Below are 456,997 nucleotides of genomic sequence, written 5' to 3'. Positions count from 1 at the left end.
GCCGACGCTGCCGCGTCCACCGCAAGCCCGGCTCGCGAAATTGACGACCGCAAGATCGCCCCTCCTGGATGAGCCGGGATGGCCGACACATACGCCAAAACCGAATTTCGGTAAAGTGGAATATTTTTGCTTGGATGGATTGACAGAGGGCGACACAGCAAGGGGTGCCGTAGCCCGGATGAGCGGAGCGACATCCGGGACAGCACGGGATGCAGGCGGGCGGCCCCGGATATCGCTCCGCTCATCCGGGCTACAGGAGCTGAGCTGCCGTCATCGAGAGATCGTGGGCACGGCGCTTTGCGCCTTTGCCCACCCTACCAGAGCTCGCTACGCATTTTCCACGCCCGCCTCGTGCGGCGTGAACTGGTAGACCGAGCTGCAGAACTCGCAGGTCACGACCACCTTGTCGTCTTTGACCATGGCGGCGCGGTCGTCGGGCGAGAAGCTCTTGAGCATCGCGGCAACCGCATCGCGCGAGCAGGAGCACTGCGCCTTGAGAACCAGCGGATTGAACACGCGCACGCCGCGCTCGTGGAACAGGCGGAACAGCAGCCGCTCGCCGGAGAGCTCGGGATCGATCAGCTCGACGTCCTCGACCGTCTCGATCAGCGAACGCGCCTCGACCCAGGCATCGTCCTCGGTGATGGCATGCACCTCGACGCCATCAGGGGCATCGCCGGGATGCAAGTCCGCCTGCCGCGCGCGCTCCGGCGCCTTCGGCAGAAACTGCATCAGCATGCCGCCGGCACGCCAGCGATGCTTGCCGCCGTCGTTGGAGCGCCACTCCTCGCCGACCGCGAGACGCACCTTGGTCGGGATCTGCTCGGAGCGCAGGAAATATTCGTGGGCGGCGTCTTCCAGGCTGCCGCCGTCGAGCGCGACCAGGCCCTGGTAGCGGCTCATGTCGGGGCCCTGGTCGATGGTCATGGCGAGATGACCGCGGCCGAGCAGCGCGCCGGAATCCCTGGCGTCGCCGAGACGCGCGGCATCGAAGCGGGCATAGGCGCGCAGGCGATCCGGCGCCTGGTAGTCCACCACCAGGAACGACACCGGACCGTCGGTCTGGGCCTGGAGGATGAAGCGCCCCTCGAATTTCAGCGCCGAGCCGAGCAGCGTCGTCAGCACGATGGCCTCGCCGAGCAGCTTGCCGACGGGCGCGGGATAATCGTGCTTGGTCAGGATGTCGTCGAGCGCCGGACCAAGCCGCACCAGGCGCCCACGCACGTCGAGTGCATCGACCTCGTAGGGCAGCACGGCGTCATCGATCGGAACTGCGGATGGCGCGCGAACCGGGCCTTCGGACCCGGTCTTCATGTCAGGAGATTGGAAAACCATGGCGCTCTATCTGGGGTCGGAGGTGGGAAATGGAAGGGGCGCGGAGGTGGCATGTTCCGGGTGCGGGTTGAGCGGTGGCAAGCCGCCTCAAATTCGATGTCGTCCGGGGGCGCGCGAAGCGCGAGCCCGGGATCCATAACCACAGGCTGCGATTTGGCGAAGACTGTTGGCGTCGCCCAGCCTGCCACAAGAACGATTCCGCGGTATGGGTCCCTGCGTTCGCAATGCGTTCGCAGGGACGACACTTGCGTATGAGGCGGCAGCCGGACCGCCAGCGCGGTTATTTCACCGCGTCGAAGCACCAGGCCAAGATGCCCTTTTGCGCGTGCAGGCGGTTCTCGGCCTCGTCGAACACGACCGATTGCGGGCCGTCGATCACCTCGTCGGTGACCTCCTCGCCGCGATGGGCAGGCAGGCAATGCATGAACAGCGCATCGGGCTTGGCAAGTGACATCAGCTTGCCGTTGACCTGGTAGGGCTTGAGCACGTTGTGGCGATGCTCGCCTTCCTTGTCGCCCATCGACACCCAGGTGTCGGTGACGACGCAATCGGCGCCGCGCACGGCGGCTTCCGGATCGGTGCCGAGCACGATCGGCGCGCCCGTCGCCTTGACCCAGTCGCGCATCGCCTTTTTCGGCGCGAGCTCCGGAGGTGTTGCGACGTTGAGCTGGAACTTGAAGCGCTCGGCGGCGTGCGCCCAGGACGCCAGAACGTTGTTGTCGTCGCCGGTCCAGGCCACCGTCTTGCCCTCGATCGGGCCGCGATGCTCCTCGTAGGTCATGAGGTCGGCCATCACCTGGCAGGGATGCGAGCGCCGCGTCAGGCCGTTGATCACGGGCACGGTGGCGTTGGCCGCAAGCTCCAGCAACGCATCGTGATTGAGGATGCGGATCATGATGGCGTCGACATAGCGCGACAGCACGCGCGCGGTGTCGGCGATGGTCTCGCCGCGGCCGAGCTGCATCTCGGCGCCGGTGAGCATGATCGCCTCGCCGCCGAGCTGGCGCATGCCGACGTCGAACGACACCCGGGTCCGCGTCGAGGGACGCTCGAAAATCATCGCCAGCGTCTTGCCTTCGAGCGGCCGCACCGGCTGCTGCGCCTTCTGCTTCGCCTTCATGGCGCTTGATGCGGCGAGCATGCGCTTGAGCTCCGACAAGGGCAGCTCGTTGATGTCGAGGAAGTGCTTCGGCGTCTTGGTGGGAGACTTGCTCATCAGCTTGCCGCCCGCTTGCTCTGGCCGGCCGCCAATGCGGTGCAGGCACGCTCCAGCCGCCCGACGCTGTCCTCGATCTCGGCCTCGGTGACGATCAAAGGCGGCAGGAAGCGCACGACGTTGTCGCCGGCCCCGACGGTCAGGAGCTTTTCGTCGCGCAAGGCGGCCACCAGATCGCCCGAGGGCACGACGGCCTTGATGCCGATCAGGAGGCCCTCGCCGCGCACCTCGTTGACGATGTCGGGGTGACGGTCGATCACGGAGGCGAGCTTCTGCTTGAGCAGCAGCGACATCTTCTGCACGTGGTCGAAGAAGCCGGGCTTGAGCATGACGTCGAGCACGGCGTTGGCCGCGGAAATCGCCAGCGGATTGCCGCCGAAGGTCGAGCCGTGCGAGCCGGGGCCCATGCCGGCCGCCGCATCCGCGCTCGCCAGCACGGCGCCGATCGGGAAGCCGCCGCCGAGCGCCTTCGCCAGCGACATCACGTCAGGCGTGACGCCGGTGCGCCGATACGCGAACAGATCGCCGGCACGGCCCATGCCGGTCTGCACCTCGTCGAAGGCGAGCAGCAGGCCCTTCTCGTCGCAGAGCTGGCGCAACGCCTTGAGGAAAGCGGGCGGTGCCGAACGCACGCCGCCCTCGCCCTGGATCGGCTCGATCAGGATACCGGCGGTGTCGGGGCCGATCGCCTTCTTGACGGCATCGAGGTCGCCATGCGGCACCTGGTCGAAGCCGTCCATCGGCGGACCGAACCCTTCGAGATATTTTGCAGAGCCTGTCGCAGCGAGCGTCGCCAGCGTGCGGCCGTGGAAGGCGCCTTCGAACGTGATGATGCGGTAGCGTTCCGGATGCCCTTTGGAGAAGTGATGATGGCGCACCAGCTTGATCACGCCCTCCAGCGCCTCGGCGCCGGAATTGCAGAAGAACACGAAGTCGGCAAAACTCTCGTTGCACAGGCGCGCGGCGAGCTTCTCGCCGTCCGGACTCTGGAACAGGTTCGACATGTGCCACAGCTTCGTCGCCTGCTCCTGCAACGCCTTGATCAGATGCGGGTGGCAATGGCCGAGCGCATTGACGGCTACGCCCGAGGTGAAATCGAGATAGCGATCGCCATTGGTCGCGATCAGCCAGCAGCCTTCGCCGCGTTCGAAACCGAGGTTGGCCCTGGCGAAAACGGGGAGCAAATGCGGGGCTGCGCTGTTAGTCATGACGGCCACTTGATGTTGCGGACGGTGTGAGGCGTGCTTTGCGCAACGCACCATTGACCGGCCCGGAAAACGAAACGTGCCGCCTTTTAAGGGCGGCACGCGCGACCATCTTAGGCCTGGTGAAACGGGTGTCAATGCCGCCCGGAAAGCCCCGCGAAACGCTGAATCCGTAGTCTTGCGGTGCCGATTTTGCGGGTTTTTCACCACGGAACATGTGGACGCGAGTCGGCGGACTCTTGCGCGGGAGTCACGCCATATTGTAGCGTTTGGACTGTCAGATACGACATCTCGTGCAGCAGTTCTGATCCCTTAAGTCCTCATGTACCGGCGTAAACGTTCGGGCGTCTTGAGCGCGCCCGGCGAGCCTTAAGGGATTCTGGCGGCACGGGTTTTTGAAGGCTTAGACAATCGTTGCGAGGGCCCCAGGATGGCAGCCGCGCAGCGAGGGAAAGGGTGCAATGACGGTTTTGACCTGGTCCGACGATCGCGTCGAGCAGCTGAAAAAGCTCTGGGAGGCCGGACTTTCGGCCAGCCAGATCGCAGCAGAGCTCGGCAATGTGACCCGCAATGCCGTGATCGGCAAAGTGCACAGGCTCGGCCTGTCCGGCCGCGCCAAGAGCCCTTCGTCGGCCGCGCCCCGGCCGCGCAAGGCGCGTCCCGCCCAGCACATGATGCGGGTGACCCGCCCCATCGCGCGCGGCAACACCGCGCTGGCGCAGGCCTTCGAGGTCGAGATCGAAGCCGAACCCGTCACCTACGACAACGTGGTGCCGATGAGCCAGCGGCTGTCGCTGCTCGAATTGAACGAGGCGACCTGCCACTGGCCGGTCGGCGATCCCTCGAGCCCGGATTTCTTCTTCTGCGGCGGCAAGGCGCTGTCCGGCCTGCCCTATTGCGCCCAGCACTCGCGCGTGGCGTATCAGCCGGCGGCCGATCGCCGCCGCGCACCGGCGAAGCCCACGCGGTGAGCTCGCGGAATTAACTGATCGCCTAGACTGCAGCCGTCACACGATGACGGCTCCAATGACTCGGTGTCATCCCCGCGAACGCGGGGATCCATAACCACAGGGCGCAATTGTTGCGCGAGATGGTGACTCCGAGTCTTCGCCAAACCACGTCCTGTGGTGATGGGTCCCGGATCTGCGCTGACGCTTGTCCGGGACGACACGGAGAGTGCAGCTACAGCCGCTACACCCAACGCCTGCTAACCCGACGCCTGCTCCGCCTTGGCGAAGCGATCGTCCAGTGCGTAGCCGGCGCCGCGGACGGTGCGGATCGGATCCTGCTCGCGGCCGAGATTGAGCAGCTTGCGCAGGCGGCCGATATGGACGTCGACGGTGCGCTCGTCGATGTAGATGTCGCGGCCCCAGACGCTGTCGAGCAGCTGCTCACGCGAGAACACCCGGCCGGGATGCTCCAGGAAGAACTCCAGCAGGCGATATTCGGTCGGGCCGAGATCGATCGGGCGGCCCGAGCGCGCGACGCGGCGCTTGTCACGGTCGAGCTCGATGTCGCCATAGGCGAGCACGGTGGCGAGCCGCTCGGGACTGGCGCGGCGCAAGAGGCCCTTCACGCGCGCCAGCAGCTCCGGCACCGAGAACGGCTTGACGATGTAATCGTCGGCGCCGGTCGCAAGACCCCGCACCCGCTCGCTCTCCTCGCCGCGCGCGGTGAGCATGATGATGGGCAGCTGCTTGGTCTCGGGCCGGGTGCGCAGGCGCCGGCACAGCTCGATGCCGGAGAGGCCCGGCAGCATCCAATCGAGCACGATCAGATCGGGAATGTGCTCCTTGAGGCGGGTGTCGGCGTCGTCGCCGCGCATCACCGTCTCGACGTCATAGCCGTCGCCTTCGAGGTTGTAACGCAGCAGCTCGGTGAGAGCTTCCTCGTCCTCAACCACCATAATGCGTGCGCCCATGGTGTCGTCGCTCCTTAGGTATTCGGGATCGTCGTGGCGAAGTTCGTCATGTCGCCCTTCGGCCGCTTGTCGGTGATCGCCTGGCCCTCGATCATGTAAAACACGGTCTCGGCGATGTTGGTGGCGTGGTCGCCGATGCGCTCGATGTTCTTGGCGCAGAACATCAGATGGATGCAGAACGAGATGTTGCGCGGATCCTCCATCATGTAGGTGAGGAGCTCGCGGAACAACGAGGTGCAGATCGCGTCGACTTCCTCGTCGCCCTTCCACACCGCCATCGCCGCCGGCAGATCGTGCGCGGCATAGGCGTCGAGCACCGACTTGACCTGCTGCTGCACCAGGTCGGTCATGTGCTCCAGGCCGCGGAACAGCTTGAGCGGATGGAAGTCGGTCTCCAGCGCGGCGACGCGCTTGCCCATGTTCTTGGCGAGGTCGCCGATGCGCTCGAGATCGGTCGCAACCCGCATGGCGCCGACGATCTCGCGCAGGTCCACCGCCATCGGCTGGCGGCGGGCGATGGTGAGCACGGCGCGCTCCTCGATGCGCTTCTGCAGCGCGTCGAGATCGGCGTCGATGGCGACGACGCGCTGGCCGAGCGCGACGTCGCGGCGGATCAGCGCATCGACGGAATCGACGATCATGCGCTCGGCGATCCCGCCCATCTCGGCGACCAGGCGGGTGAGCTCCTGGAGGTCGGTGTCGAAGGCCTTTGCGGTATGTTCAGTACCCATATTGCGTCTCCTCAGCCGAACCGGCCGGTGATGTAGTCCTGCGTCCGCCGGTCGGTCGGCGACGTGAAGATCTTGCTGGTGTCGTCGAACTCGATCAGCTCGCCGAGATACATGAAGGCGGTCTTGTCGGAGACGCGCGCCGCCTGCTGCATGTTGTGGGTGACGATCGCGATCGTGTAGTTCTCGGACAATTCCTGGATCAGCTCCTCGACCTTGGCGGTCGAGATCGGGTCGAGCGCCGAGCAGGGCTCGTCGAACAGGATCACCTCGGGCCGCACCGCGACGGTGCGGGCGATGCAGAGGCGCTGCTGCTGGCCGCCGGAGAGCGACAGGCCGGAGGCGTTGAGCTTGTCCTTGACCTCGTTCCACAGCGCGCCGCCGCGCAGCGCCTTCTCGACGCGGTCGTCCATCTCGGACTTCGAGATCTTCTCGTAGAGGCGGATGCCGAAGGCGATGTTCTCGTAGATCGTCATCGGGAACGGGGTCGGCTTCTGGAACACCATGCCGACCCGGGCACGCAGCAGGTTGAGGTCGAGCTTGGGATCGAGGATGTTGGTGTGGTCGAGCAGCAGCTGGCCGGTGGCGCGCTGCCCCGGATAGAGGTCGTACATCCGGTTGAAGATGCGCAGCAGGGTCGACTTGCCGCAGCCGGACGGGCCGATGAAGGCCGTGACGCGGTTGGTGCCGAGCGCCAGATTGATGTTCTTCAGCGCGTGGTGCTCACCGTAGTAGAAATTCAGGTTGCGCGCGGTGACCTTGGCAGGCGCCTCAGGCAGCGGCTGCGAGCCGGGATGAACGCTCGGCGCGCTGACGGAAACAGACATTTCACTCATTTTGCGGTCCTCTCGGCACCAAGGATGCGGGCGCCAATATTCAGGGCAAGCACAGTCAGGGTGATCAGCAGCGCGCCGCTCCAGGCGAGCTGCTTCCAATAGGCGTAGGGGCTCTGCACGAAGTTGTTGATGGTCACCGGCAGGTTGGCCATCGTCTTGTCCAGGCCGAGGCTGAAGAACTGGTTGGACAGCGCGGTGAACAGCAGCGGCGCGGTCTCGCCGGCGACGCGGGCGGTGGCGAGCAGCACGCCGGTGATGAGGCCGGAGCGGGCCGCGCGGTAGGCGATGCGCTTGATCACCAGCGAGCGCGGCAGGCCGAGTGCGCTGGCGGCTTCACGCAGCGGGTTCGGCACCAGCAGCAGCATGTCCTCCGTGGTGCGCACCACGACCGGGATCACGATCACGGCGAGCGCCAGCGCGCCCGCGATCGCCGAGAAGCCCCGCATCGGCACCACCACCGCGCCGTAGATGAACAGGCCGATGATGATGGAAGGCGCCGAGAGCAGGATGTCGTTGATGAAGCGGATCACCGAGGTCAGCTTGTCGTTGCGGCCGTACTCGGCGAGGTAGGTACCGGCGAACAGGCCGAGCGGCGCGCCGATGCCGACGCCGATCGCGGTCATGATGATCGAGCCGACGATGGCATTGCGCAGGCCGCCGTCGGTCGAGCCCGGAGGCGGCGTGTCCGCGGTGAATAGCTCCAGGTTCAGGCCGCTGATGCCGTTGTAGAGCAGCGTGACCAGGATCAGCGCGAGCCAGGTGACGCCGAAGGCGGCGGCGGCGATGCAGAGGCCGCGGATGACGATGTCCCAGCGGCGGCGGCGTGCATAGATCGGGTTCATGGCTTCACTTCCCGGCCTTGGTTTCCAGCCGCATCAGCATCAGCCGCGCGGCCGCGAGCACGAAGAATGTCAGCACGAACAGCAGCAGGCCGAGCAGGATCAGGCCGGACTGATGCAGGCCGTCGCTCTCGGCGAACTCGGACGCGATCGCCGCCGAGATCGTGGTGCCCGGGGCGAAGATCGAGGAGGAGATCCGGAACGAGTTGCCGATGATGAAGGTCACCGCCATGGTCTCGCCGAGCGCGCGGCCCAGCGCCAGCATGACGCCGCCGATGATGCCGACGCGGGTGTAGGGGATCACCACGCTGCGGACGACTTCCCAGGTGGTGCAGCCGACGCCGTAGGCCGCTTCCTTCAGGACCGGCGGCACCGTCTTGAACACGTCGACCGAGATCGAGGTGATGAAGGGCAGCACCATGATGGCGAGGATCAGCGCGGCGTTGAACAGGCTGAGATAGGACGGGGGACCCGCGAAGATCGCGCCCAGCACCGGGACGCCGTCGAAGACCCTGATCATGAAGGGCTGGAAGGTGTTGGCGAGGAACGGGCCAAGCACGAAGAAGCCCCACATGCCGTAGATGATCGATGGGATGCCGGCGAGCAGCTCGACCGCCATGCCGATCGGGCGGCGCAGCCATTGCGGGCAGAGCTCGGTCAGGAAGATGGCGATGCCGAGGCCGACGGGAATGGCGATCAGCATCGCGATGAAGGAGGTGACGAGCGTGCCGTACATCGGTCCGAGCGCGCCGAGCACGGGCGGATCGGCCGACGGCGCCCAGCGCTGCGTCCACAGGAAGGAGAGGCCGTATTCCTTGATCGCCGGGAACGCGCCGACGATCAGCGAGATGATGATGCCGCCGAGAATGAGCAGCACCGAGATCGCGGACAACCGCGTGATCCAGTAGAAGGTAACGTCGCCGAGCTTGAACGCGCTCAAGGCCTTGGCGCGGTCATACGGTCCGGCGTCGTCGATCACATCGCTCTGAACGGCCATTTCTGCCACGCCGATCCCCTGTACTGATTATACTTGTTCTTGCCGGTTTGGTCCCGGGCCCCGGATGCGGCGCGAAGTATCGCGACGCTGATCCGGGGGGCCAGCTCTTTTGGGTCCCGGCTCCGCGCAGCAGCGTTTCACGCTGCAGCGCGTCCGGGACACGAGGGTCTCAGCTCTTGATCTCGGCAGCCCAGGTCTTCTCGATCTGCTGGACGACGCTGTCCGGCATCGGGATGTAGTCGAGCTCCTCGGCCGCCTTGCCGCCGTTCTTGAAGGCCCAGCGGAAGAACTTGATGGCTTCCTGCGAGGCCGCCTTGTCGGTGGCATCCTTATGCATGAGGATGAAGGTCGCCGCCGTGATCGGCCAGGACTTCTCGCCCGGCTGCTCGGTCAGGATGACGTAATAGCCGGGCGCCTTGGCCCAGTCGGCGTTGGAGGCGGCCGCCTGGAAGGCTTCGACGGTCGGCTGCACCGGCTTGCCCGCCTTGTTGACGAGGCCGGCGTAGGTCAGCTTGTTCTGCTTGGCATAGGCGTATTCGACATAGCCGATCGAGTTCTTGGTCTGGCCGATATTGCCCGACACGCCTTCGTTGCCCTTGGCGCCGACGCCGACCGGCCACTCGACCGCGGTGCCCTCGCCGACCTTGCTCTTCCAATCCGCGCTGGCCTTGGAGAGGTAGTTGGTGAAGTTGAAGGTGGTGCCCGAGCCGTCCGAACGGCGGACCACGGTGATCGCGTCCGACGGCAGCTTCAGGTTCGGATTGAGCTTCTTGATCGCGGCGTCGTCCCACTTGGTGATCTTGCCGAGATAGATATTGGCCAGCGTCTGGCCGTCGAACAGCAGTTCGCCCGGCTTCACGCCCTCGAGATTGACGACGGGGACGATGGCGCCCATCACCATCGGCCATTGCACGAGGCCGTCCTTCTCGAGCTGCTCGGCCTTGAGCGGCGCATCGGTGGCGCCGAAGGTCACGGTCTTGGCCTGGATCTGCTTGATGCCGCCGCCGGAGCCGATCGACTGGTAGTTCAGACCGTTGCCGGTTTCCTTTTTGTAGGCGTCAGCCCACTTCGAATAGATCGGGAACGGGAACGTCGCGCCGGCGCCCGTGATGTCGGCGGCAAGCGCCACCGTCGTCGATGCGGCGACCAAGCCGGCAGCGACCATCGTCTTGAGGAAATTCATGCTGGTCTCCATACAGGGGAGCGAAGCGCAATCCGCGCCCGATCGCGCTCCCCGCGCCGCCCGTTTAGGAGCGGTCGGCTGTGCTTTTACGAAGGTTTCGTGACAGTCGGATGACAATGGCAAGCAATTGATATTGCTTGGATTTCAGGTCGCCTCGGAAGTCCTGATTTGGGGAAAACAGGCGGTGAAAGTGGCGCCCTGCTTGGGCACGCTTTCGATCAGGAGCCGGCCGCGATGGCGGTTAAGAATATGTTTCACCAGCGATAATCCGAGGCCGGTGCCGCCCTGCGAGCGACTGTCGCCGACGTCCACGCGGTAGAACCGCTCGGTCAGCCGCGGCAGGTGCTCGGGTGCGATGCCGGGGCCGAAATCGCGGACCATGATCCGGATTTCCTGTGTTCCGTCAGGGGCGGCGGCCGAGGTCAGCGACACGATGACGCGTCCGCCGGAGGCGCCGTATTTGAGGGCGTTCTCGATCAGGTTCTCGAACAGGCGGAGCAGCTCCTCGCGGTCGCCGGCGATCATCACCGGGCTATCCGGCAAATGGATCTCGACCTCGACCTGGCGCTCGCGCGCCAGCGGCTCGAGCCCGTCGGCGACCTGGCGGATGATCGGCAAGAGGTCGACCAGGGTGTCGGGCCGGACATGGGCCGACAGCTCGACCCGCGACAGCGACAACAGATCGTCGATCAGGCGCGCCATGCGGGTGGCCTGGTTGTGCATGATGCCGAGGAAGCGCTCGCGCGCCTTGGGATCGTCCTTGGCCTGCCCCTGCAGCGTGTCGATGAAGCCCGATAGCGCGGCCAGCGGCGTGCGCAGCTCGTGGCTGGCATTGGCGACGAAGTCGGCGCGCATCTCCTCGACCCGGCGCAGCGGAGTCTGGTCGTGGAAGGTCATCAGCATGCATTTGTCGGCGCCGCCGAAGCTGGTCGGCACCGGCACCGGCGTGATCATGAGTTCCATCCAGCGATCGACCGGGACGTGATCGAGATAGGTCGCGCGCCGCGGCTCGGTGGTCGCGATCGCCTCGCGCAGCGCCGTGATGATCTCCGGCGAGCGCAGCGCGAACTGGGCGAGCTCGTTCCTGCGCAGCGCCGGCGCGAGCTGGGCGGCGGCGGCATTGAGGTGGATGACGCGGCCGGCGCGGTCGAGCAGCACCGCCGGATCCGGCATGCCGGCCACCACCGCAGCCACCGCCGCGCTCTCGACCGGATTGATGCGCCCGACGTCGTCACGCGAAGCGGCGGGATCGTGCAGGCGCCACGGGATCAGCGCAGCGGCGGCGATGCAGAGGAATACGATCGCGGCGGGCAGCGCCGCCAATTCACCAAGCGAGACGATGACGGCCAGCGCCAGCGCCGCAGCGATCAGGATGATCGTCGAGTGCCGCAGCCGGTCGGACCAGGGCTGGGCGGAGGGAGAAGATGGGGCGTCGATCGCCATCGGGGCGGACTTCTCCTGGGGGCTTGTCTCAAAGCTTGGCGCCGTCAGGCGCCGCTGTCGCTACGCTCTCTGACATAGGCGGCTTCGCGTGCCGGGCCGGGGTCGAGCTTGAGCGCCGCCTGCTGCAAGCGCTTAGATCGCGCGCCGATGATAACTTCGCGAAACGTCAGCAAGATTACAGAGATGACAAAGGGGGACAGATAATAGAGGACGCGGAACAGCAACATGCCGCCCAGAAGCTCCTCGCGGTCCATCTGCCAGAGGCCGACCAGCATGGCGGCGTCGAACACGCCGAGCCCGCCGGGCGAATGGCTGGCGAAGCCGAGCAGCGTCGCCGACACGAAGATCACCGCGACCACCACGAAGCCGAGATTGGGCTCGTCCGGGACCAGCACGTACATCGCCAGCGCACAGAAACCGAGATCGATGATGCCGATCGCGATCTGGAGCAGCGTCAGCGGGCCGCCCGGCAGCACCACGGTCCAGGGCCCGCGGCCGACCACGCGCGGCTGGGTCCAGACCCAGGCCACGTAACCGACCAGGCTTGCGATGATCATCAGCGCCAGCGTCCGGTTCAGCCACGGCGGCAGCTGATCGATCGAGGCGGCGGCCTCGGGATGATAGGCGATGCCGAGGCCGAGCACGGCGGCATTGCCGAGCCAGAAGGTCAGGCCGGCGAGAAAGCAGATCTTGGCGACGTCGATCGCGTTCAGCCCATAGGCCGAATAGATGCGATAGCGCACCGCGCCGCCGGTGAAGACGGAGGCGCCGACATTGTGGCCGATCGAATAGCTGGTGAAGGCGGCGAGCGCGTTGATGCGATAGGGCACATTGGGACGGCCGATCGCGCGCACGGCGAACAGGTCGTAGAAGGTCAGGGTGAAATAGCCCGCGGCGACGAACAGCGCCGCCATCGCAATCTGGCTCGGCTCGGTGCTCTTGATCGCCTCGAGGACCTCGTTGAAGTCGATGCCGCGCAGCATGTGGTAGAGCACATAGCAAGCGATGCCGATGACCGCGACGCTGATCACAACGCCAAGCTTATGCAGGATTTGCTTCTCGCGCAGAAACGACGTCGCCCTGCGTATGGCTTCCAGCATCTAGACCTCGAACAACGCTTCAGCGGCCAGAACGGCCGGCGGACAGACGGACGGCGCACAGGCACGCGACGACCCCTCGCCGCCGGCTCCGGCATCGCGCATGCCCCCTGCCTCTCCACTAGCGCGTTTTGAGCCGGAGTGGAATTCGCCAATTCGAACAAAAACACGTGCCTTCAATATTTTAGGCAGGGTCTTGGCTCCTGATGCAGGGTTTGGCGCCTTCGGCGGCAAGCTTGAGGCGAATCTCCTTGGCAATCCTGCGCAGACGCCATGAAGTTTTGATGATTTCGGCCGCACAATGTTCCGTCACGCCTTAAGCCGACGTCAATCTATGGACGGCGCCCGCCTGTTGAAAGAGGGGCATCCTGGGCATCGTTCGCGAATTGTCCCGATGCGCCGGAAGGTCGCGGGGCCGTGACCTGCCCTCAAGGCGCGGTCAGATAGCCGCGGCGATAGGCGCCGGCCTGATCGTCGAAGATCGCCATGGCGGTGGTCATCCGCCTGAAGCCCAGGCGCTCGTAAAACCCTTCCTTGCCGGGCACGGCATAGAGGATGATCTTGCGATGGCCGCGGCAACGCACAAGCAGACGTTCGATGATGTCGCGGCCAAGACCCTGCCCCTGGCGGTCCGGGTGGACGGCAATATCGCAGAGATAGGCGCAGTCGCGGCCGTCGGCCAGCACGCGCCCCGCTCCGACGATGCGGCCGTCCTCCATGGCGAAGGCGCGAAACATGCTGTTGCCGAATACCAGCGCAAGGTCGGCCGGCGTCTTGTTGCCGAGCGGGGCGATCCGATAGAGCTCGGACAGCTCGTCCCAGTCGGTCCCGGCGAGATCGTCAACCCAGACGATCGCCATTGCGAAAACCCTCCCGGCTCATTCCCGCGCGGGGTTGACGGCAGCGACGATGTCGTCGCCGTCAGGAAAATGGCCTTTGCTGCGGCTGGCGACAATCCGGTCGCCGAGCTTGACCTGGAAAATACCGCCCTTACCGGGGACGAGATCGGCGTCCAGCCCCAGCTGTCGGCGCAGCGCTGCAGCCACCTCTTTGGCGCGCTTCTCGTAGCCGCACGGCCGGCAATAGATGATGGTCACCTCCGACATCCCGCCCTCCGTCAGGCCGCAAGCTGCCGGCGCACAGCTTCGATGCCGGCGATCCAGCCGGCCAGGGAACGGCCGATCGCGTCGGAATGATCCTCCTGGAGGTAGTGCCTACCGGGGCCGAGGCGGACGAGCGCGCAGTGCTGGAGCGAGGCCGCGAACGTCGCGGCGAACTCGGGCGTAACGACCGCGCCCGGATCGCCCGCGAACAGCAGCTTCGGATATGAGGACGCCTTCAGCGAGGCGTGAGCCGATTGCAGCGCCTGATAGACATCGGCGGGCTCGCCGGCGATCGGCAGTTCACGCGGGAATGCCAGAACCGGACGGCGGCTCGCCGGGGTGGGAAAGGGCGTGCGATATGGCGCCATCTCGCCTTCGCTCAAACTGCGCAGGATGCCCGCCGGCAATACGCGTTCGACGAAGGCGTTCGCCTCCAGGATCATGGCCTCCCCCTCGCCCGGCGTCCTGAATTTGCGGAACGTCTCGCGCGCAGCTTCGACCTGGTGGAAATCCTGCCAGGTCGGCATCGGCCGGATGAATTCCATGAAGGCAAGGCCGCGCACCAACGCCGGCCGGCGCGCCGCCAGATGAAACGCAAGCGCCGTGCCCCAGTCCTGCGCAACGAGATAGGCGGAGGAAATGCCGAGCTGTTCGATCAGCGCGTCGAGATAACGCACATGGTCGACGAAGCGGTAGGCGATGTCGGGCTTGCCGGAGCGGCCGAAGCCGATGAGATCGGGCGCAATGCAATGCGCCACCGGCGCCACCAACGGCAGGATGTTTCGCCAGATGTGCGACGAGGTCGGATTGCCGTGAAGGAAGAGCGCGACCGGCGCGTCCTGCGCGCCCGTCTCGCGATAGGCCATCGTGCTTCCCAGCACGGCGGCGCTGCGGATCTGAATCTCGGCTTGCTGGCTCATGTCGGCTCCTTGAAGACAGTCTTGAATGCAATGGTCTTGAAGCGCTCGAGCGCCTGGGGCGTGCGGTCGACCTTCATGCGCAGGATCGCGCCCTGCCAGGACGCGAGCAGGAAGTCGGCAAGCTCCTCAGGCGCGAATTCGGAGTCGATCTCGCCGCTTTCCTGTGCCTCGCGGATGCAGGCGGCGAAGGGCATGCGCCACTCGGCAAATATTTCAGCAAGGCGGGCGCGCAGCATCTCGCTGCTGCCGGCCGCTTCCAGACTGAGATCGCCGATCAGGCAGCCGCGTCCGTAGCCGTCGGCTTCGAGCCGTCCGGTGATGATGTCGAGATAGCGCTTGAGCCGCGCCCGCGGGGTCAGCGAGCCGTCTTCGAGGGCCTCCGCGACCAATCCCTTCGTGATCTCGAAATAGCGATCGAGCACCTCCGAGGCGAACGCTTCCTTGGAGCGGAAATGATTGGTGAAGGACCCCTGTGGCGCGCCCGCCGCGGCGGTGACATCGCGCACGCTGGTGCCGTGATAGCCGGTCCGGAACATGACCTTGAGGCCGGCGTCGAGGATGGCGTCTTTGAGCGAGGGCTTGGGCATGAGGGAATAATACGTACGTACGTATTATTGTCAAGCGCTGAGATTTCCTCCGCTCGGTGACCCGTGTCGGGATAATGGGGAGCTTGGTGGCGGAGCCTCAGCCGGCCCGCATGCTGCGCGCGACCACGCGGTCGCGCAGCCAGGCGCCGATGGTGCAGCCGACGAGGTAGCAGGCGAACATGATCAGGCCGAGGTCGAGCCAATAGCCGAAGCGGCCGGGGACCACATGGGCGAACGAGGCCGCGACCAGCGCGGCGGCGAGCGCGGCGAGCCAGCGCGCGGTCACCTTCGAGGTGCCGTTGCCGCGCTGGACCACCGAGATCCAGCCCATGCAGAAGCCCAGCAGCACCGAGCCGATCAGCCAACCCAGATGGAACGAGACGAGATAGGGCATCGTCACCTCACCAGAAATTCGATGCGGCGGTTCTGCGCCTTGCCGTCGTCGGTATCGTTGCCGGCGACGGGCTGCGTGCTGCCATGGCCAACCGCGGTGAAGCGGCTCGCGGGCAGGCCGGCCCTGACCAGATAGTCAATCACCGCCTGCGCGCGCTTCTCGGAGAGGGCCCGGTTGAAGCCGTCCTCGCCGTCGGCATCGGTATGCCCGGCAACCTCGATATTCACGGCAGGGCAACGCAGCGCCGTCTCGATCAGATGATCGAGGATGCCGGCGGAATCCGGATCGATGTCGGCACGCTTGGGCGTGAAGCGGATCTTGCCCTTGGCCAGCAGGTCCGTGAACAATTGCTGGCACACGGTGCCGTCGACCGGCCCTGGCGCAGGCTTCACGGTGATCTCCGGCTTGTACTGCCAGTTCTTCGGGAAGTCCTTGCCGAGCCCTGCACGGATCTCGTTGGCGGCCCCCTCGTAGAGCGCATCGCCCGACAGCTTCACCTCGCGATCAGACACGACGAGCGTGCCGGTCGACAGCCGCGACAGCGCGCCGAGCGCGGCGACCACGGCCGTGTTGAAGGAGCCGGGGGCGCCGAGGCTGGCCTTGAGATTGTCGACCACCTTCTCGGTGAAGAACTTTCGCCCGGCGCTGGTGGCGATCGCCGCATGCACATTGTTGTCGGGGACGTAGCCGGTCAGCGTCACGGTCGCCGCGACCGGATCCTTGTAGGCCTGGAAGATGTAGGGCGGGGCCTTGACGTCGTTGGCGGCGACCGAAAAGCCCTCCGGCAGGTTCTTCAGCGCGGCTGCGATCGCCTCGCGGCCGCCGAGCTCGCGCGCCATGCCCGACAGATTGACCTTGGTATCCGTGATCGTGATCTTGCCGTCCTTCAGCTTGCCGATCTGGTCGAGCAGCAGCATCGCGGCGGCTTCGAACCGCGGCGGCGCACCGCGCGCCAGCCCCATCTGGTCGGCCACCTCGGCCCCGCCGATCTCCTTGCGGGCCGCCTCGGTCAGCCGGCCCTTGATCGACGGCAGCGGCGCGGAGCCCGACAGCGTCACCCGCACCACGTCGCGCTCGGCGTTCCAGACGAACGGTTGGGCTTCGGGAACAAGCCGGGTCCGGTCGTCGACCAGGCGCACGCCCGGAACGGTCTCGACCGCCGTCACGGCGTCGCGGCGCCCCTCCTCGGAGAACGCGTCCGCGACCAGGCTGACGTCGCGGCCGTCGACCGCGATCCGGGTCTTGTCCAGAACGGTCCCCTTCAGCGCCGCCGAGCTGCGGGCCGACAGGTCGGCCTCCACCGGTAAGGTGTTATTCCAGGCCGCAAATCCCCACATGACGGCCAGGGGAATCAGCCCCGGCCACCATTTGCCGGCCCACCTGAAAAGCTTCTGCATTCGACGACCCGAACTCTGGAACCGGAGACAAAACAAACCCTTGGCAGGCTGTCAAACCGGAAATGGCGCCCTTCCGAAGGCATGGCCTGGACAATCGGAATAACTTTTTCTTCAAGGGTTCTTCCGTAAGTTGAAGACGGAATGCCAGAGTCCGCCGACGGGTCATGAAACAACTGCGTAACAACGTCATCCGCGCCGGGCTGGGAGCACTCTATTTCAGCGGGGCACACCATCTGCTGCGCCCGCTCTTGTCGGGCGTCGGTGCCATTTTCATGCTGCACCACGTGCGGCCGGCCCGCGAGGCCGCGTTCCAGCCGAACCGGCATCTCGAGGTCACCCCCGAATTCCTGCGCGCGACGCTGTGCCATTTGCGCGCGAGCGACATCGACATCGTCACCATGGACGAGCTGCATGAGCGGCTGGTGCAGGGCCGCTTCGACCGCCGCTTCGCCGCCTTCACCTTCGACGACGGCTACCGCGACAATCTGGACCACGCGCTGCCGGTGCTGCGCGAATTTGACGCGCCGCTGACGGTCTATGTCGCAAGCGATTTTGCCGAAGGCACGGGACGGCTGTGGTGGACGGCGCTGGAGGCCGTGGTCGCCAAGGCCGAGCAGGTCGACGTCAGAATCGGCCATTCCGCGCTGCGGCTCGATGCGACGACGCCGGCGGCCAAGCAGGCCGCGTTCGACCGCCTGCACGACTGGCTGCGCGCGCTGCCGGGCGAACATGACCTGGCGCGGGAGATCGAGGCTCTCTGCACGGCGTACGACGTCGACATGGCGGCGCTGTGCCGCAACCTCTGCCTGTCCTGGCCCGAGCTGAAGACATTTGCCGCCGATCCGCTGGTCACGATCGGCGCGCATAGCGTCAGCCATTGCAACCTTGCCAAGCTGGCGGAAGACATCGCCGCGCAGGAGCTGGCCGTGAGCCGGGCGCGGATCGAGCAGGCGCTCGAGTGCCCCGTGCTGCACCTCGCCTATCCCTATGGCGACCGCGAGGCCGCTGGCGTGCGCGAATTCGGCCTGGCTGCGACGGCCGGCTTCAAGACCGCGGTGACGACGCGGCCCGGCATGCTGTTTGCCGAGAATGCCGGCCAGATGACGGCGCTGCCGCGCGTCTCGCTCAACGGCAATTACCAGGACGCGCGAATCCTGCCGGTGCTGACCTCGGGCGCTGCGACCGCAATGTGGAACGGCTTCCGCCGGATCGCGGCGGCGTAGCTGCGCTCCGCTAGCGGAGATTGACTCCCCTTCCCGCCCCGCCCAAAACAGCGCCAACCAAGGGAGGCACCATGTTCAACGACCTGTTCTCGCTCAAAGGCCGCGTCGCGCTGGTGACCGGCGGCTCGCGCGGCATCGGCAAGATGATCGCGGCGGGATTTCTCAGCGCCGGCGCCGCAAAGGTCTACATCACCGCGCGCAAGGCGGGGCCGTGCGAGGCGACCGCCAGGGAGCTCACCGCGCAATATGACGGCGAATGCATCGCGCTGCCGATCGACATCTCCACCGTCGAAGGCTGCGACAGGCTCGCCGGCGAGATCATCAAGCTGGAGCCGAAGCTCGACATCCTCGTCAACAATGCCGGCGCCGCCTGGGGCGCGGAGTTCGACGAATTCCCCGAAAGCGGCTGGGACAAGGTGATGGACCTCAACGTCAAGTCGCTGTTCTTCCTGACCAAGGCGCTGGCGAAACCGCTGCGCGCGGCCGCAAGCGCAGAACGTCCGGCCAAGGTGATCAACATCGCCTCGGTCGACGGCATCTTCGTCAACCCGGGCGAGACCTATTCCTACGCCGCCAGCAAGGCCGCGGTGATCCACCTGACGCGGCGCCTGGCGACCAAGCTGATCAAGGACAACATCAACGTCACCGCGATCGCGCCGGGCGCCTTCAAGTCCGACATGAACCGGGCCGCGCGCGACCACGCCGACGAGGTCGCACAGCGCATCCCGTCGCGGCGCATCGGAAGCGACGAGGACATGGCAGGTGTGGCGATCTATCTCGCCTCGCGCGCGGGCGACTACGTGGTCGGCAACACCATCGCCGTCGACGGCGGCGTGGTGTACGCGAATGCGGGCCTGGAGATTGCGGGATGAGAAGCGCGAATGGCGAGTAGCGAATGGCGAATAGACGCTCGCCCATTCGCTACTCGCCATTCACCATTCGCCAACTTTCTTTACGACTCGATCTTCACGTACTCGAAATCGCCCGGCTTGTTGTCGATGCCGACCTTCGGCGGCGAGATCCAGGAGGCGTACTTGCCGGTCTCGGTGACGGGCTGCATCAGCGAGGTGATGAAGTCGCCGTCGTTGGCTGAGGGCAGCCATTCGTCCTTGCGCCTGGCCCAGGTGGCGTCGTCGATCAAGATGCCGTCGGGCGTGGCGTGCACGTCCTTGAACTCGCCGATGTGGCGGTGGAAGGCGACGTTGGGCAGCTTGAGCTGAAAATCATAGCCCGCGGTCGAGATCACCTTGTTCCAGCGCAGCATGCCCTTGACACAATCCTGGCTGTAATCGTCGCGCAGCCGCATGTTGAGCGCGGTCAGCGCGGGCTCGTCGACCAGCTTGATCTCGCCGTTGATCAGCTTGAGCACCGGATAGGTGGAATTCTTGAGCTGGTGATCGTCCTCGATCTGGGTTTCGTGATAGCGGCCCTTGATGCCGGCGTTGAAGGCGTTGGCCGCGTTGGTCGAGACCTCCGAGCCGAACAGGTCGAGCGACAGCGTGTAGTGCAGGTTCAGCTTCTTCTGGATGGTCGGCAGGTCGATCACCCCGAGCGCGCGCACCTTGGCGATGTCGGTGGGATCGGTGATGCCGGCGGCCTTCATCGCATCGCAGGTGCGCTGCACGACGCGGGTGATGCCGGTCTCGCCGACGAACATGTGGTGCGCTTCCTCGGTCAGCATGAAGCGGCAGGTGCGCGACAGCGGATCGAAACCGGACTGCGCCAGCGAGTGCAGCTGCATCTTGCCGTCGCGGTCGGTGAAGTAGGTGAACATGAAGAAGGACAGCCAGTCCGGCGTCGCCTCGTTGAAGGCGCCCAGCATGCGCGGCGCGTCGGCATCGCCGGAGCGGCGGCGCAGGAGATCATCGGCTTCCTCGCGGCCGTCGCGGCCGAAATATTTCTGCAGCAGGTAGACCATCGCCCAGAGGTGACGACCTTCCTCGACATTGACCTGGAACAGATTGCGCATGTCGTAGAGCGAGGGCGCGGTCTTGCCGAGATGGCGCTGCTGCTCGACCGAAGCCGGCTCGGTATCGCCCTGGATCACGATCAGGCGGCGCAGCATGGCGCGATGCTCGCCCGGGACTTCCTGCCAGGCCGGCTCGCCATAATGCTCGCCGAACGGCACGACGCGGTTCTCTTCCTGCGGCGCAAGCAGGATGCCCCAGCGATATTCGGGCATGCGCACATAGTCGAACTTGGCCCAGCCGCGCGGATCGACGGAGTACGCCGTGCGCAAGTAAACCAGCGATTCCTGGAAGCCCTCCGGCCCCATGTCGCTCCACCAGTCCATGTAGCCGGGATGCCAGCCTTCCAGCGCTTTCAGCACCTGACGGTCTTCGGCGAGATTCACGTTGTTCGGAATCTTGGTCGAGTAGTCGACGTTCATGATGTTCATGTTCATGGTGACCTCCCGTGGGGGACTAGCTCGTTTAAGGGGGCGAATGGCGAGTAGCGAATGGCGAGTGAAAATTCCTATTCGCCATTCGCCACTCCCTATTCGCTACACTCGCGTCATATCGAATTTCGGCTTCTGGCCGCTGCCATAGCGGCGCAGCGCGCCTTCCTCCCCGACCGCGTTCGGGCGCTGGAAGATCCAGTTCTGCCAGGCCGTGAGGCGCGCGAAGATCTTTGATTCCATGGTCTCGGGGCCGACGAAGCGCAGGCTCGCCTCCATGCCGGTGAGGCTGTCGGGCGAGAAGCTGGCGCGCTCCTCCAGGAACACGCGAACCTCGTCGTCCCAATCGATGTCGTCGAGCGCGAAGGTGACGAGGCCGAGCTCCTCGGCCTGCTCGGCGTCGAGGCTGGTGCCGAGCGTTGCTTCCGCGCGCTCGACATCGGAGGGGTCGGCCTGGAAGCGCGACTGCAGCCGGGTCAGCCCATGGCTCATCGGGTAGGGGCCGAAATTCATCGCGGACAGCTCGATCGAGGGCGGCGGACGGTTGTCGCCCTGGCGCGTGCCGATCAGCATGTAGGAGCGGTCGGCTGCGAAGACGAGCTCGGCGAGGGTGCCGGCAAAGCAGGAGCCGGGCTCGACCAGCGTCACCAGCGTGCGCGAGGTGACGTCGATGCGCTTCAGCACGCGCTTCCAGTAATGCCTGATTTCGTTGACCAGCCAATGCGCCTTGTTGGCTTCGAGGAAGGCGTCGTGCGCGAGCACATGAGCGCGGTCGCCATGGCTCTTGAAGACGAGCATCGCGATCTCGAGCTCGTTGATGCGCAGATGCAGGATGGCGTCGTCGAGCTCGCGCGCCACCCGGAGCGGCCAGAACGAGGCGCCCTGCGCCATCATGCCGTCGATGTCGGCAGGCGGCGCGGCCTCCGGCGCCTTGATCGAGATGGTGGCGATGCGGGCCGTGCGGTCGATGTCGACCGTGACGAAGCCGTAGCGGATGCTGGTGTCGTCGATCAGGCGCTTGAGCGGCGTCAACGCGATGCCCTTGCCGCTGCCCTTGCGCTTCGAGGCCGCCGCGAACTCCTTGGCACGCTCGGCGATCTTGGCCTCGAGCTTGGAGTTCGGCGCGATCTCGTCGACGAGGCGCCATTGCACGGCGCGCTTGCCCTTCACGCCTTCCTCGATGGTGCAGAAGAAATCGGCGTGATCGCGGCGCACCTTGCGCTTGTCGACGACGCGCGTCAGACCGCCTGTGCCGGGCAGCACCGCGAGCAGCGGCACTTCGGGCAGCGCCACGGCGGAGGAGCCGTCGTCGGCGAGGATGATGTGGTCGGTGGCGAGCGCCAGCTCGTAGCCGCCGCCGGCGGCCGAGCCGTTCACCACGGTGATGAAGCGCTGGCCGGAATTCTCCGAGGAATCTTCCATGCCGTTGCGGGTCTCGTTGGTGAACTTGCAGAAGTTCACCTTGTGGGCATGGGTGGAGCCCGCGAGCATGCGGATGTTGGCGCCGGCGCAGAACACGCGGTTCTTGGCCGAGCGCATGACCACGACCTTGACCTCGGGATGCTCGAAGCGCAGGCGCTGGAGCGCATCCGCAAGCTCGATGTCGACGCCGAGATCGTAGGAGTTGAGCTTGAGCAGATAGCCCTCGAACAGGCCGCCATTCTCGTCGACGTCCATGGTCAGCGTCGCGACGTCGCCGTCGACCGCGAGCTTCCAGTGCTTGTAGCGGGACGGTTCGGTCTGGAAATCGATGAATGTCGCGCCGCCTGCGAGGCGCCGATCTTCCCCGGCCATGGGTCATCCCTGAGCTTGATTATGCATTTTCGCCGTAGCGTTAGATGCACAATAGTGCATCTTTTTGAGCGCGTCTAGCCCTTAACGGAGCTCACATGCATTTTGTTTCATCTCAGGGAAGACAACGGCGAACGCTCCAATCCCGTTGCTGTTCAGCGCGTTCGGTTCTGTCAGACCGCTGCCGCTCTCACGCGGCGCGGCCTTGCAGTCCCTCATCATCGCGCAGCGCCGCTCTCGCGAACTGCTCGATCGCCTCCAGCGTCGCCCCAGGCGCGTCGCGATGCGGCGAATGGCCGGCATCGGAAACGATCTTCACGTCGACCGGGCAGTAGCACTCTTCCTGCGCGATCTCGACCTGACGCAGGGTGCCGTACTGGTCATCCTTGCCCTGGACGATCAAGACAGGCACGCGGATATAGGCGAGGTATTCGGAGATGTCCCAGTCGCGGAATTTGGGATCGAGCCAGGCGCCGTTCCAGCCGTAGAAGGCGTTGTCGACGTCCTTGTGCCAGCGCGCAAGCTTTGCCTTGAGGTCCGTGGTCTCGAACGTCGTCTTGATCTCCGCGATGGATTTCACCGAGAGGTCCTCGACGATGAAGTGCGGGGCGATCAATCCGATGCCATGCAAACGGTGATCCTGGTGCGAACCGGCATAGATCGCCGCGATCGAGGCGCCGTCGGAATGGCCGAGCAGGAGGCCGCGCTTGAACGGAATGGCGTCGAGGATTTTCGGCAGCACGTCCAGCGCCTCGCGCTGCATGTAGTCGAGCGGCCGCGGCAACGGCACGGGGCTCGATTGGCCGTAGCCCGCGCGCGAATAGGCGAAGATGCCGGCGCCGGTCGCCTGCTGCAGCTTTTCCGGAAAGTCGCCCCAGAGCCCGACCGAGCCGAGGCCTTCGTGCAGCATCACGATAGTCGGCGCATCCGCCGATTGCGGCGCGAGCCATTTGTATTCGAGGCTGGCGCCGCCGATGTTGAGGAAGCCGGTGGGGGTGAGGTTTGTCATGGTGTCACTCTTATTCGCAATGAGGACGAGACGCGTCGGCGCACTCCGTCGTTCCCTCCCCCCTTGCGGGGGAGGGCTAGGGAGAGGGGTGCCACACCGGGACTCCCAGTGTGACGAAGAACACCGTGCGCGCGACGATGAAGACCGATTGCTGGGCTACCCCTCTCCCCCGCCCTCCCCCGCAAGGGGGGAGGGAGCGCAGCGGAGATTGCCGCAACGGTGTCAGTCACCTCAGACATACGCGCTCCTCAATGCGCCCCTTCCCGCAATTTGAACCGCTGGATCTTTCCGGTCGCCGTCTTCGGCAGCGAGTCCACCACATCGATCCAGCGCGGATATTTCCACGGGCCGATCTTCTGCTTGACGTGCTCCTTCAGCATTTCCTGGAGATTGCTCGTCGTCACGCCGGGGCGCAGCACGACGAACGCCTTCGGCTTCAGCAGGCCTTCCGGATCGGCTTCCGGCACGACGGCCGCTTCCAGCACGGCGGGATGCGAGATCAGCGCGCTCTCGACCTCGAACGGCGAGACCCAGATGCCGGAGACCTTGAACATGTCGTCGGCGCGGCCGCAGAAGGTGTAGCGGCCCTCGGCGTCGCGGACATATTTGTCGCCGGTGCGGGTCCAGGGGCCTTCAAACGTGCGGCGGCTCTTGTGGCGCTGATTCCAGTAGCCCTCACCGGCGGAGGGCGCATCGACCAAGAGCTCGCCGACCTCGCCGTCGGCGACGTCCTGCCCGGCTTCGTTGACGAGCCGGACCGCATAGCCTGGCACCGGCTTGCCGGAGGAGCCGTATTTGATGTCGCCGGGCGCATTCGACAGGAAGATGTGCAAGAGCTCGGTCGAGCCGACGCCGTCGAGGATGTCGACGCCGAAGCGCGCCTTCCAGTTGTTGCCGACCGATTCCGGCAGCGCCTCGCCGGCCGAGGTGCAGATGCGCAGGGCCTTGCCGCCGCGCTCGCTTTTCATGGTCTCGTCGTTGAGCATCGCCGCGAACAAGGTCGGCACGCCGTAGAAGATCGAGGGGTTGTAGCGGTTCATCAGATCGAACATGCGCGCCGGTGTCGGCCGCTCGCTGTTGAGGATGACGCTGGCGCCGACCGACATCGGGAAGGTCAGCGCATTGCCGAGGCCATAGGCGAAGAACAGCTTTGCGGCGGACAGACACACATCGCTCTCGCGGATGCCGAGCACCTGCTTGGCGTAGGTGTCGGCGGTCGCCTGCAAATTGGAATGGATATGGCGCACGCCCTTGGGCATGCCGGTCGAGCCCGACGAGTAGAGCCAGAACGCCGGCTCGTCAGGATGCGTCGCCGCGGTGGTGAACTGGTCGCTCTCGCCGGCAATCTCCTCCGCGAGTTGCTTGTGGCCGTTCTGCTTGGCGCCGGAGACCACGACATGCTCGAGATCGGGCATGCGGCCGACAACGTCCTTGATGACGGGATAGAGCGCTTCGGAGACGAACAGCACGCGCGCACGGCAATCGGCGAGGATGTAGGCGTATTGGTCCGCCGTCAGCAGCGTGTTCAGCGGCACCGGCACGATGCCGGCGCGGATCGCGCCCAGGAACACGACCGGAAAGTCGACCGTATCCAGCATGATCATCGCCACGCGCTCCTCGCGGCGGACGCCGAGCCGGCGCAGCATGTTGGCGGCGCGGCGGGTCTGTTGCTGGAGCTCGCCATAGGTGAGCCGCGAGACGGTGTCGTCGAAGGCCAGCTTGCTGCCCCGGCCCTCCTCGACGTTACGGTCGAGCAGCCAGGTCACCGCGTTATAGGATCCCTCGCTCACGGACTTCTCCCCCGAATTTAGAATTATAATTCATAGAAAGACACCGCGGTCGCTTGCTGTCAATGCCAGCAGGCACTATGTTTCATTAAATTGCGCCGCAGGACAACCTTCAAGAAGACATCCCCTAAAGAAGGCTCATGACCGACAGTCCCGACGCCGAATCCCGATTCCTTGAACAGCTCGGCCAGCGCGTGCGCACCATGCGCGCGTTGCGCGGCATGTCGCGCAAGGTGCTCGCCAAGGTATCAGGTATCTCGGAGCGCTACATCGCGCAGCTCGAAAGCGGCAAGGGCAATGTCTCCATCGTGCTGCTCCGCCGCGTCTCCGACGCGATGGGCGCGCATCTCGAAGACCTGCTGCCCTCGGCCGAGCCGACACCGGACTGGCAGATGTTTCGCGATCTCTTGCGCAAGGCGACGCCGGCGCAGATCGCGCAAGCCAAGGATCTGCTCGCCGGCGGCAGCGCAACCGCGCCGCGGCGCGCGCCGTTCTGTGGCATCGCGCTGATCGGCCTGCGCGGCGCCGGCAAATCCACTCTCGGCAAGATCCTGGCGAAGAAGGTCGGCTGGAGCTTCGTCGAGCTCAACAAGGAGGTCGAGCAGCAGAACGGGCTCTCGGTCGCCGAGATCATCGCGCTGTACGGCCAAGAGGGCTTTCGCCGCATGGAGCAGGCGGCGCTGCAACAGCTGCTGGCGCGCAACGAGCTGATGGTGCTGGCGACCGGCGGCGGCATCGTCTCGGAACCCCTGACCTTCGACCAGATCCTGACCTCGTTCTACACGATATGGCTCAAGGCCGAGCCCGAGGAGCACATGGCCCGCGTCCGTCGCCAGGGCGATCTGCGTCCGATGGCGGACGACCGCTCCGCCATGGCGGAGCTGCGCAACATCCTCTTGAGCCGCGAGCCGCTGTATTCGCGCGCGACGGCAGTGGTCGATACCGCCGGCCTCTCCGTCGATGCAGCCGCCGCGCGGCTGGTCGAGGCCGTGCGGCCGGTGCTGCAGAACGAGGCCCGCAGCTTCGGACTGCGGAGTGTGGCGCTGTAGGGAGAGTTGTCAGCTCCGATCTCCGCTACGTTCTCTCCCCCTTGCGGGGGAGGGTTAGGGAGAGGGGTCCACACGGGGACTCATCCTTCACGCAACACGTTCGTTCTTCGCCACAACGAACACCGTTTCCGGGGCCACCCCTCTCCCCCGCCCTCCCCCGCAAGGGGCGAGGGAGCGCAGTTGTGCGCGCCGAAGCACTTCGTATCCCTTTTCGTTCCGTAAATGGACGATATGAAGAGCAGCCAACTTCGGGCTTCAATAATGACCTCCACCGACGTCAGCACTTCCATGTTCGAATGGATCTGCGGCAGCGCTGCGATCGAGGCGTCTCAGCGCAATTCGAACGGGCACCATGCACCCGTATCGTGTGACTTGATCGTGCGATTTGAGTTCCGCGGCGATCGCCTGCTAAGCTCCAGGCATGACCGACATCCTTCCCGATACGCTCCGCCGCCTCTACACCGATCCCGGCGAGTACATCGACAGCGATCATCCCGCCGTGCAGCAATTCGCTGACAACGCCGTGCGCGCGGACGCGAGCGCGCGGCAGAAGGCGAGCGTGCTCTATAAGGCGGTGCGCGACGGCATCCGCTATAACCCCTATGTCAGCATGCGCGTTGCCGAGACCTTTCGCGCCTCGAGCGTGCTCGCCGCAGGCCAGGGTTATTGCGTCGGTAAGGCCGCGCTATATGCTGCCGCCTGCCGCGTCCACGGCATCCCCGCACGGGTCGGCTTTGCCGACGTGAAGAACCATCTCACCACCGAGAAGCTGCGCGCGAGCATGGGCACCGACATCTTCACCTGGCACGGCTATACGGAGGTGTTCGTCGACGGCGCCTGGCGCAAGGCGACGCCGACCTTCAACGACACGCTCTGCGCCAAGGTCGGCGTGGCGCCGCTCGATTTCGACGGCCACACCGACGCGCTGCTGCATCCCTTCGACGGCGAGGGCCGCGCCTACATGCAATACGTCAACGACCGCGGCACCTATCACGACGTCCCGGCGAAATTCCTGATGCGCGAGATGGCGCGGGATTACGCCAACATGCAGGGCGAGGACCTTTCGGGCCGCGACATGGAGCGCGAGGCGGAGGGGCGGTAGCGCACGATGGGCGCGTCTCCCAATGTCATCCGTCGGCCGGCACGCCGCGCCGCTTGCATCTCAGACGCGGCTCGGCGGCCGCAGCCCGAGCCCAAGCGCGTCCGCCGAGAATGCGGCCTACCTGGCCGACTTGGCCGCTAGACCGACCAGTAATGCGGATGCGGGTAGGACCGCGAACGGTCACCCCAGTCGAACGCATCGCCATCGAACTCGCACGGGCCACTGCTGAGTTCGTCCAGCGTCAACTCGATCTGGAACGCCTCGCGCCTTGGGTCGTATTTCAACGCGCTCCACTGGAGAGGGTAGTGATGGTGGGTGCCAAGCAGTCCACCGGTCTTGATCACCGCATAGGCAACCATCCCACTCATCTTGTCGAGCATCAGTCGTTCGATCGTGCCGAGCTTCGTACCGTCGCGCCCGTAGACGGCGACACGCTCCACGCGATCACTGGGAACCATGGTATGATGCATGGCGTCCTCCCTGTTCTCATTGCGCCCATTATAGCACCGGTTTCGAGATAGCGGGAATACAGTTACAGAAGTTGCGACCGCAGCGACGCCGCCCCCTCCTGCAGCAGCGGCAGGAAACGATCGACCAGTTCCTGCGCCGGCACGCGGTCGACATGGGCCCCCATGTTGATCGCGGCGACGATGACGCCGTCGTAGCGACGGATCGGAACCGAGATCGAACGAAAATGCGGCTCGGCCTCGCGATCGACCAGGGAATAGCCCAGCGCACGGTCGGCGGCGATGCGCGCCAGCAGTGCCGTTGGGTCGGACAGTGTCTGCGGCGTCAGCGCCTCGCGCGCCATCGCCTTCAGGCGCGCGGCAAGGGCGGCATCGTCGAGCTGGCCGAGCATGGCGCGGCCGACCGAGGTGCAGAACGAAGGCAGGCGGTAGCCGATCTCCAGTCCGCCCGAGAACACCCGCGCCGGACTCCCCCGGGCAATGAACACGACGTCGTCGCCGTCGAGGATCGCGAGCGAAGAGATCTCGTTCGCTGCGGTCGCAACGTGATCGAGCACGGGCTGCAGCACCGCGACGAGCTGGTTGGAGCGCAGGTAAGACGCCGCCAGCGTCAGCACATGCGGGGTCAGTGAGAACAGCTTGCCATCGCCCGAGACATAACCGCCGCGCTGGAGCGTGAACAGCATGCGCCGTGCGGTGGCGCGCGGCAGATCGGCGGCGCGGGCGAGATCGCTCAGCGTCATCGGACCCGCATTGGTGCCGAAACATTGCAGCAGGCGCAGGCCGCGATCGAGCGCCTCGACGAAATCCGTCGCCCGCTCCTCGCTCTCGCTCCGCTTCAGCTTGGGCATGGGAGGATCCTGCAAAATAGTGCTTGCTGCCGGATCACGGCATGGCATAATTCGCCCATTCGTTCAATAGGCGAACAAGCGCCACTCCACAAGGGATGCACGCGTCATGATGAGCCAGGAGCAGAACGACCTGATCACCCGCACCGGGCCGAAGGATCCGTGCGGCAGACTGATGCGGAGCTACTGGCAGCCGGCGGCGCTGGTGGACGAGCTCGAGGGCGCTCGCCCGATCCGCCCCGTCAAACTGCTCGGCGAGAACCTGGTGCTGTTCCGTGACGAGACCGGACGTTACGGCCTGATGGATCGCCACTGCGCCCATCGCGGCGCGGACCTCGCCTTCGGCCGGCTCGAGCATGGCGGCCTGCGCTGCGCCTTCCACGGCTGGCTGTTCGACGCCACCGGCCAGTGCATCGAGACCCCGGCCGAACCGAAGGATTCGAAGCTCTGCCAGAACATCCGGCAACGCTCCTATCCCGTGGTCGAGAAGAGCGGCATCCTCTGGGCGTATCTTGGAGAAGGAGAGCCGCCGGCATTCCCGGAGATCGACTGTTTCGTTGCCCCCGGCACGCACACTTTCGCGTTCAAGGGCCACATGGCCTGCAATTGGCTGCAGGCGCTGGAGGTCGGCATCGATCCCGCGCACGCCTCCTATCTACATCGCTTCTTCGAGGACGAGGACACCTCCACCGCCTACGGCAAGCAATTCCGCGGCGCCTCCGCCGGCAGCGATCTGCCGATGACGAAGATCCTGCGCGAATACGACCGCCCGATCATCAATGTCGAGCACACCGAATACGGCCTGCGCCTGATCGCGCTGCGCGAGATCGACGAGGAGCGCACCCATGTGCGCGTCACCAACCAGCTGTTCCCGCACGGCTTCGTCATCCCCATGAGCACGGAGATGACGATCACGCAATGGCACGTGCCGGTCGACGACGAGAACTGCTATTGGTACGCGATCTTCACCAGCTACGCGGCCCCGGTCGACAAGCAGAAGATGCGCGACCAGCGGCTCGAGCTCTATGAGCTGCCTGACTACAAGTCGCGCAAGAACCGTAGCAACGACTACGGATTCGATCCGCACGAGCAGCACACCGCGACCTATACCGGCATGGGCAACGACATCAACGTCCACGACCAATGGGCGGTGGAATCGATGGGCGCGATCCAGGACCGCACCAAGGAGCATCTCGGTTCGAGCGACAAGGCGATCGTGCAGTACCGCCGCCTGCTGCGGCAGGAGATCGAGAAGGTCACGGGCGGCGAGAAGCCGATGCTGTTCCTGGACGAGGCCAATGCGCGCAGCATCCAGGGACCGGCGACCATGGACGGCATCGGCCCGACCCGGGGCTGGGAGACCTACTGGATGGAAGTCGACGTCAAGCGCCGCCGCGGCGCGCCGTGGACCGCGCCGGTGCCGAAGGAGATCGCTGATAACGTGCATAAGCTGACGGCGGCGGAGTGATGGCGCCGATCGTCGCCGGCGAGTCGCGACGGCGGCTCAGCAATCTCTGGTGTCATGCTCCGCGAAAGCGGGGCATCCAGTCCGCCGCGGCCTCTCGTGGATACGTTGCCGTCTCTGGAATACTGGATCGTCCGTCTTCGCGGACGATGACAGTGTGCCCTATACTCTCATCGAGCGAAAAGGAACGATCAAAGTGACTTTCGTCGCGCGTCATGCGCTGTGGTCGGATGAGCAAAGGGACGCCGCGGCGCGCATGTGCCGCATCGTCGAGGAGAGGAATCTCGAGGTGATCCGCCTCGCCTTTCCCGACCAGCACGGCATCCTGCGCGGCAAGACCATCGTCGCCTCCGAGGCGATTACCGCGCTGGAGAGTGGCTGCTCCATCACCACCACCATGCTCGCCAAGGACACGTCGCACCGCACGGTGTTTCCGGTGTTTACCGCGGGCGGCGGCTTCGGCATGAAGGAGATGGAGGGCGCGGCCGACGTGCTGATGGTCGCCGATCCCACCACGTTTCGCGTCTTGCCGTGGGCGCCGACCACGGGCTGGGTGCTGTGCGACCTCCACTTCAATGACGGCCGCCCGGTGCCGTTCGCGACGCGCTCGCTCTATCGCAAGGTGCTCGACGAGCTCGCGGGCCGAGGCCACGATTTCGTCGCCGGCCTCGAGGTCGAATTCCACATCTTCAGGCTCGACGATGCGCATATGCGGCCGGAGGATGCCGGTCAGCCCGGCACGCCGCCATCGGTGAGCCTGCTCAGTCACGGCTATCAATATCTCACCGAGCAGCGATTCGATCAGATGGAGCCGGTGCTGGAGATCCTGCGCCGCGATATCGTCGCGCTCGGCCTGCCCCTGCGCTCCGTCGAGGTCGAGTTCGGACCGAGCCAGTGCGAGTTCACCTTCGCGCCGCGCAAGGGGCTGGAGCCTGCCGACAACATGGTGCTGTTCCGCTCCGCCGTGAAGCAGATCGCGCGCCGGCACGGCTATCACGCCACCTTCATGTGCCGGCCGAAGCTGCCGAACGTGTTTGCCAGCGGCTGGCACCTGCACCAGTCGATCGTCTCGCGCGCGAGCGGCGAGAACCTGTTCATGACCAAGGAAACGGCGAAAGACGGCAGCGAGCCGCTCAGCGCGTTCGGCAAGGCCTACCTCGCCGGCCTGCTCGATCACGCCCGCGCCTCGACATTGTTCACCACCCCGACCATCAACGGCTACAAGCGCTACCGCTCCTATTCGCTGGCGCCGGACCGGGCGATCTGGGGCCGCGACAATCGCGGCGTGATGATCCGCGTGCTCGGCGGTGCGGGTGATGCCGCAACGCGCCTGGAGAACCGCATCGGCGAGCCAGCAGCAAACCCTTATCTCTACATGGCCTCGCAGATTCTCTCTGGCCTCGACGGCGTCGATCGCAGGCTCGATCCCGGCCCCTCCGCCGACACGCCCTACGAGACCAAGGCGCCGCTGCTGCCGAAATCACTGCGCGATGCCGTCGCCGCCCTGAAGGACGATCCGTTCTTCCGCGAGAAGCTCGGAGCCGAATTCGTCGATTATTACACCCACATCAAGAACGCCGAGATCGACCGCTTCCTGTCTGAAGTGACCGACTGGGAGCACCGCGAATATTTCGAGGTGTTTTGACGTCGGATCGTACTCTCGCCGCCGTCATTGCGAGCGCAGCGAAGCAATCCAGACTGCCTCCGCGGAAAGACTCTGGATTGCTTCGTCGCTCCGCTCCTCGCAATGACGGGGTTGAGAGAGCGAGGGCTCCTCGCAATGACGGGGAGAGAGCGCGGGCTCAGATGCCCAGATATTTGTGCTGGAGATCCGGCTCGGCCAACAGCTCGTCGGAGGTGCCGCTCCATACGGTCTTGCCGCGCTCGATGATGTAATGGCGATCGCAGATGCGGGCGAGATGGTCGACGTTCTTGTCGACGACCAGGATCGATTGCCCCCGGCTCTTGAGCAGCGACAGGCAGTGCCAGATTTCTTCGCGGATCAGCGGCGCGAGGCCTTCGGTCGCCTCGTCCAGAATGAGCAGCTTCGGATTGGTCATCAGCGCGCGGCCGATCGCGAGCATCTGCTGCTCGCCGCCGGAGAGCTGGTTGCCCATGTTGGTCGCACGTTCGGCGAGGCGCGGGAACAGCACGTAGATCGCCGGCAGTGTCCAGGGATTGGGACTGCCGAAGCGATCGGCGGCGGCCGCCACCAGGTTTTCGCGCACGGTGAGGTTCGGGAAGATCTGGCGGCCCTCGGGGACGAGGCCGACGCCAAGCTTTGCAATTCGGTAGGACGGCAGCTGCCGCACCTCGGCGCCGGCAAAACGGATCGCGCCGGCACGGGCAGGCGTCAGGCCCATGATGGAGCGGATGGTGGTGGTCTTGCCCATGCCGTTGCGGCCCATCAGCGAGACCATCTCGCCCGGCTTGATCGATAGCGACAGGCCGAAGAGCACCTGCGAGAGGCCGTAGCAGGTCTCGATGCCGTCGACGTCGAGCAGCGTGTCAGCCATGATGCGTCACCACGTGCTGGTCGCCGAGATAGGCGCGCTTGACGTCCTCGTTGGCCCGGATCGCGGCCGGGTCGCCGGAGGCGATGACGCGGCCATAGACCAGCACCGTGATGCGGTCGGCCAGCGCGAATACCGCCGGCATGTCGTGCTCGACAAGCACGATCGAGACTTCCTTGCGGAGCTCCTGCAGCAGCTTCACCATGCTCTGGGATTCGGTAACGCCGAGGCCGGCCATCGGCTCGTCGAGCAGCAGCAATTTCGGCTTGCTGGCGAGCGCGACCGCAAGCTCGATCTGGCGTCGCTCGCCATGGCTGAGCCTCGAGACCAGAACATCGGCGCGATGAGCCAGGCCAACGCGATCAAGCGCGGCATGTGCGGCATCGCGCAGGCCTTTCTCCTTGCGCGCATCGGCGAAGAAGCGGAACGAGGTGCCGGCATGCGCCTGCGCCGCCAGCGCGACGTTATCCGCGGCGGTGAAATCGAGCAGCAGCGAGGTGATCTGGAACGAACGCGCAAGGCCCAGCGCACAGCGCCGATAGGCCGGAAGGTAAGTGATATCGCGCCCCGCCAGCGAGACGCTGCCGGAATGCGGCGCGAGATGTCCGGTGAGCTGGCTGATCAGCGTGGTCTTGCCGGCGCCGTTCGGGCCGATGATGGCGTGCAGCTCGCCGCTGGCGACGTCGAGCGAAACGTTGTCGGTCGCGATGATGCCGCCGAAGCGTCGCACCAGCTTTTCGACGCGGAGCAAGGGTTCAGCCACGGTCGGCCCTCCCTAGCGCGCCCATGATGCCGCCGCGGCCGAACAGCACGATCAGCAGCAGCAGCGGGCCCAAGATCAGCGCCCAATATTCGGTGATCTGCGACAGCAGCTCTTCCAGCAGCAGGAACACCACCGCGCCCATGACCGGGCCGAACAGCGTGCCCATGCCGCCGAGGATCACCATCACCATGAGGTCGCCGGAGCGGGTCCAGTACATCACGGCCGGGCTGACGAAATCGGTGTTGTTGGCGAGCAGCGCGCCGGCGAGGCCGCACATGGTGCCGGAGATGACGAAGCAGACCAGCTGGTAGCGCTTGGCCGGAAAGCCGATCGCCTGCATGCGCTGCTCGTTGGAGCGCAGACCCTGCACGACGAGACCGAAGCGCGAATTGACGATGCGCCAGATCAGGACCATTACGCCGAACAGGCAGGCGAGGCAGAGATAGTAGAACTGCGTTCGGTTCGACGGGTCGATCAGGCCGGAGAAGTCGCTCCGCGTGTAGATGGTGAGGCCGTCATCGCCGCCGTAACGCGCAAGGCCCGAGGCGACGTAATAGGCCATTTGCGCGAAGGCGAGCGTGATCATGATGAAGTAGACGCCGCGGGTGCGCAGTGAGAGCGCGCCGATCACCAGTGCATAGATTGCGGAAGCCGCGAGCGCGACCGCAAACTGGATGAAGCCGGATCCCACGCCTTCCTGCGCCAGCATGCCGACCGCGTAGCCGCCGATGCCGAGATAGGCGGCGTGGCCAAAGCTCATCAGGCCGGCAAATCCCATGATGAGGTTGAGGCTCGCAGCCGCCAGCGCCAGGATGACGATGCGGGTGAACAGCGTCAGGATGAAGATGTTGCCGGACAGATGCGAATAGAGCGGCAGCAGCACGAGGCCTGCCAGCATCAGGGCCGTGACGGCCTTGCTCACAGTCAAACCCTTCATCGACGATTGGCCGGAAACAGCCCCTCCGGCCGCACCACCAGCACGATCGCCATCAACAGGTAGATCAGCATGGAGGACAGCGCGGGCGCGGCGGTGGAGGCGGCGGCGCCGCTCAGCACCTGCCGCAGCAGATTGGGCAGGAAGGCGCGGCCGAGCGTGTCGATCATGCCGACGAAGATCGCGGCGAGGAACGCGCCGCGGATGGAGCCGATGCCGCCGATCACGATGATGACGAAGGCGAGGATCAGGATGTTCTCGCCCATGCCGATCTGCACGGTGAGGATCGGCGCCTGCATCAGCCCGGCAAGGCCCGCGAGCGCGGCCCCTAGGCCGAACACCAGCGTGTAGAGCAGCTTGATGTTGATGCCGAGCGCGCCGATCATCTCGCGGTTGGAGGCACCGGCGCGGATCAACATGCCGATGCGGGTGCGCATCACGCCGAGATAGAGCAGGAGCGCGACCAGCAGCGCCACGATGATGATGGCGAGGCGATAGGCCGGATAGTGAATGCCGGGCAGGATCGGCACCGGCACGGTGAGCCAGGCCGGCAACGGCAGCGCGAGGCCCGCCGGGCCCCAGATCAGCCGCACGGCTTCGTTGAAGAACAGGATCAGGCCGAACGTCGCGAGCACGTGGTCGAGATGGTCGCGGCCGTAGAGATGCCGCAGCGCGCTCACCTCCAGCACGATGCCGAGCACCAGGGTGGCGCCGAGCGCCATCAGCGCACCGAGCAGGAAGCTGCCGGTCCAGGCCGCGAAGGTCGCGGCGAAATAGGCGCCCATCATATAGAGCGAGCCGTGCGCGAGGTTGACGAGATCCATGATCCCGAACACCAGCGTCAGGCCGGCGGCGAGCAGAAACAGCAGCAGGCCGAACTGCAATCCGTTCAAGAACTGTTCGACGACGAGCAGCATCAAGACTCTTTCAGGCGCACGCAGCGTCGCGCCGATGTTCGAACAATGTCGCCATCAGTGAAAGAGCTCCCCCTGCCTCTTCAAAGCCGAAAAATGGGTAATGGCAGTATCGTTCCGAGGCAAGAGCGATTCGACACCTGACATGCACTTTGTTGCATGCGGGTGCATGCGGGCAAAATGCCCTTGCAAGAAGGCTGCCGCGCAGGCTGGGTCAACCTGCCGCACCCGACACGAGCCGCGCTCTTCTTGGGCCCGATGATCTCCACATCGTCATGGCCGGGCTTGTCCCGGCCATCCACGCCTTGCCCGCGGCGCAAAGAACGTGGATGCCCGGGCCTTCGCCGCGCTGGAGCGGCTTCGGCCGCGCAGGCGGGACAAGCCCGGGCACGACGACCTCTTTGTGAGGGGATGCGTCTAGTGCGACGTCATCCGCTGGGGCAGGTTATCCAGTTCGGCGAGCACGCTGTCGGCCGTGGAGGCCTCCAGCGCCGCCATCCGGAACAGATGGGCGAGCGTCGCCAATCCGGTGTCTTCCGCCATTTGCGCCAGCTCGAGCGCCATGTCGGACATGTAGCCGAGAGTCTCGTCCTCGGTCTGCGCCACGATCTGGCTGTCCCGCATCATGTTCGACATCTCAGGCGCTCTTTCGCTGCGCGGCAGCAAGGCCGCAGAAGTTGGCACGGGCGATACAGTCGATCCGCGGACCGTCCTGCTGGACCACGCTCGTCATCCCGATACGGTCATGCACGACATCGAGCGATTCCTGGCGGACCTCGATCGTTGCCGCCATGATCCAGGAATTTTCCAACAGGGCCGGCAATCCCAGCGGCGTGACGACGAAGCCGATGTCGTGGAACCGCGGCAGCCACCAGGTTTCCATGACGAGACAAAGCCGCTCGATGCCCTGCTCGAGACAGAACTCCTGCGCCGCCGCCATCAATTGCAGATTGAATGCGCCGTCGCGGCGCTCGCGCGAGACGAAGAAGCGCGACCATTCCCAGACCAACGGGTCCGACGGACAACCGCGTACCGACGCGAGATGCGGGAACACCTCGCTCATCATCGTCGGCCTGGTGGTCGGATACAGCCGGGAGCCGCCGAGCACCCGGCGGTTTTCCAGTGCCAGCAGGTAGACCGCGTCGTCATTGTCGTAGGTATCGATCTCCCGCCCGTCAGGCTTGCGTAGCGCCTCCCATTTCCGCTCCTCGACAAATATCTCGTGGCGGATCCGGAAATGCTGTTCGAGAACGTCTTCGTAAAGGTGCCGATTGACGGCAGAAATCACATGAATCATGAACTCCCCCTTGGCTCGCAATGCGGGGAAGCCTCAGCGAAAACGGCCGAGCCGACTATTGGGAAATTTCCCAGTAGGCGAACGTTTCAGAGATTGATGATTCTGTGGCGGATCGCGATCGCGACCGCATGCGTCCGGTTGACGGCACCGAGCTTGCGCGCGGCAGTTGCAAGATGCTCTTCCGCGGTGCGCTGCGTGATGTGCAGGATCTCGCCGATCTCCCAGGCGGACTTGCCTTGCGAAGCCCAGGCGAGCACCTCGCGCTCGCGCGGCGTCAGCCGCGTCGACGGATGCGGCGTCGGATCGAGCAGGCGGCGGATGTGATCGAAGCCGTACATCCCGATCAGGTGCAGCGCCGGCTTGCTGCGCGCATTGAGATCGAGGTGGACGCCGGCGAGCGAGACGCCGGCCTCGTAGCCGGTCAAGCCGTGGATCGGCACGACGAAGCCGCGCGACATGCGGAAATCGGCAGCGCGCCGCATCACCTCGACCGCGCCCGGCTCCAGCTCCGGGTCGTACGGCGCTTCGGACCACTCGAACGGGTTCACCGTCTGCCGGCATTTGCGGATCACGGGATCGACGCGGTCGTAGCTCTTTTCGGTATAGAGGCTGAACCACTCCGCCGGCCATTTCTTGGCGAGCACCATCTGGGAAAAGCGCTGCTCGGGATTGGGCAGGCCCGCCACGATGATATGTTCGAAGCCATACCGACCGAACGCGGCTGCAAGCGCGTCCATGGCGTCCGGAACCTTGGTACAGGTTCCGAGCCCTTCGATGAAGTCGAGCGCCTCGCGGCCATAATCAACGCCATCAGCGGCGGACATCGGTGCGTTTCCTGACCTTCGCCCTCGCCTATAGCACGTATTCGCGGGCCGCCTCAATTTCGCAGCGACCGTAGTTTCCCGGTCCTCATCCGGCCTGAAGATTTAAACTACTTGTGGCAGAGTTGACGGCACTATACACCTGAACGTGTCCGAAGCGGGAAAACCACGATGGAAGACGAGGACATCGCCCTCAACAGCGTGCTCGGCCTGGAATTGAATCGCGTGTTTTTCGCCGTCCGCGAAACGGCAAACAAGCAGAAGATCATCGAGTTCGCGCGCGAAGTGCTGGAGAGCGAGCGTGCGGAGCCGGTCGACAGCATCTCGCCCGAGGGCCCGGCGAGCTAAAGCGCAATTGCAGCAGGCGCCGCCGATGCTGCGGATCGCGCGACGATGCCCTTCCATTCGAACGAACTCATTTTAATCGAAACATTCTGACAATTGCCGTCCCCCTTCTTCCCGACCACGCTCTCGTGCCCCGGACGCAGCGCAGCGTCTCTTTGACGGTGCGCTCAGAGCCGGGGCCCATATCACCAAGAACAGCCGCTGTGACAGGGGTCCCGGCTCTGCGCAGCAGCGTTGCACGCTGCAGCGCGTCCGGGACACCAGAGCGATTTGCAGCCTCCGTCCACATCCTCAGACACTTACCGCTGGATGACGGCGCGGCTCTCGTGAGAAGATCGCCGCCCCGATCCTCGTTCGGATGCCAAGAGCATGATGACGCTGCGCCAGGTCGAAGTGATCCGTGCCGTGATGGTGACGGGCACCATCGGCGGCGCGGCGAAGCTGCTCAACGTCTCGGCGCCGGGGATCAGCCGCCTCGTCAAATACACCGAGCGCTCGCTCGGCATCCGCTTCTTCCAGCGCCAGAACGGGCGCTACTTCCCGACGCCGGAAGCCGAGAACATCTTCGAGCAGATCAACGGCGTCTACAAGAAGGTCGACGATCTCTCCGAGATCATCTCCAAGATCGGCCGTGGCGGGTTGTCCGAGCTGCGGATCGGCTCGGTGCCGAGCATCTCGCAGGTGATGGTGCCCCGCGCGATCGAGCGCGTCCGGCGCCGTTATCCCGATCTCGGCATCGACATCAACATCCTCAAGCTCGAGGAGGCCATCGACTATCTCATGCTCGGCCGCGGCGAGTGCGTCGCGATGAGCTACCGACTGGAGCATTCCGCGCTCGACTTCATGCCGCTCGCCTCGGGCGAGCTGTATTGCATCGTGCCGCCCGGCCACGAGCTCGCCGGCCGCAAGCAGGTCTCGGCCGCCGAGATCACCCGCTATCCGCTGATCGGCATCGATCCCAACGATCCCTACGGCCGGATCATGGCCGGGATCTTCGCGCGCAACCGGCTCGACTACAACATCACCATCCGCGCGCGCTTCGGCACCACGGTCTGCGCGCTGGTGAAGGCGGGGCTCGGTATCGCCATCATCGACCAGTTCACTGTGGCTCATGGCGGCTATCCAGGGATCGAGCTCTTGAAGATCGCCGAGCCGACGCGGTTCGACACCTACATCGCGGTCAAGCGCGGCGCGCCGCTGTCGCTCCATGCCGAGGCTTTCATCGAGGCGCTGCGCGCCGAGATGCGCGCGGTCGAGCCGTCGCGCGGCAAGGCCGCTTCGGTGCGCGGGCGGAAGAAATAACATGATGTTAGGTTTGCCGGCTAAAAGGGTAATTGTGTTAGCCTAAGGAAAGGCTATCGTCGGAGACCTGGAAGCCCCTTGGAATTGCGCGGGTGTCCCCGCTAATGACCGGCACCGAACGTTCCATTTGAGACGATAGCGAACCATGTCCACGCGCGGATACGCCGCCAGCAAGAAGCTCCTCACCGGCCTGATCGGCGCGCCGATCGCGCATTCCGCGTCCCCTGCCATGCATGAACGTGCCGCCGAGGCGCTCGGCCTGCGCGGCCACTATCAGCTCATCGAAATTGCCGGCGCCGATGCGGCCGGCCTTGGCCTGTTGCTGGAAGGCGTGCGGCGGCTCGGCTTTGCCGGCGTCAACGTCACCTATCCCTACAAGGAAGCGGTGGTCCCGCTGCTCGACGCGCTGGCGCCCGGTGCGGCCGCGATGGGCGCGGTCAACACGGTGGTCGTCAGAAACGGCCGCCTGACCGGCCACAACACCGACACCACGGGCTTTGCGCGCGCGGTGGCGCCGCTGCTGGCGCCCGCGGGGAACGCCGTCGCGGTGATCGGCGCCGGCGGCGTCGGCAAGGCGATCGCGTTTGCGCTGGCGAACCTGAAGGTTTCCGACATCCGCATCTTCGACAGCGAGCCCGCGCGCGCCGCGACGCTCGTCTCCCTGCTGGCGCCGCAAGGTGGCGCAAGGGGGGCTGCAAGGGTCGCTGCAAGCGTCGAGGACGCGCTTCATGGCGCAACCGGTCTCGTCAACGGCACCCCGGTCGGCATGCTGCCGAACCGGGCCATGCCGGTTGCGGCCGCGCTGCTGCACGAAAAGCTGTGGGTGGCGGATGCCGTCTACTCGCCGCTGATCACGCCGCTGCTGGCGGCGGCCGAAGCCAAGGGCGCGCGGATCATGACCGGGCGGGAGCTCGCGATCTATCAGGCGGCCGACGCTTTCGAATTGTTCACGGGGCTTGCCCCATCGACCGAGGTCATGGGACAGGCATTCGACGAGGTGATGGCGGCACGAAGCTCAGCCTATCACGCAGCGTAACCAAAGCGGCCGGACACAAGGCCGCGGACCCTATCTGAGGAAAACCGGAGGAGACATCATGAAATCGACCCTGCTGGCAGGCGCCCTGCTTGCCTTCGCGACCGCAACCAGTGTCCACGCCCAGGCGATCAAGCTCGCCAACGTCGCCGAGCTCTCCGGCGGCGGCGCCACCGTCGGCACCAACTGGAAGAACGGCATCGACCTCGCGATCGAGGAGATCAACGCCAAGGGCGGCGTGCTCGGCCGCAAGCTGGAGGTGACCCACGCCGACTCGCAGTCCAACCCGGGCGTGGCGCGCGCCCAGGTCCAGAAGGCGCTCGATGCCGAGCCCTATGTGCTGCTCGGGCCCGGCTATTCCGGCTCGGTGAAGGTCACGGCCCCGCTCGCGGCCGAAGCCGGCATCGCGCAGATCATGGGCGGCGAGGCCGCCGAGCTGACGCAAGGAGGCAACAAATTCCTGTTCCGCACCTCGTTCGGCCAGCAATCCTCGATGCCGAAGGTCGCGAAATACATCCATGACGAAATGAAGGCGAAGACTGTCGCGGTGGTCTGGGTCAACAACGATTTCGGCCGCGGCGGCCGCGACGTCGTGATCAAGGAGCTGGATCGCCTCGGCTCCAAGGTGGTCGCCGATCTCTCCACTGAAGCGGGCCAGGCCGACTTTGCCGCCGACGTCGGCAAGATCAAGGCCGCCAATCCCGACGCCGTGTTCGTCTATCTCAACGAGGAAGAAAGCGCGCGCATCCTCAAGGAGCTGAAGCGCCAGGGCGTTGCCGCACCGCTGATGGGCGAGACCACGCTGATCGGCCAGAAGGTGATCGAGCTCGCCGGCGACGCCGCCAACGGCGCGCGCGGCCATGTCGGCCTCACCACCGATGCGCCGGTCGATTTGATCAAGCAGTTCCGGGAGAAGTTCTCCAAGAAGTACAATTACGTTCCTGATCACAACGGCCTGAAGGGCTATCTCGCCGTCTACATGGTGAAGGCCACCACCGAAAAGATGGGCAAGGTCGATCCGAAGAAGTTCGCCGACACGCTGCACGGCCTCACCATCAAGGCTGCGGACGAGCCGGGCATCCTGATGGACGTCACCTTCAGCGACACCGGCGACATCGACCGCCAGAGCTTCCTGGTCGAAGTCGTGGAAGGCAAGCAGGTCGTGAAGCAGGTACTGCCAAAGGTGAAGTGAGATCGTCTTCGCCTCTCCCCGCACGCGGGGGGATATCTCTCCTCTCCCTCTCCCCGCTCTTCGCGGGGAGAGGGTCGGGGTGAGGGGCTGCTTCCGCGAGTCCAACCGTTAGCGAATTCGCGGAGACAGCCCCTCACCCCGCCCTCTCCCCGTAAGCACGGGGAGAGGGAGACGAAAGAGCGGGGCGAGGGAGAAGACAGAACGGCGAGAGGGAAAAATGTCCAACCTATTCGATCTTCTGGTCGCGGGGCTCGCCACTGGCGCGATCTATGCGCTGGTCGCCGTCGGCTTCACGCTGCTGTGGCAGACCTCGCAGACCATCAATTTCGCGCAAGGCGAGTTCGTGATGCTGCCGGCGTTCCTGATGCTGGCGGCGATGCATGCCGGCGCGCCGTTCTGGCTCGCGATCATCCTGGGTATCCTGCTCTCGATGATCCTGCTCGGGCTCGCCTTCAAGCTGCTGCTGGTCGATCCGATGATGCGTCACGGCGTGCTGCCGCTTGCGATCGCGACCATGGCGCTCGCGATCGGCATCAAGGAATCCGTCAAGCAGTTCTTCAGTGCCGAAGCCCAGCCCTTTCCCTCGATCGTGCCGACGGGCGACGTCTCCATCCTCGGACACGCGGTCTCGCTGCAAAGCATCGGCGTGCTCGCCGTCGCCATCCTCGCCGTGGTCGGCCTGACCACGCTGCTCAACCGCACCTCGCTCGGGCATCAGATGCAGGCGGCGGCACAGAACCCGACGGTGGCGCGCATCATCGGCGTGCCCGTCGAGCGGATGATCCTGCTGACCTTCCTGATCAACGCCTTCCTGGTCGCGCTGGCTTCGCTTCTGATCACGCCGATCTACCTGGCGAAATTTTCCTCCGGAGAGGTGCTGGGCCAGGCCGCTTTCATCGCCGCGATCGTCGGCGGCTTCAACCAGGTGCGCGGCGCCATCGTCGGCGGTCTCCTGATCGGCGTGCTCGACAATCTCGCGGCCGCCTATGTCTCCACCCAATATCGCGCCGCCGTGCCGATGATCTTCCTGATCGCCGTGATCCTGTTCCGGCCGCAGGGATTGCTCGGCCGCGCCGAGGAGCGCACGGTATGAGCAGCTTCGGCAAACCCCTGAAGATCGCGCTCGGCCTCGCAATCATCGCCGGCCTGATCGTCATCCCCATGAACTTCAACCGCTACGGCCTGTTCATCCTCAGCCAATGGGCGGTGATGAGCATCGCCGCCATGGGCCTCAACCTCACGCTCGGCTATGCCGGCCAGGTCTCGCTGGCACAGGGCGCCTTCGTCGGCATCGGGGCCTATGCCGCGGCGATCATGACCACCCATGGCTGGCCGCTGCCGGCGGCGATCCTGGTCGCGATCGCATTGAGCTTCGCGGTCGGCTGGGTGCTCGGCTATCCCGCGCTGCGCGTGCAGCACCACTACCTCGCCTTCGTCACGCTGGCCTTCTCCACCCTCGCCTTCCTGGTGTTCCGCAACGAAAGCTGGCTCACCGGCGGCATCTACGGCATCTCCAACATCCCGCGGCCGCATATCTTCGGCATCGCGACCAACAAGCCCCTCCCCTTCTACTACGTCTGCCTCGGCTCGCTCGCGATCGTGTCGCTGGCGGTATGGTGGCTGATCCGCTCGCCCTGGGGCCGCGCCTTCATGGCGCTACGCGAAAATCCCTTGCGCGCGCAATCGCTCGGCATCGACACGCGGCGCTACACGCTGATGGCATTCGCGATCGGCTCGGCGCTCGGCGGCGTCGCCGGCGCGCTCTATGCGCCGCTGACGCAATATATCGACCCTGTTCCCTTCAACCTGTCGCTCTCGCTCGACCTGCTGATGATGGTGATCGTCGGCGGCGCCGGTTTCTATTTCGGCCCCTTCCTCGGCGCGATGATCGCGGTGCTGCTGCCGGAATGGCTGCGCTTCACCGAAGGCTATTATCTGATGCTGTACGCGGTCGCGGTGATGCTGCTGCTGATCTGGTCGCCAACCGGCATTCTGGGAATCCTCGATCGCTATCTCGCCGAACGCCGCACCAAGGCGGCGTCCGCACTGCGCGCCGTCGCAAAGTCGCGCCTGGAGACGGTGCAATGAGCGCGGTACTGGAAGTCTCAGAGATCAAGAAGAATTTCGGCGGCATCAGCGCCGTCGACGGCGTTTCCTTCGACGTGCGCGAGGGCGAGATCCTCGGCCTGATCGGCCCGAACGGCTGCGGCAAGTCGACCCTGTTCAACTGCATCCTCGGCCAGCTCACGCCATCAGGCGGCGAGGTCAAGCTCGACGGCAAGGTCGTCACCGGTCTGCGCCCCGCCGAGCTCAACAAGCTCGGCGTCAGCCGCACCTTTCAGCTGTTGCAGGTCTTCCCGAAGCTCTCGGTGCGCGAGAACCTGATCCTGGCGGGCCAGGAGCACCAGGGCAGCATGGCCTCGCGCCTGGTCGGCCGCTCCGATGCCGGGCTGACCGAGGCCGCCAACCAGATGATCGGCTTCTTCAAGCTCGATCATCTCGCCGACGAGCCGGCCGGCGGCCTGTCCTATGGCCAGCAGAAGCTGCTCGACGCCGCCATGGCCTTCATGGGCGGCCCGCGCCTCGTGCTGCTCGACGAGCCCGCCGGCGGCGTCAACCCGTCGATGCTGGCGGACCTCAAGGAGCGCCTGATGGCGATCAACCGCGAGAAGAACGCCACCTTCGTCGTGATCGAGCACAACATGGAGTTCGTGATGTCGCTGTGCTCGCGCGTCATGGTGATGGCGGAAGGCAAAGTGCTGGCGATGGGACGCCCCGACGAGGTCCGCAAGAACCCCGCCGTGATCGAAGCCTATCTCGGACATTAGGGAGAGCGAGCCATGAGCGACCCGATCCTCTCGGTTCACAATCTCGTCGGCGGCTACGGCAAGATGACGATCTTGAACGGCACGACGTTCTCGGTGCCGCCGGCGACCATCACCACCATCATCGGCCCCAATGGCGCCGGCAAATCCACCGTGTTCAAGGCGATCTTCGGCCTGCTCAGGCTGCGCGAGGGCAAGATCAGCTTTGCCGGCCACGACGTCACCAATTTGAGCCAGCGCGCGCTGCTCAATGCCGGCATCTGCTACGTGCCGCAGGGCCGCAACATCTTCCCCGAGCTGTCGGTGCGCCACAATATCGAGCTCGGCGGCGTCGCGGTCGAGAAGGGCCTCGACCTGCCGAAGCGGATCGAGGCGGCGCTCGACCTGTTTCCGGCGCTGCGGCGCAAGTCGACGCAGCAGGCCTCGACATTGTCCGGCGGCGAGCAGAAGCAGCTCGAGATCGCCCGCTCGCTGCTGCTCGAACCCAAGCTGGTGCTGGTCGACGAGCCCTCGATCGGCCTGTCGCCGCTGATGGTGCAGCAGACCTTCGATATCCTCAAGAGCTTGCGCAGCCGCGGCGTCACCATCCTGATGATCGAGCAGAACGCGCGGTCGGCGCTGGAAATCTCCGACATCGGCATCGTGCTCGAGCTGGGTCAGACCCGCATGGTCGATGACGCCAAGCGCATTTTGAACGATCCGCGGATCGGCCAGCTCTTCCTCGGCGGCGCGATGGAGGAGAGTGCGGCATGAGCGCGGCTATACGCATCGCCGTGGCCGGCGCCGGCCTGATCGGCCGCCGCCATATCGAGCTGATCGCGGCATTCGAGGGCTGCGAGCTCGCCGGCATCGCCGATCCCTCGCCCGCCGCGAAGGATCATGCACTGGCGCACAACGTGCCTTGCTATTCCGATCATCGCGCGCTGCTGGCACAGGAGAAGCCGGACGGCCTCGTCATCGCCTCGCCCAACACACTGCATTTGCCGATGGCCCTTGATTGCGCCGCAGCGGGCGTGCCGGCCCTGATCGAGAAGCCGGTGACCGAGACGGTTGCCACCGCGCAGCGCCTGTGCGCCGCGGTGAGGCGCACCGGCGTGCCGATGCTGGTCGGTCACCACCGGCGGCACAATCCGATCATCAAGTCGGCCCGCGAGACGGTGGCAAGCGGCAAGCTCGGCCAGCTCACCGCAGTGGCCGGACTGTGGCTGCTGAAGAAGCCGGACGATTATTTCGAAGTCGCCTGGCGGCGCGAGGCGGGCGGCGGTCCGCTGCTGATCAATCTGATTCATGACATCGACAATCTCCGCTTCATCTGCGGCGAGATCGTCGAGGTGCAGGCGCTGACCTCGAACAAGGTGCGCGGCTTCGCCGTCGAGGACACCGCGGCGCTCCTGCTGCGCTTCGTCAACGGCGCCCTCGGCACGGTGACCGTGTCGGATGCGACGCCGGCACCATGGAGCTGGGAACTCACGTCGGGCGAGAACGCGGTCTATCCCAAGCAGGATCAGCCCTGTTACGTCTTCGCCGGAACCAACGGCTCCCTCTCGGTGCCGACCATGGAGCTATGGTCGTATCGACAAAATCCCGGCTGGCACGCGCCGCTGGTCCGCGAGCCCGCCGCATTCTCGGCTTACGATCCGCTCGTCGAGCAGCTTCGGCATTTCCTGGCCGTGATCGCCGGCCGCGAGCAGCCTCTGATTTCGGTCGAGGATGCAATGGGCACGCTCGCCGTCGTCGAGGCCGTCAGCGAAGCGGCGCGCACGGGACAAAAGATCTCACCGGGGCAGATCATGGAGCAGGCCGCATGAACAAGCGCTCGATCGCCACCGTCTCGCTCTCGGGCAGCCTGGACGAGAAGCTCCGCGCCATCGCAGCCGCCGGCTTCGACGCAGTCGAGATCTTCGAGAACGATCTGCTCTCGTTCGGCGCAAGCCCGCGCGACATCGCAAGGCTCTGCCACGATCTCAACCTGACGATCTGCGCGTTCCAGCCGTTCCGCGATTTCGAGGGCATGCCCGAGCCGCAGCGCTCGCGCAACTTCGCACGCGCGGAGCGAAAGTTCGATCTGATGCAGGAACTCGGCACCGATCTCCTGCTGATCTGCTCCAACGTCTCGCCCGCCTCGCTCGGCGGCATCGACCGCGCCGCGGACGACCTTCGCGAGCTGGGCGAGCGTGCAGCCAAGCGCTCCTTGCGCGTCGGCTACGAGGCGCTGGCCTGGGGCCGCCATGTCAGCGACTATCGCGATGCCTGGGAGATCGTGCGGCGCGCCGATCATGCCGCGATCGGCATCATCCTCGACAGCTTTCACGCGCTGGCGCCCGGATTTCCCACCCGCGCGATGGCCTCGATTCCCGGCGACAAGATTTTTCTGGTGCAGCTCGCGGACGCGCCCAAGCTCGAGCTCGACATCCTGTCGTGGAGCCGGCACTTCCGCTCCTTCCCCGGCCAGGGCGATCTGCCGGTCGTTGAATTCATGGCCGCGATCGCCGCGACCGGCTATGCCGGGCCGCTGTCGCTGGAGATCTTCAACGACCAGTTCCGCGCCGGCTCGGCCGCGCAGACCGCGCTCGACGGCCTGCGCTCTCTGATCCTGCTGGAAGATCAGCTCGCGCCGGATTGGCCGAAATTCGCCGCCGAGCCGCTGGCGCCGAAGGCCAAGAGCCGCGGCACCGGCTTCATCGAGTTTGCCGTCAACGAGACCAAGGCCGGCGATCTCGCCCGCCTGTTTTCCCAGCTCGGCTTCCGCAAGACCGGCGCGCATCGCAGCAAGGCGGTGGAGCGCTGGTCGCAGGGCAAGGTCGAGCTCGTCATCAACAGCGAGACCGACGGTTTTGCCCATTCCCATTACGTCACCCACGGCCCCGGCGTCTGCGCCATCGCGCTCGACGTCGACAATGCCGGTCTCGCCATGCAGCGAGCCGAGATGCTGAAGGCGCGCACCTTCTACCAGCCGGTCGGACCGGGCGAGCTGGAGATTCCCGCGATCCACGGCGTCGGCGGCAGCCTGCTCTATTTCCTGGATCAAGCCGGCAAGAACTGGGACACCGATTTCGAGGCGATCGCGGGCAACGCAGACCAGGACGCGCTGCTCGCCGTCGATCACATCGCGCAGACGATGCCCTACGACGAGATGCTGTCCTGGCTATTGTTCTATACCGGCATCCTCGACCTGAAGCGGTTGCCGCAGATGGAGATCGCCGATCCCAGGGGCCTCGTGCAGAGCCAGGCCATCGTCAACGCCGACCAGAGCCTGCGCTTCGTGCTCAACGGCTCCTCCGCCAACCGCACGCTGCCGGCGCGCTTCATCTCGGAATTTTTCGGCTCAGGCGTGCAGCACGTCGCGTTCTCTTGCAGCGACATCTTCACGACGGTCGCGGAGATGCGCAAGCGCGGCGCGGATTTTCTCGATATTCCTGACAATTACTACGACGACATCGAAGCCAAATACGACCTCGCGCCCGAGCTGATGGCGCAGCTGCGCGCCAACCACATCCTCTACGACCGTGAGGGCGACGGCGAGTTCTTCCAGGTCTACACCCACATCTTCGACGAACGCTTCTTCTTCGAAATCGTCGAGCGGCGGAGCTATCAGGGCTTTGGCGCGGCCAATGCCGCCATCAGGCTGGCAGCGCAGGCGCGCGAGGTGCGGCCGATGAGCATGCCGCGGGCGTGACTGCCTTTCTCTCCACGAGACCGGAATCGTAGGGTGGGCAAAGGCGCGCTTGCGCCGTGCCCACCACCTCTCAATGATTGATAAGAATGGTGGGCACGCTTCGCTTTGCCCACCCTACGAAACTGCGAACATGCCGCGGGTATGAGGGTTTTTTCCCTCTCCCCTTGTGGGAGAGGGTGGCTCGCCGCGTTAGCGGCGAGACGGGTGAGGGGTTTTCTCCGCTCACTCGATGCAGATTACTTTGCAGAGACATACCCCTCATCCGGCGCTTCGCGCCACCTTCTCCCACAAGGGGAGAAGGGGCAGCGTCACTCGGAGCTAGCCTCACCTCACTTCATCTTGCACTTGTCGTGGAAGCGATCCTGGTCGTTCTCGACGATGGTCGCGACCGTCTTCAGCGCGAGCTGGCCTTCGGAATCCTTGACCACGTCCTGCAGGTAGAAGTTCTGGATCGGGATGTGATTGTTGCCGAACTTGAACGCGCCGCGCACCGACTTGAAATTGGCCTTCTCCATCTCGGCCTTCATCTCGTCCTTCTTCGAGGTGTCACCTTTCACGGCGTCGACGGCGCTGTTGATCAGGTTCGCGGCGTCATAGGACTGCGCACCGTAGAAGGTCGGGCGCAGGCCGGGATACTTCTTGCGATAGTCGGCGACGAAGCGCTTGTTCTGCTCGTTGGGGAGGTCGTTGACCCATTGCTGCGCGCCGGGCACCCCGAGCGCGTTCTCTTTCTGGAGCGGCAGCGACAGCTCGTCGATGGTGAAGGCGGTGTAGAGCGGCATCGTACCCTTCAGTCCGGCCTGCGCATATTGATTGAGGAACTGCACGCCGGCGGCACCTGGGTAGAACACGAAGATCGACTCGGCGCCGGAGGCGCGCGCCTTCGAGAGCTCGGCGGAGAAGTCGAGCTGGCTCGGCCACACCGTGTATTCCTCACCCACGACCTGGCCCTTGAAGGTGCTCTTGACGCCGGCCAGCATGTCCTTGCCGGCGGCGTAGTTCGGGCCGATCAGGAACACCGACTTGACGCCCTTCTGGTTCATGTAGGTGCCGACCGCCTGCGGGGTCTGGTCGTTCTGCCAGGAGGTCGAAAACACGTAAGGCGAGCACAGCTCGCCCGCGAGCTGCGACGGTCCGGCATTGGCCGAGATCAGGAAGGTCTTCGAATCGACCGCGGTCTTGAGCGAGGCGAGCAGCACGTTCGACCAGATATAGCCGACGATGAAGTCGACCTTGTCCGACTGCACCAGTTTCTCGGTCTTCTGCTTGCCGACGTCGGGCTTCTGCCCGTCGTCCTCGTAGAGCACCTCCACCGGCTTGCCGCCCATCTTGCGGCCGAGGTGATCGAGCGCGAGCTCGAAGGAATTACGCATGTCGTTGCCGATCACGGCGGTCGGGCCGCTGAACGTCGAGACGAAGCCGATCTTGATGGTGTCTCCAGCGAATGCCTGATTTGCCAGCACGAGCGCCGCTGCGCCCGCCAGCCAAAATGCCGTCCTCATAACCACTCCCTCCTTATTATCGGTCCCGGAAACGGGGTGATCGCCGCCCCGGGCCTGTCTCTATTGAACGCAAAATCTGTCGAGCCGCCAATGGCTCAGCGCCTGCCCCTGCACCATATTTCGCCCCGATTACGGATAGCAAGAAATATAATTCTACTTAACTCGGCTGAGGCCGGCTTCAGGGGCCGGTCCGGAGCTCTGGCGCTGTATCGCGACGGATCGATACACCCCGCCTATGCCGCGATTGATGGCCTCTATTGGACCGCGACACCCGATCCGCACTTAAATGAGGAAGAAGCAGCAGCGAGATTCGAGGGCGTATCATGACCGCACACCCCCATCGCGTCGTCATCGTCGGCGCCGGCTTCGGCGGGCTGGAGGCGACCTACCGGCTCGCGGGCACGCCGGTCGAGATCACGCTGATCGACCGCCGCAACCATCATCTGTTTCAGCCGCTGCTCTATCAGGTCGCGACCGCCTCGCTGGCGACCAGCGAGATCGCCTGGCCGATCCGCCATCTCATGCGCGACCGGCCCGAGGTGACGACGCTGTTCGCGACCGTGAGCGGCGTCGATGCGGCACGACGTTGCGTGCTGATCGACGACGGCAGCGAGGTGCCCTACGACACGCTGGTGCTGGCGACCGGCGCGCGTCACGCCTATTTCGGCCACGACGAGTGGGAGCAATGGGCGCCCGGGCTGAAGACACTGGAGGATGCGACCACCTTGCGCCGTCACATCCTGGTGGCGTTCGAGCGCGCCGAGCGCGAGACCGATCCGGCGAAGCGCGCGGCGCGGCTGACCTTCGTCATCGTCGGTGCCGGCCCGACCGGCGTCGAGCTCGCCGGCACCATCGCCGAAATGGCGCGCCACACGCTGCCCGGCGATTTCCGCAACATCGACACGACCAAAGCGCGCGTGGTGCTGATCGAGGCGGGGCCGCGCGTGCTCGCCGGCTTCGCCGACGACCTCTCGGCCTATGCGCAGGCGTCGCTGGAGAAGATCGGTGTCGAGGTCGTGCTGGGACAGGCCGTCACCGAGATCAACCGCGAGGGCGTGGTGTTCGGGGGCAAGCTGCTCGAAGCCAAGACCAGGATCTGGGCCGCCGGCGTGCGCGCCTCGCCGGCAGCCGAATGGCTGGGTGCACCCGCCGATCGCGCCGGACGCGTGCTGGTCGAGGCCGACCTCACCATCCCCGGCCATTCCGAGATCTTTGCGATCGGCGACACCGTCAGCATCAATGCCTGGGACGGCAAGCCGGTGCCGGGCATCGCGCCGGCGGCCAAGCAGCAGGGCCGTCACGTCGCCGAGACCATCAAGGCCCGCCTGCGTGGCGCTGCGGCCGGCCCGTTCCGCTACAAGCACGCCGGCAGCCTGGCCCAGATCGGCAAGCGGCTCGCCGTCATCGATTTCGGCCGCTTCAAGCTGCGCGGCGCGATCGCGTGGTGGATCTGGGGCATCGCCCACATCTACTTCCTGATCGGCCTCCGCCACCGCCTCAGCGTCGCCTTGAGCTGGCTCTGGATCTACGCGCGAGACCAGCGCGCCGCGCGGCTGATCACGCAGGGATCAAGCAAGGTGGTGTAGGGAGCTCTTCGCCGCGCATTCCTCTGACCCTCCCCTGAAGGGGGAGGGTCGGCACGCAATCGAGCGAAGCGAGATGCGTGCCGGGGTGGGGTGACAGTCTCTCCACTGATGAAGTGCCCGAGTGGATGGATCACCCCACCCCGCTCGCGCTGCGCGCGATCGACCCTCCCCCTCCAGGGGAGGGTGAAGCAGACGCGCTCGCTGCTAGCTACTTCACCAGCTCACACCCGCCCTCCGCCAGCGGGCGGAAGGCCTGGTCGGCGGGAATCGTCGAGACCAGCTTGTAATAGTCGTACGGATATTTCGACTCCTCCGGCTTCTTCACCTCGAACAAATACATCGGATGCACGACGCGGCCGTCCTGGCGGATCGTGGTGTCGCCGAACAATTTGTCCTCGCCCTTGAATTTCTTCATCTCGGGCACGGCGTCCTTGGCGTTGTCGCTGCCGGTCGCCGCGACGGCGTTGAGATAAGCCAGCGTCGAGGCATAGACGCCCGCCTGATTGCCGCTCGGCATCTTGCCGTTCATGCCGGGCCGCGCGGCGAAGCGCTTGGCGAAGGCGCGGGTGTCGTCGTTCATGTCCCAGTAGAAGGCTTCCATGAGCTGCAAGCCCTGTGCGACCTTGATGCCCATGCCATGAATGTCGTTGATGAAGAGCAGGAAGGCGACGAGCTTCTGTCCGCTCTGCTGGATGCCGAACTCGGCGGCCTGCTTCACGGCGTTGATGGTGTCGCCGCCGGCATTGGCAAGGCCGATCACCCGGGCCTTCGAGCTCTGCGCCTGTAACAGGAAGGAGGCAAAGTCGGAGGTGCCGAGCGGATGCTTGGAGGAGCCCAGCACCTTGCCGCCATGGCCCTCGATGTATTTCTGGGCCTCGGCCTCGATGCCCTTGCCGAGGGCGTAGTCGACCGTGAGGAAGTACCAGTCCTTGCCGCCGCGCGACATCATCGCAGCCGCCGTGGTGTTGCCGGTGGCCCAGGTGTCGTTGACCCATTGGATGGTGTTGGGCGAGCAGGCCTTGCCGGTGAGATCGGAGCTTGCGGTCGACGACGCCAGGAACGTCATGCGGCTGTCGCGCAGCAGCGTGTTGATGGAAAGACCGACCGCCGAATTCGGCACGTCGACGATGGCATCGACGCCTTCGACATCGAGCCATTTACGCGCAATGGCGTTGCCGACGTCGGCCTTGTTCTGGTGGTCGGCATAGACGATCTCGACCTTGATGTTCTTGCCGCCGCCGTTGAAGTCTTCCGCCGCCATGCGCGCGGCTTCCACCGAGCCCATGCCGTTGGTGTCCTGGAAGATGCCGGAGATGTCGTTGAGCACGCCGACGCGCACGACGTTGTCGGAGATCTCGGCGCTTGCCGCGCCGGCAACCAGGCTCGCGGCCAGCGCGAGCGTCCACTTCAGATGTTTCATGGTTCCCTTCCCTGTTGATGCGTTGCCGCACCGGCCGTTGCCGGAGCGGTTGAAAAATCAGTTGGCTTTGCAGGTCAGACCTGCCGCTCCGGCAGCTTCACGATGAGCCCGTCGAGCTCCGGCGTGATCCTGATCTGGCAGGACAGCCGGCTGTTCGGCCGCCGCTCGCTCGCGGTGCCGTCGAGCAGCGCATCCTCGTCGTCAGCCATATCAGGCAGGCGCGCGAGCCAGCTTTCATCGACGTAGACGTGACAGGTCGCGCACATGGCGTTGCCGCCGCATTCGGCCAGAATGCCGTCGAGGCCGTGACGGGTCGCCGCCTGCATGGCGCTCTCTTCACCTGAGGTCTCGACGCGCTCGGACTTGCCGTCGGCATGGATGAATGTGATGGCGGGCATGAAGCTCCTCGTCAGGCCGGGGTAATCGTCACAGGCAGGCTGTCGAGCCCGCGCAGCGTGTTGTTGAAGCGGCGTTTCGGCTCGCCCGTGATCTCGATTTTCGCGACACGGCGCGCCAGCGCAGTCAGCATCACCTCGCCTTCGAGGCGGGCGACGAGCTGGCCGACGCACATGTGGATGCCCGAGCCGAAGCCGACATGGCCGGAGGTCCGGCGGGTGATGTCGTAGCTGTCGGGCCGGTCCCAGCGCCTGGGATCGCGATTGGCGGCGGCCAGGAACATCAGCACCTTCTCGCCCTCGCCGATCGTGGCGCCCGCGAGCTCGACCTCGCGCGTGGTGGTGCGGAAGAAGGTCTGCACCGGACTTTCGAACCGAACCGCCTCCTCGAAGGCGTTGCGCGCCAGCGTCGGATCATCGCGCAGGCGCTGCCACTGGTCGGGGAAGCGCGCGAGGCAATAGACGGCGGCACCGATGCCGTTGACCGTGGTGTCGAGGCCGGCCGACAGCAGCGAGCGCACCAGCAGCGGCGCCTCGGTGGCCGTGATCTCGCCGTGGTCGACGCGGGCATGAATGCAGGCCCCGAAGCCGCCGGGCGCGAGGTTGTCGCGCTGGCACTGCTCGGCGACATAGGCCTGGTGCGGCGCCGAGCGCGCGATCGCCTGCTGGCGCAGCTCGTTCGGCGGGCCGAACGCGTTGAACACGACGCTGGCGTAGGGAATCAGATGCTCGCGTCCTTCCGGCTTCAGGCCCAGCGCATCCGGAAAGATCGAGAGCGGATAGGCCTCGGCGAGATCGGCGACCGCGTCGAAGCTGCGCTTGTCGAGCAGCGCGTCCACCCGCTCCTCCGCCGCGGCGGCGAAGCGGTCGCGCACCTGCTTCATCGCGGTCGGCGACAGCACTTTCGACAGCACGGCCCGGGTGCGGGTGTGCGCGGGCGGGTCGGCTTCGAGGATCAGGCTCGGCGGCCGCCACGGCGTCTCCTTCTTGAAGTCGGACAGGCCGACACCGCGGCTGGAGCAGAAGGTGGCGGGATCGTTCAGCACCGCATGGACCTCGGCATAGCGCGCCACGCCATAGACGTTCCACTTGTCGAGATAGACCACCGGTCCGGCCTCCCGCAGCCGCTGATGGGCGGGATAAGGATCGGCGAAAAACTCCATGTCGAACGGATCGACGTCGAGATGCGGGACGGAAGCAGGACCCGTCGATGCCGGGGTGGCGGATGCGGTCATGGAAGACCTCCCTCATTTTGATCTTGTGAAAGGGCGGCGCATGCCATTAGGTCTTTAGGCCCACCGCGAGTCAGAACCCCGACATGCCTGCGCCTTCGACCAGATCCCGGCAAAAGCCTGCGCCCGTTGAGGCGGGGCCGACGCTCGATCTCAACCGCTACGTCCCCGCGTTCGTCACCTTCATCGCCAACAAGCTCTCGAACAGCGCGACCGCGTTCTATCAGCGGGAGTTCGGCGTCAACGTCACGGAATGGCGGATCATGTCGCTGCTGGCGATCGAGCCCGGCATTCCGGCCTCGCGCATCTGCCACGTCATCGGCTTCGACAAGGGGCCCGTGAGCCGGACGCTGGCCGGCCTCGAGAAGCGCGGCCTGGTCTCGATCCGCACCGACCCCAATGACGGCCGCACCCATTCGATCGCGCTGACGGCAAAGGGCCGCGCCACGCATGACAAGGTGATCGTTGCGGCGCTCGAGCGCGAACGGCGGCTGTTGTCGTGCCTGAGCAAGGACGAGCGCGAGGTGCTGATCGATCTGCTCCGCCGGCTGCACGACAATCTCGGCGCGGTCACGGGCGGCATCGAGCCCTGACGGGTCGCGCTTCAGGCGCCACCTTCCGTCACGTCCAGGCATACGCCGGCGTTTGCCGACGGCACCGTTCGGGCCGAGCATTGTTTCCTCCAGGATCAGGCGCGGCAGTTTCCCTGCCGTCATCGCTTCCTGGAATGGTTCGCATAAATTAGTTGCCTAGGCAACAAAAGAATCGGAAATATATTACGGCGTGTGGCTGTCCTGTTTCGCCAGCACCTTCTTCGCATAGCGCTCGTCATTCCGGGGCGCGCGTAGCGCGAACCCGGAATCCATCGTGCAGCCATCTATGCGGGAAAATGGATTCCGGGTTCGCGCCACACGCGCGCCCCGGAATGACAGCGAGATGGGCTAGGCGCCCCTCCTACGCCGCTCCTTCATCGGCTCACTACAAGCCGACCCATTCCGACGACGCATCATCATTCAGCTGCGCCACCGCGTCGGCACGCCGCGCCAGCACGGCGCGCTGGTTGATGTAGCCCTTGTCGGTGATCTCGCCGCCGTCGACCGACGGTGGCTCGGCGAGCAGCAGCGCACGGGTGGCGTGACCAGAGGAATTGGCGGCCTGCTGCTTCAGTTTCGCCAGTCCTCGCGCGATGGCGCTCCTGACCTTGTCATGTGCGAGCACCTCGCTCACATCGGCCGTCTCGCCCAAGCCGGCTTGGGCGCGGCAGGCTGCGATGTTCGGGAACACCAGAAAGCGCACTTCGTCGCCGCCATGGCCTGCGACCACGATGTCCTGCGCCAGCGGCGCCAGCGCGGCGATGCCGGCAACGCGCAGCGTGCCGACATTGACCCAGGTGCCGGAATTGAGCTTGAAATCCTCGGCGACACGGCCGTCGAAGAACAGGCCGCGCTCCGGCCGCGCATGGTCGGCAAGCTTGACGGCATCGCCGATCAGGTAAAAGCCCTCGTCGTCGAAGGCCTGCCGGGTCAGATCCGGCTCCTTCCAATAACCCGGCGTGACGTTGGGGCCGCGCACCCGCACCTCCAGCTTGTCGCCTGAGGCGACGAGCTTCAGCTCGGTGCCGGGAATGGGCACGCCGATATTGCCGGAGCGCTCGGCGAGGAAATGGCAATCGGTCGCGAGCGGCGACGTTTCCGTCGAGCCCCAGGCCGAAACCATCGGCAGCGCGCGGCCGACGGTCTTGATCGAGAGCTCCTCGAGCGCGTCCCAGAGATTCTGCGGCAGGGCAGCGCCGGCATAGAAGGCGAATTTCACCTCGCCGAAGAAGCGGCGGCGCAGCTCCTCGTCGCCGCGCAGCGCCGCGATCAGCATGTCGAAGCCGCGCGGCACGTTGAAATAGACCGTCGGCATCACGCTCTTCAAATTGGCCAGCGAGGTCGCAAACAGCCCGGGCGCGGGCTTGCCGCCGTCGATATAGAGCGAGCCGCCATTGCGCAGCACGAGATTGAAATTGTGGTTGGCGCCGAAGGTGTGGCTCCAGGGCAGCCAGTCCAGGATGACGAGATCGCCGCGCGTCTGCTCGAGAAACGTCCAGGTCTGCGCCTTGGCCTGTTGGCTCGAGGTCAGCATGCGCTGGGTGTTGATGACGGCTTTCGGCGTCCCGGTCGACCCTGACGTGAACAGGAACTTTGCGATCGTGTCCGGCGTCACCGCGGCGAAGGATGCTGCGACATCAGGGCTCTCCGGCGTTGCCGCGACGGCGCGGAAAGCGAGCGCGCCTGCGTCATCCGCGTTGCCGCTGATGATCTGCGCCCGGTGCAGCGGCGCGATGGCGGCAAGCGCGGCCGCGAAGGGCTTGGTCGCAGAGACGTAGATCGCGCCCGGCTCGAGCAGCGCGATCATGCTCTTGAGCTTCTCGAAATCCCGCGACATCAGCGAATAGGCCGGCGAGATCGCGGCCGAGGGCACGCCGACATGCTGGGCGGCAAGCGCGAGCAGCGCGTGGTCGATGCTGTTGTCGGAGAGAATCGCGAGCGGGCGTTCCGCGCTGAGGCCCTGCGCCAAAATCCAGGACGCCGCCGCACGCACCTGGCGCAGCGCCTGCGCATAGGTGACGGTGGTCCACGGCGCTTCGACATTGCCGCGCTCGGCGAGGAAGATCGCATCCGGCGTTTGCCGCGCCCATTGCTCCAGCCAGTCGCCGACGCAACGCGCGCCATCCCGCAACGGATCGGGCGATCGCAGCACGATGCTGCCGTCGGCGCGATGCTCTGCGACGGTCCGCGGGCTTGCGAACAGGCCTGCAACGTCACCACGTGGGGCGACTGTCATGTGTGTCTCCTCCCTCCGTCCGGATACGACCGGCCGCGACCTCGTTCGGGCTGCTTGGCCACAATGTTGGGCTTGACAATTGTTGTCGTCAACAACAATCTTTTGCTTGCCTCGCTGACGCGCTAAGCTTGCCGGGCGGGAGACACGATGTGACAGCCAGCGCACCCCAGACTGCCCCACGCAAGCGCGCCGGCAATGGCGCGGCGCCTCAAGATATCGCCGACGACATCGGGCTCGATGCGCTGGTCGGGCACGCCGGCTACGCGGTGCGGCGCTTCCAGATCTGGATCTTCCAGGACTTCATCAAGACCCTCGGCGAAGTCGACATAAGGCCGACGCAATATTCGGTGCTGACGCTGATCGGCGCCAATCCGGGCCTGTCGCAGATGGCGGTGGCAAAGCGCCTCGGCATCGAGCGCGCCCGGCTGGTGCATCTGCTCGACAGCCTCGAGCTGCGCAGGTACGTCAAGCGGGTCAAGTCGAAGGCGGACCGCCGTTCCCATGCCCTGCATCTCACCGCGCAGGGCGAGACGGCGCTGGCGAAATTCAAGAGGCTCGCGGCCGAGCACGAGCGGCACGTCGAAGAGAAGATCGGCAAGGAAAACCGGGCGCAGCTGCTCCGGATCCTCGCTGGCTTCACCTGATCTCGACTGCCCATAATTTAGGCTGACGCTCGGCAAAGGGCGATGATGCCGCCTCCGATGAGCTTGCCGAAATATCTCATAACCCACTGACTACACTATAATCTTCCTCAGCGATCGGACCGCCTGCTATTGTACACAATGGCACATCGCTTGCTTCCTCCGGGATGAGGACAGATTGCCGGAGTTTTGTCGCCATGGGGGCTGAGCAGCCTGAAACGATCGCCGCGATTGTGGCCGCGCATCGCGCGGGCACGCTGACGCCGGCAGAGACGATCGCGCGGACCTATCAGCGCATCCGCGACCACGACGATCCCGCCATCTTCATCAGCCTGCGCGAGGAGAAGGATGCGGTCGCGGAAGCCGAGAGGCTCGCCGCGCACGCGGATGCCGCCAGCCTGCCGCTGTACGGCGTGCCAGTCGCGGTGAAGGACAATATCGACGCGCTGGGCTTTGCGACCACCGCCGCCTGCCCCGCCTTTTCCACCGCGCCGACGCATGACGCGACTGCGGTGGCGCGCCTGCGCGCCGCGGGTGCCATCATCATCGGCAAGACCAATCTCGACCAGTTCGCGACCGGCCTCGTCGGCGTACGCTCGCCCTACGGCATTCCCAGGAACTCGATCCGTGAGGATCTCATTCCCGGCGGATCGAGCTCCGGCTCCGCCGTGGCGGTCGGCGCCGGCCTCGTGCCGCTGTCGCTCGGCACCGACACCGCCGGCTCGGGGCGCGTGCCGGCGATGCTCAACAACATCGTCGGGCTGAAACCGAGCCTCGGCATGATCTCGAATGCCGGCCTCGTGCCGGCCTGCCGCACGCTCGACTGCATCTCGGTGTTCGCGCTGACGGTCGACGACGCGGCGCTGGCGCTGTCCGTGATGGTGGGACCGGACCCGGCCGATCCGTTCTCACGCGACCGGCCGCTTGGGGCGGCCGATCCGTTCTCACGCGACCGGCCGCTTGGGGCGATGACGCCGCTCCCGGCAGATCTGCGCCTCGGCGTGCCGCGCAACGGACAGCTGATCTTCTTCGGCGACAAGAATGCCGAGATCGCCTACGCCGATGCGCTGAAGCGCTGGACCGCGCTCGGCGCAACGCTGGTCGAGTTCGACCTCGAGCCGTTCTACGAGACAGCACGGCTGCTCTATGAGGGGCCGTGGGTCGCCGAGCGTTACCTCGTGATCAAGGATCTGCTCGCCTCCGCGCCGGATGCGATCCATCCAGTGACGCGCGAGATCACCGCGGCCGGCGCGCGGCTGACGGCCGCCGAGACCTTTTCGGCGCTGTACCGCCTGCAGGGCCTGCGCAGGGTCGCCGAACGCACCTTTGCCAATATCGACGCGCTGGTGCTGCCGACGGCGCCGACCGCCTATACGACCGCGCAGGTGCTCGCCAATCCGATCGAGCTCAACAGCCGGCTCGGCACCTACACCAATTTCGTCAACCTGCTCGACCTCTGCGGCCTGGCGCTGCCGGCGTCGATGCGCGCGGACGGCATTCCGTTCGGCATCACGCTGCTCGCGCCCGCCGGACGCGATGCGATGCTGGCGAGCATCGGCCGCGTCTTCCATGCGGATACCAAGCTGAGCCTCGGCGCGAAAGGCGCGGCACAAGCACCGCTCGCGCCGCTGCCGGCAAGCCGCAGTGACGACATCCCGATCGCCGTGGTCGGCGCGCATCTGTCCGGCATGGTGCTGAATGGCGAATTGAGAGCGCTGAACGGACGCCTGATCGAGGCGACCAGGACAGCGCCCGATTACAAGCTCTACGCGCTCGAGACCACCCCACCGAAGCCCGGCATGCTGCGCGTCGCCGCCGGCAAGGGCGCGTCGATCGAGCTGGAGATCTGGTCGCTGTCGCCATCCGCCTTCGGCCAATTCGTCAACGCGATTCCCTCGCCGATGGCGATCGGCACGGTGCGGCTTGCCGATGGCCGCAGCGTGAAGGGGTTTCTCGTCGAGCCGGAGGTGCTGGGCGATGCGCGCGATATCACGGCTTATGGGGGATGGCGCGCATATATGAAGGAAGCTGCGACAAAGTAGCTTTCGTAGGGTGGGCAAAGCGTAGCGTGCCCACGATTCCCTGAATCATAAGAAGACCGTGGGCACGGCGCTTTGCGCCTTTGCCCACCCTACGGCACCGCGCGCGCGGCTTACACCGACACGGCGTAGATCTCGTACTCCCCGCGCACCAGCTCGATATGCGCGCGCATCGCGGCTGCCGCGCCCTGCTTGTCGCCGCGCATGATGGCGACGACGACGCGGTCGTGCTCGGCATGCGATTTTGCCAACCGGCCGAGGTTGCGGAACTGGGCGCGGCGGAACGGCTGCACCCGGACGCGGGTCGCCAGCGTGATCTCGGCGATATAGCCGTTCTGCGAACCGGCATAGATGGCGTTGTGGAAGCGTTCGTTGACCTCGTGGAAGCGATCCGGGTTGCCGGTGTAGCTCAGCACGCGCAGCTCTTCGTGGATGGCCTCCAGGCCATGGCGCTCGCCCGCGGACATGCGCTCGGCCGCAAGGCCGGCGCACAGCGCCTCGAGCTCCGCCATCGCCTCGAACATGCTTGTCAGCCGCTCGATCGAGGGCTGCGCCACCACCGCGCCGCGATGGGGCCGCGCCTCGACGAGGCCGCTCGCCACCAGCTGGCGCAGCGCCTCGCGCACTGGCGTGCGCGAGACGTTGAAGCGCCGTGCGATGTCAGTCTCGTCCAGTGGTGCGCCGGGGGCGAGGGCGCCGCGCACGATCTCGTCCGCCAGTTGCAGGCGCAGCTCCTCAGCCCGCGTGACCTTGTGCACGCTGGGTGGCGCCCGATCGACGCGAGGCACCACCGGCTCGGCCGGCGCTGCCCCTTGCGGAAGATCGTCAAGCGTCATGCGGTCTCTTTCGGCTCGTCGATGATGCTGACATGGGCGGCGACGATACGCCAACCCTCGGGAAAGCGGATCCAGGTCTGCATCTGCCGGCCGACCTTGCCGGGCGCCGTGTCGCGATAGAACAGGGTGGAGGCCACCGCGGTGTCGCGGCCATAGCTGGTAATGACCGTCTTGGCGGTGCGGCGGTTCAGGCCGACGGGCGAGCGCGCGGCACGGAAGCCGCTGATCGCCGCATAGCCATAGAGGTTCTCGCCGATGCCGTAGCGCAAGGTGCGGGGGTCGTTGCGGAACAGCTCGCCGAGCACGGCGACGTCGTTGTTGACGAGGGCCTGCTCATAGCGATCGAACGCGGCTTTGACTTCCGCGATCACGTCGGGGAGATCGATCTCCATCTCAGATTCCTCTCGGCGATGGCGCGGCGGCCACGCCCATCTTTTCCAAGGCGTAGGCGACGCGGAGCGCAATGTCCTCACGCCAGGGCGCGGCGATGATCTGCACGCCGATCGGCAGCTGCTCGAGCGGCACCGGCACTGCAACGACCGGCAGGCCGATGAACGAGATCGGCTGGGTGTGGATGCCGATATTGGCGCGCACCGGCAGCTCGACGCCGTCGAGATTGAAATTCACCTGGCCGAGCTTCGGTGCCGTACAGGGCGTCGCCGGCGCGAGCAGCACGTCGACTGACTTGAAGATGTCCGCGAGCTGCGCGCGATACCAGCGGCGGAATTTCTGGGCGCGGTCGACCAGCGGCGCCGGCACCATCGCGCCTGCGATCAGCCGGTCGCGCACGGCCGGATCGAAATCGTTCGGGCGCTTGCGCAGGCGATCGAGATGCAGCGATGCACCTTCGGTCGTGGTGATGACATAGGCCGCCGCGCGGGCACGGGCGGCCTCGGGGATGTCGATCACCTTCGTTGCGCCGAGCGCCTTGGCGACGCGGCTGACCGCTTCGACGGCTTCCGGAAACACATTCTTCTGGAAGTAGCCGCCGGCAATCGCGATACGCAGATCCGACACCGGGTTGGCGATCAGCGGCAGCGTCGGCTCCAGACCGCGCGTGGTGCAGGCGCTGTCCTCCGGGTCCGGGCCCTGCATCACGTCATAGGCGAGCGCGAGATCGGTGGCGGAGCGCGCGAACGGGCCGAGATGATCGAGGCTCGCGACGAACGGGAACGAGCGCGCCCGCGACAGCCGGCCATAGGTCGGCTTCAGGCCGAAGATGCCGCAGAACGAGGACGGCACGCGGATCGAGCCGTTGGTGTCCGAGCCGAGCGCGATCGGCACCAGCGCGCCACCGACGGCGCTGCCGGAGCCGCCGGAGGAGCCGCCGGTCATCCGCGTCGTGTCATGCGGATTGCGCGAGGGGCCGTCATGGACGTTCTCACCGGTGAAGTCGTAGGCGTATTCGCCCATGTTGAGCGCGCCGACGAGCACGGCGCCGGCCGCCTCCATGCGCTCGATCAAGGCCGCATCGCGCCTGGCGGGCGGAAGGTCGCGGTTGATCTTCGAGCCGGCCCGGGTGGGCAGACCCGCGACGTCGAACAGGTTCTTCACCGCAAAGGGGACACCGGCGAGCGGGCCGACTTCCTGGCCCGCGGCGATGTCGGCATCGATCGCGCGTGCTTTCGCGCGGGCGCGATCGGCGGTGACATCGGTAAAGGAATTGAGGATGCCGTCGTGCTGCTTGATGCGTGCGAGCGCAGCCTCCGTGGCATCGAGCGCGGACATCTTGCGGGTCGCAACCGCGCTGGCGATCTCGGCGGCCGTCATCTCTGGCTTGCTGGTCATGGCAGCATTACGCCGTGAAGATCGGCGCCGGCTCGGTCTCGTCCGGCAGCGCGAATTCGTCGACCATGCGGCCAAGCCGCAGCGAGACTTCGAGATTGGCGCGCACCGCGGGCCTCCAGGCCTCCTCGACCGGCAGCGCCAGCGCTTTCGATACGGCGTCGATATAATCGTCCAGCGGCTCGGCCATCACGCTCCCAAACAATCTCTCAATGCAACGGCGGATGCGGGATCGCCGTCAGCAGTTCCTTGGTGTAGTCGTCCTGCGGATCGCTCAAGACCTGCTCGGAGGAGCCCTCCTCGACGATCCGCCCCGTCCGCATCACAATGACACGATCGCACAACAAGCGCACCACATTCAAATCATGCGAGACGAACAGATAACTCATACCTAGCCGCTGTTTCAGGTCCTGAAGCAGATTGAGCACGACCGCCTGAACCGAGACGTCGAGCGCCGCCGTCGGCTCGTCGAGGATGACGAGTTTCGGATGCAGCGCGATGGCGCGGGCGATGCCGACGCGGGCCTTCTGGCCGCCGGACAATTGGTGCGGGAAGCGGTCGAGCAGATTGTGCGGCAGGCCGACCATGGTGGCGAGCTCCTCGCAGCGGGCGCGGAGCGCGTCGCGTCCCCTGACGTCGCCGAGCTGCATGATCGGGTCCGCAATGGCGCGCGCGGCGGTGAAGCGCGGGTTGAGGCTGTCGGTCGGATCCTGGAACACCATCTGGATGCGGCTGCGCTGCGGCAGCCGGGCGAAGGCGGATGGCGCGATGCCGGAGATGTCCTCGCCGCCGAACTGGATCAGGCCGGAGGTCTGGTCCAGGAGCCGCATCACCATCATCGACGTCGTCGACTTGCCGCAGCCGGATTCGCCGACGAGCCCGACGCTCTCGCCATGGCCGATCGAGAAGCTGATGCCGTCGACGGCACGGAACACGTCGGGCTCGACGGGCGGCTTGCGGCCGAACAGCTTGCCGAGCACGGCGGTGGCGCCCTGGCGGGGGTACTCCTTGACCAGCTTGTCGACGAGAAGGAGGGGCTGCTCGCTCGTCTCCCTCGCCCCGCTCGCGCTGAGAGGGTCGGGGTGAGGCGCTGCTTCCGCGAGCACGGTGCTGGGAGAAGCGGAGGATGCCGCTACGCTTGCGTCCTCTTCCGGCAGCAAGTCCCGCAACGACACACCGAGCCGCGGCGTCGCGCGCATCAGCTTCTTGGTGTAGGGGTGCTGCGGATTGGCGAAGATGTCGGCAGCCTTGGCGGTCTCGACCACGCGGCCCTTTTCCATCACGACGACGCGGTCGCAATAGGCGGCGGCGAGGCCGAGGTCGTGGGTGATCAGAATGGTCGACATGGCGCGGCGCTTCGTCAGTTCGACGATCAGGTCCATCACCGCCTTCTGGGTGGTGACGTCGAGGCCGGTGGTCGGCTCGTCCGCGATCAGGAGCTGCGGATTGCAGGCGAGCGCGAGGGCGATGACGACGCGCTGGCACATGCCGCCGGACAGCTCGAACGGATAGGCGTGGTAGCGCTCGCGCGGACGGGCGATCTTGACCTGCTCCAGCGCCTCGATCGCCTTCTCACCGTGATCGGCCACCTGGGCCTGCTGCACATGGGTGCGCAGCACGTCCTCGATCTGGTCGCCGACTTTCCGGATCGGGTTGAGCGCGGCGCGCGGGTTCTGGAAGATCATCGAGACTTCGCGGCCGCGCAGATCGCGCATCTGGTCTTCGCTCGCCGCCTTCACGTCGATGCCCGAGAACATCACCGAGCCCTCGGCGATTCGCCCGGCACGGTCGAGGATGCGCATCACCGCATAGGACGTCACCGACTTGCCGGAGCCGGACTCGCCGACGATGGCGAGCGTCTCACCCTTGGCGACGGAGATGTTGACCTGCTGCACCGCTTTGACGATGCCGCGGCGGGTGGTGAACTCGACCGTTAGGTCCTGGACGTCGAGCAGCGGCTGGACGGTCATGCGGGCCTGCCCATCAAAAAGGTCGAAAACAACCCCATGCACAGTAGAACGGCATTGGAATCGTTGGGGAATTTTTGACGGTTTTTTGCCGGTGAGGGAGGCACCGGCCTCTCGCTTCCTCCCCCCTTGCGGGGGAGGGGCAGGGAGAGGGGTGCTACACAGGGATTCTCTCCGCATGCGAACACCGCGGCATCCGGATCACCAACACCTTTTGCTGGGCTACCCCTCTCCCCAGCCCTCCCCCGCAAGGGGGGAGGGAGCGATAGAGAGGTGCCCTCCTCACAGCTTCGCTGCACGTCTCCGCCCCTAACCATCATCACGTCCTCCGCTGGGGATCGACGATGTCGCGCAGGCCGTCGCCGAGGAGGTTGAAGCAGAATACGGCGATCATCAGCGCGAGGCCGGGGAAGAGCGCGATCCACCATTCGCCTGACACCATGAAGCCGGCGCCTTCGGCGACCATGATGCCCCATTCGGCGGTCGGCGGACGGACGCCGAGCCCGATGAAGGACAGGCCCGCGGCATTCAGGATGGCGTAGCCCATGGTCAGCGACATCTGCACGATCATGATCGGCATGATGTTCGGCAGGATGTGCACCAGGAGGATGCGGAATTCGCCATTGCCCGACAGGCGCGCGGCCTGCACGAAGCCGGCGTTGCGGCGCACATTGGCCTCGGCGCGGGCGACGCGGGCATAGAGCGGGAAGTTCACGATGGCGGTGGCCAGGATGATGTTCTGCACGGTGTTGCCGAGCGCGGCGACGATGCCCATCGCCAGCACGAACAACGGAAAGGCCATGATGGTGTCGGCGATGCGGCCGACGATACGATCGGTCCAGCCGCCGAAGTAACCGGCCGCGATGCCGGCGAGGCCGCCCATCAGGAACACCAGCGCAACCGAGGCGACCGCGATAAAGGTGTCGAGCCGCGTCGCCACGATGACGCGGCTGAAGATGTCGCGCCCGAGCTGGTCGGTGCCGAACCAGTGCGCCGCCGACGGCGGCTTCAGCGCCGCGGCGGTGTCCGACGCAAGCGGATCATATGGCACCACGTAGGGGCCGAAGATCGCGGCAAGCAGGATCAGGATCAGCAGCGCGAAGGCAAAGCCCGTGACCTTGTTCTCGCCGAGGACATAGCGGGTCTGGTCGAGGATCGCGACGAGGCCGGACGTACGCGCGGGACCGACGGGTTCGACAGCAGGCGCAACGGAGCTCATTGTTTCACTCCTGGAGCTTCATGACTTTGGGTGGCGAGCTTGGAGTTGGCTTCACTTCTCCCGCTTGCGGGGGAGGGAGCGCACCGTCCGCGCGATTCGCATCGAACGCGATCATGGTCGGCTACCCCTCCAACCGCACCCGCGGATCGATCACGCCGTACAGGATGTCGATCACGAGATTGAGCAGCACGTACATCACTGCCATGGTCAGCACGAAGCCCTGCACCGGCGCGAAGTCCGACGCGATCAGGGCTTCCACCGCGTAGGAGCCGATGCCGGGCCAGGCGAACACTTTCTCCACCAGCACGTTGGCGCCCAGCAGGAACGAGAACACCATGCTGAGCGTGGTGATGACGGGCAGCATCGCGTTGCGGAACGCGTAGGTGACGATCACGGTCGCCGGCGACAGCCCGCTGGCCCGCGCGGTGCGGACGAATTCGGATGCGAGCACCGCCAGCATCGAAGCGCGCGTCATGCGCGCGATCGGCGCCAGCGAGAAGATCGCGAGCGTCGTCGCGGGCAGAATGAGCTGGCTCAGCGCCGAGCGGAACGCCTCGAGGTCGCGCGCGATCAGCGTGTCGATCAGGTAGAAGCCGGTGACCGTCGGCGGCGCGCTGTAGAACACGTCGAGACGCCCGAGCGGCGCCGGCGACCAGCCCAGGCGGAAATAGAACACATAGACCAGCACGAGGCCGGTGAAGAACACCGGCAGCGAGACGCCGGCCGTCGTCGTGACCCGGCAGAGATGGTCGATCCACGACCCCGGCCGCGTCGCCGCGAGCACGCCGAGCGGAATCGCGATCACGACCGAGACGATGAGGCCGAGCAGGGTCAATTCGGCGGAGGCCGGCAGGCGGTTGCGGATCTCGGCGGCGACCGGCTGGCCGGTCGTCAGCGAGTTGCCGAAATCGCCATGGGCGAGATCGTTGGTATAGCGGAAGAACTGCTCGATCAGCGGCCTGTCGAGGCCGAGCTTCTTGCGGATCTGCTCGACGGCCTCCTTGGTCGCGGCGGGACCGGCGAAGTAGGCGGCGGGATCGCCGGGCAGCGCGCGCGTCAGCAGGAAGGTGACGATGACGACCCCGATCAGCGAGGGAATCGCGAACATCAGGCGCTTGCCGATCATGGTCAGCATGGGGCGCGCTCCGCGCCGGCGAATAGTGAATAGCGAATGGCGAATAGTCGTTCGCGGCTGACCGTCATGACCCCTCTCCCAACTCGCTACTCGCTATTCGCCACTCGCCCCCTACCCCTTCGCCATCGCGCGATAATCGAGGCGGCGGTGGAACCAGTATTGGTAGCCGCTGATATTCTTCTGCATCGCGACGTTGACGAAGGGCTGGTAGAGCGGGATGCGCGGGATGTCGGTGAAGGCGAGATCGACGAAGCCCTTCACGTCCTTGTCGTAGGCCGCCTTGTCGCCGCTCGCGGCCGCGGTGCGCGCGCCGTCGATCAGCTTGTCCATCTCCGCCGACTTGTAGCTCATGGTGTTGAAGACGGAATTGTTGCCGTGATAGCACCAGTAGAAGAAGTATTCGGGGTAATCGAGCCAGCCCGAAAACACGTTGGTGAAGAGCGGCATCTCCTTCTTGTTCAATTCGGTGCGCCAGTTGGCGCCGGGCACCTTGTTGATGGTGGTCTTGATGCCGATCTGCGCGAGAGATTCCTGCACCAGCACGCAGAGCGGCTCGTTGACGCCAGCGAAGTTGAGATCGAACGAGATCGTGGTCTCAAAACCGTTGGCGTAGCCGGCTTCAGTCAGCAGCGCCTTCGCCTTCTCCATGTCGGTGTTGTATTTGTGCGGCTGCGGCCAGGCCACTTCGGTCGGCTTGTCCTCGGCGGCACCGAACATCGGGTTGGCGAGGCCGAACATCACCGCGTCCATGATCTTCTGATAGGGCAGCGCGTAGGCCACGGCCTGGCGCACCTTCGGATTGTCGAAGGGCGGCTTGGTGACATTCATGCCGATATACTGGATGCCGTTGGAGAACGGCAACGACACCACGTTGAGCTTGCCGTTGGCCTTCATCTCCTGAAAGTCCTTGTTCGGCAGCTCGTAGGAGATGTCGGCATCGCCGCGCTCCAGCAGCGCGCGGCGGTTGCCGGCCTGCGGCACCATGCGCCAGATCACGCGCTTGATCTTCGGCAGCGGGCCGCAGACCCAGTCGTCGTTGCGCTCCATGATGACTTCGGTGCCGGCGGTCCACTTCGTCACCTTGTAGGCGCCGGAGCCCGCGGTCTGCTGCTTGGTGAATTCGAGACCCCAGGGATCCTTCTCGCTGGCGTTCTTCTTCACCAGCTCGGAATTGACGATGCAGGGCACGATCACGGCGAGATCGGGTATCGTCAGCTTGTCCTTCTTCAGGAAGTCGACGCGCACGGTATGGTCGTCGATGACGACGAACTGCTCCGGCTTGGTGAGCGAGCCGGCGCTCATCTGGAAGGTCGGAAATCCGCCGACGCTGACGGCGCGGTCGAGCGACCACTTCACGTCCTTGGCGGTGACGGGCGTGCCGTCGTGGAATTTGGCGTTCTTGCGCAGCTTGAAGGTGACCGACATCTCGTCGATCTTGAAGTCTTCGGCGAGCTCGCCCTTGAACTTGTCGCGGTCGTAATAGGGCACGCCGCCGGGGCCGCTCTTCATCTCGTGGCTGATCAGACGGTCGTAGCAATTCCAGGACACCTCATAGCCCGGCACGTTGGTGCCGACGCCATGGATATCGAGATTGTTGGGGCCGCCTTCCGAGACGATCAGCAGCGTCTCCGAGCGGGCGTCGGCATAGGCGGTGGAGATCACGGACGGCATGGCCGGAAGCGCCGCCCCCGCGGCCAACCCGGAAACGGATTTGAGGAAATCGCGGCGCTTCATGAAATGCTCCAACACAAAGGGTTTGGTTGGAACCGGATTCGCAAGGTTCGTGCCAAGGCTTAATGAGGCGTTATGCCTGGCCTAAGGCACTGGGACTAAAAGCCTATTCGCTTTCCTCAAGGAGAAAGGGGGAAGCAACGACACCCAACATTGCATACAAAGAGATGTCTTTGCCTAAGTATTAGGCTACTTGGTGCCGCGGCCCATTCCGGAGGCGATCATGGAGGCCACGACGGAGCGGCACGCCCAAGCCGTCATTCCGGGGCGATGCGCAGCATCGAGCCCGGAATCCATCGGGCGGTAGAACGCGCGGAGCAATAGATTCCGGGCTCGCCGCTGCGCGGCGCCCCGGAATGACGGGAGGCGTGGCGCGATCAGCCGGGCCAGATCAGCTCTTGAAGCTCAATCAAATCATCCGCCTTCTCCTGCCAGCCCTCGATGCAGATGTGGCTGTTGAGGTCGCTGGCCCGGTGCAGCAGCATCAAGGCCATCAGGCGGCGCTTGAGCGCAAAGTCCGGCTTCGCATAGCCGAAGCCTTCGAGCAGGCTCTTCACCCGGCCCGGCCGGCCCGCCGCCATGAAGGCGCTGGGCCCGAGCAGGTCGTAGTCGCGCCATCCCGCGAGCACGTCGCCGAAGTCGAACAGGCCCTTGAGCGACCATTGGCCGTCGTCGCAGGCGAGCAGAAAGTTTTCCGGAATGTATTCGCCGATCAGGATCACCGGCGGCGCGTCCATCGGGATCAGCTCTTCTGCATCGCGCACGAGATCGTCGAGGCCGGCGAGAAACTTCGGCGCAAGGCCGAGACGGGTGTGCCTGGCACGGCAGCCCCGCATCTGCCTCCCCATGAAGTCGTCCCAGCGCGGCTCGATCGAGGCGAGCGGTCCGAGCGGAGTGCGCTGGACGGCCGCGATGGTCTCGCCGATCTGGCGCAGCACGCGCTCCTTCTGGTCTTCCGGCAGTTGCGGCCAGACCTCCGCGCCGAGCGTGCCTGATAGCCGCGTGATGATCAGATAAGGCCAGCCGTCGCGCATCCCTTCCGCGACGATCTCGGGGATCGGCAGATCGAGACGGCCGGCGAGCTGCGCCAGAGCGCCACGCTCCGAGACGAATTGCGCAGCGAGCAGCGGCGGGAAGATCTTCAGGATCAGCGTCTCGCCGAGACCGACCACGAGATTGGTCCCGGTCGCGAACACATGCGGCGCGCCGATAGGAAGACCGTGGCTGCGCGCGATGTCGAGCGCGATTCCAAGCCATTGCGGGGACGCGGAGCGAAAGGCGTGGAAGCTGTCCGCGTCGGTGAAGTGAGGGAGTGTCATCGATATTGCGCTTGATGCGATTGAGCTCGTCATGCCCGGGCTTGTCCCGGGCATCCACGTTCTTCGTACTGCGTGGCAAGGCGTGGATGGCCGGGACAAGCCCGGCCATGACGCGGTGGAAAGACCTTGCGCGTCAACGTCAAGCCTGGCTTCCTTGCATCGCTACCGCTCCGGGCTTGCGCGCTCGAACTGGCGGAGCAGCTTGTTGCCGCGCTCGACGGCGGAATCCAGCGCGGCCTGCGCGCTCTTGTGGCCGGCGAAGGCCTGCTCCAGCTCGTCCTCGATCGCGCCGCGGATCAGCACGAAGGAGCCGAGCCGGATGCCCTTCGAATTCTCCGTCGGCGGATGCAAGGTGATCTCCTCGAACGAAATCGCCGAGCCCGGATTGCGCTCGTAAAAGCCTTGCGACCGCGTCAGCTCGAACGCGCCGCGGGTGATCGGCAAGTATCCGGTGTTCTGATGCCAGGCGGCCTGCACGCCGGGCTGCGACAGATAGGCGAAGAACCGCGCCACGCCCTTGTATTCCTCGCGCGGCCGGTCGCGCAGCACCCACAGGGTGGCGCCGCCGATGATCGAGTTCTGCGGCGCGTCCTTCACGTCGGGCCAATACGGCATCATGCCGTAACCGATCTCGAACTTCGAGTTCGCCTTGATGTCGGCGCGCGTTGCCGAGGAGCCGATGAAGATGCCGCATTCGCCGCGCTGGAAGCGCGGCTCGGCCGCTTGTCCGCGGCCGCCATAGTCGAACACCTTGGTCTTCTGCCATTCGCCGAGCTGGGCGACGTGACGCACGAGGGTGGGATTGTTGATGGTCAGTTCCGCATCCAGCCCGGCAAAGCCGTTGGCCCGGCTGGCCACCGGCAGATTGTGGAAGGCGGAGAAATTCTCGACATGGATCCAGGACGGCCAGGACGTGGTGAAGCCGCAAGAAGCGCCGTGGTCGCGCAGGCGCTTTGCCGCCAATCCCAGTGCCGGCCAGGTCTTCGGCGGCGTCTCCGGATCGAGGCCGGCGTCGCGGAACATGGTCTTGTTGTAGTAGAGGATCGGCGTCGAGGAATTGAACGGGAACGACAACAGATTGCCGGCCGCGTCGGTGTAATAGCCGGAGACCGCGGGCAGGTAATCGGCGAGCGAGAACGGCTCGCCCTGGTCCCGCATCAGGTTGAACACCGGGTAGATCGCGCCCTTGGCCGCGGTCATGGTGGCGGTGGCGACCTCGTTGACCTGGACGATCGCGGGCTGGCTGCGCGAGCGGAAGGCGAAGATCGCGGCCGTCACCGTCTCGGTGTAATTGCCCTTGTAGACAGGCACGATGCGGTAGTCGGACTGCGAGGCGTTAAAGTCCGTGGCCAGTTTCTCCAGCTGCCGGCCAAGCTCGCCGGACATGGCGTGCCACCAGGCGATGTCGGTGGCGGCGCGAACGGGGACAGCCCATGACAGGGCCGCGAGGGCGGCGGCGATTCGCAAAATGCGCAAGGCTGGCATCACGATGGCTCTTCCCCGGGCCGCGCGACAAAGGCGGCTGCCCTGCTTAAGGCGCGGCATATCCGGTTTCAACCGGGAATGAACGGCGGCCGCGCCGCACAATCGGTCGGCGGACTCACGCGGGATGGCCTTCCCTTTACCATCTGCTAGATTGCATTGAACCTTTTCCATCCGCCATAGACTCCACCACTGAGGGGTTGAGTGTGCCAGTGTTGAACCGTGCCGAACTCTCGCGGACCGGGGTGATCTTCGTCGCGCTTCTGCTTGCCGCGGTCTCGATGGACATGAGCGCGACGGGTGCCGTTGCGCGCGAATTTCGCGCCGCCGACACCCAGGCCGAGAACTACCCGACCGTCCAGGCGCTGCGCTATATGGGCGCCCTGATCGCCGAGCGCACTCAGGGCCGCCACGAGATCAAGGTGTTCCACTCCCGCCAGCTCGGCGAGGAAAAGGAGACCATCGAGCAGACCCGGGCCGGCGCGATCGACCTCAACCGGACCAACGTGGCGCTGATCGGCAACTTCGTTCCCGCGATGAACGTGCTCGCCATGCCGTTCCTGTTCCGGTCCATCGAGCACATGCAGAAGGTGCTGGACGGGCCTGTTGGCAGCGAGATCCTCGATAGTTTCGAGCCCTACGGCTTCGTCGGGCTCGCCTTTTACGATTCCGGCGCGCGGTCGATCTACAACGGGGTCCGCCCGGTAAGGGGTCTTGCGGACCTCAAGGGATTGCGGATCCGGGTGCAGCAGTCGGAGTTGATGAGCCAGATGGTCCGCGCGCTCGGCGCCGAGCCGGTCGAGCTGCCCTATGGGCAGGTGCTCACCGGTCTCGCCAACCATCTGATCGACGGCGCGGAAAACAACTGGCCATCCTTCGTGACGACGGACCATTACAAGCATGCCGGCCACTACACCCTCACCGAGCACACGATGAGCCCCGAGGTTCTCGTGATCTCGCTGAAGGCCTGGCAGAGCCTGGCGCCGGACGACCGGAACATCTTCCGGGAGGCCGCCCAGCGCTCCAGCCGGTTCATGCGGGAGAAATGGCGCGACCTCGAGGAGCAGTCGCAGCGCAAGGCGCAGGCAGCCGGCGTCACGGTCATCAGGGATATCGACCGCAAGCCGTTCGAGGACGCGATGGCCCCGATCTACGCCAAGGCCGGGCGCGATCCCGCCGCGGCCGCGCTGATCGAACGCATTCGCAAGGTGGAGTGAGCCGCGTTGGCTGCGCTTGGACATCACGAGCACGCGGAACGGCCGCCCGGCCCGGTCGGGCGGATGCGCGCGCGCCTGGTCGGCGTGCTGCGGGCGGTGCCGATCCGCTGGCGCATCCTGTCGATCGCCGCGCTGAACTCCGCCGTGGTGGTGGTGCTGGTGGCGATGATCTGGAACGGCGCGCAGGTGCTGGGCTCGGCCTGGGACGATGTCCGCCAGGTGCGCGAATCCGACCGGATCCTGGCGCTGCTCGAAAGCGAGACCGGACGGCTGCACAATCTGATCCACCGCTACATCAACCAGCCGAGCCCGGACCTGTTCGCCGAGATCCTTTTGCTGCGCGAGGCGGTGCTGGGCACGTTGTCCAACCGCGCCGCCAAGGACCCGATGCTGTCGGGCTCGGTCGAGGAGCTGGAGCGCACCACCGACCGCTTCCTCAACGGCTTCGGCGAGCTGCGCAGCGTGCAGTCCACCATCGCAAAGACCTATGAGGAGCAGGTGCAGGGCCCGGCCCGGGACATGGCCGGCCTCTACTCCATCATCGAGGGCGCCACCGGCCACCGCGACGCGCTGATCTGGCCCTCGCTCGGAAAATCTCGCGAGGCCTTCACCGCGATGCTGGTCGCCGCCAATTCCTATTACCTGTCGCTGTCGACGGGCGCGGCCGACGACGCGCGCCGCAACACCGAGACGATCGAGAAGACCATTCCCGTGATGATCGATCTCGCCGACAACGATCTCCAGCGCATGGCGCTGCAGCGGCTCGGCGCCCGCACCGCCGCGCTGCGCGAGGGCTTTGCCAAGCTGTCCGAGCAGCTCGCGAGCCGCACCGAGCTCCTGCGCAACAGCATCGACGCCAGCCAGGCCGAGGCGATCGGCGCCATCGACGACCTCTCCACCAAGATGCGCCAGCGCGAGCAGAAGGCGCAGGAGACCTTTGACCGCACGCTGGCGGATATTTCGCGGCGGGTGCTGTCGATCGCGGTGATCTTCCTCGGCATCATCCTCACCGCCGGCGTGATGATCGCGCTGTCGATCCGGCTGCCGCTGCAGCAGATCATGACCGCGATGCGCGCGATCACGCTCGGCGACCTCGACCGCGAGGTGCAGGGCACCAAGGCGCGCGACGAGGTCGGGGCGATGGCGCGCGCGGTGGAGGTGTTCCGCGAAAACGCCATCGCCAAGCGCCAGACCGAGGACGAGCTGCGCGCCTCCAAGGAGAAGGCCGAGAGCGCGCTGCTCGAGCTCAATACCGCGCAGCAGAATTTGATCGATGCCGAGCGGCTGGCCGCGCTCGGGGGCCTGGTTGCCGGCGTCGCGCACGAGGTCAACAACCCGATCGGCATCAGCCTCACGGTTGCCTCGAGCTTTGCCCGGCGCACCGAGATTTTCGAGGCCCAGCTCAGGGGCGACGGCGGCCTGCGCCGCTCGCAGCTGGAAGAATTCGTGCAGTCCTCGCGCGACGCCTCGCAGCAGCTGGTCGCCAATCTCCAGCGCGCCGGCGAGCTGATCCAGTCGTTCAAGCAGGTCGCGGTCGACCGCTCCCATGCCGAGCGACGGCAATTCTCGCTCAGCGAGGCCACCGACCAGATCATCGCCAGCCTGCGCCCGGTCTTGAAGCGCTCGCCGATCACGCTCGAGGTCGACGTGCCCGAGGGGCTGCTGCTCGACGGCTATCCGGGCTCCTATGGCCAGATCCTGACCAACCTGTTCCTCAACGCCGCCAACCACGCCTTCGCCGACGGGCGCGCCGGCACCATCACGATCTCGGCGCGGCCGCGCGGCACCGACGATGTCGAGCTCATCTTCACCGATGACGGGGCCGGCATGACCCCGGACGTGCAGCGCCAGGCCTTTGACCCTTTCTTTACCACCCGGCGCAATGAAGGCGGCACGGGACTTGGCCTGCATATCGTCTATAACCTCGTCACCCAGCAGCTCGGCGGCCGCATGATGCTGGAATCCAAGCTGGGACAAGGCACTACTTTTCGCATTATCATGCCCCGCGTCGCCAAGGGCGGCGCGGAAAGCACAGAAAGTGACGGGACTTCTCAATGGCCGAACAGGACGATGTCCTCCACCTGATCGACGACACCGGTACCGCGTCGGAGGATAGCAACGCCCGGAAGTGGAAGATCGCCGTCATCGACGACGATCCGGCGGTGCATGACGGCACCCGCTTCGCGCTGTCCGACTACAGCCTCAACGGCCAGAGCCTGGAGATCCTGTCGGCCTATTCCGCGGCGGAAGGCCGCAAGCTGATGACCGAGCACAGCGACATCGCCGCCGTGCTGCTCGACGTCATCATGGAGACCGACGTCGCCGGCCTCGAGCTGGTCGAGTTCATCCGCAACGAGATCAAGAACGAGACCGTGCGCATCATCCTGCGCACCGGCCAGCCCGGCCAGGCGCCGGAGCGGCGCGTGATCGTGCAGTACGACATCAACGACTACAAGGCCAAGACCGAGCTCACCGCCGACAAGCTGTTCACCTCGCTGACGGCGGCGCTGCGCTCCTATCAGCAGCTCGAGCGCATGGTGCAGACAAGGCGCGGGCTCGAGATCATCATCGACGCCGCCTCGACGCTGTACGACTTCAAGTCGATGCAGCGGCTCGCCGAGGGCGTGCTGACCCAGCTCGCCTCGCTGCTCAACGTCGACTGCGCCGGCATCCTGGTTCTGCGCGACAATGGCGGTCTCGACCCCGAGCTCTCGGTGCTCGCCGGCAGCGGCTGCTACAGCCGCTTCATCGGCACCACGACGTCGAAGGCGCTCGACCCCGATCTGCGCGAGATGGTGGAGGCCGCGTTCCAGCGCCGCAAGAACGAATTCGCCGACCATCGCAGCGTGATCTATCTGCGCACCGGGTCGGGCCGCGAGGTCGTGGTGCTGCTGCAGGCCGAGCGTGAGCTGTCGGAGACAGACCGTTCGCTGGTCGAGATCTTCTCCAGCCGGCTCTCGATCGCCTTCGACAACGTGATCCTGTATCAGCAGCTGCAGGACGCCAACACGCAGCTGGAGGACCGCGTCGCCCAGCGCACCCGCGCGTTGATGCAGGCCAACCGCCGCCTCTCGGCGCAATGGCTGCGGCTGCAGCGCGCCAACGGCTTCAAGAACGAGATTTTGGGCACCGTCGCGCACGATCTGAAGAACCCGCTCGGCGTCATCCTCGGCCGCACCGAGATGCTGAAGGAGCTGATCTCGACCGCCGCGTCGCAGAGCGGCGTGGTCGCCCAGGTCGACCACATCCGCGACGCCACCAAGCGCCTGATCACGATGGTCGACCATCTGATCTCGGACGCGATGGCCGACGCCTTCGACATCACCATCCGCCGCGAGCCGGTCGACGTCGCCGCTTTGGTCAAGGAGGTCGCCGAAGCCAACCAGCCGCTGGCCGTCAACAAGCAGCAGGCGATCAGCGTCACCGCGCCGGCCAACATCGTCACCATGTGCGACATCGACCGCATCCGCGAGGCGATCGACAATCTCATCAGCAATGCCATCAAATACTCGCCGATCGGCGGCAGGATCAACGTCGCGGTCAGCGATGAGAGCGGCGACACCATCGTCCGCATCAGCGACGAGGGCGCCGGCCTGTCGCCGGAGGATCTCGGCCGTCTGTTCGGCCGCTTCCAGCGGCTGTCGGCCAAGCCGACCGCCGGCGAGAGCTCGACCGGCCTCGGCCTCTCCATCGTCAAGCGCATCGTCGACATGCATGGCGGCGAGGTGACCGCCGACAGCGGCGGGCCCGGCCAGGGCTCGACCTTCACCATCACCCTTCCCGCGACCGAAATGCCGTGATCGAGAGACCATGACCCAAAGCCAGCACATCATGATCGTCGACGACGAAGCCCCGGCCCGGGAGATGGTCGGCGATTATCTCAAGATGCACGGCTTCACCGTGACGCTGTGCGACGGCGGCAAGTCGCTGCGCACGGCAATCCAGGGCAGCATGCCCGATCTGGTCGTGCTCGATCTCAACATGCCGGAGGAAGACGGCCTCTCGATCATCCGCGACCTCAAGAGCCGCATCAACGTGCCGGTCATCATGCTGACGGCGACGGCAAGCCCGATCGACCGCGTGGTCGGGCTCGAGCTCGGCGCCGACGATTACGTGGCCAAGCCCTGCGAGCTGCGCGAGCTGATGGCGCGCATCCGCTCGGTGCTGCGCCGGAGCGTGCCGGCCAAGGCGGCCGCGCCGGAGGCGGCGGCGAAATCCGACAAGGACCAGCTGGTGCGCTTCGGCACCAAATGGCTCGATCTCGAAGCGCAGGCCTTGCGCGACGACGAGGGCAACGAGCATCCGCTGACCGCGTCCGAGTTCGGGCTGTTGAAGGTGTTCGCGGCCAATCCGAAGCGCGTGCTGTCGCGCGAGCGCCTGCTGGAATTGGCCAATGCGCGCGACGCCGAAGCCTTCGACCGCGCCGTCGACCTGCGCATCATGCGCATCCGCCGCAAGATCGAGCCCGATCCGGCCAAGCCGGCCGTGATCCGCACCATCCGCGGCGGCGGCTACCTGTTCTCGCCGCAGGGCGAGAAGGCGTAGCGGCGGGCAGCGCAGGCAGTGCCGTAGGGTGGGCAAAGCGGAAGCGTGCCCACCGTCCTCTCCATAATTGCGAAAGATCGTGGGCACGGCACTTCGCGCCTTTGCCCACCCTACGACAGTGCCGTTCCCGGCTACCCGCTTCGGGCCCCGGGACGACAGAGGTGGGTGCGGCGCGGCCGAACGCAAATCTCCGGGATTCGTTCCGTGGCGCCTCCGTCCGCCTCCCAAGGCCTCCTCCCGTATTTTCCGTACATTGAATTTGCACGCTTTTTTGCCCCGGATGTTTCGTCGCCCCCCCTCCGACGAAACAATTTGGCGGCGCACGAAACCATTTTCCGCTTTTCGTGCAGACGTCCCGAAACGTTGGCTGATTAACACTTTGGTCCAAGGAAACGCCGCTCGGTTGCGGCGCTACGGGGAGCCAAGTCCATGCCGAACGTCATCGCCATCAACGCCCAAGCCAGCCAGAGCATCATCGCCGCTCAGGCGACCTCGGACGACATGCTCCTCGAAAGCATTGCCGACGGCAACCGGACGGCCATGCACATCCTATATTGCCGGCACAATGTGCGGGTGTACCGCTTCATCCTGCGCATCGTGCGCGACGCCACCGCGGCGGAAGACCTCGTCAGCCAGGTGTTTCTGGACGTGTGGCGAACCGCCGGCCAGTTCCAGGGCCGTTCCCAGGTCTCGACCTGGCTGCTCTCGATCGCCCGCTTCAAGGCCCTGACCGCGATGCGCCAGCGCCGCTTCGAGGACATCGACCAGGAGGACGTGCGCCAGATTCCCGACGGTAACGATACGCCCGAGACCTCGCTCGACCGCAGCGACACCAGCGCCATCCTGCGCGCCTGCGTGCAGAAGCTGTCGCCCGCCCATCGCGAGATCATCAACCTGATCTACTATCACGAGAAGTCGGTGGAGGAGGTCGGGCAGATCATCGGCATTCCCCAGAGCACCGTGAAGACGCGGATGTTCTACGCCCGCAAGCAATTGGCCGAATTGCTTAAAGGCTGCGGCGTCGAGCGCTTCGCCGCCTGAAGTTTCGATATTTCAATGGGATAGGACCTTGCTTTGGCCCTGTCCGGGACACGGAAGTGTTACCGTCCGCGAAACAATTGAAACAAAGCACAACATCAGGCGGAAAAACTTCCCCCCTATAAAGCTCACATACGGTTTTGCTTAAACCTCCCAAGGACCTTCAACGACCCGGACGGGATGCCCCCCTCCGGGTCGTTTTGTGTCTGGAGCGCTCCGAGCTCATGCCGCGCGCCAAGTGAGGCGGGCACCGACCTCTCATTCCCTCCCCCCTTGCGGGGGAGGGGCAGGGAGAGGGGTAGCCACTCCGGGACTCTCTCGATCGGAGACCGTGGCACGAGCGCATGGACCTTTTCCTGGGCTACCCCTCTCCCCCGCCCTCCCCCGCAAGGGGGGAGGGAGCGCACCGTCCCTGGGGCCACAGGCGTTGCCTCGCAAAGCCACCTACTCTCGGCGGTCGCGCTCCTGCTCGGTGCGCTGATTGGCTGTTCGATTTCGATCCGAATTTGCTGCGCGAGGCCGCCTGCTGCTCAACGCCAGCAACTGATGCCGCACGGACATCGCGCGGCGGGTTTCAGTTGCCGCCCTTGTTGCTTGACTCCACAAACCCGTCCGTGGAGTTTCCAAGGCAACGCAATCATCCGCGCGCGATGGACGACACCACCACCAGCACCGACATTCGCCTCCGTGAAGGCTCCTCGATCGCGCAGCGGCTGGTGATGTCCGGCTTTGCGGCCGCCGTTGCGCTCTGCTTCACCCCCGGCCTGTTCACGCACGACACCATGGAGATCGTCATCTCCGTGGTCGCGCTGCTGGTCGGCGCCGGATTCGTCGTCGGCATCATGATGGCGCCGGCGGTGGTGTGGATCATCACATCGGATGAAATCCTGATCGGACAGCAGCGCCCGTTCGGAAAGCTCCGTACCAGGATCATCGCCAAGGACGACATCGCCGGCTTGCAGGTTCCCGGCAGCAAGAGGACGAAAGCCCGCTTCCAGCTGGCGTTCACATTGGCCTCGGGAGAGCGGTTGACGTCGCCGCCGATCTCGGACGTCACGCATGTTCATGACACCGTGGCGCGGATCGCCGCGCAGTTCGACGTTCCCGACGTCGAGGCGCCGAGCAATCCGCTCGATGCCAGCAATCTCGAGATGCGTCTCGGCGATCCGCTCGAACCGTTTCCCGCAAGGGACATCCGCATCGTTGCGTTCATTGTCCTCGCCCTGTGCGCGGCGCCCTACGCCTACAAGCTCTGGCGGGGGCTATCGCCGACCCATGTCGACATCTTGCTGCTGCCGCTCGGCGCGCTCGCCGCCTTCGCCGTGCACCGCTACGCCAACCTCGTCACCGGCGCGTTCTGGATCATCCGGCAAGCCGACATCCGCGTCGAGCGCCTGTGGGGCGACGGCAGCTTGCGCGCCGACCATATCGAGGGGCGCGACGTGAAGACGATCACGGTCGAGCGCCGCGGCCGGTCCGAGGACGAGCATTGCATCGTGGCGATCCGGCTGCATTCGGGGCAAAGATTTCGCAGCCCCCGCATCGGATCGCGGGTCGAGGCGCGCGCGGTGGCGACCGAGATCGTGCGGCGGCTCGGGATCGCGCCGGAGAGCAACAAGATCTGACTGGCGCTTGGCAATGGTCGGAGATGGTCTTTCCGCGACTTCGGTCTGAGCCTCTCCCGCTTGCGGGAGAGGTCGCCGCGTCCCGGGGCGATGCGAAGCATCGTCCCGCGCGGCGGGTGAGGGTTCTTTCCTCTAGGGGAGTGTCCCATTGTGGAGACACCCTCTCCCCCGCCCTCCCCCGCAAGCGGGGGAGGGAGCGCAGTACCGCCTTGGCCACGACCTAAGCTTTTCGCGCCATCCCCTGTTTGTGGCATTGCCCGGCTTGGTCAAAAACCATAGGCATTCTCGTGACATACTAGAGCGGCGCGCCATCAACTTGCCATGAACTTGCCCCTCAGGTTTGATGGCTTTGAATGATTTGCGCTGTGGCAGCGGGGAGAGATTGAAATGGCGGATTTTCGTCACCTGACCGGAATATGCGTGGCCGCGATCGGCCTTTTCCTGTCCGCGCCGCAAAGCTTTGCCCAGCAGCCGGACCGCGGCGACGAGCCGGGCCTGGTTGCCGACGACGGCTATCAGCTCGAGCCGGAATGGCAGAAGCAGGTGGTCTATTTCCGCACCACCGAAGCGCCGGGCACGATCATCGTCTCGACCGCCGAACGGCACCTGTACCTGGTGCAGCCCGGCGGGCGCGCGATCCGCTACGGCATCGGCGTCGGCCGCGACGGCTTTCAGTGGCAGGGGCTGGTGACCATCACCAACAAGAAGGAGTGGCCGGACTGGACGCCGCCGCCGGAGATGATCCAGCGCCAGCCCTATCTGCCGCGCTTCATGGCCGGCGGCCCCGGCAATCCGTTAGGGGCCCGCGCCATGTATCTGGGCACCACCGTCTACCGTATCCACGGCACCAACCGCCCCGACACGATCGGGACCAAGGTGTCCTCGGGCTGCTTCCGCCTCGTCAACAACGACGTCGCCGATCTCTACGACCGCGTCCCTGTCGGCACCAAGGTGGTCATCCGGCAGAAGCCTGAGCTCTGAGACTCATGATTCGAGCGTGATCTCTACGGACGACCGCGTCGCCTTGCCGGCGCGGCTCGTCCGGATCGGATCATGCTCTCCCGCCCTCGCCTGATTCCTTTTCCCGATTTTTCGAGAGAACAACATGATGCGCACTTTTCGTGGCGGCCTGCTGATCGGGCTCGCGGTCGCCGTGCTGGTCGCCGTCCTGGCCATCATCTATGAATTCTACGACACCCGCACGCTGAAGCGCACCGTGCGCCGCGGCGAGGTGCTGTGCGGGGTCAACAAGGGCCTGCCGGGCTTCTCGATCCCCGACGACAAGGGCAACTGGACCGGCTTCGACGTCGATTTCTGCCGCGCAGTGGCCGCTGCGATCTTTAATGACCCCGGCAAGGCGAAATTCATCGCGCTCGACGCCAACGAGCGCTTCAAGGAACTGCAGAGCCGCAAGGTGGACATCCTCTCGCGCAACACGACCTGGAGCATGGCGCGCGAGCTCGACTACGATCTCTACTTCCCCGCGGTCGCCTATTACGACGGCGTCGGCTTCATGCTGCCGCGGTCGCGCAACAAGGAAACGTCGCTGGACCTTGATGGCAGCAAGGTCTGCGTGCAGACCGGGACCACGACCGTGCTCAACGTCGCCGACTACTTCCGTGCCAACAACATGAAGTACGACGAGGTGAAGTTCGACAAGCTCGACGACGTGGTGAAGGGCTACGACACCGGCAAATGCGACACGTTCTCCGCCGACGTCTCGCAGCTCTACGCGCTCAGGCTCAACCTGACCAAGCCCGGCGACCACATGATCCTGCCCGACATGATCTCCAAGGAGCCGCTCGCCCCCGTCGTGCGCCAGCGCGACGACGACTGGATGATGATCGTGAAGTGGACGCTCTACGCGATGATCAACGCCGAAGAGTTAGGTGTGACCTCGGAGAACATCGACGAGGCCTTGAAGTCGAAGAAGCCGGAAGTGATGCGCCTCGTCGGCACCGAAGGCCGTTACGGGGAGCAGCTCGGCCTCACCAAGGACTGGGCCGCCCGCATCATCCGCCACGTCGGCAATTACGGCGAGATGTACGAGCGCAATATCGGCGAGAAATCGAAGCTGAAGATTCCGCGCGGCATGAACCAGCTGTGGAACGCGGGTGGTGTGCAATACGCGCCGCCGATGCGGTAACAGGTCCCTCCGCCGTCATTGCGAGCGAAGCGACGCAATCCAGTATCTTTCCGCGGTGGTGGGGGGCTGGATTGCTTCGTCGCTGCGCTCCTCGCAATGACGGATTCTGGCCGGCGCTCTCCGCACATTCAACTGTCATCGCCCGGCTTGACCGGGCGATCCAGTACGCCGCGGCCTCTCCGTAACTTTCTGCTGTCTCTGGAATACTGGGTCGCCCGGTCAAGCCGGGCGACAACACCGGGTGTGAGGCGCGGCCTTCGCGCCTCGGCTCAATACCCGCGCGCGCGCGCCAGCTGCTCGGTGTGGTAATTGGCGTCACCGAACAGCTCCTCGCACACCCGCGCGCGCTTCATGAAGAAGCCGATGTCGAACTGGTCGGTCATGCCCATGCCGCCGTGCATCTGCACGCCTTCCTGCACCGCGCGCGTGGCGGTGGTGCCGGCGCGGGCCTTGGCAACCGCGACGGCTGAGGCGGCCTTGGCGACATCCGCGTCCAGCGCCTGAAGCGCCTTCATGGTCGCGGCGCGGGTGATCTCGATGTCGACATAGAGCTCGGCGGCACGGTGCTGCAGCGCCTGGAATTCGCCGATCAGCTTGCCGAACTGCTTTCTGTTCTTGAGATACTCGACGGTGCGGCCAAAGACTTCGTCGCTGAGGCCGACCATCTCCGCGGCGACCGCGCCGCGGCCGATGTCGAGCACGCCGTCGAGCAGCGCGGCGCCCTGATCGACCTCGCCGAGCACGCTGTCGGCATTGACTTCGACATTGGAAAGCTCGATCCGCGCAGCATTGTGCGCGTCGACCATGATGGTGCGCTCGACCGCAACGCCCTTGGCCTTGGGGTTGACCAGGAACAGCGTGAGGCCGTCACGCTCACCGGCTGAGCCCGCGGTGCGGGCGGCGACGATGAAGAGATCAGCGACGTGGCCGTCGACCACCAGCGCCTTGGCACCGGAAAGCTTGAAGCCGTTGCCGGCGCGCACGGCCTGCAGGCTGGTCTGCAGCGGACGATGCTTGGCGCCCTCGTCGATCGCGAGCGTCGCGAGCAGCGAGCCGCTCGCGATCTTCGGCAGGTATTCCGATTTCTGCGCGGCATTGCCGCCGCGGTTCAGCGCCGAGGCCGCAACCACTGAGGTCGCGAGGAAGGGCGACGGCATCAAGGTCCGGCCGATCTCCTCCATCACGATTCCGGCCTCCGTGAATCCAAGCCCGCTGCCGCCGAATTCCTCCGGCACCAGGAGGCCGGCAAAACCCATCTCGGCGAAGGAATGCCAAAGCTCCTTGGAGAAGCCGGTGGGGTCCTTGCTGTCGCGCAGATGCCGCAGATGCGACACCGGCGCCTTGTCGCTGATCAGCCCGCGCGCGGAATCGCGGAGCATCGATTGTTCTTCGGTGAGGACGAGGGCCATGTGCGTGTTTCCGATCCGAAATTTGTCTGTTGTCGTCATTCCGGGATGACCCGAAGGGTCAGACCCGGAATCCATCAGGCCGCATGTATGCCGTAAGATGGATTCGGGTTCGCGCTTCGCGCGCCCCGGAATGACGGGTGTGAGAGCGTGGCTTACGCTCCCGGCAGATCCAGGATGCGCTTGGCGACGATGCCGAGCATCACCTCGGACGTGCCGCCTTCGATCGAGTTGGCCTTGGTGCGCAGCCAGGCGCGCGGACGGGCGCCCTGCCTGGAGCGCTCGCTCTCCCATTCCAGCGCATCGACGCCGCCGGCCGACATCAGGATCTCGTGGCGGCGCTTGTTGAGCTCGGTGCCGTAATATTTCATCGCCGACGAGAACGCCGGATGCGCCTGCCCTGCTTTGGCGAGATCGACCGCGCGCTCGGCGCAGGCCGCGAGGGCGGCCTCATCCACGTCGAAGCTGGCGATCTTGCCGCGCAGCATGGCGTCGTCGAGCTTGCCTTGCGCATCGGTGCCGACGGAGTCGGCCGCGATCTGGCCGAGCGGCCGGCCGACGCCGCGCTCGCCCATGCCTGAGATCATCGCACGCTCGTGCTGCAGCAGATACTTCGCGACGTCCCAGCCGCGGTTGATTTGCCCGACCACGTGCGATTTCGGCACGCGGACGCCGTCGAAGAAGGTTTCGCAGAACGGCGAATAGCCGGAGATCAAGAGGATCGGCTTGGTCGAGACGCCCTTGGAGGTCATGTCGAACAGGATGAAGCTGATGCCGTCGTGCTTCTTGGCCGCAGGATCGGTGCGGACCAGGCAGAAGATCCAGTCGGCGTAATTGGCGTAAGACGTCCAGATCTTCTGGCCGGTGATGATGAAGTCGTCGCCGTCGCTCTCGGCGCGGGTCTGGAGCGAAGCAAGATCGGAGCCAGCGTTCGGCTCGGAATAGCCCTGGCACCACCGGATTTCGCCCGCTGCGATCTTCGGCAGATGCTCCTTCTTCTGGGCGTCGTTGCCGTATTTCAAAAGCGCCGGCCCGAGCATCCAGATGCCGAAGCTCGACAACGGCGGACGCGCGCCGATTCTTGCCATTTCCGCGCGCAGCACCTTGTGCTCGACGGCGCTGAGGCCGCCACCGCCATATTCCTTCGGCCAGTCCGGCACGGTCCAACCCTTGTCGCGCATGCGCTCGAACCAGATGCGCTGCGGCTCGGAGGAGAACTTTGCGTTGCGCCCGCCCCAGAACACGTCGGCATCCGACGTCGCGGGCTTGCGCATCTCCGGCGGGCAATTGGCTTCCAGCCAGGCGCGCGTCTCATCGCGGAATGTTTCGAGATCGGCGGTCTCAGTGTCGCTCATGGTCGTTTCCATCAATCAAAAAGACTTGTTGGGCACGACTCTGGGCCAAGCCCCCGCGGAATTCAACCACTTCCGCAGGCGCAGTCGGCTATAGTCGCGGCACGACGGTGCTTGAAAACAAAGAGGAAACGCGCATGCGCCTGAAGCTTCTTTCGCCTGGCGAAATGAACGAGAGCCAGCGGCAGACCTATGACGAATCGATTGCCGGCAAGCGCGGCAAGCCGCCGGCGCCGATGATGGCCTGGCTCAACAGCCCGGAGATGGCACGTCACGCCACGCGGCTCGGCGAGGTCATGCGCTTCGACACGATATTCCCGGCAAAGCTCTCGGAGATCGCGATCCTGGTGACGGCGCGGCACTGGACCGCGCACTACGAATGGTACGCGCACAAGCGCCTCGCGCTCGCCGGCGGCATGGATCCTGACGTCATCGACGCCATCCGCGACCGCCGCACGCCCGAATTCGACGATCCCAAGGCCAAGATGATCTACGACGTCGCGAAGTCGCTGCATGAGGGCCACGGCGTCGAGAAGGGCCTCTACGATGCGGCGGTCAATCTGCTCGGCGAGCGCGGCGTGGTCGAGGTGATCGGCCTGTGCGGCTACTACACGATGGTATCGATGACGCTGAACACGTTCGAGTTCGGGCTGCCCGAGGGCGAGGTGTCGGAGCTGAGCTAGTTTCCGATCGGGAAACGATGGGTTTCGAGATGAGCAATAGCGCTGTCCCGAGGCCCGCCCTATCTGGAGTTCAGCAACGGAGCATCCCCATGTCGCAAAATCCCGCCGTCGCCGCCGGCACAAGGATCGGCCACGTCCATCTCAAGGTCGCCGATCTCGATCGCGCGCTCGGCTTCTATTGCGGCGTGCTCGGCTTCGAGCTGATGCAGCGCATGGGCTCAGGTGCCGCCTTCATCGCGGCCGGCGGCTATCACCACCACATCGGGCTTAACACCTGGGAAAGCAAAGGCGGCTCGCCACCGCCGCCGGGCACGACCGGGCTGTTCCACACGGCAATCCTCTATCCGACGCGGCCGGCGCTGGCGGACGCGCTGCATCGTGTGCTCACGGCCGGGATTGTGCTGGATGGGGCGAGCGATCACGGCGTCAGCGAGGCGCTGTATCTGCGCGATCCCGACCAGAATGGCGTCGAGCTGTATTGGGACAGGCCTCGGGAGCAATGGCCGTTCGGACCGGATGGGAAGCTGGCGATGTTCACCAAGCGGCTGGACGTTGAGGGGTTGCTGAGGGAGCGGGAGGGGTGAACTCCGATCTCTCCCCGTCATTGCGAGCGTAGCGAAGCAATCCAGAGTCTTTCCGCGGAGGCAGCCTGGATTGCATCGTCGCAAGAGCTCCTCGCAATGACGGAGTACGTTGAGGCGGCGTCGCACCTTCGTACAGGTGCCGTAGGGTGGGCAAAGCGGAGCGTGCCCACGAACCCTTGTGAGTCATTGAGAAATCGTGGGCACGGCGCTTCGCGCCTTTGCCCACCCTACGAGAGCTTTGTCCGCGGCTTTCCCCGCACCATGATCAACGCCGCCGCCGCCACTTCCAGCGCGATGCAGAGATAGAACGGCAGCGAATAGCCGCCGGACCAATCGCGCAAGGCCCCGACCACGCCGGGGCCGAACGCGTAGGTGACCTGGTTGATCGCGGTATTCAGGCTGATCAGCACGCCGAACGCGGCGCTGTCGAACTCCTGCTGCACGATCAGCGAGGGCAGCGTGATGAGGTTGCCGACCGAGAAGCCGAACAATGCGCAGGCCGCGATCAGCACGTAATCATTGTGCAGGTTGATGACGACACACAGCGCCGCGGCCTGGCTCAGGAACGACAGCGCCGAGGCGAGGCGCTGGTTGAGGCGGTCGATCACCAGCGAGAACAGCACGCGGCCGACCACCGCCATCGCGGTCAGCACCGCGACCGCGATGGCGGCGCGCTCGCGGCCGATCACGGGATCGAGGAACGAGATCAGGTGCACGATGAAGCCGACCTGGGCGAACAGCACCAAGGCAAATGCAATGGTCACCGTCAGGAAGCCGACGTCGCGCAACGCCCAGGCGCGGATTTGCGTCGATGATTGCGGCTTGGCCCGCGCCGCCGCGTGCCAACCGTGGTGATCGGGCGGCCGGCCGACGAGAACAAGGATCACCGGCAGCAGCAGCGCCAGCATGGCGCCGGCAGCGATGTACATCGCGCTGGCGAAGCCGACATGACCGATCAGCGTGACCAGCAGCGGCACGCCGACGATGCCGCCGAAGCTGGCACCATTGAGCGCGAGGCTGATCGCCATGCCGCGCTTGTGGTCGAACCACAGGCTGATCGTGTTGGTGATCATGGCGAGACTGGTGCCGGCCCAGCCGAAGGCGAGCACGGCATTGGCGAGATAAAGCTGCCAGGGCTCGCGCACCGCGCCGATCGCGACGGCCGCTGCCGCCATCGCCAGCGTGCCGGCGATCAGGCTGAGGCGCGGGCCGTACTTTCGCACGGCTTCGCCGACGAACACGACCAGCAGCGCGCCGAACAGATAGAAGAACGTCGTGCCGGAGGAGATCAGCGTGGTCGGCCAGCCCCGCGCGCGCTGCAGCTCGGCGACATAGACGCTCTGGCCGTAGAAGCCGAGCCCCCAGCCGAAGGTCGCGAGCAGGAAGCAGACCGCGACGATACGCCAGCCTTCGTAACGGAGGGAGGATTCGTCGATTGGCGCGGTGGGACGGGGGCTGTCGAGCATTTGCGCTGGTCCTTGGTTTCCCCCGCGAGCGCCGTGCTTCACGCTCGCCTGTTGATGACGAGCATCATGTAACAACCCGAGCACCGAAAATCACTTCGGCCCGGATCGAAGTATCAACGTTGCTGACAGCCTCCTGCCAACCTAGACCGCGTCCGGGAACTCGCCCATGGCCGCGTCCAGGCGCGCCCTGCGGCGACGGGCCCAGGAGACCAGCGAGAGCACGACGAGACCGAGAACCACCGGCGGGAACACCACCAGGTTCACCGCCGACCAGCCGTAACTGGCGAGCAGCTGCCCGGAGGAGAACGAGCCGAGCGCCATCATGCCGAACACCAGGAAGTCGTTGAAGGCCTGCACCTTGTTGCGCTCCTGCGGGCGGTGCGTCTCCAGCACCAGCGCGGAGGCGCCGATGAAGGAGAAATTCCAGCCCACGCCGAGCACGATGAGCGTCGCCCAGAAATGCATCGCCGTGAGGCCGGAGAGACCGATACCGGCGGCGCCGGCCTCCAGCAGCAGGCCGGCGGCCACGACCTTCGGGGCGCCGAAGCGGGCGATCAGCGCGCCGGTGAAGAAGCTCGGCCCGTACATGGCGACGATGTGCCATTGAATGCCGAAATTGGAATCGGAGACGGACAGGCCGCACATCTGCATGGCGAGCGGCGCCGAGGTCATCACAAGGTTCATCATGGGATAGGAGATGACGCCGCACAGCGCCGCCGCGATGAAGCGCGGCTGCGTCACGATCGTGACGAGCGGCCGGCCGCCATGCAGATCGGCCGGCGCGGGCTTCGGCATATCGACGCCGGCGACGATGCCCATGGCGATCAGCGCCACCGCGGCCTGCACCAGGAAGCTGAAGGCGAACAGATAGGGCTGCCAGACGTCCATGGTCCATTGCACGAGCTGTGGACCAAGCACGCCGGCGAACACGCCGCCCGCCATCACCCAGGACACCGCCTTGGGCCGGTAGGCCGCGCTGGCGCCGTCGGCGGCGGCGAAGCGATAGGACTGTGCGACGGAGCCGTAGAGGCCGCCGAGGAAGGTCGCGATGCAGAACAGCGCGAACGAGCCGTGCAGGATCGCGAACGAGCCGAGCAGGCCGGTCAGCGTGCCAAGGCCCGTGCCGATGACGAAGGCGACGCGGCGGCCGAATCGGCGCGAGATCGCGCCGGTCGGCAGCGTGCCGGCAGCAAGTCCGACCACATACATCGAGATCGGCACGGTCGCGAACGACATGTCGGGCGCGAGCGTGGCGCCGACGATCGCGCCGGTAGCGAAGATCACGGCCGAGTTGGCGCCGGTCAGCGCCTGGGCGGCGGCGAGCCGCACCACGTTGGCGCGCACGCGGGCCTCGGCGGCGATCTCATGGGCTGCAGTCACGTCAAGCATCGGCTTTTCCGCCCCAACGGGCTCTCGAGGGGCTCTGTTGATTCCCGGCACTATGGAGGGGTGCGGGAGGAGGGGCAACCGGCGCAAACGGGCGCAGGCCATGCCTCTGACGCAATCGGCGCAATGATAGCGGCTCGCACCCTTGACGGCTTGCGCTCGATCAAATGTGATCCGCCGCGATTTTCCCGGGAGTTTTATTCATGTCCGTCGACGACAGGCCCACGCTCAGCGCTCCCGACGACGACCCCTTTCTGTGGCTGGAGGAGATCGAAGGCAAGCAGGCGCTCGATTTCGTCGAGCGGCAGAATCAACTGACGCTGCAGGCGTTCGGCGGCAAAGCCTACGAGTACGACCGCGACGTCCTGGCTGCGATCTACGACCGGCCCGACAACATTCCCTATGTCGCCCGGCGCGGCTCCGATCTGCACAATCTCTGGAAGGATGCCGCCAACCCGCGCGGCCTGTGGCGGCGGACGACGCTTGCGGAGTTTCGCAAAACGACGCCTGCGTGGGAGACCGTGCTGGATATCGACAAGCTCGCAGCGCACGAAGGCGAGGACTGGCTGTTCGGCGGGATCGCCACGATGCCGGGAAGCTCGCGTGCGGTTCTGAGCCTGTCGCGCGGCGGCAGCGACGCCGTGACGCTGCGGGAATTCGACATGGATACGAAGAGCTTCGTGACGGACGGCTTTACGCTGCCGGAGGCGAAGGGCGGTCTCGACTGGCTCGATGCGGACACGCTGTTGCTGTCGAGCGCCTATGGCGAGGGCATGGCGACGAGCTCGGGCTATGCGCGCACGGTTCGGCTGTGGCGGCGCGGCCAGCCTGTCGAGCGGGCGGAGGTGATCATCGAGACCACCGCCGATCACATGATGATCCATGGCATGGTCGACGACACCGGACCCGAGCCGCGGGTCTGGATCGTCGACCAGATCGATTTCTTCAATCACGCGATCTGGCTGCGCGACGCAGCCGGCGGCATGACGAAGCTCGACCTGCCGACCGGGATCTGGCTGCAGGCCCATGGCGACTGGTTCGCGATGAAGCTGCGCAAGGACTGGACGGCCGGGGGGCGGACCTACGCCACCGACACCGTGCTCGGCATCTCGCTCTCGGCGTTCCTCGCCGGCAGCCGCGATTTTGCGGTGCTGTTCGAGCCGGCGCCGCGGCGCGCGCTGCAGGGCCTGTTCTGGGCGGCGGGCAAGCTCGTGCTGTCGATCCTCGACGAGCTGCGCCCGCGCTTCGAAATCTGCACGCCGTCCGCCAACGGCTGGAGCCGCGACACGCTTGCCGGCCTGCCTGAGATCGGCGTCGTCGACGTCTGGCCGCTCGATCGTCATCCTTCCGAGAGCAACGGCGATCTGCTCGCCAACGTGCAGGATCCGCTCACGCCGCCGTCGCTGCTGTTGCTCGAACGCGGCGTCGCCAGCCCGATCGTGCTGAAGCAGGCGCCGAAGACCTTCACCGCCGACCGGCTTGTGGTGACGCAGCACGAGGCGGTCTCGGTCGACGGCGAGCGCATTCCCTATGTGCAGACCGGCCCAGCGGACGAGACCGGCGACGCACCGGTTTATATGAGCGCCTATGGCGGCTTCGCGCTTGCGGTGAAGCCTTATTACAATTCCTCGCTCGGCAAGCTGTGGCTGGAACGTGGCGGCACCATTGTGCAGGCGAATCTGCGCGGCGGCGGCGAGTTCGGCACGCGCTGGCACGATGCCGGCCGGCTCGCGGGCAAGAAGCTGTCGCACGACGATTTCGCCGCGGTCGCCGCCGACCTGGTTCGCCGCGGCGTGACGCGGCCGAAGCGCATCGCCGCGCAGGGCGGCTCGAACGGCGGCATTCTCATCACCAACATGCTGGTGCGCTATCCCGAGCGCTTCGGCGCGCTGTTCTGCACCATCCCGCTGATCGACATGCGCCGCTACACCAAGCTGCTCGCGGGCGCGAGCTGGATCGCGGAATATGGCGACCCCGACAAGCCCGAGGAATGGGACTGGCTGAAGACCTACTCGGCCTATCACAACGTGAGGGCCGGCCAGCCCTATCCGCCGATCCTGATCGCCACCACGCGCCGCGACGACCGCGTCCATCCCGGCCACGCGCGCAAGATGGCGGCTAAGCTGCAGGCCATGGGCTACGAGGCCTGGTTCTACGAGCCGGCCGCCGGCGGCCACGGCTACGGCAAGGACAACAAGGAACGCGCCGGTTTCGAGGTGCTCGGCTTCGGGTTCTTGAAGGAGAAGATCGGGTGGCGGGACGAGGCGTAGCAGCGCTGTCGCTTCGAGCTTTCACCGCATCGCGACGTGAGCGAGGCGCCGCTCCCTCATTCCCTCCCCCCTTGCGGGGGAGGGGCAGGGAGAGGGGTGCCAAACCGGGACTCTCTCGATATGCGCGCATCACACTCGAAGATGGATGGAGCATTTGCTGGGCTACCCCTCTCCCCAACCCTCCCCCGCAAGGGGGGAGGGAGCGCACCACTTTCGCGGCGTCACCCGGGCTGAAGTCGGCCGCGTCTCAGCTACCGCGAAAACACCAGCGTCAGATTGTTCGCGGGCATGTCGATGGAATCGACGAGGCGAAGGCCGGCGGCCGTCGCGAGCTGTTCGACATCGGCGATGTCGCGCACGCCCCATTCCGGATTGCCTTCACGCAAGGAGGTGTCGAACACCGCATTGCTGAGCGCGGTGTGCTTGCCGTCGCGCTTGAAGGGACCATAGAGGAACAGCTTGCCGTCGGAGCGCAGATAGCGGCCGGCGCCGGCGAACAGGCCCTCGGCCACGGCCCAGGGCGCGATGTGGATGACATTGGCGCAGAACACGGCGGCAAGGCTCGTCGGCGCCTGCCCGCTCTTCATCTCCGGACACCAGTCGGGATCAGTGAGATCGATGCGCAGGGGACTGCGGATGTTTGGCAGGCCCGCATAGACGCGCCAGGCCTCGATGCTCCTGAGATGGCGCTGATTGAGGTCGCTCGGCCACCAGACCAGGCCGGGCGTATGGCGGGCGAAATGGACCACATGCTGGCCGGTTCCGCTGCCGAGCTCGACCACGTTGCCGGTGAGGCCCGTGAGGTGCTGTTCGAGCGCCGCCCAGATCGGCACGTGATTGCGATGGAACGCGGGCGCATCGAGCCGTCCATCCGGCTCGACCCGGCCACCATCCCTGCCAAACTCAACGACATATTCAGCCAAGCGAGATCCCCAAAATATGCGCACAGAAAGGAAGGCCCGAAGGCCAAACGTCCTAGAATAATTTGCTAGCGCCGCCCTGTTGGATGAACGAACTATCTCATGGGTTGCAATGCGGAGGATATTAACTCCATTTTGCCGCGTGCATAGTCTTGATTGTCAGGCGATGCCCTTTGTGCTTTGCAACGCCTATATATTTCCACAAACGAGATCATCGACATAACGCTCGGGACGATGCCTTGACCGCCTTTCCTTGCAAGCCTGCCATCCTGCTGGCGCTGGCCCTCTGCGCCGGCGCGGCTCCGGCACAGGCGCAATCCACTGTGGCCGACGGCCAAAAACTCGCCTTCGACCGCGGCAAGGGCAATTGCCTGACCTGCCACGTCATCAAAGGCGGCGACCTGCCGGGAACGATCGGTCCGGAACTGAAGGACCTCAAGGCCAAATATCCCGATCGCAACGAGCTCACCGCGATCATCTTCGACGAGACCAAGCGCAATCCGCAAACCATGATGCCGCCGTTCGGCCGGAACCGGATTTTGACCGACCAGGAGATCAGCGCGATCGTTGATTTCCTGCAGACCCTGTAACGGCCGGCTGCCCAGGAGACCAGAGATGACCACGACCACCGGCCCCCTTGCGACGCGGCGCCTGATCCTTCAGGGCGCGGCCTCCGTCGCATTGCTCGGCCTCGGCAATCTGCCGTTCGCGGCGACGCCCGTGCGCGCGGCGGCCAACGACAAATATCCGGACGAGGCTTTCAAGCAGAAGAACGAGGCCGACGCGATCAAGGCGCTCTACGGCAAGACCGCCGAGCCCTCCGACAAGGTCAAGCTGGATGCGCCCGAGATCGCCGAGAACGGCGGCGTCGTGCCGGTGTCGGTGACGACGACGCTCGACAAGGTGAGCGCGATCTCGTTCTTCGTGACCGAGAACCCGTACGCGCTCGCCGCGTCCTACAAGATCGCCGAGGGCACGATTCCGGGCGTCGCCAACCGACTGAAGATGGCCAAGACCACCAAATTGGTCGCCATCGTGGAGGCTGACGGCAAGCTCTACAGCGCGACCAAGGAAGTGAAGGTCACCGTCGGCGGCTGCGGCGGCTAGGAGGATCGGTCCGATGGCATCAAGCATTCGCGTGCGCGCAACATCCAATGGCGACATCACCGAGGTGCAGGCGCTGATCCAGCATCCCATGGATACCGGCCTGGTGAAGGATCCCAAGGGTGAGTTGATCCCCGCGCACTACATCCAGCAGCTGAAATTCGAATGGAACGGCAAGGACGTCTTCGTCGCCGATTGGGGCACCGCGGTCTCCAAGGACCCCTATGTGAAGTTCAGCTTCAAGGGCGCCAAGAAGGGCGACGAGCTCAAGATCTCCTGGACCGACAACAAAGGTGGCTCGGATACGACCACCGCGAAGATCGCGTGATGAAGACCCGGTCTGCCCTGCTGCTTGGCTCGCTCAGCGCCGCACTCGTTGCGCTCGCCCTCACCGCTCCGCGCGTCGTCGCGGCCGACAAGGTCGATCCCGTTGCCGACGCCAAGGCGTTCCAGAACTTCTTCTTCCAGAAGTTTCCTGACGTGAAGCACGAGGACTTCGTCAACGGTCCGTATTCCATGAACGCCGATCTGAAGCGGCAATGGCAGGAGAAGGAAGAATTCCCGCCCTACGAGTTCGCGCTCGAGGCCGGCAAGGAAATGTTTGCGACGCCGTTCAAGAACGGCAAGACCTATGCCGACTGCTTCCCGAACGGCGGCATCGGCGTCCGCCAGAACTATCCCTATTTTGACACGAAGGAAGGCAAGGTCATCACGCTGGAGCTCGCGCTCAACCGCTGCCGCGAGGCCAACGGCGAAGCGCCCTATTCCTACGTCAAGGACGAGATGGCCTCGCTGACCGCGTACATGGCCTACACCTCGCGCGGCAAGCCGATGGACATCAAGATCCCCGACGATCCGCGCGCGCTCGAAGCCTTCGAGAACGGCAAGCGCTATTTCTACACCCGCCGCGGCCAGATGAACTTCTCCTGCGCAAGCTGCCATGTGCAGAGCCCGGGCGAGCGCATCCGCGCCGAGATCCTGGCGCCGGCGCTCGGCATCGTTAACGCGATGCCGATCTACCGCTCCGAATGGAGCGGCATGGGCACGACCAGCCGCCGCTTCGTCACCTGCAACAGCCAGACCCGCGCGGTTCCGCTGGAGCCGCAGGCGGACGAATACCGCGACGTCGAATATTTCCTGTCCTACGTCGCCAACGGCCTGCCGATATCAGGCCCGGGAGCGCGGCCATGAAGCGGACACTTGCTCTCGCCATGCTGCTCGCGCTCGGCCTCGTCGCCACGGCGCGCGCGGCGACCGAAGCGGACTACAAGACGGCGTACACCGCCGCCGAAGCTGCATCGAAGGAGGCTGCCGGCTTGCGCAACCAGTGGACCGTGACCGTCTCGATGCTGGCCGCAGCCAGGAAAGCGGCCGATAGCGGCGATTTCGACCGTGCCATCGCCGCAGCCAGGGAGGCCGAGGCGCTGGCAAGGGCGTCGATCTTCCAGGCGACGTCTGAAAAAGAGGCCTGGAAGGCGATGGAAATCCGCTAGACTGACCTCAACTGGAACAGCCTTGCGACCATTGAGGGCGCGGAGAATTATGGGATGGCGATCCGCCGCCGCGATTTCCTGAAGTCTGCAGGCCTCGCCGCCGCATCGCTCGGTCTGCCGCGGCTTGCGCTTGGCGCCGAGACCGCGAGCATTTACGACATCGAGCGGTTCGGCAATGCGCGCATCCTGCACATCACCGACACGCATGCGCAACTGAACCCGGTTTATTACCGCGAGCCCAGCGTCAATATCGGCATCGGCGAGATGGCCGGACGGCCGCCGCATCTGGTCGGCCGCGCCTTCCTGGAGCGGTTCGGCATCCGCTCCGACAGCGCCGAAGCCTATGCCTTCACCTGTGTCGAATTCGAGAAGTCGGCAGGCCGCTTCGGCAAGCTCGGCGGCTTTGCCCACCTGAAGACGCTGGTCGACCGCTTGCGCGGCGACGTCGGCGAGCAACGTTCGCTGCTCGTCGACGGCGGCGATCTCTGGCAAGGCACCGGGCTTGCCAATGTCATGCAGGGCCGCGACATGGTCGAGGTCGCCAATCTGCTCGGCATCGAAGCGATGACCGGACATTGGGAGTTCACCTATGGCGAGCAGGCGCTGCGCGACAATCTCGAGCGCTTCAAGGGCGAGTTCCTGGCGCAGAACGTCTTCCTGACCGAGGAAGCCGCGTTCAACGACGCCCTCGCCTTCGACAAGGCCACAGGACGCGTGTTCAAGCCATCGATGATCAAGGAGATCGGCGGCCATCGGGTCGCGATCGTCGGCCAGGCCTTCCCCTACGTGCCGATTGCGCATCCCAAGCGGTTCACGCCGGACTGGACCTTCGGCATCCGCGAGGAGGAATTGCAGAAGCATGTCGATGCCTTGCGCGGCACCGACAAGGTCGACGCGGTCATCCTGCTGTCGCACAACGGCATGGATGTCGATCTCAAGCTCGCAAGCCGCGTCACCGGCATCGACGTCATCCTCGGCGGCCACACCCATGATGCCGTGCCGCAGCCGATCGCGGTGAAGAACGCCGGCGGCATCACGCTCGTCACCAATGCCGGCTCCAACGGAAAATTCCTCGCCGTGCTCGATCTCGCCATCGACAGGGGCAAGGTCAGCGACGTTCATTATCATCTGCTGCCGGTTTATTCCGAGCTGCTGAAGCCCGATCCGGCCATGGCCGAGCTGATCGGCCGGCTGCGCGCGCCGCGTGTGACCGACTGGTCGGAGAAGATCGCAACGCCGGACCGCCTGCTCTATCGCCGCGGCAATTTCTCCGGACCGGTCGACGAGCTGATCTGCACCGCGCTCCGCACCGAGCTCGATACCGAGATCGCGCTGTCGCCGGGCTTCCGCTGGGGCGTCACCGCGCTCTCCGGCCAAGCGCTGACCATGGAGGATTTGCTCGCGGAAACCGCGATCACCTATCCCGAAACCTATGTGCAGGAGATGACGGGCGCCCAGATCAAGGACGTGCTGGAGGACATCTGCGACAACCTCTTCAACGCCGATCCCTACTACCAGCAGGGCGGCGACATGGTGCGCGCCGGCGGGCTCAGCTACACCTGCACACCGACCGCCGCGATCGGCAGCCGCATCTCGGATTTGAAGATCCATAATGGCAAAGCGATCAGCGCCGGCCATCGCTACAAGGTCGCAGGCTGGGCTTCGGTCACCGGCCAGCAAGGCGCGCCGGTGTGGGACGTCGTCGGCAAATATCTGCGCTCGGGCCGGATGTTTCAGGAGCGGCTCGGCTCCGGTGTCACGCTCAAGGGGGTCGACGATAATCCAGGCATAGCGGGACAGGGATGAGGCGCGCGCAGATCCTGTCCGCGCTGATGCTGGCGCTGCTCGTCTTCGCCGCCGTCCCGCCGGCCTCGGCGCAACAGGTGCCGCTCCAGGACAAGCCATTCGCCGAGCACAAGATCGTGCTGCAGCTCTCCGACGGCGATGCGAGGAAGCAAGCACTGGTACTCAGCGTCGCCAACAACCTCCTGAAGGCCTACGCCCCCGACAAGATCGCGCTCGAAGTGGTGACGTTCGGTCCCGGCATCGACCTCTTGCTGTCGGGCAGCGAGCGCCGCAAGCAGGTGGAAAGCCTGATCGCGCAAGGCGTGCGGTTCGACATCTGCCTCAACACGGTGGACACGATCGAGCGCGAGACCGGCAAGCGGCCGGAGTTCATCCCCGCGGCGACGCCGGTGCAGGTCGGCGTCGGGCAGATCCTGTTCCTGGCGGAGAACGGCTACACGGTGGTGAGGCCGTGATTTCGTTGGGCACAGCGCCGCCACAGACGCGGTGTCATTCCCCGCGAAAGCGGGGAATCCAGTACGCCGCGGCCCCCTCCGTATCCCACGACGGCCTCTGGAATACTGGATCGCCCGCCTTCGCGGGCGATGACAGTTGTGTGGATGGCCCAACCACTCCCACATTTGCGCCGCAACAAGAATCTTCCAAATTTTCCTACGCAGACAGTGAATTGCTTCTCTTTCCGGCCCGGAACGTAGTAGAATCCTCGAAATAGGTTCCACTGCCGGGCTTCCTGCCATGATCTTCCGTCAGCTCTTCGATAGCGTTTCGGGCACCTACAGCTATCTCCTCGCCAGCCGCCCCGGCGGCGAGGCGCTGATCCTCGATCCCGTGCTGGAGAAGGTCGACCGCTACTGCCAATTGCTGCGCGAGCTCGACCTCAAGCTGGTCAAGGCGGTCGACACCCATCTGCATGCCGACCACGTCACCGGCCTCGGCGAGCTGCGCGACCGCACCCATTGCATGACCGTGATGGGCGACCAGACCAAGGCCGACGTGGTGGCGATGCGGGTCGCGGACGGCGACAAGGTGACGATCGAGGGCCTGTCGCTCGACGTGATGTACACGCCCGGCCACACCGACGATTCCTATTCCTATCTGATGGGCGATCGCGTCTTCACCGGCGACACGCTTCTGATCCGCGGCACCGGCCGCACCGATTTCCAGAACGGCTCCTCGCGCGCGCAGTACGATTCGATCTTCAACCGGCTGCTGAAGCTGCCGGACGAGACAATGGTGTTCCCGGCGCACGACTACAAGGGCGACACCGTCTCCACCATCGGCGAGGAGAAGCGCTACAATCCCAGGCTCCAGGTGCGCTCGGTCGACGAATATATCGAGCTGATGGCCAATCTGAAGCTGCCCAATCCGAAGATGATGGACGTGGCGGTGCCCGCCAACATGCATGTCGGCCTGCATCAGGAGGAGCTGGAAAAGGAAGGCCGCGCGCTCAGCGCCGTCGAGGCCATTCGCGCGCTCGGCCGGCCCGACATCCTGCTGGTCGATCTGCGCGAGACCAACGAGCGGCTGAAGCACGGCACGCTCGAAGGCGCGCTGCACACGCCCTATCCCTCCGTCGAGGAGAGTCTCAAGCCCGGTGGCATGCTGCGCGAGGTCGCAGCCGCCACCGGCCGCCGCATCGTGTTCTTCTGCGCCTTCGGCGAACGCTCGGCGATGGCGGTGGCCGCCGCCAAGGACGCCGGCCTTGCCAATACGGCGCACATCGCCGGCGGCCTGGATGCCTGGAAGAAGGCCGGCGGGCCGCTCGTGCACTGACGGCCGCGCGGCTTCTTGAGATAAGTCAGCAGCCGCCCACATATTCGGACTAGGATCGGATGCAGCATCACCATCCGGGACCAGCCATGACCAAGACCGCCAAGCCGAGCGAGCCGCCCAAGACTGCCAAAGAGAAGCCGGCGGACGACAAGCCGAAGAAGCCGCTGCCGGCCGACATCGACGACGACGATTACGAAGACGGCGACATCGCAACACCGAAGCGTGACCGGCACGGTCCGGACGACGAGCCGCTGTGAGGGTGTGAAGCTTCCTCACGAACGGTGCGTTCCTCCCCCGCAAGGGCAGGGCTATCGCATATGAATGACACGGGGGCTGTCTAGGCTTGCTCCGCCTCTCCCGCTTGCGGGAGAGGCCGACGCGCTCGCAGAGCGCGGCGGGTGAGGGTTCTCGCCGCGCTGGGGCGCCCTCAGTTATTCTCAATAATCCCTGCGCGGAGACACCCTCTCCCCAGCCCTCCCCCGCAAGCGGGGGAGGGAGCCGACTGCCGATGCCGCTGCATTCCGCACATCATATGCGACAGCCCTGTCCCGCAAGGGGGAGGGAGCGCACTGTGTCCAACGACATCATCGAGATTGCAGCAGCCCCGCCCGCTCTACCTGCCATGCGCCTGCGTTCATGGACAAATAACCGCCGTTCGATAGTTTCCGCACCTCGCAGGGAGTGAAACGGAACTGCAATGGTCGACATTCTCGCCGCACCGCAGCAAGGCAAGGCGGACAGCGCGCTGCGCACGCTGACGGGAATCTCGATCGCGCACTGGGTCAGCCATTTTCACTTGCTGGTCCTGCCGATGCTGTTTCCGTTCCTCAAGGCGCAGCTCGGCGTCGGCTATATCGAGCTCGGCTTCGCGCTCACCGTGTTCGCGGTCGTGTCCGGACTGACGCAGGCGCCGACCGGCTATCTCGTCGACCATTTTGGCGCGCGCAAAATCCTGCTGATCGGCCTGACGCTGGGCGGCTGCGCGCTGATCCTGCTCGGCCTGCATCTCAGCTACGTCTCGCTGATCGCCTGCGCCGTGCTGCTGGGCCTCGCCAACAGCGTCTATCACCCCGCGGACTACGCGATCCTGGCCGAGCACATGGACGAGGCGCGAATGGGCCGCGCCTTCTCGATCCACACCTTTGCCGGCTTTCTTGGCGGCGCGGTGGCGCCGGCGATCGTGGCGGCGCTCGTCGCCCTGTCCGGCGGCGTCGGCGCGCTGATCGCATCGGGCGCGATCGGCATTCTGGTGGCACTGCTGCTGCTCGTCATGAACATTCCCGACGCCGGCGCCAGCAAGACAAAGCCGGGCGCGGAGAACACGCCGAGGCAGGCCGTCATCACCCCGGCACTGGTCACGCTGACGGCGCTGTTCGTGCTGCTCAGCCTCTCCGTCGCCGGCATCAACAATTTCGGCGTCGTGGCGCTGATGAGCGGCTACAGCATCTCCTATTCGGCGGCCAACGTCATGCTGACGGCATTCCTCGGCGCCAGCGCCGTCGGCGTCCTCGCCGGCGGTTTCCTCGCCGATCACACCGAACGCCACGGCTATGTCGCGGCGGCCTGCTTTGCTGTCAACGCGGCGATCGTGCTGCTGATCGCGCTCGCGACGCTGCCCGGCTGGGCCTTGACCGCAGCGATGACGGTCGCGGGCTTCCTCTCCGGCGTGATCGCCCCCTCGCGCGACATGCTGGTGCGCAATGCCGCACCGGCGGGCGCCGCGGGGCGCGCTTTCGGCATCGTCTCCACCGGCTTCAATCTCGGCGGCATCGTCTCACCGCTGCTGTTCGGCTGGATCATGGACCAGAGCGCGCCGCGCTGGGTGTTCGGCGCGTCCGTGATCTTCATGGTCGCCACCGTGGTGCTGTCGCCGTTCACGGAACGGAAGCGGGAAGACAAGGCGTAACCACGGCGAGGAGTCGTAGCGCGAAACTGGTCACTCCGGAGTGGGCGATTCGCGCCCTCTTACGTCGGCGACACCGCGCCCTTCAGCGCGGCCGCCTGTGCCGCGACACCACGCCTCAACCTCGCCTTTTCCGTGTTCGGCCAGAGCAGCAAGAGGCCGAGCAGGCCGGAGCCGACCATGATCACGGCGTTGATGGTGAAGCCGGTCATGTAGCCATCAAGCGTGCTGCCGGCACGCTGGATCGTCGCCCCCATCACCGCCGGCGCGATGATGCCGGCCAGCGTGTACAGCGCACCGTAGATCGCGAGGATGGCGCCGCGCTGCGAGGTCGGCGTGAACTCGCCGAGCATCGGCGGGCAGACGACATAGATCGCACCGCACAGGCCGGAGCCGACCACCAGCAGCGCGATCTGCAGGCCCGCACCCTGAACATGCGGCATCATGGCCAGGATCAGCCCGCCGATCGCCAGCGGCACCGAGCCGAGCACGCCGCGTGCCACGCGCGTGTTGTAGCCGCGCGCCATCATCACCTGCGAGATCCAGCCGGTGAGGATGACGATGGTGGCGCCGAATACCCAGGGCAGGATCGAAATCCAGCCGGCCTGGCTCTGCGAGAAGCCGAGCCCCTTGACGATGAACGGCGTGAACCAGGTCAGGCCGAGCGACAGCGCCCAATAGGCACCGAAGGTCGCCGCGACGCAGCCGATGAAGGTGCGCGAGGTGAGCAGCTGCAGGTAGGGAATCTTCTGCTCGGTCTCGGCAAGGACCTGCGTGTCCTCCAGCGGCCCTTCCTTGCCGAGCGCGAGCCAGGCACAGACCCAGAGCAGGCCGACGATTCCGAGCGCACCGAAGGCATAGTGCCAGGAATGATTGACGATGATCCAGTTCAGCGCCGGCACCGCCAGGATGACGCCGAAGGCCGAGCCCTGCGACAGGATCGCGGTCGGTAGCGTGCGCTTCTCGTCGGGGAACCATTTGTAGATGGCGTGCGCGGCGACCGAGAAGGCCGGGCCTTCGCCGGCGCCCAGCACGATGCGGCAGATCAGGAGCGTGGTGAAGGAGACGGTGCCGACCATCGGAAACTGGGCCAGAGCCCAGATCACCGCGAGCGCGAGCAGCACCCAGCGCGTCGGCACCTTGTTGACGATGAAGCCGACCACGATGGCGGCGATCGAGAACAGGAAGAAGAACGAGGAACCGAGCAGGCCGAACTGCTCCGGCGAGAGCTTCAGATCGGTCATGATCGGCACACCGGCGAGACCGACGACGATCTTGTCCGCGAAGTTCACGACCATGAAGAGAAAGAGGAGAAATGTAATGGTCCAGGCACCCTTCGGCGTTGGCTTCGCCGAAACCCTGGACTCCCCTGCCGTCCTGCCCGCCGCATTGGGCGTTCCCTGATCGCTCATCGTTCTCCCCGCATGTCCTTTCTGGCACTTTTTTGATTTGGCCGTCTTGGAATCCGACAACGAAGCTAACAACGGGTTCGAAACCAACGCAACCCGGCATTTCCGCAGCAAGTGTGGTACGCAACAAGTCCGTTAATTCCGTCCGGCGCCATTCATCGTGCTGAGCATCCGAAATCTTTCCAAGACCTTCTCCTCGGCCGGCGAACCGGTTCATGTGCTGCGCGGCGTCGATCTCGACCTCAGGGCAGGCGAGCGCGTCGCGCTGACCGGCGAGTCCGGCAGCGGCAAGAGCACGCTGCTGCACCTGATCGCGGGGCTCGACGCCGCCGACGGCGGCACGATCCGGCTGGAGGACGTCGAGGTCACCAAGCTCTCCGATGCGGGGCGCGCCAGCTTGCGGCGCGACCGGATCGGCCTGGTCTTTCAACAATTCAATCTGATCCCGAGCCTGTCGGTCGCGGACAATCTGGTCTTTCAGGCGCGGATCGCGAGCCGTCATGATGCAGCCTGGACCAAGGAGCTGGTCGAACGGCTCGGGCTTGGATCACTTCTGAAGCGCTATCCCGAGCAATTGTCCGGAGGTCAGCAGCAACGGGTCGCAATCGGCCGGGCCTTGGCGACAAAGCCCTCGCTGCTGCTGGCGGACGAGCCGACCGGCAATCTGGACGAAGACACCGCCGAGGACGTGCTGGCGCTGGCGCGCGACCTCGTCGCGCGCACCGGCTGCGGCTTCCTGATGGTGACGCACAGCCTGCATCTGGCCAGAGCGCTCGACCGCCACCTCACCCTGCATGCGGGGCGGATCGCATGAGACGCGCGCTCTGGATCCTCGCGGTGCTGCTCAGCCATTGGCGGCGCCACAAGATGCAGTTCGCGACGCTTCTGGTCGGGCTGATCGCGGCGACCGCGCTGTGGAGCGGCGTGCAGGCCATCAACCAGCAGGCCCGCACCGCCTATGACCGCGCCGCGGCGACGTTCGGCGGCACCCGCACGGCGATGCTGGTCGCGCCGCATGCAGCGACGTTTCCCCAAGAGTTGTTCGTGAAACTCCGCCGCGCCGGCTGGCCGGTGTCGCCGGCACTGGAGGGACGGGTCCAGATCAACGGCCGCTCCGTACGCTTGCTCGGAATCGAGCCGGTGACGCTGCCGGTCGAAATCGGCAACGCGCCGCGCCTCGGTGCCGCCGATTTGAGCAGCTTCGTCGCGCCGCCGGGCCAGACCTTGGTGGCCCGCGAGACGCTGAGCGACTTGCAGGAAGCGGAAGGCGCGGCACCGCCGATCAGCAACGGCGCAACGCTGCCGCCGCTGCGCGTGCTGCCGCAGCTGGTGCCCGGCGTGCTGGTGGTCGACATCGGCGTGGCGCAGCGCCTGCTGAACAAGCCGGATCAGCTGTCGCGGCTGCTGATCGGCAAGCCGAAGAGCAGGCCTGCTCCGCTCGCAAGCGTTGTCGGCGACCAATTGCAGCTGATCGAGCCGACCGCGGAGACCGAGCTGGAGCGCCTCACGGACAGCTTCCATCTCAACCTCACGGCGTTCGGCCTGCTGTCGTTCTTCGTCGGCCTCTTCATCGTCAACTCAGCCGTCGGCCTCGCCTTCGAGCAGCGGCTGCCGATGCTGCGGACGCTGCGCGCCTGCGGTGCCTCGGCGCGGCTCGTCAACACGGTGCTGGTGGTCGAGCTCGTCGCGCTGGCGCTGGTGGCGGGATTGATCGGCCTCGTGTGCGGCTATTTCATTGCCGCCGTGCTGCTGCCCGACGTCGCGGCGTCGCTGCGCGGGCTCTATGGCGCGCAGATCCCGGGGCAGCTCAGCCTGCGGCCCGAATGGTGGTTCGCCGGCATCGGCATCAGCATTGCGGGCGCGCTCGTCGCGGCCGCGACCAGCCTGATCAAGGCGATCAGGATGCCGGTGCTGGCAACGGCGCAGCCGCGCGCCTGGCAGCAGCGGCAGCGCCGGTGGCTGATCCTGCAAAGCTGTGCGGCCGGCGCCGTGTTCGCGGTCGCGCTGCTGCTGCTGCGCTACGGCGAATCGCTGATTGCGGGCTTTGGCTTGCTCGCGGCCCTGATGCTCGGCGCGGCCTTGATCCTGCCGGCCTTGCTCGAGCTTCTCCTGCTCGCGGGCCAACATACCGCGCGAAGACCGCTGGCGCTGTGGTTCTGGGCGGACAGCCGGCAGCAGCTCTCCGGCCTGTCGCTGGCGCTGATGGCGCTGTTGCTGGCGCTCGCCGTCAATGTCGGCGTCTCCACCATGGTGGAGACGTTCAGCCGCACCTTCCTCGGCTGGCTCAACGGACGGCTCGCCGCCGACGTCTACGTCAGCGCCTCCGACAATTCGCAAGGTGTCGCGATTCGCAACTGGCTGAAACAGCGCGGCGACGTGCAGGCGATCCTGTCCGGCGGGCGCGCCGAAGCGCAGCTTCAGGGTCAGCCGGTGGAGCTGCTCGGCCTGCCCGATCACGCGCTCTATCGCGAGCGCTGGCCGCTGCTGGACGCCGCGCCGCGGGCCTGGGCCCGGCTCGTGCCCGGCAACGCTGCCTTCATCAGCGAGCAGCTCAGCCGCCGCCTGAATCTGCGCATCGGCGACGTCGTCGCGTTGCCGGCACCTGGCGGGACCTGGGAGCTCGACATCGTCGGGATCTACGCCGATTACGGCAATCCGAGGGGGCAGCTGACCGTGAATGTCGCGGCCTTGATCCGGCAGTTTCCACTGACGCCGCAGACGCGGATCGGCCTGATCGTCGCAAAGGAGAACATCTCGGGCCTGATCGCGTCGCTGCAGAAGCAGTTCGCGCTCGACGACCGCAGCGTCGCCGACCAGGCGACGGTGAAGGCGGAATCGATCCGCATCTTCAACCGCACCTTTGCAGTGACCTCCGCGCTGAATGCCTTTACGCTCGGTGTCGCCGGGATCGCGCTGTTCACCAGCCTGCTCACGCTGGCGAATTCCCGTCTGCCGCAACTCGCGCCGCTGTGGGCGATCGGCATCACGCGGCCGCACCTTGCCGCGATCGAGCTGACCAAGACGCTGTCGGTGGCGCTGTTCACGGCGCTGCTGGCGGTGCCGCTCGGCCTCCTGGTGGCATGGTGCCTGATCGCGATCGTGAATGTGAAGGCCTTCGGCTGGCGGCTGCCGTTCCATGTGTTTCCGGAGCAATTGATCGGGCTGGTCGCGGTGGCGCTGCTGGCCTCGCTGCTGGCGGCCCTCCTGCCGGTGGTGCGGCTGGCGCGGATGCAGCCGGCAAGCCTCGTCAAGGTGTTTGCCAATGAGCGCTGATCGCATGTCGCGCCGCGCCTTCGCCGCCGGCATTGCCGCGCTGGCACTCGCACGCCGCGCCGGCGCGCAAGGTTATGCCGGGCTCGGCGAGACAGCGGATGGCTTTGCGAAGGTGACGCCGGGAAGGCCGTTTGCCTTTCCGGCCGATCACGGGCCGCATCCGGAGTTTCGTATCGAGTGGTGGTATCTCACGGCCAACCTCGTCGACGGCAGCGGTGCGGCTTGCGGCCTGCAATGGACGCTGTTCCGCCAGGCGGCGCAGCCGGGCCCGCAAGGCGAAGGCTGGGCCAACCAGCAGGTGTGGATGGCCCATGCCGCGGTGACGCGCGCCGACACTCATCGCTTCAACGAAACCTTTTCACGCGGTGGCATCGGGCAGGCCGGCGTCACAGAAAAGCCGTTCGATGCCTGGATCGACGATTGGCAAATGAAGGGCCTCGAGCGCACCGACGATCGCCATCTGGCTCCGCTGACACTGAAGGCATCCAGCACCGATTTCAGCTACGCGCTGACGCTGGAGGCCGATCGTCCGGTCGTGTTGCAGGGCGATCGCGGCTACAGCCGCAAGTCGGAGCGCGGGCAGGCGTCCTATTATTACAGCCAACCGTTCTACCGCGCCCGCGGCACGCTCACCATCGACGACAAGCCGGTCGATGTCTCGGGCCAGGCCTGGATGGACCGCGAATGGAGCAGCCAGCCGCTCGACAGGGATCAGACCGGCTGGGACTGGCTGTCGCTGCATCTGTCGTCGGGCGACAAGTTGATGCTGTATCGGCTGCGCCAGAAGGACGAGAAGAATTATCCGTTCGGCAATTGGATCGACGCCGCAGGCAACACGCAGATGATCGCGGGGGACGACATCCAGATGATTCCGAAGGCGACGGCGGAGGTCGCAGGACGCACGCTGCCGGTGGAATGGCAGATCGCGATCCCGTCGCGATCGTTCTCGATCCTGTGCAAGCCGCTCAATCCAAAAGCCTGGATGGGGACCGGCTTCGCCTATTGGGAAGGGCCGATCGGCTTTGCCGGGAGCCATGACGGTGTTGGCTATCTCGAGATGACCGGCTATTGAAGCCGCGACCTCTTCAAAGGGATTCCGCGATGTATCACCTCACCGCCGTCGTCACCCTGCTGGCGATCGCATTTTACTTCTTCACCAGCATCAACGTCTCGCGCTCGCGTACCAGGACCGGCGTCAAGGTGCCCGCGATGTCAGGCCATCCGGATTTCGAACGCGCCTTCCGCATCCAGATGAACACGCTGGAATGGATGCCGATTGTCCTGCCGGCGCTCTGGCTGTTCGCGGTCTATATCAGCGACGCCATCGCCGCCGGACTCGGCGCGGTCTGGATCATCGGCCGCATCGTCTATTTCATCGGCTATTCGCAGGCAGCGGCCAAGCGCGGCCCGGGCTTTGCGATCCAGAGCATCGCGGCGATGGCGCTTTGGGCGGGGGCGCTGGGCGCGGTGGTGTTGCGGCTGGTGAAGTGAAGCACGCCATCACGCATGCCCGTGTCCCGGGCGCGGTGCAGCGTGCAACGCTACGGCGCGTCCGGGACACGCCGCCTCTCACTTCGTCAGCGGGCAGCCGCTTTCCTTGGCGGTGAAGAAGGCCTTGTCGCCGGGGACGGTGGCGAGCAACTTGTAATAGTCCCAGGGCTTCTTGGATTCCGCGGGCTTCTTGACCTCGAACAGATACATGTCGTGGACCATGCGGCCGTTCTCGAGCACCTTGCCGCCTTGCGCGAAATCGTCCTCGACCGGCAGCTCCTTCAGCTTCTTGGCGACGGCATCGGGATCCTTGGTGCCGGCGGCCTTGACCGCTTTCAGATAGCTCAGCGTCGCCGAATAAGTGCCGGCCTGAATCATGTTCGGCATCCGGCCGGTACGCTTGAGGAAGCGCTCGCCGAGATTGCGGCTCTTGTCGTTGACGTCCCAGTAATAGCCTTCCGTCAGCACCAGACCCTGCGCGGCCTGCAGGCCGAGGCCGTGCACTTCGGCAAGCGTCATCAGGAGGCCGGCGAGCTTCTGGCCGGCGGAGACGATGCCGAATTCGGACGCCTGCTTGATCGAGTTGGTGGTGTCGAGGCCGGCATTGGCGAGGCCGACGATCTTGGCCTTGGAGCTCTGCGCCTGCAGCAGGAAGGAGGAGAAGTCCGAGGAGTTGAGCGGCACGCGCACCGATCCGACCACCTTGCCGCCATTGGCGGTGACGATCTCGCTGGTGTCCTTCTCCAGCGCATAGCCGAAGGCGTAATCGGCGGTGAGGAAGAACCAGGTGTCGCCGCCGGCCTTGGTCAACGCGCCGCCGGTGCCGACGCCGAGCGCGCGGGTGTCGTAGGCCCAGTGGAAGCCGTAGGGCTGGCAGGCATCGCCTGTCAGCCGCGAGGTCGCGGCGCCGACGACGATGTCGATCTTCTTCTTTTCCTTGGACAGGTCGTGAATCGCGAGCGCGACCGAGGAGGTCGTCAGCTCCGTGATCATGTCGACATTCTCGACGTCGTACCAGCGCCGCGCGATCGCGGTCGCAAGGTCGGGCTTGTTCTGGTGATCCGCGGTGACCAGCTCGATCTTCTGGCCCAGCACCTCGCCGCCGAAATCCTCGATCGCCATCCTGGCCGCCTCGACCGACCATTTGCCGCCGTAATCGGCATAGACGCCGGACTGATCGTTGAGGATGCCGATCTTGACGCCTTGAGCAGAGGCCGGCGCCGCCAGCACCAGGACAGAGGTTGCGACGGCGGCCAAAAGTGCTGATTTCATATGTTATCTCCCAGCAGTTTCTGTTCTGAAATCGCGCGGATACCAGTGAAGAACCCCGCGCCTGCCCATCCGCTTCAAGTTGGTCGTTAGTATGGAGGTGTGCGCAAGCAATCGGTGTCGTCCCGGGGCGCCCCGCATTCGCGGGGATGACACCGGGAGTAACGGGACGCGAGTGGCCACCACTGACATTAGGGAGCCGCCAGCTCCGGCTTCTTCCCCTCGTTCCGCCCCTCCGCCAGGTTCCGCACCACCACATAGAAGATCGGCGTGAACAACAGGCCGAACAGGGTGACGCCGATCATGCCGAAGAACACGGCGACGCCGACCGCCTGCCGCATCTCGGAGCCGGAGCCGGTCGAGATCACCAGCGGCAGCACGCCGAGGATGAAGGCGAAGGAGGTCATCAGGATCGGCCGCAGGCGCAGGCGGCAGGCCTCGATGACGGCCTCCAGCCGTGGCTTGCCTTCATTCTCGATATCGCGCGCGAACTCGACGATCAGAATCGCGTTCTTCGCGGCCAGCCCCACCAGCACGACGAAGCCGATCTGGGTGAGGATGTTGACGTCCTGGCCCATGATGCGCACGCCGATGGTGGCGGCGAGCAGGCACATCGGCACGATCAGGATCACCGCGAACGGCAGGGTCCAGCTGCCATATTGCGCGGCGAGCACGAGATAGACGAACAGCACGCAGATCGGAAACACGTAGAGACCGGCATTGCCGCCGGTGATCTGCTGATAGGACAGATCCGTCCATTCGAAGGTGAAGCCGCTCGGCAAGGTGTCGTCCGCCAGCTGCTTGATGGCGTTGAGCGCGGTGGTCGAGCTGGTGCCCGGCGCGGGCTCGCCCTGGAGCTCGGACGCGGCATAGAGATTGTAGCGCGCGACGCGGTCGGGGCCCGAGACGTCCTTGAACTCGACCACGCTGCCGAGCATCACCATGTCGCCGGAAGCGTTGCGCGTGCGCAGGCGCGCGAGATCGCTGGGCTCCTTGCGGAACGGAAAGTCGGCCTGCGCAGTGACGTGATAGGTACGGCCGAACAGGTTGAAGTCGTTGACGTAGGTCGATCCGAAATAGCTCTGGATCGTGTCGTTGATGTTCGAGATGGGAACGCCGAGCTTCTGCGCCTTGGTGCGGTCGATGTCGACGAAGAGCTGCGGGGTGTTGGCGGTGAACGGCGAGAACACCGAGGGGCCAAGCAGCGAGGGCGATTTGCGCGCCGCGGCGACAAGCTCGTCGGTGGCCGCAGCGAGCATTTCAGGCCCGCGGCCCTGGCGGTCCTGGATGCGGATGGTGAAGCCGCCGCCGGTGCCGATGCCGGGCACGGCCGGCGGCGGAATCACGATGATGAAGGCACCCTGGATTGCGGACAGGCGCTTGCGCAGCTCGACCGTGATGGCGTTCGCGGACAATCCCTTCTTGATGCGCGCCTCAGGTTCGTCGAACACCGGAAACAGCGCCGCGGCATTGCCGGCCTGCGTCCGCGTGGCGCCGGAGAAGCCGGCAAAGGCGGCGACGCGGACGATACCCGGCGTATCCAGCGCGATCCGCTCGATCTCGCGCACCACCTCGGTGGTGCGCGCCAGCGAGGCCGCGCCGGGCAATTGCACGGATACGATGACGTAGCCGCGATCCTGGGCCGGGATGAAGCCCTGCGGCGTCGTCACGATCAGCCAGCCGGCGCTGCCGATCAGCACGACGTAGATCAGGAGCATCACCACCGAATGCCGGATCACGAAATTGGCAAGGCCGGCATAGCCATGCGCCAGCCGGTCGAACACACGGTTGAACACGCCGGTAAAGGCACCCCACGCCCGCGCGATGACATTCCAGTTCGCCGGTGGCCGCTTCGCCTCGTGCGGAGTGAGGATCTGCGAAGCCAGCGCCGGCGACAGGGTCAGCGAGCAGAAGCAGGAGATCGCGGTCGCAACCGCGATGGTGACGGCGAATTGCTGGAAGAACTGCCCGGAAATGCCGCCGAGAAACGCCGTCGGCACGAACACCGCGCACAGCACCAGCGCGATCGAGACCAGCGCGCCGCCGACCTCCTCCATGGTCTTGAGGGCGGCGTCGCGCCGGCTCATGCCGTGCTCGAGATGCCGCTCGACATTCTCGACCACGACGATTGCGTCGTCGACCACGATGCCGACGGCGAGGACGAGGCCGAACAGAGTGAGATTGTTGATGGAGAAGCCCAGCGCCGCCATCACCGCGAAGGTCCCGACAAGCGACACCGGGATCGCGATGATCGGAATGATCGCGGGACGCCATCCCTGCAGGAACACCAGCACCACGACCACCACGAGCAGCATGGCCTCGTAGATGGTCTTGATCAGCTCGTGCACGGACTGCGCGATGAACTCCGTCGGATTGTAGCCGATATTGTAGTCGAGACCTTTCGGGAAGCTCTCCTTGAGCCTCGTCATGGTGTCGTTGATGTTCTTTGCCGTGGCGAGGGCATTCGATCCCGGGCGCTGCGTCACGAGCATGGCGACCGCGGATTTGCGTAGCAGGAAGCTGTTGGTGGAATACGCCAGCGCACCGAGCTCGATGCGGGCGACGTCGCGCAACCGCACGACGCGGCCGTCGGAGCCGGCCTTGATAAGGATGTCCTCGAACTGCTTCTGGTCCTTCAGCCGGCCGGTGAAGGTGAGATTCGGCTGGAAGGCACGGTCGGCGATCGGCGGCTCGGCGATCTGGCCGCCCGCGATCTGCACATTCTGGGCGCGGATCGCGGCCAGAACCTCGGCCGAGGTCAGGCCGAGATTGGCGATCCGGTCAGGATCGAGCCACAGCCGCATCGAATAATCGCGCGCGCCGAAGATCTGGATGTCGCCGACGCCGTCGAGACGCAGCAGCTGATCGCGGACCTGGAGCAGCGCGTAGTTGGAGATGTAGAGCTGGTCGAAGGTGTCGTCCGGCGACAGCATGAACACGACCATCAGGATGTCGGGCGAGTTCTTGCGCGTGGTGACGCCGTTGCGCTGGACCTCCTCCGGCAGGCGCGGCTGCGCGATCGCGACGCGGTTCTGCACCAGCACCTGGGCCTTGTCGAGGTCGGTGCCGAGCTTGAAGGTGACGGTGATGGTGAGCTGGCCGTTCGAGGTGGCCTGGCTGTAGAGATACAGCATGTCCTCGACGCCGTTGATCTCCTGCTCGATGGGAGCTGCGACCGTGTCGGACACGGTCTGCGCGGAGGCGCCGGGATATTGCGTGGTGACGACCACGGTGGGCGGCACCACCTGCGGATATTCCGAGACCGGCAGCGTGGTGTAGGCGAGCGCGCCGACGATCAGGAGCACGATCGACAGCACCATCGCCAGGATGGGCTGGTTGATGGAGAGACGGCCGAGATTCATGACTTGTCACCGGGCTTGCCACCGGCCGGTGCCGGCGCGGTCTGCGGAGCGACCTTGGCGCCGACGCGGGCGCGCTGGATGCCGTTGACGATGACGCGATCCTCCGGCTTCAATCCTTCGCGGATCACGCGCAGGCCGTCATCCAGCGGGCCGAGCACCACGGGACGCGCCTCGACGGTGTCATCGGACTTCACCACGAAAACGATCTTGCGGGACTGGTCGGTCGCGACGGCTGCATCCGGAATCAGCAGAGCCTCGTAGGGCGCGCTGCCGATCAGCCTGACACGGCCGAACTGGCCGGGCAGGATCGACAGGTCGGTGTTCTTGACGACCGCGCGGCTCCGCAGCGTCCCGGTCGAGACGTCGAGGCGGTTGTCGAGAAAGTTGATGGTGCCTTCACGCGACGGCTTGGTCTCGCCGGCGAGCGTCACCTGCACAGGGTTCGCCGTGTCGCGCGAGCTTGGGCGCCGCCCCTCGAACCACAGCTTGCTGTATTTGATGAAGGTCGCCTCGTCCATGTCGAAATAGATGTAGATCGGATCAAGGGTGACGATGGACGTCAGTAATGTCGACGTGCCGCTGTCGCTGCCCTGCACGAGATTGCCGGGACTGACGAGATGGCGGCTGACGCGGCCCGTCAGCGGCGCCGTCACATGCGTAAACTCGATATTGAGCCGGGCGGCCTTCAGCGCGCCTTCGGCCTGCGTCTCGGCGGCGTGCGCGGCCTGCAGGGCCTGACGGCGTTGATCCACCACCTGCTCGGAGACGGCGCTGCTCTGCACGAGGCTGAGGCCGCGATCGAGCTCGCGCTTGGCAAGCTCCACCTTGGCCCGAGCATCCGACAGCTGGCCCTCCGCTTGCGTCGCCACCGCCTCGAACGGACGCGGGTCGATGACGTAAAGCAGATCGCCCTGACGCACGATGGCGCCATCCTGGAATTCGACCGAGTTGACGAAGCCGCCGACGCGCGGGCGCACCTGCACCTCCTCGACCGCCTCGAAGCGCCCGGTGTACTCGTCCCAATCGGTCACGGTGCGCTTGACCGGCTGGGCCACCGTCACGGGCGGAGGTGGCGGAGCGGCGGCCTGTGACGCCGGCTTGTCACAACCGGTGAGCGTGAATGTCGCGCCAAGAAGCGCGGCGATTGCACCCAGCCGAGCCAGAACGAAATCGTGCTTTTTGACAAACCGCTCGCTGCCATCCGGTCCGCTCATCCCAGGTCCTCGCACAAAAGCCGCAGAAAACGCAGGGTACGCCCCTACCTGCGGGCGCCACAAGATGGGTGGCAAAAATGAACACTTCAAGACCGCGATGCGCGCAATGCTTCGAAGCATGGCCTGACCGGATGGCGGGTTGACAGTTCAAGAGCCGGCATCAGCGCCCTCAGCGCCTTCACACATGACGGGTGCCGGCGGCTCGGCTAGATTAACCCGCACAAGAACAAGGCGAATTGTCCGGGAGGACAGGCGTGCACCAGGGACGTGTCGTTTTCGGCGCGATCGAGGAGGTCGTGTTCGGCCATCCTGCGGCCGGCGCCATCGTCGCGCAGATGGACCGGCTGGGAGCGCGCCGCGCCTTCCTGATGGTCTCCGGCACGCTCCACCGGCACACCGACGAAATCGCGACGATCAAGCAGGCGCTGGGCCCGCGCTGCGCCGGCCTGTTCGACGCCATGCCGGCGCATACGCCGCGCGAGGCGGTGATCGCCGCCACCCTTGCGGCGCGCGAGGCGGAGGCTGATCTGATCGTCACCGTCGGCGGCGGCTCGATCACCGACGGCGCCAAGGCGGTGCAGCTTTGCCTCGCCAATGGCATCACCGATATCGACGGCATCGAGCGCATCCGCGTCCGCAAGGGCATCGCGCCCGAGATGAATGCGCCGACGGTGCGGCAGATCAGCGTTCCGACCACGATCGCCGGGGGCGAGTTCAGCGCGATCGCCGGCGTCACCGACCGCAGCACCAATGTGAAGCAGATGCTGCGGCATGCGCTGACGGTGCCGCGCGCGACCATCCTCGATCCGGCCATCACCGTGCACACGCCGGAATGGCTGTTCCTGTCGACCGGCATCCGTGCCATCGACCATTGCGTCGAAGCGATCTGCTCGCGTGAGACGCATCCTTATGCCGACGCGCAATCGGTGAAGGGCCTCGCCATGCTCGCCGACGCGCTGCCGCGGGTGAAGGCCAACCCCGCCGATCTCGACGCGCGAATGGACGCGCAGATCGGTACCTGGCTGTCGATGGGTGCGCTCGCCGCCGGCGTGCCGATGGGCGCAAGCCACGGCATCGGCTACGTGCTGGGCGCGGCCTTCGACGTGCCGCACGGCTACACCTCCTGTATCATGCTGCCGGCGGTGATGCGCTGGAATGCGCGCGACAATGCCGAGCGGCAGATGATCGTCGCCGCCGCCATGGGCTATCCCGGCCGCGATGCCGCCGACGTGCTCGATGCCTTCATCCGCTCGCTTGGCATGCCGCGCAGCCTCGCCGACGTGCGTGTGTCGCCCGAGCATTTCGAGTCAATCGCCGAGCAGGCGATGCGCACGCCCTGGGTGCCGCGCAATCCGCGCAAGATCGAAGGCCCGGCGCAGGTGCGCGAAATCCTGCTTCTCGCCGCATGATTCAGGCCGGAGGATAGATGTACACAGCTCGCCACGCCCGCCTGCGCCCGCTGCAGCCCGCCTTCATCATGGCGGCCACAGGCGAGGCCGTCACCTACCGCGAGCTGGAGGCGCGCAGCAACCGGCTGGCGCATCTGTTCCGCAAGCACGGCCTGAAGCGGCTCGACCATTACTCGATCTTCATGGAGAACAATTCGCGCTACCTGGAGGCCTGCGGCGCGGGCGAACGCTCCGGGCTGTACTACACCTGCATCAACTCCTTCCTGACGCCGGGCGAGCTCGCCTATCTGCTCGTCAACAGCCGGTCCCAGATTCTGATCACCTCGGCGGCGAAGCTCGACATCGCGCGCGAGGCGATCAAGTCCTGCCCCGATATCAAGCTCTGCATCGTCGCCGATGGCCCGGGCGAGAGCGAGCGCATCGTCGGGCTGGCGGATGTGACCGCGGACATGCCGACGACACCGATCATGGACGAGTGGCTCGGCACGGCCATGCTGTATTCGTCCGGCACGACGGGACGACCAAAAGGCATCCTGCGGCCGCTGCCGGAGGAGCCGCCGAAACACAATCTGCCGCTGTTCGATTTCCTGACCAAGCTCTGGCACTACCGTGAGGGCATGGTCTACCTGTCGCCGGCCCCGCTCTACCATTCCGCACCGCAAGCCGCCGTGAACCTCACAATCCGCATGGGCGGCACCGTGATCATCATGGAGAGTTTTGATCCCGAGCGTTACCTCGAGCTGGTCCAGCGCTGGGGCATCACGCACACCCAGCTGGTGCCGACGATGTTCTCGCGCATGCTGAAGCTGCCGGAGGAGGTCCGCAAGCGCTACGACCTGTCGTCGCTCGAGATCGCGATCCATGCCGCCGCGCCCTGCCCGGCTCTGGTCAAGGACGACATGATCAAATGGTGGGGACCCATCATTCACGAATATTACGGCGCCACCGAGGGCCTCGGCTTTACCGCCTGCAATAGCGAGGAATGGCTGGCCCACCGCGGCACCGTCGGCAAGGTGCTGCTCGGGGATCTGCACATTCTCGACGAGAACATGCGGGAGTGCCCGACCGGCACGCCGGGCCAGGTCTGGTTCAAGACGGCAACGCCATTCGAATATTTCAACGATCCGGAGAAAACCAAGGAGGCGCGCTCGCCGGACGGCAGCATGAGCACGGTCGGCGACGTCGGCTATGTCGACCAAGACCGCTTCCTGTACCTGACCGACCGCGCGACCTTCATGATCATCTCCGGGGGAGTGAACATCTATCCGCAGGAATGCGAAAACCTCCTGATCACCCATCCGAAGGTCGCCGATGCCGCGGTGTTCGGGGTGCCGAATGCCGATCTCGGCGAGGAGGTGAAGGCGGTGGTGCAGCCGATGCCGGGCGTGGTGCCGGACGCGGCGCTGGCCGAAGAGCTGATCGCGTTCTGCGCGAAATCGCTGTCGCGGCAGAAGGTGCCGCGCTCGGTCGATTTCGAGAAGGAATTGCCGCGGCTGCCGACCGGGAAGCTGTACAAGCGCCTGCTGCGGGACCGGTATTGGGGAAACAAGGCGTCAAGGATCGTGTGAGGGTTTCCGCTACGTAAGGTGCGCAAGCAAGCGCCACACGCGCAACTGTCGTCCCGGGGCGCGACGAAGTCGCGAACCCGGGACCCATAACCCCAGGGAGGAGTCGTTGCGCGCGGCGGCAACTCCGAGTCTTGGCCAAACCGCTTCCTGTGGTTATGGATCCCGGATCTTCGCTGCGCTCGTCCGGGACGACGGCGGTGTTTGTCGAGGCAGCTGCGCGCAACAGCTGCACCAGGACCATCTCTTCGCACCTGCACTCTCACATCGTGAGACACTGAAAGCCCTGCGGCCTTCCGTCATCCGAATTGTCGAGGCGGCATGCGGCGCTATCGGGGTTGCCTCCCCCGGCTTGCGTGCTATCGTCGCGACAAACAGGCCGCAAAAGGCCGATGTCCAGGGAGGATGAGCATGCGGAGCGTGTGGGCGCTTGCCGTAACGGCGGCGCTATCTGTGCTGATGGCCTCAACCACCACGCTCGCCGGCGAGCCGAAGCAAGGCGGAACCTTGCGGATGTATCACCGCGACAGTCCGGCCAACGCCTCGATCCTCGAAGGCGCGACCTATTCGGTCAACGTGCCGTTCATGGGGGTCTTCAACAATCTCGTCATTTATGATCAGCACATCGCGCAGAACAGTCCCGACACCCTGAGGCCCGAACTTGCCGAAAGCTGGTCCTGGAGCAGCGACAACAAGAAGCTGACGTTCAAGCTGCGCCAGGGCGTCAAATGGCACGACGGCAAGCCGTTCACGTCGGCCGACGTCAAATGCAGCTTCGATCTCCTGATGGGTAAATCGCAGCAGAAGCTTCGGCAGAATCCACGCAAGGCCTGGTACAACGAAGTCAACGAGATCACGACGAGCGGCGATTTCGAGGTCTCGTTCGAGCTGAAGCGGCCGCAACCCTCGCTGCTGGCGATGCTCGCGTCCGGCTATACGCCGGTCTATCCCTGCCATGTCTCTCCGGCGGACATGCGCACCCATCCGATCGGGACCGGACCGTTCAAGTTCGTCGAGTTCAAGGCCAATGAATCGATCAAGCTGACGCGAAATCCGGACTATTGGAAGAAGGGCCTGCCCTATCTCGACGGCATCGAATACACGATCATCACGAACCGCTCGACCGCGATCCTCGCTTTCGTCGCCGGCAAGTTCGACATGACCTTCCCGACGCACATCACGATCCCGCTGCTGAAGGACATCAAGTCGCAGGCGCCGAACGCGACCTGCGTCGTCGAACCGACCAACGTTTCGACCAATATCATTGTCAATTCGAGCTCCCCGCCGTTTGACAACATCGATGTTCGCCGGGCGGTGGCCCTTGCGCTCGACCGCAAGGCTTTCATCGACATCCTGTTCGAGGGCCAGGCCGATATCGGCGGCACCATGCTGCCGCCGCCTCAAGGCATCTGGGGCATGCCGAAGGACAGGCTCGAGACCATTCCGGGCTACGGCCCGAACGTGAACGCGAACCGCGAGGAGGCAAAGAAGCTGATGCAGAAGGCCGGCTACGGTCCCGACAAGCATCTGGCGGTGAAGGTCTCGACGCGCAATCTCGCGGAATATCGCGACCCCGCCGTGATCCTGATCGACCAGCTCAAGAGCATCTATATCAACGGCGAGCTCGACGTCGTGGAGACCGCCAACTGGTTCCCGAAGGTCGCGCGCAAGGACTACATGCTCGGCCTCAATCTGACCGGCAGCTCGGTCGACGACCCCGACCAGTCCTTCTACGAGAACTATTCCTGCGGCTCGGAGCGGAACTACACCAATTACTGCAACAAGGAGATCGAGAAGCTGTTCGACGTGCAATCGCAGGAGACCGACACCAACAAGCGCAAGCCGCTGGTGTGGGACATCGACAAGAAGCTGCAGGAGGACGTCGCCCGCCCGATCATCTTCCATGCAAGGGCCGGCACGTGCTGGCAGCCTTACGTCAAGGGCATCACGATCATGTCGAACAGCTCCTATAACGGCTTTCGCTACGAGGATGTGTGGCTCGACAAGTAGACCGGCAGGCTGAAGACTAGCGGCTCGCGGAGGGCGAAGGATGTTTGCCTATCTGGTGCGACGCCTCTTGCTGATGCTCGTGACCCTGTTCGGGATCTCGGTCGTCATCTTCGTCCTGCTGCGCGTCGTGCCCGGCAATATCGTCGACATCCTGTTCGCCGCCGCCGGCTATGTCGATCCCGCCGACAAGGCCAATCTGGAGAAGGAGCTCGGCATCGACCAGCCGCTGATCGTGCAATACTGGCACTGGATCAGTGGTTTTCTGCGCGGCGACCTCGGTTATTCCTATGTTTCCGAGAAGCCGGCACTGCAGGAGATATTGCCGCGAATTCCGATCACGGCAAAGCTGGCCGGCCTCGCGCTGCTGTTCTCGGCCTCGATCGGAATTCCCCTGGGCGTCATCAGCGCCGTGAAGCAGGGCACGCGGCTGGATTACGCCTTGCGCGTGGTCAGCCTCAGCGGCCTGTCGCTGCCTTCGTTCTGGCTCGGACTTTTGATTCTCACCGCGTCGGTGGCGATGTTCGGCCAGATGCCGATCTTCAACCCGAATCCGCAGACCTGGCTCGAGGCGTTCGCAACCTACGCGGTGCCGGCCGCCGCCGTCGGCTTCCGCAGCGCGGCGCTGACCATGCGCATCACGCGATCCTCGATGCTGGAAGTGCTGCGGCAGGACTACATCCGTACTGCGCGCGCCAAGGGCGCCTCCGAGGCCGCCGTGAACTATCGCCACGCGCTGAAGAACGCGATTCTGCCCGTGATCACCGTGATCGGCATCGAGGCGGCCTTCCTGATCGGCGGCCTGATCGTCACCGAGACGGTGTTCAACATCCCCGGTGTCGCCCGCTTCCTGGTCGAGGCGATCCGCTGGCGCGACTATCCGATCGTGCAGAACCTCGTGATGTTCATCGCCGTGGTCGTGGTGGTCGCGAATTTCACCGTCGACATGCTCTACGCGGTGTTCGACCCGCGGATCAGGTACACGGATTGATCGCATGATCTACTCTCACGCAGCGTGTGCGCTCTCCTTCACCTCTCCCCGCCTGCGGGGAGAGGTCGGATTGCGCAGCAATCCGGGTGAGGGGGACTCTCCGCGAGCCCAGCTCTCACCTCCCCTGCGGAGAGTCCCCCTCACCCCAACCCTCTCCCCGCCAGCGGGGAGAGGGGGAAGATAGAGCTGACATGGCCGCGATCGACTATGATCTCGAACTACGGCGCGCCGGCGCGCATGCCACCGGCGGCTGGCGGCGCGTGCTGTTCTTGGCGCAGCGGCACGTGCTCGGCGCGGCCGGGCTCATCATCATGACGGTGTTCGTGCTCACCGCGATCTTCGCCGATTTCATCGCGCGCTATGACCCGTTGACGGTCGATTCCGCGCGCGCGCTGGCTCGCCCGAGCTGGGCGCACTGGATGGGGACCGATTCCTTCGGCCGCGACGTGTTCAGCCGCATCATCCACGGCGCGCGCATCTCGCTCGCCGTCGGCATCGGCTCGACCGCGCTCGGCGGCACGATCGGCGTCATCGTCGGGCTCACGTCGGGCTATCTGTCCGGCTGGGTCGATCTCGTCTTCCAGCGCGTTTCCGACGTGCTTCAAGCGCTGCCGCTGCTGGTCCTCGCCCTGATCATGACGGCGGCGCTCGGCCCGTCCTTGCCGAACGTCATCATCGCGATCGCGATCCCGCTGATCCCGACCGTGTCGCGCGTCACCCGCGCCAACACGCTGGCGCTGCGCGAGCAGCCCTTCGTCGAAGCCGCCAAGTCGATCGGCATGAGCGAGATGCGGATTGCGCTGCGCCACGTGCTGCCGAACACGCTGGCGCCGCTGATCGTGCTCGCGACCGCCCAGCTCGGCTCGACCATCCTGACCGAGGCTTCCCTCTCCTTCCTTGGCCTCGGCATTCCCGAGCCTTATCCATCGTGGGGCCGCATGCTGTCGGAATCCGCCGCCGAATATGTCCGCACCGCGCCCTGGCTGGTGATCTTCCCGGGCATCGCCATCAGCCTCGCCGTGTTCGGCGCCAACCTGTTCGGCGACGCCCTGCGCGACATCCTCGATCCCCGGCAGCGCGGCTGATGACCAAACAATCCGATCTCGTGCTCGAGGTGAAGAACCTGAAGACGGTGTTCTTCACCAATTCCGGCCTGTTCAAGGCCGTCGACGATCTCTCCTTCAGCGTGAGGCGCGGGGAGACCCTGGCGATCGTCGGCGAATCCGGCTGCGGCAAGAGCGTCACCGCGCTGTCGCTGATGCGCCTCGTGCCCGATCCGCCCGGCCGCATCGTCGGCGGCTCCGTCTCGCTCGAAGGCACCGATCTGCTGGCGCTGGACGAAGCCGAGATGCGCGCCGTCAGAGGCAACCGCATCTCCATGATCTTCCAGGAGCCGATGACATCGCTCAATCCGGTGATGCGGATCGGCGACCAGATCGTCGAAGCCGTGCGGCTGCACCGAAGCATCCCGGCCAGGGAGGCCCAGAACATCGCCGTCGAGATGCTCCGTCTGGTGCGCATTCCCGAACCGGCGCGACGCGCGAGGGAATACCCGCATCAGCTGTCCGGCGGCATGCGCCAGCGCGCGATGATCGCGATGGCGCTGGCCTGCCGGCCGGCGCTGCTGCTCGCGGACGAGCCGACCACGGCGCTCGACGTCACCATCCAGGCGCAGATCCTGGCGCTGATCCTCGACCTTCAGAAGGAGCTCGGCACCGGGCTCGTGCTGATCACGCATGATCTCGGAGTGGTCGCGCAGACCGCGCAGCGCGTGATCGTGATGTATGCGGGGCGAAAGGTCGAGGAAGCCAGTGTCGAGGCGCTGTTCGCCTCGCCAATGCATCCTTATACGCGCGGGCTGATGGCGTCGATCCCGGCGGTCCCCGCAGCCGGAATCGTTGCTCCGGAGCGACTGAACGAGATCCCCGGCACGGTGCCCTCGCTGGTGCGCCTGCCGAAGGGTTGCGCCTTCGCGCCGCGCTGCAAGCTCGCCATCAAACGTTGCGAGGCCGAATATCCGCCGCTGGCGGATTGGGGCGGCGGCCATCTCGCCGCTTGCTGGCGCGCGGAAGAAGTCGCGGAGGTGGCATGACCGAGGCTCTGCTCGAGGTCACCGACCTCAAGAAATATTATCCGGTGCGTGCCGGCGTGCTGCGGCGGCAGGTCGGCACCGTGCACTCGGTCGATGGTGTGTCGTTCTCCCTTCAGGCCGGCGAGACGCTTGGGCTCGTCGGCGAGTCCGGTTGCGGCAAGTCGACGGTGGCGCGCAGCGTGCTGCGGCTGGTCGAGCCGACCTCCGGCAAGATCCGCCTCGACGGAGAAGACATCACGCACCTCTCCAAGTCGGCGCTACGCCCGCACCGCCGCTCGATGCAGATCGTGTTCCAGGATCCGTTCGCCTCGCTCAATCCGCGCATGACCGCCGGCGACATCGTCGGCGAGCCGCTCATCGTGCATGGTCTGGCGACCGGCAAGGCGCTGGAGGCGAGGGTCGCAAAGCTGTTCGAACAGGTCGGATTGCGCCCCGACCAGATGCACAACTTCCCGCATCAATTCTCCGGCGGACAGCGCCAGCGCATCTGCATCGCGCGCGCGCTGGCGCTGGGGCCGCGCCTGATCGTCTGCGACGAGCCGGTCTCCGCGCTCGACGTCTCGATCCAGGCCCAGGTGATCAACCTTCTGATCGACCTGCAGCGGCAGCACGGCTTTTCCTATCTCTTCATCGCCCACGACCTCGCCGTGGTCGCGCATATCAGCCACCGCGTCGCCGTAATGTATCTCGGTCGCATCGTCGAGATCGCCGGCAAGGACGAGCTGTTCCGCAATCCGAGGCATCCCTATACGCAGGCGCTGCTCGCCTCCGTGCCGATCGCCAATCCGCTGGCGAAGAAGCTCGCACCGCTGGTCGACGGCGACGTGCCGAGCCCGGTCAATCCGCCGCCGGGCTGTGCGTTTCACACCCGCTGCCGGTTTGCGATGGAGCGTTGCAAGATCGAGCGGCCGGCGCTGCTGGATGCCGGCGACGGCCACCGGGTGGCGTGTCTGCTCAATGAGGGAACGGGGCGGAGCAACGCGACTGCGTAGGGCGGGCAAAGCGACTTGTCCGCCGTAGCTCGAAGAGCGAAGTCGAAAGCGTGCCCACCACCTCTCTGCCAATCGAAACGAATGGTGGGCACGGCGCTATGCGCCTTTGCCCGCCCTACGATTGCGGATCATGCCGCAACGAGCTGATCACCGGCCAGGCCGCCAGCGCGGCAGCCAGATGCTTGAGCGTGTGGCCCGAGACGATGTGGCCCGTCGCGTCGAACACGATCGCATCGCCAAGCTCGAAAAGCTTGGCCAGCGCATAGAAGAAGATCACGCCGCCGAGCGGCACGCCAAGCGCACCGGGCCGGGGCCGCGTCAACGCCAGTCCCACGGCGAGCGCGATGCCGCCGTACTGCACGACCACCCATGGTGTGAGATTCTCGCGCGCCACCCAGGCAGCCAGCAGGCCCGCGATCATCATCAGCACGAGCACCGCCTCGCCGGCGCGCACGCTGACGCGCTCGCTGGCCGCGATGCCCAGAAATCCCGCAAACGCCACGGCCATGCCGAGGCGGTCGGCGACCAGCCGTTGCGGCGCGTCGGGGTCGAGATGATAGAAGCCTGAGCCCAGGCAGGTGAGGATCAGTCCCACGAAGAACCAGCTTGCACCGACGGGCACGTCGAGACGGCCGCGCAGCCGCTCCGAGCCCCAGACACCCATCGCGAGGAACGCAAGATTGCTCAGCACGTCGGCGGCGTTGGGCACGCCGAGCCAGGTGCGGCTGTCGACGAAATGCGGGATGTGCCAGGCGGCGGCAGGCAGCGCGGGCGCAAAGAGGGCCGCGACCGCCAAGACGAGGAGCGCCGCGGTCAGATATTTTTCGCGGGCTTGCGGGGCGCCGAACCAGAGGCGGCGCGACCCCAACGGGATTTTGGCAGCCGCCTGGACGGGATCATTTGCGTGCGACATGCGGGGCTCTCCGAGATTGAACATTGTTCAGTATTAGTAACCGAAAAATGAACAATGTTCAATGGAAACTATCGGTGACCGCCAGCTGGCATCCATCCTATTTGGAATCATGTGATATTTCAGCGCCGTAGGGTGGGCAAAGCGAAGCGTGCCCACCATCCCCTCATGATGGATCGTGGGCACGGCGCTTCGCGCCTTTGCCCACCCTACGAGACCGCCGTTTGCGACGCTACCCCGCCCCGATCTCCGCCACGATCCTGCCCGTGGTCACCTGATCGCCCTCGGCGACGTCGATCGCCGTGACAACGCCGTCGATGCCGGCCTTGTGGACGTGCTCCATCTTCATCGCTTCCAGCGTCATCACCGGCTGGCCGGCGGCAACCCGGTCGCCCGGCTTGACCAGAACGGCGACGACGCGGCCATTCAGGGCCGCGCGGACCTTGCCGTCTCCGCCATTGCTTGCGGCGGCCTTCGGCGCAGCCAGGGTGAGATCAACCACCGCAAGCGGGATACCGCGATGCTGAAGGTGGAGCCGATCGCCGTCGCGAAGGAATTTGGCGCTGTCCATCACGCCGTCGTGGCGAAAGCGGATGGCGTCAGCGGCGAGCTGCTCGATCTCGAATTTGTCCTGGCGGCCGTCGGTGGCCACGGTATAGCCGCCGTCGCGTTCGCGCGTGATCTCGAGCTCCAACGTTTGGCCGGCGATCTCGATCTTCGCGGGAAGCGGGAACGTTGCCGACAGGCTCCGGCCACTTTGCCAGGACGGCGCGCGCGGATTGGTGACGTAGAGCAGCAGGCCTGCCAGCGCCGTATCGAATGCCGCCTCTGGCCGCGGCGCCAGCAATTCGTCGCGGTGCGCATCGATGAAAGCCGTCGTCGCCTCGCCCCTGGCAAAGCCGGGGTGACGCAGACACGACATCAGGAACGCCTGATTGGTGGTCACGCCGAACGCCGTGAGCTGCTCGAGGCCAACGATCAGCCGCCCCCTCGCCTCCTCGCGCGTGGTGCCATGGCTGATGACCTTGGCGATCATGGAATCGTAGAACGGGGGGATCTCCGTGCCCGATCGCAGCGCGTGCTCGACGCGGATGCGGTCCGGCACCTGCCAGCGCGCCATGCGGCCGGATTGCGGCATGAAGTCGTGCGCCGCATCTTCCGAGCACAGCCGCACCTCGATGGCATGGCCGGAAAACGTGATGTCCCGTTGCTTCAGCGGCAACGGCTCGCCGCGCGCGACGCGCAGCTGCAGCTCGACGAGATCGAGCCCGGTGATCGCCTCGGTCACGGGATGCTCGACCTGAAGACGCGTGTTCATCTCCATGAAGTAGAACTCGCCGCTCGCATCGAGCAGGAATTCCAGCGTGCCGGCGCCTTCGTAATGCAGCGCCTTCACCGCAGCGACCGCAACCTCGCCCATCCTGGCGCGCAGCTCCGGCGTGACCGCGGGCGACGGCGCCTCCTCGATCAGCTTCTGGTGGCGACGCTGCACCGAGCAGTCGCGCTCGCCGAGATGAATGGCGTTGCCGTGGCTGTCACCGAACACCTGGATCTCGATGTGCCGGGGATTTTGGATCGCGCGCTCGAGGATGATTGTGGGATCGCCGAACGCGGCCTTGGCTTCCGACCGCGCGCTGCGCAGCGCATCCGGGAACGAGGCCGCTTCAGTGACGAGCCGCATGCCGCGGCCGCCGCCGCCGGCGACGGCCTTGATCATGACCGGGAAGCCGATCCTCCTGGCCTCCGCAAGCATGATTTCGTCGCCCTGCTCAGTGCCCTGATAGCCGGGCACGACGGGAACGCCGGCCTTCGTCATGATTTCCTTGGCACCGGCCTTGTTGCCCATCGCCTCGATCGCCTGCGGCGACGGCCCGATGAAGACCAGGCCGGCATCCTTGCAGGCTTGCGCAAACTCCTCGTTTTCGGCCAGGAAACCGTAGCCGGGGTGGACGGCATCGGCACCGCTCGCCTTGGCCGCTGCAATGATCGCGGGAATGTTGAGGTAAGACTGCGCCGGCAAGGCTTCGCCGATGCGCACGGCCTGATCGGCGTGCTTGACATGGAACGCATCGCGATCCGCATCCGAATAGACCGCAACCACGCCAAGGCCGAGCCGCCGCGCGCTACGCATCACGCGTAGTGCGATCTCGCCGCGATTGGCCACAAGGACCTTGAAGAACGGCCGGTGCTGCACTGATCCGTTCCTCATGGGCGGGCCACCGAAAACTGCATCCGCTGGGGTACGCGCGCATCGCCCTCGCGGCAGATTGCGAGCACTTCGGACAGCACCGCACGGGTGTCGCGCGGATCGATCACGCCGTCGTCGAGCACGCGCGCGCTGGTCGAGAACACGTCCATCTGGCCGTCGAACACGCCGACGATCTGCGCCTTCATCGCGTCCAGCTTGTCCTTCTCGATCGGCTTGCCGCGGCGGGCGGCGGCGGCCTCGGTCACGATCGCCATGGTCTCGGCGGCCTGCTCGCCGCCCATCACGGCCGTCTTGGCATTGGGCCAGGAGAAGCAGAAGCGCGGATGGAAGCCACGGCCGCACATGCCGTAATTGCCGGCGCCGAACGAGGCGCCGCAATAGATGGTGATCTGCGGCACCGTCGCCGAGGTGACCGCCTGGATCATCTTCGAGCCGTGCTTGATCATGCCGGCTTCTTCATAGGCCTTGCCGACCATGTAGCCGGTGGTGTTGTTGAGATAGAGCAGCGGCGTGCGGGTCTGGCAGCAGGCCTGGATGAAATGCGTCGCCTTGTTGGCGCCGGCGGGATCGAGCGGACCGTTGTTGGTGATGATGCCGATCGCCTGTCCCTCGATGCGGGCGTGGCCGCAGACCGTGGCCGGGCCGTAGCTGGGCGCCATCTCGGTGAAATCGGAATCGTCGACGATGCGCGCGATCACCTGCTTCATGTCGACCGGGCGCTTGTGGTCCATCGGCATGATGCCGAGCAGCTCGTCCTGATCATAGCGCGGCGGCTTGAACTCCGGAGCCGCCCGCCCCGGCCGCTCCCATTCCAGCGCTGCCAAGATCTCACGCGCGATGCGCAGCGCGTCGCGGTCGTCCTCGGCGAGGTAATCACCAAGACCGGACACCTGCGTGTGCATCTCGGCGCCGCCGAGCTCTTCCTCGGTCGCAATCTCGCCGGTCGCGGCCTTCAGCAGCGGCGGCCCCGCGAGAAAGGCGCGGGTGCGGCCGCGGACCATCACGATGTAATCGGACAAGCCGGTCTGATAAGCGCCGCCCGCCGTGGACGAGCCGTGCGTGACGGTGACGACAGGCAGGCCGGCCGCCGACAGCCGCGCCAGATTGCGAAAGATGTTGCCGCCGCGGACGAAGTCCTCGACGCGGTAGCGCAAGAGATTGGCGCCGGCGCTTTCAACGAGCTGCACGTAGGGCAGCTTGTTCTCCAGCGCGAGCTCCTGCACGCGCAGCGTCTTGTCGAGGCCGAAGGGCTGCAGCGCGCCGGCATCGATGCCGGAATCGCTGGCGCTGACCATGCAGCGGACGCCCGAGACGAAGCCGATGCCGGCGATGACGCCGCCACCGGGCACGCTCTTGCTCGCGTCCGGCACGTCGAACATGTAGCCTGCCAGCGTGGACAGCTCGATGAAGGGCGCGCCGGGATCGAGCACCAGCGCGACGCGCTCGCGCGGCAGCAACTGGCCGCGCTTGTGGAAGCGATCCTTTGCAGCGGCAGATGCGGCACGCGTGCGCTCCTCCAATGCGCGCATGCGGTCGATCAAAGCGAGCATGCCGTCGCGGTTGGCGTGGTAGGCGGCGCTGCCGGGGGAAACGGTGTTTTCGATGACAGACATGACTTGATCCTGCTCGTCATTGCGAGGAGCGAAGCGACGAAGCAATCCAGACTGCATCCGAGGGAGATTCTGGATTGCTTCGCTTCGCTCGCAATGACGGGTGAGGCGATACCTTACCTGTTCGTCCCAAAGATCTTCCGCGCCTCGGCCGGGCTCGCGATCTCGCGGCCCGCACGCCTTGCACAGGCGGCGATCGCCTCGATCAACTGGCCGTTCGAGGTCACCTTCGTGCCGTCGGCAAGATAGAACGTATCCTCGAGCCCCGTGCGCAAGTGCCCGCCGAGCTCGGCGCAGCGCTGGTGCAGCGGCCAGATCTCCTCGCGGCCGATCGCGGTGACCTGGAAATGCGCCTCAGGGCGCTTCAGCTTGATCAGGATCGGCAGCAGCTCGGGATCGGCAGGCATGCCGGAGGCAACGCCCATCACGAGATTATATTCGAGCGGTCCCCTGTACATGCCGACCTGGTGGTACATGCCGACGCAGCGGACGATGCCGACATCGAAGCACTCGAACTCGGGGATGGTGCCGACCGCGTTCATGACGTCGAGATAGTCCTTCACCTTCTCGACCGCGTTGTCGAACATCATCGGCGGCCAGGCCCAGGTGTTGTCGGCCTTCACCTTCAGGTAATTGAGCGAGCCGGCGTTGCAGGCGGCGATCTCCGGCTTGGTCTCGCGGATGCAGTCGAGCGCGCCGGAGTAGTTCGGCCCTGACACGCCCGAGGTATGATTGATGATGACGCCGGGGCAGGCTTCGCGGATGGCCTGCTGAATCTCCCTGCTGACGCTCACCTCCCAGGACGGCAGGTGGCCCTTGCCCGGCGCCTGCTGCCGCAGATGGATGTGCATGACGGACGCGCCGGCCTCGAACGCAGCCCTGGCCTCCCGTGCCATCTGCTCCGGCGTCACAGGCACGTTGTGCTGCTTGGGGTCGGTGAGCACGCCGTTCAGCGCGCAGGTGATGACGGCCTTGTCGCTCATGCCAACAATATCTCGCACGTTGAGAATTCAACGTTTGCGATCATGTGATGGGTGGCATGCGGCTTCTTGCGCGGAGAAGCTGAATACAGGACGAGAAACCGTAGGGTGGGCAAAGGCGCTCTTGCGCCGTGCCCACCATCTCTCCACACCCCACGAAAGTCGTGGGCACGCTTCGCTTTGCCCACCCTACAAGAGCGGTGCTAGCCCGCCTCCGCGAGCCGCACCGTCTCGGTGCTGCGATAGATCGCAAGATCGCGCGAGCCGACGAAGATCGCGCGCGGCTTCAATCCGTAGAAGCGGCGGATCGAGTGGCTGAAATGGGTGGAGTCGGGATAGCCGATGTCCTGCGCGAGATGGGCGAGGTTGAGATCCTGGTTGGCGAAGTGCAGCAAATGCCGCGCGCGCTTCCAGGCGCGGAAGGAGCGGAAAGAGATGCCGGTCTCTTCCTTGAACAGATGCAGGAAGCGCGAGGCGGACAGTCCGGCTTCGGCGGCGCAGGTATCCGCCGTCACCGGCTCGCCGGAGAAGCGCTCGATGCGGGCGACGGCCCGCGTGATGCGCGGATCGAGCACGCGGCGCGGCAGCGCCTCGCCAAAGCACATCTCGTCGAACTCGGCGGTGGTGATGTCGCCATAGCGGCGCTGGCGCAGCAACGTATAAGCGGCCAGGATCTTGCGGGCATAGGCGGCTTTGTCCGGCCCGCGCAGGCGCTCGGCCAAGGCCTCGATCACGCCATCCGGCATGCTTTCCGGCTCCAGCGTCACGCTGATCACGGTGCGATAGTCGCTGGCGATGGAATGGCGCTGGTTCGGCAGCGTGACGAACAGCTCGCCGCTGACAAGCGTGTCGTCGATCGTGAGATGCAGGCTGCCCTTCACCGCAACATAGACATGGCAGCAGCCGGGGGTCCGCTTGCGGGGGCGCCCGAGCAGGCCGGCATAGAATACCCGCTCCGGCGTGATCAGCATCAGATGGTCGGATTCGCGACCTTTATCTTCCATTGGGTTCCTCCTCGCGCGGCTCTCTGGCCGCTGCGGACGGAGGTCACCTTAGCGGAAATTTGGCCGCTGTCACGAGAGGATAGCGCTGTCATGAAACATGCATCGTCGTTCCCGGGCGGTCCCGCAGGACCGAGCCAGGAACCTCGAGATTCCGGGCTCGATGCTGCGCATCGCCCAGGAATGACAGCCTCCCTTACGTCCTCACCCTCGCTGCAACATTCTGCTCGACGCCAGCCTTCTGTTCCGCAGCAACTGCGCGCTTGAAACCGTCGCGCTGCTGCAGGCGGGCCCAATAGGCTGCGACATTTGGCCCAAAATCCTTGGCGAGCCCGATGTTGCTCGCCAGGCGGAGCGCGTATCCGATGACGATGTCAGCGGCCGTGAAGCGGCCCGCGCACAATGTTTCGGCATTCGCCGTCGCTGCCTCGACGGCGCGCAGTCTCCCCAAGAACCATTTTGCGTAGTCGGTGGCGACTTGCGGGTTGCGGCGCTCCTCCGGCTCGAGCTGGGTGTATCGCAGCACCAGCGTCTGCGGAAAGGTTAACGTGGCATCGCTGAAATACATCCAGTTCAGGAAGGCGCCATAGGCGGGATCCTCCGGTCCGACCATCAGCGACGTCGGGCCGTATTTGACGCCGAGATAGTGGCAGATGCCGGAGGATTCGGTCATCCTGGTCTCGCCGTCGACCATGAAGGGAATCGTGCCGAGCGGATTGAGCGCGAGATATTCCTTGGCGAAGACGCGCGGCGGGAACGGCAGCATCTTCAGCTCATAGGGCAGCCCCATCTCCTCCAGCATCCAGAGCGGACGAAACGAGCGCGCGGCGTCGCAATGATAGAGCGTGATCATCAGGCGTTTCCTTTGCTCCCCGGCAGCGTGCCCATCATCTTGCACAGGACCATCAGCATGACCTCGTCGGCACCGCCGCCGATCGAGGTCAGGCGGCTGTCGCGATAGGCGCGGCTGACCGGCGTCTCGTTGGTAAAGCCCATCCCGCCCCAATATTGCAAGCAGGCGTCGGTGAGCTCGCGGCCGAGCCGGCCGGCCTTCAGCTTGGCCATGGTCGCGAGCCGCGTCACGTCCTCGCCGGCGACCAGCTGCTCGCCGGCCCGATAGATCAGCGCGCGCAGCAGCTCGACCTCGGTCTGCATCTCCGCGAGCTTGAAGTGCACGACCTGGTTGTCGAGGATGCTCTGACCAAAGGCCCTGCGGTTGCGCGTGTATTCGATGGTCTGGTCGATGATGTATTCATGCGCCTTCAGGCAGGCCGCCGCGCCCCAGAGCCGCTCCTCCTGGAACTGGATCATCTGGTAGGTGAAGCCCTTGCCCTCCTCGCCGATCCGGTTGCGCTTGGGGACGCGGACGTTGTCGAAGAAGATCTGCGCCGTGTCGGAGGAACGCATGCCCAACTTGTCGAGCTTGCGGGCGACCGTGACGCCCTTGCTCTTCATGGGCACGCAGATCAGCGACTTGTTGCGGTGAACGGGCCCGTCGCCGGTGTTGGCGAGCAGACAGATCCAGTCGGCCTGGGTGCCATTGGTGATCCACATCTTGCCGCCATTGATGACGTAATCGTCGCCGTCCGAGCGGGCCTGCGTCTTGATCGACGCGACGTCGGAGCCCGCGCCGGGCTCGGAGACGCCGATGCAGGCGACGAAATCGCCCGAGATCGAGGGTGCCAGAAACTCGCGGCGCACCTCGTCCGAACCGAAGCGCGCCAGCGCCGGCGTCGCCATGTCGGTCTGCACCCCGATCGCCATCGGCACGCCGCCGCAGGTGATGGCCCCGAGCTCCTCCGCCATCATCAGCGCATAGGAATAATCGAGGCCGGAGCCGCCGAACTCGACCGGCTTGTTCAGGCCGAGGAAGCCGAGGCTGCCCATCTTCTTGAACAGCTCGTGCGCCGGGAAGATGTCGGCCTTCTCCCATTCATCGACATGAGGATTGATCTCGCCCGCGATGAATTTCTGCAAGCTGCGGCGAATGTCGTCGTGGTCGGCGGTGAATAGCATTTTATCCTCTTCGTCATTCCGGGGCGCGCGAAGCGCGAACCCGGAATCCATTTCTCTACAGTGCGTGCGGCCCGATGGATTCCGGGCTCGACGCTTCCGCGTCGCCCCGGAATGACGGCGTCCGTCACAACCCCATCTGCCGTGACGCCAGATCCTTCATGATCTCCTCGGTACCGCCGCCGATGGCGTTGACCTTGACCTCACGGTAGATGCGCTCGGCCTTGATGCCGCGCATGAAGCCGGCGCCACCGAATATCTGTACGGCTTCGGAGGCACAGAACGCCATGGTCTGCGTCGCCTGGTTCTTCATCATGCAGATTTCCGCAACCGGGCTCTCGCCCTGCTCGAGCCGCCAGGCCAGCATCTCAAGCATTGCCTGCGAGGCTGCCACCTTCTGCGCCATGTCGACGATCTTGTGCCTGATCACCTGATGCTGGGCGAGCGGCTTGCCAAAGGTCTTGCGCTCCTTGGCATAGGCGATGGCCTCGTCGAGGCAGACCCGGGCGAAGGCGGTGCAGCCTGCCGCCATGCCCATGCGCTCGCTGTTGAAATTCTGCATGATGATCTTGAAGCCCTGCCCCTCCTCGCCGATCAGGTTTTCGGCTGGCACGCGGCATTCGTCGAAATGCAGCGTCGCGGTGTCGGAGGCCCACCATCCCATCTTCTTCAGCTTGGTGCGCGACAGGCCCGGCGTGTCGCCTTCAATCAGGAGCAGGCTGACTCCACCGGCGCCCTCACCGCCGGTACGCACGGCAACGGTCAGATAATCGGCGCGCATGCCTGAGGTAATGAAGGTCTTCTCGCCGCTCACGACGTAGTGATCGCCGTCGCGCCGTGCCCTGGTGCGGAGGCCCGCGACGTCGGAACCACCGCTCGGCTCGGTGATCGCGAGCGCGGAGATCTTCTCGCCGGACAGCACCTGCGGCAGCACCCGCGCCTTCACCTCAGGCCGCGCCGCGCGCGCGATCGGCGGCGAGCCGATGGTGTGGCTCATCAGGCTGGCACTGACGCCACCGGCGCCGGCCCGCGCCAGCTCCTGGCTCGCGACGATCTTCATGAACTGATCGGCAGCGATGCCGCCATATTCCTCGGGAAATCCGAGGCCCAACAGGCCGATCTCGGCCGCCTTGCGATAGAGCGCGCGGGGAAATTCGCCGGCCTCGTCCCATTCATGGGCGAACGGCGTGATCTCCTTCTCGACGAAGCGGTGCATGACGTCGCGAAAGGCGTCGTGCTCGGCGGTATAGAACGGGCTCTTCATTGGTCTCGCCCTGTTGGCGGATTCGCTGGTCCACCATGGCTGGAACATTTGCCATTCACTTGCGCGGAGTGGCTGACCATGGGAGCAGCTCCACCGCAGCCTATCACCCAGCAACTCCACGCAAGACGATTTTCGTCCCGCACTGGCTAACTCGGCTCAAAAAAACGTTGCTGCACAGACTCCGGCTGGCGCCAACGCCACGCCGGGCATCGCGCACGGGCAGCAAGCAGGAGGGCGGCACCGACCGCCGAGGGAGGAATTCTTGGCCGTTCGCTATTACGACTGGATCGTCCATCATGGCCGCCGCACACCGAACAAGGTCGCGGTGATCGACCTCGCGAGCGAACGCCGCTTCACCTATTCGCAGCTCGATGCCCGTGTCTCGCGCCTCGCCTCGTTCCTGCGCCACACGTTGAACGTCTCGCGCGGCGACCGCGTCGCGGTGCTGGCGCTGAACACGACTGACACGCTGGAGGTCCAGTTCGCCTGCGGTCGCCTGGGTGCGATCTTCGTGCCGCTGAATACCCGCCTCACCGTTCCCGAGCTTCAGTTCATCACCGGCGATTGCGCGCCGAAGGTGATGATCCACGACACCGATCTCGCCGAGACGGCACTTGCCGTCGCCAAGCGCTGCGGTGTCGCGACCAGCCTGCTGCTCGGCCCGGGCGGATCCTACGAGGCCGGCATCGCCGCCGCAAAGCCGCTCGACCGCGCTGAAGAGGTCACGCTCGATGACGTCTCGACCATCATGTACACATCGGGCACGACGGGCCATCCGAAGGGCGCGACCATCACCCATGGCATGACCTTCTGGAACTGCGTCAATCTCGGCGGCCCCGCCTGCATCGGGCCGGCCTCGGTGCTGCTCACCGTGCTGCCGCTGTTCCACACCGGCGGTCTCAATTGCTACACCAATCCGGTGCTGCACGCCGGCGGCACCGTGATGATCATGCGCGCCTTCGATCCCGGCACGGCGCTCGGCCTGATCAACGATCCCGCGCAGGGCATCAACGTGTTCTTCGGCGTGCCGGCGATCTACCAATTCATGGCGCAGCACCCGGCCTTCGCGACCACCGACCTCAGCCGGCTGATCGTCGGCGGTGTCGGCGGCGCTCCGATGCCGGTGCCGCTGCTCAAGGTCTGGGAAGCGCGCGGCGTTGCGCTTCAGCAGGGCTACGGCATGACCGAGACCTCGCCGGCCGTCTTGGTGCTCGATCGCGAGGATGCCGCGCGCAAGGCCGGCTCCGCCGGCAAGCCGGTGCTGCATACGGAGGTGCGCATCGTCCGGCCGGACGGCAGCGATGCCGACGTCGGCGAACTTGGCGAGCTCTGGGTGAAGGGACCCAACATCACGCCCGGCTATTGGAACAGGCCGGAAGCGAACAAGACCTCCTTCACCGACGGCTGGCTGCACACCGGCGATGCGACCCGCGTCGACGAGGAGGGCTTCTACTACATCGTCGACCGCTGGAAGGACATGTACATTTCCGGCGGCGAGAACGTCTATCCGGCCGAGGTCGAGAACGTCCTGCATCAGCTCAGTGCCGTCGCCGAAGCTGCCGTGATCGGCATCCCGGATCCGCAATGGGGCGAGGTCGGCCTTGCCATCGTCGCGGTCAAGCCTGGCCAGAAGCTCACTGAGGCCGACGTCTTGGCGCATTGCGCGGCCAATCTGGCGCGTTTCAAATGCCCGCGTCAGATCCGCTTCGTCGACGCATTGCCGCGCAACGCCACCGGCAAGATCCACAAGCCGACCTTGCGCAAGGAATTCTCGGTCTCTTCCGAGGTCGACAGGAAAGTCGCCAACGCCTGACCACAGCGCCCTTGGCGGACGCTTTTATCTTTCCGGCACGCCGGCCGGTCGATCGCGGACTATTGCGTCAGGAACAGCGCAAAAGGCTCTTCCACCGTGCGGCGCAGATGCTTTCGATACAGGGCGTGGTTGGCATCGTTGGGCGCAACCCGCCCCAAGGATGGCTGCGGGACGTTCCTGAGCGGCACGTAGGCGATCGGTGCCGCGATCGGCGTGAGCTGCGAACCAGGGCCTGCACGGAGCGTCGAGATGATGCCGTACATCTCGCCGGCGACCGTCGGCCGCGACACCGTGATCACGCGATGTTGGCCGTGCTTGATGATGACGAGGTAGACGAAGCCTGATTGATGGGGAACGGCGACCTCGCCGGTATGCTCGTAGGCGGCATCGGTTCGATCGCCCTCGCGGAAGACCAGAGAAGAGACTTTCCGCTCCCAGATGATCTCGGTGCGGTAGGCGAAAATCGCGTCCTTGTCGCCGAAGGACGGCCGCAACGTGATGTAGACGTCCTCGAGCCAGGTCACGGCGCGATGCGCATAGGAGCCGAGGCTGTCGGGAGCGACATCGTTGGCGGCCTGAGACGCCGGCACGACGGGGCTTTTGCGTAAGGATACGCCCAGTGCCTGCTCCAGCCGCACCGTCGTCGCCAGGGTGAACGGCCGTCGTCCGCCGAGCACCTTCTCCAGCGTCGAGAGGCTGAGCTTGGCCTGCTCGGCCAGCGCCTGCCGGGAAATCCTGCGTCTGGCGAGCTCCTCGCGAATGGTGTCAGCGATCTCGCGGCTCTGCTCGTCCGAAAGCTGCTTGTCGGAAACCTTGTCCTGCATCTGCATCGTTGGCCCTGCTCCAGCACGGCCATTCTAGCAGGCCGGACAAACCAGCACAAAACCGCACATGGTCACCCCGGCCACGGCGCACCCGGCCGGCCGTGGCGGAACATTGCCGATCATTCTGCTCGCGAAAGCGGCCGCTCCCGACGAATGCTCGGAGCCAGCAAACGCCCTTTCGGGAGCAGGCCAAATGGACACCTACGACACAGCCGACGACGACGAGCACCCCATGTTGAAAGGGCTGATCAAGCTCGGATTGCTTCTTCTCGCGCAGGGCATCGCGGTGATGCTGATGGCGTTCGTGGCCCTGCTGGTCAGCTTCGGGACGAGTTGGTCGGCAACGACCGAGCAGGCCAGCCTGCTCCAGCCCGGCGATCCCAGGTCCGGAAGCCTGCTCCTGAAGGACGGCGGCGCCATCACGGAACCGATCCGCCTCGGCATCGACGTCGACATCACGGTTTCCGGCCCGACCCTGCGCGCCCGGGTCACTCAGGCCTTCCGCAACCCGACCCAGGATTGGGTCGAGGCGACCTATGTCTACCCGCTCGCGACCGGCGGTGCCATCGATACGCTGAAGATGGTGGTCGGCGACCGCATCATCGTGGGAGACATCAAGGAGCGGCAGCAGGCACGATTGATCTACGAAGAGGCGCGCCGCGCCGGTCAGAGGGCCGCGCTCACCGAGCAGGAACGGCCGAACATCTTCACCAATTCGGTTGCCAATATCGGCCCTGGCGAAACCGTGCTGGTGCAGATCGAATATCAGGAGCCTGTGCATCAATCCGGCAACGAATATTCGCTCCGCCTGCCGCTGGTGATCGGACCGCGCTACAATCCGGCGCCGATCGTCCAGAGTGTCGATTTCCGCAACGACGGATCGGGCTGGGGCGCGACGACGTCGGACCCGGTAGCAGATCGTGACCGCATCTCGCCGCCCGTGCTGGATCCCGCCAAGACTGCACCGGTCAATCCGACCAGCATCACGGTGCACCTGAAGGCCGGCTTCGCGCTTGGCGAGGTCAAGAGCCACCACCATAATGTCAAGATCGAGAGTCCGGACAGCACGACACGAATCGTCACGCTCGCCGACGGCGCTGTCCCCGCCGACCGCGACTTCGAGCTGACGTGGAAGCCAGTCACCGACAAGGCGCCGTCGGTCGGCCTGTTCCGCGAACGTGTCGGCGATGCCGATTATCTGCTCGCCTTCGTCACCCCGCCCGGCGCCGAGCAGGCGACACCAAAGCCGCTGCCACGTGAGGTCGTGTTCGTGATCGACAATTCGGGGTCGATGGGCGGCACGTCGATGGTCCAGGCCAAGGCGAGCCTCGCTTACGCGCTTACCCGGCTTCAGCCGACCGACCGCTTCAACGTCATTCGCTTCGACGACACCATGGACGTGTTGTTTCCCGCTTCCGTGCCGGCCGATGCCGCGCATGTCGGCGAGGCGACCTCGTTCGTGGGCGCTTTGCAGGCGCGCGGCGGCACCGAAATGGTGCCGGCGATGCGCGCAGCGCTGGCCGACAAGCTCGGCGACACCGGCATGGTTCGCCAGGTCGTCTTCCTGACCGACGGCGCAATCGGCAACGAGCAGCAATTGTTCGAAACGATCACGGCGATGCGCGGCCGCTCGCGTGTCTTCATGGTCGGCATCGGGTCGGCACCCAACACCTATCTGATGACCCGCGCCGCCGAGCTCGGCCGCGGGGCCTTTACCCATATCGGCTCCGTCGAGCAGGTGGAGGAACGCATGCGCGGCCTGTTCGCCAAGCTCGAAAATCCGGCCGTGACCGGTCTCACCGCGAAGTTCTCCGAGGCCAACGCCGACGTCACCCCGGCGATCATCCCCGACGTTTATCGCGACGAGCCGCTGGTGCTGGCGGCAAAGCTCGACAAGCTCGCAGGCTCACTCGAGATCAGGGGGCGCGTCGGCGACCGCCCATGGTCGGTGACGCTGCCGATGCAACATGCCGCCGAAGGCAAGGGCCTGTCGAAACTCTGGGCCAAGCGCAAGATCGGTGACGCCGAAGTGGCGCGCGCCATGCGAGAGCTCGCACCCGGGGAGGCGGACAAGGCGATCCTGACGCTGGCGCTCGACCATCAGATCGTCACGCGCCTGACCAGCCTCGTCGCCGTCGACAAGAGTCCGAGCCGCCCCGAAGGCGCGCTGCTCAAGCTCAGCGAATTGCCGATCAACCTGCCGGCCGGCTGGGATTTCGAGAAGGTGTTCGGCGAACGGCCGCAGATCCCGGCGCAGCTGCGCGAGCGCCATGCCGATGCGGGCACCTCACCGGCCATGCGGCGCCCGACACCCGCAGCGCCCGATTCAATCCGTCTGCCCAAGACGGCGACCTCGGCCGAGCTGAAGATGATCGCGGGCCTGATCCTGATCGTGCTCGCCCTTTTCCTGTTCGTGTTCAACCGGCGTCGGCCATTGCTCACCAACGCCGCTTGAGAGAGGAGCCCCCGACTCCTCTGTTAGCGCGCGCGGCTGCCTGTCCCGTAACCAACGGCCGCGCGCGTCTTTTTTTGGGGGTGTCATTCCGGGGCGATGCGAAGCATCGAGTCCGGAATCTCGAGATTCCGGGTTCGGCTCTACGAGCCGCCCCGGAATGACCAACAAAGAGATGCAGATGCCCCGCCTCATATCTCCTCTGGTTCTGGCCCTGATCGGCCTCTTCCTGTTCGGCGACGGCGCCTACATCCACGCCAAGGCATGGCTCGCCCAAATGCTGCTTGAGCGGGCGTTCGACCGAAGCATTGCGACGGGACAGGCGGTAAAGCCGTGGTCGTGGGCCGACACCTGGCCGGTGGCGCGGATCGAGGTCAAGCGGATCGGTGCCAGCGCCATCGTGCTGGACGGCGCGAGCGGACAGGCGCTGGCGTTTGGCCCCGGCCATATCCACCAAACAGCCGATGCCGGTGAACGCGGGACTGCCGTCTATGCCGCCCATCGCGACACTCATTTCCGCTTCCTGCGCAATGTCGTCATTGGTGACATCATCGATGTCACACGTCGCGACGGTCGCCATTTCCGCTATCGCGCGGATTCCTCGGCCGTGGTTCGTTTCGATGCATCGGGCATCGACGCTACGACACAAGGTTTCGAGCTTGTTCTCGCGACCTGCTGGCCATTCGACGCGGTCACCTCCGGCCCCGAGCGCTACATCCTGCATGCGACATTGATCGGAGCCGACAAATCGCCCACCGCGCCGACGACACGCGGCAGCGTCGCTCATTCCACCACACGGCATACCCCCGTGGTTGCCAGTCCGAAGGACTCGCCATAGAACGGAGTGACGCTCGACCAAGAAGAACAACAGGTGAGGTCACGGCATGGAAGCCCAAGTGTCTGCTGCGTCCGCGTTCCATCCATGGTCTCCACCGTCCGATGCCAGCGACATCGTCAAGGGCATCCACGCGATGCTGCATCCGCGCAACATCGTGCTGGTGGGCGCAACCGACAAGCCCGGCAATTATGCCGAACGCATCTGGAACAATCTGGTCAAATACGGTTTCGGGGGCGGCCTCTATCCGGTTAACGCCAAGCGCGATGCCATCTGGGGCGTCCCCTGCTACAAGGATTTTGCGAGCCTTCCCGAGAAGCCCGATCACGTTCTGGTGCTGGTGCCGGCGCGTTTCGCCGTACAGGTGATCCGCGACGCCGCGGCGGCCGGCGCGCGGTCGGCCACTATCGTCACCTCCGGCTTCAGCGAGCTGCAGGACGAGGAAAGCCAAAAGCTCGCCGCCGAATTGCAGGCGGCCGTGCGCGAGACAGGACTTGCAGTCACGGGGCCGAACTGCCTCGGCAATCTGAGCGCCGGCGAAAAGCTCTTCACCAACATCGACGACCGTGTCGTGACCATGGAGCAGGGCGCGGTGGCGATCGCCGGGCAGTCCGGTGCCATCGTCATGGCGATCCGTCAGGCGCTTGAGGATCGCGGCGTCGGTGTCGGCTACATGGTGACAACAGGCAATGAGACCGGACTCGAGACGCCGGACCTGATGCGCTATTTCGCCGAGGATCCGAGCGTCAAGGTGATCGTCGTCTATCTCGAGGGCGTACGCAACACCAGGGCGTTCCGCGACGCCTGCAAGGCGGCGCGCGCCGCCAGCAAGCCCGTGATCGCGCTCAAGCTCGGCGCATCCGAAGGCGGCCGCGCTGCGGCGATGGCGCACACCGGCGCGCTCGCGGGCTCGATCGAGACGTTCGACGCCGTTGCAACGCGCGAAGGCGTGATCCGGGTCGGTGGGCTCGACGAGCTGATCGAGACCACCGAATGCTTCGTCCACGCGGCCGTGCCCAAGGGCGACCGGTTCGCCGCCGTCACGCTGTCGGGCGGCAAGCGCGGCATGCTGATCGACGCCTTTGACGCAGAAGGCCTGAAGTTTGCGCCGCTGAGCCCGCATGTCAGCTCGGAGCTGGCGAAGATGCTCGGACCGGGCTCGATCGTCGGCAATCCGCTCGACGCCGGATTTGCCGCGGTCGTCGATCCCTCCGTCTATATGAAGTCGATCAAGCTGATGATCGACGATCCCGATATCGACATCGTCATTGTCGATGCCGAGCTGCCGAAGGCGCCGCACGAGCTGCGGGAGCGCAATTTGCGCATCGTCGACGAGATGGCGGGCAAGGCCGGCAAGCCGGTGATCTACATCAGCGCGATGTCGATCGGCTTCACCGAGTTCACCAAATCCTTGCGCAAGTCGCTGCCGCATCTCGCGGTCATGCAGGGCATGGACCGGGCGGTGACCGCGATCAAGTCGCTGCTCGCCTACGCCAAGCTGCGCAAGGAGGTGCCCGACCTCGTCTCGAGCTCGAAGCCCGCCGCGCGCGCCGTGCTGGAGAAGGCGCTGAGATCTGCAAGCGGCGCCGCGCTCGACGAGGTCGCCTCGAAGAAGCTCCTGAAGGCGTATGGCATTCCGATCTCGAAGGAGGCGATCGCACAGACCGCGACGGAAGCTGTAGAGATCGCCAGGCAGATCGGCTTTCCGGTCGTGGCCAAGGTCGTCAGCGAGGAGATCCTGCACAAGTCCGACATCGGCGGCGTGGTGTTGAACCTGAACAGCGCGGCCGAGGTGAAGAAGGCATTCGCCGATATCACGGCGCGGGTGAGCAGGTTGAAGGGCAAGCCGAGGCTCGACGGCATCCTGATCGCGCAGCAGGTCAAGGCCGAGCTCGAGCTCGTGGTCGGCGCCTCGCTCGATGCCGAGATGGGGCCTGTCGTGCTGTTCGGCACCGGTGGCATCGACATCGAGCTGATGAAGGACGTCGCGCTCGCTGGCGCGCCCCTGGACGAAGCCGAGGCGCGGCTCCTGATCGGCCGCACCAAGGCCGGCATCAAGATGCGCGGCTATCGCGGCAAGCCGGCCCTGCACGAAGCCTCCGCGGTGAAGGCGCTGGTCGGCCTTTCCAATTTGATCGCGGATGCCGGCGCCCGGATCGCCTCGATCGACGTCAATCCGTTCCTGATCAACACCAGGACCGGCGTGGCCGTCGATGCCCTGATCGTGCTGAACAATGCTGCGGCAAAGCGTGCGGCTGGACATTAGAGCGAAGAAGGCGGCGGGTTACGCTTCGCTAACCCGCCCTCCTTACATTGCGGGCTGCTTCCAACTTCCCCGTTTTGGCCGTAAAACCGTCCCCATATGGCACGTGCGAGCAATCTGGTGATCGGAACGGCGACGCTGGCGGTGATCGCCGTGGCGTTCGGCGGCGTGCTCGGCGTGCAGAAATGGCGCACCATCCAGAGCCGCAGCCAGTTGCGCGTGGTGTTCGAGGGCGGCTCCGCCAGCGGCCTGCGCCGCGGCGGCCCGGTCAATTTCGACGGTGTGCCGGCCGGCCAGATCCGCTCGATCAAGCTGGAGAGTCCGCGCCGGATCGTGGCGCTGGTGATGCTCGACAATACCGCGCCGATCCGCAAGGACACTGTGGCGGGCATCGAGTTCCAGGGCCTCACCGGCGTCGCTGCGATCTCACTGATCGGGGGCGCGCCCTCCGCGCCACCGGTGCCGCTGGACTCGGACGGCGTCCCCGTCCTGACCGCCGACCTCAGCGACGCCGAAACTATCGTCGAGACCCTGCATAGTGTCGACCGCACGATCGTCAGCAACGCCCCCGCAATCAAGGAGGGCCTGAGCACGTTTGAAAATTATACCGCCGATCTGCGGAGCAAAGGCACCGAGATCGACTCCGTGATGGCCAAGGTCGACAGCGCCTTCGCGGGCTTCGACAAGGCGGTCACGAAGATCGAGGGCGTGGTGCCCGGCTTCGTCGACGGCAAGGCCGACGAGCTGTTCGAGAAGATCAAGGGATTGCACGAGCTTGCCGACACCATGAAGAAGAAGTCGGCGGGCTATCTCGAGGACATCCGTCGCTCACTGCTCGATGTCAGCGAAGCCGCCAACAAGATGAGCGGGATACCCACACCCGCCGCCGCCCCGCGCCCGCCGCGCAAGCCTGCACAGCAGAAGCGCTGATCTAGTAGTTGGACGCCGCCGCCTCATTTGGGATGCCGTCGATCGGACACTCATCGGTTCCCGGCGTCGCGCGGGTCATCGCCTCGACCATGTCGCGCGTTCCTTCGGGATCCCTGATCCAGTTCTTGTAGAAATCATACGGGCACGCCGCGACGCCGCGCGGGCTGTCGCCGGAATTGATCATGCCGGTGTAACCGCGGTGGACCAGCTTGTAGAGATGGTTCTGCGACTGGCCGTTGCGGCGCGCATCGCGGATCAGGTGTTTCGAAAGCTGCGCATATTGGATGCCGTAATCCTCCTCGCCGCATTCGCCGAGCGTGCGGCCGTCGAAGCCGATGATCGCGGAATGGCCGAAATAGGAATAGACGCCGTCGAAGCCGGCGGCATTGGCGACCGCGACATAGACGTTGTTGGCCCATGCCATCGCCTTGGAGATCATGACCTGCTGCTCCTTGGCCGGGTACATGTAGCCCTGGCAACGCACGATCAGCTCGGCGCCCTTCATGGCGCAGTCGCGCCAGATCTCCGGATAATTGCCGTCGTCGCAGATGATCAGGCTGACCTTGAGTCCCTTCGGCCCCTCGGACACATAGGTGCAATTGCCGGGATACCAGCCCTCGATCGGCACCCAGGGCATGATCTTGCGGTACTTCTGCACGATCTCGCCCTTGTCGTTCATCAGGATCAGGGTGTTGTAGGGCGCCTTGTGCGGATGCTCCTCGTGGCGCTCACCGGTCAGCGAGAACACGCCCCAGACCTTGGCCTTGCGGCAGGCCTCGGCGAAGATCGCGGTTTCCTCGCCCGGCACCACCGAGGCCGTCTCGTACATCTCCTTGGAGTCGTACATGATGCCTTGCGTGGAATATTCCGGGAAAATCACGAGGTCCATGCCGGGCAGTCCGACCTTCATGCCGACGATCATGTCGGCGATCTTGCGGGCGTTCTCGAGCACCTCGGCCTTGGTGTGCAGGCGGGGCATTTTGTAATTGACGACCGCGACGCCGACCGTGTCGTTACTGCTGGAGATGTCACCGTGAAGCATGTTGAGAGCTCCTGTACCTTATCTGTTTGATGCTGGCGTGTAGCGTTAGTGGCTGATCATCCAGGGCCGCGCCGTCGGAAAACCCTTGGCGCCGCTTCCGGACTTGGTCATCAGCCGCGCCGGCTTCTTCTTGTCCGACGAGCCCTTGTCCTTCACCGTCTTGCCCGACGAGCAGCAGCCGCAGCCGGGGCCGTGCGAGGCCTTGTATTGCGCCAGCGTCTGCGGTGCGTGCGAGCTGCGCTCGTTGACGGCATGCGCCTTGCGCTTGTCGGCCGGCATGCAGAAGAAATTCGGGGCGGTCAGAATCACCCGCGGCGCCATGGTCTCGCAGTGCGGACAGCTTTGCGGATCGTCGCATTCCGCCATCGGGCGCAGGTCCTTGAACGGACCGCAGTCGTCACAGAGATATTCGTAGACCGGCATCGTGTACCCCTTCGCGTTCGGTCATGGCGGAGCGTCCGCTTCACCTCGCCCCGCTTGCGTGGGGAGGTCGGAACGCATCGCAAGATGCGTTCCGGGTGAGGACGGAGTTTCCGCAAACTCACTGTCATCGTTCAGGCGGAGATAGCCCCTCGTCCCAACCCTCTCCCCGTAAGAACGGGGAGAGGGAGCGCAAGCGTCACTTGTCCGGCGAGATCGGCATCTGGATATCGCCGGTGATGTGCTTGATGGGTCCGGCCGCCGACGGCATCACGTCGAAGTCGAAGATCTCCGTCGGCAGCCACAGCGTGGCGCAGGCATTGGGTACGTCGACCACGCCGGAGATATGGCCCTGGCACGGCGCGGTGCCGAGGATCGAATAGGCCTGCGCCCCCGAATAGCCGAACTTCTTGAGGTACTCGATCGCGTTGAGGCAGGCCTGACGATAGGCAATGTGAACATCGAGATAGTGCTGCTTGCCGGCCTCGTCGACCGAGATGCCTTCGAAGATCAGATAGTCCTTGTAGTTCGGCGTGATCGGCGACGGCTTGAAGATCGGGTTCTTGATGCCGTACTTCGACATGCCGTCCTTGATCACTTCCACCTTCAGGTGCAGCCAGCCGGCCATTTCGATGGCGCCGCAGAAGGTGATCTCGCCATCGCCCTGGCTGAAGTGCAGATCGCCCATCGAAAGACCGGCGCCAGGCACATAGACCGGGAAGTAGATCTTGGAGCCGCGCGAGAGATCCTTGATGTCGCAATTGCCGCCATGCTCGCGCGGCGGCACGGTGCGCGCACCTTCGGCGCCGATCTTGGCCTTGACGTCGCCCTTGGCGCGGCCGCCATGGGCGGTCGGCGCGAACGGCGGGTTGGCAAGGCCAGGCACACGGGTCGGGTTGGTCGAGATCAGCTCGGCCTCGCGCTTGTTCCAGGTGTCCAGCATCTTGGGATCGGGTAGACAGCCGATCAGGCCGGGATGGATGAGACCTGCGAAGTTCACGCCGGGCACGTGGCGCGACGAGGTGTAGAGGCCCTTGATGTCCCAGATCGACTTCTGCGCCAGCGGGAAATGGTCGGTGAGGAAGCCGCCGCCGTTCTGCTTGGAGAAGAAGCCGTTGAAGCCCCACAGGCTCTCCTTGAGCGGACCCACGTCGAGCAGATCGACGACGAGCAGGTCGCCGGGCTCGGCGCCCTTGACGCCGATCGGGCCGGAGAGGAAGTGCACGATCGACAGATCGATGTCGCGCACGTCGTCGGCGGAATCGTTGTTCTTGATGAAGCCGCCGGTCCAGTCGTAGGTCTCGATGATGAAATCGTCGCCGGGATTGACCCAGGCCACGATCGGGATGTCGGGGTGCCAGCGGTTGTGCACCATGTCATTTTCATAGGCCGATTTGGTGAGATCGACCTTGATCAGTGTCTCTGGCATCGAGATGCTCCCCTTTGACTACGGTTGGTTAGACGGACAGATATTTCGAGACTTGCGCGGCATCGACGGCATCGCGCGGATCGTCACGCACGATCTCGCCGTTCTCGATCACCAGAACGCGGTCGGCGATATCGAGCGCGAAGCTCAGGACCTGCTCGGACACGACGATGGAGAGCCCCTTTTCGTCGCGGATGCGCTTCAGGGTGCGCGCCATCTCCTTGATGATCGACGGCTGGATGCCTTCGGTCGGCTCGTCCAGCAGCAGAACCTTCGGCTTGGTTGCGAGCGCGCGCGCGATCGCGAGCTGCTGCTGCTGGCCGCCGGACAAGTTGCCGCCGCGGCGACCCTTCATTTCCAGCAGCACGGGGAACAGTTCGTAGATGTCGCCCGGCACCTCGGAGCCACCGGAGACGACGAGGCCGGTCTCGATGTTCTCCTTCACCGTCATGGTCGAGAAGATCATGCGGCCCTGCGGCACGTAAGCGAGGCCCTTGGCGACGCGCTCGTAGCTCTTGAGGCTGCCGAGCTCGGCGCCGTCCATGGTCACCGAGCCGCGTCTCGCGGGCAGGATGCCCATCAGCGACTTCATCAGCGTGGTCTTGCCCATGCCGTTGCGGCCCATGATCGCCACGATCTCGTTGGGCGCGACCTTGACGTTGAGCCCGTGCAGCACCTCGCTCTGGCCATAGGCAACATGGAGATCGGAAATTGCCAGCATCAGCGTGTTCCTGATTCAGAGTGAATGGTGAGGCACGAACGCCTTCCTTCTTCCCTTGTGGGAGAAGGTGGCGCGGACGCAGTCCGCGACGGATGAGGGGTCTGCATCCGCGGATGCACGAGGCAGTTTGACGCGCGGAGAGACACCCCTCACCCGGATCGCATCCGGCGATGCGATCCGACCTCTCCCACAAGGGGAGAGGTGCACCGCCCGAGCCGCAACTGTTTCACTCACCTTCGCCATCGCTCAGTGCCCCAGATAGACTTCGACGACCTTGGGATCGTTCTTCACCTTCTCCATGGTGCCCTCGGAGAGGATCTGGCCCTGGTGCAGCACGGTCACCTTGTGCGCGATGTCCTCGACGAACTTCATGTCGTGCTCGATCACCAGCACCGAGCGGTTCTTGATGATGCGGTTGAGCAATTCGGCGGTCTTGGCGCGCTCGGACACACTCATCCCGGCGACGGGCTCATCGAGCATCAGGAGATCGGGGTCCTGAATCAGCAGCATGCCGATCTCGAGCCATTGCTTCTGGCCGTGGCTGAGCTCGTCGGCATAGGTATTGAGCTTGTCCTTGAGGAAGATCATCTCCGCGATCTCCTCGACCCTGTCCTTCACCAGCTGGTCGCGCTGAAAGGTCAGCGAGCCGAACACGCTGCGGCCGCGGGGGAATGAGATCTCGAGGTTCTCGAACACGGTGAGATCCTCGAACACCGACGGCGTCTGGAACTTGCGTCCGACGCCGGTCTGCACGATCTCGTTCTCCTTCATCTTCGTGAGCTCCTTGCCACGAAACTGAATCGAGCCCGAGGTCGCCTTGGTCTTGCCGCAGATCAGGTCGAGCACCGTGGTCTTGCCGGCACCGTTCGGACCGATGATGACGCGAATCTCGTTCTCCTCGACATAGAAGGAGAGATCGTTGACCGCCTTGAATCCGTCGAACGAGACGGTCAGGCCGGAGACGGCGAGCAGGAAGTCCTTCGGCTGATGACCGATGAGCATGATCTATCTCCTCACTGCCAGCGTGGCATCGGCATCGTGATGACCGATGAGCATGATCTATCTCCTCACTGCCAGCGTGGCATCGGCATCGTGATGACCGATGAGCATGATGGCCTCCCTCACTCTGCCGGCGCGCCGTCGGCGACCGAATTGTCGTTCCAGCCCGGCTTCGCCTTGCGCGAGGCGAACAGCCGATCGATGCGCGGCTGCACGTAGTCGGCCCAGAGCCCGGACAGACCATTGGGGAAGGCGAGCACGACCGCGATGAACAACGCGCCGAGGCCGAACAGCCAGAGTTGCGGGAAGGATTCGGACAGGCTGGTCTTGGCGAAATTCACCAGGATGGCGCCCCAGATCGCGCCGAAGATCGACATGCGCCCGCCGACCGCGGTGTAGATCACCATCTCGATCGACGGTACGATGCCGACGAAGGACGGCGACATGAAACCGACATTGAGCGCGAACATGGCGCCGCCGATCGCAGCGAAGACCGCCGCCATGCAGAAGGCGAAGATCTTGAAATTGGCGACGCTGTAGCCGGAGAAGCGGACGCGGTCCTCCTGCTCACGCATCGCCACCAGGATGCGGCCGAGCTTGGTCAGGCGGATGAACTGCGCGATGCCGATGCAGGCGAACAGCAGCACCACTTCGACGAAGTACAGGATGATCTTGGCGTGGTCGGGCCGGATGTCCCAGCCCTTGAGCGTGCGCAGATCGGTCATGCCGTTGATGCCGCCGGTGTAGCCCTGCTGCCCGACGATCAGGATGGTGAGGATGGCGGCCACGGCCTGGGTGATGATCGCGAAATAGGTGCCGCCGACGCGGCGCTTGAACATCGCGGTGCCGATGATCAGGGCGAACAGGCCGGGGACTAGGATGATGGCGAGGATGGTGAAGGTGAGGCTGTGGAACGGCTGCCAGAACAGCGGCAGTGACGTGATCTGATTCCAGTCCATGAAATCGGGGATGCCGGGCGTCGACTGGATCTTGGTGTTCTCGACGCTGGAGGCCTCGAGCTTGAGGAACATCGCCATGCAATAGCCGCCGAGGCCGAAGAAGACGCCCTGCCCCAGGCTCAGGATGCCGCCATAGCCCCAGCACAGCACGAGGCCGAGTGCGACGAAGGCGTAGGTCAGGTATTTCGCGACCAGATTCAGGCGGAATACGTCCAGCGTCAGCGGCAGGATCACGAACAGCACGGCGGCAAGCGCAATGAAGCCCATCAGTTCGGATCGGTTGAAGAAGCGTGAGTTGATGATCATGACTTGCCTGCTTCTCGTTATTTGCGAACCTTGAGGGCGAAGAGACCCTGCGGTCGCAGCATCAGGATGCCGACGACCGCGAGCAGCGTGAGCACCTTGGCCATCGAGCCCGACATGAAGAATTCGAGCGTCGATTGCGTCTGCGAGATCGAGAAGGCGGAGGCGATGGTGCCGAGCAGGCTGGCGGCGCCGCCGAACACGACGACCAGGAACGTATCGACGATGTAGAGCTGCCCCGACGTCGGCCCGGTCGAGCCGATCATGGTGAACGCGCTGCCGGCGACGCCCGCGATGCCGCAGCCGAGTCCGAAGGTGTAGCGGTCAACCTTCTCGGTGTTGATGCCGACCGCGCCGGCCATGATGCGGTTCTGCACGACGGCGCGAACCTGGCGGCCCCAGCGCGACATATAGAGAACGTAGGCGACTGCGATGGTGATCAGCACGGTGAGACACATCACGAAGACGCCGTTGATCGGCACCTCAATGCTGTCGGTGACGCGCAGCGAACCCAGCATCCACTGCGGCAGCTCGACGCCGACCTCGCGCGCGCCGAACACGGAACGATAGGCCTGCTGCAGCATCAGGCTGAGGCCCCAGGTCGCCAGCAGCGTATCCAGCGGGCGCTTGTAAAGGTGCCGTATCAGCCCCCACTCTACCACCATCCCCAGCGCACCGGAGGCGAGGAAGGCGAGGATCATCGCGAGGAAGAAGTAGCCGGCGAACAGACCCGGCAAATACGCCTGGAAGAGATTGGAGGTCATCCAGGTGACGTAGGCCCCGAGGATCATGAACTCGCCATGGGCCATGTTGATGACGCCCATCTGGCCGAAGATGATGGCAAGCCCGAGCGCCATCAGGACGTAGACCGAGAACAGGATCAGCCCGGCAAAGCCCTGCATGACGAAGATGGAGCCGAGATCACCAAGCGAGTAGTCGCCGAACATCGATGTCCTCCGTCGGGGATAAGGGTCCCGCGTCGCGATGCAGTGTCGCGACGCGGGGTCTTGGGCATGGACTTGCAATCCACGCCAGGGAGCGGTTTGCCTTCTGGGGAAACTGCGGCGGACGCCGCGGCTCTTACTGATAGCCCTTGGGGAACGGATCCGGCTCGACGAGATCGGCGGTCTCGTAGATCAACTCGAACTGGCCATCGAGCTTGGCGCGCCCCACCCGGGTCTTCGACCAGAGGTGATGGTTCTCGTGGATGCGCACATAGCCTTCCGGCGCGCCCTTGAACTCGACACCCGTAGAAGCCGTAGCGATCTTGTCGACGTCGAAGGAGCCGGCCTTCTCGACCGTCAGCTTCCACAGCCACGGGCCGAGATAGGCAGCCTGGGTGACGTCTCCGATGACAGTCTTCTCGCCCCACATCTTCTTGAAGGCCGAGACGAAAGCCTTGTTGTTCGCGTTGTCGAGCGACTGGAAATACTTCATGCAGGCATAGGCGCCCGCAATGTTCTCGCCGCCGATGCCGTCGATTTCATCTTCGGTCACCGAGATCGTCAGCAGCGCCTGCTTGGAGAGATCGATGCCGGCCGCCTTGAGCTGCTTGTAGAACGCGACGTTCGAGCCGCCGACGACGTCGGTGAAGATCACGTCCGGCTTGGTCAGCTTGATCTTGTTGATGACCGAGTTGAACTGCGTCGAGCCCAGCGCATAATATTCCTCGCCGACGACCTTGCCCTTGAGCACGTTTTCGACGTGCTTGCGCGCGATCTTGTTCGAGGTACGCGGCCAGATGTAATCCGAGCCGATGAAGAAGAACGACTTGGCGCCCTTCTCCTTGGCGATCCAGTTGAGGCCGGCGAGAATCTGCTGCGTCGCTTCCTGGCCAGTGTAGATCACGTTCTTGGATTGCTCGAGGCCTTCGTAGAAGGTCGGGTAGTAGAGCATGCCGTTATACTGCTCGACGACCGGCAGCACCGCCTTGCGGGAGGCCGAGGTCCAGCAACCCATGATCGCCGCAACCTTGTCGTTGACGAGGAGCTTCTTCGCCTTCTCGGCGAAGGTCGGCCAGTCCGATGCGCCGTCCTCCTGGATAAACTTGATCTTGCGGCCGAGCACGCCGCCCGCCGCGTTGATCTGCTCGATGGCGAGCTTTTCGGCCTGGATCGAGCCGGTCTCGGAGATCGCCATGGTGCCGGTCGCCGAATGCAGGATGCCGACCGTCACCTCGGTGTCGGTGACCGCAAGACCCGTGGTGTTGACCGCCGAGGTCGCCGGGGCCTGGGCAAATGCCCCCCGCGGCAGCATCGTCATGGCCGGCACGGCGGCCATTCCCATCAATAACTTGCGCCGAAACGGCGACAACAGGCCCTTGTTTCCTTCGTCCGACATGAGCACCCCACTTTTTGTTCGAGAACACGCGATTGGTGCCGTGAGGATGGCGCGGATCTGGGCGGCGGAAGCATACGCAAGATCGCGTATACTGCACCGCAAAATGCCGACGTAGGCTTTTGGTACGGAATTTGCGAGGGCTCTGGGTCCGTATCGGGAGTGGGGTAGAGCGTGGCAGGGCGGCAGCGAATAGACCGCGTCAGGCGCCAGTACAACCAATGGGTCGCCAACCAGACGCTGGAAGACTACGCGCTGCGCTTCACGGCCAAGAGCGCACGCCGCTGGTCCGCCGCCCGGGTCGCCAACACTGCGCTGGGCGCGATCTCGTTTCTGGCGATGGAGGCGATCGGCGGCACCATCACCCTGAACTACGGCGTCACCAACGCCACCGCCGCCATTCTCGTGGTTTCCCTCATCATCTTCTGCTGCGGGGTTCCGATCGCCTATTATGCCGCCAAATGCGGCATCGACATCGACCTGCTGACGCGCGGCGCCGGTTTCGGCTACATCGGCTCGACCGTCACCTCGCTGATCTACGCGTCCTTCACCTTCATCTTCTTCGCGATCGAGGCGGTGATCCTCGCGTCCGCGCTCGAAATGTGCTTCGGGATTCCGCGGCCGGTCGGCTACCTCATCAGCGCCGTCGTCATCATCCCGCTGGTCGCTTACGGCATCACGCTGATCAGCCGCTTCCAATTGTGGACGCAGCCGCTGTGGATCGTGCTGCACATCATCCCGTTCGCGGCGATCGCCTGGCACAACCCGCACTCCTTCACGGAATGGCACAAGTTTTCCGGCGAGCACGGCGATCTCGACGGACATTTCGATCTGCTGCTGTTCGGTGTCGCGGCCTCGGTCGTGTTTTCGCTGGTGGCGCAGATCGGCGAGCAGGTCGACTTCCTGCGCTTCCTGCCGCGCGATCGCCGCGCGTCCAGGGCCTCCTGGTGGATGGCGCTAATGAGCGCAGGTCCCGGCTGGATCGTGCTGGGCGCGCTGAAGCTGCTGGCGGGTTCGTTCCTCGCCTTCTTCGCGCTCAGCCACGGGGTGCCGCCCGAGGAGGCCGCCGAGCCGGCGCACATGTATCTCGAAGCGTTCCGCTACGTGCTGTCGCAGCCCGATCTTGCGCTGGCCTTGACCGGAACGTTCGTGATCCTGTCGCAGGTCAAGATCAACGTCACCAACGCCTATGCCGGCTCGATCGCCTGGTCGAACTTCTTCTCGCGTCTGACCCACAGCCATCCCGGCCGCGTCGTTTGGCTGGTCTTCAACGTCATCGTGGCGCTGCTGTTGATGGAGATCGGGGTCTACAAGGCCCTGGAGCAGACGCTGGCTCTGTATTCGAACGTCGCGATCGCCTGGGTCGGCGCGCTGGTCGCCGATCTCATCGTCAACAAGCCGCTCGGATTGCGGCCGCCGCAGATCGAATTCAAGCGCGCGCATCTCTACGACGTCAATCCGGTCGGCGTGGGCGCGATGACGATCGCGACCATCGTCTCGATCAGCGCCTTTTACGGCCTGTTCGGGCCCACCGCGAAGGCGCTGTCGGCCTTCATCGCGCTGGCGGTTGCCTTCATCGCGGCACCGTTGATTGCCTGGGCGACGGACGGCAAGTACTACATCGCACGCAAGCCGAAGCGGAGCTGGCAGAACCTCGAGTCGATCCAGTGCTGCATCTGCGAACACGCGTTCGAGCCGGAGGACATGGCCTCCTGCCCCGCTTACGCCGGGCCGATCTGCTCCCTGTGCTGTTCGCTGGACGCGCGCTGTCACGATCTCTGCAAGCCGCACGCGCGGATCCAGGCGCAGGTGTCGGAGACGCTGGGCAAGCTGATGCCGCAGCCGCTCTATGCGCGGATCAACTCGCAGCTCGGCCACTATATCGGCGTGTTCGTGGTCTCCGCGGGCCTCGTCGCGCTGGTGCTCGGGCTGATCTATCTGCAGACGTCGGCGAGCGTGCATGGCGAGAACACGCTCGTCTCCGAGGTGCTGTGGAAGGTGTTCTTCTCGCTCAGCATCATCATCGGCGTGGTGGCCTGGCTGTTCGTGCTGGCGCAGCAGAGCCGCCGCGCGGCCGAAGCCGAGACACGGCGGCAGACGACGCTGCTGATCCAGGAGATCGACGCGCACAAGCGCACCGACGCCGAGCTCCAGCGCGCCAAGGAAGTGGCCGAATCCGCCAACCTCGCCAAGAGCCGCTATGTGGTGGGCCTGAGCCACGAGCTGCGCTCGCCGCTGAACGCGATCAGCGGCTACGCCCAGCTGCTGGAGCAGGATGCGACGCTGAGCACCAAGCCGCGCGACCAGGTCCGCGTCGTCCGCCGCAGCGCCGACCACCTCTCCGGCCTGATCGACGGCATTCTGGACATCTCCAAGATCGAGGCAGGGCGGCTGTATCTGTCGCGCGACGAGGTGCGCCTCGGCGAATTCCTCGATCAGCTCGTCGGCATGTTCCGCTTGCAGGCCGCGGCCAAGGGCATCGACTTCGTGTTCCGGCGGCCGCCATACCTGCCGCTGGTGGTCTATGCCGACGAGAAGCGGCTGCGCCAGGTGTTGATCAATCTGCTCTCCAACGCCATCAAGTTCACCCAGAGCGGCAGCGTGCAGTTCGTCGTGCACTATCGCAGCCCCGTCGCCGAGTTCGAAGTGATCGACACCGGCCCGGGCATCCGCGCCGACGACCTCGAACGCATCTTCGCGCCCTTCGAACGCGGCGCGCTCGGCGTCTCGCAACCGCAGACCGGCACCGGGCTCGGCCTGACCATCAGCCGCCTGCTGGCCGGGGTGATGGGCGGCGATATCAAGGTGACGAGCACGGTCGGCACCGGTTCGACCTTCAAGGTCAAGATTCTGCTCTCGGAGGTCACCAATCCGCGGCGCATCGCGCCGGTGGAGGCGCCGGTCTCCGGCTATCACGGCGCGCGCAAGACCATCCTCGTCACCGACGACGATCCCGTCCATCGCGACCTGCTGCGCGAGGTGCTGACGCCGCTCGGTTTCATCCTGCTCAGCGCCCCCGATGGGCCCGGCTGCCTCGCGCTGGCACAGCATTGCCGGCCCGATCTGTTCCTGCTCGACATCACGATGCCGGCCATGGACGGCTGGGCCGTCGCGGAGGCCTTGCGCGCGAGCGGCCATCACCAGGCGCGCATCCTCATGGTGTCGGCAAGCGCGCTGGAGGCCCACGGCACCCCGCTGGCGCAGCCCTTCCACGACGGCTATCTGATGAAGCCGATCGACATCCCCCGTCTCCTGGAGACGATCCGCCACCTGCTCAAGATCGAATGGCAATACGGCTCGGACGAGATCGCGGTGCCGTTCTGGCGTCCCGAGACCGGATCAAGGCCGCCGGCGCGGCACATCGAGGCGCTGATCGGGCTCGGCCAGATCGGCTACGTCAAGGGCATCCAGTTGAAGCTGGACGAGATCGGCAGCGAGCATCCCGAGCATGCCGACTTCGTCGCACAGATGCGGTCGCTGGTCGACCGCTTCGATCTCGATCAGTACATGGACACATTGAAGACATTGCATGCGCATGAGCATTGAACCGAAGAAGCGCGACGTCGCGCTCGTTGTCGATGACTCTCCGGAGACGCTGCGGCTGCTGACCGATGCGCTCGACGGCGCCGGCATGACGGTGATGGTGGCGCTCGACGGCGCAGCCGCGATGCGTATCGTCGACCAGATCACGCCCGACATCGTGCTGCTCGATGCCGTGATGCCCGGCATCGACGGCTTCGAGACCTGCCGCCGGCTCAAGCGCGACGCGGACCTTGCCAATGTCCCTGTCATCTTCATGACGGGCCTCGCCGAAACCGAGCACATCGTGCGCGGGCTCGAGGCCGGCGGCGTCGACTACGTGACCAAGCCGATCGTGATCGAGGAGATGCTGGCGCGCATTCGCGTCCATCTCGGCAATGCCCGGCTGACGCAGAGCGCGCGCGCCGCGCTCGACGTCTCCGGCCGCTTCCTGTTCGCGGTCAACCTCCAGGGCAACGTGCTGTGGGCGACGCCGCAGGCGCAAAAGCTGATGTCGGACCATCAGGGCGCGCAGGCCGACGATTTCGTCCTGTCGCCATTGCTGCTGCAATGGCTGGAGCAGGCCAAGGCCAAGGGCAGCTCGAAGTCGCAGGCGACCTCGTTACCCGACAATCCGCAACTCCGGCTCTACTACATGGGCGAAACGGCGCCGAACGAGTTTCTGCTGCGGCTCTCCAGGGAGTCCGGCACCGCACTGCCTCCCGAATTCACCAGCGAGCTCGGCCTCACCACCCGCGAGGGCGAGGTGCTCGCCTGGCTCAGCAAGGGCAAGACCAACCGCGACATCGCGCAGATCCTCGGCCTCAGCCCGCGCACGGTCGACAAGCATCTGGAGCAGATCTATGCCAAGCTCGGCGTCGAGAACCGGACCGCAGCCGCAGCGATTGCGGCGAATGCGACGCGGCGGAATTCGTGAGCGTGAGTTGACACGCCACCGACCCAACAACCGGTGTCGTCCCGGACAAGCGCAGCGCAGATCCGGGATCCATAACCACAGGGAGACGTTTGGCGAGGACTCGGAGTGGTCAGCTCGCGCCATAATCACTCCCTGTGGTTATGGGTCCCGGGTTCGCTTCGCACCCCGGGACAACAGTGGAGTGTGTGGCGAGCGCGTCCGCCGCAATGGCCGCCTCCTCCCCACTCACCCGTACACAAACGCCTTGTCGTCCAGATCCGTCTTCGGAATCTCGTCCTTCTCGGTCCAGTAATCCTGGCTGTGCTGCCATTCCGGCTTGTCGCCGCGCTTGGGCAACAGGCCCATGTTGCGCATCATGTAGCCGGGGTTGAAGTTTTCCGGATCGATCCAGGGCAGGATCGGCATGTTGTGGTCTTCGGGGCGCAGTTTCACCTCGACCTTCCTCGCGCCCTTCGCCTTCATGTGACCGAGCAACCGGCAGACGAAGTCGGCGACGAGATCGACGCGTAGCGTCCAGCTGGCGCGGAAATAGCCGAACACCCAGACCATGTTCGGAACGCCCGTGAACATCATGCCGCGATAGGTGACGGTGTCGCCGAAGGCGAGCGGCTTGCCGTCGATCTCGAAAGCGATGTCGCCGAGCGCGGCGAGATTGAAGCCGGTTGCGGTCACGATGATTTCGGCTTCGAGCAGCTTGCCCGATTTCAGCTGGATGCCGTTCTCGACGAAGCACTCGATCTCGTCGGTGACGACAGAGGCCTTGCCGCCGGCAATGCCCTTGAACAGGTCGGCATCCGGCACGAAGGCGATGCGCTGCCGCCACGGCCGGTAGGTCGGCGTGAAGTGCGTCTCGACATCGTAGTCGGGACCGAGCACGGCGCTGATCTGGCCGATCAGCTCCTTCTTCACCTGCTCGGGCTTGGATACGCAGAGCTTGGTGAAGGCATCCTGCTCGAACAGGATCTTGCGCCGCACGATCTCGTGGATCCACTCCTCGTCGACCTGAAGCCGGCGCAGCTCCTCCGCGATCTCGATGGCGTTGCGGCCGAGTCGGAAATAGGTCGGCGAGCGCTGCAGCATGGTGACATGCGCGCATTTGTCCGCGATGTTCGGCACCAGCGTTGCCGCCGTGGCACCCGAACCGATCACGACCACTTTCTTGTTCGTGAGGTCAATGTCGTCGGGCCAGGTCTGGGGATGGACGATGCGGCCCTTGAAACGGTCCATGCCCTTCCATTCCGGCGTATAGCCTTCCGAATGGCGGTAATAGCCCTGACACATCCAGAGAAAATTCGCGGTGAACGTCCTTGCTTCGCCAGTATCGGTCGTCACCGCCTCGACGGTCCAGAGATTCTGTTCGCTCGACCAGCTCGCGGAATTGATCTTGTGCTTGTAGCGGATGTGCTTCGCAAGATCGTTCTCTTCGATCACCTCGTTCATGTAGGCGAGAATCTCTTCGGCGGTCGCGATCGGCGGTCCGACCCACGGCTTGAAGCGATAGCCGAAGGTATGGAGATCGCTGTCGGAGCGGATGCCGGGATAGCGATGCGTGATCCAGGTGCCGCCAAAGCTCGCCTGCGTCTCCAGGATGACGAAGCTCGTCCCCGGAAGCTGCTTTGTCAGATGATAGGCGCTGCCGATGCCGGAGATGCCGGCGCCGACGATCAGCACGTCGAAATGCTCTGAAGCTTGCTTGGTTGTGGCATGACTGCGAACGGCGACATTCATTGTTGTTTCTATGCCTTGCTTGTTCTTGTGGCCGCCCTTGACCGGACGGCGCGTTTCCTCCGCGACGGGCAGTTTCGCTCGCCGCGCTTCCGCTACAAAATGACATAGATCAAGTGCGGGTCAAATCACAGCGCCGCACCCCAGCTCCGCGCGGTCTGCAAGATCCAGTCGCGATAGAGCGTGAGCGGCGTGACGCCGGTCAATCCGCCGCAACCGGCGGCGCCGTTCGGCCCTGTGGACCAGCTGACGAGGCCGACGAGAACGGCACCATTCGGCCTGTCCTCGAACACGGGACCGCCGGAATCGCCGGTGCAGGCACCGATTCCCTCGCGAACGCCGTTGGTTACGGGATCGACCAGCCGGATCTGGAGCGTGCCGGGCTGGCCTGTGGCGACAAGCGCGGCAACACGCGTCGTACCGCCGCTCTTGCCTTCGCCGCGAACGGTGACGCCGATGCCGGCGATGACGAAACGGCTGCCGACCTGAATCGGAATGGTCGGCATGCCGACCGTCACCGTGGATTTTCCCTTGAGTGGAATTTCCAGTTGCAGCAATGCCACGTCGGCGGTGGCGCGGTGCGACTGCATCGCCTGCATGTTGAAGTTCGGATGGATCGCGACCGCGCGCACGTTCAGCAATTGCGGCGCACCGTCGGCGCCGCGTTCGACCACCTTGTAGTCCGCGCCTGGCTGCACGCAGTGCGCGACGGTCAGGACAACGCGTGGCGCAATCAAGCTGCCGGTGCAGAAATTGCCGCGCGAGCCGACGATGGTGACGATTGCGCGCGCGACACCATCGGCCTGCGGCGTGCCGCCGCCGACGATGGCATGAGCTGGCCCGACGGTCAGCAGCGCAGCTATGACGAGAGTTGCAAGCTTCTTCATGGGAACATGCTTCGGCATCGGTGATAGCGGGAGATTGCTTCGGACTGGCTCTTGCCGATAGCGCATGCTAGCCGTCTTGGAAAGGAATTGACGAGGGCAGGACATTGGCGATCGAGGCTGTAATCTTTGATTTTGGCGGCGTGCTGACGAGTTCGCCCTTTGAGGCATTCGCGCGGTTCGAGACGGCGCGTGGCCTGCCCATCGACATCATCCGGCGCACCAACGCCGCCAACCATCTGGAAAACGCCTGGGCCAAGTTCGAGCGGGCCGAGGTCGATATCGAGACGTTCGATCAATTGTTCGCCGAGGAATCTCGCGCGCTCGGCGCCGAGGTGCGCGGCCGCGAAGTGCTGCCGCTGCTGCAGGGCGACTTGCGCCCGGAGATGGTCGAGGCCTTGAAGCGCATCAAGGCGCAGTTCAAGACCGGCTGCATCACCAACAACCTCCCGGCCAATGCGATCGGCAGCCTGACGGGGCGCTCGCTCTACATTGCCGAGGTGATGGTGCTGTTCGACCACGTGATCGAATCCGCCAAGATCGGCCTGCGCAAGCCGGACCCGCGCATTTACGCGCTGATGGTAGACACATTGAGGGTCGATCCGAAGAACTGCGTCTATCTCGACGATCTCGGCGTCAACCTCAAGCCCGCGCGCGAGATGGGCATGACCACGATCAAGGTAACGAGCGGCGCACAGGCCATCGCCGAGCTCGAGAAGGCGACGGGGCTGAAGCTAGGGTAGCGCGTCAGTCTCCGTCATTGCGAGGCAATCCAGGGTGTTTCCGCGCAGAGATTCTGGATTGCTTCGCTGCGCTCGCAATGACGGTGCGGGAGCATCCCGCCTGTCAGATTGACTATCCCGCCGCGGCCGCGATGCGCTCGGGAAATGCCGCCGCCAGCGCGGCACGATCCGGCTTCAGCACGCCGCGCTCGGTGATGAGACCTGTGACAAGGCGCGCCGGCGTCACGTCGAAGGCATAGTTCGCGACCGGCGAACCCTCCGGCACGATCCGCACCGTCTCCAGCCGGCCGTCGGCCGTGCGGCCGGTCATATCGGTGACCTCGACGCCGCTGCGCTGCTCGATCGGGATGTCGCGGATGCCGTCATGGACGGCGAAATCGATCGTCGGCGACGGCAGCGCGACGTAGAACGGCACGTTGTTGTCGTGCGCGGCGAGCGCCTTCAGATAAGTGCCGATCTTGTTGCAGACGTCACCATTGGCGGCGACGCGGTCGGTGCCGACGATGGCGAGATCGACCATGCCGTGCTGCATCAGATGCCCGCCGGTATTGTCGGGGATCACGGTGTGCGGCACGCCGTGATGGCCGAGCTCCCATGCGGTGAGCGATGCGCCCTGGTTGCGCGGACGCGTCTCGTCGACCCAGACGTGGATCTTGATGCCGCGCTCATGCGCAAGATAGATCGGCGCCGTCGCCGTGCCCCAATCGACGGTGGCGAGCCAGCCGGCGTTGCAATGGGTCAGCACGTTGACCGTCTCGCCCGGCTTCTTCGCCGCGATCGCCTCGATCAGCTTCAGACCGTTGCCGGCGATACCGCGATTGATCTCGACATCCTGCTCGACGATCTCGTCGGCGCGCGCATAAGCGGCCTCGGCTCTTTCAACGGGATCGATCGGCGTGAGCGTCGCACGCATCTCGTCCAGCGCCCATTTCAGATTGATCGCCGTCGGCCGCGCCACCACGAGCGTATCATACGCATGCTTCAGACCGGCGTCGGAGGCACCCTCGCGCATGGCGAGTGCCATGCCGTAGGCCGCGGTGGCACCGATCAGCGGCGCGCCGCGTACCAGCATGTCGCGGATGGCAACGGCCGCGTCTTCGCACGAGGTCAGCTTGGCGACGACGAACTCATGCGGCAGCCGGCGCTGATCGATCGCGCCGATCGACCAGCCGTCGTGTTCGCGCCAGATGCTGCGGAAATGCTTGCCGTCGACCTTCATGGCATTCTGCCTTTCGTATCACGCCCGCAGCACGCGCCCCGCCACCGCGTCGAGCTTCTTGAGGAGCTCGGGATCGCGCGCCTCGGGCGCCGTGATCAGCGCTGTGTCGAGCGCACGGTCCGAGCCGATCGGACACGGCTCATGTTCGCGCGGAAGATCCTTCGCCAGCCGCGCCACCAGCGCCTTCGCCTTGTCGGCGTTCGACGTCAACACGCGGATGATGTCCTGCACCGTGACGGCATCGTGGTCGGGATGCCAGCAATCGAAATCCGTCACCATCGCGACCGTGGCGTAGCAGATCTCCGCCTCGCGTGCGAGCTTCGCCTCGGGCATGTTGGTCATGCCGATCACGGAATAGCCCAGCGTCTTGTAGGTCATGCTCTCGGCATAGGTGGAGAATTGCGGCCCTTCCATGCAGACATAGGTTCCACCGCGCGCAATCGCGATATTCTCGGCTTCAGCCGCTGCCGCAAGGTGGATACGCAACCGCGGCGAGACCGGATGCGCCATCGACACATGCGCGACGCAACCCCGCCCGAAGAACGAGCTCTCGCGCTTGTGGGTACGGTCGACGAACTGATCGACGAGGACGAAGGTGCCGGGCGGAAGTTCCTCTCTAAACGAACCGCAGGCCGACAGCGAGATCAGGTCGGTGACCCCGGCGCGCTTGAGCACGTCGATATTGGCGCGATAGTTGATGTCGGAGGGCGACAGCCGATGGCCCTTGTCGTGCCGCGGCAGGAACACGATCGGCAGCCCGGCGATATTGCCGCGCCTCAAGGGGGCCGACGGCTCGCCCCAGGGACTCCTGATCACCTCTTCGCGCGCATCCTCGAGACCCGGCAGATCGTAGATGCCTGAACCGCCGATGATGCCCAATACCGCCTGCGCCATGCCTGCTCCACCCATCCGCCACGTGCGACATGGTTAAGCTATGCCAGTTTTGCGGCGGTTTTGGAACGGGGTGGAGGCGGATGGCGGTGTCGTGAGGAGGGCGGACCCCATATTCAGTGTCATCCCTGCAAACGCAGGGACGACCCGGGGAGATATCGGCGCGAATTAAGCCGCGTTCGCCAGCCGCAACTGGGTCGCCACCATCCGCTCCAGGGTCTCGACGGATTGGAAATTCTCCGGCGTGATCTCCGACTGCGGGATCGTGAAGTCGAACTCGGCTTCGACCCCGAGCATCAGATTGACCATGTCCATCGAGGTCAGGCCGGCGTCGACGAGCTTGGCGGAAGACGTGACGTCTGCGGTGAGTGAATTCTGTTCGAGGATGCCCTTCACCAGCTTGATGATGCGATTGCGCACGTCGGTATTGAAGGCCTGCATCGGCAAATTCCCATCTGTCTAACGAGTCGGATCGAACTGCCGGCTACGATGGGCACGGCTCGCCGGTCCTGCAATGGGCGTCACCAATACTTCGCGTTTCTTAGTAAACGATGACTCAGATTGTCCGGAATCCAGGCATTTTCCAGAGTCCTAACGCGACGCCGGAAAATCCGGTGATGCAAACAACCGGCCCTTAACTGTTCGTCCGGAATTGGGCTTTGTTTACCCTCTATTTCATCGACGAATTTGAATTAAATCCGTAGCCTCGTCTCATAAGCAAAGATGACCGGAGGATCGCTTTCAGCGGCGTCGCAATGATGCCGGCGATCCCGAACGGCGAACCGGAGGCGGACGAGCATGAACGTGCGTGAAGCAATCCTCACTGTCGACGAAGCGCAGGCGAGCTTCCTCGAGCAGGGTCCCTCCCTGATCGAGCGCGCCGCCCGGACCGCCGCTGCTGCGGCGGCCGACGCCGATGGGGTCGATCGCGACGCCCGTTTCCCGCACAAGGCTTTCGAGGTCGCCCGCGAGCAGAAGCTGCTCGGCGTCATGATCCCGGTCGAGTTCGGCGGCTTCGGCGCCTCCATCTACGACGTCACCGACATCTGCTACACGCTCGGGCGCGCCTGCGCCTCGACTGCGATGATTTACGCGATGCATCAGACCAAGGTCGCCTGCGTTATCAGGCACGGCCACGGCATCCCTTGGATGGAGACCATGATGCGCCGGGTCGCCCGCGACCAGTGGCTGCTCGCCTCCTCCACCACCGAAGGCCAGAATGGCGGCAACATTCGCGCCAGCGCCGCCGCCGTCGACCACGCCGGCGACACCATCTCGCTGGTGCGCGATGCCACCGTGATTTCCTACGGCGCCGAGGCCGACGGCCTCGTCACCATCGCCCGCCGCGCCACCGATGCCGCTGCCTCCGACCAGGTGCTGCTGGCACTCGCCAAGGACGACTACTCGCTGAAGCCGACTCTCGGCTGGGAAACGCTCGGAATGCGCGGCACCTGCTCGACCGGGTTCGAGCTGAAGGTCGACTGCCCCGCCGACCGCGTCTTCCCGGAATCCTACGACAAGATCCACGCCCAGACCATGACACCGTTCGCACATCTGTGCTGGTCGTCGGCCTGGGCCGGGATCGCCGCCGCAGCAGTAGCCCGCGCGCAGGCCTTCATCCGCAAGGCAGCCCGCAGCTCCGGCGGCCAGATGCCGCCGGCCGCGGCGCATTTCACCGCCGCCAAGATGTCGCTGGCAAAACTGCGCGCGCTGCTGTCGGCCAATATCGATGCCTTCGCCCGCGCCGAGCATGACGAGCGCGCTCTTGGCTCGCTCGACTTCCAATCCTCGATCACGCTTCTGAAGGTGCAGGCCTCCGAGCTCGCGGTCGAGACCGTGATGCATGCGATGCGCACGGCGGGCCTCTCCGGCTACCGCAACGACGGCGAGTTCACCATGGGCCGGCACCTCCGCGACGTGCTGTCGGCTCCGATCATGATCAACAACGACCGCATTCTGGCCAATGCCGCGACGCCGACGCTGATGAGCGGCGTGCCGGCAAGCCTTCGTGACTAAGTGCTTGGCGACTGAGCCGACAAGAGTAATTTTGAGATAGCAGGGTACTGATCCATGAACATTGCCGTCCTCCCCGATTCGCCAGCGACCGCGCCGCAGACGATCGATCCGCTCGATCATCTCGCCGACAAGCTGTTCCATCGCATGGGCGCCGACGGCGTCTATGCCCGCACCGCGCTCTATGAAGGCGTCGTCGAGAAGCTGGCCGCGCTGATCACGGGCCATCGCGAGACCGGGAACGAAGTGATGCGCTTCCCGCCGGTGATGAGCCGGGCTCAGCTGGAGAAATCGGGCTATCTCAAGAGCTTTCCGAACCTGCTCGGCTGCGTCTGCGGCCTGCACGGGACCGAGCGCGAGATCAACGCCGCGGTGAGCCGCTTCGATGCCGGCGGCGACTGGACCACCTCGCTGTCGCCCGCCGACCTCGTGCTGTCCCCTGCTGCCTGCTATCCGGTCTATCCGATCGCGGCGAGCCGCGGACCCTTGCCGAAGGGCGGTCTGCGTTTTGACGTTGCCGCGGATTGCTTCCGCCGCGAGCCGTCGAAGCATCTCGACCGGCTGCAATCGTTCCGGATGCGCGAATATGTCTGTATCGGCAGCCCCGACGACGTCGCCGACTTCCGCGAGCGCTGGATGGTGCGCGCACAGGCGATCGCCCGCGACCTCGGCCTGACCTTCCGTGTCGACTATGCCAGCGATCCCTTCTTCGGCCGCGTCGGCCAGATGAAGGCGGTGAGCCAGAAGCAGCAGCAGCTCAAGTTCGAGCTCCTCATTCCGCTGCGCTCGGAAGAGCAGCCGACGGCCTGCATGAGCTTCAACTATCACCGCGAGCATTTCGGCACGACCTGGGGAATCCAGGATGCCGACGGCGAGCCAGCCCACACCGGCTGCGTTGCCTTTGGCATGGACCGGCTCGCGGTCGCCATGTTCCACACCCATGGCACCGACCTTGCCGCCTGGCCCGCCAAGGTGCGGGACGTGCTGGGCCTGCAGCCGCAGGCTCCGGCCGATGCCCATGTCGAAAGCTGGCGCTAACCAAACGAGGCCTGTCATTTCCACGGGTAAGACGAGCGTGATCCACACCAAGGTCCGATGCCGCGAGATCACCGAGTCCGACGCAAACGCGATCGCGGACCTGCTGACGCGCGGCTTCGTGGGTCGCTCGCGCGACTACTGGATTCAGGGCCTGCGCCGGCAGGCCTTCCGGCCCGTGCCGGAGGGCTATCCGCGCTTCGGCTACATGCTCGACAATGACGGCACGCCGGTCGGCGTGCTGCTGCTGATCTATGCGGAACGCAAGAATGGCGAAGAGACCGCCATTCAGTGCAACCTGTCCAGCTGGTATGTCGATCCGGCCTACCGCAACTATGCTCCGCTGCTGACCAAGATCGCCCAGCGGCACAAGGACGTGACTTACTTCAACATCAGCCCGGCGCCGTGGACCTGGCCGATCATCGAGACCCAGGGCTTTCGGGCCTATTGCCGCGGCATATTCTTCTCGGTGCCCGCACTGGCGCGTGTCCCGCGCTCGAGCGAGATCGAGGTCATCCCGCCTCACGCCAAGACGATCGAGGGGCTTTCCGAGGCCGAAACCGAGCTGCTGACGCAGCATGCGCGGTACAATTGCCTCAGTCTGGTCTGCCGCACGCCACAGGGAACATTTCCCTTTATTCTGCAACCCGTGCGCATCCGACGCGGCTTCATCGCGCCCCCTGCGATGAAGCTGATCTATTGCCGTAACGCCGCGGAATACGCCGCCTGCGCCGGCCGTATCGGCCGGCTGCTGCTTCGGCTCGGCAAGATCGCGGTGGCGGTCGATGCCAACGGGCCGATTCCCGGTCTTGTCGGTATCTATACCGAACGGCGCGGTCGCAAATATTTCAAGGGCCCGCATCGGCCGGAGCTCGGCGATCTCACGGACACCGAGCTTGTGTTGTACGGGCCTTAGGTAGCGCGCTTCGGACCAAACCACCGCTATCGTTCCTGACTTCGCAGGGACGATGCCTGATATGTAGCTCCCTCTCGGCCAACTCATGCAGGCACCTCGGCAATCCGGACGCGCCTCCATCGCCGGTCACCCTCCGTAAACTACCGCGCTTAAGGGAATTTTCCGGCCTCTTCGCTACGCTCGGTGGTTGAATTAGGTTGCGTTGAATCTATTGCTCGCCGAGATCCCGCCGATCCCATGACGTCGACCTGCGACAACGAGCTTGGTGCACGCCGCGAGCTGGGCCCGGAGGCCCTGGTCGCGCTGAGCCAGCTTGCGCTCGACCACATGGAGCAGGGCGTCTGCGTCTACGATGCCGACAACCGGATCGTGCTGGTCAACCAGCGTTACCTCTCCCTGTTCGATATGTCGGCCGACGTCGTGCGGGTGGGCACGAGCTACCGCGAGGTGCTCGCGCACAGCGCCGGGCGCGGCAACTTCCCGCAAAGCGAGCTTGACGCGCTCTATTCGGTGCGGATCGCACAGATCGCAGGGGGAAAGCCGTTCCGGACCGAACAGCGGCTTGCGACCGGCCTCGTCATGTCGCTCGAGTTGAAGCCGCTTCCCGGCGGCGGCTGGATGACGATCTGCGACGACGTCACCCGCCTCGCTCGGCTCGAAGCGGAATTGCGGGTGCAGACCGAGCGCAGCCAGCACGCGCTCGCCAACATGTCGCACGGCCTCATCATGTACGACGCCGACAGCCGCGTCGTCGTCTGCAACGAGCGTTTCCTGAACCTCTACAACCTCGATCCCGGGGTCGTGAAGCCGGGGGTCTCCCATCGTACGGTGCTCGACCATTGGGTGTCGCGCGGCAATTTGTCGGACATGCCGGCCGACGAATTCCACATTTCCAGATTGGAGGACGCGCGCCTCAGACGGGCGAAATCCCTCCTGGTAATGCGTTACGACGGCCGCATGGTGCAGACGATCTCCCGCTTCCTGCCCGACGGCGGCTGGGTGACCGTGCACGAGGACGTCACGGAGCGGCTGCAATACGAGGAAACGCTGCGGCAACAGAACGTCATGCTCGATGCGGCGCTGGAGAACATGGCGCACGGGCTCGCTTTCTACGACAGCGACATGCGGCTTCGGGTCTGCAACACCACCTACCGCAAGCTCTACCGATTGTCGCTGGAGGAAACCAGGCTCGGCACGCATCTGGCCGAGCTGATCGAGCGTTCGATGGCGAACGGCGCATTCTCGTCGGAGTACAGCCCCCAGCAGCTCCTGGAAGCCGCCCGCGCGCGGATCGCCAACCGCGATTCCTCGCCGATGCGTCGACGCATGTCGAACGATACCGTGATCTCGGTGCGCTATTGCGCGCTGGCCGAAGGCGGTTTCGTCGCCACCTATGAGGATATCACCGAGCGGGAACATGCGATCGGGGAGCTGAGCGAGCAGTACCGCCGCTTCGACGCAGCGCTCAACAACATGAGCCAGGGCCTGTGCATGCTCGATGCGAGCCTGCGCGTGATCGTCTGCAATCGCCGCTATATCGAGATGTACGGCCTGTCGCCCGATATCGTGAAGCCCGGCGTCTCGATGCGCGAGATCATGGAGCACAGCTGCGAGCTCGGCATCCATCCTGATATGACGGGAGCCAGGCTTTATGCCGACTATGTCGAACGGTTGCGCGAAGGCGAGCACACGCTGCACCGGCATCTGAACGACGGCCGCATCATCAAGCTCAATCACAAGCGCATGGAGCAAGGCGGCTGGGTCGTCACCTATGAGGACGTCACCGAGCGTCACAAGGCCCAGGCGCGCGTCGCGCACATGGCACGGCACGATTCGCTCACCGACCTGCCCAATCGCATGCTGTTCCGCGAGAAGATGAGCGAGGGGCTGAACCAGGTCGCGATCGCCGGCGGCGCGATGGCGGTGCTGTGCTTCGATCTCGACAATTTCAAGACAGTCAACGACCGCCTCGGCCACGCCGCGGGCGACCGCCTGCTGCGCTGGGTTGCGGCGCGCCTGAAGGAAAATGTCGGCGAACACGACACCGTCGCACGCCTCGGCGGCGACGAGTTCGCCATCCTCCAGCGCGGACCGCAGCCGCAATCGGCCGAGGAGCTCGCCCGCCGCCTCGTCGACATCATCGGTCATCCGCCGCCGCTGGAGAGCCAGTCGATCCATGTCGGCGTCTCCGTCGGTATCGCGATCGCACCCGACCATGGGCTCCATGCCGACGAGCTGATGAAATGCGCCGACCTCGCGCTGTACCAGGCCAAGGCCAGGGGACGCGGAGCCTATCAGCTGTTCGAGCCCGAGATGGAGGAAGAGGCGCGCAGCCGGCACGCGCTGGAGCAGGATCTGGTTGGCGCGCTAGAAGGACGTGAATTCCACCTGGTGTTCCAGCCGCAGATGCGGCTCGATTCGTCGGAGCTCACCGGCTTCGAGGCCCTGCTGCGCTGGAAGCATCCCTCGCGCGGCCTGGTCTCACCGGCCGAGTTCATTCCGATCGCGGAAGAGAACGGGCTGATCGTTCCGATCGGCGAATGGGTGCTGCGCAGCGCCTGTGCGACTGCCGCGTCCTGGCCCGGTGTCACCGTCGCGGTGAACCTGTCGCCGGTGCAGTTTCGCTCGCGCGGATTGGTGGCAATGGTCACGAGCGCGCTGGCTGAGGCCGGCCTGCCGCCGCAACGGCTCGAGCTCGAAGTCACCGAAACGGCCCTGCTCGACGACAGCGAGGCGACGATCGAGATCCTGCACCAGCTTCGCGCGCTGGGAGTCCGCGTCAGCCTCGACGATTTCGGCGTCGGCTATTCCTCGCTGAGCTACTTACGCAAATTTCCGTTCGACCGCATCAAGATCGACCGCTCCTTCGTCGGCACGCTCGGCGAAAGCCCGGAGAGTGTTGCCATCGTCCGCACCATCGCAAGCCTCGGCTCCGTGCTCGGCGTCGAGACGACGGCGGAGGGTGTGGAGACGGAAGAGCAACTCGATTTCGTCCGCGAATGCGGCTGCACCGCCGTGCAGGGCTATTATTTCGGCAGACCGTGCCCCGCATCGGAGGTCGGCCGCACTATCGAGACGCTGAACACGGTCCGAAAGGTCGCCTGAGCTCGCGCCGCCGGCGGCGCAAATTCCGTGTCTCGGCAAGCGCCAGAAAGACCGATTGTCGCACATCGCGTTTCCGGCATGATTGGGCTCCCCGACGGCTGCGCCGCGACCGCGCAATGCGCTTTTCTTCTCCCGTGAATTCGAGGACAATCCCCTCACAACAATGAGAATCTGCGGTCTTAACGCGGCCGCTGCGAGGGAGGTGTTCCGATGTCGGGGTATGGGCTGAGGGCGGCTGCGTTTGCCGCGATGCATATTGTCATGGGCGCGTTGGCCGCGACTGCGGCTGGCGCGCAAGACTATCCCACCAAGCCGATCACCCTGATCGTGCCGTGGCCGGCCGGGGGATCGACCGATATCTCGATGCGCGCGATCGCCGACAGCGCCTCGAAGGTGCTGGGGCAGCCGATCGTGATCGACAACAAGGCCGGCGGCGGCGGCACGGTCGGCCCCGCGACCATGGCAGCGGCGGCGAAGCCGGACGGCTACACCATCTCGCAGATTCCGATCACGGTCTTCCGCCTGCCCTTGATGCAGGAGGTGTCGTGGGATCCGGCAAAGGACTTCACCTACATCGTCCATCTCACCGGCTACACCTTCGGTGTGACCACCAGCGCAGAGTCGCAGTTCAAGAGCTGGAAGGACGTGGTGGAGTTCGCGAAGGCGAACCCGGGCAAGGTCACCTATGCCACGCCGGGCGCCGGCACCTCGCTGCATATCGGCATGGAGCAGATCGCCGGAATGTCCGGCATCAAGCTGACGCAAGTCCCTTTCAAGGGCGGTGCGGAGACCAACGCCGCGGTGCTGGGACAGCACACGATGCTTCAGGCGGATTCCACGGGATGGCGGCCGCTGGTCGACGCGGGCAAGCTGCGCCTGTTGATGGTGTGGACGGGCGCGCGGTCGCCGAACTACCCCGATGTGCCGACGCTGAAAGAGCTCGGTTATCCCATGGTCTATGACTCCCCGTTCGGCATCGCCGGCCCGAAGGGAATGGATCCCAAGATCGTCGCCAAGCTGCACGATGCTTTCAAGAAGGCGGTCGAGGACCCCGCCGTGGTGGCGACGCTCGCCAAATACGACATGGTGCCGAACTACAAGAACACCGAGGACTACAAGAAGTTCGTCGTCGAGCTCACCGAGTCCGAGCGCAAGGTGATCGAGACGCTCGGACTGGCGAAGAAGTAGACTGAACTGATTGCATGTCCCGGACGCGGTGCAGCGCTTCTTCAGCGATGCACCGCAGAGCCGGGACCCATCTTGCCACGCATCCATGGACCCCGGATCTGCAGCGCGTCACTGCGTGCCGCGCAGCGTCCGGGGAACGGCCGAGAGGGCACCGATGACCAACCAAACCAACGTCAAGCTCCGCCTCAACAATTCCGAACTCTGGGGCGGAGTGATCGGGCTCGCGCTCGGCGGCTTCGTGATCTGGTCGGGGATGAAGCTCAAGCTCGGCACCATCAACGATCCCGGCTCCGGCTACGTGCTGTTCTACACCGGCATCCTGATGTGCGTGTTCGCCGGCGCCATCATCGTCTCCGCGGTCACCGAGGGCGGCCCGACGCTGGCCTCGCGCTGGGAGAACGTGCGCTGGAACAAGCCGCTCCTGCTGATTGCCTGTCTGGTGGCATTCTCCATCGCGCTGGAGCCGCTCGGCTTCCTGCTGTCGTCGATCCCCTTGATGCTGCTGCTGTTGCGACTGATCGATCCGGTGCGCTGGGCGCTGGCGATTCCGATCGCCGTGCTGGTGCCATCAGGCATGTGGTGGGTGCTCAAGCGACTGCTGTTGATCCAGCTGCCCTCGGGCCTGTTCGGGATCGGCTGACCCATGGATACGCTCGTCAATGTCGCCCACGGGTTCGGCGTCGCGCTGCTGCCGGTCAACCTGCTCTATTGCTTCATCGGCGTCTTCATCGGCACGCTCGTCGGCGTGCTGCCGGGCATCGGGCCGATCTCGGCGATGTCGCTGCTGTTGCCGGTGACGCTGTCGGGCACGCCGGAATCCGGCATCATCATGATGGCCGGAATCTATTACGGCTCGATGTATGGCGGCTCGACCACCTCGATCCTGGTCAACATCCCCGGCGAGGCTGCCTCCGTCGTCACCTGCATCGACGGCCACCAGATGGCGAAGCAGGGCCGCGCCGGCCCCGCGCTCGGCATCTCCGCCTTCGGCTCCTTCGCCGCCGGCACGTTCGCGCTGATCGCCTTGATGCTGGTCGCGCCGAGGCTTGCCAGCGTCGCCATCGCGTTCGGCCCGGCCGAGTATTTCAGCCTGATGGTGCTCGGCCTCGTGGTGCTCACCTTCCTGACGCAGGGCTCGATGCCGAAGGCGCTGCTGATGGCGTGCGTCGGCGTCGTGCTGGGCCTGATCGGGCTCGACAGCATCACGGCGCAGCCGCGCCTGACCTTCGGCCGCATGGAGCTGATCGACGGCATCGGGCTCGTGCCCGTCGTGATGGGCCTGTTCGGCGTTGCGGAGGTGCTGCTCAACACCGAACAGGCGATCAAGCGCGACGTCATCAACACCAGGATCACCCATCTGCTGCCCACCAGGCAGGACTGGAGGGCGAGCGCAGGTCCGGTCGGCCGCGGCACCATCCTCGGCTTCTTCCTCGGCATCCTGCCGGGCGGCGGCGCGGTGGTGGCGTCGTTCGCCTCCTACGCGCTGGAGAAGCGACTGTCGAAGACGCCCGAACGTTTCGGCCATGGCGCGATCGAAGGCGTCGCGGGACCGGAATCGGCGAACAACGCCGCGGCGGGCGGCGCCTTCATTCCGCTGATGACGCTCGGCATCCCGCCGAACGTGGTGATGGCGCTGCTGCTGGGAGCCTTCGTCATTCACGGTCTGCAGCCGGGGCCGCTGCTGATCACGCAAAACCCCGGCCTGTTCTGGGGCATCGTCGCCAGCATGTATATCGGCAACGTCATGCTGCTGATCCTGAACCTGCCGATGATCGGCATGTGGGTGCAGTTGCTCAAGCTGCCCTACAACATCCTGTTTCCCCTGATCATCCTGTTCACGATCATCGGCGTCTACTGCTCCAGCAACAACGTGTTCGACGTCTATGTGATGATCGCGTTCGGGATCATCGGCTATTTCATGCGCAAGCTCGGCTACGAGCCGGCACCGCTGGTGCTGGCCTTCGTGCTGGGACCGATGATGGAGAACAATCTACGCAAATCGCTGATCCTGTCGCAGGGCGATCTGTGGACCTTCGTGCAGCGGCCGATCTCGGGAGTCTGTCTTGCGTTCGCGATCGTGCTGTTGGTCGCGCCGCTGTTGCCGTCGCTGCGCAAGAAGCGCGAGCTGGTGGCGCTGGATGAGGGGGCGTGAGGAAGATCTCGTAGGGTGGATTAGCCGAAGGCGTAATCCACCACTTTCGTTTCCCAGGAGATTGGCTTGGTGGGTTACGCTTCGCTAACCCACCCTACGACATCTCAGCTCGCCGCAGGCAATGCGTTCTCCGCCGCCGTACCCCATGGCCGCTCGGCCGCGGCAAGCCCGATCAGGCGACCCTGGATGTAGTCGCAGCCCCAGTCGCGCAGCATGCTTGCGGCTTCCTCGTCCTGCACCCATTCGGCGACGGTCTTGATGTCGAGGCGGCGGGCGAGGTCGATCAGGGTCTGCACGAAGGCGCGGTCGTCGGCGGAATGGGTGATGTTCTGCACGAAGGCGCCGTCGATCTTCACGATATCGACACCGAGCTTGCGCAGGTTTCGGAACGAGGTGTAGCCCGCGCCGAAATCGTCGATGGCGATGCGGCTGCCGAAATTCTTCAGCCGCGTGACGAAGCCACGGACATCGTCGATGTCCTGGATCGCGACCGTCTCGGTGATCTCGACGATCAGCCGCTCGGCAACGCCGGGATGCGACAGCATCAGCGACTCGATCCCCGCCCACCAGTCCGGGTCCATCGTCGTATCAGGCGAGATGTTGAGGCTGAGGCTGACATCGGGCGCGGCCGCGAGCTCGGCGACCACGAGCTCGAGCACGCGATGATCGACCAGGCGGATCAGGCCGAGCCGTTCGGCGACCGGCACGATGTCGGGCGCGAGCAGCACATGGCCGTCACCCTGGTCCATCCGCACCAGGCATTCGTGGAACGCGCGCTCGCGCGAGACGGCGGACACCACCGGCTCGTAGGCGAGCTTGATGCGGCGCTCGTTCAGGGCGGTGACGATCTCGTCGGTGACGCGGATGTTGACCCGGCGCTGCGCGTCGCGCGCGGCGTCCGGACGCCAGGCGGCGAACGAGCCGGCGCGGCGGCGCTTGGCGGCGTCCAGCGTCTCGTGGGCGCGGTTGACGGCCTCGTCGGTGTTGCGGGCATAGCGCGGCAGGCTGACCGCGCCGATCGAGGCCGTGACCGAGACCGGACCTGATTTGGTCGGCACCACCTCGTCGCGGATGCCGGCGAGGAAGCGCTCGGCGGCGACGTTCATGTCGTCGACGGTGCAGTTCTTCAGGATCAGGCCGAACTTGTTGCCGGAAAAGCGGCCGAGCACGTCGCCGCCGCGCAGCCGCAAGCGGATGCGCTTGGCGATGTCGAGGATCACGGCATCGGCAACGTCGAAGCCGAAGGCATCATTGACGCGGGCGAGGTGATCGATGCCGACCAGCATGAACGCCGCGGTGGAGCGGAAGCGGGTCGTCTCCTCGATCGCCTCGGCCAGCGCCGCGATCAGATGAGAGCGGTTGAGCTCGCCGGTCAGCGGATCGAGCCGGGCCAGCTTCGTCAGCTCCTCGTCGCGGGCATGGCGCTCGTTGTTGATGCGGACCGAGCCGATCGCGCGCGTGGGGCGGCCATCGGGGCCGGCGAACCAGCGGCCGGTCTCCTCGATCCAGATCACGGGATCGGCGGCGCTCACGCGGACGCCGTACTCGATGCGGTAGGGCGTCCCGTCCGCGCCATGCACGGCGGAAGTCTGCGCCAGCGCGGCGATCCGCAGCGCCGGCCCGGGCTCGATCAGCTTGGCGAATTCGGCGCCGGTCGCCAGCCGCTCGGCGGGAATACCGGGAAAAACGCTCGCGACCTGGTCACCCCAGACAATGGCATCGCTGGCGATGTCCCAGGCGAACACGGCCTGACCGAGCGCGGCCAGAATGTCGGAGGCTTGCGGCAATGCAGGGGTCAAGATCGCCTCGTTTCGGGACAGCCGGGAAGTCCTGAGCCGGCACAGGATAGAGCCAGATTCGCGTTTGACCCTAGGCAAAGTTCATAAACAATTTGGAAACCACGTTCCCAGAGGACCCAGGAACCAGTTAAGCTCCACCGGCATAGCCCTTGCGAGACCATCACATGCGCCGGCGCCAATGTCCCAAAATGCGCCAGTTCGAGCAGATGAACGGTGTTGCGATGGCAAATGCGGACAGATTGCCCGAGACAGAGCGGCAAACCGGCACGGCCCTCGTGCCGCTGATGCCGACCTTGCGCTGGGCCCGCAAGGCGCCGCTGCCGCGCCCCGATCCGAGCTTCGTCACCCAGCTCATTGCCAATGCCGAGCAGCTGCCCCAAACGAGCCGGCTCCGCCGCGCGTCTTCTGAAGACGCGCAGACCGCCTATGGCAGCAAACGCCCGCTGCAAAGCGTCAGCGCACGGACACGGCAGGTGGCTTGAGGCTGGTCAGCGCGGCGGCGTGTCGGAGGACGGCGGCGTGCCGTGACCCGGCTGAAGCTGCGGCGAGGGAATTTCCGGGGAAGACGCGCCCTGCACGGGCTTGGGCGCAGGATGGTCCATCAGCACGGATTCGGCGACGGATTGCGCCGAGGTCGCGGGAGGCTCGACCGGTGCCGGCTGCGGTGCAATCACCGGCTCGAACTTGCGCTCGGACGCCACATCCTCCGCCGGCGCCTCGGCCTGGCGCTTGGCCTTGCGCGGCGCCGGCACCGTGGTCTCGGCGACATAGGTGACGCGGCGGCGCGTGCGCTGGGCAATGCCGCCGAGGAAATCCGCCATCGCGAGCAGCACCAGCAGGAAATAGGTCGAGTTGCCGAACTTGGGCCACATCACGAATTCGGCCGCCGCCGCGCCGAAGACGATCAGCGACAGCAGATGGTCCATCAGGAACTTCGATCCCGGCCGCGCACCCTTGACCACCTCTAGCAGCAGCAGCACCACGCCGAGCGCGAGCAGGAGATCGGCGAGCGTGACCGGCCAGGCCTCGCCCGTGATCATCGGCACCTTGAACAGCACGTCCGAGAAGGACACGCTGGGCATCAGGAAGGCGATGATGTTGTAGACCGCGAGCGGAATCAGAAGCAGTGGGAAACCGACCATCGGCAAAACGCCTCTCGATCATGATATCCGGACAGAACAATGCAGCGGCGAAGCATTCGCTCCGCCGCCGTCACTGTCTATCTCGTGGATGGGCCGAATCAGGCAAGCCAGATCATCCTGCCCAGAGAAAGGTCCTGACCTCAGGACTCTTTCTTCTTCAGGACCTGCCGGCCCTTGTACATGCCGGTCTTGAGGTCGAGATGGTGCGGACGACGGAGCTCGCCGGAGTCCTTGTCTTCCACATAGGTCGGCTTCTTGATGGCGTCTGCCGAGCGGCGCATGCCACGGCGCGACGGCGAGGTTTTTCTTCTCGGAACGGCCATTTCAATATCCTCTAGGGATTGGTGTCATCAGGGCATCGTCCGGAGGGACGGCTCAGCACCCGCAATACGAGGCGAGCTGAATGCCGATCAAGGCCGGGCTTATAGAGGAAGGCTGGCCTTAAAGCTAGGCTTTTGGGCCGGAAAATACGCCCGGAACGGGCTCAAAATCAGCGATTTTCGCGCCAGCAGGTCGCCAGCGAGCTCGCCTGCCCCCGCGCAATATAGGTTGCCGCCAGCCGCCGGACGCCCGGGCCGGGGCTTTTAGCGCTGCGTTTGACTGGATTCGGCAGGATCGAGGCCAGAAGCGCCGCCTCCCGGGGTGAAAGGTCCTCGGCCGACTTGCCGAAGGCATAGACGCTGCCGGCCTCGACGCCGAACTGGCCCTGCGGACCGAACTCGGCGATGTTGAGATAAATCTCCAGGATCCGCGGCTTGGGCAGGACAAGATCGATCCAAAGCGCCAGCGGAAATTCGAGCGCCTTGCGGACGAAATCCCGCCCCTGCCAGAGGAACAGATTTTTCGCGACCTGCTGGGTGATCGTGGAGGCGCCCCGGAAGGCGGTGCCGTCCTCCTTTGCGTCGTCGATCGCCTCGCGCAACGCGCCCCAATCGATACCGTGATGCCTGCAGAAATGCGCGTCCTCGGCTGCGATAACCGATCGCGGCAGATAGGGCGACATCGCGGCCAGATCGATCCAGTCCCGCTGCATCGGCGCGCCGCGAAGCGAGCGCCAGGCCATCAGCGTCGAGACGGGATGGCCAGAGCGGTAGAATGGCGCGATCACATAGGGCGCGAGCAGCGCAACGGCGAGCACCAGGAGAAGGATTTTGACGATGCGCAAATCAACCTTTCCGGCGCAAAATGCAACGCGGCCACCGATCCTGTCATTAAGTCTGTGATAATTCGGGCCTTTTCCAGCACTTTTTAGGCCTTCCAAACGATTGACTGAAACGGGCGCATAAAGGATTGTCCCGCCGAATTTTAGTTCTGGAGCCCTTCTTGATGACCGGCACGTCCCCGTCCGATTTCGCCAAACGTCTGGACAAGACCGCTGATGATACCGAGGCCCTGCTCGGGCGCCTGCTGTCGGACGATATCCTGCACGATGAGATCGCCCGGCCCAAGCGACTGATGGACGCAATGCGCTATTCGAGCCTGAACGGCGGCAAGCGTTTGCGACCGTTCCTGGTGGTCGAGAGCGCAGCCGTATTCGGCGTGCCGCGCGAAGCGTCCCTGCTCGTGGGCGCGGCGCTCGAATGCATTCACTGCTATTCGCTGATCCATGACGACCTGCCGGCAATGGACAATTCGGACCTGCGCCGCGGCCGCCCCACCCTGCACAAGAAGACCGATGACGCCACCGCGATCCTCGCCGGCGACGGCCTGCTGACGCTCGCCTTCGATATCGTCACCCGCGACGAGATCCATCGCGACGCCAACGTGCGGCTGCTTTTGACGCGCGCTCTTGCGCGCTGCGCCGGCATCGGCGGCATGGTCGGCGGCCAGATCCTCGATCTCGCCGGCGAGGGCCGTTTTGGCGGCAACGAGCCGATCGATGTCGCCCGTATCCAGCAGATGAAGACCGGCGCCCTGTTGCGCTATGGCTGCATCGCCGGAGCGATCCTCGGCCAGGCCTCGCAGAAAGAATATCAGGCGCTCGACGATTACGGCCGCGCGCTCGGCGAAGCCTTCCAGATCGCGGACGATCTGCTCGACGTCGAGGGCGATGCGGCAGCCCTCGGCAAGCCGTCCGGCCAGGATGCAGCCCTCGGCAAGACCACTTTCGTCACCCAGCTCGGCATCGAGGGCGCCAAGCAGCGCGTGCGCGACCTGCTGGCGCGGGCCGACAGCGCCGTCTCGATCTTCGGCGACCGCGCCGCCGTGTTGCAGGCGGCGGCACGCTTCGTCGCCGAGCGGAAGAACTAATAGCTCCGGGCTCCTTCACCTCTCCCGCTTTGCGGGAGAGGTCGACACGCTCGCAGAGCGTGGCGGGTGAGGGCTCTCTCCTCTTGGGGGGCCCCGATTGTGGAGGCACCCTCTCCCCACCCCTCCCCCGCGAGCGGGGCAGGGAGCGCACCTACGATGCGGCCACAACGAGAGTTGAGTGAGAGAGCCGTCCCGTCATGGCCACAAACAAGGAAGATCCCGCCCTCGCCCGCTTCCGCAAGATGTCGCGGCCGGTACGGTTGATCTATGCGCGGCCGCGGACCTTCATCGCGGTCGCGGCCGGCATCCTGGTCGGCCTGCTGCTGCCGGGCTCGTACCGGCTGATGACGCGGCTCCTGTTCGGCTGGGACGCGCTGATCGCGGTCTATCTCGTGCTGGTCTATGCGATGATGCTGTGCAACGACCACCACCACATCCGCCGCGCTGCCGCGATGCAGGACGACGGCCGCTTCGTGATCCTGCTGGTGACGGCGACCGGCGCCTTCGCCAGCATCGCGGCAATCGTCTCCGAACTCGGCACGCCACATCGCGGAGTGCTGGAGTTGAGCATCGCCATCGCCACCATCGCATTGTCGTGGGCCGCCGTGCACACGACCTTCGCGCTGCATTACGCGCATGATTATTACCGCAGCACCACGCCGGGCCTGCAATTCCCGAGCGGCGACAAGGAAGACCACGCCGACTACTGGGACTTCGTCTATTTCTCGTTCGTGATCGGCATGACCGCGCAGGTCTCCGACGTCGGCATCACCGACAAGATGATCCGCCGCACGGCCACCGCGCACGGGATCGTGTCGTTCATCTATAACACGGCCTTGCTGGCCCTGACGGTGAACATCGCAGCGAGCGCGATCTCGGCCTGAATTCGTCCGAGCGTTGCCGGACGACGCTCTCGATCACGCACGCCCTCAGCGACACACCTCGACATTGGCGTCGTTGTGGGGGCCGCCGCCGCCGCGATATTCGAGATGACAGCCGCGGTGGACGGGACGGCAACCGATGCTGTTGCAGAATATCTGCCCGCCGGCCGCGGGACGGCTGGCACCAGCCGCGGCGGCAATGCCGGCCGCGGCACCATAGCCGCCCGCCGCGCCAGCGGCAGCACCGCCGGCCTGACGACGCTGCCGGGCGGGACGCTCGTCACCGTCGTCGCGCTTCGCCGTCGCGGGCTTGGCCGGCTTTGCGGCGCGCTGCTTCTCGCACTCATTGTCGTCGTTGACCGCATAGCCCTCGCGGCAGACGATCTTCGTGCACTTGTCGCCGTCGGCCTTGAAGCCGTGCTCGCAAACCAGCGGACAGACCCGCGACGGCTTGGCCTTGACCGCATCGAGCGCGTCGGTGCTCGCGACCTTCACGTCGAGCTTGGTGCCGGCATAGCGATTGAACTGCGACAGCGAGCGCTGCGCGGACGTATTCCAGGTGCCGTCGGCTGTGCCTGAGAAGCAGCCGACGCGGCCGAGCTCGGTCTGCACCGACCGGTTGAGATCGGCCGGCGCGGTCGGCGGCGTCAGCGAGGCGACGTTGGTGCCGGCCGGGCTCGCCGTGCTGGCCGGCGCGGCGCTCGGAGCCGCGGCGGCGAGGTTGACGCGCTGCTGCTCGGCGGCGGCTGCCTGCTGCTGCGCCTGCTCCTTGGCCTTCTGCGCGGTAAGCTGGGCCTGCTCGGCGGCTCTGGCGTCGGCCGCGGCTTTGGCCTGCGCGTCCTTCTGGGCGCCGAGGGCCGCGAGACGATCGCGCTCGGCCTCGGCCTGCTTCGCCTTCGCGATGGCCGCTGCATGGGCCTGCTCGGCACCGATCTTTTCGACCTGGAGCTTGGCGAGATTCGCGTAGAAGCCATCGGGGTGCTGGGCGAGGAAGGCGTCCCATGCCGCCTTATTGCCAACCTGCAGCGCGAGCTCATAGTCGCGGCGGATATCGGCCTGCGGGTTCGCCACGGGCGCGACGGGCGCAGCGGCCACCACCTTGACCGGAACCAGCGGCACGTCCTCGCCGCCGAGCGAGCCGTAGACGAACGGCTCCTGCTTGTTGCCGGTCGACTTGAGCACCTCGTCGCGCACGAAACCGAAGGCGCGGCGGACATCGAGGCCCGGCGTCGTCAGATACTTCGACAGCGCCACCGTAAAGGGACTGTTGGCGCCGTCGCCGTCCTGGGCGGTGAAGCCGGCCTTCGCCGAATAGGCGATCAGCGTGTTGGGGCTGGTCGGCTCGACTTGTGCGAGGCCCCGACCCATGGCGCGCGAGGCAATCGTGCGCTTCATCCTCTTGGCGAACGGATTGTCGCGGCAGGCATCCAGGATCACCAGGCGGAGCTGCTTGGCGGGCTCGACGGCGACGAGGACGCGGTCGAGCGAAAGCGCCTCGTCAAACACGTCGGTGTCGCGTTCGAGCTTGGCGTCGACCGGAATCAGATAGTTCGAGCCCTCGACCTCGATGCCGTGGCCGGCATAGTAAACCACGGCGATGTCGGCCGTCCGGGTGGCGTCGGCAAAATCGCGCAGCACGCGACGGGTATCCTGCGCGGACAAATCGTGCCGGGAATCGACGACATCGAAACCGGCCTCCTTCAGCGTCTTGGCCATCACCGCACCGTCATTGACGGGGTTGGTGAGCGACGGCGCGTGCTGATACGCCGAGTTGGCAAGCACCAGCGCGACGCGCTTTCCGGCGAACGCGGGATCCGGGCCGAACAGCAGCGCTGCGGCGAGGAGAAGCGGGCAGAGCCTGAGCAGATTGCGCATGACACGACTTCCGAGGTTCGGGGCGTCTCGAGCCCCTTTGGGACCGCTTTAGCAGTATCCGGTGGCGATGCTTGTGATGGAGGTCACGAAGATCGCACCGACGACCGCCCGAAAGGCCCCCTCTGTTTGTCGCGCCAGCGCAGCCGCGGTTCGGCGGCCCCGCCGGCGTTCCGGCGAGTTCCACTAGCCGTCGCCGATATGCCCCCGATATTGCGGCAGATTGTCCGTAATTTCGTGCCAGGGCGCCTTCGAGCCGACGAAAATATGGGCGCTCGGCCGGATCGAAGGGGCATCGACCAGGGCTCCCATGGCGACATGGACCCATTGTCCGTTGCGTACCCGGGAGTAAAGCAGCGAGCCGCATCGCCCACAATGGGCGTCATGGGCGGTGTCGTCGCCGAAAATGAGACGCTGGTCGTCCCCCCTGACGATGCGGAGCTTGTCCTGCGGGATGCCGGCGAACGGCTTGAAGGCCGAGCCGGTGGTGCGGCGGCAATTCGAACAATGGCAGTTCATCGCATAGGAGAACGCGTCGGTCACCTCGAAGCGGACGGTGCGGCAGTAGCATTCGCCGATCAGGATACGTGCGTTCGAATTTTCTGATCCGGTCATGGCAAGCCCTGGCGCAAATGGCTGACACACCCATAGCGCATTTTGATGTCTAAGACTAAGTTCGCCGCAAGCCATCATGCAAAAGGGTGACCCATGAGCCAGAACCGTTCGAGCGTCGAAGCCGTCGTGCAATCCTATTTTGACGGCCTTTACGAGAGCGACGCCGAGAAGCTCGGCGCCATCTTCCATCCCTCGGCAGATTTGCGCTGGGTCGAGAAGGGCGAGTTGCAGGTGCTGTCTGTGCCCGACTGGCTCGAGCGCGTGCGCAAGCGTCCCTCCGCCAAGGCCGAGGGCAAGCCGCGCGAGGATTTCATCGTCACCATCGACCGCTCGGACGAGAAAACCGCCTTCATCAAGGTCCGGTGCCAATTGCCGCCGCGCTACTTCACCGATTATTTGGTGGCGATGAAGCTCGCCGACGGCTGGCAGATCGTGTCGAAATCGTATCGGTATGACCTGAGGGAGTGACGAGGCAAACCTTCCGCTGCCCGAATTCGGACGCGCTTGCCCCTCATTCTCCGTCATTGCGAGCGCAGCGAAGCAATCCAGAATCTTCCCGCGGTGACAGACTGGATTGCTTCGCTGCGCTCGCAATGACCGTGCGGATGCACCATACGCTGCATCAACCCCTGCCCCCTCGCCCGAAAGCTCCCATGCTTGTCGATCGCCGCTCCCTGCTCGCCTCCCTGTGCTGGATCGCCGCGTCTCCCGCGCTCGCCGCGGAGGCGCCGGCCGAACTCGAATCCTACGAACGCGAGAGCGGCGGGCGGGTCGGGCTCTATGCGGAGAACCTTGCGACCGGTGCAAAGCTCAGCTGGCGCGCCGATGAGCGCTTCGTCATGTGCTCGACCTTCAAGGCCTCGCTCGCGGCTTGCGTGCTGGCGCGGGTCGATCGCGGCGAGGAGCAACTCGCGGCCATGGTCCCTTACGGCAAGGCCGACCTGCTGGAATATGCGCCTGTCGCCAAGCAGAATCTCGCGGCCGGCACGATGTCAGTCGCCGAAATGTGCAAGGCGATCGTCGAGCTCAGCGACAATACCTGCGCCAATCTGCTGCTGGCACGGATCGGCGGGCCGGCTGCCCTCACGGCATTCTGGCGATCGATTGGCGATAACACCTCGCGGCTCGATCATAATGAGCCCGAGCTCAACCGCTCGCCGCCCGGCAATCCCCAGGACACCACGACGCCAGCGGCGATGGCGGGCAATTTGCGGCGTCTGGTGGTGGGCGACGCCCTGTCGCCGGCCTCGCGTGCCCTGCTCACGGAGTGGATGGTGAACTGCAAGACCGGCGCGAACCGGCTGCGCGGCGGCCTGCCCGCAAGCTGGACCATCGGCGACAAGACTGGCAACAACGGCAAGGATGCAGCGGGCGACATCGCGGTCGTCTGGCCCAAACCCGACACGTCGATCCTGATCACGGCTTACGTCCAGGGCGGCGCGCCGAATGCGGCGCAGATCGAGGCCGTGTTCGCGCGGATCGGTCGGACGGTGGCTGCGCGGCTGGCGTCAGCCGCGCATTGACGCAGCAGTCGCTTCCGGGTCAAGACAGGCTGCCATGGAAGCGAAGTTTCAAACTTTTCTCATCCTGCTCGCCGTATTGGCGGGCGTGGCGCTGGCCGCACGCCGCTTCAACATCGCGCCCGCCATCCTGCTGATGCTGGCCGGCGTCGGCCTCGCCTTCGTGCCCGGCATGCCCCAGGTGGAATTGCCGCCGGAACTGGTGCTGCTGATGGTGCTGCCGCCGCTGATCTACTCGGCCAGCGTCGCCATGAGCTGGCGCGAGTTCAGGAAGAATTTGCGCCCCATCGTGCTGCTCGCGGTCGGCGCCGTGATCTTCACCGCAGCGATGGTGGCGGCCGCGACGCATTACATCATCGGCCTGCCCTGGACCATCGCCTTCCTGCTCGGCGCCATCGTCGCGCCGCCCGACGTGGTGGCGCCGCTCGCGATCGCGCGCCGGCTCAACATGCCGCGGCGGCTCCTGGTCATCCTCGAGGGTGAAGGGCTCGCCAACGATGCCACCGCGCTGATCCTCTACCGTTTTGCGCTGGCCGCAATCATGGTCGGACATTTCTCGCTGCCGCTTGCGGCCGGCGAATTCCTCCTCATCGTCGCCAGCGAGATCGCCTTCGGCATCGGCGTCGGTTGGCTCTCCCTTCGCTTCCGCAAATGGTCCGGAGATCCGCAGGTCGAGCTGACGCTGTCGCTGATCACGCCCTACGTGTCCTATTGGCTGCCCGAGCATGTCGGCGGCTCCGGCGTGATCGCGACCGTCGCCTGCGGGCTCTATGTGAGCTGGAACGGTCCGCTGCTGATCTCGTCGGCGACGCGGCTGCAAGGCATCTTCTTCTGGGACCTCGTGATCTACCTGATCGAGGGCGTGCTGTTCCTGCTCACGGGCTTCCAGATGCGCGCGCTCTACGAGAAATCGAAGGCGTTCCCGCTCGACGACATCCTGATCGCAACCGCCGTGGTCCTGGTGATCGTCGTGATCGCGCGCTTCGCCTGGCTCTATCCGGCAACCTATCTGCCGCGGATGCTCAGCAAGTCGCTGCGCCAGCGCGATCCGTCGCCACCATGGCAATGGCCGTTCGTGCTCGCCTTCACCGGCGTGCGCGGCGCGGTGTCGCTCGCGGCCGCGCTGGCGCTGCCGTTCACGTTGCCGGACGGCGAGGCCTTTCCGTATCGCGACCTGATCCTGTTCGTCGCCTTCGGCGTCATCTTTGTCACGCTGATCGGCATCGGCCTCACGCTGCCGCCGGTGGTGCGCTGGCTCGGCGTCGCGCAGGCCGGCCGCAACGAGCATGTCGCCGAGCACGAGGCCGAGATCGCCGCGCGCCGCCAGGCCCTCGACGCCGCGCTGAAGTCGCTCGAAGCCATGACCGCGGGACAGGAAGTCTCCGGCGAGGTGATGCGGCTCCTGCGTGCACGTCACGAGATCCGCGTCAACCAGCTGCCGGATTCACTCGATCCCGCCCACCACGACGTTTCCGCCGCCGGCACCGCGCTGACCCGCGACTTGATCGCCGCCGAACGCAAATTCATTCACAACCTGCTGCGCGACGGCCAGATCACCGACGAGACGCGGCGGCGGATCGAGCGCGACCTGGATCTGGAGGAGGCGAGCCTGGCGAACCGGGAGTATCGGGGCGGGCCGTTGTAACAGCGGAGCAATCTACCGCCTCTCGCAGAACTGCCTCATCGCGGCCGCGACGGCTCCCGCGACGGCCTCGTGCCGCTCCGGCGAGTTCATCTCCATTTCCTCATCGCGGTTGATGATCGAGCCGGCCTCCAGCAGCACCGCGGCGCTTCGCGTCCGCGACAGCACGACGAGCCCGTCATAGCGGTAGACACCGACATCCTTGTCGAGCAACTGGCGCCGATAGCGGCCCATCACTGGCAGAGTGTACTGGCTGGCATAGTGCAGGCCCTGCTCCTTCAGCTGCCCGCCGATCATCCGGGCCAGCGTCAGGCTGGTCGCGAAGTGCGGATTCTGCCGCGACACGAACAGCGAGTGGCCCGAAAAGCGGTCGCTGAAATAGCTCCTTGCGCCGTCGAACTCCCAAGTCTCGAGCAGCTTGTCCGGCACCGAATCGTGGTGCACCGACAGCAACAGATCGGCCCGGCCGTCATTCGCGGCACTGACCCGCTTGAACAGGCTCGGCCGCGCCTTGCCGTCCGTGACGAGCAGGCGGGTCGACGCGAAGCCTTCGGACTTGAGCTTCGCCGTGATGCGTTTTGCGAGAACGAGATTGAAGCCGAACTCCGGATCGTTGCGCGCGCTGAGGGCGCCGTAGGAGTCCGGGGTGTGCCCGACGTCGACCACGATCCGGAATTTCGGCATCTCGCATCTGGTCGGTGATTGCGGCTGCTTGGGCTTGGCTTTCGCGATCTTGCGCGCGGCGGCGGCCTCGCTGCGGCCGGCAGGCAGGAGCGATGACAACAGGATCGCGGCGACCAGTCCGGCGATGATGCTGCGCGATGGCCCCACGCGTTGCTCCGCTGCCGCGGCCTGCGGACGGCCGACGAAGCCCGCGACATCGCCAAGACGTTCCAGCATCACGGCCGGCAGCTCCTTGGACTTGCTGGTGACGCAGGCGTTCCGGAACCGGATTCGGGCAGGAATTTATTGTCCTCTGCGCGAAGCATGGAATATCCCCCCGATTTGCTTTCGGGAAGATTGGCGCGGGACCGGCAGGACGTCAACGCAGGAGCTGCACAGATCATGTCGTAGGGGTGGGCAAAGGCGCCCTTGCGCCGCGCCCACCATCTCTCTCGATCGCAAAAAATGCGTGGGCACGCTGCGCTTTGCCCACCCTACGGCACCGCGGCCTAGACCGGCCACTCCCCCTTCACCGTCACGCGCGTGCCAGAGCGCGTGTGCGGCCAGTAGTCCCACATCGCGCGGTGCTGGGTGCAGCGGTTGTCCCAGAACGCGATCGCGTTCTCGGTCCAACGGAAGCGGCATTGGAACAGCGGATTTTCGGCGTGCTGGTACAGATAGGCCAGCATCGCATCGCTCTCGTCGCGGGGGATGCCATTGATGTGGCGGGTGAATCCGCGATTGACGTAGAGCGCCTTCTTGCCGGTGACCGGGTGCGTGCGCACCACGGGATGCTCGGCATGCGGATAGGACGGACGATCGGCGACGCCGTAATTGGCGTAGAGCCCGCGATAGATCGGCTCGCCATCGTGCAGCGCGGTGAGCCCGTCGAGATAGGCCTTCATGCGATCCGACAGCGCCTCGTAGGCGGCGTACATGCTGGCGAACAGCGTGTCGCCGCCGCGCGGCGGACATTGCTTGATGTAGAGGATCGAGCCCATCGGCGGCTCGAGATCGCAGGACACATCGGAGTGCCAGCCCTCGCCGTTGGCCCGCGGCGAGTTCTTGTCGGCGTAGATCTTCATCAAGGCCGGGTCTTCGTCCTCATGCGGCGCGGCGGGATGAAAATGCAGCTCGCCGAACTTGCGGCCGAAGGCGAGATGCTGCTGCGGCGTGATATGCTGGTCGCGGAAGAAGATGACGAGGTTCTCGGCCAGCGCGCGGTGGATCTCGTCCATCTGCCGGTTGGAACGAGCATCGCCCGAGACGAGCGAGCCGATGTCGACCCCGGAGATTTCCGCGCCGATGATCGGCGTGAGCTTTTCGACCGCGATGGTCTCATAGGGCGCGCCGTCCTCGGCCGTGTGGCGATAGCGCGGCCCCTGCTTGCCGGCGAGTGAGCTCATGGGTGTGCTCCCAATCATTATTGATTGAGAGCCATCGTAGCGCGCGGTGACAGATACGCAATCTGCGCTGCAAACACAGCCGTCGTCCCGGGGCGCGCAAAGCGCGAGCCCGGGACCCATAACCACAGGATCGGGTTTGACGAAGATTCGGAGCGACAGCTCACCATAACCACAACGGCCTGTGGTTATGGGCCCCCGCCTTCGCGGGGGCGACGAGCAGAGCGCGGGCTGCAGCTGAGTGAAATTACTCCGCCGCGGTCACCGGCACCTTGGCGCCCTGGCCGTAACGCTGCTCGATATAGTCGATCACCAGCGCCTTGAAGTCGGCGGAGATGGTGGGGCCGCGCAGCGTGCGAAACTTCTTGCCGTCGACGAAGACGGGCGCCGCCGGCGCTTCGCCGGTGCCCGGCAGCGAGATGCCGATATTGGCGTGCTTGGATTCGCCCGGGCCGTTGACGATGCAGCCCATCACCGCGACGTTGAGCTCCTCGACCCCCGGATATTTCGTCTTCCAGACCGGCATCTCGTCGCGGATGAAATCCTGGATCGAGCGCGCCAGCTCCTGGAACGTGGTCGAGGTGGTGCGGCCGCAGCCGGGGCACGCTGCGACCAGCGGCACGAAGGTGCGGAAACCCATGGTCTGCAGCAGCTCCTGGCCGACCTGCACTTCACGGGTGCGATCGCCGCCGGGCTCAGGCGTCAGCGAGATGCGGATGGTGTCGCCGATGCCCTGCTGCAAGAGGATGCCGAGCGCGGCCGAGGACGCCACGATGCCCTTCGTGCCCATGCCGGCTTCGGTCAGGCCGAGATGGATGGCGTAATCGGAACGGCTGGCGAGGTCCTGATAGACCGCGATCAGATCCTGCACTGCCGAGACTTTTGCGGAGAGGATGATGCGGTTCTTGGGCATGCCGAGCTCTTCGGCGCGCGCCGCCGAGAGCAACGCGGACTGCACCATGGCCTCGCGCGTCACGGCGCGGACGTCGCGCGGATTGGCGGAGGCTGCGTTCTCGTCCATCAGCTTGGTCAAGAGCTCCTGGTCGAGCGAGCCCCAATTGGCGCCGATGCGGACCGGCTTGTTGTTCTTGTTCGCGATCTCGATGATGTCGGCGAACTGGGTGTCGCGCTTGTCCTTGAAGCCGACATTGCCGGGATTGATACGGTACTTGGCGAGCGCCTCGGCGCAGGCCGGATAGGCCGCGAGCAGCTTGTGGCCGATATAGTGGAAGTCGCCGATCAGCGGCGTGGTGATGCCGCGCTTGGCGAGGCCGTCGCGAATGTGCGGAACGGCGGCCGCGGCTTCCTCGCGGTCCACGGTGATGCGGACCATTTCGGAGCCGGCGCGCGCCAGCGCTGCGACCTGGGCAATGGTACCGTCGATGTCGGCGGTATCGGTGTTGGTCATCGACTGCACGACGATCGGCGCACCGCCGCCGACGGCGACGTCGCCGACCTTGACCTGGGTGGTACGATGGCGCGGTGCAGGCCCCGCGATGTCGGAATCGATGGTGGTTTCGGGCTTGTTCATGGGGTCCAAATATCAGGTTTTGGTGACGTTCAGCAATGCATCAGCCGGCGCCGCAGCCGTTTGGCTCGGACGGTTAACCAGAAAAAGCCCAGCAATTACAAGGAGGGCAGCCGCCCCGAATGCCAGGCTTAGGGTGTCGTGCATGATGAAATAGCTACCCACCACGCCAAACAAAGGGGTGATGAAGGTAAAAGCCGACAATTTGCTGGCCGAATAGGCCTTCACCAGCGCGAACCAAAGCGTGAACGTGGTTCCAACCACCCAGATCGCCTGGAACGCCATCAGGCCGAGCGACAGCGGCGCCGGCATGTGGGTGATGCTCTCGCCGAACAGCCAGGCCGCGAGCCCCAGGATCGGGATCGAGGTGGCGACCTGATAGCCGAGCGCCTTCTCGGGCGCGGCAAACCGCAGCCGCGTGCCCTTGGCCACCAGCGTGGTTGCCGCCCACAGCGCGGCGCCGCCGACGATCATGAGGTCGCCGAGCAGGACATGCGAATCGACATTGGGCTGCGGCACGCCGATCGCGAGGGCGACGCCGGCAAAGCTGATGGCGAGGCCCAGCCATTGCGAGGCGCCGAGCCGCTCGCCAAGCACCTGGTAGGAGCCGAGCGCAACGAAGAACGGCGCGGTGTAGAGGAACACCACCGCGCGCGACGCGGAGGTGAGACGCAGACCCTGGAAGATCAGCACGAATTCGATGCCGAACATCAGCCCGGCAATCAGGCCCGGCTTCCAGGTGTCGTCGTTCTCGAAGAATTTGACGCCGCGAAACGTGCCGATGATGAACAGCACCGGCAGCGCGCCCGCCGAGCGGATCGTAGCCTGGAGCATCGGCGGGATGTCCGGCAGCACCAGCTTCACCGCGATCTGGTTGAACCCCCAGGTCAGGCACAGCATGAGCATCAGGGCGATGGCGCCGGCACTGAGGGGACGTGCGGCGGCGTGGTTAGCTGGTGATGAGGACATGTCTTCCCGAAAAACCGGCTTTGCGCCGTTGTTGCTCTATGCAGCTTTCTGGCAATGGGTGCAGACGCCCGTGATCTCCACCACGGACAGTTTCGGAGCAAAGCCCGAGCTGCGTGCCGCGGCATTGAGATCCCCGGCGAATGACCCCGACGGGATCTCCCCGACTAGGCCGCAGCGCTCGCAGATCAGGAACGCCACCGCCGAGGTCGCGTCGTGGTCGTGGGCGGCACAGGCGAGGTAGGCGTTGCGGCTCTCGATGCGGTGCACGAGACCGTTGGCCATCAGGAAATCGAGCGCGCGATAGACCGTGATCGGCGCCGGCCGCGACATGGACTTGGCGAGCTCGTCGATCACCTCGTAAGCGCCGAGTGGGCGATGGCTGGAGAGCAGCGCTGCCAGCACCTGGCGGCGGATCGGCGTGAATTTCTGCGCGCGCTGCTCGCAAACTTCCTCGGCATGCGCCAGCGCGTCCGCAGTGCAGCGGCCGTGATCGTGATCGGGCGCGGGAAATGCCGGCTTGGCGAGGGTCATGCACCGACAATCTTAGCATCCGGGCCGGGGAACCCAAAGCGCGACCGTGCAGACGGCTGCCAGCCATGCTCACGCTGCGGGGCAGCCTCCTCTGAACTCGCCATGGGAATAATCGTAAGCTTGCTTATTATATTTCGAGCTTATTGGAGACCAAGCTCATGAGCCGCGGGTCCGTCGACCAGAACTTCCTGTTCACGCTGGGCGAGCTTTACCGCCTCTTGCGAGTCTATGCCGACAAGGAGGCAAGGCGGTTCGGCATTACCCGCGCGCAATGGGCGGTGCTGGCCAAGGTCGAGCGCAGCGAGGGCATGAAGCAATCGGAACTCGCCGAGCTGCTCGAGATGCAGCCGATCACGCTGACCCGCCTGATCGACAAGCTTTGCAACAATGACTGGATCGAGCGCCGCAACGACGCTTCGGACCGCCGCGTCAAGCGCCTCTATCTCAAGAAGGCCGGCCGGCAATTGCTGGGCCGGATGGGCGGGTTGAAGTCCGAGCTGACGGCCAACGCGCTCGACGGCATCGCACCGGCGGACGCCCACCGCCTCCTGTCCCAGCTCGAGACCATCAAGGAAAACGTGCGCACCGCGATCCAGAGATCCGGCGCTGAGCAAGCACGCAAGGAGCAGCGCTATGGCTGACCAAGTCCTCAAGTTCCAGCCCGAGCAGAAAACCGAGAGCGGCAAGCCCACCAAGAAAGCGGGCACCGACCCGCGCCGCCGCCTGGTCGCGGGCCTGCGCCGCTATCGCCGTTTCCTGCTCCTGGTCGTGCTGCCGGTCATCGTCGCCATCGGCGGTGTCACCTTCTACCTGCATGGCGGCCGCTATGTCGGCACCGACGACGCCTATGTCGGCGCCCAGAAAGTGCTGGTGACGCCCGACATCTCCGGCAAGATCCTGAAGGTGGTCGTGAAGGAGGGCCAGTCGGTCAAGCGCGGCGACGAGCTGTTCGAGATCGACCCCGTTCCGTTCCGCCTCGCGGTGGACGAGGCCAAGGCGCAGCTCGCGCAGGCCCGCACGACCTATGACAACCTCGTCGCCAACATCAAGATCTACGGCGACATGCTCGATCTGGCCCGGCAGGGCATCGATCTGAAGAAGCGCGATGTCGAGCGCAAGCAGGCGCTGGTGAAGAACAATTTCGGCTCGCAGCTCGACCTCGACAACGCCTCGAATGCACTGGTCACCGCCGGCGCGCAGGCGCAATACATCAAGCAGCAACTCCCCAACGCCAGGACGCAGCTGCTCGGCGACCCCGAATTGCCGCTGGAGCAATTCCCGCCCTACGCGCAGGCGAAGGCCAAGCTGGACGATGCCCAGCGCAACCTCGATCACACCGTGCTGCGCGCGCCGATGGAAGGCGTGGCGACGCAGGTCGAGCAGATCCAGCTCGGCCGCTACGTCGCCGCCGGCACGCCGGTATTCTCCATCATCGACGTCGCCCACCCCTGGGTCGACGCCAATCCGAAGGAGAGCGACCTCACCCACGTCTCCGCCGGGCAGCCCGTCACGCTCGAGGTCGACGCGTTCCCGAGCCATGTCTTCAAGGGCAAGATCGGCTCGCTGTCGCCCGGCACCGGCGCGCAATTCGCGATCCTGCCGCCGCAGAACGCGACCGGCAATTTCGTCAAGGTGGTGCAGCGCGTGCCGATCCGCATCTATTTCGACGAGACCGACAAATACGTGCGGAAGCTGAAGGCCGGCATGAGCGTCTATGCCACCATCGACACCGGCCATCAGCGCTCGCTCGCCGGCCTCCTCGGCCTGTCGGCGACCGCGAGTCAGGACAAGGACTAAACCGATAAAGCAAAGACTGATCCGATGTCCGACGCCAATGCCAGCCTGATGGTCCCCGGCCTGCGCCGGAACATGGTGACGATCTGCGCCATGACCGCGACCGTCATGCAGGCGCTGGACACCACCATCGCCAACGTCGCCCTGCCATACATGCAGGGCTCGCTGTCGGCCTCGCAGGACCAGATCAACTGGGTGCTGACCTCCTACATCGTCGCCGCCGCAATCATGACGGCGCCGGTGGGCTGGATCGCCAACCGTTTCGGCCGCAAGCGCATCTTCATCATCTGCTCGGCCGGCTTCACCATGGCCTCGGTGCTGTGCGGCCTCGCGCAGGACATCAACCAGATGGTGCTGTTCCGCCTGCTGCAAGGCGTGTTCGGCGCCGCCCTGGTGCCGCTGTCACAATCGGTCATGCTCGACTATTACACGCTCCAGGAGCGCGCCAAGGCGATGTCGATCTGGGGCATGGGCGTGATGATGGGCCCAATCATGGGGCCGTCCCTGGGGGCCTGGCTCACCGAGACCTATTCCTGGCATTGGGTGTTCTTCGTCAATCTGCCGTTCGGCGCCATCACCGTGCTCGGGCTGATCCTCTTCATGGACGAGACCAGGAAGGACCTCAGCCTCAAATTCGACTGGTTCGGTTTCGCCGCGCTGGCAATCGCGATCGGCTCGCTGCAGCTCGCCCTGGACCGCGGCGAACAACTGGGCTGGCTCGAATCGGGCGAGATCCTGGCGGAGTTCATCGTCTCGGCCGTCGCCTTCTACTTCTTCCTCGCGCACTCCTTCACGACCTCGACACCGTTCATACGCTTCGCGCTGTTCCGGGATCGCAACTTCGTCACCGGCTGCGTGTTCATGGTCGTGATGGGGCTCGTGCTGTTCTCGACCATGGCGCTGGCCTCGCCCTACATGCAGAACGTGATCGGCTATCCCATCATCACCGCCGGCCTGCTGCTGGCGAGCCGCGGCATCGGCACCTTCTTCGCGATGATGCTGGTCGGCCGCATGATGCGCTATTTCGAGGCGCGCACGCTCATCATCTCGGGCCTGGCGCTGACTGCGGGCTCCCTGTTCCAGATGACCGGCTGGACCGACCTGACCCAGGTGCCGGAGATCGTGACCGTCAGCGTCATCCAGGGCTTCGGCTTCGGCCTCGTCTTCGTGCCGCTCTCGACCGTGGCCTTTCTGACACTGTCGAACGACCTGCGCACCGACGGCACCGCGATGCTGACCCTGATGCGCAACGTCGCGAGCTCGGTCGGCATTTCCGTGGTCATCGCCGAGCTGACGCAGGGAACGCGGCGGACCTACGCGATTCTCTCCGAGCACATCAACCCGTTCAATCACGCGCTGCAGATGCCGGACGTCAGGGGCCTGATCAATCTGTCGACCGACGCCGGCCGCGCCATGGCGGACAGGATGGTCAGCGTGCAGGCGCAGATCATCGCCTTCGCCCACGACTACCAGCTGGTGATGATCTTCATCCTCTGCACCATCCCGCTCGCCTTTCTGATCGGCTCGACCAAGGCCACGCTGCGCAGGCAGGCGGCCGGGCCGGAACATGCGGTGATGGAGTAGTAGATCTCTCGTGCCCCGGACGCAGCGCAGCACGCAAGTGATGCGCTGCAGAGCCGGGGCCCATGCCTGCGGCGCGATGGGTCCCGGTTGCGGCGCATCGCTACGCGCTGCACCGCGCCCGGGACAAGAGCCGGGCTACAACAACTCCTCGCAGCCCAAATCGTCCACCGCCGCCATCGCCCGCTCCAGATTATTCCACCAGATCACCGGCGGGATGTTGATGCTCCACTGCCAGACCGGCCTCGTGATCTGCCAGAGCACGGCCCAGCGGTAGTCGCGATCGAGCGCGCCGCGCGTATAGCCGGTGATGCCGCTGTCGATCAGCGTGTCATGGTAGAGATTGAGCAGCGCGCGTTCGAGCGCCTGCCGGCGCTCCGGATACCAATGCATCGCCATCATGTAGGCGAGATCATGGGTCGGAACGTTGATGCTCCACAGGTCGAAATCGAAGATCCGCACGGTGTCGGCGACGCCCGCGCGCGGCACCAGGAATTCCAGACATGGGCATCGCCATGGGTGATGCTGAGATGACGGCGTGAGTGGTAGCGCTGGGACAGCCGGTCCGATTGATCAATGAGACGCCGATAGAGCGTGCGCCGCTCCTCGCTGAGGCGATCACCGAGATAATCGGCAAAGCGGTCGTAATGTCCGGCGAAGGTCTCCATGCGCTCCGCGCTATCCTCAGGACTCGCGAAGGTGCCGATGGAATCGCCGAGGCCCGGGTGGTCCCACCAGGCCGCATGCCAGCGTGCGAGCGTCGTCACGATCGCGATCGCCTGATCGCGCGATGGCGGCAGCGGCCAGGCCGCCGCGACGTCGTGGCTGTCGGTGAGGTCCTCGAGCAGAAGATGCCAGGCGAGGCTGTCCTCGTCGAAATGACCGTCGAAGCAGCTGGGCACGAGTCCCGGCGGCATGCTCGGCGTCAGCTGCGTGTAGTATTCCACCTCGCGCCGGCCGCCGTTGGCAAGTTTCTCGGCGAAGGCGGAATTCGCGGTCTTCAGGATCAGCGAGTGCGGGGCGCCGGCGGATTCGCCGACATAGCGCAGGCCAAGCCGGACGATATGGGACACGAGGGTGTCGCGCTGGTGCAGCACCTTCACCTCGCGCACCGCGCCTGCGTCCAGCACGCCGCCCCGGCGCAGCGCGGCCGTCAGTCGGGCAGGCTCAACGACCGCCGGCAATTGTAGAGTAGTCATGAACCACGATGCCCCTGTCCCGCGCCATACTGCACGATCGCCCCCCGGACACCAGCAGCCGAGATGCCGCCGAGCTCAGGCTGCCGCGGTCGAGTCGCGCACGGTCCGCACCACGACCGACCGTAGCTGTTCGAGATTGGTCGCCATGCCGGCGATCGCCTGCCTGACCTCCGCGGCGCGCTCGTTCACGGAGGCGGCGTCGCGGCTGACATTGCCGATCTTGGCCGAGACCTCTTTCGCCGCAGTCGCCGATTCGGAAATCGACCGCGCGATCTCCCGCGTCGCGGCGTCCTGCTGTTCCATCCCAGCGGCGACCGAGGTCGCCACGCCGTCGATCTCGACGATGTGCGCTCCCATCGTCTCGACGGCATCGACCGCGGCCTGCGTCGAGGCCTGGATCTCGGCGATCAGCCGCGCGATCTCCTCGGTGGATTTGGCGGTCTGGTCCGACAGGGATTTCACCTCGGCGGCGACCACGGCGAAGCCGCGGCCGGCCTCCCCGGCGCGCGCTGCCTCGATCGTGGCGTTGAGCGCCAGCAGGTTGGTCTGGCCGGCGATGCCGCCGATGAGGTCGGAAACCTCGGCGATCTTCTTCACCGATCCGGCCAGCGCCTGGATGGTCGAACGCGCCTGCTCGCGGCCGGCGACCGCCGATTTCGTGACCGTGCTGGTCCGCGCGACCTGGCTCGCGATCTCGCGGATCGAGGCGCTCAGTTGCTCGGCCGCGGCCGAGACGGTCTGCGAACTTCCGAGCGCCTGGGTGGAGGCTGCGGCGACGGCCTGCGACTCTGCCGAGAGCGAACTTGCAATCTCGGACAGGCTGGTGGCAACCCGCTCCACGCCCTGGCTCGCCGCGCTGGCGGTGTCGACCGAGCGGCCGGTCTCACGCTCGACGGTCTCCGCCATCTGTTGCAGCGCGCCACGCTTGGCCAGCGCCGCCTCCTGCTCCTGCCGCAACTGTTCCTCGCGCAGGCGGGAATTCTCGACCGCCGCCTGCTTGAACACCACAAGCGCACCCGCCATCGAGCCGACCTCGTCCTGGCGGTGGGTGAACGGAATGTCGGCGGCGAGATCGCCGGTCGAAAGCTTCTGCATCGTGTCCGTCATGCGCACGATCGGGCGCACCACGCCGACGGCAACGCCGAGCAGGCCCGCGGCAACAAAGGCCAGGACGGCGGCGGAGACGCCGAGGAGGATCCAAAGCATCGAGCTGTCGCGGTCTGCGGCCAGCTTCTCCATGGCGGCATTCTGCTTGTTGGCGCTCTCGACGATGCTGTCGATCACGGCGCGATGCGCGGTGTAGGCCTCCTTGAGCTGGGCATAAGCGCGCTCCGACGCAGCCGCATCCTTGGCCTTGAGGGCCGGCAGGAGCTGGTCGGACGCCTTCCAGAATTTCTGCACTTCGGCGTCGGATTTCGACACCAGCGCCGTCTTCAGGTCGGCCGAGAGGCTGGAGGAGACCCAGAAGGCCTTGCGCTCGTCGTAGTCCTTGCGGAGCTGAACCAGGCGCTCTCCGTGGGCCGCCAGCTGATCCGGCTCACGCATGGCCAGCGTCGCCTCGAGATAAGCCTCGATGACATATTCCGGCGGCGGCAGAATGTCCGCGATGAGGTCGTTGCCGAGCTTGATGTCGGAATAGAGCGGACCGCCGACCTTGAGCTCTTTCAAGGCGTACAGGCTGGTCGAAACCACGGCGGCAAAGCCGATGGCGAGAACGATGCCAAACGCAACGATCGCAGAGGACAACGACAGACGAAATTTCATGAAACAATCCGGGGCGACGTCGAAACTGCGACCACCCTAGACCAATACGGTAAATACGGAATTGCTTCGCGCCGGAATTGTGTCGCGCGAATCCCGCACAAGTACGGGAATTGTCGCCAAGCCAATCGGAATTTGAGTCAGCGAGGCTGAAGCACCAGAGTGGGAAGACAGCGTTCGAGCCTGATGCAACGCAGCATCGGCCTTTGATGCACCTATTTGCACATAATGCGAGATGCGCGCCGAGGACCGGGCCCCCGGGCGCGCATTGCTCAGACGTCGAAGAACACCGTCTCGTTGTCGCCCTGGAGCCGCAGGTCGAGCCGGTAGATGGACTTGCCAGCCTCCCGCACGGCAATCAGCGTGGCACGGCGATCGGCGGGCACCAGCGCCAGCACGGGATCGGCGGCGTTGCCGGACTCGTCGCTGAAATAGATGCGGGTGTAGAGGTGCCGCAGCATGCCGCGGCCGAACACCGCAACGAGGATGTGCGGCGCCTGCGGCTTGCCGTCGGGATCCGGCACCGCGCCCGGCTTGATGGTCTCGAAAGCGTAATGGCCGTCCTTGTCGGTGCCGCAACGGGCAAAGCCGCGGAAGCTCGCATTCGGCAGCGCACGCGTGTCCTGCGGGTCGGCAAAGCGCCCCTTCGCGTCCGCCTGCCAGATCTCCAACATGCAATCCGGCACGGCGACACCATCGCCGTCGAACACGCGGCCTTCGATACGGATGCGGTCGCCCGTGACGTCGGGGGTCAGCGTCGAGTGCGTGAATGCGTCGTTCCAGGCGTACTCGCCGGTCGGCGTCAGGCCGTATTTGAAGAACGGGCCGACGGTCTGCGACGGCGTGATCCCATTATCCTGCACTTAGCTGTTCTCCATGGGGGTGGCGTTCTTGCCGCGCAGCACGATGTCGAACCGGTAGCACAGCGCCCATTCGGGCTGGGTGTTCTCTAGATCGAACGAGGAGACCATCCGCGCCCGCGCCTTCTCGTCCGGCACCGAGTTGAAGATCGGGTCGAACGGAAACATCGGATCGTTCGGGAAGTACATCTGCGTCACGAGGCGCGTGACGAAGGAATGTCCGAACACCGACAGATGGATGTGCGCCGGCCGCCAGGCATTGTGGTGATTGCCCCAGGGATAGGCGCCGGGCTTGATGGTGACGAAGCGATAGTAACCGGACGCATCGCTCACGGTGCGGCCCGCGCCGGTGAAATTCGGATCGAGTGGCGCCGGATGCTGGTCGCGGACATGGACGTAACGGCCGCAGGAATTGGCCTGCCAGATCTCGACCAATGAGCTCGGTACGCCCCGGCCGTCCTCGTCGCGCACGTGGCCGTGGACGATGATGCGCTCGCCGAGCGGTTCGCCGCTGTGCTGGAGGGTGAGATCGTTGTCGCCCTCACGCACGGTCTCGTGGCCATAGACCGGGCCGGTGAGTTCCGACAACGTATGCCGCATCGGGATCAAGGGCTTGTTCGGCGCGCGCTTGATCGAGCTCTTGTAATCGGGCGACAGCGGCAGCGGATGCGCCTTGTTGCTGTCGGTGGGATAGATGAACGTCATAGGCGAACTCCTCCCCGGCCATTTTCGGTCCGGCCGGTCAACGCTTCCGGCAATCATTATAGGATATAACTAATTGGGGAAAGCGGGTTTTGGGGCCAGTACGCGCCGGATTTGGCCTGAAGCGCCTATTTAATCGGTGGCCGCGGCAGCGTGGCCTCGCCGGCTTCGAGCCGATAGGTGTGATCGAGCGAATACCAGGGCGCAACGACGTCCGGCACTGCCGGATGCGGCGAATCATGGCGCTGGAACTTGCCGATGAGAGCCCGTGTCACACCGAACTGCACATCGCTGTCGATATGCGGGTCGGCGGGATCGTAGACCTGCGAGATCAGCGTCTTGAATCCGGGCTTGAAGATCAGGGCGTGCAGATGCGCGGGTCGATAGGGATGCCGGCCCTGCGCCGCCAGCAAGCGGCCGACCACGCCATTGGTCGGGATGGGATAGCCGACCATCATCACCGAACGGAAGGAGAAGCGCCCATCCTGGTCGGTCGTGAACTTGCCACGCAGGTTCATGTCAGCCTGTTCAGGATCCTGGTTCTCGTAGAGGCCGACCGGGGACGCGTGCCAGACATCGACCTCGGCGCCGGGAACGGGACGGCCATCCTTATCCACAACGCGGCCGCTGACGAACAGCGGCGCGCCCGGGGTCTCCGAGCGCACGATCGAGCCGCCGTTCTCGACCCGCGGCGAGTTCAGCCGCCAGAACGGCCCGAGCAGTGATTGATCGGTTTCCGTATTGCCCTGATCGCCATTGTTGAGCAGGCACACCAATGAGGAAACGCCGAGCGAGCCTGCCATCAGCACGACTTCGTTGTGCGTGTCGGTCGAGAGCTTGCCGAGCTCGGCGATAACAGCCGTGGCGTCGCGAAACTCCTTCTCGGTCAGGCGGACATCGCGGACGAAGGCATGCAGATGCTTGACCAGGGAGCGCATGATCTGGCGCATGCGCGGATCGGAGGTCTGCTCCATCACCGCCAGTGCCGCGGCCGTGACGTCCTGCTCGCGCTCGATGATCATGCCACTATTTCTCCCTGTCATTCCGGGGCAGCCCGACAGGGCTGAACCCGGAATCTCGAGATCCCGGATTCCGCCCTATCGGGCGGCTCCGGGATGACCGGACGCTATGCGTCCGGTCAGTTCAGCTTCTCGATCGCAACGGCCACACCCTGGCCGACGCCAACGCACATGGTGGCGAGTGCGAGCTTGCCGCCACGCTTTTCCATGCCGTGGACGGCGGTGAGCGCGAGGCGCGCGCCGCTCATGCCGAGGGGATGACCGAGCGCGATGGCGCCGCCATGCGGATTGACGAAATCGGCATCATCGGCGACGCCGAGCTGGCGCATACAGGCGATGCCCTGGGAGGCGAAGGCCTCGTTGAGCTCGATCAGGTCGAAATCGCTGATCTTCTTGCCGAGGCGCTCCATCAGCTTGCGGGTCGCGGGCACCGGGCCAATGCCCATGATGCGCGGCGGCACGCCGGCCGAGGCCAGGCCGAGGATGCGGGCGCGGGGCGTCAGGCCATGCTTCTTCACAGCTAGCTCCGAAGCCAGGATCATCGCGGCAGCGCCGTCATTGACGCCGGAGGCGTTGCCGGCGGTCACGGTGCCCGGGTTGCGCACGATCGGCTTCAGCTTGGCGAGGCCTTCCAGCGTGGTCTCGGGACGCGGATGCTCGTCCTTGTCGACGGTGATGGGGCCGGCCTTGCCGCCGGGAATGGTGATCGGCGTGATTTCTTCCGCAAAATAGCCGGAGGCGATCGCCTTGCCGGCGCGCTGCTGCGAGCGGATCGCGAAGGCGTCCTGGTCGGCGCGCGAGACCTGGAATTCCTCGGCGACGTTCTCGCCGGTCTCCGGCATGGCGTCGACGCCGTACTGCGCCTTCAGCAGCGGATTGATGAAGCGCCAGCCGATTGTGGTGTCGAAGATCTCGGCGGAGCGCGAGAAGGCCTCCTGCGCCTTGCCCATCACGAACGGCGCGCGGGTCATCGACTCGACGCCGCCGGCAATGGCGAGCTCGATCTCGCCGGAGCGGATGGCGCGGCCCGCGGCGCCGACCGCATCGAGGCCAGAGGCGCAGAGCCGGTTCAGGGTCTGGCCGGGAACCGAATCCGGCAGACCTGCGAGCAGGAGCGCCATGCGCGCGACGTTGCGGTTGTCCTCGCCGGCCTGGTTGGCGCAGCCGAAGAAGACTTCGTCCACTTGCGCCCAGTCGAGATTGGGGTGCTTGGCCATCAGCGCCTTGATCGGGGCGGCGGCGAGATCGTCGGCGCGCACCTTGGCGAGCGAGCCGCCGAAGCGGCCGATCGGGGTCCGCACGGCATCGCAAATAAAGACGTCACGCATCGTTGTTCTCCCTGAATGCCGCGGTTCGGCCCAAATTCTTCAATGACGGCGGAGTTTTAGGAGGGCGCCCGCGGCAGGTCAATTGACGGTTTCGCGGGTGGCGTATTCGGATCGGCGTCATGAAATTCCCTCGTCATTCCGGGGCGCCCGAAGGGCGAGCCCGGCGCATCCCGGAATGACGACGGGAAATGTGGCAGTTCCTCGCCCCACGCGGACAACGTGGAAAACCTCGTCTCTCCGGCCAAAGCGATAGGAGCAGGTGCCGAAATTTTGTAGGTTGCGCAGCCCATGACGATGCAACAGCCGATCCCAGCACCGCCCGCCGACGAAGCGCCCGCACCACCGGCGGAAGCCGCCGCGCGCGTCACGCCGATGATGGAACAATATCTGGAGATCAAGGCGGCGCATCCGGGCCTCCTGCTGTTCTACCGGATGGGCGATTTCTACGAATTGTTCTTCGAGGACGCCGAGATCGCCTCCAAGACGCTCGGCATCGTCCTGACCAAGCGCGGCAAGCATCAGGGCGCCGACATCCCGATGTGCGGCGTGCCGGTCGAGCGCTCCGAGGACTATCTGCACCGTCTGATCTCGGCCGGACACCGGGTCGCAGTCTGCGAGCAAACCGAGGATCCCGCCGCTGCGAAAGCGCGCGGCAACAAGAGCGTGGTCCGCCGCGGCGTGGTGCGGCTGGTCACGCCGGGCACGCTGACCGAGGACACGCTGCTCGACGCGCGCGCCAACAATTACCTGCTGGCAATCGCGCGCGCCCGCGCCTCCGGCGGCGGCGATCGCTTCGGTCTTGCCTGGATCGACATCTCGACCGCCGAGTTCATGGTCACCGAATGCTCCGCCGGCGAGCTCGCCGCGACGCTGGCGCGCATCAACCCGAACGAGGCGATCATCACCGACGCGCTCTATAACGACAGCGAGCTCGGACAGACCCTGCGCGAGCTGCCGGCGGTGACGCCGCTGACCCGCGACGTCTTCGATGGCGCCACCGCCGAGAAACGACTGTGCGACTATTTCGCGGTCGCGACCATGGACGGGCTGGCGCAGCTGACCCGCCTCGAGGCCACCGCCGCGGCCGCCGCAATCACCTATGTCGACCGCACCCAGGTCGGCAAGCATCCGCCATTGTCGCCGCCCGCGCGCGAGGCCTCCGGCGCGACCATGGCGATCGATCCGGCCACGCGCGCCAATCTCGAGCTGACGCGGACGCTCGCCGGCGAACGCCGGGGATCGCTGCTCGATGCGATCGACTGCACCGTGACGTCGGCGGGCTCGCGCCTGCTGGCGCAGCGACTGGCGGCGCCGCTGACGGATGCGCCCGCCATCGCGCGCCGGCTCGATGCGGTCAGCACCTTCGTTGCCGATTCAGCCGCGCGCGAGGACATCCGCAGCATCTTGCGCGGCGCGCCCGACATGTCGCGGGCGCTGGCCCGTCTCTCGGTCGGTCGCGGCGGACCGCGCGATCTCGCCGGCATCCGCGACGGCATCATCGCCGCGGACCAGGTGCTGACGCGGCTCTCCGAAGTGGATGAGCCGCCGCAGGAGATCGCGGCGGTGATGGCAGCGCTGCAAAGGCCGTCGCGCCAGCTTGCGGCGGAATTCGCCAGCGCGCTGGACGAGCAGCTGCCGCTGATCAAGCGTGACGGCGGCTTCGTTCGCCAGGGCTATGAGCCTGCCCTCGACGAAGCGCGAAACCTGCGCGACGCCTCGCGCCTGGTGGTGGCCTCGATGCAGGCCCGCTATGCCGACGCGACCTCCGTCAAAGGCCTCAAGATCCGCCACAACAACGTGCTCGGCTATTTCGTCGAGGTCACCGCGCAGCACGGCGACAAGCTGATGTCGCCGCCGCTGAACGCGACCTTCATCCATCGCCAGACGCTGGCAGGGCAGGTGCGCTTCACCACCTCCGAGCTCGGCGAGATCGAGGCCAAGATCGCCAATGCCGGCGACCGTGCGCTCGGACTGGAGCTCGAGATTTTCGAGCGGCTGTCGGCGAAGGCCACGGCGATCAGCGACGATCTGCGCGCCGCTGCCCACGCTTTTGCCTTGCTCGACGTCGCGACATCGCTCGCAAAACTCGCGGTCGACGATAATTACGTGCGACCGGACGTGGACGGTTCCCTCGGCTTCGCGATCGAGGCCGGCCGCCACCCCGTGGTCGAGCAGGCCCTGAAGCGCAATGGCGAGCCGTTCATCGCCAATGCCTGCGATCTGTCGCCGGCGCCCGGCCAAAGATCCGGCCAGCTCTGGCTACTCACCGGTCCCAACATGGCCGGTAAGTCGACCTTCCTGCGCCAGAACGCGCTGATCGCGCTGCTCGCCCAGATCGGCAGCTTCGTGCCGGCCGCGCGGGCGCGGATCGGCATCGTCGACCGGCTGTTCTCGCGCGTCGGCGCCGCCGACGATCTCGCTCGCGGCCGTTCCACCTTCATGGTGGAGATGGTCGAGACCGCGGCGATCCTCAATCAAGCCGGCGAGCGCTCGCTGGTGATCCTGGACGAGATCGGCCGCGGCACCGCGACGTTCGACGGGCTCTCGATCGCCTGGGCCGCGATCGAGCATCTGCACGAAAGTAACCGTTGCCGCACTCTGTTCGCTACGCATTATCACGAGCTGACCGCGCTCTCGGCCAAGCTGCCGCGAATGTTCAATGCCACCGTGCGGGTGAAGGAGTGGCAGGGCAATGTCGTGTTCCTGCACGAGGTGCTGCCGGGCTCGGCCGACCGCTCCTACGGCATCCAGGTGGCCAAACTCGCCGGCCTGCCGCCGGCGGTGATCACGCGCGCGAAGTCGGTTCTCTCCAAGCTGGAGGCACAGGACCGCGGCCAGACCGCGCGCGCGCTGGTGGACGACCTGCCGCTGTTCGCCGTGCCCTCGCGCGCCGCAGCGGAAGCCGCCCCGCCGAGCGAGGCCGAGCTGCTGATCGCAGCGGTGAAGGCGCTGCACCCCGACGAGATGTCGCCGCGCGAGGCGCTGGATGCGCTCTATGCATTGAAGGCCAGGCTGCCGAAGCAATAGTGGCATCGTAGCCCGGATGAGCGAAGCGACATCCGGGGACGTATGTCCCCGCATATCGCTGCGCTCATGCGGGCTACAAATGCAGGCTGGATAGCCTACGCCCGCGCCGCGATCGCCGCCGCTTCCGCCGCGGCGCGCTGCATGCTGGTCGACATCTCGTTCGTCACGGTGCTCTGCTCCTCGATCGCCGCGGCCGTCGACGTCACGTATTCGCTGACGTTGTTGATGGCCTGCTTGATCGAACCGAGCGCGTTGACGACGTCGCCGGAGATGCCGTTGAGGCTGCCGATCTCCGCGCCGATCTTGTCGGTAGCCTGCTTGGCCTGGTTGGCGAGGCTCTTGACCTCCGAGGCGACCACCGCGAAGCCGCGGCCGGCTTCGCCCGCGCGTGCGGATTCGATCGTGGCGTTGAGCGCGAGCAGGTTGATCTGTCCGGTGATGTTGTTGATCAGCTCGACGATGCCGCTCATCGCCTGCGCGGCTTCGGTGAGGCGCTGCGCCTGGGCGTCCGCGGTGGCGACCTGATCCACCGCACTCATCGCGGTCTCGCGCGATTTGGTCATCGCCTCGGAGATCTCCCGCACCGAGGCGTTCAGCTCCTCCGAACCCGCGGCGACCGATTCCATCATGCCGCGCACGCGCTCGTTGCCCATGCGGACCAGCACCTGCTTGGTGACGTCGGTGGCGTATTTCACGACCTTGAACGGCTTGCCGTTGAGATCCATGATCGGATTGTAGGAGGCCTGGATGTAGACCTCCTTGCCGCCCTTGCCGATGCGCTTGTATTCGGCCGCCTGGTATTCGCCGCGATTGAGCGCCGCCCAGAACTCGCGATAGGCGCCGCTGTCGCGCTCGCTCGGCTCGACGAACATGCTGTGATGATGGCCCTTGATCTCGGCCAGCGAATAGCCGAGCGCGCCGAGGAAGTTGGCATTCGCGGTGATGATCGTGCCGTCCATGTTGAACTCGATCACGGCCTGGGCCTTGTCGATCGCCGCGATCTGGCCGGCGAGATCGGCGTTCTTCAGCTTCTGCGCCGTGACGTCGGTCGCAAACTTCACGACCTTGAAGGGCTTACCCTTCTCGTCGAAGACCGGATTGTATGAGGCCTGGATCCACACTTCCTTGCCGCCTTTGCCGATGCGCTTGTATTCGGCGGCCTGGTATTCACCTCGGTTGAGTGCCGCCCAGAACTCGCGGTAGGCGGCGCCATCGCGCTCTGAAGGCTCGACGAACATGCTGTGGTGCTTGCCCTTGATATCGGCCAGCGAATAACCGAGCGCGCCAAGGAAGTTGGCGTTGGCAGTGACGATCGTACCGTCCATGTTGAACTCGATGACCGCCTGCGAACGGTTGGCGGCGGCAACTTGCGCTCCGTAGTCGAGATTCTGCAGACGGACCGAGGCGTCGGACCATTCCACCACAACTCCCGCGCGGCTGCCGTCGTCGTTCTTCACGGGAGTTGCAACGAGGTCGAATTTCCGATCGCCGACCTCGATCATCGCGCGATGCACGCTGTTGAGGCTCGCAAGCATCTGGCGCTGATGCTGCGGGTTCTTGTGAAACACGTCGATGTTGGTCCCGACGAGCGTGTCTACATTGAAGTGCGGCAGCTCCTTCTTGAGATCGGCCTCGGCTGCTCGAAGCAAATCCGTCACAGCGTTGTTCATGTAGATGATCTTGAGGTCGTTATCCGCAACCATCAGATTGGCGCTCACGACCTTGGCCGCCATCAACGTAACTGCGTCGGTATTCGACTTGCGCTTGAACATGATCTCTCCAATATCGACCCGGTTTGTACTGCACTCCGTAAACTTACGGAGCGAGAAGGATATGCTTTACGCGGGACGGGAATTTACGAGACAATTGTAGAGAACAAGTTCAAACAAACTTCTAATATGTGTATCGGAAACACGCCGCGACGTCGCAGCCCACCTCGATCACGGCTGTTGATATCTCGAACTCATCAGCGACGTGTCACGCGAGAAGATCGAGATCCCGCTTATGTTCGCGGCATTTAGCGCAGGCGCGGCCTTGACCGCCGCCGCGACGCAATCCCGATGCACCACAGCGTGAAATTCCAAGCAACGCAGGTGCCGAGCGCGAGACACAGACCGACGCTCGATCCGAACGACACCACCGCCACGTGCAGGACTGCGATTGCCGTGCCGAATCCGAGCAGGCCCCAGGCGGAGTTGGCGAGCACGGCGGCTGTCGGCGGGCCGCCGATGCGCGGATGCAGGATCACCATGATGCTGGAGAACACGACGGGATACAGCGCGATGATGCCGCTGATGCGGGGACCGACCCAGCCCGAGGTCGAGACCACGATGGCGACGAGCATCGCCACCAGCGCAGCCCGCATCGGAACGTCATACCAGCGGCGCGTCACCAGCGGCATCTTCACGTGGCGGTATCCGGCTAGGAGCGGAATGCAGATGCCGAAGGCGATCAGGTTCGCGGCCAACCCGGCGGTGAGCAGCCAGTCGAACTGACGGACGATCGATGCAAGCACGATCCAGACCGCGACTGCGCTGCCACAACTCACCAGAAGATTGTACCGCTGCGCCAGCACGACATAAGTGAGGCACATGAAGATGGTCGCCGCATTGATCGGAAGGCTCGCCAGCGCGCCCTGCGCGATGAAGGCGGCGTCGTGATCGAGTGCGAGGAAGACGTAGGACGGACCGGCTGAGATCGGCAGGGTCGCGACCAGCGCTCCGATCACCGGTCCCGCGCGTTCGGTGATGATCGACGCCGTCACGACGAACGTCGCCGCGATCGCCATGCGCAGGAGCAGGAAGAGGATGAAGTGAAGGTCGGGTGACATTCTGTCTGTCATTCCCGGGCGCGCGAAGCGCGAGCCCGGAATCCATAACCAAAGGCCGTAGTGGTTCAAGAGCTGGAGCAACGACCGTCCGAGATCTCGACGGCCCGGGGTTGGGTATCGGCTCGCGCCAGGCGGCGCGCCCCGGGACGACACCGATCGTGGAGTAGCGACCTTCGCCTCACATCCGCTGCATCGACACCGAGACCTTCGGGCCGTTCTTGATGGTCTGGTAGACGACACAATAGCGCTCGGTCAGCTTGAGCAGGAGATCGAGCTTGTCCTGCGGCGCGTCGGTGTCGACCTCGAAGCGCAGACGAATCTCGGCGAAGCCGACCGGCGTTTCCTTGTCGATGCCGAGCGTGCCGCGGAAATCAAGATCGCCCTCGGCAAAGACATTGCCGGTCTTCAAGGGCACCTCGATCGCGGTCGCAACCGATTTCAGCGTGACACCGGCACAGGCGACCAAGGCTTCGAGCAGCATGTCGCCGGAGCAGAGCTCGAGACCGGAACCGCCGGTGCCCGGGTGCAGGCCCGCCATTGCGATCGCGCGGCCGGTCTCGACCTTGCAGGCGATGCCTTCGCTGTCGGTGGAGCCCTTGGCTTTCAGTGTGATCAACGCGGTCTTGGGATCGGTCTTGTAGCGCTCCTTGATCGGAGCCTGCAGCTGGCGCAGTTGGGCGGCGTCCATCTTGTTCTCTCCCGGCACATCGCGTTTGACGAGCGGTATAGAAGGCGATCCGTTTCGTGTCAGCCCATGATTGATGGAAGCTGCCATGAGCAACCGGAACTCAGACCCGAAACTCTAATCTATTCATGATGTTACAGGCCCTTATCAAGAGCGGCGCAGCGACCCTCCCATCCGGGTAACCAGGTTCATCTGTCGACCTCTCACGAAGTCTCGTGACAGCGCCCGTCACCTCTTATATCCGGTGAGATATGGACAGCGTCGCGACTGAGCATAGGGCCGAGGTGGACGATCGTTTCGACACTGCGCGGATCACCGCCGCGGTCGATGCGCTTGTCGAAAAGCATCAGGGGCGCGAAGACGCGTTCCGCACCGCCATGGCGCAATTGCTCAAGGCCGAGCTGATCGCAGCGCGCGCCGCGGCACAGGAGATCCTTTTGAAGGACCGCCACGGCCGCCGCTGCGCCGAGCGGCTGTGTCACGTCCAGGACGAGATCATCCGCATCCTGTATTCGGCGGCGACCCGTCATCTCTATCGCTCGCCGATCCCGAGCGGTGCCGAGCGCATGGCGGTGGTCGCGACCGGCGGCTACGGCCGCGGCCTGATGGCGCCCGAATCCGACATCGATCTGCTGTTCATCCTGCCCTACAAGCAGACCGCCTGGGGCGAGCAGGTGGCAGAGGCCATCCTCTATTGCCTCTGGGACATGGGGCTGAAGGTCGGCCACGCCACGCGCTCGGTCGACGAATCGATTAGGCAGGCGCGCGGTGACATGACCATCCGCACCGCGATCCTGGAGACGCGCTTCCTCACCGGCGACAGGCCGCTCTATGACGAGCTGGTCGCGCGCTTCGACAAGGAGGTGGTGCAGGGTACCGCCTCGGAATTCGTTACGGCAAAGCTCGCCGAGCGCGAGGAGCGGCACCGCCGCGGCGGCCAGTCGCGCTACCTGGTCGAGCCCAACGTCAAGGACGGCAAGGGCGCCCTGCGCGACCTGCACACGCTGTTCTGGATCGCCAAATACGTCTACCGCGTGCGCGACACCAGCGAGCTGGTCGAGCGCGGCGTGTTCGACGCGCAGGAATATCGCAGCTTCCGTCGCTGCGCCGATTTCCTCTGGTCGGTGCGCTGCAATCTGCATTTCTACTCTGGCCGCGCCGAAGAGCGCCTCTCCTTCGATCTCCAGCGCGAGATCGCGGTGCGGCTCGGCTATACCTCGCATCCCGGCATGCAGGACGTCGAGCGCTTCATGAAGCACTACTTCCTGGTCGCCAAGGAGGTCGGCAACCTCACCGCCATCCTCTGCGCCAAGCTCGAGGACCAGCAGGCCAAGCCGGCGCCGGTCCTGAGCCGGATGATGGCGCGGCTGCGGCCGACCGCGGTGAAGCGGCGCGTCCCCGACAGCGACGACTTCATCGTCGACAACAACCGCATCAACGTCGCCGCTCCCGACGTCTTCAAGCACGATCCGGTCAATCTGATCCGCATCTTCCGCCTCGCGCAGAAGAACAATCTCGCCTTCCATCCGGATGCGATGCGCGGCGTGACGCGTTCGCTGGGCCTGATCAACGCGCAGCTTCGCGAAAATCCCGAGGCCAACCGGCTGTTCATGGAGATCCTGACCTCCGACAACGCCGAGATCGTGCTGCGACGGATGAACGAGACCGGCGTGCTCGGCCATTTCATCCGCGCCTTCGGCAAGATCGTCTCGATGATGCAGTTCAACATGTATCATCACTACACCGTCGACGAGCACCTGATCCGCTGCATCGGCTTCCTTCAGGACATCGAGCGCGGCGGCGCCGAGGAGTTCGCCCTCGCCAGCGATCTCATGCGCAAGACGAGGCCCGAGCACCGCGCGGTGATCTATATCGCCACGCTGTTGCACGACGTCGCCAAGGGCCGGCCGGAGGATCACTCGATCGCCGGCGCCAAGGTGGCGCGCCGGCTCTGTCCGCGGCTCGGCTTCAGTCCGGCCGACACCGAGCTCATCGCCTGGCTGATCGAGGAGCACCTGACCATGTCCACGGTCGCGCAGTCGCGCGACCTGTCGGACCGCAAGACCATCGAGAATTTCGCCGCCGTGGTGCAGTCTGTCGAGCAGATGAAGCTCTTGACCATCCTGACCACCGCCGACATCCGCGGCGTCGGTCCCGGCGTGTGGAACGGCTGGAAGGCGCAGCTTTTGCGCTCGCTGTACTACGAGACCGAGCCGGTGCTCACGGGCGGCTTCTCGGAGGTCGATCGCGGCAAGCGCCTCGCGGCTGCCTATGCCGAATTCCGCATGGCCTTTGCCGAATGGCCGGCGGACGAGCTCGATGCCTATATCGGCCGGCACTATCCGGCCTATTGGCTCAAGGTCGAGCTGCCGCGCAAGATCCGTCACGCCCGCTTCGTCCGCTCCAGCGAGCAGGCCGGCCACAAGCTCGCGATCAATGTCGGCTTCGACGAGGTGCGCGGCGTTACCGAGCTGACGATCTTCGCAGCCGACCATCCCTGGCTGCTCTCGATCATCGCCGGCGCCTGCGCCTCGGCCGGCGCCAACATCGTCGACGCCCAGATCTACACCACGACCGACGGCCGCGCGCTCGACACCATCTCGATCTCCCGGGAGTACGACCGCGACGAGGACGAGGGACGGCGCGCCACCCGCATCGGCGAGATGATCGAGGACGTGCTGGAAGGCAAGCTGCGCCTGCCGGAGGTGGTGGCGCGGCGCACCGTGCGCAGCAAGGCGCGACCCTTCGTGATCGAGCCGGAAGTGACCATCAACAACCAATGGTCCGACCGCTACACGGTGATCGAGGTCTCCGGCCTCGATCGCCCCGGCCTGCTCTACGAGCTGACCACGGCGATCTCGAAACTCAACCTCAACATTGCGTCAGCCCACGTCGCGACCTTCGGCGAGCGCGCGCGCGACGTGTTCTATGTCACCGATCTCCTGGGCGCTCAGATCAACGCGCCGACCCGCCAGGCCGCGATCAAGAGCGCGCTGACCCATGTGATGGCCGGCGAAAAAGCGGTTCAGCCGGCGGCGTGATTCCTGCGTCATTCCGCGGCTCGCCGCTGCGCGGCGAGCCGGTTTGAGGAAAGGAGAGATTGACGCGACGCGCATGCAACACCTCACCAATCACCGCGCCGACTTCTGTTCGGAGAGCCGTAGCGCGTTTACGAGTGCAGACAGAGTGGCTGGTTGATGCTGACGACTGGGATAGTACATGAAGAAGCCGGGAATCGGCGGCGTCCAATCCTCCAGCACCCTAATGAGGCGGCGTTGCGCGACATATTTGGCGATCTGCTCTTCATAGGCGAGTCCGATACCAACTCCAGCGAGCGCTGCCTGAATCACCAGATGAGTATCGTCAATGATCAGCGGGCCGTTCACGTTGATCGTGACCGACTTTCGTCCCTGCTCGAACTCCCACCGATATGGACCACCCGCAAGACGCAGGGTGATACACCGATGATCGCTGAGGTCCTTTGGCTTTTCGGGGATGCGTCGTGAGGCGAAATAGCGTGGCGACCCTACGACCGCCAATCGCAGGTCGGGTGTGAGACGAACCGCGATCATGTCCTTTTGAATGTACTCGCCAAGCTGAATACCGGCATCGAACTCGCCTGCAACGAGGTCCACGGGGCCAGTGACGGTGACAACGTCCAGAACGATGTCAGGGTAGGCATCAGCGAAAGCTCTGAGCCGCGGCAACAATACCATCACGGCAGCGGATCGTGACATCACAATTCGAAGGCGACCTTGAGGCCGGCGCCGAACGCTTCGGGCTTTGTCGAGGGCCTGACGAATTTGCTCAAGGGCCGGAGACAAGTCTTCCAGAAGAGCGGCCCCGGCAGCGGTTGGCGCAACGCTCTTGGTTGTTCGCGCGAGCAGCTTCAGCTCGAGCCGCTGCTCAAGCCTCCGGATCGTGTGGCTCAAGGCAGACTGAGATACACCAAGCTTTATCGCGGCGCGTGTAAAGCTTCGTTCATTGGCCACGACTGCAAACGCGGCAAGTTCGTTCATTTGGCTTGTCATCATTTATGAATACTGTTCACGAGCCTATGCCAAGCAAGACGCCTAGTCTCATAAACTACATTGTCGTAGGTCTTGCGAGCAAGGAGACGACCTGCGGCATCTTCCGATACGCGGAGCAGGTTGAGGCTCAGCACAAGTTACCGCGCCACGTGGATGAGCTCGGTGCAACAGCTTTGAGGAAGACGATGGATACAGACGTTTCCGCCTTGCGTTCCCTTGCGCAGGTCTATTTCGATGCTGCCTATGAAATGGATGCGGAGAAGTTTGCGTCCATATTTGATCCCTTGAGTTCCGTGACGAAAATCGCCGAGGACGGCAATGTTGGCGTGACGCCGATTGCAACCTGGCTGGCAGCGGTCCGCAACATGAAAGCTCCGAAGCAACAGGGCTTCACGCGGGATGATCAGATCGTGTCAATCGACGTTGAAGGAGAGCTCGCGCTCTTGAAGGTGAAATTTCAAATCCCGCCACGTTCCTTGATCGATCTGTTGTCATGCTTGAAGGTGAATGGGACCTGGAAGATCGTTCAGAAGGTGATGACGTCGAAAGTCTGACGGAGTCGGTTACCGTAGGAGAGAGCAGCCGAAGGTTCGCGCGACGACCCATCCGCGCGGGCAGAACCTTGCAGCCCGGGTCTAGCTGTTCGGCCACGGCTCGCTCGGGTCCACGTCCCAAGCCTGCATCACACCGCCGCCAATCACTCATTCTCAAAGGGGTTCTCGAACCTCCACGCCCTCATGCCGCAGCAGCCAGCGTTTGCGCTCCAGCCCGCCGCCATACTTCACCAGCGAGCCATCCGCGCCGATCAGCCGATGGCAGGGCAGCACGACGCTGATCGGGTTGGAGCCATTGGCATGGCCGACGGCGCGAATGGCTTTGGGCATCTCGATCTTTGCGGCGAGCGCGCCGTAGCTCATCGTGGTGCCGGCGGGGATTTGCGCGAGCGCAGTCCAGACCTTCTGCTGGAACGGCGTGCCGGCGATGCGCCACGCGATGCCCGGGAGCTGGCCGAGATCTCCTTCGAAATAGCCTGACAGCGCGGTCCGCATGGCCGCGGGCGCGGCCTGGCCGCTCAGCTCGACCACACCGTAATGCAGGCGCAAAAGCTCGCGCATGCGGTGCTCGTAGTCCTCCCAGTCGAGGGCGCGCAGGGCGCCTTCGGCATCGGTAACGAGCAGCGCTGTGCCGATCGGCGTCGTCAGGCGATCGAGGCCGAAGCTTACAGGAGGTTTGGTTGATCGGCTGGCCATTGCTGCACCACTGCATCGAAACACGCCCATCGCACTTGCCATGCCGGCCATGCTAACGTCCACCCGAAAGCTGACGCTTTGGGGGAGCTCACCTTGATCCTGATCGCCAATGTCCTGGTGGCGCTGGTTGCCGCGCTGCACGTCTTCTTCCTGATCCTGGAGATGTTTCTCTGGGACAAGCCGCAGGGCCTGAAGGTGTTTCGCAACACGCCGGAGAAGGCCGAGATCACGAAGGTGCTGGCCGCCAATCAGGGCCTCTATAACGGCTTCCTCGCCGCCGGCCTGGTCTGGGGTCTCGTCCACGGCAATCCGGCCTTCGCATTCCAGATCAAGGCGTTCTTTCTGCTTTGCGTGATCGTGGCCGGCGCCTATGGCGCTGCGACTGTCAGTCCACGCATCCTGATGGTGCAGGCGCTGCCGGCGGTGATCGCGCTGGCTGCGTTGTTCCTGGCTTAGTTTCTGGCCTGAGACGCTACGGCGCAGCGTCGCGATCCTTGCGCGGCGCTGCGCCTTCCTCCACAATCTTCGGCAGCGATGGCGACCGTTGCAATCAACGGAGAAAGACCATCGGCCGAAAATTCCGTCAGGAGGAACAACCAAATATGAACAATCGCAGGGTCTTCCTAGCTGCCACGGCAGCGCTCGCGCTCGCCGCCAGCCAAGCCTTCGTAAGCCAAGCCTTCGCCCAGAAGAAATACGACACCGGGGCGAGCGACACCGAGATCAAGATCGGCCAGACCGTGCCGTTCTCCGGCCCGTATTCCGTCTATGCCAATATCGGCAAAACCCAGGCCGCCTATTTCAAGATGATCAACGATCAGGGCGGCATCAACGGCCGCAAGATCAATCTGATCCAGTATGACGACGCCTACTCGCCGCCGAAGACGGTGGAGCAGGTGCGCAAGCTCGTCGAGGGCGACGAGGTGCTGTTCACCTTCCAGCTGATCGGCACCGCGGCCAACGCAGCCGTGCAGAAGTACCTCAACGGCAAGAAGGTCCCGCAACTCCTCGCCTCGACCGGCGCCGCGCGCTTCAACGATCCGCAGAACTATCCCTGGACCATCGCCTACAATCCCAACTACGTGTCCGAGGGGCGGATCTACGCCAAGTACATTCTCAAGGAGCATCCCAACGCCAAGATCGGCGTGCTTTACCAGAACGACGACATGGGCCGCGACTATCTGGCGGGGCTCAAGAGCGGGCTCGGCGACAAGGCCGCCAGCATGATCGTCGGCGAGGTCTCCTACGAGGTCACCGACCCGACCGTCGATTCGCAGGTGGTCAAGCTGAAGTCGATGGGGGTTGATCTGTTCTTCGACGCCTCGACGCCGAAATTCGCGGCGCAGGCGATCAAGAAGCTCGCAGATCTCGGCTGGACGCCGGTGCACATCCTCGACATCAATGCGAGCCCGGTGTCGGCAACGCTGAAACCGGCCGGCCTCGATATCTCGAAGGGCATCATCTCGACCAATTACGGCAAGGACCCCGGCGATCCCCAGTGGAAGGACGATCCCGGCGTGAAGGCCTTCTTCGCCTTCATGGACAAGTATTTCCCCGAGGGCGACAAGCTCAATACCGTCAACACCTACGCCTATTCGGTGGCCGAACTGCTGGTGCAGGTCATGAAGCAATGCGGCGACGATCTGACGCGCGAGAACGTGATGAAGCAGGTCGCCAACATCAAGGGCTACACACCCAGCCTGGCGCTGCCCGGGATCAAGATCAATACCGGCCCCAATGACTACCGCGTCAACAAGCAGATGCAGATGATGAAGTTCAACGGCGAACGCTGGGAGCTGTTCGGACCGGTCATCGAGGACACGGGCCCGTCGGGCTAGGACTCAACTTCTCTGCGACGTCATGCCCGGGCTTGTCCCGGGCATCCACGTTCTTGGGCCAAAGGGAAGCCGTAGATGGCCGGGTCAAGCCCGGCCATGACGATCGAGAGAGCTTCCTACTTGGCGTTCAGGTCGGTATCTCCCCGAAATTCTTGCCCACCGGCAGCACGGCATGCCGGATCAGCCGCGAGTCCTCCACCGCTGCCTGCCGATGCTTCACCGCCTCGCGATAGACGGGGTCGCGGATCATCTCGACGAAGGCTGAGACGCTGGGATATTCGGCGATGAAGCAATGGTCCCAGCGTTCCTGCTGCGGACCGATCAGCATCAGCTCGAACTTGCCCTGCCAGACGATGCGGCCGCCCAGGCGCTCGAACACCGGGCCGCTCTCGCGGCCATAGGCGGCGTAGGCTTCCGCCCCGCTCGCCTTGCGTCCGTCCGGATAGGCCGCCTCCTTGCGCAACCGCACCAGGTTGAGCATGTGGATCGGGCCGGGACGGTCGTTCTCCCGGAACTGCGCGAAGATCTCCTTGGTCGGGTCGATATGGCCCATGAGCGCTCCCTCTTCTTTATGGCGACGATCCTAGCTTTGCCGCCGAGGATACGGAACTGCGGGGTGCGAATGCCCCACCTCCTAATCGCGCGTTAACCTCGGGGTAACCGGGCCTTAAACAGCGACCGCTAGCGTGCGGCGGGGCGGGCTGACCGGGCGTTTGCGCATGGCGTGGGGAAAGAAAAAGGGTGGGCGGAAGGAGCCGCTGTTCGGCTTGCCCGCAGCGCTCGCCGATCTGCGCCTGACCGCGGCGGATCGCATTCCCGGCGGCGGCGACGACAGGCCGAAGAAATCAGCCAAATCATCCGCCCGGCGCAAGGGCGAGGATGCCGGCGACGAGCCGCCGCGCGAGCGTAAGGCGCCAGCCAGCCGCAGTGGGGCCAAGCGCCGCGCGAAGTCGCGCGGCGGGTTCGGCCTCGGCCGTCTCGTCTATTGGGGCGCGGTGTTGAGCCTGTGGGGCGCGATCGCCGTGATCGGCGTCGTGATCTATGTCGGCGCCCATCTGCCGCCGATCCAGTCGCTGGAGATTCCCAAGCGGCCGCCGACGATCCAGATCGTCGGCATCGATGGCAGCATGCTGGCGCAGCGCGGCGAGATGGCCGGCGCCAATGTCGCGCTGAAGGACCTGCCGCCCTATCTGCCGAAGGCGTTCATCGCCATCGAGGACCGCCGCTTCTATTCGCATTTCGGCATCGATCCCGTCGGCATCCTGCGCGCCCTCGTCACCAACGTGCTCCATCGCGGCGTCTCGCAGGGCGGCTCGACGCTGACGCAGCAGCTCGCCAAGAACCTGTTCCTGACCCAGGAGCGCACCATACAGCGCAAGCTGCAGGAGGCGGAGCTCGCGATCTGGCTGGAGCGCAAGCATTCCAAGGACGAGATCCTGGAGCTCTATCTCAACCGCGTCTATTTCGGCTCGGGCGCCTACGGCGTCGAAGCCGCCGCGCAGAAATATTTCGGCAAGTCGGCCAAGAACGTCACGGTCGCCGAAGCGGCAATGCTTGCCGGCCTCGTCAAATCGCCCTCGCGCCTCGCACCGAACCGCAATCCCGAAGGCGCCGAAGCGCGCGCGCAGATCGTGCTCGCGGCGATGGCCGATGCAAACTTCATCACCGACGCGCAGGCCAAGGCCTCGATCGGCCATCCCTCCTACAACGTGAAGCCGGCCGGCGCCGGCACCGTCAATTACGTCGCCGACTGGATCGGCGAAGTGCTGGACGACCTGGTCGGCCAGATCGACGAGAGCATCAAGGTCGAGACCACGATCGATCCGAAGCTGCAAAGCGTGGCGGAAGCCGCCATCATCGACGAGCTCGCGGCCAAGAGCGTGAAGTTCAACGTCAGCCAGGGCGCGCTGGTGGCGATGACGCCTGATGGCGCGGTGCGCGCCATGGTCGGCGGACGGAACTATTCCGACAGCCAGTACAACCGCGCGGTGACCGCCAAGCGCCAGCCGGGCTCCTCGTTCAAGCCGTTCGTGTACCTGACGGCGCTGGAGCAGGGCCTGACGCCTGACACGATGCGCCAGGACGCGCCGATCGAGGTCAAGGGCTGGAGACCCGAGAACTACACCCATGAATATTTCGGCGCGGTGACGCTGACCCAGGCGCTGGCGATGTCGCTCAACACCGTCGCGATCCGTCTCGGCCTCGAGGTCGGGCCGAAGAACGTGGTGCGCACCGCGCACCGGCTCGGCATCTCCTCCAAGCTCGAGCCCAATGCCTCGATCGCGCTCGGGACATCGGAAGTCTCCGTGGTCGAGCTGGTCGGTGCTTACGCGCCGTTCGCCAACGGCGGCTTCGCGGTGGCGCCGCATGTCGTCACGCGGATCAGGACGCTGAGCGGCAAGCTGCTCTACATGCGCCAGCCGGAAGGGCGCAATCCGGCGATCGACCCCCGCTATGTCGGCATGATGAACGCGATGATGCGGGAGACGCTGATATCGGGCACCGCCAAGAAGGCGGAGATCCCGGGCTGGCCGGCGGCCGGCAAGACCGGCACCAGCCAGGATTATCGCGACGCCTGGTTCATCGGCTACACTGCGAGCCTCGTCACCGGCGTCTGGCTCGGCAACGACGACAACTCGCCGACCAAGAAAGCCACCGGCGGCGGCCTGCCGGTGGAAGTCTGGACGCGCTTCATGAAGGCCGCGCACGAAGGCGTGCCGGTGGCAAACCTGCCGAGCGCACCGGGCGGCTGGGGCCTGTCGAACCTCGCGCAGGCGGCCTCGCAGATCTCGCCGCCGACAGCGGCAGCACCCGGACCGGCACCGGCGAACGCCGGCGGCTATCGCCCGCCGCCTCCCACGCGCGCCAATGTGCGGCCGGAAGCGGCGGCAGGGCTCGACGGCTGGCTGATGGACCGGTTGTTTGGCGGGAATCGATAGGTTCTGCCCGAGGTTTCGATGACCTCGAAACAAGAACTGCGAAAACAACCCCATGCACAGTAGCCGAGGATAATGAAATCAACGGCTTGCGCAGGCAGCGCAGAGCCTGAAGCGCGCGCTTCATCACTTCGGCAATTCCTGCCCAGCGCGGCAAGATCGACCGCGACCCACGCATGGCTGATGGGAAAAACACCAATCTCTTCAAGCACCCGTCTTCGGCCCGGGATTTGCTCTCATAGGTCGAGCAGGGACCTGGGAGCGTTCGATGATTTCAAATGTATCCGGTGCGGCGTTGCCTCATCTGCGGCCCGCATCAACTCCCGCGTCGAATGCGGCATCGGGTCTCCAACCGGTGGTACCGGACGCGACTGACGCTGCGACCAGCAGCTTCCGGATTGACGTCTCGCAGGTCAAGCCGCTGTCAGGTGCGAAGGTGATATCGGCGGCGGACAATCCCCACCTGCGCGACCTCCTGGCAACGAACTGGCTGAGGACTCACGACGCGAGTGCGACGCAACCGGTCGCCGCAGACAACGCACCGGAGAACACCTACGCTCAGGTCAAGGTTGACGGCAAGGTGGTGGCCACGTTGTACAATGGCGGGTCCTCGGTGATGACCAACCAGGCCGCGGCGAAGGTCGGCAAGCTCGAGGATCCTCCCGGCTTGAGCGGGCCGGACCTGGCGCAATGGCGGGCCGACAGATACGCCGAGCTGCTTGGCGGCACCGTCGAGAAGGCCTCCACGGCCATCACGCAATCGCAATGGACGCCGCGCGAGAGCAGGCCCACGACATATAGTCGCGAGCAACTCGACGCGGCGTTCCAGGCGATGGTGGCGGAGGGTCAGACGGCTGGCGCGCAGCAGCAATCAGCCTATCTGGCCTCACGCGCGCAGGCGGGAACGAGTGCGGATTTCAGTGCATGAGGGTGGTTTGAAGCCGCCCCGCTCTCTGCTGTCACTTACCGCGAAAGCGAGGCATCTAGTAGAGCACGCCCCGGCTCAACAACAACGGTCTCTTTAAATACTGGGTCGTCCGGTCAAGCCGGACGACGACAGCGAGTGTTAGGCGGGTAGTGAGCGCCTAATCCTCGACCCCGTAGCGGTGCAGATCGTTGCCGTAGGTGTCGAGCCACTTCTTGGCGCGCTCCATCGACGGGCAGACTTTTCCGCACACGCGCCAGAACCGCGCCGAGTGGTTCATCTCGACGAGATGAGCGACTTCGTGGGCGGCAAGATAGTCGAGCACGAAGGGCGGTGCGAGGATCAGGCGCCAGGAGAACGACAGCGAGCCGGCCGAGGTGCAGGAGCCCCAGCGGCTGGACTGATCGCGGATCGAGAGCCGCTTGACCCTGACCCCGAGCTCGGCGGCATAGGCTTCCGCCGAGCGCTGAAGGTCGCGGCGCGCCTCGCGCTTGAGGAAGTCGCCGACGCGGCGGTCGACATGTTCGAGCCCACCGGCGACGCAGAGGATGCGTTCACCGCTATCGCGCATCTCGGTCCACACCGTGCCGCGGGTGCCGGCGCGATGAACGATGCGATGCGGCGTGCCGCGGAGCGGTATCACCGTGCCAGGTTGGAACGGCGCGGCCTTCGGCAAGCGACCGAGACGCGCGGCGATCCACGCACCGTGACGCTGTGCGAAGTCCTTGGCTTCGGCGAGCGTGCCGCGCGGCGGGATGGTGAGGATGGCTTCGCGATCGCTCGGATGAATCCTGAGTGTATAGCGGCGCGCGCGTCTGTGCCGGCGCAATCGGATGGCAAAAAATTGCGATCCGTGGGTGATGACGAGGGTCTTTGGTTCGTGGGGCCGCCGATAAAGGAGTGCGCGAGTGGCCATGTCTGTCAGTCCGGGGGGCAGGAGGGCGCCCGGATTCTGCCATAACCGCCGCCATGGGAAGCGCTCGGCGCAAAAACAAATCATTTGCCCAATATACAGCGGTCAGGCGACCGGGAGACCCTACAGACTGGGGTTGGAACCGGCTTTTTTCGCCCTCGCTGGATGCATGCGACACCCCCAAAGGGTGAGTACTGACTCACTCCTAGGAAGCTACCTAAATACCGCGAATCTGGCGGGAACTCGCCCCCGCCGGGGCCTTCGGCCAAGCCTGGATTCTCGACCGGAAAGCCGAAAACGAAGCTTATTCGGCTGCGCGCGCCTGCAATGAGCTCGGATTGGCCGCCGAGACCATGAAATCATGAATCCGCGGCACGATTTCCGACTTGAAGCGCGAGCCGTTGAACACACCGTAATGTCCGACGCCCTTCTGGACGTAATGAACGCGGCGATGCTCGGGGATCGAGCTGCACAAAGCGTGCGTTGCTTCGGTCTGACCGAGACCGGAGATGTCGTCGTTCTCGCCTTCGACCGTCATCAACGCAACGCGCGTCACCTTGGAGGGATCGACGCGTGTTCCGCGATGGGTCATCTCGCCCTTGGGCAGCGAGTGCTTCACGAACACGGTGTCGACCGTCTGCAGGTAATATTCGGCGGAGAGGTCCATCACCGCGAGGTATTCGTCGTAGAACTCGCGGTGCTTGTCGACGAGGTCGCCGTCGCCCTTCACCAGATTGGCGAACAGCTGCTTGTGGGCGTCCATATGCCGGTCGAGATTCATGCTGATGAAGCCGTTGAGCTGCAAGAATCCCGGATAGACGTCGCGCATCATGCCCGGATGCGGGAACGGCACCTTGGTGATGACGTGGTTGCGGAACCAGTCGATGCCGCGCTCCTGGGCGAGGTTGTTCACAGAGGTCGGATTGCGACGGGTATCGATCGGGCCGCCCATCAGCGTCATCGAAATCGGCACGAACGGATCGCGTCGCGCTTCCATGATCGAAACCGCGGCGACCACGGGCACCGAGGGCTGGCACACCGCCATGACGTGGGTGTTGCCGCCGAGCACGTGCAGCATCTCGATGACGTAATCGATGTAATCGTCGAGATCGAAGCGGCCGTCGCTGAGCGGCACCATGCGGGCATCGGCCCAGTCGGTGATGTAGACCTCATGCGCCGGCAGGAAGGCCTCGACCGTTCCGCGCAGCAGCGTCGCGTAATGACCGGACATCGGCGCCACGATCAGCACGCGCGGCTGCGGGCTGCGCAATGGCCGCGCGAACTTGCGATCGAAGTACAGCAGCCGGCAGAACGGTTTTTCCCAGACCGAGCGGATCTCGACGGGAACGCGGATGCCGTTGACCTCGGTGTCGTTGAGACCCCATTCCGGCTTGCCGTAGCGGCGCGTGGTGCGCTCGAACAATTCGCAGGCCGCGGCGACCGACTTGCCGACCTCGGTGCGCGCCCAGGGATTGAGCGGATTCTGAAACAGCAACTTGGTCGCGTCAGTGACGGCGCGCGCCGGATTGAGAGAGGCGTGCGCCATCTCGTACATCCAGTACATCGGCGTCGTCAGGACCGGACTGCCTTCAGCCGCCAGGGGCGGCGCGCCGCCAAACTCACCAATAGGCATTGTTATATTCCTCTTCGCATCGCAGCATACTGCCGAATGCGTAATATTGCGTCAATGCATGGTTCCGTACATCTACGTAAGAGAAACGGTAAAACCAGCCTGAATCCACGGGAAAGTGACGCTATTCGCCGCTCGAGAGCAGCGAGCCGTGTTTTCTGGCGCTGCGCAAAAGAGCAAGGAATGCCCCAAAAGATGCAACGAGGAGCGCGGCATTGATGGCCAATGCATCCAGCATCAGGTCGCCGCGAAAGGTGTTTTCGATCAGCAGCGCGCGCATGCCCTCGAACACGTAAGTCGGCGGTAGCGTCCAGGCGACGTATTGCAGCCAAGCCGGCAGCACGCTGACCGGATAGTAGATGCAGGCGAGCGGCATGATCGCGAACATCAGGGTCCAGACGATGCTCTCGGCGCCAAGGCCGTTTCGCAGCACGAGACCCGAGACGAAGATGCCGACCGACCAGCTCGTAAAGATCAGATTGCAGAAGAACGCGATCAGCGGCAGGCCGAGCGCGTAGACGTTGAAGTGAAACAGGAACAGCGCCAGCAGCGTCATCGGGATCACCCCGATCGCGAGCCGGATCAGGCTCATGACCATCAGCGACAACAGAAACTCGATCGGCTTGAGCGGGCTCATCATGAGGTTGCCGAGGTTGCGCGCCCACATCTCCTCGAGGAACGAGATGGAGAAGCCGAGCTGGCCGCGGAACAGGATGTCCCAGAGGATGACGGCGCCGATCAGCGTGCCGCCGGCGCGCGCGAAGAAACTGGCGTTCTCGGCGATGTAGAGCTGGAGGAAGCCCCAGGTGATGACCTGCAGCGCCGGCCAGTACAACAGCTCGAGCAGGCGCGGCCAGGACGACAGCAGCAGGTACCAATAGCGCAGGATCATCGCGCCGATACGGTGCACGGAGATGCCGTGGTGGAGGGAGATGTCGGTCATCGAGGAAACCCGTAGCCCGGATGGAGCTTCGTCATTCCGGGGCGCGCGGAGCGCGAGCCCGGAAGCCATAACCGCAGGCGGCGGCTGCGGGACGAGACCGGCAACCACGCGCCCTCGCCAAATTCAATCCTGTGGCTATGGATCCCGGGCTCGCGACTATGTCGCGCCCCGGGATGACAGGCTCCATCTGGGCTACGGCGGCAATTCAGAGACATCCTCACCTCGTCGCCTCCTTCGCACCGTTCGCCCGGCCGCGCGCGACGTCGAGAAACACCTCCTCCAGCGTGGTGCGGTTGTAGCGGGCCATGATCGCCTCGGGCGTGTCGTCGTCCTCGATGCGGCCGCGCTTCATGATGATGACGCGGTCGCAGAGCCGCTCGACCTCGAGCATGTTGTGCGACGCCAAAAGGATGGTGGCGTTGTTGTCCCTGCGATAGCGCTCCAGATGCGCCCGCACCCAGTCGGCGGTATCGGGGTCGAGCGAGGCCGTCGGCTCGTCCAGCAGCAAGAGCTCGGGCTGGTTGATCAGCGCCTTGGCAAGCGCGACGCGGGTCTTCTGCCCGGCGGACAGCTTGCCGTTGGCACGATCGATGAAGTCGGTGAGATCGAGATCGTCGGCGAGTTCGGCGATGCGCCCGGCGAGGTTCTTCACCGCATAGAGCCTGCCGAACACGGTGAGGTTCTGCCGCACCGTGAGCCGCATCGGCATGTCGACATAGGGGCTTTCGAAGTTCATCCGCCCCAGCACCGCGGCGCTCTCCTCGGGCATTCGATGGCCGAGCACCTGCACGCGGCCGGAGGTCGGCAGCACCAGGCCCATGATCATCGCGATGGTCGTGGTCTTGCCGGCGCCGTTGCCGCCCAGAAGCCCGGTGATGCTGCCGCGCGGCAGCGAAAACGAGATGTCGTCGACGGCACGGGTCTGCTTGTAGACCTTGACGAGATGATCGACCGTGATCGCCGCGGACAGGCTGCGATCCGCGACAGTCGGCCGGCTTGAAGCGTCGTCATACTCGGTCATGCTGACCGTTCTTCTGCTATTGCGGCAGGGAGCGCAAGGCTTGTAATCCGGTGGTTCCGCGAGCCCAGCGTTTGTGACTTTGGAAGGCGCCGCCACATTGGCCAATATGACCGAAATTGCCGCTTCGAACTTCCGCCACGCGCAGCGGCATATCCGCCTGGACACGATCCTGCGGCTGCGCTGGCTCGCGGTGCTGGGCCAGCTCGCCGCGATCTTCATCGTGGCGCAGGGGCTGGAATACAACGTCGAGATCGTCCCCTGCGTCAGCATCATCGCCTTGTCGGCGGCGGTGAATCTGGGACTCCAGACCGCGGCCAACCCGATGCAGCGGCTGGAGCCGGTACAGGCGGCCGGCCTGCTCGCGCTGAACATCGTGGAACTGGCCGGCCTGTTGTATTTCACCGGCGGCTTGCAGAACCCGTTCTCGTTCCTGTTCCTCGCGCCGGTGCTGATCTCGGCCACGGCCCTTCCGGCACGCTTCACCTTCGGCCTCGGCGTGCTTGCGGTCGCCTGCGCCTCGGTGCTGTTCTTCTTCCACCTGCCGCTGCCATGGGATTCAGACGATCCGCTGGTGCTGCCGCCGATCTATCTCGTCGGCGTCTGGCTTTCCATCGTGCTCGCGATCGGCGTCACCAGCCTCTACTCCTTCCAGGTGACCGAAGAAGCGCGCAAGCTCGCGGACGCGCTGGCCGCGACCGAGCTGGTGCTGACGCGCGAGCAGCATCTGACCCAGCTCGACGGCCTTGCCGCTGCCGCCGCGCACGAACTCGGCACGCCGCTCGCCACGATCTTCTTGATCTCGCGCGAGCTGGAAAAGACGGTGAAGGACGCCAGCATCGCCGCCGATCTGAAGACGCTGCGCGAGCAAACCCAACGCTGTCGCGACATCCTGAGCAAGATCACCCAGCTCTCCCCCACCGGTGCGCCGTTCGACCGCATGAAGCTGTCGGAGTTGATCGAGGAGGTGGTGGCCCCGCACCGCGATTTCGGCGTCGAGATCAAGGTGCGGATCGCGGTCGCCGTCGTGGCCGAACCGGTCGGTTCCCGCAATCCGGCGATCCTCTACGGTGTCGGCAACATCGTCGAGAACGCGGTCGATTTCGCTCGCACCACCGTCGAGGTGAACGCGTGGTGGAATAAGGACATCATCGAGCTCGTGATCTCCGACGACGGTCCCGGCATTCCCCCTGATATCCTGAACCGGATCGGCGAGCCCTACCTGTCGCGACGGCGAACCGTGGACGACGGCGGAGGTGAACGACGCGGCCTCGGATTGGGCGTGTTCATCGCGCGCACATTGCTCGAACGCACCGGCGCCAAGGTCTCGTTTACCAACCGGACCTTTCCGGAACACGGTGCCGTGGTCCATATCAGTTGGCCGCGACAACGATTTGAGACTATCGAGACCCTCGAAGAAACAATAGGATAGGGCATGATCCGGAAAGGCATTCAGCGGTTTTCCGACACGATCATGCTGAAAGCGAGAATCGCAAGCGCGATGAGAATTTGTCGCGCTTGAGGCCGCGACCTTGCGTCGCACAACGGGGCCGATCGACTATCGGCGGCCTTGGCACTGCCCGATAGCAAGGCCATATGTCAACGCGCTGGAGAGAGGACCAAACCTTGAACGCCATCGCCGAATTGAACGAACAGGCCGACCGCTCGCTGCTCATCGTGGAGGACGACAAGCCGTTCCTGGAGCGCCTGTCGCGCGCCATGGAAACGCGCGGCTTTACGGTGACCTCCTGCGATACCGTCTCGGACGGACTTGCGCAGATCGGCAAGGCCGCGCCCGCATTCGCCGTCGTGGACCTGCGGCTGGGCGACGGCAACGGCCTCGACGTGGTCTCGGCGCTGAAGAAGAAGCGTCCGGATGCGCGCGCGATCGTGTTGACCGGCTACGGCAACATCGCCACCGCCGTTACCGCGGTGAAGATGGGCGCGGTCGATTATCTCTCCAAGCCCGCGGATGCCGACGACGTGGTCGCGGCGCTGCTGTCGACCAACGCAGAGAAATCCGAGCTGCCGGCCAACCCGATGTCGGCAGACCGCGTGCGCTGGGAGCACATCCAGCGCATCTATGAGATGTGCAACCGCAACGTCTCGGAAACGGCGCGCCGGCTCAACATGCACCGCCGCACCCTGCAGCGCATCTTGGCCAAGCGCGCGCCAAGGTAACGGTGTCGTAGGGTGGGCAAAGGCGCAAAGCGTCGTGCCCACGATCTGTCAGGGTTGGATGGAGATCGTGGGCACGCTTCGCTTTGCCCACCCTACGGCAGCTCGACTGCTGCTACTCCCAAAATTCCGCGTGGCCTTGCGGATCGACCAGCCGGTTGATCCGAAGCGCTGCCGCCATTGCAAAACGCACCGTCATCTGCTTGCGCGTGGCGGCGGCGAGCTTGTGCTCGGGCGCCTCGCAATGCAGGTAGGCGCCATAGGCGTCGGCGACGATCAGGCCGGTGTCTTGCGGAAAGATCTCGCACGGCAGGTCCTGCGTGAAGGCGAAGAACAACCGGTCGCAATGGGCGCGGTATTCGTGCCATTTCTGGTCGGCGCGTAGATCCTCCACCGACGATTTGATCTCGACGATCCAGATCTCGCCGCGTTCGTTCAGCGCCACAAGATCGGCGCGCCGTCCCGAGGGCAGCGGCAATTCGCTGATGCAGGAGAAGCCGAGCGAGCGCAAAAGCCGCGAGGTGCCGCGCGCGATCGCGAGCGCCGTCTCGGATTGGCGGCGGTCGGGCGGTGGAACGAGGGAGAGGTTGCGGGCGGTGCTGTCCATGGCGGGGAGGATAGCCGATTCCGTTCTCTCCGTCATTCCGGGGCGCGCGAAGCGCGAGCCCGGAATCCATAGCCACAGGACGGAGTTGTGGATCGAAGCAGGCCACTGCGAATTTTCGCCAAACTCGATCCTGTGGTTATGGATCTCGGGCTCGCGCCAAAGTGGCGCGCCCCGGGACGACAGCGAGCAAAGAACGCGGAACCTCCCCTTCCCCACGCACTTATCACGCAGCCGCCGGACCTCGGCGGAACCCCGAGGCGGCGAGTGCATGATCGACGATCTCTGGTACAAGAACGGCGTGATCTACTGCCTGTCGGTCGGCTCCTATATGGATGCCAACGGCGACGGCATCGGCGATTTCAAGGGCCTGCTCCGCCGGCTCGACTATCTGCACGGGCTCGGCATCACCACGATCTGGCTGATGCCGTTCCAGAGCTCGCCGGGCCGCGACGACGGTTACGACATCGCCGATTATTACAGCGTCGATCCCCGCTACGGCACGCTCGGCGATTTCGTCGAGTTCACCCATGGCTGCAAGCAGCGCGGCATCCGCATCATCATCGACCTCGTCGTCAACCACACCTCGGACCAGCATCACTGGTTCAAGGAGGCGCGGCGCGACAAGGCCTCGCCCTACCGCGACTGGTATGTGTGGTCCGACACGAAGCCGGCCGGCGCCAACAAGGGCATGGTGTTTCCCGGCGTGCAGAAATCGACCTGGACGCGCGATAAGGAAGCCGGCGCGTACTACTTCCACCGCTTCTACGATTTCCAGCCCGATCTCAACACCTCGAACCCGCATGTGCAGGCCGAGATTCTCAAGATCATGGGCTTCTGGATCCAGCTCGGCGTCTCCGGCTTCCGCATGGACGCGGTGCCCTTCGTGATCGCGACCAAGGGCGCCAAGGTGAAGAAGCCGCTCGAGCAATACGACATGCTGCGCGCGTTCCGCGAATTCCTGCAATGGCGGCAGGGCGACGCCATCATCCTCGCCGAGGCCAACGTGCTGCCGAAGACGGATATGGAATATTTCGGCCACGACGCCGACCGCATGCACATGATGTTCAACTTCCACGTCAACCAGCACCTGTTCTATGCGCTGGCCTCAGCCGATTCGCGGCCCTTGGCGAAGGCGCTGAAGGCGACCAAGCCGCGGCCGGCCACCGCGCAATGGGGCCTGTTCCTGCGCAATCACGACGAGCTCGATCTGGGACGCCTGACCAAGGCGCAGCGCGATACAGTGTTCAAGGCATTCGGTCCCGACAAGGACATGCAGCTCTACGACCGCGGCATCCGCCGCCGTCTCGCGCCGATGCTGGGCGGCGACCGCCGGCGGCTCGAGCTCGCCTACAGCCTGATGTGCACGCTGCCGGGAACGCCCGTGATCCGCTATGGCGACGAGATCGCGATGGGCGATGATCTCTCGCTGCCCGAGCGCAATTGCGCGCGCACGCCGATGCAATGGTCGACCGAGCCGCATGGCGGCTTCACCAAGAGCGACAGGCCGGCCTGCCCTGTCATCGACAAGGGGCCGTACGGCTATCCACATGTCAACGTCGCCAAACAGCGGCGCGACCCCAATTCCATGCTGAACTGGACCGAGCGCATCGTCCGCATGCGGAAAGAGGTGCCGGAGGTCGGCTGGGGCGATTTCGCCATCATCCCGACGCGCGATCCCGCCGTGTTCATCATGCGCTACGACTGGCGCAACAACTCGGTGCTGTTCGTGCATAATCTCGACGAGAAACCGCGCGAGATCGCGTTCTCGGCGGGGCTGCCCGGCGAGACCGGCGCGCATCTGATCAATCTGCTCGCCGAGGACCACAGCCACGCCGACAAGCGCGGCCAGCACCGCGTCGTGCTGGAGCCCTATGGCTATCGCTGGTACCGCGTCGGCGGGCTGGATTATCTGTTGAAGCGGAGCGATATCGACGGCGATAAGGCGCGGGGGAAGAAGCACCCGGGGTGATGGATCGACACCCTCCGCCCTCGTCCCGGACAAGCTCGCCTCGGGGCGCGCAGATCCGGGACGACGACTAGGGTGGAGCGACGATGACGCCCTCATTGCCGCGCAAATCCAGCACGCCTTCGATCTGCTCGCCCTCACGATCCAGGAAAGTCGACAGCAATATCCTGCTGCCGAAGCGGACTGCGCTGGTCGTCACGGTGACCGGGGCCGCACCGAGATTGAGCGCCACGATCACCGCCTTGCCCTCGGCCTGCCGCCGATAGACCAGGAGATCGCCTTGCGCGGCGATCGGATCATAATCGCCCGCGACCAGCGGCGGGCAACTCTGCCGCAAGCCGATCAGGCGCTTGTAGAGGTTGAGGATCGAGTGCGCATCGGCTTCGAGATTGGCGACATTGTCACGCACATAATGCTCGGGCAGCGGCAGCCAGGGCCGCACGGCGGAGAAGCCGGCAAATTCGGACGCATCCCATTGCATTGGTGTGCGGCAGCCGTCGCGGCCGACGCCGATGCCGGGCACGTTCTTTTCGAAGGGATCGCGGACATCCTCCGGCGCGATGGCCACCTGGTGCATGCCGATCTCGTCGCCGTAATAGAGCGTCGGTGTGCCGCGCAGCGTCAGCAGCAACATCGCGGCGACGCGCGCCTGCTCCGTGCCGACGCGGCTAGCAACGCGTGGACGATCGTGATTGCCGAGCACCCAGTTCGGCCAGGCGCCGCGCGGCAGGGCCTTCTCGTAATCCTCGATGATCCTCTCGATCGAGCGCGCGCTCCAGAACGTCGAGAGCAGCGCGAAGTTGAACGGCATCTGCGCGCCGGTGAGGTCGTTGCCGTAATAGGCCATGAGCCGGTGCAGCGGCAGATAGATCTCGCCGATCAGGACGCGCGCGCGATACGCATCGGTGACCCGGCGCATTTCGGCGATGACGTCGTGCACCTCCGGCTGGTCGGTGGAATATTGCGTCAGGATCTTCTCGTTCGGCGGCCGGCCCTCGACGTAATGCGGGTTCGGCGGATTGTCGCGGAATTCGGCGTCCTTGACGAGGTGCCAGATCACGTCGACGCGGAAGCCGTCGACGCCCTTCTCCAGCCAGAACCGCATCACGTCGTAGATGGCGTTGCGGACATCCGGATTGCGCCAGTTCAGATCCGGCTGCTGGGCGAGGAAGGCGTGGTAGTAATATTGGCCCGTGGTCTCGTCGAGCTGCCACGCGCTGCCGCCGAACTCGGACAGCCAATTGTTCGGCACGCCGCCGTCAGGCGCGGGATCGCGCCAGATGTACCAATCGCGCTTGGGATTGTCGCGCGAGGCGCGGCTTTCGACGAACCAGGGATGCCGGTCCGAGGTGTGGTTCGGCACGAGATCGAGGATCAGCTTCAGGCCGTTGTCATGGACCGCCGCGATCAGCGCATCGAAATCGGCCATCGTGCCGAACAGCGGCTCGATGTCGGTATAGTCCGAGATGTCGTAGCCGAAATCGGCCATGGGCGACGGGAAGATCGGCGACAGCCAGATCGCGTCGACACCGAGCGATTTCACATAAGGCAGCCGCCGCAAGATGCCGGCGAGATCGCCGACGCCGTCACCGTTCGAATCCTGAAACGAGCGCGGGTAGATCTGATAGAAGATGCCGTCGCGCCACCAATTCTCGTTGTCGTGAGCCATGCCGGAAGACCACCCAAAATCCGCCTCTCGCGCGGGAGAACGCGACAACACCGCCCGGGTTCAAATTGGCAGGCCAATTGGGACGGCCGTGTGACTATTGTTCCGGGGTCCGGTACGAATCTTTTGCTTGGCGGCCTGGCAAAAATCGGCATTGTGGCGCCATGACCGAGCAAAATGACACCAAAGCCAAGGCCGGCGCGATCATCGTCCCCGTGACGCTGTTCGAGCAGAACTGCACCATCATCTGGGACGAGCCATCCAAGAAGGCCGTGGTGATCGATCCCGGCGGGGACGTGCCGAAGATTCTGGACGCGATCAAGCAGACCGGCGTCACCGTGGAGAAAATCTGGCTGACCCACGGCCATATCGACCATGTCGGCGGCGCAGCCGATTTGCGCGACGCGCTGAAGGTGCCGATCGATGGGCCGCATGAAGCGGACAAATTCCTGCTCGACAACGTGGTCGAAAGCGGCGCGCGCTTCGGCATGACCGGCGTGCGCAACTTCGCGCCCGACCGCTGGCTCAACGAGGGCGACACCGTGTCGATCGGCGATCTCAAGTTCGACATCTTCCACTGCCCCGGCCACTCGCCGGGCAGCGTGGTGTTCTTCAACAAGGAGCTGCGCTTTGCCCATGTCGGCGACGTTCTGTTCGCGGGCTCGGTCGGACGCACCGATTTGCCCGGCGGCAGTCACGCGACCCTGATCAATTCGATCAAGACAAAGCTGCTGCCGCTCGGCGACGACGTCGGCTTCATCTGCGGCCATGGCGCCGGCTCGAGCATCGGCCAGGAGCGCATGACCAATCCGTTCATCACCGGAGAGATGTGAGATTCTATTCGGCGGCGTCCGCCAGCGCCGCCGGCTCACCAAGGTTGCGCTCGCCCCACTCACGGATTGCCGCGACGACGGGCACGAAGCTCTTGCCTTTGCGGGTGAGGCGATACTCGACCTTCGGCGGCACCTCACCGAAGTCCTTGCGGGCGATCAGGCCGCTCGCCGTGAGCGCCTTCAGTTCGCGGCTGAGCACGCGCGGCGTGATCTCCGCGCTGCCGTTGGCACCGCGCAGAAGGCCGCTGCGGATCTCGCCATAGCGGCGCGGGCCGTCCTTGAGATCCCAGACGATGCGCAGCTTGTACTTGCCGCTGATCATCTTCTGAAAGGCCGCAACCGGACAGCTGCGCGCCAGGTTCGCCTTTGCCATGTCGTCAGCTCCACGCGCAATCAGCTTGCGGCAGGATAGGAGCAACGACGAAAAAGTCCATACTATCAATTTTGTCCATACTTGCGGCAGCGCCTACAAGGCGCAGATGATGACGCACATGTCGAACAAGGAGCGTCACATGAAGCACTTCATGATCAAATACGAATTCAAGGACGGCGCCACAGAGGCCTGGCACCAGGAGATCGGCCGCTTCATCAAGGCGATCGACAGCGATCCGGAGCTGAAAGGGCGGATCGGCTATCGCGTCCTGAAGCATCGCGACGACGGCAACTACTTCCATCTCGCCAGCGTCGCCGACGAGGATGCGCAGAAAACGCTGCAATCGCGCGACTTCTTCAAGGCCTATTCGGCGATGACACGACAAGTTTCCGGCGGCGAGGTGACGGCAACGCCGATCGAGATGATCGACGCAACGGCGTAGCCACAAACACGGCTGTCGTCCCTGCGAACGCAGGACGACGGCGGTGGCTACTTCATCAACCCCGCCGCGGTCAGCGCGCGCGTGATGATCTGGCTGAGATCGAAGCCGCGGGCCCGCTCGCGCTTCGGCTCGGCCGGTTGCTCGGCGATCGCAGCGCGGATCGAGCGGGCGAGATGCGGCGCGGGCGAGAGCGCGGGCTTGGCCAAAGGCTTGGCGTCCGCCTTGGCAGCGTCCGCGATCCAGGCGGTGAGGCCGAAGAACTTGGCGATGTGGTACGACGAGGAAATGCCGGCCTCGATCAGGAACGCGCCTTCGACGCCATAGCGCTGGTCATTGTCCGCGAGGCCCAGTGGGGTGCCGTGCGCCATGTCGGTGATGGCGTAGGATTCGACCAGCGTCTCGCCGTCCTTGCCCCACCAGGTCTGGCGCGGATGACCGTCGACGATGGTCTCCGCCATCGGCGCCTCCGGCAAACCGTGCAGATCGAGCCATTGCTTGACGATCTCGTTGGCATTGCCGGGGTTCACGGTGCGGTCGGCACTGCCGTGCCACACCGAGATTTTCGGCCAGGGGCCGCGATGACCGGAAGCATTGCGCACGAGATCGCCGAGATCGCGCGCCGGACGAGGCGGGGAATGAAACATGCCGTCGAGCGCCTCGCGCAGGTTCGAGGCGATGCCATAGGGCAGTCCCGCAATGACCGCGCCGGCCGCGAAGACCTCCGGGTAGGTCGCGAGCATCACCGACGTCATGCCACCACCGGCGGACAGGCCGGTGATGAAGACGCGCGTGGGATCGATGCGATGTGCCCCGACCATGTGCGCGACCATCTCGCGGATCGAATGCGCCTCGCCGCTGCCTCGCGCCGTGTCTTCCGGATTGAACCAGTTGAAGCAGGTATTGCCGTTGTTGATGCGCTGCTGCTCGGGCATCAGAAGTGCAAAGCCATAGTGCTGGGCCAGCGTCGACCAGCCGGCGCCGAGATCGTAAGCCGCCGCGGTCTGCCCGCAGCCATGCAGCACGACGACCAGCGCGCGCGGCTTCTGCAATCGCGCCGGCACGAAGGCAAACATGCGCAAGCCACCGGGATTGCCGCCGAAGCCGGTCACCTCCTGCAACGGACTTGACGCATCCGCCCCGCGTCCAGGCTCGGCGAAGCGCAGACCGTCCAGCCTCGGCAGACGTCTCAACAGATCAATATTTTTGGCGAGCGACACGGCAACTTCCTGGTGGGCGACCTTCAACGTTCAGCCAAACCAGATAGTTGCTGCGTTGCAAAATAAAAAGACCGTGCGCTGTCAATTCAGCGAAATCAGCGGAAATCCTGCGGAAATCGCACGCATTAACCTCATTGGCGCAACTTCATGTCGATGCGCGGCGCAGCCACGTCAGAAATGCGGCACAAATCATGATCAATGTCACAAACAATCCGAGCGAGACCACAAATCCTGCGCGCGCTGATTGCAGAGCCTCGATCGCGAAGAACACCGCGCCGATTGCGGCCACCCCGGCCGCATTTCCGATCTGCGCAATGGTGCCGTAGATACCGGAGGCCGAGCCCGCGGCGACGGGCTTCACGGTCGAGAGCACCACGCCGGAGAGCGGCGCCATCACCAATCCCTGACCGTAGCCAAAGATGATCATGGTGAGAGCGAGCAGGAGCGGCGACGCCGCATCGACATAGCCTGCGACAAGCGCGAGGGCGGCGAGGCCCGCGACCTGGATCGCGCAGCCCTCGATCAGCACCCTGCTGCCGCGATGCTGCGCCCGCGCGCCACTGTGGCGCGACGCCACGACGAAGGCCAAAGCGAGCGGGAGGAAGGCCATGCCGGCCGTGAGCGGCGGGATCTCGAGGCCGCGCTGCATGAACAGCGTCATGACCAGATAGAAGGAGAGGTTGGCAAGGAAGAAGAAGAAGGCAGCGCCAAGCCCGCGCAAGAAGGCTGCGTCGGACAGCAGCGTGAGATCGATCAACGGCATGCCGCCGGCGCGCACCACCGCATGCTCCAGCTTCAGGAACCCGGCGAGGACGACGCCGCCGAGGGCCATGACGGCCCACAGCCAGAGGCTCCAGCCGACATCGTGACCGAACAGCAGCGGGCCGATCAGGCACAGCAGCCCTGCGAACAGGACCACGCTGCCTTTGATATCGAGCCTTGTCCCCGAGCGCCGCGGCGCCGACGGCATGGTGCGCCAGGCGGCTGCTGCGATGGCGAGGCCGCCGGGCACGTTGACGAAGAACACCGACCGCCAGCCGGTGCCGGCAAGATCAACCGTGAGCAAGAGCCCGCCGAGCAGGAAGCCGGCCGCGCCGGCCAGCCCGAGCACGATGCCGTAGACGGCGAAGGCGCGGCCGCGCGATTCATCCGTGAACAACAGATGCAATGTCGCCAACACCTGAGGCACCATCAGCGCCGCGGTCGCGCCTTGCGCCAGCCGAGCAATGATCAGTTCCAAGCCGGATTGGGCGAGGCCGCACCACAGCGACGTGAGGGTGAAGCCGAGCACGCCGGCGAGAAATACGTTTTTGGTGCCATGGATGTCGCCGAGCCGGCCGCCGGTGACGACCAGCGTGGCATAGGCGATCAGATAGATCGCGATCACGGATTCGATCTGGGCCGGCGTCGCCTGCAGCTCGACTGCGATGGTGGGAACGGCGACGTTCACGATGAAGGCATCGACGCCGAACATGAACTGGGCGGCCACGACGATCGCCAAGACCCACCAGCGGCTGGTCGAGTCGATTGGCTTTGTGACGATTTGATGCATCGGTGCGGATCCCTGGCTCGCGGCCGATGATCTCAAGCCACATGCAAGGCCGCGATTACCTCACAGGTAAGGTTCGTGCGCTCCTCGCCTCGTGTGCGGGGAGAGGCCGGAATACAAACGGAGTTTGTATTCCGGGTGAGGGGAATTTCCGCGAGTAGGACGTCGATGGAACAACGCACTCTCAACACGTCATTGCGAGCGCAGCGAAGCAATCCAGAATTCCTCCACGGAAAGGCTGTGGATTGCTTCGCTGCGCTCGCAATGACGGCGTGGGGACATTTCGGAAGTCCAACTGACACCCGCGGAGACTCCCCCTCACCCTGACCCCCTACCCGCAAGCGGGGAGAGGGAGAAAAACACGCATGCCTGCATTCCGCCGTGCGGGACACCGCGCGATTGCGTTTGCTTCCTCCTGCACGTAGCCTTGCCGCCTCAACAAACAGAAAATCAAAGCCGGAGAAACGTCATGGCGCGCCTGAAGTTCGGAGCCTTTCTTGCCCCGCATCACCCGATCGGGGAGCATCCGATGCTCCAGTTCCGGCGCGACCTCGACCTGGTCGAGCAGCTCGACGCGCTCGGTTATGACGAGTTCTGGTGCGGCGAGCATCATTCATCCGGCTGGGAGATGATCGCCTCGCCCGAGATGTTCCTGGCCGCGGCCGGCGAGCGCACCAAGCGGATCAAGCTCGGCACCGGCGTGGTATCGCTGCCGTATCATCATCCCTACAACGTCGCCCAGCGCATGGTGCAGCTCGACCATATGACCGGCGGCCGCGCCATCTTCGGCTCCGGCCCCGGCGCCCTCGCCTCCGACGCCCATACGCTCGGCATCGACCCGATGACGCAGCGCGACCGCCAGGACGAAGCCATCGGCATCATCCGCCGGCTGTTCAACGGCGAGCGTGTCACCGCCAAGAGCGACTGGTTCACCATGAACGACGCGGCGCTGCAGCTCCTGCCGTTGCAAGAGGAAATGCCGTTCGTGGTGGCCTCGCAGATCTCGCCCTCGGGCATGACACTGGCCGGCAAATACGGCATCGGCATCATCTCGCTGGGATCGATGACGACGCAGGGGCTGATGTCGCTGCAGCAGCAATGGCAGTTCGCGGAGGACGCGGCGAAAAAGCACGGCACCAAGGTCGACCGTGCCGACTGGCGCGTGCTCCTGACCTTCCACATCGCCGAGACCCGGGAGCAGGCGCGCAAGGAGGCCGGCGCCGGGCTGATGCGTTGGCACAACGAATATAATGTCGGCACGCTGCAGCGGCCGGGTCTCACCGCGTTCTCCTCGCCCGACGAGGCCGTGGACAAGACCGCTTTCGTCGAGGGCGCGGCCTCCACCATCGGCACGCCCGACGATCTCGTCAAAACCATCAAGAACGTGATGCAGGTCTCCGGCGGCGTGGGCGCCATCATCGGTTTCGTGCACGACTGGGCCAACCCGGAAAATACGCGCCGGAGCTGGGACATGGTTGCGCGCTACGTCGTGCCGGAGATCAACGGCTATATCGACGGCCTGCGCAGGTCGCAAAAATTCGTGATCGAGAACCGCGCGATCTTCGAGCGCGCGGGCCAGGCGGTGATGGCCAAGATCATGGAGAACGAGAAGGCAGCCGAGGCGCTCAAGGTGACCGGCCCGGGCCGTGTCGCCATCCCCGCCGTCAACGCCCCGGATCTGCAGAAGGAGGCGGCGAAGCGGTAGGTCGCACGGCACTCGTCGTCCCGGGGCGCGCCGCAGCTCACCGTGCCCGGATCGTGCTATATTCGCGGAGCTTGGCTCAACGGGAGCAATCGTCATGTCGATGCAGAATGTGGCCGCAACGGCGCCCGACTACACCGCGCCCAAACGCAACGCCCTGACCCACATTCCCGGCGATGAAGGCTGGCCGATCATCGGCAAGACCCTCCAGGTGCTGGCAGATCCCAAGGGCCATGTCGAGGCGAACGGCGCCAAATACGGCCCGGTCTACCGCACCCACATTTTCGGCGAGACTAATGTGGTGCTGCTCGGGCCTGAGGCCAACGAGCTCGTGATGTTCGACCAGCAGAAGCTGTTCTCCTCGACCCACGGCTGGAACAAGGTGCTCGGCCTGTTGTTTCCGCGCGGATTGATGCTGCTCGATTTCGACGAGCACCGGCTGCACCGCAAGACGCTGTCGGTTGCCTTCAAGTCCGGCCCGATGAAATCCTACCTCGCCGATCTCGACCGCGGCATCGCCGCCCGGGTCGCGCGGTGGAAGGCCAAACCCGGCGAGATGCAGCTCTATCCGGCGATGAAGCAGCTCACGCTCGATCTCGCCGCGGCCTCGTTCCTCGGCGCCGACCTCGGACCGGAGGTCGACGAGATCAACCGCGCCTTCGTCGACATGGTCGCGGCCGCCGTCGCCCCGATCCGCCGCCCCCTGCCCGGCACGCAGATGGCGCGGGGGGTAAAGGGGCGTAAGCGCATCGTCGCCTATTTCCGCGAGCAGATTCCGCTGCGACGCGGCAATCACGGCGGCGACGATCTGTTCTCGCAGCTCTGCCGCGCCACCCACGAGGACGGCGCGCTGCTGTCAGAGCAGGACATCATCGACCATATGAGCTTCTTGATGATGGCGGCGCATGACACGCTGACCTCGTCGCTGACTTCCTTCGTCGGCGAGCTCGCCGCCAACCCGGACTGGCAGGACAGGCTGCGCGCGGAAGTTCTCGCGCTCGGGCTCGCGCCGGGCGCGCCCAGCAGTTTCGACGACCTCGAGAAGATGCCGCTGGCGGAGATGGCGTTCAAGGAAGCACTGCGGATCAAGCCGCCGGTGCCCTCGATGCCGCGCCGCGCGATGCGCGATTTCACCTTCAAGGGTTTTACGATTCCCGCCGGCACCGCGGTCGGCGTCAACCCGCTCTATGCGCACCACATGAAGGAGATCTGGCCGGAGCCGGACCGCTTCGATCCCCTGCGTTTCACCGAGGAAGCCCAGCGCGGCCGCCACCGCTTCGCATGGGTCCCGTTCGGCGGCGGCGCGCATATGTGCCTCGGCCTGCACTTCGCCTACATGCAGGCAAAATGCTTCGCGCGGCACTTTCTGCAGAACATCGAAGTGTCGCTGGAACAGGGCTACAAGCCGGACTGGCAGATGTGGCCGATCCCGAAGCCCCGGGACGGCTTGCGGGTGCGGGTGAAGGCGATTTAGCGTCCACTCTCGTGTCCCGGACGGCGCGAGCCAGGGCACGAGGTCTCGTAGGGTGGGCAAAGGCGCGGAGCGCCGTGCCCACGTTTCGTCGCGATAAGAATTCGTGGGCACGCTTCGCTTTGCCCACCCTACGGCACCGCCGGTGGAGCGGCCTCTACGCCCCCTGGTCGAATGCCTTGCGCAAGGCCACATAGCCCTGCTGCTGCTGGCTCCAGTTGCGGCCGCCGGTCATGGCGCCGTCGACGACGAGATCGTGGCCGTTGATGAAGCTGGATTCGTCGCTCGCCAGAAACACCGCGGCCTGGGCGATGTCGTCGGGCAGGCCGGCACGCGGGATCGGCTGCGCGGTCTTGTAGACCTCGCGCATCACCGCCGGCGTTTTCTCCGCGGCATCGGTCGAAAGCCCGAGCGCCTTGCCGAAGATGCCGGTCGCGATCGCACCAGGCGAGATTGAATTGACGCGCACGTTGGACTCGCCGAGCTCCATCGCCACGCATTTGGTGAGATGGATCACCGCCGCCTTGGCCGCGCTGTAGACCATCGAGGACGAGAAGCCGGCAAGGCGGCCGGCGATGCTGCCATTGTTGATGATGCTGCCGCTCCCCTGCTTCTTCATCGCGGGCGCGGCGTGCTTCATGCCGAGCATGACACTGCGCACCAGCGTCGCCATTGCCGCATCGAAGCGCTCGACCTCGAGGCCCTCGATGCCGCCGGTCTGCGCCGGGCCGCCCGCATTGTTGAACAGGCAGTCGATCCGGCCGAACTTGTCGACGGCGAGCGCGATCAGGGCCTGCATCTGCGCTTCGACCGTCACGTCGGTCTGGCGAAAGATGCAATTGGCTCCGAGCTGCTTCGCCAGCGCGTCGCCTTCCGGGACACGCCGGCCTGCGATCACAATTTTGGCACCTTCGGCAACGAAGACTTCCGCAGTGCGCAATCCGATCCCGCTCGTCGCTCCCGTAATCACCGCAACCTTGCCGTCCAGCCTGCCCATGGAATGTTCCTGTTTTCAAACGATTTGATGCCAAATGGCGAAACCTGGCCGCTGCCATGGCCGGGGCCGCCAGTATTCCTGCCCGCTTCCGCCGAGGCAAGCTATGCTTGTGCGCACGGCATGCGTAGCATCCTGATGGGTCGCGCGCTTTTCGAATGCCTGTCGCAACTGGGCCGCGCATGGGGAAGCTGATCGACGAGTTCCGCAATGGCTGGCAGGGCACGGCGCCACCCTCGCTCGGTCTCAGCATCTCCTTTGCGGTTCTCTGCCTGTTGGCCGCGACCCTGGTCCGTTGGGGACTCGCCCATGTGCGCCCCGACGTCTACTTCACGCCGTACTTCCCGGCCGTGTTCTTTGCCGCCGCATTCGGAGGCTTCCGGATCGGGATCGTCACCGCGCTGGTCGGCGGCGTGCTGGGCGTCGTCGTGAATTTCGGCGATGCCTTTGCCGATCGCGCGCGGTTTGCCCTGCTCGCGCTCTATTGGGCGGTCTGCGCGCTCACCATCTGGGGCGTCGAGCACTATCGCACCATGCTGGCGGAGCAGCGCCGGATCGCCAAGCGCTTGATCGAGGAAGAAGAGTATCGCAAGCTGCTGGTCGACGAGCTCCAGCACCGGTTGAAGAACAAGCTGTCGACGGTTCACGCCGTGCTGCACCAGGTGCTGCATGACCAGCCGCAGGTCTGGGCCCGGGTCGATCCGCGGCTGCGCTCGCTGGCCGCGACCGACGATCTGATCTCGCGGATCGACAAGGCCGGCTGCGACATCCGCGATCTCCTGATCTCGGAGCTCGGGCCTTACGGCCATGTCCGCTTCACCCTCAATGGCGAGCGGCTGTTCCTGCCGCCGAGGCTCGCGGTCACGCTGTCGTTGATGTTTCACGAGCTCGCCACCAACGCCGGCAAGTATGGTGCGTTCTCCGCACCGCGCGGTCTGTTGCAGGTGTCGTGGACCGTCAGCGATGACCGCCTGACCATCACCTGGGACGAGACCGAGGGGCCGAGCGTGGACAAGGTCTCCGAGCCCGGCTTCGGCACCAAGCTGCTGAAATCGGCCCTGTCGGCCTTCGATGGCAGGACCGAGATCTCCTACCTGAAGACCGGACTGCATTGCATCATGCAGTGCCGAATTCCGCGAGGCGAGTAAATCTCGCAACGCCGCTCGCGGGTAGGGCAATCGCATATGACCTTGCGCGATCTGAGCACGCGCCCCGTCCTTCGAGACGACCGCTCCGCGGTCTCCTCAGGATGAGGCTAAGCGGCATCGGTACTCGTCTAACTAGCGCAGAGCACTCCGTCCTCATCCTGAGGGCCCGCCAACGGCGGGCGTCTCGAAGGATGGCCCCAGGAGCCCGCTCCCACGCGCGCTCGGCCCATGCTTTCGCATGCGCTGTTGACGCTCTGTTAATGACGATCGTCAGCGCACCTCGCAACGTCGCAAGTTTCCGCCAAAACAGCCCCGTATTTCTCCGGACCCCTTAACCAAACTTAAGAGGGAACCGCGCAAGATCGCGTCCATTGCAAAAGCGCGCTGAAACAACAAGATTCATGACGTCTATGAACGACAACGTATATTCCGGCGCGACTGAAGCCGAGCTCAGTTTTCTCAAGGAAATCGTTAGAATGCTGCCGGCCGGCCTGACCGTGCAGGATGCGCATGGCGAGCTGCTGCTGGTCAACGACGCCGCGGCCGCGCAGCTCGGCATCGACGGCAGCCGCCCTTCACCGGATCTCGCACCGCGCCGCGAGGCCTGTCGCCGCGCCCTGCGCGCCGGCCAGACCGTGGTCATGGAGGAAGCGCTGCACGGCGGCGCCGCGCGCCAAGTGCTGCTCACGACCCATCGTCCCGTTCGCCTCGCCGGACGCGAGCTCCTGATCTCGGCGTCCTCCGACATCACCGAGCAGAAGAATTTCGAGGACCAGCTGTTCCGCTCGGCCTATTTCGACGAGCTGACCGGATTGCCCTCGCGGCGCGTGATCGAACATCGCGCCACCAGCCTGCTTGCGGAGAACAGCGGGCGTTTCGCGCTGGCCTTCCTCGACGTCGACAATTTCAAGCACATCAACGACTATTACGGCCACGCCGTCGGCGATGCGCTGCTGGTCGAGTTGTCGAAGCGGCTCGGGCGCGACTTGCGCGATTCCGATATGCTGTCGCGCATTTCCGGCGACGAATTCCTGCTGCTGCTGTCGCCGATCCAGAGCGTGGAGGAGGTGGCCGAATTCATACAATCGACGCTGGAGCGGCTGACGGCGCCGTTCTTCATCGACAATTCGGAAATCTTCGCTTCCACCTCCGTCGGCGTCAGCCTCTACCCCGATCACGGAGGCAGCTTCGAGGCGCTGCGCCAGAACGCCGACATCGCGATGTACCGCGTCAAGAACGACGGCAAGGGATCGGCGGCCTTCTTCGACTCCAGCATGGAGCGGGAGGCACTCGCGCGGATGAAGATCGAGCAATCGCTGCGATTGGCCATCCTCGAGAAGCGGTTCTGCTGCGCTTTCCAGTCCAAGGTCGACATCCGCACCCAGGCCGTGAAGGGCATCGAGGCCCTGGTGCGCCTGCGCGACGACGAAGGGGTGATCCAGGCGCCCGGCTCGTTCATCGATCTCGCCGGCGAGCTCGGCCTGATCGACGAGCTGACCCACCTCGTGCTCGCCGAGATCGTCAGGTCGATCGACGCGATCAATGCGACGTTCGGCGCCGAAGCGACCATCAGCATCAACGTCGCCGCCAAGCAGGCCGGCAATCCCGAATTCATGCGCAGCTTTGCGCGGGCGCTGGAGGAGACCGGCTTCCCGCAGCGCTTCATGATCGAGGTGACGGAAGACGCCTTCGTCGCCAAGAATCATTTCCAGGCCGAGATCCTGCCGATGTTCCGCAAGCTCGGCGTCGGCATCTCGATCGACGATTTCGGCACCGGCTATTCCTCGCTCTCGGCGCTGGCCGACATCACCGCGGACGAGATCAAGATCGACCGCTCCTTCATCACCGACATTCACAAGCGGCCGCGCAGCCAGGGCATCCTGCGCGCGATTGAATCCTTGAGCGAAGCGCTCGGCATGACCGTGATCGCCGAAGGTCTCGAATCCTTCGAGGAACTCGCCTATCTCCAGGCCGCGACCAAGATCCGTTACGCGCAGGGCTATTATTTCTCGCGGCCGATCTTCCTCGAGGAGCTGAAGCTCGCAACCCCGTTCTCCAGCGAAGCGCGGACCAACGTCGCGAGCCGCCCGCACCAGCAGAACCGCCAGGGCTATTCGCGGGCGAGCGGGTATCGACGGTAGGGCGAAAGCGGCGCAACACACACCGCCGTCGTCCCGGACAAGCGAAGCGCAGATCCGGGACCCATACCCACAGGGAGCCGTGTGACGCGAATCTCCCACTCCGAGTCTTCGCCAAACCTCTTCCTGTGGGTATGGGTCCCGGGTTCGCTTCGCGCCCCGGGACGACGGCAATTGCTGAGCTCGCTGAGGGCCCATTTCCCCCTTTGAAATCGCTGGCCTTTTGCTAATACACAGGCGCACTTCCGCTGGGATATGTCATGTCCGCTTCCGCCTCGATCCGCGACCCTGCCTATCTCCGTGCGCGCGCGATGGAGACGCTGTTCGAACGACTGGAAAAGCTCTGCGAGGGCGCCATCGCGATCGACCGCGGCGGGCGGGTCGTCTACGTCAACGAAAAATATCTGGCAGCGCTCGGCCTCGCGCGCACCAGTGAGGCGATCGGCCGTCCCGTCGAGGAAATCATTCCGAACAGCTTGATGCGCAAGGTGGCCGAGACCGGGGAGCCGATCCTGCTCGACATCATGGAGCTCGGCGGCGAGCAGCTGGTCGTCACGCGCATGCCGATCGAGGACGAGAACGGGACGGTGATCGGCGCGATCGGCTTCGTGCTCTATGACCACCTCGAAAGCCTGAAGCCGCTGCTCGCCCGCGTCGCCCAGCTCGAGAGCGATCTGCGCCTGGCGCGGCGACAATTGTCGAACGCGCGCGCGGCGCGCTTCACCTTCGCCGATTTCGTCGGCACCACGCCGGGAATCGCGCAAGCCAAGGAGCTCGCAAACCGTGCCGCGCGGCAGAGCGTCACCGTGCTGCTCACCGGCGAGACCGGAACGGGAAAGGAGATGCTGGCGCAGGCGATTCACAACGCCTCCTCCCGTGCGGAGAAGCCGTTCGTCAGCGTCAACGTCGCCGCGATCCCGGAAACGTTGATCGAGTCGGAGTTCTTCGGCACCGCGCCGGGCGCCTATACCGGCGCCGATCGCAGGGGGCGCGACGGCAAGTTCCGGGTCGCCGACGGCGGCACGCTGTTCCTCGACGAGATCGGCGAGATGCCGCTGCAATTGCAGGCCAAGCTGTTGCGCGTGCTGCAGGAGCGCGAGATCGAGCCGCTCGGCTCGGACAAGATCTCGAAGGTAGACGTGCGCGTGATCGCCGCGACCAATGTGGATTTGCGCAAGCGCGTCAGCGACGGCGCGTTCCGGCCCGATCTGTATTATCGGCTGAACGTGCTCTCGATCGAACTGCCGCCGCTGCGCCATTGCCTCGACGATCTTCCGGACATCTGCGCCCGGCTGCTCGACGACATCAGCGGATCGGGCGACTACGTCAAGGCGAAGATCACGCCGAGCGCACTCGCCGCGCTCGCGCGCTACGACTGGCCCGGCAACGTCCGCGAGCTTCGCAACATTCTCGAGCGCGCGCTGATTCTCAGCGATTCCGGCCGGCTGACCGGCGAGGACGTCGCGCGCATCCTTCCCATCGGCACCGAGGTCAGGCTTGCGCCGCCCGCACGCCCGGCCGGAGCCGTGGTGCCCTATGCCGAAGCCGAGGCGGAGTTCGAGAAGCACACGCTCGAACAGGCGCTCGCCGCCAGCAACGGCCAGATCACCGAGGCCGCCAGGATGCTGCGGATCTCGCGCGCGACCTTCTACAAGAAACTCGCTAAATTCGGCCTCGCCTCAGGGCAGCCCTCAGTCTGAGTTTCGAGACACGGACCTGTCCGCAGTCTCGGATTCCTGACACGGTGCCTGGCTACTCTCCGGCTCCCGCCATGCCGGAATTGCCTGGATTCGACAGTCTTTCACAAGCCAAAGCGATCTGGCGCAAACCTTGCTCGTTGCTGCCCGCTCTCGCGGGAGCAAGCTGTTCCACGGCCGTTCCCTACGATAGAATCAACAAAACAATATCGGCATACGGTCGAAGGATCGGGAGGACCACCGTGAGCCATCATCCAGCTCTGCCCTATTTGCGCAATTCCGAGAAAGGCAAGGTGGTCACGGCGGCCGAGGCGGTCATGTTGATCCGCGACGGCGACACGGTGGCGAGCGGTGGCTTCGTCGGCATCGGCTTCGCCGAGGAAATCGCGATCGCGCTGGAGGAACTCTACCTCTCCAACGAGGGCGATGCGCCCTATACGCAGGGCAAGCCGCGCAATCTGACGCTGGTCTATGCGGCGGGCCAGGGCGACGGCAAGCTGCGCGGCCTCAACCATTTCGCACATGAGGGCCTGGTCCGGCGCGTGATCGGGGGACATTGGGGGCTTGTGCCGAAATTGCAGCAGCTCGCGGTCGCGGGCCAGATCGAGGCCTATAACCTGCCGCAGGGCGTGATCACGCATCTGTTCCGCGACATCGCCGCGCACCGGCCCGGCCACATCACCCGCGTCGGCATGGGCACGTTCGTCGACCCCCGGCAGGGCGGCGGCAAGCTGAACGCGCGCACCACCGAGGATCTGGTGGAGCTGATCACGCTGCGCGGCGAGGAGTGTCTGCTCTACAAGACCTTTCCGATCAACGTCGGCATCATCCGCGCCACCACCGGCGATCCCGACGGCAACCTCACCATGGAGAAGGAGGCGCTGACGCTGGAGGCGCTCGCCATTGCCATGGCGGCGCATAATTCCGGCGGCATCGTCATTGCCCAGGTCGAACGGGTGGCGGAGGCCGGCAGCCTCAATCCGCGCCAGGTCAAGATCCCCGGGATCCTGGTCGACTGCGTCGTGGTGGCAAGGCCGGAGAATCACTGGCAGACCTTCGGCACCCAGTACAATCCGGCGTTCTCGAGCGAGATCCGGGTCCGTGCCACCTCGCTGCCGGTGATGCCGGTCAGCGAGCGCAAGATCATCGCCCGGCGCGCCGCGCTGGAGCTGAAAGCCAACAGCGTCGTCAATCTCGGCATCGGCATGCCCGAGGGCATCGCCTCGGTCGCCAACGAGGAGCGGATCATCGACCTCATCACGCTGACGGCGGAGCCCGGCGTGATCGGCGGCATCCCGGCGAGCGGCATCGATTTCGGCGCGGCGATCAATACCCAGGCCGTAATCGACCAGCCCTATCAGTTCGACTTCTACGACGGCGGCGGCCTGGACGCCGCCTTCCTCGGGCTCGCCCAGGTCGATCGCGCCGGCAACCTCAATGTCAGCAAGTTCGGGCCGAAGCTTGCGGGTGCCGGCGGCTTCATCAACATCAGCCAGAACGCCAAGGAGGTCATCTTCGTCGGCACCTTCGGCGCGGGCAAGCAACATATTGCGGTGAACGACGGGAAGCTCGTCATTGTCGACGAAGCCAAGTCGCGCAAGTTCGTAGGCAACGTCGAGCATGTCACCTTCAGCGGCCCGTTTGCCGCAGCTCGCAAGCAGCGCACGCTGTATGTCACCGAGCGCTGCGTGTTCGAGCTCAGGCCCGACGGACTCGAGCTCACCGAGGTCGCGCCGGGCATCGACGTCGAGCGCGACATTTTGCGCCTGATGGATTTCAAGCCGCTGATCCCGCGCGATCCTGCGCTGATGGACGAGCGCATCTTCCGCGAGGGCCTGATGGACCTGCGCGAGCGCCTGCTCACCATTCCGCTCGACCAGCGCTTCACGCTGGACGAGCAGCAGAACCTGTTCTTCGTCAACCTGGAGCGCTATCCGCTGCGCAGCAGGGCCGAGATCGACACCATCGCTGCGACCGTCGAGGCGAGGCTCGCGCCGCTCGGCCGCCGGGTCTACGCCATCGTCAATTATGACAATTTTTCCATCCTGCCGGAGTTGATGGACGATTATTCGGCCATGGTCCGCAGCCTCGTCGACCGCTTCTATTCCGGGGTGTCGCGCTACACCACGTCCGGCTTCCTGCGCATCAAGCTCGGCGAGGCCCTGGAGAAGCGTGGCGTCGCGCCGCATATTTTCGAAAGCGCGGAAGAAGCGCAGTCCGACTGGCGTCACGTCCAAGGCGCCGGCACCGCGCGCGCCATGCAGCAGGCCCAGAAATGATGCATGCTCGCGAGGCCGATCCGCGTCGCCGGAAGGTTCAATTGCAATGTTCGTAGCGTTGTGCAAATCGCTGTTGCCAGAAACTTTACATCAGGAGGGACCATCGTGCGTCGATCATTCATCATAACAACAACCATCCTCGCGCTCGCCGCGGGCACCTCCGCGCGAGCCGACGACCTCAAGATCGCGCTGATCCACGGCAAGACCGGTCCGCTCGAGGCCTATGCCAAGCAGACCGAGACCGGCCTGAAGATGGGCTTTGAATACGCCACCAAGGGCACGATGACGCTCGACGGCCGCAAGATCGTCATCATCACCAAGGACGACCAGGGCAAGCCGGACCTTGCGAAGGCCGCGCTCGCCGAAGCCTATCAGGACGACAAGGCCGACATCGCGATCGGCACGACCTCGTCGGCCGCGGCGCTCGCGATTCTCCCCGTCGCCGAGGAGAACAAGAAGATCCTGATCGTCGAGCCCGCCGTCGCGGACCAGATTACCGGCGAGAAGTGGAACCGCTACATCTTCCGCACCGCGCGCAACTCCTCGCAGGACGCGATCTCGAATGCCGTCGCGGTCGGCAAGCAGGGCGTCACCGTCGCAACGCTGGCGCAGGACTACGCGTTTGGCCGCGATGGCGTCGCCGCCTTCAAGGAAGCGCTCGCCAAGACCGGCGCGACGCTCGCCGCCGAAGAATATGCCCCGACCTCGACCACCGACTTCACCGCGGTCGGCCAGCGTCTGTTCGACGCGCTGAAGGACAAGCCGGGCCGCAAGGTGATCTGGGTGATCTGGGCCGGCGCCGGCAATCCGCTGGCCAAGCTCCAGGACATGGACCCGAAGCGCTACGGCATCGAGCTCTCCACCGGCGGCAACATCCTGCCGGCGCTCGCCGCCTACAAGGGCCTGCCCGGCATGGAAGGCGCGACCTACTACTTCTATGACATTCCGAAGAACCCGGTGAACGACTGGCTGGTCGCCGAGCACCAGAAGCGCTTCAACGCGCCGCCGGACTTCTTCACCGCCGGCGGCTTCGCCGCCGCGATGTCCGTCGTCGCCGCCGTCACCAAGGCGAAGTCGACCGATACCGAGAAGCTGATCACGGCGATGGAGGGCCTGGAGTTCGACACGCCGAAGGGCAAGATGGTGTTCCGGAAGGACGACCATCAGGCGCTGCAGAGCATGTATCACTTCAAGGTCAAGGTCGATCCGAACGTCGCCTGGGCCGTGCTCGAGCCGGTGCGCGAGCTGAAGATCGAGGACATGGACGTTCCGATCAAGAACAAGCGGTAGGGGTGATGCTCACCTCTCCCGCGTGCGGGAGAGGTCGCGCCGAAGGCGCGGGTGAGGGTTTTCTCCTCTTGGGGATTGTCCCATTGCGGAAACACCCTCTCCCCAACCCTCCCCCGCAAGCGGGGGAGGGAGCCCACTGTAATCGTGGATAGATCTTCATCCCATCCGATCGAAATTTCCAATGCCCCTCACCCTCGAAACCCGCGATCTCACCATTCGCTTCGGCGGCCACGTTGCGGTCAACAACGTCTCCTGCACGTTCCGTCCGGGCGAGCTCACCGCAATCGTCGGGCCGAACGGTGCCGGCAAGACCACATATTTCAACCTGATCTCGGGCCAGCTTCGCGCTTCACACGGCAGCATCCTGTTCGACGGCACCGACATCACCCAGCTTTCCGCGCCGCTGCGCACCCGCGCGGGCCTCGGGCGTGCTTTCCAGCTCACCAATCTCTTTCCGAACCTCTCCGTGGAAGAGAACGTGCGCCTGGCGGTGCAGGCGGCAAACGGCACCCATTACGACATGCTGCGGCCCTGGATGGTGCGCCGCGATTTGATCGCGCGTGCCGACGCCATCCTCGACCAGGTCGCGCTCGGCAGCCGCCGCGGCGTCGCCGCGACCGCGCTGTCGCATGGCGACCAGCGCAAGCTCGAGGTCGCACTGATGATCGCGCTCGAGCCGAAGGTTTTCATGTTCGACGAGCCGACCGCCGGCATGAGCATCGACGAAGTGCCCGTCGTCCTCAACCTGATCGCGCAGCTCAAGCAGGAAAAGAGCAAGATCATCCTCCTGGTCGAGCACAAGATGGACGTGGTGCGCTCGCTCGCCGACCGCATCATCGTGCTGCATAACGGCCAGCTCGTCGCCGACGGGCCGCCGGCCGAGGTGATCGCCTCGCCGATCGTGCAGGAAGCCTATCTCGGCGTCGCGCCCAAGAGCGCTGCAGAGAGTGTCGCATGACCGATTTGCTCAAACTCTCCGGCGTCCACACCCATATCGGCCGCTACCACATCCTCCAGGGCATCGATCTCACCGTCCCGCAAGGACAGGTCACGATGCTGCTCGGCCGCAACGGTGCCGGCAAGACCACGACGCTGCGCACCATCATGGGACTGTGGCAGGCTTCCAGCGGCGAGATCAGCCTCGGTAGCGAGCGCATCGAGAGCCGCGCCACGCCCGACATCGCACGGCTCGGCGTCGGCTACGTGCCGGAGAGCATGGCGGTGTTCTCCGATCTCACGGTGAAGGAGAACCTGGTCCTCGCCGCGCGCGACGGCCCGCTCGACGACAGCCAGCTCGACTGGATCTTCGGCTTCTTCCCGGCGCTGCGCCGGTTCTGGCTGTCGCGCGCGGGGAGTCTCTCGGGCGGACAAAAGCAAATGTTGTCCATCGCCCGCGCCATCATCGAGCCGCGCAAGCTGCTGTTGATCGACGAGCCGACCAAGGGCCTGGCGCCCGCGATCGTGATGGCGCTGATCGAGTGCCTGAAGGAAATCAAGCGCAAGGGCGCGACCATCCTGCTGGTCGAACAGAACTTCTTCGCCGCCCGCGAGCTCGGCGACAACGTGCTGGTGATGGACAACGGCACCATCGTCCATCGCGGCGAGATGGCGGCGCTCGCCGCCGACGTACCGCTGCAGGAGCGGCTGCTCGGCCTGAGCCTGGAGACACATCAGTGACCGAACTTGCCGCAAATGATCCCCTGCCGAAGCCGAAGCGCGACATCGCGCCGGTCCTGCTGCCGGTCGCGCTCGCGCTGCTCGTGATCCCGCTGATCGGCTCGACCTCCTCCTGGCTGACGCTGACGGCGGCGAGCCTCGCGATGGGCATGATGATCTTCATCATGGCCTCCGGGCTGACGCTGGTGTTCGGCCTGATGGACGTGCTCAATTTCGGCCACGGCGCCTTCATCGCCGTCGGCGCCTATGTCGCGACGCTGGTGCTGGCGCCGTTCGCGGCCTCGATTCAGGCCGATTCGCTGTGGATGAACCTCGCGGTGCTGGCACCCGCCGCGCTGCTCTCGATGGCGGTGTCGGGCGCGCTCGGCCTGGTGGTCGAGCGCGTGCTGATCCTCCCCGTTTACGGCCAGCACCTGAAGCAGATCCTGATGACGACCGGCGGCCTCATCGTCGCCGAGCAGACGCTCTATGCGTTGTGGGGGCCGCAGATCATTCCGATGCCGCTGCCGGCCTCGCTGCGCGGCTCCTTCATCATCGGCGACGTCGCGATTGCAAAGTACCGCGTGCTGGCGATGCTGATCGGGCTTGCCATCTTCATCGCGATCCAGCTCGTGCTCAATCGCAGCAAGCTCGGCCTTCTAATCCGGGCCGGCGTCGAGAACCGGGAGATGGTCGAGGCGCTCGGCTATCGCATCCGTCGTCTGTTCCTCGGCGTCTTCATGACGGGATCGGCGCTTGCCGGCCTTGGCGGCGTGATGTGGGCGCTCTATCGCGAGCAGGTCCACGCCTCCATGAGCGACGACCTCACCGTGCTGATCTTCATCGTCGTCATCATCGGCGGCCTGGGATCGATCGGCGGCTGCTTCATCGGCGCGATCCTGGTGGCCATGGTCGCCAATTACGGCGGCTTCCTGGTGCCGAAACTCGCCCTCGTCTCCAACATCCTGCTGATGGTCGCCATTCTGATGTGGCGGCCGCGCGGCCTCTATGCGGTGACCAGCCGATGATGATCCTCTCCGGCGACCCGCCGCGCAGCCGCGTCCTCACGCTCGTTCTCGTCGTCGTCATCCTGGCACTGGCGGCGACGCCGTTCCTGTTTCCGGGCGCCAAGGCGCTGAACGTCGCGGCCAAGATCTGCGTCTTCGCCGCGCTGGTCGCCTCCTACGACCTCCTGCTCGGCTATACCGGCTCGGTGTCGTTCGCCCACACCATGTTCTATGGCATCGGCAGCTACGCCATCGCCATCGCGCTGTATGGGATGGGTCCGAACTGGGCCGCGGTCGCAACCGGCATCGTCGTCGGCCTGCCGCTCGCGGCCCTGCTCGCGCTAGCCATCGGCCTGTTCTCGCTGCGGGTTGCGGCGATCTTCTTTGCCATGATCACGCTCGCGGTCGCCTCCGCGTTCCAGGTGCTGGCCTCGCAATTGTCCTGGCTGACCGGCGGCGAGGACGGGCGCAGCTTCCAGCTGCCTGAGCTGCTGCGCCCCGGCACGGTGCTGATCTCCAAGAGCCTGTTCGGCTTCGAGATCAACGGCCGCATCCTGACCTTCTACCTGGTGTTCGCCGTCTCGGCCCTGATGATCCTCGCCTTGCTCCGCGTCGTGAACTCGCCGTTCGGGCGCGTGCTGCAGGCGATCCGCGAGAACCGCTTTCGTGCCGAGGCGCTCGGCTTCCGCACGGTGTTTCACCTGACCTACGCCAATTGCCTCGCCGCGCTGGTCGCCGCCGGCGCCGGCATCTTGAACGCGCTGTGGCTGCGCTATGCCGGTCCCGATACCTCGCTCAGCTTCTCGATCATGCTGGACATCCTGCTGATGGTCGTGATCGGCGGCATGGGCACGATCTACGGCGCGATCATCGGCGCCAGCATCTTCATCCTCGCCCAGAACTATTTGCAGTCGCTGATGGGCGTCGCCTCCAAGGCGGCCTCGGAAGCCGGCCTGCCGCTGCTGCCCGGGCTGCTGCATCCCGACCGCTGGCTGCTGTGGCTCGGGCTATTGTTCATCGCCAGCGTCTACTTCTTCCCGACTGGCGTGGTCGGGCGGCTGCGCAATCCCGCCGGCGGCAAGGGCGCCGGCAGCTCGCATTAACGCACGATTCATGATGCGGCGCCGTCATTGCTGCGCGCGCAGCACAACTCTGGCACGATGCCCGCTCCGCTGCGTAGGAACGCGATCGCGCAACCCGATTAATGCTTAGGTAACTGGCTTTCCTAAGGTTTAGGCCATTTGTGCGGTGTATTCCTGTTCCTCCAGGGAGGGGGAATGCACCAGGTCTTTTCCACGGTGGCAACCGGAATGTCTCGAGCCGCAAGGAACGGCTGGGAGGCCTTGCTGCGGCGTGGTCCGGTCCTGTGGTTGACCCTGTGCGGCGTGTTGCTGGTCGCAGGCATCTTCGGCGCGACGGCCATGGCCGTCGGCGAGTTTCGCGAGCGCACGCTGGCCAATCGCGAGCGCGAGCTGGAAAACACGGTGAAGCTGATCGCGCGGCACTTCGATCAGCAATTCGAGGATTCCGACGTCGTCGCCGTCGATCTGATCGCGCAGATGAATCCGGCGGAGATCACCTCCCCGGCGATGTTCCGCGAGCGCATGTCCGGGCCTGCGGCGCACCAGATGCTGCGCGGCAAGATCAGCCCGGTGTCCTATCTCGGCGACATCGCGATCTACGATGCCGACGGCGAACTGATCAACTGGTCGCGGGCCCAGCCGCTGCCCAAGATCAACATTTCGTCCCGGGCCTACTTCCAGACGTTCAAGACCAATCCGCGGTCCGAACCGGTGCTGCTGGAATCCGTCCGCAGCTTCATCATCAACAAATGGACCACGGTCGTCGCACGCCGCTTGAACGGCGCGGACGGCACCTTCCTCGGCGCGATGGTCCGCCGGATCGATCCGGACAGTTACCAGCACTATTTCGCATCCGTCGCACTTGCCGAGGGCACGGCCATCTCGCTGTTCGATCGCGAGGGCACGATGCTGGCTCGCCATCCGCATCGCGAGGAGCTGATCGGGCGGAACTTCAAGGACGCGCCGCTGATGCAGAAGATGCTGGCCGAGGGCGGACAGCTGACGCTCCGCGGCAAGAGTCCCATCGACGGCGAGGACCGACTCGGCTCGGCCGCATCGCTGACGCATTTCCCGCTCGTCATCATCGCCACCAACACGACAGCCGCGGCGCTGGCGGACTGGCGACAGCAGACCGGTTTCATGGTCATGACGGCGACGCTCTCGGCCTCCGTCATTGCCGTGATCCTTTATCTGATCATTCGCCAGATCAACCGGCAGAACCGCGAGGCGCAGAAACGGCTGGAGGCGGAGCGGCTGCGGCTCGACACCGCCTTGAACAACATGACCCAGGGGCTGATCCTGTATGACGCGGGCGGCTACATCGTCACCTGCAACCGCCGTTACGCCGAGATGTTCGGTCTCTCTCACGACGTCATCAAGCCCGGCTGCCACATCCGCGAGGCGATGCATCATCGCAAGGAACGCGGCGCGTTCGGCGGCGACGTCGAGGAATTCTGCGCCGACGTGATGCGCGTCGTCGCCGAAGGCACGGTCTCCACCCGGCTCCACGAGCTGCCCAACGGCCGCACCTTCCAGATCATCAACACCCCGCTCGCGCAGGGCGGTTGGGTGGCCACGATCCAGGAGATCACCGAGCGGCGTAACCTCGAGCAGGAACGCGACCGCAACTACACGTTCCTGCGCGAGATCATCGATCACATCCCCTCGCAGATCACGGTGAAGAACGCCCGGACGCGGCAATATCTGCTGGTCAATCGGACCGCCGAGGAGCAATTCGGCCTGTCGCGGGAGGAGATCGTCGGCAAGACTCCGTTCGAGATCTACCCGGACGAGGCTGCCAGGATCATCACCGAGGACGACAGCAGGGCGCTGCAAGTCGCGAACGGGTTGTTCAAGGACGAGCATGCCTGGCAAAGCCCGACCAAGGGACTACGCTTTATCACCTCGACCCGGATCGGAATTCGCGACAAGTCCGGCGAGCCGCGCTACCTCATCAATGTCGTCGATGACGTCACCGAGCGGCGCCGGGCCGACGAGAAGATCGAGCATATGGCGCATTACGATGCGCTGACCGACCTGCCGAACCGGACGCTTTTCCGCGAGCAGATCGAACGCGAGCTGGCGAAGATCGCGGGCGGGGATCAGTTCGCACTGCTCTATATCGACGTCGACGAGTTCAAGGGCATCAACGATTCGCTCGGTCATCATGTCGGCGACGAGCTGTTGAAGGCGATCGCAAGCCGTCTCCGCGGCTGTCTCAAGCAGGGCGATCTGATCGCACGACTGGGCGGCGACGAGTTCGCGGTGATCCAGACCGGGATCCAATCCTCCGCCGAGGTGCTGTCCTTCGTGACCCGGATCTACCAGGCGATCCGGCAGCCCTATCATTGCCTCGGCCATCAGCTCTCGACGGACGCGAGCATCGGGATTGCGCTGGCGCCGCAGGACGGCACCGATCTCGACCAGCTCGTCAAGAACGCCGACCTCGCGATGTACGGTGCCAAGGCCGAAGGGCGCCGCACCCATCGCTTCTTCGAGCCGGCAATGGATGCTTGCGCCAGGGCGCGCCTGAGCATGGAGCAGGATTTGCGGCAGGCGCTGGTGGACGGCGGCTTCGAGATTCACTATCAGCCGCTGGTCGACCTGCGCTCAGGCGAGGTCTCGGGCTGCGAGGCGCTGCTGCGCTGGCGCCATCCCGAGCGGGGCATGGTGTCGCCGGCGGAGTTCATTCCGGTCGCCGAGGACACCGGCCTGATCACCGAGCTCGGCGACTGGGTGCTGCGCATGGCCTGCAACGAGGCCGCGACCTGGCCGACGCAGATCCGCGTCGCGGTCAACGTGTCGCCGGTGCAGCTCAAATGCGACACGCTGGCGCTTCGCATCGCGGGCGCACTCGCCGCCTCCGGCCTCGACCCGCGCCGCCTCGAGCTCGAGATCACCGAGGCCGTGCTGATCCGCGACGACGAGGCAGCGCTCTCGATCCTGCACCAGCTCCGCTCGATCGGCGTGCGCATCGCGCTCGACGATTTCGGTACCGGCTATTCCTCGCTCAGCTATCTCAAGCGTTTCCCGTTCGACAAGATCAAGATCGACCGCTGCTTCGTTGCCGACATCGCCGAGACCAGCGGTGCGCCCGTGATCGTGCAGGCGGTGGTGAACATCGCCGCCGCAAGCAGCATGACCACGGTCGCCGAGGGCGTCGAGACCGAGGCGCAGCGCGAGATGCTGCGCGCACTCGGCTGCACGCAGATGCAGGGCTATCTATTCAGCCCGCCGAAACCGGCCGCCGAGGTGCGTAAACTGTTCGGCCCGAGCGATGGCTTGCCTGGAGCCCTGCCGGTGGCGGCGGTGGCCTGATGGCGAAGCCATTGAAGCCGCCGAGCAGGACGCCAGGAAGAAGTTCGGGAAAGACGTCGGCCAAGTCCTCGGCCAAGTCTTCGAAGATCTCGGCCAAATCGGTCGACGTCGCGGATTCCTATGCCGTGCGGCTGATGCAGCATTTGGTGGTGCCGACCTTCGTGATCGACCCGAAGCGCCGCGTCGTGATCTGGAACAGGGCCTGCGAGCGGTTGACCGGCCTCGCCGCCTCGGAGGTGATCGGCACCGACAAGCACTGGCAGGGTTTCTACGAGACCAGGCGCCCCTGCCTTGCCGACCTCGTCGCGCTCGACCGGCCGGAGCTGCTTCCGGAGTTCTATTCGGAATATGCCGCGCGCGGCAATAACGGCCTCGGCTTTTCCGCGGAGAACTGGTGCACGATGCCGAAGCTCGGCGACCAGCTCTATCTCGCCATCGACGCCGGCCCGATCCACGACGAGGCCGGCCATCTGATCGCGGTGGTGGAGACGCTGCGCGACCTCACCGATCAGAAGCGCGCCGAGATGGCGCTGAAGGAGCTCGCCACCAAGGACGGGCTGACCGGCCTGTCGAACCGCCGTGCGTTCGACCAGACGCTGGTGACGGAGTGGGCCCGCGCCCACCGCACGCAGAGGCCGCTGGCGCTGCTGTTCGCCGACGTCGATCATTTCAAGCTGTTCAACGACCATCACGGCCACCAGACCGGCGATGAATGCCTGCGCGCGGTCGCCTCCGTCGTCAGCCGGCATGCCGTGCGCCCGCTCGATCTCGCCGGCCGCTACGGCGGCGAGGAGTTTGCGCTGATCCTGCCCGAGATGGATTGCCACAGCGCCTGCGTCATCGCCGAGGAGATCCGCGGCGCGGTCACGGCCTTAGCGATCGCCCATGGCGCCGCGGGCGCCGGCGACCAGGTCACCCTCAGCGTCGGCGTCGCCAGCCAGATTCCCGGCGCGGGAGACAGCGGCCCCGACCGGCTGCTGGGTGCGGCCGACGAGGCGCTCTATGTCGCCAAGCGGCTCGGCCGCAATCGCGTCATCAGCGCCGAACGGGTGCTGGCCGAGTTCTCCAGCCTCGGCCGGCAGACCGCATCGGTTCCGGGCCTTTTCCGGCGCAAATCGGCGTAAGACCCGTTGCGGCGAGAAGCGGTTGCTCCCCCCTCGCCAATCGGCTAAATGAACCTCGACTAGCACCCGTAGCTCAGCTGGATAGAGCGTTGCCCTCCGAAGGCAAAGGTCACACGTTCGAATCGTGTCGGGTGCGCCAGTTTTTTCAAGACATTACGGCTTGTGGCGAATCCTGCCGTTCGCACCGGGTAAGCAACCTGCAACCTTTTGACCAGTTTTCTCAAGAGGAGCCGATTGACGTAGCAAGTTGGCGTCGACCCAAATTTTGCGGCCAATCCCATTGGCTGTAGGCCAAAGCCACGATGCAGTGTCGCGAGTCCAGTGTGATCTGAACAGCAGGGGCGCCTGAATCATGCGGAATTCGGGACGACACTGACGAGCATTGCCTCGAATTGGCGAAGCTGGCCCCTCAATGCGACTTGATCCAAATCAACCGACGACCGGAGCAGCCGTGCTCTGCTTTTCCGGCCAAGAATAGACGTTCGACGACATTGCATGGACCAGACCAACGGCGTCTCGGGTTCAGGTCGGGCAAACTACGCACCGCTCAGCGGTGAGCCGCCGTGAGAAGGCACTTTCCTCATGCCCACGGCCTCGATCATTCCAGTTCACACAAGGCTTGGAATCAACAACCGGCTCCTGCTTGCGCTGTCTCCCGCGACGTTAGACCGGCTGCTAAAGGCGTCTGAACCAGTAGCTCTCTCCAAAGGAGAGCACATTGAGACCGCAGGACAGCCGATCACGCACATCCATTTTATCAACCGGGGATTGGTTTGTGCAACCAAGGCAGTGAGAGATGGCCGGGTTGTCGAGATCGCAGCAATCGGAATCGAGGGCATCGCCGAGTTCGTCACGCTGCTCGGCATGGACCGGTCACTTGTCGATACGGCAGTCCGGATCCCGGGTATGGCGATCCGCATCAGGCGCGAGGTCCTCATGCACGAGATGGAGGGGGATAGGCCGCTTCGCGAATTGATGCAGGCCTATGTGCGCTTCGGCCTTAAGGAAGTTGCACGGCACGTTGCCTGCATTCGACTGCATCATCTCGATCAGCGGTGCTGCCGCTGGCTGTTGATTGCTCATGACCATGCCCTGTCAGATGATTTTCCGCTGACCCATGAGGATCTTGCGATGATGCTTGGCTACCAGCGCGCAGGCGTTTCGGTCGCCATGGCCTCGCTCGTCAAGGCGGGACTTATCGAGCACAAGCGGGGCAGAGTGATAATAACCGACCGGCCCGGTCTCGAGGCGGCTTCCTGTGAATGCTATCGGGAAATGCAGACCGAACTCGACGAATTCCTGCCAGCGAAGAAATCGGCCCAACTGTTCGAAGTCGGACAGAACACCAAGGTGCGGCGCCGCTAACTTCCTTCCGCTGCGCTTTTAAGCCGGCGAGGCCGGTGAGCACCCTGCAACACGTCTGATCAAGCGAGACTGGAATGGCTTCCATCGATGTTCAGGCTAACCAGTTGCGCCATCAAGTCGAAGAAACGATGCAGACCTGCTGGGCGCTGTTCGTCGCCCAGGGCGGCGCGAGCGAGCTGGACCGGCCCCGCATTCGTGCCGGCGCACGCCTCTCAGGCAAAAGTTAGCGTCAAGGCTAGACGCAGCCTGAGGCCCGGGAGTTTACCAGGTGGAATTCAACCCAACGGAAAGGCAAGCAGTGATGAGCAGATTTGTCGTAACTACATTTGGCACCGAGGCGAAAGCGTATGAAGGTACGCACGCCTTGAAGGAACTCCATGCAGAAGGTGAGCTCACGCTCTACGGATTCGCCGTCATCGCCAAGGACGCCGGCGGACAGGTGTCGATCAAGGAGGCGCCGGACGATCTGACCGGCACGGCGCTCGGCACTCTGGTCGGCGCGCTGGTTGGCCTGCTTGGCGGCCCGGCTGGTGTCGTTGTCGGGATGACCGCCGGCATGATGCTGGGAAGTATCGGGGACCTCATCAACATCGGGGTCGGCGCCGATTTCGTTGACAAGGTGTCCCGTGAGCTCGCTCCGGGCAAGACGGCCGTCATCGCCGAAGTCGATGAAGAATGGGTCACGCCGCTCGATACGCGCATGGAGGCAATCGGCGGATCTGTAGCGCGCGAATGGCGTTCGGATTTCGAGGACGCTCAGATCGCGAAGGAAACTGCCGCCCGAAAGGCCGAACTGGGACAATTGAAGGCCGAAATAGCTCAGTCCGGCGCAGACGCCAAGGTCAAGCTCCGCGCAAGGATCAACGAGGTCAAGGCCAAGCTCAACGAGCTGTCCAGCCAGGCGCAGACGAAACTTGAAAAGCTCGAGAAAGACACCGACGCGAAGATCAGCGCCTTGAATGGGCAGGTCGCAAAAGCGAGCGAGGAAACCAAGGCGCGTATCAAGCAACGGCTCGCCGCGTTGCGGACCGAACATGACCGGCGCGTCGCAAAGTTGAGGGAAGCAGGTGCGTTGATCAAGGAAGCGCTCGCCGCGTGAGAAACCCCAGGCTGAAGGGATGATCTTTCCTGGGAGCGGCAAAGCCCTCTTTGCCGCTCCCAGTTGAAAAAAGAATGGCATAATATGCTATGGCCCTTGGCGGCACCGACCTGCAAGTTGTGGACAGCTACCGCCGCTTGCGATTTCCGATCGTAGCGTCGGCGTCTTCATAGCGTCACGGCGAACGAGTAGTGCCATCTCCATCGACCGTGGTGCGCGAGCCCTGCCGCCGTATTCACGGCGGCTCTTGATCCGGCATCGAGATCACTTGGATCTGGTCGAAGGCGGACGCCAGTCCGTGGTCCAATGCCAAGCCGTTCGCGGCAGGCTCGATCGAGGCCGAAATCTCAATTCAAACGCCAGATGGCCGCATTGAGCACGCCGGCAAACGCGACCCAGACCGCATAAGGCACGAATAGCGCCGCCGCCAGGCGGTCGCGTGACCGTTCGAGGCCGATGTAGGTCACGATCGCGGCGAACAGGCAGATCAGGATGACGAGTGCGGCGCCGATCCGGTGCATCGTGAACATCACCGGCGACCAGGCGAAATTGAGCGCCAGTTGCGTCGCCCAGGCCAGCATCGCTTTGCCCGAGGGATCGCGTCGAAAGGTTCGCCAGCCCGCAATTGCGATCATGACGTAGAGGACGGTCCAGGCTACCGGAAACGCCCAGTTCGGCGGCACGAAATCCGGCTTGGCAAGGCCCGCATACCATTCGCCCGGGAGATTGGTCGCGCCGATCAGCCAGCCGATGCCGACCACGCCCACCACGAAGGCCAACAGCTGCAGCATCCCTCACCTCGCGCTTCTCATGGCGCAATTGTATCATCTTTCCATGAGCGAATCCGACACGGTGACCGGCGCGGCCTCGCCGGTGCGCAAGATCATCCATATCGACATGGATGCTTTCTATGCGTCGGTGGAACAGCGCGACAATCCGGAGCTGCGCGGAAAGCCGGTTGCGGTCGGAGGCTCCGCCGAGCGCGGCGTCGTCGCGGCCGCGAGCTACGAGGCGCGCAAGTTCGGCGTTCGCTCCGCCATGCCGTCGGTGACGGCGAAGCGGCAATGTCCCGATCTGATCTTCGTGAGGCCGCGCTTCGAGGTTTACAAGGCGATCTCCAGGCAGATCCGCGACATCTTCGCCGAGCACACGCCGATCATCGAACCGTTGTCACTCGACGAGGCCTATCTCGACGTGACGGAAAATCTCCAAGGCATCCCGCTGGCGCGGGACATCGCGCTGCGGATCCGCGAGAAGATCAAGGCCGAGACCGGCCTCAACGCGTCGGCCGGCATCTCCTACAACAAGTTTCTGGCCAAGCTCGCCTCCGATCATCGCAAGCCCAACGGCCAGTTCGTGATCGCGCCGGAGATGGGACCGGCCTTCGTCGAAACGCTGCCGGTCGGCAAGTTTCACGGCATCGGGCCGGCGACTGCGGCGAAGATGAATTCGCTCGGCCTGTTCACCGGCCTCGACATCCGCAACCAGACGCTCGAATTCATGAATGCGAATTTCGGCAAGTCGGGCGCCTATTATTACTGGATCTCGCGCGGCGTCGACGAACGGCCGGTTCGGGCCAACCGGATTCGCAAGTCCATCGGCGCGGAGAACACGTTCTCGACCGACCTCGCCGAATATGATGCGCTGGCCGCCGAGCTCAGGCCTCTCGTCGACAAGGTCTGGCGCCATTGCGAGGCGACCGGCAATCGCGGCCGCACCGTCACCCTGAAGATCAAGTTCGCCGACTTCGAGATCATCACGCGCAGCAGGTCCGTCGCAGCGCCGGTCGGGGGGCGGGACGATCTGGAGCGGCTGGCCTGCGGCCTGCTCGAGGCCGAGATGCCGCTGGGAAAGCGCGTCAGGCTGCTGGGGGTCTCGCTGTCCTCGCTCCAGGTCGGCGGCGATTCGGAGCCGCAGTTGACGCTCGGGATCTGAATCCGGCCGGAGGGCCGCTTCGGCGAACGCGACATCTTTTTCGGCGACGCGCCGCAAAACCTGTCGTAGAGACGTCAAACAGGACTTTTCGCGATTGATGTTGGAATGCTTGCCTTATTGATACGCCTCGGACTGCGCTTCGAAGACCGCATCGAGGAGCGGCGATTTGTCGACCAATATGTCCGGGGCAGCCTCGGATGGACGCAGATCGCAATGCTGCTCGGCGCCGCCACCTATGCCGGCTACACGCTCTGGGATTGGGTGCTGTACCCCGAAGTGGTTCCGATCACGCTCGCAATCCGCGGCGGCACGGCCGTCTTTATCCTGCTGCCGCTGACGGCGCTGCTGTCGCGGCGATGGATGAAGCCGTGGGCAGAGACGATCTTCCTCGTCTATTGCGTCATTCCCGGCTGCATCCTGCCCAGCATTTATCACGTGCTGCCGTCGGGCTTCACCTTTGCCGCGCCGGGCATGATGATGATCATCCTGTTCGTCTCGACCATGCTGCCGTTGCGGATCGGCTCGCTGGCGATTTTCTGCTTGCTCTCGTGGGTGGCACTGCTGGTCGCCGAGTCGTTCGCGACGACGATGCCGACCGGGCTGAGCTTCATCAATCATTCTCTCGTCGGCAACGCCTACGCATTGTCGCTCTACGCCGTGGCTGCGCGCGAGTACCGGGCGCGAAGACAATTCCGGACGTCGGAGGCGCTGCAACGGGAAAAGGAACGCTCGGAGAAATCGCTGCGCGATCTGCGCGCGACCCAGGAGCAGCTCGTGCAGGCGGAGAAGCTCGCCTCGCTCGGCCAATTGGTGGCCGGTGTGGCGCACGAGGTCAGCACCCCGCTCGGCCTCGCTCTGACGACCTCGACCGCCATGCAGACCGATCTGCAGACAATGGCTGATGCATTGGGCGGAGCCTCGGTCCGGCGTTCCGACCTGACCAAGGGCATCGACAGGCTCAAGCAGGGGCTCGATCTGACCTTCGACAATCTGCACCGCGCATCCGAGATGGTGCACAGCTTCAGGCAGGTCGCCGTCCATCAGGCCGACGAGGACCGACGGACCTTCGAGCTCAAGGACTGGCTGTCGGAGTTGATGTCCAAGCTCGGGCCATTGCTGTCGCATCATGGCCTGACGGTCGAGGTCCGATGCCCGGCGGGGATCAAGCTCAACAGTTACCCCGGAGCGCTTGCTCAGGTGATCAGCAATCTCGCTCTCAATAGCGCAAGCCATGCCTATCCTGACAAGAGAGGCGGCCGGTTCGTCATCACGGTCAGCCAGCCGGACCCGACATCCGTCCGCCTCGTCTGCGCTGATGAAGGCGTCGGAATTCCCGAAAAACTACAGGCGCAGATCTTCGATCCGTTCGTCACGACTGGTCGGGAGAGCGGCCATGCCGGCCTGGGGCTCCACATCGCCTTTAATCTGGTGGCCTCATCGCTGAACGGACGCCTGCGGCTCGAGAGCACGACGGGTCCGGGGACTCAGATCGCCATCGAGATTCCACTGCAGGCGTGACGCCCGCGGCCATGTTGGAGCCGCCTCGAAAGGCGAAAACAGAGCGCCCGGTGAGTGCGACTGTCGGTGACGGATTTTCAGGCCCGCCACCGATGAAAGTCGATCTGCTCGGGCCGCTCAATGCCTCACGTGCTCGAACACCACGATCACGCCGGTCGGTTCGGGCTCATGCGCCATCAGGCGCGTCAGGTCGGAATCGCCCCAATCGGCGAGACTGACGACTTCGCCGCTCTGGCGATCGGCGCCGGGAGAAGGCGTGGGCTCGAGCACCTTGAGGCCCATTTCGTCGACGAAGAAGGTGTGCTCGCCGAACATGCTGTTGAGCTGCGGCATGGCGGGATGTTCGTCGGGCAGCACCTGAGCGCCGAGTTGGTTGACGGTCTGCTTCACCTGTTCGGATGTGAGCTTCATGAGCTGCTCCGTTCTGTGTCCGGTTTCATTGGCCTTGAGCGGAAGCACGCGTTCCCTGCGCCTTTGTCCGCCTGGCTCAAGCCCGAACAGGTGCTGCGGACAAATGTTCCGGCGAAATGTATTTTGTGATCGCGCGTCGCATCTGCCGCACTCACGGCACGAGATCGCCACAGGATTCACACGATCTGGACGTGAGCTGCGCTCACCGACTATTCGCTGCGGTTCTCGCCCACCGACAGCGCGCAAATGCGCGATAGGTGGGTGTAGGGCAGGCCGGTTTCCTCGGCCCAGGCGTTGAACTGCGCCTGCACCTTGGCGAGATCGCCCTTCGACTTGACCTCTTCTGCAATGTCGAGACCGGCGTCGCGCAGGCAGACGACGACGTCCTTGGACGTCACAAAGCCGTCCCACCCGACGAAGCGCAGCAGCATCTGGCCGGTGTTGCCGCCGAGACGACTGCTGCGCCTGGTCAGGAGATCGAGCAGGCCGATCTGGTTGGACGAAGGCCATTTCGCCAGAAACTTGCCGAAGCTGCCGTGCTCCTTCGCGATCTCCTGAACGAAAGCGGCGTTGTCGCGCACCGACATGATCTTGGCCCCGTTGCGCACGATGCGGGCATCGCGCAACAGGCCTTCCCAATAGTCTTCCGGCTGGAAACTGAGCTTGGCCGGCTGGAAATGCAGGAAAGCCTCTTCGAAGCCTTCCCATTTCGAATCGATCACGCTCCAGGCGAAGCCGGCGCAGAACACACGCTTGGTCATCTCGGCCAGGATGCGATCGTCGCCGAGCTTGGCCAGACGCTTCAGGTCGGGCTTCGCCGGCATCAATTTGTCCAGCGCCTTGGGCCCGCCCTTGCGCTTCTCGGCGCGGGCGCGAATGGTCTTGAAGGGGGTCATGTGAACACAGGCGTTGAGGGCAGGCCACGACACCAGAATTCGGCGATCCGGTCCAGCCCCCCGCATTGCCGCCCCTTGCGCTCTGCGACGGGACGCAGCATGCTGTCGCTCATAGGATTGACGCAAAGGGGCGGGCGGGCTGGTCTGCTTCTTGCTTTATGCCGTTTTTGGAATTCCCTGACATTTTGATCTCTGGCCGTTGGATTTTCCATGCGCTGCCTGGTCGTGGCCGACCTGCACTATTCGCTGCCTCAGCTCGACTGGCTGGTCAGCGCGGCGCCGCGATTCGACCTCGTGATCTTCGCCGGCGACGCACTCGACGTCGGCTCGATGGTCGATTTCCGCGCCCAGATCGTGGTGGTGAAGAAGTACCTCGCGCTGCTGGCCGCGACGACCCGCGTGATCCTCTGCTCCGGCAATCACGATCTCGACGGGCGCAACGCCGAAGGTGAGAAGGTTTCGCGCTGGATCTCGGAGGTGCGCGAGCTCGGCATCGCCTGCGACGGCGACGGCCTTACGGTCGGCGATACCCTGTTCACCGTGTGCCCGTGGTGGGATGGACCTCAGGTCAAGCAACGCCTCATCGAGCAGTTGCGCGATGTCGCGGCCGTCAGGCCGCAGCGCTGGATCTGGGCGCATCATGCGCCGCCGGCGGATTCACCGACGAGCTGGGGCGGCAAGCGCTTCTTCGGCGACGTCGAGCTGGTGCAGTGGATCATGCAATACCAGCCGTCGATGGTGATCTCGGGCCATGTGCATCAATCACCCTTCATCAGCAATGGATCGTGGTTCGACCGGCTGGGCCAGACCTGGGTCTTCAACACGGGCCTGCAACCCGGCCGTCCCCCAACCTACATCGTGCTCGATCTCGATACCGACAAGGCGTTCTGGCTGGCGGCCGGCGAGGCGCAGTGGATCGACCTGAATGCGCCGCTGCGGCGGCCCGCCGCCCCCATCGAGGCGCCGCCCGACTGGCTCACATTCTTGGATCGGATTGCCGATCCGAGCCTGGCGAAACCTCAAGCGGCGGCAGGTTGATCATGCTCTGGAGCACCTCGCCGACCATGGCCAGATGCGTGCCGTGGCCGGCATATTGCCGTTTGAGATCGGCGAGGTAGGTGTTGGCGACGTTGAGCCGCTGCGCCAGCATTTTTGCGATCAGCAGCGCCACGCCCGGCTCCTTCTCGAGGAACGAGGCCGCATCCTCGAATTCGTAGACGATCGCGTCGGAGCAGGCCCGTACGGTTGCGGTGTGCGGCTGGCCCAGCAGCACGGACATCTCACCCAGCACCGCGCCAGGCTCGGTGACGGTGGCAACCACCATCTCACCCTTGAGCACCTCGAGCCTGCCTTGCATCAGCACGAAGAGATGGCCGGAAGTGCCCCCCTCGGCGACGATGATGGTGCCGGCGGCAAGCTGCCGTTCCGTTCCGCCGGTGCAATAATTGAGGACTGCGCGCATGGTGCGAAACCTCCCGCCGCGGGACGATACCCAACGCCGGAAGACTAGAGCACGATCCATGCCAGGCGGCAATCAGCGGGGGCCGGCTGGCGCGCGAGGCGCGTCACACCCGAGAGAGCGAGGGCGCCTCTCCGGGCAGGATGGCCTGCAATCCGCCGAAGCGGCGCTCGCGGCCGTGGAAGGAGGCCAGAGCCGCGGCGAGATCGCTGGCGTCGAATTCGGGCCACATCCGCTCGGTGAAGTGCAGCTCGGCATAGGCGCCTTCCCAGAGCAGGAAGTCCGAGAGCCGCTTCTCGCCCGAGGTGCGGATGATGAGGTCGACGTCGCGCAGGCCGGCTTCGCCGGTGACGAGCTGCGAGAAGGCTTCGCGGGTGAGGCTGGTCAGCGCCGCCGCCTTCGCCGCGGCATTGAGGATGGCGTCGCGCGCGGAATAGTCGACCGCGATGCGCAAATGCAGCGTGCCGCCGGCGGCGGTGGCCCGTTCGGCCTTTGCAATCGCGCTGGCGATGCCGTCGGGCAGGCGATCGCGGCGGCCGATCACGGTGAGCCGCACGCCGTTCTTGACCAGGCTCTGCACCTCGTTGGCGAGATAGAAGCGCAGCAAGGTCATCAATGCGGCAACCTCGGCCTTCGGCCTCCGCCAATTGTCGGCGGAGAAGGCGTAGAGCGTCAGCGTGCCGATGCCCTGCTTGGGCGCGGCCTCGACGATGCGGCGGATCGCTTCGACGCCGGCCTCGTGGCCGCGCACGCGCGACAGGCCGCGCCGCGTCGCCCATCGCCCGTTGCCGTCCATGATGATGCCGACATGAAGCTTCTCGTTATGGGACGCATCACTTTGCATTGCAAAGTCTCCGGTCAAAAAAGGGGAAGGATCAGGTCGAGACGATGCTGAGGCGGCCGAGCGACGGCGCTTCGCGGCCGGCGGCCTTGGCGGCGTCGCGCACCAGGCGCTCCAGCACGGCGAGATAGTCGAGGAAACGGCGGCGCCCGGTCCTGGTGAGGCGGCAGGTGGTGTGCGGACGGTTGCCCTCGTAGCCCTTGGTCACGTCGACGAGGCCGGCCTCCTGGAGCACGGCAAGGTGCCGGCTGAGATTGCCGTCGGTGAGGCCGCACAGCTGCTTGAGGTCGGCAAAGGCCAGCCCCTTGGGATGCGCCATCAGCGAGGTCAGAAGCCCGAGCCTCGCCTTCTCGTGGATCACGCGGTCGAGCCCTTCGTAGGAGAAGGGTGCGCTGTCAGTCTTCGACATCATGGTCTCCGGATGCGACATGCAGAATGGCCGCCATCAGCGATTGCCCGATCAGGAAGGGCAGACCCATGGTCCATGGCGACAGCGTGTGGGTCTGGCTCGCGATCACCACCACCGAAAAGCCGGACACGAAATACCAGGCGCCGGCGAGCGCCACGGTGCGCGGCAGCGAGCGGACGGAGGCGAAAATGCCGAGCGACACCAGGATCTGCCACAGGCCCGGCAGCAGCCACAACGTCTCGGCCGCGAACTTCCACATCACCACCGCGAGCAGCACGCCGGCAACGCCCGCGGGCAGGAACTGCTCGACCGCCTGGTGGATCATGGCATCGGCCAGACCCGAATGATGGCGGCGCGAACGCGCCCGCATCTCGATCCCGATGATCAGGAGGGACAGCGCGGCGGCGACGAACCAGCCGGCGAAGAAGCCGAGCGGCTCACCCGTGGGATCGCCGAGCAGCCAGAATTGCAGCACCGCCGTGATGAGCGCGACGGCACCGGTCGCGGCCATCGTCGCCGGGCCGTAACCGCGGAACGCCGTGCCGGCCGCGATCTGGCTGCGGATCGCCACGATATCGGCCAGGGCCTTGTCGAGATCGCGCATTGGCAACGCCAGAACCTCGCTCCGCACGGACTTGCCGGGATTGCTGACCCGTTACTTTGTATTGCAAAGTATATAGCGACGCAAAGTAAACGCAACCCCCCGAAAGCCGCGGCGGGACGTCCGGCCCAATCGAACAACTGGCGGTTGCACGACACCGTCTGCCCCGGATAAGATGGATCCAAAACATTCCCGGGGGCTGAATATGTGGCTTAAGTCATTTGTCGTTGCGCTTGTTTCCCAGGCGTTGCTCGCCGGTCTCGCTCATGCGGCGGGCCCTTTCGGCACCATCCGCGTCGGCAACTGGAACGGCGGCGCCTACACCAATGATTCAACCGGCGCATTCTCCCATTGCGCCGCAAGCACGCCCTATGCCAACGGCATGACGCTGCTCGTCGGCCAGGATTCGAACAACGCGTGGCTGCTCGGCTTTGCCAATTCAGCGTTTCGTTTCAAGAAGGGCGAGAACCTGACGATCGACGTGACGTTCGACGGACAGGCCGAGGTGAGGCTGTTCGCGACCGCGTTGTCCGAGGTGATGGTCTCGGCCGTTCTGCCCACCAACGTCGCGCGCGCTTTCCAGAAGGCGAGCCTGATGGTGGCGGTGGCGAGAGGCACACCTTTTCAGTTCAGTTTGACGTCAACCGCGCCCTTGATCGCCGCGGTCACCAATTGCGTAACGCGAGTCAAGGCCGACGGGCTGGACAAGGCCGGCGATTTTACAAAGGTTGCCGCCAAGCCGCAGGCCGCGCCGGACAAGCAGACGCCGCCGCCTGCTGCCAGCAAGTCCGTCAAATCGCAGAGTGGCACCGGTTTCGTCGTGAGCGCGAGCGGGCACATCGTCACCAACAATCACGTGGTCAATGGCTGCGTCGGCGACATCAAGGGCAACCTCACCGGCGAGGCCGCGATGGTGCTGCGCGTCGTTTCGACCGACGCCAACAATGATCTCGCCTTGCTTCAGGCGCCGTCGACGGCGACGTTCAAGGATTTCGCCCGCATTCGCGACCGCTCGTTCCGCGCCGGCGATTCCGTCGTCGCGATCGGCTTTCCTTACCACGGATTGCTCAGCTCGGACCTAAGAGTGACGACCGGGATCGTGAGCTCGCTCAGCGGCATGCGCAACGACACGCGTTTCCTGCAAATCAGCGCGCCCGTACAGCCCGGCAACAGCGGTGGCCCGCTGTTCGACACCACCGGCCAGATCGTGGGCGTGGTCACCGGCAAGATCCCGGGATTGCGTATCGTCGCCATGACCGGCGACATTCCCGAGAACATCAACTTCGCCATCAAGACCGGCGCACTGCGCGACTTCCTCGACAATTCCGTGGTGCCCTACCAGACCGCGGAGCCCAAGGGCGAGCTGAAGACCACCGACATCGCCACCAACGCCCGCGCCTACACGATGCTGCTCTCGTGCACCACGACGGAGCAGGCCGAGGCAAAGCGGTAGATCGCGGCTCCAATACGGCGCGACAGGCCGCGCGCGCCGCGGCGGCGGTTGCACGAAACAGAGCGCGCAGGAAAAAAGCCCTGCCGAACGGCAGGGCTCCAGTCCCGGTCGTCACAAGATCGCTATTCGACCTTCAGGCCGGCGAACTCGACCACCTTCTTCCACTTCTCGGTCTCGGCCTTGATCTCCTCGCCGAACGCTTCCGGAGTCTGCACCCGCGGCTCGCCGCCGAGCTCGACCAGACGCTTGGCCATGTCGGGCTCCTTGATCACCGCGTTGACCTCGGCGTTGAGCTTGGCGATGATGTCCTTGGGCGTGTTCTTCGGCGCGCCGATGCCGAACAGCGCGCTGGCCTCGTAGCCCTTCACGGTCTCGGCGACCGTCTGCACGTCGGGCAATTGCGGCGAGCGCTCCGCCGTGGTGACGCCGATCGCACGAAGCGAGCCCGAGCGGATGTGCTGGATGATCGAGGGCATGTTGTCGAAGATTACCTGCACCTGGCCGCCGAGCATGTCGGTGATCGCGGGCGCCGCGCCGCGATAGGGCACGTGCTGCATCTTGCAGCCGGTCATGGCCATGAACATCTCGCCGGACAGATGCACCGAGGTGCCGTTGCCGGACGAGGCCATGTTGACCTTGCCGGGATTGGCCTTCACATATTCGATGAACTCGGCGACGTTCTTGGCCGGCACGTCCTTGTTGACGGTCATCACGTTCGGCACGCGCTGGAACGAGGCGATCGGCGCGATGTCGCGCACGAAGTTGAACTTCAGGTTGGTGTAGAGCGAGGCGTTGATGTAGTTGGCCGGATTGACCATCTGCAGCGTGTAGCCGTCGGGCTCGGCATTGATGACCGATTCGGTCGCGATGTTGTTGCCGGCACCCGGCTTGTTCTCGACCACGAATTGCTGGCCGAGCTTTTCCGAAAGCCGCTGCCCGATCAGGCGTGCCAGGATGTCGGTGGCGCCGCCCGGCGGATAGCCGACCACCCATTTCACGGGCCGGGCCGGATAATCGGCGGCAAGAGCCTTCGACAGCGGGGTGGCTGCAAGCGGACTGGCGGCGAGCAGGCCCAGCGCGGTACGGCGAGTGATCATCTCAAGGGTTCTCCCAAGTGTTGTTCTTGAAGCCAGATCGCTTGAACCCGGCGTCGGCGGGGTTGTAACAAAGCTTGCCGCAGGCGGAAAGTGCGCGAGGCGCATCACGACGAAAGGATGAGACATGCCGGTCAAGGTTCACGCCCTGGATCATCTCGTGATCAATGTCCGCGACGTCGCGGCGACGGCGGAGTGGTTCCGCAAGATTCTCGGCATGGAAGTCAAGCTGTTCGATCCCGGCGGCGGCAAAGCGCCGCGGACTTTCCTTCAATTCGGTAACCAGAGGATCAACGTCCGACAACGCGATGCCGACAGGGTGGAGTGGTTCACAGCCGACCACCCCACCGCCGGCAGCGAGGATCTGTGCTTCCTCACCTCGGCCACCCCGGACGAGGTGGTGGCGCATCTGAATGCACATGGCGTTGCCATCGAGGCCGGACCAGGCCCGCGGCAGGGCGCACGCGGCACGCTGCGCTCGGTCTATTGCCGGGATCCGGATGGCAGCCTGATCGAGATTTCGTCGTACGAGGATTGAGGCCGATAGGACCGCACCGCCCGCCCCAAACGCCGTCATTGCGAGGAGCGCTTGCGACGAAGCAATCCAGACCGGTTCGGCGGAGACAGTCTGTATTGCTTCCCTTTGCTCGCAATGACGGCCGAGGGAGCGCGGACGACATGCGCCCCCGGATTTGCTCCCGGGGTCATCCGATGGCAGGAAGACGCAATCATCGAGAGACAGCCGCCATCAAGATGCGGGCTGCACGGGAGGAGCCATGCCACTTCGACAAGCCACCGCCGGAATCGTGAGCCCGTTCGACGGGCTCGACGTACCCTGGTTGCTCAGGATGCGCGCCGAGGTCCGGCGCGATCATCCGTTCCTGATCTGGGCGCCGTTCGATGCGCCGGCGCGGCGCTGGAGCTATGGCGAGTTTCACGACCGGGTCGGCGCGCTGGCGGCCGGGCTGGCACGGCGCGGCGTGAAGCCGGACGAATATGTGCTCATTCATCTGGACAATTGCATCGAGGCGATGCTGGCCTGGTTTGCCTGTGTCGAGCTGGGGGCCATCGCGGTCACCACCAACACCCGCTCGGCGCCGGCCGAGATCGCGTATTTTGCCGATCATTGCGGCGCGGTCGCCGCGATCACGCAGCCGGCCTATGCGGAGATCGTCGCGCAGAACTGCCGCAACATAAGCTGGCTGGCGGTGACCTCGCATGATGCGGGCGCAACGCCTGCGCAAGCGGTCTCGCGCGGCGACAGCTTTGAATCCCTGTTCGCCGACAGCGCCGACCGTCCGAAACGCCCGATCGATCCCTTCGCGCCATGCAGCGTGCAATACACCTCGGGCACGACCTCGCGCCCCAAGGCGGTGCTGTGGACCCACGCCAACGCGCTGTGGGGCGCCAAGATCAACGCCGCGCATGAGGACCTGCATGCGAGCGACGTGCATCAGGCCTATCTGCCGCTGTTCCATACCAACGCGCTGGCCTATTCCATGCTGGCGACGCTGTGGGTCGGGGCGACTTGCGTGATCCAGCCGCGCTTCTCGGCGAGCCGCTTCTGGGGCGTCGCGCGCGAGCACGGCGCGACCTGGACCTCGACCATCCCGTTCTGCATGAAGGCGCTGCTCGAGCAGGAGACCCCGAAGGACCACAAATTCCGCCTGTGGGGCTCGGCGATCAACGAGCCGCCGGCCTTTGCCGGCTTCGGCGTCAAGGTCATCGGCTGGTGGGGCATGACCGAGACCATCACCCACGGCATCGTCGGCGAGGTCGACCAGCCCAACATCCCGATGTCGATCGGGCGCGCCGCTCCCGAATATGAAATCCGCATCACCGACGACGACGGCCGGCCGACCGAGGTCGGCGGCACCGGCAATCTGTCGATCAAGGGCATCCCCGGCCTGTCGCTGTTCGCCGAATATCTGCACAACGAGACAGCGACGCGCGACAGCTTCGACGAGCACGGCTTCTTCCTCACCGGCGACCGCGTCGAGCGGCTGCAGAACGGCTACATCAAGTTCGGCGACCGCGCCAAGGACATGCTGAAGGTCGGCGGCGAGAACGTCGCAGCCTCCGAGATCGAACAGGTGATCGCGCTGGTGCCAGGCGTGCGCGAGGCCGCCGTGGTGGCGAAGTCGCACCCGATGCTGGACGAGGTGCCGGTTGTCTTCATCATCCCGCAGGGCGGTGTCGCCGGCGCCGCGCCCGATCTGCCCGAGCGCGTAATGGAAGCCTGCCGCAAAAGCCTTGCCGACTTCAAGGTGCCGCGCGAGATCAGGCTGGTCGACGACATGCCGCGCTCGACGCTGGAGAAGGTGGCGAAGGCGGAGCTGCGGAAGATGGTGGGGTGAGCGCGCAGCGCGTAGGGTGGGTTAGCCGAAGGCGTAACCCACCATGCTTCAGAGAAAGCCGAACGAAGCTCGGTGGATTACGCCTTCGGCTAATCCACCCTACGGCACCGAACTAAAACGACCCCAGCGCCACCGGGCGGAACGCCTGCAGCAGCTGCTGGTCCAGCTTGCCGTTCATGCCTTCCATCATGGCGAACGCTCGCGAATGCGTGAACGGCATGCGGTAGGCGCGTTTCTCGACCAGGGCGGCGTAGATGTCGACGATCGTCGTCAGACGCACGATGTCGCTGATCTGGTTCGACGACAGGCCGTTCGGATAGCCGCTGCCGTCGAGAAATTCGTGGTGATGCAGGATCACGTCGAGCATCTCCGGCGGGAAGCCACCCTGGGCGGCAAGCGCCTCATAGCCGCGGCGCGGATGCTGGCGGACCTCGGCCATCTCCTCGTCGGTGAGCTTGCCGGGCTTGTCGAGCAGCGCGGAGGGAACGAAGGCCTTGCCGACGTCGTGCAGCAGCGCGGCGCGGACGAGGCGGCGCTGGTCGTCCTCGCGCATGCCGAGATGCTGCGCGAAGGCGACCGCGAAGCCGGTGACGAACAGGCAGTGACGATAGCTGCCGACATGATGGCAGCCCACCGTGGTGAGCCATTCGCGCAGCGAGGAATGCCTGATCGCCTTCAGGATCTTGCTTTCCGCCGCGATGACGTCGTCGAAGGTCAGGGGCACGCCGAGCGGCAGCTTCTCGAACATCTTCGCCAGCACCGCATGCGCCGCCTCGACGCCGCGGTTGAGCGTCTTGCCGCGGTCGGTCGCGTCATAGGCGGCGGTGTCCGGGAAGGCGGCGCGGATGCGCTGCAGGATGGCGTCGGCCTGGAGCGGCCGCGAAATGGTGTCGGTGGCGCCCAGCGCCCACGCCTGCATGGTGCCGTGATGCAGCGCGTCGGCGAGCACGAACAGCCGCGGCATCGAGCGATAGGCATCGCCGCGCAGCTTGTTGCGCACCCGCTGCACGCTCTCGGGCGAGCGCAGGTTAATGTCGACCACGAGGCCGGAGAGATCGCGCGAGGGTTTTTCGGGGATCTCCTGCGTCGTCACCGTCGAGACGTCGCCGACCGCCTTCAGGATGCTGGCGAGCTCGGAGCTCTCGTCGCTCCGGTCGGAGGCGAGCAGAAGCCGGCGTTTGGCGGCGGATTTGGCTGGCGCGTTCATGGCTTCCCCAAGGCATGGGATTGGGATTTGGCATGAGCCTAAGCCGGATCAGGTTCTCTGGCCCTTAAGAGGCGTGCTCAATGGGACCTTGGGAAATTCGGTGCAATTTTAGGGATTTTGGTTCCCTGCGGGTGGGAACTTCAAAACCGCGAAAACAACCCCATGCACAGTAGAGGGGGCATTGAAAATACAGGGAAATTTTTCGCACTTCCCCCATCCTCCGATGTCGTCGCCCGGCTTGGCCGGGCGACCCAGTACGCCGGGACGGCTCGGCCGGAACCGAAAAGCCGCGGCGTACTGGATGCCCCGCTTGCGCGGAGCAAGACACTGAGATTGTGGAGACGATCTCCCAAAATAAATCCGCCGGAGGTTTCCCTCCGGCGGATCATCTCATTCGGCAATCGCAGCCGGCCTTACGCCTTCATGCTCGCCTTCACCGCCTCCGCCGTGATCGGCAGTGCGCGGACGCGGGCGCCGCTGGCGTTGAAGATGGCGTTGCCGATGGCGGGCGCGACCACGGTCACCGCGGGCTCGCCGACACCGGTGGCCTTGTCGCCATTGGCGATGACGGCAACGGCGACCTCGGGCGTCTGGCTCATGCGCAAGGGCCGGTAGCTATCGAAATTGGTCTGCTCGATGCCACCGTCCTTCAGTGTCGCCTTCTCGTACATCGCCAGCGACAGCCCCCACAGCGCCGCGCCCTCGACCTGGGCGCGGATGTTGTCGGGATGCACCTGCGTGCCGACGTCGGTTGCGATCGTGAGCTTCTTCACGGTCACCTCGCCCGACGGCGCCACCGCGACATGGGCGACACAGGCGGTCCAGCTCGCGGTTGCGCGTTCCTGCGACGAGACGCAGGCAACCCCCATGCCCTCGCCTTTCGGCAATTGCCGGGTGCCGTAGCCCGACAGGCCCATCGCGGCGAGCAGCGTGTTGCGTAAGCGCTGTGCGCCACCGTCGTTCTTGCCGGCGCCGTCGAGCAGCGAGATGCGGAACTGCGCGGGATCCTTGCCCGTGGCAGCCGCGATCTCGTCGATCATGCTTTCGACCGCCCAGAAGGTCCAGCCCGGCGCCACCGAGCGGAGCTGGCCGGAGGGCGTCGCATTGTGCGCGAGCTCGTTCTTGATCGCGCGCACGTGATGGTTGGGCACGGTGTAGAAGAAGTCCGCGCCATTGACCGTGAAGCTGTCGAGCGGGCCCTTCTTGTCGACCGAGGGCGTGAGGAAATCAGGAATTCCCCAGCGAGCGGTCGGCCAGGCCGAGACCACATCGTGGCTGATCGCGATGAGCTTGCCGTCACCGTCCACGCCGGCCTTCACTTTCTGGTAGGTGAGCGGCCGCGAGAAATCCATCGTCATGTCGTTCTCGCGCGAATAGATCACCTTGACCGGCTTGCCGACCGCCTTCGCCGCCTGCACGGCCGGAATCATCATGTCGGCATCGAGTCTGCGGCCGAAACCGCCGCCGAGCCAATGCTGATGCATCACGACGAATTTCGGATCGATCCCGGCTGCGCCCGCCGCGATCGCGCCGGAGCGCGTCGCGAACTGGTTGCCGGAATAGATGTGCAGGATGTCGCCCTTGAACTCGGCCGTGGCGTTCATCGGCTCCAGCGGAGCATGGATGTTGATGCTGGTGGTGTACTCGGCCTCGACCACTTTCGCCGCCGAGCCGAACGCCGCATTGGGATCGCCGTCCTTGACGAAGAACTGGCCGGAATCCTCCAAGCCCTGAAGCCGCTTGGCTTCATCCAGCAGCGACTGGCTCGACAGCTTGGCGTTCGGACCGCTGTCATAGGCGATCTTCAGCGCGTCCGCCGCCTTGCGGGCATTGGCGTAGGTGTTGGCGACCGCGACGACCCAGCCGGACGTGGTTCCGGTCTTGTCGTCGAGGACGACGGCCTTCATGAAGCCGGGCACTTTCTTGGCTTCGCTGTCGTCGACCGATTTCACCGTGGCGCCGAAGCGCACCGGCGGGGTCACCACCTTGCCGTAGGCCATGCCCGGCAGCATCACGTCGATGCCGTATTTGGCCGTGCCGTTGGTTTTGGAGGGGATGTCGAGCTGCGGCACCGAGACGCCGATCATGGTGTATTGATCCGGCGTCTTCAGCTTGATCGCCTTGAGCTCGTCCGGCGTGAAGGTCTTGGTCGCCTTGCCGCTCTTGACGATTTCGGCAAAGCTCATCTGCTTCTTCGACTTCGGATGCGAGATCACGGAGTCGCGGACGACGAGCTGGTCCTTGAAGTAAGGTGGCAGGCCCATGGCTGCCGCCGCGGCCTCGGTCAAGGCGATGCGGCCGGCCGCACCAGCCCGACTCATCGCCTCGAAGTTCATCATGGTCGACCAGCTGCCGCCGGTGATCTGCGCTCCCAGGACCGGATCGTTGAACTTGGGGTCGTTGGAGGCGAGCTGCACGCGCATGTCGCTCCACTTCGCGCCGAGCTCCTCACAGACGATCTGCGCCATCGTCGAGGCGATGTGCTGGCCCATGTCGGCCTTGCCGCAGGTCACGGTGACGAGACCATCCGGCGAGATCGCATACCAGACGCTCGGCTCGAAATTGGCTGGTGCCGCGGCCGCCGCAGCATCGATGCCGGGCACGCCGGCATAGCCGAGCACGAGGCCGGTCGCGGCAGTGCCGACGAGGAAGGAGCGGCGGCTGAGATCGGTTGTCTCAGGTGTCGGGTTCTTGACATGCTCGTTCATGTGGGCCTCCGCTCGTTGGAGGTGGCCGATGCGGTGCGCATCTCGGATGCGGCGCGCATGATCGCCTTCTGGATCCGCGAATAGGTCATGCAGCGGCAGAGATTGCCGTCCATATGCGCCACGACCTCTTCCTTGGTCGGATTGGGATTCTTTGCGAGCAGCGAGGCCGCCTGCATGATCTGGCCGGACTGGCAATAGCCGCATTGCGGCACCTGCTCGGCGATCCATGCCTTCTGCAAGGGATGATCGCCCTTGGCGGAGAGGCCTTCGATGGTGGTGATCTTCTTGCCGGCGACGTCGCCGACCATGGTCTGGCACGAGCGCACGGCTTCGCCGTTGACATGCACGGTGCAGGCGCCGCACAGCCCGGCACCGCAGCCGAACTTGGTGCCGGTCATCTGCAATTGCTCGCGGATCGCCCAGAGGAGCGGCGTGTCGTTCGCCGCATCCACGGACAGACTCCGCCCGTTGATGGTGAGAGTTGGCATAGGCGTCTTCCCCTGCCGGTGCATGAAGCCGCTTACGGCGGCAACTTGAATGGCGGACGCCCACCGGGCTGGCGCCAGCCTTGGCCGCAAGAATGATCGCGTTCGGTTGCCGTGGCAAATGCAATTTGGAACGAGTCGAAACAAGCGCGCCGTCGCAACGTTGTGCGTTGCGAAAATGGGGCTGGTGCAGCGACTGGACGCAACAGAGAGCGTCGTCGGCTATGCGTGCCATTTCACTCAGGCAGTTTCTTCCAGGTAACTTGGCGCGCTAGAGTGCAAGCGCCACCCCGTCGCTGCGGCTCGCGAGAACAAGAAATAAGAAAGGATCGGAAGCAATGCCTGGGATCAATCGGGACGGCGTCAATATCTATTACGAGGTACACGGCGAGGGACCGCCGCTGCTGCTCACTCATGGCTATTCCTCGACGTCGGCGATGTGGCATGGTCAGGTCGATGCGCTCGCCAGGGAGCACAAGCTGATCCTGTGGGACATGCGCGGCCACGGCCAGTCCGACTATCCCGATGATCCCAGGGCGTACAGCGAAGCGCTCACTGTCGGCGACATGGCGGCGATTCTCGATGCGGCCGGTGCCAAGCGCGCGATCATCGGCGGGCTCTCGCTCGGCGGCTACATGTCGCTCGCGTTCTATCGCGCCCATCCGGAGCGGACGCGCGCGCTGCTGATCATCGACACCGGGCCGGGCTTCAAGAAGGACGACGCGCGCGAGGCCTGGAACGCGCGGGCGCTCGCCACCGCCGACAGGCTCGATCGCGAAGGCCTCGACGTCCTGAAGTCGGCAACGCGCGAGCGCGCCGCCGCCAGTCATCGCAACGCCAAGGGACTGGCGCTCGCCGCACGCGGCATGCTGACCCAGCGCGATGACCGCGTGATCGAGCTGCTGCCCGACATCAAGGTGCCCTCGCTGATCGTGGTCGGCGCCGACGACACGCCGTTCCTGGCCGCATCCGACTACATGGCCGCAAAAATCCCGGGGGCACAAAAGGTCGTGATCCCCGCTGCCGGACATGCCGTCAACATCGATCAGCCCAAGGCTTTTGTTGACGCCGTCGCGCCTTTCCTGAAGAACTTGCCTGAAGAACTTGCCTGAAGAACTTGCCGGCATAGGCCAGGCGATCCGGGACGCAAGACCATGATGCGAGCGATCTTCGCGGCGGGCGCAATGGCGACGCTGCTGTCGTCGGCGGCGCCGGCCGAGCCATTCGGCGCGGTGCCGCCGCGCCGGCCCTTCGTCGCGACCTTGTCCAACAACATTCCGCTCGCCTTCGGCATGGACGCCGAGCAGACCGCCCGCGCCCTCGGGCAGCCGCTGCAATATGTGCGCGGACGTCCCGGCAACGAGCTCTATCTCACGCTGCGCAACATCGGCGGCAGCGGACTGGTCCCCTACCGTCACCGCCTGTTCCTGCAATTCCGCCACGGACGGCTGGCGGGATGGAAGGAGGATTACGGCGAGAACTGGATGTGGGAGTGAGAGCGTCGTGCGCCGACACGTCCGGATCGTCGTGGCCGGGCTTGTCCCGGCCATCCACGTTCTTCTCGCTCGGAAACGAAGACGTGGATGCCCGGGACAAGCCCGGGCATGACGAGTTTGTGGAACGAGCGAATTCTCGATCAACGACCAACCATCAAGGACAACCCGCGTGGGACAGGACATCAAGCTGACGGCCTCCGACAATTTCCAGCTCGGCGCCTATCGCGCTGATCCCTCGGCTGCGCCGAAGGGCGCGGTGGTGGTGATCCAGGAGATCTTTGGCGTCAATCACCACATCCGCGCGGTCTGCGACCGCCTCGCCGGGGAAGGCTATGTCGCGGTCGCGCCGTCGATCTTCGACCGGACCGCACCGAACTTCCAGTCGGGCTATTCGCCCGACGAGATCGCGGAGGCGCGCAAGTTCGTCGCCAATCCGGATTGGGCCGCGATGCTGCGCGACACGCAAGCGGCGATCGACGCGGTGAAGAGCGTTGGCCCCGTTGGCATCATCGGCTTCTGCCTGGGCGGCAGCGTCGCCTTCGTCGCGGCGACGCGATTGACCGGCCTGAAGGCCGCGATCGGCTATTACGGCGGCGCCGTCGTTCGCTTTGCCGACGAGACGCCGAAGGTGCCGACGCAATTGCATTTCGGCGAGAAGGATGCGGGCATCCCCTTGACCGACGTCGAGACCATCAAGTCGAAACGGCCGGAGGTGGAGGTCTTCATCTATCCGGGCGCGCAGCACGGTTTCCATTGCGACGAGCGCGCCAGCTACGACAAGGCCAGCGCCGACGTCGCCTGGCCGCGCAGCATGGAATTTTTTGCGAAGCATTTGACGTAAGACGCGCGTCTCTTTCCTCTTGTCATTCCGGGATGCGCCGATAGGCGCAGGCCCGGAATCCATCGAGCGTCAGCGATAGCGGCGCGATGGATTCCGGGTTCGCGCTAACGCGCGCCCCGGAATGACCGGGGAGAGGGTTGCGCCTTGCCTCCAAAGCAGGAATCGGGTGGCTGCATAATGAAGAATGCCGCTAGATCAAGCCACGTCTCGCCGGGAACTCGCCATGCAGCAATCCATCACGCATCTCGTCATCCGCAATCCGTTCGGAACCATGGATGTGCCCTCACCCGAAGATTCCGAGGTGATGGATTATGCCGCGACGGCCTCGCTGCCCGGCGATGCGGCGGACGGCAATGCGACGGCGTGGGCAGCGATCGCAGCGCCGTCCGATCCGCTCGAAGGCATATGGGCGAGCCGCTGGAACGGCGGTGCCGATCCGACCATTGCCGGCGATACGCCTGACAGGTGGAAACAGGGGCGCGCGGACATCCGCATCGCGGCCGGCCGGGTCTATCTGCGCTTCGACTGGGACAATGGCCGCCGGCACGGGCTGATCGAGGCCGCGCGGGACGGCGCAGGTCGTCTGGTCGGGAAATACATCAACCTGACCACGCCGGCGATCACGCGGCCATGGGTTGGCCTCGTGATCGACGCCAACAGGATCGACGGATGTTTTCCGAACGGGCGGCTGGATTTTCGGAGGTAGGAGTTGCGCGACATCCCCCGCCGTCATTCCGGGATGCGCCGATAGGCGCAGGCCCGGAATCCATCGAGCGTCAGGATAGCGGCGCGATGGATTCCGGGTTCGCGCTTAGGCGCGCTCCGGAATGACGAGAAGAGCGAGTTGGGCTGAAACCTAAAACCAGCGCTCGCCGACGAACACGGTGTCGCCGGGATTCAAGGGCGTGCCGAGCGGCACCACGGCGCGCATGGATCCGCCCCGCTCGGTGTGGGTCACCGTGACCACGTCGCGCTTGGCGCGGGGCGAGAAGCCGCCGGCGATCGCGACCGCGCTCTCGACCGTCATGTTCGGCACGTAAGGGTATTGGCCGGGCGCGGTGACTTCGCCGAGAATGAAGAACGGACGATAGGCCTCGATCTCCACCGCGACCGAAGGCTCGCGGATGTAGCCGTTGCGCAGGCGCGCGGCGATCTCGCCGGCAAGTCCGGCGGTGGTGCGACCGCGGGCCGGCACCGCGCCGATCAGCGGCATGGTGATGGAGCCGCCGGCATCGATGGCGTAGCTGTTGGTGAGACCTTCCTGGCCGTAGACGACGACGCGGAGCTTGTCGCCGGCGTCGAGATGGTAGGAGGCGTCATAGCGCACCGGCGCCGCCATCGGCGCGGCGTAGCCGACCGGCATGGGGGCGGGCGACGAGGCAAAGGAGGTGCGCAGCGCGCCGATGGCGCCGCCACCGTCGGCGACGACAACCGGCTGCGGCGCATTGTAAGGCTGGCCATAGGCCATGGAATCGAGGTCGGCGCGCGGTGGCATGACCGCAACGGGGCCGGCGGTCTGCATGCAGCCGCCAAGGGTCAGCGCGGCGGACGCTGCCAGGGCCACTGCCGAGATCGACGATCGAAACGCGCGTGCAACTGGCACCGGACTATCCCTCGAAACGAGACAGCTCCAGTGATGCACCGGTTATGGTTAATAAAGCGTTTGCGGGGGGCGACGGTGCCCGCCAGGAACGCGGTGCGCTCCCTCTCTCGCCTGCGGGCCGCGACGAGCTCCGCTCGCGCTGAGAGGGTTGGGGAGAGGGTGTCTCCGCGACGGGACACTCCCCCGGAGGAAAGAACCCTCACCCGCATTGCATCTGCGATGCAATGCCACCTCTCCCGCAAGCGGGAGAGGTGCAGCGAGCACGGAGCAGGCTTACGCGCTCACACCGACGCCGATCGGGCAGGACACGCCGGTGCCGCCAAGGCCGCAATAGCCGGCGGGGTTCTTCGCCAGATATTGCTGATGATAGTCCTCGGCGAAATAGAATTCGCCTGATGGCGCGATCTCGGTGGTAATGGCCCCGAGGCCTTTTGCGGCGAGCGCCTTCTGATAGAGCGCCTTCGACTCGTCAGCCGCTTTCCGCTGCGCATCGGAACAGGTGTAGATCGCGCTTCGGTATTGCGTGCCGACGTCGTTGCCCTGGCGCATGCCCTGCGTCGGGTCGTGGCTCTCCCAGAACGTCTTCAAGAGCGTCTGGTAGGAGATCTTGCTCGGATCGAACACGACCAGCACCACTTCGGTGTGGCCGGTGCGGCCCGAACAGGTCTCTTCATAGGTCGGGTTCGGCGTGTGGCCGCCGGCATAGCCGACCGCGGTGGTGTAGATGCCGTCGCCGAGCTGCCAGAATTTGCGCTCGGCGCCCCAGAAGCAGCCGAGCCCGAACACCGCCCTTTCGAGGCCGGCGGGATAAGGCGGCTTGAGCCTGCTGCCGTTGACGAAATGGGTGGCGGCGGTCGGAATGGCCTGCGCGCGGCCGGGCAGCGCCTCAGCCGCGCTCGGCAATGCGGTGGTCTTGCGCATGAACAGCATGGTTGGGTCTCCGCGAAACGAGCCGTCCGTCGCCTCAGCCAGATGCTGGAGGCGGCGTGCTCGCGATCAGGTGGGAATATAGGGATCTACGCGAGCGTGGGCAGCGTCGTTACGGCCGCGCACAGTGTTCAATCGCGGCGGGAATTGAAAGATCAATCCCGCGGGAATTGCAGGTCAATCCCGGGAATAGCCGATCAGCGGTTTCCGCGGCCGGAACAGGATCATCAGCAGGATGCCGAGAATGCCGAGGACGGCAAAGACCGGCTGATCCAGCAGCAGGCGGATCACCGAGGTCCAGAGCCAGGGCGCCTTGGCCTCGACCCAGGTGCGGAAGGCCGACTGGCTGGCCTGATTGATGTCGTTCCAGAACTGGCCGAACCGGGTGAACTTGAGGGTCTGGTCGGCCACCCAGCGGGCGCCGTCATAGACCATGAAGATGAACCCGCCGGCGAGCAGCAACAGCCCAATCAGTCGGAAAAAACCGCGGATCATGCCTCACCTTATATGGTCGTCCGATCGGAGGACCCAAACAAACGCCGCCAGCCAATAGCCGGGCGACGGGAGAAATTCAACCTCTTCAGGGCGTTACAGTGCCTCCTGGAGCGCCTTGGGGCCGCTTTTCCAGCTCCGAAAGCGTTGACGGTGCCGAAGAGCCTCTCTATAAGGGCGCCAACTGGCGGCGGGCGCAATCCTGCCGCCGCTGTTCTTTGAGCAATTGCAGGCCACTTGAGCTTAGGGCTCTTTGAGGCCTCATGCTCCCGGGACGGCCCAGCAACCGAACACCCTAAATCCGAGCGTCGATTACGCGGTCAAGCAAGCCGGCGCTACCCGACCAAGACGCGACCGGTACCCGCAAAGGATATTGAGACCATGGCCAATACCACTTCCGCCAAGAAAGCGACGCGCAAGATCGCCCGCCGCACCGCCGTCAACAAGTCGCGCCGCACCCAGATGCGCGGTGCCGTGCGGACCGTCGAGGAAGCCATCGCGACCGGCGACCGCGCCGCGGCCGTGAAGGCGCTGGCGAATGCCGAGCCGGCCTTGATGCGTGCCGCGCAGCGCAACATCATTCACAAGAACAACGCCAGCCGCAAAGTCTCGCGCCTCACCGCGCAGATCGCCAAGCTCGCCAAGTAAGCTCGCCAAGTCAGCTTGCAAGTCACGGCGGGCCGACCGGTCGACTGAACGATCGCATCGCACGCGTCAAACAGCCCGGCATCGCGCCGGGCTTTTTTGTTGCCTTTCACTATGCACGGAAGCGGGCACGCGCGATCGATCCCTCGATTGGAAGTTGCGCTCGGCCTGCACCATTCTTCGTTCCGTAGTTCTACCTGCCGACGCCTTGCAACAGCGCAACCTTCACCGCGTTGCGAAAACCCCTGTGCCGCGGGGCTGAAAAACCCCTGTGCCGCGGGGCTAAGTTGAATCGGCGCGCGCAGAGTTCTGCACACCGTAGATTCACCGGGATGCATCCTGCGGTGGAGTTACCCTGCGAAACGAGACTCAAAAAACGATGTCTCGCTAATCACTTATCGACATAGCGACCGCAAGCATTTGGAAAATTCGTCCGCGCGTCGGGCGCATGAAGATTTTGTTAAAAAATTTTGGCGGTGGCGGAGATTTGTCACATGAGGTGCGGCGTTCTCGATTCTGTGCACGAATCCAAAAACTTGCTCCGAAGCCTGTGCACAAGTCGCGTGCGACGTTAACCGACGTCAAGTTTTTTTGGCGGCTCAAGTGTGAATCAATTCGTTGCGAGTCTTTCCGCTTAGTGTATTCCTTAGGTCGTCAGCGGCGCCCACGATCTTCAGACCAGCGCGGTTTAGGAAACGGGGCGAGCGTGCAAATCGGCGGCGGTGTGCACGTAGGCGACGCTTCAAAAAGCGATATCGGTTCACAACCCATAGCAATGTGGGAATGGTAGCTGTTTGTCTGAATGTCTCCAAGCGGGATCTTCCCGCCTCGTGCCAAGCGCATATGAGGGACATCGCAACGTTACCCCGATACGCAAGGTGGCGAAGTCGAGCGGACGATTAGTACACGGGCAGGCATCCGCGACATCGTACGCCGCGGCTGTCTTTTGGACACGCAGGACCTTGCCGTGAGCAATCACGGCAGGACGGGGAGGTATCATGTCTTACGGACTCAACGCGGTATTGAAACAGGTCTCCTATTCGAACGATGCCGGTTTAGATCAGTCCGACCTCCAGCCTCCCGCGTGTGACGGAGCGCCGAGTACGCGCTGACCTCGCGAACCCTCCATCTCTGACATCGCTGACCGGACGCGGCGTTCTCGCCGAACGGCGGAGCCATGCCTGACGATGGACTCGCTTGAGGTCGCACCATGACAGACCCCCTGGCGGCAGGAATTCTGCATGGCGCTCACCACGCAACTAAATCTCTCAAGAGAAGTTTTCTGACGATGACAATGGAACAGGATCGCTGGTCACGCGTGAAGGGCCGGCTGCGCTCGAGCGTTGGCGAGGACGTTTACACGAGCTGGTTTGCACGCATGGATCTGGAAGGCGTGCAGGACGAGAGCGTGCGGCTCTCGGTGCCGACGCGCTTCCTGAAGAGCTGGATCCAGGCCCATTATGCCGAGCGCGTGCTGTCGTGCTGGCAGGCCGAGATGCCGGAAGTGCATCGCATCGACCTCACGGTGCGTTCGGCCGTGCGCCCGGTGACGCACCCGAAGGAAGCCCCGGCGCCGGTCGAGACGCGCCGCGCGCCCGCGCCGGAGCTGCGCTCGACCGCAACCGCGCCGGTCTCGGCCAACCACGACGCGCTCGGCGGCTCGCCGCTCGATCCGCGCCTGACCTTCGCGAGCTTCGTCGTCGGCCGCTCCAACACGCTGGCGCATGCGGCTGCGCGTCAGGTCGCGGAAGGCCGCCGCGGCGACCCCGTGATGTTCAACCCGCTCTACATCCATGCCGGCGTTGGCCTCGGCAAGACGCATCTGCTGCAGGCGGTGACCTGGGCCGGCAATTCCGGCAACGAGCGCAAGGTGCTGTACCTGACCGCGGAAAAATTCATGTACGGCTTCGTCGCCGCGCTGAAGACGCAGACGGCGCTGGCCTTCAAGGAGGCGCTGCGCGGCATCGACGTGCTCGTGATCGACGACCTCCAGTTCCTGCAGGGCAAGTCGACCCAGGCCGAATTCTGCCACACGCTGAACGCGCTGATCGACGCCGGCCGCCAGGTCGTGATCGCTGCCGACCGTCCGCCGTCCGATCTCGAAAGCCTCGACGATCGCGTGCGCTCGCGGCTCGCCGGCGGCCTCGTGGTCGAGATGGGCTCGCTCGGCGAGGAGCTGCGCCACGGCATCCTCAAGTCGCGCGTCGCAGCCGCCCGCACCCATCATGCGACGTTCGAGGTGCCTGAGGAGGTGCTGCACTATCTGGCGCGCACCATCACCCATAACGGCCGCGACCTCGAGGGCGCGATCAACCGTCTGCTCGCGCACTCGAAACTCAACAACCGGCCGGTGACGCTGGAGATGGCGGAGCACGAGGTGCGTGACCTGGTGCGGCCGCAGGAGCCGAAGCGGATCAAGATCGAGGACATCCAGCGCGTGGTGGCTCGGCAATATAATGTCAGCCGCTCCGACCTGCTCTCCTCGCGCCGCACCGCCAACGTGGTGCGCCCGCGCCAGGTCGCGATGTATCTCGCCAAGACGCTGACCCTGCGCTCGCTCCCCGAGATCGGCCGCCGCTTCGGCGGACGCGATCACACCACGGTGCTGCACGCGGTGCGCAAGATCGAGGCCCTGGTCTCCAAGGACACCGCGCTGTCGGAGGAAGTGGAGTCGCTGAAGCGCCAGCTCCAGGAATAAACGCCTAAGGCGCTCCTGCCATTCTGCCGCCGCCCTGGCCTCGCCCGGGCGGCGGTTTTCGTTTGGGCGGTAAATCGTGGGAATCGTACGGAACTGCCCCCCCAATCCCTTGAATCGGATGGGTTTCCGCGCCACCTTGCGCGACCCTGACGGCTTTGGTCATATCGGCTGGATGATCCGGCTTTTCGGGGTCTTCGGTGCCGTGGCGCGCGTCCCGCCGCCCGGCGTTCTCTAACGTTGTTTCCTTGGGGATCGGGCGAGTAGTGCAATGAAGGTTACGGTCGAACGCGCGCAACTCCTGAAGTCGCTGGGCCATGTCCACCGCGTCGTCGAGCGCCGCAACACGATTCCGATCCTCGGCAACGTGCTGGTCCGGGCCGAGAACGCCAAACTGTCGCTGAAGGCGACCGACCTCGACCTCGAGGTGACGGAGACGCTGCCTGCGGAAACCGCCACCGCGGGCTCCACCACCGTGCCGGCGCACATGTTCTACGACATCGTGCGCAAGCTGCCGGATGGTTCGCAGATCGTGCTGGAGGCCGATGGCGACCGCGCCGTGCTGGCGATCCGCGCCGGCCGCTCGCGCTTCACCCTGCAGACGCTGCCGGAGAACGACTTCCCGGATCTGGCCGCCGGCGACATGTCGCATTCCTTCTCGCTCGCCGCCAAGGACATCAAGCGGCTGATCGACCGCACCCAGTTCGCGATCTCCACCGAAGAGACGCGCTATTACCTCAACGGCATCTATCTGCACGCCGCCGGCACCGCCAAGGCCGCCACCCTGCGCGGCGTCGCCACCGACGGCCACCGCCTCGCCCAGCTCGACCTGGTGCAGCCCAAGGGCGCCGAGGGCATGCCCGGCGTGATCGTGCCGCGCAAGACCGTCGGCGAGGTGCAGCGCCTGATCGAGGATAGCGATGCCGAGATGACGGTCGAGCTGTCGCAGGCAAAGATCCGCTTTACGATCGGCAACGTCGTGCTGACCTCGAAACTGATCGACGGCACCTTCCCCGATTACGGCCGCGTCATCCCGCAAGGCAACGACAAGGAGCTCATCGTCGACAAGAAGGATTTCGAGAACGCGGTCGACCGCGTCTCCACCATCTCCAGCGAACGCGGGCGCGCCGTGAAGCTGTCGCTGTCGCCGGGCAAGCTGGTGCTGTCGGTGACCAATCCGGATTCCGGCAGCGCGACCGAAGAACTCGAGGTCGAATACGCCTCCGACGCCCTCGATATCGGCTTCAACTCCCGCTACCTGCTCGACATCGCCGCCCAGATCGAAGGCGACGTCGCAACGCTCCGTCTCGCCGACCCCGGCTCGCCGACCCTGGTGCAGGACCGCGACGACAAGAGCGCGCTGTACGTGCTGATGCCGATGCGGGTGTGAGACCTACCGACATCCATACCTGTCACTACATCGTCATGGCCGGGCTCGTCCCGGCCATCCACGTCTTCAGAGCCAAGAACGTGGATGCCCGGCACAGGGCCGGGCATGACGGAAATCGGATCTCATGACCCCCTCCCGCATTCATCGCCTGACGCTGACGCATTTTCGCAATTATCGGGCGGCGGGGCTCGAAACGGCGGCTGACCTGGTGGCGCTGGTCGGGCCGAACGGGGCGGGCAAGACCAATTGCATCGAGGCGATCTCGTTCCTGTCGCCGGGGCGGGGCCTGCGGCGCGCCACGCTGGAAGACGTCGCCGACAACCAGGGCGACGGCTCCTGGGCGGTATCGGCGCAGGTCGAGGGCGCGCTGGGGCTGGCGACGCTCGGCACCGGCATCGATGCACCGCGGCCCGACAGCGCGGTGAGCCGGCGCTGCCGCATCGACCGCGAGCCGGTGGGTTCGGCGGCCGCCTTCGGCGACCACATCCGCATGGTGTGGCTGACGCCGGCGATGGACGGGCTGTTCATGGGAGCGGCGTCCGAGCGGCGGCGCTTCTTCGACCGTCTGGTGCTCGCCATCGACAGCGAGCATTCCAGCCGCATCAACGCGCTGGAGCGCTCCTTGCGCTCGCGCAACCGCCTGCTCGAAACCCGCAATTACGACGACCATTGGTGTGACGCGATCGAACGCGAGACCGCCGAGCTTGCGGTCGCGGTCGCGGCCACGCGCGGCCAGACCGCAGCAAGACTGACCGGCATGCTCAACGCGCGCGCGCAGGCCTCCGCCTTCCCCTCGGCGCAGATCGCGCTCGACGGCTGGATGGAGAATGCGCTGCTGAGCGAGACCGCGACGTCGGTCGAGGACCGCTACCGCCAGATCCTGCGCGACAACCGCCCGCGCGATGCCATCGCCGGCCGCACCACCGACGGCCCGCATCTCACCGACCTGCAGGTGATCTATGCGCCGAAGAGCATGCCGGCGCGCGACGCCTCGACCGGCGAGCAGAAGGCGCTGCTGATCGGCCTCGTGCTGGCGCATGCGAGCCTGGTCGCCGAGATGACCGGCATCGTGCCGCTGCTCCTGCTCGACGAGGTCGTGGCGCATCTCGACCCTAGCAGGCGCGCCGCGCTGTTCGACGAGCTGAAGAAGCTCGGCGCGCAGGTGTGGCTGACCGGCGCGGACCCCGCGGCCTTCGCCGAGATCGGCGCCGGAGGCGAAGTGTTTGACGTCGAGAGCGGACGAGTCTCGGCCAGAGGCTAGGCCGCCGCGTTGAACCCGCTCGTTTCGGTCAGCGACTAGCTGCTTGAGGCTGCAAGACGCGGCCATCGCGCGAATATCTCGGACACGCGCGATATCCTTGGAGCATGGCATGACGACGATCAGGCATGGGGCGCAAGCTCCGGCACGATGGCAGCTGTTTGCGTGCGGCCTTGCGCTGTTCGCAAGCTGCCTGCTCGCGGCAAGTGCCGGCGCCTTTGTGTCGAATCTGCCGCCGCTGTTCACGGCCGCGCTCACGCCGGATCCCGCTGCCAAGCTGCCCGCGCCGACCCGCTACCTCTATCGCGGCACCCACACCACCGTGATGCCCGGCATCGAAAGCCCGCTCCGCACCAGGCTCGAAACCACAGTGCCTGCGGAGCTCGGCGACGTCCTCGCTTTCTATCGCACCGAGCTCGGAAAGCTCGGCTGGCAGGAAAAGCCCGATGGCGCAGTGATCGCAGCCGGCCACGTCCGCCTCGCCTTCGCCTCCCCGCTCGGGCCCGCCGCACTCGAGCTCGCCCGCAAGGACAGCAGCACTTCGATCCACCTCGTGCAGAAGAACGCCGAGGCGGCGAGCCGGGCGAACATCATGCCCGAGCCCGGCCAGGCGAAACTGGTGTTCAGCAATATTAGCGGGAAGGACGCCGTGCTCACGATCGACGCGAAGACCGTCAAGCGCGCCGCCGGCACCCACGCGGTCTCGCTCGATCTGGCGCCCGGCAGATATTCCTACGAACTGAGCGTGCCGGACCGTTCAGCCACCACGAAGACCCTCGAGATCGTGGCCGGCGATGCCTGGGAGCTCACGGTCGGGCCCGACGGAGACGCCTGGCCACCGCTCCAGCTGTATTGAGCCCTGCCTGCCCGATGACGCCGCTTCGCAGGCCGTCCGTTGAACCTCTCCGGTTCCCATCGCGACTTCTGGTCTGAGGCCGCGCGCCGGCGGCGCCGCAGCCTGCCCATGCGCAGGGCGACGACCCGCGCAACATCCAGGAGTTTGACGATGCCGATGATCCCGCTTGGGGCGCAAGTCCCGGCAAGATGGCTGCTGCTCGCCTGCGGCATTCTCGCGATGGCGAGCACCTCGCGTCCGGCAGGCGCCGCGGACGAAGGCTTCGTCGACGTCCATACGCTGCCGCGGGTGGACGGCGCAGTGGAGGACACGTCGCGCCCCGACACCTATCGTGTCATCTACACCGTGCCGACCCCGCTTGCCGCCACGTCGGACGCCACCAAAAAGCTGCTCAGCGCCGACGGCTGGGTGCCCTATGTGTATCCGCTGGACGAGAAGAGCGCCGCGTTGACCTTCAAGAAGGGGCGGCAGGGGCTGCGCGTCTCCTTCACACAGGCGCGCGGGCGCCCTGATCAGTCCGCGGTGTTCTACACGCCGAACCGGATCTATGCGAACGTACCCTTTCCGGACGGCGCGACGGACCTCGTGTTCGACGAGACCCGGCCCTATCTCGGCTGCATCGCGCCCGGCGCGCTCGATGCGACGTCGGAGTTCTTCACCAGGGAAATGGCGGCGATCGGCTGGCGCAAGCTCACGCCCGAGGCGGCGGCGCGCTGGCCGAACGCCGATCTCGGCGAAGTCATCCCGAACGGCGTGCGCGCGTTCTACGACCACCCCGATCGCGTCGCGACGCACCTCTACCAGAAGCCGGTGATGCTGACCCTGACGCGCCGCAACGACGGCCGCACCCATGTCGAGATCAGGGTGGCGCCGTTCGCGCTGCCCCAAGAGCTCGAGGCCGACGATGACATGGCCGGGCTACCGCGGCCCAAGCCGACCAAATCGGCAAGGAGCCTCGGCAGCGAAAGCTCCAACAAGCGCGAGATGTCGGCCGCCGCGATGGCCGAGCTGCCCGCCGTGCTCGCCTTCTATCATCGCGAGCTCGCCGCGCGCGGCTGGCAGGAAAATGGCAGCGCGCCGCTCGCCGCCGGCGACGACGTCGCGATCAGGATCTCCAACGCCGAGGAAACCGGCGTGCTGCGGCTTGGCCGCAAATATGATTTCACCATGGTCAGCCTGACCGCGCAGGTAAAGGACTCCGCGCTTGCCGCCCGCGCCAAGGCCAAGAAGGAGGCGGACGCGAGGTTCCTCGGCGATGCCTTGGGGGCGGCTCAGCAGCTCATCGCCGCCGATGAAGCCCGGCGCAAGGCACAGGCCGCCTCCCTCTCGGACGCACCGCTCGCTGCGCGTGCCGACAGCACGACGCCGGTGCCACTGCCCGAGAACGCCGAGGGCGTGAAATTCGAAGGCGGCGACGGCCGGCTGGAATTTTCCTCGGCGTCGAGCGTGAAGGCGCTCACCGCGTTCTATCGCGCATCGCTCAAGCCCGCCGGCTGGAAGGAGCAGCCCTCCGTGATCAACCAGCCCAACATGGCGGTGATGGAATTCGCCAGGGGCGGCAAGTCGATCTCGATGACCGTGATGCAGATGGGCCCGAAGGTGAATGTGAGCGCCAGCGGAACGGGCCTGGTGATGGCCACGGCGAAGCCGGCGGCCATCCCGGAGGTGCAGGAGAAATCCTCCGAGCCGCTTCAGCTCGACACCGAATCCCAGCTGCCCGTGCCGACGCAACGTTCGTCGAAATCGCTTGCCACCACCAAGATACCCGGCGGCGAGGCGCCGCTCCGCCGCGAGCTGACAGCCAGCATTCCCGCGCCGCTCCAGGACGTCCTCGCCTTCTACCGTGCGGAGCTGTCCAAGCTCGGCTGGCAGGAAAAGACCGACGGCGCGATCGTGTCCGCGGACCACGCGCAGATCGATTTCACCTCGCCGCAAGGCCCGGCCGTGCTCAAGCTTGGCCGCACCAAGGGCGAGACCACGGTCAATCTGGCGCAGAAGAACGCAGGTGTCGCTGTTAAGGCCGACATCATGCCGAAGGCGGGACAGGCCCGGGTGATGCTCGGTAACATGGGCCCGAACGAGGCCTCGCTGACGATCAACAAGCAGACCGTGAAGATCGCGGCCGGTGCCGGCGGCCCGCAAGCGCCGAAAGGCCCGATGCTCGATCTGCCACCGGGCAAGTACCAATACGGGGTGCGAACGCAGGGACAGCCCACCCGCACTGACACACTCACCGTGGCCGCCGGCGACATCTGGGGCCTCATGGTGGGCCCAGGCGGCGACGTGCTGCCGCTGCAGATGTATTGAGCGACAAAGGCGGCTCGCACCCACTCCCTTTTGCAAGCGGGAGAGGGTGCACCACGCAGGTCGCTCCACCAACTTGGCCAGAATCCGATGCCCTGACCGGCGCCTGGGAATACCTCACGCCCCGCAAAATCCACGCCTTTCAGGGTCCCAAAACGCCCCCTCGAATCGCTTTTTTGCCGCGCCCTAAATCGGCCTTCAGAAGCCTTGAAAATCAGCCAAAAAACCCTATCTGCTCAAAGGGTTGCGGCAGCATACTTTGCGCTAGGCGCAATCCCGCTTTCATGGCACAAATAGCCTGCAAATCAGCGCCTTCTGCGCCGCTGATTCGGGCGACATTTCGAAGGCCTCTCATGACAGAACCAGCTCGGCAGCCCGCTGCCGAAAACGAGCCCTCCAATCCGAGCGAATACGGTGCGGAATCGATCCGCGTGCTCAAGGGTCTCGATGCCGTCCGCAAGCGCCCGGGCATGTATATCGGCGACACCGACGACGGCTCGGGTCTGCACCACATGGTCTACGAGGTCGTCGACAACGCGATCGACGAAGCGCTGGCAGGCCACGCCACGCGCGTCGACGTGATCCTCAATGCCGACAATTCCGTCACCGTGCGCGACGACGGCCGCGGCATTCCGGTCGACATCCACAAGGGCGAAGGCATCTCGGCGGCCGAGGTCATCATGACCCAGCTCCATGCCGGCGGTAAGTTCGACCAGAACTCCTATAAGGTTTCCGGCGGCCTGCACGGCGTCGGCGTCTCCGTCGTCAACGCGCTGTCGAGCAAGCTGGAGCTTCGCATCTGGCGCGACAACAAGGAGCACTACATCGAGTTCGCCCATGGCGACGCCGTGGCGCCGCTCAAGGTCGTCGGCGACGCGCCGGGCAAGCGCGGCACCGAGGTGACGTTCCACGCCTCGACCGAGACGTTCAAGAACGTCGAATATGATTTCGCGACGCTGGAGCACCGCCTGCGCGAACTCGCCTTCCTCAATTCCGGCGTCAACATCGCCCTCTCCGACATGCGCCATGCGGTCGAGAAGCGCGAGGAGATGCACTATTCCGGCGGCGTCGAGGAATTCGTCAAATATCTCGACCGTAACAAGAGCCCGATCGTGCCGGCGCCGATCATGGTGCGCGCGGAAGCCAACGGCATCGGCGTCGAGGCCGCTTTGTGGTGGAACGACAGCTACCACGAGAACGTGCTGTGCTTCACCAACAACATCCCGCAGCGTGACGGCGGTACTCATCTCGCCGGCTTCCGCGGCGCACTGACGCGCCAGGTCAACGGCTATGCCGAGGCCAACGCCAAGAAAGAGAAGATCGCGCTGACCGGCGACGACTGCCGCGAAGGCCTCACCGCCGTTCTGTCGGTGAAGGTGCCCGATCCGAAGTTCTCATCGCAAACCAAGGACAAGCTGGTGTCCTCGGAAGTGCGTCCCGTGGTCGAGAACGTGCTCAACGAGGCGCTTGCCGCCTGGTTCGAGGAGCACCCCTCCGAGGCCAAGGTGATCGTCGGCAAGGTGATCCAGGCCGCCGCGGCCCGCGAAGCCGCGCGAAAGGCGCGCGAGCTGACCCGCAAGAGCCCGCTCTCGGTCTCCTCGCTGCCCGGCAAGCTCGCCGACTGCCAGGAGAAGGATCCGGCCAAGTCAGAACTCTTCATCGTCGAGGGCGACTCGGCAGGCGGCAGCGCCAAGCAGGGCCGCAACCGCGAATTCCAGGCGGTGCTGCCGCTGCGCGGCAAGATCCTCAACGTCGAACGCGTCCGCCCCGACAAGATGCTGTCGAGCGAGCAGATCGGCACGCTGATCACCGCGCTCGGCACCGGCATCAGCGACGAGTTCTCGATCGAGAAGCTGCGCTATCACAAGATCATCGTGATGACGGATGCCGACGTCGACGGCGCCCACATCCGCACGCTGCTGCTGACCTTCTTCTACCGGCAGATGCGGGACATCATCGACGGCGGCTATCTCTATATCGCCCAGCCGCCGCTCTATAAGGTCTCGCGCGGCAAGTCCGAGCAGTACCTGAAGGACGAACGGGCGCTGGAAGACTATCTGATCGACGCCGGCCTTGACGACTGCGTCTTCATTCCCGGCGCCGGCGGCGACCGCACCGGCCGCGACCTGCGCTCGCTGGTCGACGACGCCCGCGTGGTCCGCAGCATTTTGCGCAATTTGCACAGCCGCTATAGCCGCAAGGTCATCGAGCAGGCCGCCATCACCGGCGTGCTGAACAAGGCGATCTACGGCGATCCCGAGAAGGCCGCAGCTGCGGCGCAATACATCGCGGGCCGGCTGGACAACCAGGCCGACGAGGTCGAGCGCGGCTGGATCGGGCAATACGTGGAAGGCCAGGGCTTCCAGTTCGAGCGCACCGTGCGCGGCGTCAAGGAAGCCGCTATCATCGACGACGCCTTCCTGGGGTCCGCCGAGGCACGCAAGCTCGACGAGTACACGGTGAAGCTTCAAGACGTTTATGCCCGCCCCGGCAAGCTGCGGCGCAGGGATGTCGAGCACATGGTCTACGGCCCGGTCGACCTGTTCGAGGCGGTCACCGACGCCGGCCGCAAGGGCATCACGCTGCAGCGCTATAAAGGCCTCGGCGAGATGAACCCGGAGCAGCTCTGGGAGACGACGCTCAACACCGACGTGCGCTCGCTGCTGCAGGTGAAGGTCAAGGAGGTCGACGAGGCCGACGACATCTTCACCAAGCTGATGGGCGACGTGGTCGAGCCCCGCCGCGACTTCATCCAGGAACACTCGCTCAGCGCGACGATCGATATTTGAGACCGGCTGGTTTTAGGTTCCGATCTCTCGGCCGAGCACTCGCTGCACCTCTCCCGCTTGCGGGAGAGGTCGACACGCTCGCAGGGCGTGGCGGGTGAGGGCTTCTTCCCCTTGGGGATTGGTCCCATTGCGGAGACACCCTCTCCCCAACCCTCCCCCGCAAGCGGGGGAGGGAGCGCATCTCCGTCTTGGCCTGCCCCTGAACCTCACCACGCGCCATCGCGACGAAGTGGCATGAACCCGTTGGCCGATTCCGGCCGGGAAGCCTCGTGCCATGGTCGCCACTGCTACGTCCAGTTCCGCTACCCCCTCTCGCCGCCTCGGCATTATCGGCAGCATCGTCGGCGTGCTGGCGCTGATGGCGGCGGTGCTGCCGCATTGGGTGGTGCCGATCGTTTTTCCGCCGCCGCCGGCGGACAAGGTGATCGTCGACACCGGCCATCGCATCAAGGACCGCATCGTCGCGAAGGTGAAGGGCGTGGAGTACCAGGCTCCGAAAGTCGAAAAGTCGGCTGGACGAAGCTGGAGTGAAACCGCCTCGGTCGCAGCAATCTCGCTCGGCCTACTCGCCATCCTGCTCTCGGTTCTCTCGCTGATCTTCCGGGAAGAGCGGCTCCTTGCCGCCGTCGCCGCCACACTCGGCACCGGCGCCATCGCGATCGAGATATCCTTCTTCATGATGGGGGCGCTGATCCTGATCGCGATCCTCTATGTGATCGGGAATATCATCGGGCTGTTCTAGCGGCCGTTTGTCACAAGCTTCGACCTCCTCATGAGGAGCCCGCGCCAGCGGGCGTCTCGAAGGATGGCCGCGGGCGACATACGGGCCTTCATGGTTCGAGACGCGCGTTCCGCGCTCCTCACCATGAGGGCTTGCAGTTGCATCCGAATGCCTCCGAACCACGCGCAGCACAATTGCTCCCGCGCTCAATTCTCTGTAGTTTCCGCCGAAACAGCCCCGCCCACCAACAGGACAGCGAGAACCACGTGGCGCCCATTCAGTACATCGTCGAGGGCGGTCACCGGCTCTCGGGCTCGATCGAGCCGTCCGGCAACAAGAATTCAGCGCTGCCGATCATCGCCGCGGCCCTGCTCACCGAGCATCCGGTGACGCTGGAGAACGTGCCGCGGATCCGCGACACCGAGACGCTGGTCGAGCTGATCCGTTCGGTCGGCGCGTCCGCGGAATGGACCGCCCGCAATACGCTCCATATCCACGCCAAGAGCATCCGCGCCGCCGATCTCGACCCCGAGCTGTGCGTGCGCATCCGCGCCTCGATCCTGCTCGCCGGCCCCCTGCTCGCCCGCTGCGGCGAAGTGATGCTGCCGCCGCCGGGCGGCGACGTGATCGGCCGCCGCCGGCTCGACACTCATGTGCTGGCGCTGGAGCAGCTGGGAGCAAAAGTCACCGCAACCGACCGGCTCGAATTCCGCGCGCCCAGGCTCGCCGGTGCCGACGTGTTCCTGGACGAGCCCAGCGTCACCGCCACCGAGAACGCGCTGGTGGCGGCGGTCGCCGCCAACGGCGTCACGCACTTGCGCAATGCGGCCTCCGAACCGCACGTGCAGGACCTCGCCAACTTCCTGGTCGCGCTCGGCGCCAGGATCGAGGGCATCGGCACCAACACCATGATCGTCCATGGGCCGGCGACGCTGGGGGAGGCGACCTACCGGATCCAGCCCGACCATATCGAGGTCGGCTCGCTGATCGGGCTTGCCGCGGTGACGCGCTCTCCCTTACGCATCACGCGCGCCGGCGTCGAGCATCTGCGCTCGATCCGCATGGGGTTCGAGCGACTCGGCATCGTCTGCCGCGTCGAGGGCGACGATCTCATCGTGCCGTCCAATCAAACATTGAAGATCCAGGACGATTTCGGCGGCCACGTGCCGAAGCTGGAGGACCAGCCCTGGCCGGCCTTCCCGGCCGACCTGATGTCGATCGCGATCGTCACCGCCACGCAATGCGAGGGCGTCATCCTGATGTTCGAGAAGATGTTCGAATCCAGGATGTTCTTCGTCGACAAGCTGATCGCGATGGGCGCGCGCATCGTGCTGTGCGACCCGCACCGCGCGATCATCGCAGGTCCCAGCCGCCTGCACGGCGCAACCATGACCTCGCCCGACATCCGCGCCGGCATGGCGATGCTGCTGGCGGCCGTATGCGCCCAGGGCACCTCCACCATCAACAACGCCGACCAGATCGAGCGCGGCTACGAGCGCATCGAGGAACGGCTGAACGCGCTCGGCGCGAAGATCACGCGCGTGCCGGAAAGGAAGGGCTGAGGCTCTCTATATTCTCCCCGCTTGCAGGGAGAGGCCGGATTGCATCGCAGATGCGATCCGGGCGAGAGGGACTCTCCGCGAGTCCAACTCTCACCACCCCCGCGGAGACTTCTCCTCGCTCCGACCCTCTCCCCGCAAGCGGGGCGAGGCAGAAGATGCGAACGTCGCACCTCGCACCATCTCGTGCCCCGGACGCAGCGCAGCGCTTCTTCAGCGATGCGCTGCCGAGCCGGGGCCCATCCTGCGAGAGCTGCGCCTGTGGCTTCTGGGTCCCGGCTCGCGCTTCGCGCGTCCGGGACACGCAGGCCATGTTTTCGTCGCGCGGCCGTGCTATTGAGCCGTCATGCTCGACACCGTGCAACATCGTGCGCAGCCGCAAGCCGGCGTGCCGCCAAACCATCTCGCGCAGGAATTCGTCGAGACGCTGCGCCTCGCCGTGCCGCTGATGCTGACGCAGCTCGGGCAGATCGCGATGATCACGACCGATCTGGCGATGATCGGGCGGCTCGGCGAGGATGCGGTGGCCGCGGCGGCGCTGGCCCATACGGTCTACTTCGTCAGCTTCACCTTCGGGCTCGGACTGACGTCCGCGGTGTCGCCGCTGGCGGCGCAGGCGTTCGGCGCCGGCGACGTCAGGCTGATCCGCCGCTCGTTGCGCGTCGGACTCTGGGTTGCGCTGCTGATCTCGCTGCCGATGATGGCCTCGCCGCTCTATGGCGAGCAGATCCTGCTCGCGCTCGGTCAAATGCCGCACTCGGCCGCGCTGGCGCAGCAATATCTGAACGGCCTCGCCTGGGGCATCGCACCGGCGCTCGGTTTCATCGCGCTGCGCAGCATGATGAGCGCGGTGAACCGGCCGCAGCCGCCGCTGTGGATCACGGTGGCGGCGATCCCGGTCAATGCCGTCCTCGTCTACGTCCTGATCCACGGCCTGTTCGGCCTGCCGGAGCTCGGCCTGTTCGGTGCGGGGCTTGCGACCACGCTGGTCAATCTCGGTACCTTCATCGCCGCGCTCGCGATTGCCGCATGGCGGAAGCCGTTCGCGGACTATCATCCGCTCGCCCGTCTGTGGCGGATCGACTGGCCGTTGATGCGCCAGCTGATTACGATCGGCGCGCCGATCTCGTTCTCACTGCTGATGGAGTACGGCCTGTTCTCCTCGGCGGCGCTGCTGATGGGACTGATCTCGACAACCGCGATTGCCGCGCACCAGATCGCGCTCCAGGTCACGGCCGTGCTGTTCATGGTGCCGCTCGGCATCGGCATGGCGGCGACGGTGCGGGTCGGCCATGCCTTCGGCCGCAACGATCCGGCGGCGGTGAGGCGCGCAGGACTCGCCGCGGGCGTGCTCGGAGCAGCTCTCGTCTCGGCCCTGACCGTCGCGATCGTCCTCGGTCGCTACGAACTGGGCCGACTGTTCTTCGGCAGCAGCGGAGCGAGCGCAGCAACCGTCGAGCTGACAGCGACGCTGCTGGTTGTCGGCGCGACCTTCTTCATCGCCGACGGCCTCCAGACCATCGTGGGCGGTGCGCTGCGCGGCCTCAACGACACCAGGATGACGCTGGTGTTCGCGGTGATCGGCTATTGGTGCGTCGCCTTTCCCGTCGGTTGGCTGCTGGCATTCCACACGGAGCTGGGCGCGACCGGCGTCTGGGTCGGGTTCTCGGTCGGCACCTTCGTCTATGCCGGCCTCCTGATCTTGCGCTTCCGCATGCTGGCGCGCAGACTGATGGCATGACCAGCACGGTCCGCGCAGTCACTCCCAATGTCGATGCCGGCAAGCTGCTGACCGGAGCGCAGTTCGCCGACGCATTTCGCGTGGAGATCGGAACTGCGGCGATGAACGCCCGCGAGGCCTGCGTCCGGATGGTGCTGAACGGGCCGCGCTGGATCGACGCCCTGCTACGCCTGCGCAACATTCTGGTGAGGCCGTTCGGACTAAAGACATCCGGCCAGGGCGCGCCGGCGCCGGGCGGCATGATCGGCCTGTTTCCGGTGCTGAGCGAGACGCCCGAGCAGCTGGTTGCCGGCTTCGACGATTCCCACCTCGACTTTCGCATCGTGGTCGACGTTTCAGGCGATGCCGCGAGCCGTCAGGTGACCTCGACGACGCTGGTGCGCACCCACAACCTGCTCGGCCGCACCTATCTCACGCTGATCATGCCCTTCCACAAGCTCGTGGTGCGCAACATGATGGGACGCATCGTGGAGCCTGGCCGATGAACTGTGCGGGCCGAGATCGACGAACACGCCGTATTCAGCCCACCGGCCCTGGAGTCCAATTGTCCCCTGCGAGCGGACTGACTTTCACGTCAGGAATGACACCGAGGTCCATGCTCGGATCGAAATGGCGCATCGTCCGCTCATTGAGGTCGATGATGCGGCCAGGTCTTAGCGGCCCCACGTCGTTTATCTTGACGATGACCTTCTTGCCCACGGCCTCGATGAGAGCATATTTCGGCCTCGCGCCAAATTCGACCCCACCAAATTTCCGGCGCAGACTCGTCTTGATGGCGGCCGTCCAGCCAGAGGGATCATAACGCTCGCCGGAGGCCGTCTTCGGACCGCCCTCCTCCTTGCCGGGCTTGAACGGATTGTAGGTGGACGCCGCGCCAATGATCGCATCGCCGGAGGCGGCATCGACGACGGCACTTGAGTGATCCCCACGCGTTTCACTTCGAGCAATGGCAACCGAAATTGCGAGCGCAACCAGGGCGCCGCAAATTGCGGCGCTCGAGCGGAATAGCATCATAAGTCCTGTGATTTTTTAGATTGCCGGTTCCAGAACTGCAAACGTGGTCAAGCGAACGCAGCAGCGTTCATCAACTTGCGCCGATCGTTTTGCGGATTCGACCCAGCCCTGGGTACGGAACCGTTGTGTGAACCGGAGTGGTCCTCACGTCGTGTTTAGCTTCTCGCCGATTAAGACAGAGATTGCGTCAGCAACATGACCCGATGGAACCTTGCGCGTGCCGCGTCAGAGCACGCAGGCAGCGATCACGACTGAACTGTGCGACGTATGCATCGCTGCCGAAACCGGCGTTTACGATGACGCCGACTCACTCCGCCACACGCACCGACTTGTCGGTTGCGATTTCCGACCATTCGCCGACGACGCGGTCGAGATCGCAGAGATTCTGATGCATCTGCTCCAGCGAGAAGCCGAGCGCGAAGAAGCGTTCGGCGGTGTCGCTGGCGTGGCCGCGGATCAGGCCGTCCTGGCGTACGGCGGCAACCGCTTCGGAATAGTGCTGGAGCGCAACGTGGACGGGATGGATCGGCGGCGCGCCGGCGCCTTCGCGCAAGGCGCTGGCTGCCGAACGCAGGAAGCGGGCGATCGCGGTCGACACCTCCGTCAGCGGAGCAGCTAACCGCATCTGCACCTCGACCGGCAGCGGCACCACGGTGGCGCGGCCGATCATCACGACGTCATGGCGCAGCCGCAGGACGGTGCGCAGCAGCGGGCCGGTGTCAGGCCCGTTCGACAGCCGTGCGGCGCGCTCGCGCTCGGCTTCGGCGCCGATCGCATTCAGATTGACCATCGCCGTGCCGATGCCGTCCTGGATCCGGTGCAGCGCGTCGTTGTCGCGGCCGCGGGTGAGGCCCGCGAGCAGCTCGGTGAGGGCGTCCGCAATCAGCTCGAGCAATTGCGCCGCCGCGGCACGGATCTGGCGCACCGCGCGCGAGGGCAGCACCAGGAACGACACCAGTAATCCCGTGACCGCGCCGACCCCGACCTCGCTGACGCGGTCGATCGCCGAGGTCAAGGGATCGGAATGATGCATGGTCGGGACCAGCAGCACGATCACGGCCGTCACCGTGGCCGCGCTGAGGCTCGGATTGATCGCGGCGATGAAGGCGAGCGGGGCGACCGAGAGCACCAGGAGCCCCAACAGCCCCGCCTCGCTGGAATAGGGGATCAGGATCGCGATGGCGCCGCCATAGATCGCGCCGCCGATGGTGCCGAGCATGTAGTCGCGCGTCGCCTTCAGCGAGCGGCCGACGCTCATCTGGGTCACGATCAGCGAGGTCAGCACCGCCCAGAGCGGCAGCAACAGATGCAGCGCGGTGGCGAGCGCATAGGCCGCGGTCGCGGCGACGGTGACCCGGATCGCCAAGCCCAGTTGCGTTCGCCGCGACCTGATCCGGTCGAGCAGCTGCCTCGCGCGTGTCATACGGAATATCCCGATCCTCTTGCGCCAAGCAAAAGCATGGCTGATGCCCGCGGCCGCAAGGCCGCTTGAAAGGCCAAATCAGCCCGCCTAACTTGCGCGCCAAAACGAGGAAACACGATGGCTCACGAAACCGCAACGCTCGCCGCCTATGTCTTCAATCTGAAATACCAGGATATTCCGGCGGAGGTGCTGGATCGCGCCAAAGTGCTGACGCTGGACTTCCTCGGCAGCGCGATCCGGGCACGGCGCGAGGCGGAATCGACCCCGTCGATGCTGAAAATGCTGGAGGCGCTGGCGCTCGACACCAAGGGCGAATCCACCGTGTTCGGCGACAGCAAGACCTGGACGCCGGCGGTCGCAGCCCTGCTCAACGGCGCGCTCGGCCATTCCCTCGATTTCGACGACACCCACGCCGATTCCTCGCTGCATCCGAGCGCGCCGGTGGTCCCGGCCGCCTTCGCCGTCGGCGAGATGGTCGGCGCGTCGGGCCGCGACGTGCTGACCGCGATCGTCGCGGGCTATGAAGTCTGCTGCCGGCTCGGCAACGCGCTCGACCCGACCTCGCATTATGCGCGCGGCTTCCACCCGACTGCGACCGCCGGCACCTACGGCGCCGCCGCGGCGGCCGGAAAACTGTTCGGCCTCAGCGAGAAGCAGCTCGTCTCCGCCTTCGGCGTCTCCGGCAGCCAGGCCGCGGGCTCGCTGCAATTCCTGGTCAACGGCGCCTGGAACAAGCGCTACCAGGTCGGCGCGGCCGCGATGAACGGCGTGATCGCCGCAACGCTGGCGCGCAACGATTTCGTCGGCGCGACGGAATCGGTCGAGGGCAAGCACGGCCTGCTCGCCGGCTACACCGACGCCGCGCATCCGGACAAGGCGGTCGCCGAGCTCGGCAAGACCTATGAGACCATGAAGATCGGCGTGAAACCTTATCCGAGCTGCCGCTATACGCATGCCGCGATCGACGCGCTGATCGCGATGCGGCGCGAGCACAATCTGACGCCCGACCAGGTCAAGCGCGTCGAGGTCGGCCTGCATCGCAACGGCATCACCTTGACCGGCGATGCCGCGACCAAGCGGCATCCGCGCTCGATCGTCGGCGGCCAGTTCTCGATGTTCTTCACCGGCGCGCTTGCGCTCGACCAAGGCTCGTTCGGCTGGGACGATTACAACCGCCTGGGCGATGCCGCGATCGACGCCCTCGCCGACAAGTTCGACGTGGTGCAGGACGACCGGCTCGAGATCGGCCGCACCCATCCGTTCGGCGCCCGCGTCAGCATCACCACCGACGACGGTGTGCACGAGCGGCTCTATGCGGATCCCTCGGGCGAGCCGACCTCGTTCCCGGATACGCAGGCGATGCAGCAGAAGTTCCTGACGCTGGCGCGCCCCGTGCTGAACGCGCGCGCGGAGAAATTCGCGGACGCGATCATGACGCTGGAACGGTTCGACCGCGTCGCGCAGGCGACGGAATTGGGGAGGTAGTGGATCTCTTCGCCTCTCCCCGCTTGCGGGGAGAGGCCGGATCCAAGCGCAGCTTGGATTCCGGGTGAGGGGGACTCTCCGCGAGTCCAACTCTCACCTCCCTTGCGGAGACTCCCCCTCACCCCAACCCTCTCCCCGCAAGCGGGGAGAGGGAGAAGGGACGGGGCGTGTTGCCGCCACCACATCGCGCACGAGATCGAACACGCCGTCCGCTTCCGGCGGCCCATTCGGCGAGCGTCCCATGCGCACGATCACCAGCTGCTCCGACGGGATCACGATGGTGTATTGTCCGATCGTGCCCTTGGCGAAGAAGGCATCGCGCGGCCAGCCGTGGGTGACGCGGAAGTTCGCACCAAAGCTGTCGCCCTGGTTGGTCCAGAAGCCGGCACCGATGCCGACCCACGCATTTGGCGTGGCCGTCGCCGAATAATTCACCCAGCCTTCCGGCAAGATAGGTTTGCCGCCGGCGACGCCGTCATTGAGATAGAGCTGGCCGAAGCGCGCCCAGTCGCGCGCGGATGCGAGCATCTCGCTCGACCCTTCGATCGTGCCCGAGCCATCGAGCTGGAGCGTGACTTGGCGCATGCCGAGCAGGGCGAACAATTCGCGGCGCGCAAAGCGGAGCGCGCCTTCCGCTGTGCCGCCGGCCGCATCGCGGATCAGATGCGAGAGGATGAGAAGGTTGCCGTCGTGATAATTCCACGCCGTACCTGGCGCGGTGGCGAGCGGAATGCTCGCCGCATAGGCGGCCATGTCGGACTCCACGAACTTCATCCGGTTGACCGGCTCGAAGGCCGAGCCGAGCGAGGCTTGCAGCGAGCTGCCGAGCGCAAGGCCGGCGGTGTGGCGCAGCAGCTGATCGACCGAGATGGCGTGGCGCGGATCATCGGGATCTTTCCAGGCCGCGACCGGCGCGGGCCCGTCGAGCTTCAGCTTGCCCTGGCGCACCAGCACGCCGATCAGGGCTGAGATCACCGATTTCGTCATGGAGAAGCCGAGCAGCGGCGTCTCCGGTCCAATGCCGTCCGCATAACGCTCCGCGATGACGCGGCCCGACTTCATCACGACCAAAGCGCGGGTGCGCCGGTAAGGCGGCTGCACGGGCTCGGTGAAGGCGCGGTCGAGCGCGGCGGCAAGCGCGGGACTTTGCGGCGGCACGATCGCTGGGCCGGCGATCTCGGGCAGCAGCGCGGGCTGCCTGTCGGTTGCGGGCGGCTCGACGGGAGCAATCCCAGCGCCATGGTCGAGCGTGCAGCCGAGCCCCTCGCGATAGACGGCGTGGCTGCGGCCGATGCCGAACAACGTCACCGTGACATCCTTGCGGACGCGGTCGACCCGGTAGTCCATCGCCCAGGTGATCAGGCCGGTCCCGGGCATGGCATCGTTGGTCTCGGCAAAGTTGCGCTCCGGATCGAGTCCGGAGACGAACGTCTCCGCGCAGAGGATGTCGGCGACGAAGCCGGTGGCGACCTTCGGGACATCGCGGGCCCGCGCGGCGCCGAGCGCGAGGCCGGCACAGGCGATGGTGGTGGCGAGGAGGACGATCTTGCGGCGGCGGGTCACAGGCTTTCTCTCCGGCTTGGGGGCATGCAGGGAGGAAGCCGGAGCCGGCTGAGGCACGCTCGCCGGATTTGGAGAATGGCCTGCTGGAAACTCTATCGCGGCTTGCCGATTCTGAAATTACTTCGATATTGCAATAGCCTATGAGTCAGATCGCATTTACCTTCAGCCGCCGATATTCCGTCGGCGTCACGCCCGTGACTGCCTTGAAGGCGCGGTTGAACGGCCCGAGCGACTGGAAGCCGGCGTCCATGGCAATGGTGATGACGGGGACTTCGGCCTGGCCGGGATCGGCGAGCGCGGCCTTGGCTTCCTCGATGCGGTGATTGTTCAGGAACACATTGAAGTTGCGGTAGCCGAGCCGCTGATTGATCAGCCGGCGCAGCCGGTATTCCGGGATCCTCAGCCGCCCTGCCAGCACGCCGATGGTGATGTTCTCCTGGCGATAGACCCGCTCGTCCGCCATCAGCCGCATCAGGGCATCGATCAGCTTCTGGTCGGCGGATTCATCGACCGGCGCGGGCCGGGCCTGAATCGCCGGCGCGGCCACCGACGCCGGAAACAGATCGGCGCCATCGACGCGCATCATCGCACAGGCAATGGCCGCGACGATGCAGGCAAGCACGCCCGTATTGATCGTGTCTGCGACACCGCCGACCTCGCTTCCGGCGACGGCAATCTGGAGAACCGCACTCAACCCGCCATAGAGCGCGGCTGCGCAGACGATAAAGACGCGAACGCGCCGGCGGCGCTCGACCAGATCAGCCGGCCACGAGGCGATCGTCTGCCCGATCGCAAGCGCAATGAAACCGAGCACGAGCAGATTGACTGCGGTCACGGAGAACCGCGCGTGGCCGCCCGGCGCGATCCAGAGGCAGCCCGCGAAGCTGAAGGCCGTCACCAGCGCCCAGACCAATCCGTGCCACCTGCGCAGGCGAAATTCATCGTCGAACAGCGCGCGGGTGAACAACCAGAACACCACGATGTTGCCGGTCGACAGCGCGATCAGCGGCGCGTGCCAGCCCGCAACCGGGGAAGAGACGCCGACCGAATAGCTCGCCGCATGCGCGGCCGAGCCGAGCGCGAAGGCCGCACCGAGCCGGGCCGCGAGCACGTTGCGGAAGTCGGAGAGCAATGACGCCGCCAGCACCAGCAGCAGCGCGACGCTGGCGGCGCGAAAGGCGAGCTCGGTTGCGGCAAGGGTCATCGGGTGGTGCGATCGGTCGCAGTTGAAGGCCGCCAAACATCGTTGGTTGTGCCAGGTTTTTCAAGGACCATCCGCATGCCACGCCTAGAGCCACCTCCAGCGCTGTCATCGCCCGGCTTGACCGGGCGATCCAGTAATCCGAGACAGCAGTGATGAATCGAGAGGCTGCGGCGTACTGGATCGCCCGCCTTCGCGGGCGATGACAGCGGAGTATGAGGCCTCATTGCGACACGACGTCTTGTCCGGGCTTTGTCGCGACGACGCTCCAGATTCCTGCTAGGCTCGCGTCCAAGAAGGTCAAAAAGGAGTCCACCATGAGCTGGCAACCCTCGAACGATCCCGTTCTCGGCGATCCCATGTCCTGCGATGCGCTCGATCTCGTCATCGTGCCGCGCACGCGCGATCTCGGCGACGGCTTCGCGGTCCGGCGCGCGCTGCCGCACGGCAAGCGGCAAATGGTCGGGCCGTTCATCTTCTTCGACCATTTTGGGCCGGTGCAGTTCGTCTCCGGCAAGGGCATGGACGTGCGGCCGCATCCGCATATCGGGCTTGCCACCGTCACCTACCTGTTCGACGGCGCGATCATGCATCGCGACAGCGAGGGCAATGTCCAGGAGATCGCGCCCGGCGCGATGAACCTGATGACGGCCGGACGCGGCATCGCGCATTCCGAGCGCACGCCGGATGCGCAGCGCGCCTCGGGCCAGAAGATGCTGGGCCTGCAGAGCTGGATCGCGCTGCCGGCCGGGTCGGAGGAGATCGCGCCGTCGTTCCAGCACTACGGCGCGGGCGATCTGCCCATGATCTCGGAACGCGATTTCACTGCACGCGTGATCGCGGGCTCCGCCTTCGGCATTGCCTCGCCGGTGTCGATGGTCTCGCCCTGGTTCTACACCGAGGTCACGGCCGCGCAGGGCGCCAGCGTGCCGCTCGACCCCGACCACGAGGAGCGCGCGATCTATGTCGTCGATGGCGAGGTCGAGATCGCGAACGAGCGCTATGAGGGGCCGCGGCTCCTGATCTTCCGCCCCGGCGACCGCATCACCGTGAAGGCGCTCAAGGCGACGCGGATGATGTTTCTCGGCGGCGATGCGCTGGAAGGCCCGCGCCATATCTGGTGGAATTTCGTCTCCTCCAGCAAGGAGCGGATCGAGCAGGCCAAGCAGGACTGGAAAACCGGCCGCTTCGCCGCAGTTCCGCAGGAACACGAGTTCATTCCGCTGCCGGAATAGGCTAATCGGGTTTCCGGCTCGCCATCCGGCGCGGCCGATTCATTGCCTGAAGGCCCTGCCTGCGAAAGCCATAACGATGTCCACCATGCTCTCCAGCGACCTGCCCCTGACCAAGATCGGACGCGGCAAGGTGCGCGATATCTACGCCGTCGACGACGACCGCCTGCTGCTCGTCACCACCGACCGCATCAGCGCCTTCGACGTGGTGATGGGCGAGACCATCCCGATGAAGGGCGCGGTGCTGACGCAGATCAGCGCGTTCTGGTTCAACGAGCTCGAGGGCGTGGTGCCGCATCACATGATCAGCGCCGACACCGACGAGATCATCGCGGCCGTGCCGGCGCTGAAACCGCACCGCGCCGAGATCCTCGGCCGCGCCATGCTCTGCAAGCGCACCACCGTATTCCCGATCGAATGCGTGATCCGCGGTTATCTCTCGGGCTCGGCCTGGAAGGAGTACGCGGCCAGCGGCACGCTCGCCGGCGAGAAGCTGAAAGCCGGCCTGGTCGAGAGCGAGAAGCTGGAGCCGGCGATCTTCAGTCCGGCGACCAAGGCCGAGACCGGCCACGACGAGAACATCACCATCGCGAAGATGCGCGCGGTGGTCGGCGACGAGGTCGCCTACACGCTGGAGAGCATGACGCGCGCGATCTACACGCTGGGCGAGGAGCTGGCGCGCGAGCAGGGCATCATCATCGCCGACACCAAGTTCGAGTTCGGCCGCGACAAGGACGGCCGCATCATCCTGATCGACGAAGTCATGACGCCGGATTCCTCGCGCTTCTGGGCGGTCGATTCCTACAAGCCCGGCCAGCCGCAGGCGAGCTTCGACAAGCAACCCTTGCGCGACTATCTCGACGTCGAGCGCCGTGCCGGCCGCTGGAACGGCGACGCCCCGCCGCCGCCGTTGCCGGCGAGCGTGGTGGAAGCGACGAGCAAGCGGTATCTGGAAGCGTATCGGCGCGTGACCGGAACGGAGCTGAAGATCTAGGCCCGGGTGCCGCCGCGCGCTCCGTCATTGCGAGGAGCTCTTGCGACGAAGCAATCCAGTCTGGCTGTGCGGAAAGATTCTGGATTGCTTCGCTTCGCTCGCAATGACGTGGAGAGAGAACGGCGGTCTCACACTCCCGCCATCATCACGTATTTGATCTCGACATATTCTTCCATGCCGTGACGGGAGCCTTCACGGCCGAGGCCGCTTTCCTTGACGCCGCCGAAGGGCGCGACTTCGGTGGTGATCAGGCCGGTGTTGACGCCGACCATGCCCGACTCCAGCGCTTCGGCGACGCGCCAGACGCGGCCGATATCGCGGGAGTAGAAATACGAGGCCAGGCCGAACGGCGAGGCGTTGCACATCGCGATGACGTCGGCCTCGTCCTTGAAGCGGATCACCGCCGCGAGCGGACCGAAGGTTTCCTCCTGCGACACCAGTGAATCCGGCTTGACGTCGGCGAGCACCGTCGGCTCGAAGAACGAGCGGCCGAGCTCGCTGCGCTTGCCGCCGGTCACGACCTTGGCGCCGCGCTTCACGGCGTCGGCGATGTGGCGCTCGACCTTGTCGACCGCCTTCATGTTGATCAGCGGGCCCTGCGTGACACCGCTCTCGGTGCCATCGCCGATCTTCATCGCCGCGACCTTTGCCGACAGCTTCTTCACGAACTCGTCGTAGATCTTGTCCTGGGCGTAGATGCGGTTGGCGCAGACGCAGGTCTGGCCCATGTTGCGGTATTTCGAGACGATCGCGCCCTCCACCGCGGCGTCGATGTCGGCGTCGTCGAACACCACGAAGGGTGCGTTGCCGCCGAGCTCGAGGCCGAGCCGCTTCACGCCGACGGAAGCCTGCTGGTAGAGGATCTTGCCGACCGCGGTCGAGCCGGTGAAGCCGACGAAGCGCACCGCCGGATGCTCGCACAACACCTTGCCGATCGGCGGCGCATCGCCGGTGACGATGTTGAGCACACCCTTGGGGATGCCGGCCTTCTCGGCCAGCACGGCCAGCGCCAGCGCCGACAGCGGCGTCTCGTTGGCGGGCTTGAGCACCACGGTGCAGCCGGCGGCGAGCGCCGGCGAGACTTTACGGGTGATCATCGAGTTCGGGAAATTCCATGGCGTGATCGCGCCGCAGACGCCGATCGGCTGCTTGATCGCGAGCAGCCGCGCATCGGGCCGCTGCGTCGGAATGGTCTCGCCATAGACGCGCCTCGCCTCCTCGGCGAAGAATTCGATATAGGCAGCGCCGATATCGACCTCGCCGAGCGCCTCCGAGAGCGGCTTGCCCTGCTCCGAGGTGAGGATCAGCGCGAGGTCCTCGCGGTTGGCGACGATCAGCTCGAACCATTTGCGCAGGATGTTGGAGCGCTGCTTGGCGGTGTGCTTGGCCCAGCCCGGAAAGGCGCGCTGAGCGGCCTCAACCGCCTTGGTGGTCTCGTCCGCGCCGAGCTGCGGGACCTTCGCCAGCTCGACACCGGTCGCGGGATTGTTGACGGCGAACATCGGCGTGCCGACCCAGGAGCCGTCGATGTAGCAGGCCTCCTTCAGGAGCGCGGGGTCCTTCAACCGGTCGCGCAGGGTGGCGGTGGCTTGCGGGGCGCGTGCGGCGGCGGTCGGTGTCATGGCGTACTCCCTGAGGGCGATCGGATTGGCCCGGAATATAGGGGCAAGCGGTGCCCGATGCACCGCCCCGCAACGCACATCTGATGGCAATTAAGCTGGGAGCGCTGCCCCTTCACCTCTCCCTCCGGGAAAGGTGTGACACCGCCGCCGCGGAGAGGATCAGGCCGCGCCGCTCATATAGGTTTCGCGCCGGCCGATCATGCGCTCGGCCGCGGCCTTGGCGTCGGCCTTCGAGGAGGTCGCGCAGGTCCGGTACTCGAGATCGGGCACGTCCGACGCGTTGCGACGTCCGAACCACGACTTCGAGCCGACCGGCAGCAGCGCCAGGGATTGCGCCAGATTGTCGACTGCGCCGAAGGAATAGAGCGCGCCGGTGCCGGCGACACGGACCTCGTAAATGCCGGGCGAGATCGGCGCCTCCAAATTGTCGCCCCGTCCGGGACGGGGATAGCGCTTCCATTCGCTCCAGGTCGAAATCATCTGAGGTCCCCTCGCGGCCGCTTCAGGGCCGCCAATTTGCATCAAGTCTTAACGTCGCCGGCCGATGGCCGCGAGCCGAAACGCCGCAACGCACAAAATGTTTCAAGTGCTTCAAACAGGTGAAACATATCGCCTGAGCCCATCCGCGGTCACTGCGACGTGCGGCCATCCACCGAAGATTGTGCCGGGGTGTGCGTTCAGCCCCCTGTCGTCCTGCGTGGAGCACGGACCGTCAAGTCACGACATCGCGACCGCCGCGGGCATCCCGACTCGCTTGCCGCGCGGAGCGTGCGGGAGGACAATCGGTTGCTACCAACAATAATCAAATCCGAGGAAACGCCATGCGAAGCAAAGCTGAGATCGATGAGATTCTGCGTCAGAAGAGCGAGGCCAGGGAGATCCCCGGCGTCGTCGCGATCGCCGCGAGCGGTAAGGACGTGCTGTATCAGGGCGCGTTCGGCAAGCGCGACCTGTCCAAGCCCGATCCGATGACCGCCGACAGCGTGTTCTGGATTGCATCGATGACGAAGGCGGTGACGACAGCAGGCGCGATGCAGCTGGTCGAGCAGGGCAAGCTGTCGCTGGATGCGCCGATCGGTGAGGTATTGCCGGATCTCGCCAATCCGCAGGTGCTTGAAGGCTTCGATGCCAAGGGTAAGGCGAAGCTGCGGCCGGCCAAGCGGCCGATCACGCTGCGCCAGCTCATGACCCACACCGCCGGCTTCTGCTACAATATGTGGAACGGCGATCTCGCGGTCTATCTGGACAAGCACGGCATTCCCGCCATCACCACCTGCCAGAACGCGGCGCTGAAGACCCCGATCATGACCGATCCCGGCACGCGCTGGGAGTACGGCACCAACATCGATTTCGTCGGCAAGGCGGTGGAAGCCGTCAGCGGCAAGCGACTGGACGCTTACTTGCGCGACAATTTGTTCAACCCGCTCGGCATGAGCGACACGGCGTTCAAGATCACCGAGAGCATGCGCAAGCGCCTCGTCGGCATGCATGCGCGCGGCGAGGACGGCCAGCTCGCATCGATTCCGTTCGAGCTCGAGCAGGAGCCGGAATTCCACATGGGTGGCGGCGGCCTCTATTCGACCGCGGCCGACTACATCAAGTTCACCCAGATGATCCTCAACAAGGGACGCGGCAACGGCAACCAGGTGTTGAAGGCCGAGACCGTCGCGACGATGGCGCAGAACCACATCGGCGAACTCGCCATGACCAAGATGACGACATCGGCGCCGATGTACACCAACGACGTCGATCTCTATCCGGAGCAGGTGAAGAAGTGGGGCCTCAGCTTCATGATCAACACCGCCAAGACGGCCGAAGGCCGCAGCGCCGGCAGCCTCGCCTGGGCGGGCCTCGCCAACACCTATTACTGGATTGATCCTGCGCGCGACGTCACCGGCGTGATCCTGATGCAGCTGCTGCCGTTCGCCGATGCGAAATGCCTGGAGGCGTTCGCGGGATTCGAGCGCGGGGTTTATGCCGGGCTCGATGCGGGCAGCGGGCAGAAGGCGGCGTGAGGACGGCTCTCACCACCCGTCATGGCCGGGCTTGTCCCGGCCATCCACGTGCAGCCGCAGGCACAAAGACGTGGATGCCCGGGCCTTCGCCGCGCCGAAGCGGCTTCGGCCGCGCAGGCGGGTCAAGCCCGGGCATGACGACTGAGAGACTATGCTGGGTATTTTGACGGGAGGATTTCGGCTTGGCTGACAATTTGGCTGACAAAGCGGACAGTTACGTTTGCGGCATCTCGGACACGCCGCTGCTCGGCGACACCATCGGTCGCAGCCTCGACCGTGCGGTACGGCGCTGGGGCAACCGCGAGGCGCTGGTCTCGCCCAGCCACGGCGTCAGATGGACCTGGAGAGAATTCGCCGAGCGGGTCGACGCGCTCGCCGCGGGCTTTCTCGCGCTCGGGCTCGAACGCGGCGAGCGGATCGGCATCTGGTCGCTGAACCGGCCAGAATGGACGCTGACCCAGTTCGCCGCCGCCAAGGCCGGCCTGATCCTGGTGACGATCAATCCTGCCTACCGCCTCAGCGAACTTGAATTCGCGCTCAAGAAGGTCGGCTGCGCGGCGATCGTCACCGCCACCGCGTTCAAGACCAGCAATTACATCGAGATGCTCAACACGCTACTGCCGGAGCTGGCGGGTGCCACGCCCGGACAATTGCAAGCGGCGCGATTGCCGGCCTTGCGGATGGTGATCCAGATCGGCGGCCCGGCGGCCTCAGGCACGATCCCGTTCGACGAGGTCGCGGGGATGGGCGGGGCCGCGCATCGCGAACGGCTTGCCAAGCTCGGCGCCGCGCTGCAATTCGACGACCCCGTCAACATCCAATTCACCAGCGGCACCACGGGATCACCGAAAGGCGTGACGCTGACCCACCACAACATCCTCAACAACGGCTATTTCACGGGACGCGCGATGCGCCTGACCGAACAGGATCGCATCTGCATTCCGGTGCCGCTCTATCATTGCTTCGGCATGGTGATGGGCAACCTTGCCTCGGTCACGCTCGGCGCCACCATGGTTTACCCGGGCGAGGGCTTTGATCCGCTCGCGACGCTGCGCGCGGTCGAACAGGAGAAATGCACCGCGCTGTACGGCGTGCCGACCATGTTCATCGCCGAGCTCGATCACCCCGAGTTCAAGACGTTCAATTTGAAATCACTGCGCACCGGCATCATGGCCGGCGCGCCCTGCCCTATCGAGGTGATGAAGCGCGTCAACACCGAGATGAACATGCGCGAGGTCACCATCGCCTATGGCATGACCGAGACCAGCCCGGTCAGCTTCCAGAGCGCAACCGACGATCCGCTCGAGCGGCGCGTCTCCACCGTCGGCCGCATTCACCCGCATGTCGAGGTCAAGGTCGTCGATCTCGAAGGCAGGATCGTCAAGCGGGGCGAACGCGGCGAGCTCTGCACCCGCGGCTACAGCGTCATGCTGGGCTATTGGGAGGAAAAGGAAAAGACCGCCGACGTGCTCGACGCCAATGGCTGGATGCACACCGGTGATCTCGCCACCATCGACGACGAGGGCTATTGCAACATCGTGGGCCGTATCAAGGATCTGGTGATCCGCGGCGGCGAGAACCTCTATCCGCGCGAGATCGAGGAGTTTCTGTATCGCCACCCCAAGATCCAGGACGTGCAGATCTTCGGCGTGGCGGACACCCGCTACGGCGAGGAGCTCTGCGCCTGGATCCGGGTCAGGCCGGGCGAGACGCTAACGGCCGAGGAGGTGCGCGCCTTTTGCGACGGTCAGATCGCCCACAACAAGATCCCGCGCTACGTCGAGTTCGTCGACGAGTTTCCGATGACGGTGACTGGCAAGATCCAGAAATTCGTGATGCGCGATGCGGTGGAGCAGCGGCTGGGATTGAAGGCGGCGAAGACGGCGTGAGGGGTTTGCGCTGCCTCCCCAATCACGCTGTCATTCCCCGCGAAAGCAGGGAATCCAGTACGCCGCGGCTTCCCGGCTGAACCACTGACGCCTCTGGAATACTGGGTCGCCCGGTCCCGGCTCCGCTAAGGCTACGCCGAGGCCCACACGAGCGCTCGGCACGCCGAAGCTTCAGCGAAGGCGGCAAGCCGGGCGACGACAGCGGAGAATGAGCTCGCAATGACGGGGAAAGAGACGCGCCCTAACCCGTCAGCCCGCGCTGGCCGGCCAGCTCCTTCAGCGACACCAGCGGACGGGCGCCGATGTGCTGGATCACTTCGGCGGCGGCGAGTGCGCCGAGCTCGCCGCACTGCTTGTAGGCGAGATTGCGCGCCAGGCCGAACAGGAAGCCGGCAGCGAACAGATCGCCGGCGCCGGTGGTGTCGACCACCTTGTCGACCGGGAAGGCCGGCGCGGCGACGGCATCTTCAGACGAGACCACCATGCAGCCCTTCTCGCTGCGGGTGACCACGCCGAGATTGACGTCGTTGCGCAGCTGCTTCAGCGCGGTGTCGAAGTCGGAGGTCATGTAGAGCGAATGCAGCTCGGACTCGTTGGCGAAGACGATGTCGACGGTACCGTTGCGCATCAATGAGACAAACTCGTCCCTATAGCGGTCGACGCAGAACGAATCCGACAGCGTCAGCGCCACCTTGCGCTTGGCATCGTGGGCGATCTTGGCCGCCTTGACGAAGGCGTCCTTGGCGTTCTTGGGATCCCAGAGATAACCCTCGAGATAGACGATTGCGGCGCCGGCGATTTCGGCCGGATCGATGTCGGCGGGCGACAGGTCCTGCGCCGCGCCGAGATAGGTGTTCATGGTGCGCTCGCCGTCATCCGTGACCAGGATGTAGGAGCAGCCGGTGGCAGGGCCGACCGTCGCGGCGGGCGTGTTGAAGGCGACGCCGGCGGCGCGGATGTCGTGGACATAGAGCTTGCCGATCTGGTCGTCCTTGACCTTGCCGACATAGGCGGCGCGTGCGCCCAGGCTGCCGATGCCGACGATGGTGTTGGCCGCCGAGCCGCCGGAGACTTCCGTGGCCGGCCCCATGTCCTTGTAGATGGCCGCCGCCCGCGCCTCGTCGATCAGGGACATGCTGCCCTTGGTCATGCCGTGCTTGGCCAGAAAGGCCTCGTCGGTCCTGACCAGCACGTCGAACAGCGCGTTGCCGATGCCGAGAACGTCGTATTTCACGTCAGCCATTCACCTTGATCCTGTTTGGCGGATTGCGATCCCTGCGGAAATCCGCTTCCTGTCAGCCTGAAATCCGGCTTGCGGCCTATCACGCCCGGCCGTGCGCGAGCAAGCAACGGGATGAATAAAGAGCAATGATCCGCTCCTTCCTGACCGTCTCGACGGGAACACTGGCCTCGCGGCTGCTGGGTTTTGCCCGCGATTCCATGATTGCCGCCCTGTTGGGCACCGGCGCCGTGGCGGACGCGTTCCTGGCGGCATTCCAGCTCGTCAACGTGGTGCGCCGGCTGCTCAGCGAGGGGGCGCTGAACGCGGCGCTGATCCCGGCCTGGCTGCGCGTCCGCGACCGCGATGGCACGAAAGCCGCTTCCGCCTTCGCCGGACGCGTGCTCGGCACGGTCAGCGCGGCCCTGGTCGCGATCTCGATCGTGATCGCGCTGGCGATGCCGCTGATCATCACGGTGATCGCGCCCGGCTTTCTCGGCAGCGCGACGCTCGATCTGGCCGTAGCCAACGCGCGGCTGATGCTGCCTTATCTCGCCTTCGCCGGACCCGTCACGGTGCTGATGGGCCTGCTGAACGCGCAGGGTCGCTTCGCCCTCACGGCCTTCTCGCCGCTGCTGTTCAACATCGCACTGATCGCTGCGATCGCGATGCTGCTCGTTTGGCATGCCGACGCGCGCGTCGCCGCCTGGCTGCTGGCGGCTACCGTCGGCATCGCCGGGCTGCTGCAACTCTTGATGCTGCTGTCGCAGCGAAGCGCACGCCTCGCGATGCCGCTGCGCGTCAGCTTCGACAACGAGATGCGCGCTTTCTTCGCCAAGGCCGTCCCCGGCATGATCGCAAGCTCCGGGCCGCAATGGCTGATGGTGGCCGGCGCGATAATCGCATCCGCGACGCCGTCCGCGGTGTCCTGGCTCTATTTCGCCAATCGGCTGATCGAGCTGCCGCTCGGCATCGTCGGCGTCGCCATGGGCACCGTGCTGGTGCCGGAGCTGACGCGCGCCGTCGCCAGCTCCGACCGGGAGGCGGTGGTGCATGCCGAATCGCGCGCGCTGGAGCTGGCGGCCGGGCTGGCGCTGCCGGCGACGCTCGGCCTGATCGTGCTGGCCGAGCCGATCGTGCGGCTGCTGTTCGAGCATGGCGCCTTCGGCACTGAGGACAGCATGGCGACCGCGCGAGCGCTGATGTGGCTGGCGCTGGGCCTGCCGGCCCACGTGCTGATCAAGGCCCTGTCGCCGGCCTTCTATGCCCGCAGCGACACGATGACGCCGCTTCTCGCCACCGCCAAAGGTTTTGCGGTCGCTGTCGTGCTTGCCGTGCTGCTCGGCCATTTTTTCGGCGCGAGCGGAATTGCAGCGAGCATCGCGGCCGGCGCCTGGAGCAGCGCGCTCTCGCTGCTCCGGAAAGGTGCGGCCGAGTTCGGCTTCTCGGTGGATGCGGCGGCCCGCAACCGGCTGCCGCGGATCGTGCTCGCCGCGGCCGCGATGGGCGCCCTGCTCTGGCTGACCACGGACCTCGTGCCCTCAGAGGCCCACGGCCTCGTCCGCTTCGTCGTGCTGGGCCTGCAGATCGGGGCCGGCATCGCCGTCTATGGCGTGCTGCTGCAGATCCTCGGTGCCGCCTCCTGGCGCGAGGCGGTGAATGCATTGAAACGGTCCGCCTAGACCGCGAGCTATCGAAATACCCTTGACGGGGCAGCGCCGCTGTTGGAAACGACGGCCGAATACCTATGGGAAGGCTGACCATGCCATTCGTTGAACGGGTCTTTTCGGGCGTCCAGCCGACGGGCAATCTGCACCTCGGCAACTATCTCGGCGCGATCGTCAATTTCGTGAAGATGCAGGAAACTCACAGCTGCATCTATTGCGTCGTCGACATGCATGCGATCACGCAAGGCATCGACGTCTGGGGCGGCCCGGCCGAGCTCACGCGCAACACCCGCGAGGTCACAGCGGCGTTCATTGCAGCCGGCATCGATCCCAGGAAGCACATCGTGTTCAACCAGAGCCAGGTCTCCGGCCATGCCGAGCTCGCCTGGATCTTCAACTGCGTCGCGCGCATGGGCTGGCTCGGCCGCATGACCCAGTTCAAGGAGAAGGCCGGCAAGGACCGCGAGAACGCCTCCGTCGGCCTGTTTGACTATCCCGTGCTGATGGCCGCCGACATCCTGCTCTACCGCGCCACCCACGTTCCGGTCGGCGAGGACCAGAAGCAGCATCTCGAGCTCTCGCGCGACATCGCGCAGAAGTTCAACAACGATTTCGGCGACTCGATCCGCAGCCACGGCGCCAATGACGGCCTGTTCTTCCCGCTGCCGGAGCCGCTGATCACGGGACCGGCGACGCGCGTGATGAGCCTGCGCGACGGCACCAAGAAGATGTCGAAGTCCGACGCCTCGGACAATTCCCGCATCAATCTGACCGACGACGCCGACACCATCGCGCAGAAGATCCGCAAGGCCAAGACCGATCCGGAGCCGCTGCCGACCGAGGAAAAGGGCCTGGAAGCCCGCCCCGAGGCCGACAATCTCGTCGGCATCTTCGCCGCGCTGTCCGGCCGCTCCAAGGCCGAGGTGCTGCGCGATTTCGGCGGCGGCCAGTTCTCCAGCTTCAAGAACGCGCTGGCGGAGCTGTGCGTCACCAAGCTGGCGCCGATCGCGGGCGAGATGAAGCGCCTCGTCGCCGACCCCGGCCATATCGACGCGATCCTGAACGACGGCTCCGACCGGGCCCGCGCGATCGCCGACGAGACGATGAAGCTCTCCAAGGACATCGTCGGCTTCATCCACCGGCGCTGAAGGCGGTCGGCGCCCGAGCGCCGACCCGCATCTCCCCTCCCCAAGCTTGCGGGAGTGTGGCAGCATGCGCGCCATGCACTCGCCGGGACATGCATGACCAGCAAGCGACTTTGCTTCGAGCCGGGTCACAAGCCCAAATGCCTCGTCGTCGTCGACGACACCGCTGAATGGGATCGCGCGGTCTACTATGCCAGCCGCTGGGCGATTCGCGCCGGCGGCGGCGTGGTGATGCTGCGCATCGTCGAGCCGGAGCAGCAGAGCCAGGAATGGCTGGGGGTCGCCGACATCATGCGCGCCGAGGCGCAGGAAGCCGCCGAAGCCGCGCTCGACCGCGCCGCGGGCCGCGCCAACGGCATCGCCGCGATCACCCCGGAGCGGGTGATCCGCGAGGGCGCGCCGATGGAACAATTGCTCGCCGTGATCGACGAGGACCCCGACATCGCCATGCTGGTGCTCGCCGCCAATCCCGGCGCGGAGGGGCCAGGGCCGCTGGTCGCGTTGCTCGCGCACGCGGTGGGGACGTTCCCGATCCCCGTGACGATCATTTCCGGCGCGCTGAGCGACCAGAGCGTGGATTCGCTGTCGTAGGTACCTCGATCTGACATGCGGCAATCGGGGCTCGTCATGCCCGGGCTTGTCCCGGGCATCCACGTTCTTCGCGGGACCAGGCAAGGCGTGGATGGCCGGGACAAGCCCGGCCATGACGGCGCAGGAACTCTTGGGCGAGCGCTAACCTAATGATCTTGCTTTGAAACTCCATTCCTTCCCCTTGATCGTGCGTTCGCCATCGCCATCTGCTAGTGGATAGGGCAACGCGCCGGCCTTGAACCGGCGACGTCTGGAGAAAACCATGTTCATTCAAACCGAAGCCACCCCCAATCCCGCCACGCTCAAATTCATTCCCGGCCGCGTCGTCGTCGACGGCAACCCGGTGGAGTTTTCGAGCCGCGAGGCCGCCACGCGCTCGCCGCTGGCCGAACGGCTGTTCGAGGTGCCCGGCGTCACCGGCGTGTTCTATGGATCGGATTTCATCACCGTGACCAAGGCGAGCGGTGAATGGCAGCAGCTCAAGCCCGCGATCCTCGGTGCCATCATGGAGCACTACATGTCCGGCGCGCCGCTGCTCGCAGACGGCGCGGCTGCCGATGATGCCGATCTCGACGACGAGGACGAGTTCTTCGACGAGGCCGATGCCGAAACGGTCGACATGATCAAGGATCTGATCGAGACGCGCGTGCGGCCGGCGGTCGCCAATGACGGCGGCGACATCACCTTCCGCGGCTTCAAGGACGGCATCGTCTATCTCAACATGAAGGGCGCCTGCTCCGGCTGCCCGTCATCGACCGCAACGCTCCAGCACGGCATCCAGAACCTGCTCAAGCACTTCGTGCCCGACGTGGTCGAAGTCCGGCCGATGTGACGACGAAGTCGTCATTCCGGGGCGGTCCGGAGGACCGAACCCGGAATCTCGAGATTCCGGGTCTGGTGCTAACGCACCATCCCGGAATGACGGTTGACGTAGGCGGCATATCGGGGGCCCCTGGAAATCGTGCGAGACGAATGGCGGATGGGCGTGTGGTCCGCTAGACTATTCGCCATTCGCCACTCGCCATTCGCTTTTCCATGCTGATCCTCGCCATCGATACTGCGCTCGACGCCTGCTCCGTCGCCGTGCTCGACACCGAAGCGGCCGAGCTCCTTGCGCAGGAGCAGCTTCTGATGAAGCGCGGCCACGCCGAGGCCTTGATGCCGATGATCGCGCGCGTCATGCGATCGGCCAATCTCGCCTTCACCGCGCTCGACCGCATCGCGGTCACCGTCGGCCCCGGAAGTTTCACCGGCCTGCGCGTCGGCATTTCGGCGGCGCGCGGCCTTGCGCTCGCGGCCGAGAAGCCCGCCGTCGGCCTCACCACCTTGTCGGCCTACGCGGCCACCGTCGTCGGCCAGAGCAAATCGGCGCCCGTGATCTCCGCGATCGACGCGCGCCACGACCATGTCTATTTCCAGATCGTCGCCGGCGATGGCAGCCAGCTGGTGCGGCCGCGCGTCGCTGCCATCGACGAGGCGATCGCGGCCTCGCAGTTCAGCGCGCCGCATCTGGTCGGCAATGCCGCAAACATCCTCGCCGAGCGCTGGCCGAAAGATGGCGAGCAACCGGTCGCGGTCGACGCGCAAGCAGCGCCGGATATCGGCTGGGTCGCATGGCTCGGCGCCGCGGCCGATCCCGAGACAAATCCGGCGCGGCCGTTCTACCTGAAGGCACCCGACGCAAAGCCCGCCGCGCAGCCGCCGTTCGCAGCACAAGCTGCAACCTCATGATGAGATGGCTGTCGCAATGGTGGCGCGGCGGCACCACCGCCGTCGAGCCCGCATCCATGCGCGACGCCGCGCGGCTGGCGCAGCTGCACGGCGCCTCCTTCGCGCGCGGCTGGGGCGAAGGCGAATTCGAGACCATGCTCAATGAGCGCAACACGCTGGTGCACCGCTTGCGCCTGGGACGCAGGACCATCGGCTTCGCGGTATCCCGGATCGGGGCGGACGAAGCGGAGATCCTCTCGATCGCGGTGGACGAGGCCTATCGCGGCCGCGGCCTCTCCCGCATGCTGCTGATGACCCATCTCGGCCACCTCGCCGGGCGCGGCGTCCGCACAATATTTCTCGAAGTCGAGGAAAACAACCAGCCGGCGCGGCGGCTCTACGCCGGGTGCGGATTCATGGTGGTCGGGCGCCGCGAACGCTACTATAAGCAACCGAACGGGGAACAATTGAACGCCCTTCTGATGCGACGTGACTTGTCGTAACATCGGTGCCAGAAAGCGCCCCCGGCAGGCAGACAAACAATGACCGCACTGAAACCTTCTTCCGCATCCAAGGCGTCCGGCATCGAGGCGCGCTGTGCCGCCACCGGCATGCGCATGACCGAGCAGCGCCGCGTCATCGCCCGCGTGCTTGCGGAAGCGATCGACCACCCCGATGTCGAGGAACTGTACCGGCGCTGCGTCGCGGTCGACGACAAGATCTCGATCTCGACCGTGTATCGCACCGTCAAGCTGTTCGAGGATGCCGGCATCATCGAGCGCCATGACTTCCGCGAGGGCCGCGCGCGCTACGAGACGATGCGCGACAGCCATCACGACCACCTCATCAATCTGCGCGACGGCAAGGTGATCGAGTTCACCTCCGAGGAGATCGAGAAACTGCAGGCGGAGATCGCCCGCAAGCTCGGCTACAAGCTGGTCGACCACCGGCTCGAACTCTATTGCGTCCCGCTCGACGACGACAAGCCGACCAGTTAGTGCCCTTGCGAATTCGGCACACCGGCGGCGTCGCTTCACCTCTCCCCGGCGGGGAGAGGTGGCAGCGTCCGCACCGCACCAGTCGTCTCAACCTCACCGCGAACTGATGTCCATCGATCTCATCATCTTCGATTGCGACGGCGTGCTCGTGGACAGCGAGGTGATCTCCTGCCGCGCCCATGCCGACGTGCTGACGCGGCACGGCTATCCGATCACGTCCGAGCAGGTGTTCGAACGCTTCCTCGGCCGTTCGACAAAACAGGCCAATCTTGAGATCGAGACCGAGCTCGGCCGCAAGCTGCCCGAGGCCTATCACGGCGATCTCCAGGACGAGCTGTTCCGCGCGTTCGAGGCCGACCTCGAGGCGATCCGAGGTATCCATGACGTGCTCGATGTCGTCACCCAGCGCGTCTGCGTCGCATCGAGCGGCTCGCATCAGCGCATGCGCGTGAGCCTCGGGAGCACCGGCCTCTACGAGCGCCTCGCGCCGAATATCTTCTCGGCCTCGCAGGTGAAGAACGGCAAGCCTGCGCCGGACCTGTTCCAGTTCGCGGCCAGGGAAATGGGCGTGCCGCCCCAGCGCTGCGTCGTGATCGAGGACAGCCTGGCCGGGATAGCCGGTGCCCGAGCGGCCGGCATGACGGTGTTCGGCTTTTACGGGGGCAGCCATTGCCGCGGCGGCTATGCCGAAACGCTGCGCGAGGCCGGCGCCGACCTGCTCTTTGCCGATATGCATCAGCTGCCCGAGCTGGTCCGGCGGGTCGAGGCAGACGCTTTGGCGGGCTGATTATTGCTGTCATTCCGGGGCGATGCACAGCATCGAACCCGGAATCTCACGCTAAAACCTCCGGATTCCGGGTTCGCGACTGCGTCGCGCCCCGGAATGACGGGTCTGGAGGGCCCATTCGCTGGATTTTCGGCGCCCCAGCCTATATCTGAAGGCCGTCCTCCACCGCCATTTTCGGGTTCCATGACGCCGCCGCGCAAGCTGCACATCAAATCATATGGCTGCCAGATGAACGTCTACGATGCCCAGCGCATGGTGGACACGCTGGCTCCGGAGGGATTCGTGGAGACCGCGAGCGCCGAGGAGGCCGATCTCGTCATCCTCAACACCTGCCATATCCGCGAAAAGGCGTCCGAGAAGGTCTATTCCGAGCTCGGGCGCCTGCGCTTCGCCAAGGACGAGGCCGCGCGCGGCGGCCGCGCGATGCAGATCGCGGTCGCCGGCTGCGTGGCGCAGGCCGAGGGCGAGGAGATCGTGCGCCGCGCGCCGGTCGTGGACGTCGTGGTGGGGCCGCAGAGCTATCATCATCTGCCGGAGCTCTTGAAGCGTGCCGGCAACGAAGGCCGCGCGATCGAGACCGAATTTCCGGCCGCCGACAAGTTCGGCTTCCTGGCCCAGCCCAGGCCCGATGCGATCCGGGCGCGCGGCATTTCGGCCTTCGTCACCGTGCAGGAAGGTTGCGACAAGTTCTGCACCTTCTGCGTCGTGCCGTATACGCGGGGCTCGGAAGTCTCGCGCCCCGTCGCGAAGATCGTCGACGACGTGAAGCGGCTCGCCGACAACGGCGTGCGCGAGCTCACGCTGATCGGGCAGAACGTCAACGCCTATCACGGCGAGGGGCCTGACGGAAAAACCTGGCCGCTCGGCCGATTGCTCGAACATCTTGCGACCATTCCTGGCATCGCGCGGCTGCGCTACTCGACCAGCCATCCCCGCGACGTCGACGACAGCCTGATTGCGGCCCATCGCGATCTCGGTGCCCTGATGCCGTTCGTGCACCTGCCGGTGCAGTCGGGCTCGGACCGGATTCTGGCGGCCATGAACCGCAAACATACCGCCGCCGATTACCTTGGGGTCATCGACCGTTTCCGCACCGCGCGCCAAGACATTGCTTTTTCATCAGATTTCATCGTCGGCTTCCCCGGCGAAAGCGAGCAAGATTTTCTCGCCACCCTCGCGCTTGTCACGCAAATCGGTTACGCTGCGGCTTATTCGTTCAAATACTCCGCCCGGCCGGGAACGCCGGCCGCGGACATGCAGGAGACGGTGTCCCCCGCCGAGATGGACCAGCGATTGGAGCGGCTCCAGGAACTGATCGACAGCCAGCAATCGGCCTTCAACAAGGCTGCGATTGGCTCAACGGTCGACGTGCTGTTCGAGCGTCCGGCGCGCAAGGAGGGCCAGATCGTCGGCCGTACCGCCTTCCTTCAGCCCGCCCATGTGATGGCCCCGCCCGACATCATCGGACAGATCCTGCCTGTGCGGATCGACAGCCTCGAGCGCTACAGTTTTCTCGGCGAGCTCGCCATTCCGCGCAGCGCGGGCGAGCCCGCTTTATCGCAAGCCAGTGGAGCCTGAACCCTTGCCAAAAAGCGCATCGGATTCGTCTTCGTTCGCTCCCAGCCGCAAGTTTGACCGCGACATGCAAGTTCCGCCCGAGACCCAGGTCGTCATCGACTTCGACGACAATCGTGCCGCTTCGGCACTGGTCGGCCCTTACGGCCAGCACCTGGCGCAGGTCGAGCGGCGGCTCGGCGTCGTCGTCGATTCCAAGGGCAACCACATCACGATCGGCGGTACCCGCGACGGCTGCGACGCCGCACGCCGCGTGCTCGAAATGCTCTACGCGCAAGCCGTGAAGGGACAGGATCTCGACCAGGGCGAGGTCGAAGGCGCGATCCGCGCCGTGATCGCCCAGGGCTCGCTGTTCGAGTTCGACGCCAAATCGGCCAAATCGGCCTTCGACAGCATCAACTTGCGCAAGCGCCCGGTGCGCGCGCGCACCGCCGCGCAGGACTCCTACATTCGCGCCCTGAAGCGCCACGAGCTTGTGTTCGGCATCGGCCCGGCCGGCACCGGCAAGACCTGGCTCGCGGTCGCGCATGCCGCGCAGCTGTTCGAGCGCAAGGAGGTCGACAAGATCATCCTGTCGCGTCCGGCGGTGGAAGCCGGCGAGCGGCTGGGCTTCCTGCCCGGCGATCTCCGCGAGAAGGTCGATCCTTATCTTCGCCCGATCTACGATGCGCTCTACGACCTCATGGATGCGCGCATCGTCGAGCGCGCGCTGCAGACCGGCGAGATCGAGATCGCGCCGCTCGCCTTCATGCGCGGCCGCACCCTCACCAACGCCGCCATCATCCTGGACGAGGCGCAGAACACCACGTCGATGCAGATGAAGATGTTCCTGACCCGCCTCGGCGAGAACAGCCGCATGATCGTCACAGGCGATCCTTCGCAGATCGACCTGCCGAACGGCCAGACCTCGGGCCTCGCCGAAGCGACCCGCCTGTTGAACGGCGTCGAGGGCATTGCCCAAGTTCATTTCAAGGCCGAGGACGTGATCCGCCACGAACTCGTGGCGCGGATCGTCGCCGCCTACGAAGGTTCGCCGCAGCGGCCGGCCACCGGCCAATCCTGACGAGGCAACAGCTGGACCCCGGAGGGCGCGGACACGGCGCCTTTTCGTCCCAGACAACACCATGTCCCATCCCAACCTTCCCATGACCGAAGTCCTCGTCGTCGCCGATTGCTGGCAGCACGAGCCCGATTCCGAAGCCGTGATCCAGCGCGCGGTCGCGGCCGCCGCCGAAAGCGTCGATGAAGACGTTGCCGACGCCGAAGTGGCCGTGATGCTGACCGATGACGCCGGCATCCGCACCCTCAACAGCAACTGGCGGGGCATCGACAAGCCGACCAACGTGCTATCGTTTCCCGCACTCCAGCCGGAGGGCGGCTGGAAGCCGGGCGATGCGCCGCGCATGCTCGGCGATATCGCGATCGCCTACCAGACCATGCGGCGCGAGGCGGACGAGGAACAAAAGCCGTTCGACCACCATTTGAGCCATCTTGCCGTGCATGGTTTCCTGCACCTGATCGGCTACGACCACGAGAACGACAGCGACGCCGAGGAGATGGAAGCGCTGGAGACCCAGATCCTGGCGCACCTTGGAATCCCAGATCCCTATGCAGACCGCGCGGGGACGCACTGAGATGCCCGATTCCGACCCGGTCCACGACAATCCGCGCAACACGGCCAATCTGCCGGCCGTGGTGACGCCGGGCGAGGTGTTGCGCCCGACCGCCGATGGCTGGCTGTTGCGCGCCATCCGCACGCTGTTCGGCTGGAAGGCGGGATCGGTACGCGACGACCTCCAGGTCGTGCTCGATGCGACCACGCCTGGCGATTCCGGCTTCTCGGCGGTCGAGCGCACCATGCTGCGCAACATCCTCGGTCTGCACGAGCGCCGCATCGCCGATGTCATGGTGCATCGCGCCGACATCGTCGCGGTGAAGCGGGATATCCCGCTCGGCGAGTTGATGGACCGCTTCGAGAGCGCCGGTCATTCGCGCCTCGTGGTCTACAACGAGACGCTCGACGATCCCGTCGGCATCGTCCACATCCGCGACCTGCTCGCCTTCATGACCGTGCGCGCCCGCGTGTCGGAAATCACCAAGACCAAGCGCAAGAAGCCGCTGCCGGCCGGGCTCGACCTGCGCGCCGTCGATCTCGCGCTGCCACTCGAGGAAGCGCGCATCATCCGCAAGCTGCTCTACGTGCCGCCGTCGATGCGAGCGATCGACCTGCTCGCGCAGATGCAGGCCACGCGCATTCACCTCGCGCTGGTGGTCGACGAATATGGCGGCAGCGACGGGCTGGTTTCGCTCGAGGACATCGTCGAGCAGATCGTCGGCGAGATCGACGACGAGCACGACAGCGACGAGCCGCCTTCGATCGTGCGCCTGCCCGACAACGCCTTCATCGCCGACGCCCGCGCCAGCCTCGACGACGTCCGCTCGGTGATCGGCGAGGATTTCGTCACCGGCGAGGCCGGCGAGGAGGTGGAGACGCTGGGCGGCTATCTCGTCAGCTTCGTCGGGCGCCTGCCGGTGCGCGGCGAGGTGATCTCGGGCCCCGGCACTTACGAGGTCGAGGTGCTCGATGCCGATCCGCGCCGCGTCAAGCGGCTGCGCATCTCGACGCGGAAGGAGCGTCCCGCGCCGCGGACCCAGCGCGAGAGAAGCCGCCGCGAGGCCACGCCGGACAGCGGCCAGCCGCCCGCCAGCGACACACCCAGCCCGCCGCCGAGCGACGGGACCAGCCAACAGTGAGTCCGTTCCAGCGAGTTCGGCAAATCGCGCTCGCCATCATCCTCGCCTGGGGATGGAAGCGCGCGGTCATCGCCATGGGGTGCGGAGCGCTGTCGGTGCTGGCCCTGGCGCCGTTCAACCTCTTCCCCGTGCTGTTCATCACCTTCCCGGTGCTGGTCTGGCTGATCGACGGCGCCGGCGCCGGCCGATATGGCGGCGTTCCCGTTGCCGCGCTGACCGGCTATTGGTTCGGGCTCGGCTATTTCGTGCCCGGGCTGTACTGGATCGGCTACGCCTTCTTCGTCGATGCCGATGTGTTCGCCTGGCTGACGCCGTTCGCCGTGCTCGGCCTGCCGGCCTATCTGTCCATCTTCACGGCGATCGGCTTTGCGCTGGCGCGCCTGCTCTGGACCAAGAACGCCACGCGCGTGCTTGCGCTCGCAGCAAGCCTCACCATCAGCGAGTGGTTGCGCGGCCACGCGCTGACCGGCTTCCCCTGGAACGCGTTCGGCTATGCGTTGTCCGAGCCGCTGGCGCTGGCGCAGACGGCGTCGCTGATCGGCCTGTGGGGGATGACGTTCCTGGCGGTTGCGATCTTCGCGAGCCCGGCAACGCTGATCGACCGCACGCCCGATCACCGCCTGCCATGGCGCGTGCCGGCAGCGGCGATCGGGCTCCTGATTGTGATGAGCATTTTCGGCGCGATCCGCCTGTCGCTGCATCCGACCACGATGGTCGCAGGCGCCAAGCTGCGCCTGATGCAGCCGAACCTTCAGCAGGACGCGAAGTTCAACTACGCCGCCAAGACGGAGGTGATGAAGAAATACCTGGCGCTGTCGGACCGCGCCTCGGGCCCGCAATCGACCGGCGTGCGCGATGCCACCATCCTGATCTGGCCGGAATCCGCCTTTCCGTTCTTCCTGACCCGCGAAGCCGACGCGATGGCGCAGATCGCCGACCTTCTTCCGAAAGGCACCGTGCTGATCACGGGTTCGGTCCGCGCGCCCGACCTGCCGCGGGGCACGCCGATCACGCGTGCCTATAATTCGATCTATGTCATCGACCACGACGGCAGCGTGCTGACCGTGTACGACAAGTTGCATCTGGTGCCGTTCGGCGAATTTCTGCCCTACCAGTCGTTGATGGAGAAGCTCGGATTCGAGCAACTGACGCGTGTGCGCGGCGGCTTCATTCCCGGCACGGTACGGCATGCGCTGCAGGTCCCCGGCGCACCGCCCGTGCTGCCGCTGATCTGTTACGAAGCGATCTTTCCCGGCGAGGTTGCCGGACGCAACGAACGTCCGGGCTGGATCGTGAACCTCACCAATGACGGCTGGTTCGGCATTTCGACCGGTCCCTATCAGCATCTGGAGCAGTCGCGGATGCGCGCGGTCGAACTCGGATTGCCGCTGGTCCGCTCCGCCAATACCGGCATCTCCGCAGTGATCGATCCGGTGGGCCGCACTGTTTCCAGCCTCGGACTTGGAATCGAGGGCATTTTGGATGCAAATTTGCCCGCCGCGATCCCGCCGACCGTCTATGCGCGGGTGGGCGATGCGCCCGCAGCCATGCTTGTCGCGCTGGCCGTGTTTCTGGCCCTCCGCCGACGCGTCGGCAAGCGGCAGAGCTGATCGCGCCATCGCCGCGAAGGTAGCCGGAAACTTTTGACAACCGTAGTCCCACGGTTGACAGACTGCACGCGGGCTCCCCATTCTGCACCGGCTGCAAAAGACAGTGGTGCGTTGCTAAATTTCTCCGCAATGTTTCCCAATAACAGGGTCTGATTTGACGTTGCTTGCACCTGAGGCACTCCGATTGATTGCGCTTAAGGTGGTGTTTGGAGGGCTGAGGAAATGTCGAAAGCGCCCAACCCTGTTGACAAATATGTCGGCAGTCGCGTGCGTATGCGCCGCATCATGTTGGGCATGAGTCAGGAAAAGCTCGGTGACGCTTTGGGCCTGACTTTCCAGCAGATCCAGAAATACGAGAAGGGCACCAACCGGGTCGGCGCGAGCCGCATCCAGCAGATCGCCGAAATTCTGCAGGTGCCGGTGTCGTTTCTGTTCGAGGGCGGTCCGAGCGGCGTGCCGGGGCCGGATGGCTTCAGCGAAGGCGCCTCGCCCTCTTACGTCTCGGATTTTCTCGCGACCTCCGAAGGCCTGGCCTTGACCAAGGCGTTCACGCGAATCACCGATTCGAAGATGCGCCGCTCGATCGTCGATCTCGTCGAGCAGATCGCGGCCCGGGAAGGCCCCGACAAGCGCTGACGCGCCGTCCCGATGGCGATTTGAGACCGCGTGTAATCTGGCCTATGTCGTCATTTGTGGCCGCGCTTCGACGTGCGTCCGCTTCGGTGATGCGATTCAAAGGCACAGATGCACTCATGGCCAGCACAAATTGGTTCGATTCCCAAACTATCCTCGATGGCATCCGCCACTGGGTCGAGATCGAGACGCCGACGGAAGCGCCTGAGCAGGTCAACAAGCTGGTCTCCGAGGTGGCGGAGCAATATCGCGACTTGCCCGTCACGCTCGAGCGTGTCGCCGGCGTCGACGGCTGCGGAGATCATCTCCTGGCGCGCTCGACCTGGGGCCAGGACCAGCCGGGTATTCTGGTGCTGAGTCACCTCGATACCGTCCATCCCATGGGGTTCATCGAACGCCTGCCGTTCAAGGTCGAAGGCGACGTCGCCTTCGGTCCCGGCATCTACGACATGAAGGGCGGCGCCTACATCGCCCATCACGCGTTTGGCGCGCTGTGTGCGACGGCCGATCGCTCGCCGCTCGGCATCACGCACCTGTTCACCTCCGACGAGGAGATCGGCAGCCCGACCTCGCGCGCGCTCATCGAGCAGGAAGGACGCAAGGCCAAATACGTGCTGGTGACGGAGCCGGCGCGCGACGGCGGCAAGATCGTCACCGGACGCAAGGGCGTCGGACGCTTCCGCGTGTTCGTCAAGGGCGTGCCGGCGCATGCCGGCTCGCGGCCCGAAGACGGCCGCAGCGCCGTCCGCGAGCTCGCCAACGTCATCCTGGCGCTGGAAGGGATGAACGACCTCGCGCGTGGCGTCTCCGTCAATGTCGGCGTGGTGCGCGGCGGCACGCGCCCCAACGTCACGCCGGAAGAGGCCTATGCTGAAGTCGACCTGCGCGTGCTGAGCCTCGGTGACGCAGACGAGTTCGTCGGCAGGATTCTCGCCCTGACCTCGAAAACCGAGGGCGTCACCGTCACCGTCACGGGCGAGCTCAACCGCCCGCCCTACGAGAAGAGCAATGCGGGCGCCGCGCTGTTCGAACACGCGAAGACGCTCGCCGGCGAGATCGGCTTCGAGCTGATCGATACTCACACCGGCGGCGGCTCGGACGGCAATTTCACCGCCCCGCATACCGCAACGCTGGACGGGCTCGGCGTCGACGGCAAGGGCGCGCACACCCATTATGAGCAGCTCTTTGTCTCCTCGCTTGCGCCGCGCGCGCGGCTGCTCCATCGCCTGTATCAGACGCTGCGATGAGCGAGCGCAAATCGGAGCCCGATCGCGACGACAGCGAGCGCGCCTTCTTCGGGCGCCGCAAGGGCCACAAGCTCAGGCAGCACCAGGCCGAGCTGGTCGATCATCTGCTGCCGCATCTTGCGCTCGACATCCACAGTGAGACGCCGGCGGACGCCCGCGAGATCTTTGGCCCCGCGACCGAAGATGTGCGGCTCGAGATCGGCTTCGGCGGCGGCGAGCATCTCGCGGCCGAGGCGCAGAAATTCCCAACGACCGGCTTCATCGGCTGCGAGCCCTACGTCAACGGCATGGCCAAGATCCTCGCGCAGATCGAGGCCGCCAATATCGGCAACATCCGCCTGTTTGCGGGCGATGCCGCCGAGCTGCTGGCCTGGTTGCCCAGGGCATCGCTGTCGCGGATCGACCTGATCCACCCCGATCCCTGGCCGAAGCGGCGGCACTGGAAGCGGCGCTTCGTTCAGGACCGCACGATCGCCGCGATGGCGCGCGTACTGAAGGAAGGCGGTGAATTCCGCTTCGTCTGCGATATCGACGATTACTGCGCCTGGACGCTGTCGCATCTTGCGCGCTCGCAGGACTTCGTCTGGCTTGCCGAACGCGCCGACGACTTCAGGCAGCCATGGGCCGGCTACACCATGACGCGCTACGGCCGGAAGGCCGCGCGCGAAGGACGCAAGGCGGCTTACTTGCGGTTTCGCAGAACTGGTTAGTTGTCATTGCGAGGAGCGAAGCGACGAAGCAATCCAGAATGCCTGCGGAGAGAAAGCTGGATTGCTTCGCTCCGCTCGCAATGACGGAGCGCGGCGCTAAATCGTCTGCCGGTTGCGCCAGAAATTCACGACGCGCTCGGCGGTCGTCGGCATCAGGCGCGTGAAGTTCGCGCGCGCGGCCTCGATGTCGGCATCGGCGGGAATGCGATGCGGTCCGTACCAGAGCAGGATGAGCGCGCGCACCGTGGGCCAGCCCAGATTCAGCACGCGGCCGACGATGAGAATCGGATCGTAGCGGTCGCCCGAAATCAGGCGTTCGAGAACCGAGAGGCGGACGCCGGACATCGCCGAGAGCGAGGCGATCGATTCCTCGTATTTGTTCGCCTTGGCGAAGCCGAGCAGCGCGCTCTCGCCGAGATGGCCCTCGCGATGCAAGGAGAGCACCGTGCGCTGGGCCGCCGAGAAGTCGCGCCGGGGTCCGGGCGGCAGCGCGGCTTCCTCGATCGCCGCCAGCGCGCGCTTGATCTCGACCTGGCGCGCGGGATTGACCACAGTGGAGAGGCGCCGGCGGATGACGTCGAGCGTCCCGTCGAGAAGCTCTTTCAGGTTCTCGCCCGAAAGGTCGTTGCGCTGGCCGATCTTGAGCGTCAGCACGCCGTCCCGCGCCGCGCGCTTGATCATCTCGGAATAGCTGCCGGGCGAGAACGACGCGCCGGCATTGCCGGCGGCGCGACGCACCACGTCGCGATCGCCGCGCTCGACCAGCACATCGGTGATGGCAGCCGACAATGTCGGGCGCTCCGTCATCGCCAGCAGATGGCCCTGGCCCTTCAGCCGCGCGATCTCGACCAGAGCGGCGTCATCGAGCACGGGCGAGCGGCGCAGCACGGGGCCCGCCACCATGATCTCGTTTTCGCGCGCGAGCTGATTGATCAGGTGCGGGGGCGCGTTGTTCAGGTGCGAGAAGCGCTCGGCGAGGTCGGCGCGCGAGGCAAGCTCCGCATGCGGGACGAGATCGATCAGGAGATTGTCGAAGAGATCGATGAGTTCGGGCCGAAGATTGGCAGAATCCTGGAAGTACAATTCGGAGATGGCGCGCGCGATCTCGCCGCGCCGCCGCGGATCGCCGCGTTTGACGATATCGTCCAGTCCGGGAATGAGCGACGTGGCAACGGTCATGAAAACGCAACTCGATCAGGGCACGCCGCGGGTGCGCCCTTGGTCCAAGCCGCCCCACAATCGGGGAATTTAGCCTGCCCAGGTGAAGGAAGCGTTGCCGCAGGTGGGTCGCGGACCGGCGCAAAAAGGCCCCGTTCCCCCGCAATGGGCCTTGTCCGGGCAGGGGGAAAGCGCTATATCAGCGCCAATTCATCTTCTCATGCGATCCGCGTAGTGAGAGTGGGCCCGAAAGGACCCGCTCTTTTTTATTACCTGAACGCGGCGTGGCGGAAGATGCGGCCCGACGCGTGTCGGGGAAGTTCCGAAGCGGGCTTTGAAACCTTAACCAAGCCTTAACCATCGAGCGCCTGACCCTGGACATGACCGAGCCGAACCCTGGTTCCACGGACGCCGAATTGCTGGCCGAGCCGAGACTCGTGGTCGAGCCGGGCGTGGCGGCACGGGTGTCCGCGGTCGCAGCGCCGGTGCTGGAAGGCATGGGATATCGGCTGGTGCGGATCCGCATTTCCGGCGAGGCCGGCTGCACCGTGCAGATCATGGCCGAGCGGCCGGACGGCTCGATGCAGCTCGAAGATTGCGAGGCGATCTCGCGGGCGCTCTCCCCCGTGCTCGATGTCGCCGACCCCATTGATCGCGCCTATCGGCTGGAAATTTCCTCGCCGGGGATCGACCGTCCGCTGGTCCGCCGTTCCGATTTCGAGCGCTATTGCGGCCATCTGGTGAAGATCGAGATGGCGGTCGCCCATGAGGGACGCAAGCGGTTCCGCGGCACGCTCGGTGCCGTCGAAGGCGACCGCGTGCACCTGCGTCGCGACGACGCCAAGCCGGGTGACAATCCCGACGTGCTCCTGACCATGGAGGATATCGGCGAGGCGCGCCTGGTGCTGACCGACGAGCTGATCGCCGAATCCATGCGCCGCGGCAAGGCCGAGGAGCGCAAGATGCGCAGGGATCTCGGCCTGGAGCCGCCGGCTCCGCCGCACGCGGAGATCAGCGCGAAGATCACCAAGAACACCAAGCCGAAGAAGAAGCCGGCCCCGACCAACACGAAGAAGCATCGCCTTGCCGCCGAACGCGCGCGGCGCGGCGAGATCGATCCTGACCAAGGAGACTAGCCATGGCAGTCAGCGCCAATCGACTTGAATTGCTCCAGATCGCCGACGCCGTCGCGCGCGAGAAATCGATCGATCGCGGCATCGTCATCGCGGCGATGGAGGACGCCATCGCCAAGGCCGCGCGCGCCCGTTACGGCAGCGAGACCGACGTTCACGCCGAGATCGACCCGAAGAAGGGCGAGCTGCGGCTGTCGCGCCACATGCTGGTGGTCGACAAGGTCGAAAATCATTCCAACCAGATCTCGCTGGTCGACGCGCAGCGCGCCAATCCGGGTGCCCAGGTCGGCGACACCATCGCCGATACCCTGCCGCCGCTGGAATATGGCCGGATCGCCGCGCAGTCGGCCAAGCAGGTGATCGTGCAGAAGGTGCGCGAGGCCGAGCGCGACCGGCAATACCAGGAATTCAAGGACCGCATCGGCGACATCGTCAACGGCGTCGTCAAGCGGGTCGAATATGGCAGCGTGATCGTCGATCTCGGCCGCGGCGAGGCCATCATCCGCCGCGACGAGATGCTGCCGCGCGAAGTGTTCCGCAACGGCGACCGGGTCCGCGCCTACATCTTCGACGTCCGCCGCGAAACCCGCGGCCCGCAGATCTTCCTCTCCCGCACCCATCCGCAGTTCATGGCGAAGCTGTTCGCGCAGGAAGTGCCGGAGATCTATGACGGGATCGTCGAGATCAAGGCGGTCGCCCGCGATCCGGGCTCGCGCGCGAAAATCGGCGTGATTTCCCGCGATTCCTCGGTCGATCCGGTCGGCGCCTGCGTCGGCATGCGCGGCTCGCGCGTGCAGGCCGTGGTGAACGAATTGCAGGGCGAGAAGATCGACATCATTCCGTGGTCGCCGGATATCGCGACCTTCGTGGTCAACGCGCTGGCGCCGGCCGAAGTGTCCAAGGTCGTCATCGACGAAGACCGCGAGCGCATCGAGGTCGTCGTGCCCGACACCAACAACCAGCTTTCGCTGGCGATCGGGCGCCGCGGCCAGAACGTGCGTCTGGCCTCGCAGCTCACCGGCTGGGACATCGACATCCTGACCGAGCAGGAGGAATCGGAGCGCCGCCAGGCCGACTTCGAGAACTCCACCCGCGTCTTCATGGAATCGCTCAACGTCGACGAAGTGGTCGGCCAGCTGCTGGCGTCCGAGGGCTTCACCTCGGTCGAGGAACTCGCCATGGTGGACCTCAAGGAACTCGCCGGCATCGAGGGCTTCGACGAGGAGACCGCGCAGGAGCTCCAGAGCCGTGCCCGCGAATATCTCGAGCAGCAGGAAGCCGAGATCGAGGCGAGGCGCAAGGAGCTCGGGGTCGAGGACGCCGTCAAGGACGTGCCCGGCGTCACCTCCAAGATGCTGGTGAAGTTCGGCGAGAACGACATCAAGACGGTCGAGGACCTCGCCGGCTGCGCCACCGACGATCTGGTCGGCTGGACCGAGCGCAAGGAAGGCGGCGAGCCCACCAAACATCCGGGCGCGCTCGACGGCATCGATATCTCCCGCGACGATGCCGAAGCGATGATCATGCAGGCCCGCGTCAAGGCCGGCTGGATCACCGAGGCCGATCTCGCCAAGCCCGCCGAGGAGGCTGAGGCGACCGAAGACCAGCCGGCTTGAGGCGTATTCAGCGCAAGCGGAGGCCGGTCTTGCTTAGAGAACACGCGATTTAGAAGGCGAAGGAGGATGTCGCCCGGATGCTCGCCAATATTGACAGCGAACTCGACCATGGACCGCGGACCGAAAGGTCCGCGACCATGCGGATGTGCGCTGTCAGTCGGCAGGTCCGGCCGATCGACGAGCTGATCCGCTTCGTTATTTCGCCGCAGGGCGACGTAGTTCCAGATCTCAAGCGCAAGCTGCCCGGACGCGGCATGTGGCTCACGGCCTCCCGCGGGGTGGTTGCGGAAGCGGTACGGCGTCACCAATTTAGCAAAGCCTTCAAGCGCGAGCTGCGCATCCCCCAGACGCTTCCTGCCGACATCGAGGCGCTCCTGGTTCGGAGCGTGACGGAAGCCCTTGGGATCGCCGCCAAGGCCGGCCAGATCGTGACCGGCTTCGGCAAGGTCGAAAGCGCCCTGAAGGAGGGCACGGTCGAGGTCCTGATCCACGCCAGCGACGGGGCCGCGGACGGAATCCGCAAATTGGACATGCTGGCACGTCAAAATGCCGGAAATCGCGGCGCCAAGCCGCAGATTCCCGTCGTCACCGCGCTGAAATCGGTAGAATTGGATTTGGCACTGACCCGGTCAAATGTGATACATGCTGCCCTGCTCGCGGGCCCGGCGAGCAAGTCATTCCTGTCACGTAGCCAGATGCTGGTCCGATACCGGATGGCGGACGATGACAAGACTGCCGAAGAGCACGGCCAGGATTTCTGAGCGACAACGACGACCCAATTGGACGGTGCGGCAACGCACAACACTGATAAATCAGGATTAGGACTGCTGAATGGTTGATACCAAGACCCCTGGCGACAAGAAGCTGAGCGTTCCGAGCAAGACGCTATCGCTCAAGCCGCGCGTCGAAACGGGCACTGTGCGCCAGAGCTTCAGCCATGGCCGCAGCAAGCAGGTCGTGGTCGAGAAGCGCGGCAAGCGCCGCATCGACGGTACCCCCGAGCCGCAGGCTGCCGAGGTGGCGAAGCCCGCGCCGGCCGCGCCCACGCCCGCCCCGTCGCGCCCCGCGCCGCCGCGCAACGCCGGCTCCGGCGTGGTGCTGCGCACGCTGACCGAGGACGAACGCTCCGCCCGCGCCAGCGCGCTGGCCGATGCCAAGGTGCGCGAAGTCGAAGAGCGCCGTCAGGCCGAGGAAGAGGCCCAGCGCCGCGCGGTCCGCGAAGCCGCCGAACGCGCCGAGCGCGAGGCCGCCGAATCCCGCCGCAAGGCCGAGGAAGAGCGCCACCGCCACGAGGACGAGGCCAAGCGCAAGGCCGAGACCGAGGCCAAGAAGCGTTTCGGCGAAGGCGAGCAGCCGCAATCCGCGCCGCGCGCCGCGGTGGCGGCCCCGGCCGCTGCAACATCGCGGCCCGGAGCGCCCGCAGCGCGAACCGGAACCGCGACGGCACGCCCGGGAACGACGACAGCGCGCCCTGGAACCAGCACGCCGCGACCGGCCGGCGGACCTTTGGGTCGCGCACCCGCGGTCGCAGCCGGACCCGACGAGGACGATGGTCCGCGCCAGATCCGTCGCGGTCCCGGCGGCGCCGCGCGTCCTGCCGCGGCCCCCAAGACCACCCACAAGCCCGGCCCGCAGAAAGAGCGCGGCCGCCTGACGGTCGTCACCGCGCTCAACGCCGACGAAGTCCGCGAGCGCTCGATCGCCTCGTTCCGCCGCCGCACCCAGCGCCTGAAGGGCCACGCCTCGAACGAGCCCAAGGAGAAGCTGATCCGCGAGGTGGTCATCCCGGAAGCGATCACCATCCAGGAACTCGCCAACCGCATGGCCGAACGCGCGGTCGACGTCATCCGCATGCTGATGAAGCAGGGCGCGATGCATAAGATCACCGACGTGATCGACGCCGACACCGCGCAGCTGATCGCGGAGGAGCTGGGTCACACCGTCAAGCGCGTTGCCGCCTCCGACGTCGAAGAGGGCCTGTTCGACCAGGTCGACGATTCCACCGACACCGAGACGCGCTCGCCCGTGGTGACCGTGATGGGTCACGTCGACCACGGCAAGACCTCGCTGCTCGATGCGCTCCGTCACGCCAACGTCGTCTCCGGCGAAGCCGGCGGCATCACCCAGCATATCGGCGCCTATCAGGTGGTATCGCCCGAGAGCGGCAAGAAGATCACCTTCATCGACACGCCCGGCCACGCCGCGTTCACCGCGATGCGCGCCCGCGGCGCCAAGGTCACCGACATCGTCGTGCTGGTGGTCGCGGCCGACGACGGCGTGATGCCGCAGACGGTCGAAGCCATCAATCACGCCAAGGCCGCGCGCGTGCCGATCATCGTTGCCATCAACAAGATCGATAAGCCCGACGCCAAGCCCGAGCGCGTGCGCACCGAGCTGCTCCAGCACGAGGTGCAGGTCGAATCCTTCGGCGGCGACGTCGTCGATGTCGAGGTGTCCGCCAAGAACAAGACCAATCTCGACAAGCTGCTCGAGATGATCGCGCTCCAGGCCGACATCCTCGACCTCAAGACCAATTCGGAACGGCCGGCCGAGGGCACCGTGATCGAGGCCAAGCTCGACCGCGGCCGCGGCCCGGTCGCGACCGTGCTGGTCCAGCGCGGCACGCTCCGCGTCGGCGACATCATCGTCGCGGGCGCCGAGATGGGCCGCGTCCGCGCGCTGATCTCCGATCAGGGCGAGACCGTGCAGGAAGCAGGTCCGTCGGTGCCGGTCGAAGTGCTCGGCTTTAACGGTCCGCCGGAAGCCGGCGACCGTCTCGCCGTGGTCGAGAACGAAGCCCGCGCCCGCCAGGTCACCAGCTACCGCGCGCACCAGAAGCGCGAGAACGCGGCGGCCTCGATCTCCGGCATGCGCGGCTCGCTCGAGCAGATGATGTCGCAATTGAAGACCGCGGGCCGCAAGGAATTCCCGCTGATCATCAAGGCCGACGTGCAGGGCTCGCTGGAAGCGATCCTCGGCTCGCTGGAGAAGCTCGGCACCGACGAAGTCGCAGCCCGCATCCTGCATGCCGGCGTCGGCGGTATCTCGGAATCCGACGTGACGCTGGCCGAAGGCTTCAACGCCGCGATCATCGGCTTCTCGGTTCGTGCCAACAAGGAAGCCGCTGCGGCCGCCAAGCGCAACGGCATCGAGATCCGCTACTACAACATCATCTACGATCTCGTGGACGACGTGAAGAAGGCGATGAGCGGCCTGCTCGCGCCTACCTTGCGCGAAACCATGCTCGGCAATGCCGCGATCCTGGAGATCTTCAACATCTCCAAGGTCGGCAAGGTCGCAGGCTGCCGCGTCACCGACGGTACCGTGGAACGCGGCGCCAATGTGCGCCTGATCCGCGATAACGTCGTCGTGCACGAGGGCAAGCTCTCGACGCTGAAGCGCTTCAAGGACGAAGTGAAGGAAGTCCAGTCCGGTCAGGAATGCGGCATGGCCTTCGAGAACTACCACGACATGCGTGCCGGTGACGTGATCGAGTGTTACCGCGTGGAGACGATCCAGCGCTCCCTGTAAGTCCAAATCTTACCGAAGCGCCCGGATCTTTTTGAGCTGAAATTGCGGGAGTGCGATTGCCGGATTTTTTCCGGCCATCCACCCCTCTTCGTTTCAACAGGACAAGTGACAATGCCCGTGTCCCGAACACGGGCATGACGAGGTGATTTCGAGAATGCCACGCCATCATCAGAAAAAGAGTTCCTCACCCGGCGGTGGCTCGCAACGTCAGTTGCGCGTCGGCGAGCAGGTTCGCCACGCGATGGCCGATATTCTGGCGCAAGGCAATGTGCATGATGCGGATCTCGAGGGTCACATCATCACCGTGCCGGAGGTGCGGATGTCGCCCGACCTGAAGCTCGCGACGGTCTACGTGATGCCGCTCGGTGGCCGCGACACCGAGATCGTCCTCGCTGCGCTCGCACGCAACAAGAAGTTCCTGCGCGGCGAGGTCGCGCGGCGCGTTAACCTGAAATTTGCACCCGACATTCGCTTCCGCGTCGACGAACGATTCGACGAAGCGGAACGGATCGAGAAGCTTTTGCGAACACCTGCGGTGCAAAAGGACCTCGAACAGGACTTGGAACAGGATCCGGAGACGGATCGGGAAGAAGAACGATGACGATGGACCCGGCTCACGACACGATCAGCGGCGAACAGGCCGATCAGCGCGACGTGCAGAAAAATAATTTCGCGGAGATGGACGGCAATTCGGAGCCGCATCACGAGCCGCGCCGCGTCAACAACGATCCGCGCGCCAAGCAGCAGAAGGGCAACCAGGTCCGCCGCGACCGGCGCGACGTCCACGGCTGGGTCGTGCTCGACAAGCCGATCGGCATGACCTCGACGCAGGCGGTTGCGGTGCTCAAGCGCCTGTTCAACGCCAAGCGCGCCGGACACGCCGGCACGCTCGATCCGCTCGCCTCGGGCGGGCTGCCGATCGCGCTCGGGGAGGCCACCAAGACCGTTCCCTTCGTCATGGACGGCCGCAAGCGCTACCAGTTCACAGTGTGCTGGGGCGAGGAGCGCGACACCGACGACATCGAGGGCCGGGTGACCGCGACATCCGAGCAGCGTCCGACCCGGGAGGCCATTCTGGCCCTGCTGCCCCGCTTCACCGGGGTGATCGAGCAGATCCCGCCGCGCTATTCCGCGATCAAGGTCCAGGGCGAGCGCGCCTACGACCTTGCCCGCGACGGCGAGGTCGTGGAGCTGGCCCCCCGCCCGGTCGAGATTCACCATTTAACCCTTGTGGATCAACCGGATAACGACCACGCCGTGTTCGAGGCCGAATGCGGCAAGGGCACCTATGTCCGGGCGCTGGCCCGCGATATGGGCCGGATTCTCGGCACTTTTGGCCATATCTGCGCGCTCAGGCGGACCCTGGTCGGCCCATTTGGCGAAAACGACATGATTCCGCTGGATCAGTTGGAGGCTTTGTGCGATAGAGCCGCGTCCGGCGAGGGCAGCCTCGCCGACGCGCTTTTGCCCGTTGAGACCGCGCTGGACGACATCCCGGCACTGGCCGTCACTCGGGCTGATGCGGCAAGGCTCCATCGGGGCCAGGCCGTTTTGTTGCGCGGACGGGATGCGCCCACTTGTAGCGGCACAGTCTATGTCACGGTGGCAGGCCGGCTTCTCGCGCTTGCTGAAGTCGGCAATGGCGAAATCATCCCCAAGCGTGTGTTCAACCTGACCGGCCTGACTGCCAGCCCCGGTCGCAACGAGAGAAATTGACGATGTCGATTGCCGCAGAACGCAAAGCGGAAGTCATCAAGACGAATGCCACCAAAGCCGGCGACACCGGCTCGCCCGAGGTTCAGGTCGCAATCCTGTCGGAACGCATCAACAACCTCACCAGCCATTTCAAGACCCACGTGAAGGACAACCATTCGCGTCGCGGCCTGTTGAAGCTGGTCTCGACCCGCCGCTCGCTTCTCGACTACCTCAAGAAGAAGGACGAGGCGCGGTACAAGGCGCTGCTCGAGAAGCACAACATTCGTCGTTAAGAGTTCCTGCGCGCGCCACCGGCGCGCGTTTTCGCACGCGGTTTCGAACGAAGGCGCTTATTTTAAGCTTTTTGATCGAGGCTGCGCGCGCGTCGGATGCGGGCCGTTGACGGCCGGCATCCGGGGCATGAAGGGCGAAGACCGAAGGTTCGGTGTTCGCGTTCGTGCCGACTGACAGTCCAGCAGCAATCCGGCGGCTGGGCACAACGGGCAAGGCGCCCGTATGACCCGAAAGGATGGACGCCATCCGAAATCCAAAAACCATGGCAGGATCGCAGGACGCTGATCATCCGCTCCGATCAGCGTCCCGCAATCTTGCGCATGGTTTTTGTTTTTCGAGAGCCGTCCCCTCTTTCGAGAAACCATGAAAGAAGACCTCTATGTTCAATAAGCATTCAGTCGAGATCGACTGGGGCGGACGCCCTCTCAAGCTTGAAACCGGCAAGATCGCCCGCCAGGCCGATGGCGCCGTCGTCGCCACCTATGGCGAGACCGTGGTGCTTGCCACCGTCGTCGCGGCGAAGGCGCCGCGCGAAGGCGTCGACTTCCTGCCGCTGACCGTCGACTACCAGGAAAAGACCTACGCTGCGGGCCGCATTCCCGGCGGCTATTTCAAGCGCGAGGGCCGTCCGACCGAGAAGGAAACGCTGGTCTCCCGCCTGATCGACCGTCCGATCCGCCCGCTGTTCGTCGATGGCTGGCGCAACGAGACCCAGGTGATCGCCACCGTGCTGTCGCACGACATGGAGAACGATCCCGATATCGTCGCGCTGGTGGCCTCGTCCGCTGCGCTGACCCTGTCCGGCGCTCCGTTCAAGGGCCCGATCGGCGCGGCCCGCGTCGGCTTCGTCAACGACGAATATGTACTCAACCCGACGCTCGACGAGATGGTCGACACCCAGCTCGACCTCGTCGTCGCCGGCACCGCCGACGCCGTTCTGATGGTGGAATCGGAAGCCAAGGAACTGAACGAAGACATCATGCTCGGCGCGGTGATGTTCGGTCACCGCCACTTCCAGCCGGTGATCAACGCCATCATCGAGCTGGCCGAGAAGGCCGCCAAGGAGCCGCGCGAAGTCACCGTCATCGACAACGCCGCGCTCGAGAAGGAAATGCTCGGCCTCGTCGAGCAGGAGCTGCGCGCCGCCTATGCCATTCCGGTCAAGCAGGATCGCTACGCCGCGGTCGGCAAGGTCAAGGAAAAGGTGATCGCGCACTACTTCCCCGAAGGGCAGGAGCCGAAATACGACAAGCTGCGTATCGGCGCCGTGTTCAAGGAACTCGAAGCCAAGATCGTTCGCTGGAACATCCTCGACACCGGCAAGCGCATCGACGGTCGCGACAGCAAGACCGTGCGCAACATCGTCGCCGAAGTCGGCGTGCTGCCCCGCGCCCACGGCTCGGCGCTGTTCACCCGCGGCGAGACCCAGGGCCTGGTCGTCACCACGCTCGGCACCGGCGAAGACGAGCAGTACATCGACGCGCTGTCCGGAACGTACAAGGAAACGTTCCTGCTGCACTACAACTTCCCTCCCTACTCGGTCGGTGAGACCGGCCGCCTCGGCGGCACCAAGCGGCGCGAGATCGGCCACGGCAAGCTGGCCTGGCGCGCGATCCACCCGGTGCTGCCGCCGCATCACGAGTTCCCCTACACGATCCGCGTGGTCTCGGAGATCACCGAGTCGAACGGCTCGTCCTCGATGGCCTCGGTCTGCGGCGCCTCGCTGGCGCTGATGGACGCCGGCGTGCCGTTGAAGCGGCCGACCGCGGGCATCGCGATGGGCCTGATCCTCGAAGACAAGCGCTTCGCGGTTCTCTCCGACATCCTCGGTGACGAAGACCATCTCGGCGACATGGACTTCAAGGTGGCCGGCACGGAAGCGGGCATCACCTCGCTCCAGATGGACATCAAGATCGAGGGCATCACCGAAGAGATCATGAAGGTGGCGCTCGGCCAGGCCAAGGAAGGTCGTATTCACATCCTCGGCGAGATGGCGAAGGCGCTCACCAACGCGCGCGCCGAGCTCGGCGAGTACGCGCCTCGCATCGAGACCTTCAAGATCGCCACCGACAAGATCCGCGAAGTGATCGGCACCGGCGGCAAGGTGATCCGCGAGATCGTCGAGAAGACCGGCGCCAAGGTCAACATCGAGGACGACGGCACCGTGAAGGTCGCTTCCAGCGACGGCGAGGCGATGAAGGCCGCGATCAAGTGGATCAAGTCGATCGCGTCCGATCCGGAAGTCGGCCAGATCTACGACGGCACCGTGGTCAAGGTGATGGAGTTCGGCGCGTTCGTGAACTTCTTCGGCTCCAAGGACGGCCTCGTTCACATCAGCCAGCTCGCGGCCAACCGCGTGCAGAAGACCTCCGACGTCGTCAAGGAAGGCGACAAGGTCAAGGTCAAGCTGCTCGGCTTCGACGATCGCGGCAAGACCCGCCTGTCGATGAAGGTGGTCGACCAGACCACCGGCGAAGACCTTGAGGGCAAGGGCGGCGAGGGCGAGAAGGCCCCGCGCGAAGCCGCCGGCGAGTAAGTCTGCTACTTATCGAAAACACGAAGGGCGGCCGAAAGGCCGCCCTTTTTGTTTTGTGCTCGCTCCGGGCGATCTGCGCCCCCTCTCCCGCTTGCGGGAGAGGGTCGGGGAGAGGGCTGCTTCCTCAGAGAGATTCCCAACGAGGTGAGAGCCCTCACCCGGTGCTTCGCACCGACCTCTCCCGCAAGCGGGAGAGGTGTACCGGCCTCACGCCACGATGTCGTAGCGGTCGAGGTTCATCACCTTGGTCCAGGCCTTGGCGAAGTCCTGCACGAACTTCTGCTTCGCATCCGAGGTCGCGTAGACCTCGGCGAAGGCGCGGAGCTGAGAGTGCGCGCCGAAGATCAGATCGACGCGCGTGCCGGTCCACTTCACCGCATTGGTCTTGCGGTCGCGTGCTTCGTAGCTGCCGTCGGCGACCGGCGTCCACTGCGCGCTCATGTCGAGCAGGTTGACGAAGAAGTCGTTGCTGAGCGTTCCCACCTTCGACGTGAGGACGCCATGCTTCGAACCGTTCGCATTGGCACCGAGCACACGCAGGCCGCCGACCAGCACGGTCATCTCCGGACCGGTCAGCCTCAGGAGCTGTGCACGATCGACCAGTGCCTCTTCCTGTTGCATGAACTGATGCCGCTTGCCGATGTAGTTGCGGAAGCCATCGGCCCGCGGCTCGAGCGGTGCGAAAGATTCCACATCGGTCTGCTCCTGCGAAGCATCCATGCGGCCCGGCGTGAAGCCGACCTTGACGTCGACGCCGGCATCCTTCGCGGCCTTCTCGACCGCAGCGGTGCCGCCGAGGACGATGAGGTCCGCCAGCGAGACCTTCTTCGCGCCCGACGAGGCGTTGAAGTCCTTCTGGATCGCCTCCAGCTTGCCGAGCACCTTCGACAGCTGCGCCGGTTCGTTCACCTCCCAGTCCTTCTGCGGAGCCAGGCGAATGCGCGCGCCGTTGGCGCCGCCGCGCTTGTCCGAGCCGCGGAACGTCGAGGCCGACGCCCAGGCGGTCGAGACCAGCTCGGACACCGACAAGCCCGATGCCAGGATCTTGCTCTTCAGCGCGGCGATGTCCTGCTCGCTGACCAGCTCGTGGTTCACCGCCGGAATCGGGTCCTGCCAGATCAGCGTCTCCTTCGGCACCAGCGGGCCGAGATAGCGCTGGATCGGTCCCATGTCGCGATGGGTGAGCTTGAACCAGGCGCGGGCGAAGGCGTCCGCGAACTGATCCGGGTGCTCCAGGAAGCGGCGCGAGATCTTCTCATAGGCGGGATCGAAGCGCAGCGAGAGGTCGGTCGTCAGCATCGTCGGCCGATGCTTCTTCGACTTGTCGAAAGCATCGGGAATGATCGCGTCGGCCCCCTTGGCCGTCCACTGCTGCGCACCACCCGGGCTCTTGGTCAGCTCCCATTCGAAATTGAACAGGTTCTCGAAGAAGTTGTTGCTCCACTTCGTCGGCGTCGTCGTCCATGTCACCTCGAGACCGCTGGTGATGGCATCGCCCGCGAGACCCGACGCGTGCTTGCTCTTCCAGCCGAGGCCCTGATCCTCCAGCGCGCCCGCTTCCGGCTCCGGTCCAACCAGCGAGGGATCGCCCGCGCCGTGGGTCTTGCCGAAGCTGTGGCCGCCGGCGATCAGCGCGACGGTCTCCTCGTCGTTCATCGCCATGCGGGCGAAGGTCTCGCGGATGTCCTTGGCCGCTGCGACCGGATCCGGCTTGCCGTTGGGGCCTTCCGGATTGACGTAGATGAGGCCCATCTGCACCGCGCCGAGCGGCTCGGCGAGCTGGCGTTCGCCGCTGTAGCGCTCGTCGCCGAGCCAGGTGCCCTCGGGCCCCCAATACAGCTCTTCCGGCTCCCAGACGTCGGCACGGCCGCCGGCGAAACCGAAGGTCTTGAAGCCCATCGATTCCAGCGCGACGTTGCCGGCGAGCACCATCAGATCGGCCCAGGAGAGCTTGCGGCCATATTTCTGCTTGATCGGCCACAGCAGACGGCGCGCCTTGTCGAGATTGGCGTTGTCGGGCCAGCTGTTGAGCGGTGCAAAGCGCTGCTGTCCGGCGCCGGCGCCACCGCGGCCGTCGGTGATGCGATAGGTGCCCGCGCTATGCCAGGCCATGCGGATCATGAGGCCGCCATAATGACCGAAATCGGCCGGCCACCATTCCTGCGAATCCGTCATCAGCGCGGTCAGGTCCTTGATCACCGCGTTGAGATCGAGCGACTTGAACTCCTTGGCGTAATCGAAGTCCTTCCCCATCGGATCGGACTTGTCGGAATTCTTGTGCAGCACCTCGATATTGAGCTGCGTCGGCCACCAGTCGCGGTTCACGCGCGTGGGTTTTCCGCCCGAAAACGGGCACTTCGAAGTGTCGTCCATGAATACCTCCTCTGGTGGCGTCGAACTCGCGCCTTTGACCAGGTAGAACCACTCTAAGCGTCGCGTTCGATCAGGGGAAGTTGACTTTAATGATCGCTGCAATAAGATTTGCTGATGCTGAACGTGACGCTCCGCCAGCTCCGGTATTTCGATGCGCTGGCGCGTCATGGCCATTTCGGCCGCGCGGCCGAGGCCTGCTCCATCTCGCAGCCGGCCTTGTCGATGCAGATCAAGGAGTTGGAGGAGGCGCTGGGCGGGCTGCTGCTGGAGCGCAGCGCGCGCCAGGTGGCGCTGACGCGGTTCGGCGAGGAGCTCTCCCAGCGCGTCCGCGACATCCTGCGCTCGGTCGATGAGCTCGGCGATTTCGCCCGCGCATCGCAGGACCGGTTTGCCGGCCGCTTGCGCATCGGCATGATCCCGACCATCGCGCCTTACCTCCTGCCGACGATCACCAAGAATCTCACGCGCCTGCATCCGGAGCTCGATATCCGCGTGCGCGAGACCATGACGCCGCGGCTGATCCAGGAGCTGGTGGAGGGGCGGCTCGACACCGCCATCGTCGCATTGCCGGTTTCGGAGCCCTCGCTCACCGAGGTCGCCCTGTTCGAGGAAAAATTCCTGCTGGTCCGGCCGGGCTCCGACGAGGGCACACCGGCCCCCTCGCGCGAGATGATGCGCGAGATGCGGCTGTTGCTGCTCGAAGAGGGTCACTGCTTCCGCGATCAGGCGCTGTCGTTCTGCAACATGCAGTCGGCGCCGCCGCGCGAGATGCTCGATGCCAATTCGCTGTCGACGCTGGTGCAGATGGTCAGCGCCGGCATCGGCGTGACACTGATCCCGGAGATGGCGGTGCCGGTGGAGACGCGATCGGCCTCGGTCTCGCTCGCGCGCTTCCGCGATCCGCAGCCGTCCCGCACCATCGGCATGGTCTGGCGCAAGACCAGCCCGCTGGCCCGGCAGCTGCTGCAGATTTCCGAGGTGGTGTGCCTGTCGGCCGGCAAGGTGCGGGCGCGGCAATCCGTGCGCAGCCAGAGAGCCTAGCGTCCGATGTCGCCTCCGCTCATCCGTCCCGCCGGCGCAGACGAATACGATGAGGTCGGCCGCGTCTGGATGGACAGCTGGGTCTCGACCGGGCTCGGCGAGGCCAGCGACTTCCTGCTGGCAAACCTGCGCGCGCGGATCCGGCGCGAGATCGAGGACGGCTGGAGCCTGTTCGTCGCCGACGATCGCGGCACCATCGCCGCCATGCTGGCGCTGCATGTGCCGAGGCGCTATCTCGACATGCTCTTCGTCGCGCCCGCCTATCAGGGCCAATCGCTCGGCCGGCAATTGCTCGCCTTCACCCGCACGCAAATGCCGGATGAGATGTATCTGCGTTGCGTCCGCGAGAACGAAAAAGCCTGGCGCTGGTACGAGCGCGAAGGTTTTGTGTTCGAGAAGGAAGAGATCGAGCCGTCAAACGGATTCACGATGAAATATTATCGGTGGAAGAAGGCAGATTGAAACCCCGCGCTACACTTGCGGGCGCGGCTTGCACGCTCTAGTTTTGCAACTCTCGCATTCTCAACCGCTCATTCCCCGATCATGTTACGTTTCGCCGTCGCCGTCGTCCTCGCTTCATCGTGCCTGACTGCCACTGGATGGGCCGAGGTCCCCACATCGGCGGCTCCTGGCGCGCCTGTCAAACCGGCTGTCAAGAAACCCTCCCCCAAGCCAAATGCAGCGAAGGCCAATGCGGCCACGAAGCAACCGGCAGCGATCGAGATCGGCCCTTGCCGCCTAGGCGTCATTTCGGCGATCGGCGGTCGGTTCTCGGTCGAGAAGTTCGGCCTCACGGTGTTCGAGACCGAATTCAACGAGATTCCGATCGACGATTGGAGCCTTGACGACATCCCGCTGGCGCGTGTGCGCGCCGTACGCGGCGCTGATCCGTCGATCAGGAAGATCAGCTACCCCAAGGGAGCGTTCGAGCCATTCTACAATCCGAGATCCAGGCTCTTTCCGGATCCGAGCGAGCGTTTACCGGCCATCGTTCGCAATATCACCGCCAATGCAAATTGCGACCGCTATCTCGTGGTAACGAGGTACAAGACCGAATTGCAAGGCTCCAGCCTCGTTCTGGACGGCATCGGCGCCTACAGCCGGGGCCTCGGCTCTTTCGCCAGACATTCGCATTTGTTCGCCAATGTTGCGGTCAACCTGATTGACGGCAGGAGCTATGAGCCGATCAATCGGCATTTCGCGAATTTCGGCTCCAATCTCGCCGAGAGCATGAGGCTGACGGAAGATCCGATCACCAAGCTCGACAATTCGCAGTTTCCCGATCCTCCTGCCACCGCGGCGGGCAATACAACGTTGCGAGAAAGGACCCGCGCGCTCGTTGCGGCGAGGCTCGACCGGACTCTCCCCGGCTATCTCAAGGAAGATTAAGCGCCTCGCCGCCGCGGCCCAGTCGACGAAGATGTCGCAAGGCATCACCTCCACGCATTGGGACTTGTACGTTGCGGATTCGCGGCGGAAAGGCGATGAATGAGCCTTGTCGCGCTTCACGTTGAGGAGGTTCCTCCCCATGATCAAGCTCTATTGGTCGCCCCGCTCGCGCTCGTTCACGACGCTCTGGCTGATGGAGGAGAGCGGCCTGCCCTATGAGCGGGTGCTGACCGACATCTCGACCGGCGCGCAGAAGGCGCCGGACTATTTGAAGATCAATCCGATGGGCAAGGTGCCGGCTCTAACCGATGGCGATGCCGCGCTCGGCGAAGCCGCGGCGATCTGCGCCTATGTTGCCGACCGCTATCCAGAGACGAAGCTTGCGCCAGGGGTGACCGATCCGCGCCGCGCGCGCTATCTGCAATGGCTGTTCTTCTCGCCGGGCTGCATCGAGCCCGCCATCATCCAGATCTTCACCAAGATCGAGATCCCGACCTCGACCGCGGCCTGGGGCAGCGCCACGCAGGTGTTCGACGTGCTGGAAGCCGCGCTCGCCAAAGGGCCGTGGATTCTGGGCGAGGACTTTTCCGCGGCCGACATCGTGGTCGGCTCGGGCCTGAACTTCGCGGTGCGCCAGTTCAAGATGGTGCCGACGCGCCCCGCCTTCGATGCCTATCTGGCGCGCTGCACCGCACGGCCGGCGTTCCAGCGCGCGGAGAAGATCGCGGCGGGGTGAGACCGCGCGCTTGGAGAGCGCGCCTTTGTCCGCGCTATGAAACTTGCTCGAAGCTACTCCGCGGACTTCAAATCGTCGGGCCGCGGCATCAGCACGATGTTGTAGCCGGAATCGACATAGTGGATCTCGCCGGTAACGCCGCCGGACAGATCCGACAGCAGGTACAGCGCCGAGCCGCCGAGCTCGTCGAGCGTGACGCCGCGGCGGAGCGGCGAATGCTTCTGCATGAAGGCGAACATCGCACGCGCCTCGCCGATGCCCGAGCCCGCGAGCGTGCGGATCGGACCTGCGGAGATCGCGTTGACGCGGATGCCGCGCGGTCCGAAATCCGAGGCGAGATAGCGCACCGAGGCTTCCAGCGCCGCCTTGGCGACGCCCATCACGTTGTAGTTCGGCATCGCGCGCTCCGAGGCGCCGAAGGTCAGCGTGATCATGCTGCCGCCCTCGGTCATCAGCTCGGCGGCGCGCTTTGCGACCTCCGTGAACGAGAAGCAGGAGATCACCATCGTGCGCGAAAAGTTCTCGCGGCTGGTGTCGGCGTAGCGGCCCTTCAATTCGTTCTTGTCGGCGAAGCCGATCGCGTGGATGACGAAATCGAGCTTGCCCCATTTTTCGCGAAGCACGGCGAAGGCGGCATCGACGCTGGCGATGTCCTCGACGTCGCAAGGCAGCACCAGATCGACACCGAGCTGCTCCGCCAGCGGCTTGACGCGCTTGCCCAGCGCCTCGCCCTGGAAGGTGAAGGCGAGCTCGGCACCGTGGGCATGCAGCGTCTTCGCCATGCCCCAGGCGATCGAATGATCATTGGCGATGCCCATGATCAGACCGCGCTTGCCTTTCATCAGACCTTCCATTGCGAAATTACTCTCCGCTCTTCGTCATGCCTGGGCTTGTCCCGGGCATCCACGCCCTTTGCAGCCAGAACGTAAGACGTGGATGGCCGGGACAGGCCCGGCCATGACGAGAAATCACGAACGCGTCGACGACGTCGTCACACATCCATCCGGCTGAACACCAGCGTGGCGTTGGTGCCGCCGAAGCCGAAGGAGTTCGACAGCACGGTGCCGACCTTGACGTTGTCGATGCGCTTGCGCACGATCGGCATGTCGGCAAACACGGGATCGAGCTCCTGGATGTGGGCGCTCTCGCAGATGAAGCCGTTGTTCATCATCAGCAGCGAGTAGATCGCCTCCTGCACGCCGGTGGCGCCCAGCGAGTGGCCGGTCAGCGCCTTGGTCGCCGAGATCGGCGGGCACTTCTCGCCGCTGCCGAACACCCGACGAAGCGCGTCGATCTCCGGAGGATCGCCGGCCGGCGTCGAGGTCGCATGCGGATTGATGTAGTCGACCTTGGTCTTCACCGTCGACATCGCCATGCGCATGCAGCGCTCGGCACCTTCGCCCGACGGGGCCACCATGTCGTAACCGTCCGAGGTCGCGCCGTAGCCGACGATCTCGCCGTAGATGCGGGCGCCGCGCGCCTTGGCATGCTCGAGCTCTTCCAGCACCAGCACGCCGGCACCGCCGGCGATGACGAAGCCGTCGCGGTTGACGTCGTAGGGACGCGAGGCCGTGGCGGGCGTGTCGTTGTACTTCGAGGACATCGCGCCCATGGCGTCGAACAGCACCGACAGCGACCAGTCCAGCTCCTCGCAGCCGCCGGCGAAGATGACGTCCTGCTTGCCGATCTGGATCGTCTCATAGGCGTTGCCGACGCAATGATTCGACGTCGCGCAGGCCGATGAGATCGAGTAGTTCACGCCCTTGATCTTGAACCAGGTCGCAAGCGTCGCGGAGGCCGTGGACGACATCGCCTTCGGCACTGCAAACGGTCCGACGCGCTTCGGTCCCTTGGTGCGGGTGATGTCGGCGGCCTCGACGATGGTGCGGGCGGACGGGCCGCCGGAGCCCATGATGATGCCGGTGCGGATGTTGGAGACTTCGTCCGGCGACAGTCCGGAATCCTGGATCGCCTGCTCCATCGCGATGTGATTCCACGCCGCGCCCTGACCGAGGAAACGCATGGCGCGGCGGTCGACCACCGTCGCAGGATCCAGCGTCGGTGCGCCCTGCACCTGCGAACGGAAGCCGAGCTCGGCATATTTCTCAGCCCGAGAAATGCCCGATTTCGCCTCGTGAAGGCTCGCAAGCACTTCCTGGGTGTTGTTTCCGATCGACGAGACGATGCCCATCCCGGTGACCACAACCCGCCTCATGACAGCCTCGCCCTGCTCGTTGTCTTCTCGTTCTCTTCGTGGTGATGCGCTCAGCCCAGGCTCGTGCCCTGCTTGAACAGGCCGACCTTCAGGTCCTTGGCGCGATAAATAATCTGCTCGTCGACCGAAAGCCACCCGTCGGCAATACCGAGCACCAGCTTTGAACGCATCACGCGTTTGATATCGACGTTGTACACAACCTTGCGCGCCTCGGGCAGCACCTGGCCGCTGAACTTCAGCTCGTTCAAGCCGAGCGCGCGGCCGCGACCTTCACCCCCGGTCCAGCCCAGATAGAAGCCGACCATTTGCCACAGCGCATCGAGGCCGAGGCAGCCGGGCATCACCGGATCGTTCTTGAAGTGGCAGCCGAAGAACCACAGATCTGGCTTCACATCGAGCTCGGCGCGCACCAGCCCCTTGCCGAACTCGCCGCCATTGTCGTTGATCTCGGTGATGCGGTCGAACATCAGCATCGGCGGCAACGGCAGCTGGGCATTGCCCGGGCCGAACATCTCGCCGCGGGCACAGGCCAGCAGATCTTCGTATTCGTAACCATTGCGCCTGTTCAGCATGCACGAGCCTCTGTTTGAATTCCGATTGAGCGGCGTTTTTTGGCGAAATGGGCCCCGTCGGTCGGAGAGCAACGCCAATTGCCACCGTCAGGCGCGGCTCCCGCATGCCCCGGATGGACTGTCTGCCGGGCCTCCATGCCCGGCTGCGCCAAAATCGGCTAAGCGGAACCGCGCGCTCTCTAACACAGGCTAATCGGGTGGCAAAGTGCATCCATGAAGGTAAAATGACGCGATCCCGGCGCGGTTCCAAGGCTGATTAGAACCTCTCTAGTTGCGAGAAACTTGCATCTGCATCTTTCTATTCTTATATTGCAGAGACATATTGTTCACGCGTGCCCGAAATCTGGAAATGAACGAGAACACCGCGTCCCATCACGACGACGACGTCCACGCCGCGGCCCTCTTGTCCGGCCGTCAGCCGGCTTTGACCGGCTGCCCCTGGCACGACGTCAATGAAATGCTCCAGTCTGCCGGGCTGCGTCCGACGCGCCAGCGCATGGCGCTGGGCTGGCTGTTGTTCGGCAAGGGCGCACGCCACCTGACGGCTGAAATGCTCTACGAGGAAGCGACGCTGGCCAAGGTTCCGGTGTCGTTGGCAACCGTCTACAACACGTTGAACCAGCTCACCGATGCCGGTCTGCTCCGCCAGGTCAGCGTCGACGGCACCAAGACCTATTTCGACACCAACGTCACCACCCACCACCATTACTACCTCGAGAACAGCCATGAGCTGGTCGACATCGAGGATCCGCATCTGGCGCTGTCCAAGATGCCGGAGGTGCCGGAGGGTTACGAGATCTCCCGCATCGACATGGTCGTGCGCCTGCGCAAGAAGCGCTGAACCGGTCCTACATCGCTGATGTGATCGTCATGGCCGGACTTGTCCCGCCTGCGCGGCCGAAGCCGCTTCGGCGAGGCGAGGGCCCGGCCATCGTCGTTCTATGACGTCATTCCGGGCGGTGCGCGGCGCCGAACTCTGGTGCGTGCTTGCGCAGCTGAGAACCTCGAAATCCCGGATTCGATGCTGCGCATCGCTCCGGGATGACCCTTCGGGTCAGTTGACCTGCTCGTCCGAATAGACGCCCCAGAGGCGCTCCTGCTGGATCCAGCCGTCGAAGCCGTTGCCGGTGACACGGCACCAGTTTGCGGCGCACTTCTTCACCTGCGTGACGACGCCCGCCTGGAGTCTGGCCGTAACCGCACTGTCGGGATCGGCCCGATCGTAGATCGGGGCGAGATCGTCCTTGTGCTTCATGGTAACCACCGCGGTGCGGCGGCCCGAGAGCAGCGAGTGGTAGACCCAGCCCTCGGCACCCTCGGAATCGCGCACCCGGCGCCAATTCTCGAACTCGGCGGTAATTTCGACCGGCAGGCCGGCGCGGGTATAGACCCAGGCCACGTCATTGTCCTTGGTCGGGCCGGCGCGAACATTGACGTGATCCGACTTGAGGCTGACGTAACGCGGCACCGGCAGGCCGCTGGCGGTCTGCGGGGTGTTATCCTTGGCCGAATGCGAGGGGCCAACCGAGGCGCTCCACAAGGTGCCGACAAGCGCCATCACCGAACAAAAACGCCCCAACGCCATCAACCCGTCTCCTGTCGAAGACCCGGCCTTGCCGGACCCTCACCCCGAAATTCCAAACCCTTGCCGCGTCAATCCCGACCCGTCCCACGCAGGTGTTCCCGAAGCAGCCCGTGGTTCTTGTCTTGGCCCGGCCTTCTGCTAGAGAGGACGGGCACTTGAACAACCAGTTTGCCCCGATTTTCCGGCCGGAAATCTCGGGAGAGCTTGAAGGAAACGCCGGGGACGGACACGGCAAGGGCAGTGTCGAACAACCGGGTTAATGAGGCCTCAACGGCCGGCCTTTGGCGACAGAGGCGGGCCTGCGACGCCTCATGAGAGCAGGACATGTCGGTGAAGAAAAAGCCCCTCGTCGTCGTGACGCGCAAGCTGCCGGATTCGATCGAGACGCGGATGCGCGAATTGTTCGACGCGCGGATCAATCTCGAGGACACACCGATGTCCGCCGAGCAGCTCGCGGAAGCGGCGCGCACCGCCGACGTGCTGGTTCCCACGGTTACCGACCATGTCAACGCCGACATCATCAACCAGCCGGACTGCAAGCTGCGGCTGATCGCCAATTTCGGCAACGGCGTCGACAATATCGACGTGCCGGCCGCGCACGCCCGCGGCATCACCGTCACCAACACGCCGAAAGTTCTGACCGAGGACACCGCCGACATGACTATGGCGCTGATCCTCGCCGTGCCCAGGCGGATGATCGAAGGCGCCTCGATCCTGACCGACGGAAAACCCTGGGCGGGCTGGTCGCCGACCTGGATGCTCGGCCACCGCATCGGGGGGAAACGCCTCGGCATCATCGGCATGGGCCGCATCGGCCAGGCGGTCGCGCGCCGCGCCCGCGCCTTCGGCCTTCAGATCCACTATCACAACCGCCGTCCCGTCGCGCCTGTCATCGCCGAAGAGCTCGGCGCGACCTATTGGGAAAGCCTCGACCAGATGCTGGCGCGGATGGACATCATCTCGGTGAATTGCCCGCACACGCCGGCGACCTATCATCTGCTCTCGGCGCGACGACTGAAGCTGATCCGCAAGGACGCCTACATCGTCAACACCGCGCGCGGCGAAGTAACCGACGAGGACACGCTGATCAAGTTGATCGAAGGCGGCGAGATCGCCGGAGCCGGCCTCGACGTCTACGAGCACGAGCCCGCGGTCAACCCGAAGCTGGTGCGGCTTGCCAGGGCCGGCAAGGTGACGCTGCTGCCGCATATGGGCTCGGCCACGATCGAAGGCCGCGTCGAGATGGGCGAGAAGGTGATCATCAACATCCGCACCTTCCTCGACGCCCACAAGCCGCCGGATCGCGTGCTGCCGAGCATGCTCTGAGGCTTACGTCCCATGCCCTTCCCGCTTGCGCCAAGCCGCGACGAAATCGATGAAGGCGCGCAGCGCAGGCGGCGTCTGGCGGCGGCTCGGATAGTATAGGAACGGTCCGGGAAACGGCTCGCACCAATCTTCCATCAGGCTGACCAGTGCGCCGGACTTCACGGCCTCATGCACGTAGCCATCGAGCGTTGCCCACACGCCGACACCGTCGAGCGCGGCCCGCATGGCGAGGCCCATATTGGTCGAGATCAGTTTGGCAGGCGGATCGACCTTCATGATCTGCCCCTTTTTCTCGAACTCCCAATCCTGCATGACCCCGCTCGAATAGCGGGCGCGGATGCAGTCATGATCGAGAAGATCCTTCGGATGCTTCGGCTTGCCGCGGCGCGCGAGGTACGCAGGCGAGGCCACGATGACGTAACGCTGCGGACCACTCAGGGACACCGCCACCATCTCCTGCGCGAGGTGCTCGCCGTAACGGACGCCGGCATCAAAGCCGGCGCTGACGATGTCGACGAACCCGCTCTCGGAAACGATGTCGAGATCGACCTGCGGGTGCGCCGCCAGAAACGGCCCGACCATCGGCGCCAGCACCAGATCGACCGCCGGCGGGGGCGCGTTGATGCGGAGGCGGCCCGAGGCGACCTCGCGCAGTCCGCGCACCTGATCCAGCGCATCGCCAACATCGCGCAAGGCCGGAACGACGCGCGACAGCAGCAATTCGCCCGCCTCGGTCAGCGCGACACTGCGCGTGGTGCGGTTCATCAGGCGGACGCCGAGGCGCTCCTCCAGGTCCCGGAGTCGCTGGCTGAGACTCGACACCGACACACGGATTTCGACCGCCGCACGCCGGAAATTGCGGGTGCGGGCGACCGCCATGAAGACATCGAGATCGCGCAGGTCAGGCTCGGCCATTGTTCGCTAATGTGAACAAGCCATTCCGGATTGTCCAGCTTATCGGCTCAATCGATCGGGCGCATATCTGCCCTCGTCACGCGGCGCTCAGCCGCCGCCCTTCGAGGAGAGCCATCATGGAACAACGAAAACTCGGTTTAACCGGCCCCACCGTCTCGAGCCTCGGTCTCGGCTGCATGGCCATGTCCGACGCCTATGGTCCTTCCGATCGCGGCGAAAGCATCGCCACCATCCACGCGGCGCTCGATGCGGGCATCACGCTGCTCGACACCGGCGATTTCTACGCCATGGGCCACAATGAAATGCTGATCCGCGAGGCGCTCAAGGACGTTTCACGCGAGAAGGTGCGGATTAGCGTCAAGTTCGGCGCGCTGCGCGGTCCCGCCGGCGACTTCATCGGCATGGACTGCCGGCCGGCCGCAACCAAGAACTTCCTTGCCTATTCGCTCCAGCGGCTCGGCACCGACCATGTCGACATCTATCGTCCGGCGCGGCTCGATCCGAACGTTCCCATCGAAGAGACCGTCGGCGGCCTCGCCGATCTCGTGAAGGCGGGCTATGTCAGGCATATCGGCCTGTCCGAGGTCGGCTCCGACACCATCCGCCGCGCGCATGCGGTGCATCCGATCGCCGATCTCCAGATCGAATATTCGCTGATCGAGCGCGGCATCGAACGCGACATCCTCAAGACCTGCCGCGAGCTCGGCATCGGCATCACCGCCTACGGCGTCCTGGCGCGCGGCCTGATCAGCGGTCACTGGTCGAAGGATTCGGGCAAGGCTGGCAAGGACTATCGGCTGATGACGCCGCGCTTCCAGGGTGCGAACCTCGATGCCAATCTCGCGCTGGTCGAATCGCTGCGCACGATCGCGAACGAGGTCGGCGCGACGCCGGCGCAGGTCGCGATCGCCTGGGCGGCGGCGCAGGGCCCGGAGATCGTGCCATTGGTCGGCGCCCGGACCCGCAACCGTCTGGCCGAAGCGCTCGGCACAACCAAGGTGACGCTGACGCAAGCTCATCTCACAGCATTGGGCAAGGCCTTCCCGCCGGACGTCGCTTCGGGCACGCGTTACGCGGCCGAGCAGATGGCGCATCTCGACAGCGAGAAACCAGCCACCAGGTAGCGGCGGCATTCAGATGCGATGGGCGCTGAGATCGCTGATCACAGGCCCGTCGCCGTTGAGCGGATTGGCCGGATCGCGCCCGTAGCGCAGCGTCTCGAAGCGCATCGCGCGCGCATCGATCATCAGGAGACGGCCGACGAGGCCGTCGCCGAAACCGACGATCTCGCGGATCGCCTCCAGCGCCATCATCGAGCCGAGCACACCCGCCAGCGCCCCCATGACGCCGGCTTCGGCGCAGGCCGGAACGGTGCCGGGCGGCGGCGCCTCCGGAAACAGGCAGCGATAGGTCGGGTTGAATTCGCCCTGCTCGTTCCGCTCATGCGCGCGAATGGTGGTGAGCGAGCCGTCGAAGGTGCCGAGCGCGGCGGTAATCAGCGGCCGCTTGGCGAAGAAGCAGGCGTCCGAGACCAGATAGCGCGTGGCAAAATTGTCGGAGCCGTCGAGCACGAGATCGTAGTCGCCGATCAGACCGAGTGCATTGTCGGCATTGAGCCAGGTGGCGTGGCCGACGAAGCGGACATGCGGATTGAGCGCCGCGATCCGCTCGGCGGCGCTCTCGACCTTGTGCCGGCCGATATCGGGCGTGGTGTGGATCACCTGGCGCTGCAGGTTCGACAGCGACACCACGTCGTCGTCGACCACGCCGAGGGTGCCCACGCCGGCGGCGGCCAGATACATCAGGGCGGGCGCGCCGAGGCCGCCGGCGCCGATCACCAGCACAGAGGACCGCTTCAACGCGGCCTGGCCCGGTCCGCCGACATCGCGCAGCACGATGTGGCGGGCATAGCGTTCGAGTTCGTCCGGGCCCAGCATCGTCGTCCGTCTCTCCTACCGAGCGATCGCTCTATCCCCTCATGGTGAGGAGCGCGGAACGCGCGTCTCGAACCATGCAGGCCGCGATCTCGCCTGCGGCCATCCTTCGAGATGCGGCCTTCGGCCGCTCCTCAGGATGAGGGTCTGAGTTCGCGGCCTCTACGGCACCTGAACCAGCCCAACATTGTTCGCGACCAACGAGATGTGCTTCAATGGCATTGCGTTCAATGGGCTGGCTGGATTTGTCATGAGATCGATGCTTGCGGCAACCTTGATGTTTGCGGCCACGGCTGCGAATGCCCAGATGACGACGCAGCAGATCCCCGGCACTAAGCCGAAGACGGTCCAGACCGTGCCGATCCAGCCTCCGGCGATGCAGACGCCGTCGGCAACGGCGGATGCCATGGCAAAAGCCGAGCGGTTGGCGCTGCAATCCGACCTCGCCTGGGTCGGTCAGTACAACGGCGCCATCACCGGCGACGCCAGCGAGCGCATGGTCAACGCCATCAAGGAATACCAGAAGGCCAAGGGCGGCAAGCCGACCGGCGTGCTCAATCCGCAGGAGCGCGCCGCGCTCGCCGAGTCGGCCCGAAAGAAGCAGGACAGCGTCGGCTGGAAGATCGTGACGGAGCCGACCAGCGGCGCCCGGCTCGGCATCCCCGGCAAGCTGGTGCCGCAGCAGGCGAGCGACGCCAACGGCTCGAAATGGACTTCGCCGACCGGCACGGTTCAGGTGGCTCTCAGCCGCCGCAAGGAAGCGAACCCGACCTCGGCAAAACTCGCGGAGCTGGAGAAGGAGCCGTCCGGGCGCAAGGTCGACTACACCGTGGTGAAGCCCGACTTCTTCGTGCTGTCGGGCTTGCAGGGCCAGAAGAAGTTCTATGTCCGCGGCACCTTCAAGGGCGACGAGGTCCGCACCATGACGATCCTCTACGACCAGGCGACCGAGAACATTGTCGAGCCGGTCGTGATCGCGATGTCGAGTGCGTTCAGTGCGTTCCCGTCGGGACCGCAGGCCGGGCCGCCGCCGCGCAAGACCGTCGAATACGGCACCGGGATCGTCGTCAGCGACGACGGCGCGATCGTTGCCGACCGCCTCGTCACCGACGGCTGCCTTGCGATCACCATCGCCGGCCATGGCAATGCCGACCGTCTCGCCGAGGACAAGGAGCGCGGGCTTGCGCTGTTGCACATCTACGGCGCGCGCGGCCTGAAGCCGTTCAGCCTCACTGGCGGCGCGGCAAAGACCAATGTCGATGTCGTCGGCATCGCCGATCCGCAGAGCCAGGGCGGCGCGGGCGGCGTGTCGGTCGTCAAGGCCGCGCTGGCGCCGGTCCCGAGCAGTGAGTCCATGCTGTCGCCACCGCCGGCGATCGGGTTTTCCGGTGCTCCGGCGATCGATGGCGAGGGCAGGTTCGCCGGCATTACGCTGTTGAAGCCGGCCATGGTGGCGGGACCTGCGACATCGGTGCCGGCCTCGCAGGCGGTGATCGTGTCCGCGGACGCCGTGCGCGATTTCCTGAAGGCGAACAATGTCGCGGCGAATGGCACGTCGATGGACGCCAAGGCCGCGATCGTCCGCGTGATCTGCGTGCGGAAGTAAGACGGGCAACGTCACCACTCTCTCTCGTGTCCCGGACGCGGCGCGGCATGAAATGCCGCTCCGCTGAGCCGGGACCCATGCGTCGACAGCTCCGCTTGCAGCCTCTGGGCCCCGGCTCGGCAGCGCATCGCTTGCGCGCTGCACTTTGTCCGGGGCAGAAGACCGATCGGCACCGCCTCACGTACGACTACTGGTCCAGTAATGGTACGGATTCGCTGGCATTCCCCATTTCGCCATCATCGCTACTGCTGATTCGGACCTCCGCGATCCCCTTTGGATCGGGCCGGCACGTCCTGAGCGAGAAGAGCTCAGCATCGAGATCGATGCACGTTCGCGTGGCGTATTCCTGACCCAAGCACTCCAAAGGGATTGATCTCAAATGCATACGATCGTACTGGCCACCCAAAAGGGTGGCAGCGGCAAGAGCACGCTTGCCGTCGGCCTCGCGCTCGCGGCCAAGCAGGCCGGCTTCACCGTCCGCCTGATCGAGACCGACCCGCAGGGCACCCTGTCCAACTGGCAGCGCCGCCGCACCGCCAATGATGTCGTCGTCGAGCCGATCTACCATGCCGCCGACATCGAGCCGCGCCTGAAGATGCTGGCTGACAGCGGCCTGCAGCTCGCGATCGTCGACACCGCCGCCGGCCTGTCCGCCGCCACCACCGCTGCGATCCGCCATTCCAATCTCTGCCTGATCCCGGCCCGCCCGAGCGTCGCCGACATCGAGGCGACGGCCTCGACGCTCAGCGTCGCGCGCGCCTGGAAGCGGCCCTACAGCTTCGTGCTCAACCAGACGCCGATCCGGGGCCAGCGCATCGACAACGCCGCTGGCGCGCTCGCCGAGGAAGCTTCGCTCGATCTCGCTGAGGTGCTCGCGCGCCCGCTGATCGTGATGCGCAATGATCATCAGGATGCGCTCGCGAGCGGTCTTGCCGTGAGCGAATTCGCGCCGAACGGCAAGTCTGCGGACGAGATCCGCGGCCTCTGGCGCTGGATCGCGGCCCGGCTCGAGCTTGACGCCACGATCAATGTCCTGATCGACCGGGTGATGTCGGCCGCGGACGGCATGCTGCATGTCGCCGCCGATCTTGCGGCGGACGAGACTACGACACTGGCGTCCTGAGCGGGGCGATCGCTCGGACGGCAGCCGGCCCTTCACCATCCGGAAGGGCCCCAGCGACGAAGCAATCCGGCCCAGCCCGGCCGGATTGCTTCGCTTCGCGTTGGCGGATGCTCTATCCGCCCGTCATTGCGAGCGTAGCGAAGCAATCCAGAATCCTTCCGCGGAGGGATTCTGGATTGCTTCGTCGCAAGGGCTCCTCGCAATGACGCCGTGGCTACCCTCGAAGAACCTCATGGCCTTCGGACCGCTCGCCTGATCCTCACTTCTGACATTTCGGACACCAGAACGTCGATCGTCCGTTCTGCGTAAACCGCTTGATCGTGCCGCCGCAGCCCGGCGTCGTGCATTTCTCGCCCTCGCGGTCATAGACCTTGAACGAGTGTTGGAAATAGCCGAGCTCGCCCGAGGTCTGGCGATGATCGCGCAGACTGGATCCGCCGGCCTTGATGGCATCGTTCAGCACGGTGTGAATCGCGCCGACCAGTCGCTTCGCATGATCGGTCGGCTCGCCCCCGCCGACGCCCTTGCGGCCCTTGGTCGCGAGCGTCGCGGCGATCCGGCGCGGCGACAGATGCGAGCGATGCAGCGCCTCGCAGACATAGATGTTGCCGAGCCCGGCCACCACGCGCTGGTCGAGCAGCGCCGCCTTCAGGCTGGTGGTCTTGCCGGCGCAGGCCCGCGCCAGCATCGAGGCGTCGAACTCGTTGCCGAGCGGCTCGGGACCGAGCCCGCGCAGCAACGGCTCGTCTTCGAGCGCGTTGCGCGCTATCACTTTCATGTAGCCGAAGCGGCGCGGATCGTTGAACACGATGTCGGCGCCGGAGGACATCCGAAACAGCACGTGGTCGTGCGCGGAATCCTTACCCCGCGGATAGTGAAACTCGCCGGGCACGGCGTCGTTGTCCGGCTTGATGACACGGAACGAGCCCGACATGCCCAGATGCATCAGTAGCACATCGCCGGAGGCAAGGTCCGCCATGAGATATTTTGCCCGGCGGCCGAGCCCCGTGACGATCTGCCCCTGCAGCCGGGCGACGAAATCCGGCTGGAACGGAAAGCGCAGGTCCGGCCGGCGAGCCTCCGCTTTGAGGATCTTTGCGCCCTCCATGACGGGCTGAAGGCCGCGGCGGACGGTCTCGACTTCGGGCAATTCAGGCATGGTCAGGCATTCACCTTATGAGGGCGGTGTGATAGCGCCATTGCGGCGGGCGCGCTATGGTCCGCCCAGTGGAGTAGAGTAATGGATCGGCCGGGCGAAACCACGCATTTTGGCTTCAAAGACGTCCCTCTCGGGGACAAGCAGACGCTGGTGAACGACGTGTTTCACAGCGTGGCGTCGCGCTATGATCTGATGAACGACCTGATGTCCGGCGGCCTGCACCGGGTCTGGAAGGACATCATGATCGCGGCACTCGACCCGCCCAGAAGCGACCGGTCGTTCGCATTGCTCGACGTCGCCGGCGGCACCGGCGACATCTCGTTCCGCGCCGCCAAGGCCGCGGGTGCGGGCTTCCATGCCACCGTCTGCGACATCAACGCGGACATGCTGGCAGTAGGCCGCGAGCGCGCCGTCAAGCGGCATCTCGAAACCCGGGTGGATTTCGTCGAAGGCAATGCCGAAGCGCTTGGCTTCGCCGACCGCAGCTTCGACGCCTATACGATCGCTTTCGGCATTCGCAACGTGCCCCGGATCGATCTGGCGCTGCGCGAGGCCTATCGCGTGCTCAAGCCCGGCAGCCGCTTCCTCTGCCTGGAATTCTCCACCGTCGAGATGCCCGGGCTCGATCGCCTTTATGACCTATTCTCGTTCAAGGTGATCCCGCCGCTTGGCCGCATGATCACGGGCGATGCCGAATCCTACCAATATCTCGTTGAGTCGATCCGCAAGTTTCCGAAGCCGAACGTCTTCGCCGACATGATTCGCGATGCCGGCTTTTCCCGCGTCAGCTGGCAGACATTGTCCGGCGGCATCGTCGCACTGCATTCGGGCTGGCGTTTGTGATCTCTGCCGTCACCCACATTTCGCGCCTGATCCGCGCCGCGTTCGTGTTCGCGCGCGAGGGCGTGTTCGGCTCGGTCGATCCGAGCCTGGTGCCGCCGCCGGGACAACTCGCGCTGAAGCTGGCCCGCCTCGTCGAGCGGCGCGGCGTCAAGCACGGCCCGCGGATCTCGCGCGCGCTGACGCGGATGGGCCCGGCCTATCTCAAGCTCGGACAATTCCTGGCCACGCGCCCCGACGTCGTCGGCGTCATCATGGCCCGCGACCTCGAAAGCCTGCAGGATCGCCTGCCGCCGTTTCCGCAGGACGAAGCCGAGGCCGCCATCGCGACGTCGCTGGAGCGGCCGCTGAAGGACATCTTCGTGAGCTTCGGGCCGGCCGTCGCGGCCGCCTCGATCGCGCAGGTGCATCGCGGCGAAGTCCTGCATGACGGCATCCGCAAGTCGGTCGCGGTCAAGGTGCTTCGGCCGAACGTCGCCGCGCGTTTCCGCCGCGATCTCTCCGACTTCTTCTTCGTCGCGTACAAGGCCGAGACCTACTCGGCGGAAGCGCGGCGGCTGCGCCTGATCGAAGTCATCAACACCATGTCGCGCTCGGTCGCCATGGAGATGGACCTGCGGCTGGAGGCGGCTGCGCTGTCGGAGATGGCGGAGAACACGCGCGACGATCCCGACTTCCGCGTGCCGAGCGTCGACTGGGACCGCACCACGCACAACGTGCTGACGATGGAGTGGATCGACGGCATCGCGCTGAACGATCACAAGCGCCTGGAAGAGGCGCGGGTCGACCTGCCCGGTCTCGGTCGCAAGGTGATCCAGAGCTTTCTGCGCCACGCGCTGCGCGACGGCTTCTTCCACGCCGACATGCATCCGGGCAATCTGTTCCTCGATGACGCCGGCCGGCTCGTCGCGGTCGATTTCGGCATCATGGGCCGGCTCGGCATGAAGGAGCGGCGCTTCCTCGCCGAGATCCTGCTCGGCTTCATCACCCGGGATTATCGCCGCGTCGCCGAGGTGCATTTCGAGGCGGGCTACGTGCCCGCGCATCACTCGGTCGAGAATTTCGCGCAAGCCATCCGCGCCATCGGCGAGCCGATCCACAACCGCACGGCGGAAGAGATCTCGATGGCGCGGCTGCTGACGCTGCTGCTCGAGGTCACCGGCCTGTTCGACATGAGGACGCGGCCCGAGCTGATCCTGCTCCAGAAGACCATGGTCGTGGTCGAAGGCGTGGCGCGCGGCTTTGATCCCAGGCTCGACATCTGGAAGGTCGCCGACCCCGTGGTGCGCGAATGGATCGAGCGCAATCTCGGACCCATAGGCCGGGTGCAGGGCGCGCTCGCGGGGACCGGGGACATTGCGCGCGTGCTGATGCGCCTGCCGGAGATCGCCGAGCGATCGGTGAAGGTGCTCGAGCAGCTCGAAGCCATGACGCGAGACGGCATCAGGCTGTCGCCGGAGAGCATCGCCGCGATGGGCCGTAGCGAGGGCCGCAAGAACCGTTGGCGCACCGTCGCGCTCTGGATCATCGCCGCGACCTTCATCGGAATCCTGATCGCCGTCCGGAATTTGTGATTGCATTGCAATCACTCGGATGATAGCATCGCTATCATTCCGTGCTGGAGGGCGCCGTGGCAAGCCTGACCATCCGCAAGCTCGACGACACCGTCAAAACCTATTTGCGGCTGCGCTCGGCCAAGAATCGCCGATCGGTCGAGGAGGAGGTCCGGGTCATCCTGCGGGAGCTGATCGAGGGCCGCGAGGAGCCGCTGACGCCGTTCTCGGCGCCGCCGACCGCATCCACTGCCCCGACGCCGCAGCGCACCGGCGCCGTTCCCGAGGCCAGCGTCACCCTGATCATCGGCGGCGGCATCGCCGCCTATAAATCACTGGACCTGATCCGCCGGCTCAAGGAGCGCCGTATCGAGGTCCGCTGCGTGCTGACCAAGGCGGCACAGCAATTCGTCACCCCGCTAGCGGCGAGCGCGCTGTCGCATGAGCGCGTCTATACCGACCTGTTCGACCCGCAGAGCGAGTTCGACGCCGGACACATTCGCCTCGCGCGCGACTGCGACCTGATCGTGGTGGCGCCGGCCACCGCCGACCTGATGGCGAAGATGGCCAATGGCCATGCCGACGATCTCGCCAGCGCCATCCTGCTCGCGACCAACCGCAAGGTGCTGCTGGCGCCGGCGATGAATCCGCTGATGTGGAGCAATGCGGCCACGCGCCGCAATGTTACCCAGCTTCAGCGCGACGGCGTGGTGCTGATCGGGCCCAATTCCGGCGAGATGGCGGAGGCGGGCGAGGTCGGCGTCGGCAGGATGTCCGAGGCGATCGAGATCGCCAATGCCGCCGAGCGGCTGCTGCGGCCGCCGGTTCCAAAGCCGCTCGCCGGCAAGCGCGTGCTGATCACCGCAGGCCCCACGCACGAACCGATCGATCCGGTGCGCTACATCGCCAACCGCTCCTCCGGCAAGCAGGGCTTTGCCATTGCCGCGGCCGCGCAGGCCGCCGGCGCCGAGGTGATCCTGGTGAGCGGCCCGGTCGATCTCGACGATCCCGCCGGCGTCACCGTCAAGCATGTCGAATCGGCGCGGCAGATGCTGGAGCAGGTGCAGGCCGCGCTGCCCGCCGATATCGCGATCTTCGCCGCCGCGGTCGCCGATTGGCGCGTCGCCAATGAGGGCGAGCAGAAGCTGAAGAAGACGTCCGCCGGCATGCCGCCGCTGCAGCTGGTCGAGAACCCCGACATCCTCGCGACGATCTCCAGGCTGACCGACAAGCGCCCGCCGCTGGTGATCGGCTTTGCCGCCGAGACCGAGCACCTCATCGACAACGCCAAGTCCAAGCTTGCGCGCAAGGGCTGCGACTGGATCGTCGCCAACGACGTCTCACCCGCCACCGGCGTGATGGGTGGCGACCGCAACACGGTGCATTTGATCAGCCGCAAGAATGGTGAGAACAACGGCGAGATTGCAGTTGATTCCTGGCCGGTGATGACCAAGGAACAGGTCGCCATCGAGCTGGTCGCGCATATCGCGAAAAGCGTGAGCGGCAAATCCCTGGAGCCGGCATCTTGAGCACTGAGGTCACCGTCGAACTGCAGCAACTGGCCCATGCCGACGGCCTGCCATTGCCGGCCTATCAGACCACGGAGGCCGCCGGGCTCGATTTGATGGCGGCGGTGGCGGACAGCGCGCCGCTGACGCTCGCACCCGGCCAATACGCGCTGGTGCCGACCGGGCTTGCGATCGCCTTGCCGCCCGGGCACGAGGCGCAGGTGCGGCCGCGTTCGGGACTCGCCGCCAAGCACGGCGTCACTGTGCTGAACTCGCCCGGCACGATCGACGCGGACTATCGCGGCGAGATCAAGGTGATCCTGATCAATCACGGCGCGGCACCGTTCGTGATCAAGCGCGGCGAGCGCATCGCCCAGATGGTGATCGCGCCCGTGGTGCAGGCCGCGCTGGTTCCCGTCGCCACCTTGTCGGCCACCGATCGCGGCGCCGGCGGCTTCGGCTCGACCGGCCGCTGACGCGCGGCGATCTCGGCCGAATCATCCCGAAGAACGACGTGCGCTGGAACACCACAGCCGGCATTTTTTAGGGACCGCTTTTACGTTCACGATCTGGACTCTTACCGGCGGAGTCACGGTGAGGGTATTGTCTTTTGATTCGCGCGCGACGGGGGTTCGCCGCGCGCAAATTCGTGCGGTCTTGGGGCAACTATGTCAGGCGTGATCGTGTCGATGCGTCGGACGCTGCTGTCGTGCACATCGCTTGCGCGCAACGGCTTGTTGGGAGGCGCTCTCGCAGCGCTGCTGCCGGCTGCGCCGGCCGAGGCCGCCGACCTCATCGACACCCTCTCCATCATGCTGGATTTCAACCGGCAGGAACTCGCGGTGCTCGCCACCGCGCTGGCCCTGCTCGGCTTCTCGGTGATGGCCGCGATCCTGTTGATGCGCACGCGGGTGCGGACGGCGAAGAACGAGGCGCGGCTGCGCGCCCGAATCGGGGAGCTCCAGCTCCAGGCCGACCGCTTCGGCGCGCTGCTGTTCGCCGAGCCGCAGATTCTGATCTCCTGGCCGGCCGGCGACAATCGCGCCCAGATCTCCGGCGACATTTCCATGGTGCTGCCGCGCGATTCCTCGCCGCAACGCGTGCTCGCATTCGGAACCTGGCTGCCACCGGAACCCGCGCTGCAGATGGACCATGCGGTCGACGCCCTGCGTGACCGCGGCGACGGGTTCCAGCTGACGCTGAGCACCGCGCACGGCCATACGCTGGAAGCGATCGGCCGCGCCATCGGCGGCCAGGCTATCGTCCGGATTCGCGAACTTTCGGGGCTGCGGCGCGAGCTGGCCGAGACCCATCTGCGCTATAACGCGCTCTCCGACGAGACCGAGATGCTGCGCGGCTTTGCCGCCGCCGCACCCTGGCCGATCTGGGCCAAGGGAGAGAACGGCGCGCTGACCTACGCCAACCCGGCCTATGTCCGTGCGACCGAGGCGAACAGCGTCACCGACGCGCAGGAGCGCAAGCTCGAGCTGCTCGACAGCGCCGACCGCACCGCGATGGAGCGGGGCCTGAAGGAGGCGGCCAATTTCACCGCGCGGCTGCCGATCGTGATCGGCGGCGAGCGCCGCATTTACGACGTGCGCGCCGTCAATGTCGGCAGCGGCAGCGTCGGCGTTGCCATCGATGCCAGCGAGGCGGATGGGCTCAGCGCGGCGCTGGTGCGCATGGCCGAGGCGCATCGCCGCACGCTCGACCAGCTCTCCTCCGGCGTGGCCGTGTTCGACGGCCAGCGTCGCCTGGCCTTCTACAACGATTCCTACCGCCGGCTGTGGGACCTCGACCGCAGCTTCCTCGACGCCCATCCGGACGATTCCAGCGTGCTCGACCAGCTCCGCGCCGCGCGCAAGCTGCCGGAGCAGCCGGACTTCCGGGCCTGGAAGGCCAAGCTGCACGAAGCCTATCGCGCGGTCGAGACCGCGAAGGAGACCTGGTATCTGCCCGACGGCCGCGCGCTCTCGGTCGTCACCACGCCAAACCCGGAAGGCGGCGTCACCTATCTGTTCGACGACGTCACCGAGAGCCTCGACCTCGCCCGCCGCTTCGACGGCCTGATCCGCGTCCAGCGCGAGACCCTGGACAGCCTCGCCGAGGGCGTCGCGGTGTTCGGCAGCAACGGCAAGGCGCAGCTGTTCAACCCGGCCTTCGTCCGGATGTGGAAGCTGTCGAGCGATGCCATGCGCGACGAGCCGCACATTCAGACCGTGGAAGGCTGGTGCCATCAGCTGTTCGACGACCCCGCGGTCTGGCGCCAGATTCGCGAGGCCATCACCTCGATCGAGAACCGCGCCGACGTCCCGCTCAAGCTGGAGCGCAAGGACGGCAGCGTGCTCGACGGCATGATCCGCCCGCTGCACGACGGCGCGACCATGCTGACGTTCCAGGACATCACTGACACCGAGAACGTCGAGCGCGCGCTACGCGAGCGCAACGAGGCGCTGGAGGCCGCCGACCAGATGAAGGTGGATTTCGTCCACCACGTCTCCTACGAGCTGCGCTCGCCGCTCACCACCATCATCGGCTTCGCGCACTTCCTCAGCGATCCCTCGACCGGGCCGCTGACGCCGAAACAGGCCGAATATCTCGACTACGTCACCAAATCGACCAACGCGCTGCTTGCGCTCACCAACAACATCCTCGATCTCGCCACCATCGATGCCGGCGCGATGAAGCTGGAACTCGGACCCGTCGACGTCAGCAAGGCCATCGAGCTCGCGGCCGAGGGCATCCAGGACCGGCTCGCCACCGACCGCATCCGCCTCAAGGTCGAGATCGCGCCCGACGTCGGCAGCTTCGTCGGCGACGAGAAGCGCGTGGTGCAGGTGCTCTATAACCTCCTCGCCAACGCCATCGGGTTTTCTCCACAGGATTCCACCGTTGGCATCAGCGCGCGGCGCACCGAGCGTAGCGTGGTCTTCACCGTGACAGATTCCGGGCCTGGAATACCTGCCGACATGAAGGACAAGGTGTTCAACTGGTTCGAAAGCCGCTCGCAGGGCTCGCGTCATCGCGGCGCCGGGCTCGGCCTGTCGCTGGTGCGCTCCTTCGTCGAGCTGCATGGCGGCAAGGTGCGGGTGGATTCGATCGTCGGCCGCGGCACGGTCGTGATCTGCGATTTCCCGACCGACCAGGCGGCGCATCGCGACGCCGCCGAATGACAGAACCCGCCAAACTCTCCGTCGCGCTCCACAACGAAACGGCCACCGCGCAATTGATGGCCGACCTCGCGCTCCTGGTCGGCCCCGGCGACGTCATCACGCTCACCGGCGATCTCGGCGCCGGCAAGACTGCGGCGGCGCGCAGCCTGATCCGCTATCTCGCTGGCGACGAGGAGCTGGAGGTGCCGAGCCCGACCTTCACGCTGGTGCAGGGCTACGAGCTGCCGCCCTTCCCGGTGCTGCATGCCGATCTCTACCGCGTCGAGGACGAGAGCGAGCTCGAGGAGATCGGGCTGTCGCCGCTGCCCGATGCCACGCTGGTCCTGATCGAATGGCCGGAGCGCGCGCCGTCGGCGATGCCGCAGGACCGTATCGACATCGCGCTGACGCACCGGCCGGCGCTGGGATCGAGCGCACGCGCGGCCGACATCACCGGCTACGGCAAGAGCGCGGCCGTTGTCGCGCGACTGAAGGTGTTGCGCGAATTCCTCGACGCGTCCGGTTACATGGACGCAACGCGCAGGCGCATGGCCGGCGATGCTTCGACGCGCTCCTATGCCCGCCTGTTGCGCGACGACGAGGTCGTCATCCTGATGAACTTCCCGCAGCGGCCCGATGGCGCTGCGCTCTACAACGGAAAATCCTACAGCGCCGCGGTGCATCTTGCCGAGAATGTAAAACCCTTCGTCGCCATCGACGAAGGCCTGCGTGCGCAAGGACTCTCGGCGCCGGCGATCCATCATTTCGATCTCGACCACGGTTTCCTGATCTCCGAGGATTTCGGCAGCGAAGGCGTGATCGAGGGCGATCCGCCCCGCCCGATCGTCGAGCGCTACGAGGCCGCGACTGACGTGCTTGCTGCCCTGCACGGTAAGACGCTGCCGGAGACGCTGCCGCTCGACGGGCAGACCTACGCCATTCCCGTCTTCGACATCGAGGCGATGCTGATCGAGATCGGGTTGATGCCGGAATGGTATCTGCCCGACCGCAACGCACCGCTCGCCGACGAGCAGCGCGCGGAATTTTTTGCGATGTGGCGCGAGCTCCTGAAGAAGCCGCTGACCGCGCCGAAGACCTGGATCATCCGCGATTATCATTCGCCCAATCTGATCTGGCTCGGGAATCGCACCGGCATCGAGCGCGTCGGCGTGATCGATTTCCAGGACGCCGTGCTCGGGCCGCAATCCTACGACGTGGTGTCGCTGCTCCAGGATGCCCGCATCGACGTCCCCGAAAACATCGAGCTGACGCTGCTGTCGCGTTACATCAAGGCGCGCCGTGCCGCCGACGCCGGTTTTGATGCGGCCGGCTTCGCCGAGCTCTACGCCATCATGTCCGCACAGCGGAACACGCGCCTGCTCGGCACTTTCGCGCGCCTCAACCGCCGCGACGGCAAGCCGCATTACCTGCGCCATCAGCCGCGGATCTGGACCTATCTCCAGCGCTCGCTGGCCCATCCCGCGCTGGGCTCCTTGCGCGACTGGTATCTCGCCAACGTCCCGCCCCCTCAAGGCTGATCTGGAGCATGATCCGGAAAAGTGCGCAGCGGTTTTCCGAAAAGATCATGCTCAAACAATAACCTAAAGCGCGATGACGATCCTGATCTCATCGCGCTTTAGGCCCGGTTTACCGGCCGTTAGCCAAGATGTCGCTATTCTGGCGGCGAGGCAGCCGGATCATTACGGGGCTGGAGCAAGGCAGATGGCGGCGAAAGCGGATCAGCGCGGAAATAGCAGGGTTATTTTCGAGCGTGGGATCCCGGCCCAGATGATGGGAATCGACGGGACCTGGCGGCGCGAATGCACCATGGAGGACGTCTCCGATAGCGGCGCCAAGCTCACCATCGACGGCTCGGTCGAGGGCCTGCACCTGAAGGAGTTCTTTCTGCTGCTGTCGTCCACCGGGCTGGCCTACCGGCGCTGCGAGCTTGCCTGGGTCAATGGCGACCAGATCGGCGTCAATTTCCTCAAGGTGGGTGAAAAGAAGAAAAAGGCCCGTCCCACAGCCGTCGGGGCATGACGGCAACACCCGTCGTACAACCGTCACGGCGGGTGGCTAAGGCGGTTGAGATGCGGTGCGGCTGATCTAACCTCGTGTTAGGATTGCTGCGAACGCGAAAGGTCTGAGAAAGCGAAGGATGTCCGTCAAACCGACCAAAGCCATGGTGCTCGCCGCGGGGTTCGGCCTGCGTATGCGTCCGCTGACGGACAAGATGCCGAAACCGATGGTGCCTGTGGCCGGCCAGCCGCTGCTCGACCACGTGCTCGACAAGCTCGCCCGGGCCGGCGTGACCGAGGCCGTGGTCAACGTGCATTATCTGCCGGACCAGATCATCGATCACGTCGCATCGCGCCAGCATCCGCGCGTGACCATCTCGGACGAGCGCGATCAGGTGCTCGGCACCGGCGGCGGCGTGGTCAAGGCGCTGCCGCTGCTCGGCGATGCGCCGTTCTTCCATGTCAATTCCGACACGCTCTGGATCGACGGCGTGCGCTCGAACCTGACGCGGCTTGCCGAAAATTTCGAGCCCGCGCGCATGGACATCCTGCTGCTGATGGCGCCGACCGCGACCAGCATCGGCTATAGCGGCCGGGGCGATTACGGCATGCTGCCCGACGGGGCCTTGCGCAAGCGCAAGGAAAAAGAGGTCGTTCCGTTCGTCTATGCGGGCGCGGCGATCCTGTCGCCGTCGATCTTCGAGGGCGCGCCGAAGGGCGAGTTCTCGTTGACGAAGATGTTCGACCGCGCCAACGAGCAGGAGCGGCTGTTCGGCCTGCGTCTCGACGGCGTCTGGATGCATGTCGGCACGCCCGATGCCGTGCATGCCGCGGAAGAGGCGTTTCTGGAGAGCGTGGCGTAAGGGCCGCAGTCCCGTAGGGTGGGCAAAGCGAAGCGTGCCCGCCCCGCGAGGCTGTCATTCCGGGGCGCGCGCACGCGCGAACCCGGAATCTCGAGATTCCGGGTTCGATGCTTCGCATCGCCCCGGAATGACGGTGGGACAACGGGGAAGACCCCGCCGCAGCGCATGACCATTTGACCCCGCCTCCCTATATTGCCTGATCTTCCGAATCAGGCAGCTCATGCGCGTTTTCAGCGTTCCCATCTCAGTTCCATTCCTGCGCACGGTCGTCACGGCGCTGCTCGAGGGACGGCTGGTCGAGGGATTCGAAGCGCGCAAGGAACCGGCGCGGCTTGCCGATGCCACGCTGTATCTGCCGACCCGACGCGCCATGCGCGTCGTCCGCGAGATCTTCCTCGACGAGATGAAGGCCGACGCAGTGGTGCTGCCGCGCATCGTCGCCCTCGGCGACATCGACGAGGACGAGCTCGCTTTCGCCGGTGAAGGCGAGCAGTTCTCGGGCGCGACGCCGCTCGACATTCCGCCGCGGCTCGGCGAGCTCGAACGGCGACTGACATTGGCGCAGCTTGTCGCCGCCTGGGCTAAGGGTCCGGTGCTGGCGCCGCTGGTGGTCGGCGGGCCCGCCTCGACGCTGGCGCTCGCCGGCGACCTTGCGCGCCTGATCGACGACATGGTCACGCGCGGCGTCGACTGGAATGCGCTCGACGGCCTCGTGCCTGATAACCTCGATCGCTACTGGCAGCACTCGCTCGAGTTCCTGCGCATCGCGCGCATCGCCTGGCCCGGTCATCTTGCCGAAATCAACCGGATCGAGCCGGCGGCACGGCGCGATCTCCTGATCGCGGCGGAAGCCAAACGGCTGACCGCGCATCCGAACGGGCCTGTCATCGCGGCGGGCTCGACCGGCTCGATGCCCGCGACGGCAAAATTCCTGCACGCCGTCGCAGCGCTGCCGCATGGCGCGGTGGTGCTGCCCGGCCTCGACACCGATCTCGACGAGGATTCCTGGCGGACCATCGGCGGCGTGCGCGATGCGCTAGGCAAATTCGCGGAGCACCCGGCCTCGAACCATCCGCAATATGCCATGCACGCGCTGTTGCACCGCTTCGGCATCAAGCGCAGCGACGTCGAGATTCTTCAGCCGCCGGCCGAAGGCGGCCGCGACCTGCTCGCCTCCGAATCGATGCGCCCCTCGGCCAAGACGGAAGTCTGGCACGACCGGCTGAAGCAGCCGGATGTTGCCGCGAAGATCGCAGGCGGCATGACAAGGCTCGCGGTCGTCGAAGCCCCCAACCCTGAAATGGAAGCCCTCGCCATCGCGATTGCCATGCGCGAGGCAAGGCATCTCGACAAGACGGCCGCGCTGGTGACGCCCGACCGCGCGCTGGCGCGACGGGTGATGGCCGCGCTCACCCGGTGGGGCCTCAGTTTCGATGATTCCGGCGGCGACGTCCTGATGGAAACCTCCGCCGGAATCTTCGCACGTCTTGCGGCAGAGGCGGCAACGAAGGGATTGGAGCCGCCGACGCTGCTGGCGCTGCTGAAGCATCCGCTCTGCCGGCTCGGCCGCGCGCCCGGCGCATGGAAGGCGGCGATCGAGGGCCTGGAGCTGGCGGTCTTGCGCGGCACGCGTCCGCCTGCCGGCACGGCCGGCCTCCTGCGCGAATTCAACCGCTTTCGCGAGGAGCTTGCCAAGCTGTGGCGCAGCGAGGCCTCCGCCCTGCACCGCGCCGAGCCGCGCGCACGTCTCAAGGCCGAGGATCTCGATCGCATCCAGGGCCTGATCGACGCCCTGCAAAAAGCGCTGGCGCCGATCGAGAGCCTGGCGTCATCGAAGCCATATGACTTTGCCGAGCTCGCGCACCGGCACCGCGAGATCATGATCGAGCTGGCGCGCGACGAGCAGGGCATTCCACTGGCCTTCGAGGACCGCGAGGGCCTCGCGCTCGCTGCCGCCTTCGACGATCTCCTGCGCGGCGGCACGACCAGCGGATTGTTGGTGCCGCTGCCGGACTATCCGGACGTCTTCCAGACCGCGTTCAGCGACCGCGCGGTGCGGCGGCCGGACAGACCAGGCGCGCGGCTGCAGATCTACGGCCCGCTGGAATCGCGCCTGATGCAGGCCGACCGTATCATCGTCGGCGGTCTGATCGAAGGCGTCTGGCCGCCGGCGCCGCGCATCGATCCCTGGCTGAGCCGGCCGATGCGGCACGAGCTCGGTCTCGACCTGCCGGAGCGCCGCATCGGACTCTCCGCGCACGACTTCGCGCAACTGCTCGGCGGCGACGAGGTGATCCTCACCCATTCCGCCAAGGCCGGCGGCGCACCCGCGGTGGCTTCGCGCTTCCTGCACCGGCTGGAGGCGGTCACGGGGGACGATCTCTGGAAGGTGGCGATCCGCGCCGGTGAGAAATACGTGCAATTCGCGGGCGCACTGGACCAGCCTGACAAGGTTGAGCCGATCAAGCAGCCCGAGCCACGGCCGCCGCGCGCGACGCGACCGCTCAAGATGTCGGTGACCGCGATCGAGGACTGGCTGCGCGATCCCTACACCATCTACGCAAAACACATTCTGCGGCTGGATGCGCTCGATCCGGTCGACATGCCGCTCTCGGCAGCCGACCGCGGCTCGGCGATCCACGAGGCCATCGGCGAGTTCACCGAAATCTATGCGACGCGCCTGCCCGACGATCCCGCGCGCGTTCTGCGCACGATCGGCGAAAAGCATTTCGCACCGTTGATGGAGCGACCCGAGGCGCGGGCGTTGTGGTGGCCGCGGTTCCAGCGCATCGCACGATGGTTCGGCGAATGGGAGACGGCGCGGCGGGATGCGATCGAGGCGATCATGGCCGAGACAAGGGGCGAGATCGCGATCCGGCTCGACAATGCACGCACGTTCTATCTTTCCGCGCGTGCCGACCGCATCGAGCGGCGCCAGGGCGGCGGCTATGCCATCCTCGACTACAAGACCGGACAGCCGCCGACCGGCAAGCAGGTCCGCATGGGCCTGTCGCCGCAGCTGACGCTGGAGGCGGCGATCCTGCGCGAAGGCGGTTTCCCGGATATCGACGCGGGTTCGTCGGTGAGCCAGCTCGTCTATGTCCGCCTCAGCGGCAACAACCCGCCGGGCGAGGAGCGCATCCTCGAGCTCAAGTACAAGCAGGGCGACGAGCCGCAGCCGCCGGATACGGCGGCCGCCGAGGCGAGGGCGAAGCTGGAGGTGCTGATCCGTGCTTTTGAAGACGAGAATCAGCCCTACACCTCGCTGAACCTGCCGATGTGGACCAACCGCTACGGCGCCTATGACGACCTCGCCCGGATCAAGGAATGGTCCGCTGCCGGCGGATTGGGGATCGAGGAATGGTGAAGGCGCCGCGTCCCATCCCGGAGGAAGTGCGTGCGCGGCAGGCGCGCGCATCGGACCCGACCGCCTCGGCTTTCGTGTCGGCCAATGCCGGCTCCGGCAAGACCCATGTGCTGGTACAGCGCGTGATCCGCCTCTTGCTATCGGGCGTGCCGCCGGAAAAGATCCTCTGCATCACCTTCACCAAGGCCGCCGCCGCCAACATGGCCGAGCGCGTGTTCACCACGCTCGGTCATTGGGTGACGCTGGACGACACCGCGCTCGATGCGGCGATCCGCGCCGCCGGCATCCCGCATCCCAATGCAAAGCTGCGCCGCGACGCGCGAAAGCTGTTCGCCTGCGCGCTGGAGACGCCGGGCGGCTTGAAGGTGCAGACCATCCACGCGCTGTGCACGCGGCTGCTGCAGCAGTTTCCGTTCGAGGCCAATGTGCCCGCGCGGTTTTCCGTGATCGACGAGCGCGACCAGACGGACATGATGGAGCGCGCCAATCTGAAGGTCTTGCTGGAGGCCGCGCGCGATCCGGACAGCGTCACCGGCCGCGCCTTGCTGACCGCGATGGCGAGCGCCGCGGACGTCACCTTCAAGGAAGTCGTACGCGAGGCCTGTCTCAGCCGCGATCATTTCATGGCCTGGACCGACGAGGCCGGCAACGCGGAAGCCGCCGCTGCGCAGATGGCGAGCGTGTTGGGCGTCGATGCAAGCGACCGCATCGAGGACGTCGAGACGGAGATTCTTGATGGGCCCTACCTGCCGCGCTCGCGCTGGGACGACATCGCGCTTGCGCTGGAAGACGGCAGCAAGTCCGACAACGACCAGGCCGGCCGGCTGCGCGAGGCCAAGATGTTTTCCGGCGGCGCGCAGGTCGACGCCTATCTGTGCGTCTTCCTCACGGACGACAAGCTGCCACGCAAGGCGGTGCTGACCAAGAAGTTTTGCGATCACAATCCGGCCGTCGCCCGCCTGTTCGAGAACGAGGCGCAGCGCGTCAGCGGATTGGTCGAGAAGCGCCGTGCCGTGACCATGCGCGACCGCACCGCGGCCCTGCTGCACATCGCGACCGCAGCCGCCGCGAATTACCGCCGCGAGAAGCAGGAGCGCGGCCTGCTCGACTACGACGATCTCATCGACAAGACGCTGGCGATGCTCGACCGCGTCGCTTCGGGCTGGGTGCACTACAAGCTCGACCGCGGCGTCGATCACGTGCTGATCGATGAGGCGCAGGATACCAGCCCACGGCAGTGGGACATCGTCGCGCACATCATCTCGGAATTCACGGCCGGAGAAGGCGCGCGCGAGGGGCTGAATCGGACGGTGTTTGCGGTCGGCGACGAGAAGCAGTCGATCTTCTCGTTCCAGGGCGCGGCGCCGCACGAATTCGATGCGCGCCGGCGCGAGCTGCACCGCAAGTTCACCGCCGCTGGGCTGAAATTCGATCCCGTCGCCTTCACTTATTCGTTCCGCTCGGGCGCCACGATCCTGCAATCGGTCGACCACGTCTTCCGCGATCCCCAGATCTACAAGAGCATCCATTCGGTCGAGATCGGCCATCCCCTGCATCATGCGCTCGCTGACGCCGGCCCCAGCATGATCGAACTGTGGGATCTCGCGGAAGCCGACGATCGGCAGGACATCGAGGGCTGGCGCGCGCCGTTCGACGGCGTCGCCGTCACCAGCCCCGAGGTCAAGCTCGCGCGCCGCATCCAGGCCGAGATCAAGCGCCTGGTCGAGAGCGGCACGCTGACGGGACACGAAGGCGAGCGCCGGCCGCTGCGTTACGGCGACATGCTGATCCTGGTGCGCCGGCGCGGCAATGCATTCGACGCCGTGATCCAGGCGCTGAAGCACGCCGGCGTCCCGGTCGCCGGCGCCGACCGGCTCAAGCTCACCGAACATATCGGCATCATCGACCTGATGAACCTCGCCGATGCATTGCTGCTGCCGCAGGATGATCTCGCCCTGGCGGTGGCGCTGAAGAGCCCGCTGTTCGGGCTCGACGACGACGACCTGTTCCAGTTGGCCCATGGCCGCAAGGGATCGCTTCGCCGCGCGCTCGGCGAGCACGCGGCCGGAAGCGAGAAGTTCGCGACCGCGCTGCGTCGCCTCGAAGCCTGCGAGATGCGTGCGCGCGAGGAGACGCCGTTCGCCTTCTACGCCTGGCTGTTAGGGGGTGACGGCGGGCGCGCGCGCATCCTGCGCCGGCTCGGTCACGAGGCCAACGACGCGCTCGACGAATTCCTCGAGCTGGCGCTGAACTACGAGCGCAAGGCACCGGCCTCGCTGCAGGGCTTCATGGCCTGGCTGCGTTCGGCTGACACCGAGGTTAAACGCGACATGGAGATCTCGCGCGACGAGGTGCGGGTGATGACCGTGCACGGCGCCAAGGGCCTCGAAGCCTTGGTCGTGTTCATGGTGGACACCACGTCGTCGCCCGCGGACTCCCAGCGTCTGCGCCTGATTCACGTGCCCCGCGGCAATGGCGGCGAGGTGGTGGTCTGGGCCGGGCGCAAGGCCGACGATCCCAAGCCGGTCGCGGAGGCGCGCAAGGCGATGATCGAGGAGACCGAGGACGAATATCGCCGCCTGCTCTATGTCGCGATGACGCGCGCGGCCGACCGCCTGATCGTCGGCGGCTGCATGCCGGGCAACATGAAGACGGTCCGCAAGCTGAGCTGGTATGACCTGGTCGACACCGGGCTCGCCGGCTCGGGCCTGGACAGGCAGGTGATCGAGACGCCGCTCGGCAAGGTCACCCGATTCGCCCGCCCGGAGGATGTCGCGGCGCTGGGCACGCCGACGGCGTCCGTTGATCAGACCATCGCGCTGCCCGACTGGCTGCGGACGCCGGCACCACGCGAGACCGTCGACGATGACCTGGTCCGCCCGTCCGGTCAGCCGGCCGAGGAGGGCCGCAGCGTACGGTCAGGCGAATCGGTGCAGTCGCGCGCGCTGGCGCTGCAACGCGGCACGCTGGTGCACCGTCTCCTGCAATCCCTGCCTGATATCGCAACCGAACGCCGCCGCGAGGCGGCACTCGGCTTCATGGCCCGCAATGCCGCGGAATGGACCGAGGCTGACCGCGCCGCGCTGGCCGACAAGGTGCTCGGCTTGATTTCGGACCCGCGCTTTGCGCCGGTCTTTGCCACCGGGAGCCGGGCGGAAGTCGCCATCGCCGGCAGGCTGGAGCGGCCGGGCCGCCCTCCGGCCTTGGTGTCGGGGCAGATCGACCGGCTGGTGGTTCGCCCAGATGAGGTCCTGATCGTCGATTTCAAGACCAACCAGGCCGCGCCGAGGAGCGCCAGCGAGGCGCCCGCGGCCTATGTCCGGCAGCTGGCGCTGTACCGGGCGGTGCTATCGCGGCTTTATCCCCAGACCCCGATCCGGGCCGTCCTGCTCTGGACCGAGGCCCTTGAATATATGGAGATTTCAGCCCCCGCGCTGGACGCGGCGCTGGCATCCCTTCATCTCGGCGTGAGCATCCTTGACCCGGCAAGGAGCCGTTCATAGGTTGACCGCATGATTCCGGGCGCGATTCCAGATCGTGCCGATTCTTTCAACCTGTGTGAGGTACTCCCAATGGCCGTTAGCAAGGTTTCCGACGCCGATTTCGAAGCCGAAGTGCTCAAGGCGAACGGCCCCGTGGTCGTCGATTTCTGGGCCGAGTGGTGCGGCCCGTGCCGCATGATCGCGCCCGCCCTCGACGAGATCGCCGGCGCGATGGGCGACAAGGTCAAGATCGTCAAGCTGAACGTCGACGAGAGCCCGAAGACCGCCTCGAAGTACGGCGTGATGTCGATCCCCACCCTGATGATCTTCAAGGGCGGCGAGATGGCCTCCCGCCAGGTCGGTGCGGCGCCAAAGGCGAAGCTGCAGCAGTGGATCACCTCCGCGGTCTGATCCACCTGCCATAGGATTATTTTCGACAACGGCCGGCGAAATGCCGGCCGTTCTGCGTTGATGGGACGTGTCCGGCGTATGACGAGTCCCAGCCCTTGCCTGCTCCTGCCGCGAAGCGCGCCCGAAGATCGACCTCGCTCGTCGCGATGGAGGCGCGGTCGGTCGACGAAATCCCGCGCGGCAAGGAGTGGCAGTACGAGCCGAAATGGGACGGCTTTCGCTGCCTGCTCTCGCGCGACGGCAACATCGTCGATCTGCGCTCGAAGTCGGGTGAGGACCTCGCGCGCTATTTTCCCGAGATCGTATCCGCCGCGCAGCAACTGAAAGCGGATCGATTCACCCTCGACGGCGAGCTCGTCGTGCCGCACGGCAGGGGCTTCTCCTTCGACGCGCTGCTGCAACGGATCCATCCCGCTGCAAGCCGCGTGAAGAAGCTTTCGCTGGACACGCCGGCGCTCTATCTCGTCTTCGATCTGCTCGCGGCCGCCAGAGATAAGACGCTTGCCGAAAAGCCGCTGAGCGAACGGCGGCCGGCGCTGGAAGCATTTGCGAAAGCCAGTCTGAAGGGCAGCCCCTTCCGTCTTTCGCCGATGACGACAAGCTACGCCACGGCCAAGAAATGGCTGGCGCAATCCGGCGGCGGCTCGGACGGCATCATCGCCAAGCGCATCGATCTGCCCTATCAGGCCGGAAATCGCGACGGCATGCAGAAGATCAAGAAATTCCGCAGCGCCGATTGCGTGGTCGGCGGCTTCCGCTACGCCACCAACAAGATCGCGGGCCGCAACGTGGTCGGCTCGCTGCTGCTCGGGCTGTACGACGCGAAGGGCCTGTTACACCATGTCGGTTTCACCTCCGCGATCAAGACGGAGCAGAAGCCCGCGCTGACCGACCGGCTGGAGGCGCTGATCGGCGATCCTGGCTTCACCGGCAACGCGCCGGGCGGGCCGAGCCGCTGGTCGACCGAGCGCTCGGCGAAATGGTGTCCGCTGAAGCCGAAGCTGGTGATCGAGGTCTGCTACGACCATTTCAGCGGCGAGCGCTTTCGCCACGGCACCTCGATCCTGCGCTGGCGTCCCGAAAAGGCACCGCGGCAATGCACATTCGAGCAGCTGAAGCAGAAAGCGGCGGATCCGATGAAGCTGTTGAAGTGATCCGCGCTCGTGCCCCGGACGCAGCGCAAAGCGCTGCACCGCGTCCGGGACACGACAGGAGTTAGCCGATCCATCCCGTCGCGAGCGCATTCGCGAGCTCTGGCTGCCCGTTGCGCCGCGCCAGCGCCGCCATGGCCTGGTGATCATACGCGACGTGGCGGAACGTCACCTGCCAGGCACCATTCACCAGCTCGAGGATCGCATAGCGCGCATGCGGCGTGCCGGCTTCGACGACATGCGGATACGGATGCTTGTCGCGATAACCGGGGCTGCCGACGCTGCCGGGATTGACGATCAGACGGCCGTCGCGCAAGCGCACGGCACGGGCGAGATGGGTGTGAGCGCAGAGGATCAGGGACTGCGTGAGCCCCAGCGCCAATTGCTCGATCCGGTCCAGCGGCGACAGCGCCACCGCGCCATCGGGATGCACAATGTCGAGCCAGTACACCTCGTCATTGCCGGGCGTCGCGTGACAGAGAAACACTTGGTCGCGGAAGACCCGCGTCATCGGCTGCGCGCGCAGCCAGTCGAGTTGCGCGGCATCGAGCGCGGCATGGGCAGGACGATCCCAGGAGCCCATCTTCTCCGGCGGACGGTCGAGCAGATAGCGATCGTGGTTGCCGAGCACATGCACCGCGTCGAGATTCATCAGGATCTCGATGGTGCGGCGCGCATCGAGCGGGCCGCTCAGCATGTCGCCGAGATTGACGATGTCGGTAATGTCAAGCGCGTGGATGTCGGCGAGCACCGCCTCCAGCGCGAGATAATTCCCGTGGACATCAGCGATGACGGCAATGCGCATTGTCAATATCCCAACTCTCGTGCCCCGGACGCAGCGCAGCACGCAGTGATGCGTTGCCGAGCCGGGGTCCACGCGGCTTCCGGGTCCCCGCTCTGCGCCGCGTCATTTCATGCCGCGCCGCGTCCGGGACACGAGACCGTCATGCAGGAGGCGTGCCGTTGATCGCCAGCACGTGGCCGGCGAGATACAGCGAGCCTGATATCAGGATGCGCGGCGGCACGTCGTAGGCGAGCTTGGCCAAGGCGCGCAGCGCGGCTTCGACGCCGGAAACGGTTTCGACGCGCATGCCGAGGCTGCGCGCGGCATCCGCGAGACGATCGACCGGCATCGCGTTCTCGGTGTCGGGGATCGGCACCGCGATGATGTGGCGGGTGAGGCCGGCGAAATTGGCGAGAAAACCCTGCGCGTCCTTGTTGGCCATCATGCCCGCGATCACCACCAGCGGCCGCGACACCCGCTCCTCGAGATCGCCGAGCGCGGCGGCTGCAACGCGGCCGCCTTCGGCATTGTGCCCACCATCGAGCCAGATCTCCGAGCCCTGCGGACCCCAGGACAGCAGCTCGCCCGAAGTGATGCGCTGCATCCGCGCCGGCCATTCGGCGCCGACGATGCCGGCCTCGAACGCGGCTTGACTCACCTTGAAAATCGGGACCGCCCGCAGCGTCGCGATGGCAAGGCCGGCATTGGCGAATTGGTGGCGGCCGAACAGACGCGGCGCCGGGAGATCCATCAGGCCGCGGTCGTCGGAATAGACCAGGCGGCCGCGCTCGACATTGACGTGCCAGCTCTCGTTCGCGGCAAACAGCGGCGCACGCATCTGCCTGGCTTGCGCCTCGATCACGGCCATTGCTTCCGGCGCCTGCTCCGCGGAGATCACCGGCACGCCGCGCTTGATGATCGCCGCCTTCTCGCCGGCAATCGAGGTCAACGTGTCGCCGAGAAAATCCATGTGGTCCATGCTGACGGGCGTGATCACGCAGGCCGCCGGAGCGTCGATGACGTTGGTCGAGTCAAGTCGGCCGCCAAGGCCGACTTCGAGCAGCACCACGTCGGCCGGGTTCTGCGCGAACAGATGAAAGGCGGCTGCCGTCTTCAGCTCGAACAAGGTCGCGGCTTCGCCGGCATTGACGCGCTCGACCTCCTCCAGCGCCGCGCGCAGCTCCTCGTCGCCGACCAGCACGCCGCCACCGAGGCGGCCGAGCCGAAAACACTCGTTGATGCGAACGAGATAGGGCGAGGTGTAGGCGTGGACGCGCAAGCCAGCTGCCTCCAGCATTGCGCGCAGATAGGCGAGCGTCGAGCCCTTGCCATTGGTGCCGGCGATGTGGATCACCGGCGGCAGCTTGCTTTCAGGATGCCCGAGCCGCGCGAGCAGCCGGTGCATCCGCGCCAGGCCCAGATCGATGCGTTTCTGATGCAGGACCGACAGCCGCCCGATCAATTCGCCGAGCGGCGTCTTCGTGCTGTCCGGGGACGCGTTCACGCGTGGGGCGCAGCCGGCGCCGTCTCAGCGGCCGATATGATCTGTGCCGGGCTGGTGACGGCCTGCGTCGGCTTCGATGCGCCCTCTTGTGCCGGCGCCTTGGTCAGCAGACGGCAGAGCCGCGCCAGGGTCGGGCGCAGCTCGTGGCGATGCACGACCATGTCGACCATGCCGTGCTCCTTGAGGTACTCGGCGCGCTGGAAACCCTCGGGAAGCTTTTCACGAATGGTCTGCTCGATCACCCGCGCGCCGGCAAAGCCGATCAGCGCGCCGGGCTCGGCGATCTGCACGTCGCCCAGCATCGCGTAGGACGCGGTGACGCCGCCGGTGGTCGGATTGGTCAGCACGACGATGTAGGGCAGCTTGGCCTCACGCAGCATCTGCACCGCGACCGTCGTGCGCGGCATCTGCATCAGCGACAGGATGCCCTCCTGCATGCGCGCTCCGCCGGATGCGGCGAACACGATGAACGGCGAGTTCTTCTCGACTGCAAGCTCCATCCCGCGCACGATGGCCTCGCCGGCTGCCATGCCGAGCGAGCCGCCCATGAAGTCGAAATCCTGCACGGCAACGACGACAGCGGAGCCTTCGAGCTTGCCGTAGCCGACCTTGATCGCGTCGTTGAGATTGGTCCGCGCCCGCGCATCCTTGATGCGGTCGGCGTATTTCTTTTCATCGCGGAACTTGAGCGGATCGGCCGTCACCTCGGGCAACGCGACGTCGAACCAGGTCTCGTTGTCGAAGATCGACTTCAAGCGCGCCACCGCGCCCATCCGCATGTGGTAGTTGGAGCCGGGGATGACGAACTGGTTGGCCTCGACGTCCTTGTAGAACACGAGCTGTCCGGAATCCGGGCATTTGATCCACAGATTCTCCGGCGTCTCCCGCCGCAGCATGTTGCGGATCTTCGGCCGGACCACATTGGTAAGCCAGTTCATGGTTTGCTCCGATGTGCGGACCCGTGGAGGGCCGCCTGAAAGGATATATGGCGGCCGGACCCCTGCCCGGCAAGCCGCCGTGTCGCCCGCCTCGAAAGCGGAATATGGCCTATTCCGCCGCCTGTTGCGCGCCCTTGACGCCCTGGGCCAGGGCCGCCGTCAACTCGGCGACGGCGTTCACGGTTTTGGCGGTCGCCCGTCCCTCGGTATCGAGGCTGTTCTTGAGCGCATCGACCAGCGCGGTACCGACAACCGAACCATCAGCCTTCTCGGCAATGGCGCGCGCCGCCTCCGGCGTGCGGATGCCGAAACCGACGCATATCGGCAGCTTGGTATGCCGCTTGATGCGCGCGACAGCTTCACCGACGACATTCGCGTTCGCCGCCGCTGCACCAGTGATACCGGCGATGGAGACGTAATAGACAAAGCCTGACGTGTTCGCGAGCACCGCCGGCAGGCGCTTGTCGTCGGTGGTCGGCGTCGCCAGGCGAATGAAGTTCAGGCCCGCCTTCAGCGCGGGAATGCAGAGCTCGTCGTCTTCCTCCGGCGGCAAATCGACGATGATGAGGCCGTCAACGCCGGCCGTCTTGGCATCAGTCAAGAACTTGTCGACGCCATAGACGTAGATCGGATTGTAATAGCCCATCAGCACCAGGGGCGTGACGTTGTCGTCCTTGCGGAAGTCGCGCACCAGTTCCAGCGTCTTCTTCAAGGTCATGCCGGCCTTGAGCGCGCGCAGACCTGCAGCCTGGATCGACGGACCATCCGCCATCGGATCGGTGAAGGGAATGCCGAGTTCGATGACGTCGGCGCCCGCCCTGGGCAGCGCCTTGACGATGTTGAGCGACGTCGTGAGATCGGGATCGCCGGCCATCACATAGGTGACGAAGGCCGCGCGGCCCTGCTTTTTCAGCTCGGCAAAACGGGTGTCGATACGCGTGGTCACTTCTTGCCCCTCAGGATGTCGCCGACCTGCGGGACGTCCTTGTCGCCGCGGCCGGAGAGGTTGACGACCATCAGGTGGTCTTTCGGCCGCTTCGGCGCGAGCTCCATCACCTTGGCGATGGCGTGCGCGGGTTCGAGCGCGGGAATGATGCCTTCGAGCTTCGACAGCAGCTGGAACGCGGCCAGCGCCTCCTCGTCGGTCGCGGACAGATAATTCACGCGGCCGACCTCGTGCAGCCAGGAATGCTCGGGCCCGATGCCGGGATAATCGAGGCCGGCCGAGATCGAATGCGCGTCCTGGATCTGGCCGTCGGCGTCCATCAAGAGATAAGTGCGGTTGCCGTGCAGCACGCCGGGACGTCCGCCGGCGATCGAGGCCGCGTGCAGCTGCGTGAGGCCATGACCAGCAGCCTCGACGCCGAAGATTTCGACGGAGGGATCGTCGAGGAACGGATGGAACAGGCCCATCGCATTGGAGCCGCCGCCGATGCAGGCGACCAGCGAGTCCGGCAGGCGTCCCTCGACCTCCTGCATCTGCGCCTTGGTCTCGTTGCCGATGATCGACTGGAAGTCGCGCACCAAGGTCGGATAGGGGTGCGGGCCCGCCACCGTGCCGATGCAGTAGAAGGTGTTGTGCACGTTGGTGACCCAGTCGCGCAGCGCCTCGTTCATGGCGTCCTTCAGCGTGCGCGTGCCCGACTGCACCGGCATCACCTTGGCGCCCAGCATCTCCATGCGGATGACGTTGGGCTGCTGCCGCTCGACGTCGACGGCGCCCATATAGACGACGCATTCCAGGCCGAAGCGCGCGCACAGCGTCGCGGTGGCGACACCGTGCTGGCCCGCGCCGGTCTCGGCGATGATGCGCTTCTTGCCCATCCGCCGCGCCAGCATGATCTGGCCGAGCACGTTGTTGACCTTGTGCGAGCCGGTGTGGTTGAGCTCTTCGCGCTTCAGGTAGATCTTGGCGCCGCCGAGATGCTCCGTCAGGCGCTCGGCGAAATAGAGCGGCGAGGGCCGGCCGACATAGTTCTTGAGATAGCCGTTCATCTCGGCCTGGAACGCCGGATCGGCCTTGGCCGCAGTGTAGGCCGTCTCGAGGTCGAGGATCAGCGGCATCAGGGTTTCGGCGACGAAGCGTCCGCCGAAAATGCCGAAATGGCCGCGCTCGTCGGGGCCGCTGCGGTAGGAATTTGGCTTGGCGATGTTCATCGGACGCTCAACTCTCTGACGCTCAACTCTTGGGTGGCGCGCGCGGCGCGGATGAAGGCTTTGATCAGCTCCGGATCCTTCACACCGGGAGCGCTCTCCACCCCGGAGGACACGTCGACGCCGCTGGCGCGGGTCAGGCGCACGGCTTCGGCAATGTTCCCGGCATGCAGGCCGCCCGAAACCATATATGGCAGCGCGAGCTCGAGGTTTTGCAGCAGGTGCCAATCGAACGGCGCGCCGAGCCCGCCCGGCCGGGTCGCGTCCTTCGGAGGCCTCGCGTCGAACAGGATGCGGTCGGCGACCGCGGCGTAGCCGGGCAACACGGCGAGATCGGCCGCAGTCTCGACAGGCAACGCCTTCATCACCGGGCGGCCGTACTTCTGCTTGATGTCGCGCAGCCGCGCGACGCTTTCCTTGCCGTGGAGCTGGAAAATGTCCGGCGACAGCGCGTCCATGATGTTGTCGAGCGTGGCATCATCGGCATCGACGGTCAGCGCCACCTTGAGCGCCCGCCCCTTGACCTGGCGACCGAGCTCACGACCGAGCTCCAGCGACAGGTGCCGCGGCGACGGCGGGAAGAACACGAACCCCACCATATCCGCACCCGCCTCGAGCGCCGTTTGAAGCGTCTCGCGCGTGGACAGGCCGCAGATCTTGACGAGCAGGGACATGGTCTCAAAGCAAATGGAGGCCGCGGGCCCGCGGCCGGAAAACGGGGTTTTGCGTTGCGGCCGCTTCTACAACGTCGCGCGCTGCTTGTCTCGCCCGATGGGCCCGTAAAGCCCCACCCCGGAAGGAACGGGAAGGCGCTGGGACTCCGGCCTTGCCGCGGCCGCCCGGGCCCGCAGATCGGCCAGCTCGCCCCTTGCGGCCCGGGCCTCCGCCTCATGCCGGCGCGCGGAGCGCCGCCAGTGCCGCTGGCCGAACCAAACGGCGCAGCCGCCCGCGAAGACCCCGACGGCCGCCACCAGGATCAGCAGCAGGAACAGCGGCAACGTGACCGAGAGTGAAGGGTCGCTGGCAATGAAGGGGTCGAACGAGACCGTGACAAAATGGCGGTTGGCGACGGCAAACGCCACCAGGATCAGGCCCAGCGGAATGACGATCAACGCGGTCAGGAACTTTCGCATCGTGATCGCTCGTCTTGAATCCAGCTTGCAGCCGCATCATGCGGCCGTTCCGTTAAACGCCGACGACGACAGCCTCAGTCCGCCGCGCCCGGATCCGGATGGTCGCGGTTCAGCCGCTCGCGCATTTCCTTGCCGGTCTTGAAGAACGGAACGCTCTTCTGATCGACGGGCACATGGGCGCCAGTACGCGGATTGCGCCCGGCGCGTGCGGGGCGATGCTTGACCGAGAAGGCGCCGAAGCCGCGCAGCTCGACGCGATCGCCGCGTGCGAGGGCCGCTACGATCTCTTCGAGAATCGCATTCACAATGTTCTCGACATCCCGCTGGTACAGATGCGGGTTGTGCTCGGCGATGCGCTGAACAAGTTCGGATTTGATCATCGAGAGATAGGACCCGGAAGCGTGCGGATGACCATTTCCGTGAAAATACCTTGATCTGTCAAGACGCTAAATCAAGGCTGAGCGTCGTGAAAATGCGTGACAAATGCCGAAAAAGCGGGCTGTCCCGACACCCGTCAGACGGGAAAAGCTTGGGAAACTCGCCTGAACCCCTCAGTTTGAGGTGGCCGGTTGCCACAGCGCCAGCATTCCGTCCATTCCGAACCGATCGACCGCCTGCGCGACGCCGGTTTGCCCGATTTGATGCGCAATCGAGCCTAAACCAAGCGCTTCCAGCGTGACGGCGGCCGCCGTCTTGAGGAACGTCAGATCGCCAAAGCGCGGCTGGAGCTTGTAGTCGCGTACCGGCAGCCCCTTCTTGACGCTCTTGTGCTCGACGAGCCAAGTCACTGCCGTCTTCTCGTCGCCGATCTGGTCGATCAGCTTGAGGTCGATCGCCTGGCGTCCGGTGAAGACGCGGCCGTCGGCCACTTTCTCGAGCTGCGTGTCATCCATGCCACGCCGGTCCTTCACCAATCCCCTGAACCAGGCGTAGGAATCCTTCACCAGCGCATCGAGGGCGGCCCGTGCTTCGGGGCTGGTCGGCTCGAAACCGTTCGGCGCGGCCTTCAGCGGCGACGACTTCACCTCCTCGACCTTGACGCCGATCGTCTTCAAGAGCTCGCTGACGTTGGGATATTGGAACAGCACGCCGATCGATCCGACCAGCGAGCTCTGCTGGGCGATGATGTGATCGCTCGCGATCGCCGTGATGTAGCCGCCGGAGGCAGCCAGGCCCTCGATCACCACGACGAGCGGCTTCTTCGCCTTCAGCCGGACCAGCGAATCGTAGAGCTGCTCGGAGCCGGCGGTGGTGCCGCCCGGCGAGTTGATGTGAACGATGACGGCGGCGGCCTGCGAATTCTCCAGCCGCTCCAGCGCCTGCGTGCGATCGGAATCGCTGCGGATCAGGCCCTCGATGTGAACCCGCGCGATCGAGCCGGCGGATGCGAAGGTACCGCGCGCGCCGGGTGTCGCAATCAGCGCAGCGCTTGCGATCGCCGCGATCGCGATCAGCGCGGCTACGACGCGCCAGAACGTCAGCTTACGACGAATCCGGCGGCGATCGACGATGATGTCCGAATCGAGCGACATCGGAATATCTCCAAATGAAAGACTGGACGCGTTGTGCCGTCACGGCGTGACCAACGGCTTATCTGGATACATCAATTGCGGCGCAATTTGAAGAAAACAAGGCCTCGTGAGGGCAAGCAAGTCGCCGCAGAGTTCAGTCGTCATCCCCGCGAACGCGGGGATCCATAACCCCAGGGAGGCGTGTGACGCGAGAGGCCTACTCCGAGTCTTCGCCAAACCACGGCCGGTGGGTATGGGTCCCGCCCGACAACGCTGCGCATTGTCGGGATCTGCGCTTGTCCGGGACGACAGCTGCGTATGTGGCAACAGAATACGGGACAACAAAAAAGCCCCGGCTCGCGCCGGGGCTTCGATGTCAGCGAAAAGAAAGTTTCGCTTACTTGCTGTCGCGGTTCTTGAGCGCGGTGCCGAGGATATCGCCGAGCGTCGCACCCGAATCGGAGGAGCCGTACTGAGCGATGGCTTCCTTCTCTTCGGCGACTTCGAGCGCCTTGATCGACACCTGGACCTTGCGGGCCTTCTTGTCGAACTGGATCACGCGGGCATCGACCTTCTCGCCGACGGCGAAGCGTTCGGCGCGCTGGTCGTTGCGGTCACGGGCAAGCTCGGAGCGCTTGATGAAGGTCGAGAAGTCGGTACCGGCGATCTTCACCTCGATACCGCTTTCCTTCACTTCGAGCACTTCGCAGGTCACGACCGCGCCCTTCTTGACATCGCCCGGCTCGGCGAAGGGGTCGCCTTCGAGCTGCTTGATGCCGAGCGAGATGCGCTCCTTCTCGACGTCCACATCGAGCACCACGGCCTTCACCATGTCGCCCTTCTTGTAGTTGTCGATCACCTGCTCGCCCGGAAGCTTCCAGTCCAGGTCGGAGAGATGGACCATGCCGTCGACGTCGCCCTCGAGACCCAGGAACAGACCGAACTCGGTCTTGTTCTTGACTTCGCCCTCGACCACCGAACCGGTCGGGTGACCTTCGACGAAGACCTCCCAGGGGTTGCGCATGGTCTGCTTGAGGCCGAGCGAGATGCGGCGCTTGACGGAATCGACTTCCAGCACCTGCACTTCGACTTCCTGCGAGGTCGAAACGATCTTGCCGGGGTGCATGTTCTTCTTGGTCCACGACATCTCGGAGACGTGGATCAGGCCTTCGATGCCCGGCTCGAGCTCGACGAACGCACCGTAGTCGGTGATGTTGGTGACACGGCCGGTGAAGCGGGCACCCAGCGGGTACTTGGCTTCGATGCCCTGCCACGGATCGTCCAGCAGCTGCTTCATGCCCAGCGAGATGCGGTGCGTCTCGTGGTTGATCTTGATGATCTTGACCTTCACGGTCTGGCCGATCGAGAGCACCTCGGTCGGGTGGTTGACGCGGCGCCACGCGATGTCGGTGACGTGCAGCAGGCCGTCGATGCCGCCGAGATCGACGAACGCACCGTAATCGGTGATGTTCTTGACCACGCCGTCGATGACCTGACCCTCTTCGAGGTTCTGCACCAGCTCCTGACGCTGCTCGGCGCGGGTCTCTTCCAGCACGGTGCGGCGCGACACCACGATGTTGCCGCGACGGCGGTCCATCTTGAGGATCTGGAACGGCTGCGAGTTGTTCATCAGCGGCGCAACGTCGCGGATCGGACGGATGTCGACCTGCGAGCGCGGCAGGAAGGCCACGGCACCGTCGAGGTCGACGGTGAAGCCGCCCTTGACCTGGTTGAAGATGACGCCGTTGACCTTCTCGTTGTTCTGGAACGCCTTCTCGAGCTTGCCCCAGCTCTCTTCGCGGCGCGCCTTGTCGCGCGACAGCACGGCTTCGCCGAGAGCGTTCTCGATGCGATCGAGGAACACTTCCACCTCGTCGCCGACCTTCAGTTCACTGTCACGGCCGGGGCCGGAAAATTCGCGCAGGGCGACGCGGCCCTCGGTCTTCAGGCCGACGTCGATGACGGCCATGTCCTTTTCAATTGCAACCACCTTGCCCTTGACGACGGAGCTTTCCTGCAGGTTGCCGCCTGCGAAGGACTCGTCGAGCATCGCGGCGAAATCGTCGCGCGACGGGCTGTAGGTATCAGCAGAAGTCGAAGCCATTTGTTCTCCAGTTGCGGAAGCATGCCGGCCGTTGGGTTCATGGGCGTATCGCACACGCAGTGTCGGAAGGTCCGCAGAACCTTCGAGCGACCGCTCGCTGCCCCGGCTCGGGGCCGAAACAGCGGAAGCGGGCCGGCTGAGGCCCGCGCGTTCGATACGTGGAAATCTTGTGTCCGGAGCCTGGATCGTGCCGGTCCCGAAACGCGGGGCCTGACATATCGACCTCAAAGAGCGGGAGCGGGCACTTCCTCCAATGACGGCTGCGGCTTAACCCCGCGACCGGCCCGCTCGGACGGCCTCGATAATGTCGATGGCGGCCCGGACGCCGCCTTCTATATCCAGTTGGGAGTTATCTAGCAAGTAAGCATCCGGGGCCGGTTTCAAAGGCGCAATCGGCCGGTTCTTGTCGCGTTCGTCGCGCTGGATGATGTCGGCGAGCACCGCGGCCTCGTCCGCCTCCTCGCCCCTCGCCCTGGCCTCCATGGTGCGGCGGCGGGCACGGACCCTGGGGTCGGCGACGACGAAGATCTTCACGTCGGCATCCGGGCAGATCACGGTTCCAATGTCGCGGCCGTCCAGGACGGCGCCGGGCGGATCGGCCGCGAATTGCCGCTGGAAATTGACCAGGACCTCGCGAACCCTGGGGATCGCCGAGACGATCGAGGCACCCTCGCCGGCCTTCTGGGTCTTCAGCGCGGGATTGCCGAACTTTTCGGGATCGAGCTCCAGCGCGGCCTGCACCGCGGCCGCCTCGTCGCGGAGATCATGACCGGATTGCATCAGGGCGTAGGCCACGGCGCGGTAGATCACGCCGGTATCGAGATGACGATAACCGTAATGATGGGCGAGACGCTTGCCAAGCGTCCCCTTACCCGAGGCCGCGGGCCCGTCGATGGCGATGATCATGTCGCTCAAACCTTGGCTGTCTGGGGCCCGCGTGCGCGTCGCAGTGGCCGCTCTTCGGTAAAGATATTGCGAGACGCGAACTCCGCGGGACTCGCAAAGGTGAGATATTCGCGCATCGCGTCGGAGGGGGACGACGCAGTGAACCATGGCTCGGCAAGGCGTCGGGCCGGATCGCAGACCCAGGCCGGCACCCGGCCAAGACGACGTTGTTTGGCCAGATATTCGGCGATCGCACCGACCAAGGCGTCGAGCCGTTCGTTCTGCGTCAACGCCGGCTCGTCCTCGATCGTCTCGTACTGAGCGAGGCTGGTCCCCGCGAGATCGAACGTGTCTACGAATTCGGCCAACGTCGCATCCTGCGGCGCGCCGGCGCGAATACGCTCGACGGCTTCAGCGAGGGTATTTGGGCGCATCCGCTCCTCCCTCAGGATCCATGTTCTTCAGCAAGAAACGCTGCTTCTCCGACGAAGCTGCGCTCACCGGAAAATATCGGCCGAGCAAAGCGATGGCTTCCTCGACGGTCGTGATCCCGACGACTTTCATCAAGTTCAAAATGTCCAGCCGTTCCATCTCCCCGCGAACGGGGTCCGTCACGCGGAACGCTTTCAATTTTAATGCCAAAAGATATGCAGCGGTTGGCACGGAAACCTCAAGCCCCGGTGATGTGCCATCACGCGGGAAGGTGCCGAATTCGAGGTGATCCGCAGCGCGATCAGCCAGCGGGCTGAGATGAAACACGACGTGATCGTTGAACCAATCGGCATCCCATCCATTCCGCGCGGCAATTTCGGCCGTTATTTTCTTTAGCCAATCCGGCAGCGGATGCTCGAGCTTAGAGACGTCAACATCTTCCGTCGCAAGGCGGAAATTACTGGCAAGCATGAGGGCGGAGCCGCCATAAACCGCAATCTGAAGTTTGGTTCCGGCATTGGCCGCAGCACGGCCGATCGAATCGAAAGCATCCAGCAGAGCTTCGCGGTCGAGGGCTGCGCTCATGGCCGCGGCCTCATGAAAACTCGGCCCCTAACGAACGCATCATCGGAATGAAGTCCGGAAAGCTGGTGGCGATGAAGGCGGTGTCGTCGACGGTCACGGGCTGGTCGGAGGCGCAGCCCATCACCAGCGCGGACATCGCGATGCGATGGTCCATATGGGTCGCGACAGTGCCGCCACCGGGAACGTGACCGCGGCCTTCGACGATCAGATCGTCACCGGAGATATCGACCTTCACGCCGTTGACGCGCAGCATCGCGGCGGTGGCCTCCAGCCGATCGGATTCCTTGACGCGCAGCTCGTGCAGGCCGCGCATGATGGTGGTGCCTTCGGCGAAGGAGGCCGCCACCGCCAGCACCAGATATTCGTCGATCATCGAGGGCGCGCGCTCCGGCGGCACCTCGACCCCGCGCAGTTTCGAGGCCCGCACCCGCAGTTTCGCCATCGGCTCGCCGGCGTCCCCGCGCGCCTCGCTTTCCTCGATCGAGGCGCCCATTTCGCGCAGCGTGGTGAAGAGGCCGGTGCGCAGCGGATTGGTCATGACGTCGGACAGGACGACATCGGAGCCCTCGACGATCAGCGCGGCGACCACCGGGAAAGCCGCCGAGGAGGGATCGGCGGGCACCACCACGGTGGCGCCGTGCAGCTCGGGCTGGCCCTTGAGCGTGATACGGCGGCCATGCGCGCCCTCCCGCGCCGAGGAGATGTCGGCACCGAAATGCTTCAGCATCAGCTCGGTGTGGTCGCGGCTGGCTTCGGTCTCGATGACAGTCGTGGTGCCGGGTGCGGCGAGGCCCGCCAGCAGCACCGCCGACTTGATCTGGGCCGAGGCGACCGGGGTCGTGTAGGTGATCGGCAGCGGATCGCGCGCGCCCTGCAGGGTCAGGGGCAGACGGCCGCCCTCACCACCGGAGATGACCTTCGCGCCCATCTTCTCCAGCGGATCGAGGATCCGGCGCATTGGGCGGCTGCGCAGCGAGGCGTCGCCGTCGAAGATCGCCGAGATCGGGCAGCCGGCGACGGCGCCCATCACCAGCCGGCAGCCGGTGCCGGAATTGCCGAAATCCAGAGCCGCCTTGGGCGCGGCGAAGCCTGCGACGCCCACCCCGTTCACCTTCCAGGCGAAATCGCCGGTGCGCTCGACCCTGGCGCCCAGCGCCTGCATGGATTTGGCGGTGTTGAGGACGTCCTCGCCCTCCAGCAGGCCCGAAATCTTGGTCTCGCCGACCGCCAGAGCGCCCAGGATCAGCGCGCGGTGAGAGATCGACTTGTCGCCGGGCACCCGTACTGTCCCGGTCAGGGGACCGCTGGCGCGGGACTGAAGCGGCCTCGGATGGTCGGAATGAGTCAAGATTGTGTCCTTGGATGAGCCCTGAGGGGACTTCGGCGCAGGTACCACATGGTCCGTGCCTCGTCACGGGCATGTCGTTCTCCCGTAATGCGCTATTGACAGCGGGCCGCCAACTAGCCAAGTGAAACACCGCTTTTCAGACATTCCCAGGATTCCTGCCGTGGCCAAGTCCGAACTCGGAACCAAACGTATTTGCCCGACCACGGGCAAAAAGTTCTATGACCTCAACAAGAATCCGGTGATCTCGCCCTATACCGGCGAAGTGGTGCCGATCGCCCCGGTGGCGCCGGCGCGCATGCCCCGTGGCGCCGAAGCCCGGCACGCGGCGACAGCGGATGCGACGCCCGAGCCGGCAGAGGTCGAAGAGGTCTCGCTCGAGGAAGCCGATGCCGAGGAGAACACCGGCAAGGTCAAGGCCGTGGTGCCCGAATCCGAAGACGATATCGAGGTCGACGAGACCCTCGACGACGACGATGACGATGATTCGACCTTCATCGCCGACGAAGAAGAGGGCGACGAGGACGTGACCGACATCATTGGTGATGTCGGAGGTGATGAAGAGACTTGAGATCAGGCCTGATCTGTGAAAAAGGGTGCACCGCGCGAGTCGCCAGGACTCGCCGGTTGGGGTGATCCACCAGATTCACCCCGTTAAGGACTAAGGGGCCATAGCTCAGCTGGGAGAGCGCTTGCATGGCATGCAAGAGGTCGGCGGTTCGATCCCGCCTGGCTCCACCAGCCTTCGCAGGCTACGCCTGCTTCGGCTCGGCAAGCCCTTTCGTAGCGAAGGCTGCCGCGGCGTAGCCCAAAGGGCGAAGCCGGGCTCCATCCGCAAACCTCCAGTTCGCAGCTTCGGCTTCGCAAGCCGTCTGGTAGCGAGGCGGGACTTCAGCAGAACGGAAGCGGGTATAAGAACTCCTCGACAACTGGGGAGCGTGCCGTGAAGTACGTCTACATTCTAGAAAGCCTCGATCGCCTCCACTTTTATGTCGGGATCACCGACGACCTGCGCGCCCGATGGGCAAAGCACAATGCCGGCGAGGTACCTCACACTTCGAAATTCGGGCCTTGGCGCCTCAAGACTTACGTCGCGTTCAGCAATGCGAAGCAGGCCGTCGCGTTTGAGAGATGCCTGAAGTCAGCGTCCGGCCGCGCGTTTGCCAAGAAGCGCCTCTAACCCCCTACTCCCCGATCACCGCGTTCAGCCGATCCCGCAGCGCCACGATCTCGTCCTTCATCGCGACCAGCTCCGGCACCGAGCAGCGGGAGGCCGCCAGGATCGACTGCGGCACGCTGCGGGCCTTTTCCTTCAAGGCATGGCCCTGCGCCGTCAGCGCGATCAACACTTGGCGCTCGTCCTCGCTGGAGCGCGTGCGCTTGACGAGATGCGCAGCTTCCAGCCGCTTCAGCAGCGGCGTCAGCGTGCCCGAATCCAGGAACAGCTTCTCGCCGATGTCCTTGACCGGCACGTCGTCGCGCTCCCACAGCACCAGCATCACCAGATATTGCGGATAGGTCAGGCCGAGCCGGTCCAGCAGCGGCTTGTAGACGCGGTTGAAGGCATGCGCGGCCGAATAGACCGCGAAGCAGATCTGGCTGTCGAGCCGCAGCGGCGCGTCCGCTGCCGTTGATTTTCGAGGCATGGAGAATCTCCTGGGGCTGGTCTCATTGTGGCGCCCCGCGGCGGCACATTCAATTGCGAACAATTAAATGTGAGCCTCGGCAATTTCGATTGCGCACAATCCAATTGTCTGCAATAAACACCGCACCCATCGAAACCCAGGGAGACCACAATGTCCGTGAACGTCCTCTACAAGACCAGCGCCAAGGCCACCGGCGGCCGCGACGGCCATGCTGCAACCCTCGACGGCGCGCTCGACGTCAAGCTGACCACGCCGAAGGAGCTCGGCGGCGGCGGCGGCGCCGGCAACAATCCCGAGCAGCTGTTCGCGGCCGGCTATGCCGCCTGCTTCATCGGCGCGATGAAGTTCGTGGCCTCGCAGGGCGGCCCGAAGGTTCCGAATGACGCCTCCGTCACCTCGACCGTCGGCATCGGCCCGCGCTCCGAAGGCGGCTTCGGCCTCGATATCGACCTCGCGGTCTCGCTGCCGGGCCTCGCCCGCGCCGAGGCCGAAGCGCTGGTCGCGAAGGCGCACCAGGTGTGCCCCTATTCCAACGCCACCCGCGGCAATGTCGACGTTCGCCTGACGGTCGTCTGATCGAACGGCGGATTGGCTGGCCCGGGATCCCCCTCGGGCCGGCCGCTTCCGTTAGAATCCGCATTTGCCACGCCGCGGGATTGACGCAACGGCGGGCGCATGCGGCCCTACGCCGGGAGCCATTGCTGCTCCCTGCAAACCTCGCTAGGCCTGTGATCAAACGTCGATACAGGGGAAGCGAAGGCATGAGTTCTGAAGCCGCCACAGGTGCCATGAGCGGACTGCGCGTCATCGATCTCACGCGCGTGCTCGGCGGCCCGTATTGCACCCAGATCCTCGCCGACCATGGCGCCGACGTGATCAAGGTCGAGCCGCCCGCCGGCGACGAGGTGCGTGAATGGGGCCCTCCCTTCCACGAGGAGGACGCGGCCTATTTCGTCGGCATCAACCGCAACAAGCGCTCGATCGGCCTCGACCTCGCCTCCGAGGGCGGCCGCGTCGTGCTGCTCAAGATGCTGGAGACCGCCGACGTCCTGATCGAGAATTTCAAGCCGGGCACGCTGGAGAAATGGGGCATCGGCAACGACGTCCTCAGCAAGAAATTCCCGCGCCTCGTGCATTGCCGGATCTGCGGCTTCGGTGCCGACGGTCCGCGCGGCGGCAATCCCGGCTACGACGCCATTATCCAGGCCATGACCGGCATGATCGCCGCGACCGGCTCGCCCGAGAGCGGGCCGATGCGGATCGGCGTGCCCTTGGTCGACATCACCACCGGACTCTATGCGGCGATCGGCATCCTGATGGCGCTATCGGAGCGGCAGCGTTCGGGCCAGGGCCAGTTCCTGGAGACGACGCTGTACGAGACGGGCCTTGCCATCATGCATCCGCACACCGCGAATTATTTCATGCATGGCAAGCCGCCGTCGCTCACCGGCAACGAGCACCCCAACCTCGTGCCTTACGCGATCTTCCCGACGAAGACCGACAACATCTTCATCGGCGTCGGCAATGACGGCACCTTCCGCAAGCTCTGCAAGGAGATCGGCAAGCCGGAGCTCGGCACCGATCCGCGCTTTGCCCGCAACAAGGACCGCATCGCCAATCGCGAGGCGTTGCGCGTCGAGCTCGCCGCCGTGTTCAGCCAGCACGAAGCCGAGCCGCTGTGCAATCGCCTGCTCGCCGCGGGCCTGCCCGCAGGGCCCGTGCAGAAGATCGACCAGGCGCTGACCAACCCGCACACGATCGCGCGCGGCGATATCATCGAGAAGGACTGGTACAAGGGCGTCGCCTCGCCGATCCGGCTCGATCGCTCAAAGCCGAGCCTGCGCCGGCTGCCGCCGAAATTCAGCCAGCACGCCGCGGAAGTGCTCGGCGAGTTCGGCTACTCCAAGGCCGAGATCGACGCGATGGTCGAAAACGGCACGGTCTGCGGCCCCGAGCGCAAGCGCTGAGATAAGACCGGGATCGAGCGTCGCCGCAGGTGCGCTCCCTCCCCCGCTTGCGGGGGAGGGCTGGGGAGAGGGTGCCTCCGCGACGGGACAATCCCCCAGAGGATAGACCCTCACCCGCGCCTTCGGCGCGACCTCTCCCGCAGGCGGGAGAGGTGTTCGAGCCCGCGGCTGGTCGCCAAGCTCACATCAACCGATGCCGCACTGCGGCGCGACCACTCGCGTGCAGCGCGGCGTCTTCGCCTATTTGACGGCTTCCCTTCTCCAGCGCTTGCCGCTTTCGTATCGGCCGCTTACACAGTCATGTGAACGTCATATGGCGCTGCTAGCGCAAGCGCCTCTTCATTGACGGGCAAGGGAGGTTTTCTTGATGGCTCTTCGACACTTTGGCGCAGCTGCCGCATTTGCACTCACGATTGGCATGACGGCGTCGCCGGCTTTGGCCGTGACTGAAATCCAGTGGTGGCACGCGATGACCGGCGCCAACAACGACGTCATCGTCAAGCTCGCGAGCGACTTCAACGCCTCGCAGACCGACTACAAGGTGGTCCCGACCTACAAGGGCAACTACCCCGATACGATGAATGCGGGCATCGCGGCGTTCCGCGCCGGCAACGCCCCGCACATCATGCAGGTGTTCGAAGTCGGCACCGCGACCATGATGGCCGCGACCGGCGCCGTGAAACCCGTCTACAAGCTGATGGCCGACGCCGGCGAGAAGTTCGATCCGAAGAACTATCTGTCCGCGATCACGGGCTATTACTCGACGTCGAAGGGCGAGATGCTGTCGTTCCCCTTCAACTCGTCGTCGACCGTCATGTGGGTCAACCTCGACGAGCTGAAGAAGGCCAATGTCGAGATCCCGAAGACCTGGCCCGAAGTGTTCGCCGCGGCCAAGAAGCTGCATGACAACGGTCATGCGACCTGCGGCTTCTCCAACTCGTGGGTGACATGGGTCAATCTCGAGCAGCTTTCGGCCTGGCACAACGTGCCGCTCTCGACCAAGGCCAACGGCCTCGACGGCTTCGACACCGTGCTCACGTTCAACGGCCCGCTCCAGGTCAAGCACCTCGAGAAGCTGGTCGAGCTGCAGAAGGACAAGACCTACGACTACGCCGGCCGCACCAACACCGGCGAAGGCCGCTTCACCTCCGGCGAATGCCCGCTCTACCTGACCTCGTCGGCGTTCTTCGGCAACGTCAAGGCGCAGGCCAAGTTCAACTTCACCGCGGTGCCGATGCCGTATTATCCTGACGTCAAGGACGCGCCGCAGAACTCGATCATCGGCGGCGCCTCGCTCTGGGTGATGGGCGGCAAGTCCGCCGACGAATACAAGGGCGTGGCGAAGTTCCTGTCCTTCCTCTCCGACACCGATCGCCAGGTCTACATCCACAAGGCCTCGGGCTATCTGCCGATCACCAAGGCGGCTTACGAGAAGGCCAAGGCCGAGGGCTTCTACAAGGATCAACCCTATCTCGAGACCCCGCTGCTCGAGCTGACCAACAAGGAGCCGACCGAGAATTCGCGCGGCCTGCGCCTCGGCAACATGGTCCAGCTCCGCGACGTCTGGTCGGAGGAGATCGAGCAGGCGCTCGCCGGCAAGAAGACCGCCAAGCAGGCGCTGGACGCAGCGGTCGAGCGCGGCAACACCATGCTGCGCCAGTTCGAAAAGACCGCCGTCAAGTAAGGCGATCGGCGGCAGGCCGGTGAACCCGGCCTGCCGCTCCGGGGCATCATGCAAAAGCAAGCCATTTTCCAATCGAAGCTGTTGCCGTACGCGCTGGTTGCGCCGCAGCTCGCGATCGTCCTGATTTTCTTCTATTGGCCGGCCCTGCAGGCCGTGATCCAGTCCTTCCTGCTGCAGGACGCCTTCGGTCTGTCGACCACCTTCGTCTGGTTCGAGAATTACGTCGAGCTGTTCAGCGATCCCGCTTATTTCGAGGCGATCCTGCGCACCTTCTTCTTCTCGTTCGCGATCGCGGTCTCGTCGCTGTCCTTTGCACTGCTGCTCGCTGTGATGGCGGACAAGCCGTTGCGCGGCGTGATGCTCTACCGCACGCTCTTGATCTGGCCTTATGCGGTGGCGCCGCCCGTGGTCGGCGTGCTCTGGATCTTCATGCTGCACCCCTCGCTCGGCGTGCTCTCGCGATATCTGCGCGGCCTCGGCATCGACTGGAATCCGCTGCTCGACGGTGATCAGGCCGCAGCGTTGATCATCCTCGCCGCCGCCTGGAAGCAGATCTCCTACAACTTCCTGTTCTTCCTCGCCGGCCTGCAGAGCATTCCGCGCAGCGTGCTCGAGGCCGCCGCGATCGACGGCGCCCGCCCGATGCGAAGATTCTGGACCGTGACCTTCCCGCTGCTGTCGCCGACCATCTTCTTCCTGCTGGTCGTCAACATCGTCTACGCCTTCTTCGACACCTTCGGCATCATCGACACCATGACCCGCGGCGGCCCCGGCAAGTCGACGGAGACGCTGGTCTACAAGGTCTATTCCGACGGCCTGCTCGGCGGCAATCTCGGCAGCTCGGCGGCGCAATCGGTGGTCCTGATGGTCATGGTCATCGTACTCACCGGAATCCAGTTCCGCTTCGTCGAACGCAAGGTGACGTACTGATGGTGGAGGAAGAGGGCTTTCGGCGCTACGTCGCCCACATCATCCTCTGGATCGGGATCGCGATCGTCGCGTTCCCGGTCTACATCGCGATCATCGCCTCGACGCAGGAGAACGCGCTGATCGCGAACGGGCAGATGTCGCTGCTGCCCGGCGGTCATTTCCTCCAGACCTATTACCAGACCATCTTCGTCGGCACGAGCGGCTCGACCCGCGAGCCGGTCGGCAACATGATGCTGAACTCGCTGGTGATGGCGCTGATGATCGCGGTCGGCAAGATCGCGATCTCGATCATCTCGGCCTATGCGATCGTGTATTTCCGCTTTCCGTTCCGCATGCCGATCTTCTGGCTGATCTTCATCACCCTGATGCTGCCGGTCGAGGTCCGCATCTATCCGACCTACAAGATCGTTGCCGACCTGCACATGCTCGACAGCTATGCGGGTCTCTCGCTGCCGCTGATCGCCTCGGCCACCGCGACGCTGCTGTTCCGCCAGTTCTTCATGACCGTGCCGGACGAGCTCCTGGAAGCCTCGCGCATCGACGGCGCAGGCCCCTTCCGCTTCTTCTGGGATACGCTGCTGCCGCTGTCGCGCACCAACATGGCGGCGCTGTTCGTCATCCTGTTCATCCTCGGCTGGAATCAATATCTCTGGCCGCTGCTGATCACGACGCGCGACGACATGCAGACCATCCAGATCGGTATCCGCAAGATGATCACCACCACCGACGCGCTGACCGAATGGCCGATCGTGATGGCCACCGCCGTGCTGGCGATGCTGCCGCCGGTGTTCGTCGTCATCGTGATGCAGAAATTGTTCGTGCGCGGTCTGGTCGAGACGGAAAAGTGAAAATGGCGAATAGCGAGTGGCGAGCAGCGAATGGGGTCGCTGCGTCCGCCTTACGTATTAAACCTTCCCCATTCGCCACTCCCTATTCGCTACTCGCCGGAAAATCCCATGGCTAACGTCACCCTGCGCAACGTCCGCAAGACCTATCCCGGCGGCTTCGAGGCCATCAAGGGCGTCGACGTCGATGTCGGCGACGGACAGTTCTGCGTGCTGGTTGGCCCCTCCGGCTGCGGCAAGTCGACCTTGCTGCGCATGGTCGCGGGCCTCGAGACCGTCACCGGCGGCGAGATCGACATCGGCGGGCGCATCGTCAACGGAATCGAGCCCGCCGATCGCGACATCGCGATGGTGTTCCAGAACTACGCGCTCTATCCGCATATGAGCGTGTACAACAACATGGCCTATGGCCTGCGCAACCGCGGCATGGCGGAGGCCGAGATCAGGACCCGCGTCGACGAAGCCGCGCGCATCCTCGAGCTGACATCGATGCTGGAGCGCAAGCCGCGCCAGCTCTCGGGCGGCCAGCGCCAGCGCGTCGCCATGGGCCGCGCCATCGTGCGCCAGCCGAAGGTGTTCCTGTTCGACGAGCCGCTGTCGAACCTCGACGCCAAGCTGCGCATCGCGATGCGGGTCGAGATCCGCAAATTGCAGCGCCGGCTCAACACCACGTCGATCTACGTCACCCACGACCAGCTCGAAGCCATGACGCTCGCCGACATTCTGGTCGTGATGAACGGCGGCCAGGTCGAGCAGGTCGGCAATCCCCTTGCGATCTACGAGAAGCCGGCGACCACCTTCGTCGCCTCCTTCATCGGCGCACCGCCGATGAACCTGATGTCGACGCGGCCCGAGGAGATCCGCTCGCAGCTCGCCGGCAGCGCGGCGGCCGACGCCGGCATCCTCGGTATCCGCCCCGAAGACTTCGTCATCACCGACCAGACCCCGGCCGGCGGCGTCGCCTTGCCGCTGACCGTGGAAGCGATCGAGCGCGTCGGCGCCGAAACCTTCGTCTACGGCTGCCGCGAGCAGGAAGAGCAGCACGTCGCCGCCACCCCCGGCGAGCTGCCGCCCGGCGAGATCATCGTCCGCATTCCCGGAACCGAGGCCCCCGCCATCGGCGCGAAAATCCGGGTCGCGGCGGTGCGCAACAAGCTGCATTTGTTCAGCGGCGACGGGCGCAAGCGGCTTGAGGCCTGACCGGTCCCGAAGGGCCGGATAACAGAAACCGCGAAAACAACCCCATGCACAGTAGGAGGGGGCTTGTTTTCATTGGGATAAATCGCACGGCGTTTTCGTCATGCCCGGCCATGACGATCCAGACGCGCCTGGTGCGGTTGGTGGCCGCGTTGCGGCTGAATCGCGCATCCACAGCTTCCCGGCTACCTGCTTGAACCCACACGGGAACATGCCCATATTGCTGATCAAGGGGCGCCTCTTGCGGGCCCCGACACACCAAAGTCGCTTCTGCGAGGACTTTGTAAACTATGTCTCGTGTTCCCACGTTATCCAGTCCGTTCCTTCTGGGCTTCGACGAGATTGAGCGCGTGCTCGATCGCGTCGTCAAAGGCGCCGACGGCTACCCTCCCTACAATATCGAGAGGTGCGACCGATCGGACGGCCAACCCGAGCGCTTGCGCATCACGCTGGCGGTCGCCGGATTTACGCGCGACCAACTCGATGTAACCATTGAGGAAAACCAGCTCGTGATCCGCGGGCGGCAGCAGGACGACAAGTCCCGGCAATACATCCATCGCGGCATCGCCGCGCGCCACTTCCAGCGCACCTTCGTGCTGGCGGAGGGGATGCTGGTGCTGGGTGCGGATCTGAAGAACGGGCTGTTGTCGATCGATCTGGCCCGGCCTGAACCGGAAAGGATCGTTAAGACAATCGCTATCAATGAGCACGAATAATGGAACGAGTAGCGGACTCGACCGCTTAGTGTTCCAGAGGAGTCGAGACCATGAGTGAAGGTCACGTTGCGTTCGAATACGAAGCCAAGAATGTCTCCCCGGAGACGCTGGCAACCCTCGGCGAAGGCCATATCGCCTATGTGAAGCAGATCCGCTCGGAAGACGTGCCGGGCCTGTTTCCCGAAGCGCCGAAAATCGCGCCGGGCCTCAAGCTCTTCGCGCTCCATGCCGCCGACGGCACACCGATCATGCTGACCGACAGCCGCGAAGCCGCCGTCGCCAACGCCTGGAGCAACGAGCTGCAAGCCGTCAGCGTGCACTGAGCGCACGCACGTCGCACGGATAGGGTTTCAAGCGGGCATGCCTTCGCACGAAGGCGTGCCCGTTTGCATTTGGAGGTGATGTTTTCGCATCACCATCGCCAGCCAAAGGGAATTCGGCGATGTCGCCGCCCGCGTGCGGGGGCGGCCTTGGCTCTTGCGTGCAGGAGACCGTCATCAATCTCGTGATTTGACATTTCGTTCGTGTTTGTCAAATCTGACAAAATGCAGGCCAAGGCCCCTCCCCAGGACCGGATCCTCGACGCCGCCATGCGCGTGTTCCGGCGCCACGGCTTCCGCCGCTCCTCGATCGAGCAGGCGGCGGCGGAAGCCGGACTGACGCGGCAGGCGCTCTATCATCACTTCGCCTCCAAGGAGGCGCTGTTTCGCGCCGTGCTCGAGCGGCTCTACGAGCAGGGGCTCGCTGCCGAAATCGCGGCAGCGAAGGCTGCGGAAGAAGCGGGCCTCGAGCTTGCCGACATCCTGGTCGCCGAGATCGGTGCGCGAATGCAGTCGCTGCTCGCTTCGCTCAAGGACTCCCCCCATACCGAGGAGCTGTTTTCCGAGCACCTCGCGCAGGCGCGCGACCTCTATCAGAGCTATTCCAACCGTTTCGCCGACGAGATCGCAACCACGATCGCGCGGGTGTGCCGCAAGCGAAAGCTCACGCTCGAAAGCGGCGTCAGCGTTCGCGAGCTCGCGCGCTGCGTCGAGATGGCGATCCACGGCACCAAATCCGCTTTCCCTTCCATGCAGCCGGTCGAGGCGTTCCTGAAACAGCTCGAGACCATGCTGCGCATGCTGATCGCCGGCGCGATGGCGCCGTCTGCAAAGAAGTCCCTACGCAAAACGGGAGTTCGAAAATGACCACCACGACCATCAATGGACGGCCTCTGATGCTACCCGACGATCCGGATGCGCTCCTGATCGACGTGATCCGCGATGGCGGCCTCACCGGCACCAAACTCGTCTGCGGCTCCGGCGTCTGCGGCGCCTGCACCGTGCTGCTCGACGGCACGCCCGTCGTGAGCTGCCTGTTGCCGGCACAGGCGGCCGCCGACAAATCGCTGACGACCATCGAGGGCGTCGGAGCAGCCGGATTGCATCCGGTGCAGAAGGCGTTCATGGCGCACGACGCCCTGCAATGCGGCTTCTGCACGCCGGGCTTTGTCGTCGAAGCCACCGCCTTCCATGACAGCTGGCGCGCGACCAAGGGCGCGGCGACACCCTCGCGCGAGGAGATTGCCGCCGCGCTATCGGGACATCTCTGCCGCTGCGGCGCCTATGAAGGCATCTATCGCGCCGTCGCCGACGCATGCTCGGGCAGATTCGACGGCAACGATCCCATCGCGCCGCGGCTGGAAGCCCGCGACAAGGTGACGGGACTGGCCCGCTACACGGTCGACATCCACCATGACGGCCAGCTCGAAGGCGTCATCCTGCGCGCGCACCTCGCGCATGCGAGGATCACCGGGCTTGATCTGGCGCCGGCGCGCGCCATTGCCGGTGTTGCAGCGGTCGTTCCGCTGCTCGACGATGACAACATGGTCCGCTTCGTCGGTGCGCCGATTGCAGCCGTTGCGGCCAAGGATCGCCGCACCGCACTGAAGGCGATCGCCGCGATCGGCTTCAAGCCCGAACCTTTGCCCGCCGTGATCGGGCTCGAAGCAGCGCGACGCGACGATGCGCCCGTCGTGTTCGAAAAGAAGGACCGCAAGCGTGCCGGCAACGTGTCCGAGGGCGCCGGCGGCGCTCCGGTGTCGTGGAAGGGCAATGTGCGCGGGCCTTCGGCACCGTTCTCGCAGAAGGCCAGGCAGGCCAAGAGCTGGCTTGACGAAGCGCGCCAGCAACGCAATCCGCTACTTGTCGAGGAGACCTTTCGCGTCTCGACGCAACAGCACGCAAGCCTCGAACCACATGCCGCCGTGGCCAGGTTCGATGGCGACCAGCTCACCGTGCATATCTCGACCCAGGCCATTCACGAGAGCATGGAGAAGATCGCCAAGCGTTATGGCCTTCCGCACGACAAGGTACGTGTGATCGCCGACCATGTCGGCGGCGGGTTCGGCTCCAAGGGCAGCGTTGGGCTGGAGACCATCGCCGCGATCGAGCTTGCGCGCGCCGCGAAGGCGCCAGTGCGCGTCACCTTCGATCGTGAAGAGGAGCTTTCCGTCACCGGCTATCGTCCGGCCGCCGAGCTGAAGCTGTCCTTGCTGCCTTCGGCGGAAGGCCGCCTCAAGGCGCTGTCGCTCACCGCCCATGCCGATACCGGCGCCGCCGTGAACTCGCTGATCGCCGGCCTGGCGCGGCTGATCTATCCGGCCGAAGCAAAGGAACTCGTCGACTTCGACGTGCTCAGCAATTTGCCGCCCGGCGCGCCGTTCCGCGGCCCCGGCGGTCCGCCGATGTCGTTTGCGCTGGAGCAGGCGGTCGACGAAGCGGCGCTGCGCATGAAGGTCGATCCGATTCACCTGCGCAAGCTCTGGGACCCAGATCCCAACCGCCAGCGATTGTACGACTGGGCTGCCGGGCTCGACGTCTGGAAGAACCGCAAGCCGGCAGTCTCGCAGACTGGCCGCTACCGGCGCGGCGTCGGCGTCGCCACCGGCTACTGGCTCTATCTCTGGCAGACCGGCTCCTCGGTCGAACTCGCGATCAAGGGCGGCCGCATCGTCGCAAGCTGCGCGGTACAGGATATCGGCACGGGCACGCGCAGCGTGATCGCGAACACCGTCGCGAAGGCGTTCGATCTCGAGCCGCAGGACGTGGAAGTTCGCATCGGCCGCTCCAACCTGCCGCCCGGACCGGGCTCCGGCGGCAGCCGCGTCACCGCCTCGGTGGTGCCGCCGACCTTGCTCGCCATCGACAAGCTGAAAGCGGAAATCAGGCGCACCGCGTCTCGCACACCTGCTCCGGGCTCGAACGCGCCGTGGCGCGAGATGATCGCGGCTTCTCCCGACATCGCCGTGTCGGCGAGACGCCAGGAGGACGGCAAACCGCCGCGCGGCGTCAGGCCCGCGCTGCACGAGGCGGGCATCATGGGCCGGGTGTTCGGTTGGGTGCTGCGTCTGATGAACCACATGGTGGTCGGCGCCGGAGTGCCGAGCTCGGTGCAGGTGATGGAAGTCGAGGTCGATACCTGGCTCGGCCATGTGCGCGTGCTCAACGCCTATACGGGCCTCGCGATCGGCAAGCTCGCCGCGCCGGCGCTGGCGCGAAGCCAGGCCGCGGGCGCGGTGATCCAGGGCATCGGCTACGCACTCTATGAGTCGCGGGAGACCGATCCTTTGAGCGGCCACATCCTGAGCGGCAGCATGGAGGATTATCGCATTCCGGGGATTGGGGACATGCCAAGATTGGAAGTGCATTTCGACGAGGCCGGTTTCGAGCATGTGCCGGGCGGCAGCGTCGGCATCGGCGAAGTCGCCACCGTGCCGACCTCGCCCGCGATCGCCAACGCCATCCGCGATGCGATCGGCGTGAGACTGACCGAAATTCCGTTCCGGCCCGATCGTCTGATGGCCGCGCTGAAAGGGAGGGATGCAGCATGAGTGTCGCCGTCACGACCGCAAATCCCACGCCTGAATTCCGCGCCGGAGGCACCGACTTCAGCGAACGCCGCCGCAGCGGCGTGTCGCAGGGAACGCCGATCGATATTTCGGCCACCGGCGACAAGACGATCTCCTGGAACGCCGACGGAGCAGCCCGGATCGGCGCGCTGACCACCATCGCCACGATCGCGACGGATCCGCGCATCGCCGCTGCCTATCCCGGCATTGCGGCGAGTGCGCAAGGGCTCGCCACGCCACAGGTGCGCCACGTTGCAACGCTCGGCGGCAATCTCGCGCAGCGTTCACGCTGCTGGTATTTCCGCCGGGCCGACATCGATTGCCTGAAGAAAGGTGGCAGCACCTGCCCTGCCCGGTCTGGCAATCATCTCTATGGCGTTGCCTTCGATCTCGGCGACTGCGTCGCGCCGCATCCCTCGACCATGGCGGCGGCGCTGCTCGCCTATGATGCGACCATCACCACGGACCGGCGCAGCGGATTGACGATTGCCGGCCTGCTCGGCGACGGCTCGGTCGCGCACGCCGATCATACACTCGCAGCAGGCGAGATGATCAAAAGCATCGCGCTTCCTGCTCCGATTGAGGGCGAGCGCGCTTCCTACAAGCGGGCGATCAGCCGGACCTATGCGGAATGGCCGCTGGTGGAACTCTGCGCCCGCACCGTGATCGCCGACGGCAAGTTCCAGCTCGTGCGTCTCGCTGCAGGCGGCGTCGCGCCCGTGCCGCTTCGCCTCACCGCCGCGGAAGTCGCGCTCGGTGGCAAGATTGTCAATGCGGCATCGATCGCAGAAGCGGCGAAAGCGGCGACCTTGGGCGCCCAACCATTGCCGATGACGGCCTACAAGCTCGATCTCCTGCAAGGGCTGATGCGCGACGTGCTGGAGCGGCTTTCGGATTAGCCGGTCGCGCACGCCGCGAAGCCGCTGCAGCCAAGGCCTGGAGCAATGAGCGATAAGCGTGCGCTGAGCACGCGCTTCGCAGGAAGCAATTCGATCGGGCATGACTTCGCAGGAAGGCGTGCCCGTTTTCGTTGTGAGCGGCTTCGAAAAGTTCGTCGTCATGCCCGGGCTTGCCCGTGCATGACGACGCTGAGAGTTCAACGCCTCAACAGAGAGTCTCGATCGTCACGGTGTGAGGCGGTGGAGTCGACTTTACGCCGCGGTCGCCGGCGGCAGCGCCAGCACCGAGTAGATCGCCTGGGCGTCGCGCGAGGCGCGGAGCTTCTTGGCGATGTCCTGGTCGCGGAGCAGGCGGGCGATGCGCGCGAGGGCCTTGAGGTGATCGGCGCCGGCGCCTTCGGGGGCCAGCAGCAGGAAGACCAGATCGACCGGCTGGCCGTCCATGGCCTCGAAATCGATCGGACGGTCGAGCCGCGCGAACAGGCCAAAGATCTTTTCGAGCTTGGGCAGCTTGCCGTGCGGAATGGCGACGCCATAGCCGACCGCGGTGGTGCCGAGCTTCTCACGCTGCAGCAGCACCTCGAACACGGAGCGCTCGTTCTGCCCGGTCAGCTCGGCGGCCCTGGCCGCGAGCTCCTGCAAGGCCTGCTTCTTGCTGTTGACCTTCAATGCCGGGAGAATCGCCTCGGGTGCGACCAGATCGGTAATCGGCATGGAGGCTTTCCGAGGTGAATTAAACCGTCAGGTTCCGATTTGGCCCGCTTGATAGACCAAGCTGGGCCGGCGTCAATAACATGAAGCAGGAGGTGGACTTAGCCCAATCCAGATGTGGGGGGCTTCTACTCCAACGCAATCCCGGTGCCAACTCCCGCGTGCGGCTTTGCCACGGTCATTGTTAAGGGCCGGGATCGTACGGCCCCCCCCCGCCCGGCCTAACCGCCCGCCTTGCCGTCCGCCTTGGCCCCCGGCGGATCGATCCAGCCGACATTGCCGTCCGCCCGGCGGTAAATGATGTTCACCCGGCCCGAAGAGCCATGCTGGAATACCAGGCAAGGTGCGCCGCTGAGGTCGAGTTCCATGACCGCCTCGCTGACCGAAAGCTGTTTCAACGACGTGGTTTGCTCCGCAATGATCACGGGGCTGTAGCCGGTGACGTCCTCTTCGCCCTCTCCGGGCGCCTCGAGCACGTAAGCCGTCGCGTCGAGCGCCGCCAGCGCTTCGGAGGCGACATGGGCCTTGCGGGCGGAGCGGTCCTTGAGCCGGTTCTTGTAGCGGCGCAGCCGCTTCTCGATCATCACCAGCGCCTGGTCGGCGCTGGCATAGGCATCCGGCGCGTTCGAATCGGCCTCCAGCGTGATCCCCGAATCGAGGTGCAGGGCGCAATCGGTGCGGAAGCCGAAGCCATCCTTGCTGAGCGTGATGTGGCCGGAATAATTGCCGTCGAAATATTTGCGCAGCACCTCGTCGGTGCGATCGGCAACGCGGCCCCGCAGGGCCTCCCCGACGCTGATGCTCTTGCCCGAAATCCGAAGAGTCATGGATGCCTCGCTTGGTTTGCTCATCAGCTGCGACGACATCATCGCAGCTGAAGTCGTTCCCTGCGCGTGATCTCCCCACGAGCACTTTCCGAGTTGATGGGGAGGGGAAACCGCTGTGCACTTTTCCGGATCATGCGCGTGCCTGGATCGGTTGCAAAGGGGAGCCGAGAGTAGCGCGATTTCGCGCCAGCGCAATCAGGCCGGTTCGGGATTGCGCGAGCGATCGGACAAGGCGGTGGAGAGGACGTTACCAAGGGCGCTCTGCTTGTCGCGGCGGCGTTGCACCGAGGAAGGAATGCGCATGGCTTCGCGGTATTTCGCGACCGTGCGGCGGGCAATATCAATGCCCGAGGCGCGCAAGCGTTCCACGATGGTGTCGTCCGACAGGATCGCGCTGGGCTCTTCCGAATCGATCAGCTGCTTGATGTGGTGACGCACGGCTTCGGCGGAATGCGCCTCGCCGCCGTCGGCCGAGGCGATCGAGGCCGTGAAGAAATATTTCAGCTCGAACGTGCCGCGATTGGTCGCCATGTACTTGTTGGCGGTGACGCGCGACACCGTGGATTCATGCATCTGAATGGCGTCGGCGACGGCCTTCAGATTCAGCGGGCGCAGATGCGCCACGCCGTGGGTGAAGAAGCCGTCCTGCTGGCGCACGATCTCGGTTGCAACTTTCAGGATGGTGCGGGCGCGCTGGTCGAGCGCGCGCACCAGCCAGGTCGCGTTCTGCAGCGCGTCGGTGAAATAGGACTTGTCGCCGTCCTTGCCGACCTTCTTCGACAGCTCGGAATAATAGGTCTGGTTGACCAGCACGCGCGGCAAGGTGTCGCTGTTGAGCTCGACATGCCAGCCGCCGTCGGGACCCGGACGGACATAGACGTCGGGTACCATGGTCTGCAAACGCGCCGAGCCGAACTTCATGCCCGGCTTGGGATTGAGGCGGCGGATCTCGCCGATCATGTCGGCGATGTCCTCGTCGTCGACGCCACAGATCTTGCGCAAGGCCACGATGTCGCGCTTGGCGAGCAGATCGAGATGCTCGACGAGAGCCTGCATCGCGGGGTCGTAGCGGTCGAGCTCGCGGAGCTGGATCGCGAGGCATTCGCTCAAGGAGCGCGCGCAGATGCCGGGGGGATCGAATTTCTGCAGCACCGCGAGGACGCCCTCGACGTCGGCTTGCGATGCGCCAAGACGCTCGGCGGCCTGGCCGAGATCGGGCGGCAGATAGCCGGCCTCGTCGACGAGGTCGATCAGGTACTGGCCGATCATGCGCTGCGCAGGCGCGGTGAAGGCCACCGAGAGCTGCTCGGCAAGATGGTCCGAGAGCGTCAACTCCGCGGCCACGAAGGCCTCGAGATTGTAGTCCTCGTCGCCGGAGGCGCCGCCGCCCCATTCGGTGTAGGTGGTCGGCGCGGCGTCCTGGGCGTTGCGCGCGGCCGCCTCGGCCGGCTCCTCGGAGAAGACGTTGTCCAGGCCCGTGTCCAGGGTCTGCTCGATCTCGGCGCGGGTGCCGAGATCCTTGCTCATCCATTCGTCCTGGCCCGGCTCGAAGCCGTCCGCGCTGCCGCCAAAGCCATCGTCACCCTGGCCTTCGCCCTGGCCACCGGCCTCGTCGCCATGGCCGTACGGGCCGGCATCAGTGGGGGTCTCGCCCGCGGGGGCCTCGTCATTGGCCCGTTCCAGCAGAGGGTTCCGCTCAAGCTCCTCTTCCACGAACGTCGTGAGATCGAGATTGGACAATTGCAGCAGCTTGATCGCCTGCATCAGCTGCGGCGTCATCACCAGCGACTGCGATTGCCGGAACTCTAATCTCTGCGTGAGCGCCATGAAGCAAGAACCGTTCCCAAAAAATTGGTCCGATTTTTGCTTATCTTAGTCCAAGCCCGATGTACATGTCTTGACGAAACGCAAAAACGGGCTAGAGGCGGAATTCCTCGCCAAGGTAAAGGCGGCGCACGTCCGGATCGGCGACGATCTCATCCGGGCTCCCCTCGGTCAGGATTTCCCCGGCATAGACGATATAGGCGCGATCGGTGAGGCCGAGCGTCTCGCGCACATTGTGGTCGGTGATCAGCACGCCGATGCCGCGATTGGTGAGATGGCGGACGAGGTCCTGGATGTCGCCGACGGCGATCGGGTCGATGCCGGCGAAGGGCTCGTCGAGCAGCATGTAGTTCGGCCGCGTCGCCAGCGCACGCGCGATCTCGACGCGGCGGCGCTCGCCGCCCGACAGTGCGATCGACGGCGATTTGCGCAGCCGCGTGATGTTGAATTCGTCGAGCAGGGAGTCGAGCTGCTGCTCGCGCTTCTTGCGCGAGGGCTCGACCACTTCGAGCACGGCGCGGATATTCTGCTCGACGGTGAGGCCGCGGAAGATCGAGGCTTCCTGCGGCAGATAGCCGATGCCGAGCCGCGCGCGCTGATACATCGGCAGTCTGGTGACGTCGTGGCCGTCGAGCTCGATCGCGCCGCGATCGGCCTTGATCAGGCCGGTGATCATGTAGAACACGGTGGTCTTGCCGGCGCCGTTCGGGCCGAGAAGGCCGACCGCTTCGCCGCGGCGCACATAGATGCTGACGCCGCGTACCACCTGCCGGCTGCCGAAGGCCTTTTCCACGCTATGCACAGCCAGGAAACCCGGCCGCTTCAGGAGCTGAGGTCCGCCGGTGCCATTGGACTTGCCGGCAGCCCTGACGGGGTGAACCGGCTGCGGACGCGGCTCGGGTTGATAATCGTGCTGGTAGTCGCCTTGATAGTCGCCCTGGAACTGGCCGGGCGCATGCATCGCCTGGTCACGGGCGATCGGCGGCGCGTCGCGGATCGGGCTGGTCACGAGCCCGCCGACACCGTCACCGAGCGTGGTGATGTCCTGACGGGCAAATCCTGGCCGGCCGCGCTTGGCGGGGCGCCGACGGAACATGCTGAAGAGATCGACCATCCCCGCCTTCCAGCCTTTCGCGACGATCCTGCGCGAATTCGCGCGATCTGCCGCAGCGGCCTTCGATTCGCCGATGCAGCATGAGTGAAGGGATGTCTCATGCCCAGTGAAACACGCCCGAAAAGCGGCGAACCCCGCTTCGAAGCCTTGTGCGCTAGATACAGTCTCGCCGGCCAAGCTTCAACCTCGGTTCGGCCGCATCCGAACCAAGCCGTTGAATTATTTCGGTTTACTTGCACCGGGCAATTGCAGAGGCGGCGCCCCGCCGGTCTTGCCGCCCTGGCTCCCCTGGCCGCAATCGCTGCCGCCGCCCTGCGGCAGCAGGGCCTGAACCCGGCCATTGTCGGATTCCACCCGCGACACGCCTGTCGTCATGTCGACCATCAAGCGGTCGCCGCGCAGCACGTTCTTGCACTGCGTCAGAACCACCTGGCCGGAGCCGCCGAGCATGGTGATGAGATTGGTCTTGGTGTCGAACACGGCGGTATCGCCTGTGACCACCTGGTCCTTCTGGGTGACCACGACATTGCCGCGCGCCTCCAGCCGCTTGATCGAGGAGCTGCCGCCCGGACCCGGCTGCGCCGACTGCATCGGCGCGGATTTGGCGCCTTTTGCGGGTGCGGGCTGCGGCGTGGCGGGCTTGTCGCCGCCGGATTCGTAGAACACCACCAGCGTCTTCGAGGTCATGGTGGTGTCGCCCTGGATGACCTTCACGTTGCCGGCGAAGGTCGCCTCCTTCTTCTTGTCGCGCATCTCGAGCGAGGCGGCCTCGATCTGGATCGGCTGGTCGCGGTTCTGCGAAAAGCCCTGCATCGCGTTGGGCACGCCCTGCATCGCGCTCTGCGCGATGGCCGCGCTACCCGCGACCAGCGCGATGCCGACCGCAAATGCAGCCGCGCTGATGATGGCGCACCGCTTGTCGTCGCTGCGCGAAAAGATCCCGGTCATCAAAATCATCTTGTGTTGGCAGACTTGTTCTGAGGCGTACGTGTCTTTGCCGGCGGCGCGGGCTCGACCGGCGCAGGCTGTGCGGCGGCAGGGTCGTCCAGCTTGTCCAGATGCATCACCACATTGCCTTCGAAACGGATGACGTCGCCGCCTTCCGTAATTCGCAAGCGATCGGCGGTCAGCGTGCCGTTGGTCAGCTTGACGTCGACACGCTCGTCCGAGGAGACCGTGCCCTTGTTCATGTCGACGAAGGCGGAGTTCAGCCGCGCCTCGTAGCCGGTGGAGGTGCGCAGGAAGATGTCCTTGTGCAGGTCGAGCTGCTGCTGCTTGTTGTCGAAGCGGCCGGTGCGGGCATCGAGGAACAGGGTGGATTGATCCTCCATCAGCACTTTCGCGCGCAGGTCGTTGAGATCGACATGATCGGGATCGGTGATGTCCTGCGTCGCGGTCTTGGCCCAGAGCTCGTAGGGCCGCCGATCCGGCGTGAAGCCGGACAGATGCGGCGATTCCATCGTGATCTTGGTGCCCGACACCACCATGTTTTCGACCGTGAGCGGCAGCTCCGGAATCCTGAACTTGTTGAAGAACGCGATGTAGATAATCACGGCCATGGCCACGACCACTGTCGCGGGGACCCCGACCCGCAGAATCCGCACCAGACGGCTGTGGCGCGCCGCGCTGGCAAACTTCGCCGCGAGCGCGGCGTCGTAGGTGGGATTGTGGGCCGAATTCACCTGAGCTCCTGAGGTGTCGCTCGCCAAGCCGGGTCGAGGGCGCCCCCATTGTACCCGCCGCCGCCGCAATATGCAGCCTTGGACGTATGCCTGGACGTGTCAGGCTTGGACGTACCAGGCTTGGACAGGCCGCAGGAAAGTGTCCGAAACGGGGCGCAAACCCGACTCTATCTGGCGGTCGAGGGCTCAGGAATGCGCGAAAATGTCCTCTTCCGCCCAGCCCTGGAGGTCGAGCAGGGCCCGGGTCGGCAGGAAGTCGAAACAGGTCCTGGCCAGCTGCGCGCGGCCTTCCCGGACCAGCATGGCATCCAGCCGTTCGCGCAAGGCATGCAGGTGCAGCACGTCGGAGGCGGCGTAGGCGAGCTGCGGCTCGGTGAGGCTGTCCGAACCCCAGTCGCTGGATTGCTGCTGCTTGGAGAGGTCGACATTGAGCACCTCGCGCACGAGGTCTTTCAGGCCGTGGCGGTCGGTGTAGGTACGGGTCAGGCGCGAGGCAATCTTGGTGCAGTAAATCGGCCCGGTCATGACGCCGAAGGTCTGGTACAGCACCGCGACGTCGAACCGCGCGAAGTGGAAGATCTTGGTGATGGCGGGATTGGCCAGCAGCGCCTTCAGGTTCGGCGCGTCGGTGTGACCCTTGGGGATCTGCACCACGTCGGCGCTGCCGTCGCCGGGCGAGAGCTGCACCACGCAGAGCCGGTCGCGGTGCGGATTCAGCCCCATGGTCTCGGTGTCGATGGCCACCGCATTGGTGTAGCGCGTGAGGTCGGGCAGGTCGCCGCGGTGCAGGCGTACGGTCATGGCGTTTCAAAGCCTCGGGTCGAATCGGTTGCGTCGGCACAATAGCTAATTCGGATCGCCCGCGATGTAGCCATTGCCGGCGGGCCGCGCAAGCACGCGGTTCGGTCAGATCGCCGCCGACATGATGCAGACCATCGCCGCGACCGTGATGCGGCTGGCGCCCGCGCAAACCCCTCAGGGCGTCTTCTTCTGCGCGGGCGTGGCCGGCCTCACGGGCGTCACCTGGGCTTGCGGCTGTGCCGATGCAGCTTCCGGCGTCGCGATCGCGATCGCGAACAGGCGCCATTGCCCTGCTACGATCTGAAACGTCAGATCGAACTGGATCTGCTGCGGCCGGGTTGGAATGTAACCTGCGAGGCGCAGCATTCCGCGCTGGTCGAGCGCGGGCGCTTCGCTGAATTGCGGCGCCAGCAATGCCGCAGCATAGAGATCGAAATTGCGGCGCCGCAGGTCGAGAAAATTCAGCCCGAGATCTGCGGCGGTGTTGCGCGCCTGGAAGTCGGGCGCCGCAAGATCGCGCAGCACCGTGTAATTGCCCGTGCGGTTAGCATCATTGAGCGTGAGCAGCGTCGAGCGGATCAGATAGAGCGCCTTCTCCAACGTGACGGGCAGCGACGGCTGCGCCGGGGCCGGCTCGGGCGTCTTTTGCTGCGCCATCGCCCCGCTGCCACAGGACAGCAGCAACGCCAGTGCAATCACGGCTCGCACAATCAATCGCATGGCACGGCCCTTTGCATGAAGTGGCCTGCTGCCTTCACCAGCCGACGCGCATGCCGACGCGGCCGCCCAAGCCGCCGCCATTCGTGCCATAGGTCAGCCCGCCACTGGCCTGCACGTGCTCGCTGACGCGCAGCGCCGCACTCATCGAGAGCGCATTGGTGTTCTGAAACGTGCCCCAGTTCATGCTCATCGCCATCTTCTCGGACGGCATCAGCCAGGGCGAGCCGGACATCGCGAAGGCCATCGCGACACCGTTGACCGCCTTGCCGGTCCTGCCGTCGAGGTCGTTGAGCCGGGCATTGATGCCTGCGAGCTGGCTGTTGATGCCTGCGATATCCGCGGGGCTCGCAAACCCGAGCGCGCTGAGCGAGGTGGATGCGAGATTGCCGGCCGCGTCGGTGGTGACGAGCTGCACGGGTCCGGACTGCGCGGCTGTGCTCGCGGCCGAGGTGACGCCTGACATCGTGTAGGTATTGCTCGCCGTCCCGTAAACCTGCTGGTTCGCGCGCGTCGCGGTGGCGCCATTGCCAATCGCGGCCGAGTTCGCGAAAGTTGCCGATGTGCCATTACCGAAGGCCGACGAATTCGCGCCGGTGGCGTTGGCGCCGTTGCCCACGGCAGTGTTTGCCACACCGTTTCCGCTCGCATTAGCGCCGTTTCCGATGGCGGTGTTGAAGCTGCCGGTGCCGCTGGCATCAGATTGCGCACCGTTCGCGACGTTCCCAGAATTGGTGCCATGGGCATGCGCCAGATAGCCGGTCGCCGTGTTGAAGCTGTTGGTGCCAAGCGCGACGGCGGCGTTGCCGGTGGCGACGTTGTTGCTTCCGGACCCGCTCGCGTTGGTATTCAGGCCGGTCGCGATATTGTAGCTGTTGTCGCCGGTCGCGTTGGAGTTGACGCCGGTCGCAATGTTGCTGCTGCCGTTGCCGAAGGCGTTGGCGTTGGTCCCCGTCGCGGTGTTGGCGCTGGCGTCCCCGTAAGCCCTGGCGACAAACCCGGTCGCAAGATTTCTGCTGTTGTTGCCGGAGGCATTGGAACTGCGCCCTGTCGCAACGTTCCTGCTGTTGTCTCCGTTGGCCAGGGCGGTGAGCCCGGACGCAAGATTGCCGCTGTTGTTGCCGCTGGCGTTGGCGCCGGCGCCGGCCGCGATATTGGTACTGTTGTCACCGCTGGCTTGCGCGTTGTTTCCGGACGCCATGTTTTTGCTGCCTTCACCGCTGGCAATGGCTCCCGCTCCGGTCGCGCTGTTGAAACTGTTGTTGCCGCTGGCGTTGGCATTGTTTCCCGTGGCCCCATTGGAGCTGCTATCGCCGCTGGCGTTAGCGCCGGCCCCGACCGCGGAGTTGTTGCTGCCGTTGCCGGCAGCGGAAGCGGAGGGCCCGCAGGCAAAATTGCCCCCTGAGCCGGCCGCACTGGCGCCTTGATCGGACAAGGCACCATCCACGCAGATGAACTGGGCCCGGGCTTGCGGCGCGCCGGCGCAGGCCGCGATCACGGCAAGCAGCGCCGTTGCGAGACAGGCGGCGATTCGCGCGCGCAACGAAATCATCATGTTGGTCCCCACCCCGTCCTCCAACCTTGCGACCGGCAAGTGGCGCAGGAGGATCGAAGACCGCCGTCACTTCCAGCCCCAGGCCGCCACCGCGTCAAACGATTGACGCTTGCGCGGCACGGCGACACTCAAAGCATGCAGTCCATCGCTTTGGAAGACGCCGGATGCGCGAGGGACCGCGCGGCATTGCGTCCTCCCATATTCATGGGGTGCGGGGCCGGCGCCCGGCTTCTCAGCCCGCGCACGCCTTTCGCGAAGCCACCGGACGGTTGGTCGGATCGCGGGCTGTTGCACGGATCCCACAACCCGGCGCGTGCTTCGGATTCCGTCAGGAATGAGGGCCGTGCGCCCGTGAAAATCATGCGGGCCCACCCCATCTTCCGCTTTCTCTCCCCGCCACCCGACGAAATCGAGATCCATGACCGAACAGACGCTCGCTGCGCCTATCGAGGCCCCATCGGAACGCCCGCGCGGCTTCTCGCGCTATCAGGCGTTTCTCATCGCGCTGCTCGCGTTCACGCAGTTCACCATCATCCTCGACTTCATCATCATGTCGCCGCTCGGCGCCATCCTGATGCCAGCGCTCGACATCACGGCTACCCAGTTCGGGGTCGCGGTGTCGGCCTACGCGTTCAGTGCCGGCATTTCGGGCGTGCTGGCCGCCGGCTTTGCCGATCGCTTCGATCGCAAGCGCCTGCTGTTGTTCTTCTATGTCGGCTTCACGCTCGGCACCGCGCTGTGCGCGGCTGCGCCGAACTACCATGTGCTACTGCTCGGCCGGGTTGTGACCGGATTGTTCGGCGGCGTGATCGGCGCGGTCGTGCTCGCCATCATCACCGACCTGTTCCCGCTGCACATGCGCGGCCGCGCGATGGGGACCATCCAGACGGCGTTCGCGGCGAGCCAGGTGCTCGGCATTCCCGCCGGGCTGTTTCTCGCCAATCGCTGGAGCTGGCATGTCTGCTTCATCGCGATCGTCGTGGTGTCGGTCGCTGCGATCGCCATCATCGCCTTCGCCATGAAGCCGGTCGATGCGCATCTGAAGCTGAAGCAGGACAGAAACCACCCGTTCCACCATCTGATCGCGACCCTCGCGCAGCCACGCTATACGCTGGCCTTCGCGGTCACGACGCTGCTGGCGACCGGCGGATACATGCTGATGCCGTTCTCCAGCGCCTTCACCGTGAACAATCTCGGCATCGACATCACGCATCTGCCGACGATCTATCTCGTCTCCGGCCTGTTCAGCATCGTCACGGGGCCGCTGGTCGGCCGCGCCAGCGACGCGTTCGGCAAATACCCGACCTTCGTGTTCGGCAGCGCGGTGTCCGTGATCATGGTGCTGATCTACACCCATCTCGGCCACGTCACGCTCGCGACCGCGATCCTCGTCAACGTGCTGATGTTCGTCGGCATCTTCTCGCGCATGATCCCGTCGCAGGCGCTGATGTCGGCGATCCCCGATCACGACCAGCGCGGCTCGTTCAGCGCGATCAGCGCCTCGCTGCAGCAGCTCTCCGGCGGCCTCGGCTCGGTGCTCGCCGGCGCGATCATCGCGCAGGCGCCCGACGGCGCGCTGCTGCATTTCGACCAGATCGGCTACGTCGTCGTCGCCACGACGATCATCACGCTGGTGATGATGTACTTCGTGCAGAAGGCGGTGGCGGAGCGGGCGGGGAAAAGGGTGGTGTGAGGGGAGAGCGGACGGAGCTGGCCGAGGCTTGATGCAATGACCGTCCAATAATAGTTATTAGAGGGCATATTGGTGGAGCAAATCGGCATGGCCGTCAGCGCAGACCTTGGCGAAGCCCTTGAAAATTTTGTGAAAAAGCTGGTTGCATCGGGCCGGTACCACTCCAAGAGCGAGGTATTGCGGGAGGGCGTGCGGCTGATTCAGGAGCGTGAAGCTCGTCTGGCCGCTTTGGACGCTGCGATCGCACGCGGGATTGAGGATGCCGATGCGGGGCGGGTCAAATCGAGTTCCGAGGTGTTTGACCGGCTGGAAGCGAGATTGACCACCAAGGCCGACCGCAAGTGATCGTCGTCATTACCGCCGAAGCGGAGGCCGACATCGAGGAGATCGCGTCATACGTCGCCGAGCAGAGTCCGCAGAGCGCACTCAAGCTGATCCGCGGGCTGCGCGAGAAGTGCGAGTCCCTCGCTGACGCGCCGCGCGGCTATCCCTTGGTCCCGCGCTACGAAGACAAAGGCGTTCGCCGGCGACCGTTCGGGAGCTTTTTGATTTTCTATCGTGTCGGCATCGATGCGATCCACATCCTCCACGGCGCACGAGACTACGAGCCTCTGCTCTTCCCGGAGGATTAGATTTCAGGATCGACCGCAATGTGCCGCTCGCACACGCCATAAAATGGTGCCCAGGAAAGGATTGGCTGGCCGAGCCAGTATCCTATTGTGAAACTTAGCGTTTTTCAACTCTCGAATCAAGTTGTTACACAGGCTCGTGTCTCACGCGTCGAGCCGTCCGCGCTGATAGCTGTGGCTTCACTTAGTCCCAGCCGATTTTCTGTTCCGTTTTTGCCTATTCCGGACCATGAATCGCGGGGGTTGTCCTTCTGATTCTATCAACCGGAGATTCCCTTCATGGGCATTTTCATCGTGGCTTACGATTTAAAGACACCGGGCAAGAATTATTCTGAACTGATCCGGGCCATTGAAAGTGTCCCGTGCTGTCATGCTCAAGGCTCCGTCTGGTTCGTGGAGCATGAGGGGCCTCCTTCAGTCATCCGAGATATTTTGGCGAACCACATAGATGCCAACGACATTCTGTTCGTTGACGCCGTTAGTTCCACTTGGGCCGGGCAGCATATGCCGGCCTGCGGCCAGTGGCTCAACAGTCGCGGACGGTAAACACAAAGCGACACGCTGCAGTTCTGGCTTAGTGGTCATCGACCATGCATCTCTGCTTCATTGACGAAAGTGGCACCCCTAGAAAGCCAAAGGGCGCGTGGCCGAAGTATTTCGTCATGGCCTCTTTGATCGTGCCGGAGGAACGTTGGCACGCCATAGCGGCGAAACTACACGGCCTTAAAACAAGAAAGAAATATTGGGGCGAGCTTAAGTGGCGTTTTTTCGCACCGGGCAACGAAGACGACGACAACCCCATGAAAGGCTGGAAGCGAGAAGACAAAGATGCATTTCGGCTGGACATCTTTTCAATCATCACCTCCGACAAGTCTGTTCGGATTGTTGCCAGCGTTTGCGATTCTGAAGCCGCCTACAAGCTTGGGCCGATCAACGAACAACAAGATATCTACTTCGGCACCTACAAGGTCATCACCGAACGATTTCAATATTTCTTACAGGACGTGAGCCGAACGAGCGGGCATAGAACTCTCGGAATCATAGTGGCAGACCACCGGGGCAAAGGCGACGATGCGAGAATGAGAGACCAGCATCAGAGGCTCGTGGAGGATACCGCACAGTTCACGTCAAATTACGCGAACCTCATTGAAGGACTTTTTCTGACGCCTTCGCATATGTCGATTGGCATCCAAATGGTGGACATGGTCGCTGGTGCGATTTGGAGACGCTACGAAGCCAGCGATACAACTTGGTTTGATCTCATCAAGCCGTCTTTTCGATGCAGACCAAACGGAAAGATCGACGGCTTCGGCGTTTGCCGATTCCCCAGAAATGGCTGGAGCGGCCCGCTCGTGGAATAAGACGCCGGGTGAGGCCATAGCCTCAACGTGCAGGTTGACGCACTCCCGGCACGATGCTTTTAGCAATAAGTCATTGATTTTGCAATATTTATAATATCGAATCAAGTCAGAGTCTTAGGCTCTTCAAGGCCGTTCCTCCCATGCCCACCCAAGCTTAAATCCTCGGCTGATCTCTGGTTTGCCGGCGAGCAAAGATAAACGCCCACACGGCGTCCACTTTCTCTTTCCAGATCGTATCCGGGTAAGGCTCCTCCGGCAGATCGTTGAGCGTGAAGCGGATGGTGCTTTGAACGGCGGCTCGCGTCTGCTGTTTGATCTGCCAGTCGTCGATTGCGAGTTGATCCTGTAATTTCTCCAGCAGGTCCCGCGCCACCTTCTTTACAGCAGCCTCCTGTGTCTTGGTCAGCTTCGGCTCGGGCTTGGTCAGGAGGTCGAAAACTGCGAGTTCATCTTCGGTGAGGTTTTCCCGCGCGGCCCGGCGCTGCTCCTCGTCCATTGCCGCAATGAGCGCCTTCAGGGCTTCAAAGAATGCTTGTACATCCAGCTTGCCGAGATTGTATTGCTCGACGAGCTTCTCCAGCTTCTCAACGAACTGCACGCGCAAGGGATTCTGTGCCGCCATCTTACGGGCGGTCCCCTCAGCTTCTTCCCGCAGCGCCTCCGCCGCCGTGCGGGGCTGCTTGGCAAACAGCTTGGCGAGCTTTTCGAAGTCGATCGCTGAGAGATCGACCCGTCCACCCGCCGCGTCGCCCCCAATGATCGGAGCTGTGATCGCCACCCCCTCGATCTTTTCATCCAGCAGCGCTTCGATCTTTGCAGCGACCGCCGAGATGTCCACCGGACCGAGCTTGCCGCGAACCGCTTCTGCGAGGACATGCAGCGCTGCCACCGGCTTCAGGTAAGGTGTCGCCCGCTCGTCCGGCAGCAACGCCTTGTAGGCCCGCTCCGCTGCGCTCACCAGACGGAAGAAACTACGCCTGCGGTCATCTGGTGCGATGAGCATTTCCACGGCCTGCCCGATGAGCACCAGCCGCTGAAGCTTCTCGGCCTTATAGATGGCGTCTACATCCACTCCCATAGTGGAGCAGAACTCGCGGGCCGTCTTCAATGCAGCCTCCAGCGCATCCACCAGCGCCTGCTTGTCCTTGATCGGCGAGTCGCCGCCGCTGCCCTTGGTGGCGTAGATCGCGAGTGCATTTTGCAGGCTCTGGAACACGCCCACATAATCCACAATGACGCCCGCATTCTTGCCTGGAGCCCTGCGATTGGCCCGCGCGATGGTTTGCATCAGCGTGTGGTTCTTCATGGGCTTGTCGAGATAGACCGTGCTGCAAGTAGGCACATCGAAGCCAGTGATCCACATCGCACAGACAAACACGAGCCGCAGCGGATCGTTCGCGTCCTTGAACTTCGTCTCCAGGTCTTCCCTCTGCATCCGCTCACGATGCGGCAGGATGTCGAGACCTTTCTGTTTGAGATCGTCAATCTCGTTCTGCGACTGGCTCACGACGACCGCCATGTCCACGGAGCGCATCCAGTCCAGCCGTTCGGCAAGCGCCGGGTGCTCCAGATCGGACGCCTTCGCAAGCTGTGCTTCGCGGGCCTTCAGCTCGTCTGCCCATGCGGCCTTTACTTTGTCATGCATTCGGACGGCCGTGGCCTTGTCTATAGCCACGAACATGCCCTTGCCGAGATAGCCCCGCGCCACAAAATGTCGGACTAGATCCTTTGCGATCTCGTCCAGACGGTCGTTGCGGGTGATGAGGTGATATTGCGTAGCGAAAGTTCTCTGAAGCTTCTTCTCCTGCTCCTCGTCAAGCGCCGCCTCATCCAGCAGATCGTCCAGTTCGTCCTTCAGTTCATCCGCTGCGATCTGCAAGTCGGGCTTTCGCGCCTCGTAGTAGAGCGGCACCGTCGCGCCGTCGGCGATGGACTGGGCGAAGTTGTAGACGGAGATGTAATCGCCGAACACCTCCCTGGTCCGCTGCTCCTGACCGGCAATCAGTGGTGTGCCGGTGAAGCCGATAAAGGCCGCATTGGGGAGCGCTCGGCGCATGTTCGCGGCAAGCTGGTCATACTGGCTGCGGTGCGCCTCATCGGTGATGACGATGATGTCCTTGCGATCCGAAAGGATGGGCATCGGCTCACGGTCGGCGGTAGAGAATTTGTGAATGAGCGTGAAGATGTACCGCTCCTGCCCGGAGAGAAGCTCTCGCAGGTGAGTCCGGCTCTGCGCCTGACAGTCCTTCACATTTTTGGTCAGCGCCCCCGTGGTCGCGAAATTCTCCGCGATCTGACCGTCCAACTCCTGACGGTCGGTAACGATCACAAAGGTCCAGTTGCCGCCAAATCTTCGCAGCACCTTCTCGGCGAACATCACCATCGACAGGCTTTTGCCGCTTCCCTGCGTGTGCCAGAACACGCCGAGCCGCCCACGGTTCTCACCGATCTCTTCCGCGGCCTCGATGGCGCGATTGACGCCAAGCACCTGATGGTACTTGGCAACAACCTTGCGCAACCCACCCTTGGCATCATCGAACAGCAGGAAGTTTTCGACCAGATCAAGGAAGCGCGTCGGCTCGCAGGTGGCGCGGAGCATCGTCTCCAGGGCAACGCTTTCGGGGCCGCCTTCCTCCAAGCGTTTCCAAGGAGCGAAGGTTTCGAATGCTGCATGGCTCGGCCCCATCAAGGCTTCGAGACCATTCGAGAGAATGACGAAACCGTTGAAATCGAACAGGCCTGGGATCGTGTCGCGATAGTCGCGCAAGTTCGCCTCGAAGGCCTCCTGCACCGGCTTAGTGATGTCCTTCCATTCGATCAGCAGCAAAGGAATGCCGTTGACGAAACCGATGGCATCCGGTCGGCGCGAATAGAGCGGACTCTCGATCCAAACCTGTGACGCCATCAAGAAATCGTTAGCTAAGGGATTCACCCAGTCGATGAAAAAGGCACGCTCATCCTTAAGCGAGCCGTCCGGCTGCTTCACCTGCACAACAACGCCATCCCGCAAGAGCCGATAGACTTCGCGGTTCGCGGCAATGGGCAGCATCGCGGAGCGATTCGTCGTTAGCTGCATCTCAGCCTGTCGCAGCGCTTCATCAGGCAACAATGCATTGAATTTGCGGAGCGCGGCACGAAGCCTCGCAGGCAGCACCAGCTCGCGAAAGGACAAGCGGCCGGTGAGATTGTCCGGCCCCGGCTCCTCGTTCATCAGATCGGTGCGGCTCCAGCCGATCTCCTCCAGAAGATCAAGCCCCGGCGTTTCGACCAGTTCGTCCTCACTGGTGATGATGCTGGAAAGTGATTTTCCGGAGCCCCCTGGCGTCATCAGGCAACCGCCTCCAGCTCACGCTCGGCTCTGATGATGGATAGCTCGCCGGAAATCAGGCGAGGAACAAGGAGATCGCGGGAACGGCTAAGCCTAATGTTAGCTCCGTTAAGAGCGCCCGCCAATCCAACCCACCCCGTAACAGCATCGTTAAATCGTTTAAGGAGGGGGTCCGGCGGCACCATGACAGAAGATCGGGCCAATACATTCCAGTTTGCTCTTGGCATCTTCGTACCGTTCGATGTTGCCACCGCGTGCGCAACAAAGCTGTCGCTTGATACAATGCACAGAACGAGACCACTCCATTCTGAAGATCGACTTCGAATAACAATCGAGTCGGAAGAACTAACTCCTTCGAATGGGGCGAATGCAACCTTGTGAAAGTAAGGGCGTATCTTTCCAAACAGGACATCCCCTTTGCGGAAACGTAACTTCGTGCTCGTCACCTCCTCGGCACGACCCCAGCTATTCAACGTGGTCGAACGTCGTGGAATATGTTCGAGACCTACATAAGGGGTGTTCTCGTCGACATCGGACGGCAAAACACCATCACGAATCTCGTCACAGAGCGCGCTTAGCTCTGTGCGGCGCCATCCCTTGGGCAGCTCGCCCATCGCGTTGTCATCATGGCCCGGAAAGCGGAGATGGACGAACCATTCCTCGAATAGTCGCCGCGCCATTTCCTCCAACACGGCGATACGCCTCCGGTTTAGCTCAATCAGATTATCGTAGTTCGATAAGATATTCGCTATTCGCCGCTGCACATTCATCGGCGGAATCGGAACTTCAAACGCACGCAAATCACGAAGAAGGAGATTTTTCTGAGCAGTGCCTCCCGCGAATTCAATCAATCTGCGAACGTCTGACTGTAGTGCGTAATATAAGAAGCTCGGATCAACTTCACTTCTGATCGGCTTTAGAATGGCAACGCTCTTCTGAAATGTTGTCCTCTTTGTCAGCTCATTGTCTGGAGCCAGCGCCATCCGCCCGATTGTGCCACTGTTGGTAATGAGAATATCAGACGGAGCAAATTTGGTTCTGCGGTGTGTATCTAGAAAATCAGCTTTGGTAATTTGTCTAGCTCCAGTGTAATTCAACCTGCCGTCGACAACGTCCTTACAGCTTAGGAAATAGAATCCTGAATTTTCCTCATTGCGACAATCACCGTGTTTCCCATCAGTAATCTGAACACAGACACGCTCTAATTTTTCGCGCTTCCAATTGGTCATAACTGAAGAAGCTCCGCCACGTTCTGCGCAATCCGCGCCTGCAACTGAGACGCTTCTGCGTTTAATCCTTCCAGCTCTTCCTGCAACACCTCCAGGCTCTCCTTGAACTCACCGGTGTCCTGTGTCTGCCCCGGCGCGACGCCAACATAACGGCCCGGATTGAGACTCCAATCCCGCGCCTCGATTTCCTTACGACCGGCGAGCTTGCAGAGACCGAGGACATCCCGATACTGGCCATCCGGAAACGCCTCGGCCATTCGCGGCCCGCTACCCGCTTCCATCTCGATTTCCTCACCGCGCCAGAGACGCACGATGTTGCCGAGAAACTCGATGTGGTCAGGATCTAAGGTGCGATGCGCTCGGTCGACCTGACGGAAGATATGGCGGGCATCGATAAACAACACCTGATCCCCGCGCTCTCCTTTCGCCTTGCCCCTGTCGAGAAACCACAGCATCACGGGCAGGGTGACGGTCAGGAACATGTTGGGCCCGACCGCGACAATGCAGTCCACCGCGCCGGTCTCGACGAGCTTCTTCCTGATTTCGCTCTCGCTGCCCGCAGCATCCGATGCAGAGTTGGCCATTACGAAGCCCGCGCGGCCCTTCTCATTCAGCGCAGCATAGAACAGGTTTATCCAGATATAGTTGGCGTTGTTGACCGTGGGCAGGCCGAGCGGGAAACGGGCCTCGACCTTACCCGCATCGTTGACGAGCTTGGCGCGATCTACCTCGGGCTGGTTGAATGGTGGATTTGCCATCACAAAATCGAACCGGCCAAGGAGCTTGTGCGGATCGTCGTAGTAGCTATTGGCTTCGCGGATTTCACCAGACAATCCGTGTACAGCGAGGTTCATCCGGCAAAGCTTCAGCGTGTCGGACATCTTCTCAACGCCGTAGATGCTGATCTCCTTCGACGGCTCCTTGTGATGACGAATCACGAACTCCGCCGAATGGGTGAACATGCCGCCCGAGCCGCAGGCCGGATCAAAAATCGCGCCGTGATAGGGCTCGATGATATCGACTATGAGCCTGACTATTGAAGCGGGTGTGAAATACTCACCGCCCTTCTGCATGTAGCTGGAGGCGAACTCGCCCATGAAATATTCGAAGATGAGGCCGTAAGCGTCGCCATCAATCTTCAGCGGGGCGAGCAGTCGCAGGAGTTCTTGCAATACGTCATTCGGTAGGCCCGCATAACCTTGCGGCAGCACGCCTGCGAGATCGGGATTGCTGTCTGCGATTGACTTCATGGCCGCGTTAAGTTCGGCCCCAAGGTCCGCAGTGCCGGGCAAAGCCAAAAGTCTCGAAAAGCGGGCGCTTTCCGGAAGGAACACAGCACCGCGTGCCTGATAATCCTCTGGAACGGGCTTCAGACGCCCCTTGTATTGCGGAGCCAGCGCAGCGTGGATCTGATCGAACTTCGCCTCCATCTGCCGCAACGCAATCAGCGCCAGCACGGGCTGTGCGTATTGATCGGGCCGGAGCGTACCGTTGGCCCAAATCTTGTCAGCCGCCGTGTAGAGGCGCGACGAAAAATCTTGCAGATCGGTTGCCACTGATCCCCCAAAAGCTGTCCGAAGCAGGCCCGAGAGTACCCAATCCGAAGGCAGCATGCCAAGGACGAACGGCTCCCGCAGGCGCGACCCGGAACGAGTTTTCCAGCGCGGTCAGCTAGCTGGACGGAAGCTCGGGCCGGTAGCTTATTGATTGTGCCCCCCGGCCGAGGCCGAAGCGGTACGCACTTCGGCGTCCTGTTGGCCACAGCGCCTCTTTGAGCAGACTGTTCCAGATAGCCCCCCTCGTCAGCCCACCCATTGGCAACCCCGGCCGAAATCTCTGCGAGGGTGACAAATGTGAGACGTGACCTCGTAGCGGCTGCTTCCTGACTTCCCCCGGGCCATCAGGCAATCTCTGGATGCTCCTTCATCGATTCGACTTCGCGATGAACGAGGCACTGCCGCCGCCTCCGATCCTCCTCACCGGACAATCGCACAGTTGTTGCACGACGGGTGATGGCGCGCGAACTGAGTCAATTTGACTCATAGCTTACTCATTGGCGGGCGAATTCCGCATGACTAACAATGGTGTCAACGGACGTTGGCTAAGGTGTTCTCAAAGCAAAGGTGCAAGAGGAAGGACGGCTGGCCGCGCACATCCGATTTCTACACGCAAGCAAAAGCAAGCGCTTTAGTCTCGAAGCACAGCGGGCCGCCTGGATACATATCTCACGAGAGAGCTATGTCGATGAGCGAAGCCGGGCAAAGAGACATGCTACACGCACGCTGCTTTTTACTAACGACGTGCGCTATTCTGATCGTTAAATGTTGCAGACTTAATCACAGCCTGCGGGCTGGACGGCTACCGAAACTCCTCACCTATTGGAGGTGAGTTCTTCCATTACCCGCAGCTCCTCATAAGGAAAGATCAGATTTTTGTTGCGAGATCGAGTTTTTACTCTGCTGAAGTCGAAGGGAATCTGCCCGGCCGCGGCCTTCTTCCATAGTGATTCACCGTCCCGTACGAATAGGTTATTGGGTTTGAGCCTTTGACATAGTTCCCACCATCGCGGGACCTTCAACTCCTCGCCAATTCGCAAGCGGTTGCGCTTCAATCCCGAATAATCCCTTATGAAGAGAAACAGTCTTGGATCTCCAAATTTCCTTTTTGAGATACGCCAAAGACTGTCACCTCGCTGAACGATGTATATCTCGGGAGAGATTTCGGGAAGACTCTTAAGAAATTCGATCTCCAATCTTCTGATGGCCACCACGTTGGTTTCATCGTAGGCCGCAAAATAGTCGTCTTGGAAAATATCGAGAGTAACGCTATCTCCGTTCAGCTTGAACCCACTCTCTTGCTGCTGCGTGACAAGATCCAGACCGAGAGCGCCCAGATTATTGATATCTTTGATTGATCCTCCCGCTAGATACCTTGCAACATCGATGTGAGCGCCGAGAAAATTTTGTGCCCGCAACTTCGCCATGAGTTCATGTCTACCGATCTCTGCGCCAATGAGCGGGAGCATCGCTACGGCACCGCCAAAAGCGCTTGCAATGATCGCCTCAGGGAGACCACCTTTGAAAAAGCCTAAGAGCCTGCCCTCCTCATTCGTAATCTCTTTGAAAGAGGTTAAGGAAAAATCCGGGTTGAGGTCATAGCCGACAGACACGTCGGCGCTGCCCTCCGCGACGGTCATGCTGCCGCCCCACGGAGGGCACACTCGCTTTCTCATCCGACCATGAAAACTATAACGAGCACGTCTAGCCGTAATGTCCGCGGAAAATCTCCCGAACTCTTGAGGGGACGTGCAGCTTTCTCTTGATTGAGATGCGACGCTCGCGAAAACATGGCTCGGATTCGCTTCGCTCGCATCAGCCCGTATTGTCCGACGTATCCGCTTCCACGTAGTACTTTGGTCGCACTGCGGATTTTTAGGGGGACAACCTGTGTGCGGATCAAACCGGTAACCCCAGTACAAAATTCGCGAGAATGCGTTCAGCTGGACTTCATCAGAAGGAAAACATTTTGCGAAGTTTGCCCTGGCCGTTTCTCCCACAAACGGATTAGTTATCTCGTAGTCAGTCTGCTTGAATGCATTCTGAGCTTGAACTGAGTTGCAATGGCTTATCAGTGCCCAAACGCTGAGCGCAACTGTCCAAGAGACCTTCATTGAGTATCTCCCACGGAGCACCCGTTAGCGGTCGTAATGATCAATTTGTCTGCGCGTCGCTCCACGTTAACTACATGGCCGCCAAATCGTCGATTAAGCTCATCGCTATTGTCACCATGGAACTCCAGGACGGGGGAAAAATTTCGAGCCGTGAACAGTGCAGCGCTTCCGTTGGCTCCTGCGGAGGCCACACGGGTCGCTCTGCTTTGGTACGGTGCTCGAAGGCTCATCCTGACCTCGTCAGGTGCTTCTGTTATTGCCGGCGTTGTAGTGATGCATGAGATCCCATCGTTACTGATTTCATCCGCATTGCGGTAGAAATCGCTGCGGACGCAAGGATCCGGCGTTTGGGGATCGCCCCCGAATTCCGTAACGAGCTCTTTGATGGTGGTGGTTACGCCATTAGCCCCCGGGGGTCTGTCGAGCGTCTCCCCAACGAAGCTAGCTAGTGACGCTACGATTGCCTTGGTCGCGCTTCCTAGCCGACGACAGAAGCCGCCCCCTAAATTCTGTGTGCACTGATACTCACAGAAATCGGGAGACACGACCGTCGTTGTTCGGGCCCCCGTAGCGTTGACGCTTTCCACAACACGCTTTGCGAAGCGAACTGAATACCGAGATGCGATCGGACAGTAGTTTCCATCTTTGTCGCCCAGCGTACAACCGAGCTGTTCAGGTTTATTTGCTTGAACGCGCATCGCGAGGCTCTCCGCACTTAATACAACTGACGGATTACCCGTAGAACCAGTGTAGTTCAGCTCCACGAGATATGGATCTCCTTCTTTATATTCGATGAGCCACTCTTCAGAATCCCGGCACGGGCATGCCGAAGATTTGCGTGTACGTAGAATTGGACCGTATTCGATGGACTTTGTGTCAGCCTCGACGTACGTCTTGTCCTTCGCATAGCCAGCGACGCGGGGATCCTTGCCGAGCGGAATCACGTCATCCTGGCAACCTCGGCGTACAAACTCGTAAAGGTGAGTTGTCCGACCATCAAAGATCGGCCCGTACATAATGCCGGGCGCGTTTCGGTTGGTAAACGAGTTTAGACCGACTGCAAAATTTGCGTCAGTCCAAGCGCCTCCGCTAGAGCCCTTACCAAATGGGTTTCCCAACATACCAACAACGTCAGTTGGGTTTATTAGCTCCCGTTTTTCACCGTCGACTCTATACAACCTTCGCGTATCGTCGAAATTGATTGGGTAGCCAAAAGAAAGAAGTTGGTTCGGCAGCTGCGTACGAAGTCCCAAGGCCGAATCAGCGGCTGCGCCTCTCAGTTTGATAAACGCATAATCCTTGCCATAGCGACCTTGCGCCCAGCCTGAAAAAATGGCTGTGCATTCCCAATCAAACGACTGCCGAATAGCGCCGTTGTCGTACCCAAGATTCAAGACAAAGGTCGAATGCCACAGCTTGGTGTCGTTGTCATAAACACAATGTGCGGCCGTTAGCGCAACGTCTCCGCTATTACCCACGATTTCTGCCGAGCAGAGCCAGGGCGCTCCATTCTTTACGTATTGGAGGCGACCGAAAGGTCTGTTTGGTGCAACGTTTGGGTCAACTTGCACCGGCGTTCCAAGTTGGCCGTTGAAAGGAGCGTCAGGAAACGACAGCTCAGGAAGTGGAGCAGGCTGTGGAGCAACGCTAGGTCGAGATTCTAGGAATGGCAGCTCGTTCTTAATATGTAAGATCTGATCGGGGTCAGGTTTGGCAGCTTCAAACTTTCCGCAGCTGACTAAAGGTACAATCGCTGCGCAGGCAACCAATGTACTCAAAACTCGAATCGTCGAAGGCATGCATTCCTCCCGACGCTGACTGTATGAATAGATGAAAATTAATTTGTATCTATTGAACGCATAAATGCACTGCACAATCAAGAGTAGAAGAACACAGGATCGGTCAATGTCACTGACGCGTCCTATGTTCGTGTGCACATCTAATCTTTAGAGCTTGGCTCTGTGTGTGAGCAGCCGGCATGAAGGCGTGTCGGGGTGCCTCGTTCGCCTGAGGATTTAAAGATGGCTTGAGGAAAGGATTGCTGGCAAAAACTGCAAGTATTGGTTTGTATTATATTTTCAAAGCGCTCTACACAGTCTTGTTGCGCCCTTTGAGGGCACTTTCCACGAAGTCTATTACGACAGCAATTATTGGCGCTCCCGCTTTAGTGTTACCGACCTTGCCTTCCATCTCGCAACTTAACTACGGCTGCGCTGAATCTATCGCACTCGGAATTTTTAGACCGGAGACTTATGGTGCGCGTGCGTTGGGGTGAGGGCGACACTCTGAGTCCGGCGAACCTAGATTTTAGCTGGTAGGTGCGGCCTCCTTCACGAAGTTGACCTCGCGGGCGCTTTCATAGTGGCGGATCACGCAGCCATGGGCTTTGGCGAATTGTAGGCGACTACCTTTGCGTCGTCGTCCTCGACCCCGGGCGGGAATAACACCTTGAACACCTCGTAGTCGAGGGTGGCGGCCTGACCGGGTTGGAGGTCCGCTAGTAATTTTTTGAAATTGTCAATTTTCATCTCTATTTCCTTATTGCGGACCCACCAGACGCAGGATTGGGGAGGGTATTACTATTTAGGCGAGGCCGCGACTTTGGCAGCCCCCGGCGTGTCACAGGCTCACATGATCCTATCATCGTGTGCCCAAGTGATTCGGAAAATCGACTAGATAAGGATGCACCAACTTCAATGGGGCGCCAATCAGAAATGGTCCGCGCCAAGCTGAACGCCATTTCGTTCCGCCACTAGCCTCACGTAACCGCGATTGACCTTCTCTGGGAATTCATACCAAGAGTTTCGCGACTTCTCCAAAATGTGGCCGTGACGCTCGTCGGTTAGCTTGTACAGACGGTCGCGATACTTTTCATACGTCAGGAAGGTCCGCTTTTCCTTGATCTTTGTATCGAACAACTCTTTGCGCAGCCGCTCTTCCATCATCGGAACGTAGGACCCATCATACATCTCCCGGCTTTGTCGCTGCATGTGCGTCCCTGCCGCCGCGGACCAAAGGACCTCTTCATAGTCGAGCGAATTCTTCGTCTTTTGTATCGCAAGCTTGTAAGCCGTCTTCAGCGGAGACTCGGCTTGCTCCATAGATCCCATAACGGCCGCATGAAAATCTTCCGATGTGATCACCGGGTCATGCGGATGCTTGTCGAAGGCGATCCAAAACAAGTTCTGAGCTACGAGATGAATATAGTATGGAAAGCCATCGCTGATGTGTCCAACGCGGATTAGATGCTCACCGTCAACACGGAAACCCAGCGCGTCCGCCGCCCGCGTAACAATACGCCACCGAGCATCGTGAGATATCTGGTCAACCTCAACCGGATGCAAAGGCCGATTGGACGAGAGATGCCCGCTAGTCAGCTCGTCAAGGGTCTTACCTATGCCGCAGAAAATAAAGCGAACGTTTACTGACTTGTCGTGAATGCGTTTGATCAGGTCTGAGAATTTGCGCTTCACTTGATCGTCTTTGATGCGATCGAACTCGTCCACGACTATGAGAGGCTCCGAATATCCCGAGAGTTGCGCGGCCTCACCAATCATATCCGCCGCCTCGTTGATGGTCTCAACCTTCTCTGGAATGATCCATGTCCCCCCGCTCCCCTTCACCTCGTATTTCAGGAACGCCAAGTTGATTCCAGCTGACTGCTGAAAGTCGCTTTGGCGCTTCAGAATGCTTGAGCCAAGGAAATCGCGACAAACATCTCTGACGAGGTGGTCGAAGGTCGCGTCTTCATCACACCCGACATAGGGCGGATACGCGTCAATTTTCAGGAACGCCTTGGCGGCGCTCACAGCGAGAGACGTTTTTCCAATTCCCCGCTCGCCGTGAATGAAGACGTGCATCCCCTTAGAATTCAGTGCGCGGCTAATTTCGCGCAGCTTCACTTCGCGCCCTTGCAGCGACTTAATGTCTTCAATCGGAACGCCGGGGACGATCAATCGCTTCAGGATGTCCCGAAACTCATCTTCATCGGCGAACTTCATGCCAGCATTCGGCAGTGCTTTCATCGTTTGCCCTACGCCCGCGGGAGGAATCGCAGGTTGATGATGAAGCTTTGCACAGCCGCAAGCAATACGTGCTCACCTGTTGGTAGCTCAATCAAAGCGCTGGCATCTGAGCGAATCAGGCCTGGCTCCGGGCGACACCGGAGGAAGGGTCCCAAATTTCAAAGGTGACCTCGTAGCGACGGCTTTGAGCTTTTCCCCCGTGGGGCCTTCAATTTCTGAAGGACCATTCGGCCACCTGCAACGGCCCAAGCATCGCATCGCGCCCGCCTGATGGCGCGCCACTGCGGCCATTCCCTGAGTCGTTTTGACTCACGCCAACCCTATTGCTCCCCGATTCCTCCGAAAAATATGGTGACAACGCTCGTTGACTAAGTTTTTCGCGGACCACCATAGAGAGGGAAATGACCGTGAAGCGCCGATTTGTTGCCTACTATCGAGTGTCCACCCGCAAGCAGGGCCAATCAGGCTTAGGCCTCGATGCACAGAGAGTAGCCGTTGCGAACCACTTGGGGGATGGCCTCGCGAACGTTATCGCTGAGTTCACCGAGGTCGAGAGCGGACGCCGCAACGATAGGCCTGCCTTGGACGAGGCACTCACGGCAGCACGTTTGCACCGGGCGGCCCTTGTGGTCGCGAAGGTAGATCGCCTCACCCGCTCTGTTGGTTTCCTAGAGAGGCTCCTAGAGGCTGGGGTGGACGTTCGCTTTGCCGATCTCCCTGCCATCGAGGGACCCACCGGGCGCTTCATGCTTCAACAGATGGCGGCAGTCGCAGAGCTAGAGGCCGGCCTGATCTCTGCTCGCACCAAGGCAGCACTGGCAGCAGCTAAGGCAAGGGGGCAGCGACTGGGGGGATACCGGGGAGGGAGCCTGTCGAGCGATACACAAGCACGCGGGAGGGAGGAACAGTCACGCCTTGCAGAAAGACGAGCGGCGGACCTAGCGCCCCTATTGAAGAAGCTCAGAGCAAAGGGAGTTACTTCACCCACCGAAGTCGCACGGGCTTTGACGGCGCAGGGCATCCCTACGGCAAGGGGAGGCGTAAAGTGGTCAGCACCACAGGTAACGCTGATCGAAGCACGGCTTGCAAGGATGAGCTAGAAGTGAACGCGAACGAGTCTGCCTCCTCGGCTTTTCAAGTGACGCTGAGTGGAATTTTCTAGGGTAGATTCTTCGCATTATGCCTTCGAGTTCCTACATGATGCGGAGAGCATCATCGTGTCGGAATGAGGAATGTCCAAGAAGAAGCCAACGGCCGTCGGACCGAGAAAAGTGTCAGCTGGGCAGGTAAACGCCGGGCTCGTTCGTAAGGTCAAGGCAGCGACTAGGAGACGAACGAAGGCCACAGAGTTGTTGTCGGAGTTATTAAAGCCCGAGCCTGATTCAGACGACTTTCCCTTCCAAAACGGGCAAGCCTTCGTGGCCACCTTTGTGGCGTCGGATGATCGAGCGACAAGAGGCGCCTTCGCGGTGGGTTATCGTGCTTCCGAAAACGACGTCGAACTAGTCTACCTGGACGCTGCGCCGGCAAGTGCCTCAACGAGCACGCAACAAGAGGCTTCCGTGCTCGCCGTGCATAAGATCGTACACCAAGCCACCTCAATGGCGAATGTTCTGATCGAGACCAGTAACGACTACATTGTTAAGAGCGTGAACACTTATCGGCTGGATTGGCGCAAGAACAACTGGAAAAACAAGAAGGGCGACTCAGTAGCATACGCCCCGCTGTGGAGGGAGATTGACGGGCTGATCGTCCAAAAGGCTTTGGAGATCAAGTCGGTTCACATCCCTTCCGAAGACGCGAAGCGCAATAAGATAATGATCATTTTGAAAGAGCTTGCACTGTCCGGCCGCGAGCATCATGGGCGGCCCCCTCGCAACTAGGGGCCACGAGGATCTCAGCGAAGGCGTGAACTTGTGACGTCACTGTCTCCCAGAAAGAAGCGCAGGGCAGCCCTAAAGGAGAGCATCCGATTGGGGCCGCTCGCGGCAGCAGCCACCTGCGCCATTCCCGGCTGCGGGCGCCCGACCATGAAGGCGGCCCGCGAAGGCCTTGCCCCTCACCACTGCCGGCGCCACGTAGAGCACCGGGCCCGTCACGGGTCCTATTGGCGGCCGAGCTTCAACGCTTCCGAGCTGCGGCCATTCATCACGGCAGCAACCGCGTATGTCGGCCTGCGGGCAGCCAACGATAAGTTCATCGCCGCAGCGATAGGGAACATGGGGCGAGCGCTGGAGGACGCTGGCCCGGTGGAGATTGCGACGCGACTCAAAGGGATGTCCGCCACTAAACGAGCCAAGATCGGGCTGGCGCGGCTTCGCATTGAAGGCGTGCCCCCGCAGCGCATCGTCTCCATCGTCCTCGCGGTCTCCGCCCTGATCAAGGCGGACGCCACGGCGCCCCGCGCAAAGGAGTTTCGGACCGTACAAATCTGCAAGGCGATCCATCGACTGGCCTCGGGCACGCATCGAGTGTGGGTCGTGGAGGACCATCAGGGAAGGAAACGGCGGACCGAAATGCACGCCTTCCCCAAGTCCACCGGGCGGGTTCTGCGGGAGATGGGGCGGATGCTGGAGCAGCCCTGCGAATGGGTCATTGAGAAGCATGTCGCGGGTGTCCTGGCCCATCGGCAGCGCTACGGGCGGCCCCGTGCGGCGAGCTGATCAATGTCCGCAGGAATTCGCGAGTCGCACCATTCGTGCGAGCTATCTGGTCGGAGTGAAGCAGTGCGTGCATTTCGGGGGTTCGGGCAGGTCACTTTGAACACGTGCTTCACGCTCTCATGACGCAAGCACCCAACATAATGTGGTTCGATCCACTTCTCCGGGCCAAGACGAATGAGCTTGCCCATGCGGTCCGATGTTTGCGCGATGCGCTACTGCTGCACGAGACAGCTAGCGGCGAGAGGAAGCGAGCGCGGAAGGAAGCGGACAAGGAGAAGTTCGGCATCGCCGTTGAGGCGCTGGCCTGCAACCTGATCTTGCTCAGCGCAATCGACTCCAGCCCCAAGCTCGCGGTGCCCCGGTCGCATGGCTTTCTTTGGCGGGGCGATGGCAGCGCCAACCCGGTTTATGGCCAGCATTTCCTATCCGCATTAGATGGGCTTGCATCGCTTGGCCTGATCGAAGAGGAGCGAAGGGGATATAAACTGTCCGCTAGAATGCGCATGCCGTCGCTCATTAGACCAAGCACAGCTCTCGCTCAGCATCTTCCGTTGGCACCACCCGATTGGCGAAGCGTTGAGCAAATCGACGCCCGCGCTCTGATCATCTTGAAGGAAGGCAAGGACGATGACGGGCGTGCGGCCTCGATTGCCTTCCCGGAGACAGCCAAGACCCGCCAGCTTGCGGGACAGATGCGGCGCATCAATGAATTTCTGCGCAGCGCGGAAATCGAGGTGACCGGTCAGGACACCGGCCTCTCTTTAGGGAGGGATGGCCAAGTCATCGCGCCCTATCGCCGCTCTCTTCGGCGCATATTCAATAACGAAAACTGGCACCACGGAGGCCGGCTCGCTGGCGGCTTCTGGATGGGCATGGAGCGGGCCGAGCGATTTGAGCGCATCCGGATTGATGGCGAGCGAATTGCCGATGTCGATTACAGGCAGCTTTTCCCGCGCCTCGCGTATGTGCGGGCGGGACAGCCGCAGCCGGAAGGTGACATCTATGACGTGGCGGGAGATGGCTCCGGGCGTGATGGCTGGAAACGGCTGATGAACGCGATGTTGTTCGCGGACGGCCCATTGCGGAATTGGCCGGAGGGCACGCTTCAACATTTCCCCTCGGGCACGAAACTTCGGGACGCCATTGAGATGCTAGCCGCGCACCATGCCCCCATCACTCATTTGTTCGGCACCGGGCTGGGCTTTCAGTTGATGCGCATCGAAAGCGACATGCTGGTCGGGATCATCACGCATCTTGCGAGCATAGGGGTCGCCGCCCTGCCGCTCCATGACGCGGTGCTGGTCGCGGAATCGAAGGCTGACGTTGCGGCCGACGCGATGCAGGCTGCATTCAGCATGGGAACGGGATCTTCCTGCGCGATTGTTTCCATAGATTTTTGCCAATAATAACAGCCGCTTAGGACAAAAATGGGCCTTACGCCTCCGCTAATGGAGGAGGAAGCTAGAGGGGAAACTTAAAGGGGGAGACTTTGAGGCTTAACTCGGTGCCGTCTTTAAGTTGCCCTCAAGTTGGGAGGGTGACGCCACCCCTCCTTCATGGCCCCCTAGGTGCGGCCTCTAGGGTCTCCCCCTCACCAACCCGAAGGCTCACCTCCAAGCTTCGGGTGAGTGACCACCACCCCCATGGGGCACCACCACCTAGCCTCATCCTTTGACCTACATCGAGCTGGCCCTATCGCCCCTGCCCTTCTGATGGGAAGCGAGATGGGTCACGTGTTGAAAGTGACCACCCTCATAACACCGGACGAGATAGAGATTAAGGTCGCCCCTTCCGCTGGGGGACAAGCAACCTATCAGGGGTCGTCTTCAAGGCCTTCGCCAAGCGGGCCAGGACGATGATGGTGCAGTTGCGGGCGCCCCGCTCCACCTGACTGACGTAGGTCCGATCCAGCCCCGCCTCTAGGGCTAAATCCTCTTGGGACAGGCCGAGACCCTTCCGGGCCCGCCGCACAGCCGCCGCCACCACGTTAACGATGCCTGTCTCGTCATCCATCCACGGAAGCAGGCCGTCATGATGACTTTAGGTCTACGGACTATGAGTCCCATTTTCTCATTGAGCCATGATGACTATCGTCTACATTGCGTCAGCCACCTGTTGAGGAACGCGCAAAAATGTCCAGCACCGAGAGCAACGCCCCGAAGTTGGGCGAAAACGACCCCATCAAGGTTCTCTTCGATATGGCTAGCTATTGGGCCACCATCTGGAGCTTCATCGCACTTTGCCTTTGGCTCGAACATCAGGTTCTCAAGTGGCTGGATATCGAGCCGGGCGGCCTCCAAGTTGCCATCCTTCTTGTGAGCACACCGGCCATCTTCTTGGCGACAGTTACCCGCATTGAAAAGAACCCTAAGGCGCGGCTGGTTCTGGAACGGGCCCGTTACGTCGTGATCTTGGTCGCTGCGGCCCTGCTCGGGGCCCATCTTCACGCAAACCACAAAGACGGTTCATATGAGAATGCCCTACGCGATGGTGCCGTACTCGCTTGCTCAAGGATGGCGGCCTGCAAAGCGGCAGCAACCGAATATGCCAATACGCGCTAGGAGATAAACCGATCTAGCTAATGTAATGATGCCGCTCTGCCTTACGGGCCCAAGGAAGCCTTTGTAATTGGCTCGGGCTGAGGCCCTACAGATGCGCCAGATTCTTTACTAGGCCCGACTGATGCGGCGTTCTGCCAGCATCATTTTTTTCCATCCTCAACCGTAAACTCCTCAGTCGCGGTGGGATATCCCTTGATGAAGACTGGTGTTTCACATGCACCGGTAGCTGCCCAAAAAGTAACGCAAAACTGCTGCGGGCTTTCAGTCGGATTCCTGTATCCAGCTCGACCAGATTGATCCGTCACGATCACTTTGCCGGAGCCAGGTATTAGCCTTCCACCACGCTGTGGGAATACACATGCAGTCGCCTCATGGGCTTGGCAACCAGGATTTCGGAAACCATCGTACTGCGCACCCGAGCCAACGTTCATTGGACTACCAGATACCTGCTGCTGAGCAACTTTGAGCGGCGGCCCTGCTTTCGGAGCAAATTCACGCAGAAGAATTATTGGCACCAAGACTGCGGGTATTAGGAGGACAATTGCTATCGAAGCTGCAAACCGGAATTTGGATGATAGAGCTTTCGGCGCAGGAGCCGACATGATTACCGGAGGCTCGTCTATTTTGAGGCTTTCGAGGTAATCATATGCTTCCAGCAATTCCGGATCATTTGGAGCCTTTCTCAATTCTCTTCTTATAGCAATTCGAATTGTGTGAAGTTGAGTATTCGGGGCGGCAAGAATTCTTTGCGTCCAAGTCGGATTGGCGACCGGTTGAGCACTAGCGATCTCGGAAAGCAGGACGATTGTTTGTGTCACACGTACGTCCGGCCTTTCCGGGACGCAAATGTCAAAATGGTTAGTGTCGATTCCGATAGGCGTGATGTTCGCTATGTGAGGATTGGAGGAATCCTCATCCACTACCCTCACACCGAGGGTAGGCATCGTCTCGAAGAAAACGCGGACCTTAAGGCCGAGAAAATGAGCATTGTTGGTGAACCAGTTGCTCAGCTCCCGCAATAACGGTTCGTTGCGCCTCAACTCCGTGATTGCCGGACTTGAGCGTAAAACTATGCCTAACGCCTTTACGAAGCCTGCGATGACAGAGCCATTATGAGGGGTTCCCAAAAAAACTATGCCCCGAATCCTCAGCACAAGCCTGCCGTATTCCGATCCCCGGTCATGACCGAGGCGCAGCATCTGCTTTACGAGTAGGCCACCGTAGCTGTGGCAGATAAACATGATCGGCCGGTCATCACGCAATTCGCCGTCGATTGTACCAAGCACATTAATGGCTCGATCGGTCAGCGGCATTGATCCGCCGCGCCACCAGGACCATTGAAGTCGGTACCGCAGACTCCAGATCCTCGCCTCAGGAAAACGCGAAGCAATCCATAGCGACCACGACTCTTTATTCGCGAAATCCCAGGTTTTATTCGGATCTCCATTTAGACCATGGACGAAAATGATCTCGACGGTTGGCGAAGAATGAGGTGTGTAGATCGGGACCAATTCGGTCAATGGCTGCATGGAGCAAAGTCCCAACATACGCTAAGTGCCAATACCTAAGATAGAAGCACAGGAATGTTCGGTTGTGAATAAGGTCTTCTTGAAAGCCTTTACTTATGCTGGCGAAAGCGTACGGGGCTTAAGTCTCATTCGGCGGTCGGCGGTGCGGTTTGGCCTCCAGCCCCATCCCTTACGTTCACCGCACCAACCCTTTGCCGTAGGATCGAACAGGGGCCTACGGGCTGCTTGGAGGAGTTTGGACCAAGGTCCGAATCGAGAGCCGCTCGCTAATGTTTGTCGGCCAACGAAGCCTACACGATTTCAATGCTCGGAAACTTCGCGATGGCGTTAGCCCTCGCCTTGGTGGTCACGTCTCCGTAGCCCTCCGAGACGTTGCGCGGCGCATGCCCCTGAATGGCATCCAGCACGCGCATCTCTACGCCCTGATCAATGCCGACAGTCTTGAAGCGATGCCGCCAGCCGTGGCTAGGATCAACGTTCTTGTCTTTCACCACCTCGCGCACGAACTCATTGACCTTGTTCCGCGCCGTCTTCACCGCGTTCCGCACACCTAACTCGCCGGCCTTGGGATCAATAAACAGATAGCCGCCCTTCGACTTCTCAAAGAACACCAAAAAGCCTTCCTCGATGACTTGCCGGTGGAGCACGACATCGCGAGCTTCATCCGTCTTTACCGGCCCTGCTTCGGGCGTCACGTGAAGCACCCACAGCTTACCTTCGCGCCGGAGGTCTTCTTTGCGAATCTGGATCATCTCGCCCACGCGGCCACCCGTGAAGGCGCACAGCCACGGCACCCACCGCTTAGCCGCCGCCAGCTTCGGGGCTTCCCGGCCGGGCACGAACTCGCGGGCATGCTTCAGGATGGCGATAGCCTCCGAATCGTAGAACCCCTTGGACCGGAGCTTGCGCGACTTGCCGACCTTGATGGTAATCCCTTCGGCCGGATTGCTGGGCAGCCGACGATTGACCACCGCCCATCCAAACACCGTCTTCATGCCCGCGAGGTCACTATCCTTCACGGTCTTCGGGCTCACGCCGCTCTGCACGCGATAGTCCTTGAAGCGAACGATGTCCTCGGGTGTCACTCGGTTCGCCGTGTCGTGCTTCAGGAATGTCACAAGACGCGCCATTGAGTTGCGATAGCTCTCATAGGTGCTCTGCTTGCGACCGGCCCGCTTGGCTTCCTTCCACCAATCCTCGACTAAGCCGGTGAGGGAATTCTTGGAAGCGCCCCGCTTTGGCTTTTCCTTCTGCGCATCTGCCGGGGCCTGCCATTCGGGAAAGCGAGCGGCCTTGGGGTCGGGCGAATAGTCTCCCGCTGCGTTCCGTTGGCGGCTCGCGAAGGCGTCACGCAGCGCCATCCAAAAGGCGGTGAGCAAGAGTGCGCGTGATTCGCCATCCACACGGCGAATGCCCTTGGTCAGCAAGAGGCGGTCCACGATAGGCCCGAGTGCCTTCTCTAGTTTCTTGGCCGCACCGTCGCCGCCGACCCTCTCCCACATCTCGGTTACGGCCGCCCAGTGAGCTTCCTGCTCCTCGTGGCTCTCAGTATCCGGCGCCCAACCAACACCGGGCGTGTGGACCATGGCGACACTCCGGGCGCGGCTCTCGCTGTCCGCCCAAACGCGATAGAGTTCGCCTGCCAAGGCCGTCGCCTGCCGGTGGGTCAGATGCACCGGGGCGTCGTTGCGGAGCGCCTCCCAGACGGTTTCCAGATAGGCCGCTGCGATTGCCTGACGCGTCTTTATCTCGCTAGGCTCTGCGGTGCGGAGGGAGAACCTGACGGCCTGAGCGCTCTCGGTGAGCGTCACAAAAACGAAGCCGTCACCGAGCGGAATCGCCAGTTCGATACCGACTGCTTTGCGCCGGACATCAGCCGGAATGCGTTGCACGAAAAGAGGAAAGCGAGACCCGTCCCGGCGCATCGGCCGAACAACCCTGAACAGCAATGTTACACCCCATTGTTACACAGTCGGGGCCAACGCAACACTCTGAAAGGGCTTATCTATCTGGATTTGCTTAATATCCAGAATCGTATGGTGCCCAGGAAAGGACTCGAACCTTCACGGCCGTTAAGCCACTGGCACCTGAAGCCAGCGCGTCTACCAATTCCACCACCTGGGCATGCCGTTTGGGGCACGGAGGCGGTTACTACGGTTCGGTGACGCCGTTGTCAATTCATGCTTGAAGCCCGGTTGGGATGCCGATTGCGCATCGCAAACCGGCCCGATACAAGCCTGACAAGACGCACTCTTTTCCGCAGGAATGGCTCCCATGGCATCGAATCTGGACACGCTGGTCACGGTTTTCGGCGGTTCGGGATTTTTGGGCCGGAATGTCGTCCGTGCCCTGTGCAAGCGCGATTACCGGGTCCGGGTCGCGGTGCGGCGGCCGGAACTGGCCGGATACCTCCAGCCCTCCGGCCGGGTCGGGCAGGTCCACACCGTGCAGGCGAATTTGCGCTATCCGGCCTCGGTCGAGGCGGCGCTGCGTGATTCGCACGTCGTGATCAATCTGGTCGGCATCCTCGCCGAGGGCGGCGAGCAGACCTTCGACGCGGTCCAGGCCAGGGGCGCCGAAACGGTCGCCAAGGCAGCGGCCGCGGCCGGCGCCGGCCTCGTGCATGTCTCCGCGATCGGAGCCGATGCCGAATCGCAATCGCATTATGCCAGGGCCAAGGCGGCCGGCGAGGCGGCGGTCCTGGCCGCGGTGCCCTCGGCCACGATCTTCCGCCCCTCCGTCATGTTCGGCCCCGAGGACCAGTTCACCAACCGCTTTGCCGCGCTGGCCCGGATGTCGCCGGTGCTGCCGCTGATCGGCGGCGAGACGAGGATGCAACCGGTCTTTGTCGGCGACGTCGCCACCGCGATCGCGGACGCCGTCGACGGCAAGGCCAAGGCGGGCGCTCGTTACGAACTCGGCGGGCCGGAAGTGCTGACCATGCGCGAGATCCTCGAGGTCATCCTCGAGATCACCGACCGCAAGCGGATGCTGGTGCCGCTGCCGTTCGGCCTCGCCCGCTTCCAGGCCGCGTTCCTGCAATTTGCGCCGGGCGCGTTCAAGCTGACGCCGGACCAGGTCACGCTGCTCGAGCGCGACAATGTCGTGTCGGAGGCGGCAAAGGCCGCCGGCCTGACGCTGGAAGGGCTCGGCATCGCCGCCGATTCGCTGGAAGCGATCGCCCCGCAATATCTCTGGCGCTTCCGCGCGGCCGGCCAGTTCCAGCGCATGAGCGTGTGAGGGGTCGTTCTCTCCGTCGTCATGGCCGGGCATAGCCGTCCATAGGACGCCGTCGCTGCCGCTCGCCTATGCCCCGGCCATCCACGTCTTTCTCGCGCACCCAAGAACGTGGATGCCCGGCACAAGGCCGGGCATGACGAGCTTCAGCGTTGAGATTGCTGTTACCTGAACTTCGAGCCTATCGCCCCAGCGCGAGCGCGATCAGACCGAGCGTGCCGACGATGACGCGCCACCAGGCGAACACCACGAAGCCGTGCCGGGTGACGTATTCCAGGAACGTCTTGACCACGATGATCGCGGTGATGAACGACACCACGAAACCGATCGCGACCACCCCCATATGGTCCGTCGTCATCTCCGCGCGGCTCTTGTAGAAGTCGTAGGCGAACGCGCCGATCATGGTGGGGATGGCGAGGAAGAACGAGAACTCCGCCGCCGCGCGCTTGTCCGCACCGAGCAGCATCGCGGCGACGATGCTGGCGCCGGAACGCGACACGCCCGGGATCATCGCCACGCACTGCGCGATGCCGATATAGAGATACATCAACAGCGGAAACCGGGTGGCGTCGTGCTCGCGCGGCTTGAGATCGAGCTTGTCGACCCAGAGCAGGACGGCGCCGCCGACGATCAGCGTGAAGCAGACGACCCACGGGTTGAACAGCAGGATCTTTATGTATTTGCCGGCGACGAGGCCGACGATCACGGCGGGCAGGAACGCCACCAGCACGCCGATCACGAAGCGCGGCGCATAGGCATCGCCCGTGAACAGGCCGATCACGACGTCCCAAAGCCTCCTGAAGTAGAGGCCGACGATCGCGAGGATCGCGCCGAGCTGGATCAGAACCGTAAACGAATCCCAGAACGCGCCTTCGCCGAGATGGAAGAAGCGCTCGGCGAGCAGCAAATGGCCGGTCGAGGATACGGGAAGGAACTCGGTCACACCCTCGATGATGCCGAGGATCACTGCCCGTATCGCGTCTGACATATTTACGGTCCATTTCGGCTTGAAAAGCGGGGCTCTTCTCGCCTATTCGCCCCCATGCCGCAATCGCAAAATGCGACATCACGCCCTTGCCTCGCGGTTATGAAGGACTAGTGTGGCGCCGCACAAACATTGATGGATTCTTAAGCACCATCAAATAGTCAAAGGCTTCATGTTTACGCTGTTTCATCATCCGTTCTGTCCGCATTCGCGCTTCATCCGCCTGATCGCGGGCGAATACGGGCTCGACCTCAAGCTGGTCGAAGAACGCAGCTGGGAACGGCGCGAGGCATTTCTGCTGCTCAACGCCGCCGGCACGACGCCGGTCATGGTGGACGACGAGCAGCCGCCTGTACCGGGCGCGGCGATCATCGCCGAATATGTCGACGAGGCCTATGGCGCCGAGATGGGACCCAAGCGCCTGATGCCGGAGGCGATATCCGAGCGCGTCGAGGTGCGCCGGTTGATGGCCTGGTTCAACGAGAAGTTCTTCGAGGAGGTCTCGCATCCCCTCGTCACCGAGCGCATCTACAAGCGCTTCATGAGCGAGGAGAACGGCGGCGGGGCGCCTTCGGCCGACGTGATGCGCGCCGCCAAGGCCAATGTGCGCTATCATCTGGCCTATATCGGCTGGCTGGCGCAGACGCGCAATTTCCTCGCCGGCGACCGGCTCACCTACGCGGATCTCGCCGCCGCGGCGCATCTCTCGGCGATCGACTATCTGGGCGACGTGCCATGGAGCGAGGACGACGCAGCAAAGGCGTGGTACGCTCGGGTGAAATCCCGCCCGTCGTTCCGTCCGCTGCTCAGCGAATGGCTGGCCGGCGTGCCGGCGTCGCGGACCTACGTGGACCTGGATTTCTGATGACGTCCGTCATGCCCGGGCTTGTCCCGGGCATCCATGTGCTTCTCTTTCTTATGAGCGCGCCGCAAAGACGTGGATGGCCGGGACAGGCCCGGCCATGACGAGCGTGGAAACGACAGCGATCAAACCTCCCGCCGATATGGATCGGCTGCGTGCTGCACTTGAGGAACAGGCGCGTGCGCTCGGCTTCGATTGCATCGGCGTCACCGCACCCGGCACGATCGAGCACGCCGGAAAATACTTCCTCGAATTCATCGCCGCAGGCGGCCATGGCGACATGGACTGGCTGGCCGCGCAGCCGGAGCGCCGCGTCGATCCGCGCGGGCTGTGGAGCGACGTGCGCAGCGTCATCATGCTCGGCGTCAATTACGGTCCTGACTCCGATCCGCTCGCGATCCTGAAGCAGCGCACGCGCGCGGCGATCTCGGTCTATGCGCAGGGCGACGACTATCACGACCTCATCAAGAAGCGGCTGAAGGCGCTGGCGCGCTGGCTGGTCGCAACCGCGCCGTCGGACGTGAAGGTGTTCGTCGACACCGCAGCGGTAATGGAGAAGCCGCTGGCGCAGGCCGCGCGTCTCGGCTGGCAGGGCAAGCACACCAATCTCGTCTCGCGCGAATTCGGCTCCTGGCTGTTCCTCGGCGCGATCTACACCACGCTGGAGCTGCCGCGCGACTCTGCCGAGATCAATCATTGCGGCTCGTGCCAGGCCTGCCTCGAGATCTGCCCGACCGCGGCATTCCCGGCGCCCTACAAGCTCGATGCGCGGCGCTGCATCTCCTATCTCACCATCGAGAACAAGGGACCGATCCCGCGCGAATTCCGCAAAGCCATCGGCAACCGCATCTACGGCTGCGACGATTGCCTCGCCGCCTGCCCCTGGAACAAGTTCGCGCAGGAGGGCCGCGAAGCCAGGCTCGCCGCGCGTGACGAATTGCGCGCGCCTGCGCTCGCCGAGCTGGCACGGCTCGACGACGCGGCGTTTCGCACGCTGTTCACGAAGTCGCCGGTCAAGCGCATCGGCCGCGACCGCTTTTTGCGGAACGTGCTGATTGCGATCGGCAACTCCGGTGATGCAACGTTGGCGGACGAGGCGCGGCGATTGCTCGATGATGCAAGCCCGCTGGTGCGCGGGGCGGCGGTGTGGGCGCTGGGGCAATTGGTGGAGGGGGAGGAGTTTGCGGAGATGAGGCTTCATGCTCTCGAGCGCGAGCCCGACGAGAGCGTTCGTGAAGAGTGGCGAGCAGATAGCGCTGTTAGCCCCTCATCCTGAGGAGCCGCGCAGCGGCGTCTCGAAGGATCGAGGCCGAGCTGCCGCAGCGGGGCCTGCATGGTTCGAGACGGCGCTTCGCGCCTCCTCACCATGAGGATCGTGGACCTTGATTTCGCCGCGCGTTTCTTCAATCTCACGCGCATGACAAGCATGCCTTTCTTCACCCGCGACGGCGATACATTCCATCCGACGGAAGTGGCCAATGGTCCCTGGGATCCGAAATCCCTGCACGGTCGCGTCATCGTCGGCCTGCTCGGCTTTGCCATCGAGGAGCGCCATTCCGGCCCCGACTTGGTGCCGGCGCGGCTCACCGTCGACATGTTTCGGCTGCCGACCATCGACAAGCCGATCGAAGTGACGACGCGCCTCGTGCGCGATGGTCTGCGCATCCGCGTGGTGGAAGCGGAATTCGTCTCCGGCGGCGTCAGCATGGCGCGCGCCTCCTGCCAACTGCTGCGCAAGACGCAAAATCCTGAAGGCAACGTCTGGTCGCCGCCGAACTGGGAGGTGCCGAAGCCGGCCGACATTCCGAAGCCCACCGATCCGAGGCTCGGCATGAACGGCAAATGGACGACGCGCCCGATCGTCGGCCACATGGGCTCGCTCGGGCCGCGCCGGCTGTGGATGAGCGAGGTGCGCGAGCTCGTTGCCGGCGTGCCGATGACGCCGTTCGTCCATGTCGCCACCGGCGCCGATTTCGCCAGCCCCTTTGCCAATGCCGGCGACAACGGTCTCGGCTACATCAACAGCGACGTCACGATCTACCTGCACCGCCTGCCGGTGACGGAATGGATCGGTTTCGAAGTGGTGAAGCATCACGCCACCGATGGCGTCGCGATCGGCGAATGCTGGCTCTATGACGAGCAGGGCCCGATCGGCACCGCGACGGTTGCCGCGCTGGCGCAGCGCAAGCCGATGGCGAATCCGTCGAAGCGGTAGGCCTTCCCCCGTCATTCCGGGATGCGCCGTCAGGCGCAGACCCGGAATCCATCGGGCCGCAGGCCCAGAGGGGAAATGGATTCCGGGTTCGCGCCAAGTGGCGCGCGCCGGAATGACTGGAGGAGAGACCTACGCCAGATGCCGCTGCATCTCCGGCCGCGACCTCAGCTCGGCGCCTTGCTTGGCGACGATCTTCGCGATCCGCCCGGGCGCGAAATTCAGATCGACGAACGCCGGCGCGGTGTTGGCGACCTCGCGATAGCCAGCGATCTTGCCATCCTTCAGCGTCATGATCGCGACGCCCTCGAACATCGCCCGCGCGCCGTTCGCTTCCGGCAGCGTCGAGCGATAGCTGAAGGTGTAGCGTGCATAGAGCGTGGTGCCGTCCGAGACGGGGTCATGCATGTCCCAGCGGAAATCGGTCGCCGTGCGATAGAACCAGTCATCGATCATCGCGGCGATCTTCTCGCGGCCCGCGAAGGCGCCGTAGAAGACGTCGTGATAGACGCCGTCCTCGGTGAACAGCTCGGCGAAGGCGCGGCCGTTGCGCTGCTCGACGGCATCGCAGAACGCGCGCAGCATGGCGATGGTGACGTCTGTCATTGGCACTTCTCCCTCACCGACCTCCGTCATGCCCCGGCTTGCCGCCTTCGCTGAAGCTCCGGCGTGCCGAGCAACCCTGCGGGCCTCGGCGTAGCCTTGGCGGAGCCGGGACCGGGACATCCAGTACGCCGCGGCTTTTCAGTTCATCACAACGGCCGCGGCGTACTGGATCGTCCGCCTTCGCGGACGATGACACCGGCTGTTTGGAAATACTTCACCCGATCTCGGCGACCGCCGCAAGAATGCGGGCGATGTCCTGCGGGCGGGAGAGGCGGTGGTCGCCGTCCTGGATCATGGTCAGCACGACGTCGTCGGCCGGCAGACGGTGCGTCAGCGCGAAGGCATGCTGCCAGGGCACATCAGGGTCTTTCGCGCCTTGCAGGATGCGGACCGGGCAGCCGAGATCGATGGCGCTGCCGAGCACGAGATGGTTGCGGCCCTCCACGATCAGGTTCCGCGTGATCGGATAGGGCGAGCCGTCGCCATACTCCGACGGCCTCATCCAGACCCCCTTGGTCTCGATCTCCTGCTTCACCGCCGGCGAAAAATTCTTCCACATCAGTTCCTCGGTGAAATCGGGTGCCGGCGCGATCAGCACGAGCCCCGCAAGCGAAGCCTTGGCTTGTTGCTTCTCTTCTTGCCGCTTCTTGATCTCGCGCGCGAGCAGCAGCGCCATCCAGCCGCCCATGGAGGAGCCGACCAGAACCTGCGAGCCGTCGCAGAAGCGTTCGAATACCGCAACGCTGTCCTCGAGCCAGCGGCCGATGGTTCCATCGGCGAAATCGCCGCCAGATTCGCCGTGACCGGAATAGTCGAACCGGACCATGGCGCGACCGTGATCCCGGGCCCAGCCGTCCAGCGCCACGGCCTTGCCGCCCTGCATGTCCGACTTGAAGCCGCCCAGCCAGACCAGGCCAGGGCCGGCGACAGCACCCTTCCCGCCCCGGTGGCGTACCGCGATCCTGCGTGCGGACGGACCCTCGCCCACATCGATGAAGTCGAGCACGGCATCGGGAATTGGATCGGTCATGGAACGTTTACTCTGGCTGTGCGGTTTGAGCTGTTCGGGGCGCCTTCCTGCGGCGCAATCTGATGCGGCATTGGCCCTTTGGGACGCTTGCGGAACAGAAGCAAGGTGTCTATGTCGATCAACGTGCCCAGGCGTGGCCAAAATGCCTCGCATTTGAGGGTTTTTCGCTTCCCGCACGAGCGACTTGCTTGCCGGCAACCGCATCTTCCTTCAAGATAGCCGCTTCTTTCACAACTTTGGAGAACCACCCATTCGCCGTCCTAATAAAGCTCCGCCCGCTGCCAGCAAAGACGGGCCGCGCATCAATGATGATATCCGCAATGCGCAGATCCAGCTGATCGATCAGACCGGTGACAATAAGGGCACGGTCGAGACGGTCCTCGCCATCAAGATGGCCCAGGAAGCTGGCATGGATCTGGTCGAGATTTCGCCGAATGTCAGCCCTCCCGTCTGCAAGATCATGGACTACGGGAAGTACAAGTATTCGGCACAGAAGAAAGCCGCGGAAGCCCGCAAGCGGCAGAAGACCGTCGAGATCAAGGAGATCAAGCTCCGCCCGATGATCGACGATCATGATTACGACGTGAAGATGCGCGCGATGCAGCGGTTCTTCGAAGAAGGCGACAAGGTCAAGATCACGCTGCGCTATCGCGGCCGCGAAATGGCGCACCAGGAGATCGGCACCAAGCTTCTGGACAAGATCAAGACCGACGTGGCCGAGCTCGCCAAGGTCGAGCAGGACGCGCGCTTCGAGGGCCGCCAGGTCGTCATGGTGCTGGCGCCGCGCTGATCGCGGCTCGCTAGGACGATAGGAAGTTCAACGGCCCGTCCGGATCTCCGGCGGGCCGTTTTGTTTTGGTCGAGGTGTAGGCCACGAGCGCTGCTGCACCCTCGCCCGCTTGCGGGGCGCGGGCGGGGGAGGGAGCTCACCGCCGTCGTGGCGATGGTTTGCCCCTATTCAGCTCCGCGTCGCCTGCCAGGTGCCGCTGCACCGGTCGCCGGAAATGACGCCCTTCCACGAGCCGGCGCCGCTTACGCCGGCGAGCCGGCCGCCGCCGCTGGCATGGGACGCGCCGACCGAGACATGGACCGCGACCGCGCCGCCGCGCTTGACCCTGCCGGAGACCCGGCCCCCGCCGGCGGACGAGACCCGGCTACCGGTGACGGTGAAGGGCACGCTGTAGCCGGAGCCGCAATTGCCTCTTGTGGTGGCGAAAGTGACGTTCCAGATGCCGTCATAGCGGCCGCCGCGGGCCTCCGCGGTCGAAGGCAACGCGGCTGCGGCGAGCACGGTAAGGAGCGCCAGGCGGCGCGCGCGGGCGAAACCGGTCGAAGCCGAAAGCGATTGGGAAAAGCGAGCCATTTTGGTCCTGCTCCGGGCAACACGGCTGGGGCGGCGGGGGTGGCAACATCGGATAGTCGCCGGCCAAGTTCCAACGGTTCATCGTTGCCAATTGGCTTGTCCTCTGCCATAAGCCCAGCCTTCATCGCCCGGCTGATTAAGGGCTGCCGTGGCGGTGTTTCGTGCGGGTTTCGCGCTTGTTCGTAAAACCTGAGCACAATCAACGCTCTAACGAGCATTTTGACGGCCAGCCGCCTTCGCGGGCGGATCTCTGTGGCCATTAGGAGAGCCAAATGCCCAAGCTGAAGACCAAATCGGGCGCTAAAAAGCGCTTCAAGGTGACTGCCACCGGCAAAGTGATGCACGCCCAGCGCGGCAAGCGTCACGGCATGATCAAGCGGACGAAGAAGCAGATCCGTCAGCTCCGCGGTACCCGCGTGCTGTTCAAGACCGACGGCGACAACGTCAAGAAGTACTTCTTGCCGAACGCCTGATCGCGTCCACGATCATTGCCATTCGTGCCGCGCATCCCGCGGCGATCCGATAACCAAAGTCATCTCTGAAGGATTTCGTCATGTCTCGCGTCAAACGCGGTGTGACCGCCCACGCCAAGCACAAGAAAGTCTACAAGGCCGCCAAGGGTTTCTACGGCCGCCGCAAGAACACCATCCGCGCCGCCAAGCCGGCGGTCGAGAAGGCGATGCAATACGCCTTCCGCGATCGCAAGCGCAAGAAGCGGACGTTCCGCGCGCTCTGGATCCAGCGCATCAACGCAGCCGTCCGTCCGTTCGGCCTGACCTACAGCCGATTTATCGACGGCATGGCCAAGTCCGGGATCACCGTGGACCGCAAGGTGCTGTCGGATCTCGCGATCAGCGAGCCCGCCGCGTTCCAGGCCATTGCCGAGAAGGCCAAGGCCGCGCTGGCAGCGTAAGGCTTGCGCTAGCGGGCCTTCTGGCCCGCAGCCTGCAGCGCGCGTTGCGAGTAACGCTGGGCGACCTCCGCCCGGCAGAATGCCGTAAACGACTGATACATGGTGCCGGACTTGTTCCGGTACTTGACGTCGCACGCGCGCATCTCGCGCTTGTAGGCCTGCGCCTGCGCGGCGCTGAGGCCGGGCTTGAAGTCCGCCTCGCACTTCGTCTCGACGGCGGCGCCGAGCTCGACATCGCCGCTCGCGGTCAGCTGGCAATCCCTGAAGACCTTCATCGCGCTTTGGCAGCTCTTCTCGCTGCTGATGGCGGCCGCGACCTCGTCCAGCGTCATGGATTGCTCCATGCAGACCATGGCGCGCGCCGGGGTACCGGCAATGGACAGAACAGCGGCCAGAACGGCCCAACAGCATTTCGAAGGCATCGCGAAGGTCTCCTCGTATCCTTCCTTGGTGGCCCGCGCTCTCGCGAGGTTCACCCCGGCCGGGCGGGAGCCCGAAAACACCGGCTTTTCGCTTGACGTTACGCCCTTCCGGCGGCGACAACCCAGCCGAATTTGGAGCCAAGGATTTGACTGTGTCCGACCTCGCAACGCTCGAAACATCCATCCTCGACCAGATCGCCACCGCCGGCGATGAAGCCGCGCTCGAAGCGGTGCGCGTCGCAGCCCTCGGCAAGAAGGGCTCGATCTCGGCGCTGCTTGCCACGCTCGGCAAGATGTCGCCCGACGAGCGCAAGACGCAAGGTGCGGCGATCAACCAGGCCAAGGACAAGGTCGCCGAGGCGCTCGCGGCACGACGCGATGTGCTGAAGTCCGCGGCGCTCGATGCGCGGCTGGCATCCGAGACCGTCGACGTCACGCTGCCGCTGCGCGAGGCTCAGGCCGAGGCCGGCCGCATCCATCCGCTGAGCCAGGTCTGGGACGAGCTGACCACGATCTTCGCCGACATGGGCTTCTCGGTGGCCGAAGGTCCCGACATCGAGACCGACGACTACAACTTCACCAAGCTGAACTTCCCGGAAGGTCATCCGGCGCGCGAGATGCACGACACGTTCTTCTTCCATCCGAAGGAGGACGGCTCGCGCATGCTGCTGCGGACCCACACCTCGCCGGTGCAGGTGCGCACCATGCTGAGCCAGAAGCCGCCGATCCGCGTCATCTGCCCGGGCCGTACCTACCGCATCGATTCGGACGCGACCCATACGCCGCAATTCCACCAGGTCGAAGGCCTCGTCATCGACAAGACCTCGCATCTCGGCCACCTCAAATGGATCCTGCACGAGTTCTGCAAGGCGTTCTTCGAGGTCGACCACATCAACATGCGCTTCCGCCCCTCGTTCTTCCCGTTCACGGAGCCGTCGCTGGAAGTCGATATCCAGTGCCGCCGCGACAAGGGCGAGATCCGCTTCGGCGAGGGTGAGGACTGGCTCGAGATTCTCGGCTGCGGCATGGTGCATCCGAACGTGCTGCGCGCCTGCGGCATCGATCCCGACGAGTACCAGGGCTTCGCCTGGGGCATGGGCATCGACCGCATCGCCATGCTGAAATACGGCATCGCCGATCTGCGCCAGCTGTTCGACAGCGACGTCCGCTGGCTGTCCCATTACGGCTTCAAGCCGCTTGAGGTGCCGACGCTGGCGGGGGGGCTGAGTTCGTGATGGCGGCGATCGGCCATACGAAGACTCTCTCCGTTCCCTCCCCCCTTGTGGGGGAGGGGCAGGGAGGGGGGTAGCCGCGGATGCCGCACGCAGTTGTGAGCCAGCGTCAGCGCAGCCGGGCGAAACAGCTTCGCCGCGCGATGACGCGCGCCGAAACACTGCTGTGGCGCTACCTAAAGGCCAACCGCATGGATGGTGTCGGCATCCGTCGCCAAACGCCGATCGGAAACTACATCGCCGACTTCGTGTGCTTCTCTTCAAAGCTCATCATCGAGTTCGATGGAGAATCCCACGATTTCGAGGAACGTCAGAAGAAGGATGAGCGTCGCGACGCATTCTTCGCAGCCGAGGGATTTAAGGTTCTGCGCTTCACTAACGATCAGGTGATGACGAATCTTGAGGGAGTTGTTGAAGCAATCCGCCAGGCAGCTTCCGCCGGAGCCCGCGGCTCACCCCCCTCCCTGGCCCTCCCCCACAAGGGGGGAGGGAACACTAGCACCGACCAAAGTAATTCAACCGACAAGAGCCGAGGCACACAGCCATGAAATTCACCCTCTCCTGGCTGAAGGATCATCTCGAGACCGACGAGCCGCTGGACAAGCTCGCCGACAAGCTCACCATGATCGGGCTCGAGGTCGAGAACATCGAGGACAAGGCGAAGGCGCTCAAGCCGTTCACCATCGCGAGGGTGATCTCGGCCGAGCAGCATCCGAATGCGGATCGCCTGCGCGTCTGCATGGTCGACACCGGCGACGGTGGCGCGCCGGTGCAGGTGGTGTGCGGCGCGCCGAATGCGCGTGCGGGTCTCGTCAGCGTGTTCTCGCCGCCCGGCACCTACATTCCCGGCAAGGATATCACGCTCGGCATCGGCACCATCCGCGGCGTCGAGAGCCGCGGCATGCTGTGCTCGGCGGCCGAGCTGCAGATCTCCAACGACCATGACGGCATCATGGAATTGCCGGCGGATGCGCCGATCGGTGCCGGATACGCGGAATGGGCCGCGCTCGGCGATCCCGTGATCGAGATCAACCTGACCCCGAATCGGCAGGATTGCACCGGCGTGCACGGCATCGCGCGCGACCTCGCCGCCGCCGACATGGGCAAGTTTAGGGATCCCACGATCAAGCCGGTCAAGGGCGAGTTCCCGTGCCCGGTGAAGGTCACGGTCGAGGATTCCACGCTCTGCCCAGGCTTCGCGCTTCGCCTCGTGCGCGGCGTCAAGAACGGCCCGTCGCCGGAATGGCTGCAGAAGCGGCTGACCGCGATCGGCCTGCGTCCGATCAATGCGCTGGTCGACATCACCAACTTCATGACCTACGACCGCGCGCGTCCGCTGCACGTGTTCGACGCCAGGAAGGTGAAGGGCAATCTCGTCGTGCGCCGCGCCCGCGACGGCGAGACGCTGCTCGCGCTCGACGGCCGCACCTACAATCTCGATCCCGCTATTTGCGTGATCGCCGATGAGCACGGCGTCGAATCGCTCGCCGGCATCATGGGCGGCGAGGCCTCGGGCTGCGACGAGACCACCACCGACGTGCTGATCGAATCGGCGCTGTGGAACGAGATCAACATCGCGCAGACCGGCCGCAAGCTCGGCGTCAATTCGGACGCGCGCTACCGCTTCGAGCGCGGCGTCGATCCGGCCTTCATGGTGCCGGGGCTGGAGCTCGCGACCAAGCTGGTGATGGAGATGTGCGGCGGCACGCCGTCCGAGAACGTCGTGGTCGGCAGATCCTTCGGCGACGACCGCGTGATCGAATTCCCCCTCACCGAGGTCAAGCGTCTCTCCGGCATCGACGTGCCGCAAGCAGAGATGAAGCGCATCCTGACCCATCTCGGCTTCATGATGGCGGGCCCGGGACCGGTCGTGAAGGTGGCCGTGCCGTCGTGGCGCTCGGACGTCCACGGCAAGGCCGACATCGTCGAGGAGATCGTCCGCATCTTCGGCGTCGACAAGGTGCCGATGACGCCGTTCGAGCGCGGCGAGGACGCGCGCAAGCCGGTGCTGACGCCGCTACAGCTGCGCACCCGCCGGGTCAAGCGCGCGCTTGCAAGCCGCGGCATCATCGAAGCGGTGACCTGGTCGTTCATCACGAAGTCTGCGGCAGAATTGTTCGGCGGCGGCCAGCGCGAGCTCGAGGTCGCCAACCCGATCGCGTCGGATCTCTCCGACATGCGCCCGACGCTGCTCGCGGGCCTGATCGCTGCGGCACAGGCCAACGCCAATCGCGGCATGAGCGATGTCGCGCTGTTCGAGGTCGGCCAGATCTTCAGGGGCGATCGCCCGCAGGACCAGTTCACGGCGGCAAGCGGCGTTCGCCGCGGTTTTGCTTCGTCCGAAGGTCTGGGGCGGCACTGGTCGGGCGCGGCGCAGGCCGATGTGTTCGACGTCAAGGCGGACGCGCTGGCGGTTCTGGCCGCGGCCGGTGCGCCGATGCAGGCGCTGCAGATCGTCGCCGGTGGACCGTCCTGGCTGCATCCGGGCCGTTCCGGAACGATCCAGATCGGGCCGCAGAACGTGCTTGGATATTTCGGCGAAGTGCATCCCCGCGCGCTCGAGGCGCTCGGCGCCGACGGCCCGCTGCTGGTGTTCGAGGTGATCCTCGACCGTATCCCCGAGGCGAAGAAGAAGCCGACCCGCGCCAAGCCGGTGATCGAGCTGTCGGCGTTCCAGCCTGTGTCGCGCGATTTCGCCTTCATCGTCGATCGCACCGTGAAGACGGGCGATATCGTGCGCGCCGCGCAGGGCGTCGACAAGAAGCTGATCACCGGCGTGAACGTTTTCGACGTCTACGAGGGCAAGGGCATCGATGACGGCAAGAAATCAATCGCGATCGCGGTGACGATCCAGCCGCGCGAGAAGACCCTGACCGACCAGGAGATCGAGGCCGTCGGCGCCAAGATCGTGGCCGAAGTCACGAAGAAGACCGGCGGTACTCTGAGAGCATGATGCCGAGAAGTGTGAAGCGGTTTTCGGACGACATCATGCTCCAGAATCGACAAGCATGAGTCTCGCCGACTTTCTCCCGAAGGATGTCAGCCTCACCATTGCGATGGCGCTCTGCGCCGTCGCTTTCGTTTCAGGCACCGCGCGCGGCTTCTCCGGCTTCGGTTCGGCGCTGATCTTCATGCCGCTGGCGAGCAGCATCGCAGCGCCGCGGCTCGTTGCGGCCCTGCTGCTCGTCATCGATTTCGTCGCGGCCGCGCCGCTGCTCCCCGACGCATGGCGGAAGGCCGACCGCAGGGCCACTGCAGTGATCGTGCTGGGCGCGCTGGTCGGCGTGCCCGTCGGCACCTATTTCCTCAGCGTGCTCGAGCCCGTCACCACGCGCTGGATCATCTCCTGCTTCGTCGCCGCCCTCCTGCTTCTGCTGCTGTCGGGCTGGCGCTATCGCGGCAAGGACCACGCCTGGCTCTCGGTCGGCATCGGCGGTCTCTCGGGCTTCTGCAGCGGCCTCGCGCAGACCGGCGGCCCGCCGATCGTCGGCTATTGGCTCGGCCGCCCGATCGCACCGATCGTCGCACGCGCCAACATCGTTCTGTTCTTTGGCGCGTCGGATTTCTTCTCGATGGTCAGTTATGCGACGACAGGCCTGATCTCGCGCGAATCGCTGGTGCTCTCGTTGGTCGTCGGGCCGGTCTATGCGATCGGCGTCGCGTTCGGCGCCTCGCTGTTCGGACGCGCCAGCGAGAAAGTATTTCGCGGCATCTGCTACGCGCTGATCGCGATGGCGGTGATTGCCGGGCTGCCGGTGCTGGACGGGGTGTTGCGGTAAGCCTCACGGGATGAGACCCAGCTGGCGCGCGGACGTAGGTGCGTTCCCTCCCCCCTTGTGGGGGAGGGCTAGGGAGAGGGGTAGCCCAGGAAAAGGTGCCCGTCGTTGGGCATCAAAAGCCCGTTCGTGATGGAAAGAATCCCCGTGTGGCCCCCCTCCCTGACCCTCCCCCACAAGGGGGGAGGGAACGGAGAGAGCGTGGGATCGGCTGAGTGGAGTTGGACGAATCCCTACTACCGCGGCACGCGCCGCTTCTTCGTCGATTGCGTCGGCACGTCGGCGGGGTCGTCCTTGAGCGCGCCGATCTTGCGCAAGGCCGCGTCCGCGGCGCGCTCGCCGCTGTCCCAGGCGCCGTCGACGGTGCCCCACAGCGTCTCATGGGTGGCCTCGCCCGCGAGGAACACATTGCCGATCGGCTCCGCCAAAACCTTTCGCGAGAGCTGGCCCCCGGGGGACGCCGCCGACATCGCGCCCATCACGTAAGGCGAGGCGTTCCAGCGTGTGGCGCTGGTCTTCTGCACCGCGGCTGCAGCTTCGCTGCCGAACAGTTTCGTGATCCATTCCCTGGCAAAGGCCACCATCGCCTTCTCGCCCTGCTCGGAAAGTTCGCGGCCGAATGCGCCGCCGACATCGATGGAGCAGAGCGAGGAGCCGCCGATATTGGCGAACATCAGCCCCGTGCGCGTCGAGTTGCTCTGCTCGATCAGGATATCGTCGCGCGACAGGCCGAGCGGGTTGCCCGGCAATTGCAGCATGATGCGATCGTAGCTGCCGAGGCCGAGCTTTGCCGCCGCGTCCAGCGTGCGCTTGGGGATGTCGGGCGTGAACTTGATCGCGCCCGATGTCAGCACGTTGGTCGAGACCGTGACGATGACGGCGCGCGCGGCGATCTTGCCGGCTGGCGTCTCCACGCTGACGTCGCGGTTGCTCCAGGCGATTCGGCTCGCCGGCGTCGACAACGCCACCGGCGCCTGCTCGCCGAGCTTGGCGATCAGCGTGCCGAGGCCCTGACGGCAGGCGATCGCCGCGTTGCGGTCCTGCGCGCGCCCCTTGTCGATCGCGGACAGCTCCTTCAGGTCTTTGCCGGCAAAGCCCGCGCCCAGCAAGAACTCGGCCGCGCCAGCCCAGTCGCCGAGATCCTTCGGCAGCACCGACGCGCAGGAGGTATCCAGCTTGCCGCGCGCCGCCTCGTCGATGGCGCGGTTGGCGCGCACCAGCGCCGCCAGGAACTGCTCGGTTTCGCCCGCACGCGCGTTGCGGCGGCCGATCCGCATCTTCTGGCCGGACGGCGCCGGCAGCACGTCGAGCCCGGCACTGCGCGCCAGCCGGATCATCGGATTGGTATCTGGATTGTGCATCCAGCGTGCACCGCGGTCGAACGGCGTATCGAAGGTCGTGCTGTCGGTGAGACAGCGGCCGCCGATCCGGGACGCCGCTTCGACCACGACCACCTTGCGGCCCGTCGCCATGATGCGCCGCGCCGCCGCGATTCCCGCGGCCCCCGCCCCGACCACGACGATGTCGGCCTCGCGCGGCAGGTTGGCCGCGTTGGCGCGCAGGACCGGCACCGCGGCAAGAGCCCCCGACGCGACAAGGAAACCGCGGCGCGTGATTGTCATGTCATGGTTTCCGAGGACTTGCGGCGGACGGGAACAGTCAGCGAACCTTGCCGCATCTGATGTTGCACGGCAACCATCACGGTGAATCAATCGTGTTTGACCTCACGGAGCGATGAACCGAATTGCAACACGTTCGGACCATGATAGAGAAGGGAAAAAGACGGCCGGAAAAGGCCGTGGGGGGAGTTTGAGATGGGGACGGTCCTGGATTCAGTCGGCAAGCTGATTGCCGCGTACCTCTCCAAGGAGGTGCCGGGCTACGAGCCGTTCACGCCGAGCGACCCGGAGCACCTGCGCGGCGTCATTGAGCCCGGCGACGTGCTGCTGGTCGAGGGCAACAATCGCATCTCCGGCATCATCAAATATCTGACCCAGTCGACCTGGTCGCACGCCGCGCTCTATGTCGGCCCGGTCGAAGGCGCCGCGGAGCCCGATGGCGAGCCGCATGTGCTGATCGAGGCCAATATCGGCGAAGGCGTCACCTCCGCGCCGCTGTCCAAATATTTCCCGTATCACACCCGCGTCTGCCGCCCGGTCGGGCTGTCCTATGAGGATCGCACCACGGTCTGCCGCTATGCGATCAACCGCATCGGCTTCGGCTACGACACCAAGAACATCGTCGACTTGATGCGCTATCTGTTCCCGATGCCGATACCGCAGCGCTGGCGCCGGCGCATGATCGCGATCGGCTCGGGCGATCCGACCAAGATCATCTGCTCGGCGCTGATCGCGCAGGCGTTCGATGCCGTGCGCTACCCGATCCTGCCCAAGATCACCAAGGCCGGCAGCCGCGCAGCGCGCCGGGAGATCCTGCACATCCGCGATTCCTCGCTCTACATGCCCCGCGACTTCGACATCTCGCCCTATTTCGAGGTCGTCAAACCCACCATCGTGCACGGGTTCGACTACACCGCGCTGCACTGGGCCGACATGCAGAAGCCGCTCGAGGAGGTAGCGGGCACATTCAGTGTGTTTCCAGAAACGATCAGTGCGCCGCCGCTCGTTCCTGAGGCGATTGACCAGGAGGCGCCGGATGAGATTCCGGCTGAAGAAGTGAACGTGCAGGCTGCGGTGGCCGAGAGCGTCTCCGGACATGTCGCGCTGCTGAAGAAGCTGGCGATGTACGGCCCGAGGCGGCGTAGCCGTGCGCGCGAGAGAGCGGCGTAGCCACCGTCGTCCCTGCGAACGCAGGGACCCATACCGCGTGATCTATCGAGAGCGGCGGTGGCAGTACCGAACGACAAGTCTTCGCCAAACCTCTCCCTGGGGTTATGGGTCCCTGCGTTCGCAGTGACGACACCTGAGTTTGGAGTGCGATCTCGCCTCAACAGCCGTCATTGCGAGCGTAGCGAAGCAATCCAGACTGCTTTCCCCGGTGGCAGTCTGGATTGCTTCGTCGCAAGAGCTCCTCGCAAAGACGGTGAAGACCTACCGCTCCGCTCGTCCGATCACCGCCATCAGCTCCGCGATCTTCGCGCGTTGATCGACCTTGTCGCCGCTCGCGATGGCGTGCTCGACGCAATGGGCGACGTGATCCTTCAGGATTTCCTCCTCGACCCGGCGTAGCGCGGCCCGCACCGCCGAGATCTGCGTCACGATGTCGATGCAGTAGCGGTCCTCCTCTACCATTTTCGAGAGGCCGCGAACCTGACCCTCGATCCGGCCGAGGCGTTTTCCGACAGATGCCTTGATGTCCTTGCGCATGCGGTCTATATACCCCTACCGGGTATGGGTTGCAAGACCCGGGTACAGGCGCCGGAGCAGGGCTATGAACGAACACGGGCATCATCACGACGCGGGCGGACATTCCGGATGCGGGTGCTCAGCCAAAACGGAAGTGACCAAGGCGGCAGCGGCCAAGCCGGCGGCGTCCTCCTGCTGCGGCGGACACGGCGACCACGCCGGCCACGCGCACGACCATGGTGAGGGCGCGACGAAGGTCAAAGACCCTGTCTGCGGCATGAGCGTCGATCCCGCGACCTCGAAGCACCACCTCGCCCATCACGGCGAGACCTTCCATTTCTGCTCGGCCGGCTGCCGCACCAAGTTCGCGGCCGATCCCGCCAAATATCTCGCCAAGGAAAAGGCACCCGAGCCCGAGATGCCCGCGGGCACGATCTACACCTGCCCGATGCATCCGGAGATCCGCCAGGTCGGTCCCGGCAGCTGCCCGATCTGCGGCATGGCGCTGGAGCCCGAGGTCGCGAGCCTGGAGACCGGCCCCAATCCCGAGCTCGCCGACATGACACGGCGGTTCTGGATCGGCGGCGTGCTGTCACTGCCGGCGGTGGTGCTGGAGATGGGCGGCCATCTCGCGGGTCCGCACAATTGGATCGACCCGACGCTGTCGAACTGGATCCAGCTCGCCTTCGCCACACCGGTGGTGCTGTGGGCCGGCTGGCCGTTCTTCGTCCGCGGTTGGCAGTCGCTGCTGACGCGCAACCTCAACATGTTCACGCTGATCGCTATGGGCACGGGCGTTGCCTATGTCTACAGCGTCCTCGGCACCGTCACGCCGCAGATATTCCCCGCTACGTTCCGCGCCCATGAAGGTGCGGTCGCGGTCTATTTCGAAGCCGCCGCCGTCATCACCGTGCTGGTGCTGCTCGGCCAGGTGCTGGAGCTGCGTGCACGTGACGCCACCTCGGGCGCGATCAAGGCACTGCTTCAACTGGCGCCGAAGACCGCGCGACGCGTCGACGCCGATGGCAGCGAGCATGAGGTGGAAATCGATACGCTTCATGCCGGCGACCGCTTGCGCGTTCGTCCCGGCGAGAAGGTGCCGGTCGACGGCATCATCCTCGAGGGACGCTCCTCGCTCGACGAATCCCTGGTGACGGGGGAATCCATGCCGGTCACCAAGGAAACCGGCGCAAAGGTCATTGCCGGCACGCTGAACCAGTCGGGCAGCTTCGTGATGCGCGCCGACAAGGTCGGCCGCGAGACGCTGCTGTCGCAGATCGTGCAGATGGTCGCGGATGCGCAGCGCTCGCGCGCGCCGATCCAGCGCCTGGCCGATCAGGTCGCCGGCTGGTTCGTGCCCGCCGTGATCGTCGTCGCCCTGGCGGCCTTCGCCGCCTGGGCCTGGTTCGGACCGGAGCCGCGGCTCGCCTTCGGCCTCGTCGCCGCCGTCAGCGTGCTGATCATCGCCTGCCCCTGTGCGCTGGGCCTGGCGACCCCGATGTCGATCATGGTCGGCGTCGGCCGCGGTGCGCAAGGCGGGGTGCTGATCAAGAACGCCGAGGCGCTGGAGCGGATGGAGAAGATCGACACGCTGGTGGTCGACAAGACCGGCACGCTGACCGAGGGCAAGCCCAAGGTGGTCGCGATCGTGCCGGCTTCCGGCTTTGCGGAAGACGACATCCTGCGGCTTGCGGCCAGCGTCGAGCGCGCCAGTGAGCATCCTTTGGCTGACGCGATCATGCGTGCCGCCAAGGAGAAGCAGCTTGCGCTCGGCCCGGTCGAGCACTTCGACTCGCCGACCGGCAAGGGCGCCACCGGCAAGGTCGACGGCAAGACCATCGCGCTCGGCAACGCCAGATATTTCGCCTCGATCGGCATCGACACGACGGCACTCGACGCCGAGGCCGAGCGGCTGCGCCAGGACGGAGCCACCGTGATCAACATGGCCGTCGAGGGCCGGCTGGCCGGCCTGTTCGCGATCGCCGATCCGGTCAAGGCCTCGACCCCGGAGGCCCTGAAGGCGTTGGCTGCCGAAGGCATCAAGGTGATCATGCTGACCGGCGACAACCGCACCACGGCGGAAGCGGTGGCTCGCCGGCTCGGTATCGCCGAGGTCGAGGCCGAGGTGCTGCCGGACCAGAAAAGCGCGGTGGTGACCAGGCTGCAAAAGGCCGGCCGCATCGTCGCGATGGCCGGCGACGGCGTCAACGACGCGCCGGCGCTGGCCGCCGCCGAGGTCGGCATTGCCATGGGCACCGGCACGGATGTCGCGATGGAGAGCGCCGGCGTGACCCTGCTCAAGGGCGATCTCGTCGGCATCGTCCGCGCCCGAAAATTGTCGCAGGCGACTATGAGCAACATCCGCCAAAACCTGTTCTTCGCCTTCATCTACAATGCCGCCGGCATTCCGATCGCAGCCGGCATCCTTTACCCGACCTTCGGCCTGCTGCTCTCGCCGATCATCGCCGCGGCGGCGATGGCGCTGTCCTCGGTCAGCGTGGTCGGCAATGCGCTGCGCTTGCGCGCAACGCAGCTGTGACGCAAGCTCGCCAAATCGCCCCGGATGGCGCTACGCCCCATCCGGGCTGCGCAGGAGCGGTTTGAGCGAGACGCGCGAGAGGGGCCGATGCAGCGGATAACGATCACGATCGAGGACGACCTCCTGGCGGAGATCGACGCCGCAGCCGAGGCGCGCGGCTACCAGAACCGCTCCGAGATCATCCGCGACCTCGCCCGTGCCGGCCTGCAGCAGAGCTCCGAGGACACCGCGCAGACCGGCCAATGCGTTGCCGGTCTCGTCTATGTCTACGACCACGCCGCCCGCGATCTGTCGAAACGACTGGTGCAGGAATTCCACGGCCATCACGACCTCGCGCTGGCGACCCTGCACGTCCATCTCGACGACAACAATTGCATGGAGATGACGGCGCTGAAGGGGTCGGCGGATGAGGTCAAGCATTTCGCCGACCACATCATCGCCGAACGCGGGGTCCGCTACGGCCGCGTGGTGATGATCCCGACCGGCGAAGGCAAGCAGGCGAAGGCGCGCAAGCAAGGGCACAAGCATGACTAGGCTGGATCTTACCCTCCCCTGGAGGGGGAGGGTCGGCACGTGATCGAGCGAAGCGAGATCGCGTGACGGGGTGGGGTGATCTCTCCACTCGGGCACTGTTCGTCGCGGAGAGACCGTCACCCCACCCCGCTCGCGCTGCGCGCGATCGACCCTCCCCCTCCAGGGGAGGGTAAGCAAGAAATCGCGCCACCTTCGCAACGGCCCGGCCGCCCTTGCCGAAGCCGCATCGGGTGTCTACCTCTCGCGAAGTGTTGACCTGAGAGGATCTCCCATGCTGGATGCCGCCGTGAAGGCGCTGTCGCAAATGATCTCGCCGCCGATGCGCTCGATCCTGTGGCGATCGATCGGGCTGGCGCTCGTGCTGATCATCGTGCTGGCGATCGGCTTGCAGCGGCTGCTCAGCTGGTTCGCAACCTCCGGGGCGGTCTGGCTGGAGGAATTGCTCGGACCCGGCTGGCATTCGTCCATCGATATTCTCTCCTGGATCGTTTCGATCGCGGCGGGCCTCGGCGTCGTGTTCGGCGGCATCTTCCTGATGCCCGCGATCACCTCCCTGGTGGCGAGCCTGTTCGTCGACGACGTTGCCGACATCGTCGAGCGCGAGCATTACCCCGCCGAGCAGCCGGGCGTCGCGCTGCCCTTCAGCCAGGCCATCCTCGAGGGCATCAAGACCGCGCTGCTGACGATCTTGATCTATCTCGCCGCGCTGCCGCTGGTGCTGTTCGCCGGCGCCGGCTTCCTGATCTTCTTCCTCGCCACGGCCTGGCTGCTGGGCCGCGAATATTTCGAGCTGGCGGCGATGCGCTTCCGCCCGCCGGAGGAAGCCAAGGCGATGCGGCGCGACAATGCCGCGACCATCTTCACCGCGGGCCTGTTCATCGCCGCCTTTGTCTCGATCCCGATCGTCAATCTGGCGACGCCGATCTTCGCCATGGCCTTCATGGTCCACATGCACAAGCGGCTGTCGGGCCCGCGGCCGGAGCTGATCGCGCCGGCGCGGCAGATGCGGTAACGGCGCCCGGCGCGGAGCCGTCGCTCAGACCGTCTTCTCCGGCCACCGGCAGAGATCGTTGATCAGGCAGACCTCGCAGCGCGGCTTGCGTGCGAGGCACGTGTAACGGCCGTGCAGGATCAACCAATGATGCGCGTGCAACATGAACGCGGCCGGGATCACCTTTTCCAGACCAAGCTCGACCTCCAGCGGCGTCTTGCCGGGCGCCAGCCCCGTGCGGTTGCCGACGCGGAAGACGTGCGTGTCGACCGCCATGGTGTGCTCGCCGAAGGCCATGTTGAGCACGACGTTGGCGGTCTTGCGGCCGGCGCCGGGCAGCGACTCGATCCCGGCGCGCGTGCGCGGCACCTCGCCGCCGAACTCGCTGAGCAGCTTTGCCGACAACGCGATCACGTTCCTCGCCTTGGTTCGGTAGAGGCCGATGGTCTTGATGTAGTCGCGCAAGCGCTCCTCGCCGAGGTCGAGCATCTTCTGCGGGGTGTCGGCGACCTCGAACAAGGCGCGCGTGGCCTTGTTGACGCCCGCATCGGTCGCCTGCGCCGACAGCACCACGGCAACCAGCAGCGTGAACGGATTGACGTGCTCGAGCTCCCCTTTCGGTTCCGGATTGGCTTTGTGGAAGCGGCTGAAGGCGTCGTAGACCTCGGCCGGCGTCCAAGGTCTTGAGAAATTGGGCTTGGTGGCCTTGAGCGATTTTTTCGCCGGAGCCGGTGTCTTGAGGGGCTTGGTCTTGACGGGCTTGGGCTTCGCAACGACAGCCTTTGCCTTCTTGTTCGGCACGGGCGCTTTGCGCGGCGCCGGCTTGCGGGTGATTTTCGCCATGATCGGGATATACTGACGGACGATGAGCGCAGGCAACGAAATTGAGCGCGGCGATCCCGAACAGCGCGAAGTGCAGATCTTCTCCGCGCTGCTGACGCCGCACCGCTCGCTGAACCGCACCGGCTTCCTCGCCGTGATGCTGTTCCTGAGCGTGGTCAGCTTTGCCACGGGTCTCGCCTTCCTGATCAAGGGCGCCTGGCCGGTGCTCGGCTTCTTCGGCCTCGACGTGCTCGTGGTGTGGTGGGCCTTCAAGGCCAATTTCCGCACCGCCCGAGCCCGCGAGGAGATTACGGTCACCGCCTCCGAACTGCGCGTGAGACGCATCAGCCATCGCGGCCAGGTCGCCGAATGGACGTTCAATCCGCTCTGGGTCCGGCTCGACATGGAGGTCGACGAGGACTTTGGCATCGAGCACCTCTATCTGATCTCGCGCGGCCGCCAGATCCAGATCGCGAGGTTCCTGGGGCCGGAGGAAAAAGCAAGCTTTTACAAAGGCTTGGTTGAGGCGCTCAATGCCGCCAAGCGGGGGCCGACCTACAATCCGATCAGCTGATGTCGCATCGGAAATCGGGTGGTTTACCAGCCGCCCCTCTCCTACATTTCCAGTCATGATGACACTCGCCATACACGACCAGCGCCTGACCAAGCCGGGCCCCCAGAACGCCGCGCTGCGCGACTATGATTCGGTGCGCCGGGCGATCGCCTTCATCTCGGAAAACTGGCGCGCCCAGCCGACCATCGAGGCGATGGCCGATGCGGCCGGCGTCACCCCGGATGAGCTGCATCATCTGTTCCGCCGCTGGGCCTCGATCACGCCGAAGGCCTTCATGCAGGCGCTGACGCTCGACCACGCCAAGGGCCTGCTGCGGGACTCCGCGAGCATTCTCGACGCCGCGCTCGATTCCGGCCTGTCGGGCCCGGGGAGGCTGCACGATCTCTTCGTCACGCACGAAGCGATGTCGCCGGGCGAATGGAAGAACGGCGGCGCCGGCCTCACCTTGCGCTACGGCTTTCATCCCTCCCCGTTCGGCACCGCGATCGTGATTGCGACCGATCGCGGCTTGTCAGGGCTTGCCTTCGCCGACCACGGCGAGGAAAAGGTCGCGCTCGCCGACATGACGCGGCGCTGGCCGAACGCCACCTATGTCGAAGACCACGAGGGCACGGCGCCGCTGGCTGCGCGCATCTTCGACACCAGGCTGTGGCGGCCGGACCAGCCGCTGCGCGTGGTGATGATCGGCACCGATTTCGAGGTGCGGGTGTGGGAGACGCTGCTGAAAATCCCGATGGGCCGCGCGGTGTCCTATTCCGACATCGCCTGCAACATCAACAGCCCGAAGGCCTCGCGCGCCGTCGGCGCGGCGGTCGGCAAGAACCCGGTCTCGTTCGTCGTGCCCTGCCACCGCGCGCTCGGCAAGAGCGGCACCCTCACCGGCTATCATTGGGGCATCACCCGCAAGCAGGCGATGCTCGGCTGGGAAGCCGGACAGCTGGGGATGCAGTAGCCGAGATGCCGTAGGGTGGGCAAAGGCGCATAGCGCCGTGCCCACGATCTTTCTCGAACCACTGACGCAACGTGGGCACGCTTCCGCCGTCGCTCTTCGAGCTATGGCGGACAAGTCGCTTTGCCCGCCCTACGGCACCGCGTTTGCCGCGAGTCTAACCCGCCAGATCCAGCTTCGAGGCTACGGTCGAATCCGCATTGAGGCGGTAGATGATCGGCACGCCGGTGGCGAGTTCGCGCTTCAGGATGCCTTCGGGCGAGAGCTTTTCCAGCACCATGATCAGCGCGCGCAGCGAATTGCCGTGGGCGGCGACCAGCGTGCGCTTGCCGTTGAGCACGCCGGGCAGAATCTCCTGCACGTAGTACGGCAGCGCGCGCGCCAGCGTGTCCTTCAGGCTTTCGCCGCCGGGCGGCGGCACGTCGTAGGAGCGGCGCCAGATCAGCACCTGCTCCTCGCCCCATTTCTTGCGGGCGTCGTCCTTGTTGAGGCCGGAGAGATCGCCATAATCGCGCTCGTTCAGCGCGAGGTTCTTCGAGGTCGGCAAGCCTTCTTGGCCGAGCTCACCGAGGATGATGTCGAGCGTGTGTTGCGCGCGCGTGAGCACCGAGGTGAAGGCCACGTCGAACACGAGGCCCTGTGCCTTCAGCTTGCGGCCGGCTTCCGTGGCTTCCTTAACGCCGAGCTCGGTGAGATCGGGATCCTTCCAGCCGGTGAACAGGTTCTTCAGATTCCATTCGCTCTGGCCGTGGCGCACGAGCACGAGAAGACGTTCGCTCATTGACTGCTTTTCCGTGTTGTTCAGATGTCGGACAGGCCGAGCACGTCGGCCATGGAGTAGTGCCCCGGCGCCTTGCCATGCGCCCATAGCGCCGCCTTGAGCGCGCCGTGGGCGAACAGCATGCGGTCCTCGGCCTGATGCGACAGCGTCAGGCGCTCGAACGGGCCGAGGAAAGTCACGCTGTGGTCGCCGGCGACGGTGCCGCCGCGCAACGAGGCAAAGCCGATATTGCCCGGCCTGCGCGCGCCGGTGATGCCGTCGCGGCCACGCTCGGAATGGTCGTCGAGGGTGACGCCGCGTCCGGCCGCCGCGGCCTGGCCCAGCATCAGCGCGGTGCCCGAGGGTGCATCGACCTTCATGCGGTGATGGGTCTCGACGATCTCGATGTCAAAATTCTGGTCGAGCGCCTTGGCGACGCGCTTGACCACGGCGGCAAGCAGGTTGACGCCGAGGCTCATATTGCCCGACTGCACCACGATGGCGCGGTTGGTGACGCTCTTGATCACGGCGTTGTCGGACATCGAGAGCCCGGTGGTGCCGACCACATGGACGATTCCCCGCTCGGCCGCGATCGCGACATTGGCGATGGTCGCGGCCGGGACGGTGAAGTCGAGGATCCCGTCGGCCTCCTTCGACATCGCCCAGAGATCGGCCGAGAGCTTGATCTCGTTGGCCGGCAGGCCGGCGAGCACGCCGGCATCCTTGCCGAGCAGCTCCGAGCCGGGGGCCTCCAGCGCGCCCGCCAGCACCGCGCCTTTGCTCTCGGCAATCGCCCGCACCAGCGCGCGGCCCATCCGGCCGCCGGCCCCAGCAACAATCAAGCGCATGTCGGACATGGTGTGATCCTCTTCGCCGCCGTTGTAGCGGGGGGAGGCAGTTCCGGCAACCGAGGGGGATCGGGGGGACGAATGCGCTCTTACCCTCCCCTGGAGGGGGAGGGTCGATCGCGCGC

At 64.8% G+C, this 456,997-nt stretch carries 399 protein-coding genes, 3 tRNA genes and 1 pseudogene; 218 read left to right on the top strand and 185 right to left on the bottom strand.

The genetic code is table 11. The features are described 5' to 3' along the window. Positions 1-327 precede the first annotated feature (327 nt). The 3 genes from AC066S_RS14655 to AC066S_RS14645 form a co-directional block, all read right to left on the bottom strand. Entirely contained in the window at positions 328-1,335 is a 1,008-nt protein-coding gene (locus tag AC066S_RS14655) for an Hsp33 family molecular chaperone (protein WP_478270019.1), read from the bottom strand. Between the two features lie 280 nt (positions 1,336-1,615). Continuing rightward, positions 1,616-2,551 (bottom strand): ornithine carbamoyltransferase, encoded by a 936-nt coding sequence (gene argF / locus AC066S_RS14650; RefSeq protein ID WP_135163341.1) that lies wholly within the window; start codon positions 2,549-2,551, stop codon positions 1,616-1,618. After that, a complete protein-coding gene (locus tag AC066S_RS14645) occupies positions 2,551-3,759 on the bottom strand; it encodes an aspartate aminotransferase family protein (RefSeq protein WP_164718549.1) in 1,209 nt (402 codons plus the stop codon). The genes argF and AC066S_RS14645 overlap by 1 nt, the downstream gene beginning before the upstream one ends. Positions 3,760-4,217: 458 nt before the next feature. On the opposite strand from AC066S_RS14645, the gene AC066S_RS14640 reads away from it, so the two are divergent. Further along, positions 4,218-4,727 (top strand): GcrA family cell cycle regulator, encoded by a 510-nt coding sequence (locus AC066S_RS14640; protein ID WP_126257260.1) that lies wholly within the window; start codon positions 4,218-4,220, stop codon positions 4,725-4,727. Between the two features lie 236 nt (positions 4,728-4,963). On the opposite strand, the gene phoB is transcribed toward AC066S_RS14640, so the two are convergent. The 14 genes from phoB to AC066S_RS14570 form a co-directional block, all read right to left on the bottom strand. Beyond that, positions 4,964-5,677, bottom strand: a complete 714-nt coding sequence (gene phoB, locus AC066S_RS14635) for a phosphate regulon transcriptional regulator PhoB (RefSeq protein WP_126257259.1) — start codon at positions 5,675-5,677, stop codon at positions 4,964-4,966. A gap of 14 nt (positions 5,678-5,691) precedes the next feature. Next, positions 5,692-6,408: a phosphate signaling complex protein PhoU gene (gene phoU, locus AC066S_RS14630; protein ID WP_028138971.1), complete on the bottom strand. Its 717-nt coding sequence runs from the start codon at positions 6,406-6,408 to the stop codon at positions 5,692-5,694. 11 nt (positions 6,409-6,419) lie between these two features. Continuing rightward, positions 6,420-7,241, bottom strand: coding sequence for a phosphate ABC transporter ATP-binding protein PstB (gene pstB, locus AC066S_RS14625; RefSeq protein WP_126257258.1), 822 nt, complete (start codon positions 7,239-7,241; stop codon positions 6,420-6,422). Beyond that, positions 7,238-8,083 carry a phosphate ABC transporter permease PstA gene (gene pstA / locus AC066S_RS14620; RefSeq protein WP_126257257.1) on the bottom strand — a complete coding sequence of 282 codons (846 nt, stop codon included), beginning with the start codon at positions 8,081-8,083 and terminating at the stop codon, positions 7,238-7,240. Before pstA ends, pstB begins: the two co-directional genes overlap by 4 nt. Before the next feature lie 4 nt (positions 8,084-8,087). Next, complete coding sequence (pstC, locus tag AC066S_RS14615) at positions 8,088-9,077, bottom strand: phosphate ABC transporter permease subunit PstC (protein WP_164718557.1); 990 nt, start codon at positions 9,075-9,077, stop codon at positions 8,088-8,090. Positions 9,078-9,246: 169 nt separating this feature from the next. Continuing rightward, positions 9,247-10,260, bottom strand: a complete 1,014-nt coding sequence (gene pstS, locus AC066S_RS14610; protein ID WP_126257255.1) for a phosphate ABC transporter substrate-binding protein PstS — start codon at positions 10,258-10,260, stop codon at positions 9,247-9,249. Between the two features lie 144 nt (positions 10,261-10,404). Then, a complete protein-coding gene (locus AC066S_RS14605; RefSeq protein WP_478270018.1) occupies positions 10,405-11,703 on the bottom strand; it encodes an ATP-binding protein in 1,299 nt (432 codons plus the stop codon). Positions 11,704-11,747: 44 nt separating this feature from the next. Continuing rightward, a complete protein-coding gene (locus tag AC066S_RS14600; protein WP_126257253.1) occupies positions 11,748-12,803 on the bottom strand; it encodes a lysylphosphatidylglycerol synthase domain-containing protein in 1,056 nt (351 codons plus the stop codon). A gap of 425 nt (positions 12,804-13,228) precedes the next feature. After that, on the bottom strand, positions 13,229-13,660 hold the full coding sequence (locus AC066S_RS14595) for a GNAT family N-acetyltransferase (protein ID WP_478270017.1): 432 nt from the start codon (positions 13,658-13,660) through the stop codon (positions 13,229-13,231). A gap of 18 nt (positions 13,661-13,678) precedes the next feature. Next, a complete protein-coding gene (locus tag AC066S_RS14590) occupies positions 13,679-13,906 on the bottom strand; it encodes a SelT/SelW/SelH family protein (protein ID WP_478270016.1) in 228 nt (75 codons plus the stop codon). Between the two features lie 11 nt (positions 13,907-13,917). Then, positions 13,918-14,823 carry a haloalkane dehalogenase gene (locus AC066S_RS14585; RefSeq protein WP_478270015.1) on the bottom strand — a complete coding sequence of 302 codons (906 nt, stop codon included), beginning with the start codon at positions 14,821-14,823 and terminating at the stop codon, positions 13,918-13,920. Next, positions 14,820-15,410, bottom strand: a complete 591-nt coding sequence (locus AC066S_RS14580) for a TetR/AcrR family transcriptional regulator (RefSeq protein ID WP_135168960.1) — start codon at positions 15,408-15,410, stop codon at positions 14,820-14,822. Before AC066S_RS14580 ends, AC066S_RS14585 begins: the two co-directional genes overlap by 4 nt. A 97-nt stretch (positions 15,411-15,507) precedes the next feature. Then, complete coding sequence (locus AC066S_RS14575) at positions 15,508-15,804, bottom strand: hypothetical protein (protein WP_167771919.1); 297 nt, start codon at positions 15,802-15,804, stop codon at positions 15,508-15,510. Positions 15,805-15,806: 2 nt separating this feature from the next. Next, positions 15,807-17,201, bottom strand: a complete 1,395-nt coding sequence (locus tag AC066S_RS14570) for an OmpA family protein (protein ID WP_478270014.1) — start codon at positions 17,199-17,201, stop codon at positions 15,807-15,809. 164 nt (positions 17,202-17,365) lie between these two features. On the opposite strand from AC066S_RS14570, the gene AC066S_RS14565 reads away from it, so the two are divergent. Then, positions 17,366-18,424 carry a polysaccharide deacetylase family protein gene (locus AC066S_RS14565; RefSeq protein ID WP_478270013.1) on the top strand — a complete coding sequence of 353 codons (1,059 nt, stop codon included), beginning with the start codon at positions 17,366-17,368 and terminating at the stop codon, positions 18,422-18,424. A 71-nt stretch (positions 18,425-18,495) separates the two neighbouring features. Then, a complete protein-coding gene (locus AC066S_RS14560) occupies positions 18,496-19,296 on the top strand; it encodes an SDR family oxidoreductase (protein WP_126257245.1) in 801 nt (266 codons plus the stop codon). 80 nt (positions 19,297-19,376) lie between these two features. On the opposite strand, the gene boxB is transcribed toward AC066S_RS14560, so the two are convergent. The 4 genes from boxB to AC066S_RS14540 all read right to left on the bottom strand — a co-directional run bounded on the left by boxB (position 19,377) and on the right by AC066S_RS14540 (position 25,412). After that, positions 19,377-20,828: a benzoyl-CoA 2,3-epoxidase subunit BoxB gene (gene boxB, locus AC066S_RS14555; RefSeq protein WP_126257244.1), complete on the bottom strand. Its 1,452-nt coding sequence runs from the start codon at positions 20,826-20,828 to the stop codon at positions 19,377-19,379. 99 nt (positions 20,829-20,927) lie between these two features. Next, positions 20,928-22,616 carry a 2,3-epoxybenzoyl-CoA dihydrolase gene (gene boxC, locus AC066S_RS14550; protein ID WP_478270012.1) on the bottom strand — a complete coding sequence of 563 codons (1,689 nt, stop codon included), beginning with the start codon at positions 22,614-22,616 and terminating at the stop codon, positions 20,928-20,930. Between the two features lie 187 nt (positions 22,617-22,803). Continuing rightward, positions 22,804-23,622, bottom strand: coding sequence for an alpha/beta fold hydrolase (locus AC066S_RS14545; protein WP_478270011.1), 819 nt, complete (start codon positions 23,620-23,622; stop codon positions 22,804-22,806). Between the two features lie 248 nt (positions 23,623-23,870). Further along, entirely contained in the window at positions 23,871-25,412 is a 1,542-nt protein-coding gene (locus AC066S_RS14540) for a benzoate-CoA ligase family protein (RefSeq protein WP_478270010.1), read from the bottom strand. A gap of 137 nt (positions 25,413-25,549) precedes the next feature. Between AC066S_RS14540 and AC066S_RS14535 the strand changes: the two genes are divergently transcribed. Next, positions 25,550-26,458, top strand: a complete 909-nt coding sequence (locus AC066S_RS14535) for a helix-turn-helix transcriptional regulator (protein WP_126257240.1) — start codon at positions 25,550-25,552, stop codon at positions 26,456-26,458. Between the two features lie 421 nt (positions 26,459-26,879). Continuing rightward, positions 26,880-27,560, top strand: coding sequence for a transglutaminase-like domain-containing protein (locus AC066S_RS14530; protein WP_126257239.1), 681 nt, complete (start codon positions 26,880-26,882; stop codon positions 27,558-27,560). A 137-nt stretch (positions 27,561-27,697) separates the two neighbouring features. Here AC066S_RS14530 and AC066S_RS14525 read toward each other — a convergent pair whose 3' ends face one another. Together AC066S_RS14525 and AC066S_RS14520 are read right to left on the bottom strand one after the other, a co-directional pair. Further along, complete coding sequence (locus tag AC066S_RS14525; protein WP_126257238.1) at positions 27,698-28,030, bottom strand: PRC-barrel domain-containing protein; 333 nt, start codon at positions 28,028-28,030, stop codon at positions 27,698-27,700. Positions 28,031-28,092: 62 nt separating this feature from the next. After that, positions 28,093-28,878 (bottom strand): IclR family transcriptional regulator domain-containing protein, encoded by a 786-nt coding sequence (locus AC066S_RS14520; protein WP_478270009.1) that lies wholly within the window; start codon positions 28,876-28,878, stop codon positions 28,093-28,095. 106 nt (positions 28,879-28,984) lie between these two features. Between AC066S_RS14520 and AC066S_RS14515 the strand changes: the two genes are divergently transcribed. Both AC066S_RS14515 and AC066S_RS14510 read left to right on the top strand, forming a co-directional pair. Next, on the top strand, positions 28,985-30,343 hold the full coding sequence (locus AC066S_RS14515) for an aromatic ring-hydroxylating dioxygenase subunit alpha (protein ID WP_478270008.1): 1,359 nt from the start codon (positions 28,985-28,987) through the stop codon (positions 30,341-30,343). Between the two features lie 193 nt (positions 30,344-30,536). Beyond that, the gene (locus tag AC066S_RS14510; protein WP_478270007.1) at positions 30,537-31,985 is read left to right on the top strand and encodes a glutamine synthetase family protein; all 1,449 of its coding nucleotides are present in this window, start codon (positions 30,537-30,539) and stop codon (positions 31,983-31,985) included. Positions 31,986-32,142: 157 nt separating this feature from the next. On the opposite strand, the gene AC066S_RS14505 is transcribed toward AC066S_RS14510, so the two are convergent. The 7 genes from AC066S_RS14505 to AC066S_RS14475 all read right to left on the bottom strand — a co-directional run bounded on the left by AC066S_RS14505 (position 32,143) and on the right by AC066S_RS14475 (position 37,585). Further along, positions 32,143-32,856 (bottom strand): ABC transporter ATP-binding protein, encoded by a 714-nt coding sequence (locus tag AC066S_RS14505; RefSeq protein WP_126257234.1) that lies wholly within the window; start codon positions 32,854-32,856, stop codon positions 32,143-32,145. Continuing rightward, positions 32,849-33,616 (bottom strand): ABC transporter ATP-binding protein, encoded by a 768-nt coding sequence (locus tag AC066S_RS14500; RefSeq protein WP_126257233.1) that lies wholly within the window; start codon positions 33,614-33,616, stop codon positions 32,849-32,851. The genes AC066S_RS14505 and AC066S_RS14500 overlap by 8 nt, the downstream gene beginning before the upstream one ends. Continuing rightward, positions 33,609-34,553 (bottom strand): branched-chain amino acid ABC transporter permease, encoded by a 945-nt coding sequence (locus AC066S_RS14495; RefSeq protein WP_126257232.1) that lies wholly within the window; start codon positions 34,551-34,553, stop codon positions 33,609-33,611. The genes AC066S_RS14500 and AC066S_RS14495 overlap by 8 nt, the downstream gene beginning before the upstream one ends. Beyond that, complete coding sequence (locus AC066S_RS14490) at positions 34,550-35,467, bottom strand: branched-chain amino acid ABC transporter permease (RefSeq protein ID WP_126257231.1); 918 nt, start codon at positions 35,465-35,467, stop codon at positions 34,550-34,552. The genes AC066S_RS14495 and AC066S_RS14490 overlap by 4 nt, the downstream gene beginning before the upstream one ends. Positions 35,468-35,881: 414 nt before the next feature. Then, on the bottom strand, positions 35,882-36,100 hold the full coding sequence (locus AC066S_RS14485; RefSeq protein ID WP_126257230.1) for a hypothetical protein: 219 nt from the start codon (positions 36,098-36,100) through the stop codon (positions 35,882-35,884). Position 36,101: 1 nt separating this feature from the next. After that, positions 36,102-36,761, bottom strand: coding sequence for an acyl-homoserine-lactone synthase (locus tag AC066S_RS14480; protein WP_478270006.1), 660 nt, complete (start codon positions 36,759-36,761; stop codon positions 36,102-36,104). An 86-nt stretch (positions 36,762-36,847) separates the two neighbouring features. Continuing rightward, positions 36,848-37,585, bottom strand: coding sequence for a helix-turn-helix transcriptional regulator (locus AC066S_RS14475; RefSeq protein WP_478270005.1), 738 nt, complete (start codon positions 37,583-37,585; stop codon positions 36,848-36,850). A gap of 168 nt (positions 37,586-37,753) precedes the next feature. Between AC066S_RS14475 and AC066S_RS14470 the strand changes: the two genes are divergently transcribed. The 10 genes from AC066S_RS14470 (at position 37,754) to AC066S_RS14425 (ending at position 47,955) form a co-directional block, all read left to right on the top strand. Then, positions 37,754-37,930 (top strand): hypothetical protein, encoded by a 177-nt coding sequence (locus AC066S_RS14470; protein ID WP_135168969.1) that lies wholly within the window; start codon positions 37,754-37,756, stop codon positions 37,928-37,930. Positions 37,931-38,296: 366 nt separating this feature from the next. Next, positions 38,297-39,229 (top strand): LysR family transcriptional regulator, encoded by a 933-nt coding sequence (locus tag AC066S_RS14465; RefSeq protein WP_126257226.1) that lies wholly within the window; start codon positions 38,297-38,299, stop codon positions 39,227-39,229. A gap of 145 nt (positions 39,230-39,374) precedes the next feature. After that, the gene (locus AC066S_RS14460; RefSeq protein ID WP_126257225.1) at positions 39,375-40,265 is read left to right on the top strand and encodes a shikimate dehydrogenase; all 891 of its coding nucleotides are present in this window, start codon (positions 39,375-39,377) and stop codon (positions 40,263-40,265) included. A gap of 58 nt (positions 40,266-40,323) precedes the next feature. Next, positions 40,324-41,454 (top strand): ABC transporter substrate-binding protein, encoded by a 1,131-nt coding sequence (locus tag AC066S_RS14455; protein ID WP_478270004.1) that lies wholly within the window; start codon positions 40,324-40,326, stop codon positions 41,452-41,454. A 217-nt stretch (positions 41,455-41,671) separates the two neighbouring features. Then, positions 41,672-42,547, top strand: coding sequence for a branched-chain amino acid ABC transporter permease (locus tag AC066S_RS14450; protein ID WP_126257223.1), 876 nt, complete (start codon positions 41,672-41,674; stop codon positions 42,545-42,547). After that, the gene (locus AC066S_RS14445; RefSeq protein ID WP_126257222.1) at positions 42,544-43,542 is read left to right on the top strand and encodes a branched-chain amino acid ABC transporter permease; all 999 of its coding nucleotides are present in this window, start codon (positions 42,544-42,546) and stop codon (positions 43,540-43,542) included. The genes AC066S_RS14450 and AC066S_RS14445 overlap by 4 nt, the downstream gene beginning before the upstream one ends. Then, on the top strand, positions 43,539-44,282 hold the full coding sequence (locus tag AC066S_RS14440) for an ABC transporter ATP-binding protein (protein ID WP_478270003.1): 744 nt from the start codon (positions 43,539-43,541) through the stop codon (positions 44,280-44,282). Before AC066S_RS14445 ends, AC066S_RS14440 begins: the two co-directional genes overlap by 4 nt. Positions 44,283-44,294: 12 nt before the next feature. Then, entirely contained in the window at positions 44,295-45,032 is a 738-nt protein-coding gene (locus AC066S_RS14435; RefSeq protein ID WP_478270002.1) for an ABC transporter ATP-binding protein, read from the top strand. Beyond that, complete coding sequence (locus tag AC066S_RS14430) at positions 45,029-46,087, top strand: Gfo/Idh/MocA family protein (protein WP_478270001.1); 1,059 nt, start codon at positions 45,029-45,031, stop codon at positions 46,085-46,087. The genes AC066S_RS14435 and AC066S_RS14430 overlap by 4 nt, the downstream gene beginning before the upstream one ends. After that, positions 46,084-47,955: a bifunctional sugar phosphate isomerase/epimerase/4-hydroxyphenylpyruvate dioxygenase family protein gene (locus AC066S_RS14425; protein ID WP_478270000.1), complete on the top strand. Its 1,872-nt coding sequence runs from the start codon at positions 46,084-46,086 to the stop codon at positions 47,953-47,955. The genes AC066S_RS14430 and AC066S_RS14425 overlap by 4 nt, the downstream gene beginning before the upstream one ends. A gap of 329 nt (positions 47,956-48,284) precedes the next feature. Here AC066S_RS14425 and AC066S_RS14420 read toward each other — a convergent pair whose 3' ends face one another. Continuing rightward, a complete protein-coding gene (locus AC066S_RS14420; RefSeq protein WP_126257217.1) occupies positions 48,285-49,457 on the bottom strand; it encodes an ABC transporter substrate-binding protein in 1,173 nt (390 codons plus the stop codon). A 323-nt stretch (positions 49,458-49,780) separates the two neighbouring features. Between AC066S_RS14420 and AC066S_RS14415 the strand changes: the two genes are divergently transcribed. Continuing rightward, on the top strand, positions 49,781-51,043 hold the full coding sequence (locus AC066S_RS14415; RefSeq protein ID WP_478269999.1) for an NAD(P)/FAD-dependent oxidoreductase: 1,263 nt from the start codon (positions 49,781-49,783) through the stop codon (positions 51,041-51,043). A 208-nt stretch (positions 51,044-51,251) separates the two neighbouring features. Here the strand turns inward: AC066S_RS14415 and AC066S_RS14410 are convergent, their stop codons facing one another. The 3 genes from AC066S_RS14410 to AC066S_RS14400 form a co-directional block, all read right to left on the bottom strand. Then, a complete protein-coding gene (locus tag AC066S_RS14410) occupies positions 51,252-52,463 on the bottom strand; it encodes an ABC transporter substrate-binding protein (RefSeq protein WP_478269998.1) in 1,212 nt (403 codons plus the stop codon). Positions 52,464-52,537: 74 nt separating this feature from the next. Beyond that, complete coding sequence (locus tag AC066S_RS14405) at positions 52,538-52,861, bottom strand: 2Fe-2S iron-sulfur cluster-binding protein (protein ID WP_478269997.1); 324 nt, start codon at positions 52,859-52,861, stop codon at positions 52,538-52,540. 11 nt (positions 52,862-52,872) lie between these two features. Continuing rightward, the gene (locus tag AC066S_RS14400) at positions 52,873-54,093 is read right to left on the bottom strand and encodes a cytochrome P450 (protein WP_478269996.1); all 1,221 of its coding nucleotides are present in this window, start codon (positions 54,091-54,093) and stop codon (positions 52,873-52,875) included. An 83-nt stretch (positions 54,094-54,176) separates the two neighbouring features. Here AC066S_RS14400 and AC066S_RS14395 point away from each other — a divergent pair, with 83 nt between their 5' ends. Continuing rightward, a complete protein-coding gene (locus tag AC066S_RS14395; RefSeq protein WP_478269995.1) occupies positions 54,177-54,683 on the top strand; it encodes a MarR family winged helix-turn-helix transcriptional regulator in 507 nt (168 codons plus the stop codon). A 385-nt stretch (positions 54,684-55,068) separates the two neighbouring features. Here AC066S_RS14395 and AC066S_RS14390 read toward each other — a convergent pair whose 3' ends face one another. Then, positions 55,069-56,919 carry a feruloyl-CoA synthase gene (locus AC066S_RS14390; RefSeq protein ID WP_478269994.1) on the bottom strand — a complete coding sequence of 617 codons (1,851 nt, stop codon included), beginning with the start codon at positions 56,917-56,919 and terminating at the stop codon, positions 55,069-55,071. A gap of 149 nt (positions 56,920-57,068) precedes the next feature. On the opposite strand from AC066S_RS14390, the gene AC066S_RS14385 reads away from it, so the two are divergent. Together AC066S_RS14385 and atzF are read left to right on the top strand one after the other, a co-directional pair. Then, positions 57,069-57,563 carry a MarR family winged helix-turn-helix transcriptional regulator gene (locus AC066S_RS14385; protein ID WP_164718546.1) on the top strand — a complete coding sequence of 165 codons (495 nt, stop codon included), beginning with the start codon at positions 57,069-57,071 and terminating at the stop codon, positions 57,561-57,563. 194 nt (positions 57,564-57,757) lie between these two features. Further along, positions 57,758-59,602 (top strand): allophanate hydrolase, encoded by a 1,845-nt coding sequence (gene atzF / locus AC066S_RS14380; protein ID WP_478269993.1) that lies wholly within the window; start codon positions 57,758-57,760, stop codon positions 59,600-59,602. Positions 59,603-59,712: 110 nt separating this feature from the next. Here atzF and AC066S_RS14375 read toward each other — a convergent pair whose 3' ends face one another. The 10 genes from AC066S_RS14375 to ugpB (AC066S_RS14330) all read right to left on the bottom strand — a co-directional run bounded on the left by AC066S_RS14375 (position 59,713) and on the right by ugpB (AC066S_RS14330) (position 71,076). Then, the gene (locus AC066S_RS14375; protein ID WP_126257209.1) at positions 59,713-60,435 is read right to left on the bottom strand and encodes a GntR family transcriptional regulator; all 723 of its coding nucleotides are present in this window, start codon (positions 60,433-60,435) and stop codon (positions 59,713-59,715) included. Then, the gene (gene hpxZ / locus AC066S_RS14370) at positions 60,432-60,827 is read right to left on the bottom strand and encodes an oxalurate catabolism protein HpxZ (protein WP_126257208.1); all 396 of its coding nucleotides are present in this window, start codon (positions 60,825-60,827) and stop codon (positions 60,432-60,434) included. Before hpxZ ends, AC066S_RS14375 begins: the two co-directional genes overlap by 4 nt. 1 nt (position 60,828) lies before the next feature. Further along, a complete protein-coding gene (locus AC066S_RS14365) occupies positions 60,829-62,223 on the bottom strand; it encodes an AtzE family amidohydrolase (RefSeq protein ID WP_478269992.1) in 1,395 nt (464 codons plus the stop codon). A gap of 7 nt (positions 62,224-62,230) precedes the next feature. After that, a complete protein-coding gene (locus AC066S_RS14360; RefSeq protein WP_164718544.1) occupies positions 62,231-62,410 on the bottom strand; it encodes a DUF4089 domain-containing protein in 180 nt (59 codons plus the stop codon). A gap of 19 nt (positions 62,411-62,429) precedes the next feature. Beyond that, entirely contained in the window at positions 62,430-64,190 is a 1,761-nt protein-coding gene (locus AC066S_RS14355; RefSeq protein WP_478269991.1) for a dipeptide ABC transporter ATP-binding protein, read from the bottom strand. Positions 64,191-64,506: 316 nt separating this feature from the next. After that, entirely contained in the window at positions 64,507-65,406 is a 900-nt protein-coding gene (locus AC066S_RS14350) for an ABC transporter permease (protein ID WP_126257205.1), read from the bottom strand. 121 nt (positions 65,407-65,527) lie between these two features. After that, positions 65,528-66,541, bottom strand: coding sequence for an ABC transporter permease (locus tag AC066S_RS14345; RefSeq protein WP_135168984.1), 1,014 nt, complete (start codon positions 66,539-66,541; stop codon positions 65,528-65,530). Positions 66,542-66,652: 111 nt separating this feature from the next. Beyond that, complete coding sequence (locus AC066S_RS14340; protein WP_478269990.1) at positions 66,653-68,275, bottom strand: ABC transporter substrate-binding protein; 1,623 nt, start codon at positions 68,273-68,275, stop codon at positions 66,653-66,655. A 374-nt stretch (positions 68,276-68,649) separates the two neighbouring features. Continuing rightward, positions 68,650-69,591, bottom strand: coding sequence for an aminoglycoside phosphotransferase family protein (locus AC066S_RS14335; RefSeq protein WP_164718543.1), 942 nt, complete (start codon positions 69,589-69,591; stop codon positions 68,650-68,652). 162 nt (positions 69,592-69,753) lie between these two features. After that, positions 69,754-71,076 (bottom strand): sn-glycerol-3-phosphate ABC transporter substrate-binding protein UgpB, encoded by a 1,323-nt coding sequence (ugpB, locus tag AC066S_RS14330; RefSeq protein WP_164718542.1) that lies wholly within the window; start codon positions 71,074-71,076, stop codon positions 69,754-69,756. Between the two features lie 203 nt (positions 71,077-71,279). Here ugpB (AC066S_RS14330) and AC066S_RS14325 point away from each other — a divergent pair, with 203 nt between their 5' ends. The 8 genes from AC066S_RS14325 (at position 71,280) to AC066S_RS14290 (ending at position 81,644) form a co-directional block, all read left to right on the top strand. Further along, entirely contained in the window at positions 71,280-72,290 is a 1,011-nt protein-coding gene (locus AC066S_RS14325) for a TRAP transporter substrate-binding protein (protein ID WP_126257200.1), read from the top strand. A gap of 63 nt (positions 72,291-72,353) precedes the next feature. Then, positions 72,354-74,375: a sensor histidine kinase gene (locus AC066S_RS14320; RefSeq protein WP_164718556.1), complete on the top strand. Its 2,022-nt coding sequence runs from the start codon at positions 72,354-72,356 to the stop codon at positions 74,373-74,375. Further along, positions 74,345-76,090, top strand: a complete 1,746-nt coding sequence (locus tag AC066S_RS14315) for an ATP-binding response regulator (RefSeq protein ID WP_135168988.1) — start codon at positions 74,345-74,347, stop codon at positions 76,088-76,090. Before AC066S_RS14320 ends, AC066S_RS14315 begins: the two co-directional genes overlap by 31 nt. A gap of 10 nt (positions 76,091-76,100) precedes the next feature. Then, complete coding sequence (locus AC066S_RS14310) at positions 76,101-76,835, top strand: response regulator (RefSeq protein ID WP_126257198.1); 735 nt, start codon at positions 76,101-76,103, stop codon at positions 76,833-76,835. Between the two features lie 429 nt (positions 76,836-77,264). Next, on the top strand, positions 77,265-77,876 hold the full coding sequence (locus tag AC066S_RS14305; RefSeq protein ID WP_126257197.1) for a sigma-70 family RNA polymerase sigma factor: 612 nt from the start codon (positions 77,265-77,267) through the stop codon (positions 77,874-77,876). A gap of 647 nt (positions 77,877-78,523) precedes the next feature. Continuing rightward, positions 78,524-79,498: a hypothetical protein gene (locus AC066S_RS14300; protein WP_478269989.1), complete on the top strand. Its 975-nt coding sequence runs from the start codon at positions 78,524-78,526 to the stop codon at positions 79,496-79,498. A gap of 387 nt (positions 79,499-79,885) precedes the next feature. Continuing rightward, positions 79,886-80,479 carry a L,D-transpeptidase gene (locus AC066S_RS14295; protein ID WP_126257196.1) on the top strand — a complete coding sequence of 198 codons (594 nt, stop codon included), beginning with the start codon at positions 79,886-79,888 and terminating at the stop codon, positions 80,477-80,479. Between the two features lie 127 nt (positions 80,480-80,606). Then, entirely contained in the window at positions 80,607-81,644 is a 1,038-nt protein-coding gene (locus AC066S_RS14290) for an amino acid ABC transporter substrate-binding protein (protein WP_126257299.1), read from the top strand. A 269-nt stretch (positions 81,645-81,913) separates the two neighbouring features. Here AC066S_RS14290 and AC066S_RS14285 read toward each other — a convergent pair whose 3' ends face one another. Continuing rightward, positions 81,914-83,053: an acyl-CoA dehydrogenase family protein gene (locus tag AC066S_RS14285; RefSeq protein ID WP_478269988.1), complete on the bottom strand. Its 1,140-nt coding sequence runs from the start codon at positions 83,051-83,053 to the stop codon at positions 81,914-81,916. A gap of 152 nt (positions 83,054-83,205) precedes the next feature. After that, positions 83,206-84,405: an acyl-CoA dehydrogenase family protein gene (locus tag AC066S_RS14280; RefSeq protein WP_478269987.1), complete on the bottom strand. Its 1,200-nt coding sequence runs from the start codon at positions 84,403-84,405 to the stop codon at positions 83,206-83,208. A gap of 134 nt (positions 84,406-84,539) precedes the next feature. Here AC066S_RS14280 and AC066S_RS14275 point away from each other — a divergent pair, with 134 nt between their 5' ends. After that, a complete protein-coding gene (locus AC066S_RS14275) occupies positions 84,540-85,085 on the top strand; it encodes a carboxymuconolactone decarboxylase family protein (RefSeq protein ID WP_126257193.1) in 546 nt (181 codons plus the stop codon). Between the two features lie 89 nt (positions 85,086-85,174). After that, complete coding sequence (locus tag AC066S_RS14270) at positions 85,175-85,669, top strand: VOC family protein (protein WP_126257192.1); 495 nt, start codon at positions 85,175-85,177, stop codon at positions 85,667-85,669. Positions 85,670-85,896: 227 nt separating this feature from the next. Here the strand turns inward: AC066S_RS14270 and AC066S_RS14265 are convergent, their stop codons facing one another. Next, positions 85,897-87,135, bottom strand: coding sequence for an MFS transporter (locus tag AC066S_RS14265; protein ID WP_478269986.1), 1,239 nt, complete (start codon positions 87,133-87,135; stop codon positions 85,897-85,899). 141 nt (positions 87,136-87,276) lie between these two features. Beyond that, complete coding sequence (locus tag AC066S_RS14260) at positions 87,277-88,524, bottom strand: MFS transporter (protein WP_478269985.1); 1,248 nt, start codon at positions 88,522-88,524, stop codon at positions 87,277-87,279. A gap of 200 nt (positions 88,525-88,724) precedes the next feature. Here AC066S_RS14260 and AC066S_RS14255 point away from each other — a divergent pair, with 200 nt between their 5' ends. Next, positions 88,725-90,791, top strand: a complete 2,067-nt coding sequence (locus AC066S_RS14255; protein ID WP_478269984.1) for a prolyl oligopeptidase family serine peptidase — start codon at positions 88,725-88,727, stop codon at positions 90,789-90,791. Between the two features lie 251 nt (positions 90,792-91,042). Here the strand turns inward: AC066S_RS14255 and AC066S_RS14250 are convergent, their stop codons facing one another. Next, positions 91,043-91,714 carry a DUF938 domain-containing protein gene (locus AC066S_RS14250; RefSeq protein WP_126257188.1) on the bottom strand — a complete coding sequence of 224 codons (672 nt, stop codon included), beginning with the start codon at positions 91,712-91,714 and terminating at the stop codon, positions 91,043-91,045. A 236-nt stretch (positions 91,715-91,950) separates the two neighbouring features. Between AC066S_RS14250 and soxX the strand changes: the two genes are divergently transcribed. From soxX to AC066S_RS14200, 10 genes are all read left to right on the top strand, one after another. Next, on the top strand, positions 91,951-92,301 hold the full coding sequence (gene soxX / locus AC066S_RS14245) for a sulfur oxidation c-type cytochrome SoxX (protein WP_478269983.1): 351 nt from the start codon (positions 91,951-91,953) through the stop codon (positions 92,299-92,301). A 25-nt stretch (positions 92,302-92,326) separates the two neighbouring features. Then, entirely contained in the window at positions 92,327-92,818 is a 492-nt protein-coding gene (gene soxY / locus AC066S_RS14240; RefSeq protein ID WP_126257186.1) for a thiosulfate oxidation carrier protein SoxY, read from the top strand. Between the two features lie 13 nt (positions 92,819-92,831). Next, the gene (gene soxZ, locus AC066S_RS14235) at positions 92,832-93,143 is read left to right on the top strand and encodes a thiosulfate oxidation carrier complex protein SoxZ (protein ID WP_126257185.1); all 312 of its coding nucleotides are present in this window, start codon (positions 92,832-92,834) and stop codon (positions 93,141-93,143) included. Further along, positions 93,143-94,006, top strand: a complete 864-nt coding sequence (soxA, locus tag AC066S_RS14230) for a sulfur oxidation c-type cytochrome SoxA (protein WP_164718540.1) — start codon at positions 93,143-93,145, stop codon at positions 94,004-94,006. The genes soxZ and soxA overlap by 1 nt, the downstream gene beginning before the upstream one ends. Then, on the top strand, positions 94,003-94,308 hold the full coding sequence (locus AC066S_RS14225; protein ID WP_126257183.1) for a hypothetical protein: 306 nt from the start codon (positions 94,003-94,005) through the stop codon (positions 94,306-94,308). The genes soxA and AC066S_RS14225 overlap by 4 nt, the downstream gene beginning before the upstream one ends. Before the next feature lie 54 nt (positions 94,309-94,362). Then, positions 94,363-96,114, top strand: coding sequence for a thiosulfohydrolase SoxB (soxB, locus tag AC066S_RS14220; protein ID WP_478269982.1), 1,752 nt, complete (start codon positions 94,363-94,365; stop codon positions 96,112-96,114). After that, positions 96,111-96,569 (top strand): DsrE family protein, encoded by a 459-nt coding sequence (locus AC066S_RS14215; RefSeq protein ID WP_135168998.1) that lies wholly within the window; start codon positions 96,111-96,113, stop codon positions 96,567-96,569. The genes soxB and AC066S_RS14215 overlap by 4 nt, the downstream gene beginning before the upstream one ends. Positions 96,570-96,849: 280 nt before the next feature. Continuing rightward, positions 96,850-97,887 (top strand): MBL fold metallo-hydrolase, encoded by a 1,038-nt coding sequence (locus tag AC066S_RS14210; protein WP_135168999.1) that lies wholly within the window; start codon positions 96,850-96,852, stop codon positions 97,885-97,887. Positions 97,888-97,973: 86 nt separating this feature from the next. Beyond that, a complete protein-coding gene (locus AC066S_RS14205; protein ID WP_164718539.1) occupies positions 97,974-98,144 on the top strand; it encodes a hypothetical protein in 171 nt (56 codons plus the stop codon). 440 nt (positions 98,145-98,584) lie between these two features. Beyond that, complete coding sequence (locus AC066S_RS14200) at positions 98,585-99,793, top strand: MFS transporter (protein ID WP_478269981.1); 1,209 nt, start codon at positions 98,585-98,587, stop codon at positions 99,791-99,793. A gap of 59 nt (positions 99,794-99,852) precedes the next feature. On the opposite strand, the gene AC066S_RS14195 is transcribed toward AC066S_RS14200, so the two are convergent. Next, on the bottom strand, positions 99,853-101,202 hold the full coding sequence (locus AC066S_RS14195) for an MFS transporter (RefSeq protein ID WP_478269980.1): 1,350 nt from the start codon (positions 101,200-101,202) through the stop codon (positions 99,853-99,855). A 157-nt stretch (positions 101,203-101,359) separates the two neighbouring features. On the opposite strand from AC066S_RS14195, the gene AC066S_RS14190 reads away from it, so the two are divergent. From AC066S_RS14190 to AC066S_RS14175, 4 genes are read left to right on the top strand one after another with little or no spacing between them, the layout of a single operon-like run. Continuing rightward, positions 101,360-102,013, top strand: a complete 654-nt coding sequence (locus AC066S_RS14190) for an ABC transporter ATP-binding protein (RefSeq protein ID WP_478269979.1) — start codon at positions 101,360-101,362, stop codon at positions 102,011-102,013. Continuing rightward, complete coding sequence (locus AC066S_RS14185) at positions 102,010-104,472, top strand: ABC transporter permease (RefSeq protein WP_478269978.1); 2,463 nt, start codon at positions 102,010-102,012, stop codon at positions 104,470-104,472. Before AC066S_RS14190 ends, AC066S_RS14185 begins: the two co-directional genes overlap by 4 nt. Then, positions 104,462-105,544 (top strand): lipocalin-like domain-containing protein, encoded by a 1,083-nt coding sequence (locus AC066S_RS14180; RefSeq protein WP_126257174.1) that lies wholly within the window; start codon positions 104,462-104,464, stop codon positions 105,542-105,544. Before AC066S_RS14185 ends, AC066S_RS14180 begins: the two co-directional genes overlap by 11 nt. 29 nt (positions 105,545-105,573) lie before the next feature. Beyond that, positions 105,574-105,963 carry an MAPEG family protein gene (locus AC066S_RS14175; RefSeq protein ID WP_126257173.1) on the top strand — a complete coding sequence of 130 codons (390 nt, stop codon included), beginning with the start codon at positions 105,574-105,576 and terminating at the stop codon, positions 105,961-105,963. A gap of 78 nt (positions 105,964-106,041) precedes the next feature. Here AC066S_RS14175 and AC066S_RS14170 read toward each other — a convergent pair whose 3' ends face one another. From AC066S_RS14170 to AC066S_RS14160, 3 genes are all read right to left on the bottom strand, one after another. After that, positions 106,042-107,235 carry an ABC transporter substrate-binding protein gene (locus AC066S_RS14170; RefSeq protein ID WP_478269977.1) on the bottom strand — a complete coding sequence of 398 codons (1,194 nt, stop codon included), beginning with the start codon at positions 107,233-107,235 and terminating at the stop codon, positions 106,042-106,044. Positions 107,236-107,423: 188 nt separating this feature from the next. Beyond that, on the bottom strand, positions 107,424-110,594 hold the full coding sequence (locus AC066S_RS14165; protein ID WP_478269976.1) for an efflux RND transporter permease subunit: 3,171 nt from the start codon (positions 110,592-110,594) through the stop codon (positions 107,424-107,426). Beyond that, a complete protein-coding gene (locus AC066S_RS14160) occupies positions 110,591-111,808 on the bottom strand; it encodes an efflux RND transporter periplasmic adaptor subunit (RefSeq protein ID WP_164718538.1) in 1,218 nt (405 codons plus the stop codon). Before AC066S_RS14160 ends, AC066S_RS14165 begins: the two co-directional genes overlap by 4 nt. 254 nt (positions 111,809-112,062) lie before the next feature. On the opposite strand from AC066S_RS14160, the gene AC066S_RS14155 reads away from it, so the two are divergent. The 7 genes from AC066S_RS14155 to AC066S_RS14125 all read left to right on the top strand — a co-directional run bounded on the left by AC066S_RS14155 (position 112,063) and on the right by AC066S_RS14125 (position 120,864). Further along, a complete protein-coding gene (locus AC066S_RS14155; RefSeq protein WP_478269975.1) occupies positions 112,063-113,217 on the top strand; it encodes an iron-containing alcohol dehydrogenase in 1,155 nt (384 codons plus the stop codon). A gap of 17 nt (positions 113,218-113,234) precedes the next feature. Next, positions 113,235-114,785, top strand: coding sequence for an AMP-binding protein (locus AC066S_RS14150; RefSeq protein WP_478269974.1), 1,551 nt, complete (start codon positions 113,235-113,237; stop codon positions 114,783-114,785). Between the two features lie 408 nt (positions 114,786-115,193). Continuing rightward, positions 115,194-116,792, top strand: coding sequence for an ABC transporter substrate-binding protein (locus AC066S_RS14145; protein WP_126257167.1), 1,599 nt, complete (start codon positions 115,194-115,196; stop codon positions 116,790-116,792). A gap of 40 nt (positions 116,793-116,832) precedes the next feature. Then, positions 116,833-117,780, top strand: a complete 948-nt coding sequence (locus AC066S_RS14140; RefSeq protein WP_126257166.1) for an ABC transporter permease — start codon at positions 116,833-116,835, stop codon at positions 117,778-117,780. 191 nt (positions 117,781-117,971) lie between these two features. Beyond that, complete coding sequence (locus AC066S_RS14135; RefSeq protein WP_167767448.1) at positions 117,972-118,865, top strand: ABC transporter permease; 894 nt, start codon at positions 117,972-117,974, stop codon at positions 118,863-118,865. Then, the gene (locus AC066S_RS14130) at positions 118,865-119,872 is read left to right on the top strand and encodes an ABC transporter ATP-binding protein (RefSeq protein ID WP_126257164.1); all 1,008 of its coding nucleotides are present in this window, start codon (positions 118,865-118,867) and stop codon (positions 119,870-119,872) included. The genes AC066S_RS14135 and AC066S_RS14130 overlap by 1 nt, the downstream gene beginning before the upstream one ends. After that, positions 119,869-120,864, top strand: coding sequence for an ABC transporter ATP-binding protein (locus tag AC066S_RS14125; protein ID WP_135169008.1), 996 nt, complete (start codon positions 119,869-119,871; stop codon positions 120,862-120,864). The genes AC066S_RS14130 and AC066S_RS14125 overlap by 4 nt, the downstream gene beginning before the upstream one ends. 115 nt (positions 120,865-120,979) lie before the next feature. Here the strand turns inward: AC066S_RS14125 and AC066S_RS14120 are convergent, their stop codons facing one another. The 8 genes from AC066S_RS14120 to AC066S_RS14085 all read right to left on the bottom strand — a co-directional run bounded on the left by AC066S_RS14120 (position 120,980) and on the right by AC066S_RS14085 (position 130,851). After that, a complete protein-coding gene (locus AC066S_RS14120) occupies positions 120,980-121,777 on the bottom strand; it encodes a hypothetical protein (protein ID WP_478269973.1) in 798 nt (265 codons plus the stop codon). A gap of 229 nt (positions 121,778-122,006) precedes the next feature. Then, on the bottom strand, positions 122,007-123,983 hold the full coding sequence (locus AC066S_RS14115) for an acetyl/propionyl/methylcrotonyl-CoA carboxylase subunit alpha (protein ID WP_478269972.1): 1,977 nt from the start codon (positions 123,981-123,983) through the stop codon (positions 122,007-122,009). Further along, a complete protein-coding gene (locus AC066S_RS14110) occupies positions 123,980-125,596 on the bottom strand; it encodes an acyl-CoA carboxylase subunit beta (RefSeq protein ID WP_478269971.1) in 1,617 nt (538 codons plus the stop codon). Before AC066S_RS14110 ends, AC066S_RS14115 begins: the two co-directional genes overlap by 4 nt. 113 nt (positions 125,597-125,709) lie before the next feature. Further along, positions 125,710-126,576 (bottom strand): beta-keto acid cleavage family enzyme, encoded by an 867-nt coding sequence (locus tag AC066S_RS14105; RefSeq protein ID WP_478269970.1) that lies wholly within the window; start codon positions 126,574-126,576, stop codon positions 125,710-125,712. Positions 126,577-126,776: 200 nt separating this feature from the next. Beyond that, the gene (locus AC066S_RS14100) at positions 126,777-127,577 is read right to left on the bottom strand and encodes a helix-turn-helix domain-containing protein (RefSeq protein WP_478269969.1); all 801 of its coding nucleotides are present in this window, start codon (positions 127,575-127,577) and stop codon (positions 126,777-126,779) included. Between the two features lie 193 nt (positions 127,578-127,770). Further along, positions 127,771-128,427, bottom strand: coding sequence for a glutathione S-transferase family protein (locus tag AC066S_RS14095; RefSeq protein WP_478269968.1), 657 nt, complete (start codon positions 128,425-128,427; stop codon positions 127,771-127,773). Further along, entirely contained in the window at positions 128,427-129,590 is a 1,164-nt protein-coding gene (locus AC066S_RS14090; RefSeq protein WP_135169014.1) for an acyl-CoA dehydrogenase family protein, read from the bottom strand. Before AC066S_RS14090 ends, AC066S_RS14095 begins: the two co-directional genes overlap by 1 nt. A gap of 124 nt (positions 129,591-129,714) precedes the next feature. Then, positions 129,715-130,851, bottom strand: a complete 1,137-nt coding sequence (locus AC066S_RS14085; protein WP_478269967.1) for an acyl-CoA dehydrogenase family protein — start codon at positions 130,849-130,851, stop codon at positions 129,715-129,717. A 262-nt stretch (positions 130,852-131,113) separates the two neighbouring features. Here AC066S_RS14085 and AC066S_RS14080 point away from each other — a divergent pair, with 262 nt between their 5' ends. After that, on the top strand, positions 131,114-132,664 hold the full coding sequence (locus AC066S_RS14080) for an acyl-CoA synthetase (RefSeq protein WP_478269966.1): 1,551 nt from the start codon (positions 131,114-131,116) through the stop codon (positions 132,662-132,664). Between the two features lie 59 nt (positions 132,665-132,723). On the opposite strand, the gene AC066S_RS14075 is transcribed toward AC066S_RS14080, so the two are convergent. Then, the gene (locus tag AC066S_RS14075) at positions 132,724-133,494 is read right to left on the bottom strand and encodes a helix-turn-helix domain-containing protein (protein ID WP_478269965.1); all 771 of its coding nucleotides are present in this window, start codon (positions 133,492-133,494) and stop codon (positions 132,724-132,726) included. Positions 133,495-133,681: 187 nt separating this feature from the next. Here AC066S_RS14075 and AC066S_RS14070 point away from each other — a divergent pair, with 187 nt between their 5' ends. The 4 genes and pseudogenes from AC066S_RS14070 to AC066S_RS14055 all read left to right on the top strand — a co-directional run bounded on the left by AC066S_RS14070 (position 133,682) and on the right by AC066S_RS14055 (position 139,968). Then, positions 133,682-135,943, top strand: coding sequence for a marine proteobacterial sortase target protein (locus tag AC066S_RS14070; RefSeq protein WP_478269964.1), 2,262 nt, complete (start codon positions 133,682-133,684; stop codon positions 135,941-135,943). 178 nt (positions 135,944-136,121) lie between these two features. Further along, a pseudogene (locus AC066S_RS14065) lies at positions 136,122-136,682 on the top strand (class GN sortase); the annotation flags it as partial. Between the two features lie 142 nt (positions 136,683-136,824). Then, complete coding sequence (locus AC066S_RS14060; protein ID WP_478269963.1) at positions 136,825-139,041, top strand: acetate--CoA ligase family protein; 2,217 nt, start codon at positions 136,825-136,827, stop codon at positions 139,039-139,041. 96 nt (positions 139,042-139,137) lie between these two features. Further along, positions 139,138-139,968, top strand: coding sequence for an MlaD family protein (locus tag AC066S_RS14055; RefSeq protein WP_478269962.1), 831 nt, complete (start codon positions 139,138-139,140; stop codon positions 139,966-139,968). Between the two features lies 1 nt (position 139,969). Here AC066S_RS14055 and AC066S_RS14050 read toward each other — a convergent pair whose 3' ends face one another. From AC066S_RS14050 to urtA, 8 genes are all read right to left on the bottom strand, one after another. Beyond that, on the bottom strand, positions 139,970-141,010 hold the full coding sequence (locus AC066S_RS14050; protein ID WP_478269961.1) for an aliphatic amidase: 1,041 nt from the start codon (positions 141,008-141,010) through the stop codon (positions 139,970-139,972). Positions 141,011-141,055: 45 nt separating this feature from the next. Then, a complete protein-coding gene (locus AC066S_RS14045) occupies positions 141,056-141,433 on the bottom strand; it encodes an FmdB family zinc ribbon protein (protein WP_126257147.1) in 378 nt (125 codons plus the stop codon). A 196-nt stretch (positions 141,434-141,629) separates the two neighbouring features. Beyond that, positions 141,630-142,859 (bottom strand): formamidase, encoded by a 1,230-nt coding sequence (gene fmdA, locus AC066S_RS14040; RefSeq protein ID WP_028133835.1) that lies wholly within the window; start codon positions 142,857-142,859, stop codon positions 141,630-141,632. A gap of 28 nt (positions 142,860-142,887) precedes the next feature. Further along, entirely contained in the window at positions 142,888-143,577 is a 690-nt protein-coding gene (gene urtE, locus AC066S_RS14035; protein WP_126257146.1) for an urea ABC transporter ATP-binding subunit UrtE, read from the bottom strand. A gap of 246 nt (positions 143,578-143,823) precedes the next feature. Beyond that, entirely contained in the window at positions 143,824-144,579 is a 756-nt protein-coding gene (gene urtD, locus AC066S_RS14030) for an urea ABC transporter ATP-binding protein UrtD (RefSeq protein ID WP_126257145.1), read from the bottom strand. 119 nt (positions 144,580-144,698) lie between these two features. Further along, complete coding sequence (gene urtC, locus AC066S_RS14025; RefSeq protein ID WP_164718535.1) at positions 144,699-145,841, bottom strand: urea ABC transporter permease subunit UrtC; 1,143 nt, start codon at positions 145,839-145,841, stop codon at positions 144,699-144,701. A 17-nt stretch (positions 145,842-145,858) separates the two neighbouring features. Further along, positions 145,859-146,785, bottom strand: a complete 927-nt coding sequence (urtB, locus tag AC066S_RS14020) for an urea ABC transporter permease subunit UrtB (protein WP_126257144.1) — start codon at positions 146,783-146,785, stop codon at positions 145,859-145,861. A gap of 133 nt (positions 146,786-146,918) precedes the next feature. Further along, a complete protein-coding gene (gene urtA / locus AC066S_RS14015) occupies positions 146,919-148,178 on the bottom strand; it encodes an urea ABC transporter substrate-binding protein (protein ID WP_126257143.1) in 1,260 nt (419 codons plus the stop codon). Positions 148,179-148,349: 171 nt separating this feature from the next. Here urtA and AC066S_RS14010 point away from each other — a divergent pair, with 171 nt between their 5' ends. Both AC066S_RS14010 and AC066S_RS14005 read left to right on the top strand, forming a co-directional pair. Further along, positions 148,350-151,721 carry a hybrid sensor histidine kinase/response regulator gene (locus AC066S_RS14010; RefSeq protein WP_478269960.1) on the top strand — a complete coding sequence of 1,124 codons (3,372 nt, stop codon included), beginning with the start codon at positions 148,350-148,352 and terminating at the stop codon, positions 151,719-151,721. Continuing rightward, complete coding sequence (locus AC066S_RS14005) at positions 151,705-152,631, top strand: response regulator transcription factor (protein ID WP_164718534.1); 927 nt, start codon at positions 151,705-151,707, stop codon at positions 152,629-152,631. The genes AC066S_RS14010 and AC066S_RS14005 overlap by 17 nt, the downstream gene beginning before the upstream one ends. 225 nt (positions 152,632-152,856) lie before the next feature. On the opposite strand, the gene AC066S_RS14000 is transcribed toward AC066S_RS14005, so the two are convergent. Together AC066S_RS14000 and AC066S_RS13995 are read right to left on the bottom strand one after the other, a co-directional pair. Next, positions 152,857-154,359 carry a flavin-containing monooxygenase gene (locus AC066S_RS14000; RefSeq protein ID WP_478269959.1) on the bottom strand — a complete coding sequence of 501 codons (1,503 nt, stop codon included), beginning with the start codon at positions 154,357-154,359 and terminating at the stop codon, positions 152,857-152,859. Between the two features lie 125 nt (positions 154,360-154,484). Further along, complete coding sequence (locus tag AC066S_RS13995) at positions 154,485-155,243, bottom strand: S1 family peptidase (protein WP_478269958.1); 759 nt, start codon at positions 155,241-155,243, stop codon at positions 154,485-154,487. Positions 155,244-155,347: 104 nt separating this feature from the next. Here AC066S_RS13995 and AC066S_RS13990 point away from each other — a divergent pair, with 104 nt between their 5' ends. Beyond that, entirely contained in the window at positions 155,348-155,983 is a 636-nt protein-coding gene (locus AC066S_RS13990; protein WP_478269957.1) for an HAD-IA family hydrolase, read from the top strand. A 112-nt stretch (positions 155,984-156,095) separates the two neighbouring features. Here the strand turns inward: AC066S_RS13990 and mtnA are convergent, their stop codons facing one another. The 3 genes from mtnA to AC066S_RS13975 all read right to left on the bottom strand — a co-directional run bounded on the left by mtnA (position 156,096) and on the right by AC066S_RS13975 (position 158,534). Then, on the bottom strand, positions 156,096-157,202 hold the full coding sequence (gene mtnA, locus AC066S_RS13985) for an S-methyl-5-thioribose-1-phosphate isomerase (RefSeq protein WP_478269956.1): 1,107 nt from the start codon (positions 157,200-157,202) through the stop codon (positions 156,096-156,098). An 18-nt stretch (positions 157,203-157,220) separates the two neighbouring features. Then, complete coding sequence (locus tag AC066S_RS13980; RefSeq protein ID WP_126257137.1) at positions 157,221-158,096, bottom strand: S-methyl-5'-thioadenosine phosphorylase; 876 nt, start codon at positions 158,094-158,096, stop codon at positions 157,221-157,223. A gap of 165 nt (positions 158,097-158,261) precedes the next feature. Continuing rightward, a complete protein-coding gene (locus tag AC066S_RS13975; protein WP_126257136.1) occupies positions 158,262-158,534 on the bottom strand; it encodes a phosphopantetheine-binding protein in 273 nt (90 codons plus the stop codon). A 357-nt stretch (positions 158,535-158,891) separates the two neighbouring features. Here AC066S_RS13975 and AC066S_RS13970 point away from each other — a divergent pair, with 357 nt between their 5' ends. The 7 genes from AC066S_RS13970 to AC066S_RS13940 all read left to right on the top strand — a co-directional run bounded on the left by AC066S_RS13970 (position 158,892) and on the right by AC066S_RS13940 (position 168,502). Next, a complete protein-coding gene (locus tag AC066S_RS13970; protein ID WP_478269955.1) occupies positions 158,892-160,109 on the top strand; it encodes an acyl-CoA dehydrogenase family protein in 1,218 nt (405 codons plus the stop codon). A 54-nt stretch (positions 160,110-160,163) separates the two neighbouring features. Beyond that, positions 160,164-161,144 carry an amino acid--[acyl-carrier-protein] ligase gene (locus AC066S_RS13965; protein WP_478269954.1) on the top strand — a complete coding sequence of 327 codons (981 nt, stop codon included), beginning with the start codon at positions 160,164-160,166 and terminating at the stop codon, positions 161,142-161,144. 37 nt (positions 161,145-161,181) lie between these two features. Then, a complete protein-coding gene (locus AC066S_RS13960; RefSeq protein ID WP_126257133.1) occupies positions 161,182-162,057 on the top strand; it encodes an acyl-CoA acyltransferase in 876 nt (291 codons plus the stop codon). A gap of 237 nt (positions 162,058-162,294) precedes the next feature. After that, complete coding sequence (locus AC066S_RS13955) at positions 162,295-165,162, top strand: PAS-domain containing protein (protein WP_478269953.1); 2,868 nt, start codon at positions 162,295-162,297, stop codon at positions 165,160-165,162. A gap of 210 nt (positions 165,163-165,372) precedes the next feature. After that, on the top strand, positions 165,373-166,350 hold the full coding sequence (locus AC066S_RS13950) for a tripartite tricarboxylate transporter substrate binding protein (protein WP_126257131.1): 978 nt from the start codon (positions 165,373-165,375) through the stop codon (positions 166,348-166,350). 154 nt (positions 166,351-166,504) lie between these two features. After that, the gene (locus AC066S_RS13945; RefSeq protein ID WP_135169029.1) at positions 166,505-166,990 is read left to right on the top strand and encodes a tripartite tricarboxylate transporter TctB family protein; all 486 of its coding nucleotides are present in this window, start codon (positions 166,505-166,507) and stop codon (positions 166,988-166,990) included. Between the two features lie 3 nt (positions 166,991-166,993). Continuing rightward, positions 166,994-168,502, top strand: a complete 1,509-nt coding sequence (locus AC066S_RS13940; RefSeq protein WP_126257129.1) for a tripartite tricarboxylate transporter permease — start codon at positions 166,994-166,996, stop codon at positions 168,500-168,502. 104 nt (positions 168,503-168,606) lie between these two features. Here AC066S_RS13940 and AC066S_RS13935 read toward each other — a convergent pair whose 3' ends face one another. Next, a complete protein-coding gene (locus AC066S_RS13935; protein WP_478269952.1) occupies positions 168,607-170,301 on the bottom strand; it encodes an EAL domain-containing protein in 1,695 nt (564 codons plus the stop codon). A gap of 221 nt (positions 170,302-170,522) precedes the next feature. On the opposite strand from AC066S_RS13935, the gene AC066S_RS13930 reads away from it, so the two are divergent. Beyond that, positions 170,523-170,783 (top strand): hypothetical protein, encoded by a 261-nt coding sequence (locus AC066S_RS13930; RefSeq protein WP_126257296.1) that lies wholly within the window; start codon positions 170,523-170,525, stop codon positions 170,781-170,783. 6 nt (positions 170,784-170,789) lie between these two features. On the opposite strand, the gene AC066S_RS13925 is transcribed toward AC066S_RS13930, so the two are convergent. The 3 genes from AC066S_RS13925 to mtgA all read right to left on the bottom strand — a co-directional run bounded on the left by AC066S_RS13925 (position 170,790) and on the right by mtgA (position 172,608). After that, complete coding sequence (locus tag AC066S_RS13925; protein WP_478269951.1) at positions 170,790-171,443, bottom strand: hypothetical protein; 654 nt, start codon at positions 171,441-171,443, stop codon at positions 170,790-170,792. A gap of 140 nt (positions 171,444-171,583) precedes the next feature. Continuing rightward, the gene (gene rpmF / locus AC066S_RS13920; protein ID WP_007598106.1) at positions 171,584-171,766 is read right to left on the bottom strand and encodes a 50S ribosomal protein L32; all 183 of its coding nucleotides are present in this window, start codon (positions 171,764-171,766) and stop codon (positions 171,584-171,586) included. 167 nt (positions 171,767-171,933) lie between these two features. Next, entirely contained in the window at positions 171,934-172,608 is a 675-nt protein-coding gene (gene mtgA / locus AC066S_RS13915; RefSeq protein ID WP_135169032.1) for a monofunctional biosynthetic peptidoglycan transglycosylase, read from the bottom strand. A 161-nt stretch (positions 172,609-172,769) separates the two neighbouring features. On the opposite strand from mtgA, the gene AC066S_RS13910 reads away from it, so the two are divergent. Together AC066S_RS13910 and AC066S_RS13905 are read left to right on the top strand one after the other, a co-directional pair. Next, positions 172,770-173,693, top strand: coding sequence for a polyprenyl synthetase family protein (locus AC066S_RS13910; RefSeq protein WP_126257125.1), 924 nt, complete (start codon positions 172,770-172,772; stop codon positions 173,691-173,693). 197 nt (positions 173,694-173,890) lie between these two features. After that, positions 173,891-174,577, top strand: coding sequence for a DUF1345 domain-containing protein (locus AC066S_RS13905; protein ID WP_478269950.1), 687 nt, complete (start codon positions 173,891-173,893; stop codon positions 174,575-174,577). 45 nt (positions 174,578-174,622) lie between these two features. Here the strand turns inward: AC066S_RS13905 and AC066S_RS13900 are convergent, their stop codons facing one another. Beyond that, positions 174,623-176,449: a caspase family protein gene (locus AC066S_RS13900; protein ID WP_478269949.1), complete on the bottom strand. Its 1,827-nt coding sequence runs from the start codon at positions 176,447-176,449 to the stop codon at positions 174,623-174,625. A 183-nt stretch (positions 176,450-176,632) separates the two neighbouring features. Beyond that, positions 176,633-177,061, bottom strand: a complete 429-nt coding sequence (locus AC066S_RS13895) for a GFA family protein (protein ID WP_478269948.1) — start codon at positions 177,059-177,061, stop codon at positions 176,633-176,635. 93 nt (positions 177,062-177,154) lie between these two features. On the opposite strand from AC066S_RS13895, the gene AC066S_RS13890 reads away from it, so the two are divergent. The 3 genes from AC066S_RS13890 to AC066S_RS13880 all read left to right on the top strand — a co-directional run bounded on the left by AC066S_RS13890 (position 177,155) and on the right by AC066S_RS13880 (position 180,226). Then, positions 177,155-177,529: a nuclear transport factor 2 family protein gene (locus AC066S_RS13890; RefSeq protein ID WP_126257121.1), complete on the top strand. Its 375-nt coding sequence runs from the start codon at positions 177,155-177,157 to the stop codon at positions 177,527-177,529. A gap of 185 nt (positions 177,530-177,714) precedes the next feature. Then, positions 177,715-178,584: a class A beta-lactamase gene (gene bla, locus AC066S_RS13885; RefSeq protein WP_478269947.1), complete on the top strand. Its 870-nt coding sequence runs from the start codon at positions 177,715-177,717 to the stop codon at positions 178,582-178,584. Positions 178,585-178,618: 34 nt separating this feature from the next. Then, positions 178,619-180,226, top strand: coding sequence for a Na+/H+ antiporter (locus AC066S_RS13880; protein ID WP_478269946.1), 1,608 nt, complete (start codon positions 178,619-178,621; stop codon positions 180,224-180,226). A 12-nt stretch (positions 180,227-180,238) separates the two neighbouring features. Here the strand turns inward: AC066S_RS13880 and AC066S_RS13875 are convergent, their stop codons facing one another. The 5 genes from AC066S_RS13875 to AC066S_RS13855 form a co-directional block, all read right to left on the bottom strand. Beyond that, positions 180,239-181,054 (bottom strand): N-acetylmuramoyl-L-alanine amidase, encoded by an 816-nt coding sequence (locus AC066S_RS13875; protein WP_478270025.1) that lies wholly within the window; start codon positions 181,052-181,054, stop codon positions 180,239-180,241. A gap of 341 nt (positions 181,055-181,395) precedes the next feature. Continuing rightward, complete coding sequence (locus AC066S_RS13870; protein ID WP_478269945.1) at positions 181,396-182,292, bottom strand: TauD/TfdA dioxygenase family protein; 897 nt, start codon at positions 182,290-182,292, stop codon at positions 181,396-181,398. A 244-nt stretch (positions 182,293-182,536) separates the two neighbouring features. Beyond that, the gene (ispG, locus tag AC066S_RS13865; protein ID WP_126257117.1) at positions 182,537-183,820 is read right to left on the bottom strand and encodes a flavodoxin-dependent (E)-4-hydroxy-3-methylbut-2-enyl-diphosphate synthase; all 1,284 of its coding nucleotides are present in this window, start codon (positions 183,818-183,820) and stop codon (positions 182,537-182,539) included. A gap of 12 nt (positions 183,821-183,832) precedes the next feature. Beyond that, positions 183,833-184,723 carry a DMT family transporter gene (locus tag AC066S_RS13860; protein WP_478270024.1) on the bottom strand — a complete coding sequence of 297 codons (891 nt, stop codon included), beginning with the start codon at positions 184,721-184,723 and terminating at the stop codon, positions 183,833-183,835. A gap of 99 nt (positions 184,724-184,822) precedes the next feature. After that, complete coding sequence (locus AC066S_RS13855; RefSeq protein WP_126257115.1) at positions 184,823-185,317, bottom strand: Fur family transcriptional regulator; 495 nt, start codon at positions 185,315-185,317, stop codon at positions 184,823-184,825. 158 nt (positions 185,318-185,475) lie between these two features. Between AC066S_RS13855 and AC066S_RS13850 the strand changes: the two genes are divergently transcribed. The 3 genes from AC066S_RS13850 to AC066S_RS13840 are packed head-to-tail and all read left to right on the top strand — an operon-like array spanning position 185,476 to position 188,695. Continuing rightward, on the top strand, positions 185,476-185,958 hold the full coding sequence (locus tag AC066S_RS13850; RefSeq protein WP_126257114.1) for a MarR family winged helix-turn-helix transcriptional regulator: 483 nt from the start codon (positions 185,476-185,478) through the stop codon (positions 185,956-185,958). Further along, positions 185,951-187,114 (top strand): HlyD family secretion protein, encoded by a 1,164-nt coding sequence (locus tag AC066S_RS13845; RefSeq protein WP_478269944.1) that lies wholly within the window; start codon positions 185,951-185,953, stop codon positions 187,112-187,114. Before AC066S_RS13850 ends, AC066S_RS13845 begins: the two co-directional genes overlap by 8 nt. Positions 187,115-187,138: 24 nt before the next feature. Then, on the top strand, positions 187,139-188,695 hold the full coding sequence (locus AC066S_RS13840; RefSeq protein ID WP_478269943.1) for an MDR family MFS transporter: 1,557 nt from the start codon (positions 187,139-187,141) through the stop codon (positions 188,693-188,695). Positions 188,696-188,830: 135 nt separating this feature from the next. Here the strand turns inward: AC066S_RS13840 and AC066S_RS13835 are convergent, their stop codons facing one another. The 7 genes from AC066S_RS13835 to pcaF all read right to left on the bottom strand — a co-directional run bounded on the left by AC066S_RS13835 (position 188,831) and on the right by pcaF (position 195,561). Then, positions 188,831-189,154, bottom strand: a complete 324-nt coding sequence (locus tag AC066S_RS13835; RefSeq protein WP_478270023.1) for a hypothetical protein — start codon at positions 189,152-189,154, stop codon at positions 188,831-188,833. Next, positions 189,091-189,891 carry a protein kinase family protein gene (locus AC066S_RS13830; protein ID WP_478269942.1) on the bottom strand — a complete coding sequence of 267 codons (801 nt, stop codon included), beginning with the start codon at positions 189,889-189,891 and terminating at the stop codon, positions 189,091-189,093. Before AC066S_RS13830 ends, AC066S_RS13835 begins: the two co-directional genes overlap by 64 nt. Positions 189,892-189,966: 75 nt before the next feature. Beyond that, complete coding sequence (locus AC066S_RS13825) at positions 189,967-191,655, bottom strand: methyl-accepting chemotaxis protein (protein WP_126257110.1); 1,689 nt, start codon at positions 191,653-191,655, stop codon at positions 189,967-189,969. A gap of 269 nt (positions 191,656-191,924) precedes the next feature. Beyond that, the gene (gene pcaG / locus AC066S_RS13820) at positions 191,925-192,515 is read right to left on the bottom strand and encodes a protocatechuate 3,4-dioxygenase subunit alpha (RefSeq protein WP_126257109.1); all 591 of its coding nucleotides are present in this window, start codon (positions 192,513-192,515) and stop codon (positions 191,925-191,927) included. Next, complete coding sequence (gene pcaH / locus AC066S_RS13815; protein WP_478269941.1) at positions 192,516-193,217, bottom strand: protocatechuate 3,4-dioxygenase subunit beta; 702 nt, start codon at positions 193,215-193,217, stop codon at positions 192,516-192,518. A gap of 125 nt (positions 193,218-193,342) precedes the next feature. Further along, a complete protein-coding gene (locus AC066S_RS13810) occupies positions 193,343-194,236 on the bottom strand; it encodes a dioxygenase family protein (protein ID WP_478269940.1) in 894 nt (297 codons plus the stop codon). Positions 194,237-194,352: 116 nt separating this feature from the next. Beyond that, on the bottom strand, positions 194,353-195,561 hold the full coding sequence (gene pcaF / locus AC066S_RS13805) for a 3-oxoadipyl-CoA thiolase (protein WP_126257106.1): 1,209 nt from the start codon (positions 195,559-195,561) through the stop codon (positions 194,353-194,355). Positions 195,562-195,849: 288 nt separating this feature from the next. Here pcaF and mutS point away from each other — a divergent pair, with 288 nt between their 5' ends. Beyond that, positions 195,850-198,588 (top strand): DNA mismatch repair protein MutS, encoded by a 2,739-nt coding sequence (gene mutS, locus AC066S_RS13800; RefSeq protein ID WP_478269939.1) that lies wholly within the window; start codon positions 195,850-195,852, stop codon positions 198,586-198,588. 95 nt (positions 198,589-198,683) lie between these two features. On the opposite strand, the gene AC066S_RS13795 is transcribed toward mutS, so the two are convergent. From AC066S_RS13795 to AC066S_RS13785, 3 genes are all read right to left on the bottom strand, one after another. Next, on the bottom strand, positions 198,684-200,360 hold the full coding sequence (locus tag AC066S_RS13795) for a methyl-accepting chemotaxis protein (protein WP_126257104.1): 1,677 nt from the start codon (positions 200,358-200,360) through the stop codon (positions 198,684-198,686). A 245-nt stretch (positions 200,361-200,605) separates the two neighbouring features. Then, positions 200,606-201,418, bottom strand: coding sequence for a hypothetical protein (locus tag AC066S_RS13790; RefSeq protein WP_478269938.1), 813 nt, complete (start codon positions 201,416-201,418; stop codon positions 200,606-200,608). 178 nt (positions 201,419-201,596) lie between these two features. Next, positions 201,597-202,106 (bottom strand): OsmC family protein, encoded by a 510-nt coding sequence (locus tag AC066S_RS13785; RefSeq protein WP_126257102.1) that lies wholly within the window; start codon positions 202,104-202,106, stop codon positions 201,597-201,599. A gap of 248 nt (positions 202,107-202,354) precedes the next feature. Between AC066S_RS13785 and AC066S_RS13780 the strand changes: the two genes are divergently transcribed. Then, on the top strand, positions 202,355-205,144 hold the full coding sequence (locus AC066S_RS13780) for a [protein-PII] uridylyltransferase (RefSeq protein ID WP_126257101.1): 2,790 nt from the start codon (positions 202,355-202,357) through the stop codon (positions 205,142-205,144). Between the two features lie 90 nt (positions 205,145-205,234). On the opposite strand, the gene AC066S_RS13775 is transcribed toward AC066S_RS13780, so the two are convergent. Next, positions 205,235-206,122, bottom strand: a complete 888-nt coding sequence (locus AC066S_RS13775) for a LysR substrate-binding domain-containing protein (protein ID WP_245481335.1) — start codon at positions 206,120-206,122, stop codon at positions 205,235-205,237. Between the two features lie 197 nt (positions 206,123-206,319). On the opposite strand from AC066S_RS13775, the gene AC066S_RS13770 reads away from it, so the two are divergent. Then, positions 206,320-206,688, top strand: coding sequence for a nuclear transport factor 2 family protein (locus AC066S_RS13770; RefSeq protein WP_478269937.1), 369 nt, complete (start codon positions 206,320-206,322; stop codon positions 206,686-206,688). A 153-nt stretch (positions 206,689-206,841) separates the two neighbouring features. Here AC066S_RS13770 and AC066S_RS13765 read toward each other — a convergent pair whose 3' ends face one another. Next, positions 206,842-207,384 carry a methylated-DNA--[protein]-cysteine S-methyltransferase gene (locus AC066S_RS13765; RefSeq protein ID WP_478269936.1) on the bottom strand — a complete coding sequence of 181 codons (543 nt, stop codon included), beginning with the start codon at positions 207,382-207,384 and terminating at the stop codon, positions 206,842-206,844. Positions 207,385-207,483: 99 nt separating this feature from the next. Between AC066S_RS13765 and AC066S_RS13760 the strand changes: the two genes are divergently transcribed. Together AC066S_RS13760 and AC066S_RS13755 are read left to right on the top strand one after the other, a co-directional pair. Next, positions 207,484-207,840 (top strand): DUF1304 domain-containing protein, encoded by a 357-nt coding sequence (locus AC066S_RS13760; RefSeq protein WP_478270022.1) that lies wholly within the window; start codon positions 207,484-207,486, stop codon positions 207,838-207,840. A gap of 146 nt (positions 207,841-207,986) precedes the next feature. Continuing rightward, the gene (locus AC066S_RS13755; protein WP_126257098.1) at positions 207,987-209,222 is read left to right on the top strand and encodes an ABC transporter substrate-binding protein; all 1,236 of its coding nucleotides are present in this window, start codon (positions 207,987-207,989) and stop codon (positions 209,220-209,222) included. A gap of 127 nt (positions 209,223-209,349) precedes the next feature. Here the strand turns inward: AC066S_RS13755 and AC066S_RS13750 are convergent, their stop codons facing one another. Beyond that, positions 209,350-209,775 (bottom strand): DUF1330 domain-containing protein, encoded by a 426-nt coding sequence (locus AC066S_RS13750; protein WP_126257097.1) that lies wholly within the window; start codon positions 209,773-209,775, stop codon positions 209,350-209,352. A gap of 166 nt (positions 209,776-209,941) precedes the next feature. Between AC066S_RS13750 and AC066S_RS13745 the strand changes: the two genes are divergently transcribed. Both AC066S_RS13745 and AC066S_RS13740 read left to right on the top strand, forming a co-directional pair. Next, entirely contained in the window at positions 209,942-212,161 is a 2,220-nt protein-coding gene (locus tag AC066S_RS13745) for a transglycosylase domain-containing protein (RefSeq protein ID WP_478269935.1), read from the top strand. A gap of 265 nt (positions 212,162-212,426) precedes the next feature. Continuing rightward, positions 212,427-213,086: a hypothetical protein gene (locus tag AC066S_RS13740; protein WP_478269934.1), complete on the top strand. Its 660-nt coding sequence runs from the start codon at positions 212,427-212,429 to the stop codon at positions 213,084-213,086. Positions 213,087-213,243: 157 nt separating this feature from the next. Here AC066S_RS13740 and AC066S_RS13735 read toward each other — a convergent pair whose 3' ends face one another. The 4 genes from AC066S_RS13735 to AC066S_RS13720 form a co-directional block, all read right to left on the bottom strand. Continuing rightward, positions 213,244-214,083 carry a M48 family metallopeptidase gene (locus AC066S_RS13735; protein WP_478269933.1) on the bottom strand — a complete coding sequence of 280 codons (840 nt, stop codon included), beginning with the start codon at positions 214,081-214,083 and terminating at the stop codon, positions 213,244-213,246. A 217-nt stretch (positions 214,084-214,300) separates the two neighbouring features. Beyond that, positions 214,301-215,629: a polyhydroxyalkanoate depolymerase gene (locus tag AC066S_RS13730; protein WP_126257093.1), complete on the bottom strand. Its 1,329-nt coding sequence runs from the start codon at positions 215,627-215,629 to the stop codon at positions 214,301-214,303. 121 nt (positions 215,630-215,750) lie between these two features. Continuing rightward, positions 215,751-216,569 (bottom strand): ABC transporter permease, encoded by an 819-nt coding sequence (locus AC066S_RS13725; protein ID WP_135169051.1) that lies wholly within the window; start codon positions 216,567-216,569, stop codon positions 215,751-215,753. 217 nt (positions 216,570-216,786) lie between these two features. Further along, on the bottom strand, positions 216,787-217,590 hold the full coding sequence (locus tag AC066S_RS13720; protein ID WP_126257091.1) for an ABC transporter ATP-binding protein: 804 nt from the start codon (positions 217,588-217,590) through the stop codon (positions 216,787-216,789). A 106-nt stretch (positions 217,591-217,696) separates the two neighbouring features. On the opposite strand from AC066S_RS13720, the gene AC066S_RS13715 reads away from it, so the two are divergent. Both AC066S_RS13715 and AC066S_RS13710 read left to right on the top strand, forming a co-directional pair. After that, positions 217,697-219,019 carry an ActS/PrrB/RegB family redox-sensitive histidine kinase gene (locus tag AC066S_RS13715; protein ID WP_478270021.1) on the top strand — a complete coding sequence of 441 codons (1,323 nt, stop codon included), beginning with the start codon at positions 217,697-217,699 and terminating at the stop codon, positions 219,017-219,019. A 194-nt stretch (positions 219,020-219,213) separates the two neighbouring features. After that, the gene (locus AC066S_RS13710; RefSeq protein ID WP_164718531.1) at positions 219,214-219,768 is read left to right on the top strand and encodes an ActR/PrrA/RegA family redox response regulator transcription factor; all 555 of its coding nucleotides are present in this window, start codon (positions 219,214-219,216) and stop codon (positions 219,766-219,768) included. A 112-nt stretch (positions 219,769-219,880) separates the two neighbouring features. On the opposite strand, the gene AC066S_RS13705 is transcribed toward AC066S_RS13710, so the two are convergent. Beyond that, on the bottom strand, positions 219,881-220,372 hold the full coding sequence (locus AC066S_RS13705) for an MmcB family DNA repair protein (RefSeq protein ID WP_478269932.1): 492 nt from the start codon (positions 220,370-220,372) through the stop codon (positions 219,881-219,883). Positions 220,373-220,640: 268 nt separating this feature from the next. Between AC066S_RS13705 and AC066S_RS13700 the strand changes: the two genes are divergently transcribed. Continuing rightward, positions 220,641-222,341 carry an alpha-amylase family protein gene (locus tag AC066S_RS13700; RefSeq protein WP_478269931.1) on the top strand — a complete coding sequence of 567 codons (1,701 nt, stop codon included), beginning with the start codon at positions 220,641-220,643 and terminating at the stop codon, positions 222,339-222,341. A 67-nt stretch (positions 222,342-222,408) separates the two neighbouring features. On the opposite strand, the gene AC066S_RS13695 is transcribed toward AC066S_RS13700, so the two are convergent. After that, the gene (locus AC066S_RS13695) at positions 222,409-224,007 is read right to left on the bottom strand and encodes an alpha-amylase family glycosyl hydrolase (RefSeq protein ID WP_478269930.1); all 1,599 of its coding nucleotides are present in this window, start codon (positions 224,005-224,007) and stop codon (positions 222,409-222,411) included. A gap of 161 nt (positions 224,008-224,168) precedes the next feature. On the opposite strand from AC066S_RS13695, the gene AC066S_RS13690 reads away from it, so the two are divergent. Further along, complete coding sequence (locus AC066S_RS13690) at positions 224,169-224,837, top strand: MBL fold metallo-hydrolase (protein ID WP_135169055.1); 669 nt, start codon at positions 224,169-224,171, stop codon at positions 224,835-224,837. A gap of 4 nt (positions 224,838-224,841) precedes the next feature. On the opposite strand, the gene AC066S_RS13685 is transcribed toward AC066S_RS13690, so the two are convergent. Continuing rightward, on the bottom strand, positions 224,842-225,210 hold the full coding sequence (locus AC066S_RS13685) for a winged helix-turn-helix transcriptional regulator (protein WP_478269929.1): 369 nt from the start codon (positions 225,208-225,210) through the stop codon (positions 224,842-224,844). Positions 225,211-225,349: 139 nt separating this feature from the next. On the opposite strand from AC066S_RS13685, the gene AC066S_RS13680 reads away from it, so the two are divergent. Continuing rightward, complete coding sequence (locus tag AC066S_RS13680) at positions 225,350-225,652, top strand: hypothetical protein (RefSeq protein WP_126257085.1); 303 nt, start codon at positions 225,350-225,352, stop codon at positions 225,650-225,652. Positions 225,653-225,699: 47 nt separating this feature from the next. On the opposite strand, the gene AC066S_RS13675 is transcribed toward AC066S_RS13680, so the two are convergent. Then, entirely contained in the window at positions 225,700-226,869 is a 1,170-nt protein-coding gene (locus AC066S_RS13675; RefSeq protein ID WP_478269928.1) for an extracellular catalytic domain type 1 short-chain-length polyhydroxyalkanoate depolymerase, read from the bottom strand. A gap of 145 nt (positions 226,870-227,014) precedes the next feature. Beyond that, on the bottom strand, positions 227,015-228,421 hold the full coding sequence (locus AC066S_RS13670) for an MFS transporter (protein ID WP_478269927.1): 1,407 nt from the start codon (positions 228,419-228,421) through the stop codon (positions 227,015-227,017). Positions 228,422-228,887: 466 nt separating this feature from the next. On the opposite strand from AC066S_RS13670, the gene AC066S_RS13665 reads away from it, so the two are divergent. Continuing rightward, the gene (locus AC066S_RS13665; RefSeq protein WP_478269926.1) at positions 228,888-230,123 is read left to right on the top strand and encodes an LLM class flavin-dependent oxidoreductase; all 1,236 of its coding nucleotides are present in this window, start codon (positions 228,888-228,890) and stop codon (positions 230,121-230,123) included. Positions 230,124-230,217: 94 nt separating this feature from the next. Then, positions 230,218-231,594 carry a cytochrome P450 gene (locus AC066S_RS13660; RefSeq protein WP_478269925.1) on the top strand — a complete coding sequence of 459 codons (1,377 nt, stop codon included), beginning with the start codon at positions 230,218-230,220 and terminating at the stop codon, positions 231,592-231,594. A 154-nt stretch (positions 231,595-231,748) separates the two neighbouring features. On the opposite strand, the gene AC066S_RS13655 is transcribed toward AC066S_RS13660, so the two are convergent. Continuing rightward, positions 231,749-232,588 carry an SDR family NAD(P)-dependent oxidoreductase gene (locus AC066S_RS13655; RefSeq protein ID WP_126257080.1) on the bottom strand — a complete coding sequence of 280 codons (840 nt, stop codon included), beginning with the start codon at positions 232,586-232,588 and terminating at the stop codon, positions 231,749-231,751. Positions 232,589-232,767: 179 nt separating this feature from the next. Here AC066S_RS13655 and AC066S_RS13650 point away from each other — a divergent pair, with 179 nt between their 5' ends. From AC066S_RS13650 to AC066S_RS13580, 15 genes are all read left to right on the top strand, one after another. Next, positions 232,768-233,733: a sensor histidine kinase gene (locus AC066S_RS13650; protein WP_126257079.1), complete on the top strand. Its 966-nt coding sequence runs from the start codon at positions 232,768-232,770 to the stop codon at positions 233,731-233,733. Positions 233,734-234,143: 410 nt separating this feature from the next. Next, a complete protein-coding gene (locus AC066S_RS13645) occupies positions 234,144-235,874 on the top strand; it encodes a putative bifunctional diguanylate cyclase/phosphodiesterase (RefSeq protein WP_478269924.1) in 1,731 nt (576 codons plus the stop codon). A 257-nt stretch (positions 235,875-236,131) separates the two neighbouring features. Continuing rightward, entirely contained in the window at positions 236,132-237,571 is a 1,440-nt protein-coding gene (locus AC066S_RS13640; protein WP_126257077.1) for a sigma-54 interaction domain-containing protein, read from the top strand. 239 nt (positions 237,572-237,810) lie between these two features. Beyond that, positions 237,811-239,847, top strand: a complete 2,037-nt coding sequence (locus AC066S_RS13635; protein ID WP_478269923.1) for an acyl CoA:acetate/3-ketoacid CoA transferase — start codon at positions 237,811-237,813, stop codon at positions 239,845-239,847. Positions 239,848-239,952: 105 nt separating this feature from the next. Beyond that, entirely contained in the window at positions 239,953-241,137 is a 1,185-nt protein-coding gene (locus AC066S_RS13630) for a substrate-binding domain-containing protein (RefSeq protein ID WP_478269922.1), read from the top strand. 181 nt (positions 241,138-241,318) lie between these two features. Beyond that, on the top strand, positions 241,319-242,095 hold the full coding sequence (locus AC066S_RS13625; protein ID WP_126257074.1) for an ABC transporter ATP-binding protein: 777 nt from the start codon (positions 241,319-241,321) through the stop codon (positions 242,093-242,095). Next, positions 242,092-242,814 (top strand): branched-chain amino acid ABC transporter ATP-binding protein, encoded by a 723-nt coding sequence (locus AC066S_RS13620; protein WP_135169062.1) that lies wholly within the window; start codon positions 242,092-242,094, stop codon positions 242,812-242,814. The genes AC066S_RS13625 and AC066S_RS13620 overlap by 4 nt, the downstream gene beginning before the upstream one ends. Beyond that, positions 242,811-243,821, top strand: coding sequence for a branched-chain amino acid ABC transporter permease (locus tag AC066S_RS13615; protein ID WP_135169063.1), 1,011 nt, complete (start codon positions 242,811-242,813; stop codon positions 243,819-243,821). The genes AC066S_RS13620 and AC066S_RS13615 overlap by 4 nt, the downstream gene beginning before the upstream one ends. Next, positions 243,818-244,903 carry a branched-chain amino acid ABC transporter permease gene (locus tag AC066S_RS13610; protein WP_209311846.1) on the top strand — a complete coding sequence of 362 codons (1,086 nt, stop codon included), beginning with the start codon at positions 243,818-243,820 and terminating at the stop codon, positions 244,901-244,903. The genes AC066S_RS13615 and AC066S_RS13610 overlap by 4 nt, the downstream gene beginning before the upstream one ends. A 174-nt stretch (positions 244,904-245,077) precedes the next feature. Beyond that, complete coding sequence (locus tag AC066S_RS13605) at positions 245,078-248,200, top strand: bifunctional diguanylate cyclase/phosphodiesterase (protein WP_167767457.1); 3,123 nt, start codon at positions 245,078-245,080, stop codon at positions 248,198-248,200. Beyond that, positions 248,200-249,324, top strand: a complete 1,125-nt coding sequence (locus tag AC066S_RS13600) for a GGDEF domain-containing protein (protein ID WP_478269921.1) — start codon at positions 248,200-248,202, stop codon at positions 249,322-249,324. Before AC066S_RS13605 ends, AC066S_RS13600 begins: the two co-directional genes overlap by 1 nt. 62 nt (positions 249,325-249,386) lie before the next feature. Beyond that, positions 249,387-249,463 (top strand) — tRNA-Arg (locus AC066S_RS13595). Between the two features lie 443 nt (positions 249,464-249,906). After that, positions 249,907-250,689: a Crp/Fnr family transcriptional regulator gene (locus AC066S_RS13590; RefSeq protein ID WP_135169065.1), complete on the top strand. Its 783-nt coding sequence runs from the start codon at positions 249,907-249,909 to the stop codon at positions 250,687-250,689. A gap of 74 nt (positions 250,690-250,763) precedes the next feature. After that, positions 250,764-250,916 (top strand): hypothetical protein, encoded by a 153-nt coding sequence (locus tag AC066S_RS13585; protein ID WP_164718527.1) that lies wholly within the window; start codon positions 250,764-250,766, stop codon positions 250,914-250,916. Positions 250,917-250,990: 74 nt separating this feature from the next. Then, positions 250,991-251,788 (top strand): DUF1269 domain-containing protein, encoded by a 798-nt coding sequence (locus AC066S_RS13580; RefSeq protein ID WP_478269920.1) that lies wholly within the window; start codon positions 250,991-250,993, stop codon positions 251,786-251,788. A gap of 347 nt (positions 251,789-252,135) precedes the next feature. Here the strand turns inward: AC066S_RS13580 and AC066S_RS13575 are convergent, their stop codons facing one another. Then, on the bottom strand, positions 252,136-252,579 hold the full coding sequence (locus tag AC066S_RS13575; RefSeq protein ID WP_126257067.1) for a TspO/MBR family protein: 444 nt from the start codon (positions 252,577-252,579) through the stop codon (positions 252,136-252,138). Positions 252,580-252,622: 43 nt separating this feature from the next. On the opposite strand from AC066S_RS13575, the gene dinB reads away from it, so the two are divergent. Both dinB and AC066S_RS13565 read left to right on the top strand, forming a co-directional pair. Next, on the top strand, positions 252,623-253,723 hold the full coding sequence (gene dinB, locus AC066S_RS13570) for a DNA polymerase IV (protein ID WP_478269919.1): 1,101 nt from the start codon (positions 252,623-252,625) through the stop codon (positions 253,721-253,723). 105 nt (positions 253,724-253,828) lie between these two features. Further along, complete coding sequence (locus AC066S_RS13565; RefSeq protein WP_478269918.1) at positions 253,829-255,241, top strand: sensor histidine kinase; 1,413 nt, start codon at positions 253,829-253,831, stop codon at positions 255,239-255,241. A gap of 117 nt (positions 255,242-255,358) precedes the next feature. Here AC066S_RS13565 and AC066S_RS13560 read toward each other — a convergent pair whose 3' ends face one another. Next, positions 255,359-255,652 carry a hypothetical protein gene (locus tag AC066S_RS13560; RefSeq protein ID WP_094976171.1) on the bottom strand — a complete coding sequence of 98 codons (294 nt, stop codon included), beginning with the start codon at positions 255,650-255,652 and terminating at the stop codon, positions 255,359-255,361. A 209-nt stretch (positions 255,653-255,861) separates the two neighbouring features. After that, positions 255,862-256,548, bottom strand: coding sequence for a DNA-3-methyladenine glycosylase I (locus AC066S_RS13555; protein WP_478269917.1), 687 nt, complete (start codon positions 256,546-256,548; stop codon positions 255,862-255,864). Positions 256,549-256,758: 210 nt separating this feature from the next. Here AC066S_RS13555 and AC066S_RS13550 point away from each other — a divergent pair, with 210 nt between their 5' ends. Beyond that, positions 256,759-257,586 carry a metallophosphoesterase family protein gene (locus AC066S_RS13550; protein WP_478269916.1) on the top strand — a complete coding sequence of 276 codons (828 nt, stop codon included), beginning with the start codon at positions 256,759-256,761 and terminating at the stop codon, positions 257,584-257,586. Here AC066S_RS13550 and AC066S_RS13545 read toward each other — a convergent pair. The 4 genes from AC066S_RS13545 to AC066S_RS13530 form a co-directional block, all read right to left on the bottom strand. Beyond that, positions 257,525-258,010: a Crp/Fnr family transcriptional regulator gene (locus AC066S_RS13545; RefSeq protein WP_126257063.1), complete on the bottom strand. Its 486-nt coding sequence runs from the start codon at positions 258,008-258,010 to the stop codon at positions 257,525-257,527. The genes AC066S_RS13550 and AC066S_RS13545 overlap by 62 nt on opposite strands. A 103-nt stretch (positions 258,011-258,113) precedes the next feature. Next, the gene (locus AC066S_RS13540) at positions 258,114-258,851 is read right to left on the bottom strand and encodes a di-trans,poly-cis-decaprenylcistransferase (RefSeq protein WP_126257062.1); all 738 of its coding nucleotides are present in this window, start codon (positions 258,849-258,851) and stop codon (positions 258,114-258,116) included. A 31-nt stretch (positions 258,852-258,882) separates the two neighbouring features. Further along, complete coding sequence (locus tag AC066S_RS13535) at positions 258,883-259,257, bottom strand: transcriptional regulator (RefSeq protein ID WP_164718526.1); 375 nt, start codon at positions 259,255-259,257, stop codon at positions 258,883-258,885. After that, complete coding sequence (locus AC066S_RS13530) at positions 259,244-259,861, bottom strand: hypothetical protein (protein ID WP_126257060.1); 618 nt, start codon at positions 259,859-259,861, stop codon at positions 259,244-259,246. The genes AC066S_RS13535 and AC066S_RS13530 overlap by 14 nt, the downstream gene beginning before the upstream one ends. A gap of 202 nt (positions 259,862-260,063) precedes the next feature. Between AC066S_RS13530 and AC066S_RS13525 the strand changes: the two genes are divergently transcribed. Beyond that, positions 260,064-261,311: a S1C family serine protease gene (locus AC066S_RS13525; protein WP_478269915.1), complete on the top strand. Its 1,248-nt coding sequence runs from the start codon at positions 260,064-260,066 to the stop codon at positions 261,309-261,311. Positions 261,312-261,433: 122 nt separating this feature from the next. Here the strand turns inward: AC066S_RS13525 and AC066S_RS13520 are convergent, their stop codons facing one another. After that, entirely contained in the window at positions 261,434-262,408 is a 975-nt protein-coding gene (locus AC066S_RS13520) for a Bug family tripartite tricarboxylate transporter substrate binding protein (RefSeq protein WP_135169072.1), read from the bottom strand. Positions 262,409-262,532: 124 nt separating this feature from the next. Between AC066S_RS13520 and AC066S_RS13515 the strand changes: the two genes are divergently transcribed. Both AC066S_RS13515 and AC066S_RS13510 read left to right on the top strand, forming a co-directional pair. Next, positions 262,533-262,943 (top strand): VOC family protein, encoded by a 411-nt coding sequence (locus AC066S_RS13515; protein WP_135163522.1) that lies wholly within the window; start codon positions 262,533-262,535, stop codon positions 262,941-262,943. A 238-nt stretch (positions 262,944-263,181) separates the two neighbouring features. Then, positions 263,182-264,762, top strand: coding sequence for an AMP-binding protein (locus tag AC066S_RS13510; RefSeq protein ID WP_478269914.1), 1,581 nt, complete (start codon positions 263,182-263,184; stop codon positions 264,760-264,762). Positions 264,763-264,874: 112 nt separating this feature from the next. On the opposite strand, the gene AC066S_RS13505 is transcribed toward AC066S_RS13510, so the two are convergent. From AC066S_RS13505 to AC066S_RS13495, 3 genes are all read right to left on the bottom strand, one after another. Beyond that, positions 264,875-265,969: an HD-GYP domain-containing protein gene (locus AC066S_RS13505; RefSeq protein ID WP_126257055.1), complete on the bottom strand. Its 1,095-nt coding sequence runs from the start codon at positions 265,967-265,969 to the stop codon at positions 264,875-264,877. Between the two features lie 413 nt (positions 265,970-266,382). Beyond that, positions 266,383-268,677, bottom strand: a complete 2,295-nt coding sequence (locus AC066S_RS13500; RefSeq protein WP_478269913.1) for a xanthine dehydrogenase family protein molybdopterin-binding subunit — start codon at positions 268,675-268,677, stop codon at positions 266,383-266,385. Beyond that, complete coding sequence (locus tag AC066S_RS13495; protein ID WP_135163526.1) at positions 268,674-269,165, bottom strand: (2Fe-2S)-binding protein; 492 nt, start codon at positions 269,163-269,165, stop codon at positions 268,674-268,676. Before AC066S_RS13495 ends, AC066S_RS13500 begins: the two co-directional genes overlap by 4 nt. Positions 269,166-269,500: 335 nt before the next feature. Here AC066S_RS13495 and AC066S_RS13490 point away from each other — a divergent pair, with 335 nt between their 5' ends. From AC066S_RS13490 to AC066S_RS13475, 4 genes are all read left to right on the top strand, one after another. Beyond that, positions 269,501-270,274 carry an alpha/beta fold hydrolase gene (locus tag AC066S_RS13490; RefSeq protein ID WP_478269912.1) on the top strand — a complete coding sequence of 258 codons (774 nt, stop codon included), beginning with the start codon at positions 269,501-269,503 and terminating at the stop codon, positions 270,272-270,274. A 42-nt stretch (positions 270,275-270,316) separates the two neighbouring features. Then, positions 270,317-270,658 carry a hypothetical protein gene (locus AC066S_RS13485; RefSeq protein WP_478269911.1) on the top strand — a complete coding sequence of 114 codons (342 nt, stop codon included), beginning with the start codon at positions 270,317-270,319 and terminating at the stop codon, positions 270,656-270,658. 169 nt (positions 270,659-270,827) lie between these two features. Next, complete coding sequence (locus AC066S_RS13480) at positions 270,828-271,499, top strand: dienelactone hydrolase family protein (RefSeq protein WP_135169078.1); 672 nt, start codon at positions 270,828-270,830, stop codon at positions 271,497-271,499. Between the two features lie 223 nt (positions 271,500-271,722). Next, on the top strand, positions 271,723-272,205 hold the full coding sequence (locus AC066S_RS13475) for a hypothetical protein (RefSeq protein WP_135169079.1): 483 nt from the start codon (positions 271,723-271,725) through the stop codon (positions 272,203-272,205). 150 nt (positions 272,206-272,355) lie between these two features. On the opposite strand, the gene AC066S_RS13470 is transcribed toward AC066S_RS13475, so the two are convergent. The 3 genes from AC066S_RS13470 to AC066S_RS13460 all read right to left on the bottom strand — a co-directional run bounded on the left by AC066S_RS13470 (position 272,356) and on the right by AC066S_RS13460 (position 274,524). After that, positions 272,356-273,102, bottom strand: coding sequence for a polysaccharide biosynthesis/export family protein (locus AC066S_RS13470; protein ID WP_135163531.1), 747 nt, complete (start codon positions 273,100-273,102; stop codon positions 272,356-272,358). Between the two features lie 273 nt (positions 273,103-273,375). Next, on the bottom strand, positions 273,376-274,032 hold the full coding sequence (gene msrA, locus AC066S_RS13465) for a peptide-methionine (S)-S-oxide reductase MsrA (protein WP_478269910.1): 657 nt from the start codon (positions 274,030-274,032) through the stop codon (positions 273,376-273,378). A gap of 174 nt (positions 274,033-274,206) precedes the next feature. After that, positions 274,207-274,524 (bottom strand): hypothetical protein, encoded by a 318-nt coding sequence (locus AC066S_RS13460; protein WP_028139549.1) that lies wholly within the window; start codon positions 274,522-274,524, stop codon positions 274,207-274,209. A 378-nt stretch (positions 274,525-274,902) separates the two neighbouring features. Between AC066S_RS13460 and rpsT the strand changes: the two genes are divergently transcribed. The 11 genes from rpsT (at position 274,903) to AC066S_RS13405 (ending at position 290,964) form a co-directional block, all read left to right on the top strand. Continuing rightward, positions 274,903-275,169, top strand: a complete 267-nt coding sequence (gene rpsT, locus AC066S_RS13455) for a 30S ribosomal protein S20 (RefSeq protein ID WP_027563963.1) — start codon at positions 274,903-274,905, stop codon at positions 275,167-275,169. A gap of 1,285 nt (positions 275,170-276,454) precedes the next feature. Continuing rightward, positions 276,455-277,864: a chromosomal replication initiator protein DnaA gene (gene dnaA / locus AC066S_RS13450; RefSeq protein WP_126257045.1), complete on the top strand. Its 1,410-nt coding sequence runs from the start codon at positions 276,455-276,457 to the stop codon at positions 277,862-277,864. A 268-nt stretch (positions 277,865-278,132) separates the two neighbouring features. Then, complete coding sequence (gene dnaN, locus AC066S_RS13445; RefSeq protein ID WP_478269909.1) at positions 278,133-279,251, top strand: DNA polymerase III subunit beta; 1,119 nt, start codon at positions 278,133-278,135, stop codon at positions 279,249-279,251. Between the two features lie 124 nt (positions 279,252-279,375). After that, positions 279,376-280,512, top strand: a complete 1,137-nt coding sequence (gene recF, locus AC066S_RS13440; protein ID WP_135169082.1) for a DNA replication/repair protein RecF — start codon at positions 279,376-279,378, stop codon at positions 280,510-280,512. Between the two features lie 109 nt (positions 280,513-280,621). Continuing rightward, entirely contained in the window at positions 280,622-281,365 is a 744-nt protein-coding gene (locus AC066S_RS13435; RefSeq protein ID WP_135169083.1) for a hypothetical protein, read from the top strand. A gap of 150 nt (positions 281,366-281,515) precedes the next feature. Then, complete coding sequence (locus AC066S_RS13430; RefSeq protein WP_478269908.1) at positions 281,516-283,672, top strand: hypothetical protein; 2,157 nt, start codon at positions 281,516-281,518, stop codon at positions 283,670-283,672. Positions 283,673-284,022: 350 nt separating this feature from the next. Continuing rightward, positions 284,023-286,458: a DNA topoisomerase (ATP-hydrolyzing) subunit B gene (gene gyrB, locus AC066S_RS13425; protein WP_126257040.1), complete on the top strand. Its 2,436-nt coding sequence runs from the start codon at positions 284,023-284,025 to the stop codon at positions 286,456-286,458. Between the two features lie 274 nt (positions 286,459-286,732). Next, positions 286,733-287,200 carry a hypothetical protein gene (locus AC066S_RS13420; RefSeq protein ID WP_478269907.1) on the top strand — a complete coding sequence of 156 codons (468 nt, stop codon included), beginning with the start codon at positions 286,733-286,735 and terminating at the stop codon, positions 287,198-287,200. Between the two features lie 245 nt (positions 287,201-287,445). Then, a complete protein-coding gene (gene murA, locus AC066S_RS13415) occupies positions 287,446-288,741 on the top strand; it encodes a UDP-N-acetylglucosamine 1-carboxyvinyltransferase (protein WP_478269906.1) in 1,296 nt (431 codons plus the stop codon). Positions 288,742-289,084: 343 nt separating this feature from the next. Beyond that, a complete protein-coding gene (locus AC066S_RS13410; RefSeq protein WP_478269905.1) occupies positions 289,085-290,479 on the top strand; it encodes an MATE family efflux transporter in 1,395 nt (464 codons plus the stop codon). Continuing rightward, positions 290,476-290,964: a DUF2867 domain-containing protein gene (locus tag AC066S_RS13405; RefSeq protein WP_126257036.1), complete on the top strand. Its 489-nt coding sequence runs from the start codon at positions 290,476-290,478 to the stop codon at positions 290,962-290,964. Before AC066S_RS13410 ends, AC066S_RS13405 begins: the two co-directional genes overlap by 4 nt. A gap of 34 nt (positions 290,965-290,998) precedes the next feature. Here the strand turns inward: AC066S_RS13405 and AC066S_RS13400 are convergent, their stop codons facing one another. After that, the gene (locus tag AC066S_RS13400) at positions 290,999-291,493 is read right to left on the bottom strand and encodes an RlpA-like double-psi beta-barrel domain-containing protein (RefSeq protein WP_205680476.1); all 495 of its coding nucleotides are present in this window, start codon (positions 291,491-291,493) and stop codon (positions 290,999-291,001) included. A gap of 307 nt (positions 291,494-291,800) precedes the next feature. Next, on the bottom strand, positions 291,801-292,916 hold the full coding sequence (locus tag AC066S_RS13395) for an FUSC family protein (RefSeq protein ID WP_478269904.1): 1,116 nt from the start codon (positions 292,914-292,916) through the stop codon (positions 291,801-291,803). Between the two features lie 117 nt (positions 292,917-293,033). Here AC066S_RS13395 and AC066S_RS13390 point away from each other — a divergent pair, with 117 nt between their 5' ends. Further along, positions 293,034-294,401, top strand: coding sequence for an MmgE/PrpD family protein (locus AC066S_RS13390; protein ID WP_126257033.1), 1,368 nt, complete (start codon positions 293,034-293,036; stop codon positions 294,399-294,401). 93 nt (positions 294,402-294,494) lie between these two features. On the opposite strand, the gene AC066S_RS13385 is transcribed toward AC066S_RS13390, so the two are convergent. Together AC066S_RS13385 and AC066S_RS13380 are read right to left on the bottom strand one after the other, a co-directional pair. Beyond that, a complete protein-coding gene (locus tag AC066S_RS13385) occupies positions 294,495-295,964 on the bottom strand; it encodes a serine hydrolase domain-containing protein (RefSeq protein ID WP_478269903.1) in 1,470 nt (489 codons plus the stop codon). Positions 295,965-296,109: 145 nt separating this feature from the next. Then, entirely contained in the window at positions 296,110-297,168 is a 1,059-nt protein-coding gene (locus AC066S_RS13380) for an AraC family transcriptional regulator (protein ID WP_478269902.1), read from the bottom strand. A 314-nt stretch (positions 297,169-297,482) separates the two neighbouring features. On the opposite strand from AC066S_RS13380, the gene AC066S_RS13375 reads away from it, so the two are divergent. Together AC066S_RS13375 and AC066S_RS13370 are read left to right on the top strand one after the other, a co-directional pair. Then, complete coding sequence (locus tag AC066S_RS13375; RefSeq protein WP_135163549.1) at positions 297,483-298,400, top strand: pirin family protein; 918 nt, start codon at positions 297,483-297,485, stop codon at positions 298,398-298,400. A 76-nt stretch (positions 298,401-298,476) separates the two neighbouring features. After that, positions 298,477-299,391 (top strand): phosphoribosylaminoimidazolesuccinocarboxamide synthase, encoded by a 915-nt coding sequence (locus AC066S_RS13370; RefSeq protein ID WP_126257029.1) that lies wholly within the window; start codon positions 298,477-298,479, stop codon positions 299,389-299,391. 128 nt (positions 299,392-299,519) lie between these two features. Here the strand turns inward: AC066S_RS13370 and AC066S_RS13365 are convergent, their stop codons facing one another. Next, positions 299,520-301,013, bottom strand: coding sequence for an NAD-dependent succinate-semialdehyde dehydrogenase (locus AC066S_RS13365; protein ID WP_478269901.1), 1,494 nt, complete (start codon positions 301,011-301,013; stop codon positions 299,520-299,522). A gap of 159 nt (positions 301,014-301,172) precedes the next feature. Continuing rightward, a complete protein-coding gene (locus AC066S_RS13360) occupies positions 301,173-301,493 on the bottom strand; it encodes a hypothetical protein (protein ID WP_135163552.1) in 321 nt (106 codons plus the stop codon). A gap of 341 nt (positions 301,494-301,834) precedes the next feature. Between AC066S_RS13360 and AC066S_RS13355 the strand changes: the two genes are divergently transcribed. After that, a complete protein-coding gene (locus tag AC066S_RS13355; protein ID WP_478269900.1) occupies positions 301,835-303,028 on the top strand; it encodes a serine hydrolase domain-containing protein in 1,194 nt (397 codons plus the stop codon). Positions 303,029-303,222: 194 nt separating this feature from the next. After that, positions 303,223-304,917 carry an AMP-binding protein gene (locus AC066S_RS13350; RefSeq protein ID WP_126257288.1) on the top strand — a complete coding sequence of 565 codons (1,695 nt, stop codon included), beginning with the start codon at positions 303,223-303,225 and terminating at the stop codon, positions 304,915-304,917. A gap of 241 nt (positions 304,918-305,158) precedes the next feature. On the opposite strand, the gene AC066S_RS13345 is transcribed toward AC066S_RS13350, so the two are convergent. Next, positions 305,159-306,160, bottom strand: a complete 1,002-nt coding sequence (locus AC066S_RS13345) for an adenosine kinase (RefSeq protein WP_478269899.1) — start codon at positions 306,158-306,160, stop codon at positions 305,159-305,161. 125 nt (positions 306,161-306,285) lie between these two features. Between AC066S_RS13345 and murJ the strand changes: the two genes are divergently transcribed. The 16 genes from murJ to trmB all read left to right on the top strand — a co-directional run bounded on the left by murJ (position 306,286) and on the right by trmB (position 321,563). Continuing rightward, positions 306,286-307,818: a murein biosynthesis integral membrane protein MurJ gene (gene murJ / locus AC066S_RS13340; RefSeq protein WP_478269898.1), complete on the top strand. Its 1,533-nt coding sequence runs from the start codon at positions 306,286-306,288 to the stop codon at positions 307,816-307,818. A gap of 80 nt (positions 307,819-307,898) precedes the next feature. Beyond that, a complete protein-coding gene (gene trpS, locus AC066S_RS13335) occupies positions 307,899-308,951 on the top strand; it encodes a tryptophan--tRNA ligase (RefSeq protein WP_478269897.1) in 1,053 nt (350 codons plus the stop codon). 93 nt (positions 308,952-309,044) lie between these two features. Next, positions 309,045-309,539 carry a universal stress protein gene (locus AC066S_RS13330; RefSeq protein WP_164718524.1) on the top strand — a complete coding sequence of 165 codons (495 nt, stop codon included), beginning with the start codon at positions 309,045-309,047 and terminating at the stop codon, positions 309,537-309,539. Between the two features lie 262 nt (positions 309,540-309,801). Further along, entirely contained in the window at positions 309,802-310,371 is a 570-nt protein-coding gene (locus tag AC066S_RS13325; protein ID WP_135170040.1) for a NifU family protein, read from the top strand. Between the two features lie 203 nt (positions 310,372-310,574). Then, entirely contained in the window at positions 310,575-311,270 is a 696-nt protein-coding gene (gene tsaB / locus AC066S_RS13320; protein WP_478269896.1) for a tRNA (adenosine(37)-N6)-threonylcarbamoyltransferase complex dimerization subunit type 1 TsaB, read from the top strand. Continuing rightward, on the top strand, positions 311,267-311,752 hold the full coding sequence (gene rimI, locus AC066S_RS13315; RefSeq protein ID WP_478269895.1) for a ribosomal protein S18-alanine N-acetyltransferase: 486 nt from the start codon (positions 311,267-311,269) through the stop codon (positions 311,750-311,752). Before tsaB ends, rimI begins: the two co-directional genes overlap by 4 nt. A gap of 39 nt (positions 311,753-311,791) precedes the next feature. Continuing rightward, positions 311,792-312,247, top strand: coding sequence for a Fur family transcriptional regulator (locus AC066S_RS13310; protein ID WP_126257018.1), 456 nt, complete (start codon positions 311,792-311,794; stop codon positions 312,245-312,247). Positions 312,248-312,353: 106 nt separating this feature from the next. After that, positions 312,354-313,034, top strand: a complete 681-nt coding sequence (locus tag AC066S_RS13305; RefSeq protein ID WP_478269894.1) for an HAD family hydrolase — start codon at positions 312,354-312,356, stop codon at positions 313,032-313,034. 183 nt (positions 313,035-313,217) lie between these two features. Next, positions 313,218-314,612: a tRNA (N6-isopentenyl adenosine(37)-C2)-methylthiotransferase MiaB gene (gene miaB, locus AC066S_RS13300; RefSeq protein WP_478269893.1), complete on the top strand. Its 1,395-nt coding sequence runs from the start codon at positions 313,218-313,220 to the stop codon at positions 314,610-314,612. 64 nt (positions 314,613-314,676) lie between these two features. Beyond that, positions 314,677-315,672, top strand: coding sequence for a PhoH family protein (locus tag AC066S_RS13295; RefSeq protein WP_126257015.1), 996 nt, complete (start codon positions 314,677-314,679; stop codon positions 315,670-315,672). A 61-nt stretch (positions 315,673-315,733) separates the two neighbouring features. Continuing rightward, a complete protein-coding gene (gene ybeY, locus AC066S_RS13290) occupies positions 315,734-316,243 on the top strand; it encodes an rRNA maturation RNase YbeY (RefSeq protein ID WP_126257014.1) in 510 nt (169 codons plus the stop codon). Between the two features lies 1 nt (position 316,244). Beyond that, positions 316,245-317,363, top strand: coding sequence for a hemolysin family protein (locus tag AC066S_RS13285; RefSeq protein ID WP_164718522.1), 1,119 nt, complete (start codon positions 316,245-316,247; stop codon positions 317,361-317,363). Beyond that, positions 317,360-318,973 carry an apolipoprotein N-acyltransferase gene (gene lnt / locus AC066S_RS13280; protein ID WP_478269892.1) on the top strand — a complete coding sequence of 538 codons (1,614 nt, stop codon included), beginning with the start codon at positions 317,360-317,362 and terminating at the stop codon, positions 318,971-318,973. Before AC066S_RS13285 ends, lnt begins: the two co-directional genes overlap by 4 nt. A 222-nt stretch (positions 318,974-319,195) precedes the next feature. Beyond that, entirely contained in the window at positions 319,196-319,609 is a 414-nt protein-coding gene (locus tag AC066S_RS13275; RefSeq protein ID WP_028133651.1) for a helix-turn-helix domain-containing protein, read from the top strand. A 116-nt stretch (positions 319,610-319,725) separates the two neighbouring features. After that, positions 319,726-320,853 (top strand): M20 family metallopeptidase, encoded by a 1,128-nt coding sequence (locus AC066S_RS13270; protein WP_478269891.1) that lies wholly within the window; start codon positions 319,726-319,728, stop codon positions 320,851-320,853. Further along, a complete protein-coding gene (gene trmB, locus AC066S_RS13265) occupies positions 320,850-321,563 on the top strand; it encodes a tRNA (guanosine(46)-N7)-methyltransferase TrmB (RefSeq protein ID WP_126257010.1) in 714 nt (237 codons plus the stop codon). The genes AC066S_RS13270 and trmB overlap by 4 nt, the downstream gene beginning before the upstream one ends. Positions 321,564-321,659: 96 nt before the next feature. Here trmB and AC066S_RS13260 read toward each other — a convergent pair whose 3' ends face one another. Next, complete coding sequence (locus tag AC066S_RS13260) at positions 321,660-322,742, bottom strand: DUF2336 domain-containing protein (protein ID WP_126257009.1); 1,083 nt, start codon at positions 322,740-322,742, stop codon at positions 321,660-321,662. Positions 322,743-323,101: 359 nt separating this feature from the next. Here AC066S_RS13260 and rimP point away from each other — a divergent pair, with 359 nt between their 5' ends. From rimP to pnp, 8 genes are all read left to right on the top strand, one after another. Continuing rightward, positions 323,102-323,857 (top strand): ribosome maturation factor RimP, encoded by a 756-nt coding sequence (gene rimP, locus AC066S_RS13255; protein ID WP_126257008.1) that lies wholly within the window; start codon positions 323,102-323,104, stop codon positions 323,855-323,857. Between the two features lie 2 nt (positions 323,858-323,859). Then, positions 323,860-325,470: a transcription termination factor NusA gene (gene nusA, locus AC066S_RS13250; protein ID WP_135170047.1), complete on the top strand. Its 1,611-nt coding sequence runs from the start codon at positions 323,860-323,862 to the stop codon at positions 325,468-325,470. 77 nt (positions 325,471-325,547) lie between these two features. Beyond that, positions 325,548-326,231 carry an RNA-binding protein gene (locus tag AC066S_RS13245; RefSeq protein ID WP_135170048.1) on the top strand — a complete coding sequence of 228 codons (684 nt, stop codon included), beginning with the start codon at positions 325,548-325,550 and terminating at the stop codon, positions 326,229-326,231. A 70-nt stretch (positions 326,232-326,301) separates the two neighbouring features. Beyond that, positions 326,302-329,001, top strand: a complete 2,700-nt coding sequence (gene infB, locus AC066S_RS13240) for a translation initiation factor IF-2 (RefSeq protein ID WP_135170049.1) — start codon at positions 326,302-326,304, stop codon at positions 328,999-329,001. A 154-nt stretch (positions 329,002-329,155) separates the two neighbouring features. After that, positions 329,156-329,602: a 30S ribosome-binding factor RbfA gene (gene rbfA / locus AC066S_RS13235; protein WP_478269890.1), complete on the top strand. Its 447-nt coding sequence runs from the start codon at positions 329,156-329,158 to the stop codon at positions 329,600-329,602. After that, a complete protein-coding gene (truB, locus tag AC066S_RS13230; protein WP_164718520.1) occupies positions 329,599-330,717 on the top strand; it encodes a tRNA pseudouridine(55) synthase TruB in 1,119 nt (372 codons plus the stop codon). Before rbfA ends, truB begins: the two co-directional genes overlap by 4 nt. 2 nt (positions 330,718-330,719) lie before the next feature. Then, positions 330,720-330,989: a 30S ribosomal protein S15 gene (rpsO, locus tag AC066S_RS13225; protein ID WP_028133641.1), complete on the top strand. Its 270-nt coding sequence runs from the start codon at positions 330,720-330,722 to the stop codon at positions 330,987-330,989. 380 nt (positions 330,990-331,369) lie between these two features. Beyond that, the gene (gene pnp, locus AC066S_RS13220) at positions 331,370-333,526 is read left to right on the top strand and encodes a polyribonucleotide nucleotidyltransferase (RefSeq protein WP_126257003.1); all 2,157 of its coding nucleotides are present in this window, start codon (positions 331,370-331,372) and stop codon (positions 333,524-333,526) included. Between the two features lie 207 nt (positions 333,527-333,733). On the opposite strand, the gene katG is transcribed toward pnp, so the two are convergent. Next, entirely contained in the window at positions 333,734-335,899 is a 2,166-nt protein-coding gene (katG, locus tag AC066S_RS13215; RefSeq protein ID WP_478269889.1) for a catalase/peroxidase HPI, read from the bottom strand. 114 nt (positions 335,900-336,013) lie between these two features. On the opposite strand from katG, the gene AC066S_RS13210 reads away from it, so the two are divergent. The 4 genes from AC066S_RS13210 (at position 336,014) to AC066S_RS13195 (ending at position 339,065) form a co-directional block, all read left to right on the top strand. After that, positions 336,014-336,940, top strand: a complete 927-nt coding sequence (locus tag AC066S_RS13210) for a hydrogen peroxide-inducible genes activator (RefSeq protein WP_375158175.1) — start codon at positions 336,014-336,016, stop codon at positions 336,938-336,940. A 6-nt stretch (positions 336,941-336,946) separates the two neighbouring features. Continuing rightward, complete coding sequence (locus tag AC066S_RS13205; protein ID WP_478269888.1) at positions 336,947-337,402, top strand: GNAT family N-acetyltransferase; 456 nt, start codon at positions 336,947-336,949, stop codon at positions 337,400-337,402. 333 nt (positions 337,403-337,735) lie between these two features. Then, complete coding sequence (locus AC066S_RS13200; protein ID WP_478269887.1) at positions 337,736-338,329, top strand: hypothetical protein; 594 nt, start codon at positions 337,736-337,738, stop codon at positions 338,327-338,329. Positions 338,330-338,468: 139 nt separating this feature from the next. Then, a complete protein-coding gene (locus AC066S_RS13195) occupies positions 338,469-339,065 on the top strand; it encodes a glutathione S-transferase family protein (RefSeq protein WP_478269886.1) in 597 nt (198 codons plus the stop codon). Positions 339,066-339,118: 53 nt separating this feature from the next. On the opposite strand, the gene fabI is transcribed toward AC066S_RS13195, so the two are convergent. The 3 genes from fabI to fabA form a co-directional block, all read right to left on the bottom strand. Next, positions 339,119-339,919 (bottom strand): enoyl-ACP reductase FabI, encoded by an 801-nt coding sequence (fabI, locus tag AC066S_RS13190; protein ID WP_126256998.1) that lies wholly within the window; start codon positions 339,917-339,919, stop codon positions 339,119-339,121. 137 nt (positions 339,920-340,056) lie between these two features. Further along, on the bottom strand, positions 340,057-341,280 hold the full coding sequence (fabB, locus tag AC066S_RS13185; RefSeq protein WP_126256997.1) for a beta-ketoacyl-ACP synthase I: 1,224 nt from the start codon (positions 341,278-341,280) through the stop codon (positions 340,057-340,059). Positions 341,281-341,330: 50 nt separating this feature from the next. Continuing rightward, positions 341,331-341,852, bottom strand: coding sequence for a bifunctional 3-hydroxydecanoyl-ACP dehydratase/trans-2-decenoyl-ACP isomerase (gene fabA, locus AC066S_RS13180; RefSeq protein WP_135163633.1), 522 nt, complete (start codon positions 341,850-341,852; stop codon positions 341,331-341,333). A gap of 349 nt (positions 341,853-342,201) precedes the next feature. Between fabA and irrA the strand changes: the two genes are divergently transcribed. After that, positions 342,202-342,693 (top strand): iron response transcriptional regulator IrrA, encoded by a 492-nt coding sequence (gene irrA, locus AC066S_RS13175; protein ID WP_126256996.1) that lies wholly within the window; start codon positions 342,202-342,204, stop codon positions 342,691-342,693. Between the two features lie 213 nt (positions 342,694-342,906). Here irrA and AC066S_RS13170 read toward each other — a convergent pair whose 3' ends face one another. Then, entirely contained in the window at positions 342,907-343,437 is a 531-nt protein-coding gene (locus AC066S_RS13170) for an SH3 domain-containing protein (RefSeq protein ID WP_126256995.1), read from the bottom strand. Positions 343,438-343,761: 324 nt separating this feature from the next. On the opposite strand from AC066S_RS13170, the gene AC066S_RS13165 reads away from it, so the two are divergent. Beyond that, positions 343,762-344,763, top strand: coding sequence for a 2-hydroxyacid dehydrogenase (locus tag AC066S_RS13165; protein WP_126256994.1), 1,002 nt, complete (start codon positions 343,762-343,764; stop codon positions 344,761-344,763). A 3-nt stretch (positions 344,764-344,766) separates the two neighbouring features. On the opposite strand, the gene AC066S_RS13160 is transcribed toward AC066S_RS13165, so the two are convergent. Next, the gene (locus AC066S_RS13160) at positions 344,767-345,678 is read right to left on the bottom strand and encodes a LysR family transcriptional regulator (RefSeq protein ID WP_478269885.1); all 912 of its coding nucleotides are present in this window, start codon (positions 345,676-345,678) and stop codon (positions 344,767-344,769) included. Positions 345,679-345,794: 116 nt separating this feature from the next. On the opposite strand from AC066S_RS13160, the gene AC066S_RS13155 reads away from it, so the two are divergent. After that, on the top strand, positions 345,795-346,802 hold the full coding sequence (locus tag AC066S_RS13155; RefSeq protein WP_126256992.1) for an aldo/keto reductase: 1,008 nt from the start codon (positions 345,795-345,797) through the stop codon (positions 346,800-346,802). A 9-nt stretch (positions 346,803-346,811) separates the two neighbouring features. Here the strand turns inward: AC066S_RS13155 and AC066S_RS13150 are convergent, their stop codons facing one another. After that, positions 346,812-347,615 (bottom strand): HesA/MoeB/ThiF family protein, encoded by an 804-nt coding sequence (locus tag AC066S_RS13150; RefSeq protein WP_126256991.1) that lies wholly within the window; start codon positions 347,613-347,615, stop codon positions 346,812-346,814. 247 nt (positions 347,616-347,862) lie between these two features. On the opposite strand from AC066S_RS13150, the gene AC066S_RS13145 reads away from it, so the two are divergent. Together AC066S_RS13145 and AC066S_RS13140 are read left to right on the top strand one after the other, a co-directional pair. Continuing rightward, the gene (locus AC066S_RS13145) at positions 347,863-349,218 is read left to right on the top strand and encodes a peptidoglycan-binding protein (protein ID WP_478269884.1); all 1,356 of its coding nucleotides are present in this window, start codon (positions 347,863-347,865) and stop codon (positions 349,216-349,218) included. Between the two features lie 379 nt (positions 349,219-349,597). Further along, complete coding sequence (locus AC066S_RS13140; RefSeq protein WP_478269883.1) at positions 349,598-350,341, top strand: nucleotide-binding protein; 744 nt, start codon at positions 349,598-349,600, stop codon at positions 350,339-350,341. A 259-nt stretch (positions 350,342-350,600) separates the two neighbouring features. Here the strand turns inward: AC066S_RS13140 and mutM are convergent, their stop codons facing one another. Next, the gene (gene mutM, locus AC066S_RS13135) at positions 350,601-351,500 is read right to left on the bottom strand and encodes a bifunctional DNA-formamidopyrimidine glycosylase/DNA-(apurinic or apyrimidinic site) lyase (RefSeq protein ID WP_126256989.1); all 900 of its coding nucleotides are present in this window, start codon (positions 351,498-351,500) and stop codon (positions 350,601-350,603) included. An 81-nt stretch (positions 351,501-351,581) separates the two neighbouring features. Between mutM and ubiE the strand changes: the two genes are divergently transcribed. The 12 genes from ubiE to AC066S_RS13075 all read left to right on the top strand — a co-directional run bounded on the left by ubiE (position 351,582) and on the right by AC066S_RS13075 (position 369,848). Further along, positions 351,582-352,343, top strand: a complete 762-nt coding sequence (gene ubiE, locus AC066S_RS13130) for a bifunctional demethylmenaquinone methyltransferase/2-methoxy-6-polyprenyl-1,4-benzoquinol methylase UbiE (RefSeq protein WP_126256988.1) — start codon at positions 351,582-351,584, stop codon at positions 352,341-352,343. Beyond that, positions 352,340-353,914, top strand: a complete 1,575-nt coding sequence (gene ubiB / locus AC066S_RS13125; protein ID WP_478269882.1) for a 2-polyprenylphenol 6-hydroxylase — start codon at positions 352,340-352,342, stop codon at positions 353,912-353,914. The genes ubiE and ubiB overlap by 4 nt, the downstream gene beginning before the upstream one ends. A gap of 56 nt (positions 353,915-353,970) precedes the next feature. Then, a complete protein-coding gene (coaBC, locus tag AC066S_RS13120) occupies positions 353,971-355,422 on the top strand; it encodes a bifunctional phosphopantothenoylcysteine decarboxylase/phosphopantothenate--cysteine ligase CoaBC (RefSeq protein WP_478269881.1) in 1,452 nt (483 codons plus the stop codon). Next, positions 355,419-355,877: a dUTP diphosphatase gene (dut, locus tag AC066S_RS13115; RefSeq protein ID WP_126256985.1), complete on the top strand. Its 459-nt coding sequence runs from the start codon at positions 355,419-355,421 to the stop codon at positions 355,875-355,877. Before coaBC ends, dut begins: the two co-directional genes overlap by 4 nt. Positions 355,878-356,069: 192 nt before the next feature. Further along, positions 356,070-358,574: a sensor histidine kinase gene (locus tag AC066S_RS13110; protein WP_478269880.1), complete on the top strand. Its 2,505-nt coding sequence runs from the start codon at positions 356,070-356,072 to the stop codon at positions 358,572-358,574. Next, positions 358,571-360,091 carry a tRNA (adenosine(37)-N6)-threonylcarbamoyltransferase complex ATPase subunit type 1 TsaE gene (gene tsaE / locus AC066S_RS13105; RefSeq protein ID WP_478269879.1) on the top strand — a complete coding sequence of 507 codons (1,521 nt, stop codon included), beginning with the start codon at positions 358,571-358,573 and terminating at the stop codon, positions 360,089-360,091. The genes AC066S_RS13110 and tsaE overlap by 4 nt, the downstream gene beginning before the upstream one ends. Before the next feature lie 184 nt (positions 360,092-360,275). Then, positions 360,276-360,593, top strand: a complete 318-nt coding sequence (locus tag AC066S_RS13100) for a PilZ domain-containing protein (protein WP_135170059.1) — start codon at positions 360,276-360,278, stop codon at positions 360,591-360,593. A 118-nt stretch (positions 360,594-360,711) separates the two neighbouring features. Beyond that, positions 360,712-361,434, top strand: a complete 723-nt coding sequence (locus tag AC066S_RS13095) for a nucleotidyltransferase family protein (protein ID WP_478269878.1) — start codon at positions 360,712-360,714, stop codon at positions 361,432-361,434. Between the two features lie 220 nt (positions 361,435-361,654). After that, a complete protein-coding gene (gene addB / locus AC066S_RS13090; protein WP_478269877.1) occupies positions 361,655-364,801 on the top strand; it encodes a double-strand break repair protein AddB in 3,147 nt (1,048 codons plus the stop codon). Next, entirely contained in the window at positions 364,795-368,304 is a 3,510-nt protein-coding gene (gene addA, locus AC066S_RS13085) for a double-strand break repair helicase AddA (RefSeq protein WP_478269876.1), read from the top strand. Before addB ends, addA begins: the two co-directional genes overlap by 7 nt. A gap of 69 nt (positions 368,305-368,373) precedes the next feature. After that, positions 368,374-368,694 (top strand): thioredoxin, encoded by a 321-nt coding sequence (gene trxA / locus AC066S_RS13080; RefSeq protein WP_008540017.1) that lies wholly within the window; start codon positions 368,374-368,376, stop codon positions 368,692-368,694. A gap of 146 nt (positions 368,695-368,840) precedes the next feature. Then, complete coding sequence (locus tag AC066S_RS13075; protein WP_478270020.1) at positions 368,841-369,848, top strand: ATP-dependent DNA ligase; 1,008 nt, start codon at positions 368,841-368,843, stop codon at positions 369,846-369,848. Between the two features lie 61 nt (positions 369,849-369,909). Here the strand turns inward: AC066S_RS13075 and AC066S_RS13070 are convergent, their stop codons facing one another. The 14 genes from AC066S_RS13070 to aroA all read right to left on the bottom strand — a co-directional run bounded on the left by AC066S_RS13070 (position 369,910) and on the right by aroA (position 383,223). Continuing rightward, positions 369,910-370,650 carry a metallophosphoesterase family protein gene (locus AC066S_RS13070; RefSeq protein WP_478269875.1) on the bottom strand — a complete coding sequence of 247 codons (741 nt, stop codon included), beginning with the start codon at positions 370,648-370,650 and terminating at the stop codon, positions 369,910-369,912. A 139-nt stretch (positions 370,651-370,789) separates the two neighbouring features. Then, a complete protein-coding gene (locus AC066S_RS13065) occupies positions 370,790-372,133 on the bottom strand; it encodes a bifunctional folylpolyglutamate synthase/dihydrofolate synthase (protein WP_478269874.1) in 1,344 nt (447 codons plus the stop codon). Then, positions 372,130-373,071, bottom strand: a complete 942-nt coding sequence (gene accD, locus AC066S_RS13060; protein ID WP_126256976.1) for an acetyl-CoA carboxylase, carboxyltransferase subunit beta — start codon at positions 373,069-373,071, stop codon at positions 372,130-372,132. The genes AC066S_RS13065 and accD overlap by 4 nt, the downstream gene beginning before the upstream one ends. 109 nt (positions 373,072-373,180) lie before the next feature. Then, on the bottom strand, positions 373,181-374,017 hold the full coding sequence (trpA, locus tag AC066S_RS13055; protein WP_478269873.1) for a tryptophan synthase subunit alpha: 837 nt from the start codon (positions 374,015-374,017) through the stop codon (positions 373,181-373,183). Further along, positions 374,014-375,228 (bottom strand): tryptophan synthase subunit beta, encoded by a 1,215-nt coding sequence (gene trpB / locus AC066S_RS13050; protein WP_135163600.1) that lies wholly within the window; start codon positions 375,226-375,228, stop codon positions 374,014-374,016. The genes trpA and trpB overlap by 4 nt, the downstream gene beginning before the upstream one ends. Further along, positions 375,225-375,899 carry a phosphoribosylanthranilate isomerase gene (locus AC066S_RS13045; protein ID WP_478269872.1) on the bottom strand — a complete coding sequence of 225 codons (675 nt, stop codon included), beginning with the start codon at positions 375,897-375,899 and terminating at the stop codon, positions 375,225-375,227. The genes trpB and AC066S_RS13045 overlap by 4 nt, the downstream gene beginning before the upstream one ends. Before the next feature lie 66 nt (positions 375,900-375,965). Beyond that, a complete protein-coding gene (locus AC066S_RS13040) occupies positions 375,966-376,358 on the bottom strand; it encodes a lipopolysaccharide assembly protein LapA domain-containing protein (protein ID WP_126256972.1) in 393 nt (130 codons plus the stop codon). A 74-nt stretch (positions 376,359-376,432) separates the two neighbouring features. Continuing rightward, a complete protein-coding gene (locus tag AC066S_RS13035; RefSeq protein ID WP_008539997.1) occupies positions 376,433-376,738 on the bottom strand; it encodes an integration host factor subunit beta in 306 nt (101 codons plus the stop codon). 171 nt (positions 376,739-376,909) lie between these two features. Next, positions 376,910-377,890 carry a signal peptide peptidase SppA gene (sppA, locus tag AC066S_RS13030; protein WP_478269871.1) on the bottom strand — a complete coding sequence of 327 codons (981 nt, stop codon included), beginning with the start codon at positions 377,888-377,890 and terminating at the stop codon, positions 376,910-376,912. Positions 377,891-378,266: 376 nt separating this feature from the next. Beyond that, complete coding sequence (gene rpsA / locus AC066S_RS13025; protein ID WP_126256970.1) at positions 378,267-379,973, bottom strand: 30S ribosomal protein S1; 1,707 nt, start codon at positions 379,971-379,973, stop codon at positions 378,267-378,269. 267 nt (positions 379,974-380,240) lie between these two features. Beyond that, positions 380,241-380,879: a (d)CMP kinase gene (cmk, locus tag AC066S_RS13020; protein ID WP_126256969.1), complete on the bottom strand. Its 639-nt coding sequence runs from the start codon at positions 380,877-380,879 to the stop codon at positions 380,241-380,243. Positions 380,880-380,884: 5 nt separating this feature from the next. After that, on the bottom strand, positions 380,885-381,292 hold the full coding sequence (locus AC066S_RS13015; protein ID WP_126256968.1) for a hypothetical protein: 408 nt from the start codon (positions 381,290-381,292) through the stop codon (positions 380,885-380,887). Further along, a complete protein-coding gene (locus AC066S_RS13010) occupies positions 381,270-381,875 on the bottom strand; it encodes a hypothetical protein (RefSeq protein WP_126256967.1) in 606 nt (201 codons plus the stop codon). The genes AC066S_RS13015 and AC066S_RS13010 overlap by 23 nt, the downstream gene beginning before the upstream one ends. Positions 381,876-381,885: 10 nt before the next feature. Further along, complete coding sequence (aroA, locus tag AC066S_RS13005; RefSeq protein ID WP_478269870.1) at positions 381,886-383,223, bottom strand: 3-phosphoshikimate 1-carboxyvinyltransferase; 1,338 nt, start codon at positions 383,221-383,223, stop codon at positions 381,886-381,888. 160 nt (positions 383,224-383,383) lie between these two features. On the opposite strand from aroA, the gene AC066S_RS13000 reads away from it, so the two are divergent. The 3 genes from AC066S_RS13000 (at position 383,384) to AC066S_RS12990 (ending at position 384,400) form a co-directional block, all read left to right on the top strand. After that, a complete protein-coding gene (locus AC066S_RS13000) occupies positions 383,384-383,791 on the top strand; it encodes a TIGR02300 family protein (RefSeq protein WP_126256965.1) in 408 nt (135 codons plus the stop codon). Between the two features lie 94 nt (positions 383,792-383,885). Beyond that, positions 383,886-383,961, top strand: a tRNA-Ala gene (locus AC066S_RS12995). Positions 383,962-384,163: 202 nt separating this feature from the next. Continuing rightward, positions 384,164-384,400: a GIY-YIG nuclease family protein gene (locus tag AC066S_RS12990; protein ID WP_135170069.1), complete on the top strand. Its 237-nt coding sequence runs from the start codon at positions 384,164-384,166 to the stop codon at positions 384,398-384,400. Positions 384,401-384,404: 4 nt separating this feature from the next. Here the strand turns inward: AC066S_RS12990 and AC066S_RS12985 are convergent, their stop codons facing one another. Then, positions 384,405-384,866, bottom strand: a complete 462-nt coding sequence (locus AC066S_RS12985; RefSeq protein ID WP_478269869.1) for a MarR family winged helix-turn-helix transcriptional regulator — start codon at positions 384,864-384,866, stop codon at positions 384,405-384,407. Between the two features lie 150 nt (positions 384,867-385,016). Here AC066S_RS12985 and AC066S_RS12980 point away from each other — a divergent pair, with 150 nt between their 5' ends. From AC066S_RS12980 to AC066S_RS12930, 11 genes are all read left to right on the top strand, one after another. Continuing rightward, positions 385,017-385,442: an organic hydroperoxide resistance protein gene (locus AC066S_RS12980; protein WP_135163608.1), complete on the top strand. Its 426-nt coding sequence runs from the start codon at positions 385,017-385,019 to the stop codon at positions 385,440-385,442. Between the two features lie 185 nt (positions 385,443-385,627). Continuing rightward, positions 385,628-386,833, top strand: coding sequence for a CaiB/BaiF CoA transferase family protein (locus tag AC066S_RS12975; RefSeq protein ID WP_478269868.1), 1,206 nt, complete (start codon positions 385,628-385,630; stop codon positions 386,831-386,833). A 367-nt stretch (positions 386,834-387,200) separates the two neighbouring features. Further along, positions 387,201-388,517 (top strand): sn-glycerol-3-phosphate ABC transporter substrate-binding protein UgpB, encoded by a 1,317-nt coding sequence (gene ugpB / locus AC066S_RS12970; RefSeq protein ID WP_478269867.1) that lies wholly within the window; start codon positions 387,201-387,203, stop codon positions 388,515-388,517. Positions 388,518-388,565: 48 nt separating this feature from the next. Then, positions 388,566-389,447 (top strand): sn-glycerol-3-phosphate ABC transporter permease UgpA, encoded by an 882-nt coding sequence (ugpA, locus tag AC066S_RS12965; protein ID WP_126256959.1) that lies wholly within the window; start codon positions 388,566-388,568, stop codon positions 389,445-389,447. Next, the gene (gene ugpE / locus AC066S_RS12960; RefSeq protein WP_478269866.1) at positions 389,447-390,295 is read left to right on the top strand and encodes a sn-glycerol-3-phosphate ABC transporter permease UgpE; all 849 of its coding nucleotides are present in this window, start codon (positions 389,447-389,449) and stop codon (positions 390,293-390,295) included. Before ugpA ends, ugpE begins: the two co-directional genes overlap by 1 nt. A gap of 108 nt (positions 390,296-390,403) precedes the next feature. Next, positions 390,404-391,492: a sn-glycerol-3-phosphate import ATP-binding protein UgpC gene (locus tag AC066S_RS12955; protein WP_126256957.1), complete on the top strand. Its 1,089-nt coding sequence runs from the start codon at positions 390,404-390,406 to the stop codon at positions 391,490-391,492. A 287-nt stretch (positions 391,493-391,779) separates the two neighbouring features. Beyond that, positions 391,780-392,205, top strand: a complete 426-nt coding sequence (locus AC066S_RS12950; RefSeq protein WP_028133593.1) for an Hsp20 family protein — start codon at positions 391,780-391,782, stop codon at positions 392,203-392,205. A 50-nt stretch (positions 392,206-392,255) separates the two neighbouring features. Further along, complete coding sequence (locus AC066S_RS12945; protein ID WP_011083553.1) at positions 392,256-392,528, top strand: BQ00720 family protein; 273 nt, start codon at positions 392,256-392,258, stop codon at positions 392,526-392,528. Between the two features lie 201 nt (positions 392,529-392,729). Beyond that, positions 392,730-393,392, top strand: a complete 663-nt coding sequence (locus AC066S_RS12940; RefSeq protein ID WP_245481331.1) for a TetR/AcrR family transcriptional regulator — start codon at positions 392,730-392,732, stop codon at positions 393,390-393,392. Continuing rightward, positions 393,389-396,076: a molybdopterin-dependent oxidoreductase gene (locus AC066S_RS12935; RefSeq protein WP_478269865.1), complete on the top strand. Its 2,688-nt coding sequence runs from the start codon at positions 393,389-393,391 to the stop codon at positions 396,074-396,076. Before AC066S_RS12940 ends, AC066S_RS12935 begins: the two co-directional genes overlap by 4 nt. Then, positions 396,073-396,993 (top strand): FAD binding domain-containing protein, encoded by a 921-nt coding sequence (locus AC066S_RS12930; protein ID WP_478269864.1) that lies wholly within the window; start codon positions 396,073-396,075, stop codon positions 396,991-396,993. The genes AC066S_RS12935 and AC066S_RS12930 overlap by 4 nt, the downstream gene beginning before the upstream one ends. A 252-nt stretch (positions 396,994-397,245) precedes the next feature. Here the strand turns inward: AC066S_RS12930 and ptsN are convergent, their stop codons facing one another. The 9 genes from ptsN to AC066S_RS12885 form a co-directional block, all read right to left on the bottom strand. Beyond that, positions 397,246-397,707 carry a PTS IIA-like nitrogen regulatory protein PtsN gene (gene ptsN, locus AC066S_RS12925; protein ID WP_014438750.1) on the bottom strand — a complete coding sequence of 154 codons (462 nt, stop codon included), beginning with the start codon at positions 397,705-397,707 and terminating at the stop codon, positions 397,246-397,248. A gap of 218 nt (positions 397,708-397,925) precedes the next feature. Further along, positions 397,926-398,531, bottom strand: a complete 606-nt coding sequence (gene hpf, locus AC066S_RS12920) for a ribosome hibernation-promoting factor, HPF/YfiA family (protein ID WP_135170076.1) — start codon at positions 398,529-398,531, stop codon at positions 397,926-397,928. Between the two features lie 195 nt (positions 398,532-398,726). After that, entirely contained in the window at positions 398,727-400,358 is a 1,632-nt protein-coding gene (rpoN, locus tag AC066S_RS12915; RefSeq protein WP_126256953.1) for an RNA polymerase factor sigma-54, read from the bottom strand. 91 nt (positions 400,359-400,449) lie between these two features. Further along, entirely contained in the window at positions 400,450-401,469 is a 1,020-nt protein-coding gene (gene lptB, locus AC066S_RS12910) for an LPS export ABC transporter ATP-binding protein (RefSeq protein ID WP_126256952.1), read from the bottom strand. A 219-nt stretch (positions 401,470-401,688) separates the two neighbouring features. Continuing rightward, positions 401,689-402,417 (bottom strand): LptA/OstA family protein, encoded by a 729-nt coding sequence (locus tag AC066S_RS12905; protein WP_478269863.1) that lies wholly within the window; start codon positions 402,415-402,417, stop codon positions 401,689-401,691. Between the two features lie 5 nt (positions 402,418-402,422). Further along, on the bottom strand, positions 402,423-403,151 hold the full coding sequence (lptC, locus tag AC066S_RS12900; protein WP_126256950.1) for an LPS export ABC transporter periplasmic protein LptC: 729 nt from the start codon (positions 403,149-403,151) through the stop codon (positions 402,423-402,425). Positions 403,152-403,337: 186 nt separating this feature from the next. Then, positions 403,338-403,952 carry a ribonuclease D gene (locus AC066S_RS12895; protein WP_478269862.1) on the bottom strand — a complete coding sequence of 205 codons (615 nt, stop codon included), beginning with the start codon at positions 403,950-403,952 and terminating at the stop codon, positions 403,338-403,340. Between the two features lie 174 nt (positions 403,953-404,126). Next, positions 404,127-404,672: a hypothetical protein gene (locus AC066S_RS12890; protein WP_478269861.1), complete on the bottom strand. Its 546-nt coding sequence runs from the start codon at positions 404,670-404,672 to the stop codon at positions 404,127-404,129. A 34-nt stretch (positions 404,673-404,706) separates the two neighbouring features. Continuing rightward, positions 404,707-406,167, bottom strand: coding sequence for a beta strand repeat-containing protein (locus tag AC066S_RS12885; protein ID WP_245481328.1), 1,461 nt, complete (start codon positions 406,165-406,167; stop codon positions 404,707-404,709). A gap of 475 nt (positions 406,168-406,642) precedes the next feature. Here AC066S_RS12885 and AC066S_RS12880 point away from each other — a divergent pair, with 475 nt between their 5' ends. The 5 genes from AC066S_RS12880 (at position 406,643) to AC066S_RS12860 (ending at position 409,907) form a co-directional block, all read left to right on the top strand. Next, entirely contained in the window at positions 406,643-407,917 is a 1,275-nt protein-coding gene (locus tag AC066S_RS12880) for an MFS transporter (RefSeq protein ID WP_478269860.1), read from the top strand. Positions 407,918-408,004: 87 nt separating this feature from the next. Further along, positions 408,005-408,262: a type II toxin-antitoxin system ParD family antitoxin gene (locus AC066S_RS12875; RefSeq protein ID WP_135170080.1), complete on the top strand. Its 258-nt coding sequence runs from the start codon at positions 408,005-408,007 to the stop codon at positions 408,260-408,262. After that, positions 408,259-408,549 (top strand): type II toxin-antitoxin system RelE/ParE family toxin, encoded by a 291-nt coding sequence (locus AC066S_RS12870; RefSeq protein WP_478269859.1) that lies wholly within the window; start codon positions 408,259-408,261, stop codon positions 408,547-408,549. The genes AC066S_RS12875 and AC066S_RS12870 overlap by 4 nt, the downstream gene beginning before the upstream one ends. A 276-nt stretch (positions 408,550-408,825) precedes the next feature. Further along, entirely contained in the window at positions 408,826-409,092 is a 267-nt protein-coding gene (locus AC066S_RS12865) for a hypothetical protein (protein WP_478269858.1), read from the top strand. A 44-nt stretch (positions 409,093-409,136) separates the two neighbouring features. Next, positions 409,137-409,907, top strand: a complete 771-nt coding sequence (locus tag AC066S_RS12860; RefSeq protein ID WP_478269857.1) for a DUF3800 domain-containing protein — start codon at positions 409,137-409,139, stop codon at positions 409,905-409,907. Between the two features lie 154 nt (positions 409,908-410,061). On the opposite strand, the gene AC066S_RS12855 is transcribed toward AC066S_RS12860, so the two are convergent. The 7 genes from AC066S_RS12855 to AC066S_RS12825 form a co-directional block, all read right to left on the bottom strand. After that, entirely contained in the window at positions 410,062-413,235 is a 3,174-nt protein-coding gene (locus AC066S_RS12855; protein WP_478269856.1) for a type I restriction endonuclease subunit R, read from the bottom strand. Beyond that, positions 413,235-414,464 carry a restriction endonuclease subunit S gene (locus AC066S_RS12850; RefSeq protein WP_478269855.1) on the bottom strand — a complete coding sequence of 410 codons (1,230 nt, stop codon included), beginning with the start codon at positions 414,462-414,464 and terminating at the stop codon, positions 413,235-413,237. The genes AC066S_RS12855 and AC066S_RS12850 overlap by 1 nt, the downstream gene beginning before the upstream one ends. After that, positions 414,461-416,020 (bottom strand): type I restriction-modification system subunit M, encoded by a 1,560-nt coding sequence (locus tag AC066S_RS12845; RefSeq protein ID WP_478269854.1) that lies wholly within the window; start codon positions 416,018-416,020, stop codon positions 414,461-414,463. The genes AC066S_RS12850 and AC066S_RS12845 overlap by 4 nt, the downstream gene beginning before the upstream one ends. An 815-nt stretch (positions 416,021-416,835) precedes the next feature. Continuing rightward, positions 416,836-417,660, bottom strand: coding sequence for a LysM peptidoglycan-binding domain-containing protein (locus tag AC066S_RS12840; protein WP_478269853.1), 825 nt, complete (start codon positions 417,658-417,660; stop codon positions 416,836-416,838). A 470-nt stretch (positions 417,661-418,130) separates the two neighbouring features. Continuing rightward, positions 418,131-419,933, bottom strand: coding sequence for a trypsin-like serine peptidase (locus tag AC066S_RS12835; RefSeq protein ID WP_478269852.1), 1,803 nt, complete (start codon positions 419,931-419,933; stop codon positions 418,131-418,133). Positions 419,934-420,503: 570 nt separating this feature from the next. Then, complete coding sequence (locus tag AC066S_RS12830) at positions 420,504-420,662, bottom strand: hypothetical protein (RefSeq protein WP_478269851.1); 159 nt, start codon at positions 420,660-420,662, stop codon at positions 420,504-420,506. A gap of 180 nt (positions 420,663-420,842) precedes the next feature. Next, positions 420,843-422,159: an AAA family ATPase gene (locus AC066S_RS12825; RefSeq protein WP_478269850.1), complete on the bottom strand. Its 1,317-nt coding sequence runs from the start codon at positions 422,157-422,159 to the stop codon at positions 420,843-420,845. A 401-nt stretch (positions 422,160-422,560) separates the two neighbouring features. Here AC066S_RS12825 and AC066S_RS12820 point away from each other — a divergent pair, with 401 nt between their 5' ends. The 4 genes from AC066S_RS12820 to AC066S_RS12805 all read left to right on the top strand — a co-directional run bounded on the left by AC066S_RS12820 (position 422,561) and on the right by AC066S_RS12805 (position 426,228). After that, the gene (locus AC066S_RS12820) at positions 422,561-423,259 is read left to right on the top strand and encodes a recombinase family protein (protein WP_478269849.1); all 699 of its coding nucleotides are present in this window, start codon (positions 422,561-422,563) and stop codon (positions 423,257-423,259) included. A 132-nt stretch (positions 423,260-423,391) separates the two neighbouring features. Beyond that, entirely contained in the window at positions 423,392-424,042 is a 651-nt protein-coding gene (locus AC066S_RS12815; RefSeq protein ID WP_478269848.1) for a ribonuclease H family protein, read from the top strand. A 147-nt stretch (positions 424,043-424,189) separates the two neighbouring features. Then, positions 424,190-424,822, top strand: a complete 633-nt coding sequence (locus tag AC066S_RS12810) for a hypothetical protein (protein ID WP_478269847.1) — start codon at positions 424,190-424,192, stop codon at positions 424,820-424,822. 140 nt (positions 424,823-424,962) lie between these two features. Continuing rightward, positions 424,963-426,228 carry a hypothetical protein gene (locus AC066S_RS12805; RefSeq protein WP_478269846.1) on the top strand — a complete coding sequence of 422 codons (1,266 nt, stop codon included), beginning with the start codon at positions 424,963-424,965 and terminating at the stop codon, positions 426,226-426,228. Positions 426,229-426,598: 370 nt separating this feature from the next. On the opposite strand, the gene AC066S_RS12800 is transcribed toward AC066S_RS12805, so the two are convergent. After that, positions 426,599-426,835 carry a helix-turn-helix domain-containing protein gene (locus AC066S_RS12800; RefSeq protein WP_247352713.1) on the bottom strand — a complete coding sequence of 79 codons (237 nt, stop codon included), beginning with the start codon at positions 426,833-426,835 and terminating at the stop codon, positions 426,599-426,601. Positions 426,836-426,954: 119 nt separating this feature from the next. On the opposite strand from AC066S_RS12800, the gene AC066S_RS12795 reads away from it, so the two are divergent. Further along, a complete protein-coding gene (locus AC066S_RS12795; RefSeq protein WP_478269845.1) occupies positions 426,955-427,383 on the top strand; it encodes a hypothetical protein in 429 nt (142 codons plus the stop codon). A gap of 140 nt (positions 427,384-427,523) precedes the next feature. Here the strand turns inward: AC066S_RS12795 and AC066S_RS12790 are convergent, their stop codons facing one another. The 3 genes from AC066S_RS12790 to AC066S_RS12780 form a co-directional block, all read right to left on the bottom strand. Beyond that, complete coding sequence (locus tag AC066S_RS12790; protein ID WP_478269844.1) at positions 427,524-428,912, bottom strand: esterase/lipase family protein; 1,389 nt, start codon at positions 428,910-428,912, stop codon at positions 427,524-427,526. A 290-nt stretch (positions 428,913-429,202) separates the two neighbouring features. Next, positions 429,203-430,861: a tyrosine-type recombinase/integrase gene (locus AC066S_RS12785; protein WP_478269843.1), complete on the bottom strand. Its 1,659-nt coding sequence runs from the start codon at positions 430,859-430,861 to the stop codon at positions 429,203-429,205. Between the two features lie 88 nt (positions 430,862-430,949). Further along, positions 430,950-431,036 (bottom strand) — tRNA-Leu (locus AC066S_RS12780). Between the two features lie 150 nt (positions 431,037-431,186). On the opposite strand from AC066S_RS12780, the gene AC066S_RS12775 reads away from it, so the two are divergent. Further along, complete coding sequence (locus AC066S_RS12775) at positions 431,187-432,152, top strand: complex I NDUFA9 subunit family protein (RefSeq protein WP_478269842.1); 966 nt, start codon at positions 431,187-431,189, stop codon at positions 432,150-432,152. 178 nt (positions 432,153-432,330) lie between these two features. Here the strand turns inward: AC066S_RS12775 and AC066S_RS12770 are convergent, their stop codons facing one another. Then, on the bottom strand, positions 432,331-433,137 hold the full coding sequence (locus tag AC066S_RS12770) for an undecaprenyl-diphosphate phosphatase (protein ID WP_135170094.1): 807 nt from the start codon (positions 433,135-433,137) through the stop codon (positions 432,331-432,333). Positions 433,138-433,306: 169 nt separating this feature from the next. Between AC066S_RS12770 and AC066S_RS12765 the strand changes: the two genes are divergently transcribed. The 3 genes from AC066S_RS12765 to AC066S_RS12755 all read left to right on the top strand — a co-directional run bounded on the left by AC066S_RS12765 (position 433,307) and on the right by AC066S_RS12755 (position 436,211). Beyond that, positions 433,307-433,999 (top strand): glutathione S-transferase family protein, encoded by a 693-nt coding sequence (locus AC066S_RS12765; RefSeq protein WP_126256936.1) that lies wholly within the window; start codon positions 433,307-433,309, stop codon positions 433,997-433,999. Positions 434,000-434,096: 97 nt separating this feature from the next. Further along, positions 434,097-435,272, top strand: coding sequence for a tRNA epoxyqueuosine(34) reductase QueG (gene queG, locus AC066S_RS12760; protein WP_478269841.1), 1,176 nt, complete (start codon positions 434,097-434,099; stop codon positions 435,270-435,272). Positions 435,273-435,413: 141 nt separating this feature from the next. Further along, positions 435,414-436,211 (top strand): acyl-CoA thioesterase domain-containing protein, encoded by a 798-nt coding sequence (locus tag AC066S_RS12755; RefSeq protein ID WP_478269840.1) that lies wholly within the window; start codon positions 435,414-435,416, stop codon positions 436,209-436,211. Between the two features lie 129 nt (positions 436,212-436,340). Here AC066S_RS12755 and AC066S_RS12750 read toward each other — a convergent pair whose 3' ends face one another. Together AC066S_RS12750 and AC066S_RS12745 are read right to left on the bottom strand one after the other, a co-directional pair. Then, the gene (locus AC066S_RS12750) at positions 436,341-436,814 is read right to left on the bottom strand and encodes a nuclear transport factor 2 family protein (protein ID WP_478269839.1); all 474 of its coding nucleotides are present in this window, start codon (positions 436,812-436,814) and stop codon (positions 436,341-436,343) included. A 214-nt stretch (positions 436,815-437,028) separates the two neighbouring features. Continuing rightward, entirely contained in the window at positions 437,029-437,844 is an 816-nt protein-coding gene (locus AC066S_RS12745; RefSeq protein WP_478269838.1) for an alpha/beta hydrolase, read from the bottom strand. Positions 437,845-438,094: 250 nt separating this feature from the next. On the opposite strand from AC066S_RS12745, the gene infC reads away from it, so the two are divergent. Then, positions 438,095-438,634 (top strand): translation initiation factor IF-3, encoded by a 540-nt coding sequence (gene infC, locus AC066S_RS12740; RefSeq protein WP_085969949.1) that lies wholly within the window; start codon positions 438,095-438,097, stop codon positions 438,632-438,634. Positions 438,635-438,802: 168 nt separating this feature from the next. On the opposite strand, the gene AC066S_RS12735 is transcribed toward infC, so the two are convergent. After that, entirely contained in the window at positions 438,803-439,207 is a 405-nt protein-coding gene (locus AC066S_RS12735; protein WP_126256931.1) for a hypothetical protein, read from the bottom strand. Between the two features lie 272 nt (positions 439,208-439,479). On the opposite strand from AC066S_RS12735, the gene rpmI reads away from it, so the two are divergent. Beyond that, complete coding sequence (gene rpmI / locus AC066S_RS12730; protein ID WP_008539890.1) at positions 439,480-439,680, top strand: 50S ribosomal protein L35; 201 nt, start codon at positions 439,480-439,482, stop codon at positions 439,678-439,680. Between the two features lie 80 nt (positions 439,681-439,760). Further along, positions 439,761-440,120, top strand: a complete 360-nt coding sequence (rplT, locus tag AC066S_RS12725) for a 50S ribosomal protein L20 (protein ID WP_028179126.1) — start codon at positions 439,761-439,763, stop codon at positions 440,118-440,120. Between the two features lie 8 nt (positions 440,121-440,128). Here the strand turns inward: rplT and AC066S_RS12720 are convergent, their stop codons facing one another. Then, entirely contained in the window at positions 440,129-440,542 is a 414-nt protein-coding gene (locus tag AC066S_RS12720; RefSeq protein WP_126256930.1) for a hypothetical protein, read from the bottom strand. 152 nt (positions 440,543-440,694) lie between these two features. Here AC066S_RS12720 and pheS point away from each other — a divergent pair, with 152 nt between their 5' ends. The 4 genes from pheS (at position 440,695) to AC066S_RS12700 (ending at position 445,553) form a co-directional block, all read left to right on the top strand. Beyond that, on the top strand, positions 440,695-441,777 hold the full coding sequence (gene pheS / locus AC066S_RS12715; RefSeq protein ID WP_135170099.1) for a phenylalanine--tRNA ligase subunit alpha: 1,083 nt from the start codon (positions 440,695-440,697) through the stop codon (positions 441,775-441,777). 80 nt (positions 441,778-441,857) lie between these two features. Beyond that, complete coding sequence (locus AC066S_RS12710) at positions 441,858-442,322, top strand: endonuclease domain-containing protein (protein WP_478269837.1); 465 nt, start codon at positions 441,858-441,860, stop codon at positions 442,320-442,322. Continuing rightward, positions 442,319-444,727 (top strand): phenylalanine--tRNA ligase subunit beta, encoded by a 2,409-nt coding sequence (gene pheT / locus AC066S_RS12705; RefSeq protein WP_478269836.1) that lies wholly within the window; start codon positions 442,319-442,321, stop codon positions 444,725-444,727. Before AC066S_RS12710 ends, pheT begins: the two co-directional genes overlap by 4 nt. 55 nt (positions 444,728-444,782) lie before the next feature. Beyond that, complete coding sequence (locus AC066S_RS12700) at positions 444,783-445,553, top strand: sulfite exporter TauE/SafE family protein (RefSeq protein ID WP_478269835.1); 771 nt, start codon at positions 444,783-444,785, stop codon at positions 445,551-445,553. A 233-nt stretch (positions 445,554-445,786) separates the two neighbouring features. Here the strand turns inward: AC066S_RS12700 and AC066S_RS12695 are convergent, their stop codons facing one another. Further along, positions 445,787-447,172, bottom strand: a complete 1,386-nt coding sequence (locus tag AC066S_RS12695; protein ID WP_478269834.1) for a flavin monoamine oxidase family protein — start codon at positions 447,170-447,172, stop codon at positions 445,787-445,789. Positions 447,173-447,364: 192 nt separating this feature from the next. Between AC066S_RS12695 and AC066S_RS12690 the strand changes: the two genes are divergently transcribed. After that, positions 447,365-448,339 carry a YiiX/YebB-like N1pC/P60 family cysteine hydrolase gene (locus tag AC066S_RS12690; RefSeq protein ID WP_478269833.1) on the top strand — a complete coding sequence of 325 codons (975 nt, stop codon included), beginning with the start codon at positions 447,365-447,367 and terminating at the stop codon, positions 448,337-448,339. Between the two features lie 261 nt (positions 448,340-448,600). Here the strand turns inward: AC066S_RS12690 and AC066S_RS12685 are convergent, their stop codons facing one another. Next, entirely contained in the window at positions 448,601-448,876 is a 276-nt protein-coding gene (locus AC066S_RS12685) for a metal-sensitive transcriptional regulator (RefSeq protein ID WP_126256923.1), read from the bottom strand. A 64-nt stretch (positions 448,877-448,940) separates the two neighbouring features. On the opposite strand from AC066S_RS12685, the gene AC066S_RS12680 reads away from it, so the two are divergent. The 3 genes from AC066S_RS12680 (at position 448,941) to AC066S_RS12670 (ending at position 452,940) form a co-directional block, all read left to right on the top strand. Continuing rightward, the gene (locus tag AC066S_RS12680; protein WP_135170104.1) at positions 448,941-451,394 is read left to right on the top strand and encodes a heavy metal translocating P-type ATPase; all 2,454 of its coding nucleotides are present in this window, start codon (positions 448,941-448,943) and stop codon (positions 451,392-451,394) included. Between the two features lie 87 nt (positions 451,395-451,481). Next, positions 451,482-451,928 carry a nickel-responsive transcriptional regulator NikR gene (gene nikR, locus AC066S_RS12675; protein ID WP_135170105.1) on the top strand — a complete coding sequence of 149 codons (447 nt, stop codon included), beginning with the start codon at positions 451,482-451,484 and terminating at the stop codon, positions 451,926-451,928. 271 nt (positions 451,929-452,199) lie between these two features. Next, positions 452,200-452,940, top strand: coding sequence for a sulfate transporter family protein (locus AC066S_RS12670; protein WP_126256920.1), 741 nt, complete (start codon positions 452,200-452,202; stop codon positions 452,938-452,940). A 24-nt stretch (positions 452,941-452,964) separates the two neighbouring features. On the opposite strand, the gene nth is transcribed toward AC066S_RS12670, so the two are convergent. After that, positions 452,965-453,762 carry an endonuclease III gene (nth, locus tag AC066S_RS12665; protein ID WP_135170106.1) on the bottom strand — a complete coding sequence of 266 codons (798 nt, stop codon included), beginning with the start codon at positions 453,760-453,762 and terminating at the stop codon, positions 452,965-452,967. A gap of 22 nt (positions 453,763-453,784) precedes the next feature. On the opposite strand from nth, the gene AC066S_RS12660 reads away from it, so the two are divergent. Together AC066S_RS12660 and AC066S_RS12655 are read left to right on the top strand one after the other, a co-directional pair. Further along, positions 453,785-454,315, top strand: coding sequence for a DUF2244 domain-containing protein (locus AC066S_RS12660; protein ID WP_126256918.1), 531 nt, complete (start codon positions 453,785-453,787; stop codon positions 454,313-454,315). A gap of 55 nt (positions 454,316-454,370) precedes the next feature. Beyond that, the gene (locus AC066S_RS12655) at positions 454,371-455,267 is read left to right on the top strand and encodes a methylated-DNA--[protein]-cysteine S-methyltransferase (protein ID WP_128921140.1); all 897 of its coding nucleotides are present in this window, start codon (positions 454,371-454,373) and stop codon (positions 455,265-455,267) included. 154 nt (positions 455,268-455,421) lie between these two features. Here AC066S_RS12655 and AC066S_RS12650 read toward each other — a convergent pair whose 3' ends face one another. After that, positions 455,422-456,045 carry a 2,3-bisphosphoglycerate-dependent phosphoglycerate mutase gene (locus AC066S_RS12650; RefSeq protein ID WP_126256916.1) on the bottom strand — a complete coding sequence of 208 codons (624 nt, stop codon included), beginning with the start codon at positions 456,043-456,045 and terminating at the stop codon, positions 455,422-455,424. A gap of 20 nt (positions 456,046-456,065) precedes the next feature. Next, complete coding sequence (gene dapB / locus AC066S_RS12645; RefSeq protein ID WP_126256915.1) at positions 456,066-456,881, bottom strand: 4-hydroxy-tetrahydrodipicolinate reductase; 816 nt, start codon at positions 456,879-456,881, stop codon at positions 456,066-456,068. Positions 456,882-456,997 lie beyond the last annotated feature (116 nt).

Source organism: Bradyrhizobium sp. CFUWI (genome assembly GCF_056429085.1).
The sequence above is the reverse complement of the archived record's forward strand: the minus strand, read 5'-3'. Positions and strand labels throughout refer to the sequence as shown.

What these genes read in the sequence shown, in the direction of transcription:
- AC066S_RS12930 (WP_478269864.1), top strand. Translation starts at nt 396,073, where the DNA reads ATGAGTGTCGCCGTCACGACCGCAAATCCCACGCCTGAATTCCGCGCC.
- AC066S_RS13485 (WP_478269911.1), top strand. Translation starts at nt 270,317, where the DNA reads ATGATGCGAGCGATCTTCGCGGCGGGCGCAATGGCGACGCTGCTGTCG.
- AC066S_RS14560 (WP_126257245.1), top strand. Translation starts at nt 18,496, where the DNA reads ATGTTCAACGACCTGTTCTCGCTCAAAGGCCGCGTCGCGCTGGTGACC.
- AC066S_RS13490 (WP_478269912.1), top strand. Translation starts at nt 269,501, where the DNA reads ATGCCTGGGATCAATCGGGACGGCGTCAATATCTATTACGAGGTACAC.
- AC066S_RS13010 (WP_126256967.1), bottom strand. Translation starts at nt 381,875, where the DNA reads ATGAGCGCAGCCCTCGACCGCGAAGCTCTGCTGGATGCTTTCGATTCG.
- AC066S_RS13700 (WP_478269931.1), top strand. Translation starts at nt 220,641, where the DNA reads ATGATCGACGATCTCTGGTACAAGAACGGCGTGATCTACTGCCTGTCG.
- AC066S_RS13500 (WP_478269913.1), bottom strand. Translation starts at nt 268,677, where the DNA reads ATGAACGAGCATGTCAAGAACCCGACACCTGAGACAACCGATCTCAGC.
- AC066S_RS14045 (WP_126257147.1), bottom strand. Translation starts at nt 141,433, where the DNA reads ATGCCGGTCTACGAATATCTCTGTGACGACTGCGGTCCGTTCAAGGAC.
- AC066S_RS14165 (WP_478269976.1), bottom strand. Translation starts at nt 110,594, where the DNA reads ATGAATCTCGGCCGTCTCTCCATCAACCAGCCCATCCTGGCGATGGTG.
- addA (WP_478269876.1), top strand. Translation starts at nt 364,795, where the DNA reads ATGGTGAAGGCGCCGCGTCCCATCCCGGAGGAAGTGCGTGCGCGGCAG.
- phoB (WP_126257259.1), bottom strand. Translation starts at nt 5,677, where the DNA reads ATGGGCGCACGCATTATGGTGGTTGAGGACGAGGAAGCTCTCACCGAG.
- AC066S_RS13750 (WP_126257097.1), bottom strand. Translation starts at nt 209,775, where the DNA reads ATGGGCCATATCGACCCGACCAAGGAGATCTTCGCGCAGTTCCGGGAG.
- AC066S_RS14090 (WP_135169014.1), bottom strand. Translation starts at nt 129,590, where the DNA reads ATGCTATTCACCGCCGACCACGACGACATTCGCCGCAGCTTGCAGAAA.
- trxA (WP_008540017.1), top strand. Translation starts at nt 368,374, where the DNA reads ATGGCCGTTAGCAAGGTTTCCGACGCCGATTTCGAAGCCGAAGTGCTC.
- irrA (WP_126256996.1), top strand. Translation starts at nt 342,202, where the DNA reads ATGAACGAGAACACCGCGTCCCATCACGACGACGACGTCCACGCCGCG.
- AC066S_RS13940 (WP_126257129.1), top strand. Translation starts at nt 166,994, where the DNA reads ATGGATACGCTCGTCAATGTCGCCCACGGGTTCGGCGTCGCGCTGCTG.
- AC066S_RS13515 (WP_135163522.1), top strand. Translation starts at nt 262,533, where the DNA reads ATGCCGGTCAAGGTTCACGCCCTGGATCATCTCGTGATCAATGTCCGC.
- AC066S_RS13075 (WP_478270020.1), top strand. Translation starts at nt 368,841, where the DNA reads ATGGAGGCGCGGTCGGTCGACGAAATCCCGCGCGGCAAGGAGTGGCAG.
- AC066S_RS14415 (WP_478269999.1), top strand. Translation starts at nt 49,781, where the DNA reads ATGACCGCACACCCCCATCGCGTCGTCATCGTCGGCGCCGGCTTCGGC.
- AC066S_RS13160 (WP_478269885.1), bottom strand. Translation starts at nt 345,678, where the DNA reads ATGGCCGAGCCTGACCTGCGCGATCTCGATGTCTTCATGGCGGTCGCC.
- AC066S_RS14160 (WP_164718538.1), bottom strand. Translation starts at nt 111,808, where the DNA reads ATGAGCGGACCGGATGGCAGCGAGCGGTTTGTCAAAAAGCACGATTTC.
- AC066S_RS14525 (WP_126257238.1), bottom strand. Translation starts at nt 28,030, where the DNA reads ATGCATCATACCATGGTTCCCAGTGATCGCGTGGAGCGTGTCGCCGTC.
- recF (WP_135169082.1), top strand. Translation starts at nt 279,376, where the DNA reads ATGACCCCCTCCCGCATTCATCGCCTGACGCTGACGCATTTTCGCAAT.
- AC066S_RS13585 (WP_164718527.1), top strand. Translation starts at nt 250,764, where the DNA reads ATGGCTTCCATCGATGTTCAGGCTAACCAGTTGCGCCATCAAGTCGAA.
- AC066S_RS14355 (WP_478269991.1), bottom strand. Translation starts at nt 64,190, where the DNA reads ATGACCGTCCAGCCGCTGCTCGACGTCCAGGACCTAACGGTCGAGTTC.
- dnaN (WP_478269909.1), top strand. Translation starts at nt 278,133, where the DNA reads ATGAAGGTTACGGTCGAACGCGCGCAACTCCTGAAGTCGCTGGGCCAT.
- AC066S_RS13650 (WP_126257079.1), top strand. Translation starts at nt 232,768, where the DNA reads ATGGGGAAGCTGATCGACGAGTTCCGCAATGGCTGGCAGGGCACGGCG.
- AC066S_RS14495 (WP_126257232.1), bottom strand. Translation starts at nt 34,553, where the DNA reads ATGAAGGGTTTGACTGTGAGCAAGGCCGTCACGGCCCTGATGCTGGCA.
- AC066S_RS14445 (WP_126257222.1), top strand. Translation starts at nt 42,544, where the DNA reads ATGAGCAGCTTCGGCAAACCCCTGAAGATCGCGCTCGGCCTCGCAATC.
- AC066S_RS13435 (WP_135169083.1), top strand. Translation starts at nt 280,622, where the DNA reads ATGACGACGATCAGGCATGGGGCGCAAGCTCCGGCACGATGGCAGCTG.
- AC066S_RS12805 (WP_478269846.1), top strand. Translation starts at nt 424,963, where the DNA reads ATGTGGTTCGATCCACTTCTCCGGGCCAAGACGAATGAGCTTGCCCAT.
- AC066S_RS13680 (WP_126257085.1), top strand. Translation starts at nt 225,350, where the DNA reads ATGAAGCACTTCATGATCAAATACGAATTCAAGGACGGCGCCACAGAG.
- AC066S_RS13725 (WP_135169051.1), bottom strand. Translation starts at nt 216,569, where the DNA reads ATGACCGACATCTCCCTCCACCACGGCATCTCCGTGCACCGTATCGGC.
- pstB (WP_126257258.1), bottom strand. Translation starts at nt 7,241, where the DNA reads ATGAGTGAAATGTCTGTTTCCGTCAGCGCGCCGAGCGTTCATCCCGGC.
- AC066S_RS13690 (WP_135169055.1), top strand. Translation starts at nt 224,169, where the DNA reads ATGACCGAGCAAAATGACACCAAAGCCAAGGCCGGCGCGATCATCGTC.
- boxB (WP_126257244.1), bottom strand. Translation starts at nt 20,828, where the DNA reads ATGAACATGAACATCATGAACGTCGACTACTCGACCAAGATTCCGAAC.
- AC066S_RS14390 (WP_478269994.1), bottom strand. Translation starts at nt 56,919, where the DNA reads ATGACAGTCGCCCCACGTGGTGACGTTGCAGGCCTGTTCGCAAGCCCG.
- AC066S_RS14535 (WP_126257240.1), top strand. Translation starts at nt 25,550, where the DNA reads ATGACCGACAGTCCCGACGCCGAATCCCGATTCCTTGAACAGCTCGGC.
- AC066S_RS12810 (WP_478269847.1), top strand. Translation starts at nt 424,190, where the DNA reads ATGAAGGCGGCCCGCGAAGGCCTTGCCCCTCACCACTGCCGGCGCCAC.
- AC066S_RS14400 (WP_478269996.1), bottom strand. Translation starts at nt 54,093, where the DNA reads ATGACCGCATCCGCCACCCCGGCATCGACGGGTCCTGCTTCCGTCCCG.
- AC066S_RS13510 (WP_478269914.1), top strand. Translation starts at nt 263,182, where the DNA reads ATGCCACTTCGACAAGCCACCGCCGGAATCGTGAGCCCGTTCGACGGG.
- AC066S_RS14180 (WP_126257174.1), top strand. Translation starts at nt 104,462, where the DNA reads ATGAGCGCTGATCGCATGTCGCGCCGCGCCTTCGCCGCCGGCATTGCC.
- AC066S_RS13770 (WP_478269937.1), top strand. Translation starts at nt 206,320, where the DNA reads ATGGATACAGACGTTTCCGCCTTGCGTTCCCTTGCGCAGGTCTATTTC.
- soxA (WP_164718540.1), top strand. Translation starts at nt 93,143, where the DNA reads ATGAAGACCCGGTCTGCCCTGCTGCTTGGCTCGCTCAGCGCCGCACTC.
- AC066S_RS13605 (WP_167767457.1), top strand. Translation starts at nt 245,078, where the DNA reads ATGCACCAGGTCTTTTCCACGGTGGCAACCGGAATGTCTCGAGCCGCA.
- AC066S_RS12650 (WP_126256916.1), bottom strand. Translation starts at nt 456,045, where the DNA reads ATGAGCGAACGTCTTCTCGTGCTCGTGCGCCACGGCCAGAGCGAATGG.
- hpf (WP_135170076.1), bottom strand. Translation starts at nt 398,531, where the DNA reads ATGACTCTTCGGATTTCGGGCAAGAGCATCAGCGTCGGGGAGGCCCTG.
- AC066S_RS13855 (WP_126257115.1), bottom strand. Translation starts at nt 185,317, where the DNA reads ATGACCCTCGCCAAGCCGGCATTTCCCGCGCCCGATCACGATCACGGC.
- AC066S_RS14110 (WP_478269971.1), bottom strand. Translation starts at nt 125,596, where the DNA reads ATGTCTGTCATCGAAAACACCGTTTCCCCCGGCAGCGCCGCCTACCAC.
- AC066S_RS13410 (WP_478269905.1), top strand. Translation starts at nt 289,085, where the DNA reads ATGCTCGACACCGTGCAACATCGTGCGCAGCCGCAAGCCGGCGTGCCG.
- AC066S_RS13610 (WP_209311846.1), top strand. Translation starts at nt 243,818, where the DNA reads ATGATGATCCTCTCCGGCGACCCGCCGCGCAGCCGCGTCCTCACGCTC.
- AC066S_RS13955 (WP_478269953.1), top strand. Translation starts at nt 162,295, where the DNA reads ATGACGTCGACCTGCGACAACGAGCTTGGTGCACGCCGCGAGCTGGGC.
- AC066S_RS13625 (WP_126257074.1), top strand. Translation starts at nt 241,319, where the DNA reads ATGCCCCTCACCCTCGAAACCCGCGATCTCACCATTCGCTTCGGCGGC.
- fabA (WP_135163633.1), bottom strand. Translation starts at nt 341,852, where the DNA reads ATGCTGAACAGGCGCAATGGTTACGAATACGAAGATCTGCTGGCCTGT.
- AC066S_RS13775 (WP_245481335.1), bottom strand. Translation starts at nt 206,122, where the DNA reads ATGAACGAACTTGCCGCGTTTGCAGTCGTGGCCAATGAACGAAGCTTT.
- AC066S_RS13395 (WP_478269904.1), bottom strand. Translation starts at nt 292,916, where the DNA reads ATGACACGCGCGAGGCAGCTGCTCGACCGGATCAGGTCGCGGCGAACG.
- AC066S_RS13375 (WP_135163549.1), top strand. Translation starts at nt 297,483, where the DNA reads ATGAGCTGGCAACCCTCGAACGATCCCGTTCTCGGCGATCCCATGTCC.
- nth (WP_135170106.1), bottom strand. Translation starts at nt 453,762, where the DNA reads ATGGCGAAAATCACCCGCAAGCCGGCGCCGCGCAAAGCGCCCGTGCCG.
- AC066S_RS14055 (WP_478269962.1), top strand. Translation starts at nt 139,138, where the DNA reads ATGGCACGTGCGAGCAATCTGGTGATCGGAACGGCGACGCTGGCGGTG.
- AC066S_RS13370 (WP_126257029.1), top strand. Translation starts at nt 298,477, where the DNA reads ATGTCCACCATGCTCTCCAGCGACCTGCCCCTGACCAAGATCGGACGC.
- AC066S_RS13945 (WP_135169029.1), top strand. Translation starts at nt 166,505, where the DNA reads ATGACCAACCAAACCAACGTCAAGCTCCGCCTCAACAATTCCGAACTC.
- AC066S_RS14050 (WP_478269961.1), bottom strand. Translation starts at nt 141,010, where the DNA reads ATGCTTCACGGTGACATCTCCAGCAGTAACGACACGGTCGGCGTCGCG.
- AC066S_RS13045 (WP_478269872.1), bottom strand. Translation starts at nt 375,899, where the DNA reads ATGTCCCTGCTCGTCAAGATCTGCGGCCTGTCCACGCGCGAGACGCTT.
- AC066S_RS14170 (WP_478269977.1), bottom strand. Translation starts at nt 107,235, where the DNA reads ATGAAATCAGCACTTTTGGCCGCCGTCGCAACCTCTGTCCTGGTGCTG.
- urtB (WP_126257144.1), bottom strand. Translation starts at nt 146,785, where the DNA reads ATGTTCGGCGACTACTCGCTTGGTGATCTCGGCTCCATCTTCGTCATG.
- AC066S_RS12710 (WP_478269837.1), top strand. Translation starts at nt 441,858, where the DNA reads ATGCCGCACGCAGTTGTGAGCCAGCGTCAGCGCAGCCGGGCGAAACAG.
- AC066S_RS13275 (WP_028133651.1), top strand. Translation starts at nt 319,196, where the DNA reads ATGTCGAAAGCGCCCAACCCTGTTGACAAATATGTCGGCAGTCGCGTG.
- AC066S_RS13355 (WP_478269900.1), top strand. Translation starts at nt 301,835, where the DNA reads ATGCGAAGCAAAGCTGAGATCGATGAGATTCTGCGTCAGAAGAGCGAG.
- hpxZ (WP_126257208.1), bottom strand. Translation starts at nt 60,827, where the DNA reads ATGGAGATCGATCTCCCCGACGTGATCGCGGAAGTCAAAGCCGCGTTC.
- AC066S_RS14475 (WP_478270005.1), bottom strand. Translation starts at nt 37,585, where the DNA reads ATGTCCGCCGCTGATGGCGTTGATTATGGCCGCGAGGCGCTCGACTTC.
- AC066S_RS13965 (WP_478269954.1), top strand. Translation starts at nt 160,164, where the DNA reads ATGAACATTGCCGTCCTCCCCGATTCGCCAGCGACCGCGCCGCAGACG.
- AC066S_RS14515 (WP_478270008.1), top strand. Translation starts at nt 28,985, where the DNA reads ATGATGAGCCAGGAGCAGAACGACCTGATCACCCGCACCGGGCCGAAG.
- AC066S_RS13640 (WP_126257077.1), top strand. Translation starts at nt 236,132, where the DNA reads ATGTCCGCTTCCGCCTCGATCCGCGACCCTGCCTATCTCCGTGCGCGC.
- AC066S_RS12680 (WP_135170104.1), top strand. Translation starts at nt 448,941, where the DNA reads ATGAACGAACACGGGCATCATCACGACGCGGGCGGACATTCCGGATGC.
- AC066S_RS13365 (WP_478269901.1), bottom strand. Translation starts at nt 301,013, where the DNA reads ATGACACCGACCGCCGCCGCACGCGCCCCGCAAGCCACCGCCACCCTG.
- AC066S_RS14520 (WP_478270009.1), bottom strand. Translation starts at nt 28,878, where the DNA reads ATGCCCAAGCTGAAGCGGAGCGAGAGCGAGGAGCGGGCGACGGATTTC.
- AC066S_RS13305 (WP_478269894.1), top strand. Translation starts at nt 312,354, where the DNA reads ATGTCCATCGATCTCATCATCTTCGATTGCGACGGCGTGCTCGTGGAC.
- AC066S_RS14175 (WP_126257173.1), top strand. Translation starts at nt 105,574, where the DNA reads ATGTATCACCTCACCGCCGTCGTCACCCTGCTGGCGATCGCATTTTAC.
- bla (WP_478269947.1), top strand. Translation starts at nt 177,715, where the DNA reads ATGCTTGTCGATCGCCGCTCCCTGCTCGCCTCCCTGTGCTGGATCGCC.
- AC066S_RS13900 (WP_478269949.1), bottom strand. Translation starts at nt 176,449, where the DNA reads ATGCGCAATCTGCTCAGGCTCTGCCCGCTTCTCCTCGCCGCAGCGCTG.
- AC066S_RS12980 (WP_135163608.1), top strand. Translation starts at nt 385,017, where the DNA reads ATGTCCGTGAACGTCCTCTACAAGACCAGCGCCAAGGCCACCGGCGGC.
- AC066S_RS13830 (WP_478269942.1), bottom strand. Translation starts at nt 189,891, where the DNA reads ATGACTACTCTACAATTGCCGGCGGTCGTTGAGCCTGCCCGACTGACG.
- dapB (WP_126256915.1), bottom strand. Translation starts at nt 456,881, where the DNA reads ATGTCCGACATGCGCTTGATTGTTGCTGGGGCCGGCGGCCGGATGGGC.
- ispG (WP_126257117.1), bottom strand. Translation starts at nt 183,820, where the DNA reads ATGAACAAGCCCGAAACCACCATCGATTCCGACATCGCGGGGCCTGCA.
- AC066S_RS13795 (WP_126257104.1), bottom strand. Translation starts at nt 200,360, where the DNA reads ATGTTCAAGCGCAAGTCGAATACCGACGCAGTTACGTTGATGGCGGCC.
- AC066S_RS13995 (WP_478269958.1), bottom strand. Translation starts at nt 155,243, where the DNA reads ATGAAGAAGCTTGCAACTCTCGTCATAGCTGCGCTGCTGACCGTCGGG.
- AC066S_RS13245 (WP_135170048.1), top strand. Translation starts at nt 325,548, where the DNA reads ATGCTCGCCAATATTGACAGCGAACTCGACCATGGACCGCGGACCGAA.
- AC066S_RS13845 (WP_478269944.1), top strand. Translation starts at nt 185,951, where the DNA reads ATGGCTGACCAAGTCCTCAAGTTCCAGCCCGAGCAGAAAACCGAGAGC.
- nikR (WP_135170105.1), top strand. Translation starts at nt 451,482, where the DNA reads ATGCAGCGGATAACGATCACGATCGAGGACGACCTCCTGGCGGAGATC.
- AC066S_RS12720 (WP_126256930.1), bottom strand. Translation starts at nt 440,542, where the DNA reads ATGCCTTCGAAATGCTGTTGGGCCGTTCTGGCCGCTGTTCTGTCCATT.
- rpoN (WP_126256953.1), bottom strand. Translation starts at nt 400,358, where the DNA reads ATGGCGCTCACGCAGAGATTAGAGTTCCGGCAATCGCAGTCGCTGGTG.
- AC066S_RS13600 (WP_478269921.1), top strand. Translation starts at nt 248,200, where the DNA reads ATGGCGAAGCCATTGAAGCCGCCGAGCAGGACGCCAGGAAGAAGTTCG.
- AC066S_RS13740 (WP_478269934.1), top strand. Translation starts at nt 212,427, where the DNA reads ATGATTTCAAATGTATCCGGTGCGGCGTTGCCTCATCTGCGGCCCGCA.
- AC066S_RS13015 (WP_126256968.1), bottom strand. Translation starts at nt 381,292, where the DNA reads ATGCGCCCAAATACCCTCGCTGAAGCCGTCGAGCGTATTCGCGCCGGC.
- AC066S_RS14260 (WP_478269985.1), bottom strand. Translation starts at nt 88,524, where the DNA reads ATGCTTGACGTGACTGCAGCCCATGAGATCGCCGCCGAGGCCCGCGTG.
- AC066S_RS12685 (WP_126256923.1), bottom strand. Translation starts at nt 448,876, where the DNA reads ATGCGCAAGGACATCAAGGCATCTGTCGGAAAACGCCTCGGCCGGATC.
- AC066S_RS12875 (WP_135170080.1), top strand. Translation starts at nt 408,005, where the DNA reads ATGGCCGTCAGCGCAGACCTTGGCGAAGCCCTTGAAAATTTTGTGAAA.
- AC066S_RS14340 (WP_478269990.1), bottom strand. Translation starts at nt 68,275, where the DNA reads ATGAAGCGCCGCGATTTCCTCAAATCCGTTTCCGGGTTGGCCGCGGGG.
- rpsO (WP_028133641.1), top strand. Translation starts at nt 330,720, where the DNA reads ATGTCGATTGCCGCAGAACGCAAAGCGGAAGTCATCAAGACGAATGCC.
- urtC (WP_164718535.1), bottom strand. Translation starts at nt 145,841, where the DNA reads ATGATCATCAACTCACGCTTCTTCAACCGATCCGAACTGATGGGCTTC.
- AC066S_RS14375 (WP_126257209.1), bottom strand. Translation starts at nt 60,435, where the DNA reads ATGACGCTTGACGATCTTCCGCAAGGGGCAGCGCCGGCCGAGCCGGTG.
- AC066S_RS13310 (WP_126257018.1), top strand. Translation starts at nt 311,792, where the DNA reads ATGACCGCACTGAAACCTTCTTCCGCATCCAAGGCGTCCGGCATCGAG.
- AC066S_RS14410 (WP_478269998.1), bottom strand. Translation starts at nt 52,463, where the DNA reads ATGAAACATCTGAAGTGGACGCTCGCGCTGGCCGCGAGCCTGGTTGCC.
- AC066S_RS13535 (WP_164718526.1), bottom strand. Translation starts at nt 259,257, where the DNA reads ATGTCGAAGACTGACAGCGCACCCTTCTCCTACGAAGGGCTCGACCGC.
- AC066S_RS14530 (WP_126257239.1), top strand. Translation starts at nt 26,880, where the DNA reads ATGACCGACATCCTTCCCGATACGCTCCGCCGCCTCTACACCGATCCC.
- AC066S_RS14275 (WP_126257193.1), top strand. Translation starts at nt 84,540, where the DNA reads ATGCGCCTGAAGCTTCTTTCGCCTGGCGAAATGAACGAGAGCCAGCGG.
- AC066S_RS14545 (WP_478270011.1), bottom strand. Translation starts at nt 23,622, where the DNA reads ATGACAAACCTCACCCCCACCGGCTTCCTCAACATCGGCGGCGCCAGC.
- AC066S_RS12775 (WP_478269842.1), top strand. Translation starts at nt 431,187, where the DNA reads ATGGCATCGAATCTGGACACGCTGGTCACGGTTTTCGGCGGTTCGGGA.
- AC066S_RS14185 (WP_478269978.1), top strand. Translation starts at nt 102,010, where the DNA reads ATGAGACGCGCGCTCTGGATCCTCGCGGTGCTGCTCAGCCATTGGCGG.
- AC066S_RS13270 (WP_478269891.1), top strand. Translation starts at nt 319,726, where the DNA reads ATGGCCAGCACAAATTGGTTCGATTCCCAAACTATCCTCGATGGCATC.
- AC066S_RS14205 (WP_164718539.1), top strand. Translation starts at nt 97,974, where the DNA reads ATGACCAAGACCGCCAAGCCGAGCGAGCCGCCCAAGACTGCCAAAGAG.
- nusA (WP_135170047.1), top strand. Translation starts at nt 323,860, where the DNA reads ATGGCAGTCAGCGCCAATCGACTTGAATTGCTCCAGATCGCCGACGCC.
- AC066S_RS13360 (WP_135163552.1), bottom strand. Translation starts at nt 301,493, where the DNA reads ATGATTTCGACCTGGAGCGAATGGAAGCGCTATCCCCGTCCCGGACGG.
- AC066S_RS13705 (WP_478269932.1), bottom strand. Translation starts at nt 220,372, where the DNA reads ATGGACAGCACCGCCCGCAACCTCTCCCTCGTTCCACCGCCCGACCGC.
- urtD (WP_126257145.1), bottom strand. Translation starts at nt 144,579, where the DNA reads ATGCTCATCGGTCATCAGCCGAAGGACTTCCTGCTCGCCGTCTCCGGC.
- pstS (WP_126257255.1), bottom strand. Translation starts at nt 10,260, where the DNA reads ATGAATTTCCTCAAGACGATGGTCGCTGCCGGCTTGGTCGCCGCATCG.
- AC066S_RS13550 (WP_478269916.1), top strand. Translation starts at nt 256,759, where the DNA reads ATGCGCTGCCTGGTCGTGGCCGACCTGCACTATTCGCTGCCTCAGCTC.
- AC066S_RS14075 (WP_478269965.1), bottom strand. Translation starts at nt 133,494, where the DNA reads ATGCAGATGCAGGACAAGGTTTCCGACAAGCAGCTTTCGGACGAGCAG.
- urtA (WP_126257143.1), bottom strand. Translation starts at nt 148,178, where the DNA reads ATGTCGGACGAAGGAAACAAGGGCCTGTTGTCGCCGTTTCGGCGCAAG.
- AC066S_RS14265 (WP_478269986.1), bottom strand. Translation starts at nt 87,135, where the DNA reads ATGCTCGACAGCCCCCGTCCCACCGCGCCAATCGACGAATCCTCCCTC.
- AC066S_RS13715 (WP_478270021.1), top strand. Translation starts at nt 217,697, where the DNA reads ATGACCGAAATTGCCGCTTCGAACTTCCGCCACGCGCAGCGGCATATC.
- mtnA (WP_478269956.1), bottom strand. Translation starts at nt 157,202, where the DNA reads ATGAAGGTCGACGGCAAGCATTTCCGCAGCATCTGGCGCGAACACGAC.
- AC066S_RS14215 (WP_135168998.1), top strand. Translation starts at nt 96,111, where the DNA reads ATGAGGCGCGCGCAGATCCTGTCCGCGCTGATGCTGGCGCTGCTCGTC.
- AC066S_RS13850 (WP_126257114.1), top strand. Translation starts at nt 185,476, where the DNA reads ATGAGCCGCGGGTCCGTCGACCAGAACTTCCTGTTCACGCTGGGCGAG.
- AC066S_RS12755 (WP_478269840.1), top strand. Translation starts at nt 435,414, where the DNA reads ATGACAAGCATGCCTTTCTTCACCCGCGACGGCGATACATTCCATCCG.
- AC066S_RS14585 (WP_478270015.1), bottom strand. Translation starts at nt 14,823, where the DNA reads ATGAGCCAGCAAGCCGAGATTCAGATCCGCAGCGCCGCCGTGCTGGGA.
- AC066S_RS12765 (WP_126256936.1), top strand. Translation starts at nt 433,307, where the DNA reads ATGTTTACGCTGTTTCATCATCCGTTCTGTCCGCATTCGCGCTTCATC.
- AC066S_RS14290 (WP_126257299.1), top strand. Translation starts at nt 80,607, where the DNA reads ATGCGCACTTTTCGTGGCGGCCTGCTGATCGGGCTCGCGGTCGCCGTG.
- AC066S_RS13905 (WP_478269950.1), top strand. Translation starts at nt 173,891, where the DNA reads ATGGCCACAAACAAGGAAGATCCCGCCCTCGCCCGCTTCCGCAAGATG.
- AC066S_RS14405 (WP_478269997.1), bottom strand. Translation starts at nt 52,861, where the DNA reads ATGCCCGCCATCACATTCATCCATGCCGACGGCAAGTCCGAGCGCGTC.
- AC066S_RS13655 (WP_126257080.1), bottom strand. Translation starts at nt 232,588, where the DNA reads ATGGGCAGGCTGGACGGCAAGGTTGCGGTGATTACGGGAGCGACGAGC.
- ugpB (WP_478269867.1), top strand. Translation starts at nt 387,201, where the DNA reads ATGGCTCTTCGACACTTTGGCGCAGCTGCCGCATTTGCACTCACGATT.
- AC066S_RS14195 (WP_478269980.1), bottom strand. Translation starts at nt 101,202, where the DNA reads ATGAGCGATCAGGGAACGCCCAATGCGGCGGGCAGGACGGCAGGGGAG.
- AC066S_RS12790 (WP_478269844.1), bottom strand. Translation starts at nt 428,912, where the DNA reads ATGCAGCCATTGACCGAATTGGTCCCGATCTACACACCTCATTCTTCG.
- AC066S_RS14335 (WP_164718543.1), bottom strand. Translation starts at nt 69,591, where the DNA reads ATGACACTCCCTCACTTCACCGACGCGGACAGCTTCCACGCCTTTCGC.
- AC066S_RS13345 (WP_478269899.1), bottom strand. Translation starts at nt 306,160, where the DNA reads ATGGCTGACGTGAAATACGACGTTCTCGGCATCGGCAACGCGCTGTTC.
- ptsN (WP_014438750.1), bottom strand. Translation starts at nt 397,707, where the DNA reads ATGCCGATTACCGATCTGGTCGCACCCGAGGCGATTCTCCCGGCATTG.
- pnp (WP_126257003.1), top strand. Translation starts at nt 331,370, where the DNA reads ATGTTCAATAAGCATTCAGTCGAGATCGACTGGGGCGGACGCCCTCTC.
- lptB (WP_126256952.1), bottom strand. Translation starts at nt 401,469, where the DNA reads ATGGTCGATCTCTTCAGCATGTTCCGTCGGCGCCCCGCCAAGCGCGGC.
- AC066S_RS13520 (WP_135169072.1), bottom strand. Translation starts at nt 262,408, where the DNA reads ATGATCACTCGCCGTACCGCGCTGGGCCTGCTCGCCGCCAGTCCGCTT.
- AC066S_RS13975 (WP_126257136.1), bottom strand. Translation starts at nt 158,534, where the DNA reads ATGCAGGCCTTCAATACCGACGTGCGCAATCGCATCATCAAGCTGGTG.
- ugpB (WP_164718542.1), bottom strand. Translation starts at nt 71,076, where the DNA reads ATGCCAGCCTTGCGCATTTTGCGAATCGCCGCCGCCCTCGCGGCCCTG.
- rplT (WP_028179126.1), top strand. Translation starts at nt 439,761, where the DNA reads ATGTCTCGCGTCAAACGCGGTGTGACCGCCCACGCCAAGCACAAGAAA.
- soxB (WP_478269982.1), top strand. Translation starts at nt 94,363, where the DNA reads ATGGCGATCCGCCGCCGCGATTTCCTGAAGTCTGCAGGCCTCGCCGCC.
- AC066S_RS14200 (WP_478269981.1), top strand. Translation starts at nt 98,585, where the DNA reads ATGGTCGACATTCTCGCCGCACCGCAGCAAGGCAAGGCGGACAGCGCG.
- AC066S_RS13295 (WP_126257015.1), top strand. Translation starts at nt 314,677, where the DNA reads ATGCAAGTTCCGCCCGAGACCCAGGTCGTCATCGACTTCGACGACAAT.
- AC066S_RS14505 (WP_126257234.1), bottom strand. Translation starts at nt 32,856, where the DNA reads ATGGCTGACACGCTGCTCGACGTCGACGGCATCGAGACCTGCTACGGC.
- AC066S_RS13285 (WP_164718522.1), top strand. Translation starts at nt 316,245, where the DNA reads ATGCCCGATTCCGACCCGGTCCACGACAATCCGCGCAACACGGCCAAT.
- pstA (WP_126257257.1), bottom strand. Translation starts at nt 8,083, where the DNA reads ATGAACCCGATCTATGCACGCCGCCGCCGCTGGGACATCGTCATCCGC.
- AC066S_RS12800 (WP_247352713.1), bottom strand. Translation starts at nt 426,835, where the DNA reads ATGGATGACGAGACAGGCATCGTTAACGTGGTGGCGGCGGCTGTGCGG.
- AC066S_RS13495 (WP_135163526.1), bottom strand. Translation starts at nt 269,165, where the DNA reads ATGCCAACTCTCACCATCAACGGGCGGAGTCTGTCCGTGGATGCGGCG.
- AC066S_RS13930 (WP_126257296.1), top strand. Translation starts at nt 170,523, where the DNA reads ATGGCAAATGCGGACAGATTGCCCGAGACAGAGCGGCAAACCGGCACG.
- AC066S_RS13735 (WP_478269933.1), bottom strand. Translation starts at nt 214,083, where the DNA reads ATGATTTGTTTTTGCGCCGAGCGCTTCCCATGGCGGCGGTTATGGCAG.
- AC066S_RS14365 (WP_478269992.1), bottom strand. Translation starts at nt 62,223, where the DNA reads ATGACCAGCAAGCCAGAGATGACGGCCGCCGAGATCGCCAGCGCGGTT.
- ybeY (WP_126257014.1), top strand. Translation starts at nt 315,734, where the DNA reads ATGTCCCATCCCAACCTTCCCATGACCGAAGTCCTCGTCGTCGCCGAT.
- AC066S_RS14145 (WP_126257167.1), top strand. Translation starts at nt 115,194, where the DNA reads ATGCGGAGCGTGTGGGCGCTTGCCGTAACGGCGGCGCTATCTGTGCTG.
- fmdA (WP_028133835.1), bottom strand. Translation starts at nt 142,859, where the DNA reads ATGCCAGAGACACTGATCAAGGTCGATCTCACCAAATCGGCCTATGAA.
- AC066S_RS13880 (WP_478269946.1), top strand. Translation starts at nt 178,619, where the DNA reads ATGGAAGCGAAGTTTCAAACTTTTCTCATCCTGCTCGCCGTATTGGCG.
- urtE (WP_126257146.1), bottom strand. Translation starts at nt 143,577, where the DNA reads ATGCTGGCAATTTCCGATCTCCATGTTGCCTATGGCCAGAGCGAGGTG.
- trmB (WP_126257010.1), top strand. Translation starts at nt 320,850, where the DNA reads ATGAGCGAGCGCAAATCGGAGCCCGATCGCGACGACAGCGAGCGCGCC.
- AC066S_RS14565 (WP_478270013.1), top strand. Translation starts at nt 17,366, where the DNA reads ATGAAACAACTGCGTAACAACGTCATCCGCGCCGGGCTGGGAGCACTC.
- AC066S_RS13095 (WP_478269878.1), top strand. Translation starts at nt 360,712, where the DNA reads ATGTCCGTCAAACCGACCAAAGCCATGGTGCTCGCCGCGGGGTTCGGC.
- fabB (WP_126256997.1), bottom strand. Translation starts at nt 341,280, where the DNA reads ATGAGGCGGGTTGTGGTCACCGGGATGGGCATCGTCTCGTCGATCGGA.
- AC066S_RS13580 (WP_478269920.1), top strand. Translation starts at nt 250,991, where the DNA reads ATGAGCAGATTTGTCGTAACTACATTTGGCACCGAGGCGAAAGCGTAT.
- gyrB (WP_126257040.1), top strand. Translation starts at nt 284,023, where the DNA reads ATGACAGAACCAGCTCGGCAGCCCGCTGCCGAAAACGAGCCCTCCAAT.
- AC066S_RS13330 (WP_164718524.1), top strand. Translation starts at nt 309,045, where the DNA reads ATGACCAGCAAGCGACTTTGCTTCGAGCCGGGTCACAAGCCCAAATGC.
- AC066S_RS13035 (WP_008539997.1), bottom strand. Translation starts at nt 376,738, where the DNA reads ATGATCAAATCCGAACTTGTTCAGCGCATCGCCGAGCACAACCCGCAT.
- AC066S_RS12795 (WP_478269845.1), top strand. Translation starts at nt 426,955, where the DNA reads ATGTCCAGCACCGAGAGCAACGCCCCGAAGTTGGGCGAAAACGACCCC.
- mutS (WP_478269939.1), top strand. Translation starts at nt 195,850, where the DNA reads ATGACGATGCAACAGCCGATCCCAGCACCGCCCGCCGACGAAGCGCCC.
- AC066S_RS13380 (WP_478269902.1), bottom strand. Translation starts at nt 297,168, where the DNA reads ATGACCCTTGCCGCAACCGAGCTCGCCTTTCGCGCCGCCAGCGTCGCG.
- AC066S_RS14600 (WP_126257253.1), bottom strand. Translation starts at nt 12,803, where the DNA reads ATGCTGGAAGCCATACGCAGGGCGACGTCGTTTCTGCGCGAGAAGCAA.
- AC066S_RS14490 (WP_126257231.1), bottom strand. Translation starts at nt 35,467, where the DNA reads ATGCTGCTCGTCGTCGAACAGTTCTTGAACGGATTGCAGTTCGGCCTG.
- AC066S_RS13260 (WP_126257009.1), bottom strand. Translation starts at nt 322,742, where the DNA reads ATGACCGTTGCCACGTCGCTCATTCCCGGACTGGACGATATCGTCAAA.
- ugpA (WP_126256959.1), top strand. Translation starts at nt 388,566, where the DNA reads ATGCAAAAGCAAGCCATTTTCCAATCGAAGCTGTTGCCGTACGCGCTG.
- AC066S_RS12695 (WP_478269834.1), bottom strand. Translation starts at nt 447,172, where the DNA reads ATGACAATCACGCGCCGCGGTTTCCTTGTCGCGTCGGGGGCTCTTGCC.
- soxY (WP_126257186.1), top strand. Translation starts at nt 92,327, where the DNA reads ATGACCACGACCACCGGCCCCCTTGCGACGCGGCGCCTGATCCTTCAG.
- murJ (WP_478269898.1), top strand. Translation starts at nt 306,286, where the DNA reads ATGATCCGCTCCTTCCTGACCGTCTCGACGGGAACACTGGCCTCGCGG.
- AC066S_RS12835 (WP_478269852.1), bottom strand. Translation starts at nt 419,933, where the DNA reads ATGCCTTCGACGATTCGAGTTTTGAGTACATTGGTTGCCTGCGCAGCG.
- AC066S_RS14005 (WP_164718534.1), top strand. Translation starts at nt 151,705, where the DNA reads ATGCGCATGAGCATTGAACCGAAGAAGCGCGACGTCGCGCTCGTTGTC.
- AC066S_RS14300 (WP_478269989.1), top strand. Translation starts at nt 78,524, where the DNA reads ATGGACGACACCACCACCAGCACCGACATTCGCCTCCGTGAAGGCTCC.
- AC066S_RS14305 (WP_126257197.1), top strand. Translation starts at nt 77,265, where the DNA reads ATGCCGAACGTCATCGCCATCAACGCCCAAGCCAGCCAGAGCATCATC.
- AC066S_RS12750 (WP_478269839.1), bottom strand. Translation starts at nt 436,814, where the DNA reads ATGACAGACGTCACCATCGCCATGCTGCGCGCGTTCTGCGATGCCGTC.
- truB (WP_164718520.1), top strand. Translation starts at nt 329,599, where the DNA reads ATGACGATGGACCCGGCTCACGACACGATCAGCGGCGAACAGGCCGAT.
- dnaA (WP_126257045.1), top strand. Translation starts at nt 276,455, where the DNA reads ATGACAATGGAACAGGATCGCTGGTCACGCGTGAAGGGCCGGCTGCGC.
- AC066S_RS13790 (WP_478269938.1), bottom strand. Translation starts at nt 201,418, where the DNA reads ATGTCACCCGACCTTCACTTCATCCTCTTCCTGCTCCTGCGCATGGCG.
- AC066S_RS14315 (WP_135168988.1), top strand. Translation starts at nt 74,345, where the DNA reads ATGGCCGAACAGGACGATGTCCTCCACCTGATCGACGACACCGGTACC.
- AC066S_RS12690 (WP_478269833.1), top strand. Translation starts at nt 447,365, where the DNA reads ATGGGGACGGTCCTGGATTCAGTCGGCAAGCTGATTGCCGCGTACCTC.
- AC066S_RS13505 (WP_126257055.1), bottom strand. Translation starts at nt 265,969, where the DNA reads ATGAACGCGCCAGCCAAATCCGCCGCCAAACGCCGGCTTCTGCTCGCC.
- AC066S_RS14350 (WP_126257205.1), bottom strand. Translation starts at nt 65,406, where the DNA reads ATGAGCTCCGTTGCGCCTGCTGTCGAACCCGTCGGTCCCGCGCGTACG.
- AC066S_RS14150 (WP_478269974.1), top strand. Translation starts at nt 113,235, where the DNA reads ATGTACACAGCTCGCCACGCCCGCCTGCGCCCGCTGCAGCCCGCCTTC.
- rpsA (WP_126256970.1), bottom strand. Translation starts at nt 379,973, where the DNA reads ATGGCTTCGACTTCTGCTGATACCTACAGCCCGTCGCGCGACGATTTC.
- AC066S_RS13150 (WP_126256991.1), bottom strand. Translation starts at nt 347,615, where the DNA reads ATGCTGGGCCCGGACGAACTCGAACGCTATGCCCGCCACATCGTGCTG.
- msrA (WP_478269910.1), bottom strand. Translation starts at nt 274,032, where the DNA reads ATGCTGTTCATGCGCAAGACCACCGCATTGCCGAGCGCGGCTGAGGCG.
- AC066S_RS14605 (WP_478270018.1), bottom strand. Translation starts at nt 11,703, where the DNA reads ATGGCGATCGACGCCCCATCTTCTCCCTCCGCCCAGCCCTGGTCCGAC.
- AC066S_RS14425 (WP_478270000.1), top strand. Translation starts at nt 46,084, where the DNA reads ATGAACAAGCGCTCGATCGCCACCGTCTCGCTCTCGGGCAGCCTGGAC.
- AC066S_RS12955 (WP_126256957.1), top strand. Translation starts at nt 390,404, where the DNA reads ATGGCTAACGTCACCCTGCGCAACGTCCGCAAGACCTATCCCGGCGGC.
- rbfA (WP_478269890.1), top strand. Translation starts at nt 329,156, where the DNA reads ATGCCACGCCATCATCAGAAAAAGAGTTCCTCACCCGGCGGTGGCTCG.
- AC066S_RS13825 (WP_126257110.1), bottom strand. Translation starts at nt 191,655, where the DNA reads ATGAAATTTCGTCTGTCGTTGTCCTCTGCGATCGTTGCGTTTGGCATC.
- AC066S_RS14360 (WP_164718544.1), bottom strand. Translation starts at nt 62,410, where the DNA reads ATGGCCGAGCCGCTGGACGATTATATCGACGCCGTATCGAAAGCGCTG.
- AC066S_RS13665 (WP_478269926.1), top strand. Translation starts at nt 228,888, where the DNA reads ATGGCGCGCCTGAAGTTCGGAGCCTTTCTTGCCCCGCATCACCCGATC.
- AC066S_RS13420 (WP_478269907.1), top strand. Translation starts at nt 286,733, where the DNA reads ATGGTCGCCACTGCTACGTCCAGTTCCGCTACCCCCTCTCGCCGCCTC.
- argF (WP_135163341.1), bottom strand. Translation starts at nt 2,551, where the DNA reads ATGAGCAAGTCTCCCACCAAGACGCCGAAGCACTTCCTCGACATCAAC.
- AC066S_RS14135 (WP_167767448.1), top strand. Translation starts at nt 117,972, where the DNA reads ATGGCCGCGATCGACTATGATCTCGAACTACGGCGCGCCGGCGCGCAT.
- AC066S_RS13560 (WP_094976171.1), bottom strand. Translation starts at nt 255,652, where the DNA reads ATGAAGCTCACATCCGAACAGGTGAAGCAGACCGTCAACCAACTCGGC.
- AC066S_RS13475 (WP_135169079.1), top strand. Translation starts at nt 271,723, where the DNA reads ATGCAGCAATCCATCACGCATCTCGTCATCCGCAATCCGTTCGGAACC.
- AC066S_RS14470 (WP_135168969.1), top strand. Translation starts at nt 37,754, where the DNA reads ATGGAAGACGAGGACATCGCCCTCAACAGCGTGCTCGGCCTGGAATTG.
- AC066S_RS13950 (WP_126257131.1), top strand. Translation starts at nt 165,373, where the DNA reads ATGTCGGGGTATGGGCTGAGGGCGGCTGCGTTTGCCGCGATGCATATT.
- pheT (WP_478269836.1), top strand. Translation starts at nt 442,319, where the DNA reads ATGAAATTCACCCTCTCCTGGCTGAAGGATCATCTCGAGACCGACGAG.
- AC066S_RS12815 (WP_478269848.1), top strand. Translation starts at nt 423,392, where the DNA reads ATGTCCAAGAAGAAGCCAACGGCCGTCGGACCGAGAAAAGTGTCAGCT.
- AC066S_RS12985 (WP_478269869.1), bottom strand. Translation starts at nt 384,866, where the DNA reads ATGCCTCGAAAATCAACGGCAGCGGACGCGCCGCTGCGGCTCGACAGC.
- AC066S_RS12860 (WP_478269857.1), top strand. Translation starts at nt 409,137, where the DNA reads ATGCATCTCTGCTTCATTGACGAAAGTGGCACCCCTAGAAAGCCAAAG.
- AC066S_RS14640 (WP_126257260.1), top strand. Translation starts at nt 4,218, where the DNA reads ATGACGGTTTTGACCTGGTCCGACGATCGCGTCGAGCAGCTGAAAAAG.
- AC066S_RS14070 (WP_478269964.1), top strand. Translation starts at nt 133,682, where the DNA reads ATGGACACCTACGACACAGCCGACGACGACGAGCACCCCATGTTGAAA.
- AC066S_RS14570 (WP_478270014.1), bottom strand. Translation starts at nt 17,201, where the DNA reads ATGCAGAAGCTTTTCAGGTGGGCCGGCAAATGGTGGCCGGGGCTGATT.
- AC066S_RS13140 (WP_478269883.1), top strand. Translation starts at nt 349,598, where the DNA reads ATGCATACGATCGTACTGGCCACCCAAAAGGGTGGCAGCGGCAAGAGC.
- AC066S_RS13720 (WP_126257091.1), bottom strand. Translation starts at nt 217,590, where the DNA reads ATGACCGAGTATGACGACGCTTCAAGCCGGCCGACTGTCGCGGATCGC.
- AC066S_RS13555 (WP_478269917.1), bottom strand. Translation starts at nt 256,548, where the DNA reads ATGACCCCCTTCAAGACCATTCGCGCCCGCGCCGAGAAGCGCAAGGGC.
- AC066S_RS12950 (WP_028133593.1), top strand. Translation starts at nt 391,780, where the DNA reads ATGTCTCGTGTTCCCACGTTATCCAGTCCGTTCCTTCTGGGCTTCGAC.
- AC066S_RS12890 (WP_478269861.1), bottom strand. Translation starts at nt 404,672, where the DNA reads ATGCGATTGATTGTGCGAGCCGTGATTGCACTGGCGTTGCTGCTGTCC.
- AC066S_RS14125 (WP_135169008.1), top strand. Translation starts at nt 119,869, where the DNA reads ATGACCGAGGCTCTGCTCGAGGTCACCGACCTCAAGAAATATTATCCG.
- AC066S_RS13400 (WP_205680476.1), bottom strand. Translation starts at nt 291,493, where the DNA reads ATGATGCTATTCCGCTCGAGCGCCGCAATTTGCGGCGCCCTGGTTGCG.
- AC066S_RS12655 (WP_128921140.1), top strand. Translation starts at nt 454,371, where the DNA reads ATGATGACACTCGCCATACACGACCAGCGCCTGACCAAGCCGGGCCCC.
- AC066S_RS13620 (WP_135169062.1), top strand. Translation starts at nt 242,092, where the DNA reads ATGACCGATTTGCTCAAACTCTCCGGCGTCCACACCCATATCGGCCGC.
- AC066S_RS14580 (WP_135168960.1), bottom strand. Translation starts at nt 15,410, where the DNA reads ATGCCCAAGCCCTCGCTCAAAGACGCCATCCTCGACGCCGGCCTCAAG.
- AC066S_RS14000 (WP_478269959.1), bottom strand. Translation starts at nt 154,359, where the DNA reads ATGAATGTCGCCGTTCGCAGTCATGCCACAACCAAGCAAGCTTCAGAG.
- AC066S_RS14455 (WP_478270004.1), top strand. Translation starts at nt 40,324, where the DNA reads ATGAAATCGACCCTGCTGGCAGGCGCCCTGCTTGCCTTCGCGACCGCA.
- AC066S_RS12975 (WP_478269868.1), top strand. Translation starts at nt 385,628, where the DNA reads ATGAGTTCTGAAGCCGCCACAGGTGCCATGAGCGGACTGCGCGTCATC.
- AC066S_RS14460 (WP_126257225.1), top strand. Translation starts at nt 39,375, where the DNA reads ATGTCCACGCGCGGATACGCCGCCAGCAAGAAGCTCCTCACCGGCCTG.
- mutM (WP_126256989.1), bottom strand. Translation starts at nt 351,500, where the DNA reads ATGCCTGAATTGCCCGAAGTCGAGACCGTCCGCCGCGGCCTTCAGCCC.
- miaB (WP_478269893.1), top strand. Translation starts at nt 313,218, where the DNA reads ATGACGCCGCCGCGCAAGCTGCACATCAAATCATATGGCTGCCAGATG.
- tsaB (WP_478269896.1), top strand. Translation starts at nt 310,575, where the DNA reads ATGCTGATCCTCGCCATCGATACTGCGCTCGACGCCTGCTCCGTCGCC.
- AC066S_RS12850 (WP_478269855.1), bottom strand. Translation starts at nt 414,464, where the DNA reads ATGACCAATTGGAAGCGCGAAAAATTAGAGCGTGTCTGTGTTCAGATT.
- AC066S_RS14085 (WP_478269967.1), bottom strand. Translation starts at nt 130,851, where the DNA reads ATGAAGAGCCCGTTCTATACCGCCGAGCACGACGCCTTTCGCGACGTC.
- AC066S_RS13195 (WP_478269886.1), top strand. Translation starts at nt 338,469, where the DNA reads ATGATCAAGCTCTATTGGTCGCCCCGCTCGCGCTCGTTCACGACGCTC.
- AC066S_RS13685 (WP_478269929.1), bottom strand. Translation starts at nt 225,210, where the DNA reads ATGGCAAAGGCGAACCTGGCGCGCAGCTGTCCGGTTGCGGCCTTTCAG.
- AC066S_RS13525 (WP_478269915.1), top strand. Translation starts at nt 260,064, where the DNA reads ATGTGGCTTAAGTCATTTGTCGTTGCGCTTGTTTCCCAGGCGTTGCTC.
- AC066S_RS13565 (WP_478269918.1), top strand. Translation starts at nt 253,829, where the DNA reads ATGCTTGCCTTATTGATACGCCTCGGACTGCGCTTCGAAGACCGCATC.
- tsaE (WP_478269879.1), top strand. Translation starts at nt 358,571, where the DNA reads ATGACAGAACCCGCCAAACTCTCCGTCGCGCTCCACAACGAAACGGCC.
- AC066S_RS12865 (WP_478269858.1), top strand. Translation starts at nt 408,826, where the DNA reads ATGGGCATTTTCATCGTGGCTTACGATTTAAAGACACCGGGCAAGAAT.
- AC066S_RS12670 (WP_126256920.1), top strand. Translation starts at nt 452,200, where the DNA reads ATGCTGGATGCCGCCGTGAAGGCGCTGTCGCAAATGATCTCGCCGCCG.
- boxC (WP_478270012.1), bottom strand. Translation starts at nt 22,616, where the DNA reads ATGGCCGGGGAAGATCGGCGCCTCGCAGGCGGCGCGACATTCATCGAT.
- AC066S_RS14115 (WP_478269972.1), bottom strand. Translation starts at nt 123,983, where the DNA reads ATGAGGAACGGATCAGTGCAGCACCGGCCGTTCTTCAAGGTCCTTGTG.
- AC066S_RS12945 (WP_011083553.1), top strand. Translation starts at nt 392,256, where the DNA reads ATGAGTGAAGGTCACGTTGCGTTCGAATACGAAGCCAAGAATGTCTCC.
- AC066S_RS14285 (WP_478269988.1), bottom strand. Translation starts at nt 83,053, where the DNA reads ATGGCCCTCGTCCTCACCGAAGAACAATCGATGCTCCGCGATTCCGCG.
- AC066S_RS13910 (WP_126257125.1), top strand. Translation starts at nt 172,770, where the DNA reads ATGACCGGCACGTCCCCGTCCGATTTCGCCAAACGTCTGGACAAGACC.
- AC066S_RS12735 (WP_126256931.1), bottom strand. Translation starts at nt 439,207, where the DNA reads ATGGCTCGCTTTTCCCAATCGCTTTCGGCTTCGACCGGTTTCGCCCGC.
- dinB (WP_478269919.1), top strand. Translation starts at nt 252,623, where the DNA reads ATGAGCGAATCCGACACGGTGACCGGCGCGGCCTCGCCGGTGCGCAAG.
- AC066S_RS13755 (WP_126257098.1), top strand. Translation starts at nt 207,987, where the DNA reads ATGAACAATCGCAGGGTCTTCCTAGCTGCCACGGCAGCGCTCGCGCTC.
- AC066S_RS13070 (WP_478269875.1), bottom strand. Translation starts at nt 370,650, where the DNA reads ATGCGCATTGCCGTCATCGCTGATGTCCACGGGAATTATCTCGCGCTG.
- addB (WP_478269877.1), top strand. Translation starts at nt 361,655, where the DNA reads ATGCGCGTTTTCAGCGTTCCCATCTCAGTTCCATTCCTGCGCACGGTC.
- AC066S_RS14095 (WP_478269968.1), bottom strand. Translation starts at nt 128,427, where the DNA reads ATGATCACGCTCTATCATTGCGACGCCGCGCGCTCGTTTCGTCCGCTC.
- AC066S_RS13785 (WP_126257102.1), bottom strand. Translation starts at nt 202,106, where the DNA reads ATGGACGCCGCCCAACTGCGCCAGCTGCAGGCTCCGATCAAGGAGCGC.
- AC066S_RS13145 (WP_478269884.1), top strand. Translation starts at nt 347,863, where the DNA reads ATGAGATCGATGCTTGCGGCAACCTTGATGTTTGCGGCCACGGCTGCG.
- AC066S_RS13170 (WP_126256995.1), bottom strand. Translation starts at nt 343,437, where the DNA reads ATGGCGTTGGGGCGTTTTTGTTCGGTGATGGCGCTTGTCGGCACCTTG.
- AC066S_RS13590 (WP_135169065.1), top strand. Translation starts at nt 249,907, where the DNA reads ATGCCCACGGCCTCGATCATTCCAGTTCACACAAGGCTTGGAATCAAC.
- ubiE (WP_126256988.1), top strand. Translation starts at nt 351,582, where the DNA reads ATGGATCGGCCGGGCGAAACCACGCATTTTGGCTTCAAAGACGTCCCT.
- AC066S_RS13530 (WP_126257060.1), bottom strand. Translation starts at nt 259,861, where the DNA reads ATGCGCGATCTCGACAAGGCCCTGGCCGATATCGTGGCGATCCGCAGC.
- rpmI (WP_008539890.1), top strand. Translation starts at nt 439,480, where the DNA reads ATGCCCAAGCTGAAGACCAAATCGGGCGCTAAAAAGCGCTTCAAGGTG.
- AC066S_RS13575 (WP_126257067.1), bottom strand. Translation starts at nt 252,579, where the DNA reads ATGCTGCAGCTGTTGGCCTTCGTGGTGGGCGTGGTCGGCATCGGCTGG.
- pcaF (WP_126257106.1), bottom strand. Translation starts at nt 195,561, where the DNA reads ATGCGTGACGTCTTTATTTGCGATGCCGTGCGGACCCCGATCGGCCGC.
- AC066S_RS12895 (WP_478269862.1), bottom strand. Translation starts at nt 403,952, where the DNA reads ATGACCGTACGCCTGCACCGCGGCGACCTGCCCGACCTCACGCGCTAC.
- AC066S_RS14270 (WP_126257192.1), top strand. Translation starts at nt 85,175, where the DNA reads ATGTCGCAAAATCCCGCCGTCGCCGCCGGCACAAGGATCGGCCACGTC.
- AC066S_RS14060 (WP_478269963.1), top strand. Translation starts at nt 136,825, where the DNA reads ATGGAAGCCCAAGTGTCTGCTGCGTCCGCGTTCCATCCATGGTCTCCA.
- trpB (WP_135163600.1), bottom strand. Translation starts at nt 375,228, where the DNA reads ATGAACATCGCCAAGCCAAATTCCTACCGCAGCGGCCCCGACGAGCGC.
- AC066S_RS13325 (WP_135170040.1), top strand. Translation starts at nt 309,802, where the DNA reads ATGTTCATTCAAACCGAAGCCACCCCCAATCCCGCCACGCTCAAATTC.
- AC066S_RS13980 (WP_126257137.1), bottom strand. Translation starts at nt 158,096, where the DNA reads ATGGCGCAGGCGGTATTGGGCATCATCGGCGGTTCAGGCATCTACGAT.
- AC066S_RS14485 (WP_126257230.1), bottom strand. Translation starts at nt 36,100, where the DNA reads ATGTCGAACATGATGCGGGACAGCCAGATCGTGGCGCAGACCGAGGAC.
- katG (WP_478269889.1), bottom strand. Translation starts at nt 335,899, where the DNA reads ATGGACGACACTTCGAAGTGCCCGTTTTCGGGCGGAAAACCCACGCGC.
- rimI (WP_478269895.1), top strand. Translation starts at nt 311,267, where the DNA reads ATGATGAGATGGCTGTCGCAATGGTGGCGCGGCGGCACCACCGCCGTC.
- AC066S_RS14320 (WP_164718556.1), top strand. Translation starts at nt 72,354, where the DNA reads ATGCGCGCGCGCCTGGTCGGCGTGCTGCGGGCGGTGCCGATCCGCTGG.
- AC066S_RS12825 (WP_478269850.1), bottom strand. Translation starts at nt 422,159, where the DNA reads ATGAAAGCACTGCCGAATGCTGGCATGAAGTTCGCCGATGAAGATGAG.
- pstC (WP_164718557.1), bottom strand. Translation starts at nt 9,077, where the DNA reads ATGGCCGTTCAGAGCGATGTGATCGACGACGCCGGACCGTATGACCGC.
- AC066S_RS14595 (WP_478270017.1), bottom strand. Translation starts at nt 13,660, where the DNA reads ATGGCGATCGTCTGGGTTGACGATCTCGCCGGGACCGACTGGGACGAG.
- AC066S_RS12830 (WP_478269851.1), bottom strand. Translation starts at nt 420,662, where the DNA reads ATGAAAATTGACAATTTCAAAAAATTACTAGCGGACCTCCAACCCGGT.
- cmk (WP_126256969.1), bottom strand. Translation starts at nt 380,879, where the DNA reads ATGATCATCGCCATCGACGGGCCCGCGGCCTCGGGTAAGGGGACGCTT.
- AC066S_RS13970 (WP_478269955.1), top strand. Translation starts at nt 158,892, where the DNA reads ATGAACGTGCGTGAAGCAATCCTCACTGTCGACGAAGCGCAGGCGAGC.
- AC066S_RS14310 (WP_126257198.1), top strand. Translation starts at nt 76,101, where the DNA reads ATGACCCAAAGCCAGCACATCATGATCGTCGACGACGAAGCCCCGGCC.
- AC066S_RS13890 (WP_126257121.1), top strand. Translation starts at nt 177,155, where the DNA reads ATGAGCCAGAACCGTTCGAGCGTCGAAGCCGTCGTGCAATCCTATTTT.
- AC066S_RS13895 (WP_478269948.1), bottom strand. Translation starts at nt 177,061, where the DNA reads ATGACCGGATCAGAAAATTCGAACGCACGTATCCTGATCGGCGAATGC.
- AC066S_RS12935 (WP_478269865.1), top strand. Translation starts at nt 393,389, where the DNA reads ATGACCACCACGACCATCAATGGACGGCCTCTGATGCTACCCGACGAT.
- AC066S_RS14575 (WP_167771919.1), bottom strand. Translation starts at nt 15,804, where the DNA reads ATGCCCTATCTCGTCTCGTTCCATCTGGGTTGGCTGATCGGCTCGGTG.
- AC066S_RS13860 (WP_478270024.1), bottom strand. Translation starts at nt 184,723, where the DNA reads ATGCTCATGCTGTGCCTGACCTGGGGGTTCAACCAGATCGCGGTGAAG.
- AC066S_RS14210 (WP_135168999.1), top strand. Translation starts at nt 96,850, where the DNA reads ATGATCTTCCGTCAGCTCTTCGATAGCGTTTCGGGCACCTACAGCTAT.
- AC066S_RS12700 (WP_478269835.1), top strand. Translation starts at nt 444,783, where the DNA reads ATGAGTCTCGCCGACTTTCTCCCGAAGGATGTCAGCCTCACCATTGCG.
- soxZ (WP_126257185.1), top strand. Translation starts at nt 92,832, where the DNA reads ATGGCATCAAGCATTCGCGTGCGCGCAACATCCAATGGCGACATCACC.
- AC066S_RS13460 (WP_028139549.1), bottom strand. Translation starts at nt 274,524, where the DNA reads ATGATCCGCGGTTTTTTCCGACTGATTGGGCTGTTGCTGCTCGCCGGC.
- AC066S_RS13100 (WP_135170059.1), top strand. Translation starts at nt 360,276, where the DNA reads ATGGCGGCGAAAGCGGATCAGCGCGGAAATAGCAGGGTTATTTTCGAG.
- AC066S_RS13925 (WP_478269951.1), bottom strand. Translation starts at nt 171,443, where the DNA reads ATGGTCGGTTTCCCACTGCTTCTGATTCCGCTCGCGGTCTACAACATC.
- AC066S_RS13540 (WP_126257062.1), bottom strand. Translation starts at nt 258,851, where the DNA reads ATGCAAAGTGATGCGTCCCATAACGAGAAGCTTCATGTCGGCATCATC.
- AC066S_RS12820 (WP_478269849.1), top strand. Translation starts at nt 422,561, where the DNA reads ATGACCGTGAAGCGCCGATTTGTTGCCTACTATCGAGTGTCCACCCGC.
- trpS (WP_478269897.1), top strand. Translation starts at nt 307,899, where the DNA reads ATGCCATTCGTTGAACGGGTCTTTTCGGGCGTCCAGCCGACGGGCAAT.
- AC066S_RS14225 (WP_126257183.1), top strand. Translation starts at nt 94,003, where the DNA reads ATGAAGCGGACACTTGCTCTCGCCATGCTGCTCGCGCTCGGCCTCGTC.
- AC066S_RS13205 (WP_478269888.1), top strand. Translation starts at nt 336,947, where the DNA reads ATGTCGCCTCCGCTCATCCGTCCCGCCGGCGCAGACGAATACGATGAG.
- AC066S_RS13110 (WP_478269880.1), top strand. Translation starts at nt 356,070, where the DNA reads ATGTCAGGCGTGATCGTGTCGATGCGTCGGACGCTGCTGTCGTGCACA.
- AC066S_RS14655 (WP_478270019.1), bottom strand. Translation starts at nt 1,335, where the DNA reads ATGGTTTTCCAATCTCCTGACATGAAGACCGGGTCCGAAGGCCCGGTT.
- AC066S_RS13390 (WP_126257033.1), top strand. Translation starts at nt 293,034, where the DNA reads ATGGCTCACGAAACCGCAACGCTCGCCGCCTATGTCTTCAATCTGAAA.
- AC066S_RS13405 (WP_126257036.1), top strand. Translation starts at nt 290,476, where the DNA reads ATGACCAGCACGGTCCGCGCAGTCACTCCCAATGTCGATGCCGGCAAG.
- sppA (WP_478269871.1), bottom strand. Translation starts at nt 377,890, where the DNA reads ATGTCGCTCGATTCGGACATCATCGTCGATCGCCGCCGGATTCGTCGT.
- AC066S_RS14435 (WP_478270002.1), top strand. Translation starts at nt 44,295, where the DNA reads ATGAGCGACCCGATCCTCTCGGTTCACAATCTCGTCGGCGGCTACGGC.
- AC066S_RS14140 (WP_126257166.1), top strand. Translation starts at nt 116,833, where the DNA reads ATGTTTGCCTATCTGGTGCGACGCCTCTTGCTGATGCTCGTGACCCTG.
- AC066S_RS14480 (WP_478270006.1), bottom strand. Translation starts at nt 36,761, where the DNA reads ATGATTCATGTGATTTCTGCCGTCAATCGGCACCTTTACGAAGACGTT.
- AC066S_RS14420 (WP_126257217.1), bottom strand. Translation starts at nt 49,457, where the DNA reads ATGAGGACGGCATTTTGGCTGGCGGGCGCAGCGGCGCTCGTGCTGGCA.
- AC066S_RS12905 (WP_478269863.1), bottom strand. Translation starts at nt 402,417, where the DNA reads ATGACCGGGATCTTTTCGCGCAGCGACGACAAGCGGTGCGCCATCATC.
- AC066S_RS13870 (WP_478269945.1), bottom strand. Translation starts at nt 182,292, where the DNA reads ATGAGCTCACTCGCCGGCAAGCAGGGGCCGCGCTATCGCCACACGGCC.
- AC066S_RS13840 (WP_478269943.1), top strand. Translation starts at nt 187,139, where the DNA reads ATGTCCGACGCCAATGCCAGCCTGATGGTCCCCGGCCTGCGCCGGAAC.
- AC066S_RS14450 (WP_126257223.1), top strand. Translation starts at nt 41,672, where the DNA reads ATGTCCAACCTATTCGATCTTCTGGTCGCGGGGCTCGCCACTGGCGCG.
- AC066S_RS13695 (WP_478269930.1), bottom strand. Translation starts at nt 224,007, where the DNA reads ATGGCTCACGACAACGAGAATTGGTGGCGCGACGGCATCTTCTATCAG.
- infB (WP_135170049.1), top strand. Translation starts at nt 326,302, where the DNA reads ATGGTTGATACCAAGACCCCTGGCGACAAGAAGCTGAGCGTTCCGAGC.
- accD (WP_126256976.1), bottom strand. Translation starts at nt 373,071, where the DNA reads ATGAACTGGCTTACCAATGTGGTCCGGCCGAAGATCCGCAACATGCTG.
- AC066S_RS13040 (WP_126256972.1), bottom strand. Translation starts at nt 376,358, where the DNA reads ATGCGAAAGTTCCTGACCGCGTTGATCGTCATTCCGCTGGGCCTGATC.
- rpsT (WP_027563963.1), top strand. Translation starts at nt 274,903, where the DNA reads ATGGCCAATACCACTTCCGCCAAGAAAGCGACGCGCAAGATCGCCCGC.
- AC066S_RS14100 (WP_478269969.1), bottom strand. Translation starts at nt 127,577, where the DNA reads ATGGAAGATAAAGGTCGCGAATCCGACCATCTGATGCTGATCACGCCG.
- AC066S_RS12660 (WP_126256918.1), top strand. Translation starts at nt 453,785, where the DNA reads ATGAGCGCAGGCAACGAAATTGAGCGCGGCGATCCCGAACAGCGCGAA.
- AC066S_RS13745 (WP_478269935.1), top strand. Translation starts at nt 209,942, where the DNA reads ATGGCGTGGGGAAAGAAAAAGGGTGGGCGGAAGGAGCCGCTGTTCGGC.
- AC066S_RS13430 (WP_478269908.1), top strand. Translation starts at nt 281,516, where the DNA reads ATGCCGATGATCCCGCTTGGGGCGCAAGTCCCGGCAAGATGGCTGCTG.
- AC066S_RS14465 (WP_126257226.1), top strand. Translation starts at nt 38,297, where the DNA reads ATGATGACGCTGCGCCAGGTCGAAGTGATCCGTGCCGTGATGGTGACG.
- AC066S_RS13660 (WP_478269925.1), top strand. Translation starts at nt 230,218, where the DNA reads ATGTCGATGCAGAATGTGGCCGCAACGGCGCCCGACTACACCGCGCCC.
- AC066S_RS14590 (WP_478270016.1), bottom strand. Translation starts at nt 13,906, where the DNA reads ATGTCGGAGGTGACCATCATCTATTGCCGGCCGTGCGGCTACGAGAAG.
- AC066S_RS14120 (WP_478269973.1), bottom strand. Translation starts at nt 121,777, where the DNA reads ATGTCGCACGCAAATGATCCCGTCCAGGCGGCTGCCAAAATCCCGTTG.
- AC066S_RS13765 (WP_478269936.1), bottom strand. Translation starts at nt 207,384, where the DNA reads ATGGCCAGCCGATCAACCAAACCTCCTGTAAGCTTCGGCCTCGATCGC.
- AC066S_RS13210 (WP_375158175.1), top strand. Translation starts at nt 336,014, where the DNA reads ATGCTGAACGTGACGCTCCGCCAGCTCCGGTATTTCGATGCGCTGGCG.
- AC066S_RS14430 (WP_478270001.1), top strand. Translation starts at nt 45,029, where the DNA reads ATGAGCGCGGCTATACGCATCGCCGTGGCCGGCGCCGGCCTGATCGGC.
- fabI (WP_126256998.1), bottom strand. Translation starts at nt 339,919, where the DNA reads ATGGAAGGTCTGATGAAAGGCAAGCGCGGTCTGATCATGGGCATCGCC.
- rimP (WP_126257008.1), top strand. Translation starts at nt 323,102, where the DNA reads ATGACCGAGCCGAACCCTGGTTCCACGGACGCCGAATTGCTGGCCGAG.
- AC066S_RS13780 (WP_126257101.1), top strand. Translation starts at nt 202,355, where the DNA reads ATGGACAGCGTCGCGACTGAGCATAGGGCCGAGGTGGACGATCGTTTC.
- AC066S_RS14105 (WP_478269970.1), bottom strand. Translation starts at nt 126,576, where the DNA reads ATGAGCGACAAGGCCGTCATCACCTGCGCGCTGAACGGCGTGCTCACC.
- AC066S_RS12745 (WP_478269838.1), bottom strand. Translation starts at nt 437,844, where the DNA reads ATGACCGATCCAATTCCCGATGCCGTGCTCGACTTCATCGATGTGGGC.
- ugpE (WP_478269866.1), top strand. Translation starts at nt 389,447, where the DNA reads ATGGTGGAGGAAGAGGGCTTTCGGCGCTACGTCGCCCACATCATCCTC.
- AC066S_RS14440 (WP_478270003.1), top strand. Translation starts at nt 43,539, where the DNA reads ATGAGCGCGGTACTGGAAGTCTCAGAGATCAAGAAGAATTTCGGCGGC.
- AC066S_RS14295 (WP_126257196.1), top strand. Translation starts at nt 79,886, where the DNA reads ATGGCGGATTTTCGTCACCTGACCGGAATATGCGTGGCCGCGATCGGC.
- phoU (WP_028138971.1), bottom strand. Translation starts at nt 6,408, where the DNA reads ATGGGTACTGAACATACCGCAAAGGCCTTCGACACCGACCTCCAGGAG.
- queG (WP_478269841.1), top strand. Translation starts at nt 434,097, where the DNA reads ATGACGAGCGTGGAAACGACAGCGATCAAACCTCCCGCCGATATGGAT.
- pcaH (WP_478269941.1), bottom strand. Translation starts at nt 193,217, where the DNA reads ATGACGTTCATCTATCCCACCGACAGCAACAAGGCGCATCCGCTGCCG.
- atzF (WP_478269993.1), top strand. Translation starts at nt 57,758, where the DNA reads ATGGGGGCTGAGCAGCCTGAAACGATCGCCGCGATTGTGGCCGCGCAT.
- AC066S_RS13730 (WP_126257093.1), bottom strand. Translation starts at nt 215,629, where the DNA reads ATGCCTATTGGTGAGTTTGGCGGCGCGCCGCCCCTGGCGGCTGAAGGC.
- AC066S_RS12840 (WP_478269853.1), bottom strand. Translation starts at nt 417,660, where the DNA reads ATGACCGTCGCGGAGGGCAGCGCCGACGTGTCTGTCGGCTATGACCTC.
- AC066S_RS12880 (WP_478269860.1), top strand. Translation starts at nt 406,643, where the DNA reads ATGACCGAACAGACGCTCGCTGCGCCTATCGAGGCCCCATCGGAACGC.
- AC066S_RS14645 (WP_164718549.1), bottom strand. Translation starts at nt 3,759, where the DNA reads ATGACTAACAGCGCAGCCCCGCATTTGCTCCCCGTTTTCGCCAGGGCC.
- AC066S_RS14395 (WP_478269995.1), top strand. Translation starts at nt 54,177, where the DNA reads ATGCCTGCGCCTTCGACCAGATCCCGGCAAAAGCCTGCGCCCGTTGAG.
- AC066S_RS13155 (WP_126256992.1), top strand. Translation starts at nt 345,795, where the DNA reads ATGGAACAACGAAAACTCGGTTTAACCGGCCCCACCGTCTCGAGCCTC.
- AC066S_RS14130 (WP_126257164.1), top strand. Translation starts at nt 118,865, where the DNA reads ATGACCAAACAATCCGATCTCGTGCTCGAGGTGAAGAACCTGAAGACG.
- AC066S_RS12770 (WP_135170094.1), bottom strand. Translation starts at nt 433,137, where the DNA reads ATGTCAGACGCGATACGGGCAGTGATCCTCGGCATCATCGAGGGTGTG.
- AC066S_RS13810 (WP_478269940.1), bottom strand. Translation starts at nt 194,236, where the DNA reads ATGATCATCGAGCGCGAGCAGGACGTCACGGCCGCGGCACTGGCGGTG.
- AC066S_RS13645 (WP_478269924.1), top strand. Translation starts at nt 234,144, where the DNA reads ATGAACGACAACGTATATTCCGGCGCGACTGAAGCCGAGCTCAGTTTT.
- AC066S_RS13545 (WP_126257063.1), bottom strand. Translation starts at nt 258,010, where the DNA reads ATGCGCGCAGTCCTCAATTATTGCACCGGCGGAACGGAACGGCAGCTT.
- AC066S_RS14255 (WP_478269984.1), top strand. Translation starts at nt 88,725, where the DNA reads ATGTCCGTCGACGACAGGCCCACGCTCAGCGCTCCCGACGACGACCCC.
- AC066S_RS13670 (WP_478269927.1), bottom strand. Translation starts at nt 228,421, where the DNA reads ATGCATCAAATCGTCACAAAGCCAATCGACTCGACCAGCCGCTGGTGG.
- AC066S_RS13165 (WP_126256994.1), top strand. Translation starts at nt 343,762, where the DNA reads ATGTCGGTGAAGAAAAAGCCCCTCGTCGTCGTGACGCGCAAGCTGCCG.
- rpmF (WP_007598106.1), bottom strand. Translation starts at nt 171,766, where the DNA reads ATGGCCGTTCCGAGAAGAAAAACCTCGCCGTCGCGCCGTGGCATGCGC.
- AC066S_RS14280 (WP_478269987.1), bottom strand. Translation starts at nt 84,405, where the DNA reads ATGAGCGACACTGAGACCGCCGATCTCGAAACATTCCGCGATGAGACG.
- AC066S_RS14345 (WP_135168984.1), bottom strand. Translation starts at nt 66,541, where the DNA reads ATGCTGACCATGATCGGCAAGCGCCTGATGTTCGCGATTCCCTCGCTG.
- AC066S_RS12855 (WP_478269856.1), bottom strand. Translation starts at nt 413,235, where the DNA reads ATGACGCCAGGGGGCTCCGGAAAATCACTTTCCAGCATCATCACCAGT.